At 41.9% G+C, this 461,373-nt stretch carries 391 protein-coding genes, 6 tRNA genes and 6 pseudogenes (2 of these 403 cut by a window edge); 182 read left to right on the forward strand and 221 right to left on the reverse strand.

Translation table 11 applies throughout. From position 1 onward, the window contains the following. Positions 1-61 carry the 5' portion of a multidrug effflux MFS transporter gene (locus tag AHMF7616_RS14710; protein ID WP_158546179.1) on the reverse strand. It extends 1,136 nt beyond the left edge of the window, so the window shows 61 of its 1,197 coding nt (coding positions 1-61); its start codon is at positions 59-61; the stop codon falls past the left edge of the window. Between the two features lie 335 nt (positions 62-396). Between AHMF7616_RS14710 and AHMF7616_RS14715 the strand changes: the two genes are divergently transcribed. Continuing rightward, positions 397-849 (forward strand): hypothetical protein, encoded by a 453-nt coding sequence (locus tag AHMF7616_RS14715; RefSeq protein WP_233507573.1) that lies wholly within the window; start codon positions 397-399, stop codon positions 847-849. Positions 850-965: 116 nt separating this feature from the next. On the opposite strand, the gene AHMF7616_RS14720 is transcribed toward AHMF7616_RS14715, so the two are convergent. Together AHMF7616_RS14720 and AHMF7616_RS14725 are read right to left on the reverse strand one after the other, a co-directional pair. Next, a complete protein-coding gene (locus tag AHMF7616_RS14720; RefSeq protein WP_147275690.1) occupies positions 966-1,835 on the reverse strand; it encodes an SMP-30/gluconolactonase/LRE family protein in 870 nt (289 codons plus the stop codon). Between the two features lie 396 nt (positions 1,836-2,231). Beyond that, positions 2,232-3,368, reverse strand: coding sequence for an aldose epimerase family protein (locus AHMF7616_RS14725; RefSeq protein ID WP_115373580.1), 1,137 nt, complete (start codon positions 3,366-3,368; stop codon positions 2,232-2,234). A gap of 197 nt (positions 3,369-3,565) precedes the next feature. Between AHMF7616_RS14725 and AHMF7616_RS14730 the strand changes: the two genes are divergently transcribed. After that, positions 3,566-8,029 (forward strand): DUF7619 domain-containing protein, encoded by a 4,464-nt coding sequence (locus tag AHMF7616_RS14730; RefSeq protein WP_115373581.1) that lies wholly within the window; start codon positions 3,566-3,568, stop codon positions 8,027-8,029. A gap of 249 nt (positions 8,030-8,278) precedes the next feature. Here the strand turns inward: AHMF7616_RS14730 and AHMF7616_RS14735 are convergent, their stop codons facing one another. Beyond that, on the reverse strand, positions 8,279-10,081 hold the full coding sequence (locus AHMF7616_RS14735; protein ID WP_115373582.1) for a carbohydrate-binding protein: 1,803 nt from the start codon (positions 10,079-10,081) through the stop codon (positions 8,279-8,281). A 1,062-nt stretch (positions 10,082-11,143) separates the two neighbouring features. Between AHMF7616_RS14735 and AHMF7616_RS14740 the strand changes: the two genes are divergently transcribed. Then, on the forward strand, positions 11,144-11,578 hold the full coding sequence (locus tag AHMF7616_RS14740; protein ID WP_115373583.1) for a PRC-barrel domain-containing protein: 435 nt from the start codon (positions 11,144-11,146) through the stop codon (positions 11,576-11,578). Between the two features lie 336 nt (positions 11,579-11,914). Here AHMF7616_RS14740 and AHMF7616_RS27955 read toward each other — a convergent pair whose 3' ends face one another. The 6 genes from AHMF7616_RS27955 to AHMF7616_RS14780 form a co-directional block, all read right to left on the reverse strand. Further along, a complete protein-coding gene (locus AHMF7616_RS27955; protein WP_115375627.1) occupies positions 11,915-12,070 on the reverse strand; it encodes an AcvB/VirJ family lysyl-phosphatidylglycerol hydrolase in 156 nt (51 codons plus the stop codon). A gap of 367 nt (positions 12,071-12,437) precedes the next feature. Then, positions 12,438-12,743, reverse strand: coding sequence for a hypothetical protein (locus AHMF7616_RS14760; RefSeq protein WP_115373586.1), 306 nt, complete (start codon positions 12,741-12,743; stop codon positions 12,438-12,440). Between the two features lie 10 nt (positions 12,744-12,753). Next, a complete protein-coding gene (locus AHMF7616_RS14765; RefSeq protein ID WP_233507574.1) occupies positions 12,754-13,245 on the reverse strand; it encodes a DUF1003 domain-containing protein in 492 nt (163 codons plus the stop codon). Between the two features lie 408 nt (positions 13,246-13,653). Next, entirely contained in the window at positions 13,654-14,997 is a 1,344-nt protein-coding gene (locus AHMF7616_RS14770) for a Gfo/Idh/MocA family protein (RefSeq protein WP_115373588.1), read from the reverse strand. A 333-nt stretch (positions 14,998-15,330) separates the two neighbouring features. After that, positions 15,331-16,356 carry an alcohol dehydrogenase catalytic domain-containing protein gene (locus AHMF7616_RS14775; RefSeq protein ID WP_115373589.1) on the reverse strand — a complete coding sequence of 342 codons (1,026 nt, stop codon included), beginning with the start codon at positions 16,354-16,356 and terminating at the stop codon, positions 15,331-15,333. 511 nt (positions 16,357-16,867) lie between these two features. Then, positions 16,868-17,590, reverse strand: coding sequence for a DUF5020 family protein (locus AHMF7616_RS14780; protein WP_115373590.1), 723 nt, complete (start codon positions 17,588-17,590; stop codon positions 16,868-16,870). Positions 17,591-18,233: 643 nt separating this feature from the next. On the opposite strand from AHMF7616_RS14780, the gene AHMF7616_RS14785 reads away from it, so the two are divergent. After that, a complete protein-coding gene (locus AHMF7616_RS14785; RefSeq protein WP_115373591.1) occupies positions 18,234-18,917 on the forward strand; it encodes a hypothetical protein in 684 nt (227 codons plus the stop codon). A gap of 327 nt (positions 18,918-19,244) precedes the next feature. Here the strand turns inward: AHMF7616_RS14785 and AHMF7616_RS14790 are convergent, their stop codons facing one another. Further along, on the reverse strand, positions 19,245-20,231 hold the full coding sequence (locus tag AHMF7616_RS14790; protein ID WP_115373592.1) for an aldo/keto reductase: 987 nt from the start codon (positions 20,229-20,231) through the stop codon (positions 19,245-19,247). 225 nt (positions 20,232-20,456) lie between these two features. On the opposite strand from AHMF7616_RS14790, the gene AHMF7616_RS14795 reads away from it, so the two are divergent. Beyond that, the gene (locus tag AHMF7616_RS14795; RefSeq protein WP_115375628.1) at positions 20,457-22,655 is read left to right on the forward strand and encodes a beta-galactosidase trimerization domain-containing protein; all 2,199 of its coding nucleotides are present in this window, start codon (positions 20,457-20,459) and stop codon (positions 22,653-22,655) included. A 1,254-nt stretch (positions 22,656-23,909) separates the two neighbouring features. After that, positions 23,910-26,867 carry an Ig-like domain-containing protein gene (locus AHMF7616_RS14805; RefSeq protein ID WP_115373594.1) on the forward strand — a complete coding sequence of 986 codons (2,958 nt, stop codon included), beginning with the start codon at positions 23,910-23,912 and terminating at the stop codon, positions 26,865-26,867. A 187-nt stretch (positions 26,868-27,054) separates the two neighbouring features. Here AHMF7616_RS14805 and AHMF7616_RS14810 read toward each other — a convergent pair whose 3' ends face one another. From AHMF7616_RS14810 to AHMF7616_RS14840, 6 genes are all read right to left on the reverse strand, one after another. Next, positions 27,055-31,272: a hybrid sensor histidine kinase/response regulator gene (locus tag AHMF7616_RS14810; protein WP_115373595.1), complete on the reverse strand. Its 4,218-nt coding sequence runs from the start codon at positions 31,270-31,272 to the stop codon at positions 27,055-27,057. An 872-nt stretch (positions 31,273-32,144) separates the two neighbouring features. Next, complete coding sequence (locus AHMF7616_RS14820) at positions 32,145-32,783, reverse strand: hypothetical protein (RefSeq protein ID WP_115373597.1); 639 nt, start codon at positions 32,781-32,783, stop codon at positions 32,145-32,147. Between the two features lie 185 nt (positions 32,784-32,968). Next, entirely contained in the window at positions 32,969-33,775 is an 807-nt protein-coding gene (locus AHMF7616_RS14825) for a hypothetical protein (RefSeq protein WP_147275691.1), read from the reverse strand. Positions 33,776-33,783: 8 nt separating this feature from the next. Then, entirely contained in the window at positions 33,784-33,966 is a 183-nt protein-coding gene (locus AHMF7616_RS14830) for a hypothetical protein (RefSeq protein WP_115373599.1), read from the reverse strand. Then, positions 33,966-35,051 carry a toxic anion resistance protein gene (locus AHMF7616_RS14835; RefSeq protein ID WP_115373600.1) on the reverse strand — a complete coding sequence of 362 codons (1,086 nt, stop codon included), beginning with the start codon at positions 35,049-35,051 and terminating at the stop codon, positions 33,966-33,968. The genes AHMF7616_RS14830 and AHMF7616_RS14835 overlap by 1 nt, the downstream gene beginning before the upstream one ends. Before the next feature lie 10 nt (positions 35,052-35,061). Beyond that, complete coding sequence (locus AHMF7616_RS14840; RefSeq protein WP_115373601.1) at positions 35,062-35,505, reverse strand: hypothetical protein; 444 nt, start codon at positions 35,503-35,505, stop codon at positions 35,062-35,064. 425 nt (positions 35,506-35,930) lie between these two features. Here AHMF7616_RS14840 and AHMF7616_RS14845 point away from each other — a divergent pair, with 425 nt between their 5' ends. Next, positions 35,931-36,443 carry a GNAT family N-acetyltransferase gene (locus AHMF7616_RS14845; RefSeq protein WP_199474242.1) on the forward strand — a complete coding sequence of 171 codons (513 nt, stop codon included), beginning with the start codon at positions 35,931-35,933 and terminating at the stop codon, positions 36,441-36,443. 117 nt (positions 36,444-36,560) lie between these two features. Here the strand turns inward: AHMF7616_RS14845 and AHMF7616_RS14850 are convergent, their stop codons facing one another. Next, on the reverse strand, positions 36,561-36,740 hold the full coding sequence (locus AHMF7616_RS14850; RefSeq protein WP_115373602.1) for a hypothetical protein: 180 nt from the start codon (positions 36,738-36,740) through the stop codon (positions 36,561-36,563). A 178-nt stretch (positions 36,741-36,918) separates the two neighbouring features. Further along, positions 36,919-37,269, reverse strand: coding sequence for a 4Fe-4S dicluster domain-containing protein (locus AHMF7616_RS14855; RefSeq protein ID WP_115373603.1), 351 nt, complete (start codon positions 37,267-37,269; stop codon positions 36,919-36,921). Positions 37,270-37,391: 122 nt separating this feature from the next. Between AHMF7616_RS14855 and AHMF7616_RS14860 the strand changes: the two genes are divergently transcribed. Together AHMF7616_RS14860 and AHMF7616_RS14865 are read left to right on the forward strand one after the other, a co-directional pair. Beyond that, on the forward strand, positions 37,392-38,426 hold the full coding sequence (locus tag AHMF7616_RS14860) for an acyl-CoA reductase (RefSeq protein ID WP_115373604.1): 1,035 nt from the start codon (positions 37,392-37,394) through the stop codon (positions 38,424-38,426). A 229-nt stretch (positions 38,427-38,655) separates the two neighbouring features. Continuing rightward, positions 38,656-38,955, forward strand: coding sequence for a hypothetical protein (locus AHMF7616_RS14865; protein ID WP_115373605.1), 300 nt, complete (start codon positions 38,656-38,658; stop codon positions 38,953-38,955). 264 nt (positions 38,956-39,219) lie between these two features. Here the strand turns inward: AHMF7616_RS14865 and AHMF7616_RS14870 are convergent, their stop codons facing one another. From AHMF7616_RS14870 to pyrF, 7 genes and pseudogenes are all read right to left on the reverse strand, one after another. Then, entirely contained in the window at positions 39,220-40,092 is an 873-nt protein-coding gene (locus tag AHMF7616_RS14870) for a nucleoside phosphorylase (RefSeq protein ID WP_115373606.1), read from the reverse strand. Between the two features lie 124 nt (positions 40,093-40,216). Beyond that, positions 40,217-41,169: pseudogene (trhO, locus tag AHMF7616_RS14875) on the reverse strand (oxygen-dependent tRNA uridine(34) hydroxylase TrhO). Between the two features lie 159 nt (positions 41,170-41,328). Beyond that, positions 41,329-41,961, reverse strand: coding sequence for a NeuD/PglB/VioB family sugar acetyltransferase (locus tag AHMF7616_RS14880; RefSeq protein WP_115373607.1), 633 nt, complete (start codon positions 41,959-41,961; stop codon positions 41,329-41,331). Positions 41,962-42,112: 151 nt separating this feature from the next. Beyond that, positions 42,113-43,408, reverse strand: coding sequence for a hypothetical protein (locus tag AHMF7616_RS14885; RefSeq protein WP_115373608.1), 1,296 nt, complete (start codon positions 43,406-43,408; stop codon positions 42,113-42,115). After that, positions 43,405-44,712: a DUF2851 family protein gene (locus tag AHMF7616_RS14890; protein ID WP_115373609.1), complete on the reverse strand. Its 1,308-nt coding sequence runs from the start codon at positions 44,710-44,712 to the stop codon at positions 43,405-43,407. The genes AHMF7616_RS14885 and AHMF7616_RS14890 overlap by 4 nt, the downstream gene beginning before the upstream one ends. Before the next feature lie 79 nt (positions 44,713-44,791). Further along, positions 44,792-46,414, reverse strand: a complete 1,623-nt coding sequence (locus tag AHMF7616_RS14895) for an AAA family ATPase (RefSeq protein ID WP_115373610.1) — start codon at positions 46,412-46,414, stop codon at positions 44,792-44,794. Positions 46,415-46,585: 171 nt separating this feature from the next. After that, on the reverse strand, positions 46,586-47,419 hold the full coding sequence (gene pyrF, locus AHMF7616_RS14900; protein WP_115373611.1) for an orotidine-5'-phosphate decarboxylase: 834 nt from the start codon (positions 47,417-47,419) through the stop codon (positions 46,586-46,588). Positions 47,420-47,667: 248 nt separating this feature from the next. Here pyrF and AHMF7616_RS14905 point away from each other — a divergent pair, with 248 nt between their 5' ends. Then, positions 47,668-49,809, forward strand: a complete 2,142-nt coding sequence (locus AHMF7616_RS14905) for a hypothetical protein (RefSeq protein ID WP_115373612.1) — start codon at positions 47,668-47,670, stop codon at positions 49,807-49,809. Positions 49,810-49,912: 103 nt separating this feature from the next. Further along, positions 49,913-50,284 (forward strand): VOC family protein, encoded by a 372-nt coding sequence (locus AHMF7616_RS14910; protein WP_115373613.1) that lies wholly within the window; start codon positions 49,913-49,915, stop codon positions 50,282-50,284. Between the two features lie 133 nt (positions 50,285-50,417). Here the strand turns inward: AHMF7616_RS14910 and AHMF7616_RS14915 are convergent, their stop codons facing one another. After that, a complete protein-coding gene (locus AHMF7616_RS14915; protein ID WP_115373614.1) occupies positions 50,418-50,762 on the reverse strand; it encodes a cupin domain-containing protein in 345 nt (114 codons plus the stop codon). Between the two features lie 211 nt (positions 50,763-50,973). Between AHMF7616_RS14915 and AHMF7616_RS14920 the strand changes: the two genes are divergently transcribed. The 8 genes from AHMF7616_RS14920 (at position 50,974) to AHMF7616_RS14955 (ending at position 58,810) form a co-directional block, all read left to right on the forward strand. Then, complete coding sequence (locus tag AHMF7616_RS14920; protein WP_115373615.1) at positions 50,974-52,281, forward strand: outer membrane protein assembly factor BamD; 1,308 nt, start codon at positions 50,974-50,976, stop codon at positions 52,279-52,281. A 127-nt stretch (positions 52,282-52,408) separates the two neighbouring features. Then, complete coding sequence (locus tag AHMF7616_RS14925; protein WP_233507575.1) at positions 52,409-52,651, forward strand: hypothetical protein; 243 nt, start codon at positions 52,409-52,411, stop codon at positions 52,649-52,651. 500 nt (positions 52,652-53,151) lie between these two features. Next, positions 53,152-53,643, forward strand: coding sequence for a molybdopterin-binding domain-containing protein (locus tag AHMF7616_RS14930; protein WP_115373616.1), 492 nt, complete (start codon positions 53,152-53,154; stop codon positions 53,641-53,643). A 215-nt stretch (positions 53,644-53,858) separates the two neighbouring features. Next, positions 53,859-55,118: a DEAD/DEAH box helicase gene (locus AHMF7616_RS14935; protein ID WP_115373617.1), complete on the forward strand. Its 1,260-nt coding sequence runs from the start codon at positions 53,859-53,861 to the stop codon at positions 55,116-55,118. A gap of 215 nt (positions 55,119-55,333) precedes the next feature. Next, positions 55,334-56,170: a fumarylacetoacetate hydrolase family protein gene (locus AHMF7616_RS14940; RefSeq protein WP_115373618.1), complete on the forward strand. Its 837-nt coding sequence runs from the start codon at positions 55,334-55,336 to the stop codon at positions 56,168-56,170. Between the two features lie 38 nt (positions 56,171-56,208). Then, a complete protein-coding gene (locus tag AHMF7616_RS14945) occupies positions 56,209-57,783 on the forward strand; it encodes an aldehyde dehydrogenase (NADP(+)) (protein WP_233507577.1) in 1,575 nt (524 codons plus the stop codon). A gap of 59 nt (positions 57,784-57,842) precedes the next feature. Next, positions 57,843-58,355, forward strand: a complete 513-nt coding sequence (locus AHMF7616_RS14950) for a hypothetical protein (RefSeq protein ID WP_115373619.1) — start codon at positions 57,843-57,845, stop codon at positions 58,353-58,355. Further along, on the forward strand, positions 58,352-58,810 hold the full coding sequence (locus AHMF7616_RS14955; protein ID WP_115373620.1) for a type II toxin-antitoxin system RatA family toxin: 459 nt from the start codon (positions 58,352-58,354) through the stop codon (positions 58,808-58,810). Before AHMF7616_RS14950 ends, AHMF7616_RS14955 begins: the two co-directional genes overlap by 4 nt. Positions 58,811-58,893: 83 nt before the next feature. On the opposite strand, the gene AHMF7616_RS14960 is transcribed toward AHMF7616_RS14955, so the two are convergent. From AHMF7616_RS14960 to AHMF7616_RS14975, 4 genes are all read right to left on the reverse strand, one after another. Beyond that, complete coding sequence (locus AHMF7616_RS14960; protein WP_115373621.1) at positions 58,894-59,868, reverse strand: ABC transporter permease; 975 nt, start codon at positions 59,866-59,868, stop codon at positions 58,894-58,896. Between the two features lie 95 nt (positions 59,869-59,963). Then, positions 59,964-61,463: a sugar ABC transporter ATP-binding protein gene (locus AHMF7616_RS14965; protein ID WP_115373622.1), complete on the reverse strand. Its 1,500-nt coding sequence runs from the start codon at positions 61,461-61,463 to the stop codon at positions 59,964-59,966. A 180-nt stretch (positions 61,464-61,643) separates the two neighbouring features. Further along, positions 61,644-62,480 (reverse strand): Rpn family recombination-promoting nuclease/putative transposase, encoded by an 837-nt coding sequence (locus AHMF7616_RS14970; protein WP_115373623.1) that lies wholly within the window; start codon positions 62,478-62,480, stop codon positions 61,644-61,646. Between the two features lie 75 nt (positions 62,481-62,555). Next, positions 62,556-63,593, reverse strand: a complete 1,038-nt coding sequence (locus tag AHMF7616_RS14975) for an ABC transporter substrate-binding protein (protein ID WP_115373624.1) — start codon at positions 63,591-63,593, stop codon at positions 62,556-62,558. Between the two features lie 391 nt (positions 63,594-63,984). Here AHMF7616_RS14975 and AHMF7616_RS14980 point away from each other — a divergent pair, with 391 nt between their 5' ends. From AHMF7616_RS14980 to AHMF7616_RS15060, 17 genes are all read left to right on the forward strand, one after another. Then, positions 63,985-64,776, forward strand: a complete 792-nt coding sequence (locus AHMF7616_RS14980; RefSeq protein ID WP_115373625.1) for an FRG domain-containing protein — start codon at positions 63,985-63,987, stop codon at positions 64,774-64,776. A 122-nt stretch (positions 64,777-64,898) separates the two neighbouring features. Further along, entirely contained in the window at positions 64,899-65,453 is a 555-nt protein-coding gene (locus tag AHMF7616_RS14985) for an NUDIX domain-containing protein (protein WP_115373626.1), read from the forward strand. 136 nt (positions 65,454-65,589) lie between these two features. Beyond that, the gene (locus AHMF7616_RS14990) at positions 65,590-66,393 is read left to right on the forward strand and encodes a lysophospholipid acyltransferase family protein (RefSeq protein ID WP_233507579.1); all 804 of its coding nucleotides are present in this window, start codon (positions 65,590-65,592) and stop codon (positions 66,391-66,393) included. After that, positions 66,335-66,622, forward strand: a complete 288-nt coding sequence (gene gatC / locus AHMF7616_RS14995; protein WP_115373627.1) for an Asp-tRNA(Asn)/Glu-tRNA(Gln) amidotransferase subunit GatC — start codon at positions 66,335-66,337, stop codon at positions 66,620-66,622. Before AHMF7616_RS14990 ends, gatC begins: the two co-directional genes overlap by 59 nt. A gap of 16 nt (positions 66,623-66,638) precedes the next feature. Next, on the forward strand, positions 66,639-69,683 hold the full coding sequence (locus AHMF7616_RS15000) for a tetratricopeptide repeat protein (RefSeq protein WP_115373628.1): 3,045 nt from the start codon (positions 66,639-66,641) through the stop codon (positions 69,681-69,683). Between the two features lie 118 nt (positions 69,684-69,801). Next, positions 69,802-70,515, forward strand: coding sequence for an ABC transporter ATP-binding protein (locus tag AHMF7616_RS15005; protein ID WP_115373629.1), 714 nt, complete (start codon positions 69,802-69,804; stop codon positions 70,513-70,515). 59 nt (positions 70,516-70,574) lie between these two features. Further along, positions 70,575-71,123, forward strand: coding sequence for a cob(I)yrinic acid a,c-diamide adenosyltransferase (locus tag AHMF7616_RS15010; RefSeq protein WP_115373630.1), 549 nt, complete (start codon positions 70,575-70,577; stop codon positions 71,121-71,123). Positions 71,124-71,306: 183 nt separating this feature from the next. After that, the gene (locus AHMF7616_RS15015) at positions 71,307-72,371 is read left to right on the forward strand and encodes a branched-chain amino acid aminotransferase (protein ID WP_115373631.1); all 1,065 of its coding nucleotides are present in this window, start codon (positions 71,307-71,309) and stop codon (positions 72,369-72,371) included. Between the two features lie 243 nt (positions 72,372-72,614). Then, a protein-coding gene (prfB, locus tag AHMF7616_RS15020) for a peptide chain release factor 2 (RefSeq protein ID WP_115373632.1) occupies positions 72,615-73,680 on the forward strand; the annotation gives its coding sequence in 2 pieces (ribosomal slippage) (positions 72,615-72,674 and positions 72,676-73,680; 1,065 coding nt in all). 489 nt (positions 73,681-74,169) lie between these two features. Continuing rightward, positions 74,170-77,436, forward strand: coding sequence for a SusC/RagA family TonB-linked outer membrane protein (locus AHMF7616_RS15025; protein ID WP_115375633.1), 3,267 nt, complete (start codon positions 74,170-74,172; stop codon positions 77,434-77,436). A gap of 11 nt (positions 77,437-77,447) precedes the next feature. Continuing rightward, complete coding sequence (locus AHMF7616_RS15030) at positions 77,448-78,911, forward strand: SusD/RagB family nutrient-binding outer membrane lipoprotein (RefSeq protein WP_115373633.1); 1,464 nt, start codon at positions 77,448-77,450, stop codon at positions 78,909-78,911. A gap of 244 nt (positions 78,912-79,155) precedes the next feature. After that, positions 79,156-82,293 (forward strand): SusC/RagA family TonB-linked outer membrane protein, encoded by a 3,138-nt coding sequence (locus AHMF7616_RS15035; RefSeq protein WP_115373634.1) that lies wholly within the window; start codon positions 79,156-79,158, stop codon positions 82,291-82,293. A gap of 31 nt (positions 82,294-82,324) precedes the next feature. Then, positions 82,325-83,866: a SusD/RagB family nutrient-binding outer membrane lipoprotein gene (locus tag AHMF7616_RS15040; protein ID WP_115373635.1), complete on the forward strand. Its 1,542-nt coding sequence runs from the start codon at positions 82,325-82,327 to the stop codon at positions 83,864-83,866. A gap of 17 nt (positions 83,867-83,883) precedes the next feature. Continuing rightward, on the forward strand, positions 83,884-84,813 hold the full coding sequence (locus AHMF7616_RS15045; protein WP_115373636.1) for a BT_3987 domain-containing protein: 930 nt from the start codon (positions 83,884-83,886) through the stop codon (positions 84,811-84,813). Positions 84,814-85,216: 403 nt separating this feature from the next. Beyond that, the gene (locus AHMF7616_RS15050) at positions 85,217-88,354 is read left to right on the forward strand and encodes a SusC/RagA family TonB-linked outer membrane protein (RefSeq protein ID WP_115373637.1); all 3,138 of its coding nucleotides are present in this window, start codon (positions 85,217-85,219) and stop codon (positions 88,352-88,354) included. 11 nt (positions 88,355-88,365) lie between these two features. Then, on the forward strand, positions 88,366-89,832 hold the full coding sequence (locus AHMF7616_RS15055) for a SusD/RagB family nutrient-binding outer membrane lipoprotein (protein WP_115373638.1): 1,467 nt from the start codon (positions 88,366-88,368) through the stop codon (positions 89,830-89,832). Between the two features lie 10 nt (positions 89,833-89,842). Further along, a complete protein-coding gene (locus AHMF7616_RS15060; protein WP_115373639.1) occupies positions 89,843-90,271 on the forward strand; it encodes a hypothetical protein in 429 nt (142 codons plus the stop codon). Between the two features lie 282 nt (positions 90,272-90,553). Here AHMF7616_RS15060 and AHMF7616_RS15065 read toward each other — a convergent pair whose 3' ends face one another. From AHMF7616_RS15065 to AHMF7616_RS15080, 5 genes are all read right to left on the reverse strand, one after another. Further along, entirely contained in the window at positions 90,554-91,282 is a 729-nt protein-coding gene (locus tag AHMF7616_RS15065) for an SDR family NAD(P)-dependent oxidoreductase (RefSeq protein WP_115373640.1), read from the reverse strand. Between the two features lie 58 nt (positions 91,283-91,340). Next, positions 91,341-93,050 carry a sodium:solute symporter family transporter gene (locus tag AHMF7616_RS15070; protein ID WP_115373641.1) on the reverse strand — a complete coding sequence of 570 codons (1,710 nt, stop codon included), beginning with the start codon at positions 93,048-93,050 and terminating at the stop codon, positions 91,341-91,343. Next, positions 93,047-93,187 carry a hypothetical protein gene (locus AHMF7616_RS26735; protein ID WP_199474244.1) on the reverse strand — a complete coding sequence of 47 codons (141 nt, stop codon included), beginning with the start codon at positions 93,185-93,187 and terminating at the stop codon, positions 93,047-93,049. Before AHMF7616_RS26735 ends, AHMF7616_RS15070 begins: the two co-directional genes overlap by 4 nt. Positions 93,188-93,291: 104 nt before the next feature. Continuing rightward, complete coding sequence (locus tag AHMF7616_RS15075) at positions 93,292-95,787, reverse strand: PIG-L family deacetylase (RefSeq protein WP_115373642.1); 2,496 nt, start codon at positions 95,785-95,787, stop codon at positions 93,292-93,294. 208 nt (positions 95,788-95,995) lie between these two features. Beyond that, on the reverse strand, positions 95,996-96,370 hold the full coding sequence (locus AHMF7616_RS15080) for a DUF3140 domain-containing protein (protein ID WP_115373643.1): 375 nt from the start codon (positions 96,368-96,370) through the stop codon (positions 95,996-95,998). A gap of 492 nt (positions 96,371-96,862) precedes the next feature. On the opposite strand from AHMF7616_RS15080, the gene AHMF7616_RS15085 reads away from it, so the two are divergent. From AHMF7616_RS15085 to AHMF7616_RS15095, 3 genes are all read left to right on the forward strand, one after another. After that, positions 96,863-97,087 carry a CDGSH iron-sulfur domain-containing protein gene (locus AHMF7616_RS15085; RefSeq protein ID WP_115375634.1) on the forward strand — a complete coding sequence of 75 codons (225 nt, stop codon included), beginning with the start codon at positions 96,863-96,865 and terminating at the stop codon, positions 97,085-97,087. Between the two features lie 194 nt (positions 97,088-97,281). Next, entirely contained in the window at positions 97,282-98,130 is an 849-nt protein-coding gene (locus AHMF7616_RS15090) for an MOSC domain-containing protein (RefSeq protein ID WP_115373644.1), read from the forward strand. Positions 98,131-98,255: 125 nt separating this feature from the next. After that, on the forward strand, positions 98,256-98,792 hold the full coding sequence (locus AHMF7616_RS15095) for a GNAT family N-acetyltransferase (RefSeq protein WP_115373645.1): 537 nt from the start codon (positions 98,256-98,258) through the stop codon (positions 98,790-98,792). Here the strand turns inward: AHMF7616_RS15095 and AHMF7616_RS15100 are convergent. Both AHMF7616_RS15100 and AHMF7616_RS27190 read right to left on the reverse strand, forming a co-directional pair. After that, the gene (locus AHMF7616_RS15100; RefSeq protein ID WP_233507581.1) at positions 98,789-99,073 is read right to left on the reverse strand and encodes a hypothetical protein; all 285 of its coding nucleotides are present in this window, start codon (positions 99,071-99,073) and stop codon (positions 98,789-98,791) included. The two genes, AHMF7616_RS15095 and AHMF7616_RS15100, sit on opposite strands and share 4 nt — an antisense overlap. A 38-nt stretch (positions 99,074-99,111) precedes the next feature. Then, positions 99,112-99,282, reverse strand: a complete 171-nt coding sequence (locus tag AHMF7616_RS27190; protein ID WP_233507583.1) for a hypothetical protein — start codon at positions 99,280-99,282, stop codon at positions 99,112-99,114. 281 nt (positions 99,283-99,563) lie between these two features. On the opposite strand from AHMF7616_RS27190, the gene AHMF7616_RS15105 reads away from it, so the two are divergent. The 3 genes from AHMF7616_RS15105 (at position 99,564) to AHMF7616_RS15115 (ending at position 102,996) form a co-directional block, all read left to right on the forward strand. Continuing rightward, a complete protein-coding gene (locus AHMF7616_RS15105) occupies positions 99,564-101,546 on the forward strand; it encodes a DUF2339 domain-containing protein (RefSeq protein ID WP_115373647.1) in 1,983 nt (660 codons plus the stop codon). A gap of 83 nt (positions 101,547-101,629) precedes the next feature. Then, entirely contained in the window at positions 101,630-102,355 is a 726-nt protein-coding gene (locus AHMF7616_RS15110) for a peptidylprolyl isomerase (protein ID WP_115373648.1), read from the forward strand. A gap of 290 nt (positions 102,356-102,645) precedes the next feature. After that, positions 102,646-102,996, forward strand: a complete 351-nt coding sequence (locus AHMF7616_RS15115) for a cupin domain-containing protein (protein WP_115373649.1) — start codon at positions 102,646-102,648, stop codon at positions 102,994-102,996. A 75-nt stretch (positions 102,997-103,071) separates the two neighbouring features. Here the strand turns inward: AHMF7616_RS15115 and AHMF7616_RS15120 are convergent, their stop codons facing one another. Next, positions 103,072-105,189, reverse strand: a complete 2,118-nt coding sequence (locus AHMF7616_RS15120; RefSeq protein ID WP_115373650.1) for a M13 family metallopeptidase — start codon at positions 105,187-105,189, stop codon at positions 103,072-103,074. A gap of 343 nt (positions 105,190-105,532) precedes the next feature. Then, a complete protein-coding gene (locus tag AHMF7616_RS15125; RefSeq protein WP_115373651.1) occupies positions 105,533-105,871 on the reverse strand; it encodes an MGMT family protein in 339 nt (112 codons plus the stop codon). Between the two features lie 335 nt (positions 105,872-106,206). Between AHMF7616_RS15125 and AHMF7616_RS15130 the strand changes: the two genes are divergently transcribed. From AHMF7616_RS15130 to AHMF7616_RS15140, 3 genes are all read left to right on the forward strand, one after another. Then, complete coding sequence (locus AHMF7616_RS15130) at positions 106,207-107,322, forward strand: efflux RND transporter periplasmic adaptor subunit (protein WP_115373652.1); 1,116 nt, start codon at positions 106,207-106,209, stop codon at positions 107,320-107,322. 14 nt (positions 107,323-107,336) lie between these two features. Further along, a complete protein-coding gene (locus AHMF7616_RS15135; RefSeq protein ID WP_115373653.1) occupies positions 107,337-110,447 on the forward strand; it encodes an efflux RND transporter permease subunit in 3,111 nt (1,036 codons plus the stop codon). A 99-nt stretch (positions 110,448-110,546) separates the two neighbouring features. Continuing rightward, a complete protein-coding gene (locus tag AHMF7616_RS15140) occupies positions 110,547-111,854 on the forward strand; it encodes a TolC family protein (RefSeq protein ID WP_115373654.1) in 1,308 nt (435 codons plus the stop codon). 102 nt (positions 111,855-111,956) lie between these two features. On the opposite strand, the gene AHMF7616_RS15145 is transcribed toward AHMF7616_RS15140, so the two are convergent. The 8 genes from AHMF7616_RS15145 to AHMF7616_RS15185 all read right to left on the reverse strand — a co-directional run bounded on the left by AHMF7616_RS15145 (position 111,957) and on the right by AHMF7616_RS15185 (position 122,641). Then, positions 111,957-112,475, reverse strand: coding sequence for a hypothetical protein (locus tag AHMF7616_RS15145; RefSeq protein WP_115373655.1), 519 nt, complete (start codon positions 112,473-112,475; stop codon positions 111,957-111,959). 195 nt (positions 112,476-112,670) lie between these two features. Then, entirely contained in the window at positions 112,671-113,765 is a 1,095-nt protein-coding gene (locus AHMF7616_RS15150; RefSeq protein ID WP_115373656.1) for a M48 family metallopeptidase, read from the reverse strand. Between the two features lie 177 nt (positions 113,766-113,942). Then, positions 113,943-115,121: a glycoside hydrolase 5 family protein gene (locus AHMF7616_RS15155; protein ID WP_115373657.1), complete on the reverse strand. Its 1,179-nt coding sequence runs from the start codon at positions 115,119-115,121 to the stop codon at positions 113,943-113,945. A gap of 252 nt (positions 115,122-115,373) precedes the next feature. Then, positions 115,374-116,687, reverse strand: a complete 1,314-nt coding sequence (locus tag AHMF7616_RS15160; protein WP_115373658.1) for a sulfatase — start codon at positions 116,685-116,687, stop codon at positions 115,374-115,376. Positions 116,688-117,083: 396 nt separating this feature from the next. After that, positions 117,084-118,625, reverse strand: a complete 1,542-nt coding sequence (locus AHMF7616_RS15170) for a sulfatase family protein (protein WP_115373660.1) — start codon at positions 118,623-118,625, stop codon at positions 117,084-117,086. A 241-nt stretch (positions 118,626-118,866) separates the two neighbouring features. Then, positions 118,867-120,162: a D-alanyl-D-alanine carboxypeptidase/D-alanyl-D-alanine endopeptidase gene (gene dacB / locus AHMF7616_RS15175; RefSeq protein ID WP_158546180.1), complete on the reverse strand. Its 1,296-nt coding sequence runs from the start codon at positions 120,160-120,162 to the stop codon at positions 118,867-118,869. A gap of 273 nt (positions 120,163-120,435) precedes the next feature. Next, positions 120,436-121,137, reverse strand: a complete 702-nt coding sequence (locus AHMF7616_RS15180; RefSeq protein ID WP_147275692.1) for a hypothetical protein — start codon at positions 121,135-121,137, stop codon at positions 120,436-120,438. 283 nt (positions 121,138-121,420) lie between these two features. After that, positions 121,421-122,641 (reverse strand): alginate lyase family protein, encoded by a 1,221-nt coding sequence (locus AHMF7616_RS15185; RefSeq protein ID WP_115373663.1) that lies wholly within the window; start codon positions 122,639-122,641, stop codon positions 121,421-121,423. A gap of 264 nt (positions 122,642-122,905) precedes the next feature. On the opposite strand from AHMF7616_RS15185, the gene AHMF7616_RS15190 reads away from it, so the two are divergent. After that, the gene (locus tag AHMF7616_RS15190) at positions 122,906-123,358 is read left to right on the forward strand and encodes a hypothetical protein (protein WP_147275693.1); all 453 of its coding nucleotides are present in this window, start codon (positions 122,906-122,908) and stop codon (positions 123,356-123,358) included. A 1,012-nt stretch (positions 123,359-124,370) separates the two neighbouring features. On the opposite strand, the gene AHMF7616_RS15195 is transcribed toward AHMF7616_RS15190, so the two are convergent. The 3 genes from AHMF7616_RS15195 to AHMF7616_RS15205 all read right to left on the reverse strand — a co-directional run bounded on the left by AHMF7616_RS15195 (position 124,371) and on the right by AHMF7616_RS15205 (position 126,772). Further along, a complete protein-coding gene (locus AHMF7616_RS15195; protein ID WP_158546181.1) occupies positions 124,371-124,772 on the reverse strand; it encodes a nuclease A inhibitor family protein in 402 nt (133 codons plus the stop codon). Between the two features lie 38 nt (positions 124,773-124,810). Further along, on the reverse strand, positions 124,811-125,662 hold the full coding sequence (locus AHMF7616_RS15200) for a DNA/RNA non-specific endonuclease (protein ID WP_115373666.1): 852 nt from the start codon (positions 125,660-125,662) through the stop codon (positions 124,811-124,813). Positions 125,663-125,857: 195 nt separating this feature from the next. Continuing rightward, the gene (locus tag AHMF7616_RS15205; protein WP_233507587.1) at positions 125,858-126,772 is read right to left on the reverse strand and encodes an NmrA family NAD(P)-binding protein; all 915 of its coding nucleotides are present in this window, start codon (positions 126,770-126,772) and stop codon (positions 125,858-125,860) included. 481 nt (positions 126,773-127,253) lie between these two features. Here AHMF7616_RS15205 and AHMF7616_RS15210 point away from each other — a divergent pair, with 481 nt between their 5' ends. The 4 genes from AHMF7616_RS15210 to AHMF7616_RS26440 all read left to right on the forward strand — a co-directional run bounded on the left by AHMF7616_RS15210 (position 127,254) and on the right by AHMF7616_RS26440 (position 131,830). Beyond that, a complete protein-coding gene (locus AHMF7616_RS15210) occupies positions 127,254-128,519 on the forward strand; it encodes an asparagine synthetase B (protein WP_115373667.1) in 1,266 nt (421 codons plus the stop codon). Between the two features lie 720 nt (positions 128,520-129,239). Then, positions 129,240-131,231, forward strand: coding sequence for a DUF3857 domain-containing protein (locus tag AHMF7616_RS15215; protein ID WP_115373668.1), 1,992 nt, complete (start codon positions 129,240-129,242; stop codon positions 131,229-131,231). A gap of 93 nt (positions 131,232-131,324) precedes the next feature. Further along, positions 131,325-131,720 carry a hypothetical protein gene (locus AHMF7616_RS15220; protein WP_115373669.1) on the forward strand — a complete coding sequence of 132 codons (396 nt, stop codon included), beginning with the start codon at positions 131,325-131,327 and terminating at the stop codon, positions 131,718-131,720. Further along, a complete protein-coding gene (locus tag AHMF7616_RS26440) occupies positions 131,693-131,830 on the forward strand; it encodes a hypothetical protein (protein WP_158546182.1) in 138 nt (45 codons plus the stop codon). Before AHMF7616_RS15220 ends, AHMF7616_RS26440 begins: the two co-directional genes overlap by 28 nt. A 171-nt stretch (positions 131,831-132,001) precedes the next feature. On the opposite strand, the gene AHMF7616_RS15225 is transcribed toward AHMF7616_RS26440, so the two are convergent. Together AHMF7616_RS15225 and AHMF7616_RS15230 are read right to left on the reverse strand one after the other, a co-directional pair. Beyond that, positions 132,002-132,934, reverse strand: coding sequence for a D-2-hydroxyacid dehydrogenase (locus AHMF7616_RS15225; protein WP_115373670.1), 933 nt, complete (start codon positions 132,932-132,934; stop codon positions 132,002-132,004). A gap of 191 nt (positions 132,935-133,125) precedes the next feature. Next, complete coding sequence (locus AHMF7616_RS15230) at positions 133,126-133,383, reverse strand: hypothetical protein (protein ID WP_115373671.1); 258 nt, start codon at positions 133,381-133,383, stop codon at positions 133,126-133,128. Between the two features lie 220 nt (positions 133,384-133,603). Between AHMF7616_RS15230 and AHMF7616_RS15235 the strand changes: the two genes are divergently transcribed. Together AHMF7616_RS15235 and AHMF7616_RS15240 are read left to right on the forward strand one after the other, a co-directional pair. Then, a complete protein-coding gene (locus AHMF7616_RS15235) occupies positions 133,604-134,071 on the forward strand; it encodes a MaoC family dehydratase (RefSeq protein ID WP_115373672.1) in 468 nt (155 codons plus the stop codon). Positions 134,072-134,214: 143 nt separating this feature from the next. Beyond that, positions 134,215-134,508: a hypothetical protein gene (locus AHMF7616_RS15240; protein WP_115373673.1), complete on the forward strand. Its 294-nt coding sequence runs from the start codon at positions 134,215-134,217 to the stop codon at positions 134,506-134,508. Between the two features lie 142 nt (positions 134,509-134,650). Here AHMF7616_RS15240 and AHMF7616_RS15245 read toward each other — a convergent pair whose 3' ends face one another. Beyond that, positions 134,651-135,025 (reverse strand): cupin domain-containing protein, encoded by a 375-nt coding sequence (locus AHMF7616_RS15245; protein ID WP_115373674.1) that lies wholly within the window; start codon positions 135,023-135,025, stop codon positions 134,651-134,653. A gap of 373 nt (positions 135,026-135,398) precedes the next feature. Between AHMF7616_RS15245 and AHMF7616_RS15250 the strand changes: the two genes are divergently transcribed. From AHMF7616_RS15250 to AHMF7616_RS15260, 3 genes are all read left to right on the forward strand, one after another. Next, the gene (locus tag AHMF7616_RS15250; protein WP_115373675.1) at positions 135,399-135,788 is read left to right on the forward strand and encodes a transporter substrate-binding domain-containing protein; all 390 of its coding nucleotides are present in this window, start codon (positions 135,399-135,401) and stop codon (positions 135,786-135,788) included. Beyond that, positions 135,775-136,740 (forward strand): cation diffusion facilitator family transporter, encoded by a 966-nt coding sequence (locus AHMF7616_RS15255; protein WP_115373676.1) that lies wholly within the window; start codon positions 135,775-135,777, stop codon positions 136,738-136,740. Before AHMF7616_RS15250 ends, AHMF7616_RS15255 begins: the two co-directional genes overlap by 14 nt. 245 nt (positions 136,741-136,985) lie before the next feature. Beyond that, positions 136,986-137,633 carry a 3-keto-disaccharide hydrolase gene (locus AHMF7616_RS15260; protein WP_115373677.1) on the forward strand — a complete coding sequence of 216 codons (648 nt, stop codon included), beginning with the start codon at positions 136,986-136,988 and terminating at the stop codon, positions 137,631-137,633. 422 nt (positions 137,634-138,055) lie between these two features. Here the strand turns inward: AHMF7616_RS15260 and AHMF7616_RS26445 are convergent, their stop codons facing one another. Beyond that, on the reverse strand, positions 138,056-138,223 hold the full coding sequence (locus AHMF7616_RS26445) for a hypothetical protein (protein WP_158546183.1): 168 nt from the start codon (positions 138,221-138,223) through the stop codon (positions 138,056-138,058). Positions 138,224-138,406: 183 nt separating this feature from the next. Between AHMF7616_RS26445 and AHMF7616_RS15265 the strand changes: the two genes are divergently transcribed. From AHMF7616_RS15265 to AHMF7616_RS15300, 8 genes are all read left to right on the forward strand, one after another. Beyond that, positions 138,407-138,934 (forward strand): GNAT family N-acetyltransferase, encoded by a 528-nt coding sequence (locus AHMF7616_RS15265; protein ID WP_115373678.1) that lies wholly within the window; start codon positions 138,407-138,409, stop codon positions 138,932-138,934. A 67-nt stretch (positions 138,935-139,001) separates the two neighbouring features. Beyond that, positions 139,002-141,974: a M1 family metallopeptidase gene (locus AHMF7616_RS15270; protein WP_115373679.1), complete on the forward strand. Its 2,973-nt coding sequence runs from the start codon at positions 139,002-139,004 to the stop codon at positions 141,972-141,974. Then, positions 141,974-142,561: an inorganic diphosphatase gene (locus AHMF7616_RS15275; RefSeq protein WP_115373680.1), complete on the forward strand. Its 588-nt coding sequence runs from the start codon at positions 141,974-141,976 to the stop codon at positions 142,559-142,561. The genes AHMF7616_RS15270 and AHMF7616_RS15275 overlap by 1 nt, the downstream gene beginning before the upstream one ends. 254 nt (positions 142,562-142,815) lie before the next feature. Further along, on the forward strand, positions 142,816-144,792 hold the full coding sequence (locus AHMF7616_RS15280) for a transglutaminase domain-containing protein (RefSeq protein ID WP_115373681.1): 1,977 nt from the start codon (positions 142,816-142,818) through the stop codon (positions 144,790-144,792). Positions 144,793-144,823: 31 nt separating this feature from the next. Further along, on the forward strand, positions 144,824-146,743 hold the full coding sequence (locus AHMF7616_RS15285) for a DUF3857 domain-containing transglutaminase family protein (protein WP_115373682.1): 1,920 nt from the start codon (positions 144,824-144,826) through the stop codon (positions 146,741-146,743). 174 nt (positions 146,744-146,917) lie between these two features. Further along, complete coding sequence (locus tag AHMF7616_RS15290; protein WP_115373683.1) at positions 146,918-147,712, forward strand: HipA family kinase; 795 nt, start codon at positions 146,918-146,920, stop codon at positions 147,710-147,712. Then, positions 147,690-148,073, forward strand: coding sequence for a DUF3037 domain-containing protein (locus AHMF7616_RS15295; protein WP_115373684.1), 384 nt, complete (start codon positions 147,690-147,692; stop codon positions 148,071-148,073). The genes AHMF7616_RS15290 and AHMF7616_RS15295 overlap by 23 nt, the downstream gene beginning before the upstream one ends. A gap of 399 nt (positions 148,074-148,472) precedes the next feature. After that, complete coding sequence (locus AHMF7616_RS15300; protein ID WP_115373685.1) at positions 148,473-150,026, forward strand: protein adenylyltransferase SelO; 1,554 nt, start codon at positions 148,473-148,475, stop codon at positions 150,024-150,026. 37 nt (positions 150,027-150,063) lie between these two features. Here the strand turns inward: AHMF7616_RS15300 and AHMF7616_RS15305 are convergent, their stop codons facing one another. Beyond that, a complete protein-coding gene (locus AHMF7616_RS15305) occupies positions 150,064-150,615 on the reverse strand; it encodes a hypothetical protein (protein ID WP_115373686.1) in 552 nt (183 codons plus the stop codon). Between the two features lie 362 nt (positions 150,616-150,977). Between AHMF7616_RS15305 and AHMF7616_RS15310 the strand changes: the two genes are divergently transcribed. The 4 genes from AHMF7616_RS15310 (at position 150,978) to AHMF7616_RS15325 (ending at position 154,787) form a co-directional block, all read left to right on the forward strand. After that, positions 150,978-152,072 carry a BamA/TamA family outer membrane protein gene (locus AHMF7616_RS15310; protein ID WP_115373687.1) on the forward strand — a complete coding sequence of 365 codons (1,095 nt, stop codon included), beginning with the start codon at positions 150,978-150,980 and terminating at the stop codon, positions 152,070-152,072. Positions 152,073-152,379: 307 nt separating this feature from the next. Beyond that, positions 152,380-153,564 carry an FG-GAP repeat domain-containing protein gene (locus AHMF7616_RS15315; RefSeq protein WP_233507593.1) on the forward strand — a complete coding sequence of 395 codons (1,185 nt, stop codon included), beginning with the start codon at positions 152,380-152,382 and terminating at the stop codon, positions 153,562-153,564. Positions 153,565-153,690: 126 nt separating this feature from the next. Then, entirely contained in the window at positions 153,691-154,182 is a 492-nt protein-coding gene (locus AHMF7616_RS15320) for a helix-turn-helix domain-containing protein (protein ID WP_147275639.1), read from the forward strand. Between the two features lie 2 nt (positions 154,183-154,184). Next, positions 154,185-154,787: an IS630 family transposase gene (locus AHMF7616_RS15325; RefSeq protein WP_115372588.1), complete on the forward strand. Its 603-nt coding sequence runs from the start codon at positions 154,185-154,187 to the stop codon at positions 154,785-154,787. A 12-nt stretch (positions 154,788-154,799) separates the two neighbouring features. Here AHMF7616_RS15325 and AHMF7616_RS15330 read toward each other — a convergent pair whose 3' ends face one another. Further along, positions 154,800-155,198, reverse strand: a complete 399-nt coding sequence (locus tag AHMF7616_RS15330; protein ID WP_115373689.1) for a Dabb family protein — start codon at positions 155,196-155,198, stop codon at positions 154,800-154,802. A 1,892-nt stretch (positions 155,199-157,090) separates the two neighbouring features. Between AHMF7616_RS15330 and AHMF7616_RS15335 the strand changes: the two genes are divergently transcribed. Beyond that, positions 157,091-159,076, forward strand: coding sequence for a polysaccharide biosynthesis protein (locus AHMF7616_RS15335; protein WP_115373690.1), 1,986 nt, complete (start codon positions 157,091-157,093; stop codon positions 159,074-159,076). Between the two features lie 436 nt (positions 159,077-159,512). Here the strand turns inward: AHMF7616_RS15335 and AHMF7616_RS15340 are convergent, their stop codons facing one another. Together AHMF7616_RS15340 and AHMF7616_RS15345 are read right to left on the reverse strand one after the other, a co-directional pair. After that, on the reverse strand, positions 159,513-159,773 hold the full coding sequence (locus AHMF7616_RS15340; protein ID WP_115373691.1) for a hypothetical protein: 261 nt from the start codon (positions 159,771-159,773) through the stop codon (positions 159,513-159,515). Between the two features lie 402 nt (positions 159,774-160,175). Further along, on the reverse strand, positions 160,176-160,628 hold the full coding sequence (locus tag AHMF7616_RS15345; RefSeq protein ID WP_115373692.1) for a hypothetical protein: 453 nt from the start codon (positions 160,626-160,628) through the stop codon (positions 160,176-160,178). A gap of 621 nt (positions 160,629-161,249) precedes the next feature. Here AHMF7616_RS15345 and AHMF7616_RS15350 point away from each other — a divergent pair. After that, positions 161,250-164,090, forward strand: coding sequence for a PAS domain-containing hybrid sensor histidine kinase/response regulator (locus AHMF7616_RS15350; RefSeq protein ID WP_115373693.1), 2,841 nt, complete (start codon positions 161,250-161,252; stop codon positions 164,088-164,090). A gap of 23 nt (positions 164,091-164,113) precedes the next feature. On the opposite strand, the gene AHMF7616_RS15355 is transcribed toward AHMF7616_RS15350, so the two are convergent. Next, on the reverse strand, positions 164,114-164,866 hold the full coding sequence (locus AHMF7616_RS15355; protein ID WP_115373694.1) for an OBAP family protein: 753 nt from the start codon (positions 164,864-164,866) through the stop codon (positions 164,114-164,116). 197 nt (positions 164,867-165,063) lie between these two features. Here AHMF7616_RS15355 and AHMF7616_RS15360 point away from each other — a divergent pair, with 197 nt between their 5' ends. After that, positions 165,064-165,969, forward strand: coding sequence for an isoaspartyl peptidase/L-asparaginase family protein (locus AHMF7616_RS15360; protein ID WP_115373695.1), 906 nt, complete (start codon positions 165,064-165,066; stop codon positions 165,967-165,969). Between the two features lie 74 nt (positions 165,970-166,043). Continuing rightward, positions 166,044-166,844, forward strand: a complete 801-nt coding sequence (locus AHMF7616_RS15365) for a tellurite resistance TerB family protein (protein WP_115373696.1) — start codon at positions 166,044-166,046, stop codon at positions 166,842-166,844. Between the two features lie 53 nt (positions 166,845-166,897). On the opposite strand, the gene AHMF7616_RS15370 is transcribed toward AHMF7616_RS15365, so the two are convergent. After that, positions 166,898-168,193: an MFS transporter gene (locus tag AHMF7616_RS15370; RefSeq protein WP_115373697.1), complete on the reverse strand. Its 1,296-nt coding sequence runs from the start codon at positions 168,191-168,193 to the stop codon at positions 166,898-166,900. Between the two features lie 363 nt (positions 168,194-168,556). On the opposite strand from AHMF7616_RS15370, the gene AHMF7616_RS15375 reads away from it, so the two are divergent. After that, on the forward strand, positions 168,557-169,372 hold the full coding sequence (locus AHMF7616_RS15375) for an SDR family oxidoreductase (protein ID WP_115373698.1): 816 nt from the start codon (positions 168,557-168,559) through the stop codon (positions 169,370-169,372). 347 nt (positions 169,373-169,719) lie between these two features. Here AHMF7616_RS15375 and AHMF7616_RS15380 read toward each other — a convergent pair whose 3' ends face one another. Beyond that, the gene (locus tag AHMF7616_RS15380; RefSeq protein ID WP_394335785.1) at positions 169,720-171,612 is read right to left on the reverse strand and encodes a choice-of-anchor tandem repeat GloVer-containing protein; all 1,893 of its coding nucleotides are present in this window, start codon (positions 171,610-171,612) and stop codon (positions 169,720-169,722) included. Continuing rightward, complete coding sequence (locus AHMF7616_RS15385; RefSeq protein WP_115373700.1) at positions 171,558-173,030, reverse strand: choice-of-anchor tandem repeat GloVer-containing protein; 1,473 nt, start codon at positions 173,028-173,030, stop codon at positions 171,558-171,560. The genes AHMF7616_RS15380 and AHMF7616_RS15385 overlap by 55 nt, the downstream gene beginning before the upstream one ends. 733 nt (positions 173,031-173,763) lie before the next feature. On the opposite strand from AHMF7616_RS15385, the gene AHMF7616_RS15395 reads away from it, so the two are divergent. The 3 genes from AHMF7616_RS15395 (at position 173,764) to AHMF7616_RS15415 (ending at position 177,245) form a co-directional block, all read left to right on the forward strand. Continuing rightward, positions 173,764-175,911, forward strand: a complete 2,148-nt coding sequence (locus tag AHMF7616_RS15395) for an outer membrane protein assembly factor BamB family protein (RefSeq protein ID WP_115373702.1) — start codon at positions 173,764-173,766, stop codon at positions 175,909-175,911. 506 nt (positions 175,912-176,417) lie between these two features. Beyond that, a complete protein-coding gene (locus AHMF7616_RS15410; RefSeq protein ID WP_147275694.1) occupies positions 176,418-177,029 on the forward strand; it encodes a hypothetical protein in 612 nt (203 codons plus the stop codon). A gap of 36 nt (positions 177,030-177,065) precedes the next feature. Further along, the gene (locus tag AHMF7616_RS15415; protein ID WP_115373706.1) at positions 177,066-177,245 is read left to right on the forward strand and encodes a hypothetical protein; all 180 of its coding nucleotides are present in this window, start codon (positions 177,066-177,068) and stop codon (positions 177,243-177,245) included. A 328-nt stretch (positions 177,246-177,573) separates the two neighbouring features. On the opposite strand, the gene AHMF7616_RS15420 is transcribed toward AHMF7616_RS15415, so the two are convergent. The 4 genes from AHMF7616_RS15420 to mutS form a co-directional block, all read right to left on the reverse strand. Further along, on the reverse strand, positions 177,574-178,914 hold the full coding sequence (locus tag AHMF7616_RS15420) for a PIN-like domain-containing protein (protein ID WP_115373707.1): 1,341 nt from the start codon (positions 178,912-178,914) through the stop codon (positions 177,574-177,576). Between the two features lie 175 nt (positions 178,915-179,089). Further along, positions 179,090-179,173, reverse strand: a tRNA-Leu gene (locus AHMF7616_RS15425). A gap of 76 nt (positions 179,174-179,249) precedes the next feature. Beyond that, a tRNA-Gly gene (locus tag AHMF7616_RS15430) sits at positions 179,250-179,325 on the reverse strand. A gap of 139 nt (positions 179,326-179,464) precedes the next feature. Beyond that, positions 179,465-182,062: a DNA mismatch repair protein MutS gene (gene mutS / locus AHMF7616_RS15435; RefSeq protein WP_115375636.1), complete on the reverse strand. Its 2,598-nt coding sequence runs from the start codon at positions 182,060-182,062 to the stop codon at positions 179,465-179,467. A gap of 328 nt (positions 182,063-182,390) precedes the next feature. Here mutS and AHMF7616_RS15440 point away from each other — a divergent pair, with 328 nt between their 5' ends. Next, positions 182,391-182,921, forward strand: a complete 531-nt coding sequence (locus AHMF7616_RS15440; protein WP_115373708.1) for an RNA methyltransferase — start codon at positions 182,391-182,393, stop codon at positions 182,919-182,921. Between the two features lie 375 nt (positions 182,922-183,296). On the opposite strand, the gene AHMF7616_RS15445 is transcribed toward AHMF7616_RS15440, so the two are convergent. After that, positions 183,297-184,067 (reverse strand): TerC family protein, encoded by a 771-nt coding sequence (locus AHMF7616_RS15445; protein ID WP_115373709.1) that lies wholly within the window; start codon positions 184,065-184,067, stop codon positions 183,297-183,299. A gap of 175 nt (positions 184,068-184,242) precedes the next feature. After that, positions 184,243-184,733, reverse strand: a pseudogene (locus tag AHMF7616_RS15450) (YajQ family cyclic di-GMP-binding protein). Between the two features lie 149 nt (positions 184,734-184,882). On the opposite strand from AHMF7616_RS15450, the gene AHMF7616_RS15455 reads away from it, so the two are divergent. Further along, positions 184,883-185,317: a GNAT family N-acetyltransferase gene (locus AHMF7616_RS15455; protein ID WP_115373710.1), complete on the forward strand. Its 435-nt coding sequence runs from the start codon at positions 184,883-184,885 to the stop codon at positions 185,315-185,317. Between the two features lie 13 nt (positions 185,318-185,330). Continuing rightward, positions 185,331-185,885, forward strand: coding sequence for a lipocalin family protein (locus tag AHMF7616_RS15460; protein WP_115373711.1), 555 nt, complete (start codon positions 185,331-185,333; stop codon positions 185,883-185,885). Between the two features lies 1 nt (position 185,886). Here the strand turns inward: AHMF7616_RS15460 and AHMF7616_RS15465 are convergent, their stop codons facing one another. Then, positions 185,887-186,357 (reverse strand): DUF4174 domain-containing protein, encoded by a 471-nt coding sequence (locus AHMF7616_RS15465; protein ID WP_158546184.1) that lies wholly within the window; start codon positions 186,355-186,357, stop codon positions 185,887-185,889. A 94-nt stretch (positions 186,358-186,451) separates the two neighbouring features. After that, the gene (locus tag AHMF7616_RS15470) at positions 186,452-186,979 is read right to left on the reverse strand and encodes a hypothetical protein (RefSeq protein WP_147275695.1); all 528 of its coding nucleotides are present in this window, start codon (positions 186,977-186,979) and stop codon (positions 186,452-186,454) included. Positions 186,980-187,223: 244 nt separating this feature from the next. Between AHMF7616_RS15470 and mfd the strand changes: the two genes are divergently transcribed. Then, positions 187,224-190,586, forward strand: a complete 3,363-nt coding sequence (gene mfd / locus AHMF7616_RS15475; protein ID WP_115373714.1) for a transcription-repair coupling factor — start codon at positions 187,224-187,226, stop codon at positions 190,584-190,586. 109 nt (positions 190,587-190,695) lie between these two features. Here the strand turns inward: mfd and AHMF7616_RS15480 are convergent, their stop codons facing one another. Beyond that, the gene (locus tag AHMF7616_RS15480; RefSeq protein WP_115373715.1) at positions 190,696-191,088 is read right to left on the reverse strand and encodes a hypothetical protein; all 393 of its coding nucleotides are present in this window, start codon (positions 191,086-191,088) and stop codon (positions 190,696-190,698) included. Between the two features lie 405 nt (positions 191,089-191,493). Between AHMF7616_RS15480 and AHMF7616_RS15485 the strand changes: the two genes are divergently transcribed. From AHMF7616_RS15485 to AHMF7616_RS27755, 4 genes are all read left to right on the forward strand, one after another. Next, complete coding sequence (locus AHMF7616_RS15485) at positions 191,494-191,916, forward strand: response regulator (protein WP_115373716.1); 423 nt, start codon at positions 191,494-191,496, stop codon at positions 191,914-191,916. A gap of 180 nt (positions 191,917-192,096) precedes the next feature. Then, entirely contained in the window at positions 192,097-193,236 is a 1,140-nt protein-coding gene (locus AHMF7616_RS15490; RefSeq protein ID WP_115375637.1) for a methionine aminotransferase, read from the forward strand. Positions 193,237-193,281: 45 nt separating this feature from the next. Beyond that, on the forward strand, positions 193,282-193,680 hold the full coding sequence (locus tag AHMF7616_RS27750) for a nitrilase-related carbon-nitrogen hydrolase (RefSeq protein WP_317047610.1): 399 nt from the start codon (positions 193,282-193,284) through the stop codon (positions 193,678-193,680). 20 nt (positions 193,681-193,700) lie between these two features. After that, positions 193,701-194,057 carry a nitrilase-related carbon-nitrogen hydrolase gene (locus AHMF7616_RS27755; RefSeq protein WP_317047611.1) on the forward strand — a complete coding sequence of 119 codons (357 nt, stop codon included), beginning with the start codon at positions 193,701-193,703 and terminating at the stop codon, positions 194,055-194,057. Between the two features lie 20 nt (positions 194,058-194,077). On the opposite strand, the gene AHMF7616_RS15500 is transcribed toward AHMF7616_RS27755, so the two are convergent. Together AHMF7616_RS15500 and AHMF7616_RS15505 are read right to left on the reverse strand one after the other, a co-directional pair. Further along, the gene (locus AHMF7616_RS15500; protein ID WP_115373717.1) at positions 194,078-194,482 is read right to left on the reverse strand and encodes a hypothetical protein; all 405 of its coding nucleotides are present in this window, start codon (positions 194,480-194,482) and stop codon (positions 194,078-194,080) included. Continuing rightward, positions 194,483-196,726, reverse strand: a complete 2,244-nt coding sequence (locus AHMF7616_RS15505) for a T9SS type A sorting domain-containing protein (RefSeq protein WP_115373718.1) — start codon at positions 196,724-196,726, stop codon at positions 194,483-194,485. 42 nt (positions 196,727-196,768) lie between these two features. Between AHMF7616_RS15505 and AHMF7616_RS15510 the strand changes: the two genes are divergently transcribed. Both AHMF7616_RS15510 and AHMF7616_RS15515 read left to right on the forward strand, forming a co-directional pair. After that, entirely contained in the window at positions 196,769-198,067 is a 1,299-nt protein-coding gene (locus AHMF7616_RS15510; RefSeq protein WP_115373719.1) for a UDP-N-acetylmuramoyl-tripeptide--D-alanyl-D-alanine ligase, read from the forward strand. Between the two features lie 177 nt (positions 198,068-198,244). Further along, the gene (locus AHMF7616_RS15515; RefSeq protein ID WP_115373720.1) at positions 198,245-198,721 is read left to right on the forward strand and encodes a hypothetical protein; all 477 of its coding nucleotides are present in this window, start codon (positions 198,245-198,247) and stop codon (positions 198,719-198,721) included. Between the two features lie 113 nt (positions 198,722-198,834). Here AHMF7616_RS15515 and rfbC read toward each other — a convergent pair whose 3' ends face one another. Next, positions 198,835-199,377, reverse strand: a complete 543-nt coding sequence (gene rfbC, locus AHMF7616_RS15520; RefSeq protein WP_115375638.1) for a dTDP-4-dehydrorhamnose 3,5-epimerase — start codon at positions 199,375-199,377, stop codon at positions 198,835-198,837. A 109-nt stretch (positions 199,378-199,486) separates the two neighbouring features. After that, on the reverse strand, positions 199,487-200,614 hold the full coding sequence (locus AHMF7616_RS15525; RefSeq protein WP_115373721.1) for a glycosyltransferase family 4 protein: 1,128 nt from the start codon (positions 200,612-200,614) through the stop codon (positions 199,487-199,489). 387 nt (positions 200,615-201,001) lie between these two features. Here AHMF7616_RS15525 and hflX point away from each other — a divergent pair, with 387 nt between their 5' ends. The 10 genes from hflX to AHMF7616_RS15575 all read left to right on the forward strand — a co-directional run bounded on the left by hflX (position 201,002) and on the right by AHMF7616_RS15575 (position 209,892). Further along, positions 201,002-202,234: a GTPase HflX gene (gene hflX / locus AHMF7616_RS15530; RefSeq protein WP_115373722.1), complete on the forward strand. Its 1,233-nt coding sequence runs from the start codon at positions 201,002-201,004 to the stop codon at positions 202,232-202,234. Between the two features lie 164 nt (positions 202,235-202,398). Further along, positions 202,399-202,881: a hypothetical protein gene (locus tag AHMF7616_RS15535; RefSeq protein WP_115373723.1), complete on the forward strand. Its 483-nt coding sequence runs from the start codon at positions 202,399-202,401 to the stop codon at positions 202,879-202,881. 157 nt (positions 202,882-203,038) lie between these two features. After that, the gene (locus tag AHMF7616_RS15540) at positions 203,039-203,431 is read left to right on the forward strand and encodes an HAD domain-containing protein (RefSeq protein WP_115373724.1); all 393 of its coding nucleotides are present in this window, start codon (positions 203,039-203,041) and stop codon (positions 203,429-203,431) included. Between the two features lie 241 nt (positions 203,432-203,672). Then, a complete protein-coding gene (locus AHMF7616_RS15545; protein WP_115373725.1) occupies positions 203,673-204,224 on the forward strand; it encodes a dihydrofolate reductase family protein in 552 nt (183 codons plus the stop codon). 153 nt (positions 204,225-204,377) lie between these two features. Continuing rightward, complete coding sequence (locus AHMF7616_RS15550) at positions 204,378-204,662, forward strand: hypothetical protein (protein ID WP_115373726.1); 285 nt, start codon at positions 204,378-204,380, stop codon at positions 204,660-204,662. A gap of 495 nt (positions 204,663-205,157) precedes the next feature. Beyond that, positions 205,158-205,706, forward strand: a complete 549-nt coding sequence (locus AHMF7616_RS15555; protein ID WP_115373727.1) for a hypothetical protein — start codon at positions 205,158-205,160, stop codon at positions 205,704-205,706. A 242-nt stretch (positions 205,707-205,948) separates the two neighbouring features. Further along, on the forward strand, positions 205,949-206,443 hold the full coding sequence (locus AHMF7616_RS15560) for a SixA phosphatase family protein (RefSeq protein ID WP_115373728.1): 495 nt from the start codon (positions 205,949-205,951) through the stop codon (positions 206,441-206,443). Positions 206,444-206,525: 82 nt separating this feature from the next. Further along, complete coding sequence (gene ppk1, locus AHMF7616_RS15565; RefSeq protein WP_115373729.1) at positions 206,526-208,592, forward strand: polyphosphate kinase 1; 2,067 nt, start codon at positions 206,526-206,528, stop codon at positions 208,590-208,592. 250 nt (positions 208,593-208,842) lie between these two features. After that, complete coding sequence (locus AHMF7616_RS15570; RefSeq protein ID WP_115373730.1) at positions 208,843-209,583, forward strand: methyltransferase family protein; 741 nt, start codon at positions 208,843-208,845, stop codon at positions 209,581-209,583. Positions 209,584-209,661: 78 nt separating this feature from the next. Beyond that, positions 209,662-209,892: a hypothetical protein gene (locus tag AHMF7616_RS15575; RefSeq protein ID WP_115373731.1), complete on the forward strand. Its 231-nt coding sequence runs from the start codon at positions 209,662-209,664 to the stop codon at positions 209,890-209,892. Between the two features lie 477 nt (positions 209,893-210,369). On the opposite strand, the gene AHMF7616_RS15580 is transcribed toward AHMF7616_RS15575, so the two are convergent. Continuing rightward, positions 210,370-214,161 carry a metallophosphoesterase gene (locus AHMF7616_RS15580; protein WP_233507595.1) on the reverse strand — a complete coding sequence of 1,264 codons (3,792 nt, stop codon included), beginning with the start codon at positions 214,159-214,161 and terminating at the stop codon, positions 210,370-210,372. A 418-nt stretch (positions 214,162-214,579) separates the two neighbouring features. Between AHMF7616_RS15580 and AHMF7616_RS15585 the strand changes: the two genes are divergently transcribed. Further along, positions 214,580-215,788 (forward strand): Pycsar system effector family protein, encoded by a 1,209-nt coding sequence (locus AHMF7616_RS15585; RefSeq protein ID WP_115373732.1) that lies wholly within the window; start codon positions 214,580-214,582, stop codon positions 215,786-215,788. 315 nt (positions 215,789-216,103) lie between these two features. Here AHMF7616_RS15585 and AHMF7616_RS15590 read toward each other — a convergent pair whose 3' ends face one another. The 3 genes from AHMF7616_RS15590 to AHMF7616_RS15600 form a co-directional block, all read right to left on the reverse strand. Continuing rightward, positions 216,104-216,637, reverse strand: a complete 534-nt coding sequence (locus tag AHMF7616_RS15590) for a hypothetical protein (protein ID WP_115373733.1) — start codon at positions 216,635-216,637, stop codon at positions 216,104-216,106. A gap of 356 nt (positions 216,638-216,993) precedes the next feature. Continuing rightward, on the reverse strand, positions 216,994-217,551 hold the full coding sequence (locus AHMF7616_RS15595; RefSeq protein ID WP_115373734.1) for a fasciclin domain-containing protein: 558 nt from the start codon (positions 217,549-217,551) through the stop codon (positions 216,994-216,996). Positions 217,552-217,713: 162 nt separating this feature from the next. Continuing rightward, complete coding sequence (locus tag AHMF7616_RS15600) at positions 217,714-218,481, reverse strand: sulfite exporter TauE/SafE family protein (protein WP_115375640.1); 768 nt, start codon at positions 218,479-218,481, stop codon at positions 217,714-217,716. 279 nt (positions 218,482-218,760) lie between these two features. Here AHMF7616_RS15600 and AHMF7616_RS15605 point away from each other — a divergent pair, with 279 nt between their 5' ends. From AHMF7616_RS15605 to AHMF7616_RS15615, 3 genes are all read left to right on the forward strand, one after another. Next, positions 218,761-219,444: a TetR/AcrR family transcriptional regulator gene (locus tag AHMF7616_RS15605; RefSeq protein WP_115373735.1), complete on the forward strand. Its 684-nt coding sequence runs from the start codon at positions 218,761-218,763 to the stop codon at positions 219,442-219,444. Positions 219,445-219,549: 105 nt separating this feature from the next. After that, the gene (locus tag AHMF7616_RS15610) at positions 219,550-220,431 is read left to right on the forward strand and encodes a hypothetical protein (protein WP_115373736.1); all 882 of its coding nucleotides are present in this window, start codon (positions 219,550-219,552) and stop codon (positions 220,429-220,431) included. An 85-nt stretch (positions 220,432-220,516) separates the two neighbouring features. Next, entirely contained in the window at positions 220,517-221,305 is a 789-nt protein-coding gene (locus tag AHMF7616_RS15615) for an IS5 family transposase (RefSeq protein ID WP_115373737.1), read from the forward strand. Between the two features lie 100 nt (positions 221,306-221,405). Here the strand turns inward: AHMF7616_RS15615 and AHMF7616_RS15620 are convergent. Next, positions 221,406-222,235 (reverse strand): IS5 family transposase gene (locus AHMF7616_RS15620; protein WP_115371190.1). Its coding sequence is split into 2 segments (ribosomal slippage): positions 221,406-221,842 and positions 221,842-222,235, totalling 831 coding nucleotides; the frame shifts between segments, so codons are not numbered across the junction. 104 nt (positions 222,236-222,339) lie between these two features. Between AHMF7616_RS15620 and AHMF7616_RS15625 the strand changes: the two genes are divergently transcribed. The 4 genes from AHMF7616_RS15625 to AHMF7616_RS15640 all read left to right on the forward strand — a co-directional run bounded on the left by AHMF7616_RS15625 (position 222,340) and on the right by AHMF7616_RS15640 (position 227,298). Then, positions 222,340-223,554 carry an ATP-binding cassette domain-containing protein gene (locus AHMF7616_RS15625; RefSeq protein ID WP_115373738.1) on the forward strand — a complete coding sequence of 405 codons (1,215 nt, stop codon included), beginning with the start codon at positions 222,340-222,342 and terminating at the stop codon, positions 223,552-223,554. Positions 223,555-223,557: 3 nt separating this feature from the next. Further along, complete coding sequence (locus AHMF7616_RS15630; RefSeq protein WP_115373739.1) at positions 223,558-224,931, forward strand: HlyD family secretion protein; 1,374 nt, start codon at positions 223,558-223,560, stop codon at positions 224,929-224,931. Between the two features lie 94 nt (positions 224,932-225,025). Next, positions 225,026-226,417 (forward strand): TolC family protein, encoded by a 1,392-nt coding sequence (locus AHMF7616_RS15635; RefSeq protein WP_158546185.1) that lies wholly within the window; start codon positions 225,026-225,028, stop codon positions 226,415-226,417. A gap of 308 nt (positions 226,418-226,725) precedes the next feature. Beyond that, entirely contained in the window at positions 226,726-227,298 is a 573-nt protein-coding gene (locus AHMF7616_RS15640; RefSeq protein WP_115373741.1) for a Uma2 family endonuclease, read from the forward strand. 81 nt (positions 227,299-227,379) lie between these two features. Here the strand turns inward: AHMF7616_RS15640 and AHMF7616_RS15645 are convergent, their stop codons facing one another. Beyond that, positions 227,380-228,672, reverse strand: coding sequence for a lamin tail domain-containing protein (locus AHMF7616_RS15645; protein ID WP_115373742.1), 1,293 nt, complete (start codon positions 228,670-228,672; stop codon positions 227,380-227,382). Positions 228,673-228,786: 114 nt separating this feature from the next. Here AHMF7616_RS15645 and AHMF7616_RS15650 point away from each other — a divergent pair, with 114 nt between their 5' ends. From AHMF7616_RS15650 to AHMF7616_RS15685, 8 genes are all read left to right on the forward strand, one after another. Further along, positions 228,787-229,911, forward strand: a complete 1,125-nt coding sequence (locus AHMF7616_RS15650) for a tyrosine-type recombinase/integrase (protein ID WP_115375641.1) — start codon at positions 228,787-228,789, stop codon at positions 229,909-229,911. Between the two features lie 15 nt (positions 229,912-229,926). Beyond that, positions 229,927-231,072, forward strand: a complete 1,146-nt coding sequence (locus tag AHMF7616_RS15655; protein WP_115373743.1) for a hypothetical protein — start codon at positions 229,927-229,929, stop codon at positions 231,070-231,072. A gap of 107 nt (positions 231,073-231,179) precedes the next feature. After that, on the forward strand, positions 231,180-231,536 hold the full coding sequence (locus AHMF7616_RS15660; RefSeq protein ID WP_115373744.1) for a helix-turn-helix domain-containing protein: 357 nt from the start codon (positions 231,180-231,182) through the stop codon (positions 231,534-231,536). Between the two features lie 51 nt (positions 231,537-231,587). Further along, positions 231,588-231,794: a hypothetical protein gene (locus AHMF7616_RS15665; RefSeq protein ID WP_115373745.1), complete on the forward strand. Its 207-nt coding sequence runs from the start codon at positions 231,588-231,590 to the stop codon at positions 231,792-231,794. Beyond that, positions 231,787-232,842, forward strand: a complete 1,056-nt coding sequence (locus tag AHMF7616_RS15670; protein ID WP_115373746.1) for an AAA family ATPase — start codon at positions 231,787-231,789, stop codon at positions 232,840-232,842. The genes AHMF7616_RS15665 and AHMF7616_RS15670 overlap by 8 nt, the downstream gene beginning before the upstream one ends. A gap of 66 nt (positions 232,843-232,908) precedes the next feature. Beyond that, positions 232,909-233,895 (forward strand): DUF6371 domain-containing protein, encoded by a 987-nt coding sequence (locus AHMF7616_RS15675; protein WP_147275696.1) that lies wholly within the window; start codon positions 232,909-232,911, stop codon positions 233,893-233,895. 264 nt (positions 233,896-234,159) lie between these two features. Next, positions 234,160-234,498, forward strand: coding sequence for a hypothetical protein (locus AHMF7616_RS15680; protein ID WP_115373748.1), 339 nt, complete (start codon positions 234,160-234,162; stop codon positions 234,496-234,498). After that, a complete protein-coding gene (locus AHMF7616_RS15685; RefSeq protein ID WP_147275697.1) occupies positions 234,441-234,968 on the forward strand; it encodes a hypothetical protein in 528 nt (175 codons plus the stop codon). Before AHMF7616_RS15680 ends, AHMF7616_RS15685 begins: the two co-directional genes overlap by 58 nt. A gap of 16 nt (positions 234,969-234,984) precedes the next feature. On the opposite strand, the pseudogene AHMF7616_RS15690 reads toward AHMF7616_RS15685, so the two are convergent. Beyond that, positions 234,985-237,233: pseudogene (locus AHMF7616_RS15690) on the reverse strand (KAP family P-loop NTPase fold protein). 505 nt (positions 237,234-237,738) lie between these two features. Between AHMF7616_RS15690 and AHMF7616_RS15695 the strand changes: the two are divergent. After that, entirely contained in the window at positions 237,739-239,865 is a 2,127-nt protein-coding gene (locus tag AHMF7616_RS15695; RefSeq protein ID WP_233507597.1) for a tape measure protein, read from the forward strand. A gap of 167 nt (positions 239,866-240,032) precedes the next feature. Here AHMF7616_RS15695 and AHMF7616_RS15700 read toward each other — a convergent pair whose 3' ends face one another. Continuing rightward, entirely contained in the window at positions 240,033-240,476 is a 444-nt protein-coding gene (locus tag AHMF7616_RS15700) for a hypothetical protein (protein ID WP_115373751.1), read from the reverse strand. Between the two features lie 884 nt (positions 240,477-241,360). Between AHMF7616_RS15700 and AHMF7616_RS15705 the strand changes: the two genes are divergently transcribed. Continuing rightward, the gene (locus tag AHMF7616_RS15705; RefSeq protein WP_115373752.1) at positions 241,361-242,632 is read left to right on the forward strand and encodes an alginate lyase family protein; all 1,272 of its coding nucleotides are present in this window, start codon (positions 241,361-241,363) and stop codon (positions 242,630-242,632) included. 206 nt (positions 242,633-242,838) lie between these two features. Here AHMF7616_RS15705 and AHMF7616_RS15710 read toward each other — a convergent pair whose 3' ends face one another. Continuing rightward, positions 242,839-243,093: a hypothetical protein gene (locus tag AHMF7616_RS15710; RefSeq protein WP_115373753.1), complete on the reverse strand. Its 255-nt coding sequence runs from the start codon at positions 243,091-243,093 to the stop codon at positions 242,839-242,841. 138 nt (positions 243,094-243,231) lie between these two features. Further along, positions 243,232-243,894, reverse strand: a complete 663-nt coding sequence (locus AHMF7616_RS15715; protein ID WP_115373754.1) for a potassium channel family protein — start codon at positions 243,892-243,894, stop codon at positions 243,232-243,234. Positions 243,895-243,903: 9 nt separating this feature from the next. On the opposite strand from AHMF7616_RS15715, the gene AHMF7616_RS26450 reads away from it, so the two are divergent. After that, positions 243,904-244,071, forward strand: a complete 168-nt coding sequence (locus tag AHMF7616_RS26450; RefSeq protein ID WP_158546187.1) for a hypothetical protein — start codon at positions 243,904-243,906, stop codon at positions 244,069-244,071. Between the two features lie 332 nt (positions 244,072-244,403). Here AHMF7616_RS26450 and AHMF7616_RS15720 read toward each other — a convergent pair whose 3' ends face one another. After that, the gene (locus AHMF7616_RS15720) at positions 244,404-244,985 is read right to left on the reverse strand and encodes an alpha-ketoglutarate-dependent dioxygenase AlkB (protein ID WP_158546188.1); all 582 of its coding nucleotides are present in this window, start codon (positions 244,983-244,985) and stop codon (positions 244,404-244,406) included. A gap of 233 nt (positions 244,986-245,218) precedes the next feature. Then, on the reverse strand, positions 245,219-245,407 hold the full coding sequence (locus AHMF7616_RS26190; protein ID WP_147275698.1) for a hypothetical protein: 189 nt from the start codon (positions 245,405-245,407) through the stop codon (positions 245,219-245,221). A gap of 179 nt (positions 245,408-245,586) precedes the next feature. Between AHMF7616_RS26190 and AHMF7616_RS15725 the strand changes: the two genes are divergently transcribed. After that, positions 245,587-247,989 (forward strand): SBBP repeat-containing protein, encoded by a 2,403-nt coding sequence (locus tag AHMF7616_RS15725; protein WP_115373756.1) that lies wholly within the window; start codon positions 245,587-245,589, stop codon positions 247,987-247,989. A gap of 84 nt (positions 247,990-248,073) precedes the next feature. Here AHMF7616_RS15725 and AHMF7616_RS15730 read toward each other — a convergent pair whose 3' ends face one another. The 3 genes from AHMF7616_RS15730 to AHMF7616_RS15740 form a co-directional block, all read right to left on the reverse strand. Then, positions 248,074-251,043 carry a DNA polymerase III subunit alpha gene (locus tag AHMF7616_RS15730; RefSeq protein WP_199474247.1) on the reverse strand — a complete coding sequence of 990 codons (2,970 nt, stop codon included), beginning with the start codon at positions 251,041-251,043 and terminating at the stop codon, positions 248,074-248,076. Beyond that, complete coding sequence (gene dinB / locus AHMF7616_RS15735; RefSeq protein ID WP_115373757.1) at positions 251,040-252,203, reverse strand: DNA polymerase IV; 1,164 nt, start codon at positions 252,201-252,203, stop codon at positions 251,040-251,042. The genes AHMF7616_RS15730 and dinB overlap by 4 nt, the downstream gene beginning before the upstream one ends. A gap of 136 nt (positions 252,204-252,339) precedes the next feature. Further along, complete coding sequence (locus AHMF7616_RS15740) at positions 252,340-253,029, reverse strand: SOS response-associated peptidase (RefSeq protein WP_115373758.1); 690 nt, start codon at positions 253,027-253,029, stop codon at positions 252,340-252,342. A 151-nt stretch (positions 253,030-253,180) separates the two neighbouring features. Here AHMF7616_RS15740 and AHMF7616_RS27520 point away from each other — a divergent pair, with 151 nt between their 5' ends. From AHMF7616_RS27520 to AHMF7616_RS15750, 3 genes are all read left to right on the forward strand, one after another. After that, the gene (locus AHMF7616_RS27520; protein WP_262511726.1) at positions 253,181-253,303 is read left to right on the forward strand and encodes a hypothetical protein; all 123 of its coding nucleotides are present in this window, start codon (positions 253,181-253,183) and stop codon (positions 253,301-253,303) included. Positions 253,304-253,357: 54 nt separating this feature from the next. Beyond that, entirely contained in the window at positions 253,358-253,681 is a 324-nt protein-coding gene (locus AHMF7616_RS15745) for a hypothetical protein (RefSeq protein WP_115373759.1), read from the forward strand. Positions 253,682-253,869: 188 nt separating this feature from the next. Next, the gene (locus AHMF7616_RS15750) at positions 253,870-254,604 is read left to right on the forward strand and encodes a hypothetical protein (RefSeq protein ID WP_115373760.1); all 735 of its coding nucleotides are present in this window, start codon (positions 253,870-253,872) and stop codon (positions 254,602-254,604) included. A 1-nt stretch (position 254,605) separates the two neighbouring features. On the opposite strand, the gene AHMF7616_RS15755 is transcribed toward AHMF7616_RS15750, so the two are convergent. After that, positions 254,606-254,953 carry a helix-turn-helix domain-containing protein gene (locus AHMF7616_RS15755; protein WP_115373761.1) on the reverse strand — a complete coding sequence of 116 codons (348 nt, stop codon included), beginning with the start codon at positions 254,951-254,953 and terminating at the stop codon, positions 254,606-254,608. 140 nt (positions 254,954-255,093) lie between these two features. On the opposite strand from AHMF7616_RS15755, the gene AHMF7616_RS15760 reads away from it, so the two are divergent. The 3 genes from AHMF7616_RS15760 (at position 255,094) to AHMF7616_RS15770 (ending at position 256,571) form a co-directional block, all read left to right on the forward strand. Beyond that, the gene (locus AHMF7616_RS15760; RefSeq protein ID WP_147275699.1) at positions 255,094-255,672 is read left to right on the forward strand and encodes a hypothetical protein; all 579 of its coding nucleotides are present in this window, start codon (positions 255,094-255,096) and stop codon (positions 255,670-255,672) included. Positions 255,673-255,745: 73 nt separating this feature from the next. Continuing rightward, positions 255,746-256,327 (forward strand): hypothetical protein, encoded by a 582-nt coding sequence (locus AHMF7616_RS15765; protein WP_115373763.1) that lies wholly within the window; start codon positions 255,746-255,748, stop codon positions 256,325-256,327. Between the two features lie 7 nt (positions 256,328-256,334). Next, complete coding sequence (locus tag AHMF7616_RS15770) at positions 256,335-256,571, forward strand: hypothetical protein (protein ID WP_147275700.1); 237 nt, start codon at positions 256,335-256,337, stop codon at positions 256,569-256,571. 66 nt (positions 256,572-256,637) lie between these two features. On the opposite strand, the gene AHMF7616_RS15775 is transcribed toward AHMF7616_RS15770, so the two are convergent. Further along, positions 256,638-258,014: a lamin tail domain-containing protein gene (locus AHMF7616_RS15775; RefSeq protein WP_115373765.1), complete on the reverse strand. Its 1,377-nt coding sequence runs from the start codon at positions 258,012-258,014 to the stop codon at positions 256,638-256,640. A 146-nt stretch (positions 258,015-258,160) separates the two neighbouring features. Here AHMF7616_RS15775 and AHMF7616_RS15780 point away from each other — a divergent pair, with 146 nt between their 5' ends. Then, entirely contained in the window at positions 258,161-259,150 is a 990-nt protein-coding gene (locus tag AHMF7616_RS15780; RefSeq protein WP_115373766.1) for an aspartate-semialdehyde dehydrogenase, read from the forward strand. A 70-nt stretch (positions 259,151-259,220) separates the two neighbouring features. Here the strand turns inward: AHMF7616_RS15780 and AHMF7616_RS27195 are convergent, their stop codons facing one another. The 6 genes and pseudogenes from AHMF7616_RS27195 to mscL all read right to left on the reverse strand — a co-directional run bounded on the left by AHMF7616_RS27195 (position 259,221) and on the right by mscL (position 264,791). Continuing rightward, positions 259,221-259,580 (reverse strand): alpha/beta hydrolase, encoded by a 360-nt coding sequence (locus AHMF7616_RS27195; protein ID WP_233507599.1) that lies wholly within the window; start codon positions 259,578-259,580, stop codon positions 259,221-259,223. Beyond that, positions 259,577-260,008: an alpha/beta fold hydrolase gene (locus AHMF7616_RS27200; protein ID WP_233507600.1), complete on the reverse strand. Its 432-nt coding sequence runs from the start codon at positions 260,006-260,008 to the stop codon at positions 259,577-259,579. The genes AHMF7616_RS27195 and AHMF7616_RS27200 overlap by 4 nt, the downstream gene beginning before the upstream one ends. Positions 260,009-260,119: 111 nt before the next feature. Continuing rightward, entirely contained in the window at positions 260,120-260,776 is a 657-nt protein-coding gene (locus AHMF7616_RS15790) for a hypothetical protein (RefSeq protein WP_115373767.1), read from the reverse strand. Positions 260,777-261,140: 364 nt separating this feature from the next. After that, positions 261,141-263,056, reverse strand: a pseudogene (dxs, locus tag AHMF7616_RS15795) (1-deoxy-D-xylulose-5-phosphate synthase). Between the two features lie 291 nt (positions 263,057-263,347). Beyond that, entirely contained in the window at positions 263,348-264,325 is a 978-nt protein-coding gene (locus tag AHMF7616_RS15800; RefSeq protein ID WP_115373768.1) for a DUF3078 domain-containing protein, read from the reverse strand. Between the two features lie 49 nt (positions 264,326-264,374). Further along, positions 264,375-264,791: a large-conductance mechanosensitive channel protein MscL gene (mscL, locus tag AHMF7616_RS15805; RefSeq protein ID WP_115373769.1), complete on the reverse strand. Its 417-nt coding sequence runs from the start codon at positions 264,789-264,791 to the stop codon at positions 264,375-264,377. Positions 264,792-264,995: 204 nt separating this feature from the next. Between mscL and AHMF7616_RS15810 the strand changes: the two genes are divergently transcribed. The 17 genes from AHMF7616_RS15810 (at position 264,996) to AHMF7616_RS15890 (ending at position 288,580) form a co-directional block, all read left to right on the forward strand. Then, the gene (locus tag AHMF7616_RS15810) at positions 264,996-265,778 is read left to right on the forward strand and encodes an enoyl-CoA hydratase/isomerase family protein (RefSeq protein WP_115373770.1); all 783 of its coding nucleotides are present in this window, start codon (positions 264,996-264,998) and stop codon (positions 265,776-265,778) included. A gap of 200 nt (positions 265,779-265,978) precedes the next feature. Then, entirely contained in the window at positions 265,979-267,475 is a 1,497-nt protein-coding gene (locus tag AHMF7616_RS15815; RefSeq protein WP_115373771.1) for an oligosaccharide flippase family protein, read from the forward strand. Positions 267,476-267,606: 131 nt separating this feature from the next. Then, on the forward strand, positions 267,607-268,041 hold the full coding sequence (gene dut / locus AHMF7616_RS15820) for a dUTP diphosphatase (protein WP_115373772.1): 435 nt from the start codon (positions 267,607-267,609) through the stop codon (positions 268,039-268,041). A 109-nt stretch (positions 268,042-268,150) separates the two neighbouring features. Further along, complete coding sequence (locus AHMF7616_RS15825; protein WP_115373773.1) at positions 268,151-269,158, forward strand: sugar phosphate nucleotidyltransferase; 1,008 nt, start codon at positions 268,151-268,153, stop codon at positions 269,156-269,158. A 30-nt stretch (positions 269,159-269,188) separates the two neighbouring features. After that, on the forward strand, positions 269,189-270,952 hold the full coding sequence (locus AHMF7616_RS15830; RefSeq protein WP_233507601.1) for a tetratricopeptide repeat protein: 1,764 nt from the start codon (positions 269,189-269,191) through the stop codon (positions 270,950-270,952). After that, a complete protein-coding gene (locus AHMF7616_RS15835) occupies positions 270,945-271,712 on the forward strand; it encodes a lipoprotein insertase outer membrane protein LolB1 (RefSeq protein WP_115373774.1) in 768 nt (255 codons plus the stop codon). Before AHMF7616_RS15830 ends, AHMF7616_RS15835 begins: the two co-directional genes overlap by 8 nt. 198 nt (positions 271,713-271,910) lie before the next feature. Continuing rightward, positions 271,911-273,188, forward strand: coding sequence for a murein hydrolase activator EnvC family protein (locus tag AHMF7616_RS15840; protein ID WP_115373775.1), 1,278 nt, complete (start codon positions 271,911-271,913; stop codon positions 273,186-273,188). Between the two features lie 338 nt (positions 273,189-273,526). Further along, positions 273,527-273,745 carry a Sec-independent protein translocase subunit TatA/TatB gene (locus AHMF7616_RS15845; protein ID WP_115373776.1) on the forward strand — a complete coding sequence of 73 codons (219 nt, stop codon included), beginning with the start codon at positions 273,527-273,529 and terminating at the stop codon, positions 273,743-273,745. Positions 273,746-273,753: 8 nt separating this feature from the next. Next, complete coding sequence (locus tag AHMF7616_RS15850; RefSeq protein WP_115373777.1) at positions 273,754-273,963, forward strand: twin-arginine translocase TatA/TatE family subunit; 210 nt, start codon at positions 273,754-273,756, stop codon at positions 273,961-273,963. Further along, on the forward strand, positions 273,960-275,402 hold the full coding sequence (gene gatA, locus AHMF7616_RS15855) for an Asp-tRNA(Asn)/Glu-tRNA(Gln) amidotransferase subunit GatA (RefSeq protein WP_115373778.1): 1,443 nt from the start codon (positions 273,960-273,962) through the stop codon (positions 275,400-275,402). Before AHMF7616_RS15850 ends, gatA begins: the two co-directional genes overlap by 4 nt. Before the next feature lie 10 nt (positions 275,403-275,412). Further along, on the forward strand, positions 275,413-276,969 hold the full coding sequence (locus tag AHMF7616_RS15860) for a LysM peptidoglycan-binding domain-containing protein (RefSeq protein WP_115373779.1): 1,557 nt from the start codon (positions 275,413-275,415) through the stop codon (positions 276,967-276,969). A 217-nt stretch (positions 276,970-277,186) separates the two neighbouring features. Beyond that, a complete protein-coding gene (locus tag AHMF7616_RS15865) occupies positions 277,187-279,514 on the forward strand; it encodes an NADP-dependent malic enzyme (protein ID WP_199474249.1) in 2,328 nt (775 codons plus the stop codon). A gap of 163 nt (positions 279,515-279,677) precedes the next feature. Continuing rightward, positions 279,678-280,268 (forward strand): Holliday junction branch migration protein RuvA, encoded by a 591-nt coding sequence (gene ruvA, locus AHMF7616_RS15870; protein ID WP_115373780.1) that lies wholly within the window; start codon positions 279,678-279,680, stop codon positions 280,266-280,268. A 21-nt stretch (positions 280,269-280,289) separates the two neighbouring features. Further along, complete coding sequence (gene sov, locus AHMF7616_RS27525; protein WP_147275701.1) at positions 280,290-283,571, forward strand: T9SS outer membrane translocon Sov/SprA; 3,282 nt, start codon at positions 280,290-280,292, stop codon at positions 283,569-283,571. Beyond that, positions 283,562-287,608 (forward strand): T9SS outer membrane translocon Sov/SprA, encoded by a 4,047-nt coding sequence (gene sov / locus AHMF7616_RS27530; protein WP_115373782.1) that lies wholly within the window; start codon positions 283,562-283,564, stop codon positions 287,606-287,608. Before sov (AHMF7616_RS27525) ends, sov (AHMF7616_RS27530) begins: the two co-directional genes overlap by 10 nt. Before the next feature lie 142 nt (positions 287,609-287,750). Further along, the gene (gene gcvH / locus AHMF7616_RS15885) at positions 287,751-288,131 is read left to right on the forward strand and encodes a glycine cleavage system protein GcvH (RefSeq protein WP_115373783.1); all 381 of its coding nucleotides are present in this window, start codon (positions 287,751-287,753) and stop codon (positions 288,129-288,131) included. 110 nt (positions 288,132-288,241) lie between these two features. Next, complete coding sequence (locus AHMF7616_RS15890; protein WP_147275702.1) at positions 288,242-288,580, forward strand: VanZ family protein; 339 nt, start codon at positions 288,242-288,244, stop codon at positions 288,578-288,580. A gap of 11 nt (positions 288,581-288,591) precedes the next feature. On the opposite strand, the gene AHMF7616_RS15895 is transcribed toward AHMF7616_RS15890, so the two are convergent. Next, on the reverse strand, positions 288,592-289,581 hold the full coding sequence (locus tag AHMF7616_RS15895; RefSeq protein WP_115373785.1) for a 2-hydroxyacid dehydrogenase: 990 nt from the start codon (positions 289,579-289,581) through the stop codon (positions 288,592-288,594). A gap of 36 nt (positions 289,582-289,617) precedes the next feature. Further along, positions 289,618-290,502 carry a YicC/YloC family endoribonuclease gene (locus AHMF7616_RS15900; RefSeq protein ID WP_115373786.1) on the reverse strand — a complete coding sequence of 295 codons (885 nt, stop codon included), beginning with the start codon at positions 290,500-290,502 and terminating at the stop codon, positions 289,618-289,620. Between the two features lie 585 nt (positions 290,503-291,087). Between AHMF7616_RS15900 and purQ the strand changes: the two genes are divergently transcribed. Beyond that, positions 291,088-291,780 carry a phosphoribosylformylglycinamidine synthase subunit PurQ gene (purQ, locus tag AHMF7616_RS15910; RefSeq protein ID WP_115373788.1) on the forward strand — a complete coding sequence of 231 codons (693 nt, stop codon included), beginning with the start codon at positions 291,088-291,090 and terminating at the stop codon, positions 291,778-291,780. 173 nt (positions 291,781-291,953) lie between these two features. Here purQ and AHMF7616_RS15915 read toward each other — a convergent pair whose 3' ends face one another. Continuing rightward, positions 291,954-295,229 carry a TolB-like translocation protein gene (locus AHMF7616_RS15915; RefSeq protein ID WP_115373789.1) on the reverse strand — a complete coding sequence of 1,092 codons (3,276 nt, stop codon included), beginning with the start codon at positions 295,227-295,229 and terminating at the stop codon, positions 291,954-291,956. 9 nt (positions 295,230-295,238) lie between these two features. Beyond that, positions 295,239-296,312, reverse strand: coding sequence for an NAD(P)/FAD-dependent oxidoreductase (locus tag AHMF7616_RS15920; protein ID WP_115373790.1), 1,074 nt, complete (start codon positions 296,310-296,312; stop codon positions 295,239-295,241). 205 nt (positions 296,313-296,517) lie between these two features. On the opposite strand from AHMF7616_RS15920, the gene AHMF7616_RS15925 reads away from it, so the two are divergent. From AHMF7616_RS15925 to AHMF7616_RS15950, 6 genes are all read left to right on the forward strand, one after another. Next, entirely contained in the window at positions 296,518-297,153 is a 636-nt protein-coding gene (locus AHMF7616_RS15925; RefSeq protein ID WP_115373791.1) for an MBL fold metallo-hydrolase, read from the forward strand. Between the two features lie 23 nt (positions 297,154-297,176). Then, positions 297,177-297,887: a CDP-diacylglycerol--serine O-phosphatidyltransferase gene (gene pssA, locus AHMF7616_RS15930; protein WP_115373792.1), complete on the forward strand. Its 711-nt coding sequence runs from the start codon at positions 297,177-297,179 to the stop codon at positions 297,885-297,887. Next, on the forward strand, positions 297,884-298,141 hold the full coding sequence (gene purS / locus AHMF7616_RS15935; RefSeq protein WP_115373793.1) for a phosphoribosylformylglycinamidine synthase subunit PurS: 258 nt from the start codon (positions 297,884-297,886) through the stop codon (positions 298,139-298,141). Before pssA ends, purS begins: the two co-directional genes overlap by 4 nt. Positions 298,142-298,240: 99 nt before the next feature. Then, positions 298,241-301,726, forward strand: a complete 3,486-nt coding sequence (porU, locus tag AHMF7616_RS15940) for a type IX secretion system sortase PorU (RefSeq protein ID WP_115373794.1) — start codon at positions 298,241-298,243, stop codon at positions 301,724-301,726. A gap of 50 nt (positions 301,727-301,776) precedes the next feature. Beyond that, entirely contained in the window at positions 301,777-302,913 is a 1,137-nt protein-coding gene (porV, locus tag AHMF7616_RS15945) for a type IX secretion system outer membrane channel protein PorV (RefSeq protein WP_115373795.1), read from the forward strand. Continuing rightward, positions 302,879-304,201, forward strand: coding sequence for a M16 family metallopeptidase (locus tag AHMF7616_RS15950; protein ID WP_147275703.1), 1,323 nt, complete (start codon positions 302,879-302,881; stop codon positions 304,199-304,201). The genes porV and AHMF7616_RS15950 overlap by 35 nt, the downstream gene beginning before the upstream one ends. Positions 304,202-304,391: 190 nt before the next feature. Here AHMF7616_RS15950 and AHMF7616_RS15955 read toward each other — a convergent pair whose 3' ends face one another. The 10 genes from AHMF7616_RS15955 to AHMF7616_RS16000 form a co-directional block, all read right to left on the reverse strand. Continuing rightward, positions 304,392-306,665, reverse strand: coding sequence for a TonB-dependent receptor (locus AHMF7616_RS15955; RefSeq protein ID WP_115373797.1), 2,274 nt, complete (start codon positions 306,663-306,665; stop codon positions 304,392-304,394). Between the two features lie 296 nt (positions 306,666-306,961). Continuing rightward, positions 306,962-308,965, reverse strand: coding sequence for an OmpA family protein (locus AHMF7616_RS15960; RefSeq protein ID WP_115373798.1), 2,004 nt, complete (start codon positions 308,963-308,965; stop codon positions 306,962-306,964). A gap of 20 nt (positions 308,966-308,985) precedes the next feature. Next, positions 308,986-309,942 (reverse strand): PorP/SprF family type IX secretion system membrane protein, encoded by a 957-nt coding sequence (locus AHMF7616_RS15965; protein WP_147275704.1) that lies wholly within the window; start codon positions 309,940-309,942, stop codon positions 308,986-308,988. A gap of 13 nt (positions 309,943-309,955) precedes the next feature. Then, the gene (locus AHMF7616_RS15970; protein ID WP_115373800.1) at positions 309,956-312,970 is read right to left on the reverse strand and encodes an ice-binding family protein; all 3,015 of its coding nucleotides are present in this window, start codon (positions 312,968-312,970) and stop codon (positions 309,956-309,958) included. A 241-nt stretch (positions 312,971-313,211) separates the two neighbouring features. Further along, positions 313,212-314,096, reverse strand: a complete 885-nt coding sequence (gene lipA / locus AHMF7616_RS15975; protein ID WP_115375645.1) for a lipoyl synthase — start codon at positions 314,094-314,096, stop codon at positions 313,212-313,214. 274 nt (positions 314,097-314,370) lie between these two features. After that, positions 314,371-315,129, reverse strand: a complete 759-nt coding sequence (locus AHMF7616_RS15980; RefSeq protein ID WP_233507602.1) for a hypothetical protein — start codon at positions 315,127-315,129, stop codon at positions 314,371-314,373. A 490-nt stretch (positions 315,130-315,619) separates the two neighbouring features. Then, positions 315,620-315,958 carry a bacillithiol system redox-active protein YtxJ gene (gene ytxJ, locus AHMF7616_RS15985; RefSeq protein WP_115375647.1) on the reverse strand — a complete coding sequence of 113 codons (339 nt, stop codon included), beginning with the start codon at positions 315,956-315,958 and terminating at the stop codon, positions 315,620-315,622. A gap of 33 nt (positions 315,959-315,991) precedes the next feature. Next, a complete protein-coding gene (locus AHMF7616_RS15990) occupies positions 315,992-316,342 on the reverse strand; it encodes a hypothetical protein (RefSeq protein WP_115373801.1) in 351 nt (116 codons plus the stop codon). Positions 316,343-316,374: 32 nt separating this feature from the next. Beyond that, a complete protein-coding gene (locus tag AHMF7616_RS15995) occupies positions 316,375-316,683 on the reverse strand; it encodes a hypothetical protein (protein WP_147275705.1) in 309 nt (102 codons plus the stop codon). A 258-nt stretch (positions 316,684-316,941) separates the two neighbouring features. Next, positions 316,942-318,921: an alpha-ketoacid dehydrogenase subunit alpha/beta gene (locus tag AHMF7616_RS16000; protein WP_115373803.1), complete on the reverse strand. Its 1,980-nt coding sequence runs from the start codon at positions 318,919-318,921 to the stop codon at positions 316,942-316,944. A 305-nt stretch (positions 318,922-319,226) separates the two neighbouring features. Here AHMF7616_RS16000 and AHMF7616_RS16005 point away from each other — a divergent pair, with 305 nt between their 5' ends. Continuing rightward, complete coding sequence (locus AHMF7616_RS16005; RefSeq protein WP_115373804.1) at positions 319,227-320,483, forward strand: M16 family metallopeptidase; 1,257 nt, start codon at positions 319,227-319,229, stop codon at positions 320,481-320,483. Between the two features lie 595 nt (positions 320,484-321,078). Here the strand turns inward: AHMF7616_RS16005 and AHMF7616_RS16015 are convergent. From AHMF7616_RS16015 to AHMF7616_RS27215, 8 genes are all read right to left on the reverse strand, one after another. Further along, positions 321,079-322,071 (reverse strand): aldo/keto reductase, encoded by a 993-nt coding sequence (locus AHMF7616_RS16015; RefSeq protein WP_115373806.1) that lies wholly within the window; start codon positions 322,069-322,071, stop codon positions 321,079-321,081. 239 nt (positions 322,072-322,310) lie between these two features. Further along, on the reverse strand, positions 322,311-323,303 hold the full coding sequence (locus AHMF7616_RS16020; protein ID WP_115373807.1) for a sugar phosphate isomerase/epimerase family protein: 993 nt from the start codon (positions 323,301-323,303) through the stop codon (positions 322,311-322,313). Positions 323,304-323,346: 43 nt separating this feature from the next. Further along, complete coding sequence (locus AHMF7616_RS16025) at positions 323,347-323,763, reverse strand: hypothetical protein (RefSeq protein ID WP_115373808.1); 417 nt, start codon at positions 323,761-323,763, stop codon at positions 323,347-323,349. Then, positions 323,754-324,158 carry a hypothetical protein gene (locus AHMF7616_RS27210; RefSeq protein WP_233507605.1) on the reverse strand — a complete coding sequence of 135 codons (405 nt, stop codon included), beginning with the start codon at positions 324,156-324,158 and terminating at the stop codon, positions 323,754-323,756. Before AHMF7616_RS27210 ends, AHMF7616_RS16025 begins: the two co-directional genes overlap by 10 nt. Positions 324,159-324,195: 37 nt before the next feature. Next, positions 324,196-325,557, reverse strand: coding sequence for an alpha-L-fucosidase (locus tag AHMF7616_RS16035; protein WP_115373810.1), 1,362 nt, complete (start codon positions 325,555-325,557; stop codon positions 324,196-324,198). A 310-nt stretch (positions 325,558-325,867) separates the two neighbouring features. Beyond that, the gene (locus tag AHMF7616_RS16040) at positions 325,868-327,262 is read right to left on the reverse strand and encodes an SGNH/GDSL hydrolase family protein (RefSeq protein WP_115373811.1); all 1,395 of its coding nucleotides are present in this window, start codon (positions 327,260-327,262) and stop codon (positions 325,868-325,870) included. Between the two features lie 23 nt (positions 327,263-327,285). Further along, positions 327,286-328,362, reverse strand: coding sequence for an OmpP1/FadL family transporter (locus AHMF7616_RS16045; protein WP_233507606.1), 1,077 nt, complete (start codon positions 328,360-328,362; stop codon positions 327,286-327,288). Beyond that, on the reverse strand, positions 328,323-328,535 hold the full coding sequence (locus AHMF7616_RS27215; protein WP_233507608.1) for a hypothetical protein: 213 nt from the start codon (positions 328,533-328,535) through the stop codon (positions 328,323-328,325). The genes AHMF7616_RS16045 and AHMF7616_RS27215 overlap by 40 nt, the downstream gene beginning before the upstream one ends. 408 nt (positions 328,536-328,943) lie before the next feature. Between AHMF7616_RS27215 and AHMF7616_RS16050 the strand changes: the two genes are divergently transcribed. The 4 genes from AHMF7616_RS16050 to AHMF7616_RS16065 all read left to right on the forward strand — a co-directional run bounded on the left by AHMF7616_RS16050 (position 328,944) and on the right by AHMF7616_RS16065 (position 331,802). After that, on the forward strand, positions 328,944-329,858 hold the full coding sequence (locus AHMF7616_RS16050; protein ID WP_115373812.1) for an NAD(P)/FAD-dependent oxidoreductase: 915 nt from the start codon (positions 328,944-328,946) through the stop codon (positions 329,856-329,858). Positions 329,859-329,925: 67 nt separating this feature from the next. After that, the gene (locus tag AHMF7616_RS27535; protein WP_115373813.1) at positions 329,926-330,249 is read left to right on the forward strand and encodes an abortive infection system antitoxin AbiGi family protein; all 324 of its coding nucleotides are present in this window, start codon (positions 329,926-329,928) and stop codon (positions 330,247-330,249) included. An 83-nt stretch (positions 330,250-330,332) separates the two neighbouring features. Further along, complete coding sequence (locus AHMF7616_RS27540; RefSeq protein WP_115373814.1) at positions 330,333-330,797, forward strand: abortive infection system antitoxin AbiGi family protein; 465 nt, start codon at positions 330,333-330,335, stop codon at positions 330,795-330,797. Between the two features lie 33 nt (positions 330,798-330,830). After that, positions 330,831-331,802 (forward strand): zinc dependent phospholipase C family protein, encoded by a 972-nt coding sequence (locus tag AHMF7616_RS16065; protein ID WP_233507610.1) that lies wholly within the window; start codon positions 330,831-330,833, stop codon positions 331,800-331,802. An 88-nt stretch (positions 331,803-331,890) separates the two neighbouring features. Here the strand turns inward: AHMF7616_RS16065 and AHMF7616_RS16070 are convergent, their stop codons facing one another. The 5 genes and pseudogenes from AHMF7616_RS16070 to ettA all read right to left on the reverse strand — a co-directional run bounded on the left by AHMF7616_RS16070 (position 331,891) and on the right by ettA (position 335,982). Then, on the reverse strand, positions 331,891-332,406 hold the full coding sequence (locus AHMF7616_RS16070) for a hypothetical protein (protein ID WP_262511749.1): 516 nt from the start codon (positions 332,404-332,406) through the stop codon (positions 331,891-331,893). Then, positions 332,401-332,523 (reverse strand): annotated as a pseudogene (locus AHMF7616_RS27545) (ion channel); the annotation flags it as partial. The gene AHMF7616_RS16070 and the pseudogene AHMF7616_RS27545, both read right to left, overlap by 6 nt. A gap of 121 nt (positions 332,524-332,644) precedes the next feature. Continuing rightward, the gene (locus AHMF7616_RS26455) at positions 332,645-332,809 is read right to left on the reverse strand and encodes a hypothetical protein (RefSeq protein WP_158546189.1); all 165 of its coding nucleotides are present in this window, start codon (positions 332,807-332,809) and stop codon (positions 332,645-332,647) included. Positions 332,810-332,937: 128 nt separating this feature from the next. After that, positions 332,938-334,062 carry a hypothetical protein gene (locus AHMF7616_RS16075; RefSeq protein WP_115373816.1) on the reverse strand — a complete coding sequence of 375 codons (1,125 nt, stop codon included), beginning with the start codon at positions 334,060-334,062 and terminating at the stop codon, positions 332,938-332,940. 255 nt (positions 334,063-334,317) lie between these two features. After that, entirely contained in the window at positions 334,318-335,982 is a 1,665-nt protein-coding gene (gene ettA, locus AHMF7616_RS16080; protein ID WP_115373817.1) for an energy-dependent translational throttle protein EttA, read from the reverse strand. Positions 335,983-336,253: 271 nt separating this feature from the next. Between ettA and AHMF7616_RS16085 the strand changes: the two genes are divergently transcribed. The 3 genes from AHMF7616_RS16085 (at position 336,254) to AHMF7616_RS16095 (ending at position 338,903) form a co-directional block, all read left to right on the forward strand. Further along, a complete protein-coding gene (locus tag AHMF7616_RS16085; RefSeq protein ID WP_115373818.1) occupies positions 336,254-337,564 on the forward strand; it encodes a DUF349 domain-containing protein in 1,311 nt (436 codons plus the stop codon). Positions 337,565-337,887: 323 nt separating this feature from the next. After that, the gene (locus tag AHMF7616_RS16090; RefSeq protein ID WP_019948259.1) at positions 337,888-338,109 is read left to right on the forward strand and encodes a DUF2795 domain-containing protein; all 222 of its coding nucleotides are present in this window, start codon (positions 337,888-337,890) and stop codon (positions 338,107-338,109) included. 77 nt (positions 338,110-338,186) lie between these two features. Beyond that, on the forward strand, positions 338,187-338,903 hold the full coding sequence (locus tag AHMF7616_RS16095) for an ABC transporter ATP-binding protein (RefSeq protein ID WP_115373819.1): 717 nt from the start codon (positions 338,187-338,189) through the stop codon (positions 338,901-338,903). A gap of 26 nt (positions 338,904-338,929) precedes the next feature. Here the strand turns inward: AHMF7616_RS16095 and AHMF7616_RS16100 are convergent, their stop codons facing one another. Beyond that, on the reverse strand, positions 338,930-339,766 hold the full coding sequence (locus AHMF7616_RS16100; RefSeq protein WP_158546190.1) for a glycerophosphodiester phosphodiesterase: 837 nt from the start codon (positions 339,764-339,766) through the stop codon (positions 338,930-338,932). A gap of 147 nt (positions 339,767-339,913) precedes the next feature. On the opposite strand from AHMF7616_RS16100, the gene AHMF7616_RS16105 reads away from it, so the two are divergent. Beyond that, the gene (locus AHMF7616_RS16105; protein ID WP_115373821.1) at positions 339,914-341,542 is read left to right on the forward strand and encodes a glycosyltransferase family 39 protein; all 1,629 of its coding nucleotides are present in this window, start codon (positions 339,914-339,916) and stop codon (positions 341,540-341,542) included. Between the two features lie 8 nt (positions 341,543-341,550). On the opposite strand, the gene AHMF7616_RS16110 is transcribed toward AHMF7616_RS16105, so the two are convergent. The 13 genes from AHMF7616_RS16110 to AHMF7616_RS16170 form a co-directional block, all read right to left on the reverse strand. After that, positions 341,551-341,946: a GtrA family protein gene (locus tag AHMF7616_RS16110; RefSeq protein ID WP_115373822.1), complete on the reverse strand. Its 396-nt coding sequence runs from the start codon at positions 341,944-341,946 to the stop codon at positions 341,551-341,553. Between the two features lie 281 nt (positions 341,947-342,227). Continuing rightward, positions 342,228-343,271 (reverse strand): NAD(P)-dependent alcohol dehydrogenase, encoded by a 1,044-nt coding sequence (locus AHMF7616_RS16115; protein ID WP_115373823.1) that lies wholly within the window; start codon positions 343,269-343,271, stop codon positions 342,228-342,230. A 237-nt stretch (positions 343,272-343,508) separates the two neighbouring features. Beyond that, positions 343,509-344,114, reverse strand: coding sequence for a hypothetical protein (locus AHMF7616_RS16120; protein ID WP_115373824.1), 606 nt, complete (start codon positions 344,112-344,114; stop codon positions 343,509-343,511). Between the two features lie 445 nt (positions 344,115-344,559). Beyond that, positions 344,560-344,877, reverse strand: coding sequence for a low molecular weight protein tyrosine phosphatase family protein (locus tag AHMF7616_RS16125; protein ID WP_115373825.1), 318 nt, complete (start codon positions 344,875-344,877; stop codon positions 344,560-344,562). A 20-nt stretch (positions 344,878-344,897) separates the two neighbouring features. Then, positions 344,898-345,788 carry a gliding motility protein GldB-related protein gene (locus AHMF7616_RS16130; protein WP_115373826.1) on the reverse strand — a complete coding sequence of 297 codons (891 nt, stop codon included), beginning with the start codon at positions 345,786-345,788 and terminating at the stop codon, positions 344,898-344,900. Between the two features lie 135 nt (positions 345,789-345,923). Beyond that, a complete protein-coding gene (locus AHMF7616_RS16135; RefSeq protein ID WP_115373827.1) occupies positions 345,924-346,253 on the reverse strand; it encodes a DHCW motif cupin fold protein in 330 nt (109 codons plus the stop codon). Positions 346,254-346,321: 68 nt separating this feature from the next. Next, on the reverse strand, positions 346,322-347,521 hold the full coding sequence (locus AHMF7616_RS16140; protein ID WP_199474250.1) for an MFS transporter: 1,200 nt from the start codon (positions 347,519-347,521) through the stop codon (positions 346,322-346,324). Positions 347,522-347,838: 317 nt separating this feature from the next. Next, positions 347,839-348,387 carry a DinB family protein gene (locus tag AHMF7616_RS16145; RefSeq protein WP_115373828.1) on the reverse strand — a complete coding sequence of 183 codons (549 nt, stop codon included), beginning with the start codon at positions 348,385-348,387 and terminating at the stop codon, positions 347,839-347,841. Between the two features lie 148 nt (positions 348,388-348,535). Beyond that, positions 348,536-349,180, reverse strand: a complete 645-nt coding sequence (locus AHMF7616_RS16150) for a hypothetical protein (RefSeq protein WP_147275707.1) — start codon at positions 349,178-349,180, stop codon at positions 348,536-348,538. 281 nt (positions 349,181-349,461) lie between these two features. Further along, positions 349,462-350,238: an SDR family NAD(P)-dependent oxidoreductase gene (locus AHMF7616_RS16155; RefSeq protein ID WP_115373830.1), complete on the reverse strand. Its 777-nt coding sequence runs from the start codon at positions 350,236-350,238 to the stop codon at positions 349,462-349,464. Positions 350,239-350,303: 65 nt separating this feature from the next. Beyond that, positions 350,304-351,875 (reverse strand): L-piperidine-6-carboxylate dehydrogenase, encoded by a 1,572-nt coding sequence (amaB, locus tag AHMF7616_RS16160; RefSeq protein ID WP_115373831.1) that lies wholly within the window; start codon positions 351,873-351,875, stop codon positions 350,304-350,306. 131 nt (positions 351,876-352,006) lie between these two features. Continuing rightward, on the reverse strand, positions 352,007-353,524 hold the full coding sequence (locus tag AHMF7616_RS16165) for a S1C family serine protease (RefSeq protein WP_115373832.1): 1,518 nt from the start codon (positions 353,522-353,524) through the stop codon (positions 352,007-352,009). A 208-nt stretch (positions 353,525-353,732) separates the two neighbouring features. Continuing rightward, on the reverse strand, positions 353,733-354,176 hold the full coding sequence (locus AHMF7616_RS16170; RefSeq protein WP_115373833.1) for an Hsp20/alpha crystallin family protein: 444 nt from the start codon (positions 354,174-354,176) through the stop codon (positions 353,733-353,735). A 663-nt stretch (positions 354,177-354,839) separates the two neighbouring features. On the opposite strand from AHMF7616_RS16170, the gene AHMF7616_RS27550 reads away from it, so the two are divergent. Next, a complete protein-coding gene (locus tag AHMF7616_RS27550) occupies positions 354,840-354,968 on the forward strand; it encodes a hypothetical protein (protein ID WP_262511727.1) in 129 nt (42 codons plus the stop codon). Positions 354,969-355,272: 304 nt separating this feature from the next. On the opposite strand, the gene AHMF7616_RS16180 is transcribed toward AHMF7616_RS27550, so the two are convergent. The 6 genes from AHMF7616_RS16180 to AHMF7616_RS16205 form a co-directional block, all read right to left on the reverse strand. Then, on the reverse strand, positions 355,273-356,463 hold the full coding sequence (locus tag AHMF7616_RS16180) for a M20 metallopeptidase family protein (RefSeq protein ID WP_115373835.1): 1,191 nt from the start codon (positions 356,461-356,463) through the stop codon (positions 355,273-355,275). Between the two features lie 163 nt (positions 356,464-356,626). Next, positions 356,627-357,145, reverse strand: a complete 519-nt coding sequence (locus tag AHMF7616_RS16185; protein ID WP_147275708.1) for a sporulation protein — start codon at positions 357,143-357,145, stop codon at positions 356,627-356,629. Beyond that, on the reverse strand, positions 357,126-357,815 hold the full coding sequence (gene deoC, locus AHMF7616_RS16190; protein ID WP_233507611.1) for a deoxyribose-phosphate aldolase: 690 nt from the start codon (positions 357,813-357,815) through the stop codon (positions 357,126-357,128). Before deoC ends, AHMF7616_RS16185 begins: the two co-directional genes overlap by 20 nt. Then, a complete protein-coding gene (gene secA, locus AHMF7616_RS16195; protein WP_115373837.1) occupies positions 357,805-361,173 on the reverse strand; it encodes a preprotein translocase subunit SecA in 3,369 nt (1,122 codons plus the stop codon). The genes deoC and secA overlap by 11 nt, the downstream gene beginning before the upstream one ends. Positions 361,174-361,638: 465 nt before the next feature. After that, positions 361,639-362,583, reverse strand: coding sequence for a Ppx/GppA phosphatase family protein (locus AHMF7616_RS16200; protein ID WP_115373838.1), 945 nt, complete (start codon positions 362,581-362,583; stop codon positions 361,639-361,641). Next, positions 362,580-363,494 carry a class I SAM-dependent methyltransferase gene (locus tag AHMF7616_RS16205; RefSeq protein ID WP_115373839.1) on the reverse strand — a complete coding sequence of 305 codons (915 nt, stop codon included), beginning with the start codon at positions 363,492-363,494 and terminating at the stop codon, positions 362,580-362,582. Before AHMF7616_RS16205 ends, AHMF7616_RS16200 begins: the two co-directional genes overlap by 4 nt. 256 nt (positions 363,495-363,750) lie before the next feature. Here AHMF7616_RS16205 and dapF point away from each other — a divergent pair, with 256 nt between their 5' ends. The 6 genes from dapF (at position 363,751) to AHMF7616_RS16235 (ending at position 371,463) form a co-directional block, all read left to right on the forward strand. Next, entirely contained in the window at positions 363,751-364,527 is a 777-nt protein-coding gene (gene dapF, locus AHMF7616_RS16210) for a diaminopimelate epimerase (RefSeq protein WP_115373840.1), read from the forward strand. A 16-nt stretch (positions 364,528-364,543) separates the two neighbouring features. Next, entirely contained in the window at positions 364,544-365,065 is a 522-nt protein-coding gene (locus AHMF7616_RS16215; protein WP_115373841.1) for a GNAT family N-acetyltransferase, read from the forward strand. A gap of 469 nt (positions 365,066-365,534) precedes the next feature. Then, on the forward strand, positions 365,535-366,758 hold the full coding sequence (locus AHMF7616_RS16220; RefSeq protein WP_115373842.1) for a glycosyltransferase family 1 protein: 1,224 nt from the start codon (positions 365,535-365,537) through the stop codon (positions 366,756-366,758). A 55-nt stretch (positions 366,759-366,813) separates the two neighbouring features. Next, positions 366,814-368,007, forward strand: a complete 1,194-nt coding sequence (gene glf, locus AHMF7616_RS16225) for a UDP-galactopyranose mutase (protein ID WP_115373843.1) — start codon at positions 366,814-366,816, stop codon at positions 368,005-368,007. After that, positions 367,994-370,243 (forward strand): family 1 glycosylhydrolase, encoded by a 2,250-nt coding sequence (locus AHMF7616_RS16230; protein ID WP_115373844.1) that lies wholly within the window; start codon positions 367,994-367,996, stop codon positions 370,241-370,243. The genes glf and AHMF7616_RS16230 overlap by 14 nt, the downstream gene beginning before the upstream one ends. 155 nt (positions 370,244-370,398) lie before the next feature. Further along, positions 370,399-371,463, forward strand: a complete 1,065-nt coding sequence (locus AHMF7616_RS16235) for an Ldh family oxidoreductase (protein ID WP_115373845.1) — start codon at positions 370,399-370,401, stop codon at positions 371,461-371,463. 51 nt (positions 371,464-371,514) lie between these two features. On the opposite strand, the gene AHMF7616_RS16240 is transcribed toward AHMF7616_RS16235, so the two are convergent. From AHMF7616_RS16240 to AHMF7616_RS16495, 52 genes and pseudogenes are all read right to left on the reverse strand, one after another. After that, a complete protein-coding gene (locus AHMF7616_RS16240) occupies positions 371,515-372,342 on the reverse strand; it encodes a murein L,D-transpeptidase catalytic domain family protein (protein WP_115373846.1) in 828 nt (275 codons plus the stop codon). A gap of 328 nt (positions 372,343-372,670) precedes the next feature. Beyond that, positions 372,671-372,976: an FtsB family cell division protein gene (locus tag AHMF7616_RS16245; RefSeq protein ID WP_115373847.1), complete on the reverse strand. Its 306-nt coding sequence runs from the start codon at positions 372,974-372,976 to the stop codon at positions 372,671-372,673. Between the two features lie 74 nt (positions 372,977-373,050). Further along, the gene (gene eno, locus AHMF7616_RS16250) at positions 373,051-374,328 is read right to left on the reverse strand and encodes a phosphopyruvate hydratase (RefSeq protein WP_115373848.1); all 1,278 of its coding nucleotides are present in this window, start codon (positions 374,326-374,328) and stop codon (positions 373,051-373,053) included. An 80-nt stretch (positions 374,329-374,408) separates the two neighbouring features. Next, positions 374,409-375,511: pseudogene (carA, locus tag AHMF7616_RS16255) on the reverse strand (glutamine-hydrolyzing carbamoyl-phosphate synthase small subunit). An 85-nt stretch (positions 375,512-375,596) separates the two neighbouring features. Then, positions 375,597-376,124: a 50S ribosomal protein L17 gene (rplQ, locus tag AHMF7616_RS16260; protein WP_115373849.1), complete on the reverse strand. Its 528-nt coding sequence runs from the start codon at positions 376,122-376,124 to the stop codon at positions 375,597-375,599. A gap of 5 nt (positions 376,125-376,129) precedes the next feature. Then, positions 376,130-377,119: a DNA-directed RNA polymerase subunit alpha gene (locus AHMF7616_RS16265; RefSeq protein WP_115373850.1), complete on the reverse strand. Its 990-nt coding sequence runs from the start codon at positions 377,117-377,119 to the stop codon at positions 376,130-376,132. 41 nt (positions 377,120-377,160) lie between these two features. Continuing rightward, on the reverse strand, positions 377,161-377,766 hold the full coding sequence (gene rpsD, locus AHMF7616_RS16270) for a 30S ribosomal protein S4 (protein ID WP_115373851.1): 606 nt from the start codon (positions 377,764-377,766) through the stop codon (positions 377,161-377,163). A gap of 46 nt (positions 377,767-377,812) precedes the next feature. Then, the gene (gene rpsK, locus AHMF7616_RS16275) at positions 377,813-378,205 is read right to left on the reverse strand and encodes a 30S ribosomal protein S11 (RefSeq protein ID WP_115373852.1); all 393 of its coding nucleotides are present in this window, start codon (positions 378,203-378,205) and stop codon (positions 377,813-377,815) included. Positions 378,206-378,215: 10 nt separating this feature from the next. Continuing rightward, entirely contained in the window at positions 378,216-378,593 is a 378-nt protein-coding gene (rpsM, locus tag AHMF7616_RS16280) for a 30S ribosomal protein S13 (protein WP_115373853.1), read from the reverse strand. A 14-nt stretch (positions 378,594-378,607) separates the two neighbouring features. After that, entirely contained in the window at positions 378,608-378,724 is a 117-nt protein-coding gene (gene rpmJ / locus AHMF7616_RS16285) for a 50S ribosomal protein L36 (RefSeq protein ID WP_045688470.1), read from the reverse strand. A gap of 4 nt (positions 378,725-378,728) precedes the next feature. Beyond that, positions 378,729-378,947 (reverse strand): translation initiation factor IF-1, encoded by a 219-nt coding sequence (gene infA, locus AHMF7616_RS16290; RefSeq protein ID WP_026461690.1) that lies wholly within the window; start codon positions 378,945-378,947, stop codon positions 378,729-378,731. 6 nt (positions 378,948-378,953) lie between these two features. Then, positions 378,954-379,721 carry a type I methionyl aminopeptidase gene (map, locus tag AHMF7616_RS16295; protein ID WP_115373854.1) on the reverse strand — a complete coding sequence of 256 codons (768 nt, stop codon included), beginning with the start codon at positions 379,719-379,721 and terminating at the stop codon, positions 378,954-378,956. 1 nt (position 379,722) lies between these two features. Beyond that, positions 379,723-381,039 (reverse strand): preprotein translocase subunit SecY, encoded by a 1,317-nt coding sequence (gene secY, locus AHMF7616_RS16300; RefSeq protein WP_115373855.1) that lies wholly within the window; start codon positions 381,037-381,039, stop codon positions 379,723-379,725. Positions 381,040-381,044: 5 nt separating this feature from the next. After that, the gene (rplO, locus tag AHMF7616_RS16305; protein ID WP_115373856.1) at positions 381,045-381,491 is read right to left on the reverse strand and encodes a 50S ribosomal protein L15; all 447 of its coding nucleotides are present in this window, start codon (positions 381,489-381,491) and stop codon (positions 381,045-381,047) included. Positions 381,492-381,493: 2 nt separating this feature from the next. After that, positions 381,494-381,673: a 50S ribosomal protein L30 gene (rpmD, locus tag AHMF7616_RS16310; protein ID WP_115373857.1), complete on the reverse strand. Its 180-nt coding sequence runs from the start codon at positions 381,671-381,673 to the stop codon at positions 381,494-381,496. 5 nt (positions 381,674-381,678) lie between these two features. After that, positions 381,679-382,197 carry a 30S ribosomal protein S5 gene (gene rpsE / locus AHMF7616_RS16315; protein ID WP_115373858.1) on the reverse strand — a complete coding sequence of 173 codons (519 nt, stop codon included), beginning with the start codon at positions 382,195-382,197 and terminating at the stop codon, positions 381,679-381,681. A 3-nt stretch (positions 382,198-382,200) separates the two neighbouring features. After that, the gene (gene rplR / locus AHMF7616_RS16320) at positions 382,201-382,551 is read right to left on the reverse strand and encodes a 50S ribosomal protein L18 (RefSeq protein ID WP_115373859.1); all 351 of its coding nucleotides are present in this window, start codon (positions 382,549-382,551) and stop codon (positions 382,201-382,203) included. A 9-nt stretch (positions 382,552-382,560) separates the two neighbouring features. Further along, positions 382,561-383,115: a 50S ribosomal protein L6 gene (gene rplF / locus AHMF7616_RS16325; protein ID WP_115373860.1), complete on the reverse strand. Its 555-nt coding sequence runs from the start codon at positions 383,113-383,115 to the stop codon at positions 382,561-382,563. Between the two features lie 11 nt (positions 383,116-383,126). Continuing rightward, on the reverse strand, positions 383,127-383,525 hold the full coding sequence (gene rpsH, locus AHMF7616_RS16330; protein WP_115373861.1) for a 30S ribosomal protein S8: 399 nt from the start codon (positions 383,523-383,525) through the stop codon (positions 383,127-383,129). 68 nt (positions 383,526-383,593) lie between these two features. Beyond that, positions 383,594-383,863 (reverse strand): 30S ribosomal protein S14, encoded by a 270-nt coding sequence (rpsN, locus tag AHMF7616_RS16335; protein ID WP_115373862.1) that lies wholly within the window; start codon positions 383,861-383,863, stop codon positions 383,594-383,596. Between the two features lie 4 nt (positions 383,864-383,867). Continuing rightward, on the reverse strand, positions 383,868-384,422 hold the full coding sequence (gene rplE, locus AHMF7616_RS16340) for a 50S ribosomal protein L5 (RefSeq protein ID WP_115373863.1): 555 nt from the start codon (positions 384,420-384,422) through the stop codon (positions 383,868-383,870). A gap of 1 nt (position 384,423) precedes the next feature. Continuing rightward, entirely contained in the window at positions 384,424-384,756 is a 333-nt protein-coding gene (gene rplX, locus AHMF7616_RS16345) for a 50S ribosomal protein L24 (RefSeq protein WP_115373864.1), read from the reverse strand. Between the two features lie 2 nt (positions 384,757-384,758). Continuing rightward, positions 384,759-385,127: a 50S ribosomal protein L14 gene (gene rplN, locus AHMF7616_RS16350; protein WP_115373865.1), complete on the reverse strand. Its 369-nt coding sequence runs from the start codon at positions 385,125-385,127 to the stop codon at positions 384,759-384,761. A 3-nt stretch (positions 385,128-385,130) separates the two neighbouring features. Then, on the reverse strand, positions 385,131-385,388 hold the full coding sequence (gene rpsQ, locus AHMF7616_RS16355; protein ID WP_115373866.1) for a 30S ribosomal protein S17: 258 nt from the start codon (positions 385,386-385,388) through the stop codon (positions 385,131-385,133). Between the two features lie 7 nt (positions 385,389-385,395). After that, positions 385,396-385,602, reverse strand: a complete 207-nt coding sequence (gene rpmC / locus AHMF7616_RS16360) for a 50S ribosomal protein L29 (protein WP_115373867.1) — start codon at positions 385,600-385,602, stop codon at positions 385,396-385,398. Positions 385,603-385,604: 2 nt separating this feature from the next. Further along, positions 385,605-386,027: a 50S ribosomal protein L16 gene (gene rplP / locus AHMF7616_RS16365; protein ID WP_115373868.1), complete on the reverse strand. Its 423-nt coding sequence runs from the start codon at positions 386,025-386,027 to the stop codon at positions 385,605-385,607. Between the two features lie 31 nt (positions 386,028-386,058). Next, on the reverse strand, positions 386,059-386,913 hold the full coding sequence (gene rpsC, locus AHMF7616_RS16370) for a 30S ribosomal protein S3 (RefSeq protein WP_115373869.1): 855 nt from the start codon (positions 386,911-386,913) through the stop codon (positions 386,059-386,061). Between the two features lie 7 nt (positions 386,914-386,920). Continuing rightward, a complete protein-coding gene (gene rplV / locus AHMF7616_RS16375) occupies positions 386,921-387,310 on the reverse strand; it encodes a 50S ribosomal protein L22 (RefSeq protein WP_115373870.1) in 390 nt (129 codons plus the stop codon). A gap of 2 nt (positions 387,311-387,312) precedes the next feature. Beyond that, entirely contained in the window at positions 387,313-387,591 is a 279-nt protein-coding gene (gene rpsS, locus AHMF7616_RS16380) for a 30S ribosomal protein S19 (protein WP_106930162.1), read from the reverse strand. A gap of 2 nt (positions 387,592-387,593) precedes the next feature. Beyond that, positions 387,594-388,418 (reverse strand): 50S ribosomal protein L2, encoded by an 825-nt coding sequence (rplB, locus tag AHMF7616_RS16385; RefSeq protein WP_115373871.1) that lies wholly within the window; start codon positions 388,416-388,418, stop codon positions 387,594-387,596. A gap of 10 nt (positions 388,419-388,428) precedes the next feature. Then, positions 388,429-388,716, reverse strand: coding sequence for a 50S ribosomal protein L23 (rplW, locus tag AHMF7616_RS16390; protein ID WP_115373872.1), 288 nt, complete (start codon positions 388,714-388,716; stop codon positions 388,429-388,431). A 2-nt stretch (positions 388,717-388,718) separates the two neighbouring features. Beyond that, the gene (gene rplD / locus AHMF7616_RS16395; protein ID WP_115373873.1) at positions 388,719-389,348 is read right to left on the reverse strand and encodes a 50S ribosomal protein L4; all 630 of its coding nucleotides are present in this window, start codon (positions 389,346-389,348) and stop codon (positions 388,719-388,721) included. A gap of 1 nt (position 389,349) precedes the next feature. Further along, positions 389,350-389,967: a 50S ribosomal protein L3 gene (gene rplC / locus AHMF7616_RS16400; protein ID WP_115373874.1), complete on the reverse strand. Its 618-nt coding sequence runs from the start codon at positions 389,965-389,967 to the stop codon at positions 389,350-389,352. A 169-nt stretch (positions 389,968-390,136) separates the two neighbouring features. Next, positions 390,137-390,442 carry a 30S ribosomal protein S10 gene (gene rpsJ, locus AHMF7616_RS16405; RefSeq protein ID WP_106930172.1) on the reverse strand — a complete coding sequence of 102 codons (306 nt, stop codon included), beginning with the start codon at positions 390,440-390,442 and terminating at the stop codon, positions 390,137-390,139. Positions 390,443-390,453: 11 nt separating this feature from the next. Continuing rightward, a complete protein-coding gene (gene fusA, locus AHMF7616_RS16410; RefSeq protein WP_115373875.1) occupies positions 390,454-392,553 on the reverse strand; it encodes an elongation factor G in 2,100 nt (699 codons plus the stop codon). A gap of 2 nt (positions 392,554-392,555) precedes the next feature. Further along, positions 392,556-393,023, reverse strand: coding sequence for a 30S ribosomal protein S7 (gene rpsG, locus AHMF7616_RS16415; RefSeq protein WP_115373876.1), 468 nt, complete (start codon positions 393,021-393,023; stop codon positions 392,556-392,558). Positions 393,024-393,038: 15 nt separating this feature from the next. Next, positions 393,039-393,461, reverse strand: coding sequence for a 30S ribosomal protein S12 (rpsL, locus tag AHMF7616_RS16420; RefSeq protein ID WP_115373877.1), 423 nt, complete (start codon positions 393,459-393,461; stop codon positions 393,039-393,041). A gap of 469 nt (positions 393,462-393,930) precedes the next feature. Continuing rightward, on the reverse strand, positions 393,931-394,254 hold the full coding sequence (locus AHMF7616_RS16425) for a DUF3467 domain-containing protein (RefSeq protein WP_115375651.1): 324 nt from the start codon (positions 394,252-394,254) through the stop codon (positions 393,931-393,933). A 2-nt stretch (positions 394,255-394,256) separates the two neighbouring features. Then, positions 394,257-398,417 (reverse strand): DNA-directed RNA polymerase subunit beta', encoded by a 4,161-nt coding sequence (rpoC, locus tag AHMF7616_RS16430; RefSeq protein WP_449489618.1) that lies wholly within the window; start codon positions 398,415-398,417, stop codon positions 394,257-394,259. A gap of 248 nt (positions 398,418-398,665) precedes the next feature. Continuing rightward, positions 398,666-402,523, reverse strand: coding sequence for a DNA-directed RNA polymerase subunit beta (gene rpoB / locus AHMF7616_RS16435; protein WP_115373878.1), 3,858 nt, complete (start codon positions 402,521-402,523; stop codon positions 398,666-398,668). Between the two features lie 173 nt (positions 402,524-402,696). After that, complete coding sequence (rplL, locus tag AHMF7616_RS16440) at positions 402,697-403,080, reverse strand: 50S ribosomal protein L7/L12 (RefSeq protein WP_115373879.1); 384 nt, start codon at positions 403,078-403,080, stop codon at positions 402,697-402,699. Positions 403,081-403,119: 39 nt separating this feature from the next. Then, on the reverse strand, positions 403,120-403,662 hold the full coding sequence (rplJ, locus tag AHMF7616_RS16445; RefSeq protein ID WP_115373880.1) for a 50S ribosomal protein L10: 543 nt from the start codon (positions 403,660-403,662) through the stop codon (positions 403,120-403,122). Positions 403,663-403,666: 4 nt separating this feature from the next. Then, entirely contained in the window at positions 403,667-404,365 is a 699-nt protein-coding gene (gene rplA / locus AHMF7616_RS16450) for a 50S ribosomal protein L1 (protein WP_115373881.1), read from the reverse strand. 12 nt (positions 404,366-404,377) lie between these two features. After that, positions 404,378-404,821: a 50S ribosomal protein L11 gene (rplK, locus tag AHMF7616_RS16455; RefSeq protein WP_115373882.1), complete on the reverse strand. Its 444-nt coding sequence runs from the start codon at positions 404,819-404,821 to the stop codon at positions 404,378-404,380. A gap of 96 nt (positions 404,822-404,917) precedes the next feature. After that, positions 404,918-405,475, reverse strand: coding sequence for a transcription termination/antitermination protein NusG (nusG, locus tag AHMF7616_RS16460; protein WP_115373883.1), 558 nt, complete (start codon positions 405,473-405,475; stop codon positions 404,918-404,920). Positions 405,476-405,486: 11 nt separating this feature from the next. Then, positions 405,487-405,678, reverse strand: coding sequence for a preprotein translocase subunit SecE (gene secE, locus AHMF7616_RS16465; protein ID WP_115373884.1), 192 nt, complete (start codon positions 405,676-405,678; stop codon positions 405,487-405,489). A 27-nt stretch (positions 405,679-405,705) separates the two neighbouring features. Then, positions 405,706-405,778 (reverse strand) — tRNA-Trp (locus tag AHMF7616_RS16470). A gap of 109 nt (positions 405,779-405,887) precedes the next feature. After that, positions 405,888-407,075, reverse strand: a complete 1,188-nt coding sequence (gene tuf, locus AHMF7616_RS16475; RefSeq protein ID WP_115373885.1) for an elongation factor Tu — start codon at positions 407,073-407,075, stop codon at positions 405,888-405,890. A 95-nt stretch (positions 407,076-407,170) separates the two neighbouring features. After that, a tRNA-Thr gene (locus AHMF7616_RS16480) sits at positions 407,171-407,242 on the reverse strand. Between the two features lie 52 nt (positions 407,243-407,294). Next, positions 407,295-407,367 (reverse strand) — tRNA-Gly (locus AHMF7616_RS16485). Between the two features lie 53 nt (positions 407,368-407,420). Then, positions 407,421-407,503, reverse strand: a tRNA-Tyr gene (locus AHMF7616_RS16490). 217 nt (positions 407,504-407,720) lie between these two features. Next, on the reverse strand, positions 407,721-410,309 hold the full coding sequence (locus AHMF7616_RS16495; protein WP_115373886.1) for a M1 family aminopeptidase: 2,589 nt from the start codon (positions 410,307-410,309) through the stop codon (positions 407,721-407,723). 87 nt (positions 410,310-410,396) lie between these two features. On the opposite strand from AHMF7616_RS16495, the gene AHMF7616_RS16500 reads away from it, so the two are divergent. The 6 genes from AHMF7616_RS16500 to AHMF7616_RS16525 all read left to right on the forward strand — a co-directional run bounded on the left by AHMF7616_RS16500 (position 410,397) and on the right by AHMF7616_RS16525 (position 417,513). Beyond that, positions 410,397-410,894, forward strand: a complete 498-nt coding sequence (locus tag AHMF7616_RS16500; protein ID WP_115375652.1) for an acyl-CoA carboxylase biotin carboxyl carrier protein subunit — start codon at positions 410,397-410,399, stop codon at positions 410,892-410,894. Between the two features lie 232 nt (positions 410,895-411,126). Next, positions 411,127-411,837, forward strand: coding sequence for a UMP kinase (gene pyrH, locus AHMF7616_RS16505; protein ID WP_115373887.1), 711 nt, complete (start codon positions 411,127-411,129; stop codon positions 411,835-411,837). A gap of 114 nt (positions 411,838-411,951) precedes the next feature. Further along, positions 411,952-412,515, forward strand: a complete 564-nt coding sequence (frr, locus tag AHMF7616_RS16510) for a ribosome recycling factor (RefSeq protein ID WP_115373888.1) — start codon at positions 411,952-411,954, stop codon at positions 412,513-412,515. 315 nt (positions 412,516-412,830) lie between these two features. Next, positions 412,831-414,852, forward strand: a complete 2,022-nt coding sequence (locus AHMF7616_RS16515) for an alpha amylase C-terminal domain-containing protein (protein WP_115373889.1) — start codon at positions 412,831-412,833, stop codon at positions 414,850-414,852. A 262-nt stretch (positions 414,853-415,114) separates the two neighbouring features. Beyond that, complete coding sequence (locus AHMF7616_RS16520) at positions 415,115-415,741, forward strand: gluconate 2-dehydrogenase subunit 3 family protein (protein ID WP_115373890.1); 627 nt, start codon at positions 415,115-415,117, stop codon at positions 415,739-415,741. A gap of 71 nt (positions 415,742-415,812) precedes the next feature. Then, complete coding sequence (locus AHMF7616_RS16525; protein ID WP_115373891.1) at positions 415,813-417,513, forward strand: GMC oxidoreductase; 1,701 nt, start codon at positions 415,813-415,815, stop codon at positions 417,511-417,513. 88 nt (positions 417,514-417,601) lie between these two features. Here AHMF7616_RS16525 and AHMF7616_RS16530 read toward each other — a convergent pair whose 3' ends face one another. Continuing rightward, positions 417,602-418,951: a glycosyltransferase gene (locus AHMF7616_RS16530; protein ID WP_115373892.1), complete on the reverse strand. Its 1,350-nt coding sequence runs from the start codon at positions 418,949-418,951 to the stop codon at positions 417,602-417,604. 365 nt (positions 418,952-419,316) lie between these two features. Between AHMF7616_RS16530 and AHMF7616_RS16535 the strand changes: the two genes are divergently transcribed. Further along, positions 419,317-421,737, forward strand: coding sequence for a glycoside hydrolase family 31 protein (locus AHMF7616_RS16535; RefSeq protein WP_233507612.1), 2,421 nt, complete (start codon positions 419,317-419,319; stop codon positions 421,735-421,737). 65 nt (positions 421,738-421,802) lie between these two features. On the opposite strand, the gene fbaA is transcribed toward AHMF7616_RS16535, so the two are convergent. Beyond that, positions 421,803-422,879 carry a class II fructose-bisphosphate aldolase gene (gene fbaA / locus AHMF7616_RS16540; RefSeq protein WP_199474251.1) on the reverse strand — a complete coding sequence of 359 codons (1,077 nt, stop codon included), beginning with the start codon at positions 422,877-422,879 and terminating at the stop codon, positions 421,803-421,805. A 178-nt stretch (positions 422,880-423,057) separates the two neighbouring features. Further along, positions 423,058-424,410, reverse strand: coding sequence for a lysophospholipid acyltransferase family protein (locus tag AHMF7616_RS16545; RefSeq protein ID WP_115373893.1), 1,353 nt, complete (start codon positions 424,408-424,410; stop codon positions 423,058-423,060). A 480-nt stretch (positions 424,411-424,890) separates the two neighbouring features. On the opposite strand from AHMF7616_RS16545, the gene AHMF7616_RS16550 reads away from it, so the two are divergent. Then, positions 424,891-426,219 carry an ammonium transporter gene (locus AHMF7616_RS16550; protein ID WP_115373894.1) on the forward strand — a complete coding sequence of 443 codons (1,329 nt, stop codon included), beginning with the start codon at positions 424,891-424,893 and terminating at the stop codon, positions 426,217-426,219. Between the two features lie 95 nt (positions 426,220-426,314). Here AHMF7616_RS16550 and purU read toward each other — a convergent pair whose 3' ends face one another. From purU to AHMF7616_RS16565, 3 genes are all read right to left on the reverse strand, one after another. Next, positions 426,315-427,145 (reverse strand): formyltetrahydrofolate deformylase, encoded by an 831-nt coding sequence (purU, locus tag AHMF7616_RS16555; protein ID WP_199474252.1) that lies wholly within the window; start codon positions 427,143-427,145, stop codon positions 426,315-426,317. Between the two features lie 105 nt (positions 427,146-427,250). Further along, complete coding sequence (locus tag AHMF7616_RS16560; protein ID WP_115375656.1) at positions 427,251-427,553, reverse strand: Dabb family protein; 303 nt, start codon at positions 427,551-427,553, stop codon at positions 427,251-427,253. Between the two features lie 278 nt (positions 427,554-427,831). Continuing rightward, on the reverse strand, positions 427,832-428,587 hold the full coding sequence (locus AHMF7616_RS16565) for a copper homeostasis protein CutC (RefSeq protein ID WP_115373895.1): 756 nt from the start codon (positions 428,585-428,587) through the stop codon (positions 427,832-427,834). A gap of 197 nt (positions 428,588-428,784) precedes the next feature. Here AHMF7616_RS16565 and AHMF7616_RS16570 point away from each other — a divergent pair, with 197 nt between their 5' ends. Beyond that, positions 428,785-429,885 carry a mechanosensitive ion channel family protein gene (locus tag AHMF7616_RS16570; RefSeq protein WP_115375657.1) on the forward strand — a complete coding sequence of 367 codons (1,101 nt, stop codon included), beginning with the start codon at positions 428,785-428,787 and terminating at the stop codon, positions 429,883-429,885. Here AHMF7616_RS16570 and AHMF7616_RS16575 read toward each other — a convergent pair. Together AHMF7616_RS16575 and AHMF7616_RS16580 are read right to left on the reverse strand one after the other, a co-directional pair. Further along, positions 429,882-431,723, reverse strand: a complete 1,842-nt coding sequence (locus AHMF7616_RS16575; protein ID WP_233507613.1) for a glycosyltransferase — start codon at positions 431,721-431,723, stop codon at positions 429,882-429,884. The genes AHMF7616_RS16570 and AHMF7616_RS16575 overlap by 4 nt on opposite strands. Positions 431,724-431,897: 174 nt before the next feature. After that, positions 431,898-432,515, reverse strand: coding sequence for a deoxynucleoside kinase (locus tag AHMF7616_RS16580; protein WP_115373896.1), 618 nt, complete (start codon positions 432,513-432,515; stop codon positions 431,898-431,900). Positions 432,516-432,778: 263 nt separating this feature from the next. On the opposite strand from AHMF7616_RS16580, the gene AHMF7616_RS16585 reads away from it, so the two are divergent. From AHMF7616_RS16585 to AHMF7616_RS16600, 3 genes are all read left to right on the forward strand, one after another. Further along, on the forward strand, positions 432,779-434,386 hold the full coding sequence (locus AHMF7616_RS16585) for a hypothetical protein (RefSeq protein WP_115373897.1): 1,608 nt from the start codon (positions 432,779-432,781) through the stop codon (positions 434,384-434,386). Positions 434,387-434,760: 374 nt separating this feature from the next. Continuing rightward, entirely contained in the window at positions 434,761-435,000 is a 240-nt protein-coding gene (locus AHMF7616_RS26460) for a hypothetical protein (protein WP_115373898.1), read from the forward strand. Then, entirely contained in the window at positions 434,997-435,401 is a 405-nt protein-coding gene (locus AHMF7616_RS16600) for a type II toxin-antitoxin system VapC family toxin (protein ID WP_115373899.1), read from the forward strand. Before AHMF7616_RS26460 ends, AHMF7616_RS16600 begins: the two co-directional genes overlap by 4 nt. A 179-nt stretch (positions 435,402-435,580) precedes the next feature. Here the strand turns inward: AHMF7616_RS16600 and AHMF7616_RS16605 are convergent, their stop codons facing one another. From AHMF7616_RS16605 to ahcY, 9 genes are all read right to left on the reverse strand, one after another. After that, entirely contained in the window at positions 435,581-438,490 is a 2,910-nt protein-coding gene (locus tag AHMF7616_RS16605) for a TonB-dependent receptor (RefSeq protein WP_115373900.1), read from the reverse strand. A gap of 220 nt (positions 438,491-438,710) precedes the next feature. After that, positions 438,711-439,283: a nicotinate (nicotinamide) nucleotide adenylyltransferase gene (gene nadD / locus AHMF7616_RS16610; protein ID WP_115373901.1), complete on the reverse strand. Its 573-nt coding sequence runs from the start codon at positions 439,281-439,283 to the stop codon at positions 438,711-438,713. Further along, the gene (gmk, locus tag AHMF7616_RS16615) at positions 439,280-439,864 is read right to left on the reverse strand and encodes a guanylate kinase (protein ID WP_115373902.1); all 585 of its coding nucleotides are present in this window, start codon (positions 439,862-439,864) and stop codon (positions 439,280-439,282) included. Before gmk ends, nadD begins: the two co-directional genes overlap by 4 nt. Before the next feature lie 6 nt (positions 439,865-439,870). Next, entirely contained in the window at positions 439,871-440,149 is a 279-nt protein-coding gene (locus AHMF7616_RS16620) for a zf-HC2 domain-containing protein (RefSeq protein ID WP_115373903.1), read from the reverse strand. Between the two features lie 122 nt (positions 440,150-440,271). Then, positions 440,272-440,877, reverse strand: a complete 606-nt coding sequence (locus AHMF7616_RS16625; RefSeq protein ID WP_115373904.1) for a sigma-70 family RNA polymerase sigma factor — start codon at positions 440,875-440,877, stop codon at positions 440,272-440,274. Between the two features lie 244 nt (positions 440,878-441,121). Continuing rightward, positions 441,122-442,396 carry an O-antigen ligase family protein gene (locus AHMF7616_RS16635; RefSeq protein WP_115373906.1) on the reverse strand — a complete coding sequence of 425 codons (1,275 nt, stop codon included), beginning with the start codon at positions 442,394-442,396 and terminating at the stop codon, positions 441,122-441,124. Between the two features lie 123 nt (positions 442,397-442,519). Continuing rightward, positions 442,520-443,545 carry a glycosyltransferase family 9 protein gene (locus AHMF7616_RS16640; protein ID WP_115373907.1) on the reverse strand — a complete coding sequence of 342 codons (1,026 nt, stop codon included), beginning with the start codon at positions 443,543-443,545 and terminating at the stop codon, positions 442,520-442,522. Then, positions 443,542-444,294 carry a glycosyltransferase family 2 protein gene (locus AHMF7616_RS16645; RefSeq protein WP_115373908.1) on the reverse strand — a complete coding sequence of 251 codons (753 nt, stop codon included), beginning with the start codon at positions 444,292-444,294 and terminating at the stop codon, positions 443,542-443,544. Before AHMF7616_RS16645 ends, AHMF7616_RS16640 begins: the two co-directional genes overlap by 4 nt. 230 nt (positions 444,295-444,524) lie before the next feature. Further along, positions 444,525-445,832 carry an adenosylhomocysteinase gene (gene ahcY, locus AHMF7616_RS16650; RefSeq protein WP_115373909.1) on the reverse strand — a complete coding sequence of 436 codons (1,308 nt, stop codon included), beginning with the start codon at positions 445,830-445,832 and terminating at the stop codon, positions 444,525-444,527. A gap of 327 nt (positions 445,833-446,159) precedes the next feature. Here ahcY and AHMF7616_RS16655 point away from each other — a divergent pair, with 327 nt between their 5' ends. Further along, complete coding sequence (locus tag AHMF7616_RS16655; protein WP_115373910.1) at positions 446,160-447,362, forward strand: THUMP-like domain-containing protein; 1,203 nt, start codon at positions 446,160-446,162, stop codon at positions 447,360-447,362. A gap of 238 nt (positions 447,363-447,600) precedes the next feature. Here the strand turns inward: AHMF7616_RS16655 and AHMF7616_RS16660 are convergent, their stop codons facing one another. After that, on the reverse strand, positions 447,601-447,921 hold the full coding sequence (locus tag AHMF7616_RS16660; protein ID WP_115373911.1) for a DMT family transporter: 321 nt from the start codon (positions 447,919-447,921) through the stop codon (positions 447,601-447,603). Positions 447,922-448,293: 372 nt separating this feature from the next. Between AHMF7616_RS16660 and AHMF7616_RS16665 the strand changes: the two genes are divergently transcribed. Both AHMF7616_RS16665 and AHMF7616_RS16670 read left to right on the forward strand, forming a co-directional pair. Beyond that, positions 448,294-449,178: a glycoside hydrolase 5 family protein gene (locus tag AHMF7616_RS16665; RefSeq protein WP_115373912.1), complete on the forward strand. Its 885-nt coding sequence runs from the start codon at positions 448,294-448,296 to the stop codon at positions 449,176-449,178. A 196-nt stretch (positions 449,179-449,374) separates the two neighbouring features. Beyond that, the gene (locus AHMF7616_RS16670) at positions 449,375-450,301 is read left to right on the forward strand and encodes a glycosyltransferase family 9 protein (protein ID WP_115373913.1); all 927 of its coding nucleotides are present in this window, start codon (positions 449,375-449,377) and stop codon (positions 450,299-450,301) included. A 110-nt stretch (positions 450,302-450,411) separates the two neighbouring features. Here AHMF7616_RS16670 and AHMF7616_RS26465 read toward each other — a convergent pair whose 3' ends face one another. The 3 genes from AHMF7616_RS26465 to AHMF7616_RS16680 all read right to left on the reverse strand — a co-directional run bounded on the left by AHMF7616_RS26465 (position 450,412) and on the right by AHMF7616_RS16680 (position 453,485). Continuing rightward, positions 450,412-450,579, reverse strand: a complete 168-nt coding sequence (locus AHMF7616_RS26465) for a hypothetical protein (protein ID WP_158546191.1) — start codon at positions 450,577-450,579, stop codon at positions 450,412-450,414. 417 nt (positions 450,580-450,996) lie between these two features. After that, positions 450,997-452,382 carry a Coenzyme F420 hydrogenase/dehydrogenase, beta subunit C-terminal domain gene (locus AHMF7616_RS16675; RefSeq protein ID WP_199474253.1) on the reverse strand — a complete coding sequence of 462 codons (1,386 nt, stop codon included), beginning with the start codon at positions 452,380-452,382 and terminating at the stop codon, positions 450,997-450,999. Next, positions 452,379-453,485, reverse strand: a complete 1,107-nt coding sequence (locus tag AHMF7616_RS16680) for a polysaccharide pyruvyl transferase family protein (protein WP_199474254.1) — start codon at positions 453,483-453,485, stop codon at positions 452,379-452,381. The genes AHMF7616_RS16675 and AHMF7616_RS16680 overlap by 4 nt, the downstream gene beginning before the upstream one ends. A gap of 427 nt (positions 453,486-453,912) precedes the next feature. On the opposite strand from AHMF7616_RS16680, the gene AHMF7616_RS16685 reads away from it, so the two are divergent. Beyond that, positions 453,913-454,515 (forward strand): histidine phosphatase family protein, encoded by a 603-nt coding sequence (locus tag AHMF7616_RS16685; RefSeq protein WP_115373914.1) that lies wholly within the window; start codon positions 453,913-453,915, stop codon positions 454,513-454,515. 823 nt (positions 454,516-455,338) lie between these two features. Here the strand turns inward: AHMF7616_RS16685 and AHMF7616_RS16690 are convergent. Continuing rightward, entirely contained in the window at positions 455,339-455,755 is a 417-nt protein-coding gene (locus tag AHMF7616_RS16690) for a hypothetical protein (protein WP_115373915.1), read from the reverse strand. Further along, complete coding sequence (locus tag AHMF7616_RS16695; RefSeq protein ID WP_115373916.1) at positions 455,752-457,782, reverse strand: TonB-dependent receptor; 2,031 nt, start codon at positions 457,780-457,782, stop codon at positions 455,752-455,754. The genes AHMF7616_RS16690 and AHMF7616_RS16695 overlap by 4 nt, the downstream gene beginning before the upstream one ends. A gap of 392 nt (positions 457,783-458,174) precedes the next feature. On the opposite strand from AHMF7616_RS16695, the gene AHMF7616_RS16700 reads away from it, so the two are divergent. The 4 genes from AHMF7616_RS16700 to AHMF7616_RS16715 form a co-directional block, all read left to right on the forward strand. Continuing rightward, entirely contained in the window at positions 458,175-459,503 is a 1,329-nt protein-coding gene (locus tag AHMF7616_RS16700) for an inositol-3-phosphate synthase (protein WP_115373917.1), read from the forward strand. A 15-nt stretch (positions 459,504-459,518) separates the two neighbouring features. Further along, a complete protein-coding gene (locus tag AHMF7616_RS16705; protein ID WP_115373918.1) occupies positions 459,519-459,863 on the forward strand; it encodes a hypothetical protein in 345 nt (114 codons plus the stop codon). 103 nt (positions 459,864-459,966) lie between these two features. Beyond that, positions 459,967-460,923: a nitrilase family protein gene (locus AHMF7616_RS16710; RefSeq protein ID WP_115373919.1), complete on the forward strand. Its 957-nt coding sequence runs from the start codon at positions 459,967-459,969 to the stop codon at positions 460,921-460,923. Positions 460,924-461,167: 244 nt separating this feature from the next. Next, on the forward strand, positions 461,168-461,373 hold the start of the coding sequence (locus AHMF7616_RS16715; RefSeq protein WP_115373920.1) for a hypothetical protein. 400 nt of this gene lie beyond the right edge of the window; the window shows 206 of its 606 coding nt (coding positions 1-206); its start codon is at positions 461,168-461,170; its stop codon lies beyond the right edge, outside the window.

Here is a 461,373-nt window from a genome sequence, read left to right on the forward strand (position 1 = left end):
TAAGAATAATGAACAGGGTATACCTGGCCGAGCTGTTTTGGGCAATTGGGTGATTTACCAAAGTAATTTTAAAAACAGGAATGTAAATCAGACAGTACGATTAAAAACCCACTTTATCAACTCTCGTCCCTTTTAGTTTAAGAATTCAGCAAATAGGCCAATAAACAATTTTAATACATTCTAAAACTACTTTTTGGTATTATTTCGGAAAATTTTAAATTTATTTATTTACAGCCTTTCTCGCTAATTAGTAATCGCTTACAAGTTTTCGATTAGTTTTTTTCAATAATACCCGCTTTCTGCCTTTTTGCCGGACCTTCTAAAACCCAGCAGTACATCAAGCTGATCGCGTTATAAATGCCATTATTTATTGTTCACACAAATCTGTAATCACTTATGAAAGCACTATTACTGTCTTTGTTGTTAGGTATTTTGTTAATAGGAATTATCCCGGACCCTGCTTATAGTCAAACAAAGCAAACTCCTCGCTCCACTGCCGCCTCTGGTGATTCGGTTGGGGTAATCGTAAATTATGTAAAAGCAGATAAACGGATGCAGTTTGAACGTTTTTTACACGAAATTTTCTGGCCGGGAGCCACTAAGCTCAGCAAAGAAGAACAAAAGGTTTTTCGCCAGACGCGCATTTTACAACCAACCGCCGCCGAGCCGGACGGTACCTACGCCTACTTTTTTATCATGGACCCGGTTATCCCGAAAGGAAATTACGACATTGAAAATTTATTAACCAGAATGTTTGGGGAAACAACCGGCAAAGAACATCTTAAATTATTTACCGATGCGTTAGCCAATGAAGGAAAATCTTACATAGAAATACAATCGCGGCATTAACCCTAAAAAATACCAGCCACCATTTAAAAGCTTAGGCTATAAGCTGCTATTGAATGGTAGCTGGTATAAAATTTAAAAATGTGAAGCAGCAGGGCTTTTGCTCTCCCCAATTCTCATTACTTTTTAACCTGGTAGGCCACAACTTTATTCGCGAAAAAAGTAGGTACCAGAAGTAAATTCTGTTCGGGTATGTATTCAATATCGGCGGCATTTACTTTTTCGGCTTTGGTATCGAGCAACTTGGTTACCTGGCCACCAGCGGTTACGTAGTTAATTTCGCCGTTCCAATTAGAGATAATAAAATCTTTGCCGTACGGAATAATACCGTCGCCGCCTTTTAAGCCTTCGGCTATTTGGCGTAGTTCTTTGGTCTTTGTATCTACTTCGTAAAAAATGCCGGCCGTCATATCAATCAGGTAAAATTTATTTTGATGCGCCAGCAAGCCATTGGGTTTTTGAAAAAAGTCTTTTTCCAGCCACACTTCGGCCTGGTTATTATTCAGGCGGTATACTCGTTTTTTATCCGAGTCCGACACATACACGACGCCTTGCGCATCTACGGTAATGTCGTTTAACATGCCAGCATCGTTTACCGGAATGGTACGTACCACTTTGGCCGTTTTGGTATCAATTACCACTACTTTAGTTAAATCGGCTACGTACAAAAGCCCTTTGGCTAAGCCCAAACCTTTTGGCGAATCCATGCCGCCTACTACCCACTCTACTTTCTGGATATTGCCGTTTAAAGAAACCCGACCAATAGAGCCGTTGCCATCGGCGTTACCCGCCGGATTATTAATATTGGAAACATAAAGCACCTTGTTCGCTTTATCGTACAACACCGACTCTGGCTCTTTTAGGGTTGCGCTGGTTTCCCACTTTTTATTTAAACTTACCGTTTGGCCCAGCACCGGGCTACTTAGGTGAGCGAAACCCAACAACAGGCTGCCCAAAACACACGATTTTACGAATTGCTTATTCATCATAGGATTATTAAGGTTAGTTGTTCGATATTCAACAGTTAGATAGCTAACAAGTAGTTAATTGTAAAAACTTTAATTTGAGTTTACCGAAGGACATTATTTAAAAGTAAAATCAAATTTTGGAAATATAGATAAACCTTTACCGAATTGCAATAATCTGGAGAGACTAGTTGGGCTAAAAGCAAAGTTCATCCTACCCGAGCTACTGATTAGGGTAACTGTAAATTAAGTAACGATTGGCCTGCGTTTACCGGAAGGTTAGAAAAAGCTGTTTTCCTTTGTTTCTTGCCGTACCTAACTCCTTCTTCCAGAATAAAATATCTTTTTGATTCCAAAAACCCTTTTTCCGGAAGGAAGAATTAATAACCAGGTAGATAATCCGTCCGAAATTTAAAAAAATTACTTTACGGACAATTTATAAACCGTAGTAGATTGGTAATTCTCACCGGGCCGAAGCGTAGTACTCGGAAAATTGGGATGATTCGGCGAATCGGGGAAATGCTGCGTCTCGAGGCACAGACCAAATCGCCTCGTATAAGGCACGCCTTCTACTCCCTGGACTTTCCCGTTTAAATGATTGCCGGTGTAAATTTGCACACCCGGTTCGGTGGTGTACATTTCCATGAAGCGGCCGCTTTTGGGTTCGTAAACCGTGGCTCCTAATTTTAATTTTTTAGATTGATCGGTAAATACCCAGCAATGGTCGTAGCCAAAACCGTATTTAACTTGCGTATCGGTAGTGTCGTTAATGCGGGCACCCACTACGGTAGGTTTGGTAAAATCAAAAGGCGTTCCCTTTACCGGTTTCAATTCACCCGTCGGAATTTGCGTGGGATCGGTTGGCAAAAATTTATCAGCTTTAATCAGGAGTTGTTGGTTTAAAACATCGCGTTTCATCCCGCTCAAATTAAAATACGCGTGGTTGGTTAAATTCACCACGGTTACTTTATCAGTAGTAGCCCGGTAATCAATGCGCAAGGCATTATCTTTTTGCAAGGTGTAGGTAACGTCCACGTTCAACGTACCCGGGTAACCTTCTTCGCCGTCCGGGGAAGTATAGTGCAATTTTAAAGCGGGCTCGGCCCCATTTACCGGTGTGGCATTCCACAATTTTTTATCAAAACCTACTTTGCCCCCGTGCATGTGGTTGCCGCTGCCGTTGGTGGGTAAATTATATTCTTTGCCGTTCAGCACCAGTTTACCTTTTGCAATGCGGTTGCCGTAGCGGCCAATAATCGGTCCGAAAGCCGGCGTTCCTTTTAAATAATCGGCGAAAGTAGGTACCCCTAAGGTTATATTTTCCTGTTTATTGTTTTTATCCGGAGCCGTCCAGGTAACGATGTGGCCCCCGTAATTGGTAATTTTTACTTCCATGCCGGCCGCATTGGTGAGCGTAAACAAATGCGCTTCTTTCCCGTCGGGCATGGTACCAAAGATTGCTTGGGTAATACCGGCTTTGGCTTTACCTGATGCCGGATTGTTAAAAGCATGGAACAGCGCATAATATGCCAAGAGCAACAAGCTACTGGTTTTCATAGCGAGAGATTAAGAATGAGACTGGGTAATATACTAAAATTTTGTTTAGAATCAGGAAAGTGGTTTGGAAAGATACTTTTTGACAGTTTTTTAAATTTTTACAACTGAGTAAGCGCTTAAATTAAATGAGTATCTAACTGGCAACTTAAATATATTATTTTTAATATATTTGCATAATCATTTCTATCCAAAGGCTTATGCGTACACTTTTACTAGCAACATTACTTTTTTTAACTTCTTTTCTTGTTCGGGCTCAGGTGCCGGAATTAAAACTAAACCGCACTTTTGGTACTCCCATTGATTCTCCCTGGGACATAGCTCTCGATAAGGATAATTTCCTGTATGTTTTGGAAGACAATTTTATTAACAAATTTAATCCACAAGGAGTGCTGATTAATTCATTCGCTTTTAATAGTGAAAATGGAGCAATGAATTTGGCTTTAGATAATGATGGAAACATGTATTTTTTAAATCTCACAGAATATACTATCCAAAAGTATAATCCGCAGGGAGATTTAATGTTAGAAGTCGGTTCAAGGGGCCACAAACAAGGCCAAATTTGGTTTTCAAATGGATTAGCTTTAGACGAAGCTGGCAATATATACATAGCTGAAGTCGAAAACGACCGAATACAGAAATTTGATGCTAAAGGTAAATTTGTATTTGAATTTAAACTCCCTGATTCACCCAAAAAATTTAATAAGCCAATGGCTGTTACGGTTAGCAAAAGTGGAATTATATATATTTTAACTGAAGATTACCGGATTGTTAAAATAAATAATCAAGGCCAATTACTCGAAAACTTTAATATTACTCTTTCAAACTTTGAAGTTTCTGGAGGTTTCGTAAATACTTTGGTTCTGGATGAAAATGAGAATATGTATATTACTAACTCAATAGAAGGCAAAATTCATAAGTTTACCTCCTCTGGACAGTATTTACAGAGTTATGGCAATCCATACCCCCAACCAGGTTTTTTAAATAGGGAAAGAATAAGGCTGGCTATAAATTCAGAAGGAAACTTGTATGTTTCTGATAAGATGGAAGAAGGCTCCAGTGACATTCATATTTTTAGCCCAGATGGAAGTTTAATAAAAAGATTTGGCGGATTTAAGTTTGCGAAAGCAATAACCCAAGACTATCAAAATGATTTTTATCTGGTAGCGTTAACCTCAGATCCACTTATAAGAAAATACAATCAGAATGGAGGTTTAGAATTTCAATTTGGATCTACAGACTGGAAAGAAGGGGCATTTGTGACTCCAGTTACTTCGAAAACAGACGAATTGGGTAACTTATACGTTCTCGAAAACGAAAATACATACAATTGGACTCGAATTCAAAAGTTTAATAAGGAGGGAAAATTCGTAGCCAAATACGAAAACTTTGGTGCGGATGCTCAGAATAGCAAGTTCACTGATTTTGCATTGGATATTCATGGTAATATGTATGTAACGGATTATTACCAAGGCTGCATTCGCAAACTTAATTCATCTGGCGAGTATCTTGGAAAAATAATTACCCATGGTACAGGTAAAGGAAAGATATACTTTCCCAAGGCACTTGATGTAGATCATAAGGGTAGCATTTATGTTTCCGATTATAATGGTGATCGCATTCAGAAATTTACTCCGGATGGTAGGGTAATACTCGAGATGAACGCTTCGGGTACTCCGGGAGACTCCGTTGATTTCCATCAACCTGCCTCCCTGGCGGTAGATTTATCCGGAAATATTTATGCCTGGAATGGAAAAAATAATTTCATTCGCCGGTATGATGCATCTGGACACGAAGCACCTAGTTTAGAAGGCGTTGCTGGTAAAATATCCATCAATCAAAACAGTACGCGCATACTCATTCTGAATGACTTTTTTGTTTATGAGTATTTAGTTGAAAATACAACAAAGCAAAGTTTCATTACTGGAAAAATCTACCAGGATACGAACAGAAACTGCCAGTTCGATGACAATGAAAAACCCTTGCCTTATATTGTAGTAACGGCTGAGCCGGGTACCTACTATGGGGTTTCGGATGAACAAGGTAATTATTCTATACCGGTAGGCACTGGCAATTATACCCTTAAAACTCTTTTGCCACAAGAAATTGGAAGAACTATAACTTCCACCTGCCCAGATGCTTTTAACCAAATTATTGCGGTTCCGTATTTCGACACCGTAGTTAATGGTCTAAACTTTGGTAACCAAGTAAGTTCCAACTCCATATTGAATGTGGAAGTAGCTTCTAACCGGCGCCGGCGTTGCTTCCGGAATACCACTATGGTTACTTACGCGAACACGGGTTTTGCTACGTCCCAAAATGCCAAAGTAATGGTGCAATTACCAGAGTTTGTTCATTTTATTTCGGCTAATGCCGAGTACACCCAAGATAGTAAAGGCAACTACATTTTTGCAGTGGGTGTCTTGCAACCAAACCAGCGGGGCACCATTACCATTATCGACTCTGTTTCCTGCAACGATCCTTCCATCCGGGGTTTAACAGTTTGCACCAAAGCCTGGATTACACCGGCCAATACGTATACTACACCTTCTAACTGGAACAAAGCCGAAATAAGTGTTACGGGTAAAATAACAACAGAAGAACAAGCCCGTTTTGTAATTCAAAACCAAGGACAAGGCAACATGACGGATAGCTTGGCTTTCCGGGTTTTTCAGGATGTGGATTTGGTTTTAAAAAGCAAATACCAATTGGTGGCTGGCGATAGCCTGGTGCTCCGTTTTACCCCAACTGGCCGGGTAGTGCGCGTGGAAGTAGACCAGCCGGAAGGCCACCCTCTAAAAGCTACGGCCAGCACTAACCTGGAAGTAAAAAGCAAGAATGCGGCGCGAGCGCCCGAACCACTCATGATGGCCTACCCGCCCGATGATTCCGAACCCGAAATATCCGAAGATTGCCAGCCCATTTTAGATTCTTATGACCCCAACGATAAGCAGGCAATTCCGGTTGGCCTTACGGCTAACCATTATACCCCCACCAACACGCCTTTACGCTATACCATCCGGTTTCAGAATACGGGTAACGATGTGGCTTACCGGGTAGTAGTAGTAGATACTTTAGCGGAGGATCTGGATGTAAGCACTTTGCAGGTAGGTGCTTCTTCGCACGCGTATACTTTAAGTATTTCGGGAAAAATACAGCCAATTTTAACTTTTACTTTTGATAATATCTTATTGCCCGACAGTACTCACAACCAGGCGGGCAGCAATGGCTTTATCAGTTTTAGTATAAAGCCTAAACTAAACCTGCCGGAAAAGAAAGAAATTAAAAATTATGCCGATATCTTCTTCGATTACAACGAGCCTGTGCGGACGAACACCACCGTTAACCAAATCTACGACGTACCGCGGGTAGTAAATGCCGGTAAGCAGTTAAAAGTGCAAAATATTATTACCATGCCAACCATACATAGCTTTTCACCGGCACAAAGCCGGACTGGAGAAGTGGTTATTATTCTGGGTAGTAATTTTGGGACTAACCTGACTGAAAATACTGTTACGTTTAATGGCGTTAAAGCAACTATATTGAGCACCTCACCGGAGGAACTTACTGTTAGGGTGCCAAATAATGCTCTTTCGGGTAAAATAAAAATTACTACCCCCGATGGTGTAGCCCAAAGCCAAACAGATTACTTTATTTTTCAAGCACCAACCCTCACGGGTATTTCGGTAAACGAAGGTGTAACGGGCCAGGTAATTACTTTAACCGGAAAATATTTTGCGCCGGAACTAGCCTTGGATACTGTTCTATTTAATAAAACGCCGGCCAAAGTTCTGGCAGCATCGGAAACCAGTTTACAAGTAGCAGTACCGGCTGCCGCCAGGCGCAGTAAAATTTTAATAAAAACCCGCGGCGGACAAGCTGAAAGTGCCCAGGAATTTAGAATATGGTACCCACCCGTAATTACTGGTTTTAACTCAGCCAAAGGGAAAGCCGGTACTATTTTGACTATAACAGGAAATGACTTTGCCGAAGAGACTTCGCGCAACAAGGTGCAGTTTGCCGGCATTCCGAGCCAGGTAATGCAGGCAACCGCTACGGCACTGCGCGTACAAGTACCAGCTGAGGCCATCTCGGGCGACATTCAAGTGGAAACGCCGGGCGGAGTTACCCACTCTCCTACGGCCTTTACGTTTATTCCGGCGCCAGTTATTACTTCCTTTACTCCCAGTAGTGGCAATGCGGGAACGGTCATTACCATCAAAGGCCGAAATTTTAATGCCGATAACCAGGCGGATACCGTATTGATTAATAAGGAGGCGGCCAAAATTTTAAAAATTAGCCAAACTTCTTTGGTAGTGGAGGCGCCCAAAGGGGTGCGTTCCGGAACATTAACCGTAGCGGGAGCAGGTGGTAGAGCGGGCAGCTCGGAGTTTTTAGTTTTAGATTTAAACCCCAAAGAGGCCTTAACTGTTTATCCGAATCCCACGCAGGAAACCATTATAATTAATTGGTATAAAGCTAACTTTACGGTAGAAAGCCTGGACATATACAATGCCGTAGGGAAGCGGGTTCTGACCGAAAATTTAAAAAATAGTTCGAAAGATGAACGACAACTTTCGCTTCGTGCGCTGCCGGCCGGAATATATACCATGCGGTTACAAACCTCGGAAGGTGCCGTGGTTAAACAAATAATTCGGCTGTAAACTACTTAACTTGCTCCGGAACAGTTAAAATTTTAAATTTTTGAATTAGTTACATTCCTGATAAGCTCAACTGCATCTATCATAAAAGCCTTTCCATCAATTGGAAAGGCTTTTAAGTTTTACGGTAATCGTTATCTTTTAATTACGAAGAAAGTACAGCGGATTCCACAATTTTAGTACAGCTACTGAAATGTGGGACACTGGAATGCCCAACGCTTTTATCCGGTATGTCTGCGCGGGTAGGTTTCCCTAGTCCACTACGAGCAAGTTGGTAATGGTCTTGGCGGCCGAGTGATCTTCCCAACTCCATACTAAGTTGTTGTTAGCGTCGAATTCTACCGCGTGCGGGCCCGTGCCCACGTTGCCATCGCCGAGCCAATTGGCGACGAGAAGGTTGCCATTGCCGGGAACCACGCTGTAGCCGGAGAATTTTTTTAGTCTCGCATTGGGGTGATTGGCCATGCCGCCCCAGAACTTCACAACAGAGCCGGTTGAGCTCAGTTGTAGCACCTTGTTGTCGTCTTTACCGGGTTCGTATAAGTCACCGACCGGTCCCATGGTAGCATACGTGTTGCCGTTCGCGAGCCGGTTGGCGACGTAGCCCTTACCACCATACAGTAATTGTTGCCAGATAATAGTACCGTTTGCATTTACCTCAAACACTTTATATTTCTTATCGCCGTTGGCATCACCGGTAATTAAAGTATTACCGTTTGGTAACCGGCGGGCCAGGCGGAAGGTGGTAATGTAGTTGATGGTAACTTGTTTAACTTCTTTGCCGGTGCTGTTTACTTCCGATAAAATAACTTTAGCGGGCATGCCTCCGGATGCCGCCTTTGACCAACCCAGCAAGGTATTGCCATTAGCGAGGCGCTGCGCCGTTGAAACACCCGAGTAGTTACTGATTGACCAACCTTTAGCACCTGTAGCACGATCGTATTCAGCAGCACCATTGCCGTGACTTACCAGCAGTTTATTGTTAGCGACTAACTGCAGGTCGCGCGAACCGTCGGGGATTGCCACGGTCCAGTTCTTCGAAGAGTCTTTTTGATTCAGGAAAAGAAGCTTGCTAAACCCATTATCGACCAGGTAAAGCACGTGTTTGGTTGTGCCGCTGCTATAACTAAGATTATCTAAATTTGGCCCATTAGAACCAGTAGTGGTTAATCTTACTGTATTAGCTCCCGCTATTAAATTAGCGGATGCGGAAACCAGAGACCAGTTGGCAAAACTACCCGTTGATGGAAAAGCAAGCCTAGCTGCTACGGTAACTCCGTTCACCTGCAGTTGTAAAGGGCGATTCGTAGTTCCGCCATTGGCGTATCTAAATTGCAGGGAAAAAGAACCTGCTGCTGCTGCTGGTATAGCCCATTCGACAAAATCACCGGAGGCATGTACATAATCAGCAAAACCAGTACCGGTATACCCAGGTTGATTATTAGTTACTACGGCACCACTTAAAAGCGCATTTTCGGCCTCCAACTTTCCGGATTGATTTACGGCAGCTTTCAACGCCAGATAATCGATGTTTGGCCCATTGCTACCCGTTGCGGTTAATCTAATTTTATTTGGGCCCACCACCAAATTAGCATTTACCGCAGAAATAGACCATTTGGCCCAGCCATTAGTTGGTGAAAAGCTAAGGTTTGCCGCCACAGTTGCTCCATTTACTTGTACTTTTAAAGGCCGGTTGGTGGTTCCTCCGTTGGCATACCTGAACTCCAATGCAAAAGAGCCGGTAATGGTAGAATTAATAGTCCACTCAATATAATCACCGGAGGCGTTTACGTAATCAGCAAAACCAGATCCGGTGTAGCCAGGCTGATTGGCCGAAACTACTACTCCACTCAAAACTGCCATTTCGGCTTCGTATGGGTCTGTAGTACTTAAGTTAGAGGTTTCTGAATACTTAATGTCTTTGTTTGAATTGGGCCAGTCTTTTTCACAACCCGTAAAAAACAAAGTAGCCGTAACTAAAATAAAACAAAGAAGTCGCCTGCTTCCGGAAAGTAAAGAATAGACCTTAATTAAATTGTTGTTTAGCTTTTTCATAATGCTTTAATTTTTAATTATTAAAAATTATGTAAGTGATTTGAGATAAGAGTTAGGGGATGATGCAGGATAAACAAGGCGGTGGCAACCACCCCCGTTACCTACTTACCTTAAAAAAAAGCAGTGCTGCCTGATTTTTTAAAAAATAACTTTGGCCTTCACTTTTGTAAAAATCAAAATTGCCACGTTTAGCCATAGTTGCGTCTAAGGCCTTAAAAAATTGTTTTTGATTAGTTGTAGCAGCAAATACTTTTTAACGAAAAAGGATTTCACAATAAGCTCCGTCATTTTTTCAGGAATTCCGCTGGTGTCGGGTGCTTATTCCGCGCTGATTGGTGTTGGGAAGCACCGTAATTTTGGCCTAAGTAGCAGTAAATAGAATAATTCTAGGAATGCAAAAGCAGCTTTACCAGCCATTGATTAGAAGAATAGCTGATAACAACTTAGCACAAAATAGCTTATTAATTATTTTGTGCAAGTAATATCTGGATGCAATAAATTATTAAAAAAAAGCTAAAAAATCAAGCAAATAATGCTACTATTTTGCTTTTCACTAAACTCTTGAGTTGCTGCCAAATAATTGTTTGTACTTTCACCTGACCGGACGAGTAAGGAGTTGTTCGTTGCTCGACGCATAAAATTTAAAATAATCAGCTACTTATTCCCACACGTTCATCCCTATAGTTTTGCACCAGTACTTAGGTAGGTAAAGTTGTTTGATAAACCAAAAATGATCAAGCGTAAATAGCTTACGGTACTGGCTGCAAGCGATGCAAAAGGCTGGCTGGTAATAGCAGTTTTAAATTTAGATTGCCTAGCGCTAAAATTTCTCTAAAACCGGCTTAGTTTATTCACCCCGAAGCCCTCTGCTGTAGCCGAAAAAGTTATTTACTTGATCGCTTAAAATACTTGGCCTTGTTTGCCTGCGGCGCTATAACCCTAGCTGCTTGCTACTACTTTTATTATCCAGAATTGCGTTGAAAGATTAACTTTAAACGGTTTAAAGCGGTATACCCCATTAGCAGTATCTACCAGATTATTAAAATTTTAAAAAATACGATTATGAACGAGAACGATTTAATGCAAGATAATATCACCGGTCAGAACCAGGAAGGAAGCAATGCCAATTGGCCGGTCAAGATCTTAACCGCTACTTCTATTATCGGCGATCCGGTAGATAATGCGCAAGGTGAAAACCTGGGCAAGATCAAGGACCTTATGTTGGACATTCACGCCGGCCATATTACCTACGTAGTACTGGAACAATCCGGAATTTTAGGTATTAACGAAAAATTATTTGCCATTCCATTTAAAGCTTTACAACTCGATAATGCCAACGAGAAATTTATTTTAAACGCCAGCAAAGAGCAATTTGAGCAAGCCCCCGGTTTCGACAAAGACCATTGGCCCGGCACCAACAGCCACAATTACTACCAAGGAGCCGGTTCTTATTGGGGAAATTTTATGGGTCCGAGTACCGGCAATTCCTTGACCTAGATAAGTTGTTGCTTGTTTTTAGTTGCTTGTTGTTCGAACGCTAAGAACTGACTTACCTTATAATTTACTTTATTATTTTAACAGAATACGTGTATTTGCGGTTAAAAGCATGATTTAAACCGCATGAAATAGTTTTCCAGGGGTAACCGCTGACGGGTAATGGCAGATAGACATTCTCAGATTATTGCAGATTACCAGGATTTTAGCGGGAGCTATTTTTTGCAGTTGCGGAATAACCGGAATACTGTTTTTCTGATTGTAATGATAGATGCGCCTAGCTTTAAAATCGGCGGAGTTGGAAGAAGCCAGCAGCTCTCTTTTTTTATTTTTTTTTTGTTAAACTGACATTGGTAAAACAGTGTAACTGAACAAAATTATCGCGGCATTAAAAGAAAAGCCCATTAAAATTGCTTTTTTTCTTTGCCATAGCCTGCTAAAATTACGGCTAATGCGGTTTAATGGAGTATTAGATTTTTTACTGGTACCATTAATCCATTATTATAAGTCGCAGGATCTCTATTTTTTAAATTTAGGCCTGGCTCCTCTCTTGCATCTAGAACAAACACCAAACATTCCTGAAAAAAAGCGCTGCAATTTGTTTCTAATAGTTTACACCCGTTTTCGCATGTACACAGTCTGCGATTTTTTAAAGAAAAAATTGCCGGCACCTGAACGAATAAATACCTGGTATATACCCACGCCCTGGATTAAGTGCAAACTCCGGTTGTTTTAACCAAAGTTGCTCAATATTAGTCCATAGTTCACAGACGATAGCCTGTTTGATAACTTCTGACTAAACATAAGTAAATAGTAAATGGAAAGTGGTAGATGGTAAGTGGTAATTCATACCTAGTAACTGTTAACTGATGATGTTAAAAGCAATGAGCATGGTAGTAATAAAAAGGCAGCAAAGACCACCCAGAAATACATAATCAGCTATTCTTTCGTACCGGTAATTGCGCAACGATTTGTGCCGCATGGATAAAAACGACAATATGCTGCTCACCATAAAAAACAAGATGGCCACGGAGGTAAACTCATCAATAATAGAAACTGTTTTTAGTTTCAGCACTTTTATAGAGGTAAGCACAATAAAACAAAGCCCCAGCAAATTAGCCGACGTGTTTAGAATGTGCGGCGAGTTATTTTCGTTTTGATTATCCATCGAGACTAATTTAAGAAGCTTTATTTATTTGCATTTGTATTTGTTGCAGTAGTTCTAATTGCTTTACCTGATGCTGGTATAGTTGCTTCATCTGTTCTTCCAGGAGCAAATCTATTTTCTGGTGTAAACTGCGGATCTCTACTTCGGCTTTCAGGTTGATAAGGTAATCGTTTTCGCTGCGCATCCGGTCTTTTTCTTCCTTGCGATTTTGGCTCATCATAATAATGGGCGCTTGCAGAGCCGCTACACAAGATAAAATTAAATTCATTAAAATAAACGGATACGGGTCAAAAGCTTCGGAGCCGGGCAACGAGCTGTTAAGAATAATCCAGGCCAGTAAAAAGCAGCAGAAGTAAATAATAAACTTCCAGCTTCCACCAAACCGGGCTACTTTGTCCGAGATGCTTTGCCCGCGGGTCAAAATTTCTTTTGGCGGATTCGCCAGATTATCGGTAATGAGTTCCGCTTCTTTAACCGTGTTGTTTACTAAGTATCGGGACAAAAATAAACGTAAGGATATTTCAAGGTAATGTTTTAATTATCAATAGTTTATAGGTCGAACAACGAACAACGAACAACTAATAACGACCAACTACTTATCTGGTGAAGCTTTGTAATAATATTATTTTCTTCGGCGGGCAAATCGTATAAAGCCATGTTTTTTTATTTTTTTAAACAAATAAGCCAATTTTTATGGCTTTTGCCGGATGAGGAGGCTCGCCTGGTAAAAGTTTTTTAAATTTTTGAAGGGGAGATGTCCGTAGGATAATGTTTTTAATCATCTGTGCGCTTATAATCATTTCCGCTTATTGAAGGGGGGCCATAAATGCACAAACTATAAATGCCCCCGGAAATAAAAGCACAGCGCATTATTTCCGGGGGCATTGTTGTATGATAGTTATTGCTTGTTTTACACTAATTTGGGCTCCCAACCGGGCTCGTATTCACGCCGCCACAAGGCCATAGCTTCTTTATCGTTCAAAATATGGCCGTTCTTTTGGTCGCAGTTTAAAACCCGGCCGGTACGTTGCGCAATGTTTCCTAATTGGCACAGCAATACGCTTTTGTGACCAATTTCAATATCCCCGTTCGGGCGTTTACCCGTTCGGACGCAATCCAGAAAATTGTTGATGTGGAAGGCATCTAGTTTATCGCCGGGGCCGGCCGGATCAATGGTATTAGTCTTGGCTTCGTCTTGCACTTTTTTTACCACTTTATTATTCATATCATAAATGGTATAATCATTATCGCCCGTCGTGACAATGGTGCCTTTATCGCCGTAAAAAATAGCGCCCCGGGCGCTGCCTTCGATGGGGTAATTGTTGCAGCTGCGGCCTTCCCAGGTGATAGCAATATTACCCGGAAAGTCCATACTGATAATTTGGGTATCTGGCGTTTCCCAATCGTCTTGGTAAGCGTAACGCCCGCCTACCGAAGTTACCCGGGTCGGATACTCTACGCCCAGGCCCCAGCGCATCACATCTATTTCGTGGGTACCATTATTCAGGGCTTCGCCGGTGCCCCAGTTCCAGAACCAATGCCAATTGTAATGAATCAAATTATCCTGGTAAGGCTTGCGGGGCGCCGGGCCTTGCCACAATTCATAATCCAAATTAGCCGGCACGGGTATTTGCTTGCCCTTGCCAATGGGTTTACGATTGTTGGTGTACCAGCCTTTCGCTAAATAAGCTTTGCCAATAGCCCCGGATTTTAGCTCCTCCATGCATTCCATAATGCGGGGCCACGACCGGCGCTGGTTACCCATTTGCACAATGCGGTTATATTTGCGGGCGGCTTCTACCAGTAACTCGCCTTCGTAGGGGTTATGGCTGCAAGGTTTCTCGACGTACACGTGTTTACCGGCCTGGCAGGCCAAAATTGCAGCGGGCGCATGCCAATGGTCCGGGGTGGCAATGTAGACGGCATCCAGGTTTTTATCATTTAAAATAGTCCGGAAATCTTTTACACCTTTTGGTTTCTTTTTGCTGATCTCCCCTACCCCCGAAATGGTTTTGGCCATGGCTGTAGCATCTACGTCGCACACGTACATCACTTCGCAACCTGCTTGGCGGGCAAAGTTTTTGGTCATGCCGTTGCCGCGGCCGTTTACGCCCACAAACCCCATGCGTACCCGGTCGTTAGCGCCCATAATACTGGCGTAACTTTTAGCGCTCATGCCAAAGGCTAAACCAACCGAACCCAGACCGGCTTTTTTAATAAATTCCCGGCGGGAGTTATTGTTACTGTTTATCATTTTACCGCTTATTTAAAGTATTTAGATATTGGTGCTTCGCCACATTAAAAGTTGTGCAATAAACATGAAAACAAACTACAGTTACGTAATCATGTATTACTAGCAATTTTTATAATAAAGTAAGAAGTACATTAAATCGGGACACGAGAATTTAAAAAATTAAAAATCAACCTGATTTATCGGCTTTATGTACTCGCAAAAATAACCGAACCAACTGAACAAAAAGGATTACCCAGGTGCAGTTTACAAATTTTCCGCTGCAATTGCATGCATTTATCCAGAGAAGTTTTTAGCTGGTTTTAAAGTTAAATTTAAAAAAAAGATAATTTTTGACTATGCTACCTGTACTACTACTTTGCCCACCGTTTTGCCGCGCTGAAATACGTGAATTGCTTGGTGCATAGCCTTAAAAGGGTACACGTGGCCAATGTGCTGAGGAGCTAATGCAAGCGCCTGGAGCTTATAAAGTAATTGGTGCATGAGGTCGGTTTGCTCATACAGGTAAATCAAATTAAAACCCATGATAGATTTATTGAGCGTAGGTAACCGGAGCGGATCTATTTTGGGGCGCCGTAGAAACTTCCAAAAGAGCCCAGGATAATGAGGTTTAGCACTATGGCTGGCAAAACTTGCGTTGCCGTAAATCACCATACGCCCCATGGGAGCCAAAGCATTCCAGCCTTGTTGCAAAATTTTGCCACCAATGCATTCCATGATCAATAACAATGGCCGTTCGCCTAAGGTATTTTTTAAATTTTGGGCAAAATGCTTATCCCGCAGAATAATAGCATCGTAAGCTTCTTGTTTTTTTAAAAAATCTACTTTATCCGCTTGCCCCACGGTGCCAATAGTTTGCGCACCTACTATTTTACAAATCCGGTTTGCCAGAATGCCTACGCCACCGGCCGCACTGTGGATAAGCACCGTAATGCCCGGTTGTAAATTACCTAGTTCCAGAAGCGCGTAATAAGCAGTAAGCCCTTGTACCAGAAAACCGGCTCCTTCCGCAAAGCTCCAATCTTCGGGCAGTGGCACCACGTACCGGTAATGACTGTTAAGGTGGGAAGCGTATCCACCAAACTTGGTAACTCCCATTACTTTATCACCCACCTGCCAATTTTTCACTTCGGCTCCCACCGCTATAATTTCGCCGGAATACTCCAAGCCGGGCACGAACGAACCCTTAGGCGTAGCGCTGTACAACCCTTGCATCGCAAAAATATCGGCAAAGTTTAACCCAATGGCTTTTACCATAACGCAGACTTCGTCGGGTTTTGGCGGAGCGAGGATTTCGGTTTGTAATTTTAAGTAATCAATGGAGCCCGCTTTGGGCATGCGGTATACCTGGCGTTGCATCATGGGCAATAAATTAAATTTTTTAAATTTTAAATGTATACTCTAAATGCTGGTGCCGGATGGTATTCAGTTCTAAAATTTTGCAGTAGCTGCATATTTCCGGTAAAAATTATTCAACGGAACTAGTTTCTATTTATCTAAATTAACACGGTATAAAATTCTAAAATAAATAATGGCGGGGCTGTTTTTGTGTTTCGGTATATTTTCCCGCGCAAAGCCTTCCGATAAAAGTGCCGCCGCTAACCCGAGTTAAGAGTAATCCGAAGCAATTTTGGTAGATTTTGTGAAAAGAAATAAAATACTGGTTTACCGCTACGAATAGCTAAACCGGAAGAATGGGGTGACAAAGCAAAACAATTTAATTACCGCTATAAAAACTTTCAGCGGATAGTCCGGCCGAAAAGGCTAAAGCGATAACCAAGTGCAGGCTTATAATTTCCCAATGTGTTTAGGAAAACCAGATCTTTTTTTTAAAGCCTGAGAATTGTGATCCGGCGCCAGCTTCTAATCTATTTCAGAATTGGTATTTTGTTCCTAAGGTGGGATATAATTGCACGGAATTACTGCTGCTTATTAAATGATAATAAATATTAAACTTGGAGCCCGCAGAAAATTTGTTTTTTACTCGGAACCAAATTTGCGGATCGCCGAAAAAAGCGAATTTTTTACCGGTAAGATGCCGGGTGTAATCGTTTCCCTGATTCTGGTTTTCCGTCCAGGCCACAAAACTGCCGGCCAGGAAAATGCTATAGTTTCGGAATCCTTTGCCGAAGTAAAAGGTGAATTGCGGGTCGTAACTAGGTTTATCAAAAGCATTGTACCGGGCGGCTACATTGGTGGCAAACCAAGCCCCCTTCCACTGGAACGGGTACGAAACGCCCACTGCCCACGCATTTGGCAGGTAAAACCCGTAAGCATCCGGCGTTAAACCTAAACCACCGCTGTAGTTCAGATATAAGTATACCTTTGGTTTCCAGAATCGCAACGATTGGGAAATCTGCGTAAATGCTTGGGCTACGTTGTTCTTCTTGCCTTTAAAATCGGCCTGAAACTTTAACAGAAAAGAGCCGGTACCTACCGTATCTATATCCTTAAAATACTCAAAACTCAACGTCGGGAAATTAACGGCATTTAACTTAGGATCGACGGTATGCCGGAAGTCGTAATGTAATTGAAGATTTTGGGAGGTTACCGGAATATAAAACAAGAAGAACAGCGCAACAAACAGGTATTTCATAAAAGTTAAGGTTTAATGATAACTTTAACAAAAAACTGCTTTTGTTAGGCAGAACCGTGGAATTACGGTGGAACTTTCCAGAATTTTGCCGGAATTCCGAAAGAAATTCGTAAATAGAATAGATAAATAATAAAAATGAGAGATTTAAATGAAGCAATTTTTCTTCGTTTGTTTCAAGAGGCCTACGAAAAGTGCTTTCATTACTCCTTAACCATTCCCCTTTCCGAAACGGATAGCAAGTTTTTTTCAAACGAGATTCTGGACCATACCGGATTGGTAATCGGCGCGAAAAGTTTAAAAATTACTCCGTATTTGTTCTTCATGCTAAAGAGGAGGCCAAAAAGAGAATCCATCTGTAGCGACCTTAGATACCCTTGCCCGGTATGTTCTTCAGGCCCCTTATACCGACGAAGCACAAAGGCAGGCCCAAGATGGCCCTTATCAATATTGGTTTCAATACAAAAGCAAGTATCCGGCTAACGCACTAAAAAATGAGAATTTTCCCAATGAGCGTTTACCTATAAACCAGAAGAAAATCCGTATTATTTTTAGTATTACTGTAATAATAACTCTTGGATTAGTAGGGCTTAACTTTTTATTACCCCGGAACGAAAATAAAATATTTACCGACCATTTTAATTCGGTGCAGGAAGATTCTTTAAAAAGCAGGGGCTGGCTCGTTAAAACCATTGATGCGGCCTGGTGGAAGCAACGCAACGTAAAACCTGGGTATCTTTCCTTATATACCCTTACCGGTGACAACTGGGGAAATACCCAATACCCGGCCGGAATAAAAAACTTAGTAATAAGAGAAATAGCAGCGGAGTGTTTTACCTCGGAGGTACATTTGGCAAATTTCTTCCCGCAACAAAACTGGCAGCAAGCGGGAATTATACTTTCTGAAGACGCTTCGTTTACCGGTAAAATGCTCAGGCTTTCCATTTCTTACAATGATTATTTCGGGGGATACCAAAATTTTCCCGAAATAATTATTCAAGCCATTAGCTCATCCGAAAGTGGAAGTAAAACTAAACCGGAAGAAATTGCGCATTTACCGCTTTTTACGATCCAACCAAATCAGGAACCCCTGGTCAGAAAAAATCTTTTGAAATCGGCCCTTAAAATTGAAAAAAAAGGAAATCACTATCGCTTTTTATATACAACAGGAGAAATGGAGAATTTTGCGTTTAAAGAAGCCGTCAGCAAAGATTTAGACATACAACCTAAGTACATTGGTTTGTTTGCGATGCAAGGTTTAGCTAAAAATAGCGTTATTCCGGCCGCTTTTGATGCATTTAACTTTATAAGTATTTCTTGCGACAATTAACGCGGAAATTAACAGGAGAACCAACTTTATCGAGTTATCCGGAACATAACACTCGTTCGGCTAATAAAATTAAAGCTTCACCAGTGGAAAACTAACTGGCCAGAATGCTCCCAGCGACAAGCTGGGAGCAGAAAAGCATTAAAATGCAGGAAGGATTCTAGCACCTTTAGGCTAAAAATTTAAAATTAATTTTTCAGGAGAACATAAGGGCTAAACCTCCTCCCAAAAAGACTTTTATAATATTAAGTAATAAAACGGAGAACATGGGCAACCCGATAATTAGTGGGAATACCAATCCTTACATTTATCCGCGCAAATGCTTTTGGCTTATTTACTATCCCGATCCACCATTTTCTCGCTGGCTTCGTCGTAGCGGTTGCCGGTGTTGGGGTATTTAGCTAACAATTCTTCTATTTGTTGCAGGTTCTGGTCGGTTAATTTTACGTCTACGCTGCCGGCGTTATCGGTTAGTTTGTCCCGTTTTTTGGTACCGGGTATCGGGATAATGTTTTCGCCTTGGGCCAGCACCCAAGAGATAGCCAATTGCGCCGGGGAGCAACTCATTTGGGTAGCTAAATCGGCAAAAGCAGCAGCCAGTTTTTGATTATTGTCCTGGTATTCCTGTTGGTAGCGCGGCAGTTTTTTCCGGAAATCAGTATCCGGCAGCTCGCTTAAATTTAAGGTGTTGGTCATTAAACCGCGGGCCAAAGGGCTAAACGGCACAAAGGTAATTCCTAACTCTTGGCAAGCCGGTAACACATTATTTTCTACATCGCGGGTTAACAGCGAATATTCACTTTGCACGGCACTGATCGGGTGCACCGCGTGCGCCTTTTTAATTGAACTTACCGAAGCTTCGGATAAACCTAAATAACGCACCTTGCCTGCTTTTACCAGTTCGGCCATGCCACCCACCATTTCTTCTACCGGTACGTTGGGGTCGATGCGGTGGGCATAGTACAAATCAATGGTATCGATTTTTAATCTTTTTAAGCTGGCTTCTACAGCTTGGCGCATGTAAGCCGGGGAACCGTTAAAAACCATGTTGCCGCCGGCATCCTGGGTAAAGCCAAACTTGGTAGAGATAAAAATCTTGTCCCGGTTGGGTACCAGTACTTTCGAAATTAATTCCTCGTTTTTACCGCTGCCGTACACATCGGCGGTATCCCAAAAGTTAATTCCCAGATCCAAAGCGTGGTGCAAGGTAGCAATCGATTCTTCATCGTCGGGTACCCCGTAGGCGTGACTCATGCTCATGCAGCCCAGCCCAATGGCCGACAACTGCTCGTTGTTTCCTAATTTTCGGTATTGCATACGTGTTTTTTTAAAATTTTTAAAATTTTTGTAGCCCCCTTATCGGGTATATCTACTTTCAAGCTTGTACGAATCCAATAACATATAGATGGTTTTATAGAATTTAACTTATTGGCTCTTCTAAAAATAAGAGCGATTTAATAGCAGGCAAAAGTATTTTTATTGCCGGCTAAAGTGTATACTTTGGGTGCAAATATAGTTTTTGCCCAAACCGTTTGCCTCTTTATGCACCGAAGAAGTTTTATCAAAACCACTGCTGTAGTGGGCGGCGCTTATGCCCTGGCCAGTACCGCTACTTTAGCCAAAATAATAGAGCCGAAAGAATTGCCCTGGTTCAATCGTTCGATGCGTTGGGCGCAGCTGGCCTTCGTGGAAACCGACCCGGAGAAATACGACCCGGATTTTTGGCTGGACTATTTTAAACGTTTGCACCTGGATGGGGTTTTGTTAAGCGCGGGCGGAAGTGTGGCCTTTTACCCGACCCAAATACCGCTGCATTACCGGAGTGCCTGGCTGAAAGATAAAGACATGCTCGGTTACATGGTAGATGGCTGCCGAAAAATGAACATGTCGATTATCTTACGCACCGATCCGCACGCGGCCCGTCAAAAAATGTATGAGGCGCACCCCGATTGGATTCATACGAATGCGAACGGCGAGAAACGGCAGCACTGGGCAAACCCGGAACTGTGGGTAACCTGTGCTCTGGGACCTTACAATTTTGAATTTATGAAGCAGGTGAACCAGGAAATAATGACCCGCTACCAACCGGACGCTATTTTCTCGAACCGCTGGTCGGGCCACGGTATTTGCTACTGCGAACATTGCAAACCCAGCTTTAAGGCTTACTCCGGCTACGAGCTACCCCCGACCATTGCGGTAAACAACAGTACCGCCATGGCTCCCGGCGACAAGAACGATCCGGCTTACCGCCAATACGTAACCTGGCGCACCGAACGGCTGCGGGAACTGTGGTTTTTATGGGACAGCGAAATCCGGAAACAAAAATTTACTTCCCGTTTTATTCCCAACGGTTTTCCGGATAAGCTCGCCACTGGCAAACAATCCGACTTCTTTTTCGCCGACCAGCAACAGCGCACCGGCACCATTCCGCCGTGGTCGAATGGCAAACACGCCAAAGAGCTCCGGGCCACTATGGGCATGAAACACCAGGTCGGTATTTTTGGGGTGGGCATCGAAGAACAATACCGCTGGAAAGCTTCGGTGCAGGATAATGCCGAAATTAAAATCTGGGTGTCGGAAGGTACCGCCAACGGTTTACTGCCTTGTTTTGTAAAATTTGGCGGCGAAGTACAAGATAAACGCTGGCTTACCACTGTGGAGCAATTGTACCAAAGCTATTACAAAAACGAAAAATACCTGCGCAACACCGCGCCCCTGGCGCGCGTGGGAGTGGTCTATTCCGAACAAACTGCTAAAAACTACGGCGAAAAAGCCTGGCAGAAGAACTACGCCGATCATGGCAACGGCATTTACCACGCGCTAATAGAAGACCGGCTGCCTTTTGAAATGGTGAATGACCAATTATTAGATGCCGTCACCCTGAAGCCCTTTAAATTGCTCATCCTGCCTAACATTGCGTTTCTTTCTAAAAAACAATGCGAGCAGTTGCGGCAATTCGTAAACAATGGCGGCAGCCTGGTAGCCACTTATGAAACCTCGCTCTACGACGAAGCAGGCCAGCAACTACCGGATTTTGGTTTAGCCGATATATTTGGGGTAAGCTACAACCAAGCCGTAGAAGGCCCCATGAAAAATAGCTACCTACGCTTAAAAAGCGAGGCTGCTTCCGGTAAATATCATCCGGTATTAAAAGATTTAGAAGATGCCTACCAGATTATAAATACCACTCATCAAGTAAAAGTGCAACCCAAAACTACTTTCCCGAGTCCGGTTACCTTAGTACCTACTTACCCCGATTTACCCATGGAAGATTTGTACTCGCGCCAGCCGGAAACTACTACCCGGGAACTGTACCTGCGCGAAGGAGGCAAAGGCCGCGTGGCCTATTTCCCCGGCGACCTCGACCGTACTTTCTGGCAATACATGAGTTCGGACCATGGTAAACTGCTGCGCAATACTTTCCGATGGGCTTTAAACGAAGACCCGATGGTGGAGGTAACAGGACCTGGGATTATGGATGTAACTACCTGGCAGCAAAAAAGCTCTTTAACGGTACATTTAGTAAACCTCACGAACCCTATGATGTTAAAAGCACCGTTCCGGGAACTCATTCCGGTAGATGTTCAGGTAAAAATCCGGGTGCCGCAAAACAAAAAAGTAACCCAGGTGCAATTGCTCTTAAGTGAACAGAAACCGGTTTATGAATTTAAAAATAATATGATAAGCTTACAAGTAAACCAATTAACCGCTCACGAAATAATAGCTTTAGATTTAACCTAATACTATTGATTTACAATAAATTAAAAAATTAAAGTACAATTTTCAATAATCCTGCTCTCGGCAATAAGGCACCTGGGTAAAAGGAGTTCTAGCCCAAATAAAGGAAACAATACTAAGGCTGGTTTATTCGGACACTCGCGCAAAAGAGCCCACTTATATAAAATTTTTAATTTTTTTTTGTACCAGCAAAAGTATTTTATTTTATATTGCAGCGCCATATAAGCTTTAAAGGCAATAAAATTTTAACAAAATTTTTACCATTGATGCTTTTTAATGAAACAGATTTTATTTATCAGGACCGTAGTTTCTGCTCTCAAATAGAAACATTCGTGTTAGTGTTCTTTTAATTGAAAACAGAAAATGGCCTGATTCCCTAATGATAGTTAGTCTATTTTGTAATGTTATTATTTGGTGCTTCCCGATCTATCTGTCTTGATGTAAGTCAGATTGCTATTCCTGGCGACTCTCCGTATTACTCTGGTTTTTTAAAATTCAGCCCTTCTAAGCACTATCTACTTTAGTCTTAAAAGTAATAAATAGAACAGGTTTTAAAATAAAATTGCAATCGCGTATCATTTAGAAATTTTCTCAATTATGTTATTTTTCTGTCCTTCTTAGATAAAGCTAATAATCAGCGGTAATTTCTTTTGCTCTCGGCGTTCATCTTACTAACCCCAATTTTAAATTTTTAACATTTAGGGTTGCATTTTAAAACGTCAGGGTATGTAATAAAGGAATCCTGCTCAATTAAACTTTGGATGAGCGCTGCCCTTTAAATTAAAAAGATTTATTACTTAGTAACGTAACTCTTGACCCGGGCTCGGGCAGGCCTGCTTTTTCCGGAGAATTGGTATTACAGATTATGTTTTCTAATTAAATTGTTTTGTTATGAGTCAAAAATTTTCTTCCTATCTCCGCAACAAACTACTTCTATCCTAAAATGTCAAATGCATGTAAGTTACCTTCATGCATACGGAACTTTCAGGACAGAAGCCAAGCTCCCCTGTTCTTGGTATTTGAAGCAAATAGCTTCTCTTGTTTGCTTTCAAATTTAATATGTCAGGCTTATGTACCAGATTATCTTACTGTTTGAGCAAAGAGATTTTAGCGACCAAACTTCCTGATTGCTCCTTATTTTAAGCGCATCTATTTAGTTGGCCCTAGCCGTGCCTGTTGTATTTGCTTGCTTTCCTTTTTAGGATTTCGAATTCAGGGTTATTCAAAATTGTATGAAACCTATAAAATTTTAATATAATGGAACAAAGATTTACCTTAAATTATTGGTGCACCAGTAAGTTTCTAATGCGGGTTGCTTTTATTTGCATCTTTCTTTTTTTACAAACTAAAGCACCGGCAGCACCTTTTTTTAAAAAAACACCTGTAAAAGTAATAACGGAGAAGTCTTATTCCGTGCTATTTGCCGGGGAAGAGATCAGCAGTTTTACTTTGATTAATGCCGATAACGAAAGTGCCATTCGAACTATTACAGACGGCTCCACCATTGATTTAGCTACCTTACCTACCAAAAATCTGAACATCCGGGCCAATACTTCACCCTCTGACGTAGGTAGTGTGCGGTTTGTGGTTTCGGGTATCGAGTCTGATAACCAAACAGAAAGCACCGCTCCGTATGCAGTATTCGGCGAAAACAGCGGTGATTATCATGCTTGGATACCAAAAGCCGGTAAGTATACCATAACCGCTATGCCTTACTCCGGCGAGAACGGCAGCGGTACTCCCGGTAAATCTTCAACCATTAGCTTTACCATAAAAGCCAGTACTCCGCCACCTACTTCGTCTTTCGTAAGCAATATAAAAGCTACTACTGGCAATAGTTATGCTTTGAGCAAATTAGTTAAAGGTACTACTTTATATACCGACCGGAATTATCAGGTTACCTCCGTAACTACTACCCTTAATAATTCCACTTTTATCAAAACTCCCAACGATGATAAATTTGTAACGGCTGCTGCGGTTCTTTCTTTCTACATCAGCCAAAATGCCACCGTGTACGTGGGCTACGATCCTTTAGCTACCAGATTACCAGCCTGGCTCAGCAGTTGGGAAAAAACATCCGACCGAGTTGGCATCAACGATCCGCGGATTAGTTATTTACAAGTGTACCGGAAATCATTCGCCGCAGGCAAAGTAACTTTGGGGGGTAACCTGGCCAGCCCGGCACTCGGTTCTAAAAACACTTACCTGGTGGCCGTAAAGCCGGGCAGCACGGGTAGTAAAAGACCGTACGTCACGGAGGTGCGACCAGCCGATGGTGCCATTAATGTAGCCCTCGATAGATCTATCTCGGTAGATTTAGCTTACCCGGGAGGTAACTCTATAAACGGAAATACCGTGAATACAGCTACGGTAAGATTATACAAAGTAAGCGCTACCGGCGCTAAAACCCAGGTGGGCGGTACCGCTGTTAATTCTTCCGCTGCTGGTGATGCTATTACCTTATCGGCTACCTTAACCCGGAATACTGTTTACGAATTTCAAATTACCGACCAAGTAAAAGACGATAAAGGAAATGCTTTTATTCCGTTTACTTCCCGGTTTTCTACTTCCGGAGTGGCTCCCAGTAATGCTGATGGCATAGCTTTTACCGAAAAAACGCTGCTTGATAATTCATTTGGAGCGTATGGCTTTACCACCTTGGTGGTTGGCCCAGACCACCGGCTCTACGGAGCTACCTCCAATGGTAAAATTGAACGTTGGGATATAAAATCGGACGGTACCATTACCAATCATGTAACCATTTCTCCTTTTGGCTCAGCTAAACGCTTGTTAATTGGACTTACCTTCGATCCTGCGGCCACGAGTAGTAATTTAATTGCCTGGATCAGCCATTCGTCGCCGCTCTTTATAAACGCGCCGGATTGGTCCGGTAAAATTTCGCGCATTGTTTTAAACAATCCGTCTGCCCCCCAGGTAAAAGATTATGTAATTAACTTGCCCCGTTCTTACAAAGATCATGCTACCAACAGCATCGCCTTTGGGCCCGACAAAGCGATTTACTTTCCGCAAGGCAGTAATTCAGCCATGGGTGCCGCCGATGGGGCCTGGGGAAATCGCCCGGAGCGGCTTTTAAACGCAACCATTCTGCGTTTAGATATTGCTAAAGCCCAGCGACAAACCTTGCCTATTAACGTAAAAACGCAAGATGGAGGCACCTATAATCCTTATTCCAGCACCGCTCCTCTAACTATTTACGCCACCGGTGTCCGGAATGCTTTTGATTTAATCTGGCACTCCAACGGACAATTATACGTACCGGGTAACGGCTCTGCGGCCGGTGGTAATATTCCGGCTTTAACTTCGGGTGTTAAGCGGGCTAATGGTACTACTTACACCGGGGCTACCGTTCCGGCCATAAACAACGTACGGGATACGCAAAATGATTATTTGTTCCGGATTGTAAAAGGCGGTTATTACGGCCACCCCAATATTCTACGGAAAGAATTTATATTAAACGGTGGTAACCCTACAGCAGGTGTTGATCCGGGAGAAGTAGTCTGGAAAGCTAACGGCCAAACGTTTGGTTACAAAGTAGGTACGGCTAAAGAGCCTAATTACCGCGGTTGGGCTTGGGATTTCGGGTTGAACATGTCGCCGAATGGCGTGATTGAATACAAGAGCAATGCCTTTGATGGCAAACTTAAAGGCAAGCTCTTGGTTTGCCGCTTTAGCGGAGGCGATGATATTATAGTACTGGAGCCGGGTGGCACCAGTAAAAACATTGTACGGGCCACCGAAGGCATTAAAATTCCGGGCTTTCGAAGACCATTTGCCAATCCATTGGATATTACGGAAGATCCTAAAACCGGGAATTTATATTTATCGGAATACTACGATGGCAACGGCGATGGAAAACCACGCATTACCTTATTAAAGCCGGTGCAAAGAGCAAGCAGCAGCTCGGCGACCTTCCTGGCCAGCGAAGTAAAAGAACAATCCTTAGAGGTATATCCGAATCCTACTACCGAAGATGCCATCTTTGCCGAAGCTAAAAACTTTGCGCCTAACGAAGAAATCACGCTTACTTTGTACGATTTAGCCGGTCTGCCCATTTATACTGCCCTGGTTACTGCCAGCCACGAAGGCAATGCCAGCACCGAGTTGCATGTAGAGAAGCATTTAAATCCGGGAGTATACATCCTGCGGGCCACTGCTGCCTCCGGCGAAAAACTTACCCGATTGCTTGTTCAATAGTTTTTTTTCAATTGTACGCAAAAAAGACTACCACTAAACCGGTAGTTTTTTTTATTTTTATTGAATAACAAGATACTAAAACTAAAAACGCCGGCTATTTTTAGTTAGCAGTTTGAGTGAATGGTGATATAGTTTTGATTAATTTTAAAAAATTCTTGTTTACAGCACACTAAATTCCATTCTTACATTACTGCCTTGCTTTTTTAAATTGTATGGCCGCTGCCGCTTTCCGCAAGGCCTGCATGAGCTCATCTACATCGATAGGTTTGCTGATGTAAGCATTCATGCCGGCTTGTAAACAAGCTTGCTCGTCTTCTCTCATGGCATTGGCCGTAGTGGCAATAATATAGGGTTGATCAAAATCGCTTTCTCCTTTAGACCGTATAATCCGGGTGGCTTCTAAACCGTCCATTTCGGGCATTTGCACGTCCATTAAAACAGTATCAAACCGGGTGGTTTGCCAAGCCTCTAAAACCATCCGGCCGTTTTCAACCAACTCAGCTTTGTAGCCAAGCCTTTCTAAAGCTAATTGGGCAAACATCTGGTTAATTGGATTATCCTCAGCGACCAGAATCTGGAGTGGATGCTGGTCTGCAAAGCACTCCGATAGTTTACTTTCGGTAACTGATGGTTTTTCTATGATCCGCTCTGGTTGCAAGCTATTTAAAATTCCTTGCCGTAATTGCTGCTGCCTTAATGGTTTAGCTAATACACTCTTAAAAAGGCCGGTAGATTTGGCGTCACCATCATTGCCAATAGAACTTAACAGCATAAGTGCTAATTGGGGATACTTCTCTTTAATTACATATGCTAATTCTACTCCGTCAATATCGGGCATGTGCCTGTCGGTAATTACCAGGTCAAAAGCCTCTAAAGCCAACAAGTTCAACGCTTCTTTAGCCGATTCGGCTAATACGGGGATGTAATTCCAGTAAGTTAATTGCTTATCCAGAATTTGTCGGTTCGTGGCATTATCATCTACTACTAAAATTCTGCGGCCGGCTAACTCAGCCGGGTTAGCAGGTGCATACGTCTGATACGTTTGACCGCTTTGCCGAGCTAAAATTGTAAACCGAAAAGTGCTTCCTACCCCGGGTTGGCTAACGGCCGAAATTGTGCCGCCCATAAGTTCGGCCAAGCGCTTACAAATTGCCAGACCTAACCCAGTGCCGCCATATTTGCGAGTTGTAGATGAATCGAGTTGTGAAAAAGCTTTAAACAAATGCGCGGCTTTTTCGTCTGAAAATCCTATTCCGGTATCTCGCACTTCAAAAGCTAATTCCACCAAACCATTTTCACGCTCTTCTGTCTTTTTCACGTTCACCATAATTTCACCACGCGGAGTAAATTTTACGGCATTTCCTACCAGGTTAATCAAAATTTGTTTTAAGCGGGTGCTGTCGCTAACGATTTGCAGAGGAATATCACAGGCAAGTTGGTACAGAAGCTCTAAGTTTTGCTGCGCAGCTTTGGCGGCAAATAGCTCCAGCACTTCTTCAATACAGGTTCGTAGATCAATTACTTCCTGGTCAAGCTCCATTTTGCCAGATTCAATCTTCGAAAAATCCAGAATATCATTAATAACCGAAAGCAAAGTTTTACCAGAGCTGCGGATGATTCCAGTAAAGTTACGCTGTTCCGGGTCAAGGCTGGTTTCTGAAAGCAGGGAGGTCATGCCAATTATTCCGTTTAGTGGAGTCCGGATTTCGTGGCTCATAGTAGCTAAAAAAATACTCTTGGCCTGATTGGCTTTTTCAGCCTCTTGGCGCGATTGATATTCCTGTTGTTTTTGTTCCTGTAATTGTTCGTTTAGCTTTTTTAAATGATCGGCTTGAGTCTGCAATTCTGTTTTTTGCCTAAGAACTTCACCTGTCCGGACTTTCACCTGTTTTTCCAGGGCTAGTTTTTGCCTATTAATTAGTTTCATACGCAGGCGGAAGAAAATATAAATACCAGCAAACAGGCCCAAGGTAAGCAATACTTTAAACCACCACGCCAGCCAGAAGGGCGGCTTGATAACAATTTTTACGGAGGCAACTCTTTCATTCCAGATACCTTCATTATTCGAAGCTTTCACTAAAAAAGTATATTGCCCGGGATCTAAATTGGTATAAGTAGCTTCGCGATGTTGAGCATTCACGTAATTCCATCCTTTATCAAAACCTTCCATTTTATAAGCATACTGATTTTTATCAGGTACCGTAAAATTTAAAGCGGCAAATTCAAAGGTAAAAACGGACTGCTCGTACAACAAAATAAGCTTTTTGGTCTGAGAAATGTGTTGGACTAAGGGTGCATCCTTTTCTCCAATAACAACGGGTTTATTAAACAATTGAAAGTCTGTTATAACTACGGGTGGCCGATTTTCATTTTTAGGAAGATAATCTGGGTTAATGATGTTAAAACCATTGTTACCTCCGAAAAATAATTCTCCGGAACTGGCCCTAAACCCTGACCCAGTCAGAAACTCGGTACCTTGTAAGCCATTATAAACGCCAAAATTAGAAAAAGTACTGGTTCTGGGATCAAAACGGCTGATACCGTTCTCGGTACTTAGCCATAGGTAACCGTTGGCATCTTCACTGATAAAGTTAATTGTATTGTTAGGAGCGCCTTGTTCCACTTTAAACACCTTAAACTTTTGCCGGCGTTTATCGAAAAGGTTGAGTCCACCACCTAAGGTACCCACCCAAATATTGCCCCGGCTATCCCCAAAAATGGTCATAGCAGCATCGCTGCCTAGGTTATGTTCACTTTTGTTGTAGCGGGTAAATTTTTTATTGTACGGATTATAAACACTAATTCCACTGTAAGTACCAAACCAAATATTGCCCTCACGATCTTCATACAAAGACCGGATTGCATCATTACTGAGACTATTGGGGTCGTCTGGTTTAAAGCGATAGCTTTCAATCTTTTGGCTTGACCATTCCAAAACTTTTACACCGTTTCCATTGGTGGCAATCCAGATGTTATGATTGCGATCTTCTAACAAAGCATAGGCCGCATTCGCATTAGGATCGTTTATATTTGTATCAAGGTTATATTGTTTAAACGTTTTTGTTTGGGGGTCAAAACGCTGCAAGCCTCCCCCATAAGTACCAACCCATATATAGTTGCTTTTTTTAGATTTTATTAAAGCTAGAATAGAACCAAGGGTGGTTCCATAATTATTTATGGATGTTTTAGTAAAGAAACGCTCAAATGTATTGGAAGCTCTTTTAAATAAATTTAAACCTCCCCCGTCCGTACCGACATAAATATCGCCGGCTGCATCCTCCACAAAAGAAGTAACCACATTAAAACTTAAAGTAGCCGGATCATCATTATTTTTACGATACAGTTTAAAAAAAGGTAAATTTTTATCGTATATATTAATGCCTCCCGCGTAGGTTCCTACCCATAACAAACCTTGCTTGTCCTGAAAGGCTGTCTGAATAGAATTTGAACTAAGGGAGCCTTCGTCAGAAGGATTATTAAGATAGCGGATAAACCTTCCTTTATCCGGATCAAAAAGGTTTAACCCAAACTGCGTTGATACCCAAAATTTACCTTGTTCTGCTTTTGTAATACAAGTAACGTTATTGTTGCTAATGGAAGTAAGATTAGCCGCGTTATACTGGTAATGCGTAAATTTGCCTTTTTCGGGATTAAAGCAATCGATTCCTTTATTTTCGAGACCAATCAACAAGTTACCGTGCTCGTCTTCCTGCAAAGCCTTTATTTTGTTCTGGCCAAGGCTGCCCGGGTCATCGTTGCGGTGCAGAAACCGGGTAAACTTTCCGGTCTTCTGATTAAATAAATTTAATCCGTTCGTGGTACCCACCCAAATATTGCCCCGATGGTCTTCAAAAACGCTCAGAATTGCCGATGCACTTAAAGAGGTAGTATCATTTGGGTCAGCAACAAATCTAGTTATTTTACCGGTTTCAGGATTTAACCGGTTTAAATTCCAGTAGGTACCTACCCATAGCTGGCCCTGACGATCTTCCCAGAGTGCCGTTATATCTTTATTGCTTAACGCCTGATTATTAGCTGGATTATCTACAAAATGAATAAAAGAATCGGTCTTCCGGTTGTATAAACTTAAGGCTCCGCCAAAACTGCCGATCCACAAACGACCCGCCTTATCTTGGTACACCAAATTAATATCGTTCGAACGGAGACTCTTCGGATCATTAGGATTATTCCGGTAAACCGTAAATTTGTTGCCATCGTATTTATTAAGTCCGTCTTGAGTACCAAACCACATAAACCCTTGTTGGTCTTTTAAAATACTACGCACGGTACTGTGCGATAAGCCCTGTTCTTTTTTTAAATGTGCAAATCGTATATCGGCGTTCTGCGCCTGAAGCAAGCCTGGTACACAAATACTTAAAAAAAATAAAACGTAATTTTTGATCATATTAATCACCAACCTAGTAATAGTTTAACAAGACAACTTTCGATTATAACAAGTAGCAGTATAGTTATAAGCTGCCAGTCCCGAATGGAAGGTTCTTTAATTTCCCTGATATAACTTTTTGTCATGACATTTACCGGAGCTGTACTCGTATTGCTATTAGTTAAGGCCAAGGATATTAACTATTCTAAGTATATGCCGCTGCCCAAAAATGTTACGGAATACCTTTTTCCTAATAAAATTATAAGTCAGATTAAAATTTATCAATACAGTAGTTTTCATGCACAAACAAGCTCGAAATTTCTTTTAATGAAAGTTCATAATCGCTGGCTCATGTCAAGAATGTTGCCAGCTATCCCCATGATAATAGGTAACATAATAGATACCAATCTATTAAATAGATATTTTGTCATTTTCTAGCATTAACCCTTTAAATACAACAACATTCTAATATGGTTACTATAGGGCTTTAGCTTAGTTGTTACAGACTGGAATCAACTCCCAACTACCGGAAAAACAGAATACTCAACTATCTACAAACCAATCTTTTAATTTGTTAGACACGTCTGAATCTCTATCATCAGGTTAGTTTAAAATATACTTAAACTCAATCGCCGGGTATAGATATAGAAAAAAAACTGGCTTAAACAGGTTTACTCCTAGAACAATCTAAGTGCAGGAGCGGAGTAAAATCTTGTTGAAAGCATACGCTTAATAGGTTTTTAAGTGCTGTTATATTTAAAGGCAAGCTGTCGTTTTAGAAAAATAATCGTTCCGGAAAAAATTGTAGACAAGACAAACGAATGACCTAAAATTTAAAAATAAAAAGGTCCGGCCATTTATATGACCAGACCTTTTTTTAAAAAAAATGCTTGTTAATAGCCGAAATTAGTAGCCGGATTATACCAACTATTTTGGTAAGCATTGCCATTAGAATAACGTAAACCACCTGATACCGAGAAGTTATCCGTTACCTTATAGCTGGCCCGGATCGACATGCCATTCGTGCCGCCCGGCATTAATAAATTAACCGGTGCCGATAACCTGTTTTTAGATAAATCGCGCCAAACGGAGCCGGTTAAATTTAACCGGTCGTTTACCATATAATTGCCTCCGGCGTGTAAGATATAATGCTGGTTCCAGCGATTAGCCATCGGACCAACGCCCGCTTCCTGGCCAAACCGGTTGGGGTAATTATTAAATGCCGAAATCATACTAACCGAAGCAAAGCCGCTAAACCGTTTGGTTACCGGAAACAGGACGCTGGGCTCCAAATAAGTAGCCGTGCCGAAAAGCGGGCTAAACTGCGTACCCATGGATAAGCCATAATTGATTTTGCGGACTGGTTTAATAACCATACTCTCCTGTGCTTCGGTAACTGCCGGCGCGGGGATTACGGAGGTTTCTATAGCGGGCGGCGTGCTGTTTAATTCGGCGGGTGCCTCTGCGGTTTGCGCCCAACTGGTTCCGCCCCAACCCAGCAACAAGGTTATAATCGAAATATATTTTATCATGAAATTACCTAAACTCTTGAGGTGCAACTATACTTTAAACTTACGCAAAATGCGGGTTAATTGCCAGTAATTTTAAATTTATTACCGGTGTTTTAACTTCCGTAACTCTAGGATAAGGTAACGAGGTAAGCAAAGCTGGTTTCATTTATTCTCTATTATTGGCTAAACTGAGAACGTTATATTATTTAGTTCCGGTTAATTTTTACCGGAAAAAGGCGGTAATCGTTTAAATTAAGAGCGTATAGAAAACCTTCCCAGTGAATAATGGGCACCAATCCGGTAGGTTGGGTACCGTTGTTATTGGCAATAGTTACCAAAGCATTGCCCATGTACGAAATGCCCCGGATGCCGAAACAAGCGGATACATGCTGCAAAAAGCTTTCTTTTTCTATATCGTTGGAAGTATAACCAATTTCCCGGGCCAGCAAGTTTTCGTCGGCGTCTTCTTTGTAATAGGTTACCGTAGCAAAAGTATTAATCGAAATGCTGGGTACCGTTAGCTGCGGAATGGCGGCCGAGCGGACCGGATTAGAAAAATTTTCCGGCATCGTTACAGGTTTTACCATTTCGATGTTGCGGCAGGTTTCCTGGTTTTGTTTGTTTTTAATAGGCCGGAATTTTTCCGGCAGACTGCCGGGCTTCAGATGGCGGTTGGTGGCCGCGTAGCTGTTATCCTGCTGTTTTAGGTAAGCTTCCAGAATAATGCTAAAAGTGTTGATAAAGTGCTCGGTATTTTGCAGGTGAAACAGCTCCAGCTCGTGTACTTTTTTCTTTTCTACTAAATACGCATGGATTTTTTTAGTTTTTTCGTGAACTAGTTTCAGTTTTTCTTCGTGCGGCGTGCCTTTGTACCGGTTTACTAATTGGTTCAGCTCTGTTAACCGATCGTTGGAACTTTTAATATACGCCACCGTTTTTAAATCCACGTCTACCGGGGCACCCATTACCGTCCGGTTATCTGCCGAATCTCCCCAGGTAAACAGGGAACGCATAAATTGTATCATTTAGTCACGATTCTTTTCAGATGCAAGGTTTCTATTTCGACCTGTATTTTTTCGGATTCTTTTAAATTTTCGAAAAAAGCATCTAATTTTTGAATGTACAGATCCAGAATAACGTCCTGCTCTACCGTCAGGACGTTATTAACCTGGTTACCGGTACGCGTATTCGGGGCCAGCGTCATTATTCTATTTCAATTTGTTTGGACTTGCCAAAAGAGCCAATCACCTTGCGGTTTAGTTCTTCCTGCACGGCAGCTAATTCTTTCACGGCTTCGGTTCGTTTGCGGCTGCCTTCTTCCGATATTTTAATTACCGCATCCAAGGTTTCTACCATATCGCGGTTTACTTTTTTCAGGGTTTCCACGTCCACGATGCCACGTTCATTTTCCTGAGCCGCCGTTACCACGTTGGTTTTTAAAAGCTGCGCGTTTTTGAGCAGCATTTCGTTGGTCGTATCGGTTACCTTTTTTTGAATTTCCAGGGCTTTCCGCTGTTTCTCTAATCCTAAAGCAATGGCTACTTGCTGGCGCCAAACCGGAATTACCGTTACAATGGAATTCTGGATTTTCTGGGCCAGCACATCGTTTGTCGTTTGGATCATCCGGATTTGCGGCATGGATTGGGTAGCAATGGTATGCGATAACCTAAAATCGTGTACTTTTTTCTCCAGGCGTTCTTTAAACCCGATCATATCGCTGAGGCGCTGCACGGCAATCTCGTCCTGATTGCTGTTTTCTACTTCGGCTTGCAGCTTCGGAATCAGCTCGGTTTCAATTTCTTCAATTTTCATGAGCCCGGCCGCTATCACCGACCGCACTTCGTAAATATAATCCACAGCCTGCTTAAACATTACCTCCAGGCTGGTAGAATCTTTGAGTACGCTTTGGCGGGTTTTTTCCAGCTTCACCACCACATCGTCTACGTTTTCGGAAATAGAATTGTATTGGATGGCAATTTTCTTCGTTTTGTCGGCAATTTTATTCACAAACGGCAACCGGGAGAAAAAACCAGGCTTCTCGGTTTCGTCTACCTTAATCATGTTAATCTGCGACAGCAGCTCATTGATTGCTTCGCCCACGTCGCCGGAATCTTTGGCTTTTACTTTGGTGAGCAGCTCGTTGGAGTAATTGCCCAGTTTGCGTTGGGTATCTACCCCAAAATTGCTTAAACTTTCGGGTTTAGTAGGATCAATGGTTTGCGAGAGCGCCAGGGCTCTTTGTTGGATTAATTCCTTGTTTTCGGCGATTGATATTGTTTTATCTTCCATTGGTTCAGTATCAAAGTAGGTTGTAATGTGTTAAGGTAATGGAATTTAAGTATTTTTTTATGTTTTCGTGCCTTTCGTTGGTTTCGTACCACTCAATTTCGTTTAAAGGCAAATAATCGCCCAGTAAACCTTGCACTTCTTTTAACAGCGCCTCGCCTTTACGGGTCCGAAATTCCGGGTTTTTGTAGTAAGCGCTTAAGTACTGCACCTTTACCTGGCCGCTCTGGGTTACGGCTAACTCTTTAACTTCCACTACCAGTTCCGACGATTTGCGGCTACTATCGGTAACTACCGTTTTGTAAACTCCCCGGTTCCCTTCTTCCAGGGCCACCACACACCTTTCCCGCACTTCGCGCACGGCTTGCCGCAACCGTTGTTTCGGTCGGATGTGGTACCCGTAAATGTACCCCAGTAAAGCTCCTAAAATAAATATCCAAAATAATCCAAATGCCATATATCTATGTATTTTAAACGTGAAAAATAAGTAATCTCTATACGAGAAACGCGGTTTCCCGGACGAGCATTGTGGTAATCCTCTTAATATCTACAATCTATTGTTTTTTTAAATTTTCTGCTATATTCCGCTTTTATTTTACGCTTTATCAAAAGCAAAAAAAGCGTGTAACGGGGTAATATCAATGATTTTACACTTTGTTTTAATAATATACACCTAAGGTAGCTTTCCGGTAAAACAAGCACAAGCAGCCAGATGAGGACCAGGTGAAATTTCCGGTAAATAGCCGGAAAAAATCGGTAAAAATATTCTCGGTTTCAGGCAGTCAGAACAGAAATTTTTAGAACGCGGGATTGAGCAAAAACAATAACAATGCTCCACGAGGAAAAGTCTTAACTTATTTTCACAATTTAAAGGCAATACCTGTGCTGATACAAACTAACCGGCTTATTTTAAGAGAACTGCTGCTTACAGATGAGGAAGGCATATTTGCCTTAGATTCGGACCCGGAAGTACAGATCTATCTGGGCAATAAACCCATCACCAGGCGGGAGCAAGCCCGGCAAACCATTGCTATGATTCAACAACAATATGTAGATAATGGAATTGGGCGCTGGGCCGTGCTGGAAAAAGAAACCAACGAATTTATGGGTTGGGCCGGACTGAAGTTGATCAAAGAAACAATAAATAAGCACACGAACTACTACGATTTGGGTTACCGCTTCCTGCCAAAGTATTGGGGCCAAGGGTACGCTACCCAAGCCGCCCGGGCCAGCCTTAATTACGGATTTACTAAGCTGCACCCGAAAGAAATATTTGCGATGACCGACACCCGAAACCTGGCCTTCCGGAAAATTCTCGAAAAAGTTGGCTTCCGGTGCCTGAATACTTTTGATTATGCCGGAACACCCCATTATTGGTTTCGAATTATTGCATAAATTTAAAAAAAGCTGGTTTGCCAGGTTGGATTTCTCCTGAATCCCGGCAAACCAGCTTTTATTTAAATTTTAGCTTTTCTCAGTCTAACTAACAGGACCAGTTTTTTAAACAGATTTTTAATCCATTTCAAAAGAAGCTTGCCGTTCTTCGTCGGTTACCGTGCCTGATTTTTTCTCGTCTTCGTCGGTTACATCTATCACCTGTAAATCGCTTTCGTTCGATTCGGCGGTTTCGTCGAAGGTAAATTCGTCGCCTTTATCGTCGGTTATTTTTTTGCCTTTATTATCGTCTGCCATGGGTTTATACTTTTAAAAATTGTTTGCTTATTAAAAGCTTACTGCGATCCCGGATAAAAGTTTAAGCCCGTTCTTAGATTGTATCGGCCGAAAATTAAAAAATTTAAAAAAACGGCTGCATCTAAAACAGAAAAGCCTGCTACAGGAGCAGGCTTTTCTGTTTTTAAAAAATTTACTATTAACCAGCCGCGTGCAGCCAGTCTTTTTTCGCCAATAAATCTTCTTCGGTTTCCCGGTAATCGGGGTCATCTACGCAGCAATCCACGGGGCACACGGCGGCGCACTGGGGTTCTTCGTGGAAGCCCATACACTCCGTACATTTATCGGAAACGATGTAGTAATATTCGTCAGAAATTGCAGGTTGTGGTGCTGTTCCGGCCACTACTTCGCCGCCGTCTATCTCGACTTCGGTTAAAGAAGTACCGCCTCCCCAGGTCCATTGCACACCGCCTTCGTAAATAGCAGTGTTGGGGCATTCTGGCTCGCACGCACCACAATTAATACATTCGTCGGTGATCATTATAGCCATAATCGTATCTTCTGTTAAATTTTATATAATTTTGTAACTCTAAACGCCGGTAAAATTAGAACAATCCGTAATATCATTCAACAGTTTTCCGGTTTAATTCGAAATCTCTCAATAATAAATAAATGACTTTAGAAAATCGCTTGCAGGCTTTTATTCAACTGGGCCGGCAATTGCAAAATCTTTCGCCGGAACAGGTTCAGGAACTGGCCCTAGGAGCCCGCCGCCAGAATGCCTGGTTCGATGAAACCAATGTACACAATGCGCTTGAAAGTATAGCGGCTCAGCTCCACGAAACCAAATTACGTAACTGGCTAGCCAATTACCCCATTGTTCCAGTACAACCCCGCAAAATTGGCGTAGTAATGGCCGGCAACATTCCTTTAGTCGGCTTTCATGATTTACTCACCGTACTTTTAAGCGGTAATTTCCTCTACGCGAAACTAAGCTCCGAAGATACTTTTTTACCTAAATGGCTGTTGCAGCAATTAATTACCATAGAACCGGGTTTTCAGGAATTTGTTCAATTTGTTGATCTATTAAAAGACGTAGATGCTATTATTGCTACCGGCAGCGACAATACTGCCCGTTATTTTGAATATTACTTCGCTAAAAAACCGCATATAATTCGCAAAAATCGTAGCAGTCTGGCTGTATTAACCGGTTTTGAAAGCCCGAAGGAACTAGCCAAACTGGGTAACGATATTTTTCAGTATTATGGCCTGGGCTGCCGTAACGTTGCTAAGCTTTTTGTGCCCGAGGGATACACCGTAGATACCTTGCTGCAAGCTCTGGAACCTTATAAAGAGGTACTTAACCATCATAAATACGCGAACAATTACGATTACAATAAATCGATTTTACTCATCAACCAAACGCCCCACTACGACAACGGCTTTTTACTTTTAACCGAAAATAAGCAACTGGTATCGCCCATTTCGGTATTGCACCTGGAGTATTACACGGATCAGGAAAACTTAAAGCAAAAAATAGAGGCCCAAAGCGGGAAAATTCAGTGCATTGTTTCGGCGCTGGGTTGGTACGAAGGCAGTGTGCCGTTCGGCGAAGCGCAATGCCCCACCGTAGACCAATATGCCGATAAGGTAGATACTATGGCTTTTCTGTTAAGCCTGGATAGTCTGCAACAAGTACCTGGGTAAAAAGCGGAAAGGTGTTCTACACTAAAAGTAAACAACCAGTTCAATAAACCGGCTGTTTACTTTTAGTGTACTAGGGATTCTAAATTAATCGCAAAGCTTTATTTTTAACATTTCCGGAGTTAAATGGTATATATACAGATTTAAACTCGGAAAATACTTAGTTTTTATATATTCAGATTTTTCCGGAATGCGTTACATTTATATAAATTAAAATATATTATTCTGGATTATGGAAACAAGCCATCTGCACCCAACCCTAATTGACAAAGAACAAATACCGCATTTAAAATTTGCCCACGAAGATGTGCTTACCGACAAAATAGAACAGGTAAAACGCATGCACGATTTAAAATGGGCCGCCATTTTGGGCAACGGCTATCACGGCAAAGTAAATATTTTATTTCAAACGGAAGATGGCGATCTAAAACGCGTAGAGACTACCGTTTGGGCTCACGATCAGGATTTCGTTACCTTAAAATCCGGCACCTCCATTCCGCTGCGCTGCATTTTAAGTATTGAGCATATTTAATCCGCTAGTAAATTTAAGAATTTAAAAAATTCTATTAGTAGCGGCCTTGAACAGGTGATATTCAACCTAAATTAAAAAGATTATAAAGTTTAAACTTTTGCAAGAGGGTTCTTAAAGTTGTTTGTGAAGGCACAAACGACCGCTTCGCCCAATGGTAGTATCCTCAATGCCAACTTTTGCGAAAGCCCTACAAGTATTAAAACAAGTAAATGAAAAAGGAACTACATAAGTGGTTCCTTTTTCATTTACAGATTACTTCTCGAATCAAGCTTTTGCAATAGCGGCTATCCGGTCCAGGGTTTGGGTTATCATCTTTTCTATAGTTTGATCCGCGTTCTGGTCGAATTGTTTGGTTATGCGGTTTACAATAATAGCGTTTAAGGAAGTGACTTCGTGCCCCAGCATGCGGCCCAAGGCAAAATAACCGGCTGTTTCCATCTCAAAATTGGTGAGCCAGAAGTCTTCTACGTTAAAGTTGGTAAAATTATTTATCAGTTCGGCATCTTTTAAATCTAAACGCAGCACCCGGCCTTGCGGCGCGTAAAAACCCGGGCAGGTTAAGGTATTACCGGCAATATAATCGCGGGCCAGTTGCTCCCGCAAAATATCCGAACCGCGCACGCAATACGGCTGAAAACTAAGTTGCAACGTTTGCTGCAAGGCACTGCTGATGGTATTTTCGTACCCGGTTTGCACTAATGGGTAAAACTGCATGAGCGTATCTAAACCCACCGCATACTCGCTCACCAGCAAACTGCCCAACGGAATAGATTCCTGTAAAGCGCCGGACGTACCCAGCCGGATAATATTCAAAGCAATATGATCTTCGTTAATTTCCCGCGAAACCAAATCAATATTAACCAGAGCATCGAGCTCGTTCATCACAATTTCCACGTTATCGGTACCCATGCCGGTCGATAAAACCGTGAGGCGCTTGCCTTTGTAGTAGCCGGTATGCGTTACAAATTCGCGCTTGGCAATTTGCACTTCCACCGAATCGAAATATTTACTGATGAGCGGCACCCGCTCCGGATCACCTACGGTTAAAATAGTGTCGGAAATATGCTCAGGAAGTAAATTTAAGTGATATACGCTCCCATCCGGGTTCAACATTAATTCTGATTCAGCAATCGGCATAGCTTTTTAATTAAAAGTGTATAGTACGGTAAAAGTACGAGCGAATAGCTTTTGTGTTTATCTAAAAAACAAAACCCAGTAGATATTAAAATCTACCGGGTTTATTGCGTAATTTTTTAAATTATTAAACGGCTTTGGTGCGCTTTAATCCTTTTAACGGATTGTACCCATTAAGCTCTTTTTGGTAATAGCCGGTGCCGTTGTACGGCCGTACTTTGGGGTGTTCTTTGCACGTAGCGGAGCAAGCCCCGTGCATGGTTACGCCGCAGGTTTCGCACATAGCCACGTGAATATTACACTCCGGATTGGCGCAGTTTACCATCCGGTCGCTGGTGGTGCCGCACACGTAACAGCTAGAAATAACGGTGGGGTTTACTTTGTTTATGTCAACGGTTAACCGGTTATCAAACACGTAGCATTTGCCTTCAAAATCTTCGCCGTTGGCTTCAAAACCGTATTTAATAATGCCGCCGTGCAGTTGGTACACGTTCTCGAAACCTTGCTCGAGTAAAAAGCGCTGGCTTTTTCGCATTTAATACCACCAGTGCAGTAAGTTAAAATTTTCTTGTCTTTGTATTTTTCTTTCAGCTCGTCCATCTTCTCCGGAAAGTCGCGGAAGTTTTCGATAGGCAAAGTAACCGAGTTTTTAAAACGACCTACGGAATGTTCGTAATCGGAGCGCACATCCAGCACGACTACATCGTCCTGGTCCTTCATTTTTTTAAATTCTTGCGGCTCCAGGTGAATACCGGTGTGTTTATTCGGGTCGATGTGGTGCAGATTACTGTGCACAATTTCGGGTTTGTGGCGCACGTGCAACTTGGCAAAAGCATGTTTATCGGCAGCATCTACCTTAAAATCAATTTTGGCAAAACGCGGATCGGCTTTTACCGTTTCCATGTACTTTTCGCAATCTTCCCGCAATCCCGAAACGGTGCCATTTAAGCCTTCGGCGGCTACAATAATGCGGCCCCGTAAATTTAAGGCTAAACACAGCCGGTGGTGTTCTTCCCGGAAAGCTTCCGGATCGGCAATGGCGGTGTAACAGTAATACAATAAAATTTGGTAATCTTTCATACAAAGCTTGGTTTCAGACCGAGTGTATAATTTGGTTGTTGGTTATTAGTTGTTGGTTGTTAGATTAAAATTTAAAAATTTGAGTAAATCTTAATGCTTACAAAGATAAAGTGTTAGCTGTAGTTTTCAAAAGTTTGACTTTTGGACTAAACAATGCTTTTATACTTTTTGTGCCGGATTGCCGAAAACGGTTTGGTTGGCGGGCACATCGGCTACTACTACGGCCCCAGCCCCCACCCGGGCTTTTTTACCGATTTTAATGCCGGCTACTACTACGGCTCCGGCGCCGATAAAAGCTCCTTCATCCACCAATACGTCGGCACTTACCACGGCACCCGCCCCTATTTGCACGAAATCGGCTATTTCGGCTCCAGAATCGATGAGGGCGCGCGATTGAATAACGCAATAATTATGGATGCGGGCGTTGGCATTAATAACCGCCCCGGCATTAATTAAATTACCGTAACCTAACCAGGCGTGCTCCGACACCGCGGTAAATTTATGAATGGCATTTACCGGAGTAGCCTGGTATTCGTCTTTGAGTAAATTAATCAGGCTTTTACGGGTAGCCGTTTCTTCGGCGGCCACAAACACTTCGCACTTTTTACCTAAAATTTTTAAAAATTCCGGGTCGTCGGTAGTACCCATTACGGTTATGTTATTTACTTCTGTTTGGTGCAGTTTTACTTCGTCATCCAGAAAGCAGTAAACGATTACGTGGTTACTTTGAAAAATATCGAGGGCCGCGATACCCAGCTTTTGGGCACCAAGGATAATGACAGGATTCTGCATAGATAAGTAGTAAGTTTAAAGTTGTCAGTTATACGTTGATAAAGAATGGTTTGCTCCATCCGGTACCCGTTTCACTTTTGCCCTCTTTTAAGGAATAATCGGCAAAGGTACAGCTTTCTAGGCGGGCTTCCAAGATTCGGTTTAATGGTGCTTAGGCCTTAAACTGGCGGATGAGCCAATTTTCTATCGGCAGCATTATTTTTTGATTTACTCCGGTTTGGAGCCAGATGTAGAGCAAAAACGGCATAAAAGCTATTTTGTACCGGCTCACCGATCCCAAGTTAGCCGTAGAAAAACCAATTAAAGCCGCTACTACCAACGAATAAATAAGCAGCGATAGCACCAGAGTTAAAGGTATTGCCGGTTTATTTTGCCGAAAAGTAAATAAAGCTAAAACAGCTATCACAAAAATTAATAAATTCTCCAGGCCAGCTAACCCATATTCCGGGGTATTTATTTCACCGAGGAATGGCCGAAAGATTGCACTGCTAATGGCTTTGGGAGCGTAGTAAATTAGGCTTTGATAGGTTGGTTGCAGATCGGGCAAATCAATAAACGCTTCTCGGGAAGTAGTAGCCCGAGATATATCGTAGCTTTTAATCATTTCTTTAAAAAAATACGCCGGCGTAATGGCTTCGTGTAAGAAAGAAGCTACTATGCCCAAAACTAATATCGCTCCGGCGTATAAAAATAGTTTTTTACTTTCCGCAAAATGTTTTTTGCGACTTATAAGCTGCAGCAGAGCAAAACTGGCCAGTAAAGGAAAGTAAGCCACCGCAAAGTAAAACCGGATTTTAAAGCAAAAATAGGCCGCCACCGCTATTTTCAGGAGGGCACCCCATTTTGAACCAGGCAGATAAATAAATTGCAGTACTCCGGCCAGTAATAAGGCACTGCTACCTACCAAGATGCTTTCTTTTAACACCCCCGACGACCAGAAAACAACCGAGGGAAAAAACAGGAAAGCAAGCACCGCTGCCATTTGCGTAACCGGAAAAATACTAGTTATGGCTTTGGTTAACTGCCAACACCCCCAAAAACTGAACAGCGAAAAGTATAAGCAGTTAATATAATAATGATTATGCGTGATGAAATTTAAAAAATGCAACAGCAAGACCATAAAAAAAGAGTTAGAATAGCCCCGGTACTTCATAATACCATACAGGTACTCGCTGGGGTATTCGCCGGTTAAGATAAAATGCAGGTAGCTTTTAGGTTCCTGCAGGGCATAAGCGCTTAAAATATCGGCTTGTTTCTGATACACGAAGGTATCGCCGCCGCTTAAATAATGCTGGTACAACCACCCCACTAACAATCCGGCCCATAATTTTAAAATTAAGGCCGGCCAGTAAAACATTTTTAAAAAAGCCGGGTTAGGTTGCCGCCAGATCAGGTAAATAAGTCCGCTTAACAGCAAAACGTTGGCCAGCCCATATAATAAATTCATAAGGCTGGTTGCTTGGGTTTAAAAATATAATTACCAATGCGGCATTGCAAACATTGCCGCGGTACGCAGTATTGTTGGTTTAATTCCAGCAAGGCCTGCGAGTCGGCGGCCGATTGATGGGCAAAATTTAAATCGGCGTACAAACGGGTAACGCGGTTATCTTCCGGCGGAAGCTGTTCCAACAACGCAATGGCTTTATCGGCATAGCTTGCGTCGTTTTTATATCTACTGTAAGCTACCAGCAAAGGAGCTACGGCATTTATCAATAACAAATTGATACTGCTTTTACCAATTCCTTTTGGGGCCCGGCTGGTCTTTTGCCCGGGAACTACGTGATTTTGCCAGTAAGTGGATGGTTTTACCTCGAAATACGTTTGCCAACCCGCAACCGAATGAATAGCCAGTAAGTCCGAAAATAAGTGCGGGTGCTGGTGCAATAAAGCCGCAAACTGAGCTAATCTTACCGGCGGAAAATTAGCCGGCCGCAAACGTAAAAAATTCCAGTCAGCGCGTTGCAAACCGGTTGGCAAAGCGTATTTATGCCGCAGATACGCAAACTCCTTTTGCTGTTGCGCGACATAAGCATCCGGATTGGTTATCTCTAACAAACCGGCCTGGCCCAGAATTAAAGCTTCCAGGGCGGATAGTTGGTGCTGGTGACGCCTCAGAACGCCATAAGGTAAAACAGCAGCCAGCCGTTGCATTCCTACCTGGTTAATCTTAAAACCAAAGTTACGCAGCAACCAAACATAGCCGGTTTCTTCCCAGTTGTTACCTGTTTGGTGCAATACCGTTAAAACCCTTTGCGCTTTTTCTTCCAGTCGCTCCATGCGCACCCGTTCCTGCATGCTGGTTTTTATCAAACCGGGTACTTCGGGGGCAAACGGCCGGCACGGAATTACGTCGCGGTTTGTGAAAAATTGCTGGTACGTATTAATTAAATGCAGCGGAACCCGGCCGCGCAAAGCTATGGTGGGAATTTGGGTACCATCGGCGCGGTAGGCTGACTGATCGTTTTCCCAAACTACGTGCAAAATTACCGGGTTGTACTTGGCGTCCGTTTGGTGGCTGTGTTTTACCCAATCCGAGGCTTGCACGTGAATTTCGACGCTACCGTTCCATTCTTCCGGACCAATTTTCAGGCGGGCATTCGTAAAATCCGGACCGGCATCGGTGTTGTAATAGCCTGGTTTTAACACAACCACCGTTTCGTTTTGCGTAGTAAGCAGGTGGGTTTTATCAAAATATTGTTGCTGCCACACATAATGCAGAAAATCTTCTTTAAAAGGGGCCGCAGAGGTCATGGTAAGGTAAGCAGAGGGTATATATTAATAATAAGTAAAAAACATAGAAAGGCTAAACTAATTGCTTTTCAAGAATAATCTAGCTGTTGATTACTTTTAAAATTTCACCTCTAAACCACTGGGTTTTGGCTAAGTCGCTAATTGTATAATTAAATTTTGTAAGATATTTTTTATTAAAATGCTTTTTCATGTTGAAAAAAGGATAAAAGTCATTGAATATATTACTCTTTAGTGCTTCCGTAATTGGCTTAATATTACCATCATCTTTTATGCAGTCTTTAAATTCAATATAATGCGTCCGTGATGTGCCGATTTCACTTACTATGTCAATCAGCTTCTCATTCTTCTGTCTTAAGATTTCGCCAATATATTCTTCTTTATTAAATTCAGCATAATTTAAGACTTCAATGTTATCGGGGTGATAGATGTAATTTTCAAAGGTAGAAAGAGGTAATATTTTTAAATTAGGCAGTTGACCTTTAATTTTCTCAATTTCCTCCGATTTTAAATAATCTCTATCTCTTAATCCTAATTTATCTTTGTCGCTTTTGACTGTCAAAAAAACTTCTCGGTTGTTATTTGCCGGTAAAAACAAGAAACCATCTTGGCCTAGAGCTGCATTAAAATGTTCATCATTTTTATTCTCAACTATAACCAGTTTATATCCTTTAAGAATGGAAGCGATAGTTGCTTTGGGAATTGCTATTTCATAAACTTCTAGTTTATTTTTAGAGAGAGGTATTAGTTCTTGTTTGGTGTCAAAGTTTATCAAATTAAAATCAATGATTGCAGCTGTATCACTACTTCTGGCGTAGTCTATAAAACCTAAAGCATGAGAAGCAGTCCAAAGTTGAGAATCATCCGGGATCCATTTAGTAACTATCTCCTCCAATAAACTTGCTTGTAAAACAGTATTTAAATGATTATCCATCTCATCAATAAAAATTATGGAGTTTCTATAATATTCTTTTCTTACTATAAAATTTATAAGTAAAATAATTACTTGTTTCTCACCATGGCTTAACAAATCATAATTGATTTTGGATTCTCCTTTTCTAAAAATCAACTTGGCTGGCGTACTAGGAGTGGCATCTTGAAACTCTGCAATTTGAATAGTTGTAGTTGCGTCGCCTCCGAATATTTTAAGGAGTGAACTATTTAATGGCTCAATAAAGTCTCTAAAAATTTTTAAAGTATCTGCTTGTTTACCACTAAATACAGGCTCTCTCAAAGCTTGATTTATTTTTTGGATATAAAGAAATACATCATTGATAAAACGGGTATCATTTTCAATGTAGGTAGTGGGACTATCCATATCGGTGGATACAGCAGAGGGGTTGGCATCATTAGAAATTCTAGGTACTATACGAACACTGCTTCTTCCTATAAAATTTTTAACAAGCTCAGTTCCTTTAATTACGCTGTAACCAGTTTTTTCAATCAAATCGCCACTGGTAAAGTTTACCACTACTTTTGGTTCTTCATTGATTTTTTTTTTGTAGTAATCGGATGCTTCATCATGGCTATAGGGCATACCTTTATATGGGCCTTTTGTTAACCAATCGAAAGCATCAAACAACGAAGATTTGCCAGAACCATTTGAACCTATTAATAAAACCAGTTTTGCTGTTTCAGGAATGTCCGAAATAGTTAAGTCAGTAAACCTTTTAAAGTTTTTTAATTCAATCTTATTTATTTTCATCTATTTGCAAAATAGTATTACACAGATATTATATTACTTATATTATTGATTTACAAGAGGTTAAATGCTTTACAATTAGGCAAACTCTTATGAAGTTATGGATATTGCTTTTTCATACTTAAAAACCTTTTAATGGATATTACAATCAACAACCATATTTACTTCATTAATCTACCCTAAGTACTGATTTAAATAATCCGCCATTTCCTGTTGTACCAACAACGCGGCAGAACGAGCTTGCTCGGCAAAATCAGGACCCGATGCAGCATAGATGATATTACGCGAGGAATTAACCAGTAAACCGCAGTGCTGGTTCATGCCCAACCGGGAAATTTCGGCTAGGCTGCCGCCCTGCGCGCCTACTCCGGGCACCAACAAAAAATGATCAGGTACAATTTCGCGCACCCGCTGAATAAAATCGGGGCGGGTAGCGCCAACTACGTACATCAATTGTTCGTCGGAGGCCCAGGCTTTGCTGGTTGCCAGCACGTTCTCGAAAAGGCAACGGGAGTAATCGGCGGTACCATCGTCGGTTTGCAGCAGTTGAAAATCGGCACTGCCGGGGTTAGAAGTAAGCGCCAGTAAAATCACCCATTTGCCCGTTTTTAGCAAAAACGGCTTTACCGAATCTTCGCCCATGTACGGCGCCACGGTAATCGAGTCAAAATTTAAATTTTCAAAAAAAGCCCGGGCGTAGAGCTCCGAGGTATTGCCAATATCGCCGCGCTTGGCATCGGCAATGGTAAAAATATCTTCCGGAATATAGTTTAAGGTTTTTTCCAGACTTACCCAGCCCTTCGGCCCAAGCGCTTCGTAAAAAGCAATATTGGGTTTATAGGCCACGCACAAGTCGGCGGTAGCATCAATGATGCGGCGGTTAAATTCAAAAACCGGGTCTTCGGTATTGCGCAGGTGCGCCGGAATTTTTTGAATATCCGTGTCCAGGCCCACGCATAAGTACGATTGTTTTTTCTTGATCTGGGTAAATAATTCCTCTTTGGTCATGGGGGCAATGCTTTAGATAATAGCAAGCGTAAAACTACTAAAAATATTACGCGGGCTTTACCTGCGGCCCACGATTCTGATTTTTGTTAAATATCTTTCCCGCGCTATTCTTTTCCGATATTGTTTTACCCGTAACTTTACTCCGCTCTAAAGTTGCTAGGCCAGCCCGTTTTTAGATAACACTTATTTTAAACCGAAGCCTTTCGATTTGCTGATTTTTTTAAAAATTTTGTTTTACTCCTGCGTAAATGCCTATTAAGAAATTTTACTTTGTTTTATTTTTAATCTGGTTCGGGTATTTACCGCCAAGTTTGGCGCAAAACTCGTTTTTAAAAGACGTGGTTTTAAAAGTAGATACCGCGGTTTACAGCCGAAATCAGAACACCATTTACGCCAACGGCGAACCGCAACTAGCTTTTACGTACGACAACGACGATGAAATTGCCGAGGTAAACCTGTACCCGGTAAACATGGCGGCCATTTATAATCTTTCTTTGGCAGCTTCGGCCGATTACGATTTAATGGATTCGGTGGTAAACGTGAACAACCAGTACTTTAAAGTAAAGGTTAAATTTAAAAATCTGACTGCTGCTCAATTTCTCAACTTTACTTTTTCCATACAAGACACTACCACGGCGCCGCCCCGCGTCGAAATTCAAAAATTGTTTCCGGTTACTAATACTACCGTGCAGTTTGCCAGAAACGATACCGAGTTATACGTGGGTGAAGAAAAAATTTTTGAACTAACCACCAACAACCTCAAAAATATAAGACTACAAACCGATTGGGTAAAAAGCGATGGGTTGGATTACCGCTTATCCGAAAGTAACGGCCTGTTGCGGCTGCACGTAATGCCCAATGCCCTCGGTGCCCGCACCTTAAAACTGCCGCTGCAAACCAACAAACCTTCATTAAATAATTACCGCAAACCGCAATACCTTTTACCACTCCTGCAAAAAACGTTTACAGTTAAAGCCAGCCGGCTTAAATTTATAAACATTGATAAAAAAGAAATTACCGCCGACGAAGTTACGCGCACCAAGGGCGTGGAGGTAATGATTGACAACAATTGGGCGATAAACTTACAAAAGACTTACCGCATCGAAGACCAGGAACAACCCGGCGGCGTGTTAATTGCCGAATTATTTACCCGCAATACCGTAACCAATAACCGGGTACTTTGCTGGCTGCGCGTATACAACTTTCACCGGATTTCCGAAGGCTATTTGTACCTAAAAGACGGCGACCAGACTAAATTCATTACTAACTTTTCCATTACGCCGAAGGCTGCTATTAAAAACATTCAGGTTTTGCACGAAGGCGGCGACTGGACCAGCAACCTTACCGTAAACCCCGGCGAAACGATTAACCTGCGCATCGAGGGCGAAGGTTTGCACAAAGCCCGCTTTCAGTTCGACGACCTTACCGATATTACCTCCGATTCTTCGCTGCGCACCGAAACTGCTTTAATTTATAAGTTAAAAGTGCCTCTAAACATTAAACGGAAAAGAATCGGCATTTACAACCGGGCAGCCATTACCAGTTATTCGTTAATCGTACGCGAATACCAGCGCCCGCGCTCCTTCGATTTTATCTCGATTAATTACGGCGATCAAACCCGCGCGGTAGCATCGTTGTTGGATGGGCCTTTATTCTACGACCACGTTTTAAAAGACGTTGTTTTTTCGTTTAACCCCAGTATAATTGATCAGGAGGCAACCTTGTATGGCCGCCAGTATTTAAACCTGGATGTACGGGTAACCAACAGCCGGAACGAATTAATTGACCAGCGCCGCATCGAAGATATTGTAATTTGCCCCGGCGAAAACTCCCCGCGGTATGCTTTTTACGGCGGCAAAGATTGCCTGCTCGGTGATATAAGTTTAAACAACATTCTGGGCCGCAAAACCTACGATTTAGACGAATGGTCGCGGCTCGAGATAACCATCCGGCACGATAAAGACAAATACGGCGACGAGGGCATTGTGAAGAAAATAGACCTGGTACTCCGGCGCCGGACCAAGTTTGATATTGATGTATCGTTTCCGGCGGGTTTGCTCGTAAAAAAACAAGGGGAAGCCGGTTACGGCGATTTAGGCGGTATTTCTATGGCGATGATTGCGCAGATGAGTTTTTACCATCCCGAAAAAATTGCCCGCTACCGGCCCTATAAAGTAGGCGCGGGTTTTCTGGCGCTGAATGCGTTTAACTTTAGCAGCAGCCCCGACGTGGACCGCGACATTGGTGCCGTTATTATTGGGGCGCTTTACCCAACTACCCGCGATACCAAACTTACTTTTCCGCTGTATTTGGGCGGCGGTTATTTTATTTCGAAAAAAACCGATCCGTGGTTTTATTTCCTGGGTCCGGGCATCCGGGTGCGGTTTTAAACATAGTTATAGCGGCAGACGGCCAATCATTAGTTTCAGGAACACGCATCTGTTTGCTCCTGTTTTTTAAATTTTTAATCTTTTACTTAACCTGGTTTTGCTTATGCTTACTATTTTGGAGTTAAATCATGTGGCGCTGCACGTACAGGATGTAGCGGTTAGTTGTCGTTTTTACGGGGAACTGCTGGGGTTTCGTTCCTTGCCCCGCCCGGCTTTTGATTTTCCGGGGGCTTGGTTCGCCTTGGGTCCGCACCAGGAACTGCATTTGATCGGCGACCGCGGCCAAGCCGTACACAGCCACCACCGGGGCAATCATTTTGCCTTAAAAGTACATTCTATTGCTCAAACCGAAGCTCATTTACGGGCAGTTGGCATTTCTTTCATGGGCCCGAAAAAACGCCCCGATGGCATGTGGCAAATTTTTCTGAACGACCCCGACGGCCATGTTCTGGAATTTACCGAATTACCAAATTAAAGAGTTGGTGGTTCGTAGTGGCGCGTTGTTGGTTGTGCGGGTACTACTTATTTAAAAAAATCACCCAGGTACTTTAGCCTATTCTTTTGATTCATATTAATTCATTATACCGGTCTGCAAACCAATCTATTTTTTAAAATTTCGGCAAAAAATCTTCGCGAATGGGTGTGAAAGAATCTACTAATCTTACGCTTTCGGTGAGTAGTTGAATGCTGTGTTTTTGGTTAGAGGGTACGTAAAACACGTCGCCGGCTTGTAAGCGGGCGGGCTCTTCCCCTTCTAAAAAAAACAATACTTCGCCGGCGGCAACGTAGCAAGTTTGCTCGTGCGGGTGCGCGTGCATCGGATTGGGTTCGGTTTGCGGACCGTTAGCGAAATCAATGATTACCGTCATTAAATGTGGCGTGTACACCAAGCGGCGAGTAACGCCGGGTGCAATAATTTCTACGGCGGCAGTATGGTAGGTTTGTACGGGCATGCGTTTGCGAAAAATTTAAAAATTACAACTCTAAGGCGCTTAATAAAAGCTTATTACCAAATAATTGATATCTACGATGGGTTTTTGATTCTGGATAAAACCAAGAACCGTCATTCGTAGTATCTATTTAAAGAATCAAATCAATTCCAGCATCTGGTTTGTAAATTAGTAGAATATATTTTTAATTTAGTATCCATTTTTACTCCTGTACATGCGCGCCTTTTTACGTCTTTCTTTTTGCTGTTTTTTATTAATTGGTATTTGGGGCCCGGCCTTAGCCTTCGAGGATGGCCTGAAAGCCTTGCAGAAGAAGAACTACGACAAAGCTCTCAGCATTTTTAACGAAGCCCTCGAAAAAAATCCCGATGATGTGGCGGCTTTGTACGGCCTGAGTAAACTGTTGAGCTTACCGGAATTTGCTTCGCACGATTTGGAAAAAGCTTACGTGCACATTATAAATGCCAAAGGAGCCTACCCGCAAGCAAACGAAAAAGTTAAAAAAAAGCTGCAAAAACAAAAAATAGACGAGCAAGCCCTTACCAACCTGCAAAACCAAATTGACTCCGTAACTTTTGTAGCGGTAGCGGAGAAAAAAAACATGGAAGCTTTGCAGGAATACCTGGACGTGCACAAAACCTCGCTTTTCTACGATAAGGCCGCCGAATTAAAAGAAGATCTGGCTTTTGAAGAAACCATCCGCGAAAATACCGATAAAGCATACAGCGAATTTTTAAAAAAATACCCCAATTCGAAGAACAAAGAAGCCGTTAAAAAGAAGTACGATAAATTAATTTACACCAAAGCCACTGAATCGAAAGACCACAAAGCCTATAAATTTTTCATCGATAATTACCCCGAAAGTCCGTACATCGATGAAGCCAAGCAAAAATACGAAGTGGCGCTTTTTAAACATTTAACCGCCGACGACACCGAAACCAGTTACGAAGCCTACATTGCCAATTACCCGGACAGCAAATTTGTAAAAATTGCCGAAGACAGTATTTTCGCCAAATACACGTCTTTTCCGTCAATTCCGGAGTACGAGCGTTACATTCAGCGCTACCCGAAAAGTAAAAAAATCTACGAAGCCTGGAATAAGATTTATATTTTATACACCGATAGCGGCGACCCCGAAGTTTATACCCAGTTTTTAACCAAATATCCGGATTACCCTTACAAAAACGACGTGCAAAACGATGTGGAATTAGCTACTTTCGGGTTAAACATGCTTCTGAACAATTTCCAAGGCTTTCAGGACGACCAGGTGGACGCTTATTTAAAATTAGCGGCTCCCACCGATCAGGCTTTAAAAGTATTACTGTTAAAAGTACAGCCTTTGCTGGCGGCCAATCAACGCCAGAAAGCCATTGATGTGCTGGAACTCCATCGAGCCGAATTTCAAAACAAAGGGTATAAAATCGATAAGGCCATTGCTACCATTAAACAAGGTGCTAAAACCTTAGTTTCGGATAAAGTAACCTTACGGGCCGGAGCAGCCAATAAATCGGCCAAAGAGTAATGCTTCCCTAATCCATTTCAAGTACTTTTCTTTATTTTTTTAAAATTACGCCGGCTGGTTCGGGCATAATTAAAAATAAAGACCATCGGGTTAGCTGTTTTTTCGTAAACGATTAAAAAGCCATATTATGGAAACGAATAAAACCGAACCAATACAACCACCCCTTGATAACGATGCTATTACGAATGCCGACGAAAGCAATGTAATCGCGAACAACAATCCGGATCCGTTGCCCAGCCAACAAACCGACGCGGATATTTTTGATCAGGAATACGAAGGCAAAGAAGAAGCAGGCAATGTTGGCGCCGAAAACGAGTGGGATGCGGAACAGCTGGATGGCAGCACCGCAAACAACCTACGAACAAAATAAAACAAGCGCAGTTTAATTTTTCTTTGCTCCGGCCTTAAAACAAGTACCAGCCAGTTTAAGGTTGGTTATTTGTACTGGCCAACCTTGGCGGTTTTTTAAAATTTGTTTAAATCCCCGTCCTTACTTTACGCGATAATTTTGTACAAGTATTGCTTTTAAACATTCCTGTCTTTACTAATACTGTTCCCTAAATTTCTGCTAGCCCTATGCCGTTCGGGTAGGTGTTTTACGCAGTTATCAGGAACTAAGCAACCCTGGTGGTTAAACTCATTTCTTGGTAAAATCTAAAACAAGTAAAGTAAACGTTTTACCTCACTATTTTATTTTCTAAACTCTTCAATATTAAAAATTTTACATTTTATTTACAATAATTAATATTTATGAAGTAAAAATACCGTGGTTGGCATGGTTTTTACTTCATATAATAAAAAAACTATATGCCATTGGTGCTGCTTTTAGTGCGGATGGTGATTCTATTTATTACCTAAATTAAAACATTTATGAAAAATTTATTTTCTGTTCTCACCCTTTTGACTTTACTGGTATTTGGCGGCTGCAAAAAAGAGGATGACGTAAAACCTATTCCCACCGGCGATATTGATTTAGGTGTTTATAAAAACACCCTGGATCCGGCTACGGGCAAAACTACCCGCGAAGCCGTTCAATGCACCATCTGGATGTGGAAAACGGATGACCGCAATTTAGATTTAGCGGCTTCCGGATCAGAGATTTACCTGGGACGGATTTTAGATAAAAATACCAACAAATACGTGAGTGCCGAATATGGCGCCATTGGTATTAACATGAAAGAAAAAGTAGTAACGGGCAAATACCTGGTTTATGTTTTTATTAATAAGTCCGATCAAAAAGGCAGCCAGGCTTATTCTTACACCAACGTAGAAATCAAAGAAGATAAAAAGGTAAGTATCCGGAAAACCTTTAGCCCCGATATTAACACCTTGCAGTACGAAGAATGGAATACAAACAAATAAAAGTAAAAATGGCAACGGTAAAAAGGTAGATTAACTAATCTACCTTTTTTTATTGTACCTTGCCGCCCGTTAGGTTTAGAATTCCCGAAAATGAACCAAACGGACAAAACAAAGCTTATGAGTTAGACCACCACGAGTCCTCTCTTTTTTACCAATAGAATACTACCCATTAGCCGGAATTTTAAAATCAAATCCGGCTTATTAAAAACACAAGAATGTTATTTACGGATTTACAAATAATTGAGCCTATTTTAAAAGCTCTCCAAACCGAAGGATACACCCATCCTACCCCTATCCAGGAAAGATCGATCCCTATTTTATTAAACAAACACGATTTATTAGGTTGTGCCCAAACCGGAACCGGTAAAACGGCCGCCTTTGCCATACCTATTATACAATTGTTGCATAACCAACAAACCCCGAGTAAAAGTTACCGGCCCATCAAAGCCTTAATTTTAACGCCTACCCGGGAATTAGCTATTCAGATTGACGAAAGTTTTGGCGCTTACGGCAAGTATACCAACTTGCGGCACCGGGTAATCTTTGGCGGCGTGCCGCAAAAAGCCCAAACCGATGCTTTACGCGCTGGTGTAGATATCTTAATTGCGACTCCGGGCCGGTTGCTCGATTTAATGAACCAGGGCTTTGTTAGTTTACAGCATTTAACCATGTTCGTGCTGGACGAAGCCGACCGCATGCTGGATATGGGTTTTGTGCACGATGTGAAAAAGATTATAACGAAACTGCCTACTAAACGGCAATCATTATTCTTTTCGGCTACCATGCCGCCCGAAATTGTAAAACTAGCTGATACCATTTTGGTAAATCCGGTAAAAGTAGAGGTAACTCCGGTTTCATCTACCGCTAATACCATTGAACAGGCGGTTTATTACGTCGAGAAAAACGATAAAAAGCCTTTGTTGCTGCATCTGTTGGCTGACTCTTCTATCGAGACGGCTTTAATCTTCACCCGCACCAAACACGGTGCCGACCGGGTAGCGAAAGATTTAAACCGGGCTGGTATTGGCGCGGAAGCTATTCACGGGAACAAATCGCAGAACGCGCGGCAACGGGCGCTAACTAATTTTAAAACCCGACAAACCCGGGTGTTGGTGGCTACCGATATTGCGGCCCGCGGCATCGATGTAGAAGAATTAACGCACGTTATAAATTTTGAATTACCGAACGTACCCGAAACCTACGTACACCGGATTGGCCGGACGGGCCGGGCGGGAGCCAACGGCATTGCCTGGTCGTTTTGCGACGCCGAAGAGCAAGCTTACCTGCGGGATATTAATAAACTAATTGCTAAAACCATTCCGGTAGTGCACGATCATCCTTACCCAATGGTACCGCTTGCGCACACCACCGCCATCGCTTCGCCTGTTAAAAGTAATTTAAGTAACTCCAGAAATGCGGGAAATTTTAAAAAAGCACCGCGCCGGTGGGGCAATCCGGTTAAAGCCAAAAGTTAACAATTCCAAAACAGATTCATCGAAAGTAATTCCGGTTTAAATCTATCTACAGCCGTCGTTGGGTTTTAACGACGGCTTTTTTATTGCCGGGGGTGAAAGTTCTGGCGGATTATGCGAGTAAAGTAGATTAGTCTTTAATTTTTTCGAGTAAGATCGCCATTTTTCGTTTGCTACCCTTATATTTAAAGGTTTGTGTACTTTTAACAACAACTGCTATGAAAATCTATCGCCTTAAAACCGGCATTCTCATCGAGGAAGAGCAATCGTTTTATCTTTCGCAGGATACGGACTGGGACAAGTTTATAAATCAGGAAAATCTGTACCAAGAGCTAAACGAAGAAATCACCCGGCTTCGACCGGAAACCAATGGGATACGGTTAATTGAAGAGGAATTATTGGTACCGATTGTGCGGCAGGAAATCTGGGCAGCGGGGGTAACGTACTACCGCAGCAAGAACGCGCGCATGGAAGAATCGAAAGATGCCGGCGGGGGCGATTTTTACGATAAAGTATACGATGCCGAACGCCCGGAAATATTTTTTAAAGCTACCGCCGCTCGCACGGTAGGTCACTTAGGCACCGTGCACATCCGGCAGGATTCTACCTGGGACGTGCCGGAACCCGAATTAACCTTATTCATCAACAGCAAAGGCCAGATTGCCGGTTACACCATCGGCAACGACATGAGCTCGCGCAGCATCGAAGGCGAAAACCCGTTGTACTTACCCCAGGCCAAGACTTATGATAACAGCGCGGCCATTGGCCCGTGTATATATCTCACCGATACCGAAATTAACAAAGACGGGAATATTACTTTAGAAATTGCCCGCAAAGAAAAAACAGTATTCTCGGATACCATCAGCATCAACCAGATTAAACGTACGCACCAAGAACTGGTAGAATTTTTATTCCGGGAATGCAGTTTTAGTCACGGCGCTTATTTAATGACGGGTACGGGCATTGTACCTCCCAATGATTTTACTTTAAAGAGCGGCGACGAAATCCGGATCAGCATTGATCCGATTGGGACCTTAGTGAATTACGTACGGTAACCAGCTCCGAGGTTTAAATTTTAAAAAATTACGCAAGAATGACGAATAACGATAAAATGACCGAAGCTACAGCCAAACCTAAAACCTTCCGGGGTTTTAATCCGGCCAAAGGTGAATATTTGCCCCAGGAATTTACCGAAAGTACCCCGGAAGAAGTTGCCGCGGCAGTAGAAAAAGCCGAAAAAGGATTTACAATTTATCGGAAAAAATCCGGGGCCGAACGGGCCGACTTTCTGCAGAAAATTGGGGAAGAAATAATAGCTTTGGGGGATACGCTGTTAACCTTGGTGCAGGAAGAATCGGGATTACCGGCGGCCCGTTTGCAGGGCGAACGCGGCCGCACGGTAGGGCAATTAAATTTATTTGCCGCTTTACTCCGCGAAGGTTCCTGGGTAGATGCCACCATTGATAAGGCTATCCCGGATCGCCAGCCCTTACCAAAATCCGATATCCGGCGCATGAACATTGCCCTGGGGCCCGTAGGAATTTTTGGCGCGAGTAATTTTCCATTGGCGTTCTCGGTGGCGGGCGGCGATACGGCTTCAGCCTTGGCCGCGGGTTGCACCGTGGTAGTAAAAGGCCACCCGGCGCATCCGGGCACTTCGCAGTTAATTGCCGACGCTATTATTCGGGCCGCTCAAGCTACGAATATGCCGGAAGGTGTTTTTGCCCTGGTACACGGCGAGTCAACCGCCGTTGGCATGGCCCTAGTAGAGCATCCGTTAATCAAAGCTATTGGTTTTACCGGCTCGTACCGCGGCGGCAAAGCGCTATTTGATGCGGCTAACCGCCGTCCGGAACCTATTCCGGTGTACGCCGAAATGGGCAGTACCAATCCGGTTTTTATTTTACCAGGTGCCCTCCAAGAACGCGCCGACAATTTAGCGCAGGGAGTAGCCGCTTCGGTAACTTTAGGCGTAGGTCAGTTTTGCACCAATCCGGGTTTAGTAGTAGCGCAGCAATCGGCCGAGGCCGAGCAATTTGTTACTAAAACCACGGAAGCATTTTCCAGTTTAGCCGCTGGTACCATGCTCACCCCCAACATTAAAAAAGCCTTTGATGCCGGCATTGCCCGGCTCACCGAAACCGCCGGTATTTCGGTGTTAGCCAAAGGTATTGTAAACAGCAGCGTTTGTGGCGGCACGCCGCATTTCTTACAAACCGATGCTGCTACTTTTTTAGCTAATCCCGAAATTGGGGAAGAAGTATTTGGGCCTTCTACGGTGTACATTTCGGCCAGCAGTAAAACTGAATTAATGGACATTGCCCACGGTTTACACGGACACTTAACCGCCACGCTACAAGCCACCCCCGCCGATTTAGAAGAATACGCGGATCTGATTTATATCCTGGAAAGAAAAGTAGGTCGCTTGCTGATTAACGGTTTCCCGACGGGCGTAGAAGTATGTGCTTCCATGGTGCACGGCGGTCCGTTCCCCGCTACCACCGATTCCCGTACTACATCAGTCGGTACCGCGGCCATTTACCGGTTCAGTCGCCCGGTATGTTACCAGGACTTTCCGGACCAGGTTCTTCCGGCCGAATTAAAGAACAGCAATCCGTTGGGTATCTGGCGCAACGTGAACGGGCAGCAAACGCAAGCAGCGGTTTAAAAGAAATTTTAAAATTTGACCCAAAGTAACTCAAAAGAAATGCCTTTACATTAAAATAAGTGCCTACTGCTAACCGCCACATAGTTAAAACTATTGCTGCTTCCATTGAAATTAATGGCAAGCCTGAGGTAATTTGGCAGAACATAACGGAAGTAAAAATAGAGCAATTTTCGGACCCGCTGCTTTTTAGATTGCTGGATGTACCTAAACCCTTAAGTGCCGAAATTATTGCGGAAGGAGCAGGTGGGCAGCGGATTGCTTATTTTAGTACGGGTAAAAAGTTTATTCAAGAAATTATCATCTGGAAACCTTTGGAGGAGTATTCGTTTTCGTTTAATCCGGAAGAAGGTTTTCGGGTGGGTTATTTTTTTGAACTAAAAACAGGTATTTTCAGAATGCTAAAAGGTGCTTATTTTTTAAAAAATCAAGAGCAAAGCACGACTCTAAAACTCACCACCGAATATAGTATCGATAAAAGGTATTCCTTTTTATTACAGGCACCAATCAAAATTATTTTAAAAGCTTTTCAGCGCTACTTGTTACATTCTATTAAAAAGAATGCTGAATCATGAAACTGGTTAAATTTTCAGAGACCATTATCATTCAACAAGGGGCTGAAATAGTATTTGATTATACCCAAGACTATTCCCAACGACTTACCTGGGATACTTTTTTAAAAAAAGCGGACCTTATAGAAGGGGCCTTAAAAGCGGCTAAAGGTGTTAAAGCTTATTGTGTGGCGAAAAACGGACTGGGAATGGAAACCGAGTATGTTTCCTTTAACCGCCCAAAAGTAACCGCTATAAAAATGACGAAAGGCCCGTTTATGTTCCGCTCTTTTTCAGGATCGTGGACCTTTAAAGAAATAAGAGCATCCCAAACTGAAGTAATTTTCTTGTATTCCTTTTCTTTACGTTTTCCCTTTAATCTTTTTACGAAACGCATCAAAAGAATTTTACAGAGTAACGTGCGTCAGCGCTTGGTGGATTTAAAAAACTGTATAGAACAAGAACATCCAAAAGCCTGATCTTACTTTTCGGTCAATACTATTTCTAAATAAAGGCAATTCCGCCTTGCTAGAAAGATCAAACTTTGGGTGATTTTTTAAAATTAAGCGTTGATGCGGTGCTTTAACCGGTCAATCAGAACGGCACCCACGATGATGAAGCCGATAATAATTTCCTGTACGTAGTTGGGTAAACCGAGCATATTACAGCCATTCCGCAAAACCGCCATAATTAAAGCGCCGATGATTGAACCTAAAGCACTGCCTTCACCACCGCTTAATGATCCTCCGCCAATCACTACCGCCGCAATAATATCGAGTTCCATGCCGTTGGCAGCCGTGGGGTCGCCTACCGTAAGGTTACTGTATTGCATTACCGAGGCAATGCCGGTAAACAACGCGCTTACGGTATAAATCAAGGCTTTATTTAAATTAACTTTAATACCGCAGAGCCGGGCCGTGAGTTCGTTGGAGCCAATCGCAAAAATATGGCGGCCAAATACCGTATATTTTAAAATAACCGCCAACACCACAAACAGCAAGATCGTAATCCAGACGCCGGGCGCAAAAATCAGCCACGATGGCTCCGGATCGAGTAACATTAAATCCTGCAGCCAGTTAGGTGGCGTGCTGATAGTTTGTTCTTTCCCAATCCATTTGGCGGTGCCACGGGCAATCTGCATCATACCCAGGGTAACAATAAAGGGCACAATGGTAAACCGCGCGATAAACGAACCAATAATTAACCCGCACAAGGCACAGGCCGCAATGGCTGCCAGAGCCGCCACTAAAGGCAGCATCCCGCCTACCGACGAAGCTTCCGGTCCGGCTCCTAAATTCATAACCGTGGCAATAACTACGGTCCCCAAGGCAATCTGCGAGCCCACGCTCAAATCAATGCCGCCCGAAATAATAATCATGGTCATGCCGAAGGCGGCAATGCCCACAATTACGCTTTGCGTCAGAATGGTTTTTACGTTGTAGAACGAATTAAACTGCGGCGGACAAAGAATCGTGAACAGAATGATAACAAACAAAAGCCCGAAAAAAGGGCCGAACTTAGCTAAAACTTTATTCATAGTTTAATAATAGCAAGGATATAAGATTGGGCATTGCCTCCGGAAAAAAGACCAGTTTTTTAAATTTTCCAATGGTTTACCACCCACATATTGTATTAGTATGCATTAACACCGGCCCCGGAAGTAGCGTACAGCATGATGTCGTGCTCGGTCCAGGAACTTACGGGTTTAATTTCCGACATCTGTCCCCGGTACATCACTGCCAACGTATCGCAAACGCCTAACAATTCCGGCAGATAAGAACTTACCACAATAATCGACTTACCAGCCGCCGCCAAGGTTTGAATTAGCCGGTAAATTTCGGCTTTACTGCCCACATCAATGCCGCGGGTAGGTTCGTCCAGGAAAAAGATGTCGCTATCGTGGTGCAGCAAGCGGGCAATACAGGCTTTTTGCTGGTTCCCGCCGGACAGACTGCCAATGGCTTGTTTGGGATCGCGGCATTTAATGCGCATTTGCTCCGACCAGTTAGCTGCGGTTTCGTATTCTTTTTTTAAATTTAATAAACCAAATTTGCTGTATTTTTTAAGCGCCGATAACGTAATATTAGCCGCCACCGATAAATTTAAGGCCAATCCTTCTTCTTTCCGGTTTTCGCTGAGCAGATCTAAATCGGTAGCCAAAGCTTTGCCCGGATTAAGGTACACCGCGTTTAACTCCGGATGTTTTTTAATTTTAACCTGGCCATTTTTTACAACTTCCAGCCCAAAAACGCTGCGGATGGTTTCGGAGCGGCCCGCGCCCACTAAGCCCGAAATACCCAGAATTTCGCCGCGCCGGAGCGTGAACGATACTTGTTTGTGATACGGCATGGTAACCAGGTTTTGCACCGTAAGCACCGGTTCGCCCAATTCGTGCGGAATATGCGGGTATAAATCTTCGACGGAACGCCCGATCATGTGCCGGATAATTTCCGGGATAGTTACCTCGGCTACGTTTCCGGAAGTAATGGATTCGCCGTCGCGGATAACGGTATAGCGGTCGGCTATTTCCATTACTTCTTCCAGAAAATGGCTGATGTAAATCACCGAAATATTATTTTCTTTTAACTTCCGGATCACCCCAAACAAAGCCTGGGCATCTTCGGCGGTTAACGAACTGGTTGGCTCGTCCAAGATCACAATCCGGGATTCGATAACTAAGGCGCGGGCAATTTCAATGAGCTGTTGTTTCCCTAAACTCAGTCGGTTTACCGGCATACCCATATCTAAATGGCCCTGACCCAACCAGTTTAAAGCTTCTTTTACCCGTTGCCGCTGCTTTTGCACAAACCCAAACGACGAACGCTCCAGGCCCAGCATAATATTTTCTTCGATGGACAGATGCGGAGCCAGCGTTAATTCCTGGTAAATCATGGCAATCCCCGAGTCCCGGCCCGCCGCCGGCGACGAAGGCGTATAGGGCTGTCCGGCCAATTGCATGGTGCCGCTATCGGGGGTATAAGCGCCACTCAAAATTTTCATGAGCGTGCTTTTACCCGCCCCGTTTTCCCCGATTAAGGCGTGCACTTCGCCTTGTGTTACCTGTAAGTGCACCTTTTTCAGCGCTTTTACCGGCCCAAAGCTTTTACTGATATTTTCTAAAGAAAGCAGCAAGAATTTTTAAATTTTATAGTAAAAAAATTTTACTCGGTTGTACTTGTAATCCGCTAGGGTTGCTTTTGCCTATCGATTTTTTAAATTTCAGATTAAAAATAAGGTTTAAAATAAAGATAAAGTGCTTTCATCCTACTTCTGCAAGCAACATAAACATTGGGGTCAGGCACTACTTCTTTTTCACAAGCGCTTAATTTCATCGTCTGAAAGCCCAGTTGCCTTGCTAATAACCTCCCCCGAAACCCCACTCTCCTTTAAAGCCTTGGCTACTTCCAGCTTCCCTTCTAATTTACCTTCATCAAACGCGGTATCTATCACCCCTTTTAAATCGCGGTATATTTTTAAGCTACTCTCGTATTTATCTAGTTCTACTGGTCCCAGGTTAGCTAATTCGGCCTTCTCAAAAGCTTGCGCAAATACTTCATCCGCAAAAATGGCCGGGATACTTTGAAAGTCTTCCAGGTTTTTAATGAAATACAACCATTTATCTAAACGAGTTGCCAGTTCTGTCTCGGCCTTCCCAAAGTTGGGCATTTCCAGATAAATATACGTTAGTTTGTCGTAGAAAACCTGGCCGTTTTGGTTCTTCAGCTTAATAGTATGTACTACCTCGTTTTTTTGCGGCGCATGTTCGTAGTCGGCAAAGGTAAAATCCAGAATACCAATACAGTAAACAGCTTTCAGGTTGTAGTTCCATTCGCCTCTTTCGGCTTGTTCCCGGATGGGGAAAGTAGAATAAAAGATGGTTCTTTCTTTAAAATAATTTTGCTTGGCCTTTTGCAGTTCTACAATGAATTTTTCGCCTTTATCATTTTCACAGTAAATATCATAAATGGCTTTTCGGTCAATATCCACTTCGCCCAACTGTTCTGTATTTTTAAAAGTCAGGTCCGTAATTTTGTTTTTCTCTGGTAAAAGCGCATTCAAAAAGTCAATCAGTAACAGTTTACTGGCTTCTTCCCCAAAAATTTTCTTGAAACCAAAGTCCGTATAAGGATTGATGTATTTTGCCTTCATTCTTTCAATAGTCGATAGTCCATAATCCTTAGCCTGTGGTCGATAATCCAGGGACTATGGACCAGCGACGAACCTCTATTCATTCAACCAGGTTTTCAGGTCGGGGGTCAGCAAGGTTTTAATGGCTGGTTCGTTAATGTTTTCTTTGGTAGCCATGGTAATACCGGTATCGATGTGTTTTTCAAATTTTTCACCGCGGATTACCGAGACGGCGGTTTTAACGCCTAAGTAGCCCATGTTAAACGGATCTTGTAAAGCCAACCCTTGAATGGTGCCGTTGTTCAGCGCCGCAACCAAGGTTTCGTTCGAATCAAAACCCACTAACTTTACTTTCCCGGCTTTACCGGCGGTTTGTAAGGCGCGCAGCATGCCTTGGGTAGAAGATTCGTTCGGGCAGAAAACGCCGTCGACGTTGGCAAAGCGGTTAATTAAATTTTGCGATGCCTGAAAAGCTTTTTCCATGGTTGCGCCCGCGTATTGGTTCGACGATACAATTTTGGCATTGGGAGCATATTCTTGCATGCCGGCCAAAAAGCCTTCTTCGCGGGCGTGCGTACTGGCTGAGCCTTCGCTGTAGCGCAACAAAATAATGTTGCCTTTGCCGCCGGTTAGTTCGGCCAACCGCTTGGCGCATAGTTTTCCGCCGGCCAGGTTATCCGTAGCTACATAACTGGCGTAGTCTTTGGCGGCCAAATCCGAGTCAAAAATAACAACCGGAATTTTCCGGTTAAGAGCGGCTTTTACCGGCGGCACCAGGCTGCGTTCGTCGAGGGGTGCCAGCACAATGCCATTTACGCCCCTACTGATAAAATTCTGGACTACCTGAATCTGCATTTGCCGGTCGTCTTCTTTCTGCGGCCCTTGCCACAAGACTTCAACGTTGCCTAATTCTTTGGCCGCTTTCATGGCGCCGGCGTGTACGCTTTTCCAGTAATTATGGGTGGCCCCTTTCGGGATTACCGCTATTTTTAACGGCTCGCCGGCGGCTTTGGCGGTGCTGCCGCTTTCCTGCGAGGTGCTGGAATTATTGTTACAAGCCGTAAAAGTTGCCGTAAGTGCCCAAAAGCCAAGGGCTAAGGATTTTTTTAAAAAATTGTTCCGATTAATGATCATGGTGGATAGTGATTATCAAAATAAGCGTTATACCTGGTGTAACTGGCCGGGCTTAGTAGCAAAAAATTAAAAAAAAGCCTGCATCGTTAAAGTTCTCCGAATAAACCAAAACCTTTCTGCGACGAATGAAAACCAAACAGTTTTGTTTAAGCTCAGCGCATCGCGTGGTGAAAATAGGAAAATAAATTTTTATTAAAACGATTCCTGGTTTTTTTATTGCCCGGGTGTTGCTGCCTTTACCTAAGCTTCCGGCGAAACCTTGGATGCTCCTGCTCTTATCAATTTTAAAAATTTAATCGGAATTCCCCGAAAACCCAGGACCTGGTAAATTTAACATACTATTTACCGGGTTCGCGTATACGGGACAAATAACTTAATCTGGTTTTAATTTATGCGCACGGAGAATGATATTTTGGTGAAATCCTGGGAAGAATTACAAAACGCGCTTTTCCATAATTCCTGGGACGATAAGATAAACCGCTACCGGTCGTCTTATGTGTACCGGGGCATGTGGAACAAAGACTTTGAACTGACCACCAGTTTAATGCGGCTCGGCGGCGATTACTCCAAACTGGAAGCGCATTTACTCCGAAATTTTAAAAAATACGCGCACCGCGATGCGGCCCCCGGCAACTCCTTGTGGAACTGGCTGGCCGTTGCGCAGCACCACGGCTTACCCACCCGCCTCCTCGACTGGACTTATTCGCCGTTTGTAGCGTTGCATTTTGCCACCAACAACTTATTAAATTACGACACCGACGCCGTGATTTGGTGCGTAAACTACGTGCGTTCGAACACCCATTTACCGCCGGTGTTAAAAGATGCTATATCTGCCGAGGGTTCCAATGTGTTTACCCCCGAAGTGCTGGAGCCGGTTTGCAGTTCTTTAAAAGAATTAAGCGCTTTTCAGGAAGAAGATTACGTGTTGTTTCTGGAACCGCCTTCGCTGGATGGCCGCATTGTGCACCAGTTTGCCTTATTTGCGATGATGTCTACGCCCACGGCTTTACTCAGCGACTGGCTGGAGGAAAAGCCGGATTTATATTTCAGGATTATTATTCCGGCGCGCTTAAAGTGGGAAATCCGGGATAAGCTGGACCAGGCTAATATTACCGAACGGGTTTTGTTTCCGGGCCTCAACGGATTAAGCGAATGGCTGCGCCGGCATTATACTACTATTTAAGCGCAAATTTTTCAAAATTTAAAAATTATCCAAAAGCATTGGGGTAGTTGGCATACGCATGCATTTTTAAATTTTTAACTTTCTTAACTTGCAACCTGTAACTTGCAACCTGCAACCTAACTATGAACGAACACGAAAACCCCTGGACGACGCTCTCTTCTAAACCTATTTACGAAAATCCCTGGATCAGCGTGCGCGAAGATCAGGTCATTAATCCCAAAGGCGGGCGCGGCATTTACGGAGTAGTGGATTTTAAAAACATGGCCATCGGCGTGGTACCCCTGGATGCCGAAGGCAACACCTACCTGATAGGCCAGTACCGCTATCCTTTAAACGAGTATTCCTGGGAAATTCCGGAAGGCGGCGGACCGCACGGCATTGATGCCCTGGAATCAGCCAAGCGGGAATTAAAAGAAGAAACCGGCTATACCGCCGCTACCTGGGTAGATTTAGGTCGCATTCATACCTCCAATTCAGTTACCAGTGAGTTTGGTTATTTGTATCTGGCCCAGGATTTAACGCCCGGCGAAACCGAGCCCGAAGAAACCGAAGAACTGGTTCTTAAAAAAGTACCTTTAAGCGAAGCCGTGTGCATGGTAATGGCCGGCGAAATAACCGATGGTTTAAGCATTGCCGGTATTCTAAAAGCAGACAAGCTGTTAAACCAGGGCAAATAATTTAAGTAAGGCCTCCGCAGTAAAGCCGCCTTATTGCTAATTTTAATAAATTTAAAAAAGAGGAGCAGCGTTCCTCTCCGCTGGAAAAAAACACCCTGGCCGTGAACTTAAACCGAATATTTGTACTTTTGCCTTCATGAAGCTGCTGGTTAAAATAGTGCGCGGAATTTACGCTGGCTGGTGTGTTATCTGGTTTGTGCTTCCTTTTTTCGGGATGTATCCCTTGTTTTGGATCTTCAGCCGGAAGCCCCGCTGGTATCCGCACGCGCATAGCTTAAACCGGTTTTGGTCGTTTGTACAACTGCGGATGTATGGCCTACCGCTGCGCATAAATCATACCGTGCCGCTCCGCAAAAATACGCCCTACGTATATGCCCCTAACCATAGTTCGTACATCGATATTCCGTTATTGCTGAACGCTGTACCGGGTTATTTAAATTTTGTGGGCAAAAGTTCTTTAGCAAAAGTGCCGTTATGGGGGCCTATTTACCAGAAGTTGTATATTTCGGTAGATCGTAAAAGTGCCATTAGCCGGGCCAAATCGTACATCCAGTCGGGGCGCACCTTAGACCAGGGCCGTTCGGTAGTTATTTTTCCGGAAGGCACTATTTCGGAAAATGCCGGGCACGAAATGCTGCCCTTTAAAGACGGGCCTTTTAAATTAGCCATCGAGAAGCAAGTACCCTTAGTACCGGTTTCCATGCCCTACAATCACATTTTTTTACCCGACGTAGACGGTAAATTTATCGTGAAGTGGCACCCGTTAAAAATTACCTTCTTCGAACCAATTCCCACGGTGGGCCTTACCCTGGCCGACCTGGAAAATTTAAAAAATAAAGTATTTAGTATTATTCAAGCCGATTTAAGTTTACATAATTATTATGAGCACCGATATACAAACGATCCGGAAGTTAGCACATTTAGCCCGTCTGGAATTTGACCCTGCCAAAGAACAGGAAATGCTGCAGGATCTGAACAAGATCTTGGACTGGATGGAAAAACTGCGCGAACTGGATACCTCCACGGTAGAGCCTTTGCTGCACATGAGCGAAGAAGTAAATGTGCTCCGCCCGGATGTTTCCAAAACCATTATTACCCACGAAGAAGGTCTTAAAAATGCCCCTCGCAAAGATTCCGATTATTTTCGAGTACCAAAAGTATTGGACTAAGCGTTTTAAACGGTAAATGGCAAAATTACACGCACTGGGCAGCCGGCAGAAAGGCGGCCCTTTTCTTTTATACTTATTGGTTGTTTTGGGTTTGGCCGCGTTGGGTCTGGCAATTTATCACTACTTTACCGGCAGCGAACGGGTAATGCCCTGGCAACCCGAAGCCGAACTATTTCCCATATCCGCCACGCTATCGCGGTTTACAAGTCTTTTTCACACGTTTCGGGTGCCCATAACCGGCTTCTTGGTTTCGGAACGGCTTGATGTGGGCCTGCCCGTGCTACGCCCCCCGCTGGCGGCTGTTTACTTAGGAATTCTGGCAGTAACTTTGGCCGTTTATTTTACCATTGTGAGTTCTTTTACCCGCTGGCCGTACATTGTGGGCATGGCCTTGTCCATGATCTTCCTGGCTACTTTTAATTTTGATTTGCTGCGTGTAACGCAGGACGATTTTCAAATTTTACTAATCCTGGTATTAGGGGTGCTGGTACTGGTCAGTTATGGGTTTCATGCTTTTTTTACGCAAGTAAGCCTGGGCCTGCGCTTTTTAGCTTTTAGTCTTATTTTGCTGGTAATAGTCCTGATTATTGGTAATCAGTCGCAGTACTCGCCCGTTCTATCGGCTATGCAGCTGGTGCATTACAGTAGTTTAGCGGCTTTTGTGGCCAGTGGCATATTTATTTTTTTAGTAGCCTTCGAAAATATTCACGCGCTGCTCTGGATCAACACCCAAGGTCCTTCGCCCCAACGCCGCTTTGGTTTGTGGCATTTTATCATCATCGGGCTTTTGTACTTGGTCAACTTATTACTGTTGTATCTTAAAAATGCCGATATCATCCAGCTGGACTTTATCTACGTCGATCCTTTTATTATCCTGTTACTGTCTACGGTAGCGGGTTACTGGGGCTGGCAACGGCGCGAAGTACAATACCAGCGATTTATTACTTTTAAAAACGGAGTGGCTTATATATACTTAGCACTGGCCATTAATTGTTTGCTGAGCATTAGTTACGCTTTTGCAACGGCTAACACGCCGCTTATTTCGGCTTATACCGACGTAATTGTGTACACCCACCTGGCTTACGGTTTTTTATTTTTCCTGTATATCCTGCTTAATTTCTATAAGTTAATTCAGGAGCGGTTAGCGGTTTATAAAGTAGTTTTCGACCCGAAGCAATTGCCTTTTTTCACGGTATATATCATGGGTAGCTTACTCTTGTTGGCTTTGGTTTTCCGGTCTACGTTTAGCGTGTACAACAAAGCCGAAGCAGGTTATTACAACTACCTCGGCGATTTTTATAAAAAGGCCGATAATCTGTTACTGGCCGAACGGTTTTATACCGAAGGAACTAATTACAGTCATCATAATTTAAAATCGACGTATGCTTTAGCGGGCCTGTACCGCGAACGCAGCTACGGTACCGCCGAAATTAATTTGCTGAAAGATGCTTTAACCAATAATCCAAACGAAAAAGTTTATTCCCGGATGGCGGCTACCCAATCCGATAAAAAAGATTTTTTCAACCATCTGTTCCTGCTGAACCAAGGATTGCGGGCCTTTCCGAGCAGTACGGCTTTATTAACCAACAAAGCTTTACTTTACGAAACCACTACCCTCGCGGATTCTACGGCGTATTTTTACAGCCAGGCGCTGGAGGCAGCTTCTGGTAAATTCCAGGACTTGGTTCAGAGCAACCGCTTAGCCTTTTTTTTAAAAAATAAAGATGCCCCGCAAGCTTTAGCCGTAGCGGAACAAACCGGTAACCAAAGCGAGCATCCGGCTTTACAAAGCAATTTAAATTTACTGCAAATAATTCAGGAAAAACCCGCTGCTGGTTCCGAAGAAGTAGTGGTGCCTACCAAGCCATTAACCGCGGCCGAGTTTGCGTTATATTACCATAATACGTTGCAACACATCGGGCGGGCAAATGCGCAAACCATTAAACAACTCAACCGCCTTAGTGCCCTACCCGGCAATGCGCCATACCAGGAAAATTTAATTTTGCTGAAAGCGCTGGCCCAGTTTAATGCCGGGCAAATAAACGAAGCGCGCAATACGCTCGAAAACCAGGCTTTAGCCTCGGAAAGTACGGCCGGCTATTATTATTTTGTGATTGGCTCCTGGCTGATGGAACAAAAGCTATACGATGCGGCAACCAGTTATTTCCAAAAAGCCCGCGACCGACGCCTGCCCGAAGCCGAACTGCCTTACTTATACGCACTGGCCCATACCGCCGATAAAGGCACCGCTTACGCGGCCGCGCAGCAAGCCAGCAACGAGTTAACCGATCCGGAAGAAAAAGCCCAGGCTACCTTTCTGGCCACTGTTTTAAACATAACCACCGAAAGCGTACTCACCGCATCAGACTCTTTAAAAGTAGCTTATCTTACATTGTACCAGCCGGAATTAACCACTTCGGAATTTGAAAATGTGGTTAATACTGTTGCAAACGGCCGGTTTAAAGCATTGGCCCAACGGGAACTGGCGCAACATTACTTACAAACCAATAACTTAAACGCCGCCCAGCAAACCATAAACACTGCTTTGGCCGCTGCCCAGGGCGACAATAGTTTAGTGCAGGATTTAAATTTGCTGCGGGCAAATGTATTCGCCAAGCAAGGCAATGCCACGGCATTAAACAAGTTGGTACCCACTTTACCCGTGCGCTCGGGTGGCCAAAATGAGAAGCTATTTTACCAGGCGGTAGCCACCGAAAAAACCAATCCCAAACAAGCGGGTGCCTTGTACCGGCAGGTGCCGCAGGCTTTAATTTACAACGAAGAGGCGGTTTTAGCGGCGGCCAATTACTTTAGCAAAGTGCAGAAAAACGACAATCAGGCTTATAATTTGCTGCTAAGCAGTATCAAGTACAATCCGTTCTCGGCACGTTTGTACCAGGCTTATATTTTCACCAGCATAAAACTAGGTTTTATTGATTTTGCGCAAACCGCAGCCGAAGAGTTAAAAAGCTTGCTAAGTCCGGCGGAGTATGCTATATTTCGTACTAACTACGAACAAAAGTTAAAAGAAAAACAAGAGTCTTTCCCGGGGTGGAATTAACGAAAACAGCGGTTGGTGCCGGCAGATTAACTTGTTTCCTGAAACACTGGTGCGGGTTTTTGGTTACACCTGTAAGTAGCCTGGTTTCTGTTTGTAATTAGGTTAATTTTCCCGATCTATGAGCGTTATTATTCAAACTGAAGACATCTCCCGGGTTTACCGGATGGGTAGCGAAACCATTCACGCTTTAAAAAGTGTGTCCATTACGATTAACCGGGGCGAGTACGTGGCTTTTATGGGGCCGTCGGGTTCCGGTAAATCCACGCTCATGAATATTGTTGGCTGCCTGGATACCCCCTCAGGTGGCCAATATATCCTGAACGGGAAAGACGTGAGTAACATGACGGATAACGAGCTGGCTGAGATCCGGAATAAAGAAATCGGGTTTGTTTTTCAAACATTTAACTTGTTGCCGCGGTCTACTTCGCTGGATAACGTGAGTTTACCTTTAATCTACGCGGGCTACAGCAAACGGGTCCGCGACGAAAAAGCCATGCAGGCTCTGGAGAGCGTGGGACTAGGGCCACGGGCCAAACACAAACCCAACGAATTATCGGGCGGGCAACGGCAACGGGTAGCTATTGCCCGGGCTTTGGTAAACGACCCCAGTATCATGCTGGCCGATGAACCCACCGGTAACCTCGATACCAAAACTTCTTACGAAATTATGGAGCTTTTCGAGAATCTGCACGCCAAAGGCAATACCATTATCATGGTAACCCACGAAGAAGACATTGCCAAATACGCGCACCGCATTGTGCGCCTCCGCGACGGATTAATCGAATCAGACGAAATTAACACCGAAGTTATCCGTCATTCGGTGCCGGTTTAAGGACTAATTTTTTAAAAAACTACCTGAAAGCCGGTAATTTATTTACGGATTACCTACACATGAAAATATATACCAAAACCGGCGACGAGGGCTTAACGAGTTTAATTGGTGGCACGCGCGTAAAAAAATCGCACCTGCGCATCGACTCCTACGGCACCGTAGACGAATTAAATTCTTACCTGGGTCTGGTCCGCGACCAACCGGTAAACCAAAATCGTAAAATATTACTTCAGGATATTCAGGACCGTTTATTTACCATTGGTGCTTCGTTGGCCTCTGACCCGGATAAACCTACCCGCAAAGTACCGGATTTATACGAAGCCGACGTAACAGTACTGGAAGAAGAAATGGACAAAATGGATGCGGTTTTACCACCGTTGCAAGCCTTTATATTACCCGGTGGCCATCCGGCGGTTTCGTTTTGCCACGTGGCCCGGTGCGTTTGCCGGCGGGCTGAGCGGTTGGTAATTGCCCTGCAGGAAGAATCTACGGTTGATCCCCTCATCATTAAGTATTTAAACCGGCTTTCGGATTACTTATTTGTGCTGAGCCGGCTAATGGCCCAGGAACTGCAAACCGAAGAAATTGCCTGGAAACCCCGCTTATAAGGATTTACTTACCAGATTAGCCTATCGCCTTTACGCATTTTCCGCAACAGCTCCAGGTAATTCCGGTAAACCCGACAATTTTTTAAAAAAATTATTACTTTTGCTTTGGTTGGCCGTTATTAAAAATGCGCACTTGCATTTTTGTGCGGTTGTACCATTTTTTAAATTTTTTATTTTTTACCGATGCTCGATACCCAAACTATTCAGATACAGAAAACCGGCAACTCCCGTTTATCGTCCGTTGATTTTAACAACCTCGATTTTGGAGCGGTATTTTCTGACCACATGCTCGTTATCGATTACGCGAACGGCGAGTGGCAAACGCCTACTATTCTTCCTTTTGGTAATTTTAGTTTAAGTCCGGCTAATCCGGCGCTGCACTACGGCCAGGCTATTTTTGAAGGTTTAAAAGCCTACAAAAACGAACAAGGCGAAATTTCGGTGTTCCGGCCGCTGGCCAATTTAGAGCGCCTGAATACTTCCGCCGAACGGTTGTGCATGCCCACTTTACCCGAAGAATTATACATGCATGGCTTATCCGAATTACTGCGCCTCGACGCGGATTGGATTCCTTCGGCTGCGGGCAGTGCTTTATACATCCGGCCTTTTATGTTTGGTACCGGGGAGTTTTTAGGCGTGCGTCCGGCTACCGAATACCGTTTTGCTATTATTACCTGTCCGGTAAATGCTTATTATTCCTCGCCTTTACGGGTGAAGGTTGAAGAAAAGTACGTGCGGGCCGTAGAAGGAGGGTTTGGTTTCTCCAAAGCCGCGGGCAACTACGCGGGTTCTTTACTGCCGGCCCAAAAAGCCTTGGAAGCCGGTTATCACCAGTTACTCTGGACCGACGGCAAAACCCACGAGTATTTTGAAGAATCGGGCACCATGAACTTAATGTTTGTAATTAATGACACGTTAATAACCCCGGCTTTAAGTACTTCTATACTGGCCGGCATTACCCGCGACAGCATTTTGCAATTAGCCAAAGACCACGGGATTTCCGTGGAAGAGCGCAAAGTATCGGTAGCCGAAGTAATGGCCGAGGTTCAGCAAGGCACGTTACAGGAAGCTTTTGGCTGCGGTACGGCCGCCGTCATCTCGCAAATTGTAACCATTGGTTACCAGGGTCAGGATTTTGATTTGCCGCCGGTAAGCGAACGGAAATATTCGCCGCTTTTAGCGCAAACCCTGGATGATATCCGGACCGGCAAAAAACCGGATACCCACCATTGGATGGTGCAGATATAGGTTTTTAGTTATATTAACAGGTTGTAAGCCGTAAACAGGTAAGAATATACCGTTTACGGCTTACAACTTTTTTATTTCACCTCAACACTTATTTTGATTTGTTTAAATTTTAAAAAATTCACGTTTATTAAGTCGGTATACTTGTTAATACTGGCTTAAAGCCCAACTTACCACGATTCATCAACTGGCGTTTTCTATTTGAACTAGTAACAAACAACGAAAAACTACTCACGAATAACTACCATGACTGCAGAACAAATAAAAGATTTAAAGGCCCGCGTAGAGGCTTTGAGGAGGTATCTTTGACTACGATGCCAAAAAAGCCGAAGTAACCGAAACCGAACAACAAACTACGGCTCCCGGATTTTGGGACGATTCTAAAAAAGCCGAAGCTATTTTAAAGGAGATTAAATCCGTAAAAATCTGGACCGACCAGTTTGAAGAAGTAGCAACCCGTTTTGCCGATTTAGAGGTATTGTTTGATTTTTACAAAGAAGGCGAGGTTTCGCCGGAAGATATTACCCGGGAGTTTACCGATACTCAGGCTCTGGTGGAACAACTGGAATTTAAGCGCATGCTGAGCAACGAAGAAGACCAGCTCAGCGCTATTTTGGAAATTAACCCCGGCGCGGGTGGCACCGAAAGTCAGGACTGGGCTGAAATGCTGATGCGCATGTACATTATGTGGGCCGAAAGCCACCGCTACCAGGTGCGCCAGTTAAATTACCAGGCCGGCGATGGAGCCGGTATTAAATCGGCTACACTGGAGATCAACGGTGATTTTGCCTACGGTTATTTAAAATCCGAAATTGGGGTGCACCGGCTGGTGCGTATTTCACCGTTCGATTCGGGTGGCCGGCGGCATACATCTTTTGCTTCCGTGTTTGCTTACCCCTTGGTCGATGATACCATTCAGATTGACATTAATCTGGCCGATATTGAGTGGGATACCTTTCGTTCGGGAGGAGCCGGTGGCCAAAACGTGAACAAAGTAGAAACGGCTGTCCGGCTAAAACACAAACCTTCCGGAATTATCATCGAGTGCCAGATCGAGCGCTCGCAGCTCATGAACAAGGAACACGCCATAAACATGCTGCGCTCCCGCTTATACCAGATAGAAGTAGATAAGCGCAACGAAGAACGCGACAAGCTGGAAAGCACCAAAAAACGCATCGACTTTGGCTCCCAAATCCGGAACTACGTCTTGCACCCGTATAAACTGATAAAAGATTTACGCACGGGTATTGAACGTACCGACGTACAAACCGTTTTGGATGGCGATTTAGACGAATATATCAAAGCTTTTTGATGGAAAACTAGACACAGTGAAGCCATTGAAAAAATCAAAGAAATGGTAAAAAAAAACTGGGAATAATATTATTATATTACAACATTTCCTAAAACCACGAAATAAGCTCCTTGCACAAGCTTTTTCGTGGTTTTTTATTATAATACAACTTATTTTAAAACTATAACAAAGAAAATTTATCTTAATTGATAATTTTTAAATTAATTGACTTCTAAAGAAGTTGAGATGGAATCCTTTTAAAAAATTTTAGCTAAACTCCTGAATTGAGATAAAAATTTTATACAATTTTTAAAAACTAGTTTTTTCTCAATATAATCTAATTATAAACCTAAGGTATTAGTTTTCAATCGCTTAGCATCCTTATTGGATTATCGCCGTATATAACTATTCAAACTATAGAGTATTAAGATTTTGTTAATTCGTGTTAAATCTTTAAAATTGAACATAGTTTTTATATTTTTTCAAAAAAAACCATCTAAAATCTACAAAATGAAAAAAATTTTACTGATGAATTTTCTTTTTGTGCTCACGCTGTTTCATCCAGCAATTGCACAAGACAAGAAAATTTCGGGTCGTGTTCTCGACGCAGCGTCGAACCAAGGTTTGCCTGGAGTAACTGTGCTATTAAAAGGCACCACTACTGGTACAGCCACCGATACCGAAGGCAATTTCTCCTTAGACGTTCCGGCTACGGGTACGTTAGTATTCAGTTTTATTGGCTACACTACGGTAGACCAAGCGATTGGCGCTTCTTCTACCATTAATATTTCATTAACGGCGGATACGCGCCAGCTGAACGAAGTAGTAGTTACCGCATTAGGGGTTGAAAGAAGCCGTAACTCCTTGCCGTATGCTGCTACTCAGGTAGGCGGCGAAGATATAACCAAAGCGCGTAATCCTAACTTCGTTAACTCTTTAGCAGGTAAAGCATCCGGGGTTAACATTAAGCAAAATAATAACCTGGGTGGTTCTACCAACGTGGTTATCCGGGGAACTAAATCGCTGTACGGTAATAATCAAGCCTTATTTGTGGTGGATGGCGTTCCTATCAGCAATGCCAATACCAATACTTTGGATCAGGCAACCGGTCGCGGTGGCTATGATTACGGTAACGTAGGCGCGGATGTTAACCCCGATGATATTGCTTCAGTAAGTATATTAAAAGGGGCAGCTGCTACAGCTCTTTATGGCTCCCGGGCTTCTAACGGAGTTATTTTAATTACTACCAAAAAAGGCAAAAAGGGTAATGTAAATGTTACCCTTAATACGGGTGCTACCATGGGCTTCGTAGATAAAAGCACTTTCCTGAAGTATCAGGATAAATATGGTGCTGGTTATGGTGCTTATTATGGTCCTAATGAAGATGCCTACTTCAATCAGCGGGATATAAATGGAGATGGCACTCCGGATTTAGTAGTTCCATTTACGGAGGATGCTTCTTATGGTGCAGCTTTTAATCCTGGATTATTGGTTTACCAGTGGAATTCACTAGATCCGCTATCTCCAATATATCGTAGTCCAACTCCTTGGGTAGCAGCTAAAAATGGTCCTAGTTATTTCCTGAAAAACGCGGTAGGCCTTAATAATAATATTACCATTGATGGTGGCAATGAAGCCGGAACTTTTAAATTAGGCTATACTAATACGAAAGATCAAGGAATTTTGCCAAACAGCGAAATCAATAAAAACATGGTAAATTTCGCGGGTTCACTAAACTTAACTCCTAAATTAACTACCAGTGCTAATATAAACTTTACTAAGATTGATGGCCGGGGACGTTATGGCACTGGTTACGACTCTTGGAACCCCATGCAACAATTCCGGCAATGGTTCCAAACCAACGTAGATATAAAAGAGCAAAAGGAAGCCTACTTCCGTAACCGCCAAAATATCACCTGGAACACCAGAAGCGCTACCGACCTTCGACCCATTTATTCCGATAATCCCTACTGGGTACGTTACGAGAATTACGAAACTGATGAGCGCTTCCATTATTTCGGTAATGTAATGGCTACCTATAAGTTTACAGATTGGTTTGATGTGATGGGTAGAGTTACCCTAGATTCTTACGATGAACTACAGGAAGAAAGAAATGCGGTGGGTAGCACCGGTATTCCCTTCTACTCCCGTTATAACCGCACTGCCCGGGAAACAAACTATGACTTCATCGCTAACTTTACTAAAAATATTACCGAAGAGTTTAGCTTTAAAGGGTTACTAGGCAGTAATTTCCGCAGACACCGGATTAATTCCGTGTTTGCTCAAACTAATGGTGGTTTAGTAGCCCCTAGAACTTATTCCTTATTTAATTCTATTAACCCCCTCAATCCTCCGTTTGAAACGGATCAAAGATATGGGGTAGATGGGTACTTTGCGAGTGCCACTTTTGGTTTTAAAGAAATGGCCTTTTTGGATTTAACCGGTCGCAGGGACCAATCTTCTACGCTGCCTAAAGGCAATAATGTTTACTACTACCCATCAGTAGCGGGTAGCTTTGTTTTTTCGGAATTGTATAAAAGTTCTCCGTGGTTATCTTATGGCAAGGTGCGGGTTAACTACGCCGAAGTAGGTAACGATGCTCCCGTTTACTCTACGTTTGATGCTTATGGCAAGCAAGATCAGGAAATTAATAGTTCCACCCGTCCTTCAGTGGGTGGTTTTGGTTCTATTCCGTTTTACTCACTGCCGGATACCAAAAATAATCCGGATTTAAAACCCGAAAGAACCAAGAGTGTAGAGGCTGGTTTAGAAATGTCTTTCCTGAGTAATCGCGTAGGCTTTGATTTTACTCTTTATAAATCAAATACCATCGACCAAATCATTCCCATCCAGGTATCCACTACCAGTGGCTACCTGTATAAATATGTAAATTCTGGTGAAGTAGAGAACAAGGGTATTGAGCTTTCCGCTTTTGTTAATCCTATAAAAACGGATGATTTCTCCTGGACTCTTAATGTTAACTGGACCCGTAACCACAACGAAGTACTTTCATTAGCTCCCGGAACTGAGAATTTATTATTAGCTAATTACCAAAGTGGTGTTACCTCTAATGCCAGTGTAGGCAGGCCATTTGGCATGATCCGGGGTAACGGGTTTGTTTATAACAACCAGGGAGAAAAAGTAATTGATTCAGACCCTGAAAGTTCTACTTACGGCCTATATTTAAAATCGCCTGCTAGCACCGAAATTGCCAATCCTAACCCACAATGGTTTGGAGGTATCTCTAATACCCTGGTATACAAAGGAGTTTCTTTATACTTCTTGGTGGATGTACGGCACGGCGGTCAATTATTTAACCTGGATACCTATTATGGTTACGGCACTGGCTTGTACCCCGAAACAGCTGGCTTAAACGATCTAGGCAATCCTTCCAGAAGCCCCGTTGGGGAAGGCGGCGGTATTATTTTCCCGGGCGTGAAAGAAGACGGTACCCCTAATGATATCCGTATCGATAATACCGAAGGTGTTTACGGCTATAATCAACCTCATCAGATGCACGTTTATAATGCTGGCTTCATTAAATTAAGAGAAGCATCTTTAACCTACTCTTTACCGGCTGCTCTTATTAACCGCATAAAGCCCTTTAAAGGCATCGATTTTTCTTTAACTGGCCGAAATTTATGGATTATTAAAAAGCATGTGCCTTATGCCGATCCGGAAGACAACCTAGGTTCCGGTAATTTAGGCCAAGGCAACATGTCTGGTTCTTATCCAACCACTCGCAATATCGGTGTTAACTTAAGATTTAGATTTTAATTAAAAATAACATGAAACGTATTCTTTTATTCTTCATCCCAGCGCTGATTTTTGCTACCTCGTGCAAAGACTTGGATGATTACGATAATATAAACCCTAAGGCTCCACAAATAGTACCGGGCGCTACCTTGGTCAGTAATGCCCAGCGGATGTTAGTAAATACTATAAATACCCCGGATTACAACATTAATCCGTTCCGGTTTTACGTACAACACTGGGCTGCCACTACTTACCCTGACGAAAGCCAGTTTGTCATAGAAAACAGAGCCGTTAATCGTTTTTTTTGGAATCCTTTATACCGGGATGTACTAGGTGATTTACATGAGGGAAAGAGAATAATTACCAATGATCCTTTATCTAACATCGTTGATGCTACCATTAAAGAAAAAGTTAGAAATAATCAATTAGCTACTATTGAAGTATTGGAAGTATATACGTGGGCAGTGCTGGTAGACACCTTTGGCGATATTCCTTATACAGAAGCCTTAAATATCGAAAATGTATTACCTAAGTTTGATGATGATGCTGCTATTTATAGCGATTTAGTTATTCGTTTAGATAAAGCAATCAGCATGTTTGACCCAGACCAGGTTGGTTTAGGTACTGGCGACTTGTATTACAATGGCAACGTAGCGAGTTGGATTAAATTTGCTAACTCCCTTAAACTGCGCTTAGGTATGACCCTGGCCGATGTGGCTCCTGATAAAGCAAAAGCAATGGTAGAAGCGGCAGCACCCAATGTGTTTACTTCTAATGCAGAAGATACTCAACTTAATTATTTATCCGTGTTACCAAACCGGAACCAGCTATACGAATCATTAGTGCAAAGTGGCCGAAATGACTATGTAGGAACCAGCACTTTAATTGATCCCATGATTGCTACAAATGACCCCAGATTAAACGAATATTTTAAAACTGTTCCAGATAGTTCTTTTTATAAAGGTGGAACTGCTGGTGCACCCAATAGTTACGCAAATAATTCAGCGCCTGGTGCTATGTTGGAAAACCCCACTTTACCAGGTATGCTCTTAACTTATTCGGAGGTAGAGTTTCTCCTGGCGGAAGCCGTTGAAAGAGGTTTTGTTCTTACCGGTACTGCGGCAGGAACGGCCGAAGCCCACTACAATAAAGCCGTAACTGCTTCTATTGCAGAGTGGGGTGGTACCGAAGCAGAGGCTGAAGATTATTTAGCGCAATCAACTATTGCCTATGCTACTGCTCCTGGTGATTGGAAGCAAAAAATTGGTTACCAAAAATGGATTTCTTTATATAGCCAACCCACTCAGGCTTGGACTGAATGGAGAAGATTGGATGCGCCCAATTTAAAAAAACCAGAATTGGCCATTTCGGAAATTCCACTGAGATTAACTTACCCCACCACAGAAGCAAATCTAAATGCAACAAATTACGCCGCCGCTGCTGCTGCCATTGGCGGCGATGTGGTAACTTCTCGAATTTTTTGGGATAAAATGTAATTTTTATAAGATCATTAACTATCATAAATTAAAAGAGCGAACAAATGTTCGCTCTTTTAATTTAATTTTATATACAAATTTTAATATATAATATGTAAAAAATATTTTAAATAAATATTGGCTAAATCCAGCTTTTCTGAAGCTTTTATAGAAAAAGTAAGGAGTAAAACGCAATTTGGTTTTTATTTAAATCAGTTTTAAGTAAATTGTACCATAAAATTATTTTAATCACAAACCAACACAAATGAAAAAAATTTTATTCATGAATTTTCTCTTTGTGCTTACGCTCTTTCATACAGCAATTGCACAAGAACAGAAAATTTCAGGTCGGGTGATCGACGTAGCGTCGAACCAAGGACTACCTGGCGTAACCGTTTTAGTTAAAGGCACCTCCACGGGAGCTGCCACTGATGTTGAAGGTAATTACAGTATTACAGCTCCTGCATCGGGCACATTGGTATTTAGCTTTATTGGCTATGTAACCAAAGAACAGCCAATCGGAAACGCTGCTACCATTAATGTATCTTTAGCTACCGATAACAGGGTGTTAAATGAAGTAGTAGTAACCGCTCTTGGCGTTTCGAGAGAAAAGAAAGAACTCGGCTATGCCGCTACTTCCCTGAAACAAGAAGCAGTTACCCAGGCGAACCCAGTAAACATTGCAAATGGTTTACAAGGTAAAGTTGCCGGTCTTAATATTGTCTCTACCAACAGTGGCGTATTTGAGAACACTAGAATACAACTGCGCGGTATTCGTTCCCTAACTGGTAACAACAACCCGCTTTTAGTTCTGGATGGAGTTCCATCAGACATCAACTACTTATCCTCCTTAAATCCCAATGACATTGAAAACGTATCTGTTTTGAAAGGTGCTTCCGCGGCCGCGATCTATGGTCCGGATGCTAGAAATGGGGTTATTATTGTTACTACTAAAAAAGGATCGGGTAATGATAAGCCGGTTGTTACTTTAAGCAACTCTACCCAATTGCAGCAAATTTCTTTTTACCCTAATTTTCAGACGCAATTTGGTAGCGGTGGTTACGGCCAATATACGCCTTATGAAAACTGGTCCTGGGGACCTGAGTTCGACGGTTCCATGGTAGAAATTGGTCATCAGTTACCGGATGGTACTACCCAAATGGTACCATACAAACCTACCAATGAAAGAAAAAAATTCTTTGATACAGGGGTTGTAAACCAAAGTGATGTTTCGTTTGCCTCCAAGGATTTTTACATTAGTCTACAAGATGCCAACGTTAAAGGGATTGTACCCGGTGATAAAAACCGCCGGACTGGTTTACGCCTAAATACCGGTAGAGAGTATGGTAAATTTAAAGTGGGTTTAAATACCAATTATGTTCAGCAAAATTACAATGTGTATGATGCCGAACAACAAGATGAATTTTTCACCAACCTAAACGTAGGCTCGAATGAGGGTTTAATGAACCTTATTTTTAACACGCCGGCGCATATCCCACTTACTTCTTACAAAGATTTCGACAATAATCCGTATGCGCAGTATAATAATTATTTTAACGACTACGGTTTAAATCCTTACTGGGCAATTGATAACTGGCGCTTAGCGGGTAAAAGAGAAGATTTGATCACGAATTTAGATTTAAACTTCAAACCTTTTGAATGGTTAAATATTACTTATCGGGGCGGGATGATTGCCCGGTTTACCAACGAAAGAAGTACTTCTGAAGGGGAAACACCTAACGAATATGGTTTAGGCAGATCTTTTGATATTGTTCCCGGAGCGGTTTCAGAAAGATCTTACAGAAGTACCCGTTTATCTTCTGAAGCATTTGCAAATATTAATTACAATATAAACGAAGATATTCGAGTAACGGGTATTCTGGGAACTTATGTACGCCAGGATGACTCTAGAGATACTGAAGTAGGTGCCGGTACACTGGTAGTTCCAGAATTATTTAATATTACTAACCTATCTGGCCAGTTAACCGGTACTTCTCCCCAAACCCGCTCCCGGTTATTTTCTTTATACGCCAGTGCTGGCTTCAATTATAAAGGCTGGGCTAATATAGAAGTTACCGGCCGTAACGATAGAACTTCCCGGCTAGCCATGAGCAATAACTCTTATTTCTATCCAGGAGTTAGTGCCGCTTTAGTAGTAAGCGAATTAGTGCCTCAGTTAAGAAATAGTACGGCTTTCTCTTTTTTAAAATTAAGAGGGTCCTGGAACAAAACGGCTAACGCCGATATTGCTCCTTACTCATTAGCTGCCACTTTCAGCCAACTATATGGATTTCCTTACGGCAATTTAGCCGGCTTTACCTCAGGAAATACAACTTACGATGCTGATTTGCAGCCCGAGTTTATTAAAAGTATTGAGTTTGGTGTAGAAGCTGGTTTCTTGAGCAACCGATTAAACTTAGAAGCAACTTACTATAATCAGGATAATACCAATCAAATTATTCCAATCCGGGTTTCTGAAGCCACTGGTTATGGGTTTGCGAACGTAAATGCCGCTTCTTTCATAAACAAAGGGGTAGAATTAGAAATGCGTTTAACGCCGTTAGTAAACCTGGGTGAGGTTGCTGTTAACTTTAATGCTAACGCTACTTACACCGATAGCGAAATTAAAAGCGTTTACGAAGGCCTGGATGAATTATCCATTGGTGGATACGTTAATGCCGGAAATTACGCGGTTATTAACCAGCCCGCCTTTATTCTTAGATCTAATGATTATTTAAGAGATGATCAAGGAAGAATTATTGTGGATGCGAAAACCGGTTATCCAACCGTTGATCAAACTTTAAAATCTTTTGGAAGAACCTTACCAAAATGGATTGTTGGCTTAAATCCGTCGGTTAACTGGAAAGGTTTACGATTCTCGGTATTAGCGGAATACAAAGGTGGACACGTGGCTTACCACGGAATTGGAGAAGGTATGGCCTGGACCGGTGTATCTGCTGCTTCTGGCCGCAATAACCGGGAAAGATTTATTATTCCTAACTCAGTTATCAAGAATGATGACGGATCCTTCACTCCAAATACAAATGTTTCTATCACCAACGCCAACGATTTTTACACGGGTGTTTTTAGAGATGTATCTTCTAACTTTATTACCAGCGCCGCTTCCTGGAGATTACGGGAATTAGCTTTAAGCTATGCCCTTCCAACCAGCCTGATCTCTAAACAAAATGTAATTAAAGGTATTTCGGTGGCCTTTACCGCCAGAAATTTAGCTTTGTGGGTGCCCAAAACAAATCAGTTTAGCGATCCGGATTTTAACAGCTTTGGTACTTCTCAAGTAGGAACTTCTACCTCACCAACCTCTAATACCGCTGGTATTACTAGTTCCCAGATAAACCCACCGGTACGTACTTACGGTGGCAATATAACCCTTACATTTTAAGTAAAAATTACAATTAACAAGTTAAATAAAAATGAAGAAATACATATATTCTGTTTTTACGCTGGTAGTGCTTTTAGCTACTCCAGGTTGTAAAGATGAATTTTTTGATATCAACGAAAACCCCAATAACCCTACGGAGGGATCTATCTCACCCCAGTTATTACTGCCCACTACGCTGCACGTAACAGCCGGTAGAATGGCTACGGAGTACGATTGGGCTGCTCACTGGATGGGATATTGGGCGCGTTCCGGTTCTTATGGTCCTAGCCTACCGTTAGAAAACTATAATATTACCGCTGAATATCAACGTACCCAGTGGACCAATGCTTCTACCTCCGATCAGATTAACCTGACGGGATGGTACAACAATTTGTTTGATATTAACCAGATGGAAACAAAAGCGGCAGCATCCGGTCAAACTTTTTACCAGGCAATTGGTAAAACAATGAAGTCGATTGGTTTTATGTACCTGGTAGACGAATATAACAATGTACCATATTCCGAAGCTTTTAACATAAACGAGCACATATTACCAAAATACGACAATGGTGCTGATATTTATGCTAGCCTTTTAGCGGAATTAGACGCAGCAGCTACCCTTTTGGCTTCGGTGGATGTAGCAGCTAATCCGGGGATTGAAACAGCTGATATCATGTTCCAAGGAGATCCAGTTAAATGGCGGAAACTAGTAAATACCCAGCGCTTAAAGTTGTTAATTCACCAGTCACAAGTAGTTAGTGAGGCTACAGTTGCGGCCGAAATAGCTAAAATTACGGCTGATGGCAGTGGTTTTTTAATGAGTGGTGAAACAGCTGCCGTAAATCCGGGCTACGCACCATCTACGGGCCGCCAAAATCCTTTCTGGAATGCTTACAAGCTTACCCCACAAGGAGGTGTAGCCGATAACTTTAACCGAGCTAATAATTATATATTAGATAAGTTAGCAAGTAACGGAGACGTTCGTTATGAGTACTACTTTAGTGAAGCCCCTACCCCAATTCAGGGTAATTTATATTATGGCTATAATTTTGGTGAAATCTTACCAAGTAGCGATCCTTACAAAGCGGTAAACTCTTCTGATGTAGCTGGTCCTGGTCTTGCTAAAAGCCCTACCCAATCCCAATGGCTATTTACTTCCGTGGAAAGCTTATTTTTACAAGCAGAAGCTATTCAAAGAGGCTGGTTGCCGGGAGATCCGAAAGCTGCTTTTGAAAGTGCTGTACGAGAATCATTTACCTGGTTAGGCGTAACAGATGCTGCGGCAAGCGCTGATGCTTATTTAGCCCAAGAGAATGATTTAGTTGATTATGATGCTGCTACTGATAAAGTAAGATTTATTGCTACGCAAAAGTATTTGTCGTTAGTGGGCATTAATAATTTTGAAGCTTGGGTAGATTACCGGAGACTAGGAATTCCATCTGATCTTCCATTGTCTTTAAACCCAGGCAGAGCCGGACGAGGAATACCAAAACGCTTAGTTTACCCGCAAGACGAATACAGTTATAATGCAGCGAATGTAGGTACTCAGGGTACTATCGACCCGCAAACATCAACTGTTTTTTGGGATAAATAATATAATTTATTAGAAACATGAAATCATTAATAAGAATATTCCCCTTTGTTTTTTTATGCTTAAGTCTAAGCTCCTGCTTAGATGAGGAAGATCCGTTAACCGATCGAGATACCGAAACTTCGCCGAACTTAATCGAGTTTTACTCCGAAGATCCTTCCGAATCGCCTTCTTCCGAACGCATTTATACAGAGATCTCTAAAACTTTTGACATAGCTCCAGAAGCAAAATTCGATGTAATAGTTAGTTATTCTGGAAAAAATAATGCTCCTGAGGATATTGTGGTAGATATAATGGTAGATCCAGCCGCTCTACAAGCCTTTAATAGTAGATTAATTGAAGACGCAAGAGCAGCTGCTACTGACGCGGGAGAAGATCCTGATGAAGCTGAAGCTGAAGTGGAGACGTATGATCTAATGCCTGCTGAGTTATATTCGTTTCCAAACCAGATAACTATTAAAAAAGGAGAAAGAAGGGCTACTCTACCTGTTACTGTAAAGCCAGACCTTTTCAATTTTGCATTTAAATATGGTCTTCCTCTTACAATTAAATCTGCCTCTAGTGGAGTTATTAGTGGAAATTTTAGTACTAACATCTATGCTTTAGGCGCAAAAAACCCTTACGATGGAACATATCATGCAACAGGTGTTTTCACTCACCCAGTTGCGGGTCCAAGGGATATAGATGAAGAAAAAACATTATCAACTGTAGGTGCTACTACCAGTCGCATAGTGGTAGGAGATCTAGGAGAAGCAAGTGGATATTTTATCTATATAAGAGTAAATTCAGATAATACTGTTACTATTTTACCAGACCCATTGTCTGTCACTCAAGATGTATTTGCTATTGGAGATAATACCTATGATCCGGCTACAAAAACATTTACTTTAAACTATGCTTACAATTCTGCTGCTCCTCGAAAAATCTCGGAAAAAGTTGTAATGGAATAATAAAAGCACTTTACATTAATAAAACCTTTCTTTGTCATCAAGGGAAGGTTTTTTCTTTTAGACATTTTTGCAACATGAAACAAAATAATTAAAATTTATCCCAAGATTTAGTTTTTATTTTGTTAGTAGCCCAATGGTCTAAAGAGTATTCAATTTTAAAATTTTTACAAGATCAAACTCAATTCCTATAAAGTGGATAGAATTTTTTAAAATTTATATTTATTATTCAATTCATTTTTAAGGTATTTTTAAATTTTGACTATCTCTGAATCAAATTGAAGCTAAGTATAGTATATAAACGTATATACAATATTTCAGCAAAATTTATACTTTACAGCCAATTTAATAGCTGTAACAAATCACTCTTTTCGCTGTTTCCTAATTTTAACCTAAACAAAAACAAATGAACAAACTTTTATCTCTCATTCTCTTTCTTACCATTTTACAAACCCACCTGGCGACTGCCCAGGACAGGAGTATTTCTGGTAAAGTAATAGACGGTTCCAGTAGTCAAGGGCTACCTGGTGTAACCGTTTTAGTAAAAGGCACCTCCGTGGGTACGGCAACTGATGCCGACGGAAATTTTACAATTGCCGCTCCCACCAACAGTACTACGCTGGTATTTAGTTTTATCGGTTATATTCCGCAGGAGCAGGCCATTGGTAATGGGTCGACTATCAACATTACCTTGCAACCTGACACCAAGCAATTAAACGAAGTAGTAGTTACGGCTTTAGGTATTTCCCGGGAAGCCAAATCGCTGGGGTATGCCACGCAGCAGGTAAACAGTAACGAATTAACCAAAGCCCGCGAAACAAACGTGGTAAACTCCTTAGCCGGTAAAGTATCCGGCGTCCGGATTACTTCGCAATCAGGTACACTAGGTGGTTCTTCTAAAATTATTATTCGGGGAGCGTCTTCGTTAGATGCGGCTAGTCAACCTATTTTTGTGATTGATGGTTTGCCCGTAGATAATTCATCCCAGCAGCTTTCTACGGTAAATAGTACCGTACCCCAAGGTTCGGCGGGAGTTGATTTTGGTAACCGGGCCGGCGACATTAACCCCGATGATATTGAATCGATCAACGTTTTGAAAGGAGCCGCCGCTACGGCGTTGTACGGGGCCCGTGCTAAAAATGGGGCTATTATTATTACTACTAAAAAAGGGAAGAAAGGCGTTACTAATATTGTGATTAACTCTTCTACCCGTTTCGACCGCGTTTTAAAATTACCCAGTTTTCAGAATGAGTATGCGCAAGGGAACCAAGGCGTATTTAATTTAGCAAACACCAATGGCTGGGGCCCAAAAATCAGTGAGATACAAGAACAAACTTTTAAAAATTTCCTGGGCGAAGACGAAACCTTGAGGGCTTACGAAAACAACGTGAAGGATTTTTATCAAACCGGTCATACGTATTTAAATTCGGTAGCTTTTGAAAGTGGCGGCGATAATGGCGATTTCCGGTTAGGCTATACCAATACTTACCAGGATGCGATTGTACCGGGTCAGAATTTAAAAAGGAACTCTATTAACTTAAACTCCGGCAGAACGGTGGCCAAAGGTTTGGATGTGCGAGCTAACTTAAATTACATTAGTACCAGCAGCGACGGCCGGCCGGTACAAAGCTCTAACAACCCCAACATCTTAGCTTCCGCCATAAACGGTATTCCGCGCACGGTAGATATCAATAAAGTACGCGAAAATGTAATGGATGAATTTGGACAGCAAATTACCTTAACGCCCGGTCGTACCGGTAATAACCCTTACTGGATTATTCAAAACAACAAGTTCAGCAACTCACTCGATCGGTTTTATGGCAACGCCATTGTAAGTTATAAACCCGTGGAATGGCTTACTATATCGGATAACTTTGGCGGCGATATTTACAATGAGTTCCGGAAAGGAGTAACGCGGCCCGGTACCATTGGCGCTTTGACCGGTAATTTCTTCCAGGGTAATATTTTTAATCGCACCATTAATAATGATCTGATTATATCTACGCAGCGAAATCTTTCGGAAAACCTGGAATTACGCGTATTAGCCGGCCATAACGTTTATTCTACTTATTACCGCCGCGACCAGTCGGATGCGCAGCAACTTACCGTGGATGAGTTATATACCTTTACGAATGCCGCATCCGTCATTACGACTAATACCTCTACTCAGAAAAGAATTGTGGGCGTTTACGGTGAAATTGGGCTTTCTTACAAAGATTTCTTATTCCTCAACATTACCGGCCGGAACGACTGGAGCTCTACCTTACCGGTAAATAACCGTTCGTATTTTTATCCTTCGGTATCCTCTAGTTTTGTATTTACCGAATTGCTGCCCAATAACAATGTGCTTTCTTTTGGTAAGTTACGCATGAGTTGGGCCAACGTAGGGAGCGATACCGATCCGTACCAGTTAGATTTAACGTATCCGGCCCAAAGCACTGCTTTTGCGCAATATGGTTATGGTTCTTCATTTCCGTTTAATGGGGTTTTGGGTTTTAGCTTACCCGGCACTATTCCTAATTTTAATTTAAAACCACAAAACCAGAATTCGTACGAAGTAGGAACGGAATTGCGGTTTTTAAACAACCTGGTGACTTTAGATTTTAACTACTACAACAATCTAACTTCTGATCAAATTATTGCCTTGTCCTTACCTAATTCAACGGGTTATGCCGCCAAACGGGTAAACGCCGGCTCTATCCGAAACAAAGGCATTGAAATAGCCTTAGGCTTTTCGCCGTTTAAAACCAGCAGCTTTACCTGGTCTACGGATGTAAATTTTTCCAGAAACCGCCAAACCGTGGATGACTTACCGGACGAAATTACCAATTATAGCGTAGCCAGTGGCTGGAGCGGTTTGCAAGTACGCGCCGCCGAAGGTGAAGCTTTTGGTTTCTACGGCACCGGTTGGGATCGTGATCCCGAAGGTAACATTGTTATTAACCAGAATACGGGTTTAAGACTCACCAAAAACGATGTGCGGTTAGGTAATATTTACCCGGATTGGATGATGGGGATTAATAACTCTTTTACCTTTAAAAACATTAATTTAGGCTTTTTAATAGATATCCGGCAGGGCGGTGTTATTTACTCCAGTACTGCCCAATCCCTAAGATCCGCTGGTTTAGCCGAAGAAACCTTGGAAAATCGTGGTAATATTTTCATCGACAAAGGCGTAAATCGTAACGCAGATGGTACTTACACCCCCAATACCGTACCCGTACAAAGTATGCAGGATTTCTGGGGTAACTTTTCCAGTAACTCCAATGCTGAAGGCAATATTTATGATGCCTCTTACGTGAAACTACGGGAGATACGGTTAGCTTATACTTTACCCGCTGGTTGGTTCTCGAACAACTCCAAGTTTGTAAAATCCATCGATATTGGAGTAGAAGGCCGCAACTTATGGATTATTCACGACAACGTGCCGCACATTGATCCGGAGGTTAACTTTTTTGGCCCCACTAGTGTAGCCGAAGGCATTGAGTTTAACTCGGTACCCTCTACCCGGTCTTTTGGGTTTAACGTAAGAGCCAGATTTTAAAAAAACAGCAAATGAAAAATAAATTTATATACCACACTTTATTGCTGGTGTTAGGCTTAGCATTTTCTTCGTGCGAGAATTTTTTAGATGTTAACACTAACCCCAATGCCGCCACCACAGTTGATCCTAAGTTATTATTTTCGAATGCTACGGTAAACTGGATTAATTCCCGTTCGGGTGGCGACTTGTATATTCCTACGGCCTTAGCCGGTCAATCCATTGCTTCCGGAGGCAATAACCCTACCGGTTGGGGTATACCTTCGGAAGAACAATACCAGATATCGCCATTTAGTACGGGTAATACCTGGCGAGCAAATTACACCTCGGTAGGTTCTAACTTAACAGAAGCTATCCGGTTAGCCGAAAGTGCCGTACCGGCTCGAGTAAATGCGGCGGCGCAATCAAAAGTAATGCTGGCCATGGTGGTGTACGAAACAACTACCCTTTACGGGGATATTCCTTTTTCTGAAGCTTGGAACGTAGAAATAGCGGCACCTAAGTTTGACCCGCAGCCCCAAGTTTTGGAAGGTGTACTTAGTCTTTTGGATGAGGCTTTAGCGCAGTTTGACTTAGCGGCTGCACCGGCGCTTAAAATTTCGGATTATGATTTGTTTTACAAAGGCGATTTAACCAAATGGCAACGGCTGGCAAAGTCTGTTAAGTTGCGCACTCTGCTAACCATGGTCGATAAAGACCCAAGTAAAGCCGCGGTTATTGGGCAATTAGTAACGGAAGGTGGCATGATTAGTTCGGCAGCTGATAATTTTCTGGTAAACTACGAAGCCACCGCTGGTAAACGTAATCCTAAATTTGGTTTGAGCGATCAATACAATGCCGGTACGCCCTTCTTTTTTGGCTCCAAATACGTGGTGGATTTTATGAATAGCATAAAAGATCCTCGTTTACCCAAGTTTTTTGATAAACCAGCAGGTGCTGCTAATTACGTGGGGGTGCAACCGGGTGAAGACGGCGACGACGATGTAAACGTACGGATTGCCAAGTCTTTGCACCGGGCCGATGCGCCGGATGTAATTTTTAGTTACCAGGAACAACTATTTTACGAAGCAGAAGTAAACGCCCGGGGTTTAGGCATACCGGTAAATTTAGCAGCGGCTACTACCTTATACCGGAAAGCAGCAGAAGAATCGAGTAAATTCTTTGGCGTAGATGCAGCAACCGCCGCTACTTTTGCCGCCTCTTTAACCGATTTAACCACTCTAAGCAACCGGGAAGCCGTAAAGTTAATTCATTATCACAATTGGGTTGATAAAATGGACCGCGGTGTAGATGCTTTTACGCAATGGCGAAGATCTGGTCCGGAGGGTGACGAAGTGCCCAATCTAACTTTACCGGTTGGGGCTCCGGCGGGTGGTTTATTCCGGCGGTTTGAGTATCCGGCTACGAACGAAATAGCGTCGAACCCCAATGCGCCGCAGGAGCTAATTCCGTACAATTCAAAAATGTGGTTTGATTTATAAGACTAACGATATGAAAAAAATTTTAATAGGCTTAATAGTTGTAACTGGTTTTTTGTTCCAAGCCTGCGACGAAGAACTATCTGGCGATGATTATGATTTTAGTACTTCTTTGCCGCCTTATGTAACCATCAATAATGTAGATACTTTAGACGTTTCTCCCGGTGATACTATCCCGATTTCCTTTTCCATGAGAACTGCTCTGCAACAAGAGGCAACGGTTACTTACACGGTAACGGGAGCAGTAAGTATTCCGAATACAGTTGTTACTATTGAAAGAAATAAAACATCTGCTACTGCTAGTATTCCTATCCCAGTTACTACGGGGATACCGGCTCTAGCTAAAATACTAATAGCTAATGCTACCAAACAAGATGGATCGCCTTTAACTATCGGCCAAAAAAATAACCCTAAAATAGAAAAGGTGATACGAATTCAGTAGCATTTTTTATTATTATACAGAAGTTAGAAAGGCTATTCTATAATTTAGAGTAGCCTTTTTACTTAGTAGTGGCAAGCCAAACATCTGCTAACTGCCTATTTTATAAAATCATTATTACCATTTTACTATTTTGTTTATATCATTTTTTAATTATTAGGAGCTAAGTAACAGGACAAAATTAAGTTGATAAAAACCTGAGTTTAAGTACTTGATTATTAATTTATTAACGATCTAATAACGAACAACTAAAAACGACCAACTACTTATTAATTTCTAAAAGCATTAGTCTAGGGCATCTATCCGAAATACCACCTCTGCATATTGCCCGTAGTTATTTAGCAACTTATAGATTTTCTCCGCTACGACTTCCGGCGAAAGCAATTGATTCGTATTTTTTAAATTTTTAAACCGCTCGGCTGCACTAAACTGGCTGGCGTCTACCTCCCGGAGGTGTTCCTGCATGGCGGTATCTACTACGCCCGGCGAAAAAGCAAAAACCCGCACGTTATTGCCTAAAAGCTGCTGCTCCTGCTGCACCGTTAAAGAAAGCATATCCAGCGCCGCTTTGGAAGCACAATACGCTGACCAGCCATCTACTGGTTTTTTACCGGCTCCGGAAGAAATATTCAATATAATTTTCGGGCAGGTTTCGGCATGGTAAGCACTCAGAAAAGTATTTATCAGAATGGCTGGGGCCATCACGTTTACATCAAATACGTAGGCAAAATTGTGCGAGGTTTGGCTGCCCAGGTAAGCTACCTCCCCTACTACGCCGGCATTATTTACCAGCACAATTTTTTCGGCATCTTTTAAGACCGGGAATACCTTATGCAGGTTGTTTTCCAACGCTACAATATCTGACAAATTAAGGGGTTGGTGGTGGTAACGGGGGTGCGTAATGGTGCAATTGCGCGAAACGCCGTACACATAATTTTGCTCGTGTTGCAACAAAGCTTCGGCTATAGCTTTACCAATGCCTTTACTGGTGCCCGTGATGATGTAGTAGTTCATTAAGTGTAAGTTATTGTTTCGGGTACATACGCAATCAGCTTAGGTAAACGCTAATTTTTTAAATTTTTATCGCGCGCGGTGGCTGTTGATTTAAAAAAAACTGAATAAGTATCCCAAATACCAGCACCAAGCCGCAGCCAATGGGGTTCCACCACAAATAAGCCATTTTGGTACTGATCGAAATCCAGACGACGCCGGCTTCGGCCAGTAATGCTCCCCAGAAAACCGCGTGCGATTTGATGTACTTTACGTAAAAAGCCGCGATAAAAATACCCAAAATGGGTCCGTAAAAATAAGAACCTAACAAATTAACCGCTTGTATAAGATTCTCCAGCTGTGAAGCTAACGTGGCAAATAAGACTCCCGTTACTGCCCAAACCGCCGTAAATATTTTCGACATGAACACGTAGTGTTCCGAAGAGGCTTCGGGCCGGATAGTACGCTTGTAAAAATCAATAACGGTAGTGGAACCCAATGAATTTAGGCCCGCCGCCGTAGACGACATCCCGGCACTAAAAATAACCGCGATTAATAATCCAATTAAACCGTGGGGCAGGTAGGTAATGATAAAAGTGATAAATACATAATCCGTGTCGCGGGTTTCGCCTTTGGGGTCTACTTGCTGTAACAAACCATTTACTTGCTGGCGGATAGCTTTGCCATTGGCTTCGGTGGTTGCCAGCGCTTGTTGCGTAGCGGTAATCTGGGCTTGGTCATCCGTTTTCAGGGCGCTTACCAATTGATTTACCTGCGTTTGCTTTTGCTGGAAATTAGTGGCATAATCAGCTTGGAGCTGCTTTAATGCCGGTGCCTGGGAAGAGGCAGAAATTTTATTCAGCTCTACTTGGTTAAAAAATACCGGTGGCTGATGAAACTGATAAAATAAAAACACCAGCACCCCAATAAACAAAATCAGGAACTGCATGGGAATTTTTAATAAACCGTTAAACAGCACGCTTAAACGGCTCTGCGCAATCGACTCTCCCGATAAATAACGCCCTACTTGCGATTGGTCGGCTCCAAAGTAAGACAAAGCCACAAACAAACCACCCAACATGCCCGACCAGAAATTATACCGGTCGTCCCAGTTTAGTTTAAAATCAATTAAGTTGAGTTTCCCCATTTTACCGGCTACCTCAATGGCTTGCCCGAAGGAAATATGCTTGGGCAGTAAGTACATCACGGTAAGGCCGGCCAGCACCATGCCGCACAACATAATGGCCATTTGTTGCTGGTGCGTAACACTTACCGCCCGGGTACCACCCGAAACGGTATAAACGGTAACCAAAACGCCCATCACCAGAATGGTCATCTGCAAGTTCCAGCCCAGGATAGTCGAAAAGATAATAGAAGGGGCGTAAATAGTAATGCCCGTAGATAACCCCCGTTGTACCAGAAACAAGAAAGCGGCCAGCAACCGGCATTTTAAATCAAAGCGGCTTTCCAGGTACTCGTAGGCGGTATATACTTTTAAGCGGTAAAAGTTAGGGATAATGGTAGCCGCAATAATTATCATGGCTAAGGGTAAACCCAGGTAAAACTGAATAAACCGCATACCATCTTCGTAAGCCTGACCGGGCGTAGACAAAAAAGTAATGGCACTGGCTTGGGTGGCCATAATCGAGAGTCCCATCATCCACCAACGCTCGGTGTTATTGCCCTTCAGGTAACCTTCTATGTTTTTGTCGGCCCGGCGGGTTTTCCAGACGCCATAAATCACGATAAAAGCCAGGGTGCTAATAAGTACTATCCAGTCAATAGTACTCATTTATAATATTGGGTTAAAAAGTAGAATACAATTATTTGAATTACTAAACTAGCCACTACCAGCCAGTACATGCCGCGCCAGGTTTTAAAAAGAGGAGGTTTATCAATTATACTTTCAGCGGGCGATGATTTGGACATGTAGGGTAGTTTGGGAAACAACTTTAACAAGGTGGTGGTATTAACTAGTACGTACAAGGTTAGTTGGATATTGCTTCAGAAGCCAGGCGTTTTTTTTAAATTTTTCACTTTTTACCGAGGGCCAGCAAATTACTAAACAAGCGGTAAGCACCCGGAACACCCGCGGGTAATTGCCGGAACCAGGCATATCCGGTGTACACGTAATACCCTTTGCCGTACTGCGCGACCAGCAAACCACCGTTTTGGGCCGGCTCACCGGGGTCGTGGGCGGTTAAAACGGCTTCGTAGTTTTTATCCCAACTGTTCGCAAAATAAAGGCCCCGCTCCTGCACCCAACCTTCAAAATCTTTGGCCGTAATTTTATTGGGCGAGTTTAATATAGGATGCTGCGGATTTAAAAATTGCACCGGTGCTGTTTCGTCGGTTACCCGGTCGCGGGACAAAGTAAGCGGGTAAGGTCCTAGTTGATTGGTAACCAAGCCATTATTTACATTGTATTGCACTACCAGCGTACCTCCGTTTTTCACGTAATCCATTAACTGATTCTGCAAAAACTTGAGTTGGTCGTGGGTGTTATACGCCCGTACTCCTAGTACTACCGCATCAAACTTCGTTAAATCTTTGGCATTTAAATCGGCGTCCTGCAACATAGTAACACTGTAACCAATCTGGGCTAAACTAGCCGCCACTTCGTCGCCGGCGCCCATTAAGTAAGCAATTTGGTGGCCTTTAATTTTTAAATCTAATTTGGTAACCCGGGCCGAGGCTACTGGTAGCAGCGTTTGGGTAGGAATATGCGTGTAATTAATTTGCACTAAACTTTGCTGATAAGTTTTATTATCTACCAAAGCCGTAGCCCGTAACTCGCCGTCGCTTTGGTTTTTGCTGGGATACACGGTAAAAGTAAAATTAATTTCTTCGCCTTTTTGGGTGAGTTTAAACGGCAGGCGCGCCGGTTCTACGCGCCAGCCAGTGGGTACGGCCAAAGTAGCATCACCGGCAACGGTGGCCTGCCCGGCTTTTACCCGCACCGTAACGGGTTTGGGTTGGTCGTCGGCAAAAACAAATACTTTCTCGCGCATGCTTACAAATACCGGCGGCGTAATTTCAAATGGCCGGTAAACTTCGCCAGCTACGGGATCGGTGCGTTTGTAAACTACCGGCAAGGTAAAAGTAAAGGGCTGCATGCCGATCGTTACGGCACAAACTACGGTAGCGGCTGGGGCGTTTTCCGGGCGGCCAATTAAGTTCGGGTCATCTACCCGGAACATGCCGGTGGTTCCCGGCTTTTGCAGCCAGTAAGGTTGCGAATATGGCGTAGTAGCGGGAATTTGGAGTTTACTTTTTAGTACCAGGGGTTGGTTATTGGCTAAGTTTATATTTAAGGTAGAATCCTTACCCGTGGGTAATACAGTCATTTTTTGCCATTGTACCGGAATATCGGAGCGATTAATAGCTTCTATCGTTAATGGCAGGGGTGCTCCCGGATTGCTGGTTGGCTCCGCCGCAACGGCTTCCAGGTACAGCCCCAGACAAGCTTTTATAATGGTGTCAAGTTCCGTTAATTTTAAATCGCGGTAGTAAGCAGCTGGTAAAGCTTGCAAGGCTAGCCGTAATTTTAATAATTCCGGTACGCTGGCGGCCGGTTTAGCAGCGTTAAAGTTCGCGTTTATTTTTACTATTTGCTGGCTAATCTTTTCGCCGCCCGGCACGCGTTTCCAGGTTAAGTCAATTCCTTCGAATAAATCTTTGGTAGCTTTATCGCCTTTTAAATTTTCAAAATACTCTATCGCACTGCCGCGGGCGCCACTACTACCAAATCCTTGGCTTTTATGCATGCTGCGGCTTAAAGCGGCCAGTTCGCCATACGATTTACCTAACGCAGCGTTGTACTCACCCACATCCACGATTACTTTACCGGTTTCGTCGAACTTTTGATTTTGGCCATAAAAGAACGATGAAGTATTCCAGAGAATGCGTTTTGGTTGCCACACGGCCACGGTTTTTAATTGCTCCGGAAAGCGGTTCTTATCGCCGGCCGCCGAAAAAGCTTCTACCGCCAATATCGCTGAGGTAGTATGATGCCCGTGCGTACCGCCTGGCTCCGGCGAAAAACGCGTAATCAGCACGTCGGGCCGGAATTTCCGGATGGTCCAAACCATATCCGCGAGTACTTGTTCTTTATTCCAGATACGTACAGTTTCCTGCCAGTCCTTGGAAAAACCAAAATCGTTGGCGCGCGAGAAAAACTGTTTGCCGCCATCCAGGCGCCGGGCTTGCAATAATTCCTGCGTGCGAATTACCCCGAGTTGCTCCCGTATTTCCGGCCCAATCAGGTTTTGCCCACCGTCACCCCGCGTAAGCGATAAGTAACCGGTATTTAGTAATTTTTCGTTGGCTAGCCAGGCAATTAAGCGGGTGTTTTCGTCGTCGGGGTGCGCGGCTACGTACAGCGCGGTGCCTACTACATTTAGTTTGGCGATGGCTTGCTGAATATCGGCCCCGGTGTAGGTAACCGGAGCTTGCGCCCGAACAAGGGAAAAACTAAAAACCTGGAAGAGAATGACTGTTATAAATCGAAATAAGTACCGCTGAAGCATATAAAATTTAAAAAATACTACTCTTTGCCTAAAACCAGCTATTTAGTCTTACATATAGTTGCCGGGTTTTACGGCAAGTCAAGTTAATTTAATCACTCACGTAAAACTAACTAAAGGAATAAAAAAAGCAGCAAACTTCTAAATGAAAAAGCCCGGAGGCTATCCGGGCTTTTCTTTTCGAGTAATTTTTAAATCATACGCGAGTGAGTTATTTTATTTTGGGAGCTTTTAAAGGATCGTGGCCCCAACTCATTAAGGAATACCGCCAAATAGATTCGGCAAGATCACCTTCCGGACGTTCGGCTATTTTTTTGGGAAGATAAGCAATAACCCGTTCCATGTGTTCAAAATTGCTTTTGGTTAATTCAAAACGTTTTTTGCGCAGAATTTTAATCGTCCGATCGCCGGCTTTCCGGGGCGAAATATCGGTTTCCTGGGGCTCCGCATCTACTAACTTTGATTCTTTGGAGTAAAGAAACTTTCCCAGTTCGCCCGAACCCATGTTTACTAAATCGCGGAACTCTGCGTAAATCTGATCTTTTGTTTTAACAACCGTTTTAGAGAGTTTGAGTAAATGTAACATACAACCTAAGTTAAATTTGTGTAAAAGAATACAATCTAATAAAAGAACAAAAGGTATTTTTCACTTAATAGTTCAATTTCGATCAACATTTTTATTTTACAATAATAGAGAATAATCAAGTCTATTACTAATTATTAACCTATTAATTAGTAAAAACTAATATACAATTAATCTTTTTAATATTCAATTTAAATAAACCAATTGATTTTTGCACTTAACTAATTTACATAGATGCATTCTAAATAATTTTGCATTGATACTGTGCTTAAAAGTAAAACGTAGGAGTAAATAATTTCTGCTGATAATAAAAGTCACTTGTTTTTAAATTTATTAAGATGCCGAACAAATAATTTAAGAAGTCTTAATTTTAAGACGGGGGTCCGCTGAAGTAAATATTAATTCTAAATTTGATCTGCCTAATTTTAAACCGATAAAGTTTAAAGCCGTATGCGGAATGGCTTATATTTGCTGAAGTTTAAACAACACCAACTTATGAAAACCCGGATTACTGTTAATAGCAATGGTTCTTTAAAAATACAAGGCGACGATTTTGAAATTGTAGATGCCCAGGGAAACGTGTATGATTTAGGCGGTCGCGAATTGGTTTCTATTTGCCGCTGTGGTTTATCGAGCAACAAACCATTTTGCGATGGCTCGCATAAAGGCCATTTTGAACACGCTGCGGAAGCGTTTGCTTTGCCACCCCGTAAAGTTTAATTTACTTTTATACGCCTGGCTAAAATAATTTTTTAATTTTTTGTGGCTGAACAGGTACTGGTAATGCTTCATTTTTAAATTCGTAGCCAACGGTTATTAGCGCTTCGTGAATTAATAGCTACAACCGGTAACTGGTTGAAAATTTAATTTTAGTAAGCAGGTTCTGGGTAAGGCATTGCTGATTTTTTTGAACCATGACTTCTTCGCTCGTTTTAACGGATATTTACATTTACCCCATCAAGTCGTTGGGCGGCGTGCGGGTAGACCAAGCAATAGTTGAACCGCAAGGTCTTCAATACGACCGGCGCTGGTTGCTCGTGGATGAGACTAATCGTTTCTTAACCCAGCGCGTTTTTCCGGCTATGGCACTCCTGCAAGTACATCTGCAACCCGAGGGTTTGTTAATAACGCACAAAAAGCAATTATTTGAAAACTTGTTTATTCCGTTTGATACCCGGCAGTACCTGCCCGAATACCAGACAGTGACTATTTGGGACGATGTGGTGCCGGCCCTAGAGGTAGGCCCCGCCGTAAGCGCCTGGTTTAGTCGTATTTTGCAGGTAAATTGCCGCCTAGTGTACATGCCCCCTACCGTAAAGCGGCCCGTTGATCCGGAATATGCCATTAATCACGAAGTGGTTAGCTTTGCCGATGCGTATCCGATGCTGGTAATTGGTCAGGCTTCCTTAAACGATTTAAACAGCCGCTTAGCGGTACCCGTACCCATGAACCGTTTTCGCCCGAATTTAGTTTTTTCGGGTGGGGAGCCTTTCGAGGAAGATACTTGGCGCGACTTTACCATCAATAACCAACCGTTTACCGGCGTAAAACGCTGTGCCCGCTGCGTACTAACCACTGTAAACCAGGATACTGCCGAAAAAGGTACGGAACCCTTGCGAACTTTAGCCACCTACCGGACCATTAATAAAAAAGTGATGTTTGGCCAAAATGTGCTTCCTCGGGCCGTGGGAGAACCGTTGCGTACTGGCGATCCTATTGCTGTACTGTCGCACCAAAATTGGAACAGCAACAAATTACCTTAGGAAACACGGCAAAATAAGTTACTTGCCAGCAATTTTTTAATTTTTTGAACAGCTACCGTTTTTCAGTAGCTACTGGTTTTAAGAACCAATTGCATCTTTAGTACCTGAGTGTTTTTATATTCTGCATGAACGCTGATTTATCTACTATAAACAAGAATACGGTTATTCGCCCGGCGCAATTTCCCGATGATTTACCGGCTATTTTGTATTTAGCGGAACAAACCTGGGCTCCCACTTACCAGCATATTTTAGCGCCGGAGCAAGTAACGTACATGTTTCAGAAGATTTACCAACCCGCGGCATTGGAAAAGCAAGCCAGCGAAGGACAGCAGTTTCTACTTTTGTTACAAGATCAAAAACCCGCCGGCTTTGCGGCTTATTCCCGACAAGATGAGGCTACTATTTTTAAATTAAATAAACTGTACATTCTGCCCGCATTTCACAGGTACGGTTTTGGCAAACTGCTAATTAGCGTCGTAGAAGAAGCGGTTAAAAAAGCCGGCGGAACAACTTTATTGTTAAATGTAAACCGGTATAATCCCGCTAAATCGTTTTATGAGAAATGTGGCTATGCGGTAGCTTATCAGGAAGATGTTCCGATTGGGCCTTATTTCATGAACGATTACGTGATGCAGAAAGAACTGGAAGTTTCGTTTGATTAATCTTCCAGTACAATCTTGCGTTTTAAAAGCTTACGAACTACGGGAAGCAACAAAAAATAAAAAAGCAAGGTAAGCGGACCCGCCAAAACCAGCCACAACAAAATACCCGCCAAATTGGCCAGCCATATGGTTTTCAGGGCCATTTGCCAGTCTCGTTTAAAAAGATCGGTTACTTCGCTTAAGCTTAAATTAAAAGTAGTTAAGGGAAATACCTGCAGCCCCAGATCTATAAACGGGATGTACAACACTAAGTGCAATGGCCCCATTAAATAACAAATCAAGAGCAAGGCCGGCAAATTTAACCGGAATCGCAGGGCAATCAGGGTGCATAAAAAGAGGTTAACCCGAATAAAGGCAGTATCCCAATAACCACCCCCAAAGAGCCGGTAATCGCTAACTTCTGGGGAGTGATCCCCATGGTGAGCAATTTCGTTAACGGATGAACAACTTTTCTTTTAAAATAAGAAGCTTTCGGTGGATGCGGTGTCAAACAACAATTAATTAATATACGTACCGGGGCCAACACAAGAAACAGGATAACCCGCAGTATTTGACCAGCTTGGCAAAGCTACCATTTTACCACTAAAATGAAAGGCTTTACTAAAACAGAAACGTAAAACATTTTTTAAAGACGAGTAAGCAAGTAAATTTAAAAAAGGACAACTTTATTCCAACTTTTCTTGAAAAGAATTAAATAAACGTCTAGCCAAAGTATCTTACCAGATAATACTATATTTACCTTCGTTGGTTTTTGATTTGTAACGCGCGTGCATGGAGCCTGCCTACTTTATTATATTATTAATTGGTTTATTAGCCCTGATTTTGTTGCTGATACGGTTGCTCGGCAAAATTCAGGAGATAAGCGCGGAACTCCGGCAGTTGCGGCAAGAAATTGCCCGTAGTGCCAAATCACCATCCAATTCTGCTACTAGCCCGGGAGTATTTATATCTGATACTTCTAAGCCGGTTGCAATGGCCCCGGTGATTCACCCGTCCCAGGCGGGCACGGTACCACCAAACCCGATTCCGGTACAAACAACTAATCAAGTCAGGAAGGCCGCAGTACGTCGTCCGGGCTTTTTCGAGCGTAACCCCGATTTAGAAAAGTTTATCGGCGAAAACCTGGTTAATAAATTAGGCATAGCGGTATTGGTTTTAGGCATTGGTTACTTTATAAAGTTCGCCATCGACCAGGATTGGATCAACGCCTGGGGCCGCGTACTAATTGGCTTTGGTTGCGGATTCGGGTTATTAGGTTTGGCCCATTGGTTACGCGGGCAGTATGCTGCTTTTAGTTCGGTTTTAGTGGGCGGCGGTTTAGCCGTGTTGTATTTTACCATTGCTCTGGCTTTTCACGAATACCACTTATTTCCGCAAACCCTGGCTTTTATTTTAATGGTGGCGGTTACGGGTTTATCGGTGTTTATGGCTCTGCTGTACGATCGGCAGGAGCTAGCGGTTTTAGCCCTACTGGGCGGTTTTGCCTCTCCTCTGCTGGCCAGTTCGGGCGGTAACAATTACCAGATATTATTTATCTATATTCTTATTCTGAATATTGGCATGCTGGTCCTGGCTTTTTTTAAAAAATGGCCGCTTATTACTATAATTTCTTATTTGGCTACCGTTATTTTATTTGGTGGCTGGCTGTTTGCGAAGGTAATCGGGGAATTGCAAGCGCCTTATCTGGGTGGGTTTATTTTTGCAAGTTTGTTTTACCTGGTGTTTTTCGCCATGCTGCTCATTTACAACCTAAAGCAACAACAGGCTTTTAGTTTACTCGAAATAAGTATTTTACTGAGTAATACTTTCTTTTTTTACATCTGTGGTTTGTACTTGCTCCACGGGTTAGGTGGCGGTACTTACTTAGGTCTTTTCTCGGGAATACTGGCGTTTTTTAACGGAGCGGCGGCCTGGCAATTGTACCAGCAAAAAACAACCGACCCGAAGCTGCGCTACTTGCTGGGAAGTATCGGCTTGTTGCTTTTGTACCTGGCTATTTTGTTTGAGCTTACATTCCGGCTAGGCAGTTCTACCACCGATTTACGCGCCATTAAATACCTGGTGGTAGCTTCGTATCATTATTTATTTGCTCTTATTATTATTCGGTTTTTACCAGCCACCGTACAGGCTCGCTGGCCCCTTACCGAAACTTTGGCTGGGCTTAGCTTTACCTCTTACCTTTTACTGGTGCAACCCGTGGTACAAGCGGCCCGCAACAATTATTTATTAAATTCCACAGGCAGTTTACTCCCCTTTGCCTTACATTATTCGGCCATTGTTTTGTTACTAATTTTGCTGTACCAAGTGTACAGGTATTACCAAAAAGCCTACGGCCTGCGATCGAAAAACATGAATGCCTTTACTTGGTTTGGCTGCACCGCTTTGGTGTATCTGGCCAGTACCGAATTAGATCATTTGGTATTGCTGTTTCAGTTTTCGCCCGGCGAAAATTTAAATAATTTGTTGCAACAAGAACATAAAATTGGGTTTCCGATTTTATGGGGACTGGCTTCTTTTGGATTTATGCTGTTGGGCATGCGTTACAAATTAAAAACCCTGCGTCTGGTTTCGCTTACCTTGTTTTTTATCACGCTCCTTAAACTTTTTCTGTTTGATATTCGCAACATTTCGGCAGGAGGTCGTATTGCGGCCTTTATTTCGTTAGGTATTTTGTTGCTGGTAGTTTCGTTTTTGTATCAAAAATTAAAAAATTTGCTCCTGGATGATGTGCCTCCCGAAAAGGTACATAGCTAATTCTTGGTTATTAATGTATAAAATACGGTAGAGCCGTATGCAACTTTATTTTTTAAATTTTAGATTTTTAACTCAACGTTTCCATGAAATCTTTCCGGTTTATATTTATTGGTTTTGGTTTAGTAAGTTGGTTGTTTTTGGCGGCTTGTTCGGGCAAATCCAACAAGGGTGATTTAGGCACGTACGAAACCCTGACGGATGCCAACGTTACGGAACTGCTTACGAAATTCGGCCAAGAAAATCCGGAAACCAAGGTAACGATTAGTACCAGCCTGGGCGTGATAAAGGTGCGCTTGTATAAAGATACCCCATTGCACCGGGCTAACTTTGTACGGCTGGCCAAAATGGGTTTTTACGACAATACCATATTCTATCGCGTACTCCGCGATTTTATGATTCAAGGGGGCGATACGCGGGAGCGTAAAATTAAGACCGATAAATACGGCGTGCCCAGCGAAGTAAAACCGCAGTACTTTCACAAACGCGGCGCTTTGGCTATGGCTCGCTACGACGACGAATTTAACCCAAAACGCTTATCGTCGTCGCATAATTTTTACCTGATTCAAGGAGTAGTGCATAACCAGGAAAGTCTGGACGATATTGCTCAGAGTAAAAAAATCACGTTTTCGCCGGAGCAAGTAAAAACCTATACCACCATTGGCGGCGTTCCCTCCCTGGATACCAAGTACACGGTTTTTGGAGAAGTAACCGAAGGCTTAGACGTAATTGATAAAATAGCCAAAGTACCCGTTGACCCCAATGACGTGCCGGTGCAGGATGTGTTTATGACGGTAGAAGTAGAGGAATAGTTTTTTAAATTTTTAATTATTCTGGTATTCTTTGGAGCCGGTTCCTGTTTCCAGGCATTGGTGCTATCTAACTGACTAGCTATAAGTTTGTCTCGTGGCCGGCAGACCTCGTTTGGCACTTCTGCCCTCGCTAGCCTCTCTTTCCTCGCTCCGCTGCGGAATACTGCTGCGCAGTACCGGAACCCTAGCAGGTGCTCCTGAGCCAAACGGATGTAATTTTTCTGGACTAAATTTTACTAGTCCAGCACTAATCTACTATTTACTTTAAACTACATGCAAACATCAAAAATATGCAAAATAAATTTAGCTTAGCTGCCGCCCAAGAAGCATTAAAACAATCGGGCCAGGAGTTTACACTTTTACTGGAACATGGCACCTTAGCGGTAGAATTGTACCAACCCCACGAAACAGTCAAGCAAACGCCTCACGAACAAGATGAAGTTTATGTTATAGCCACCGGCGAAAGCAAGTTCTTTTTATCAGGAGAAACTAGTCAGGTTAGAGCCGGTGATTTTTTATTTGTGCCCGCGGCTGCCGAACACCGCTTCCTAAATTTCTCACCGGATTTTAGTACCTGGGTTTTATTTTACGGTCCGAAAGGTGGGGAAAACGGAATTGTTAAAAAGGTAGCCATTCCGTAAACAGTAAAAATTTAAAAAAACAAAAAAGCTTCCCGGTTACCGGGAAGCTTTTTTGTTTTTTTAAATTTTTACTGTTTACCAGATTTTAATTTGCTCGGTAGCCGACTTCACCATTTTATCGCCGGGTTTGCAGCCAAAAGCTTCGTAAAACTGCGGCATATTATTCAAAGGTCCGTTGGTCCGGAAACGGCCCGGCGAGTGCGGGTCGGTTTGCACTTGTTGGTTAAAATACTGCTCCGTAGCATTTACGCGCCAGATTTGGGCCCAAGCCAAAAAGAAACGCTGCTCCGGGGTAAATCCGGCAACTTTTTCTTTTTTCTTACCGGCTAGTGCTTTTTGAAGCGCCGTATAGGCAATGTTTAAACCACCAATATCGGCTAGGTTTTCGCCCAGCGTAAGTTTACCGTTTACTTTTACCGTTGGCAACACTTCGTACGCATCATATTGACTCACTACCATGTCGGCGCGTTTGGTAAATTGCTCCGCATCGGTTTTGGTCCACCAATCTTTCAGGTTACCTTCGGCATCGTACTGGCGGCCCTGGTCGTCGAAGCCGTGGGTTATCTCGTGACCAATAACGGCGCCCATGCCTCCGTAATTAACCGCGTCATCAGCTTTCGGGTCGAAGAAGGGGGGCTGCATAATGCCCGCTGGAAACACGATTTCGTTCATGGATGGATTGTAATACGCGTTTACCGTGGGCGGCGTCATGCCCCACTCGGCCCGGTCAATGGGTTTTCCTAATTTGTTTATATCGTAATTAAAGGCAAATTCGTTGGCGTGCAGCACGTTTACCACGTAAGATCCCCGGCTGATAGCCAAAGCGGAATAATCTTTCCATTTATCCGGATAACCTATTTTTACCGCAAAGGCATCTAGTTTAACCAAGGCTTGTTTTTTGGTAGTTTCGCTCATCCAATCCAAAGTTTGCACGTGCTCCTGAAAAGCGTCGCGCAGGTTTTTTACCATTTCCAGGGCGCGGGCTTTGGCTTCGGGCGTAAAGGTTTTCTCAACGAACAGTTGGCCCATTGCTTCGCCGATAGCGGCATCGGTGGTCCGTAATACGCGCTTCCAGCGGGGTTGCAACGCTTTCGTACCACTCAACACTTTGCCGTAAAAATTAAAATTTTCCTGCACAAAAGCTTTGTTCAGGTACGGAGCCGTAGAATGAATTAAATGCCAACGCAGGTACGTTTTCCAGTCGCTCAGCGAGCTGGATTTTACCACCGTATTTAATTCTTTAAAAAAATCGGGTTGCCCCACAATTACTTCGGTGGCGCCTTTTACGCCCAATTGCGTTAAAAATAAATTCCAGTCGGTAGCGGGCGTTAACTTTTGCAACTGCGCTAAAGTCATTTTATTGTAGTTGGCCTGCGGATCGCGTAGTTCTACGCGGGTGCGGGAAGCTTTTGCCAAACGGGTTTCCAAGTCCATCACTTTGGCTGCATTTTTTCCCGCGGTAGTAGTATCTTCGCCCAGCAGCGCGAACAAATTCTTTACGTGCTTCACGTATTCGGTGCGGATGTTCTTGGACCGGTCGTCTTCTTTCAGGTAATAATCCCGATCAGGTAAGCCCAAGCCGCCTTGATTTAAAAAAATAGCGTATTCCGTGCTTTTCTTATCGTCCTGGCCCACGTAAAAGCTAAACATACCACTAATGCCCGCTTTTTTTAATTGGGCAGCGGTAGTGAGCAAGCTTCTCACATCACGTATAGCGGCTACTTTATCGAAATACGGTTGTAAGGGAGCGGCTTCCAATTTATCAATTGCCACCGAGTCCATACCGGAAGCGTAAAAATCACCTACTTTTTGCGCGTTGCTGCCTTTTGGGGACGTGCGGTTAGCCGCTGCTTCGGTTAAGATGCTATGTTGTACCGCGTAATTTTTATCCTGCAACTCATTAAAACTGCCCCAGCGACTCTCCGCCGCCGGCACTGGGTTATTTTTAATCCAGCCACCATTCGCAAATTGAAAAAAATCAACACAAGGTGATTGAGTAGTATCCAAGTTTGCCCGGTCGATTCCTACTCCTTTAGTTTGCTTTGCAACAGAAGCGGTGGCCGTAGTGGTAGTAGTAATAGCAGTAGTTGTTTCGGCAGTGGTAACGGGTTGGGTAGGCGCGGTACTGCTGCAACCAGCCAGGTAAAATCCAGCTAAAGTCAATGCGCTTATCCAGGAAATCTGATTCGTCATTTTAATTTTAAAGTAAGTTGTAATGTGAATTAAGTGATTATTGGTGAATAATTGTGCGCTATTGGGCTAATTTTTAAACGGTAACAGACCAATTTTTAAATTTAATTAGATGCGAGGCCTTAATAGTTGACACTGCAAATATATACTAAGATGTTCTGGAAAGCAGCATGCCACCGCATTCATTCTGCATTGGGCCTTATGCTATATTGATTGTTTTCGAAATTGAGCACGAATCCCTGGTGCTTTTATGAGCGCTCGGTTATTTTTCTTTTGCACAGTAACTCGTGGCAATACTTTTAAATTAGCCTTGTATTTTTAAACAGGAAAACCGGAGCGTTATTGCTTACAGAAGTTCCTGGGCAGGATCCCAGAATAATTTTTCAAAATTTACTACTGTATCGTTTTCTACCCGCACGCCTTCCTGTTCCAGGCTGGCTTGCATGGCATCCGGCGATTCAAAATGCTGTTTGCCGGTAAGCAAACCATTCCGGTTTACTACCCGGTAAGCCGGAATACCGCTTTTGGCGTGCGAGGCAATAAGCGCCCAGCCCACCATCCGGGCCGATCCTTTGCTGCCCAGGTAACTGGCAATGGCCCCGTAAGAAGTAACCCGGCCAACCGGAATAAGTTGTACTACCGCGTACACATTTTTAAAAAAATTATCGTCTTTTACTTTTGCCATTCATCCCCGGATTTAAATGCTAAGTTAAACCTACAATTTAGCTGTTTTGCTTTTTTAATAAACAAAATGCGCATTAAAACTTCAGAATTGAAACAGAATCAAAAACTAAGTTGCGTTTATTTTAGAAAACTTCCGTAGGCATAGTTGGTTTATGAACTATAATTCCAGAAACAATAAAAGATTATTAAAAATACTGCTTTGCTTTGAATCAGAAGCCGTTAAAATAGAGTAAGTAAGTTGGCATGCTGTCGTATTGATTTCCCGAACTACTTGTAATTGATGTTTAACCTTATTTTTATTTTCGCGCTTTCGTTAATAACGTTTTAAAAACACCCATGAAAATTAAGTATTTTGTTTATGCTTTATTAATTATTGGATTTGCCTCGCTGATTGTCTACCGGATTTCGGCCAACAAAAAAACGGCGGGTGGCGGTCCCGGTGGTCCGGGAGGAGCTGCGGGCGGTGGAGGCCCGGGTGGGCCCGGCGGTGCGGGTGGTGGCCGGGGCGGTGTGCTACAGGTAGATGGAATTGTAGTAAAGCCCCGGGAATTCGCGAATAACTTAGCCGTAACCGGTTCCATAGAAGCCAACGAACAAGTTCAAATTCGCGGCCAGGTGTCTGGCTTAATCCGGAGTATTACATTTCAGGAAGGCAGCAGTGTAAAAGCAGGTCAGGTTTTATTAAAAATAGATGATGCGGAACTACGTGCCCAATTAGCGCAAGCGCAAACCCGCCAAACCCTGGCCGCCGAAAATGCCGAACGGGCCGCGCAATTATTTAAAAAAGAAGCTATCAGCCGCGAAGAATTTGATATTGCCACCGCCGATTATAAAACCTTGCAGTCCCAAACGCAATTAATTCAGGCGCAGTTAGCTAAAACTACTATCACGGCACCGTTTTCCGGGCGCATTGGTTTGCGCAACGTGTCGGTGGGTGGTTATTTAACGCCCGAAACCATTGTGGCCAACTTAATAAGCACCAATCCGGTAAAAATTGCTTTCTCAGTGCCAGAAAAATACGCTAGCCAAGTGAAGGTAAATACCAAACTACAAGTATCGGTAGCAGGTATTGCTAAAAAATACACCGCTACGGTTTACGCCATTGAACCAGCCGTGGAAGCGACTACCCGTACGTTACAATTGCGCGCCCGGGCTGCCAACCCTAATGGGGAACTACTGCCGGGTTCTTTTGCGAACATTGAGTTTCCGCTGGCTTCTATTCCGGATGCTTTGTTAGTGCCTACCCAAGCGATTGTGCCTATCCAGAACGGTAAAAAAGTATTTGTCGCTAAAAACGGCAAGGCGCAGGAAGTAAAAGTAGAAGCTACTACCCGCACCGAAAAAGAAATATTGATTACCTCGGGCCTGCAACCAGGCGACACGGTATTGACTACCGGAATTATGACGTTGAAACAAGATGCCCCGGTTAAAGTCCGGTTACCTAAAGTTTGATTAATTAATAAAAAATGAGTTTATCCACCACCAGCATTAAGCGGCCGGTTTTTACCATTGTAATTAACCTGATTCTGATTTTGTTCGGCATTATTGGTTATACGTTCCTGGGCATCCGGGAATATCCGTCCATCGACCCGGCCATTGTGTCGGTGAGTACCAGTTATACGGGCGCTAACGCCGATATTATTGAATCGCAGATTACCGAACCGCTGGAAAAATCCATTAACTCTATTGATGGTATCCGGAACATCTCGTCGTCGAGTAACCAGGGCCGGAGCAACATTAACATTGAATTTAACCTGGAGAAAAACTTAGAGGAAGCCGCCAACGATGTGCGCGATAAAGTATCGCAGGCCATCCGGTCCTTGCCCCAGGACATTGATGCGCCCCCGGTAGTAGCCAAAGCCGATGCTGACTCGGAGCCTATTGTAACCATGACGGTGCGGAGCAAAACCCGCAACCAGCTAGAACTAAGCGATTACGCCGAAAACGTGTTATCGCAGCGATTGCAAACCATTCCGGGTATCAGCAGCGTGCAAATCTGGGGGCAGAAAAGATATGCTATGCGTTTGTGGCTCGACCCCATGAAACTGGCTTCTTATGGTTTAACCGTAGCGGATGTGCGGGAAGCTTTAAATCGCCAGAACGTAGAATTACCATCGGGTAAAGTAACCGGTTCTAACACCGAGTTAATGGTAAAAACGTTGGGCAACCTCTCCAACGCCGATCAGTTTAACGACTTAATTGTAAAATCCGAAGGCGATCGCATTATCCGGTTCAGTGATTTAGGTAAGGCCGAACTTGGCCCGGAGAACCTGGAAACCAAAATGACGGAATCGGGTGTACCCATGGTAGGTTTAGCCATTGTGCCGCAACCAGGCTCTAATTACCTCGAAATTGCCGGTAACTTCTACGATCAATTAGAAAAATTAAAAAGCGACCTCCCCAAAGACTTGCAGTTAGACATTGTAATGGACAACACCTTGTTCATTAAACAATCAGTAGTAGAAGTAGCCGAAACCATCTTGATTGCCTTGGTGCTGGTAATTTTAATTATTTACCTGTTTTTCCGCGACTGGAGCATTGCCTTCCGGCCTCTGATAGATATTCCGGTATCCTTAATTGCGACTTTCTTTATTATGTACCTGGCGGGTTTTTCGGTGAACGTATTAACCTTGCTGGCGATTGTACTGGCCACCGGTTTAGTAGTAGACGACGGGATTGTGGTAACCGAAAATATTTTCAAGAAAGTAGAAGAAGGCATGTCGCCGATTGAGGCGGCCATTAAAGGTTCCAACGAAATATTTCTGGCGGTAATTTCTATTTCTATTACGCTGGCGGCGGTATTTTTACCGGTTATTTTCCTCGAAGGTTTTGTAGGCCGTCTGTTCCGGGAATTTGGGGTGGTAATTGGCGCAGCAGTGCTTATTTCGGCATTTGTATCTTTAACGCTTACGCCCATGCTCAATGCCTACCTCATGAAAAAAGGCGGGCATAAAAAAACCCGGTTCTACAATTTCACCGAGCCTTATTTTGAAAGCTTAAACTCCGGCTATGCCCAATCGCTTGGCAGGTTTATGCAACGGAAATGGTTGAGTTTCCCGATTATTGCGGCTTGTTTAGGTTTGATTGTGTTTTTCTACATCACGCTGCAAAAAGAAACGGCTCCTTACGACGATCGCAGCATGTTACGCGTGCAGGTTACCGCTCCGGAAGGTGCTTCTTTTGAATACACTGACCGATTTATGGAAGAATTAACGCAATTAGTAAATGATTCGATTCCGGAAAAGAAAATTTCACTGGTGATCACATCGCCTGGTTTTGGTGGCGCTGGCTCCGTGAACAACGGTATGATGCGGATGACCCTGGTGCCTCCTGGAGACCGGGAGCACTCCCAAGCCGAAGTAGCGGAGAGATTGACCAAGCTTACCCGCCGATATCCGGAGGCCCGGACCATTGTTTCGCAGCAGCCTACTATTTCGGTTAACCGGCGCGGTGGGCAGCCCATTCAGTACATTATTCAATCCCAGAATTTTCAAAAACTAGAAGAAAAAATTCCGCGGTTTTTAGAAGAAGCCAGTAAGAATCCGATTTTGTCTAATCCGGATGTAAATTTAAAATTTAACAAACCGGAAATTAACATTACCATCGACCGGGAAAAAGCGCAGAGTCTAGGCGTATCGGTAATTGATGTGGCCCAAACGTTACAACTATCGCTCAGCGGTCAGCGGTTTGCTTACTTTATCATGAACGGCCGCCAGTACCAGGTAATTGGTCAATTCGACCAGGTAGACCGGGATGACCCTTTGGATTTAACGTCGTTGTTTGTGCGCAGCAGTACCGGACAGTTAATTCAGCTGGATAACTTGGTAACGTTGCAGGAACGCAGTAGCCCGCCCCAATTATTCCATAACAACCGGTATATGTCGGCCACTATTTCGGCGGGTTTGGCACCCGGTAAAAGCATTGGCGATGGCATTGATGCCATGGACCAGATTGCCGCGAAAGTACTGGACCCTACCTTTACCACCGACTTAGGCGGTGAATCACGCGACTTCGTAGAAAGTGGTTCCAACACGGCTTTCGCCTTTGGTTTAGCCTTACTATTAATTTACCTGATTCTGGCCGCCCAGTTCGAGAGCTTTATCGACCCGTTGATCATTATTATTACCGTACCGTTGGCAGTAGCCGGTGCCATGCTCTCGTTGTGGTTATTTGGTCAAACCTGGAACATTTTCAGCCAGATTGGTACCATTATGCTCATTGGATTGGTAACGAAGAATGGTATACTGATAGTAGAATTTGCCAACCAGCTGAAGGAAGAAGGAAAACCCAAAGCCGAAGCTATTTTGGAAGCCGCCGAAGCCCGGCTGCGCCCGATATTAATGACCAGTTTGGCCATTGCGCTAGGTGCGTTACCTATTGCCTTAGCCTTAGGAGCTGCCGCGCAAAGCCGGATGGGCATGGGTATTGTAATTGTGGGTGGTACTTTGTTCTCTCTCATCTTAACACTGTATGTTATTCCGGCTATTTACGCCATATGGTCGCGGGAGTACAAGCGCAATCCGGAGTTGGAACAAGCCAAAAAATTTGAAAAAGAAGCACTGGAAAGCGTCCATTAATTTTAATTTACGAGTTACCAGTTATTGTTTCCCAACAAGCGATAACTGGTAACTTTAAAACCTTTTAACTTTCCAACTGGAAAATTGTAACCATTTACTATGAAGTATATTTTTGTTTATCTGGTAACGTTGCTTGCTTTTTTAAATTCTGTACCGGGTAAAGCACAAGAAATTTTAAATTTAGAAGACGCCGTCCGCATTGCCCTCGAAAAAAACTATGACATAAAATTAGTAGCGAACGACTTAGCCATCGACCGGAATAATGTTAATCGGGCGAATGCCGGCATGCTTCCTACATTGGGCGCTAATATTACGAATGGCAATAACATCCAAACGGGCCGGCAAACCCGGCAAACCGGATTACAAGAATTTAACAATGTTAAAAGCTCCAATACCAGCTACGGCACCGATTTAAACTGGACGGTTTTTGATGGCTTCCGGATGTTTGCCCGTTACGAACAATTAAAAGAATTAGCCAAACTAGGCGATGCCGAGCTCAAACAAACCATTTTAACCACCTTAGGCGACGTTATCAGCACCTACTTTGAACTGGTAAATCAACAACAACAATTACGGGCTTATGACTCGGCCATCGTTATTTCGCGCTTGCGGGTACAAACGGCCCAAAACCGGTTTACCATTGGTAAAGCAGCCCGCCTGGAGGTACTAAACGCCCGCGTCGATTTAAATACCGATACCACCAATTTAGTACAGCAACAAAACCTTTACCGCAACACCCAAATTCGTTTAAACGAAATATTAGGCCGCGATGTAAACATTGTATTCCAGGTACCCAATACTTTATACATTGATAATAAGTTGACCTTAGGTCCTCTTTCCGAATTGGCCGTTCAGCAGAATCCGGCTTTAAAAGTAGCTTTGGTAAACAAGCGAATTGCCGAACTGGATTTAAAACAAGTGCGGGCTAACCGCTATCCAACTATTGGAGTAACGAGTGGGTATACGTTTAACCGTTCCCAATCAGCCTTAGGTTTTGCGACCCAGGCCAATAACCGCGGGTTAAATTATGGACTATCGGCTTCGGTAAATGTTTTTAACGGTTTTCTGCAGCGCCGTAACGAGCAAAATGCCGAAACCTTAATCCAGAGCGCCCAACTGCAATACGAAAAGGCGGATCTCAACATTAAATCGCAACTAGCCGCGGCTTACCAAACTTATGCTACCAATTTAACGCTGGTAACTTTAGAAGAAAACAACCAAAAAATTGCCAAACAAAACCTGGATATTACATTAGATAAATACCGTTTAGGCAGCATTGCGCCCATTGAATTTCGGGATGCCCAGCTAAACTACCTCAATGCCCGGGTTCGTTTTAACAATGCGCAATACTTAGCAAAACTGGCCGAAATATCCCTAAAAGAAATAGCCGGCGATTTAAACTTGTAAGTCAGAAGCGAGAAAATTTAAAAAATCCGGTTCTTCAGCCGGATTTTTCGTTTACGGGCCCTATTAATTCACCCAATCTGGCTTTAAAGCTGTATAAACGCTTTATTCCTGTTTCAATTTATCTTTTTTGTATTGTTGCAATATCGTTTCAAGACTTACAACTTTAGGATATTCCATTATTCCAACTCTTTGTTTGATTATCATTTTATATTGATTACTTAACAACAGCTTATTTACCGGTTCCCCAATCAAGTTAAAATTAGTCTTATAATCCCCAGCTTCTAAAAAATTTACTAATTCCTCTAAACCTTTGGTAATCCTGAAAGGTGTAAAATCAATGACACTTTCTTCCCCGTTACTAAATTCTACTCTTAATAAGTAATCAGAACCACAGTATAAAGGCCCATTTTCCGGGTAAGGAATTTTAGTATCTGTCGGATAATTTTGGACCAATAAGTTCAGCGTAGATTCAATTTGCGTAGCTGATTTGCACAAGGGAACTTCGGACTTGGTAAAATCATAGGCTTTAACCTGAAGGAATGGATCTACTTCGTATAACTTCAATATAATCAAATCATATTCCTGCATTTTATCATTCAAACCTAGTTTGTACTCTAGCAAAGTGTTTTTTTAAAACCCGCTTGGCTATTTTTAACTAGTTGTTCCGGCCCAGAATGGCAGCTAAAAGCTAAAATGCATAAAATAAAATAAGTAAGCCCGTCTAGTTTTTTCATCCAGATCCTTCCGTTTTAAATAAGGATGCGAAGATTTTCTGTTTTCCATACCAGGTAGCTAAGGTAACCGCCAGCTTTACTTCTAAAGCTGTTTTATTCTACGCCAGAAGTATTGCATGGAATCCGGTGGTTGCACAGCATAAGGATTTTCTTTAATCAAGGTCCGGATAGCTTGCATGCGGGACTTTAAGGGCGGGTGCGTACTTAAAAATTCTTCGGTTTGGAATTTATCAACGGTCTTTTCGGCTTGTTGTAACCGTTGGAACAGCAGAATCATTCCCTGCGGGTTAATACGATTTTGCTGCAAAACCTTAAACCCAAAAGTATCGGCTTCTTCTTCTAAATGGCGGCTGTATTTTAAGCTTTTAAGCGCATCGGCATTTTCAACTAAAATGGTTGAAATACCCAGAATATCGCCGAACAAATAAGAAATAAACAAATAACTCCCTAAACTCCGGAACAAAGCCCGGGTAGTGTGCCGGTTTTGCACATGCCCGGATTCGTGGCCCAGCAAAGCCGCCAATTCTTCGGGTTGTTGCATTTTTTCTAAAATACTATCGTGTACCACCAGGTAACCACCGGGAAGCGCAAAAGCATTCCTGTTTTTATCCCGGATAACGCTTACCTGTAATTTATAGGTACTTTGAATTTTTATCTGCCGCAGAAAACCTTGTACATACCCGGTTAGTTCAGGTTCGGAGGTGGAGGCGTTTACAACTTGCTGATACAATTGATTCCCGACGTATTCATCCGTAGATTGCGGAATCATCCAGGCTGCCTTATCGGCCAGTAAAGATAATCCCCACATGTAAAAGCCGATAACAGATGCAACTATGGCAGCTCCCGACAACCAGAACCATTTGGGAATTTTGCTAGCAGAGAGAATTTTAACTGGCGTAACAGCCACGGCTGGTGGGTATTGTTTTTCCAGATAATTTTTAAAATTAGGGTCTGATATTTCCAGTTTTTGCGTTGGGTGATTCCCGTAAGCAAGCAACGTGATTTCTAAATGTGAATCGGATTGTATGCGCGACGGTTGCCAATAAACGGTAACCGGCACTGATTGATTTGGAATTTGATAGGTGATGCGTAACTGTCCGGGTTCCAGATTTACCTGGGCCGGGTAAGGCAAAGCAGATTTACCATCATCATAAGTGCCGGTAAATACGACATGCATAAGCTTTTTAGCTGGATTATACTGTAAGTTAAAATTTATACCGCAGCTTTGCAGATATTAGCTCCCAGAAAATAGCCGTGAAAATAATAAATCACAGATCCGGTAAATATTAATTCAGAATACCAGATCTGTGATTATGGATAAAAGGACAAGACTTTTGGGTAATTAAGTGCAAAACTACATAGCTGCAGCTTTGGCCTTTTTCTTGGCTTTACCTTTTTTTAAATTTTTACCTTTAGCCGCGGCCTTTTCCTGTACAATGTTCTGAATAAAAGCTACTTCTTCGGTTTTATAGGGCTCGCCGTTGGGTCGGTAAATATCGTGGAACCACAACTCGGGCTCACTGGGGTACACTTTCTGCCAGGAGTTCCAGGGGTAAATAGTATTGGATTTTCCGGCTACAAAACCCCAGTTAATCATGGTTACATTATATTTGCTCGCCACCGGTAACGACCGCTGGAAAACACTTTTATTTCCCCTGGACATATACTCCGTGCACAATAAAGGCCGGCCGTATTGCTGCAAAAACACAATGCGTTTTTCCAGTTCCGGGGCATCGTCGTAGTTATGAAACGAAATAACATCCGAGTTTTCGACTTGTATTTTTTCGATGGGTTTTAATTTATCCGGGGTAGACCAATCGCCGACCCAGATGCCGCAGGTGAGCGGTTGCGATGGGTTAGCGGCCCGCGCCCAGGTAAATACCTGCGGCAGCAAGTTCGTTACCAGTTCTACTTTATTAGCGGGCTCCCAGCGGAAATAGCTGGAGTTGTTCATGTTATCGGGTTCGTTCCACACATCCCAAGCCAAAATGCGGGCATCATCTTTAAATTGGTTCACTATGCCAGTCACATATTTTTGAAGTTGCGGATACTGGCTTTGATCTTTTAAAACGTCGGCTCCCGGCCCTTGCACCCAGCCCGAATTATGCAGGCCCTGCACGGGCTGATGCTGCTTGCCCAAACGCGGAAAAGGATCCCAGCAAGAATCGAACAGCACAAACATGGGCCGGATTTTATGTTTGGCGCAGATGTCTAAAAACTGGTTAATGCGTTGCGTAAAACCCGCCTGATCCTGGTTCCAGAGTTGGTCATGCAAGAATACCCGCATGGTATTAAAACCCAGATTTTCAGCCATAACCATTTCATTTTCCAAAGTAGCCGGATCAAAGGTATCGGCTTGCCACATTTCGAGCTGGTTAATGGCATTTACCGGCACATAGTTCGCTCCTAGCAACCAGGGCTGCTGCGCGTACCAGGCATTGGCTTGTTCTTTCGTCCAGATGGGCCGCTGAGCAAATAAACAGGTACTGACAAAGAAAAAAATTAAAAAAAGAAGGTATCGGGTTGATCGCATCAGGTTAAAAATTAAATATTAAAAACTGGATAGTACGGGATAAGTTTTTGATTGCGGTTTTAATATTACAAAATTCCGGATTACAATAACGTACGCCTTTGAATAATTTTACCTGGTTCTTCTTTATATAAGATAATGGCCTAATTCAGGATTAATATGGAACTGGTTAAAAAAATTTAAAAATTTAGTTATTCAGGTGGTCACTTAACTCTTTTTGCTACAACCACCCGCGATTGCTGATTCTAACCTGCTTTACATTTTTGCACCAACCCGAACTTGCCACTTCTGCAACTCTTTTTGTAGCGCAGTTACTTTATCCGGCAGGGTGGCGGCTAAATCTTGCTTTTCGGAAGGGTCGTTTTTTAAATTATATAGCTCCGGGTGATGATCATCCAGGAATTGTATAAGCTTGTAATCGCCCTGGCGAATGGCACTAGCGGAGCGGCCGCCCAGAAAGTGCGGCTTGGGCAAAGGATAATGCCAGTAAAAAGTTGTTTCGGGTCGTTGGGTTTTACCGGCCAGTAATGCAGCAATGCTGCTCCCATCCAGAATTTGGCCTTTGGTAGGTTTTACTCCAACTACTTCCAACAAAGTCGGATAGATATCGGCAGTTGTAACCGGAACCGGACTAATTACATTTGCTTTGATGCGGTTGGGCCAGTACGCTAAAAAAGGCACCCGGATGCCGCCCTCGTACAACTCGGATTTACCGCCCCGCAAACTGCCGTTCCGGGTTACGTTTAGTTCTCCCCCGTTATCGGAAGTAAAAATAATGAGCGTATTTTGATCGAGGTTATTTGCTTGTAAAGTTGTTTGCAGTTGTCCTATGCCATCGTCCAAGCTTTCGAGCATTGCGGCTAATTCGGGATTGTTTTGATTTTTGCCAACTCCTGGCTGCGATTGGTATTTAGTTACTTTAGCTGGTTTGCCGCCCAGTTTGGTGTGTACCGCGTAATGCGACAAATACAAAAAAAAGGGTTTGTTCTTATGCCGCTGAATAAAATCGTGAGCTTCCAGGTTCAGGCGGTCGGTTAGATATTCGTCTGGTCCGCGGGCCGCCAAGTCCGGCAGAAAAAAGTACGGGTAAAAGTAATCGCCGTTAGCAATGTATTTTCGTTCACTAGCTATTACTTCGTCCCAGCCATGTTTTTCGGGTTCGCCGCGCCGTTTCTCGTAATCGCCGGTCAGGTGCCATTTCCCAACCAAGCCCGTCACATAGCCGGCTTTTTTTAATTTTTCATTTAAAGTTTCATAATCCGGCGACAAAAACTTTTCATCGTGCACATCCAGGTAATCGGTAATGCCAACCCGGGCCGGATGCTGGCCCGTTAAAAGCGCAATGCGGGTGGGTGTACATACGGGCGCCGCCGCGTAGGCTTGCGTAAAACGCATACCGCCGGCCGCTAATTTATCTAAGTTAGGAGTTTGGTTAAAAGTATTCCCGTAACAACCCAGTTCGCCATAGCCTAAATCATCAGCCAGAATGAGAATAATATTGGGCTGCTTAGCTGCTTTTGGCTCGGTAAGCACTTTTCCATAGGCCGGATAAACAAACAGGGAGATCATACCTACCAAGCAATTAACTCGAACGAAATGTAAAAGCTGTTTTGCCATTTTCAAATTTTAAGAATTTATTCGCCTGAATAGCCCGCATGTTTGGCACCGGAAACCAATGATCTTTGCTGTTTTTTTAAAATTTTACATTATTTAAGCATCATTCTTTGGCCATTTCCAGGCTTTGATAGTTTTCGAAGCTATTTTCAAAAAACTAATTACTTCAGAAAGTTACCAGCATACCTTTTTGATTTTTCCCGTATTTCACATTATTGTAATACAATGTCAGACCTTCCTGATCATTCTGCTGGCCAGAGACCGGTCGATATTCCTCACGAGCGAAGACGCTCGCGCTAGTAAGAATGAACTTAAAAGTCTTGCTTCCAAAGAAATAATATCAAAATACAACTAGTATTGCTTCTGGTGCAAATAATCGCCGTCGCGCGTTTTAATAGTGCGTTTGAGCGGCACTTGCATGCCCCCGGAGCTTTCGAGCCAATCGTAGAGTTCGCTGGCCATTTGCTTAATTGCGGGTTGATGTTCGGGTTGGGCAATCAGGTTGTTCATTTCCATGGGGTCTTGCTGTAAATCAAAAAACTCGTTGGTGTCCCAGATACCTTGGTACCGGATGTATTTATAACGGCCGTTGCGCACGGCAAAAACCGTGGGGGTTTGTGGAAAATCGTACTCCCAATAGTACTCGTAGAAAGCTTTGTCGCGCCACGCAATTTTCTGGCCTTGCAGCAACGGCAAAAACGACTGCCCTTGCATTTGCTTCGGCGTGGGTTGGCTCGCCACTGCCAAAATGGTAGGGGCTATATCAATATTCTGAATTACCTCTGTGATTTTAGTACCGGGCTTAATCACGTCGGGGTAGCGCATGAGCAAAGGCACCCGCATGGATTCTTCGTAGGCGTGGCGTTTGTCAATCAGGCCGTGCTCCCCGAACGAAAACCCATTATCGCCCATGTAAATCACCAGGGTATTTTTGTCAATACCCGCTTTTTTTAAATAATCGAGCACCGCGCCAATGCTTTCGTCCACGCTGAGTAAGGTTTCGCAGTACTGGCGGTAAAAATCGTCGAACTGAATGCGGCCATGATACATGTAATCCACGCCGTGCCAGCTATAGCGTTGTTTTTTCACCCACTCCGGAATACCGGCCAAATTTACATTTTGCTTTAACTCCGGATTACTGGCTACTTTATTCCGCAAGGGCCAGGTATTGCTGGTATCAGTGGCGGTTAAGAACATGGAGGCCGGGTAATGTACGGGCAAGTTTTTATACCGACCGCGGTGGCGCTTGGCCGGAGCAAACTCGGCGTGCACGCCTTTATGCGACAGGTACAGGAAAAAAGGTTTTTTCTTATCTTGTTGCTTCAACCAGTCTACGGCGTGCTGGGTTAGTAAATCGGCAATGTAGGCGCTGTCTTTGTACACTACTTGTTTGCCGTTTATGTTAAACGTAGGATTGTAATACACACCCTGGCCCCGAAAACTTTCCCAATGGTGAAAGCCCGGCTGCGGTTCGTCCTCGGTGTTGCCCATGTGCCACTTACCGAAAAAAGCCGTCTGATAACCAGCCTTCTGTAAATACTGCGGGAAAAAAGTTAAACCCTGAGGAAGCGGCGCCTGGTTATCCACGATGGTGTGGGTGTGGGCGTATTGACCGGTTAAGATAGAAGCCCGACTGGGCGAACACAAAGCGGTACTCACAAAAGCATTCTGGATATGTGCGCCTTCTTTGGCTAAGCGGTCCATGTTGGGCGTTTGCAGGCCGGGCACTTTCCCGGTAAAACCCATGAAATCGTAGCGGTGGTCATCGGCCAGAATAAAAATAACATTTTGCGGTTTAGCCGCACTGGATTTGTTACCTGCTTTTGGCGCCCAGCTGTGCTCACCCGTTACGCAAAACAACAAAAGCAAAATGCCCCCCAATAATTTATTCATGGTATAGGTAGGTTACCCTTAGATTTGGTGATGGAACCCGTAAAACTCAAGCTCCCGAAAACAAAAAATTAAAAAAAATCAGCTTATCTCCGGGCGTAATTACTAAAGTTTAAGTATTTATGGAAGCGCTTAAAACTATTTTTTAGAAAATGCTTCTACGCCTGGTTTTTACCAGATGGCAAATTGATCCATTTTAACGAAGATTAGATAATTTTCAGGTGGGATAAGCAACTCATGACAACTACTTGAGGGCATCCAGTACTTTGTACATTTTCGGCACCAGCGTACCGGCGGAGCCATTGTAATTGTTCACCAGAAAAGAAAAAACGTATTGATGACCATCCTGGCCTTTATGGTAACCACAAAATCCTTTGGCACCGTGCAGCGTGCCGCTTTTCATTTTCAGGTTGTTTACTTGGGGCAAGGAGGCGTAAAAACCCGGGAACCAGGCTTGTTGCCGGGCGTATTGCAAAACTTGTACCTGGGCGTGCGTGGTTACGCGATTTAACGGCGAAAGCCCGGAACCATCTACCATGTTTAACTCCGAATCCGGTATACCGTTCTTTTTCCAAAAATGGCGCATCAGCTCGACGCCTTGGCTAGTGGAACCAGCATTGTTTTTCACCGACAAAGTTCTGGCTAAAGCTTCGCCGTACAAATTAATGCTTTTGCGGTTTAACCAATAAATTATACTATCCAACGGCGGCGACGAAAGCATTAACAAAGTAGTATAACCAGCCGGTAACGTCTCTTGGGTAACACGAACCGGCATATTTTTTAAAATTTTCACACCTTTACGGGCCAAAGTATCCAGTAGGGTGCGCGCAAACTGAAGCTTAGGGTCCGGCATAGCGCCCGAAATTTTAAAACTTGGCTGGTTTACCGGAATTGTGCCCCGAATGGTGCCAGCAGCGGTATTTAACGGGAAATAAATAAAAGCCTGATCGCCGGAATTAGCGGCGGCAGCCGTAAGTTCTGGTTTTAAAACATAATCATAAATTTGGGGCACAGTTTTAACAAGGCTTACCGGGCTGTTTAACTGGCTACCGGATTTTAAAATAACATCAAACTGATTTTCGCGCCAGTTTAAAGGGCTTAGTCCGGCACCATAGTAGTTGCCGATGTCTTGCCAGAGCCAGCCGTCCGGAACTGCTCCTTCCTCCCACCCTTTGTTATAAATAATTACCTCGTTAATGGTAGTAATGCCTGCCTTTTGAATAGCCTGATTGATTTTTTTAATTATTTCTTTTTCGGAAGTGGCGGCCCAGCGCCAACTGCCCAAAGTAGGATCTCCACCCGGAAGAATAATAAGCGAGGAATTATCTTTCGCATAAGCTACACTGGTCTGAAATTTAAAATTCTTGCCCAGTAAGGCATAAGCACTCGCACTGGTAATCACTTTCTGGGTAGAAGCCGGCACCAAACCTATTTTGCCATTTCTATCAAGAATAACCTTACCTGTTGTAGCATCTACCACATACAACGAAGATAAGCTGTTTTGCAGTTGCTTATCAGCGGCAAAAATTTGGTAAGCCATGGCCAGTTTAGTGGCTACAGTTTGGGAGTAGGTACAGGTGGGCCAAGTCCAAACTAAAATAAAAAGAGTAATTCTGATACTTGGGAGGAACATGAATAAGTAATACCGAAAAAACTAGCGGCAACGGCAAGTTTAGCTTAAAATTAAATCTTTTAAAAATTGATTGTATAAAAAGCAAAAATACCGGTGCCGCTGTGTCTAGTTTTATCGAAAGGGATTATACGGTTGCAAAGCTGTTGTATAGGTGTAATTAAGAGTTTTGTTTTTATACTTTCATTTATAAATCTCAGCAGTATTATAGCCTAATGCTAATGTATCATCATCAGTTGTTTCGTATAGTCCGTTTTTTAACTTCCATAAAACGTAGAGAGAACCCAGAGGCATACCGAGCGACCAAACTGTGTTTAAGTAACCCATCATAGAAAAGCCAATACCGAGCATTATCTGGAAATTAAGCAACTTAAAAAAGAATCCACCAACCGCTGACCAACCAATTGTTGGTACATTAAGAAAAATGATCGCCAAGTATTTCTGCCATTTTTTCCTAACATTGCTTCTCCGAACCTGAACTATCATATAAACATTAAAGGCAAATACCATTGTGGCGAGAAAACCAAAAAACCAGAAAATAGTTAAACTGGGAATTGGCTGCTTAACATCTTGTAGCTGAATATTAAGAATTTTATTGGACTGATCGTCAAATAGCACCTGAAAGTAGCCGAACTCCCGCTTATTTTCAAGCTGTAGATAAAGGACAGTTGTGTTAGGGAGTTGCTTATTTTCGCCGGTTGTAAAAGTTTTCTCTGTTTTTATAAAGGTATATTCAACCTCCTCCCCAAAGTTATGCACCACTAACTCTCTAAAAGAGCTAAGCCCATCTTTTAATTTTTGAACATTAACTTTTTGTGCCGACGCATGCTCCAGCGCCATTAAGGAAACGGCTTTATTGTATTTTTTTTGAAGTACAGCAGTCACAAATTCCTTTGCTGTGTCTTTGTAGTTTAACGAATTGCTTAAAAAGACGCAGCTCACCAAGGAGATTGTTAGTACAAGAAGTAAAATGGATACTTTTAATTTGTTTATTTTATTATAGTGGCATTCAAGTAATTACTATCCTGCTACTGTTTGTATAAGAAGCAAAGTCCGGAGTTAATGGCAAAACAGTGTAAATAACTGGATCTGAACTAAAAATAGATTCTCTCTTTTAAAACCGCTAAGCCTTTAAAAAAGCCTTAAATCAGTTTTCAGAGGTATATTTTTAATAATAGCGAGTGGTTAACAATTCCAGGTAAGCTCCTGCAATAAAGCGCTCGTGGGTAGGAGAAAGTAATAGTTGTAAATCAACGTCTTTATAGATCGCTGATCCTTCCCGGGCAGTAGCTGTGAGATACTCTGGTTTAAAAACACTGATTTGCTGATAAGGCCAGGGCTTCGTGCCACCTCCATACGGAATCATCCATTCAAAGGCTTTCTTTAAGCTTTTACCGTTAACAGAGTTATAATCCCATAAATTTATACCCACACTTTCTGCACAATTAGCCAAGTTAAACCACTGCGCTAAATTTTTGTTGCAATATGTCCAGGCGTTAGTTCGGGTCAGTTCATAGGTTTGTTCTCCTAGAAGTGTTAACTGACTTTCGATTCTGTTGTAAGTTTGTTTTTCTATGATAGACTTAGCCAAGGTTTTATTGCCGATGAATAAAGCATAAGTAACTACCTGAACGTCATAAGCCGTACCGATGTTGTTAGGAGCAATTTTCGCCTTCTTGCCTTTGTCGCTGGTTAGTAACCAGGTTAAATATTCGCTAAACCAGTCCTGCAAGGCTTGCTGATTATCCGGCGCCCAGGAGTTGGAGCCGGCCAATAATTGCACACCATCAATAAGTTCCGAAAAGGACTCTGTATCCACAATGCCAGTGCCGTAAACGGCATTGTCTCCTTGAATTAGTTGGGCGTATTTTAAATGAGGATTCATACGGGTAGCACTATCCAGAAAAAACACTTTTAAAAGCTCCGTTGCTTTGGCAGCATATTGCTCGTTATCTGTAAAGTAATAAGCCAGGCCAAGTATCCAAATATCCCTACTTATATCGCGTACGTAAGAATTATCTTTAATATCATTTACCTCCGGGTTGGTTTGTCCGTCTTTTTGAATGTAAGGCAATCCGGTAGAAGTACTCGGGTTAGGCCACCAATAAGGCGCTAAACTCAGGTAATCGTTCTTACTGCCACTGAGCGGTGTAGCCGCTTTATTCACGATAGAATAAGGAGCTTTCGGGAGTACCGCGTTGGCACTGGAAATTAAAATTTTAAGTGCTACTAAGCACTCTTGGTTGCCCGCATTAATATTAACTTTACTTTCCAATAAATGATCACCGCTCATCTGAAAAGTAGCAGGTCTCAATTGAGCAAAAACGGACGACGAAGCAAGCCATGTAATTAAAAATAAATTCAAAATAAATGATAAACCTGTTTTCATTATTAAGAGATTAGTGCATAAAAAGTACACTTCAAAGATACTACGACCTAGCTATATTTAACTAATCCTAAATTGTACTTAACCGGAAGGTTGATTGAAGTAAAGTATATTTTTTTAAAATAATTAAGTATTGCCTATCTTAGCCTCTCACAGTTATTAATTATTATAGCGTTGTTGATTCTAGCAACATTTTTCATAGCTAGATATTGCCGGTATTTAAATCTCGCAATAGGATTTATATTCACATTTACTTGTTACTATTATATGAAATTATTGTTCTGGGTGTTACTTTCATGCTGTTGTGCCTTGAGTTATGGCTATCATGAAAAGCAAGAAATCCCTAACCAACTAAATAGTTTACTTACCGGAAAATGGACGAGTAAACAAGTTCAGGTTCAATATATTGTAGATAGCCATTTAGTGCACGAAGAAAAACTCACCGTTGAAAAAGGCAAAGCCTATATTTTTGATAAAACATCGGTCAGGGTGGAATACCAGGGTGGAACTACGGCACTGGGGTCTTATAAGGTTATGCTGGAAGAAGAAAGAAAGAAAATAGCACTAGACTTACCCGGTAACAGCACTACTTATAGCTTGATTGCAATAACCCCCACCAGTATGGTTTGGCAAAAAGATTTAGAAGATACTTATTACTACGAAGGATTCACCCGCAAATCGGCGGAAAGAGCTATTTATACCGAAGAATTTGTCAGGTAAACAGCGTTTACCTTTTAGTAATATTTTAAGTTATTCTTTCAATGTTGTTTGTAGTAGTACTTGGGCTCTTTCACCAGAAATTCATAAAAAATTTATAATTTTCCGTTTTAACTAAATAGTTTATTTAGAAAAAGACTACGTAAATGTTGTTAATTTAGCACTATACGCCGCACTTTTAGAAAAGCTAATGGCATAACCGATCTGTTGTAAACATTTCTACATGATAGAAAGGTAATTCCTTCCAGAATGCGGCTTATTTCAATGCATTGAAAACCTCTCCAGAGCTTGCTTGCATTACATGTGATTATACCGTTATGATATTTAAAAACAAAGGTGACTAGCGCTTTATTCCAGCTATACTATTATTTTAAGAGTTATTTAAAAAATTCCTGAAATCTTGTAACTTACATTACGCTTCCGAATAAACAATTTTTACTTTGTAATCAATTTAAAAGAGGAAACCCGATACATCCAGAACTTCTTCTGGCTATTAGCGGGAATTTGATAAGTAAAAAATACCGGCGATTATAAAGGAGATACAAGACTTACCTATAAGTATGTTAAAAAATTACGATCTTCGCTTTTTATAATTTACATGCACTTGCCAAAGTATACATTAAAGAAAAAGGATAAGTAGTTATATGGAAATAGTGTACTGGTTTCTTATTTTTATTCCAATTGCCCTTTTTGCCACCGGGATTACAGCGGTTTATCTTTATAAATACTACGAACGCATTCCCAAAATCCCGCATAAACGGCGAAAGAAAAGACGTCGGAAACCCAAGCTAAACTGGGATGAATAATTTAAAATTAACAATAATCCTGCTTTTAATCCATAAGATGTTTTCTCCGCTACCTTTAAGCAGGTAACTTACTTCATAACCTAACCAAGTAAACCCACCAAATACAAAATAAGCAGTTCAGCCACTAACCTTATTATATCTAACCTGGGCCTTGTAATTTTGTCGAGTAACTTTATACTTTTATTTTTAAATTTTAACTTATTGGGTGTTCAGGTCTGGACAATAGTAGTCTGTAATCCTAGCAGTAGACCATTTGATGATTTTCCTAAGAGCAAGGCTGTAAGAATACGGCTACCAATCCGGTAAACTTTTGTATTTTGTAAGTGTTGCTCACAAAAGGCTTGTAAAATAACAATCTGCTTTGCAGTATTATCAACCAATGGTGTTTCGTTATTTAATGTGGTTACATGCCTGAAAAAAGAAGCCACATCCGTTACTTCTACCGGCCTTTTTGCGGCATTCCCGGTTAAAGCAACCAGCTCTTTCTCCGTTAAGATATCGGGTAAAGCTACCTCAAACTGTACTACTTCTAACGGATAATCTGCTTCGCTTTGATAACACAAGCCAGTTGTTAGCTCCTGAAGTTTAGCTTTTATTTCTTCTGACGACACCAAATGCCCGGTTTTTAAATTTCTAAATACGTTTGGTATTACTGAGTTGGCCCTTTATCTATTTGCGCTTCTAAAACCTGCTGAATCTGCTCCGGAACTGCCGAAAATAAGTTGTATCCAGTAGCCTGCTCGATAGCATCCACGGTAGTTCTATACAAGCCCCAATCTGCCTGCACGCCATTACTATTAGGAGTATCGATGGCAATAACCCGGGTATCTTGGGCAATCCGGTTAATATCATCATCACCGGCGGGTAGTATGAGTAAAACCTTCCATATTTGTTTCGGAACTTTTACCCGGCCTTCGCTAATACTAAGAGCTGGACCATTAGAACCAGTACCTCCCGAACCGTAATTACCCATAATAACATATACCTCCTGACCTTGATCTACTAAATCACGGGTATAATCTTCCAGGTTGGCCCAGGTATTTCGATTATTGTCCGGTGCCTGGGGGATCATGTTCGTCATCAGGAAAGTAGCTGAATTATCCATGATGCTTTTGGTTCTATCCGCTGAAGGACAATTATGGCCTCGATCAAATCCGCTGTTCGTATAGCTGCCCGGGCTTACCTGGTACCAGTCTCCGGGTAGGCTCTCGTCTGCCCGGAAATCATCTTGCCGGGGTGCAGTGCCGAACCACTCTTTACTTACATGCCAACTTACCCAATTAGGAATCCCTGCTTCCCGGTTATAGGAAAGCACATATTGCTGTTTCTCTATTAAGTAATTGTTAGAATTTAGAACATCTGTTACCGCATTACTAGGGTTACCCAAAGCCAGGTGTTCGCTGGTAGAGATAAACTTAGATTTTCGGGGAGCAACTGCGGTATCTTTACAACCAGTAATTACTAAAACAAAAAGGAAAATAGTTGTAAAGTGCCGGAACATACTTGAGAAATTATAATTTAAATCAAATATAGGCTGTTTATACAACCTGCAGGTTATTATACAACCAAAATTCCGGGCTAGATACTTTATCTGTTGCTGAGTGTTTATCTTCCGGACAATGACTTTGCTAAGAACAATTTTTTAAATTTTTTGATTATTGCTACCTAATTATGCCTAGTTATTGATAGGCATAATTTAAGAAGCCCGGGATGCCAACACTTCCTGCACGGTAGTCCATTGAATATGGGGATACCGGTTATTATCAAGTGGTTCTAATTTAGGCAGGCCGCTCAACATATTGCGTAAGTACTGCATGCCTTGCCACGGTGGAAAAACTTCCTGATTCTGAGGGGAAACAATGCGCGTAATTTTTATGAGAGTGTCCAGGGCTCCTAAACCACCCAGGCGTAGTAAACGAAAATGTTTGCCAGTAGCTTTACTAGCCGCTTCTTGCAACCCACGCGCACTGAGCACATTGCCGGCAATGCGCAGGAAACGAGGGGTGATAGCATCCAGGGCCGCGGCGGCGGTATACTCAGCAGTATTTTCAACGGTGGTAAAATCCAAGAGTTGGTCGGGGTTGCCCCAATACATTACTCGATTAACCGGAAACAAAACAAGCGGAGCCTGGCCCGTGAGCAAATCCGAGAACATGCCATTCAGGATAGAAGTAGCCGCAATGGGCGTAGCAGCTATTCGTTCGGCAAATTCCTGGCGCAGATCCAGGTTTCGGTTTGTTCCCCGCGGAAGCTTTGTAAAATCAATGGCGTAGTCCGAAGGAATAAAACGGGGAACACCTGCCGCAACAGCTGCTTGTAGCAAAGCAGTTTGCGTTTCAACCATTACTTCCCGGAGCCCCGACAAGGCAGAAACCACACATGTACCTCCCGCACAAGCTGTAGTTAATGCCGATGCACTAGCGAAATCTACCTCTAGCAGCAACATGCCTTGTTTTTGCAAAGCCTTTAATTTATCGTTGGTTTTTCCAGGGCGCACAAGGGCTCTCACAACAGCTCCTTGTTGCAGCAGAAAACGCGCGACGCGCCCTCCCAGATCTCCGGTTACCCCAGCCAGAATAATTGTATGGTTTGAATGAGTATTCTGATTCAAGCTTGTTTTTTTAATTTTTATTCCTGAACCATAACAGTACACCGCGTTAAAAGTTAAATAAAATGAGTTATTTAACTTTTAATTAGTTTGTCAAAATCATTATAAAAACATGGAATCAGCCGGTAAAAGCAAGTTTCAAAATTCGGTTTAAAGTTGTTTATAGGCTATAATTACAGAAACTTACCTAATTAACCCCGCTGTAGCGCCGACTTTAAGATTTTAAAATAAATTTTTCAGAGAAAATTATAGAAATATAAAACCAAACACACCAAGCGAAAACGTCCCTAAAACTTTCCTATTTTTTAAGTTTTACAGCAAACAAACAAGAAAATTTTTTAAATTTTATCTCTTTACAACAAGGCTATTCTTGAAGCTGGTTTCTACAACTTTAATATCTGTTTTTTGTAGCCACATTTACATCTAAGTTGTTTAAATTGCGTTATAAACACTTAGCAGTTACTACTTTAATAATCTGTCTGCTATGCTGAAACGTTTTACCCTTAGCTGTACTTTTTTCCTGATAGTGTTGTTTCCAACGTGGGCTACCCAGGTACTTGTGGCCATGGACAATACTCAAAAAGATCACCTAAAAGCTTACGGCGTGGTTTATTGGGTTTTACAACATCAGCAAACAGCAGATTGGTTGCTCAATTACCGGGGAGGCAGCTTTGCTTTTCCGCACACGCCAGCCATCGAGAACGAGCTGCGGGTTCGGGGCGTTACATACGAAGTAATTTCGGATGCGCAATATAACCAGATTCTAACGCAGATTGCGGCTCCGGATAGCAACATGGATGTAGTAAAATTAGAAAAAGCCCCACGGATTGCCATTTATTCCCCTAAAATAAAACAGCCTTGGGATGATGCCGTTACCCTGGTTTTAACCTACGCCGAAATACCGTACGATTTGCTTTTTGATGAAGAAGTACTGGAACAGAAATTATTAAAATACGATTGGCTGCACCTGCACCACGAAGATTTTACGGGACAGTACGGTAAATCGGCGCGGTGGCAACGGAGTCAGGAATGGTTCCGGGCTCAACAACAAGAATCTGAAGCATTAGCTAAAAAGTATAACTTTGCCAAAGTGCCGCAAATGAAACTAGCCGTAGTAAAAGATATTAAAGCTTTTGTGGCTGGTGGCGGATTTATGTTTGCGATGTGCTCGGCCACCGATACCTACGATATTGCCTTGGCTGCTAACGGCGTAGACATGGTTGATGCTTTATTTGACGGCGATGGCATAGACCCACAAGCGCAGCAAAAACTGGATTTTTCTAAAACTTTTGCTTTTAAAGATTTTACCATTATTTCCAGCCCTTACGACGGTGAATTTTCCAGTATTGATAACCAGCGCCGGGAACGTGATATTTACCAGGATAACGACTTTTTTTCATTATTTACTTTTTCGGCGAAATGGGACCCTATTCCTACTATGCTTACCCAAAATCACGAAAAAACCATTAAAGGCTTTATGGGCCAGACCACTGCTTTTAAAAAACAGTACATTAAGTCCGAAGTTATAATTATGGGCGAAACCAAAGCAGCTAACGAAGTGCGTTACATGCACGGCACCATTGCCAAAGGCACCTGGACGTTTTATGGCGGTCACGATCCCGAAGATTACCAGCACGTACCCGGCGAAGAACCTACCGATTTGGCTTTGCATCCTAACTCGCCCGGTTACCGCCTTATATTAAATAACATTCTCTTTCCGGCCGCTAAAAAGAAAAAACCTAAAACATAATTTTTCTCTTCAATCAAATTCCCAAGCTTCACTTCCAATAGTAAGAAAACATTAATCTGGCGCGAAGTTATGCTATTTTTTGCCGCAGGTATATGGTATTTATATGTTAGCTGCCTTTAAATTAAACTAGCATTTGCACGTTCTGGGTTTCTGATGAAAGCTGCTCTATTTTATATTAAAGTAATTCAAATACATTAATTATTGCTTCAGATTTATTCCGATACAATCACATCTAAGGGGCACCTTTCTGATTGTATACTTTCCTATTCTTCTTTTATATCCTAGCCGCACATTAAATAAATAAGGCACTTAATTTTCCTCCCATTAATATGGTGCAGCAAAAACATCCGGATCAAAACAATTAAATTTTAAGTTGGCAAACTATTCGGTACAGCAGTTATAGCTTCCAAATTTAAATTTAACCTGAATAATATATTAATGATCTAATATTAATTTTAAAAATAAATACGAATTTATAAAAGGGCACAACATGTGCTTCCTGTTGAATAATTTCACTATTACTTTTTTAAAACAAGTATAAAGTTTGCCTTTCATGCCCAATCTTATACTTTTTACTTAACACAGTAACTAACATTAATAAATACCTTAACCTAACACTGATTAGACTTTACTAATTATTTCTAGAAAACCTCTACAATTTAAAAAATTCACAAACGCTAACCTTCCATTACCAAGCTAATTCCAATATTTATAACAAATATGCATAAACAACTACTTCTTCTATTTTTTTGTACCATTCCGGTTTTGTTAAAAGCGCAGGATCATGGCTTTAAATTAGGCAATACCACTATCCAGGAGCTGCAAATGAATTCTTACCCCTTAGATACGGCTGCCCACGCGGTTGTACTGAATGAATTTGGGGATAGCTGGATTAGTGATGATGATGACTTAAACCTGAAACATGAATATAAAGTCCGGATAAAAATCCTGGATAAGCAAGGTTTAGACCAAGCGAACTTTGCCATTCCGGTGCGCAAATCGGGCGGAAAAACCGAAACAGTTTATCCCGTGGAAGGCGTTACGTTTAACCTGGAAAACGGACAAATAGTCCAAACTAAGTTTAACAGTAAAACTTACCTCGAAACAAAAAGCAAATATTACGATCTGGTAAAATTTACTTTACCCAATGTGAAAGTAGGCAGTGTTATCGAAATTAAATATCAGCTGCAATCGCCGTTTAAATTTAACTTCCGGCGGTGGGAGTTCCAGAGCGATATTCCTAAAATATATACGGAATACTGGGCAAAAATTCCGGGTAATTACACCTATAATATGACCTTAACCAGCTTTTATCCTTTAGTAAAAAGAGAAAGCGAAATTATCAAAGATTGCTTTAGCGTAGGTGGCGGCAAATCTGATTGTGCCCGTTATAAAAATGCCATGAAAGACGTGCCGGCCTTTGTGGAGGAAGATTACATGACTGCCCGGAGTAATTACCTGGCCGCCCTTAATTTTGAATTAGCCGAAGTACAAAGTTTTGATGGTACCCGCAACCGCTACACCAAAGAATGGCAAGATGCCGATCAGGAAATGCGCAGTGATTCTAAATTTGGCGTACAATTAAAGCGTGGCAAAGAAGTATTTAAAAATCATTTAGAATCACTGCTCAACAGCACACCCGATTCTTTACAAAGGGCTCAGGTAGTTTATAACTTCGTGAAAAATTGGTTCCGTTGGAATGAAGTTTACGGTTGTTTTAGCGAAATAGGCATTAAAAAAGCTTACGACGCTAAATCGGGCAACGTAGCCGATATTAACCTGGCGTTAACTGCTGCACTGCAATACGCAGGTCTGCCGGCTATTCCGGTTATATTATCTACCCGCGCGAATGGTTACCCTATTGAGGTGCATCCGGTAATCAGCGATTTTAATTACGTTATTGCGCAGGTAAAAATTAAAGATAAAGTTTATCAGTTAGATGCCACCGACCCTTTCCTGTCTTTTGGTATGTTGCCGGTACATTGCCTGAATGGCAAAGGCCGCGCTATACCAACCAAGGGTAACTCTTACTGGGCCGAGCTTAAACCCATTGATAAGCGCCGTCAAGTATCTTTATTAAACTTAACCTTGCAGCCTGATGGACATTTCACCGGAAATTTATCGTTAACTTCTTCGGGTTACGAAGCCTTGGAAGACCGCAAGCACATCACCTCGTACAACAACCAGGAAGAATATGTAAAAAAACTAAGCACCAAATGGCATGATACTAAAATTAATAATTATGCTATTCAAAACTTAGAAGAACTGGATAAACCAATTACCCAAACCATGAACATAGAAGTGGAAGGCTTTGATGGTTTAAATAAAAATCAATTACTACTGGATCCTTTTTTTATAGACCGATGGGAGAAAAATCCGTTTACCTCCGCCGAACGATTGTATCCCGTGGATTTGGGTACGGCCATAGAGCAGCTTTTTACCATTACCATTGATTACCCGCAGGATTTTGAAGCAGTGAGTTTACCTCAGGCGGTTGCCATAACCTTACCTAATAACGGTGGCAAATACCTTTTTCAAGCTTCTACGATTGGCAACCGGGTATCTTTGTCCAGTGTAATAACTTTAAATAAACCATTATACAGTCCCCAAGAATATCATTACTTAAAAGCCTTCTTCGGCAAAGTTGTTCAAACTTATCAGGAACAAATATTCTTTCAAAAGAAAGTTCTTAATACCTCTTCCTTGAAATAGTACCATTGAAATTTCAAAATCCTAGAACATTGGAAAAGTTATTGCAAGAAGCAGCTTACAAATTATAAACAATAAAATATTCTATCTCTTTTCATGAAAAAATTTTACCATACTTCTTTAACTGTATTACTAGCTTTTAGTCTATTAACCTTTTCGGGATGTGCTTCTATTGTAAGTAAAACAAGTTACGCCATACCCATTAACAGTAACCCGGTTGGCGCACGTATTACGGTAATGGATATGAAAGGTCGCATGGTGCATACGGCGGCTACTCCTACGGTAGCTCGTTTACGCTCCGGTGCTGGTTTTTTTAAAAAAGCAGGGTACATGGTTAAGTTTGAATTAGATGGTTACGAAACCCGTACCGTACCCGTACACTTTGATCTAAATGCTTGGTATTTCGGGAATGTAGTATTTGGGGGTTTTGTTGGTTTATTAGTTGTGGATCCACTCACGGGGCCATGTGGAAACTGGAAACGCATTATATAACTGAAACGCTGCAACCAAAAGTAGCCGCCACCTCTGAACCAACGTTGGAACTCCTGGATTACAATTCGCTACCGGATTCCATGAAACAGCATTTGGTACGTATTAAATAAGGTTTTTACCCCAAAACCGGTTTATCAGAATTTTCGGCAAGAAATTTGTCCTAATTAGGATGTTAGATTTTACTTCCTGTTTTTTTAACACCTACCAATTAATGCAAAAGGCGACTCACAAGAGTCGCCTTTTTAATTTGGCGCATTTTCTTTTTAGAATTCAGATTTAAATTAGTAGCCTTGCGCTAAATTTACCTGATCCGTAATCGGTTCTCCGTTGCGGAAAAGGGTAAAGTTTTTTAAAAATTGATTTATCTTTCCTGCTTCTTCGGCGAAATAACCGCCTCCTGTATGTTGGGTTAAAAGCACGTTTTCCATTTCCCAAAACGGACTGCTTGCGGGTAATGGTTCTTGTTCGGTAACATCCAGAACTGCACCGGCTAATTTACCAGCTTGCAATGCAACCAAAAGGGCCTGTTCATCAGTAGTACTGCCCCGGCCCACGCTTGCATACAAACTTCCGGGTTTCATGGCTTGTAAAAATTCTTCCTTAACAAATTTATCAGCGGCTCCGGGCAATGTATTAACTACTACGTCGGTGTAAGGTAAATTTTTTAGAATTTCTTCGAACGAATGAATATCGGCCTCCGGGTTCCGGCGAGCGGTAGTTTTTACTTCGCAGCCAAATCCTTTTAACATCTGTTTACACGCCATACCAATGGTACCGGCACCCAGCACCATTACTTTTTTAGTACCTAACAAATCCAATTGGGGACGTATTTGATTTCCGCGCCACTCTTTTGTTGTCTGGCGCTTAACTAATTCCGGAATACCGCGGTAAAAGGCCAGAATGCCCCCCACCATGGTTTCGGCACACGGACGGGCAAAAAAATCGCCCATGTTAGCTGTTAAGGCACTTACTTTTACATTTTGGTATTGATCGAAGCCAGCCGAATCTAACTGCCAGAATACGAGTTTAGGGGGTACTTGAGCAAACCAATCTACCGGTGGATTGCCCATAATTACTTCTGCCGCTTGAAAAGCTTTTTCTACTTCGGCGGGGGATAGTTCTGTTCTAAATACCAGATTGCACTCTGGCGGCAATTGTTGTCGTAAAATGTTTCGGTGGTTAGTATCTAGAGAAGTGTAAATAAATAAATTCATAGCTTTATAATTTTGGTTGACGCTCCTGCGCCAAGATTAGATATGAGCAGCTAATACTACAACTACTTACCGCAAAAGTAATGTAAGTTGTAATGCTTTAAACGCTAAAATTTTAAAACGGGAAAGTTAATTACCCAGAATAAATACGCCTGATGCATGAACCATTAAAGCAACCAAGACCTAACGGTTATTTAAATTTCTAAAAATTGCTGTACTTGCAAATTATCTAAATAGGGTTCCAGAATAGTAACTGGCTTAGCTGAACTTTTAAAAGTACCTACAATGGCTAAACCATCTTTCTCCCATTGCTCCACAAAATAATTATTTATCGCGTATAAGGTAATACTCCAGCCTTTATGGTTCCGGTGGGCTATAGCAGCACCCTGACGGGCTAAAAGTTCCACTTGGTCCCTTATCGGCAGTTGCTGAAACAAACTATATTCAGACATATTTTGGTAAATCTAAATTTATGGTTAACGGGTACTTAGTAAACCCATAATGCTTACATTCAGTTCTGTTTAAACTTATTTAGCCTTTATTCCGAACACGTTTTTGCCGGACTAATGCGAATTAATTTAATAAGATCTATCGGGCACTAATACTACTTTTTTAAAATTTTATGGTTTATTTAACTCATGTAAAACAACTAAAAAGCGCAAGAGACAACCTATGAGTTTATTAACGATAAGTAATTTCGAAGAATTTGAGCAGTACGCAGGAGCAGAATTAGGCGTTTCGGAGTACCATGTAATTACGCAGGAACAAATCTCACAATTTGCAGCGGCTACTCTGGACTACCAATGGATTCATTTGGATGTTGAAAGAGCCCAGCAAGAATCTCCTTTCGGGAATACCATTGCTCATGGGTACTTAACGGTATCGTTGTTGCCTTATTTATGGGGACAGATCATTTCGATCCAAAATTTAAAAATGCAGGTAAACTACGAAATTGAAAATCTGCGGTTTAGCCAAGCAGTGGTTGTAAATAACGCCGTTCGGTTACGGGCTAAACTTTTAAGTTTAAAAAACCTGCGGGGTATTGCCAAAGCCCAGATTGAAGTAGTTTTAGAAATTAAAGAGAATTCTAAACCTGCCTATACGGGCATTATTACCTTTTTATATCATTTTAATAAGTAAGCTTTTAGTCGGGATTTTAGGTTTATAGTTAAACCAAAAAGAATGCAATTAACCAGTTTATTTTAATTCGTTGAAAGAAATTTTAAACCATAGAACCTGTAATTCGTTTTTAGGCATGTAACACATATTTAAACTATAAAACTATGGACTCACAAGACTTAAAAAACAAAGCGCAAGATTTAAAAAACAAAGCAGATAACGTAAATCCAGAACATAAAGAAGGACCAATAGCCTCGGCTATCGAAAATTATACTTCTAAGTTACCTTCTGATTTATTTTTATGGGCAGCATTAGGCTCAATGGCTGTTTCTGCTACTTTAAAAATTATGAAAAAAGACGAAGAAGCATTATTTGTAGGCCAGTGGGCACCATCTTTCCTGCTTCTTGGGAACTACAATAAAATGATTAAACTAGCCGGTTACGAGAAAGACAAATAAGGCAAATTTTTAAAATTGGTTTAATTACATAAAAAAGAGGAAGTAGTTACTTCCTCTTTTTTATGGTAGAACGGTTGTAATGTCAAACGTTTAATACGCACAAAACAGATTCGATCTAATTTTGCTGTTGTAAAAAACTAGTTTATGCTTCTGCCTCCGTTGTAGTGGGGATAAAGTTTATTTCCTGACCAGCAGCAAACAACACGTAAGCCCTCTTCCAGGGATCATTACCCAGCAATCGCCATTTATGGCCTGAACCTGTGGTGTCCATGGCCAACAATACCTCACCCGGTTTTAAGAGAAAGGTTTGTCCCGAATAAGTTTCAAACTCTAAGATTCCCGATAAGCTTAGCACGTATTGGGTGGTAGGAGCGGTATGCCAATCATATTCGGCTGGAGCAGCCGTTTCCTTAAACCGAATCCCGGTAGCCTGGTTTATTTGGTTTTCGGTTACATGGCCTTCAGTTACGTGGGTATGGCCATCCGGCCCGGTATAAATTTTATAAGCTTTTATCATGCAGGTATTTTTCAATTAGTTCGGTACTAATTTCGCGTCGGGCACCGGTTAGCTTATTTAGTAAATTAAGCTTAAAAGGTTGGTAGGTTTATCTATTTTCTGTAATTATCTTTATAGATACTTCCAGTCTTTATAGATACTTCCAGGTTGCTGACTAGTTTTAGCAATTGCTTCAATTCTATTTCTTTTATCCACGAATTTTAAATTGCTTTTGCCAACAGGTGTCCTAAAAAATTTGTAACTAACGGCTCATCTGGTAAACTTTCTTTTTCTTAAAATTTAATATGCGTTTCTGGTTCTTGTTTATTCTTGTCGGGTGTGCCGCATCGGCCTGTAACAACTTTCCGCGCGATCCGGACAAAACCCTTGAAAAATAAAAAATAACACCTTATTAGTTGGTTACTCTGAAAACGCTCCGTGGGTAATTAAAACTAAAGCAAACCCCACCGGCTTGGAAGCTGATTTAATAGTAGAATTTGCTAAAACGCAGCAAGCTAAAATTATCTGGGTGAACGATACAGAACAAGATTTATTTGAAAAACTAGAAAATCGGGAATTACAACTGGTAATTGGCGGAATTACCGATAAAAACACTTGGAAAAGTAAAGTAAGTTTTACGCAGCCTTATCTAGAGTTTAATAAAGAAAAACATGTAATGGCCGTTTTAAAAGGGGAAAATGCTTTTGCCGTGGCTTTAGAAGAATTTTTATACCAACACAAATCAAACCTGCACACCCGCCTCTCCGCTTATGAAGCCCATTAAAAACTTTGAATTTCCCCCGGAATTGCAGCCCTTATATCGGAAAGCCAAACGTTTGGAATGGATTACCATTGTTTACTTAGCCATTACCATTGTCATTATGTTTCTGACCATGGGCAATTCGCAGGCTATGAAAACAGCCTGGTTCGAAGATGTATTAAGCCTCACTCCTTCTATTGCATTCCTGGTAGTATCCCGAATATTTTTAAAACCAGCTAACAAGGAATTTCCATACGGTTACCACAAAGTAGTTTCCATTGCCTATTTATGCAGCTCCTTAGCTTTATTTTCGGTAGGTTGCTTTCTAGTTATTGATTCGGCCACAACGCTCCTGAAAGCCGACCGACCCACTATTAGTACCATTGTTATTTTTGGCCAGCAAATCTGGCTTGGGTATGTTATGATTGCGGCCTTAATCTGGGGAACGGTACCAGCTATTTTCCTGGGAAGAGCGAAGCTACCGCTGGCCGAGAAACTGCACGAGAAAAATCTGCACACGGATGCCGAAATGCAAAAGGCCGATTGGATGACCGGGGTGGCGGCTATTTTGGGTATTGTGGGTATTGGCTTTGGTTTCTGGTGGGCCGATGCCGCGGCAGCTTCTTTAATTGCCGTGGATATAATTAAAGATGGTTTTAAAAATTTAAAACAAGCCTTATTTGATTTAATGGACCAAATACCCAAAACCGTAGATAACCAGAAAACCGATCCGTTGATCAAACACATTGAGGAATACTTAAAAGAAAAGGCCTGGATCAAAGAATCGGCCATCCGGTTGCGCGAAGATGGGCATATCTATTTTGGAGAAGCATTTGTGGTGCCGGTCGCAACCACCAATTTAACGGAACACATCGAAAAAACTAGTCAGGAAATTGAAAATATGCATTGGCATCTCCATGAATTTATCATTACTTTGGTAAGCCATTTACCTGCGCCGGCAGATGAGCAGGCTTAGCTAATCACTTTATCGTGTATCCAGAACGCTTTATATTGTTCAGGAAACGGAGGTTTTGTGTTTTAATCTAACTGCAGAAAATTCATTTTTTCTATGAAGAAGGCAGTTAATTAGCAAGTTGCAAACCTTGTTAAAACAAGATTTTTTAAAATTTTTCTTTTTTGTTTACGCAATGAAGTTTTTTTAAAACCCAACAGCAGCAATATAACCACTAAAAACTACTTACCACTTTTACAAGAAACCACATGAAAAAACAAATGAAGCTTTGGGTATTGGCCTTCTTATTTGTAGGCTGTACTTCCAGTATGAACAAAGGAACAAAAAACAGTAAAGATGGCTGGATTAGCCTGTTCGATGGCACGTCTTTAAACGGTTGGCGGGCCAGCGAAAATCCTAATACCTTTAGCGTAGAAAATGGGGCTATCGTGGTGCACGGTCCGCGGGCACACCTGTTCTACGAAGGTCCCGTACAAAACCACGAATTTAAAAATTTTGAATTTAAGGCCCAGGTCATGACTACTCCCGGCTCTAATTCGGGCATGTTTATTCATACGGCTTATCAGGAAACTGGCTGGCCGTCTAAAGGCTACGAAATTCAGGTAAATAATTCGCACACCGACTGGCGCCGGACCGGCAGTTTGTACGCGGTGCAAGACGTAAAAGAACAAATCGTAAAAGATAACGAATGGTACACCGAACAAATATCCGTTCAAGGAAAACACATCACCATTAAAATTAACGATAAAACTGTAGTGGATTATACCGAACCCGACAGCGTAGCTACCAAAAATATGGGCGGAAAAATGCTATCTAGTGGTACAGTAGCTCTTCAGGGTCATGATCCGGCAAGCAAGGTTTATTTTAAAGATGTTATGATTAAACCGTTGCCCTAAGGACGTTAATTTTAAAAAATTCTTTTTGAAACAAGACAAAAATTAAAAAACAGCTCAGCAAAGATAGCTAGCGAACAATGCTTTGCTTTGCCTATTTTGTTGTAACAGCAATTTTAATCAAAAAAGAGCGGCAAAATGGCGCTCTTTTTTGATTAAAATTTATATCTATACAATGCCCAGCAAACCTAACTTTCGTAATTTTTAAAGGCATTTCTCCGGTTAAAACCATCCCATACCCATATGATTTTACATCAGGAGAAATTAATTTTACTAATTTATGAACTCTTCCCCTACATCCTTCGGGTGCGTTAGCGTGCTAGTAAGCATCCTTTTATTCCATTAACTGTTGCCATAAACCAGTATTCAATCACCAAATTGCTGATTGATTCCCGAGGTACAGTGGGCGATGTGGAAGTTGAAGATTATAAGTTTTTAGCAATGCCATTGCCGTAGGATTTAGCCGTTGCTCCGTTAAAAAGGTTCGTGCGAATAGTTTCTGCGGCTGAAAAGCGCAAAGTCAGAATCCAGGCGTATACCCGTAAAATAAGCGCGATAAGTGAATTTAAATTATTTAAGGAGGAAGTTGTCATCGTAAATTGGTTGATTAGCCAAGCAGATTGAAGCAAGCCCTAATTAAAATTAAAAAACATTTACCACAATATTTCCCTAGCTAACATGTCAAATCAGGTTTAAATCTTAATCCGCGCTTTTTTAAAAACTAACGGGCGATTACCTGATTTAAGTTTGCTTATTCCTACTTATCAATCCAGTTTATGTTTCCGACTTTATACACTAACCGTTTACTACTCCGGCAAATAACACCCACCGATATTGATCAAGTTTTCAAAGGGTTGTCCCACCCGGAAGTTACGCAATATTACGGCGTATCGTACCAGACCTTAGCCGCTACCCAGGCCCAAATAAACTGGTATTATGCCCTGTATGCGCAACAAACCGGTATTTGGTGGGGCTTGTGCAAACCCGATAATTTAGAATTGTTCGGCGCCTGTGGTTTTAATAATCTATCGCGCCAACATAGTAAGGCTGAGTTAGGTTTCTGGCTTTTACCCGAATACTGGAATCAAGGAATTATGTACGAAGCGGTAGATGCCTGCATTCATTTTATATTCAACGAAGTTTGTGTGCACCGACTGGAAGCGTACGTAGAAACCCCCAATCTGGCTTCGGCGGCATTGCTTAACAAACTTCATTTTCAACAAGAAGGTACGTTTCGGGATTACGAATATAAAAACGGGCGATACATAAACCTGGCCCTTTACGCGCGTTTGGGCACCGATTAATTTTTTAAAACCAGGAAATACTTTTAGCAGAGCCTTATTTTACGACTCTAACTCGTATTTTAGCTGTATGATTAAAACTTTTATCGGGTTGGTTTTAGGGTTACTTCCCCTGAATCTATTAGCGCAGGCATATTGGCAACAAGAGGTAAATTATACGATACAGGTTACTCTCAACGATCAGCAACACACCCTTACGGCTACTGAAGAAATAGAGTATACCAACCATTCGCCGGACCAGCTTTCCTTTATTTATTTTCATTTATGGCCAAACGCTTACCAAAACAGGCAAACGGCTTTGGGTAAGCAACTGTTGCAACAGAATAAATCCGACTTTTTTTTCGCCGCACCGGATCAAAGAGGTTATATCACTGGTTTAGATTTTAAAATAAACGGCCAGCTGGTAAAAGTAGAGCCAGATCCTAAGCATTTGGATATTTGTAAACTTTTGCTTCCAGCTCCTCTCTTACCAAACCAAAGCATCACTATTACTACGCCTTTCACGGTAAAACTACCCAACTCTTTTTCCCGGCTCGGGCATTTGGGTCAGTCGTACCAGATTACGCAATGGTTTCCGAAACCAGCGGTCTACGACCGCCAAGGCTGGCACCCCATGCCTTACCTGAACCAGGGCGAATTTTACAGCGAATACGGCAAATTTGATGTTTCGATCACCTTGCCCGATAACTATATTATGGGCGCTACCGGAGTACTTCAAAATCCAGAAGAACAAGCCCGCATGGATTCTTTAGCTACGGCTACGGCTAATAAAACTACTTTCTCCACCGATTTATCTTTTCCGGCTTCGGTTAGCCGCACCAAAACCTTGCGTTTTGTACAAGATAACATTCATGATTTTGCCTGGTTTGCCGATAAGCGTTTTAACGTACTAAAAAGTGCGGTAATCCTGCCTCGTTCCGGTCAAACGGTAACTACCTGGCTCCTTTTTTTAAATAAAGATGCCGCTACCTGGGTAAATAGTCTAAAAGATATTAACCAGGCCGTAAAATACTACTCAGAGTGGGTGGGCGAATACCCTTATGCGCACGCTACCGCCGTAGATGGTGCTTTAAGTGCCGGTTCGGGTATGGAATACCCTATGGTTACCGTTACTGACCCGGAAGCTATTATTCATGAAGTGGGCCATAATTGGTTTTACGGAATTTTAGGCAGCAACGAGCGCGAGTATGCCTGGATGGATGAAGGCATTAATTCATATTACGAATTCCGGTTAAACGAGCTGGAAAATCCGGATTACAGTCAATTTGAACCAATCGTAAAAAATAAGAAAATCCGAAAAGTTTTTGGTTTAGAAAACATTCATGCCAATAATTTAAACTTACTCTTGTACCAAATGGTAGGTAGCCGCAGTTTAAGTCAGCCGGTACAATTGCCTGCCGCGGCTTATACCAATACTAACTACGGAGCCATTGTGTACCTGAAAACCGGCATGTTATTTAAATACCTGGCGGCTTACCTGGGTCAGGAAAAGTTTGATGGCGCCATGCACGCGTATTATCAAAAATGGCAGTTTCGCCACCCCTACCCCGCGGATTTGCAAACCGTGTTGGAGCAGGAAAGTGGCGAGAAATTAGATTGGTTTTTTAAAAACTTGATTCAAACAACTTCTCCGGTAGATGCCGCAATTAAAAATGTAACATCGATTAATAACCAATGGCAGGTTACCGTGCAAAACAAAGCTTCTTTCCCGTTTCCGGTGCCAGTTGCTGCTGTTGATGCGCAAGGTAACATTCTGGAACAACAATGGGTAGGTCCCTTGGTACACGACGAGCAGGTAATTTTTAAAAATGCAAATCAAGCCGTAAAAATTGTAATCGATCCGGACCAGGTACTACCCGAAATTAACCGCAGCAATAATCAAGTTAAGTTAAATCAACCTTTTCCGGCCCAAGAAAAACTCCGGTTACAGTTTCTGGCCGGCATCGAACAACCCGACCGGAAGCAACTGTATTACTTACCCGTAATAGGCGCGAACACCCAAGACAAGTTTATGCTGGGACTGGCTATTTACAACAGTTCTTTAATTCAGAAAAAAGTAAATTACGTGCTGATGCCGATGTACAGTTTTAATCAAAATCAATTAAATGGTACCGGAACCATCAACCTGAATATACTGCCCCGGAAAAATATGGGCAGTACCCTCTTTAGTTTTCAGGTGGCCCGATTTGAAAAATTTAAAAAATACGAACCTTCGCTTACTTTTAATCTTGCCAGAACCAGTGTGTATTCTCCGGACCAGCAATTGCGTTTCAGTTCTACCCACGTAAGTACTCCCATTCAACTGCCCCTGAATAATCCGGATGTTAATTTTGAATATAATTTTGCCTACACCATTCCGTCAGTTCAGTACCGCATCTCGTCGAAAAATGCTATAAAAAGAATTTCGGCCCAGGCCGTAATAGACGTTTTGGTAGTAAACCGGAACAGTACTACCGCCAGTACCCCCGTGCTCGGCAAATTGACGCTGGAATATGATCGGCAATACCGACCGGGTAAATGGTTGCAGTCCCGCTTTTTTGCAGGTAAATTTTTCGGCGATCGACCGGTGGGGTTGGGCTACGATCAATTTCGGTTAGGTTTAAGCGGTAGCCAGGATTACAAAAAAGAAACGATTTTCCTGGACCGGTCGCAACGTAGTTCTTCGCTAACTGCGTTTATACACCAAACCGACAACCAAGATGGTGCTTTTAAAAATTATCTGCCCGTGTACGCCGACCGGTGGCTTACTTCTGTAAACCTCCTAATGGATTTGCCCATTTCGCCATTAAGCTGGTACGGCGATGCTGGCTTGGCTTCAGTTTCGGCTAGTAGCATTCAAACCAAGTCTGGTAATAATTTTTATTACGGGATTGGTTTTGCAGTAAAAGGGGGCAAGTTATTGCAATTTTATTTTCCGGTAGTCGGCAGCAATTACCAAAACGGTCTGCCAACTAGTTTTAAAGATTTCACCCGTAATATCCGGTTTACCTTAAATGTATCAGCCTACAATCCCTTTCGGTTTCTTACCAACACTTTAAAGTAATGGCCCGTTCCTGTTTGCTTTACGGCTTAATAATAAGTATTCATGTATGTTTAGCAGGATGTAAAACCAATTACGACCGTTTACCGGCTTTTACCGATAGAAAATACCTGCAGGCAATAGTAGAAATACCAGCTGGTACCAATCAGGTAATTAAATACAACGCTAAAAAGCAGGAATTTGAGAATGTTACGGAACAAGCTATACGCTACTTGCCTTATCCGGGAAATTTTGGTTTTATACCGTCTACCAGAACGCCAGGTGAGCAAGCCGGCGATGAACAGCCTATTGATATCTTCGTCCTCGCGGAAAGTCAGCCCAGCGGTACAGTACTGGAAGTAGTACCTATTGGTATATTGTTTTTAGAACGCGATGGATTACCTGATCCTAAAATAATTGCGGTTCCCGCCAAGCCTACTCAGCAAATTATCGTGGCTGAAGATTATGCCACTTTCCTCAGAAAATATCCGGAAATAAAAGAGATCATTACGGAATGGTTCCGGCATGCTAATCCTAGCCAAAAAGTGCGCATAATAGGCTGGAAAAATGAAAAATTTGCCGAAGATTATATCCGGCGGCACCTCTTGTAATATTTAAATTTTGCTAATCTTTTTTCAGCTCCTTGGTAAATCCGTTTTTACCCATTAAAATAGCTTACACTTTCCCGTTCATACTCTATTTTTTAAAAAGCTACAGTTCTGTGTTATAGAGGTACTACATAAAAGAATATTCTTCCACAAACCGGTTGATTGGCACGATATTTAACTACGCGTATATAATTAATTAAAAATATATAATTAAGTAAATACACGCGTAACTAACCCTTTATTGTACAATTAATCATATGATGAAACGTTTACCTCTTTTATTATTTTTGCTTAGTGGTATTTCTTTTTGGTCGGTGGGCCAAACGCCCATGGTAATTCCAAAATTCGGCAAAATTGATCCCAAAGATTTTGAAAAAACGTACAGTGTTGATACCAGTGTAAGCGCTGTAGTGTTATTTGATGTTGGGGAATCTAAATTTGGGGTTGATGCTTCGGGCTTAGTTTTATTTTCTGACCGCCATGTCCGGATAAAAATTTTAAAAAAGAACGGTTACGAGTGGGCAACCGAGACCATTCAGCTCTACGGTAGTTCCAACAGCGATCGGGAAACAGTATCCAATTTAAAAGGAAACACCTATAATCTGGTTGATGGCAAAGTGGCTATCGATAAATTACCCAAAGAATCTGTTTTTACGGAGAAAGAAGATGAGTTCCGGACTAATCAGAAATTTTCCTTACCGAACGTAAAAGAAGGTTCGATCGTGGAATTCAGCTACCGGGTTAAATCCGGCTACATCTTTGATTTTCCGAACTGGACTTTTCAGCGGACTATTCCGGTATTATACAGTGAGTACACCGCCGAGTTTCCGCAATGGTTTGATTACAAGAAAAGCTCTCAAGGGTACGAACCTTTTTATCTGGCTAAATCCGAACCCATTAACGTTAGCTTATCCGAACGCCTGACCGGCTCCGGAACCCGCTTTATTTGGGCTATGAAAGATGTACCCGCCATTGAGGCAGAACCTTACATGGGCAGCATGAAAGATTATGTATCCCGCATTGAATTTGAACTAGGCCAAATTAGCCTCCCCGGTGATTTTGTGCGACCAGTTAATAATAGCTGGGAAAAAATTACGGCTAATCTTTTGCAAAGCGAAAACTTTGGTGGTCGTTTAAAGAAAAATTCCACGATTAAAGCTCTTACCGCCCCCATCCTGGCGCAGCAAACCGATCCGACGAAACGCTTAGAAGCAATTTTTGATTATGTACGATCTAATATCAAATGGAACGAAGCTAACCGGATTTTTGCTACTCAAACTACTAATAAGCTGCTCGAGAAAAAGATAGGCACTTCCGCCGAAATTAATTTATTACTCACAGCTATGCTTAAAGAAGCTGGGATCGAAGCTAATCCAGTTATTTTGAGTACCCGGGGGCACGGCAAAATCAATCCTTATTATCCTAGCTTAACCAAGTTTAACTACACCATTGCGCACGCTACAATCGGCGACAAAGAATTTTTACTGGATGCTACGGAGCCCATGGGAACTGTAAATGTTTTACCAGCGCGGTGTATCAACGAAGTTGGGCGGTTAATTTCCGCAGATAAGTCTGATTGGGTTGCCCTGCAATCCACTGCCAAAGATTCATTTGTTCATCATTCTAAACTAGTAATCGGTGAAGATAACTCAATCAACGGCGAAGTACACGTGGTGCGCCACGGCCATAATGCCTTAAGCTGCCGCACTTCCATTTCCCAAGACGGTGAAAAGAAATACATCGACAATTTAAAAAAGACGTCCGACCTTTTTGAAATTAAAAATATTAACCTCAAAAACACTACGCCTTCCGCTGAACCGCTTATTATTGATTATCAAATAACGGCTTCTGGTCCGTCGCAGCCTAGCAATATTATTTACCTGCAACCACTGCAAAGTTTAGGCATAAAAGCCAATCCATTCAAGCACGAAACCCGGAAATATCCGATTGATTTTACTACGCTTGTTGAACAAGTTTATATGTACACCTACACCATCCCGGCAGGTTTTACCGTAGAGGAACAGCCCAAAAGTGCCCGGGTTGCTTTACCAGAAAATGGCGGCAGCTTTGTTTACAGTGTTACTACCATTGGCAATACGATTAATGTTCTGAGTAAATTAACCATTAACCGCCCGCAATTTATGGCAGAGGAATATCCTTATCTGAAGGAATTTTATAATCAGATTGTAGCCAAGCAGGCCGAGCAGATTGTGTTGAAAAAGACGATTAACTAAGTAAACTACAATTACCAATATTAGGAACAACATGGTAAAATCAATTATTCCATTTCTGCTGGGCTTAGCCTTTAGTGTACAGGCAGTTTATGCCGCGGAAATCCGCTACGAAGTGGGCAGTATTCCAACTCCTTTGCGGGAAAACGCGAATGCTGTTATTCGTTTACATGAAGAAAGTTTTAATATTTCTAGCCCCGGTAAAGCCGTTTATAAAACGCATATTGTAGCTACCATTTTTAACGAAAAGGCCAAAGAGTATTCTTATTGTCAGGTACGCTATGATAAGTTCGTCCGGTTTAACTACCTGAAAGGTAATTTGTACGACGCCAACGGAAAAATTTTAAAAAAACTTAAGCCATCCGAAATTTCAGATGTTTCAGCTAATTCTGGAGGTTCACTCTACGAAGATAATCGGGCCAAAATTGCGGGCTTTACGCCCCCGCAATACCCGTATACCGTAGAGTTTGAATACGAGACTACCTGGAACGGTTTACTTGTATATCCCACGTTTTTTCCGCAAAATGATGAAAACGTAGCGGTTGAGAAAGCCACTTTTCAAATAGAAACTCCAGTCAAGCTAAATTTGCGCTACAAGGAAGTAAACGTAAGTCAAGCCTTAACCGAAAGTACCGATGGTGACCGTAAAAAGTATTCTTGGATCTTAACGAATATTGCTCCCCAGGAACTGGAACCTTTCGGACCCAAACTGGACAAATTAGTGCCTATTGTTTATATAGCTCCCGAAGATTTTGAACTGGACCATTACTCCGGAAACATGAATAATTGGCAGGCTTATGGAAAATGGTATTACGAATTAAATAAAGATCGCGACGTTTTACCAGAAGCTACGGCCAGCAAAATTAAAGCGTTGGTGCAGGATGAAAAAAGTCTGGAAGCAAAAATCAAAAAGGTGTACGAATACTTACAAAGTAATACACGATATGTTGGGATTCAGTTAGGCATAGGCGGTTTACAAACGTTTGATGCGACAACTGTAGCTAAAAATGGCTACGGCGATTGCAAGGCTTTAACCAATTACATGAAAGCCATGCTTAATGCTGTAGGTATTCCTTCGTACGCGGCCCTGGTAAGATCCGGTTCAAATAGTTCTGATATTCGGAAGGATTTTCCTAGTCATCAGTTTAATCACGTAATTTTGAGTGTGCCCTTAGCTAACGACACCATCTGGTTAGAGTGTACCAGCCAAACTGATGCATCAGGTTACTTAGGTGACTTTACTGGCGATCGCCATGTACTATTAATAACTCCGGAAGGCGGCAAATTAGTTAAAACGCCTACCTACCAGGCGCAGCACAACACGCAACTTCGTACCGTTTCTGTTAAACTCGACGAAAACGGAAATGCTACTGCCGAAGTAAATACCACTTATAAAGGTTTGCAACAAGATGAGGCAAGTGCCATAATGCAGGAAACTACTGATCAACAGAAAAAGTGGCTCTACGACAATCTTACTTTATCCAACTTCGATATCAATAAATTCGCTTTTAAAGAAGAAAAAGCGAGGATTCCGGTAGTGAAGGAAAAAATAACTTTGCAAGCTAATAAGTACGCCACCGCTAGTGGTAAACGGCTTTTCCTGGAGGTTAATATGTTGAATAAGTGGCGCAGCGTACCACCCAAATTAGAAAATCGCCAAACGGAAGTAGTTCGTAAAATGGCCTATATTGATTCCGACACTATCCGGTACAGTTTACCTATTGGGGCTTTCGAAATGGAGCATTTACCAGAAACAATATCCGTTAAATCGCAGTTTGGGGAATATACCGCTTCCGTAACAGCCAGCAACAATACGCTTACTTATGTTCGTACGGTGCAGATGCACAAAGGTACCTTCCCGAAAACTGCTTACCCCGAGTTTGTTGATTTCTATAAAAAGGTGGTTGCGGCTGATAAAATGAAGGTAGTTTTATTAAACAGTAAACCGCAGTAGCCTATTTTAATTTTTAAAAGTGCTTCTATCTAAAAAAGGTAGAAGCACTTTTTATTTTGTAGGCTTCCTCCAAAAACTTGAAAAAGGCGCTAAACTTCGCCCAAAATCTTGTACTTGCATTCGTAGATACTCCGGCTAAATGGCTAAAGTAAAAAATACCCATTACTTTTGTGTATGAGTAATAACTTATCGCCGCTCCGGATTGTCCAGATTATTCGTTACGTTACGCCCCTGCGCGAAGGAGGCTCGTTACCGGCTATAGTGGAAGCTGACGATGATTTTTTTTACGTTATTAAATTCCGGGGAGCAGGTCAGGGAATTAAAGCTTTAATCGCCGAACTCATCTGTGGAGAAATTGCCCGGTCTCTTGGATTCCGGGTGCCGGAAATTGTTTTTGCGCAGTTAGATGTAGCTTTTGGTCGCTCTGAACCCGACGAAGAAATTCAGGATTTACTCCGGGCCAGCGAAGGACTGAATTTAGGTTTACATTATCTATCGGGAGCTATAACTTTTGACTCGCTGGTAACTACTGTGGATGCGAAACTGGCCTCCCAAGTAGTTTGGTTAGATTGCCTGATTACCAACGTGGACCGTACTGCCCGGAATACCAATATGCTTATCTGGCACAAAGAACTATGGCTTATTGATCACGGAGCAGCATTGTATTTTCATCACTCGGGTCAGAACTGGGAAGAACAAAGCCAACGTCCTTTTACTCCGATCAAAGACCATGTACTACTGCCGCGGGCTTCTGAACTGGAGACAGTAGACACGGAGTTTCGCGCTATTTTAAACCCCGAATTAATTCAAAATATTGTCGCGCTTATCCCGGCAGAATGGTTAACTGGCGAAGAGGGAGAATCAGCAGAAGAAACCCGGCAGATGTATGCCCAGTTTTTAAACAACCGCATTGCCCATTCCGAAATTTTTGTTCAAGCTGCCCAACATGCCAGAAAAGCACTTATTTGAATACGCTACCATTCGGGTAGTACCCCGCGTAGAACGAGAAGAATTTTTGAATGTGGGCGTTATTCTTTACTGTCCTGGGCAACGTTTTTTGCGAACTTTGTTTGAATTAAAGGAAGACCGTTTACTAGCTTTTTCCCAAAATTTAGTGTTACTAGAAATTCACGAACGTTTACGCGTATTTGAGCAAATCTGCGTTGGCGGAAAACCCGGCGGAATTATTGGGCAACTGCCATTAGCTAGCCGTTTCCGGTGGCTGACCGCTGCCAGAAGTACCGTGGTTCAAACTTCTCCTGTACACCCGGGTTTATGTATCGATGCACAGCAAACTCTTTTGCGTTTGCATAACCAACTGGTTTTATAAAATTAAGACATTAGAATGCTGCGCAACCCTGTTTCAAGTGAACCAATTTTATAAATATTAAAAAAACATACTCCTATCTACTTATACTTGCTTCTAAAATTTTCTGCATTCGCCTGTTACTCTCATTAAAATACTTAATAAAGGGAAGCAAGTTAAAACCAATAGTTGATGTTGCTCCTGAAGTAACTAGTTATACGCCTTACCTGCTATCTGGTACTTAACCGAACCTTATGGTGTAAAAACAGATAAGCCAGTTTGTAAAAGTTTATTCCGAAGTTTAGATAAATCTGAATTACTTGAGTCAAAATCTCGTTTAACACTTTGAATAAAGCAACTCAGTATGTCGTACCGGTTTAGGTACAAGCATAGCTAGTAATACAGGAAATTTTTTAAATTTTTATGCAGCGTCTCTCCACTAAGATATATAAAAACAGGTTTGTAAATGAATTCCCCGGCGACAACAGCGGCAACTTACAACCGCGGCAAACGCCAGGCGTGTTGTACAGCAAAGCCTTTCCCACTCCGGTACAAAATCCGCAGTTACTGGCTTGGTCAGAGGAGTTAGCCCAGGAATTGGAAATACAAACACCTACCCCAGAAGACATTACAATTTTAGGTGGTAATCGGGTTACGGAATCTATGCAGCCTTACGCAGCTTGCTATGCCGGGCACCAATTTGGCAATTGGGCAGGTCAGTTAGGCGATGGCCGGGCTATAACGTTGGGGGAATGGGAAACTAACGCGGGCAAATCCTGGGAACTACAATTAAAAGGTGCCGGTCCTACGCCTTATTCCCGGCGAGCTGATGGCCGGGCGGTGCTGCGTTCTTCGGTGCGGGAATATTTAATGAGCGAGGCTATGTATTACCTAGGCATACCTACCACCCGAGCCTTGAGTCTGGTTTCTACCGGCGACCAGGTAATGCGCGATATGTTTTATAACGGCAATCCGCATTACGAACCAGGTGCTATTGTGCTGCGGGTAGCACCTAGCTTTTTGCGTTTTGGCAATTTTGAAATGCTGGCTGCCCGTCAGGAAGAAGAAAATTTAAAAAAATTAATTATTTGGACTATAAACCGCTTTTATCCGCATATAACCGGCGAAGATAAAATCATAAATTGGTTTAAAGAAGTAGTAGCCCGTACTGCCGGCCTGATGGTAGAATGGCAACGGGTAGGTTTTGTGCACGGCGTCATGAACACGGACAATATGTCTATTTTGGGGTTAACGATTGATTACGGTCCTTTTTCGTTTGTCGATAGCTTTGATTTACGATTTACTCCCAACACCACAGACTTGCCAGGTCGACGTTATGCTTTTGGCAAACAGCCCGGTATTGCTTATTGGAATTTAGGATGCTTGGCCAGTGCGCTAACTCTTCTTTTTTCCGATACCGATCAGTTAGTGGCTGCTCTGGAAACATACGAGCCCATTTATGTGCAAAAATACCATAACATGATGGCGAACAAACTTGGTTTAGATACCATCCGGCCGGAAGATGGCAGCCTGATTGCGGACTTTGAGGAAATGCTTTCGGCAGTAAAGCCCGATATGACTATTTTTTACCAACTGTTAATAGATTTACCCCAAAATTCGGATGAATCAACAATTATCAGTCATTTTCAGGAAAGCTTCTATAAAGAACTAAATTCCGAGAAAACGGCGGTATTTTCTAAGGTAATGCAACGGTATTTAGAACGCCTAAAAACCACTGCCATTCCTAAAGCAGAAACCAAAAGCCGGATGCGCGCTAGCAACCCGCGCTTTATTTTGCGTAATTATTTGCTGCACCAGGCCATTGAGGAACTGGAACGCGGCGAAAGCCAGCTTTTTGAAAAATTACAAGCCGCAATAAAACAGCCTTACTCCCGGAATTTCGACGAGTTTTTTGCCAAAAGACCTGACTGGGCTAGCCAAAAAGCTGGCTGCTCTATGCTCTCCTGCAGTTCTTAAATCAGGTTTATGTGTAACAACTCACTGGTTTCCAGATTTATTTACCAGAAGGCAAATAAATCTGGAAACCAACATTCAGGTTGATGCCGGTAAGGTTCGCCATATTCAGAATAGCATCGTTGTTTCCTGAATTATCATAGCTTAATAATATCTCCAGGCCAACCTGCTCGGAAATAAAATGAACTGCTCCTAGACCAAGTCCGTAAGTAAAAGCAGTAGAGTTATCGTTAAAGTTGGAGTTATCGCTATTATAAGCAATCCGTTGAAAACCAACCCGGCCTTCCAACAAAAGCCGGGTAGTTGCTGCCCCAAAGTATCCCCGGACAAAAGGACTTAAACCAACGCTGGTAGTGGTAGACCCACTGTAAGCATACAACGATAAAGGCAAACTAGCGCCTAGGGCCAAATCATCAGCCACAAACTGGCCCATCCTCGGCGACAGCATTAATAACGTACCTTTATTATTACCAGTACCGATATGTAAGGTCCCGGTTCCACCAATTAACTTAGACCCCATAGACGTTTGTGCCGCGCTGAAGCCAGCCAAACAAACCACCAGGTAAAACAATAATAAAATCTTTTTTGCCATACAGGATAACACTTAATCATTAAATGTTTTAAAATTTTGAAAAATCTGCTGGTTACCTGCTTCTAAGGTAATTTCTGGTTTGGTTGCCAATGTAGTTAATTTCGGCAATACAGTTAAGTTTAAAATGTAATAGTTTATGGTAGAAATTATTCTGGGTAGTTGTAATAAAAGAATTAGCCTGCATCTTCCTAATTCTGGATTTGCCAACTAATTAACAGTAGATTTTAGTATAATTTTTTAAATTTTACTATATTTCTCTATTTCCTTTTACCAAAGTATTCTTTTTGCCAGCTGCAAATTTTCCAAGCTTAATATCTTATAGCCATTAACAAAAGTTCGTTCTAAAATATTGAGGCTTGCCTATGAAAAAAATATACTTATTCTTCTTATTTTTACTATACTTCTTACCGGATAGCCAGGCTGCCTGGCAACCTGATTCTACAATTGTTAAAAAGAAGCTAAGTCTCACTCCTTTTCCGGCTTTATTTTCTACTCCCGAAACTGGTATTGGGTACGGTGCATTGGTAGTTCCGGTCTATAACTTTGGTTCTGATTCGCTTACTCGTAGCTCTAACGGCCAATTGCTGGCTTATTACACGCAAAAAAAGCAATCTTCCGTTCAGCTTACCTATAATATTTATACCAATCACGAACGCTTTAATATAACTGGAGCCGCTAATTATTATGATTGGCCTATTTTATATTATGGTACCGGCAATGCTAATTCTCTTTCCGATTCTTCTTTGGTTACCTACAAGCTCGTGCTTTTGCAGAACCGGGTGTTAAGAAAAATTAAAAATTTTGTTTTTGCGGGTGGTCAGTACCAGCTCACGCGCATTACCGACGTAAGTTATAAAAATGCCTTAAGTAAAATAAAAGAGCGCGACGCAAGCGAGTTAGATGGCACCATTACTTCGGGTTTGGGGCCGGCTTTATTATTAGATAGCCGCGATAATCCTTTAAATACCACCAAAGGTTGGTACGCCGAAATAGGTACTTTTTTTAACCAGAAAGCTTTAGGCAGCGAATTTAATTTTACCCGGTATACGATAGATGTTCGTCGTTTTATTCCTTTATCTGTGAAACAAGTAATTGCTTTTCAAGGCTTAGGAAAGTTCAGTACTGGGCAAGTACCCTTTCGCGAAATGGCCTTATTGGGTGGCGGCCGCACCATGCGCGGTTTTTACGAAGGCCGCTTCCGGGACCGGCAGTTACTAGCCGTACAGGGAGAGTACCGGCATCAGTTATTCTCCAGGGTAGGTTTTGTGGTATTTGGTAGCTTAGGCCAAGTAGGTAATAATGGACAAGATCTAGACATAACCACCCCTAAACGAGCAGCCGGTGGCGGAATACGGTTAATGCTCAACCGGAAACAACGCCTGAATATTCGTATTGATTATGCTATTGGAAGCGATAAAGCCAAGGGTTTGTATTTTGATATTGGCGAGGCTTTTTAGTATTAAAGTTTGCTATTCGGTTTTATCTTGCCCAAATTAGTTTAAGTTTACTGCACAGCTGATGGATAAAACACCACTACTTACTAAGTTCTTAAATAAAATGAGCTGGCTACTATTCTAAAGTAAGCTACTGGATTTTTAAATTTATTAGTCGAACAAAGACTAAGTAATAACAAACAGCTACTTATTCAATAGTAGATATTTTAAAAAATTTAAAATTTAGGCATTCAACTGCCCTAAGTTATTTCTAGAAAACATGATTCATTATTATATCTATCATTTCCTTCATTTACTCCGGAGAGTTTTTTTGAATTTTATTGTTTTAGTAGGCTTACTGGCCGTTGGAGTTATACCGTACACAGCAAGTGCGCAAAAAAGTGCCAAGTCTAAAAAATCAGGTACTATTTCATTTACCAAACAAGTATTAACGGATGAATTTATTGCGGAGGGTGTAGCCGTAGGTGATGTAAATAAAGATGGAAAAGTAGATGTTTTAGCCGGTGCTTACTGGTTTGAAGCTCCCTCCTGGAAAAAGCACGAGATAACTAAACCCGAAAAGTTCTTCTACGAGAAAGGTTATAGCAATGCATTCATTAGTCAAACCTTGGATGTAAATCTGGATGGTTGGTTGGATTTTGTACGGGTTGGTTTCCCGGGCAAAGAAGTTACCTGGTTCGAAAACCCGAAACAACAAGCCGGTTACTGGCCAGCTCACATCATCCATAATACCGTAGGCAATGAGTCAGCAGGCTTTTTCGACGTAGACGGCGATGGCAAATTAGATTTATTAGGCGGGAACTCCATTACTGGACAAATGACTTGGTTTAAACCCCCTGTATCTCCCGAAAACTTAAATTGGCAGCAGATTGCGATCAGCAAAGCAAAAAGCCCTGGATCTGAGCCTTTTTCACATGGATTAGGAGTAGGAGATATAAATAAAGATGGCCGACCAGATGTAATAATAAAAGAAGGTTGGTGGGAAGCCCCAGCCAATCCCATGCAACCAGACTGGACATTTCATCCGGCTAATTTAGGAGAGGCTTGTGCCCAGATGTACGCCTATGATTTTGATGAAGACGGTGATCAGGATGTAGTTGCTTCTTCGGCCCATGGTTTGGGTATTTGGTGGTACGAGCAAACCCGCAACGAGCAAGGAACACCACAATGGAACCGCCATGTAATATCCAATGCTTTTACGCAAACGCATGGATTGGCTTTTACAGATATCAACTCCGACGAAAATCCAGATCTGGTAACCGGTAAACGCTATTTTGCACATATGGGTAAAGATCCCGGCGAATTTGAGCCACCCGTACTCTACTGGTTTGAGCTAAAACCTGGTAAAACACCCACTTGGATTCCACATTTAGTAGATAACAACTCTGGTGCCGGGGTACATGTAGTAACTCAAGACGTAACCCAAGATAAATTAACAGATATTATAATAGCCAATAAAAAAGGAGTGTTTGTTTTTAAACAAGAAAGAAAATAAAATGCCCATTATAGTACATACAGGGCTTTTTAAATATAGTACATGCTACACGCTTTCAAATTTAAAAAAATACCTTATACCAGATAGTAATAAGAACTTTCCATATTTTAGAAATGTTTGGTTTGCATGGGAAGAGTAAAGAAAATAGAGATCCAGGAGAGTGCGTCAGCGTTGCTGGAGTTGATGCAGCAGGAAAAGCGGGCTTTGGTGCAAGCGCGTTTGCAGGCCTTGTATTTATATAAAAGCGGGCAAGCGTCGGATTATGCCACTATCAGCCAGCAGGTGGGCTATGAGCGACACACCATTGGCAAATGGTTTAGCCAGTATGAACAAAAAGGTTTAGCCGCTTGCCAGGCTTTGGAGATGGGGAAGCACTCCGGTTCGCGCATCAGCGGGCCAGCCTTGGCAGAACTTACAGAAAAGCTTAACAGTACGACGGATTACTTTACTTCTTACAAGCAGATTCACCAGTGGCTGCAAGAAGCACATGGTATTCTGCTAAGCTATGAACACGTGCACCGCTTTGTACGCTACTACTTGGGAGCCAAGCTCAAAGTAGTCCGCAAAAGTAACCTGAAGAAAGATGTGGCTTACGAAGAGAAGTATAAAAAAAAGTAAACGTGCTCTTATCTTTTCTGCTCCAACGCTACTATGGGCCTTTAGCCCGAGCCGGGAAAGTGAATAGCTGGAAAGTGTACTTTCAGGATGAGAGCCGGTTTGGTTTGATGACCGTCTTGCGCCGGGCCATTACCCGAGCCGGAGTGAAGCCAGTGGGCGCTTACCAGCACCGTTTTATTTACCGCTACTGTTATGGGTTAGTAGAGCCCCTCTCGGGGGATAAGTTTTTTGTCACCGCGCCGCAAGTCAACACCCTGTTTTTTGAGTATCTGCTCCAGGAGTTTTCCCGCCACGAGCCATCCGTATACAAAATCATTTTCTTGGATAAAGCCGGCTACCATCGGGCCAAACACTTGCAAGTGCCCGAGAATATCCGCCTGGTGTACCTGCCCTCTTCCAACCCGGAACTCAACCCTATCGAAAGGTTCTGGCGGGATATGAAAGATAAAGTTGCTTTTCGCAACTTTCCGGATGAATCAGCGCTGGAAACCTGGATCAACACCACCATTAACAACTACTCCAAAGAACACATTGCTTCGCTAACTGGCTACGAGTATATTCTCCAGGCCGTCTCGCACGCTAAAAATGCTATGGAAGTATCTTAATACTATTCGGTATTATTTACTTTCTGGAGCATAATCTACTACAAATACATCCTCCATTATGCCCAACTTACCTAGCATCTGTCCAAATTTTTTGTGTTCCGCGTGGGGTAAATAAGCATCGCGGGCCGCTGCATCTTTAAATGTAAGTAAATAAACGTGGGTAAAGCCCAAGTTTTTTTTCTCCGGACTATTATTAACGCCATGTTCAAATGATACAATACCCGGGATTTTATTTTTTAAATCTCCTAAAGCCTGTGTTACCTGAGCTATTTGTGCCGGAGTAGCATTAGCTTTGTACTTAAATACTACTATGTGCCGCACCTGTTCCGTTTTAGCCGTAAACGATACAGTAAATAAGACCAAAGCACCAAGTGCTAAGATTAGTAAACCAGATCCAGTTATTTTATTCATGTTGCTATTTTTTGAGCTCTAGTATACTAAAATTTAATAGGTACTACAACTATTTACACTCATCAACAGCATTCTGCCTCCATCAAAGGCGTTTTTAATCTATTTAATTGCGCTTTCTCAAGAATTAAGTTAGATATTTTACTAACTAAACAGTTCTTTTCAGATTTTTCGTAAAATTATGTTCTAGTTAATAATAAATTGTAATTGACTGGTTAATAATAAATTAGAATACTACTTCCGGCTTAAAGGTTATATTCAATATCAAAGGAAACTATTTAACCTATTAAGTTTAGGTACTTACTGTATTTAAAACCACCTTAACTTTATTTCAATACTCCATATTGCTTCGTTCTTCTGTTTAAACCGTAATTCAGGTTTAAGTCAGAAAGAAAAGTCTAAGTATTTTCTTTTTTTATCAAGTAATCTACCATCAATTAAAACTGATTAAAACTGATTTAAGCTGTAAATAATGGTTATACTTTGATTTACTCACTGTATTAAGCGCCTCTTTTTTAATATATAATTTACTTAATATTTTTTTTAATTATTAGAACCAAGTAATTAAATATTCCGTATATTTGATATATTAAAACATTATAATATATTAATATAATAGTTATACATACTCGCTTTTAACTTTAACCATCAACCAAACTTAATTATGCGCTATTGCAAACAAATCTGTCACCGTTGCGGCACTGAAGCAGACTCGCTTCGGGCATCTTGGTTTAATCTTCACATGTTGTGTCAAAATTGTCTCACCGAGGAAGTAGCTCATCCTTTATACGAACAAGCTAAAAGAGCTGAATTTACTAAAACTCAAACTGGCAATTACCGCTTCGAAGGATTTGGCTTACCAGACGATTTACAAAGAAAATATTACCCTAATTAGAGCTATTTACTTAATCAACTATTTAGAATAATTATAATAAATATATAGGTACTACTCAATAAAGTGTAAGGTACAGCATTAAAGCCTTTTAGATTTATTAGTTATAATAAAGAAGGTATAACAATACCGGATCTTATCTATACGAATGTCACGGGTTAGCTAGTACTACAAAATAAGTATTTAAACCCGAAAGTTGACAATTATAGAAACAATCATTCAAATAAGTTTTTATTATATACAATTTTTTTATATATTTATTTTACTATTATTAATATGCATTGTAAATATGAATACTAAAACATTAAAATAATCTAATTAATAAATATCAATTTACACATTGGCTTAATTCTTGTTAAAATTTTCACCTTTTGAATTAATTATTTAAGTTTAAATTAAAGTCTACAATTTTTTATAGGTTAAATGATAAATTTTAATTTCATATAAGCTTAATTGGTAACAAGTATCTAACTTAACCCTCAAATTTGGTTAGCAAAAAAGGCAATAATATGTAATATGCGCTTTTATATAATTGTGAATTGAAATTGTAAGTGCAGTAAAAAATCGCAACTTTAATAAATATTAATTTAGTTTTATATTTAATTTTTTTTATTAAATTAGCATTTACATTAAAAATTTAATTACTTTACCCAATAAAAGTTATAAAAAAACAAATTGTTAATTTTTATGGTTTTACTACCAATTAGTTAAACATTATTCAAGTATTAGATAAAATTTTACAATTTTTTTTTGCGTTATAGGATTTACTTTACTTATTTTATAAAAATATAATAGTTGATTAATAGAATTATATATATTAAAAATAAAATAGTTAAACCTTTATAGAAATTTAAAGTAAAAGACTATACTAAATTTAGAAACGAGTCAAAACTACGTAGCTCAAGAACAGAAACTATATATAATAAAGCATATAAGTCCTGTAACCATTATAAGAACGTAATTTTATAAGCCACTACTACAAAATCATTAATTACTTTGTGTCATGAAAAAATTTATACTTGCTAATTCAATACCGCGATGGGTCATTTTACTGATCGATCAGGTTATTACAAGCTGGTCATTTGTATTAGCATTTTTTGTAATAACGCAGTTTGAATTTTCAAACATATTAAGAGGACATTTCTTTATATATACAGGCCTATACTGCACTGTTTCGCTGAGTGTATTTTTCCTCATGCGTATACATACAGGCGTAATCCGGTATTCTAATACCCAAGATATTGTTAGAATATTCTCTGCTGTATTAGCTACTAGTTTTATATATATACTTCTATTAACCATGGTAATCATTCCAGTTTACCATATAAACACCATAAATATATTTACGGTACTACTAATTAATTTCTTTATCTCTTCTTCTTTGCTAGTAATGCTTAGAATTGGGGCGAAAAGCTTTTTTCAATTTATTAAGAGAAGTACCACTGCCGAAAAAGAAACGGTGCTCATTTTTGGATCCGATACTAGTTCTATGCTTATAAAAAGAGCTTTGGAACATAGTAACACAAGTCGGTTTGTAATTGCTGGTTTCATTGACGATAATCAACAAAATATAAACAAGTACATTCAACAGAAAAAAGTATATCCTGCTAAAAACATTGAACAATTACGCTTGAAGCTGAAAGTGGATAAAGTAGTTGTGATGAGTGAAGATTTGAAATCTGAAGGAAGAAAGAAAATAATTGAAAAATGTTTAGAAATTGGCTTAAAGATATTAACTGTTCCACCAACCGAACAGTGGATTTCCGGCAAACTACGGGTTAACCAGATTAAAGATCTTAAAATTGAGGATCTACTGCAACGTGATCCGATTGTTATACAAAGCGATAATATCTCTCGCGAAATTACAGGCAAGCGCGTCTTGGTAACAGGCGGTGCTGGATCTATTGGTTCCGAGATTGTAAGACAAGTTTTAACTTTCGATCCGGCTATGGTTATAATCTGTGACCAAGCAGAGTCGCCTTTACATGAACTCCAATTAGAAGTAGAAGAAGCATATCCAGATGCTAATCTAAAAATATACATCTCTAATATTCAAAATTATAACCGGATGTATGCACTTTTTGAAGAGTTTAGTCCGGAGATTGTTTTTCATGCGGCAGCTTATAAGCACGTACCAATGATGGAAAATAATCCATCGGAAGCCATTCTGACGAATATACTGGGTACTAAAACCTTAGCGGATTTGTCTATTGCTTTTGATGTAGAGAAATTTGTAATGATTTCGACAGATAAAGCAGTTAATCCGACTAATATAATGGGTGCTTCTAAGCGTATTGCCGAAATTTACATCCAATCTTTAAACGATGTAAATGTTCAATCGCTAAATAACATTAACTATATTAGTTCACGTTTAAATGATCTAACACACTCTAAAACCAAGTTTGTAACTACTCGCTTTGGAAACGTATTAGGTTCTAACGGCTCTGTTATTCCGCGGTTCCGGGCTCAAATTGAAAAAGGCGCTCCGCTTACCGTTACACACCCCGAAATCACCCGCTATTTCATGACCATTCCGGAAGCGTGTCAGCTTGTTCTGGAAGCTGGCAGTATGGGCAAAGGTGGCGAGATCTTCTTGTTTGATATGGGTGAACCTGTTAAAATTGCTGATTTAGCCAGAAAAATGATTAAACTGGCTGGTTTAATTCCGGATGTAGATATAAAGATTGTTTATACAGGCCTGCGTCCCGGCGAAAAACTTTACGAAGAATTGCTTAATAAAGAAGAAGAATCTATTCCAACGCACCACGATAAAATCAAAATTTCAAAAGTAAGAACTTACCTTTACGATAAGGTAGCTAGTGATATAAAAGAACTGCTCACCTTGGTTCAGAAAGAAAATGATGACTACGAAGTAGTGAAAAAGATGAAAGATATTGTTCCTGAGTTTCTAAGCAAGAACTCGAAATACGAAGAGCTGGATTACAATGTTTCTACTAATAACTCACTATTGATTCAACAGGCTAGCTAACTCCTAGCGAATAAGTTCTCCAGTATTTATTGTTAGCGGCGTGAATAAAACTATTATTCACGCCGCTTTTTTGTAGGTATTAAAATTAGAACAATTTAAAAAATTAGCTATATCCCAGCTATAATATTAAAAACAAGAGTCAGGCAAATCTGGAAAATATCTTTTGGATTATATTGATGCTCATGATCCAAGTAATACTCACCTTAATCGCTTCTTTACGGTAATTTTTTAAATATTTAATACTTACCTTCTTTTTCCGTTTGTATAGCTAAGATTATAACCAAAAGTTCCCGGCATTTTGTTAACGAAAAAGCCTTTCATCTTTCACAGACAAAAGGCTTTTTACAAGTACTGCCTTAGGGTATGAAATGAAACAAATTTTAAATTTTTATTAGTTTACCCTATTTAGCAGCTTCCTAAATAGCTATCAGGTATTTTACATCGCGTAAATCTTCTTCCCCGGAGTTTTAGGAGTTTTATTTTCCAGAATACATTCCGATAGATGGTCCATTTCCGCGGCAAATTGATTTCCTTCCTGTATTTCTATTTTTTGCGTACCGTCTTCTAATTTTAATTCTGAGTTATGTTCGTAGTAATACGTAGCCATATCCAGAATGAGCGATCTTTTAGATCCAAATACTTGAAAGCGCTTAACGCCTTCGTATCCGTAACTGGAACGACAATTTGCCAATACCATACTGGAAAACGGAGCGTAAAAGATACTGTTTTTTCTACTTCTTTAAACCGGCTATCATCAGGATCACTGCATAGCATGGCCGCTATTTCTGATTGATCAGCTTAAAACAGTCGTATGAATTAACAATTAAAATTAACCAACCTCAGTGCTCTTGCTTGCACAAATGCATTCATAAAACAGTAGTTTCAGCCAATTACAATATGGGCAGGACGGAGCTAGCTGATTTTAGAACATTATATAAAAGTTAAATTATACTACCTGGTAAATTTAATTATCATAAAAGATGCATTTTTATTAGGTGATTTTAAATTAAGCATGCCTAACATTTACCCACAAAAAAAACCTTACCAGATTGTTTGGTAAGGTTTTTAATGGAACTGCGAGTATTACCAGCTTTGCCATTTACTTAAGTTGTTTAAAGAAATAGACATAATTATCAGGCATAACCCGAACTAAAACTTCTTTTTCTCCTTTTTTAAGATCAACAAAATAAACGGTGCTCTCGCTATTATACTGAATTACTTTGCTGATTTCGTAACCTTTATAGGTTTTCGCTATTCTGGCTAACGCTACTTCTGATAGTTGGTTGGTTTTACCAACTTGCGTGGTAGCTAGATGATTACCATCTAAATCGTAAAAAGCCGTCATATTTACCCCATCAAGGTTAAAAAAAGCTTTCTGAAATTTATCAGTTACAACCCAGCTTACATTAGTAGCCCCGGTATACAAATCGTTAAATTGGGCTTTAGCAATAGAAGAAGCTTTTACTTCTTTGCTGTACCGGTAATCGTCGGCGGCAAAAGTGCTTACTGATAACCCTGTTACCAATAAAACAGTGTAAATTACTTTTTTCATTTTTGTTACATTTAAATTACGCAACAAAGTAGATAATTATTAATTAAATTTTCAAGTAAAAAGCTATTTATTTAATAAAAAATCAAAATAATTAACTTTAACTTAATAAATATATAATTTAAAAACCCGCTATATAATTGATTAATAATAGCTTTAATTATTTCTGACTTACTATGTTTTACCCAGTAGTACTGCTATAACAACTTGTAATTAATTCTTTGCTCACCCGTATTGCTTTATATAAATGCCCGCAAATTAACCAAGTGCATCAACCAAGTAACACGCGATTTAATGCATGGATTTCAGGAAGACAGTAAGTAGCATTTTTCAACTGCACTACTTCTTTCGGCGTCCTTTTTTAAAAATTCAAAATAAATAATGTAAATAAGATTATTGGCGCGAAATTGTTATGGAACAAGACTAGAATTTAAAAATTTACGCCTGAGTGGTAATAGCGAAAGTACTACTAGTACAAAAAGCTTTTTACGGGCCTTATTACAGTAACATTAAATAATAAAAATATAGCTTAAAGTGCTAAACTATATTAATATATAAATTATTATATATGAATAAGTAGATTAATTGATATATTCCTTAATTTAGCAAAAATTTAATTGCATAATGGCAGAAACTATTCAGGCTTTTAAAAAAAGGCTAGAAGCCGATAATACTGCTCGTATGAAAGTCGAAACAAAATACCTGCAAACGTTTAAATATGTGAAACAGCAAAGTCCTCTTGAAAATCTCAGTAAACAAGAGCAATTATTAAAAGCAATTTTTGATCTGGATGAGCGCTTAACTTTTATTACTGATACAACTGGCAAGATTATTTTGGCCAATAAAGCACTTGCTCAATTTTTCTCTGCAGATCCGCAATCGTTACTGGCTAAAGATTACTTGGATCTTATTTACAAAGACGCACCCACAATCAGTAAACAGAGAAACGTTGATCAATTAGTCATACAAAAAAAGGAGATTGTTTCTTCCGAAGAAAACCTCACGCGGCCAAATGAAGCTGAAAAATGGTTCTTTTGCACCAGGCAACCGCTATTTCTTAACGGAGCAGGCTACTTGCTTGTTCAGTTTGCAGATATCACTGAAAAAAAACAAACAAAACAGATTTCTTTTGAACAAGCTGAATTTTACCAATTAATCTCCGAAAATTCCTCAGATCTTATTGGCTTGCACCATCCGGATGGTAGGGTGTTGCTATATTCTGCCAACAGTAAGGATTTACTTGGCTACGATGCTACCGAACTAATTGGAAGCTTCCCTTATACACTTATACATCCAGATGATCTGGAAGTAATTAAAGAATCAGAAAACAAGAATTCATTAAAGGATAGCCCTTTTCTTCTACCTCAGTACCGTATACGCAAAAAAAATGGCGAGTATACTTGGTTTGAAACCACAATTAAATTTATTACAGATGAAGCTGGACAAATTATTCGTATACAAAGTTCGTCGTGCGATATAAGTAATCGTAAGAAAGCTGAAGTAGCCCTCGAAAAAAGTGAGAAAAAGTACCGGGACTTAGTTTCGTATAGCCAGGTAATTATTTTTACGCACACCCTGGACGGTATTATATTATCCACCAATCCTATTATGCAAAATATACTGGGCTATACCGAACTGGATATGGTGGGCTTACCTTTTACCGAGATACTGCGCCCCCGGGATCGGATACGTTATCAGGAATATCTCCACGACATTTTGCAGCATGATAAAGTGGTAGATGTTATTACCGTAATAGATAAACAAGGACAGCCTAAACATTTACTTTTTCAGAATATAAAGGTAAACGAACCGGATGTAGAACCTTACATTATTGCCTTTGCTCAAGACATTACAGAGCGTTTAGAGGCCGAAAATGAACTTAAAAAAGCTAAAAACAAAGCAGAGATTTCGGCTAAATCCAAAGAATTATTTTTGGCTAACATGAGCCACGAAATTCGGACTCCCATGAACGGGATTATTGGCATGGCCGCCTTGTTAAAGAAAACTTCCTTGGATACTGCTCAGCAGAATTATCTGAAACTTATTCAAGAATCAGCGCAAAATCTCCTGGTAATTATCAACGATGTACTCGATGTAGCTAAAATAGAATCCGGAAAGCTGCAATTTGAAGAAATACCTTTTAATGTAAACGATATTTTACTCTCTGCGCAACAATCGCTTATTTACAAAGCCGAAGAAAAAGATATCTTATTAGATGTAAAGCTTTTAAATTTAAAAGAACCTTTAGTTACCGGCGATCCCTACCGACTTACGCAAATATTAATAAATCTGCTCAGCAATGCTATAAAGTTTACGCAAGTAGGTAGAGTAGAACTAGCGGCCGAAATAGCCCACGAAAGTATTTTTGAGTATACTCTACGCATTGCCGTTACCGATACGGGTATTGGCATTGCTGCAGATAAAATAGATACTATTTTCGAAAGTTTTGTGCAAGCGAATAGTGATATTACCCGCAAATACGGGGGTAGTGGATTAGGTCTTACTATTTGCAAAAACTTAATAGAATTACAGGGAGGGCGCATTTGGGCTAAAAGTAAGCCTGGTCAGGGAGCTACATTTATTTTTGAAATAAATTACCCTAAAGTGCATCAAACACCTGCTACTCCCGAAAAAGCTCCACAGATTAATTATAATACCTTAAGTTCGTACAAAATTTTATTAGCGGAAGATAATGCCATTAATCAATTTATGGCGGAATCGATTTTAAATAGCTGGGGCGTACTAGTTGACATTGCCAATAATGGAAAGGAGGCTTTGGATCTGCACCAACAATTTACTTATGACATAATCTTAATGGACATTCAGATGCCGGTAATGGGTGGGGTGGAAACAACGCGATTAATCCGGCAAATGTCTAACCCCATAAAAGCGCAAATTCCTATTATTGCTCTTACAGCTAACGCCTTAAAAGGCGATAGCGAAGTTTACTTGCAAGCGGGGATGAATGATTACATGTCAAAACCATACGAAGAAGAAAAATTATTTCTAAAAATTTCTCATAATATCCGTCAGAAGGACTTAGCCGTTGAAACGCTACCCGAAACTGGCGGCAAAGAAGCAAGCTCATTAATCTTACCCGTGGGCAATCAATATAACTTAAGCTTAATTCAGAATTTGGCTAAAGGCGACCAATCATTTGTCAACCAAATGATTGCCATGTTTATTAGTATTATTCCGGATGCGATCCGCAACATGCAAACCTACACCGCCACTAACAATTGGTATGAGTTAAGCCAAGTAGCGCATAGTCTGAAACCTGCCGCCGATACCTTAATGCTTTTTTCAATCCGGGAGCAGTTGGCAAAATTAGAAACGGATGCCCGAAATAACCATCAACTTACGGCTATACCTGCTTTAGTTGCCAGCATTACCAATGGCCTGCAAGAAATTATAAACCAGCTACAAAAAGATTTTCAAAACGCAGATATTTTTTCAAAAAATTAGTATTGCCTGTTCCTCCCAATGCTCTAGTGTGCATGAGCAGAAACATCCGGCTCGGAAGTAACCTGTAATTGCTTTACTTTACCTTGTTCCCAAGCGTTCGCTCCGGGTACTGGTTTAGGCATGGGAATATCGGCGCGCTGTTGTTGCTTTTCGGTGGCTTTTACCTTAAATCGTGCATCCCGGTCGGCTAGCAATTTCGGATCTAGCTGGCCATCCTTCGTAAAGCCCATCATAATTTGCGGAATACCCATCGGTAGTTCCAGATCCTGGTCGGTATGCCAGGTATGAATCACCTTACCGTAAGTGGAAACAATTTGCTCCATTAACTCATGTTCGGCTACGTCAGGGATTCCGGGCGCAATTAGTTCTCCCGATTTTACCTCGTAGGCGTGACTATGCCATAATTCCCGCTCGGCCATTGGTAAAGTACGGAATAACTTTTCCGACACAATGTATTCTACACCCATGATTTTAGCGGTTTCACCGTTGCCATCGTACATCACGCACTGGGTTAAATCTTCGTTAATTTTAGTGCAGTAATGGTGTGCTTCCATTTGTCCTTTTATATTCCCGTTGTAAAAATGAAAACCATCGAGGTACATGTTTAATTTTTTTAACGGCGTTTTATCTTGCATCACTGCAGCTCCGGTTTCCAGAACTTTCGTTTTCGTTGATTTTTCCTGTCCCGGCGATTTTACGTACGAACTGGTATTTTCGCCGCCGCAGCTCCATAGCCATAAAGGCACCATTAGCAAAAACAATCTGAATCTTCTCATAACTACTAAACTCTCCGGTGTTCTTTTATTTGTTGCTATTTCTTAAGAAGTTAACGGCAGTAATTGCGTCAGGTTTTGTGCATTTAATTTTAAAAGCTAATTAATACGGATACATAATGCCGTATTTAAACAACAACAAGAGGTTTTTTTAAAGAGTACTTAAGATGCTGGGTAAACTAGATTACATAGAGTGATATATGAAAGATTTTGTGATAGTGATTCACGGTGGCGCCGAGAATAAAACCCGCCGGGATATTGGTTCTGATCTGGAAGCCGCTTACCGCCGAGGCCTGGAAGAAGCATTATTGGTGGGTTGGGAAATTTTGAATAGCGGCGGAGCCGCCATTGATGCCGTAGAAGCCGCTGTTAGAACCATGGAAAACAACTATATATTTAATGCGGGAAAAGGGGGAGCGTATACCGAAAAATATAAAAATGAGTTTGATGCATCTATTATGTGCGGGCAAACTTTGAAAGCCGGAGCAGTAGCGGGCGTGCAGCGCGTTAAAAACCCGATTAATTTAGCCAAAACCATTCTGGATAAATCAAAGCACGTGCTATTAACCGGTGAGGGAGCCGAAGAATTTGCTCTGGAACATCACTTAGAATTTAAACCAATAGAATATTTCCGGACCAAAAAACAACTTGATGAATTAGAAAAAACCAAAGAAGAAGAAAAAGTAAAAGAATTTGATACCGTGGGAGCCGTAGCCCTGGATAAGAACGGCAATTTAGCAGCGGCTACTTCTACGGGTGGTTTAGTGAACCAACACAATGGGCGGGTTGGCGATACACCTATTATTGGCGCTGGCACTTACGCCAATAACGAAGTTTGTGCTATTTCCTGCACCGGCGAAGGCGAAGGCATTATGCGGGCCGTGGTGGGGCACGAAGTGTACGCTTTAGTTAAATATTTAAAAATGCCCATTCAGGAAGCCTGCCAGCAAGCGGCTAATGTTTACAAAGACAAAATAGAAGGTGATAAAAACTTAATTGCGCTGGATTCACAAGGCACTATCGGCATTTATTATGAAACCGACTTAATGTTTCGGGCTTTTAAAAAAGGACAACAGCCGCACACCGTTGCCATTTGGGAAGATTAATACTCTATTTTAGAAAACCTAACTTACCAGGCGGTTCATTCGTTAACAGGAAGCTAACACTAAACTTATAAAGCATGGAACAAGAGCCAACTACCCTGTTAAAAGATCATCCGATAGAAGAAAGAGGCGCCTACCTGGGCGCATTAGCTACCATTGCTTCTGCTGATGGCAATGCTACCGCCGAAGAACTGGAATTTTTAAAAATGATGGCCGAAGCGGCAGAACTACCGGCCAACATTCAGCAGGAAATTACCCAGATTGCCCAAAATCCGTCGCAGATTAGCTTGCAAAGATGCTTGGATACTTTAAAGCAAAGCACCTTACGATTTTCTTTTGTAACGGATATCATTAGTTTTGCTAAATCCGATGGTCAGTATTCGCCGGAAGAACAGCAACGCATTCAGGAAATCTCTAACTACTTGGGCATCGATCAGAAACAGTTTAGTATTCTGGACCAATTTGTAGATAAAGCAAACACGGCCAAACAACAAGGCGAAGACCCTACATCGCCGGCCTTTTTACATAAAAGCGGTTTTGGTGATATGTTTAAAAACGTTGGCATTTCACCGCAAATGGTTACGGGCATGCTGGGCATTTTAGCACCAATCGTTTTAAGTCGCATGATGGGTGGCCGTCGGCACGGCGGCATGATGGGCGGCATGGGCGGTGGCCTGTTAGGTGGTTTACTAGGCGGCGGAATGGGCGGACTAGGTGGTGGTATGGGTGGCTTTGGCGGTGGAGGCGGTCTGGGTTCTATTATTTCTATTCTGGGCGGCTTAAACGGTCGACGGGGCTACGGCAGCATGGGCAGCGGTGGCTTAGGTGGCTTATTGGGAGGTATCCTGGGAGGTGGTCGCCGGGGTTCCGGTTGGTAAACGAATCGAAAATTTAAAAAAATTGTCAGTTCTTCTTGTAGCTAAACAAGAACTTACATTTCTGGAACCAGGGATTTGGCAGTGTGGGTAGCAGATTTATTTAAAGTGTATACGACATACATGCAGATAAAAAGTACTACTCCGCAGCCAACTCCCAATACCGGAGCTGGTACTACAAGTAAAGCCCAACCGCTTACATAGGAACCTATTATTTCGCAAAAATTAATCAGCGCCATATAAGTGGTAAACTGAGAACCGGCGGTGTAATCCTTGCACAGCGTCATTAAAATGGGAAAAGCAGCTACACTAAACATGGGATCGGCAATATTCCAGATTAACAAGCCCGATACCGCAAATGGTCGGATATTCCAGAGAAAGGCCAGCAAGTTAAAAACTATTAGAAATACGGCTAAAAATCCCATTACTTTTATTTGTAAACGTTGCGGGCTTAACCGGTCAGCCAGAATACCGCCACTTAGCACTACTATGAGCGTTAGGGCACTGCCCCACCCTCCTTGTAACACCGATACTTCTTGGTCGGGCCAGTGCAACACCTGAATTAAGTGAAAGGCAAACGACCGGATAAAAATACTGAAACATAAATAGGATAAGGCAATTACGCCAAAGGTGCGCAAACTGTGCGCCTCGGTTATGCTGCGCCATAAAAACTGGAAAACTTTTTTTAATTGGGGGTTTTCTTCTGATCGTACAAGCTTTTTAGCAAGTTTCCGGTTGGGCAATAAAGGATCGTTTGGATCTAGCTTTACAAAAAAAGTAATTACGGTAAATATAAACAACACGCCAGATTGCACCAGCACCGCTGTTTTAAATCCATATTGATGCAGTACATAGGCCAAGGCCGCTGCTCCAAAAGAAATGCCCATTAATAAGCCGCCGCGCATACAAGCATTTAACCTCCCCCGCTCTGCCACCGGCACTACCGAAATCGCCATGGCATCTACGCTGGCATCCTGCACCGAAGCAAACAAGCTGTGTGTAAAAAAAACTAACCCTAAAAACGACAGTTGTGTCACCGGATCATTTACCAGCAAAAGAGTTAACGAAGCCAGAAAAGCCGCAAATTGCGTTAAAACCACCCATTGTTTTCGGTGCCCAACCACCGAATATTGGTAGCGGTCGATGAGCGGCCCCCACCCAAACTGAATAATCCAGGGAATGCCCACAATACTCACAAATGTACCAATACTGGCCGAACTAACGCCTTTACCCGCTAAATAATTGGCTATAGCGGTAAGCGCAAACCCCGAAGGAATGCCTTGCATCAGGTATAAATAAAAAAAAGTAAAGTACCGCATCTGGGCACTTTGGGTTAAAGCGGGTAAGCGCATTAATTGGTGTTTGAATTTAAAAATCGGGATAGAGTACCTGGCTTATTGATTCGGGTATCACTCATTAATTTTAACGCGACCTAAACTGCCGGACTTTTTTAATTTTTAAATTCAACAGCTTTAAAGCCTTAATGTTTGATCCATTAATTAATAATTACCCGGCGGAATGATAAAATTTAAAAATTTTTAAAAAACCGTTTACCACTACTGCCGTAGTTCTTGTTGAAAATCGCTTTTCGATGAAACTTATTTATGCAGCACCATTCTGTTAAACCTAGCTAGCAGGCAAACTTTTAGTAACCATTACCGCCTGTCGGTGGTATGTAAAACCGCAAGAGTATTTTCTAATTTAACTACTGTACCATGGCCCAAACCGAAAAACAACGCTTAAAAAATCAAATTGCCTTGGTAACCGGAGCCAGTTCCGGCATTGGCGCTGGTGTAGCCAAAGCCCTGGCCGCTGATGGCGCTACTATAGTAGTGAATTACTCCAGCAGTGCCGAAGGCGCCGAAAAAGTTGTAGCCGAAATTAAAAATGCCGGTGGCCAAGCCATTGCTTTAAAAGCCGATGTTAGTAAAGAGGCAGAAGTGCTCGAATTATTCCGGCAAGTGATAGAGCAGTTCGGCACTTTGCATATTTTAATAAACAATGCCGGCATTCAGCAAGATGCGCCGTTTGTGGAAATGACTTTGGCGCAATGGCAAAAAGTAATCGATGTAAATTTAACGGGTCAGTTTTTGTGTGCCCGCGAGGCGGCCAAAGAATTTTTGCGGCGCGGCCTTCAACCAGAAATATCTAAAGCCGCCGGAAAAATAATTTGCATGAGTTCGGTGCACGAAGTTATACCTTGGGCCGGACACGTGAATTACGCTAGCTCTAAAGGAGGCATTATGTTGCTCATGAAATCCATTGCGCAGGAATTGGCGCCGTATAAAATTCGGGTTAACAGCATTGGCCCCGGAGCTATCAAAACACCGATTAACCGCGAGGCCTGGGAAACTACCGAGGCTGCCCAAAAGTTACTTACTCTAATTCCCTACAACCGCATTGGCGAACCGCGAGACATTGGCGAAGCGGCGGCCTGGCTCGCCTCCGATGAATCGGATTACGTGCACGGTATTACGCTTTTCGTAGATGGCGGCATGACTTTATTCCCTGGATTCGAGGCAAACGGATAAAATGTTAAAAATTAATTAAAGTTTTTAGAAACCCCGAAAATCACTTTTCCTCTACTAAACTTCGGTAGTAATTTTCTTATTTTATCCGATAACTTATACTTCCTTTTTCCAATAGGAAAGTTCCTTTGCTTTGACTCTTGAGAAAAACCATCTCGATTATCAATGATTCTTTCAAAAGATTACTCCAAAAGATTAATCAGTCAAAACCTAACCGCTAATAACAATACCTTAGTTCGAGTATAGTGGCGGTAAAAAGTTAAACCAGAAATGGTAAAGCCTTGTGCAGTGGACCTTACCATTTCTGGTTTAACTTTTTTAAATTTTAATCTGGTTGTAGATGAATGGCTTTATTCTTTTAAAAATTTCATCGTTTGATAACCTTGCTTGGAATGTACTTGCAATAAATACAAGCCCGGCTTTAAGGTCTCGACATTTACTTGCAACTGATCGCTGCTAATTACCTGGTGCGGATTGTGCAGTACTTCGACTCCGGCCGCATCTCTCACCGAAGTTTGGGGGTTATCCAGGGGCTCACTTAATTGTACCATAAACTGATTATGAACCGGATTAGGATAAAGACCCAAGATAATGGTGTTTTCTGCTTCGGTTGGCACCTCCTCGGCCAGTCGTTCGGCACCAGCAACCGGTAATACCTCAATCGCCGATACACACGCTTTATCCACCGTAGAAACAAAATTTAAGTTGAGCGTATTGCCACTAACTGTTATATTTTTGGTAACTACTACGGCCCGGCGTACACCGTCCGCTGCGGCATAAATATCGTAATTGGTTAACCAGCTATTTCCCTCGGCAGTTACGTTAAACTTGCGCTTACCCGTGGTAGTAAAAAATACTTCGGCAAAATGCAGCTTTACGGTGTACACTCCGTTTGGCACCGGTATGTTATAATTAAAGCTCCCACCCGTAGTAGTTGCCCGGCGGTTATCCTGGTACAGGGCATCGTTGGTGGTGTTGGCAATAGCTAAATCGGTGGTAGATATACTGGTTGCTCCACTAAAATGGTTATCAGCGCTAAAGCTACCCACTGCCGGGCCGCCCGTATTCAGGCGAATGGCCGTTGGTGCCCCCACGGTAATAGTTACCGTTTTAGCAGATGATGTTTGGCAACCCCAGGTAACCGTAAAAGTAAACGAATCGGTACCCGTATAGCCAGGTTCCGGGGTATAAGTGCGGTTAGCGCCCGAGCCGCTTAAGGTGCCGTGGGCCGGAGAGGCTACAATGCTGTACGTTACAGGAGATCCGCCGGAGCCAGTAAGGGTGATTGCTTTAGCGGTGTTCACGGCGGTAGTTACACTTTGCGCGTTTGCTGTTGGATTGGCTTTCTGTAATACTAAACTCCCAATAGGACTTCCCCCGTCAGTAGCAATATTAAGGTGGCGGAGTACCTGAAACGTACCGCTGGTACTAATTCTAAAAATGGTGCCGAAACCATTGATACCTCCGCTGTTGTTAAGGCCGTAAAAACGCCCGTCAGTGCCTTGTACCAAATCTCCTTGCGGGTATCCCCCATCGGTAGTACTATCGAAGTCGCGCAAAACCAGGAAAGTGTCGCCATTCGGCGAGATTTTAAAAACTACTCCGGTACTAGAAGCACCGCCCGTATTGGTCATGCCATAAAAAAAGCCGTCGGCGCCTTGTACCAAGCTATTGCGAAAGGGATAACCGCCATTCGCAAAATCAAAGTTTTTGATAACAGTCAAATCGCCATTAGACGTAATTTTAAACACTGTGCCATAGCCAATACTCCCCCCGTAATAAGTCATGCCGTAAAAATTATTGTCTTTGCCCCGCACCAGGCTGCCGTACGGAGAACCGCCGGTAGTGCTATAATCTAGTTGTTTTAGTACGGTAAAAACAGTACCTGATGTATTTATTTTAAAAATAGTCCCGTGATTGTAGGTACCACCTCCTTGGGTCATGCCGTAGAGATACCCATCGGAGCCTTGCACCAAACTGCCGTAAGAATAGCGCCCGTCGTTGGTACCATCCAGGTTCCAAAGTACCGTATAAGTGCCTCCCGGCGTTATTTTATAGATGGTGCCGAAGCCGTAAGTTCCTCCGGAAGTGGCGGTGCCGTAAAAATTACCATCGGAACCCTGCACTAAGCCGCTTTGCGGACTATAACCAGTTAGACTATTCCCAGTAGTAGGATTATTAAAGGCTTTTATCCCGGCAAAAGTACCACTGCAAAACTTAAAGATGGTACCGCCTTCATTAATCCCCCTGTTAAGGTAGTACCGTAAAAATTACCATCGCGGGCTTGAATTAAATTACCAATTGGGCGGATGCCTTTACTTGCTTCCGGAAATTGAACGAGCCGGGTAAAGGTGCCGCCGGGCGTAAGCCGGAAAATAGTGCCGCCATCGGTAGCGCCGCCGAAAGAAGTCATGCCGTAAAAATTACCATCGGTGCTGTTACGAACCAGGCTACCCTGGGCATTGCCCCCGTCGGTGTAAGCCAAATTTTTGAGAACCGTATAGGTACCACCCGGAGTCATTTTAAATAAAGTACCGTAACCTACACTGCCACCCGATTGCATGATACCGTAAAAATTGCCATCCGTATTCTGCACCAAACTGCCCTTCGGGTAACCTCCATCCGCGGTATAATTCAGGTTTTTGAGAACCGTATAAGTGCCGCCGGGAGTCATTTTAAACAAGGTACCGTAACCAAAAGTACCCCCTTGGTACATCATCCCGTAAAAATTACCATCAGCGCCCACTATTAAGTTGTTCCCCGTTGGGAAGGCCCCATCCGTAGTATAATTTAAATGGCGCCGCACCGTAAAGGTACCACTTAATGATATCCGGAAGATAGTGCCTTGATTATTCGTACCGCCCACGGAAGTCGTGCCGTACAGGTTGCCGTCCGCCCCTTGCACCAGACTGCCGTATGGATTAGCGCCGTCAGTAGCAGAAACGAAACTGCGCAGTACGGTATAATCGCCCCCCAGCGTAATTTTAAAAATAGTACCATTGCCCGTACTTCCTCCTCCTAATGTCAATCCGTAGAAATTACCGTCGCTGGCTTGAATTAAGTTTTCGTACGGGTACCCACCATCATTGGTATAATCGAGGCTGCGCAGCACGGTAAGCGTGCCCCCCGGAGTAATTTTAAAAATAGTACCGTAATTATAAGCCCCCCCTTTGTAGGTCATGCCGTACAAGTTACCATCGCTGGCTTTTTTTAAGCTACCCTGTGGGTTAGCTCCGCTAACAGTATTGTTAAAGCTATGCAGAATAGTAACCGTGCCGTTTGCTGTCATTTTAAAAATAGTACCGTAGCCATAAGCCCCACCGCGCGAAGTCATGCCGTAGAAGTAACCATCGTTGTTTTTGATTAAATCGCCGTAAGGAATTTGACCCGATATGGCAAATCTATGACGCACCGTAAAACCTGAACCATCGCTTTTAATGGTAAATGCGGTACCCTCGTTCTGTGACCCACCTATAGAAGTTAAACCAACTAACACATCCTGGGCCTGCACTGCTAAGCCAATACACCAATTAAGACTAAATACCAGCAGAAATAGCCGGTACTGCTGTTGGTACTTGCTTAGTAAGGCACTTTTTTTAAATTTTTGGTTTGTTGCCGAAAAAATATTGTTTCCGTTGGAAGAAGGTAGGTGTTGCATCATGGTTGATCATTTAGAGGTTTATAATGTTTCGGGTAAACTAGTAGAGGCATTTGCCGCTGCTCCAAGCAGCGCCGCTGGGTTAAATTAAAAAGCCTTATGCGTTTACAACGAGCAGGCAAAAGAATCAGCCGACCAGTAGTATCTTCCTAATGTTATATTTCTAACTGCCGGGCACGAAGGAAGTGCGCATTGCTGGGAACAATACTCTGAACAACCAATTGCAGCCAAGTAACACTTCCGGTAAACGTAGGCTTTAAGTAATATAAGTAAGCCTGCATTTGGGCAAAATAAATATACCGACTCTGCTTTATTTTAAACCACGCCGATGTTTTATCAGTAACTCCTTGAAAAGCAAAAGGTAGCAACTATTACCAGCAACCGCAATACTTATTTTTGAGTATTTTTCGGGAGATTTTTTTAAATTTTTTATGGGAACTGGTTAAATACTTGCCCGAATCATTTTAAAAATTCGGGCAAAGTAGCACTACTCTATAAGGCATTTTTAAATAATTACCAGCCGTTTACTGGGTCCAATCCCGAAGTATAAAAATCTTTATTTTGTACTCCTCTTAACAGCATCCGGGGCTTCCTTGATTTTAATGCTACTGCCACTTTAAAAATTTTGCCCCTTCTCTTTAATCCTTTATCTTTAAAGTTGCTGGTTTTGCAGTTACTGGTTTAGGTAAAAGCCATGAAACGGATGCCATTACACTATCTATTTTTTAAAAATCAGATGAAAAAACTTTTACTACCGGCCCTGGTGCTGGGTATTACAGGCTGCCTCACCAGCCGGCTGTTACCGGATAATGCGGCCGATACAGCTTCGGGGCAGAATTGGCGCGAGTACCTGGGCGGCCCTGATCGCAATCATTATTCTACTTTAAAGCAAATTAACGCAGCAAACGTAGCTAACTTAAAAATAGCCTGGGAATACCACACCCGGGATTCGGGCCAGATGCAAGTTAATCCGATTATTGTGGACGGTACGCTTTACGGCATGACGGCCACTTCCCAACCTTTTGCCGTGGATGCGGCCACGGGCCAAGAGCGGTGGAAACTAAAACCTACTGCTGAGTCAAACGGATTAAGTACCAGTCGCGGCCTTACTTACTGGGAAAGCGGCGAAGATAAACGCATTTTATATACCAATGGCCCTTGGTTATACGCCTTAGATGCCCGCACGGGGCAAGCTATTCCTAGTTTTGGTGAAAACGGCCGCACCAGTTTAAAAGCGGGATTAGGCGAAACCGCGAAAGATAAATTTGTAATCTCCAACACGCCGGGTACGGTATTTAACGATTTAATTATCATGCCCATGCGGCTTTCCGAAGGAGCCGATGCCGCTTTGGGCCATATTCAAGCGTTTGATATTCGGACGGGTAAATTAACTTGGGTTTTCCGGACCATACCGCAACCGGGTGAGTTTGGCTACGATACCTGGCCTCCCGACACTTACAAAAACACCGATGTAGGCGGCGGCAATAACTGGTCGGGCATGTCCGTGGACCGCCAACGCGGCATATTGTACGTTCCTACCGGGTCGGCTGCATTCGATTTTTACGGCGGCAACCGCAAAGGCCAAAATTTATTTGCCAACTGCTTACTGGCCCTCGACGCGAAAACCGGCAAACGGCTCTGGCATTACCAACTGGTACACCACGACGTGCTGGACCGCGATGCACCGGCACCGCCCAATTTAATTACCGTTACCCACAAAGGCAAAAAAGTAGATGCCGTAGCCCAGGTAACCAAACAAGGTTATGTTTTTGTGTTCGACCGGGTAACCGGCGCGCCCTTGTTCCCGATAGAAGAACGACCTGTACCTGCCACCGATGTAGCCGAAGAACAAACCTGGCCCACGCAACCCTTTCCGACCAAACCGGCTCCCTACGCCCGCCAATCGCTCACCGTAGCGGAGCTAAATCCGCATGCTGATAATCTGGAGGAATTAAAAACAACCCTTCAAGCTTCCCGCAGCGAGTCTGGCCCATTTACCCCGTTGAGTAAGAGAGGCACCATTATTTTTCCGGGTTTAGATGGGGGAGCCGAGTGGGGCGGTGCTGCCGTTGATCCGGATGGGATAATGTATGTAAACAGCAACGAAATGGCTTGGCTTTTGGCTTTAAAATCAACGGCTCCGGATGCCAATTTGGCTAGCCTGAGTTCTGGGGAGCGCCTGTACGCCAGCAATTGCACCCCTTGCCACGGAGCCGAACGAAAAGGAAATCCGGCGAGTGGCTATCCGGCTTTAATCGACATTCAGAAACACCGCACCACCGATTATGTAACCAACGTAGTATCTAAAGGCAAAGGCATGATGCCCGCATTTACCAAGTTCTCCGCCGAAGAAAAAAAGGCGTTAGTAGCATTTCTGTTCGGCACCGAAAAGCTGGAACCGGGCATTACTAAGTTAAAAGAACCTGGTTTAGAAAACAAAAAAGGCATGCCCGATGTACCGTACCGCATTTCGGGTTATACCAAATTTCTGGATAAGAAAGGTTACCCGGCTATTAGTCCGCCTTGGGGCACCTTAAATGCCATAGACCTGAATACCGGCGAATACCGCTGGAAAATAACTTACGGCGAAACGCCCGAACTAGCCGCCAAAGGAATCCCGCAAACCGGGGCCGAAAGCTACGGAGGTCCAGTAGTAACTGCCAGCGGCCTGCTGTTTATCGCCGGTACCAAAGATCAAAAGTTACGCGCTTACGATAAAAACAATGGCAAATTACTCTGGGAAACTACCCTGCCGGCCGCGGCTTTTGCTACCCCCAGCACCTACGAAGTAAATGGCAAACAATATTTAGTGCTGGCCTGTGGTGGTACCAAATTAGGGGTTCGCAAAGGCGATAGCTACGTAGCCTTTGCTTTACCGGATTAGGTTACAAGTTAATTTAGTAACAAAACCATTTTTAGCGTACCAGCAAAACCTTATTGGTGGCTACCCGATGCGGAGAATAACTTGTTTATTCCCCGCATTTTTTATTTTGGCCAGTACGCGTTTTGGTCAATCTTACTTCTATCCCGAGAAAATTTACGCTTTACTCCCGCCCAAACCGGAAACCCATATCTTTTTAAATTGCCTGGTGTTACCTAATCAGGTAAGTATATACCGTATAGTATAATGAGCCAAACACCTAAATTTTTAAAAATACGGTATTGCAACCGCCGGCGGAACCCCGTAAATGCATCTATTGTATTTTCGAAAATTAATCAGCCGCGAAATAACTGGCTACCTTGTAAAAAGTATTTGCTATTGAGAAGTATACCGGAAGCAGTTTATGATATAAGAGCTACAATCAAATTTTGACTATGAGTTGCGGTACCAAGAATAACCTCTTGCCTACGAATCCTCCCTACTTACTTAATCAGCTCTATGGGTTTATAATGCGTCACTTACGAATACTTTTTTTAGGGTGGGATTTTCTGCCAAACAGCGATAAACCACTAGAAACAAACTGCTACGAAGCCGTAAAAGCTATGGCTAACCAGCTAAATGTATCTTTAATACGACCGAAAGCAGATCCGGCGTTAGCGTTTGATAATATAAATGTAACGGGTTTAAACAACGTAGATTTTAAAGCTATAGCTTTTAAAAAGAGTTTACCAAAAGTACAACCCTTCGCCGAGGCCAATTCTATCCGCTGCGAAATCCCGCTTTACGGATCACCGAATACCCCGGAAAATCAACGGTCTTATTTCGAAGAAAGAAGCAAAAGTGCGGCTGCTGTCGAAGAAAATTCTTTAACGATTACCACTACCGAAGCTGATTTCCAGGAGGCAATCGACTTTATTAATCAGGTAGATTGGGACCATATTGATCTTAATTCAAAAATTATTCATTATGCTCGCTTTGCCACCCGGTTTGCGGCTAATCGCTCCTACGATATAATTTTTGCTTCTAATTGGTTAACTTATTTAGCGGGGCACGAACTCCATTTAATAACCGGTAAACCCTTAGCGATTCAATTAAATACTTTAAGCCAAGATCATTGGTAATTAAATAACTAAGGCTGGCGCTACGAGCTCGAAAAAATGGTTATTGAACGGTCTAACCACATTTTCACCGGCAATCCGGTTATTGCTCGTTCCGTGGAGGAAGCTTATTCTCTTTCCCGGGATAAACTGGTATGTTTAGAAGATGCTGCCTTACCACCCGAAATAAACTCAGCGAACGCAACCCGTAATAACTTGTTGCAAAGTCAGAAGGACTAGGCAAGGCTGAACTTTATTCCCATAGATCAGCCGCTGGGTTGGGAGCGCCAGGCCACTAAGATTGTACAGGTTTTAACAGAATCGTACGCTTAAACGAGTTTACTTTAATTTCTCAATAAAGCTTTTTCGCCACTTTCAGGTAAGTAATTTCAAAATAAAAACTAAAAGCTAGGGTTATCGGTAGCTCCTTGGTAAAAATTTAAAAATTCTGGTTAATTGTTAATAGTTCCAAGCAAATTTCTGTTCTACGTTATGCTTTAATTTAGTAAAGAGCTCTAAACCCCGTAATGCATATAGTTCGCGAAAATGGTCTTTATGCAAACAATAATTAGTTCACTATGCTATCTAAAAAACTATTAAAATCATCTAAACTGTCTTTAGGTAAATTAACGTTCCTTTTATGTTTAGAAAAATCTAACCTACTATGCAACCCACTTGGATTTATCCATATATAATTTTTATTTAAAATATAAAGAGCAAACCTAACAAATGACGATTGACTAAAAGATGATAAATCATATTCGTTAAAATATAATTCAGCTTTTTTAAATGCTTGCTCTAAATCATATATATAACTAACCCCATTGAGAATTAATTCCTTAGTTAAAGTATTAATATCAATAGTCTCTTTTCTATCCTTAGTAAAAGAATGGGAATTTAAGAATTGTCTTAAAGAATCGCGGTTTATATATAAATCTAGATCATCTACATACTCTTCCGAACCTGAGATTAAAGATTCGAATGACCCTTCTAACAACGTTTCTAAAACTCGTTCAGCATCTAAAATATATAAAGTTTTTCCTGTATTTAAGAAAACATTTTCAATATAGTGAAGGTGGGGGGCTTTAGTTGTTTGCATCCAATCCCCTTTTGCTGTATCAAAAGTTAAAAATACAGCATCAGTCTTTTTTTTGGACATATGATTTAAAATTTCATGAAAAATTATGTAATCTCCATAAGGATCATCTGGCTTCTTTTTCAAATCTCCCAATCCAGGAAATGCTTTACCTGTTTTACCTAAATCTTTTTCCCCATCCTCTTTGTTGATTTGTGAAACCAAGAGATCAAAATCTTTTTTTATTTGCTCAATTTCATTTTCTGACAACTGATTTAATGTATTTGTTTTCCCCAATGCGTTTAAAACTTCATCTTCTAAAATTATATTTTTACTCTTAGTCTTATTCTTTTCAACCTCACTATTTAAAGAATCTAAAAGCCCTGCACATTCTTTTTTTACATTCTTTAGCCCTTCTTCAATCATTTTATAATCTTTTAAAATAACTTTATTTGAAGTAAGAAAACTTTCAATATTGTTTAAAATATCCCTTTTAAAGGTTTGAGGTATCTTTTTAGTTACATCTTCAAAAAATTTATTAATTACATCTTCTCTATTTTTAATAAATTCCCTTTGTATTTGATCAGTGATATAAATACTCTCGGTATGGTCCTGAAAAAACTTTTTATATTTTTCTCTCTCTGTAAAGGAAATACTATAAATTCTTAATAAAACATTAGTATCAAGGAATATAGGGAATCGTTTATGAAGTTTTATAGCCTCACTCAAACCTAAGTTATATGCAGAAATAGCTTCATTGTAAACTTTTAAGGATTGTAGTGACCTTTTTTTAAGAAAGCTGATGCTATTTACTACTTCTAACTTTTTGTCCATTTTAATTACGTCCCTTTAGTAATAAAATTAATACTTTAAATCAGATATATCAGAAAAAATAGATATGCACATATGACGATTATAGACTTCAAGAATCATTGTTCAATTAACTTTAAACCTAGACACCGTTAAAAACAAAAACCCTTGTAAATCATAGACTTACAAGGGTTTTAAGTACCAGGGGCGGGACTTGAACCCGCACTTTCTAATGAAAACAAGATTTTAAGTCTTGCGTGTCTACCAGTTTCACCACCCCGGCCTGGACAGCTTGCGCTGATCCAATTCTATAAAGAAAAGACGTTGCGGGCGCAACGTCTCTTGAAGGAGTTCTTCACTGGAGCGAAAGACGGGGTTCGAACCCGCGACCTCGACCTTGGCAAGGTCGCGCTCTACCAACTGAGCTACTTTCGCGTTTACTATCTCGTTTTACCGATTTAGTGAGGCAAATTTACGCAGTTATTTTCATTTGTCAAGTACCAGCCTAAAAAAAAATTAACATTATCCATTTCTTCCTGATAATCAGTCTAGTTTTTTTAAAATTTAGTAATAGTTACTTCTTCCCCGGTACTTGCTGCTGATCCACTAACAGTTTTAGTTCGTTTAACTTTAGCAAAGCCTCCACAGGAGTAATGGTATTAATGTCTAATTTTTGAAAAATTTCGCGTAAACGCACCATGGCCGGATCATTCAGCTCGAACATATTTAATTGATATTGCGGCTTAGGTACACTTTTCATATTATTTTTATCCGGATGCTGCCGGATTTTGTCTTCTTCCAAATGGTGCATGATGGCGTTGGCCCGCACCACCACGCTGTTGGGCATGCCGGCCATTTGCGCCACGTGAATCCCGAAACTATGCTCGCTGCCACCCGGCTTTAACTGGCGCATAAACAAAATTTTACCGCCAGTTTCTTTTACGCTCACGTTAAAGTTACGCACGCGCGGCAACTCTTCGGCCAGTTGGTTTAACTCGTGGTAATGGGTAGCAAATAAAGTTTTGGCTCGGGCTTTCGGGTGGTTATGCAGGTGTTCCACAATGGCCCAGGCAATAGAAATGCCGTCGTAAGTGCTGGTGCCGCGGCCAATTTCGTCCATCAGTACCAAGCTGCGCTCCGATAAATTATTTAAAATACTGGCCGTTTCGGTCATTTCCACCATAAAGGTACTTTCGCCACGGCTTAAATTATCCGATGCACCCACGCGGGTAAAAATTTTGTCGACAATACCAATTTGTGCCGCTTCGGCGGGCACAAACGATCCAATTTGCGCCATAAGCACCATTAAAGCCGTTTGGCGCAGCAAGGCACTTTTACCCGCCATGTTGGGTCCCGTAATAATCACGATTTGCTGCTCGTCGGTATCCAGGAAAATATCATTGGGTATGTAACTTTCGCCGGGTGGCAGCTGCCGTTCGATTACCGGGTGACGGCCTTTTGTAATATTTAATTCGTGCGTGTTGTTTACTTCGGGTTTTATATAGTGGTAACTTACCGCCGCGCAGGCAAAAGAAGCCAGACAATCAATAACCCCCAGCACCCGGGCATTTTGCTGAATTTGGCCGACGTATTCGGTAGTGCTTAATACCAGTTCGTTAAATAATTGCTGCTCAATGGTAAAAATACGTTCTTCGGCGTGCAGAATTTTTTCTTCGTAGGTTTTTAGTTCTTCGGTAATGTATCGCTCGGCGTTTACCAAAGTCTGTTTCCGGATCCACTCTTTCGGTACTTTATCTTTGTGGGCGTGCGTTACTTCCAGATAATAACCGAAAACTTTATTATAGGCGATTTTTAACGACGAGATGCCGGTATTTTTAATTTCGCGCTGTTGCAGTTGCAGCAGATAATCTTTTCCCGAAAAAGCAATGGCCCGCAGATCATCCAATTCCGCGTGAATGCCCGGATTTATAATATTGCCCAGGTTGGTGAGCATGGGAGCATCCGGTTTTATTTTCTGTTTAATTTCTTCCCGGATAATGTCGCAAAAACTTAATTGATCGGCTAGCTTTTTTAAGGCAGGAATCTGGCTATGGCTCAGTAATTCTTTAATGGGCACGGTAGCTTCCAGGGCTTTGCTCAGCTGCAGCATTTCGCGGGGATTAATGCGCTTCACGGCTACCTTCGAAATAAGCCGTTCCAGGTCATTAATTTGTTTTAGATAATGCGTGATGTCTTGCAGTAAATTGCCATTGCTAATCAATGCTTCCACGGTATCCAGGCGCCGTTGAATCTGCGATACTTCTTTGAGGGGCAACACTACCCATTTTTTTAGGAGCCGGGCCCCCATGGGCGTAACTGTTTTATCCAGAATTTGAATGAGGGGCACGCCTTCGGTATGTTGCGGAAAAATCAACTCGAGGTTGCGAATGGTAAACTTATCGAGCCACACGTATTTATCTTCTTCGAGCCGCGAAATGGTGCGGATGTGCCCTATATCGTGGTGTTGGGTTTCAGATAAATAATGCAAGATGCAGCCCGCCGCAATAATGCCTTCGTGCAAAGTATCAATGCCGAAGCCTTTTAACGAAGTAGTACCAAAATGGCGCAGCAAGCTTTCGTAAGCATAATCGTAACCAAACACCCATTCGTCCAGCGCGTACTGGCAAAAATCGGGACCGAACGAAAGATAAAATTCTTCTTTCAGCCGTTTACAAAACAAAACTTCGGCGGGCGCAAAGCTTTGCAACAATTTGCCAATGTATGGCCGATCGCCTTGGGCCGTTATAAATTCGCCGGTCGAAATATCCAGAAAAGCAATGCCGGTTTCGTTTTTACTCAGGTGCACGGCCGCCAGGTAATTATTGCTTTTTTTCTCGAGAACCTGGTCGTTAAAAGACACACCAGGCGTAACTAACTCGGTTACGCCGCGTTTTACAATGCCTTTTACGGATTTAGGATCTTCCAACTGGTCGCAGATAGCAACGCGTTCGCCGGCCCGCACTAATTTGGGTAAATACGTATCCAAGGAATGGTGCGGGAAACCGGCTAAAGCGGTTTCGGAAGTAGTGCCGGCTCCTCGTTTGGTGAGCACAATATCCAGGATTTTACTGGCCTTCACGGCATCGTCTCCAAAAGTTTCGTAAAAATCACCTACCCGAAAAAGCAGTAAGGCCCCAGGATGTTTTGTCTTGATGGCGTAATACTGCTTCATTAAGGGGGTAATGGTAATATCGGCGGTGGTGCTCAAAATACTGGGGCTAAAACGGGTAACTTACTAAGTTTATTTCTGGCAGCCAGTCAGGTTACCTGCTTATTTAAACCTACTGACTATTTTTTAAATGCTTCTTTACGAACTACCGGTAACTTACTTTATTATTTTCATTAATTTTAAATTTTAAAGCAGGTTAGTAGGGCTTTTGGCACTTCCGGAAAAGGGTTTCACCTAAATAAGATAGCTGGGTGATTAACCATAATGCCGGAACAGCTAAACAAATTTAAGAAATTGGCGCTCGCCTTCCCGCAAATAGTTTACGAATTTCATGCGCAAGTTAAAAATGGAGGAACTCAACCGGGTATCGGTGGAGGAATTTAAAGAACAGGAAAAATTACCGGTGGTGCTGGTACTCGATAATGTGCGTTCGTTGCACAACGTAGGCTCCACTTTCCGGACGGCCGATGCTTTTGCGGTGAGTAAAATTTACCTGTGCGGCATAACCGGCACGCCGCCCCACAAAGAAATTAATAAAACCGCTTTAGGGGCTACCGATTCAGTGAACTGGGAGCACTTTACCAGCACTGCCGAATTAGTAGAACAGTTAAAAGTCGAAAATAACCAGATAATAGCCATTGAGCAAGCTGACCGCAGTGTTTCGTTAACTGATTTTAATCCGACCGCCGGGCAAAAATACGCCTTGGTTTTTGGCAACGAGGTATTTGGGGTAGAAGATGAAGTAATGCAGCTAGCCGACACTGTTATTGAAATTCCGCAGTTCGGCACCAAACATTCGCTTAATATTTCGGTGGCGGTGGGGGTAGTTGTCTGGGATTTCCTAAGTAAACTAGCTACATAAAACCGGCTAGCTACCGGATACTTTACAAGCCAATAGGTCCATAAAAATTTAAAAAAAGTGGCTACTTCGTAGAAATAGCCACTTTTTTTAAATTTTTATTATGCCCACGAAACTAATTTAAAGAATTGGATAGCTCTTATACCATCTAGTAAATAGAATCTTCCATAGCGTAAAATAAGTTTACTTGAGCTGATCTTTGGAAAGAGTGCCTCTTTCCATTCGCTGGTGCTATCTAGTTGGAACGGGCTGAGTTTGCCTCATGGCCGGCGGGGCCCCGTTTGGCTCTTCCGCACGAGCTAGCAAACCACTATGGTAAAGTTTATTTACTACTTGGTATTAGATGTTTGTAACTCGAATAACGAACAACTACTTAAGTTAATCGTATTCCGAATCACGAAGTTTAACGGGTGGTGAGTCCGTTTTCCGGAGGCGTAAATTCAGCATCTCTACTCCCAGCGAAAAAGCCATGGCGAAATAGATATAACCTTTGGGAATATGCCCGTGGAAAGCTTCCACAATTAACATGACGCCAATCATGATCAGAAAAGCAAGCGCCAGCATTTTAACCGTTGGGTGGCCGTTCACGAAATCACCAATAATTTTAGAAAAGGCCAGCATAATACCCATCGAAATAATTACCGCAATAATCATAATGCTCACGTGATCAACTAAGCCTACGGCGGTTAAAATGGAATCGAAGGAGAAAACAATATCCACCAACACAATCTGAATAATTACTTTTTGTAAATTATGATAAGTTTTCTGGGGGCCATGTTCTTCCTCTCCTTCTAATTTACTGTGTATTTCGGTAGTACTCTTAGCCAGTAAAAACAAACCACCGGCAAATAAAATAATATCGCGACCGGTAACGCCAAAATCCTCAAAACCGAAAGGCAGATTAATAGTAAAAAGCGGTTCTTTTAAACCCACAATCCAGGATATGGTTAATAAAAGCATAATCCGGAAAATCAAAGCCAGCATTAACCCGATAGTACGCGCCCGTCCCTGGCTTTCGGGTGGCAGCTTTCCGGCCACAATAGAGATAAAAACAATATTATCGATACCCAGTACCACCTCCATAAAAGTTAAGGTCAGTAAACTGATCCAGGTATCCGGTCGGGCAAAAAGTGTAAAAAAATCGTTCATGTTATTCAGTCCCTAGTCCGCAGACCATGGTCCATCGTTAATGGTTAGTAATTAGGCAATAGTCGATAATCGATGGTCGATAGGTTAGGATTTATAGATGCTAATTTTAAAAAAATTTAATGAATGAAGCAGTTTAATATTGTCTGTAGTCTATGGATTATCGAGTATAGACTAATTACGATTTCATGTTTACAAACTGCAAGGGCAAACCCAAATCGGATTGACGCATTAAGCTGATAACATCTTGCAAATCGTCGATCTTTTTACCGGTTATCCGGATTTGGTCGTCCATGATAGCGGCTTGCACCTTTAACTTACTATCATTGATAATTTTTACAATTTTCTTGGCGGTTTCTTTATCTACGCCCGCTCGTACTTTTACATCTTTTTAATCATGGGCCCGGAAGCATATTCTTCCGCCGAAAAGTCCAGGGCAGTGGCATCGAGGTTTTGTTTCACCATTTTACTCATAATAATATCCATGATGTGCTGCACGCGCATGGAGTTTTCGGTAGTAATATGAATCAAATTGGTTTTCTTGTCCAGTTCCACGCTGCCTTTGGTGTCCCGAAAATCATAACGGTTTTGAATTTCTTTTTTTACCGTATTCAGGGCATTTTCCAGGCTCTGCGGGTCTACTTTACTTACAATATCAAATGAAGCCATTGAATAAAAATTTTACTTGATCACAGTCCTTAGACGTATACAGGGCGGCAAAGTTAGTACTTTGGGGATAACCTCCGGGGCTTAACTTTTATAAACGCGTAAACAGGTAAGCAAAGAAAAAGAATCTACCCCATAAATCAGCATTATTCATGAAAATAATTGCACCAACTCAACCCGATGACTGGGCACAATATTACAGGTTACGCTACGAAGTTTTACGCCAACCCTGGCAGCAGCCCGCCGGCAGTGAACGGTCTCCGGACGATGCTACCGCAACGCACGCCCTGCTGGTAGATGAAAGCGGAAAAGCGCTGGGAGTGGGTCGCTTACATCAACACGCTCCCGAAGAGGCCCAAATTCGTTTTATGGCTATCCGGCCCGATCAGCAAGGAAAAGGATTAGGTAATTTAATTTTAAAGCATTTAGAGGATATTGCCCGGCAATGGCAAGTAAAACAACTAACACTGCAAGCCCGCGAAAATGCGCTAAACTTTTACCGCCGGAATGGGTACAAGGAAATAGAAAAAAGCCATGTGCTGTTTGGCGAAATCCAGCATTACAAAATGGCTAAAGATATTATCTAAGAAATTTTATACCATGCAAAAAAACACCCGCGAAATAGCCATTGTTGCCGGTACGGTAGTGTTAGGTACCCTGGCCATTCGTTATTTTTCCCGCAATCATCAGCCTTTAGAAACCGTACCTTTTGTTGATTTAAGCCGATATGCGGGCAAGTGGTACGAAATTGCTGCCTTTCCGTTAATTTTTGAACGGGGCTGCCATTGCACGACCGCCGAATACACACTGGAACCAGCCGGCTACGTAAAAGTAGTAAACAGCTGTAACCGCAAAAGTCCGCAAGGCAAAAAAACAGTGGCCGTGGGCAAAGCTTTTCCGGTAGCGGGCAGTAATAACACCAAATTAAAAGTGCAGTTTCAATGGCCGTTTACAGGCGATTACTGGATTATTGCTCTGGATGAAGATTACTCGTATGCGGTAGTGGGCACCCCCGACCGGCAAAATTTATGGATCTTGAGTCGCTCGCCGTTTATGGCCCCTACCCTGTACCAAAACTTAGTAAAACTAACTCAACAGAAAGGTTTTGATACCGACCACCTGCACCTGACCAATCAAAGTTGTTTTGGAAATTAATTTATTTTGGGCGTTTTTGCTGCGCTTCATTCTGCCGCATGGGCATGGAATCTACTATTTGAAACAGTACCGCAGGTGCTTGGGGATGGTCCGCCCGGTATTTTTCGCCCCCATCTTTACCGACTAAAATTACCGTAAATTGGCTGGCTTTAACTTTATACTCCTGGCGCAGGGCATCAGCGGTGGGTATAGTTTCTTTCAACGGCGGATTTAATTCTACATTATTTTCAATAACCTGTACGACCAACATATCGCGCTCGGTTAATCCGGAGTGCGCCTGGCGCAACATCTTGTTTTGTTCCTGCAGCAACTCGTTCTGACTATCGGGGGCAAATACTAACAAAATCCGGTGCGTTCCTTTGTCCATCTGGCTTAATCTAACGGCAGCATTCTCAGTTTGGGCCATAGCCGAGAAAGCGCCACACGAGAACCCAAGTATCCAGGCGCTAAGTAAAATTATTTTTCTGATCATTTTTGCATTTCCGCCATGGCTATAAACCATATTTGAATCAGGTTATTTAAGAGCAGCAGCAGTGTATACACAAACGGCAGGAGTGCTAAACAGGTTATGCATCTCCTTTTAAATATGCCAGGGTACCTAATAACAGCAAAATCCCGAATGGAATAAGCAGGTTACAAAGCAGAAATAAACGTTGTTTGCGGCGGCGCTGAAACCCTTGCTGCAGAATATACCCGATCAAAACTAAAAAGGTAATAACCGCCAGGGGAGCTGTTAAGGTTACCAGAATACTTGATCCCCACCAACCCTGAAAAAGAAATAAAACCGAGGTAAACCCAGTTGCTAGCGACAGACTACTAAAAGCGCCCAGCAAAGCCACCCACAAATTTTTAAGCATAAAAGAAAAAGAAAGTAACATTTGCCCTAAAAACAAAAAGGCCAACGTACCCAATGTAAACACAAAGAGCTTGTCGGTGAGTTGCTGATACGATTTTAAATATAACCCTACGCCGCTCAGCCCAAAGGCCAGGTAAATGCATTTGGTATAGCTAACTAAAAAGCTATGAATATGCGATTGAATATGAGACTCTTCGGCAGAAAAAATAGCGGGAGTCAAAAATTTAGAGTACATCATTATATCATTCAGTAAGGATTAAATGGATTATAAAATTACTTTAAACTACTCGCGTGCTTAAAAGCCGAGTCCCAATGGATTTATAAAGATAAACAATTATTATTCAGAGAGTACCAATTTATTCTTACGATTTTACTATTTTTTTGTTTTTTAATTTTTACACCTTACCGCTCTTATATGCGTAAGAGTTTGCGAGCAGATTATTCGTTATCTTTGCAGCTTTATTACCGAAAGAACAACCAAATTGAAATTAAAGGATTTCCTGGAACTATACCGGCTCGATCCGGTAGTTCAAACCATAGCCGAACGACTAAAATCGCCGGCGAAAACGCATGTGCACCTGAAAGGGTTGGCGGGCAGTTTAGATGCCGTACTGGCTGCCGCTGTGAGCAGTTTACAGGTGGGTCACCACGTATTTGTGCTGCACGATAAAGAAGAAGCGGCTTATTTTCATTCGGATTTACAACATTTATTCACCGACCGGCAAGAGCCCTTGCTTTTCCCGTCGTCGTACAAAAGGCCGTATTCATTCGACGAAACCGAAAATGCCAACATTTTAATGCGGGCCGAAGTTTTGAACCAAATCTCGAATAAAGCGGCTGACGGCTTATTAATGGTTACTTATCCGGAGGCGCTCACCGAAAAAGTAATTAACAAAAAAGCCTTGGTAGCTAATACGTTCAGCGCGAAGGTAGGCGAAAAACTCGACGTAAACTTTTTAACGGAACTCCTAACCGAATACGATTTTGAACGCACCGATTTCGTGTACGAGGCTGGTCAGTTTGCGGTACGGGGCGGCATTGTAGATGTATTTTCCTACGCGAACGAACTGCCTTACCGCATCGAGCTATTCGGCGACGAAATTGAAAGCATCCGGACTTTTAACCCCAACACGCAGCTTTCCGTGGAAACTAAAACTTCGGTTTCGGTAGTACCCAACGTGCAAACCAAATTGCTGCAGGAAACCCGCGAATCGTTTTTAGAATTTTTACCCCGCAGCACCCGGTTCTGGTTTAAAGATGTGCGGCATACCACCGAGGTGATTGACGAATCGTTTGCAAAAGCCGAACAAGCTTTTGAGTATTTAATGCTCACCAATGGCAGTACCCAGGTAGTATCGCAACCCGAAGATTTGTTTGAAACGGGCAAAAGTTTTAAAAAATTACTTGAACCCTATACTACTGTGGAGTTTGGCAAACGCTTTACGTTTAAAGCTAACGAAACGGTAAGTTTTACCACCAAGCCGCAGCCGTCTTTTAATAAAGATTTTAATCTGCTGGTGAGTAACCTGCACGATAATCAGACTAATGGTTTTACCAATATTATTGCCGCCGAATCGCCCCGGCAGCTCGACCGGCTTACCACTATTTTTGACGAGCTCGACCACGCGGTAAAATTTCAATCGCTTACCATTTCGTTGCGCGAAGGCTTTATCGACGACCAAGTAAAAGTAGCTTTATACACCGATCACCAGTTGTTTGAGCGGTATTACAAATACAAAAACAAAGAACGTTTTTCTAAATCGAAGGCGCTTACCTTAAAAGAACTGCGCTCCTTGCAGCCCGGCGATTACGTGGTGCACGTCGATAACGGTATTGGCCGTTTTGCCGGCCTCGAAAAAGTAGAAGTAGGCGGTAAAATGCAGGAAGCGATCCGGTTGGTGTACCGCGACGATGATTTGCTGTACGTGAGCATTCACGCGCTGCATAAAATCAGTAAATATACCGGCAAAGAAGGCACACCACCCAGCATGAGCAAACTGGGTTCGCCGGAGTGGGACAACAAGAAGAAACGCGTTAAAAGCAAAGTTAAAGATATTGCTACGGAGCTTATTAAATTATACGCCAAACGAAAATCGGCGCCGGGTTTTGCTTTCTCGCGGGATGGTTTTATGCAAGCCGAATTGGAATCGTCGTTTATTTACGAAGACACCCCCGACCAGGCCAAAGCTACCGAAGACGTTAAAAACGACATGGAACAGCCGCACCCCATGGACCGCCTTGTTTGCGGTGACGTGGGTTTCGGCAAAACCGAAGTAGCCATTCGAGCCGCCTTTAAAGCCGCCACCGATAGTAAACAAGTAGCTATTTTGGTGCCCACCACCATTCTGGCGATGCAGCACTATAAAACTTTCCGCGACCGCTTGGAAAAATTTCCGGTGAACGTAGAATTTGTGAATCGCTTTAAAACGGCCAAAGACATTAAAGAAACCTTGCAACGGGTAGCCGAAGGCAAAACCGACATACTCATTGGTACGCACCGCATCGTGAGCAAAGATGTAAAATTTAAAAATCTGGGCTTAATGGTGATTGATGAAGAGCAAAAATTTGGCGTAAAAACGAAAGAAAAGCTCAAAGAAATGCGGGTAAACGTAGATTCGCTGACTTTATCGGCTACGCCCATTCCGCGCACCTTGCATTTCTCGTTGATGGGTGCCCGCGATTTATCCGTAATTGCTACTCCCCCACCCAACCGCCAACCCGTGCAAACTGAGTTACACGTATTCGACCAGATCATTATCCGGGATGCCGTGATGCACGAACTCAAGCGTGGGGGTCAGGTATTTTTTGTGCACAACCGGGTAGCCGATTTAGAAGAAATGGCCAACCTGATTTTAAAATTAGTGCCCGATGCGAAAGTTACGTACGCCCACGGCCAGATGGACGGCGAACAGCTCGAAAAACGCATGCTCAAATTTGTGGAAGGCGAGTATAATGTGTTAATCTCCACGAATATTATTGAGTCGGGCTTAGATATCCCGAATGCCAATACCATTATTATTAACCGGGCGCACATGTTTGGCCTCAGCGATTTGCACCAAATGCGCGGCCGGGTAGGCCGGTCTAATAAAAAAGCGTATTGCTATTTGCTTACCCCACCGGTATCGAGTTTGCCTTCGGATGCCCGCAAGCGCCTGAGTACGCTGGAGGAATTCTCGGATTTAGGCGATGGATTTAAAGTGGCGATGCGCGACCTGGATATTCGCGGAGCGGGTAATTTACTGGGCGGCGAGCAAAGCGGTTTTATCAATGATTTAGGATTTGAGATGTACCACCAGATTCTGGACGATACCATCAAAGAACTAAAAGAAACGGAATTTCGCGATTTATTCCTGGGTTCCGAAAAAGATTTAAACCAGTTCCTGGACGTAGTGCGCGAGTGTACCGTAGAAACTGACCTGGAAATTTTAATTCCGGATACCTACGTGAGCAATATTTCGGAACGCTTAAACTTATACAGCAAGCTCGACCGGGTAAAAGACTTGCCAGCTTTAGAAAAAATTAAAAATAGCATCGTCGATCGTTTTGGGCCTTTGCCAGAGTCGGTAGAAAAGCTGATTCAGATTGTAAAATTGCGTTGGGAAGCCCAGGAAGTAGGTTTTGAAAAACTGACGATTAAACGGGATGTCATGAAAGGCTATATTCCGTCGGAAAACAACGACAAGTACTTTCAATCCGAGGCATTTGGTAAAATTTTAAAATTTGTGCAACAACATTCGCGCCTGTCGCGCCTGAAGGAAACAAAAGACAAGCTAATTGTTATTTTCGACAATATTAAAACCGTAAACGCCGCCTGCGAAGTGTTTGAGGAGTTAACGCAAGTGTAGAACTTCCTGCAAAAAACCATTTTTTACGTCGGCGGGGTTGCCAGGGTAAAAAACAATCTGCGCGTAAGAAATAATTAAATTTTATTTAAAAAGAGGGACCATACGTTAGTTACACAATCTTTAACCAGGCCTTGGCTTCTTCCGGATCGTCGAACGTTTGAATGTAACTGGGTTGGTGCGCGTGCGTTAAAGTTTTATCCGTAGATAGCCGACTAAGCATACTGGGCGAGTAAATCCAGGCAAAGGCTTGTAGACCATGAGCTCTTAAATCCGGAAACCAAACATCGGCGCCCCATTTTGCTGCACCCGACCACATACCTTCTACCAAAGTATTGTCGTTTAAAATTTTGGTGCAGGCTTCCGAAACCATATATTCTAAAATTTTACCACAGCCATCTTTTACCGATTGGGTGGTTTGAAAGCCGATCCAATTCACATAGAGCCAATTATTTTCGGTATCGTAGTAAATTTCAATTTGATCAGTAAAGTATAGTTTCTCCATTCTGTAAAGTAGGCTTGCATTACTTTCTATATTGTTGGTAATGATAATTACTATTAAAAATCAGGCCAATTATATTAAGAATTTAATATATATTTATATTTATATAATAATCCGAAATAAACTTGCCTTAAACTTTTTTACCCGTTTTTATACGGATAGTAGTAATTATACGCGCTTCTTGATTTACCGTTGGCCACCAGAAAAGCATTCTTAAAAAACAGCATATTTGTTATTAATTGTACATGCTTCTGTGTTCCTAGTAAAATAAAGCTAAATTTAATCCCAAATAGTGGCGGTAGCATTTACCTCTGTAAAGCAAATATACCGGCACCCTCTAAATTTTACTTGTTAGTGTTAACCTGAACTACTTCTGATTTATTCAAGAAACTTTTACGCTTTATATGCATGAAAATTTTAAATTTAATTCTGCTCATCGACGACGATGAGACTACTAATTTTATTAACAACCGCACTTTAACTAAAGCTAATATTGCCCGAAGGATTCAGATTTATCCGGATGCCGAAGATGCCTTACAATATTTGCGACAGGCTAATGCTGGCGCCGCTATTGTTCCGGAACTTATTTTTTTAGATATAAAAATGCCGAAGATGGATGGGTTTGAGTTTTTAGAAGAATACCGCAAAATAGGTATAAAAGACCCGCAAGCAACTAAAATCATGCTGTTGACCTCTTCGGCCAGTTTTTACGATTTAAAACGGATGGAAGAATTTGAAGAAGTAAAACGACACTTTTCTAAACCGCTTACCCCGCACGACGTGAAAGAAATAATGACCGAATACTTTCCGGAAGACATGGCCTCGGTGTAAGGCAAAGCTTTTTTAAATTTTAAAATTTTACGGCTTGCTACAAAATACTACACCTTAAGTTATCTAACTATATTGCCCTGGTTACACTTTTGGTTTTATTACCAGCACCATTTAATTAAACTAAAAAAGGCCGGTAGTAGAATCCAGAAAGGTAATCAGTACTCTCGTTTTTTTCTGCTTATGCTTGCATCCAAATTACCTCAGGTAGGTACCAGTATATTCACGGTTATGTCGCAGTTGGCGCAGCAGCACGGCGCCATTAATCTGTCGCAGGGTTTTCCAGATTTTAACAGCCCAACCGAGTTACTTGACTTAGTAAGTTATTACCTGCACCAAGGGTTTAATCAATACGCGCCCATGGCGGGCGTTGTAAAACTACGGGAACAACTTAGCCTCAAAACCCAGCTTTTATACGGCATTACGCCTAATCCCGAAACCGAAATCACGATTACGTCGGGGGCTACCGAAGCACTATACGCGGCCCTGGCAGCCATTTTGCACCCGCACGACGAAGTAATTGTACTGGAGCCAGCTTACGATTCGTACGTACCGGCTATCTTGCTCAATGGGGGAAAACCCGTTTATGTACCCTTACAGGTACCTGGTTTTACGATAGATTGGGATTTGGTAAAAGCGGCCATTACACCCCGCACCCGGGCTATTTTACTAAACTCGCCGCATAACCCTTCGGGAGCCGTTTTAAAGCCAAGTGATTTAACCGCGCTCGCGGAAATTATCAGGGACACCAATATTCTGATTGTTAGCGACGAAGTATACGAACACATGGTTTTCGACGGCCAGCCCCACCAAAGCTTACTTACCTGTCCGGAACTGGCCAGCCGTAGCTTTGTCATTTCGTCGTTCGGGAAAACCTACCACGCTACTGGCTGGAAAGTGGCTTATTGCGTGGCGCCGCCCGCTTTAACCATTGAATTCCGGAAAGTGCATCAATACCTGACCTTTAGTACCATTACCCCGGTGCAATACGCGCTAGCCGATTTTTTAACGAACCAGGAACATTACCAGAACCTGCCGGCTTTTTACCAGGCTAAACGCGATTTGTTTTGTCAGCTGCTGCAAGGCTCCCGGTTTACGTTGCAACCATCGGCTGGCACGTATTTTCAATTAGTAAGTTACGAAAATATTACCCCCGAAAATGATCAGGCTTTTGCCCGTAGGTTAACCACGGAAGTGGGTGTAGCGGCTATTCCAGTTTCGGTATTTTACCACCAGCAAACCGACTATGGGCTACTCCGCATTTGTTTCGCGAAGAACGAGGAAACCTTACGGGCGGCGGCTCAAAAGCTCTGTCAATTGTAATTGAGTAACCAGCCGGACAAAAATTTAAAAAACTGATACTACGCCATGCCTGATTTACGCATTTCCCTTATCCAAACGCCGCTGCAATGGCACGACCGGGCTTTTAACCTGGAAATGCTGGCCCACAAAATAGAGGAAATAACGGAGCCTACCGATTTAATTGTTTTACCGGAAATGTTTACCACTGGTTTTTCGATGCAGGCGCCGGAACAGGCCGAAACCATGAACGGACCCAGCCTGCACTGGCTGCAAAACATGGCCAAAACCACGGGTGCGGTAATAACGGGTAGTTTAATTATTCAGGAAAAAGGATTTTATTACAATCGGCTCATTTGGATGAAGCCAGATGGCCACTATATGTTTTACGATAAAAAGCATTTGTTCCGGATGGCTGGCGAAACCGAGATATACGCGGCGGGTACCCAAAAATTTTTACAAATTTAAAAGACTGGAATATATGCCCGTTGATTTGTTACGATCTGCGTTTTCCGGTTTGGAGCCGCAACGTACAAAACGAATACGATGTGTTACTGTACGTCGCCAACTGGCCCGCCAAAAGAAGCCTGGCCTGGAAAACCTTACTCGCTGCCCGTGCCATTGAAAATGTAGCCTACGTAGTGGGCGTAAACCGCATTGGCGAAGATGATAACGGACACGATTACGCCGGCGACTCCATGGTGGTAAACTTTAAAGGAGACCTCCTATTTAACGCCGCGGACCAGGAAATAACGCAAACGGTTACGCTTAATCAGCAGGAATTAGCCGATTTCCGGCAAAGCTTCCCAACGTACCTGGACGCCGATGTTTTTAGATTAGAGTAAAAATTTAAAATAATTGAAACTTAGCTTAAGGTATTCGAATAAAGGTGGCTTAAGTGCTCCTGCAAGGTTAATTCTTCCGGATTTTTTAAAAAAATCAGGTTCGAGCGATTGCTGAAAAGTTTTTCTAACCGGATATGGGTGCCTTGCAGGATAACCAAAGTAGGTTGCGACCTACGAATCAAGATTTCGGCTAAAGGCAAAGTAGCTCCTAATGAAGCCTCCGGCGCAAAACTTTTATAGTACACGCCGCAGATATCGGCCAATTCTGCCAACTGGCAGGCTTGCTTGGTTAAAAATTCTTCCGAAAAACCATCCAGATCGAGGTAATCTAAACCCGAAAATTGTTTTTTAACCTGCTCCAACATTGGTTTTTGGTAAGCAGAAGAAAATTTTTGGTTTACCTCAACGTAAATAAAAGTTGCCACTTATCGAGTTACTAAAAGTTTGTAACCGGCTGATTTACCAGTTGCTGTTTGTATCCGCACGTAAAACAATCCGGGCGCCAATCCGGCCAGTTGCATGCGGTGTTCTTTGGCTAAATTTACATTATTGCGTACTCTCCGGCCTTCGGAACTATACAGTGCCACCAGCATTTTTTCCGGACCCGCTACGGTTACTTCCTGGTTAGCCGGATTAGGGAAAACGGAAATTTGTAACCGCGCTTTTTCTTCTTCCGAAATACCGGTTCCGGTTCTAAGCTGTTGGGATAAGTAAAACAACCCGCCGCCAGTGTTTCCCGCAATTATTTCGGGCTGCTGGTCATTATTTAAATCAGCAGCGGCTAAAGCTACGTGGGCGCCTAAGCGGGTAGCTACCGCTGAGCTAGTGATAGAACTAGCCAATAAAGCGGGCGTTTCTTTAAAATCAGCTTTTAAATCAGCCATAAAGCCCGCGTATATTTTAATAACGCCCCGGTTATCTACGGTTAGCAGCTCCGGAGAATTATCATTGTTTAAATCAGCAATTAAAGGATAAAGGTTGCGGTTAGATTCTTCTACAAATTCAATACCCCCGAATTTTTCGTTTTCTAAGGTAAATACTGGCTTGGCGGCTGTGCCGGTATTGCGGTAATACAACAAGGGGCCGCTGGTATCCGAAATCAGGAAACTGGCTCCTACTAAGGCATCCTGATCACCATCGTTATCCAGATCGTAAAAAACCACTACATCGCCGGTATTTTCGCCGATAGTTAAGTCTTGTACTTTGGCCACGTTAAATTTAAAAGGTTGACCAACGGCGGCCTCATTTAAAATATATTTATTACTACCGGTAGAACTGTTAAGTACGCTAAACGTCAGGTCCAAGCGACCGTCGCTGTTTACGTCGGCAAAGCGGGGTTTTAAACCTTGCAACTCCAAAGAAGCTAAACTCGCGTAATTATCGGTTTGCAATTGAAACTGGGGCTCCGAAACAGTACCAATATTCGTGTATAAACTTACGCTGCCAATCATATTATCGTTTTTCATGGCGGCATATTTACCCACGAGCATATCCAGGTCGCCGTCCGCGTCCACATCCGCGAAGGCCGGCGCACTGTCCTCGCCCAAGTCCAGGACTGTATTCTGTAAAAAATCTTTTTGCTCGAAGGAAAATACCGGACTGGCCGTAGCCGCGGCCGTATTGCGGTACAGCCATACGGATTGATTGGTGTTGATGCCGTCGATATTAGCGGGCAGATACGGCGATACGAGTAAATCCGGTACATCATCAAAGGTAACGTCCTCGTAGTAAGCGGCCAGAAACTGGCGGAAATTAGCCGGGGTGGTGTTATCCGGGAATACGGTTTTTACCCCGGAACTGCTCATTACGGCTTTAGTGGCCGTGCCTTGGTTCATGATTTGGACTAACTCGCTGCACGGGTCACCACCGAGCAAAATATCTTTATCCTGATCGTTATCCAGGTCCAGGGCCAGCATGGCGGCGGGTACGCTGTGTTTGGTGCCGGTGGTGCGGCACGCCGCATTAAACATAAAGCTTCCGCAAGCATCTTCGCATTTAGTTAGTTTTCCCCACCAGGCGTCTTCGAGCTTAAACCGCAGACTATCGGGGGCCAGCTTATCTTCTACCCGCAAGTTTTTGTATAGCTGAATGGTATGGCCGGAAGAAAAATCAAAACACAGAATATCTAAATCGCCATCGTTATCCATATCCGTGATAGCGGGTAAATCGTCGCCGCTTACCTGCACATTCACGCCGTTATTATAGCGTACAAAGTCTTCCTTTAAAACAAATTGCAACAGACCATTCGGGGAACTTACATTCTGATACACTTTTATACCCAGGTTGCTTTTAGTAAAAAGATCTTTGCGGCCATCTTGGTTAAAATCCCGTAATACCACCCAATCCGATAAGCTATCCGGAAAAAGGACTTCATATTCCGGTTGGTATTGCCAGCTCCATTGGCCGTTTACCTGCTGGGCCAGGTAAGTAGATATTTTATTTTGGGTGCGGTCAAAAACAAACAAATCTTCGGTCTGGTCCTGGTTTAAATGAATTTTAGAAAATACGGCACTATTTAATCCGCCAGTCCAGGGATTATTTAAAATATTCGGGCCGTCGTTTATTTTTACGTTGTTTTGGTAGCGAAATTCATAATATTGCTGCCCGAAACTAGGGGTAGCCATACTGGCCAAACAGAAAACCAAAAAACAGAATAAATATTTTTTCATACAGGTAAGTAACGCTGAAAGCAGAATAATCTATACAAATATATGGCAGAAACCATTTCGATGCTTTATAATAAATACCTGGAATGCACGGCGGTAAGTACGGATTCGCGGGCCGACCAGACCAACCATTTATTTTTTGCCTTGCACGGTCCTAATTTTAACGGCAACCAGTTTGCGGCCCAGGCATTAGCCAAAGGTGCCCGCTACGCCGTGGTAGATGACCCGGCCTTAGCCAGCGACCAGGTGATAGTAGTACCCGATACTTTACAGGCGCTCCAGGAACTAGCTCAATATCACCGTCGGCAGTTAACCATTCCGGTAATTGGCATAACAGGTTCTAACGGCAAAACCACTACCAAGGAGCTTATTCACGCAGTTTTAAGCCAACGTTTTAATACGGTTTACACCAAGGGCAATTTAAACAACCACATTGGCGTACCGCTTACCTTACTTACCATTCAGCCCGAGCACCAGATTGCCATTATTGAGATGGGCGCCAACCACATCGGGGAAATCGAACAACTTTGCCGGATAGCCGAGCCTACCCACGGCATTATTACCAACATCGGGAAGGCCCATTTAGAAGGTTTTGGGAGCCTGGAAGGAGTAGCCCGCGGCAAAAGCGAATTATACCTGCACTTGTTACGCAACAAGGGTACGGCTTTTATAAACTCGCAAAACGAAATTTTACAACGCATGGGCAGCCGCCTGCCCATTAAATTAACCTACCCGGCCCCCGGCGATTTTTTCCACTGTAAATTTATTTCGGCTTCGCCTTTTGTGGTGTACGAATCCGAAAACAACGACACTATTACCACCCAGATAATCGGGGAATACAACTTCGAGAACATCGCGGCGGCTTCGTGCATTGGCAAATATTTTAACGTGCCTTTAGCCAAAATTAATGCGGGCATAGCCAGTTATGTACCCGCCAACAACCGCTCCCAGATTATTAAAAAAGGGACTAACACAATTTTACTCGATGCTTACAACGCCAATCCGTCATCGATGGCAGCTTCGGTGAACAATTTTGCCCAAGCCAACGCTTCGCATAAAGTTGTTATTCTGGGCGACATGCTGGAACTAGGCCCCGAGAGTGCCGAAGAACATGCCAAAATCGGGAAATTAGTGGCTAATTTAGATTTCGAGCAGGTACTTTTATGTGGCCCGGAAATGGAACATGCCGCGGCTCATGCTTCCGGGGCCTGGCACTTCGATAATAAAGCCGAACTGCAGCAATGGCTTCAGGACAATCCGGTGCAAAACAGCTCTATTTTAATCAAAGGCTCCCGCGGCATGAGTTTGGAAACGCTAATGGATTCTATCGATCAGGCTGGCTAAGTTTTTCCTGTTCCGGCAAGAGAAAAATTTAAAATTCCGGCATGGCGCAACAGGCATAACAAGCTCACTATCGGGCCGTTACCTAAAATATTAAATTTTTCGAATATTTTTTTGTAAGCCATGCAACTCTTGCCGCCGAATAGTAATCAGTAATAGTAAACAGCTAAGTCAATTAAAATGAAAAATTTTGTAAATGCTTTTTTATTAATTTTATCACTGGCGGTAGTGGGCTGCCAGCAGAAAGAAGACGGTGCGGAACCAGTACAAGTTATAGGCAAGTGGCAACTAACGCACATAGAAGGAACCAACATGATCGCCGATGCGCCTCCTGGTCCACCTATTGCCTTGCTTTATCAGGAAACGATTGAATTTAAAGCCGGTAATACTTTTATCAGAACGCGCTCCAACGGGTATGTAGCCACCGGCACTTACACGCTATACCATAACACCGACGATGATAAGGGAATAAGGGTTCAATTTACAAATCCTGATTTAAACTATCATGAATTACCCGGAACCCCCGTTAGACAAGAATTTTCGGGTTACAATGGGCTATTAGCGCTCCGGTTTCTAAAATCCGGTGCCCTGATGGAAGACCATCGGGCTTATGACGGCTATAACTTTTTCTACGAGAAAGTAAAAACCAATAACTAAGCATTTACTTAATCCGGCATTGTAGCCGCGTTTTTAAAAAGGGGGTAATTTCTAAATTAATCCGCTGAATTAATCCAGAAATTATCCCGTTTCAATTTTTCAGTATTTTCCGTTTAAAACGGAGCGTTTAATTCCTGCAAAGTAGGCAAAACCACATCTTTGGGCGAAATAATGGCATTTGTTACACCCCAGTTAATTCCCAGAGCCGGATCGTTCCACAACAGGCCACCTTCCGCGGCCGGGTAATAATAGTTGCTGCATTTATACAGAAAAATAGTATTATCGGTTAAAGCGGCAAATCCGTGCGCAAAGCCTTCCGGAACAAAAAACATGTTGTTCTTTTCCGCGTCGAGTTCGCAGGTGATGTGCTGGCCATAAGTGGGTGAGTTTTTCCGGATATCCACGGCTACATCTAAAGCCCGACCAGCCGCCACTCGCACCAGTTTAGCCTGGGCATACGGGGGTTCCTGAAAATGCAGTCCGCGTAATACGCCTTTCTGCGAAACCGATTGATTATCTTGTACAAACTCGGTGGTAATACCATTTTCGGCAAAAATCCGGTAGCTGTATGATTCAAAAAAATAACCCCGGGCATCGCCAAACCGGCGCGGTATAATTTCAACGGGGCCTTCCAGCGGGAAGCGTTTAAATTCCATGTAGCGTTTGTGTAAAAATCTTACCAGCGAACTCTTGCCGGGCATCTAATAAGTTAAAATTTAAAAAAATTGAAATAGTTTTACCCAACAAGTTTAAAGCAATTTTCTATCACTTAATTTGGTTTGCTTTGGCCGTAATGCCCGCTATTACCGCTAAGTATTTATTAATTACAAACTGTTCATCAAATTTAGTAACGGCTAATTGCCGGCTGGCGGCTCCCGTTTTCTCCAGTTCCTTGGCGGGTAATACGTAGATTTGTTCCATTTTAGCGGCTAAATCAGTAGCATTGCGAACTTCGCAGAGCAAACCGTTAACACCGTTAACAACGGTTTCTTTGCAACCGGGCACATTAGTCGTAATAATGGGTTTACCCAACGCGGCGGCCTCCAATAAGGTTTTGGGGGTTCCTTCGCGGTAAGAAGGCAATACCACGCAATCCGAATTTAAAATACAGGAAGCTACATCGTCGGAAGTACCTAAATACTCGATGGCGCCTTCGTTTACCCAAGCCATAAAGAGATTTTTTTTAATACCTACGTTGCCCGCTTCGTCGAAACCACCCAGTAACTGGCAGCGAATATCCGGGTATTTTTGTTTTAACGCACGACTGGCTTCCACAAATTCGACTACGCCTTTTTCGTACAATATCCGGCCAATCATTAAAAAAGTAAAAGGCCGGTGGCGCGTAAAAACCGGGGCTGGCCTAAACTGGCGGGTATCAATGCCCGAACCAGGCAATACATCTGTAAGCCCGGGTTTAACCAGCTTATAGTCTGTAAATAATTTTTGGTCGTCGGGATTTTGAAAAAAAACTTTTTCCGGATACCGGAAAGCCAGGCGGTACAAACGGAGTGCTACTTTAGAAACTAGGTTGCGCACAATAAACACCGTACCCAAACCCGAAACATTGTTAACCGTAGGTATGCCCGCCAGTTTGGCGGCCAGGGTTCCGTAAATATTCGGTTTAATGGTGTATTGCAGAATAACAGCGGGCTGCACTTGCTTGTAAACCTTGTAAAACCGTTTAATTAACAGCAAATCCTGCAAGGGATTGGTGCCTTTATTTTCCATCAAGATGGGTACGTACTGACAGCCGGCGGCCTCTAACCGAGCAGAATATGCATCGGGTGGCGCAATAGCAATTACCTCGTGCCCTAAGGCCTGCAACGCTTTTATCAGGTTTAACCGGAAATTGTAGATGTTCCAGGAAGTATTAATAACAATGGCAATCCGCATACCTGCTTTCAGTCAAGCCTTTATTTTAGCGCCGCAAAGATAAGGACTCTGTTACAAAGTTCTAGGCAAACTCCTTGAAGTTACAACTAATCCTTTTTTTTAAATTTTTACATTCACCGGAGGCTTAAACTTTATTTTTCAGGGATACCCGCACGAGACAAAGCAAACTAGCCTAAAAACTTAAAATTTTAACAGCCACTGTCTGATGCTGCTTTTCAGGGATATAAATCTGAAAATAGTCTTACTATCTTCGTATACTTTATTTTTGGCGTATGCAAAACGTTTTTTAAGGCGCTGTAGCTAAGTTATAAACCGCACTAAATAGGTAATTTGTGGCCTTTTTTTTAAAAAAATCGTACACTTTCTACTTTAATTGCAGAACACCTTATGACCAAGAAATTACACGATACCGCTAAAGTTCAGGAAACCGCCATTTTGGTAGCGGTGCCTTCTAAAACGCAACCCGACGAAAAAACCAAGGAATACCTGGACGAATTAGCTTTTCTGACCGAAACGGTAGGAGCCGAAACGATCAAAAGATTTATTCAGAAACTCGATAAACCCGATATCCGCACCTACGTGGGCAAAGGCAAACTCGAAGAAATAAAAGCTTTTGTTACGGAATTTCAGATCGACATGGTTATTTTCGACGATGACCTGACGCCGTCGCAGGTGCGCAACCTGGAAAGTGAACTGAAAGTGAAGATTGTGGATCGCAGCTTACTCATTCTGGATATTTTTGCGGTACGCGCAAAAACGGCGCAAGCGCGCACCCAGGTCGAAATGGCGCAATACCAATACTTTTTACCGCGTTTAACGAATCTCTGGACTCACTTATCGCGGCAAAAAGGCGGTGTAGGTATGCGCGGACCGGGAGAAACGGAAATTGAAACCGACCGCCGGATTGTACGGGATAAAATTGCTTTGCTCCGCGACAAACTCGACAAATTAGATAAACAAAACTATCAGCAACGGAAATCGCGTACCGAAATGGTGCGGGTAGCTTTAGTGGGTTACACCAACGTGGGCAAATCCACGCTCATGAACTTGCTATCGAAATCCGAAGTATTTGCCGAAAACAAGTTATTTGCCACCGTAGATGCTACCGTGCGCAAAGTAGTAATTAACCGCATTCCTTTTTTGTTATCCGATACCGTAGGGTTTATTCGTAAGTTACCGACCCGCCTCATCGAAAGCTTTAAATCTACCCTGGACGAAATCCGGGAGGCCGATTTACTCGTGCACGTGGTAGACATTTCGCACCCGGGCTTTGAGGAACACATGGAGGTAGTAAATAAAACCTTAAAAGAAATTAACTCCGCCGAGAAACCCGTGTTGCTGGTTTTTAACAAAATAGACCAGTACCGCACCCAGGAAGTAGACGAATTAAACGATATGGGCGAAGGAACCGAATTACCTACGCTGGAGGATTTGCGGCAAACCTACATCGCCAAAATGCACTATCCGGCAATATTTATTTCGGCCACCGACCGCACCAATATCGATACTTTACGGGAAGAATTGTTCGCCCGGGTTGCCGCCATCCACTACGAACGCTACCCCAACGTGGCCCCATCTTCCGAAGAAGAACTGCATGCTTCCGATACGCAGGAATTATAAATTTTTAAAATTAAGCTCCTGTTTGATCAGCTATTTATTAAATTCAGCCTTTAACAAAAGGGTCTCTCCTGTATGTAAACAAATCAGCTACTCCGTTTATCCAGCCAATACCGGAGGATTAATGGAGTAACTCCGTTTATCGGCTAGTTAGCGGCAATTAAAGAATGAGAATATACACTAAAAATGAGTTATCCCATTGGGCGTCTGTTGACATCTATAAGCTGGACATAAAAAGAGCTAAAGAATTTATGTCTGATTTAATACTTGCTCTACCTAATGATAGCTTAATCAGTTTTGAGGGGGACTTAAATAAAATTCAAAAACCGTCTTTTGCTTTAGATATTGAGAAAAGTCAAAACCTTAGGAGAAACATAATTTCACCGAGAATGGATTTTTGGATTTTCAGACTGAATGAGGTAACCAAAAATTATTTATTAAATGATTTTGTAAACAAGGTCGGAATTAGATATAAAGTTGTTCATATATCAGCAGAGTGTGATTCAAAACTAATTTTCAACTCTAATGATAATTTGGACCCAGAAGGAGTATTTATATCGTGCGGGAAATTTATTTCGCCTGAATTTTTAAATCGACTGGAAAAAACAGGATTCATTAACAACATTGAAAAAATAAAAACTACCCCCTAACAAGGTGCATAAGCCATGCTACGGCCGACGGCCTCGCACGTCTCATGCACTAGACGTTAGGCAAAAAACAAACAACTAAGACTCATGAAAATTCTTTTAGATATTGACAGCGTTTTAGTCACAACTCCAGCCTGGAAACCTGTGGAGCTATTGCCAGATGTGGTTTTTAAGTTTTAATGAAAAAGCCTCAAAAAACTTAGCCAGGATTTTAGCTAAAACAAAAGCTTCGCTTGTATTGACCTCAACGTACAGAATTAACTATACTATTCCAGAATGGCATAAGCTTTTTGAGACGAGAGGGATAAAGACTAACTTCATTTCTAAAATCAACGACAATAAAATGATTAAAAATGTAGGAAGGCGGGTTAATGAAATTGAGAAATGGGTAAAAAGTAATCAGGGTTTGGAAGCTTTCGTGATAATTGACGACGACTTGTCAATCAACGGATTGCCAAAACTGATTAAAGATAAATGTGTCTTGACAAAGCCAATGATAGGTTTTGATGATGAAGCAATGAACCAGGCCTTTAGAATTCTGCTGGAAAAATAACTTGGTCCCAATTTCTGCAAACGTCCTCTCGGCCGATGGCAATTACCGTTGTTTATACAAATTCATTAGTGGTTATGGTATGGTGGCATCTTGCCTTAAGGTATTTAAAATAAAAAATTAAACTTCTTAGCCGCATAAGCAAAACGCCGCAATTGCCTCCTAAAATGTCGCAAATCACGCCATCAAAATTTCGTCTAGCTATTACTTTTGTCCAGGACCCAAAAAACATACGGAGGTAAAAATGAAAAAGGTAATTGCCGCATTTAATATGACACTTGACGGTATTTGCGACCATACGGCAGGAATTGCGAACGAAGAACTACATCAGCATTATGCCGAACTGATAGATAATGCAGGCACTATTTTATATGGCCGGACGACCTACCAACTCATGCAATTTTGGCAAACCTTATTGCACCAACCTTCCGGCGAGAAATCAATGGACGACTTTGCTCTTTCGATAGACAAAATTCAAAAACTTGTTTTTTCGAACACCCTAAAAAGCACCGGTTGGAACAGTGCCGAACTTGCCAAAAGAACCCTAAGTGAAGAAGTTTTGCAACTTAAACAACAATCAGGGAAGGATATTCTAATTGGAAGCCGGAGTTTGATTATTCAACTTCTAAACAGTAATCTGATTGATGAATTACAAATTTGTATTCATCCTATTATTGAAGGAAAAGGATTGCTGCTGTTTGACCAAATCAAGGACCGAATTGTATTGAAACTCATGAAGACAAAATTACTTAACTCAGGTGCAGCCGTGTTTTACTATGAGCCGACAGGACAGTAAACAACGAACCCCTAACCAGGTATTACTAAAAGCGGGGTTAAACGGCTTTAATCGGACGGAAGTACAAAATTCAACTTTTGTTTTTCAATTAAACTGTAGTGTTAAAATCCCGCCTCGGAAATTAGGTAAACTATTAAAAGGAATAAAATATAAATGAAAAAAATTTATTTGGCAGCCATACTCATTATGCATTGGGGTTGCTCGCCAGAGCAAGAAAAGACAAACCAAAAATCTAATAACTTAGAAGTTAAAGCGCTAAATGATTCAACTGTTGTAATTAAGAAGAAAGATAAAATTGATACCGTTAAGATTGACTTAGGGCCTGATTTTATTTTTGCCTGGAAGGATGCCCATGAATTCACAAAAAATTTTACAGTTTTTTTAAAAACCATAAAACCAATCCTGGCCCTGTTAATCAAATCAGAAAAATTGATGTAACGGGTGATGGCAAAAAAGATGAGGTTAATAGTTCAATAAAGCAGTTTGCGGATAGCCTCATTTATCTTAATTCTATCGTTGATAATAACGATACCATTTGGAAAGACAAATTAGTTATAGATAAGGATTACGCGGTTGCAAAGCTTGGATCTGAAAAACTATTTAAATTACTAAAACCTTATTGTTACAAATTTCTAATTCAAGGAAAAACAGACTTTATAAGAGATTATGACTATAATTCTACTATTAAAGCATTGCAGCCCAGTTTCCTTCGGACTATTAACCCGGCGGATACACTATTCTGGAAGCGAGAACTAAAAAACTACCAAGGAAAAATTGTAGATAATGTTTATCTGGAAAGTGGTGCAGCTTCCTATGTGTGGGATAAGAAAAACAAAAAGCTAATCGAAATCTATAGCGAATAATTTTCCGCTCCTGAAAAAGCTAAAAACCATTAATACATTTTAAACCCAGCTTTAGGTACCATTTTTAAAAATGAAAATAAATCCAGGAAATTTTAGAAAATTATTTCTGTTAAAATCAGGTATTTATTTCGTAATAATTGGACTTTATAGTTGTGCAGGCACCACCAACACAGTTATAAAAACCACCCCTAATACCTCCAATTACACCAAGGCATACATAATTTCAGCAGTAAATTCGCAGTACATTAAATTTAAGTTTGGCGCTATAACACCTTTCGGCTACATCGTACTACCAGACGATTCTGCTCAAAAACACGAGGTAATTGGCAATACAGATTTTGTCATTAAAAAAGAACTTGAAAAAATAGGAATATCTGCAGAGATAGGTAATAAAGAGATTATTCCGGAAGGTTTTGACCTGATAGTTATGTATAATGATACGTGGCGGTGGGATTTTAAAAAAGTTCTGGATAAACTGGAAATCGTATTTATTTCTCCTGATGGCAGAGAAGAATTAGCACGATCTACCTTTAATATTTATCCGAACAAAGAGCTGCACAACTTTCCTACTCCTGAGAAAGAAGTGCCCAAAATGCTGAATCAGCTTTTGAAAAAATAAAAATATTGCCTATCTGTTATTCTTCGGTTAACGACCTGATACCTTTCATTCACAAAATCGTTAGCCCTTATAAATACACGCTGATTATTTCAGAAAAAATAACAAGCCATTAGAGAAACTTATCTTTAATAAGCGCATCTTCCGGTAAAATACGGCTACTCACCCCACCTCACCGGCGTTGTGGGCGTAAGGCTAGGGAAGAAAATTAAAAACAGCGCAAAAATTTAAAAAACTGTTCCGCTATGAAAACTTTATACTTGCTTCGGCACGCCAAATCGAGCTGGGATTTTGAAGATCTCAGCGACCACGACCGGCCCTTAAACAAACGCGGCCGGCACGATGCACCTTTAATGGGCCGGGAGTTAGCGTCGCACGAAATTAGTCCGGATTTGATGGTAACCAGTTCGGCGGTGCGGGCTCTTACTACGGCATCGCTGGTGGCCAAAGAAATGGAATATGATATTGATAATATTGTTATAAACGAAGCTATTTACGAGGCGAGCAAACAAGATTTATTAGCTATTATCCAGCAAACTCCCGATGATATTAATAACCTGATGTTGGTGGGGCACAATCCCGAAATAACCGAATTAGCTAATTTTTTAGCCCCAGAACATATTGCCAGTATGGCTACCGCTGCGGTAGTGGGTATCCGGTTTAACTGCGTAGCCTGGTCGGAGATTAGCCCCGAAAATGCGACGCTCGTGCTCTACGATTTTCCAAAAAATCACAAATAATTCGCTCAATCTTGCTAATAACCGTACCTAACACCTACGGTGGCTGAGTCGTAAAGCATACCGCGCATTACTTTGCTTTACTATGGAAAAAAATAAAAAAATCCTGAACCGCGAACTGAGTTGGCTGGCTTTTAACTACCGCGTACTACAGGAAGCGCAGGATATTACCGTGCCTTTACTGGAACGTATCCAGTTTATGGCCATATTTTCTTCGAACCTCGACGAGTATTTTAAAGTGCGCGTGGCCACCCTTAAGCGCCTGATTCAACTAAAAAAAGGAACCCGCCAGCAACTAACCCAGGATCCCAGCGAAGAACTGGACCAGGTACTGGCCGAAGTAACCCGGCAGCAAGAAGAACTGGGTAAAACTTTCCGGAACCAGATTATGCCGGCTTTACACGCGGAACATATTTATATTCTCGACGAAGAAACCATTCCGGCGGACCAAGAGACATTTGTGCAGGATTATTTTGCTCAGAAAGTACAGCCTTTGCTGGCGCCGGTAGTGCTTACCCCCGATCTCAACTTCTTTTTTTTAAAAGATCAGGTACTATACTTATTAGTAGAACTTACCCACCCCGGTCAGCCACCCATAACGGCTATTCTGGAAGTACCGACCAAACAACACGGCGGTCGGTTTGTAAAATTACCCACCCGAAACAAAGAACAGTTTGTTTTATTTCTGGACGATTTAATCCGGTTTAATTTACGGCGCTTATTTCCGGAATACCGTGGCGCGCGCGCGTACGCCATTAAAATTTCCCGCGATGCCGAACTGGATATGGAAGAAGAAGTTTCGGAAAACGTAATGGCTAAAATTCAGCGCAGTCTAAAAAAACGCGAAACCGGTTATCCTTCGCGTTTACTATACGATAGTAACATGCCCCAGCCTTTACAAGCCGCCGTTTGCCGGCTCGTAGGCGTTACGCCCGAAGAACTACTAGCGGGTAGCCGTTATCATAATTTCCGCGATTTTTTTGGCTTTCCTGATTTCAATCTGCCCAAACTAAAATATCCACCGCAGCCGCCATTACCCCAACCTCAATTACAGGGTCGGAAGAATTTATTTAAAGTTATTTACCGCCAAGATTTCTTGTTGCATTATCCGTATCAATCGTTTGACTACGTGCTGCAATTTTTAAATAAAGCGGCTAAAGACCCGGCCGTAACCACCATTAGCGCCACCTTATACCGGGTAGCCGATAAATCCAAGGTAGCCAAAGCCTTGGTGAAAGCCGCCAAAAATGGCAAAAGAGTTACCGTGGTGGTAGAGCTGCAAGCCCGTTTCGACGAAGAATCGAATATTTACTGGGCGCGCAAACTGCAAAAAGCCGGTGCTACGGTTATTGCGGGCTTACCGGGTTATAAGGTACACGGCAAATTATGCCTGGTAACCCGCCAGGAGAAAAACAAACCCGTGCAATACGCTTATTTAAGTACCGGTAATTTCAACGAAAAAACTTCCCGGATTTACGGCGATCATGGTTTGTTTACCAGCGATGCCCGGATAACTAAGGAAGTGGAACAGATCTTTCAATTTTTACTCGACCGTAACCCCGAAAACAAGCAATTCCGGCATTTACTGGTGGCACCGTTTAATATGCGGCCTAAATTTATGCAGCTGATTAACCAGGAAATCCGGAACGCCAAAAAAGGTTTACCCGCCTACTTAATCGCCAAAATGAATTCCTTGCAGGACGAAGCCATGATTTTAAAATTATACGAAGCCAGTGCGGCCGGCGTGCAGATAGATTTAATTGTGCGGGGCATTTGCTGCTTAAACCCGGGAATAAAAAATTTACGCGAAAATATTACGGTACGCAGCATCGTGGACCGTTACCTGGAACACGCCCGGGTATTTATTTTTGGCAATAATAACGACGAAAAAATGTACGTAGCCTCCGCCGATTGGATGACGCGCAACTTAAGCCGCCGGGTAGAAGTAGGTTTTCCTATTTTCGACAAAGCCTTGCATCAGGAAATCCGGCATTTGATAGATTTGCAACTGCAAGATAACACCAAAGCCCGCACCATCGACAACCAATATGTGCACACAGAGGCTAGCCCCGCAAGCCGGGCACAGTATGCTACCTATGATTATCTGCAACATTTAAAAGACGAAGTAAAAGTTGAACCGGAAACCCATTAAATGACTATAAATAACTTTTTTTAAATTTTTTCTTTGCTCAGAGCCACAGGCCGGCCTGTTCGGCAAAGTACGGGGCTTGGAGTTCAGTAAGAATTATTGCTGGTTAGTTGGGCTAGGTAGCGCATAAACTTCCAGCGGCTTCCTAAATTTTTACGTATACATATAAAGTATTTTCCCTAGTTTTAGGTTTTAACTAACCTGCGGGTTAGAACAGAATAGCCCGACTATTCTGTATAATGTATCTGTGCGAATGCCCTTAAGAGAAGAATTTGAGATTTCCGGTAACTGGTTATTCCGGCGACGCGGTTGGTTACCCCTATTATTGTATCCGTTTGCCATTGCCCTGCTTTATTTTTACCGCGATAAAACCTACGCTTGTGTTACCAGTACTTTCTGGAGTACCGTATGTTTGCTGGTGTCTTTAGCCGGTTTATTCGTGCGGGCGCTTACGGTGGGACACACACCCAAAGGCACCTCGGGGCGCAACACCGATAAACAAGTTGCCGAATGTTTGAATCATACGGGTATTTACTCGGTAGTGCGGCACCCGCTCTATTTAGGTAATTTTTTAATGTGGCTGGGGTTATTTTTATTTATTGGCATCTGGTGGTTTGTAGTTATTTGCGCGCTGGCTTTTTGGCTGTACTACGAGCGTATAATGTTTGCCGAAGAAGAATTTTTACGCCGCCATTACTCCCAAATCTACGAAACCTGGGCCAGCCAAACCCCTGCTTTTTTTCCCCGCTTATCGGGTTGGCGGGCCTCTACCCTGCCCTTTTCGCTGCGCAATGTATTAAAGCGCGAATACAACGGTTTACTGGCGATGGTGGTTTCTTTTACTTTGTTAAATGCCATCAGTCACTTTTTTGTACAGCAGCGCTTGCAGGTAGATGAATTCTGGCAAATCATTTTTGGCGCCGGCGTGCTTATCTTCCTTGTCCTGCGATCGCTCAAAAAATACACCCACGTTCTGGAGATTGCCGGGAGGTGAATTTAGTCCATAGCCAATTGTCCACGAACCACAGATTTTTACTTTATTTGATGCAAGTAATACTAATAAGAAATTCAATTGGATCAATTAGATAAAAACTTTACTGGTGCAATTATAAAAGCTTTGCAAGAAAAGCTAGAAAGAACATTATCAGAAAAGGAATTACAGGTGTTCACAACACCTAGGTCTTTAGTGGCATACGAAATGATGCTAGACTACATTAAAGATAATTCAATGTCAAAAGAGTCACTTGAAAAATATGCTAATAATGTAATTCTAGAGTACAACACTAAATATTTTAATTCATAAAAATAAAGGATCTTACTTTAAAAGCCTTTTAATGGCTATGCGGAGAACATACCAGTAGAAGGATTGTAAGAACTTTTACAAACTTCTTCCATCAACTTTGTATATACTTCGACTTAAGCCTTGCAAGAAGCCTGGATTGATTGAATAAGCATAATTTCTGCGTCGAATGTCTTTAATCCTTTCTAGATTGCAAAAATCCTGATAAATGCAATTCATCTATTAAACTATTTTGTATAGACTAAAAAGGACAGAAAAGTAAAAACAAGTTAATTCTTTTAAGGCCATTATGCCAATAGTATAATTGGGTTTCCATTAGTTACAAAGCGCGCTGTACTAACACTATGTACAATGAAGAAACCTGTAAAATAATAAAATTAGCTTTCCCATAAAGTCTGCTACTTTTTAGTTTTCATCTAGATGAAAATTTAAAAACCTGCTATTAAAAGTTGTTTGTCAGGAAATCTATAACTCTAAAAACTAAAATAAAAACCCATAGGTTAAATTAAAATAACGCGCTTCGCCGCCAATGGAATACGTACCGGAGAATACCGCTTTGTTTAAAATATCAACCCAAGCGCCTACGCCGTAGCCGTGGTGCAAACCCCGGAATAATTTATCAGAAGTGTCAGAATCCGCGAAAACCCGGCCGGTATCGTAGAACAACAAGGCACCAAACTTACCCGGGAACAAGTACAGATTAAACCGGAATAACTGAATACGCGCCTCAGCGTTGGCGTATACCGTGCTACGGCCGGCAAAACGCGTGCGGTTAAAGCCGCGCAGGTTAGTTGTGCCGCCCAACGTATTCGCTTGGTAAAAACGGTAATCCCCAAAATTGTGCGCCGCTCCTACTCGTCCGGCCCAAGTCAGCTGAAAGGGAAAATCCGGGGTAAGGTAAAATACTACCTGCGAATTTACTTGGGTGTATTGTAGTTTATTTCGGTTTAATTCCCGGTTAAAAGTTACTTCGTTTAAAAACCGGATGCCGATATACGGGTTAACCTCATTACTCACGGCATTTAAATTTAAAAAAAAGCGCAAACCCAGGTAATTGTTTACATCAAAGGCTCCTTGTCTTTCGGCGCTGGTTTGGACCAGTTGCCGCGCCCGCTCGCCAGAGGCGGCCGAGTCAATCCGGAAGTGATCGTACTGCGGACCAAGGCCTACTTGTAAGAAACTAAATACATTTTTGTTGATAGTGGGCGAAAAGTAAAACCGCGAAAAGCGTACCCGGTAATCTTTAATCTGATTTATGTCGGCAGTGGTATTATTACCTTCGCCAAAAAAGTTATACAACAGTTGCGGCCCGAAAACATAAGCATTTAAACCTAAATCGTACTGCGAAAAAACAGCCTTAAAATCGGCATCGTAGCGCACATTATACGCCGACCGGGCAAAAGAATAATTAGCGGCCAGGCGGTGCTCGGCGGCGTACGGCTCCTTCCGGAACTGGTGCGTGCGGTAAACAATCCCAGCGCCCACGAAAAATTTATCGTCGGGGTTATAGGCAAACGAGAACCGGGGCCCCCAGTAGGGCGCTTGTTCGCCGGTGCGGTTATACTGATTTACTTCTTTGTAGGCTTTGGTTTCGTTTTTGGTTTCCGGTCCGAAAGCCAGGTAATTGCCCGTTTTGGTATCGTACACCACAGTTTTGCGAGCTAAGCCATTTACCGTAGAATTATCCGTAATAGAATCGCGGTCGCTACCCCCGATTATCCGTACCCGAATTCCTTTTTGTACTTGGCCACTTACTTTAAATACATCATCGCCGCCTAAACCATACAAACGAATTTCTTTGGTTTCGTTGATTACGAAGGTACGATTATAGACCAGGCGGCCAATGGTGCCATCTTTACGAATGTTATTGACTACTACCTGCGTTTGCTGATTATTTAACCGGTTTACTATAAAATATTCGCGTTTATCGCTGCCAGCTACATCCACGGTTTTCGCCAGGAAAGTGTAATAATCGGCGGCCAGTTGGGGCAGTAAATCGCGCCGGGATTTTAGTTTGGCCGCTATTTCGGCACCGGATATTTTAGCTATTTCGGTGGGCCACTGCTGAATGGCTTGATCAATTACGGCGTCGGTGATGTTATTTTTAATTTTTTCGGCTTCGGCTACCCATTGTTCTTTGGTTACCGAGGCTAAAAAGGTACGGTCGGTACTCAGGGCGGTTAAGTTCAGGCCAATGTAATCGTTGTAAGTATAATCAAAATTCTGAATATTCCGGACAGCCCACTTGCGGGTAATCAGATAAGGAATAAAACCATCGGCTCTAAAAAACACCACGTCCCGGTCTTTAGGCACGGGTTCAAAAACCCGTTCATCGTCGCTTTTGCGTTCTACCCAGCGCCATTGGCCCTCGTGCCGGTCCCAGTCGCCGATGAGCATGTCAAATAAGCGCGCCCGGGCAAAGCTTACTTCGTTTACCGTATTATCATTGTCTTGCTGCCTGCGTTCGAGTACTTTATCGGTGCCCACCAGGTTTTTCGCAAAGCCTAAACTAGCTACGTTGCGGTGGTCTTCGTCGGGGTTTTCTTCCAGTATAGCTACCTGATTTTTAAAATTTTCCTGGTATTTGCCCAGGCCTGGATCGTTGGGTACGTACACCAGCTTCGGATTAACGTGGTATACGCCGGCAGCCTGGGCTAGGGGCGACAATATTAAGGCGCCATAGGGGTGCTGCGCCGAAATTTGATCTTGCAGAATATCGCGGATGAGCGTTTGCCGCATACTGTTAGGCAGGATCTGGGCCGGATTCTTATTCACCGACCGCAACGAAAACTCCCGACCGGCTTCGTTGCGCAACCGCAGCGAGGCGGTTTGTTTGCCCCCGCCTAAGCGGTAGGGTACGAGGCCGTTTTGTTCGGTTTGTAAATCCAGCAAGGGCATGGTTACCGGCGTGGCCCACTCGCGCCGGTAGTGCGTGCCGAGGAAAAACCTTTTGGTTTGGCCGGCGCCGTATAGTTTCGGATTGGCCGCTACCGTAATGCTGCTGTCTTTAAAACTTACCGTAGCCGCCACCGGGGCCGTAGGTTGGGCTGGTGTTCCTTCTTGCCGTAAGTATAATTTAGTACGGTACAGGAGTTGCCCTTGGTCGCCGTTGGCTTTAGGTTCCCAGAATTCGAGCCAGGCTTCGCCGGTGGTGTAGTAATTTACAATGGCGTAGCCTTTGGCTTCGTGCCCGAACTGGGCTGTACCGCCGCCTAATTTTAAATGCTGCGTTTTACAACCCGAGCCACTCACAATGGTGTGCACATTACCGGTTTTAAAATGCTGCAAATTGTGTTCGTGCCCAGCCGCGTAAACTACGTTGGGGTATTTTTTAAAAATAGCCATTAAGCCGTTCACGTACGCCTGGTATTTGGGATAAGCAATATCCTGGCTGATGCCCCCGTAACGCCGCGCCCACGGATAAATAGAACCAATAACCGGTAAGGGTATCAGCAAGGCGGGGTTTAGTTCGGTGAGCGGAAAGATGTGATCCATTACCCGGAATTTGCCCCCGTGCATGCCGTTACTTTGCAAAGGATGATGGCCTACTACCATGATATTTTTCCCGCTGTTCTTGCTGATAATATCTTCCAGTTGTACCAGGGCATCGGCTTCGTTGGCCACGTTGCAGTAATTATTGGGCCCGTAAGGTCGCTCTTCGGATTGTAACCACCATTGCGAGTTCAGGGCGATCAGTACCAGGTTCTCCTGCAAAAAAACTTCGTAAGGTCCAGGACAACCTTCGTCGGGCACAAAAAAATTATTACCACTCGCATACGTCGAATCGCGCAGGTATTCTTCCACAAACACTTCCTGGCGAATAACTGATTGCAGTCCGCCGGGTTGCCCTTGGGCCCAATCGTGGTTACCCGGAATCATGTACTTTTCGCCGGTGTAGCCCCGCAAAATATCCAGTTGGGTGCGCATGCGTTCCTCATCGGTTTTCCGGCCGGGGCTGCCGGGTTCGGTGAGGCCATACGAGTAAATATTATCGCCCAGAAAAACCACGGCGCTTTTTTCGCCGGCGGCTTGTAATTGCGACCGCAATAAGTTCAAAGAAGGTTCCAGCGGATTTTTGGCGGGCGCTCCTACATCGCCAATTAAGAAAACAGAATACGTAAGTTGGCTAGCCGGTGGTGGGGTGTTCTGGGGCCAATTGGCAGCCGCCCGGTTGTAATAAGGTTTGTGTACCGTACAAGATGATACCCAAAAGAATGTAAGCCAGAAAAAGATAAAACCCGTATTATTTTTACTCATATCCACTGCGCCCATGAAAAACAAATAACTCCCGTTTGATTTATTTGTTGAGAGAATAGCTTAAAAAACTTTTGAAATTAGTCGCCAATTGGTGTTACTGCAACTTAGCCGATTAAGTTTATTTTTCAGGAAAGAAGCAAAAACTTATGTTATTTTAAACCTGTACATTTCTCCTGAACATCTTAAATTTTTAAATTTAGGACTATACCTTAACTCACTTAAAGAATATACCTAGGCTGTTTTAACCCGTTTAAGTGAAGAGGCTGGTTACTAACACCGGAATTTTAAAAAAAATAGTATATTAGGCAGCAGATTACCAGCAATTGTGCCGCTAATGCAACGTAAACCTTACCCTAATAAGTAGCGTTTTATTTCATCATCTGGCACCGCACTGCGCCTTATTTTACTTGTTTACGCCCCGCGTAATTGATCTATGGAAACAGCATTAATTGTAAATAAAGACCAAGAACTTATTCAAAAAGCGAGCAACTATGTACAATTGCTTTTTAAAGATCGGCTTTCTAAAAAGCACGTTTATCATAATTACCGCCATACGGCCGAAATAACCCAAGAGGCCATTTTATTAGCCGATGATTGCCAATTGCCGGAACCAGATAAAGAAATTCTTTTACTAGCCGCCTGGTTTCATGACACGGGCTATATTGATACGTACCAGGGACACGAAGAAAAGAGCGCCGAAATAGCGGTAACTTTTTTACAGCAACAAAATTACCCTCCGGCTCAGATTCAGCGGGTAAAGAATTGTATTTTAGCTACCAAAGCGGGCAGCAAACCTGCCAATTTAATCGAAGAAATTTTAGCCGATGCCGATATATCGAACATCGGCCGCAAAACTTTTTTCCCGAATGCCGAGTTGCTCCGGGCCGAGTGGGAAATATTTCTGGATAAATTTTACACTGATGCCGAATGGGCCCAATATCAACTGGATTTTTTACAGGCCACGCAGTTCCGGACGGAAGCCGCGCAACGCTGCTACAACGACCAGTTGGCTAAAAACTTGGAAGAACAACAAGCTTTACTGACCGTTAGCGCCAAAAAAGAAAAAAAAGAAGAAAAGAAAAAACGAAAAACGTTTGCGCAACCCAAACGCGGCATCGAAACCATGTTTCAGAGTACGTACAGTAACCACATGAACCTGAGTTCTATCGCCGACAATAAAGCCAACATGATGATCAGCTTAAATGCCATTATTATGTCGGTAATTATTACGTATTTGGGCGCTAAAACTTCGGTTATTGGTACGGAGTTTACCCGCAATCCTATCCTCATGATTCCGGTAGGGATACTTTTAATTACTACCTTAGGCTCGGTCGTTTCGGCTATTATGTCGGCGCAACCAGAGGTTACCAGTTTTAACATCAAACCGAACAAAGTACAAAGCAAAAAAGTAAATCTGTTATTTTTTGGCAACTTCACCAAATTACCCCTCGAAGATTTTCAGGCGGGCATGTACGACCTGATGCGCGAAAAAGACGCGCTGTACACCAACATGATTACGGATATTTACTACCTGGGCGATGTATTAGCCAAAAAATACCGGCTGCTGCGCATTTCCTACACCATTTTCATGATTGGCTTAATTTTGACCGTAATTGCTTTTGTTATTGCGATTAGCCGGTAAATAACCAGACACAAGTATCAAGATGTTAGTATCAAGACTGTATTTTGATTAAGCGGTTCCTTACCATCAATGGGCTGTATTTTAAAAAATCGGATAGCTACCAGCCAGTTTAGCCGATTATACCAAGTAGTATATAGAATTTTCCATCGAGTAAAAGAAGTGTACTCGGGCTGATCTTTGGAGCCGGTTCCCGCTATGGAAAATTTTATTTACTACTTGGTATTATTTACCATTTTTTAAATTTTAGATAAAAAACAAAAAGCCGGTTGGTAAAACAACCGGCCTTTTAATGTCCGAACAGTAAGAATAGACTTATTATTTTTTAGCTTTAGCCGCTTGTTTCTTTTCTTCCAGCAGCCGCTCCCGTTCTTTTTCCTTTTGCTCTAAAGCTTCTTCGCGTGCTTCGGCTCTGGCTTCGGCCTCTTCTTTCTTCGTTTTGGCGGCAATTTTGGCCGATTCGGCTTTTTCTTTGGCCGCTTCTTTCGCTAGTTTAGCTTTTTCTTTAGCCGCTGCTTCTTTTTCTTTGGCCACTTGTTTTTGCTGATCTTCTTTAACTTCCTGAGCTTCTTTACGGGCTTTTTCTTTGGCTTTTAAAGCATCTTCGCGCTCGTCGTTTTTAATGGCCAGGGCTTTGGCCTTAGCTTTATCAGCTTCTTTTTTTTCGGCCGCTTTGGTTTTCGCCAGTTCTTTTTTTTCTTTTTCTTTTTGCTCGGCCGCTTCTTCCTTAGCTTTTAATGCTTCTTTGCGGGCCCGTTCTTTTTCTTTAGCGGAATCTTGTGCTTGCGCCGGATTAAAAGTAAATACCAGAGCTATTACAAAAAGAATGGTTAATTGGTAAATGTGTCGCATATCGTTTAGGTTCTTTAATTTAACACTGGCTAAGATAAAACCTATTCGATTGCGCTACTTTTTAAAAAAAGCAATCTAACGAAATCCTTTTATTTGTTATATGCTGTCCTTATTTAATTACCAAAAGCTACTTCGGAATTTACATCTTTCCTGGCCTAAACTGCCTAATACCCCAGTGCTACACCTATCACTCCCGCTTAAATTTTATATGCTGTGATAAGCTGTTATTTTAAATTAAAACCTAGTTTAACGTTTTAAGGAATAAGCTTAAAACAAAAACGCCTGCTCATGGGAGCAGGCGTTTTGCCAGGAACAGTAAAAATTAAAAAAAAAGCTTTTTTGTGAACGATGGCAGATTATTTAGCGGGTAATATCACTGTATCAATTACGTGCGTTACGCCATTGCTGGAAATTACGTCAGCAGTTGCTACATGGGCGCCATTAATCATAACCATACCACCTTTTTTGCTTACCGTCAGCGTTTCGCCATTTACGGATTTTAAAGTTTGGCCGTCTTTTAAGTCCTTCGCGCGTAAAGCCCCGGGTACTACGTGCAAGGTAAGAATTGAAGTTAGTTTTTCTTTATTCTCCGGCTTTACTAACTCATCCACAGTGCCAGCGGGTAATTTATCGAAGGCCGCGTTGGTTGGCGCAAACACGGTAAAAGGACCCGTACCACTCAGCGTTTCTACTAAACCAGCCGCTTTTACAGCTGCTACTAAGGTAGTATGATCGCTGGAGCCTAGGGCATTTTCCACAATGTTTTTAGAAGGCACCATCATGGCGCCGCCTACCATTACTCCTTTTTCGGAGCCAGCCGCTTTGGTTTTTGCCATTGCTTGAGCAGAAACTTCAGAAACAGAGATTGCGGAAATTGCCAGCATAAAAGCGCCGGTAAAAATTAATTTTTTCATAATAGGTCTTTGCATTTTTAATTAATATGACGAGACCTACGGACATTCTGACTTACCGGATTGCAACCTAAGCAAAAGATTCTAAGATATAGATAAAGTTACCTGTACCATTAATTTAACAAGAAAACTGGAACAGGAAATTAGTGCTGCCTTCCGGCTTTTTTAATTTTTAAAGAAGCTATCGTGGGCAAACTTGCCGATAATCGCAGTTACTACTATCAGAAAAAACACCCGGATAAACCCTGTTCCTTTCTGAATAGCCAGGCGAGCCCCCAACGAAGAGCCTAAAACATTACAAACTGCCATGGGAATGCCAAGGTGGTATATTACCTGATTCGTAAAAACAAAGTAAAGCAAGGCCGATAAGTTGGTAGCCACATTTACAATTTTGGCCGAGACCGAGGCAGCCAGAAAATTAAATCCAAACAGCCCGATAAAAATAAACATCAGAAAGCTGCCCGTACCTGGTCCAAAAAATCCATCGTAAAAGCCAATGGCTAGTCCTACCATCATTCCGTACAACTTTTCTTTAGTTGCGGTAAGTCGCGGGGCATGTAAACTACCAAAATCTTTCCGCCAAAAGGTATAAATAGCTACTCCAATGAGTAAGATTAAAATTAAGGGCCGTAACTTATCCGTAGGAATGGCACTTACCGCCCGGGCGCCGATAAAGGAAAAAATAAATGCAGCAATAGCGGTGGGCAAGATATTGTTCCAATGAATCTGCACATTTTTCCGGTACCGCAACAAGGCCGCCGCCGTACCGGAAATTCCGGCTAATTTGCCGGTACCTAGCAAGCTGGCAATGGGTTGGTGGGGCAGTAAAATAAGCATAGCCGGCGTTTGAATGAGGCCGCCGCCACCCACAATGGAATCTATAAAACCCGCCAGAAAAGCAAAAAAGCACAGGTAAATTATTTCAACTTCCACGCGTGTATGGTTAAAATCGCTAGATCCGGAAAACAAAGTTGTAAAAGTAGAAATATTTTATTCTACACTAAACTCACCTGTTCCCTGCCGAACAAATTTCTGGAAACTTATTCCGCTTTAAACCTATCGTCAACTTGTTTTAAAAAGTTTTTAATAGTATTACTATCATGAATAAAACATTACTTCTATTTGCAATAGTTATACTATTACAAATAGAAGTAATGTTTTATTCATGATAGTATATAATAAACAAGCCGGCTTTTAATTACAACTTAACTGATGAGTAACGTCTTAAAAATTAATCTTAACCATAAATCGTATCTCCGCGATCCGGAGCAAACCACGCTGGGTCAGAAAATTATTGCGGCTAGTATTAAGCTCATCGACCAGATTGGCTTTGAAGAATTTACCTTTAAAAAATTAGCTGCTGAGATGAATTCCACCGAGGCTTCCGTGTACCGGTATTTTGAGAATAAGCATAAGCTACTTATTTACCTGGTATCGTGGTATTGGGTATGGCTAGACTACCAGATTTCTTTTCAAACAAATAATATTTCGGATCCGGCTCAGCGGCTGCGCATCATCATCCAAACCTTAACAACGGCAAACAAAGACAGTCTGCAAACTAATTACCTAGACGAAGCTGCGCTGCACCGCATTGTGATTGTTGATGCGCCTAAAGCTTACTTAACAAAAGAGGTAGACGCTGATAACAAGGAAGGCCTTTTTTTAGAATATAAAGGCTTATGCAAAAAAATTGCGGCGATTATTCAGGAGCTGGCGCCTGGATACCCCTATCCGCATGCACTTACCAGCACCATGATGGAGGCTACCCACCAGCAAACGTATTTTGCCGAACACCTGCCGTCGCTCACCGATATTCGCCCGAACGCGGATGATAAAACCTCGGTGGCTGATTTTCTGGAACAGTTGGTTTTTGCCGCCATTGGCTACCTTAAATAGGTTACAGGTGGTAAACTGGATGTTTATCAGATGTTACAAACTGCCATTAAAACAACCTTAATCTTAATTATAATTTTTGCCACTTATTAACTATTAAGGATACTTATGAACCGTAAACTGCTTCCGGTAATTCACGAGTTGTTCGCCAATTTAAGCGGGTACACGGTACACCTGTCCCCGGAAACTTTTGCTGCTTCTGGTGCGCCCGTTCCAGCAACTACTTTTATGCAATTGCTGGCCGCCGATGGCCCCCGGCACCATTTATCATACTTACCCGCTCGGTTACCGGCTGCGGCTTTTCTTCAATTGTTGCATCATGCTACTTATCCGGTTTTATTCTTCCGGATAGCTGCGGGGCAGGTATACCCCGTTGTTATAAAACGAAGCGGCAAACATTTTGAATTGTACCAACTGCAAAGCAATTTACCGGAACGCCAGACTATTACGAACCTCGAACACTTGCTGGAGAATTGTTTTACGCTGCCAGATACTTCCGCTGGCGAACCTTTGATTCCGTACGTTACTTGTATTTTGCAACCGGCTAGTAACCCGGCCAAAACCGGCGGAGCCGCCGGCGACAAAAAGCAACCTTCTCCGTTGCACCGTTTCTTTCAACTACTGGCTCCAGAAAAACGCGAAATCGGGTATTTATACATTTATGCGGCTATTGCTGGTATTATTAGCTTGTCGCTACCTCTTGGAGTGCAAAGTATTATTGGCTTTATATCAGCCGGACAAGTAACGGCATCGGTGGTGGTGCTTATTGCGGTAATTGTAGCGGGTACCCTGGTAACCGGAGACCTGCAGCTCATGCAAGTCTGGCTGGTGGAGTACTTGCAACAACGCTTGTTTAGCCGGATGGCCTTTAACTTTGCCCACCGGGTACCTAAGTTTCAGCTAGAAGGACTTCAACCGCATCACCCGGTAGAATTAATGAACCGTTTTTTTGAAACGGTAACGCTGCAAAAAGGCTTAGAATATGTTTAAAAATTAGGGAAGGGGAATTTAACAGAATTATAAAATCAAAAAAGGCAGTAGTCGAGTAACAAAGGGTGTCTAAATCCGAGTTACGATGCCGAAGAAGAAACTAAAGTTTACCCGTCAGCACTTCTGTGCGTTGACTACTGCCCAAAGGCAAGTTATAAAAGAAATTATTGACAATGGCCGGAAACGTAAACATAATTTGTTGGAGGTAGTGCAAGCCATTCTACGGATTACCCGTACTGGCCTGCAATGGCGGAACTTGGAAGGAGCTTATCCGCCCTGGCCAGTAGTGTATTACTACTTTCGCAAGTGGCAAGCCGATGGTACTTGGGCCCAAGTGTTAACCGCCTTGGTGAGAAAGGAGCGCCAAAGGCAAAAACGAGAGGAGCAAGCCTCGGCCGTGGCCGTGGATAGTCAGAGCGTGAAGAAAGCCAGTTTTATTTCCCTGGAAACAGGGATAGATGGCGGTAAAAACGTGAATGGGCGCAAACGGCATCTAGCCGTGGACACGTTGGGCTTACCGCTGGCCCTACATGTTTCTTCGGCCCAAGAGCACGATGGGCAAGCAGGGGTGGAACTGCTCTGGCAGCTGGAGCAAGCTTCTAATCGGCTCACCTTGATTCGAGCTGACCAAGCTTATAGCGGCTACTTTAAAGACTGTGCCCAGCTTTATGAGTGGTCAGTAGAGATCACGCAAAAGCCGGAAAGTCAAAGGGGATTTGTGCCCCAGAAAGGCAGATGGCAGGTAGAAAGAAGTTTCGCTTGGTTAAACTTCTTTCGCCGTTTGAGCAAGGATTATGAGAAAACTACCGCTTCTTCCCTCTGCTTTCTGCAGCTGGCTTTTATTGATATGCTTTTGGCAAGAGTACCTAACTAAATTTTTAAACATACTCTTAGCTAAGATTTTACTCGAATTTAGCGCGGCTATTCTGCAAATTCTGTTCGGTTTAATTTTAATAGACTTCTTTCAAAAGTACTTAGATAGTGTCGTAATTAGCAATGGCAGCAAAGAGGTTAAAGCGTAAGCCAAAGCGCTTTCGACGATTTCTATACTTGGTAGCAAAAATTTTGAATCGTTTAAGAAAACCAAACACGTTTTCAATCTTGATTCGCTGGGAAGACAACGCTCGGTTTTGTTGCTGGTCTTGCCGCGTTAAAGGATAATGTTTGGAGGCCTTCTTCGGGGTATGGGCTTGCGGGATCAACTTTTTGATTCCTTGATAACCCGAATCCGCTAATAGCAGGATAGGAGTTGGGAGTTTAAGCTGGCTGCATTTAAAAAGTTGGAAATCATGCACTGCTCCTTTGGCAAAATGCGTACAAATGATTTTTCCGCTCTTCTTATCCACTATCATTTGTGTTTTCAGATGATGTTGTTTCTTTTTAGCCGAGTAGTAGCGTCTTTGTTTTTTTGGGGACGTTCGATTCTTGTCTCCGTAGCATCTACCAGTACTACTTGGTAACTGATGGAACTTTGGAGAAGGGCTTTTTTGCCAGGTAAGCTAAATTCCCCGGATTGGAGTAAAAGATTTTCCGCTCGTGTAATCAAGCGGAAGGCCGTGGCTTCACTCACTTGGTAGCTCTGAGCGATGTGAAAATAGGTCCGGTATTCCCGATTATATTCTAACATCATCAATACTTGATCGGCCTCCGACAAGCGACTAGGACGACCGAGAACTTTCTTGTTTTTGGCTATTTGTTCGCTTAAAACTGCTTTCATGTGCTCAAAGGTGGCTTTATGCACCCCTGTTAAGCGCCGGAAAAGAGCTTCGCTTAAAAAGCGGATTTGTTCGTATTTTGTCACCATACCGCAAAGTTCTGCTATTTACTTAATATCTAATTACTTTTGAAAGAAGTCTATTATCGTTTTATCATTCTTCGTTTATCTTTTTCGGTCTTTTACTAATAGGTATGCTGGCTTTTATTATTGGCAGTACGGGCCACAAAGGGGTAGATACTAGTTTAATCGAGTCTAAATACAAGTACCAGATGGTAGGATGGCTGCAGCACATGGCCCGTTCGCTGCATTCTTTTAAACTAGGTAATACAGCCAATCTGGGATTGCAAAAAACCGATTATTTAGTAAGCCATTACATTACCGCCCGGCGGCAGCACTTTGGGGTGCTCGTTACGCAATACTGGGGCTTTATTATTTTTAAAACATTAATTACCGCGGCCTTGCTGATACTGGGTTGCATTTTAGTGGTGCAGCAGCAAATAAACATGGGCCAGTTTGTAGCTTCCGAGATTATCATCATTTTAATCATGGGTTCGGTAGAAAAACTAATCTTGAAACTAGATGTGGTGTACGATGTATTAACCAGCTTAGAGAAAGTAGCTACCGTAACAGAACTGCCCCTCGAAGAAAACCAAGGGCTGCAACTCGATGACGAAATTTCCGAGGGTGGCTTAACGCTCCAAGTAAAGCATTTAGATTTTCAGGCGGGCGAAGACGCACCGTGGGTCTTAACGGGATTAAACTTCCGGCTGGATGCCGGCAAAATCATAGGCTTTGCCGGCTTAGATGCCGCTAGCCAAAAAGCCATGGTCCGGGTACTGCTGGGTATGTTTCCGAATTACCGCGGCAGCATTACCTACAATGGCTTATCGCTCCGCGACCTGGACCCTGCTTCTTTCCGGAGACAAATAGGCTGGTTAGCGGAGTCTGACGAGATTATTCCGGGTACGATCCTGGACAATATTCTGTACGGACAGCCAGCCGGTTCGCAATCGGAGCTAATGCAAATATTAGAAATTGTTGGGCTCTCCTCGGTTATCCAAAACTTACCCAAAGGACTACATACCTGGCTTACCGGCACTCCTTGGACCTTTTCCAGCAACCTGTACGCTAAAATTACGCTGGCCCGCTGCTTGTTACAGAAACCCCGGTTACTCTTTATCGAAGATAGCCGATTAACCATTGAACCCGCAGAAAAAAATAAAATTTACGAGCGGCTCATTCAGGCGCGGCCCTGCACTTTGGTCTTTATTTCCAATACCGAAGCGGTATTACAGCGTTGCGAACAGATATTATTATTTAGCGATGGCCGCCTGGCGGCAGAAGGCACTTACGCCGATTTACAGCCTAATTTACATCTGCAGGAAATTGTAAAAGTATCTTTTTAATAAATGAACGCTATTAAGAAACCCGTTGGGGAACAAGTGCATTATACTACCGCTGATTTGCTGCAAACGCCGGCTCTAGGCCGCAATCTGGCGTATTGGTGCGCCGGCATATTTACTGCCTTGCTGTTAGCCTTGTTTTTACCCTGGACCCAGAACATCCGCTCCGATGGTACCCTTACTGCTTTAAACCCAGCGGATCGGCCGCAAACTTTACCCAGCGTTATCTCGGGCCGAGTGGAACGCTGGCACGTGCCCGAAGGGCAATGGGTAACGAAAGGTGATACTATTTTAAGCATTTCGGAGGTTAAAGACAAGTATTTTGACCCAGCTTTGCTCACCCGATTACAAGAACAAATGGATGCAAAACAAGGTACCCAGCAGGCTACTAACGAAAAAGTAAAAGCCCTGGCTAAACAAATTAAGGCGTTAGAAGCCGCCCGGCAATTTTCGTTGAACAAAGCCCACAACAAAATTCTGCAAACCACTTATAAACTGCGCTCGGATAGCGCCGACCTGGCAGCCAGCCAAACGGACTATAAAATTGCCCAAGTACAGCTGGAACGACAAGATGCCTTATACCGCCAAGGCCTTAAATCTTTAACGGAACTAGAAAGCCGCCGACTGAAATTTCAGGAAACCCAAGCCAAATTGCTCAGCTACGAAAATAAGTATGCCAGCACCCAGCAGGAATTAGTCAACGCCCGACTGGAAATACAATCCTTAAATGCCGAATACGCCGAGAAAATAGCTAAAGCCCAATCCGACTTAAGCTCTACGCGCTCTTACTTATTTACGAACGATGGTGAAATAGCTAAACTCCAAAACGAAATTAGTAGCACGCGCATCCGGTCAGGATTTTATCATTTAAGAGCACCCCAAGATGGGTATGTAGTTAAGGCATTAAAAGCCGGTATTGGCGAAACTATTAAAGAAGGAGAAGCCGTAGCCACTATTTCGCCACGCCAGCATCAGTTGGCCGTAGAGCTCTATGTGAAGCCCATGGATTTACCGCTCTTGCGGCGGGGCCAGGAGGTCCGCTTGCAATTCGACGGATGGCCAGCTTTGGTATTCTCGGGTTGGCCCGGAACAGGTTTTGGTACTTTCGGGGGCCGCATTGCTGTTATAGATAATGTTGGTTCACAGGGTAAATACCGCATATTAGTCGTTCCGGATAAAAAAACGCAGCCCTGGCCGGAGGCATTACGCTTAGGTTCGGGAGTTTATGGCTGGGCCTTACTCCAGGATGTGCCCCTTTGGTACGAATTGTGGCGCCAACTCAATGGCTTCCCAGCCAACTATCCGGAAACAGGAAACAGCACACAAACCAAAAATAAATCTGAAATAAAAAATAATAATGCCGATGAAACGGAAGTGTAGTAAGCTACAGCAGTTAAATGCGTCACTGCTTCAAGCAATTCTTCGGAGTTGGTATACAGCATACTTGTTACTTGCCAGGTTTGCCAAAATTGCATTGACTTTCTTTTTCATATTTTTTTATAATACGCTTTCTTCCGCCGATACCATCCAGGTATTTACCTTACCCGAACTGTACGAACATATTCACCGCTATCATCCGGTAGTCCGGCAAGCCGAGTTGTTACCCCAGCAAGCCCAACAGGAAGTGCGGCTGGCACGCGGTGCTTTTGACCCGTACCTGAACAGTTATTTTGACCAGAAGGCGTTTAAAAGCCAGGAATATTATTCCAAGTGGAATAGTTTAGTTAAAATTCCGCTCTGGTTTGGTACCGACTTAAAGCTAGGCTACGAACATAACACCGGCACCTACTTAAACCCGGAAAATAAAACTGATACCGGTGGCCAAACTTATGCCGGTATTTCTTTGCCAATAGGACAAGGGTGGCTCATGGACCAGCGGCGCGCTACTATTCGCCAGGCCCAGGCTTTTACGCAAGTTGCCGAAGCCGACAAAATTAAAATTTTGAACAAGCTTTTACTCGAAGCAACTAAAGATTACTGGGAATGGGCCTTTGCTTATCAAAAATGGTTGTTGTATACCCACGCGTATGATTTAGCCGTGGTACGCTACCGGGGCGTACGCGAACGTGCCGCCCAGGGCGACTTGGCTGCCATTGATACCGTAGAAGCCCGGATAGAAGTAAACAACCGCAAACTCCTGCACCAACAAGCCTGGACCGACTACCAAAATGGCCGTTTAATTTTATCGAACTACTTGTGGCAAGAAGGCCAACCCCCCGTAGAACTGGTTACCGCTGCTACTCCGCTGTTGCCGGATGCCTTACACCGACCTGTAACACCCGATTCGTTACAACAGCTCGTGCAGTTTGCCCGCCAGCAGCATCCCGAAATTTTAAAATTGCAAGCTAAATTACGGCAACTAGAGATCGAAAAGCGATTAGCTGCCGATAAATTTAAACCAAAGCTTACGCTGGATTATAATTTTCTCCGGTCAAATTTCGATTTTCCAGTAGAGTCTTTTTCGAGCAATAGCCTGCTGAATAATTATAAACTAGGGGTAAGCTTTCAATACCCGTTACTCTTACGGGCAGAACGCGGGAAATTTAAATTATCTAAATTAAAACCAACGGATAACGCCTTAGACCTGCAGCAAACTACCCGCAACCTGGAAACCAGTTTACAAACCACTTACAACGAACTTACTTTACTCGAATCGCAGATTAAAACGCAGGAGCAACTGGCGCAACAAGCCGAAATCCTGCGCAACGGCGAACAAATCCGGTTTGAGAATGGCGAAAGTTCTTTATTTTTAATTAATACCCGCGAGATGAACCTGGTGAATTATCGCCTCAAACTTTGGGAGCTTAAAATTAAATACGCCAAAACACACGCGTCTCTTTATTGGGCCGCCGGTATGCAGCCGTAAGCCAACTTAAATACGAAAATTTAAAAAAACACGACTAATAAAACTTAAACGGAGCTAAATTAGAAATGATAAATTAAAGACAAGGCAAAATCTACTTTCTTATATCTTTAACCGGAAGTTGCATTTGAACCAATTAATGGGGAAAGTGCTATCCTCGTGCTCCTTTTGAATGATGAACGCAGCGTACTAAACCTTAATTTGTAATCCTGTTTTAGGGAATACTCGGATTTGTAATCCGCATTGTTTTTAAAATTAGTGAGAGAAGGACGAATTGCCGTTTTCACTATATTTGTTTAAACCAAAAATGTATGTCCGTTCAAACCAAAAACTTTATATCTCCCGAAGAATATTTAGCTGCTGAGCGGGAGGCTGATTTTAAGAGCGAATATTATCAAGGCGAAGTTTTTGCCTTAGCGGGAGCCGGTAACAACCATAACCTGATTACTGCTAATTTAATAATCTCGCTGGGAACTAGTTTTAAAGGTAGAAATTGCCGGGTTTATCCCAGCAACATGCGCTTGCACATTCCGTTAAACGGCTTGTATACTTACCCGGATGTACTAGCCGTTTGCGGGGAAAAACAATTCTTAGACGAGAAAAAAGATACCCTATTAAATCCGGTTCTGATCGTAGAAGTATTGTCGCCCTCTACGGCTGGTTACGACCGGGGTACCAAGTTTATGCTTTACCGCAGCATTCCTGGTTTGCAGCACTATGTGCTGGTCGATTCGCGCTCCTGCCACGTCGAAAAATTCACCAAAAACCCCAATAGCACCTGGGTGCTTACCGAAGAAAAAAATATAAATGCGGTACTTACTTTCTCGAACCCAGATTTTGAACTGTCCCTGACCGAAGTTTACGAAGACACGGAAATTGCCTGATCCCAGAACCAATTAGTATTATTAAATGGGCATAAGGGCCTCGAAGCACAGTTAAAATTTAAAAATTTCATCATTTTTAACCTAAAGCTTTCCACCTACTACCACCGTTTCTTTAAAAGTTTGCACGTTACCCTGCATGTTAAATAACTCAATAAAAAGCACATAATAGCCAATAGGAGCTTTTTGTTGCTGGCTATTAGTACCATCCCACTGAAAAAATCCTTGATTGGCGAGTAGTTCGTTTTTCACCAATCGTTTAATCAGGCGACCGGCCGTATCGTAAACCGTTATGTTGGCTACCATTCCGTTTTTAGCCGCTGCATAGTTAATCGTGGTAAAATCGCGGTCGCCGTCACCGTCCGGGGTAAATACCTTAGGCTCAATGGTGAACACTTGCGCAGTGGCGTTGGCTTCCTGTACCTGCGAGTTGCGGTAACCCGGCGTGGCGTAACCCACATTGGTAGCTGCCGAGTGAAAATTACTGGCTACACTCGGCCCATCTAACCTAATTCGTTCCAACGAAACGCCGTTTACATCATCAATTAATTTAAAATGCAGGTCTTCGTGGTAACTCACCCGGTCTATCTCCTGCTTTTCAGCATTTATTATTACAACAGTGCCAGCCTCATCGGGAAAGGAAGGCAAGCTGCTTAATTTTAAAAAAGTTTCGGGTTTAGCTTTAGGGTAATGCTGCTGTACAATATCGGGGCGGGTAGTAAGTACTAAATATTGTTGCGGCGCCACCATCAATGGTACCTGGCTTAAGACTCGGGCATCTAAGGCAGTATCAGCTTTTATATTGCCAACTTGCCAGTTTTGCAAGGAAATGTACTTATTGGAGCGATTAACAATTTCTACGAAATCCACACCTCCACTGCGCGGATTAAACAAGATTTCGTTGATAACCACATCGCCGGCTACCGCCGTTTGGGGAAGAATAAAAGTAGCCTGCACCGGAGTAGCCAAAATGTTGCCGCTGCAATCGCGGATGTTGGCAACGGTAACCTGATAGGTTTGCCCAGCCTGCAGGTTACCCGCGAGGGCGAGTTCCACGGTGGTGAAATCGGGGCTCAGGATCGTAACTTTCGTTACCGCTATTTCGGGAGAAATTTTGTAAAAAGCGGGCAGCACCGACTGCGCGCTATCCAGCTTTTCGTTGAAAGTAAGGGTAAGCGTTGCGTTATTTTTGATGTAAACCTGTTGGAGTACAGGCGGTAAATTATCTGGATTGCTGGCCTTAACTGAATTTTCTTTTCCCGGAGTACCGCCAGCTGGGTTAGTGCTGGCTACCCAATTGTTACCGGAAACGCACGGATTCTGTAGATCTATAAATACTGGCCATAAACAAACATAATAGATTTCATTAACAACCATAACTAATATGGCTTATACTATAAGAATAGGGCTATTATTTTACTATTTAATTAGGTTTGATATATGAATATTATGCAAAGTTTTGTACCTTACTTGTACCTTAAGAGATACAAAATGACTAAAGTTAAGCTCCGATTAAAGCCAATTAGCAGCGGCCGGCAAACGCTTTACCTGGATATTTATCCACCTATAATTCATCCGGAAACTGGCAAGCCTACCCGTAGAGATTTTCTTGGTCTGTATATCTTTGAAAAGCCTAAAACTTTAACCGATAAACAGCACAATAAAGAAACTTTACTCCTTGCGGATAATATTAAGGCAAAGCGGCAGCTTGAAATACAAAGCGGTGATTATGGTTTTTTAATTTCTAAGAAGGCCCCCGTTAGTTTTTTTGGGTTTTATAAATCCTTGGTGGATAAACAAAGGCCCGGCACATCGAACCATACTAATTGGTATCATAGCTACACTACCTTTATAGGGTTTGCGGAAGCTAATATTAACTTAGATCAAATTGATGAGGGTTTCTGCAATAACTATAAAGAGTACTTACTTACAGCTTATATCAATAAGACCCATAAAAAAACATTAAGTCAAAATACTGCCAGCATTTATTTTGATGTATTTAAAAAAATTCTTAGAGTATCCTACAAACTAGAACTAATTAAGAAGGATCTTAATAGTAAAATTAAGGCAATACCTAGAGCTGATTCTCAACGGGAGTACTTATCTATTGAGGAGCTGCAGCTATTAAGTCAAACTGCATGCACTTTACCAATTCTAAAAAAAGCCGGTTTATTCTCAGCGCTTACAGGCTTACGATTTTCAGATTTAAAAAAATTAGTTTGGAGTGAGATAAAATACAGTCAGGCGGAAGGGTATTATATAAGTTTTAGGCAGAAGAAAACGAAAGGTGTAGAAACTTTGCCTATTTCCGAACAGGCTTACAAACTACTAGGTGAACGAGAGCAGCCAGAAGAAGTGGTATTTCTTAATTTAAATTATCATGGTGGCTTGGGGATGCATTTAGAAAGATGGATTAAAGCGGCCGGCATTACAAAACATATCACCTTCCATAGCTTTCGGCATACTTTTGCGACTTTGCAGCTTTCCTTGGGTACAGATATTTATACGGTTTCTAAGATGCTGGGCCACCGGGAGCTAAAAACCACCCAGATCTATGCTAAGATTATAGATAAATCTAAGCGGGAAGCGGCTAATAGAATTAAACTCGATCTTTAATATTCATACAACCTAATGGAAAGTATAGATGAACAGTTTAAGCAAGGAGATAATCTACTTCAAATAATTGACCGGTATAATATACAGCGTGAAGAAGACCGTAAATTTTTCTTATACGATAGAAAAAACAAGAAATATGATGAACCTCAACCTATTGATATATTAAAAGATATATTGATTGAACATAATTGTGATATAGATGCAGATTCCTTTATATACACTTTAAGCAATTTAAGAATTTGTAGAACATTTTGGAACCTTGCTGAAGCTGAGGAGATTGAAAATGGTTTTAATGGGTATAAAATCATCGTGCCCATGTATGTACGAAATTGTATCAAGGAGATTAGGCTTCGTAGTGATTATATAGATTCTTTCATCAATAAGGAAAAATATAAATGGTCAAATAATGATCTTGAAATTTTTGATAAGGAGCTCAAAAATTTGTTGGAAGAAAATAGTTATGATTTAACTAGTAGACTTAATATCCTCAAAGAGTTATTTGATAAAACCCGTACTCAGATCAATGAAATTCAAGATTTATTTGAAAGGGAATATGAGTACTCTATACATGATTTTTACAATGGAGATACTTTTAATTTAAATATAGAAGATTTAAATTTTTTCTTTTACGAATGTGAGAAAATAAAAAATGGCACAGATGAATTTAGGAATATATATCTACATTTTGAAAAGTACATCAAAAGAAAAAACAAATTAAAGGAATTAAAAAGACTAATTATTGAATCAAGCTTAGAGGTTCAAGACACTAATCAGCAACTTAAGTTTAGCAAAAGAGCTTTTGTTACAAGTGTTAATGACACTACAGAATCTAGCTCCTTAGGAACATTAGAACTTTCTGATGTTTTTGAGCATGTTTCCAAATGCCATTACATTAAAAATTTATTAGTTGAACAAGGGCTATGCCAACCTAACACTTTCATTTGGAAAACTATAGTTGGGTCTAGAGGTTTTTTGGCAGGCGTTTTAAAGTATTTACATCTACAAGGCTATTACAAGGACAATAAGGCTCTTTCATCCAGTGAAATTAAAATCATTGCTAAAAATACATTTGGGGTTCAAATAGGAATTGACAGAATTAAACAGGTTGCACCAAGCTCTATAGAGTTAAAATTCATACCACTAGCTTCAACTATTAAATAAATTTACCAATTACACAGAATACACCAGTGTAATCTGTGTACCCAAAATTTTGTTTTTTCAGGTTTTTTTATATTTTATTTGTGGCTGTTAACTAATCGTTGTCAGCTATGAATGATATCCTCTTAACACCTATTAGACTAAATGAGCTAGAAACTCTCATTACTAACTCAGTTCGTAAGGCCTTATTAGAGAGCCACAACAATACACAAAAAGAACTTGAAACATTAGATGAAAATCTAACGATCCAACAAGCAGCTACTTTTTTAAACTTAGCAGTACCTACTATTTACGGTATGGTAAGTCGTCAAGAAATACCATTTAGCAAACCAGGTAAATCTAAGCGTCTTTATTTTTCAAAAAAGGATTTGACGGATTTTATAAAATCCGGTCGCAGGAAAACTATTGCCGAAATCGGCCAAGAGGCTGACCGGTATGTCGCTTCTAAAACACAAAAAAAGCGATAGGCCCACCCGCCAAGATAGTCCTATCGCTAATTCACTTTAAAATACAAAGATATGAGCCGTCCTCTATTCGACAAAAAAGAAGTAGAATCTTCTAATGTTAAGTTGCAATCATTTCTAAAAGCAGTTCCCTACCTCACCTTTTCCGATACCGGATTAAAAAACATTGCCGGCCGTTTTGGGATTACCCTGGAAGAACTTAAAGAGCATATAGCAAACTTCGAAAACGAAAACACCGGGAAAGGAGGGCAAAATGCATAATGAAAGCTCCCACATTAACATCGATCCCGATTTTGATTATAGCATTTTTGAAGAAAGTAATGAATCTTCCCAAGAAGTTACGGGAGAACAGTTATTAAGTGAGGAAGTAAAAGAAATGGATTATCTAATCCAAAATCTTTTACCCAGAACAGGGATAGCAGCACTGGCCGGAGCTTCCGATACAGGTAAAAGCATGCTCCTTAGATATTTATCAATTTGCCTGGTTGCAGGGGTCGAATCATTTCTCGGGTTCTTATTTAACACCGTCCATAGAAGCTGTATTTATGTCTCTTCAGAAGATGGTCGTGAAGCCACCTCTTTTCTTCTTCAGCGCCAAGCAAGCCAATATCTGCCGGCCGTACTTCAAAAGCTCAGGTTCATATTCGATTATGAAGATTTACTGGAGAAACTTGACTCTAGCTTAACAGCTAAGCCTGCGGATTTAATTATAATAGATTGCTTCTCCGATGTGTTTGGCGGAGATTTAAAGGATACCCAAAAAATTAGAACATTCTTAAATCCTTATCAAAAGCTTTCTGAAAAACATAAATGCTTTATTTTATTTCTCCATCATACAGGTAAACGAACTGAGAATTTTGAACCTAGTAAAAACAACCTATTAAGCGGCCAAGGCTTTGAGGCCAAAATGAGGCTTGTTATAGAGCTCAGGGCCGACTTAATGAACCCTACTCAAAGACATCTTTGCATTGTTAAGGGCAACTACCTCCCTGCTCGATTTAAGAAGGAAAGCTTTGTCCTGGACTTCGATGAGCAAAACTTCACTTTCTCCAACACCGGGGATCGGACACCTTTCGAGTTACTGGTAAAACAACCAGAAGGAGATAATAGCCGCACTAAATACGAACAAGCTAAAGCCCTGAAAGAACATGGGCATAGCTATGAGAAAATAGCGCAAATGATAGGTTATGGTAGCAAAGGCAGTGTTTCAAAGCTGTTTGATAAAGCCGAAAAAAATGGCTGGGATACTGATGTTTCCTCTCCTGTTTCCAATGGAAACAAAGGAAACGATAACGGAAACGATCTATAAACAAATCGTTTCCTGTTTCCTACGCCTTAGTGTTTGGAAACAGGAAACGCAAAAAAGCCAAAAATTATGAACCAACACAGATATATACTAGATCCTAAAGGCAGGAAACATACTTGTATTAGCTGCGGTCAAAAAAGAGCTGTTCGGTATATAGACAAACAAACTTCGCAGTATTTACCGGATCACTACTCAAGATGTGACAGGGAGATAAATTGCACCTATCACCTCAATCCTTATAAAGATGGATTTGTTAAAGCTTTAGAGGAAAATGGCGATTTAAAGCGTTTCCTGTTTCCGCGCACTAAGGGAAAGGAAACAGGAAACGCTAAGAGACAAGATTTAATTAAGCCCTCATTCACTGATAAAACTGTATTTATTCAAACACTGACTAACTATCAATCTAATAGTTTTTGCTCTTTCTTGATAAATCTATTTGGTTCGGAATTAACAACTACTCTTGTAAGTAAATATTTTGTTGGTACTTCTGACCACTGGCCCAACAGTACAATATTCTGGCAAATTGACACTAAGGGCAAGATTAGAGGCGGCAAAGTAATGTTGTATAACCCGGAAACAGGGAAACGAATTAAGGCGCCTTTCAATCATATTAGTTGGGTACACTCTACCTTAAAAGATGAAAATTACAAACTACAACAGTGTTTATTCGGGGAACACCTTCTAAAAACAGATCCACATAAACCAGTTGCCTTAGTTGAATCTGAAAAGACTGCCATCATTGCCAGCCCCTACCTGCCAGAGTTTATCTGGCTTGCTACCGGAGGCTTAAGCAATTTCACCCTTGAGAAATGCAAAGTATTGGCCGGCCGCAACGTGGCCTTATACCCGGACCTGAACGCTTACGATAAGTGGAATAATAAGGCCTTGGAATTTGCGCACCTAGCTAAATTCAAGATATCCGATTTCCTGGAAACTACCGCCACCGAGGAAGAACGGTGCCAAGGTTTAGACCTAGCAGATTACCTTATTCGCTATGATTACAACGAGTATCAATTCATACAAGAATATCCATCAACTATTAAACAAGCAGCTTAAAACTGTAAACATGATTAATTCATTATAACTCTTATTATGGGTCGTTTAAAACCAGCTATACTAAAACAAATAAAGCAAAGAGAACCATCAAAGAACCCTAGGTTCATTATTGAAAAGGGAGGTGATCTAGTGCGCCACATACCCCAGGACCCGAGTTTGCGCGGTAGCCTAACTAAGTCTAATACTTATAAACCGGAATCTAATGGTTTAGATTAGAATGAAAATATTATTTAAAAAGTGGGGTATCGAAAAAAGTGTAGCACAATGGGAGTTGAGTATCGAAACGGGAAACCGTATCTGTATAAAAAGGTAAGAAAGAACGGAAAAGTTATTTCCGAATATGTATGTGGGGGCGCCTTGATTTGGGCCCTTGTTGACCTTCAAGAGTACGACCAACTGAAAAATAATGAGATAAAAGAAGCTACGCGGAAGGAAAAAGACCTGCAACTGCAAGCAGATCGAGAAATATACATGCTGGAGAAATCCTTAAAAGAAATAATGAATCAAGTAGCTGTAGCTAACGGCTACCATAAACTTAACGGACAATGGAGAAGGAAACGCCAAAAACAACGGAGAGTAAAACCCGATTCGACCAACTACTAAAACTTTGTAATGATCACGAAAACCCCAATGAAGAATACAGGGAAGAATTACATGATCTTATTCATTCTAATCAGGACTTTAGAAAGCGCATGCAACTTCATGAGGGCTGGTATCCTATGGTGTTGAGAGCGAGGATTGAAAAACTAAATTTTAGCGATACGCTGAAGGAGGTGCTTTATGTAAAATGTGCTCAGCTTCGAGAGGAGCTAGGTTATGCAACTTCTAATAAATTGGAAAAGCTGGCAATTGAGCAGATCGTCCTTTGTTGGGTTAACCATCATCACACTGACCTTGGTCATGCGGATAATCTTACTAAACCTCATAGTAAGGACATTGGTTTGTATTGGGAAAAACGGTTAGCATATTCCAGCCGGCGTTACGAGCGGGCTTTAGAATTGCTTTCTAAAATGCGGAAAATGAAATTGGTTGTTCAAGTAAATAACGCCACTAATCAGATTGTAAGCAATTAACCATTAACTACAATTATTAGGTTAGCTCACTTTTATTTTTATACCAATATACGAATTGATGAATTAGGTTTTCATCTGTCTGCAAATGGTTAAGACTTATATAGGTCTCAACAGTTAAAGTTGGGACCCTTAGGAGCTTACATATAGTTTTATAAATAACACTTGGATCAAGAATTTTAATTAACCAATCATAAGATTGTTCATTGAAATCGCCATAAAAAGGTTCAGGATGGGCTGAGCTGTGAATAAATGGAACAAAGACCTTGAGTAAGTATCTTACAGTGTCTGGCTTTAATTCCAAGTGATCTGATACATATTCAAATAATGCAGTTTTATCAAATTCAATTGCTAAAACCTCTAACATAAACTTAGATTCATAAGTATAAGTCTCCCAAATTGGTTTAGGAGATGAATTCTTTTTAGCTCGATCAATTAGATTTCCAGCCAGTTCTTTATTTTGCTCATGTTCAAATATTCTTCCTGCTTCATCTTGATCGTTCCTGCAGCAATCAAATACCTCATAAGCAAATCTAAATGAAGTTGACTCTTGTATAATCCATTTGACAAGATCAAATCTTAATTCTTCACCAACCTGGTTCTTTATTAACTGAGAAATAAAAATTGCTGCCTGAGAGAATGGACTAGAATAACCAAAAATAGATCGATCATCACGTGGGAAATAATCGCCAAGCTGGCCAAATATTTTAACAAGAGCTACTGATGTAACATTGTCAAAGTTTTTCTCTTTAAATCTAAATTTTTGTAGGAAGTTTTTGGGCAAAGAAGATTTTAAGAGTTTAATTGTAGGTTCCACCATTTTGATATATTCCTCATGCCCAATTTTTTCCAAAAGAGAATCAAATTCTACATCGGATACATCACCTTCTATAACCGTGTAGGTGAAATATCTATTAAAATATTGATTTGATGATATTCTTTTTTGGATATATCGAGAATCTGAATTATTTCTACTCGAATCGTAAAACCATCCTTTCGCCCATACATTTTTCAAATTGGGGAATAAATCTATTAAAGCTCCTTTAGCATTTGCTACTTCGTCTAGGCTATATCCCTTGGCAAAGTATTCAAATAAGGACTTAAACTTGCTGGTCTTTTCATCTTCTTGCCCCTGTTTCCCTGAACGAACTTCATAATGACCTATAAAATACTCAGGTTGATTTCTAGCAAATTCATACATTTCAGGATAAAATACTCGCAACGCTTCGACAAGAAGTAAATCTACATAATTAACTTCTCCCTTTAAAAGAGGTAAGGAAAATGATAAAGTGTTTCCATATCTAACTGCTAAGCGAGGGGTATTTAGTCTTATCAAGTAGTTTGATGAAAATTTATTTGCAAATTCTTTTAATTCTTGACCAGTCATCTCAATCCTACTAGTATTGATTGATTGCTCTACCAACTGAAAACAATAATCTTTAAGTGCTGAACTTTGAGCTAGTGGTAGCTTTAGTGGAATTTGAACAATTTTTTCTAGAAAATTTAAACCAGCTTTTTGATCACCGGCCCCAAACCTCTCTCCTATTGCTGAGGCTACCATGTGCTCATCGAAAGAAAGGACATAAGTAGTGTATGCAAAATCTCCTGTTAATTTGACTAACCGGAAAATAGCATGAATTTCTGTTTTTTCGAGACGATCAATGTCATCTATAAAAATTATAATTCTTTTTCTATTATCGGTGAGTAGTTTCTCAATTCTTATTTTTAATTCATCAACATCAACATTGGAAAGTGCATTACCTATAGTTTCAGCCACTTCGCCTGCCCCAAAAACCGAAACTATTTTTCCATATTTTTGAATTATATCTCCAATTGATTCTTTTCTAGTTTTTAATGGCTCTTTTGGGTTATCCAATTTATATGCTACCCTCTTATACCAGCTCGTTAAACCCTTTTGTTTTTCAGATTTGCTTAAAGTTTCCTCTGTCGTATTTTCAGGTATAGAGTCCTTTAATTCTTTTGCCAAGGTATTAAAAAAGGAAGTAAGGAGTGCAGCTTCATCCGTGAAGCGCCAAGGGTTAAAAGTAAAATGGATTATAGTACCCTTTTGGAAGTCAAGTTCGCGCTTTATGAAATTTAATACGGATGTTTTACCTTCCCCCAAGCACCATAAAGTCCAATAACAATACTATCGCTACTGTTCCTTTCTATTATGGTCTCGGCAATCCTTTTAGAGAAACTATATCTTTGAAATTTATCTTCATTCTCTTCATTAATTGGCTTATCTGATAAATATGTTTCTTCCATTTAAAATAATTTGGTCTTTAAAATCTTAATATAAGTCATTAAACTGGAAAAACTAATACAAAAACCATAGCCATTACTCCAATTCTATTCTTAAAAACTTTTTAAAATCGACCTTCTAACAAAGAAAAAAGTGGCAATTAATACAATTTAACTATCTAATTTACTGTATTTTAAACTAAATTTTACGTAAATTTAAGTAGGATAAAATAGAAGAAAGCGTATGGCAACATTAGCTAGTTTAAACGTTGTAGTAGGTGCGGAAATCCGGGCCTTTGAAACAGGTATGGGCCGGGTGGGTGACGTACTAGGGCAAGTAGGCCGGGAAGCTTCTGCTGCCGGTGCTAGTATCGGGGGCGCTTTAACTGGGGGCTTTGACAAGGCCGCGAACGCTGCTAATAACGCCGCTACCAGCTTTGCGAATGTAACAAAGAATTTTAAATCATTAGGAAGTAGCATATCTTCGGTTGGTGAAGGTTTTACTAAATATTTAACCGCTCCTTTAACTTTGTTCGGTGTCGGTGCTGTAAAATCAGCCGGTGATACCGAAGCCTTAAAATTAGGCTTAGAAGCGGTAACCGGTTCAGCAGAAAAAGCAGGCAAAAGATTTAAAGAACTCCAAGAATTAGCCAAGCTACCCGGATTGGGTTTAGAGCAAGCCGTAGAAGCCGATATAAGTTTACAAGCCACCGGATTAGCAGCCGAAACCAGTGCCAAGTCTATTAAGCAGTTTGGTAATGCGATTGCATCAGTTGGTAAAGGCCCGGAACAGTTAAAGCAAGCCTTGTACGGGGTACAACAATTAGCTAATACTGATTTTCCTTTAGGCGAGGATTTAAATATTATCAAAGAAGCCGTTCCGCAAGTATCTAAGTTATTAAAAGAAGCTTTTGGTACTGCCCGTTCCGAGGAATTGCAAAAGTTAGGCGTTTCCTCGCAAGAAGTTTTAAGTACAATCCTAACCGGCTTAGAAAAATTGCCCCGCGTAGCCGGTGGCATCAATAATACATTTACCAATGTTTTTGATGGTATAAAGCAGAACTTGAGCGCCTTTGGTGAATCCATCGTTAAAAACTTAAATGTGCAGGCAATTGCCCAGGGCTTTTCTGCGGCATTAGATAGTATTACCAATGCCTTCACTAATCTAAGCCCTAGCGTTCAAAAGGGTATTCTCGTTTTTGCTGGCTTGGCAGCGGCAATTGGCCCAATTGCTCTTGCAATCGGAGGGGTAATAAGTATATTGCCTACATTAGCGGCCGGATTCGCAGTAATAACAGGGCCAATAGGGTTAGCAGTTGGAGCGATAGCCGCAGGAGCGTACTTAATCATTTCAAATTGGGAATCCGTAACAGCCTACTTTAAAAATAGTGGATTAGCCTCCGTTTTTTCAGAATTAGGTAATGCAATTTCGGGTAGTATAAATGCTTTAGTTGACTACATTAAAGACTTTGCTAATAGTGTAAAACCTATTTGGGAGGGGGTAACAACTTTTCTAGGTTCAGCTTTAGGTCAAGGGTTAAAATTTGCAGGAACCGTACTAAGTTCTGCATTCAATGTATTTACCCGGGTTTTGCAAACTTTTGGTGCAGTATTTAGAGGTGATTGGCAAGCGGTATTTAATGGCATTGGTAATATTACTGTATCTGTTTTTAATGGAATTACTAAAATATTAACCGGTTTCGCTTCAGGTGCTATTCGCATTGTAGGCAGCATTGCAAAGGCATTAGGTACCAAAACTTTAGCTAACACTTTTGAAGGAGGCGCCGCCGCGGTTGAGAAATTCGGTAAAAGCTTGCAACTGGCTTACTACGGAAATGAAACCTTAGTAAAATCTAATGAATCAGTTGCAAAATCATTTGAACAAGTAACCAAAGCTGCTCAGCAGACTTTTATTCGTACTCCTAAAGTTGCCAAAGGTAAGGATCCTAAGAAGCAGGATCCGGGAATAAAAGACTTGAATTATCATTTATCTACTACTGGGTTTAATAAAGCGATAGATGATATTGAAGCTTTAAACGATAAAGTGGGTAATGGTAAAGGTTATGAAGTACCTATAAAACTCTCTTTACCTCAAAATATTGCTGCTGAATTTGGTGCATTTAAAGCCAATATAGCCGCTCAAATGACCGGCGTAGGTGATGTAGTCTTGGAAACTACCGGCTTAGTACAACAAGCATTGGGTGACACCTTTGCTTTAATCGGAGAAACTTTAGGGCAGGCTATTTCGGGAAATTTCCAAGGTATACAGTCGTTTTTTAAAGGATTTTTAAATATAGTATTTGACTTTGCGGCAACTCTCGGTAAAACCTTAATCGGTTTGGGGCTAGCTACTTTAAGCTTAAAGCAATTAGGAATTAATCCTGTGGCCGCTGTCATAGCTGGAACCGCCTTGATTGCTTTGGCTGGTGCAGCGAAATCTTTACTGGGTAAAGGCCCTAACTTTTCTGGCGGTGGGAGTTCAGGTGGTGGTGGCTCTGCAACAGGTAGCCGGCCGGCCTACAATAGTCCGGCATCTGGCTCAAATTACCAAGCGCCGCAAAGTGCCACAAGTAGCACACAAGAATTTAAAATTAGAGGAACCGATTTAGTTGCCGTTATAAAACAAACTGCTTTTAATAAAGACCGCGTGGGGTAGGTAAGAGTATGATATATAATCCAACCCTATATACGGGCGGTGCTTTACCTCTAGCCAGTGCATGGCTTACTAAATAATCAACCAATGTCAGCAAACTATTGGGCTTGGTCTAATAAATAGGACACGCAAAAAAATCTTGACTTACCAACTAGATTTACTAATGCAGGCTACTTTACTGAATAAGTAACCGGGTACTGACCGAAAGAATTAATTACTTTTAGAATATCCTGGTAAACAACCATATTCGGACTACCTTTCATTCCACCATATTGCCAGTCAGATAAATCGGTAGCTTTTGTACCGGCTAAGGGACTGGCTTTTATGCCTAATTTTAATCTTACCACGACTTGCCCACTATCTGATACGGATGAATTGACCACAAAAGTGCAGTTTAACCTACTTGTATCTTTTTGGCCGGTGCTAATAGTGTAAAATGTAGGATCAGACTTATCAATTGTGAAGCCGTTAGCGGCCAGGTGTTTACCCCAGGCGGTGAAAGCCTCAGCAACGGGTAAGCTGGTGGCAATAGTGATCGTGTTATCTTTCTTGGCTTGCGCGTATGCGGATAAGGAGAATAAAACAAAGAATAAGAGGGTGCAGAATCTTTTCATTATGGGGAAATATTAAGGGAATGCCAATATATGGAAAAGAAATAGTCCAATCAATAAATACCATTAACAGTGATAAACCAGTTATACTGTAATGCTAGAATACTATTTTTAGTCTATGAGTTCTCGTCAAATGTAGAAGAATTAGTTGCTAGCATTTCGGCTCAAAATTTAACGAATTTAACGAGCTAAAAAGAACGAACCACTTGCTAAGGTTTAACCATAATCCAATGAATCCAACTTGCTAAAAAGGACAAGTAGTGAAGCTAGCCAATTCGCATTTTGGATCCATCTTATTGAATAAGTACGATTATAAATTCTCATAAGAATTGAGTTCTCTTGCATAATAAAAAGGGCCGGTTAATAGGATTGTAAAGAGTTTATGTAACCGTAAAAAAGGTGAGAAAAGGTGAGGAAAAACTACACACGCGTGTAGTAATGCAATAATTACCTGAAGAGTTGGCTACTGATCGGAACGGCAACAGCTTAAACGAACCGGCAAAGAACAACAACCACGGTTGGGACCCGCTTCGGTATGTGGCTTTAAATCACTTGCAGGTAGCCACCGCCCCTAACCGGATAATGTCTAGGAGTTTGGGGCAGAGGAGTAGTAACAGACATTATATGTGATTGATAATAGGAAAAGAAATAGGGATAGGGAGTTTAGGTAGAGTAAGGTAAAATATTTAAGGAGGCGGATCAGTTATAGGCGATTGGGAAGGGATATCTTTATAAAAATGGAGCATTCAGTATAGAAACGATAAATTTTTAATTTATTATTAGATAAATAGTTATAAAAACAAGAAAATACTTAAATATAGGTATTGCGATGTAGGTTTTTTTCCTAATATTTAAGAATCGTTTAACTCTCAATTCTTAAATTTTTTATGAAACACAATTTCCGCGCTAAGAAGGTAATCAGTATTGGATTGCTTTTTATTTTTACATTACTTAATGGTTGTAAGTTTGATACGGTTCCAGAGCCTATAGAAACGAATCAAACAAATTCTTCTAACTTAACTAATTTTATTCATCCTGGTATTGTTAATACGCAAGCAAGTTTAAACTCGATCACTCAGCTTAATGACCCTTCAACGGCTCGTACTTCCTCCTATAACAACCAGGTAGCTGCATTTAACAACCAATTTGTTTACAGTGATGTTCAAGCTTATTTGAATGCGTTGCCAACTAATGCAACTGTAATGGTGAGAGCCACTGGCAGCGTACCCCTCTCAGTAGATCCACAACAAAGAGAAGGTACAATGAGGCAACATTCCGTGCTGGCATATTCCTACGCATTAGCTTACGTCCGGACCGGTCAATCCTATTTTGCAGATAGAGCAAAATTTATAATTAACCGATGGGCTTCCAAATTTGGTGAGTTTGATTACTACAAAGTTCATGAAGATGGTAAACCGGATACACAAGATGAGCAAATGGCCCTACAAGCCGCTTGGGTAGCCCCAAATTTTGCGGCAGCCGCTGAAATTATAAGATATTATAAAATAGGTGGAACTCAGGCACCCGTTGGTTTTTCCTCCACTGAATTAACGAATCTTGCTGCCTTTTTCAATACCCTCAATGGTTATCTAAATACATACATATTGGTAACCGGTCCCTTAAATGTAAGTGGTAAATTTCAAAATAAATACAAATCGAATTGGGGTACTTCTGCGGCTTATGCTCAAATGGCGATGGGTGTCTATTTAGAAAGTTCTACTATTTATCAGAGCGGTTATGATTACATTAAAGATTTAATGCCCTATGTAATAGCTAATGATGGTGCTATGCCAGAGTTTTGTACGACAGATTGTTGGCACCCCCAGTATACATTAACGGGTCTAGCATATGCAGCTGAAATTGCACGCATTCACAGTGATAATAGCATATTTGAATTCAATAGTCGGCTTATGAACAAGGGATTTAATTATGCAGCGGATAGATATGATGGTGATGCTGATACCTGTCACGAATGTAGTACTGATACGTCAGATAATGGAAAACACAAAGAAGTTTATCCTGGCGTAGAACTGGGTTATCGGTATTATAATTTATCCAAAATAGGTACATTACGCACAGAATATGTTACTCATTTTGGCAAAGCAGATTATAACTTTTTTGGATTTACAACTTTTACTCATTATGGAGTAGCGCTATAAATCTTCAATAACAATATCATTAAAAAGCCACTCTTCCGGGTGGCTTTTTTATTAACCTAAAAATATAAAATCACAATCCTCTATATTTTCGCTGTTTATTCGGCTTGGGTCGCCATTTCTTATAAATCCATTCCCAAATGGTCCAGATGGCAATTATTACATAGATAAAAAGAATAAAAGCTATAGGTCATAACCACTATTTCATTTCAATAATCAATTAATTGGGTTAAATCTATTGTCTCCAGGTAGGGATCTAACATGTCTTGGTTGCTAAATCCTCTTACCATAAAGAATTTAGAAGTAGCCGTTTTGTACCAAATTTCAGCATAAAATTTACCTATAGCGTACAGAACAATACTGTAATCACCGCTGACACGAATTTGAATAAATTGACCTTGATCTAAAACAAGAGCTACTTTCTGCTCCTGATTGCACCGATTGAATTGGACTATATTGAACATGGCATATTAGTTTAATATATAAAATACTAAATATTATGCCATACTTTGCTTTGCTTCTAAAAAATAACTTAAAACAACCTTAATTATTATATTAATAGTACTATTTTGAATTAGAAATGAAACGGATGGGATTGCGATTTAAATAGTGTCTTTTTTCCCTTCAATAAACCAAGAAGCCACATAGGCGGTAAAGGTACCGAACAAACCCACTCCCACCGTCATTAGCAGCGCAGCAATAAGTCGGCCTTCGGTTGTTACCGGAAATTTGTCGCCATAGCCCACGGTAGTTATAGTCACATACGCCCACCACAAGGCATCTTCCGCCGTCTTAATGTTACTATTGGGATCCGTTTCTACCTGAAGAATAGCAATGGCTGAAAAGATGACCATGAGCACGGCAATAGTGGCAACAGCGGAAAAGGTACCTTGTACTCTATTCTTAAAGATATGATTTACTAAGTGTTTTGTTGAACGAAATGCTCTTAAGATTCGCAGTAATCTTATCAGCCGGATAGCTCTACCAGCTCGTAAGAAGTCCACAGCGGGAATACTGGAAATCAGATCAATCCAGCCCCAGCGCATAAATTTAATTTTATCTTCCGCCTGATAGAATCGGTAAGTAAAGTCAGCCAGGAAGAATACACAAATAGCATTATCTAGTAAGCTAAGTATTTGGGAGATTTCAGTAGGTAGTTTAAAAACGGTTTCGATAACCAATGCACCCAGAACATAAATGGATAAAACTATGATCAATAAATTAAGCAATCCTAATCTAGGCTCCGTACTTTGAGGCTTTTCCATTTATCCTAAATGAACTATGCTGTTGAAGGTAATAAACGTGCGGCTAAGCTTTATTTTGATGTGATAGGTAAGCTTAATCTAAGTGATGAAAGCAAACCGGCTGTAATAAACCAACAGAATAACTACATTCAGCTCAACAGCATTTCTATTAGCCAAAATACGGTGAAGCAGTTGTAGCCGGAACAGATAAACCAGATTGAGTTAATTATATTTTTTTATAATCATATAGGTCTCTTCATAATAGAAACATGGTTTGGCATAAACTTTACATGTGTGTTTATCAACCCTTACCAGCCGACCATCTACTCCAATTGTGAAACCATTAAATCTAACATCAATAAAACCATCCGCGCTTATAGACCATAATCCAATCACTGAATGTAATATTTTGTACAATCATGAGTATGGGTAATTCCTGTGCTACTAAGGATATATGTCCTATCTGGTCTGAAAGTCCAGGTAAAATCAGTCATAGGAGCATTCTGCAATATCCAATTATCGCCTTTTACTTACTTAGTATTCACATGGTTAGGAAAATGCTCTTGTAACATTTTGGCCACTTTCCCTTCTGGGTTAAGCGGTTTCACTTTTTTCAGGATTACCTTGCGGTATGTAATAGATAACCTTCTTCCCCGATGTTTTACCTGACCCTCCACCATATCTTTTTTGCGGGGAGGAATGGAGTGATTCCATTTATATCTGGCATCATCTTGCATCACATATACCGAGCGCCGGGGAACCTCCACATCTACCACGTCCCCACCGGCAATTTTGATAAAACGCATGATGCACCCACTGCCCAGATTAACCCCACAAATTTGGTTTTCGAAATAGTTCCGATCTTTATGCGGGCGGAGTCCCTCTCCCGGCGCATATTCATTGATGATAACCTGGTCGGGTGGAATCGAGACAATATGCTGTTCTACCAGGTTTTCGGATAATTGATGAATGAGCAACGGCATCGGAACCGGAAAGGGTATGAGACTATAAGGCTTTTCCAATTCATTGCGGTACCCATAGTATTGCAACCTTCTATCGTAATCCACCACCCAGGTTTGGTGATCAATTTCCTGGATCAATTCCGCCTCCATGGCTTCACTGATAAAATCAGGGTAAAGGAGCAAACCTGGTACTGGTGTTTCCATTTTCAATTAGATTAGCAAGTTCGTTGTAAAAAGGTAAGAGGCAAATGATTTACAAAGGGTAACGACTCTTAGGAAGTTAAGTTGGCAAAGTGGCACCAAAAATCAGCAGGAAATTCGTTAAAACACCCCAATAAAACAGCCACTCTCCCCGGATAGCTGTTTTATTTCCTTTTATTGATTTAAAAACTTCCTAGGGCAACAGGCAAGCTCTTATCTCGCTCTACCGGGGTTCTTACTTTATTTATCGTCCGGTATAATCTAGCACAGGCAAGGTAAAAGGCCACGAGTAGAGCGCCGTATATCACAATCCGGGCTAAGGTCATGCGGATAATTTTACCTTTGCGTGTCAGGTTATTATAGAGTTTCATAGTTTAGCTATTTATAAATTTGGAAACTAGTAAATACTACTGGTAGTTCATCCACCTTATCAGTTTGTAATACAAATCCTAGATATGCATTGGATTTTGGCTCGAGTAAGAAAGAAAATATTTCTCGAGAAGAATTATATGTTGCTTGCGGCTGGTATAGATACTAAATAGTAAGCGGCATGAATAAACTATTTACCCTAATAACACTACTTTGGCTGTACCTGCAAGGTTCTGCTGTTTTTGGACAGGAGTGGCAATGGGTGAAAAAGGCGGGGGGTAAAGGGACCGATTGGGTCACCAGCATTGGGGTAGATGCGGCCGGGAACAGTTATATTACCGGGGCCTTCGAAGACACCATTCACTTTGGGGATTTGATCCTGAAGAACAGGGTTAATGATATTTACAAAATCTACTATGATATCTTTCTAACCAAATATGATACGGATGGCCAGGAAGTATGGACTCGCCAGGCTGGCGGTGGTAATTCCGAGTGGGGCCGCGCCATCGCCGTTGACCCAGCAGGGAATAGCTATCTAACCGGCAGCCTGGAGGGGAAAGCTGTTTTTGGTAATATTAATCTTCCAGATAAAGGGTTCGGAACGTATCTAGCTAAATACGATACCAACGGCAAGGTTTTATGGGCAACCAACACGAGTAGTACTCTGGCGGAAGGATATGGGATAGCTGTAGATAATCAGGGGAATAGTTATGTTACCGGGTGGTTTCAGGAAAGAATCGCTTTTGGTTCTATTATCTTGACTGGCCCGGAACTGATTGAAAAACCGTTTCTTGCCAAATACAACCCCAGTGGCGAGGTAGTCTGGGCGAAAACGTTTAGTGGCGAAGGTATCGGTTTGAGTAATGATGTAGCAGTAGATGCTCAAGGAAATAGTTATATCACCGGATATTTTGACGGAAAGGTTTCTTTTGGAACTAAGCCACTACAAGCAATTGGAAACAGTGATGCTTTTTTAGTCAAGTATGATCCCAGTGGCAATGTAATCTGGGCTCGTCAGGCAAGTACAAGTTCAGGTCCGTATGCGATGGGGGAAGCCATTGCCTTGGATAAAACCGGAAACTGCTATCTGACCGGGCTCTTTGTGAATGAATTAACCTTGAATGACCTCATCTTAAATGGCAGTGGACAAGAAGATGTGTTCATAGCCAAATATGATGCGAACGGGAAGGTTATTTGGGCTACCAAAACTGGGGGAGCAGGTGCGGATATAGGCAAGAGCATTACCGTGGATGCGACTGGTCAAGTTACGATTGCGGGTAGTTTCAATCAACTAGTTCAAGTAGGCGCTACCACCTTGAACAGTGTACAGGATGAAGATATTTTCCTGGCGCACTATAATGCCAATGGCGAGCCAGTCTGGGCTTTGCAGGCGGGAGGTTTAAATGTAGACGGATTGTACCTTGATCTTGCCCAGGATGGTCAAGGAAATAGTTATTTGACAGGAGCATTCGATGAAACCGTAGATTTTGGAGCTAAAGAAATAACCGCTATCGGCTCACCAGATTTGTTTATCACCAAGGCCAGGCCACCCGCCGCCGCTACAATGAATCTTTCTTCCTTGCCAACGACCAGTATTTGTGCGGGTTCTACTATAGCCATTCCGTTTACGACTACGGGTTACTGGGCGGAAGGAACTAGTTTTTTGGTAGAACTTTCGGATGCCAGTGGTTCGTTTGTTGCACCAATAGTGATCGGTACGGGTCCAACTAGCCCGATAGAGGCAAATATTCCTCTAGAAATTATAGCCGGTAGTGGTTACCGGATGCGGATCATCGCCTCTACGGGTTTGATGAGCGCAGATAATGGCCTTGATCTGACTATCACGGCCCTGCCAGAGGTAAGTGCTGGAGCGGACGAAACGGTGTGTGCTTCAGCTAGTAGTTTCTCGTTGAGCGGCTTTAGTCCGGCCGGAGGTACCTGGTCGGGTACGGGGGTAAATGCACCCGGCGTATTTACGCCTGCGCTGGCCCAAGTCGGTACCCATACCCTTACCTATTCGGTACAAAAAGGTGCTTGTAGCTTCAGCAGCACTAAAACGATTACCGTGGTAGTTCCCACTAGTATTATGGCAGCCATTGTCCCTACGGAATGTAGTTCGGTTTCTACTACCCAAGCCTATGCTCCTTTTCAAGCCACCTTTACCAACCAGACTAAAGGCGCTACTGGTTTTTTATGGGACTTTGGGGATGGGAACACATCGAATGAAGAAGCACCTACTCACGCCTATACCCAAGAAGGAAAATATAAAGTCACTTTAACCGCGTTGTTTGGGAATGAGTGTAGCCAAACTAAGGAAATTACGGAGGTGGTAATACGCAAAAAGCAAGACTTACCAAATGTATTTACGCCGAACCGGGATGGTTTAAACGACACCTTTGCTTTTAATATTACTTGTTTATCCGTAAACCTGAAAGTATTCAATCGGTCGGGAACACTCGTATATGAGCAGGCTAATTATCAAAATACCTGGGATGGGGGCAGTCTGTCGGATGGCATATATTATTACCAACTTACCACAACTAAGGGTTCCAGTTGGAAAGGCTGGGTAGAAATTATCCGGTAAACCCGTATTAATTACCGTTTCCTGTTTCCAAACACTAAGGCGTAGGAAACAGGAAACGCTAAAACTGTACAAGGCTTTTCTGAGCTAGGTGATATCCGCCAGTTTCAAGTTTGTGGCGGGCTGGTGTTTCTCCTGAAAAGGCAGTTTGTCCATCTTTTCTACTTCCATACTGGGGAACCCAAACTCTGCTGTAATCTTTCCTAGCAGCAGGTACACGCCAGGGCCTTTAAAGGGCCAGTCTTTTAAGGATGGAGGAAAGTTAACGGTATCAAAGAAGTTATTCTGCGTATCCAGAAAAGTACCAAACTGCATGAGTTCTCCCCGGATGGTGCGGACTTGTTTCGTTGTGACTAATATACCCAACATGCGTACTTTCCTTCCGGTATACTGCGCCATGGCAGCCGCTAGTACATCCCCCCGGTATTTCGTTTTCAGCAGATCAAAATAAGACAGGCTCACCGGGAAGCCCAGCAGTTCTAACTCATCCCAGGCTTTATCTACCAACGTATAGGTTAAACTGGGTAAATGAAAATGTTTCTGCGGCGCTTGAAATAAAACCGCTTCCGCATCCAGGTTGCTTTTATGACCGAGCAAGTAAAGTGCTTCCCAGAGCAAGTGTACTTTACTCTGACCCGTAAAGCGAAAAGCATCGATGCGGATCAGGATTTCTACCTGTTCTTTGGTAATCTGCGTACGCTTGATAAAATCTTCTAGGCTAGTATAATGTCCCTGTTGAAGGCGCTCCGTTACGATTCTTTGACATGCTTGCTGCTCCAGGTTCTGGATATGCACTAGGCCCAGGTAAATGTCCTGCTGGTAAATAGTGGTGGTAAAGAGGCTATGATTCACGCAGGGTAAGTGAATCATAGCACCCGCTTTCCGGGCTTCCTGCACGTACACCCACGTTTGGTAAAACCCGCCAAAGTTGTTAATCACGGCTACCATAAACTCCAGCGGGTAGTAGGTCTTCAAAAATAAGCTCTGATAGCTTTCCACGGCGAATGAAGCCGAGTGCGCTTTAGAAAAGGAATAACCCGCGAACGATTCAACCTGCCGCCAGACCTCGCGGGTAATGGCTTCCGGGTAGCCTTTCTCCCGGCAGTTACTAAAAAACTTATCGACTAACTTCTGAAATTCTTGCTTGGAGCGGGACTTACCGCTCATGCCCCGACGTAATACATCGGCATCGGCCAGGTCTAAGCCGGCAAAGTGGTGGCAAACTTTTAAAACATCTTCTTGGTAAACCATTACCCCATAGGTTTCTTTCAACTGTTCCCCCAGCACCGGATGAATGTGCTCAATCTTGTCCGGGTGGTGAAAGCGCTGGATATACGCCTTCATCATGCCCGATTTGGCCACGCCCGGCCGGATAATGGAACTAGCCGCTACTAAAGACAAATAATTATCACAGTGCAGTTTTTTGAGCAAACCCCGCATGGCTGGGCTTTCAATGTAGAAGCAGCCGATGGTATCCCCGGATTTTAACTGTTGCCGGACTTTCTCGTCGGTTTTAAAGCGGGCTACTTCGTGCGCATCAATCTTGAGTTTCTGGTTTTGCTGCACCAGGTGCACACATTCCTTGATGTGGCCAATACCCCGCTGGCTTAAGATGTCGAGCTTCTCAAAGCCGATGCTTTCCGCTACGTACATGTCCCACTGGCTGGTCGGCATGTTTTTGGGTGGTAAATCCAAAGCGGTGTAACAAGTCAAGGGTTGCTCGGAAATAAGTACGCCGCCCGCATGAATGGAGCGTACGTTGGGAAAGTCGGTGAGCAATTTGCCGTATCGGAAGATTTGCTGCGTATACTGGTTTTGATTCGCTCCCGCTGCGGGATTAGCTACTAAAGCATCGAGTTCACTTTTAGGCAACCCGTACACCTTACCTAGTTCCCGCAAAATAGCGTTTTGCTGAAAGGTACTCATGGCTCCTAAAAGAGCGGTATGTTCCCGGCCGTAGCGTTTAAAGATGTAATCGAGTACCTCGTCCCGTTCGTCCCAGCTGTAATCAATGTCAAAATCAGGGGGCGAGGTGCGCTTGGGATTGAGAAAGCGTTCGAAGTACAAGTCCAGTTCTATGGGATCTACGTCGGTGATACGTAAACAATAGGCTACCACGCTGTTCGCCCCACTGCCCCGGCCAATGTGGTAAAAACCGCGACTCATGGAGTAGCGGATCACGTCCCAAGTAATGAGGAAATAAGCACTAAAGCCAAGTTTATCAATAATAGTTAGCTCGTGTTCTACCCGTTGCCGGGCTACTTTATGCGTAGCCCCATAGCGCTGGCGCAAGCCGTCCTGGGCTAATTTTTCCAATAGCAGTTTATCGTCGTAAGCGGTGGCAGAAAAAAGGAATTTGTTCTTGCGGCTGCTGAAGTCGAAAGTAAAACTGGCTTGTGCGACCAGCTTTTCCAAATTGCTAATCAAACTAGGAAAACGCTCGTAACTTTTGCGTAACTGATTAGCCGGTAGAAAAGCGGCATCCTCATTTAGAGCATGCTCCGGAGTAAGTTGGCTGAGTAAGATGTTATGGTCAATGGCCCGTAAGTGGCGGTGCAAGGCGTATCCTTCTGGGTTCTCGTAAGTAAATACCGGTTGCATCACTAGCTTATCCGGATAGTGCCGCAGGTTAGAGAATTGCAGCTTGTTGAGTTCGTGGGGCCGCACTCCAATGTATTCATTCTCTTGAAGCGCTTGGCTAGTACCCAGGGCAAAAGGATAAATAACCATTACCTGGTTAAAAGCAGGTGGTTTATCGGGTAATGCTTCTTGCAGCAGTTGATAGTGGCTCAAAAAAATATTTAGCTCTTGAAAACCCGCTTGGTTTAAAGCCACGCCGGTGTATAGCAGTTGATTATCCCGCCGAAATTCTATGCCTACTACAGGCTGGATACCGAGTTCGCGGCAGGCGGCTACAAAAGGAAACACGCCCGAGGTATTATTAATGTCTGTTAAGATTAAAGCTTTATAGCCTTGCTTCACGGCAGTAGCCACTACCTCTTCCACCGAGAGGGTACCGTAACGCAGACTGTAGTACGAATGAACAAAGGCCATCATAACTTTTTACCCGTTAATCCAGCCGCTCGTTTAACCGCTTCGGCGCCGTAGCGATGGCGGATCTTGTCCATCGCCTGGTAGAGGTTCACCAGCTCCGTAGTATCTTCAAATAAATCAATCTGCTGAAAGCCTTGCACCAGATGGCTTAATCTTACCCCCAGTAAGCGAATCAGCATGCGCCGGTTATAGAGCTTCTGGAACAACTCTTTGGCTTTGCGGATGAGGATGTGATCGGCGGCGTTGTAGGGGATCATCATCTGCTGGGTATGCGTATCAAAGTTGGCGTAGCGAATCTTCACCGTAATACAACTGGTTAGCTTCTCCTGTTGCCGCAGTTCAAAAGCCAGCTTTTCCACCATCGACACCAGCAAGTTATTCAGGTAAGCAACATCAGTGGTATCCGTGCTAAAAGTGCGCTCGGTACTAATGGACTTTTGCTCCGAATAAGGCACCACGGGCGCTAAATCAATGCCGTTGGCCTTTTCCCAAATAGAGATACCTTCTTTACCCAATACTTTCCGGATCACGTCGGGAGGAATCATGGTGAGCACTTCAATGGTGGGTACGCCCATGTTGCGCAAGAGCTGGTAGTTCTTCTCGCCCACGCCGGGTATTTTGCGGAGAGAAAGTGGCGAGAGAAAAGGTTTTACCTGTTCCTGTTGGACTTGTAAGGTGCCGTTGGGTTTGGCCTGGCCCGTGGCAATCTTGCTAACGGTTTTGTTAACCGATAAACCAAAGGAAATGGGTAAACCCGTTTCTTTCATAATCAAGTTCCGAAGTTCGTTCGTCCACTTCCAGGTACCAAAGAAACGGTCCAGGCCGGTGACGTCCAGGTAGTGCTCGTCAATCGAAGCTTTCTCGTAGATATCGGCTTTAGCGGCAATCACTTGGGTAACGTCGGCCGAGTACTTGCTGTAGGCTTCCATATCGCCCCGCATAATGAGGGCTTCCCCGCAGAGTTGCTTGGCCATCCGGATCGGCATGCCGGCGTGTACCCCGTAACGCCTCGTTTCGTAACTGCAACTGGCTACCACACCCCGATCGGATAAGCCGCCGATGATTACCGGTTTACCCACCAGTTGGGAGTTCCGTAATCGCTCCACCGACACGAAGAACGTATCCAGGTCAAAGTGCGCAATGGTGCGATTTTCCGGCAGCATATATCACGAAACAGCTAAGAATACTATTGGGTAGATACTAATAATGTTAGCAATAACGTAATAAAATATACAAAAGCTAAATATTTGAGAATTATTTTTCTAAATACCCCTAAAAACTAATATATTTAGTTGATTGCTATTGCGGATTGGGGAAAGCGGCAATGCTGGGAATGGGTCGGGCTTGCATTTTAGCAGCATCAAAAGGTTGTAACAAATCTAGTAATTCTTGTTTACTAAGATCATTAGATAACCACAGTTTTTCTATATCGCGATCCAGGATTACGGGCATGCGTTCCGGATGAATGGGTTTGACCAGTTCGTTGGCCCGGGTGGTAATGATGGTAAAAGAACGTACTACTTCGCCGGAGCTGGTATCTACCCACTCATCCCACAAGCCGGCAAAAGCCAGTAAGTTTTCATCCTTCAGGTTGATGAAATAGATTTCTTTTTGCTTTTTGGTTTTCGGTTTGGTGATCACTTGACCGAACATATCTTTTTCTACTGGCGTAACGTCTTTCCACTCGTAGAAACCCGAAGCGGGTACCAGACAGCGCTTAGTAGTGATCAGGCTCCGGAAAGAAGGTTTCCAGGTCAGCTCTTCGGATTTCGCGTTAAAGGTATCGTATTTAAAATCTCTGGTCGGAGCCCAATGCGGCAGAATGGACCACTTCATAAAAGTTAAATGCTTGGGATCAGTGTTGGTAATTACGGGCAGCACATCACCCGGCCGGGCATCGTAGGAAGGTTGGTAAGGTTCTTCTATTCGCACATCAAAGCGTTCTTCAATGGCTTCTAAATCTTCGGTTTCGGAATAGCGGCCGCACATAATTTTTGTGTTATAGTCTTTTGAAATATAGAAAGCGCAACAACTAATAATCTGCCATCCCTGTAAGTAGCCACAATTTAAAATATTAATATATTAATTTTAATATATAATAAATTATTATATTAGAACATACTTTTCTAAAAATAATGTTATGGCTACAATAGATTTATTATTCCTTTTATGGCTTGGTTGCCTCATTCCACTTGCTATCTTCCTTTACTGGAAAGAAGAACGTCGTTTTAAAAAACAGGCAGATAAAAGAATGATTATCTAAAAATATTAATCGACCCTTCTATTCTTAAGCAGCACTTAAAATTCCTCAAAAATCATGAATTATCCAACCATTACAATCTACACCAATAAAGCACCGGGAATCATGCAAGATTTGCTGCTTTCCCAATTTGATGAAATAAGCGGTATTGAAAAAGAAATTTACCATGACTTAAACCAGTTAAAAGGCAATAAAGTCAAATTAGACAATCTTATTAATCATTTAAGTAATCAGGGAATATTGAGGTTCAAGGAAAAAACAGAAGGTAGTATTATCTATGAAGTTATAGAATACTCCTGGAGATATTATGAATTTACTAAAGCTACTCCCACCTTAAAAAATATAATAATGAACCTGATTGTATTTAAAAAGGTATTTTAAGATGGGTTTTTTGTTAATTCTTTACCGGCCACCCTTCTGAATCCGCTTAACTATTATCAGATAAACGCCGGCCGCAATAAAGACATAAGCAATCCAGTCGTACCATTCCATGTTTTAGGTGTTTAAATTAATAGTTCATATAATCTTTAAAAGGTATTTACTATATTTAACAGGTTTATGTCATTACCATGGAACAAATTGAATACTTATTTAAAGGAGATTCATATATTTATTTTAATCCAAAGCTAATAATTTATGTAGATTATGATGATGAGTTTCCATCAATAAAATTTGAATATTTAACCGGTGTAAGTTGGACAATTACTAAGCCTGAGGATGCGGTAACTATTCCCCAGGAGAAATTTGAGAAGTATTTCAAAAAATCGCTCACTCATTTTGTCACGGCTGATTGGGGAAACCAGGCAGAGTACTATTCAATTATAGAGAACCAAAGAATAGAAATAATTTTATTCACTACAGATCCTAAAAACAAGTTTGTTATAAATATTATTTTTAGCTATGATCCTAAAGGGCCGGATTTATACCTAGGTAAAGAGAGATCCTTTTCCAAAAGAAAGGGCTATAGAACCAAAGGTACTGCTATAAGCGATGAACAGTTTAAAGCAGCTTTACAAGCATCTATGGTTTACATTCAGGATACCAACTCATATTACGATAATATGGATCAATTTGAGGGAAAATTAAGAGCCATTTTGAATAAAGAAGATATAACAGTAGATTTTCAAACAATCAATACACTGGAATACCTTCAGCAACTCGAACAAAAGAAAGCTCAATTACAACATGAACTTATTGAAAACGACGAGTATACTATTTTAGAAAGATCCACCTTAAGAGGTCAACTAACAGGCATTGAATATGCTATACAAGTCTACAATTTATTCCAAATAAACAAAGCTTAATCTATTCAATCTTTACATTGTTACTTTTTAACAATTCTAGGTAAGTATTAGACTTAGCCCGTTCCAACTCCAGCAGCTTCCAGCAATTAGCGGCTTCTATACTACCTTCTACTACCGGCTCGGTCCGGATCATTTCCCCTACTCCACAGGCCAGCCAATGGCCATCTAGTTCAGGAAAAGCATTTAATAATTTGATAAAGCCTTCTAATGTAGGAAGTGTTTTATCATTTTCAATATGTGAGATTTGCCCACGTCCTACCCCTATTACTTCCCCTAAATCTTCCCCACTCATCTTTTTTAACTTTCTAAACTCTTTTAATCGGCTTCCAAAGGTTGTTTGTATATTCATGTTAAACTTCTTAAATAAATGTATAATTAATTGCAACAATAATTTGCTTTGTATAGTATAACATCATATATTTGTTACAATAATACGAATTTAAAGCAAATATGTCTAACATAATTAAACAAATCTTAATTTTAACATTCATGAAAACTACACTAATCGAAAACCAGCATTCTAATACTCTATTAGAGGAACTCCGTCAAACAGCAATTGAGGCATTTGAAAAGAAGGCCTTAGATTCGATTAGCCTAAGTTCTGCCTTAAGGCTTACCCGCCGGGATGATCCATCAAAGCCTAATCCTTTATCCCAGGATGAAATTTTAGATTTAGAATCTCGAATCAAATACTTAAAAGGCAGGATTGAAAGTGCATCTACTTATGACCTACCTAACGGTAAGGTACCTGCAGCCGGAACCTGCCGGACTATAGATTTGGATGAAAATGATTTAAGTGACATTAACATTATTTATAAACCAGATAAAGATCGTTCACCGGTAATATTTAACGCAACTCCTCTACTACACGCCATAGTTGAAGAAACCTCACCAGAAGAAGTAGCTCAAGCCATAGATCAAAGTATGGAGTTCATGATAGGATACTTAGGTTATACCGGCTGGCACATGAATGACAACATAGCCGGCATATATGCAACTCTCAGAAAAGTAAGAAATAGTATCATAGCAGGATATGCTAATTGTGTGCTAACTCCTTACATCGATTGAAATCCAGAACATTACTTAAGCATACCTTTAACTTAAATCAATTCTAATAAATTTTTAAATACTCATAATAGCCATGAAAACCACAGTAACAGAAAATCCGGCAGAAGAATCATTGCGCGAAGAATTACGCCAAACTGCAATTTCGGCATTTGAAAATGATGCTATTGACGCTATTAGTCTAAAATCAGCCTTACAGCTAAGCTGTAGTGAAGAAGCCGCAAACATTCCACCGTATTTAGTAGGTAATAAAACAAACTTGCAGCGCCGAATCGAAGCCATCCAGGCGCAAATACATCAAGCCGAGGTACTTAAAGCTAAGCCCGAGTCTGAACAGCATGCTAAGTTTATATTTCACCTTTATAGAGAACCCATTGACATTCGCCCCATACTAGAGTTAATTGAACATTACGGTATTACAAAAATTGCAAGCATCGTAGATACCGTAATGTTCAAATTTATACATCAGATGCCTGAAAACGCCTTTGATGAAGATTCAAAAGAAAATTTCTTTACAATGCGCCGAATCCGGGATGCTTTTTTGACTGCCGGTAATATTATTGAGTTAGATAGTTGGTTAGAGCGTCGATCTAAAGAAGTAAAGGAACAGGACAAAGTTGAGTTTAACGAAAGATACTTCGGTAACATTGCCAGCTAATACCACGATGCAGATTATAGCCGAATATGAGAACCGGATCACCTACCTGGACAATGTGGAAGGGTGGCCGGTTCGCTTTTACAAAGACAAGAAATCAAACCAACTTTACGTGAACTCCTACGACATTGCCCGGGTGCTGGGTTATGAGAACGCCCACGAGCTGCTTAGTTCAGATGATGCTTTAGACCAGATCCTACAGCATCAGAAAGAACATCCGGAAGAGCCGTTTTTTATGAAGTGGTGAGCATTATTGCTCCTTATTTGTACCTTAAAAATCATTTTTGCAATTAATAACCTGATTGTCAATTCATTAAATATATAAAGTATTTTGTAGATCTATAATTTCCAAGCTCCAACCGCCCTCGGCTTTATCTTTTTCGCGGTACCAGGCCGGCGTATAATTTACCTTATCAATTAGTTTTCCGGTTTGGTCGAATAGTTCTACGGCATCGCCGCCATCATTTAAAGAGGGAAAAGTTTTTAAACCAATTACTTTACCAAAAGACTTAAACTCCAGGGTATCGGCCGCCCGGCATACAATCCGGTACTCGCCCGGTGCCAAAGATACAGTTGGGAAAACGCCCGTCGAAGTGGTGGCATCGGAGTACTTCCAGTTAACCAGGTTAAAAGTTTTGCCGCTGGCATTGTAAATTTCAAAATATTCGCTCTCGGGTAAATTTACGGCAGGCGAATAATCCGCCAGAATTTCGGTAATGCGCAGGTCGCCGGCCAGGGCAATTACCGGCCGCAAATACGTAAAAGAACGGCTTTCGGCGGTGTTCTGGGTGTTACCGTATAAATCCTGCACATTATTCACCGTGAGGGTATTGGTATTATTAGCAAACTCTTCGGCAAAGGTAAGGTGCACCAAAGCCTCGTTGCCAGTATCGCGAATAGCCGTGGTGGGATGAACAGTGGCTGGTTTAAGCGTATAATTGGTTGCTAGTTGAGCCGACGCGGCCGTAACGGGTTCGCTAAAGTTTACATCTAAGGTATTACTACCCGTGCGATTAATACCAAGTAAAGCCGGCGCTTTGGTATCGCGGATGCGGATATCGTCGAAAAAGATTTTTTTGGCATTGGCGGACGAATATTCTGCAAAAATTCCAAAATAATTGGCTTGCCGGTACGTAGAGTCAGTAACACTACCCTGCGCCAGGTAATTGGTACCCGCCCCGGAGAAGTCAGCGTGCAGTTGCCACTCGCCGGCCGCATTGCGGGTAACTTTAACCCGTACGGTGTTGGTGGTACTGCTGGCCAAAGTTTTATCGGTGCCATTAATAATGATGACGGGCGTTTTACCCGAATCTTTGCGATACAGGCTAACTTCATCGGCGGTACCGCCCAAGCGCACAAAGTAGCCCTTGTTTTTACCACTTAAGTTAACCGAATCTGATAATAAGAAAACATCGGCGTAGTTACTGCCCGAAGTAGCAAAATTCAATTGTGCCCAGAACTCCCACGACACATCTACCGCCGACCGGGAAGGGGTAGCTAATTGTAATTTGGTGCCCGTTACCGCGGGTCCGTTACTTTGCAGCTGTTTGGCCGGGTTTACCAGAAAAGAATTTACATCGCCCAGCCAGGTAGGATTATGCAAAAAATCGCCATCGGTAAAATCATCTTGTAACTGACTAAAACTTAAAAATGGCTGCAGAAATAAAAAGAAAAGTAAAATTTTTCGCATAGCAAGCGATTAGTCCTAAAAATATATTTTATTTGCGCCGCGTTTTGCCCCGGGTAAAAGCTTATGTTAAAGTGTTATAAGCTGTAAACAGGGAATACGGAACGTATAGCTAACATTTTTTAAATTTTTTAATTCAATTAAAACCCATGAAAGTAGCAGTAGTAGGTGCCACCGGCCTGGTAGGCGGTGAAATCTTAAAAGTTTTGGAGGAACGCAATTTCCCCGTAGACGAAGTATTATTAGTAGCCTCGGAAAAATCAATTGGTACCAAGAAAACTTTTAAGGGTAAAGAGCTAACTGTTATGGGAGTGAAAGAAGCAATTGCGGCCAAACCCGAAATTGCCATTTTCTCGGCGGGTGGCAGTACCTCTTTGGCCGAGGCGCCTAATTTTGCCGCCGCCGGCATTACCGTAATTGATAATTCTTCGGCCTGGCGCATGGACCCCACCAAAAAACTAGTAGTGCCGGAAATTAATGCCAAAGAGTTAACCAAGGCCGATAAAATTATTGCTAACCCCAATTGCTCCACGATCCAGATGGTGGTGGCCTTAAACGAGCTGCACAAAGCGTTTAAAATCAAACGCATTGTAGTGTCTACGTACCAGTCGGTTACGGGTACCGGCAAAAAAGCAGTAGACCAGTTGATGAACGAACGAGCCGGTAAAGCAGGCGAAATGGCTTACCCGTACAAGATAGATTTAAACGTAATCCCGCACATTGATGTGTTTACCGAAAACGGTTACACCAAAGAAGAAATGAAAATGGTAAAAGAAACCAAAAAAATCTTCGGCGACGACAGCGTAAAAGTAACTGCCACTACCGTCCGGATTCCGGTGATGGGCGGCCACTCGGAGTCGGTAAATGTAGAATTTGCTAAAGATTTTACTTTGGAAGAGGTGTATGCCATTCTGGAGAAAACGCCCGGCGTAATTGTGGTGGACGACGTGAAAAATTTAAAATACCCGATGCCCCAAGATGCGCATCAGAAAGACGAAGTACTCGTAGGCCGCATCCGCCTGGATGAAACGCAGGAACGCACGTTAAACATGTGGATTGTGGCGGATAACTTACGCAAAGGTGCCGCCACCAATGCGGTACAAATTGCCGAGTACTTACTCGCCCACGATTTAGTGTAATTTTTTAAATTTTTTCTTTTGTATAAAGCCCCAACCATTCCGTTGGGGCTTTTTTATTTACAGAAGGAAATCAAATTAAAATGGATTCCGCAAAATGGCGGAGCGCATTTTGAGTGTCAAAAGGTTTTTCGAACATGCCCATGTGGCCAGTATTGGCCAGAAATACAACGGTGGCCTTGACTGGGATGGCGCATTGCGCCAGGGTTTGTTCTAAAGTAACGGCCTGGTCGTCTTTACCCGCAATAAACAACACGGGGTAACGGGCATCTTTTAAAACTTTCAATCTTTTTTTGCGGTTACGCATGCCTTTTACCGCACCCAAAACTGCCTCCGTAGAAGTACTTTTACCAATAGTAGTCAGCATTTTGATTTCTTTCGAAAAAAACTTGCGCCGGGCCGGCGAAAACAATGGCGCTACAAAGGAATTCATGAACACCTCCAGGCCATTTTTTTAATAAATTTAATGGTTTTGGTGCGGGCTTCTTTTTTTTCCTTCGAGTCGGGTAAGGCACTGGAATGAAACAAACACAAGCCACTGAGCATACCGCGGTATTTTTCGGCAAAAGCTAAGGCGGCGTACCCCCCCATGGAATGGCCCACCAAAACGCATTTTTTAATTTCCAAGGCTTTGAGTACCTGGTACACGTAAGCCGCTGCCTCTTCCATGGAATAGCTAGCGCGGGGAGCAGTATTTTTACCAAATCCGGGCAAATCAATCGCAATAACTCGGTAAGTTTCCCGGAAAGGTTGAATAAAAGCCTCCCATATTTCTTTACTCTCACAGAACCCGTGCAAAAATACGAGTACTTTGCCCGCGCCACCAGAATCCGTAATGGTTTGCTCCTCTATGTCTTTCATCTTTTTAGGTGCATTAATCATGAAAAAACCCGTAAAAATTTCTTCTTACGGGTTTATCAAACGAAAACTTTGGATTATTGACCAGAATTAAGCTCTCGAATAATTAAGATTTTATTTCAGCTTTAACGTTTTTACGTTTGCGTCTTTAATTTTAAAATATTTTACTACTGCGTTATAATCATTTAAATCAACCGGAAATTTACTCAAATCAGCCTTGGTAAGTGGTTTACCGGTAGTACGACCGCCTACTCTACCCGGAATTAGAACAATTCTGTACACATTATTATTTGTAAAACGGGTGTAGTCTTTTCCTGGTTCAGCCAGGTTAAATCCAGCTTCTAGAGATAAAATTAATCCCAAGTTTGAGTAAGCATAATTAAAGGTGATTGGTGAGCCATCTACATAATAAGTTTGTGGTAGTGCACTCCAAAAGGGTATATCTTGACCATTACTCTGCCCAACTCTTGTTAGTAAATAAGCTAACACAATATCCGTTTCTCCAACTTCTATATCATTGGCCGCAAAATCTATTCCTATCTCATAGTTTCCATCATCGTCAGCCTCAAAATTGGGCGCCGGAAAATCAAACACCTGAGCAGTATCAGCAGAAGTACCAGGAGGGCCTTGCGGACCAACAGGGCCTTGGGCACCAGGGGTTCCAGCGGGACCAGCTGGTCCGGGAGCGCCATCTTTCCCATCATCGCCTTTGCAGGATGCCAGGCAAACTAATATAGAGAAAGCCAAAAAAAGTTGTAAGATTTTTTTCATAAGGTTGCGTGTTTATGTTGCCCCTAATAATAAAAAATAAAAATGAAAATATTCTAATTCTTATTAGAAATAGATAACATTTTTTTTCAGATTTGAAACACTGCTTTTTGCCTTATTGCAATTGCTTAAATAAGCTTTATAGCAAATTAAACAGCAAAGTCTATAAAAAAGAAACTCTTCGAACTTAAAAAATTTAAAATTTTTAAAATTTGTAACAGAATTGTACCCCAGCGTTACGCGCCAGAAATCAAATGATAGTAGGAAATTGATTTTGCTTGCTTAAACATTGGTATAAACCTGTTATAAAAACAAAGGAGACAATCAAAATTCGTCTCCTTTGTTTTTAATTAAATCCGATTAGATCTTAAACCGCAACTGCTTGAAAAAGTAAATGCCTGACCATTTTCTCCATACCCGATGGGTCGAAGCCGCATTCCCGGTGTAGTTCTAGTTGCGAACCGTGCTCGATAATGGCATCCGGAATACCTAAACGTTTTATTTGGGGATGGTAGTTGTTATCAGCCATAAATTCCAGAACAGCACTACCGAAACCGCCTTGCAAACAACCGTCTTCAACCGTTAAAATTTTATCGTATTTCTGGGCAATTTGGTGCAGTAGTTTTTCGTCCAGCGGTTTAGCAAAGCGCATATCGTAGTGGCCGATTTTTACGTTTTCTTTTTGCAAATTACGGCATACTTCCACGGCGTAATTTCCGACCGGGCCAATGGTTAAAATGGCCAACTCCTCGCCTTCTTGGATTGCACGACCGGTGCCTACCGTAATTTTCTTGAGCGGGGTGCGCCATTCGGGCATTACACCTTCGCCACGAGGATAACGGATACTAAACGGCCCCATATCGGGTTGCGAAGCAGTGTACATTAAATTGCGTAATTCGGACTCGTTCATCGGCGAGGAAACCACCATATTGGGTACGCAGCGCATATAAGCAATGTCGTAAGAACCATGGTGGGTGGGCCCGTCGGCGCCCGCGAAACCAGCCCGGTCCAGGCAAAAAACCACGTTTAAGTTCTGCAGCGCCACATCGTGAATTACCTGATCGTAGGCGCGCTGCATAAAGGAAGAATAAATATTACAGAATGGTATTAATCCCTGCGTAGCTAAACCCGCCGAAAAAGTAACCGCGTGCTGCTCGGCAATACCCACGTCAAAAGCCCGGTCGGGCATGGCGGCCATCATAATATTTAAAGAACAACCCGAGGGCATCGCCGGCGTAATACCCATTATTTTACTGTTTTGTTCGGCCAACTCTACCATGGTATGGCCAAATACGTCCTGGTACTTTGGCGGCTGCGGGGTATCGTGGTGTACTTTGTAAATTTCACCGGTTATTTTATCAAACGTACCCGGCGCATGCCATTTGGTTTGGTCTTTTTCGGCCAAAGCAAAACCTTTACCTTTTACCGTTAAACAATGCAGCAGTTTCGGGCCCGGAATATCTTTTAAATCGCGAAGAACGGATGTCAGATGATTGATGTCGTGCCCGTCAATGGGACCAAAGTAGCGGAATTTTAAAGATTCAAATAAATTGCTTTGTTTCAACAAGGCCGCCTTAATCCCACTTTCTACTTTAGAAGCAATAGCCTGGGCATTGGGCCCGAACTTACTGATTTTACCGAGTATATTCCAGATATCGTCGCGCAGTTTATTGTAAGTCCGCGAAGTGGTGATATCGGTTAAATACTCTTTTAGCGCTCCCACATTAGGGTCGATGGACATGCAGTTGTCGTTGAGAATAACGAGCAAATTGGTATTGGTAACCCCGCGTGGTTGAGCGCTTCGAAAGCCATACCGGCGGTTAAAGCGCCATCGCCGATTACCGCAATGTGCTGTCGGTTAACTTCTCCTTTGTATTGCGATGCTACCGCCATACCCAGGGCCGCCGAAATAGACGTAGATGAATGGCCCACGCCAAAAGTATCGTATGCACTTTCTTTGCGTTTCGGAAAACCCGACAAACCGCCGTATTTCCGGTTGGTGTAAAAAGTATCACGCCGGCCCGTTAAAATTTTGTGCCCGTAAGCCTGGTGCCCCACATCCCAGACCAGTTGATCTTCGGGAGTATTAAAAATATAGTGCAAGGCCACCGTTAGTTCTACCACCCCCAGACTAGCGCCAAAATGGCCGCCGTAAATAGAAACATTATCGATAATAAACTGGCGGAGTTCCTGGCAAACTTCTAAAAGCTGTTCAGGAGGTAATTTCCGGAGGTCGGCGGGCGAATCAATGGCAGCTAAAAGCTTTCCGGGCTTTATGAACATGGGCTAATTCTTGAATGGTATAAGCAGAACAAGGTGGCGCGTAATAAGTTTGCGCGCTTGTACGCGTACTTACGAATAATTCGCAAAATTAGTCATTTTATTTGAGCCGCTATCAGCAATATACCAGCTTGTTCCGGAATTTTTAATTTTTCAGGGCGCCATAACGCGCTTGGGCTTTGTTTAAACGCGCAAAAAGAATATTTTTTTTAAAATAATAAACGTAACTGGTTGGCTGTGGTTTATTTTCCAATTTCTGCCAGAACTGCCATTTGTGCTTCGGCAAGCCCAGGTTTATAATTTTTTCCGGTTCGGTAATTTATAAGTTAAACCTATACCCAAAGTTTCTTTAAACTGAACGCGGGGTCCTTTTTTATCAACTACGCCGTCTTCGTCCGAATCTACTTCGGTCATAATATCGTCGTCGTAAATAAGGTGGGTAAACAAGCTTACCGAAATGAGTTTATTTACTTTCATGTTAATGGTATTTTGCCAGTTCACATCAATGTTGCGGGGATTGCGGTTGTAATTCGAAAATAAATCAAGCTGGGTTAAAAAAGTAATATTTTCCATCAGCGGCGTCCGGAAACGCGCATTCAGGTAACCCCCAAATTCGCGTCGGAACCGGTCGCCAGTCCCCGGAATAATGGCCCCGGCGGTATCGCGCCTGGCGGGTTGCACCCCAAACGCTCCCGCATCAGCCAATGTTTGATCCCGGACAATGGTTACCTTACCCGTTACCGCCGACACAAACACCGAAAAATTTTCGCGGGGTTTATAATCGATGCCCAACGATGTCAGAATAAAAGCCGGAGCTAAAAAGCGGGAAACTAAAACATTGGTTTCTTTATCCAGGGTGCGGGTAAACTGGCTCCGGAAATTTAGCTGCGCGGCGTAATACCAGGCTTTAGATATATTACGGCCGTACTTAGAGGTAAGATCAATTTGATCATCACTTTTCTTCAAGCGTTCTTTATTTATTTTAGCTAAACCATAAACAAAATTATAGGTGTTGTTCCAGGAACTGCGGGCATCCTTGTAATTAATAGTGGTGGTAACCAGCCCTAACCCGGACACCGAACTTTGCCCGCCCGTGGCCCAGTTCGATAAGCTAACCTGGTTAAAATTAAGCGTACCCGTTCCGCCAAACTTCCAAGGCCTGGCTTTGGCTACCGTATCTACCGGGGTTATTACCGTTACCGGAGCGGTTTGACCGGTTACTTTAAAAAAAGAAAAAAGCAATAAACAACTTAACAACCAATGTTTTTTCATGCAGGCAGCATGTGGTAAGCGCGGCGTCAAAATAAAATAAATTTAAAAATTAAGATCGGCTTTTAAGTATATCCCGGATATCGGTAAGCAGTAGTTCTTCTTTGGTAAAGGTAGGCGTAGCCGGTGCGGCCTCTTCTTTTCGTTTCATGGTATTTATTGCTTTTACTAAAGCAAATATAGCTAATGCTATAATTAAAAAATCTACCAGACTCTGAATAAAATTCCCGTAATTAATAGAAGCGCCTTCGGTAATTACTTTACCACCTTGTATCACAGGTTCGCTCAGCACATACTTTAAACTTTTAAAGTCAATCCCCCCGATGGCTAACCCAATCGGCGGCATTAAAATATCATTTACCAGCGAAGTTACAATTTTACCAAAGGCGGCTCCTATAATTATACCAACGGCTAAATCAATAACATTTCCTTTAACCGCAAATTGTTTAAATTCTGATAATAGGCTCATATACTAGTAAAATTAAGTGAAACGGATGGGTCTGTAATTAATTCAAATATAACAGAGAATACCTGATTTCAAAATGAATGGCGCTAGCACCAGAGTCAAGAGAAGTGCAATTATTTAATTCCGGGTACTAAGTTTGATAATCCATGGGGGTTTTAATTATATTTGCGCCGGATTTGGACCTGAATATAGAAGTCCGGACACTTTATGACAACTTATAACAACCTCAAACTGAACCTGCAGGAAGGTATACTAACCATTACCATCAGCCGGGTGGCTAAGCTTAATGCCTTAAACATTGAAACCGTAGAGGAAATTCAAACGGCCATGCAGGAAGCGTACGATAACGATGAGGTAAAAGGCATAATTTTTACCGGTGAAGGGGATAAAGCCTTTGCGGCAGGGGCCGATATCGGCGAAATTTCGCAGCTAAACGAAGTGATCGGGCGCCGTTTTGCCGAACGGGGCCAGGATATTTTTGCCATGATTGAAGAATCCACGAAGCCGGTAATTGCGGCCGTAAACGGGTTTGCGCTGGGCGGTGGCTGCGAATTAGCCATGGCCTGCCATATCCGGGTAGCCAGCCATAATGCCCGTTTTGGCCAGCCCGAAGTAAACCTGGGCCTGATACCCGGCTACGGCGGTACGCAGCGATTGACGCAATTAGTGGGCAAAGGCAAAGCGATGGAACTCATGATGACCGGCGACATGATTACGGCCGATGATGCCTTAAGATTAGGCTTAGCCAACCACGTAACTACGCCGGGCATGCTCATGGAAAAATGCCTGGAAATTATGCGCAAAATTACGTCTAAAGCGCCATTAGCCGTAGGTATGATTGTGGACTGCGTAAATGCCTGGTACGACAAAGAAGAACACGGCTATCAAACCGAAGCCAATTCCTTTAGCCGCTGCTGCGGTTCCGATGATTTCGTAGAAGGAATCAATGCTTTTTTTCAAAAACGCAAACCTCATTTCAAAGGGAACTAACTAGGTTGCAGGTTACAGGTTAAAAATTTAAAAAATCAGAATTTCTTTCCTAAAATAATAGCAAGTCTATCTACTATCAACCTTGCTTATTTTATTAATTATTAACTTCTATGGACTATCGTCTAAAATCAATTTAACTCTTCAACAATTCAACAATTTCATCTGTGGTCTATGGACTATGGACCATGGACTAAACCAGCATGAGTGTAGCGAAGAAATTAGTAGGGCAAACGGCGGCTTACGGCTTGAGCAGCATTATTGGGCGCACCCTTAATTTTCTGCTTTTTCCGCTTTATTTAGGCATTTTTGCACCCGAAGATTACGGCGTGATTAATGGTTTATACGCTTACGTCGGTTTTTTTAATATTTTATTCGCCTTTGGCCTTGAAACTGCTTTTTTCCGGTACGCCAATCAACCCGGAGCCGATCGCCAGCAATTGTTTAACCGCGTACTCAGCTTTATCATCTGTTCGAGTGTTTTGTTGACTTCGGTTATTCTCATTTTTATAAATCCCATTTCCCGGCTCATTAAGTTTCCGAATCAGCAATTATTTATCGGCTGGTTAGCGGTTATTCTGGCGGTTGATGCGATTACCAGCATTCCGTTTGCCCGGCTGCGCCTGGAAAACAAAGCGGCTAAATTCGCGGGCATTAAAATGCTGAACGTGTTAATTACCGTGGCCGCCAATGTTTTTATTTATTGGTTTTGCTATAATGTTTACCAGGAAAACTTTTTAGCTAACCTAAAGCCCGTTATTTCAAAATTTTACTTTCCGGAGTGGAAGTTGGGCTATATTTTTCTGATTAACCTGGTTGCTAATTTACTATTAATTCCGCTCCTATGGCGGGAGTTTAGCACCTTCCGTTTTTCGCTGGACTTCACTTTTATGATACCGCTGCTGCGGTATGGTTATCCCATCATGCTCATGGGTTTTGCCGGCATCGTAAACGAACTTCTCGACCGGATTTTACTGCTGGAATTATTACCCACTAACTTTTATCCGGGTTTAACCAGCAAAGGCGCCCTGGGCGTGTACGGCGGTTGTTACAAATTGGCCACCTTCATGACTTTAGCCATTCAGGCTTTCCGCTACGCCGGCGAACCTTTCTTTTTCGCACAGGCAAAGGAGAAAAACTCGGCCAACACCTTTGCTTTGGTAACCAAGTGGTTCGTTATTGTGTGCGCCTTTATTTTCTTATTCATCAGCGTTAACCTCGAAGATTTTAAATTTTTACTGCGTCAGCCCAGTTACTACCAGGGTATGGCGGTAATTCCTATTTTGTTGCTGGCCAATTTATTTTTAGGAGTTTATTATAACGTATCTACCTGGTTCAAACTGACGGATAAAACGTATTTCGGCACTTTTATCAGCTTTGGCGGGGCCGCTATAACCATCATTTTAAATATTGCGCTTATTCCGGTGCTGGGCTACATAGGTTGCGCCTGGGCTACTTTAGTTTGTTATTTTTCTATGGCCGTAACATGTTATTATTTTGGTCAGAAATACTATCCCGTACCGTACCCAATAATTACCATGGCGGGCTACCTAGCTTTGGCAATTGGTTTAGTTTATGCTTCCTGGTATGTTTCTGTAAGCGATTTTTTATGGCGGCATCTTTTTCATCTGGGCCTTTGCGGCATTTACCTGGTCATAATCGTTCTGATCGAAAAGCCTGCCTTGCGGTTAAGCCGTTAGCATTTAAGATAGCCAAATCTTAATTTAACAAAACAATTACTGGTAAAATATCTGGCGAATCAGTATTTTATTTTAATTTCATCGTCGTTTGCAGTAACTCTGTTGTTCCTAAATCAGTAAGAACCACACCCATGTTAGTAAATATTATCAATCAATCGAAGCATGCTTTACCTTCGTACCAAACCAGTAGTTCGGCCGGAATGGATTTACGGGCTAATTTAGAGGAAGCCGTATTGTTAAAACCGTTGCAACGCGCTTTAATCCCGACGGGATTATTTATAGAATTGCCGGTTGGTTACGAAGCGCAAATCCGGCCCCGGAGCGGCCTGGCTTTTAAACACGGTATTTCCATTGTTAATAGTCCGGGCACCATTGATGCCGATTACCGGGGCGAAATAAAAGTATTATTGGTTAACTTATCGGACCAGGAATTTGCCGTCGAAAACGGAGAACGCATTGCGCAAATGGTAGTGGCCCGGCACGAAACGGTAGAATGGCAGGAAGCTGATGAACTTACCAATACCGAACGCGGTGCCGGCGGTTACGGCAGCACGGGCGTAAAGTAGCTGGTAATAAATGCTAAATTGCCGGATATTTGAATTGCTGCTGTTTAATTATTAAAAAATTTAAAAATCTAACATCTAAACTAATATCTAACATCTAAAAATCTAACTTATGAGAATTATTGTTCCAATGGCCGGCATGGGCAAACGCATGCGTCCGCATACTTTAACGGTTCCTAAACCATTGGTACCGATCGCCGGCAAACCGATTGTGCAACGTTTGGTAGAAGATATCGCCAAAGTTTGTCAGGAGCCCATTGAAGAAGTAGCTTTTATTATTGGTTACTTCGGATCAGCGGTGGAACAAAAATTAATGGAAATTGCGGCTTCGGTTGGGGCCAAAGGTACTATTTCGTACCAGGAAGAACCCCTGGGCACTGCCCATGCCATCTTGTGCGCGAAAGAATCTTTAGAAGGCCAGGTGGTAGTGGCTTTTGCCGATACGTTATTCAAAGCCGATTTTACTCTGGATACATCGGCCGATGGTACGATTTGGGTGCAGCAAGTAGAAGATCCCCGGCCATATGGTGTCGTAAAATTAAATGAGCAAGGCCAGATCACCGACTTTGTAGAAAAACCCGACACTTTTATTTCGGATTTAGCCATTATAGGTATTTATTACTTTAAGGATGGCGCTTACCTACGCGATGAGTTGCAATACTTGCTCGATAATAACATCAAAGATAAAGGCGAGTTCCAGTTAACCAATGCCTTGGAAAACATGAAAAACAAAGGCACCATTTTCGTGCCGGGTAAAATTTCCGAATGGTTAGACTGCGGCAACAAAGATGCTACGGTTTACACCAACCAGCGCTACCTGGAGTACATTAAAGGCGAAGAAGGTTTAGTAGCTTCTTCGGTGAAAGTTACCAACTCGGTTATCATTGAACCCGTTTATATTGGCGAAAATGCGGTATTAAACAATTCGGTGGTAGGTCCGCACGTTTCTATTGGAAAGAACACTACTGTTTCTGATACCGTTATCAGTAATTCCATTGTGCAGGAAAATACGGTGATTAAAGGTGCCAATATTAAAAATTCTATGCTGGGCAGCTTTGTTTCTTTTACCGGAACGCCCACGGATTTAAGTTTAGGTGATTATAATGTTTTGAAGGAGTAATAGATTTTGAATGATTTAGTTAAGATATTTTTGATTGCTGTATTCTGTTGGGGCTTAAGTACCCAGCAGAGTTACGGCCAAAGTAAACGCCAACGCAAAAAAGCGGAAAAAGCAGCAAAGGTAGAATCGGCGGAAAACCCAACCGAACCCTTGCTGGCCGATGCCCGTCAAAAAGAGGCGGGTGAATCTTTTTTTGTGGATGGTGTTAAATTTTTGATGCTGGAGCAATACGATAAAGCCCTGGAGCGCTTCCAGCGATCGTATGCTTTAACGCCGGGCAATGCGGCGCTTAATTATAAACTTGCCGAAACCCACATGTTAGCGGGCCGCTTAACCGAAGCCTTGCCTTTTGCCCAGGCGGCAGTTACCCTTGATGCCGCTAATCCGTATTATTATCTGCTTTTAGCCCAATTATACACCGGCGGACAACGCTACGACGAGGCTATAAAAGTGTTAATGAAACTTACCAAAGACATTCCGGATACCGAACAATATTTATTTAACCTGGCCGATTTATACCTGGCCAAAAACAAGTTTGATGATGCTTTAAAAACCTACGATAAAATCGAAAAAAAATACGGTTTTATTGAAGAAGTATCATTTAAAAAACAACAAATCTACTTAAAGCAAAATAACCTCGAAAAAGCGCTAAAAGAAGGCGAAACCCTTATTGCCAGCGACCCTACCGAGGTGCGCTACCCCTTGGCTCAGGCCGAAGTGCTGGCCAATAATAAAAAAATTGACCAAGCGGTGCAAATGGTAAATAAAGCCTTGAGCATTGATCAAAACAATGCGCAGGCTCGTTTAATGCTCGCCGAACTGTTGCGCCAAAAAGGTCAATTGAACGAAGCCGTAACCGAGTTACAAACCGCTTTTGGCAATCCGGATTTAGATATTGATGCGAAAGTTAAAATCTTAATCGAATACATCCGGCAATTACCGCAACCAGCTAGCAAAAATCAAACCTTACTTAACACCACGCTTAACCTGGCCGAACAAACTTTAAAAGCCCATCCGCAAGAAGCTAAAGCATACGCGGTGGCCGGCGACGTGCAAAACTTGGCTAACAAGAAAACAGAAGCCCGGAACAACTACATTAAAGCCGTTCAACTGGATAATTCGCATTTCAGCATTTGGAACCAACTGGTAGCCCTGGATGCCGAATTAAATCAAACGGATTCATTACTGGCGCACACTGAAAAAGCATTAGAACTATTCCCGAACCAGGCTGTATTTTGGTTTTATAACGGCACTTCCTATTTATTTAAAAAAAATTACTCCCGGGCGGTAAAATCTCTGGAGTATGGCAAAAAACTATCTTTGGATAAGCCGGAACTGGTAATGCAATTTAATATGCGGCTAGGCGACAGCTATAATTCGCTGAAAGAATACACCAAATCGGATGAAGCTTACGAAGCCGTACTGGTACAGGATCCTAATAATCCGCAGGTATTAAATAATTACAGTTATTTCTTATCGCTGCGCAACCAGGATCTGGCTAAAGCGAAATCCTTATCGAGTAAGTTAATTAACTTATTCCCGAACGAAGAAACGTATCTGGATACACACGCCTGGGTTTTGTATAAGTTAAAAGAATATCCGCAAGCCTTAAAGTTTTTTGAAAAAATTGCGGCAACTACTAAAAATGGTACTATTGTGGAACATTACGGCGATGTACTTTTTCAGCTAGGTCAAAAAGACAAAGCCGTACAACAATGGCAACGTGCCAAAAGCCTGGGCGAATACTCCAGTTTTATCGACAAAAAGATTAAAGATCAAAAACTCTATGAATAAACCCCTTCATATTCTGTACGCAATATGTTTGGTTGTCTGTTTTTCCGCTTGTAAACGAAATAACATCTCCGGTTCTTCCTCGGCGACTCCCGAAAAAATAAATAAAGTAAACGTCATTAATCTCGACTTTAATAACTTATCGGCCAAAGGCCGCATGCAGTTCGAAAACGACGGCGAAAAAATTAATACGGGTATTACCATCCGGATGCAAAAAGACAGCATCATCTGGATTTCGGTAGTACCCGCTTTGGGTATTGAGGTAGCGCGGGTCCGGATTACCCCCGATTCTGTGGCTTTAATTAACCGGTTAGAAAAAACCTATTTTTCAGATAATGTGCAAGCCTTAAAATCTCGTTTTAACGTGGATTTAACGTTTAACATGGTGCAGGCTTTATTGATTGGCAATTACGTACCCGGCGAAAACGGCAACGAAAAACTGATTGACCGGGATCCTATTCAACATACCCGTCAGAACTTGGGAGCAGCCATACTCGATCAATTTATTTCGATCGAGTCGTTTAAATTAAAAAAACTCCAGATTTCGGACCCGGAATCGCCCAACACCATTACCGTGGATTATTCTGATTTTGAAAATGTGGGCGGTAAGCCGGTAGCGAAGTCTACGCTGGTGGTAGCAAATACCGTTAAAGAAAATCAGACCAAAAAAATGGTAGCCTCCATTAATTACAACAAAATAGAAATCAATAGCAACGATTTAGCTTTCCCGTTTGCCATTCCGAATGATTACCGGCGAAAATAAATATAAGCTTTAATATGCTGGTTGTTGCCTGTAAGATTTTTAATTTTGCTTTTAGTAAGAAGTTAAGCCTTTCGTTTTTTTAATTTTTTGTAATCCAGTAGCTTTATTTTTTTAGCTACCTGTTATGGAGCCTACATGGATTCGTCAGTAAGCGGGTTTCTTACTTCTTCTTTTATATTTGCTACCATTTATTTTTGAATGCAGGTTCGGTTTAAATCTTATTTACTTTTCTTTCTTCTTTTTGTAACGCTTGTATATCAAACCGAAGCGCAGCAACGATCATCGCGGACGCGTAAACCAAAATCGAAAGCGCAACTCGAACGCGAAAAGCGCGAAAACCTAAACCGGATACAAGAAGCCAACCGCATTCTGGAGCAAACCAAACAACAAAAAGAAGCTTCGCTGGGCCAACTGAATGCGATTAAAGAAAAAATTACCGTTCAGAAAAAAGTAATCACCAATATCTCTTCGGAATTAAATTACATTGAATCGGATGTAAAGCAAACGGAATCGGTAGTGGGCAACATGCAAACCGATTTGCAAAAGCTGAAAGCCGAATACGCCACCATGATTTACGGCGCATCCAAAACGGCTAATAGTTATAATAAACTCATGTTTTTGTTTGCGGCCGATTCTTTTAACCAATTTATCCGGCGCCTTACCTACCTGCGGCAATACTCCGAATCGCGCAAGAAACAAGTAGCTGAAATTAACCGGGTTACTACCAACTTAGGGCAAAAACTCACCGTGCTGAACCGGCAGAAAAAGCAAAAGAAAACCTTGCTAAACGTGCAGGTGAAAGAAAACTATAACCTGCTTAGTTTAAAAGACCAGCAGGACAACATGGTGCAGCAGTTAAGTCAGAAAGAAAAAGAACTGCGCGAGGAAGTAAATCGCCGGCAGGCGGCCGTCCGGAAACTGGATAATGTAATTGCCAACATGGTACGGGAAGAAATTGCCCGGGCGGCCCGGGTTGCCAAAAGTAGAGCGGGTGCAGAAGGAGGAACCGCCACCCGCACTTCCACCAATAAGGTAACCTTAACTCCCGAAACGGCGCTGCTTTCCTCTAATTTTGGAGGGAATAAAGGTCGCTTTTCCTGGCCGGTGGAACGGGGCTTTATTTCGCAGCGCTTTGGGGTACACGCGCATCCGGTTCTTAGAAATGTATCTACCCGTAACAACGGCATCGATATTCAAACAAATGCCGGGGAAAGTGTCCGGTCTATTTTTTCGGGTATTGTACGGGCAGTGCTGGAAGTGCCGCCTTACCATACGGTAGTCATGATTCAGCACGGCGAATATTTTACCACCTTTACCAAATTAAAATCAGCCAATGTAAGCGAAGGCCAGAAAGTGGATGCCAAAGAAGTAATTGGCACCGTTTACACCAACCCGGATGGTACCACCGAACTACACTTTGAAATTTGGCGCAATACCACCAAATTAAATCCAGAAACCTGGCTGTTAACAAGATAGCTAAGCGTTATAATTAATAACCAAATACGAATACTAGCGCATAGCGAACAGGCGTTTTATTTTTACTGTATCATTCATGTATAAGCTACAGTAAACTCTGGATGTTTCGCGGGGAGAAAGCTGGTAAATTCTAAGTTCAGGTATTTTTTAAAAAATTACTTTTACTTAAATCTATTTAGCTCATCTGGTTCGTAAATGATCAAACTATCCGGAATAAAAAGTCCGCGTTACAGAAAATACTTGCAAAGTTGGGCACCATTTTAAAGTTTAATCTCTTTTATACCTAAAATTGAAATATTAATTTAATTTTGTAATTCTAACATTTAAATATTAAAGTTATGGCAATGAATAATGTGTTGGCTTTTATTGGCGGTTTGGGCACCAGCGAAGTAATGGTTATTATGTTGGTAATCTTGTTACTTTTTGGCGCAAAGCGTATCCCTGAATTAGCCAAAGGCTTAGGTAAAGGTATCCGGGAATTTAAGGATGCTACCAAAGAAATTAAAAATGAAGTAGAGAACGCCGTAAAAGACGATACGCACCCTACTTCTAAATAAAGTAGCCCGTGTTTGTACATACAGTGTTTGCTTTTCTGGGAGTAACCGAGGTAATTTTAATTATCGCCGTATTAATACTATTTTTCGGTGCCAGCCGCATCCCCGGTATTGGCCGTGGTTTGGGTAAGGGAATTCGCGAGTTTAAGGATGCCACCAAAGGAAAAGAAACCCATTCGGAAAAAGAAGTAAAAAATAGAAACGAACCCCCATTAGTTTGAAGCGTTACAATAGCTTATCGGAAGTACACCAGGATTTAGCCAATGGTACCACTACCTGCCGCGACCTGGTGCACTACTATTTAGACAATATCGAGCGTAAAAAACATTTAAACGCCTACCTAGAAGTTTATGCCGCCGAAGCTTTAGCCAAAGCCGATGAGGTAGATCAAAAGTTAGCCCATGGTACCGCTGGTCGTTTGGCCGGTATGGTGCTGGGCTTAAAAGATGTACTGGCTTACCAAGGCCATTCGCTGCAATCGTCGAGTAAAATCCTCACTGGTTTTAAATCATTATTCACGGCTACTGCGGTACAACGATTGTTAGACGAAGATGCCATTATAATTGGTCGCCAGAACTGCGACGAATTTGCCATGGGCGCTTCGAACGAAACCTCCGCCTTTGGGCCAACTTTGAACGAAGCCGATCCTACCCGGGTTCCGGGTGGTTCTTCCGGTGGTTCGGCCGTAGCCGTTCAAGCTGATTTGTGTTTAGCTTCCATTGGTTCCGATACGGGTGGTTCGGTGCGTCAGCCGGCGGCTTTTTGCGGCGTTATTGGTTTAAAGCCTACTTACTCCCGTATTTCGCGCTATGGCTTAATAGCTTACGCTTCTTCCTTCGACCAGATCGGTCCGATAACCCGGAGTGTAGACGATGCCGCTTTGCTGCTCGAAATTATGGCGGGAGCCGATGACTATGACAGCACGGCGAGTCGGCGCGAAGTACCCGCTTACAGCCAACTCCTGGAAAATGAAAGTGAGCAAAAATACCGGATTGGTTATATCAGCGATACTTTAGAGAACGAAGGTTTAGACTCCGAAATCCGGGAAACCATACAGGGAGCTATCCAAAACCTGCGCGAAGATGGTCATACCGTAGAATCGGTGGATTTTCATTATTTAGATTACATTGTTCCTACCTATTATATTTTAACTACCGCTGAAGCTAGTTCTAACTTATCCCGCTTTGATGGGGTAAAATACGGCTATCGCAGCGGCGAGGCCACCGACTTGCTATCGATGTACAAAAAATCGCGAGCGGAAGGTTTTGGCCACGAAGTACAAAAACGCATTATGCTGGGTACTTTTGTACTAAGCGCTGATTACTACGATGCTTATTACACCAAAGCGCAAAAAGTAAGAAGAATCATTAAAGAAAAAACCGAAGAGCTTCTGGAGCAATTTGATTTTTTAATTATGCCTACTTCGCCAACCACTGCTTTTCCCTTGGGCGGTAACCCTACGGATCCTTTAGCCATTTACTTGGCGGATATTTTTACGGTACAAGCTTCCTTGGCGGGAGTGCCGGCTATTTCGGTTCCGGTAGGTGCTGATAAGCAGGGTTTACCCATTGGCATGCAAATTCTAACCAAGTCATTTGCCGAAACCAAGCTGCTGGCTTTTTCTAAATCCGTCACGGAAAAAATCATAATTACTACTTAGCCATTGAAATATGCGGATAAATCTTTTTACTCTTTCCCTAATACTAACTGGCCTGTTGTTTTCCTTGACGAGTAAGGCCAATTTTTTAAAAAAAGAGCAAAAAAGAGGTATTCCGACTGATACTTTATACCCTACTGCCCTAACGGATACGGTTCGCTTAGCCGATACCACCCGATTAGAAGAAATTCTGGGTTTTGCCCTGCCGGATTCGGTGCCGATGGTAACCAACGAGCTTATTTTGGATCGGCTTAGTTGCTTGCAGAAAGAGATACCCTTGCAATTTAACCCCTACGTTAGGGGGTTTGTGGATTATTTCACCATCCGTAACCGCAAATATTCCCGCCGGATCTTATCCCGGGAAAATGTTTATTTTCCTTTATTCGAGCGCTACTTAGCTAAGTATAATCTACCGGTAGAACTGAAGTACCTGGCCGTAGTAGAATCGGCTTTAATGCCGCGGGCCGTTTCCCATGCCGCTGCTGTGGGCTTATGGCAGTTTATACCTTCGGCAGCATCCGACTACAAGTTAAAAATTAACGCTTACATTGATGAGCGCATGGACCCCGAAAAGGCTACGGACGCGGCTTGCCGGTATTTGCGTAATTTGCATCGTATGTTTGGGGGAAATTGGGAACTAGCTCTAGCCGCTTATAATTGTGGGCCGGGTAATGTACGCAAAGCCATTAAACGCGCCGGTGGCCAAGCCGACTTCTGGGCAATTTTCCCATACTTACCCAAAGAAACCCGGGGTTACGTACCTTCTTTAACGGCCATTATATACACCATGAACCACGCGGTAGAGCACGAGATACAAGCCGACACCTTGCTATACGCCACCCTAACCGATACCATTGTCGTTAACCATTCCCTGGATTTAAAAAAATTATCGCAGCAGCTTAGTTTAGACCCGGACGAATTACCCAAACTAAATCCGGAAGTAAAAAAGGCTATTCTACCGGCTACCATTCGAAGTTATGCTTTAAAAGTGCCAGCCACACATAAAAACCAGTTAGTGGCTAACCGCACTTCTATTCTGGATTCATGTAAACTGCCCGGGGTTGTAACTCCCTCCTACCAGAATATTGCTTTAGCGCAGAAATCCGCTTCTTTGCCTATAACCACAACTTCCTCTACTTCCGACTCGGCAGATACGGATTCTTTGCAGCAAAAAGAATATATAGTGGCCGTTGGTGATAATTTATCCCGGATTGCTCAAAAAAACAATGTAACAATAGCGCAATTACTTAGCTGGAACAATCTAAATTCGGATGATAAACTATTCGCCCGGCAGAAGTTAGTGCTGTTTACTCCGGCTTCTTCCAATAATCTGTTAGCTAATAACACAACTTCGGCAGAACCAGAAGTAAAAATTCAATTAGCTTCATTCCGGAAAAGTAGCGGTAAGAAAACGTTACCAAAAGTAAAAAAAACTCATACGGTACAGCCAAACGACACGTTGTGGAGTATTTCCAGACGGTACAACGACATACCCGTAGAAAAAATTAAAAAATTAAATAAACTAAAAAATAACAGCCTACGTCCCGGTATGAAACTGGTAATCAGCTAAGCTTTCATTTTTTTAAATTTTCTCTAATATCAGGTCTAACGCCTGATATTTTTTGTTTCAGCCGAAATGAAAATACCTATTCTGGTTACTCAGCCTTGGCTAGCACAATAACTACTAAAAGTAAATAGCTTAAACCGCTGCTTTTGCTTAATTTTACCTAAATACAGAAGTCTGATTTAACTTTTTTATTTACTGGGCCCTGCTAAATTATTCCGCTATGATTAAAATAAATAAACAAGATGCCCTTAATTATCATCAACAAGGCCAGCCAGGCAAAATAGAGGTAGTACCCACCAAAATGCTTTCTTCGCAATTAGATTTAGCCTTAGCTTACTCGCCTGGGGTAGCGGAGCCTTGTAAAGAAATTGCTTTAAATAAAGAAGATGCTTATAAATATACTTCTAAAGGTAATTTGGTGGGCGTAATCTCGAATGGTACAGCGGTGTTGGGCTTAGGTAATATTGGCCCGGATGCTGCTAAACCCGTGATGGAAGGAAAAGGTGTTTTATTTAAAAAATTTGCAGGCATAGACGTATTTGACATTGAAATTGACTGTACCGACCCCGAGGAATTTATCCGGATTGTGCGTTCGCTGGAGCCAACCTTTGGTGGTATAAATTTAGAAGACATTAAAGCTCCGGAAAGTTTTAAAATAGAGGTAGCCTTAAAGGAGCAGATGAATATTCCGCTCATGCACGACGATCAGCACGGTACCGCCATTATCTCCAGTGCGGCTTTACTTAATGCTTTGGAATTAGTACATAAAAAGATTCAGGATGTTCAGATAGTCATGAACGGGGCCGGAGCCGCCGCCATTGCCTGTACAAAATTATATTTGGCCTTAGGCGCGAAAATTGACCATATTGTCATGTTCGATAAAGATGGCATCATCAGCCCCCAGCGGAATGATTTAGATATTTACCGGGCCCAGTTTGTAACTACCCGCCAAATTAACACCTTAGCCGAAGCCATGACCGAAGCCGATGTATTTATTGGTCTTTCGGCGGGTAATGTGCTCTCGCCGGAACACGTAAAGTTAATGGCTAAAAACCCCATTATTTTTGCTTTAGCCAATCCCGATCCGGAAATTGCCTACGATGTAGCTATGGCCGTTCGCGAAGATTTAATCATGGCTACCGGCCGTTCTGATCATCCGAACCAAGTAAATAACGTACTGGGCTTTCCTTACATTTTCCGGGGAGCTTTGGATGTACGGGCTACCGAAATAAACGAAGCCATGAAACTGGCAGCCGTACACGCCTTATCGGAATTGGCGAAAGAACCCGTACCCGAAATAATAAATAAAGCTTACGCTGATAAAACCATTGCCTTTGGTCGGGAATATTTAATTCCTAAACCACTTGATCCCCGGCTGATCACAACAGTATCCCCGGCCGTAGCCAAGGCAGCTATGGATTCGGGTGTAGCGAAAACACCCATTCTGGATTGGGTAAAATACGACCAGGAATTACAAGAACGCATCGGCATTAATCAAAAGTTAATGACCCGCATCATTAACCAGGCTAAAACCAATCCGAAACGCATTGTTTTTGCCGAAGCGGACCATTACAAAATTTTAAAAGCGGCCCAGATTGTTCAGGATCAGAAAATAGCGCAACCAATTTTACTGGGTAACCAGAAGCGCATTGAAGCTCTAATTGCTGAAAATGCATTAGACTTAGATGGGGCTATTATTATAGATCCGGCGAAAGAAATTAAAAAACACGAAAAATTTGCCCGCATTCTGTACGATAAACGCAAGCGGAAAGGACTTACTTTGTACGATGCCCGCAAAATGGTGCGAAGCCGGACTTATTTTGGAGCTTTAATGGTAGATACCAATGAAGCTGATGCTTTAATTTCGGGTTTAACGAAAGATTACTCCCAAACCATCTTACCGGCCCTGCAAGTTATCGGGGTAGAAGAGAATGTGAACCGGGTAGCCGGCATGTATATTATCCAGAATAAAAAAGAACCTTACTTTTTAGCCGATACTACGGTTAATATTAACCCAACCGCGGAGGAATTAGTAGGCATTATTGGGCTAACCGCTCGCGCCGTCCGTTTTTTTGATGTGGAACCCCGCATGGCCATTCTTTCTTATTCTAACTTTGGCTCTAATCAGGGCGAAATACCTGCTAAAACAATTCTGGCGACCAAGCTGGCTAAAGAAAAATATCCTAACTTGCTGATTGACGGAGAAATGCAAGCAAATACGGCGGTTAATAAAAGCTTGCTGCAAGAGCATTATCCATTCAGTGAATTAGCTGAAAAAGGGGCTAATACGCTTATATTTCCGGATTTAACTTCCGGAAATATCGCCTATAAATTGCTGCAAGAAATAGGTGGAGCCGAAGCAATTGGCCCGATTTTGATGGGTATGCACAAGCCCGTCCATATTTTACAGCTCGGATCATCCACCCGGGATATTGTGAACATGGTAGCCATTGCGGTAGTAGACGCACAAAATCATGAGGTCCGTTATAACAACCGCAAAAATAATTCTCCTGAACCAGTTACAAGTAGTACGGGAGCTCTTAATTAAGTAATGATTATAATGGCTAAAAAAAGGGGTGGTTTAGCACCCATCACAGAACTATTTGCCCTTGTGCTTATTTTATGATTAAGGCCTGAAACCAACGCTTAACAGATAATTTTTAAAAATTTATGCTGGATGCTAACTACAATAAGCCTATACAAAGTTATATATGATTGCGTACATTGATGGTAAATTAACTTACAAAGACCCAACTTTTGTAATCATTGAAGTTGGTGGCGTAGGTTATCAAATAAAGATTTCTTTAAACACGTATGCGGGTTTAACCGAAGGGGAACGTTGCAAATTATTTACTTTCCTGCATATAAAAGAAGATGCGCATACTTTATACGGATTTAGCGAGCTGTCCGAAAAAAATATTTTCCTGCATCTTATTTCTATTTCGGGGGTAGGGCCCAATACCGGTCTGATGATTCTTTCTTCTTTAAGCGTTGCCGAAATTCAGCAAGCTATTGTGCGCGAAGATGTACCTACTATTCAACGTATTAAAGGAATTGGCGTTAAAACGGCTCAGCGTTTAATATTAGAATTAAAAGACAAGCTGAAAAAAGAAGTACTCTTGGACCAGACAAACGTTTCGGTAACCGCACACAATACCAATCAAAATGAGGCGTTATCTGCTTTGATAACCTTAGGTTTTGCTCGAACCGTTGCCGAGAAAACGCTTGATGCCATTATTAAGCGCGAAGGCAATCACCTGACGGTGGAGGCATTAATCAAACTTGCTTTAAAATCTTCCTGAAGAAATATATTTACATTTCGCTTGAATAAAAGTAGACATCACGTAGTTATTGCGTCTGTTGCGGTTGTTACTATGTTCGCCTGGCTTTCCGAAGCCGGAACATTAACCGGCAATAATGCTTTAAACCTAAATGCGCTAAAAAGTTTAGTAGCCGATACTATAGTTACCGATACCGTAACGAGCGAAGGTTATCGCAAATCCAGGCGCCCCGACTTTCGGCCGAAAGACCGGATCGGCGATCCTTTTTCTAACCGTACCTCCCGGTCGCCCATGTTGCTCAAAAATCCGGACAACATTGATTTAAATGTAGATCTGGACGACAGTCTCCGTTATTTTGAAATAAAAGAAAAAGTAGGCGATCTAAATTTTAGAAATCCTACTATCATGACGTACGAAGAGTACACAAGGTTTCAGCAACAGCAAGCGATCCGTAATTATTGGCGGAGCAAAGCCGAAGGTGGCGTAACCGGCGAGAAAGCATCTGGCCGTTCTTTACTTAGTCCTAAGATTGCCGTAGTTAGCCCCTTGTTCGATCGTATTTTTGGCGGCAATTTCGTAGACATTCAAACCAATGGAAATGCGGGCTTAAAATTTGGCGCCCGGTTTAGCCGCAACTTTAATCAATCGTTACCACTGCGCCGGCAACGAACCGGTGATTTTGAATTTGATCAGAACTTAGCTATTAACGTAACAGGCCGGATTGGGGAGAAACTCAAACTTAATTTTAATTGGGATACGAAAGCCAACTTTGAGTTTGAGAACAACATTAAAATGGATTATACCGGCTACGAAGAAGAAATAATCCGCAAGATTGAAGCTGGTAACGTTAGCCTTCCTTTAAATAATAGCCTAATTGCCGGAGCCCAGAATTTATTTGGGGTAAAAGCGCAAATGCAATTTGGTAAACTGGGCGTCACTACCGTTTTGTCGAATGTTCGGGGCCGCACCGACCAGATTAATATTCAAAACGGAGCCCAGAACCGGCCGTTTGAAATTAAAGTAGATCAATACGAACGCGACCGACATTACTTTTTATCCCAATTTTTCCGCGATCGGTACGATCGCTCTTTGCGCGATTTACCCCAACTGAAATCCGGTATCACCATCCGCCGCTTGGAAGTATACATTACCAACGATAACCGGGCTACCGAGAACCTGCGCAACGTGGTTACCCTGATGGACTTAGCGGAGGCCGATACTACCAAAACCTTAAGAGATAAGTTGATTTACAAAACTGGTACCGCTTTAACGGTACCCGCCAGTAACGATGCTAACGCTTTATTCAGCCAAATAAATAATTTCCGGGATAATAATACGGTTGATGAGCAATTACAGCGTTTAGATCCAATAACTCCACTTCAAAAAAATGTAGATTTTGAACACGTTCGAGCCCGGCGTTTAGACCCTAAAGAATATAATTTCAGCCCGGAGTTAGGCTACATTTCCCTGAACATCCAGATGTTGCCCGAACAGGTATTAGGCGTAGCGTACGAATATACGTTTAACGGGCGCGTTTACCGGGTAGGCGAATTACAAGATGATTACCAGAACGTAGGTGATAATCAGGTGATTTTTTTAAAAATGTTGAAGTCTACAAACCCCGCTTTAAATCTGCCCACCTGGGATCTGATGATGAAAAACGTTTATTCCCTGAACGCCAATCAGGTAACCCGGGAAGGATTTCAGATGAACATTATCTACAAAGACGATGAAACCGGAGTAGATCTGGCCAGCTTAAAAGAAGGCCAAAATATCAGAGATATTCCGCTGGTAGAAGTTTTTAACCTGGATAAAGTAAATACCAACAACGATGCCCCTCCGGATGGCAACTTTGACTTTTTAACGGGCTTAACGATCGATCCGGAAAATGGTCGCATTTACTTCCCGGAAGTCGAACCTTTTGGCTCTTACTTACGCAGTAAATTTGCCCCTGAGGAAGCAAATTTAGCCGAGAAATACGTATTCCAGGAATTATACGACCAAACCCAAAGCGATGCCCAGCAAGTTACCAGTAAAGCTAAATTTTTTCTAAGAGGGCGCTACCAAGCCAGTTCTACCGACGAAATAGCCTTACCGGGTATTCAAGTAGCAGAAGGCTCGGTGCGGGTTCGGTCTGGAGGCAACTTACTTACCGAAGGCGTGGACTACCGGGTTGATTATGCGCTGGCGCGGGTAAAAATTTTAAATCCTAGCTATCTGAACTCGGCGAGTAACCTGAGCGTAGAATTTGAAAAAGCCGAAATTATTAATCCGCAGCCCCGCTCCATGATTGGTACGCGCCTGGATTATGCTTTAAGCCGCGACATTGGTTTAGGCGCCACGTTGCTGCACCTCGGCGAAACGCCTTATAATAATAACCGGGTTAGTATTGGCGATGAACCTTCTAATAACACCATTTACGGCTTGGATGTCAGCCTTAAAAAAGAATCCCGGCTCTTAACTACCCTTACCGACAAACTGCCTTTTATTGAAACCAAAGAACCTTCGGCTTTTGCTTTCAACGCTGAATTTGCGCAGTTACTACCCGCAAGATCCAAGTTAAAAGGCGAAGATGGCGTTTCTTATATCGATGATTTTGAAGGAGCAGAGTCGTCTTATTCTTTGTCCAGTAGCAGTAACAATAACAACTGGCGATTGGCCGCTACTCCCGCCCCGCTAGTCGGTGCCCGTACGGGTTTGGCCTATGCGGATAACCGGGCTCATTTGGCCTGGTACACCATCGACCAAGGGGTATATTACCGAAACGGCAACCAGCATCCAAATAATATTACCGAGGAAGTTTTAAAAAATCATTATATCCGGGGGATTAATCGTAAAGAAATATTTCCGAATCGGGATCTAGACGCCGTAAACAATTTTGAGTACCCATTTGATCTGGCTTTTTACCCAGCTGAACGAGGTCAATACAACTACAACCAAAGCGTAAGTTCCGATGGCAAGCTTCTGCCCAACGCAGCTAATCCCGTTGATAACTGGGGTGGTATTAGCCGGGAAATAACCTTTGATACTGATTTTGATAATGCCAACATTGAATACCTGGAGTTTTGGATGATGGACCCTTTTCTGGGGGTAACCAATCCAAACTCGAGATACACCGTTATTGATGATGACAACGATCAAACTGTTAACGATAAAGCCAACACTACGGGTGGCGAGTTAATATTTAACTTAGGTAATGTTTCGGAAGACTTATTAAAAGATCAAAACCGCTACGAATTTGAAAACGGTTTACCTACCGAAGCAGCTCCCAGCAACATTGCCACTACGCCTAAGCCCGACACAGACCGCACTCCCTGGGGGTAGTAACCCGGCGCCAATTCTTAACCGATGCTTTTGATAATACGTCTGGTAGTCGCCAGTTTCAGGATATTGGCTTGGAAGGTTTAACAGATACGGAGGAAAAACAATTTTTTACGGGGGTTTACCAGCAATTGGCCGACCCCTCGAATGATAATTTTAAGCACCACTTAAATCAGGATTACGATAATCGCGATGTTAAAATACTGGGCCGTTACAAATACTATAACGGTATGGAAGGTAACTCAGCCGAAAACAGCGTGGAAGCGGCTTACTCTTATCCCGATAAAGAAGATTTAAACAAAGATAATATTGTATCGGATGTAGAACGCTACTATGAATACAAAATAGATCTCCGCCCGGGCAAATTAGAGGTAGGCCAGAATTACATTGTAGATAAAGTAGTAAATCAAGGGGATAGCGCCAAAAACGGGGATAAAGTAACCTGGTATTTATTCCGGATTCCGGTTCGTCAGCCTACCGGAAATGTAAATAACATTCAAGGTTTTAAATCCATCCGGTTCCTGCGCATGTACTTAACCCGGTTTCAAGAGCCCGTGGTACTCCGGACGGTACAAATGCAATTTGTATCCAATCAATGGCGGAAATACTTGGGCTCGGTGTCGGAGGGTGGCGCGCCGTGTACGGGTAATTGCGATACCGACGTAGATAATTTTACTGTTTCCACCGTGAACCTGGAAGAAAATGGGGAATCGGATACAGGCAATATAAAATACGTGATTCCACCGGGTATTTACCGGCAATTTGATAATTCATCGGTTACTACCCGGCGGCAAAATGAGCAATCGCTGCAAATCTGCGTGGATAATTTAAAAGATTCCTTTGGTAAAGCGGTTTACAAGAACGTAACCATGGATATGCTTATTTACAAGCGACTAAAATTGTTTATTCACGCGCAAAGCTTAAATGGCAGCACCCGCGACGACGAAGTCCGGGCCTTTATCCGGATTGGTACGGACTATACTCAAAATTACTACGAATACTCCTTGCCTTTAAAGATTACCCGGAATGGAGCCATTAATGAGCAAGAAATCTGGCAGGTAGAAAACATGATTGACGTTGCTTTCCAACAATTTATTGACGCGAAGGCTGCCAGAAATCAAAAACAGGCAAATATCTTACAACCTTTTCCGGTAGATTTAGGAAATGGCAGAACAATTACCGTGGTAGGTAATCCGGATTTTAGCTCGGTACAAGGTATTATGATGGGAGTGCTTAACCCTAAAACCCCTGACCGGGCCGATAAATCATTTTGTGTTTGGGCAGATGAGTTACGCGTAGCCGATTTTGATAAGAAAGCCGGTTGGGCCGCCAATGCCCGCGCAAATTTAAAATTAGCCGATTTAGCCAATATTTCGGCTACGGGTTCCTACACGACCGTTGGCTTTGGGGCGTTACAGGAAAAAATTGCCCAACGAGCGCGCGCCAATACCGCGCAGTTTGATATAAACGCTAATATTGCCGCCGATAAGTTCTTACCGGAAAGATTAGGTATTCGCATTCCGGTTTCGGTGCAATACGGGAAAGCGACCCAGGAACCTCGTTACGATCCATTAGATCCGGACACCCCGTTAGAGCAATCGTTACAGAAGTTTGGGGATGATAATGAAAAAAGGGAGAAATACCGGAAGGAAGTTATCAATCAAACGACAACCAAAAGCTTTAACTTATTAAATGTTCGGAAAGAAAAAACAGATCCGGATGCGAAACCGCACCCTTACGATATCGAGAATTTGTCACTATCGTACGCTTACAGCGAGTTGAAGCATACCGATATTTTTACGGATAACGATTTAACGAAAACTTACACGGGAGGCTTAGCTTACGCGTTTAATGGCGCTCCTAAAAATTATACACCGCTTAGTAAAGTAGCTGCTTTTAAGTCTCCTTATTTAAAATTTTTGCAAGAATTCAACTTTACGCCGCTGCCGAGCCGGGTAGCTTTCCGCGCTGATTTAGACCGACGTTATAATGAGGTATTTCTGCAACGTCGCGTTAATGCAAATGAAACACCTGTTAGATTAGATCCTAAATATGCGACTTTCCAGAAAACATTCTTCTTTAACCGGGTGTACGATATCAAGTGGGATTTAACGAAGAGTTTGACCTTTGATTATACCGCAACCAACCGGTCGGTAGTAGATGAACCAAAAGGCCAGATCAACGGCGATGACCCAAAATTAAGAGGTAAGAACGACTCTATCTGGCACAACTTATGGCGTGGTGGGCGTACTACTAACTTTGATCAGTCAGCAGCGGTTACTTATCGCTTACCTCTGGATAAGTTTCCGTTAACCGATTGGGTAAGCGGCGACGTACGTTACGCAGCGGGTTATACCTGGACTTCGGGTTCTACGGTATTATTAAGCGATTCGCTGGGCTTAGGTAATACCATCCAGAACAACAGCGATGCCAGTGTAACCGGTAAAGTAGATTTAATGCGCTTATACAATAAAGTTAAATTCTTGAAAGCCATTAACGAAGCTACTCCGGCGGCAGGTGCCCGGCCTCCGCAACCAGCAGCACCTGGTGCCGCTGCCCCGCAAGACACTACCGAGAAGAAACCCGAGTTACGCGCTTTGAAAGCCACGTTGAAGGTATTAATGGCCGTACAATCTATTAATTTTACTTACCAGTTAACGCGCGGTAATTTAGTACCAGGTTATCTACCTAAGTCCAGGTTCCTGGGCTTCGACGAAGGTTTTAGTGCGCCTGGGTTACCGTTTATTTTGGGAAAGCAGTTTGAATTAAGCGAATTGTACAACATGATAGATCGGAATGGCTGGTATACCAACAATAGTCATTTGTTAAATACAGCCTTTAGCGGTTTACGTACGGAGAATTTTTCGGCCCGGACGAATGTCGTTCCGTTCAAAAACTTTAACATTCAGGTGGAAGCCCGGCGGGAACGTTCGGATATTGAAGAAGCTTTTTACCGTTTATCCGTGGATGAAGCAACCGGCAACCCCATTAGTAACATGGAAGAATTGCAAAACCCGTATCATACCGGTTCATTTAGTACTTCTATTATTTCGCTGGGTACGATGTTCGAAAGCAAACGGGGTAATGGTTCGCAAGCTTTTGATAATTTTATTAAATACCGGTCTAATATTGCTCCCCTTTTATCCGCTGCTAACCCAGATAAAACCGGTACTTACACTAAAAACTCGCAGGATGTTTTAATTCCGGCCTTTATGTATGCTTACACGGGTAAGGATATTAACGCTTATGATCCGAATAAAAAGGCTGGCCGATCTACTAATTTATTTAAAAGCATTCCGCTGCCAAACTGGCGATTAGATTATAATGGTTTAGCGGAGTTACCTTTTATTAAGCAATACTTTAGCTCGTTCACGTTGGCGCATGCTTATAGCTCGGTGTATAGCATTAACAGCTTTGCTACTTCCTTAAGTTACACCACCGAACCAGTAACCGGATTTTCAACGTTTAAAAACGAAAGAAATGAGTTTGAACCGTACTACGTAATAGGCCAGCTAACCATCATGGAGCGGTTAACACCTCTATTGGGTATTAATTTTAAAACTCAGAAAAACATTATCGGCCGCATAGAATATCGTACCGAGCGTAATCTGGCCCTTAACATGGCTACAAATGCGCAAGTAACCGAAGTTGGCATTAAAGATTACGTTATTGGGTTAGGATATGCTACCACTAATTTCCGGGTACCTTTTAAAATTAATGGCGAACGGATTGTGCTTAAAAATGAATTAAACGCCCGTTTTGATTTTACCTTACGCGATAACCTGACTATTCAACGATCTATTATCAACGATACGACTGGCATTGCTGGACCTGGTATTGAACAAGAACGAAGCGATAACGTGCCCACAAATGGCACCAAACAAATTCAGATTAAACCTACCATTGATTACACAGTAAATCAAAAACTAAATATTCAGTTTTACTTTACCCGGGTGGTTTCGGAACCTAAAATATCCAGTTCATTTAAAAATACGGTTTCCGAAGGTGGTATTCAGTTACGTTACAGCTTATCGCAGTAAATAAAACATTATTTAAAAAATCAGGTATTATGGTAAAGCTGTAAATTGGCGAAGGTACCAGAGTTAAATTCTTACTATATTTGCGCCGCAACCCTTAAAATAAAGCCACTAGTAACATAAACACCTAAAACTGAAACAAAAAATGAATTTACCACAGGACCTCCGTTATACCAAAGATCATGAGTGGGTACGTATAGAAGGTGATATTGCCTACGTGGGCATTACTGATTTTGCACAAAGCGAGCTAGGCGATATTGTTTACGTAGATATTGATACCCAGGATAAACAGGTGAATAAGGAAGAAGTATTTGGCACGGTAGAAGCCGTAAAAACAGTTTCCGATTTGTTTAGCCCGCTTACCGGTACGGTGCTGGAAGTTAATCCGAAGCTGGATTCTAATCCGGAACTAGTTAATTCAGACCCGTATGGTCAAGGCTGGATGATTAAATTAGCAATAGATAATACCAGTGAAACAGAGGAATTGCTAACGGCTGAAGCATATGCCGAATTAGTAGGTGTTTAATTAAATTATAAAAAGTAAAGCACCCCTATTTTTAAATTTTTAACACGTTGCTGTTTCGAAAACCTTATTTTCCAGCGTTGAGTTGGGCAGTGATCATTTTAATATTAACGTTGCTGCCACCTCAAGCATTACCGAAAGTTCCGGATTGGAGCCTCACAAGTATTCATTCGCTGGCGCATCTATTTATTTTTATGACCTGGGCTTTCTTGTTATTAACAGGCTTTTTCCGGGCCGCTACAAGTGGCAAATACAATCGCATCTGGGTTACTTTTATTCTGGCTGTAAGCTACGGCGCACTGATTGAGGTATTACAAGGATTAATGCGGCTGGGTCGCCAACCCGATATTGTTGATATTTTCTTTAATACTTTAGGCGCTTTGTTGGGGATTGCTGCTTTCTTCCTGGTTAAAAAGTTTTTTGTTAAGGAACCGCTGCGCGCTGCAAAATAGGAGTTCGTTATTTATTTAACAGCGTTAGGTAACGGCTCTTTTTGCGCAAAAGCGGTGATATTTTGCAAAGTTACTTCCGCAATTTTGTGCAGGGCATTCTGCGTAAAAAAGGCTTGATGACCGGTTATCAGCACGTTTGGAAAAGCTAACAAACGGGTAAATACATCGTCTTGAATTACTTTATCGGATAAATCCGCAAAAAACAAGTCCCCTTCTTCTTCATATACATCTAAGCCAAGATAGCCAATTTGTTCGTGCTTTAAACCTTCGATTACCGCTATTGTATCAATTAAAGCGCCACGGCTGGTGTTAATAAGCATAACACCGCGTTTCATTTGCGCAATAGTGGTTTTGTTTACAATATGGAAGGTGTCTGGCGTAAGCGGGCAATGTAAGGAGATAATATCCGACTCGGAGTAGATAGTGGCTAAATCCGTGTACTTTAAACCAATTTCTCGTCCTTCGGGCTGTTGCAGCACATCGTATCCTAACACTCGGCAGCCTAGCCCTTTAAAAATCCGGGCGGCGGCAAATCCTATCTTTCCTAAGCCAATTAAACCAACGGTTTTATCGTGTAAATCAAAGCCCATTAATCCGTTTAAAGAAAAGTTACCTTCGCGTATCCGGTTATAAGCCCGGTGGGTTTTCCGGTTTAGCGTAAGTACCAAAGCCAGGGTGTGTTCGGCAACGGAATAAGGCGAGTAAGCCGGAACCCGGACGACTGGAATTTTAAATTTTTGAGCGGCTGTTAAATCAACATGATTGTAACCGGCGGATCGCAACGCTAGTAATTGCACATTTAAATCCGCAAGTTGCTGTATTACCGCCAGACTAGCTTCATCGTTCACGAAAATACAAACCACATCAAAACTGCGGGCCAATACGGCCGTATCGGCATGTAAAGGCACATCCAGGAAATGCAATTCATGGTGATGAGCCTTATTCAAATTCTCAAAAAATTGTTTATCGTAAGGTTTGGCACTAAAGAATACCACCCGCATTACAAAAGCTCCTTCACCCGTTAGAATTTTAAAATTTTAAAGAATATTGTTGAGTTGTTCCTTTATTTTTTCGAGTTCTTCTTTCATCTCCACCACGAACCTTTGTATGGTGGCATCGTTGGCTTTAGAGCCGATAGTATTGATTTCGCGACCAATTTCCTGCGATATAAAGCCTAACTTTTTACCGGTGGGCTCGGGTAAATACACGGTTTCGGTAAAGTAATGCAAATGGTTTATTAATCTAACTTTCTCTTCCGCAATGTCCAGTTTCTCAATAAAATAAATCATTTCCTGCTCAAAGCGGTTTTCATTAAAAAGTTCGGACGTGTTGATTTCGGCGAGATGGGTGCGAAGCCGGTTCCGGATGTGCTCTACCCGAATGGGATCTTGTTTATCAATCTCGGCCAGTAGTATCCGGATGCGATCGATGTAAGTCATAATTTCGGTGGTTAAGGCCTTACCTTCGTCTGTCCGGAAATTATTAAAATTTTGCAAAGCTTCTTCCAATATTACCTGCACTTCTTCCCAGGTAATTACATCGGCTTCTTCCTCTAATCCGGAACCTTGCTGAATAACTTCGGGCATTTGCAGTGCTAACCGGAACAACTCATTTTTATTAGCCCCTATCCGGTCGGCGGCCATTTCCAGCTCAGAGTAATACATTTGTAACAATTCGGTATTAATAGAATTGCGGGCTTTGGCCATGCGGTTACGCGAAAAATCAACGGTAAGATTAACTTTACCGCGCACCAAGCATTTGGTAAGTACATTCCGGATTTCATGTTCTTTATCCGCCAGAAAGCGCGGTACCCGCACAGATAAGTCCATGCTTTTCGAATTAAGTGACTTTATCTCAATACAAATGGTATATTGGTCGGTTTCTCTTTGGGCCAAGCCGTAGCCGGTCATTGATTTTAACATGCGAGCTAATTTTAGAAATCAAAGTAAAATTCAAAGGTACACGATAAAGTAATGTTTCTTTTTTTATTTTTCAGTTGCATTCCACTAATTTTAACCGAATTTTAAAATTTGGTTTTTGCCCCGGCGGAAACTAATTTTGTCTGAAAATCCTTATTTTAATACGCTATACAGTAAAAGCGAAGGAATTAGTAAAAGATGAGATTAAACTCTTATAAAACTCTGAAGACGAAGTGCGGCAAAGAGTTTGATAAAGACCTATTAAAAGTAATGGCCTTTAGCACAAAAAACTTCAAGTACTCTCACACTACTTATACTATCTACAAAACGGAATCAGAAGGCTATCTTTATTGTTCGTATAAATACGATGCCGTAACTGATTACACTACGGTAGATTGTGAAATTATCAGTGAGCAAGAAGCCTTGGTTCATTTAAATAAAACAGCTTCTTAACGGTTTAAATTTTAAAATTACCTGGCTACTTTTTAATAAGTAGCCTTTTGTTTTTTATCTCGGTACCAGTAAATTCCGGCATATTAACTTTAATTATGGTAATTGTATGTCATTTTAAACTCTTATATTTGCCTCATGAAATTTGGTGTAGTAATTTTCCCAGGCTCTAACTGCGACCAGGATGTGATCGAAGTTTTAAGCCGCACATCGCAAAAGCCGGTAGCCCGCCTCTGGCACAAAGATCACGATTTACAAAACTGTGATTTTATTGTATTACCGGGTGGTTTTTCTTACGGCGATTACCTGCGTTCGGGCGCCATTGCCCGCTTTTCTCCTATTATGCAAGAGGTAATTGCGCACGCTAACAAAGGTGGCTATGTTTTAGGTATTTGCAATGGTTTTCAAATTTTAACGGAAGCTGGCTTATTGCCGGGAGCCTTATTACGTAACATTGAGCAAAAGTTTATTTGTAAAAACGTTTACATAAAACCCGAAACAAATACTTTACTACCTACCCGGCACTTGGACATGAACAAAGCCTATCAAATTCCGGTAGCGCACGGTGAAGGTCGTTTTTTTGCGGATACTGATACTCTGAAGCAGTTGAATGACGATGAGCAAGTGATGTTCCGGTACAGCGATGAAAATGGTGATACTAACGCTTGCTATAATTGTAATGGCAGCCTGGAAAGTATTGCGGGGATTAGTAATGCGGGTAAAAACGTATTTGGTATGATGCCGCACCCGGAACGGGCCGCTGATCTGGAATTATGTAATGTGGCCGGCTTATCTATTTTCGAATCTATTCTGGATAGTGTGCCGGCTTAATAAAGTACTTATAGCAGCCATTATTTGAAAGCTTTCAGCTATTAAAGCTTTCAGCTATTTTTAAATTTTTTCTTTTCTCAACCTTGCAAATAAAGGGTAGTAATTAAAAAACCAGAAGCTCCTTGTGTTAAATAACAAGGAGCTTCTGGTTTATAGGTAACACGATATAAAATTTAAAAATCGTAACCTAATGTTAGGTATATAATTGGCCCGGTACTCTTAAAGTTTTCTTGACCCCAAGCCATATCTGCTTTGCCATATACTCCCAACAGGGTAGTACGGGCACCAACACCATAACCAAATAAAAACGGATTCCGGTAATTAACTACAGTTGCTTGGAAAGGATTATTGTTAAACTCTCCTTGTTTACCGCCTAATACCTGCGTATTGTAGGAATTTTTCCGGTTAAACGGACTTACTCCGGTATACGCAGAACCTATATCGGTAAAGCCGGTAAATTGCAGATTACGGAAAAATCCGGAACCAATGGGCGTATCTTTTAACAAGTATTGAACAATAGGAATCCGTAATTCAGAATTTAATAACAAAGCGGAGGTACCATTGCGGGCATTATATTTAAACCCGCGCATGTTGGTAGCAAATTGTAGGAAAAATAATTCTGCTGGGCGGGGTGGCGTACCTTTATAAATATTAGGACCATCATCGTCGTAAGATTTAAACAACCAGTTATCCATGCCACCCAGTAAAAACCGGTTCGGCGATGGTCCAAAATAATGCCCGTAGGTAAGCCGGTTAGCAAAAATAATCTGGCGGTGTACTTTCTGGTAATGCCGGAAATCCAAATAAAATTTATTAAAACTTTCGTTTTTTTGATCTAAACCTTTCAAAGCCAAAATACCAGCTTTCATCCGGGTTCCTTCGTACATGTTTACACCCATGGTTACGGAGTTGTCAAAAACTACTTCAGCACCACCACCGGCAAAATTCATAATACTGTCTGGGTCGGTGAATATATCCGTAACGGTGTATTTAGTATGCACAAATTTTGGTAATAACCGAACACTTAAACTATGCGTGAGCGGGTAAATAATAGCCGGCGTAAACTCGTGCCGGCTATACCGTAGTTGCTTAGTCGGATAATCATTAAAAATACTTTGTTTCTGATACGACACCCGCAAATCGTACCGGTGTTTCAGGTTACTGTATTCGGTATAGAAGTTACTCGACCGTAAATCGGTTACTAAAAACACGCCTCCCCGAATTCGGTGATCTTCGAACATATCCGACATTCCTACTTCGGCCACAATACCAAAGTTCATTAACGGATCCTGGTAAATGGAGGTAATTAGCTTGTTAATGCTGAATCGCAAATCGTATTTTACCGGTCCGGCTAATTGCACTGCCTCGGTGGATGGAACAGGTGCTGTTTGGCCAGAACGGGCCCCTGTAACACTTCTGGGCCGGGCCGGCTTTTGCTGATCAGTTTCAAATTCGTAATTACGAGTATCTACGGCTTTATCTTTGGCAATACCCTTATCCCCGGTAGTATTTGTTTGCGTAGAATCCAGGGGAGCAGTTGTGTTTGTTGGAGCAGTAGTAACTTGTGGTGTTTCTTTAGGTGTAGTTACTACCGGGCGTATAGAGCGTTGTTCCAGGGTTTGCTGCCGAACCGTTTTAAAATCTGGATTAGGCTGAAAACTAAAGTTTGGAAAAAGATACACAAAGTCGTGATCACGGTCAGCGGCTACCAGCGTCAGCAAACTGTTATTTTGGTTATAGTCGTAACTTCTGATGTTTTGTAAATACGCCGATACCCGTTCATTTTGCCCAGATGCCAGGTTATAACGATACAGGGAACGTACGCCGGTTTCTTCGCCCAGATACAGAAAGCTTTGTTCATCCAGCGGGCGGGGGTTAGCTTCGTTAGAAATAGAGCGGGTAAGCTGCTTAAACGCAAAACCTTGTTTATTTAAATCGTAGTAGTAGATATCAAAATTATTAACCACTTTGTCAAACTGCGGCACAACCGCACCGGTTGAATCCAGAAAACGGTTAGAGGAAAATACTAATCCGGCATTTCCTTTCATAAAAACTACATTCCGGTCGTCGTAAATATCATTAGTTATTTGTTCGGCTTTGCGGCCCCGGTATAAATAAATATCACTCTTTCCATCCCGCACGGCACTCATAACCAGCATTTTTCCATCTTCGGAGTAATCCATGTCCAAAATCTGCGTAAACTGGTTTAATGCCCCATCAGGCTTACCCAAAATCGATTTTATAGTCTTGGAAATAGAAAAATTACGCCGGTCGAGGTAATAACTGGATAAAGTTACTACTCCCCTTTTTATTTCAGCAATGCCTAATTGGGTATTCGATTTCCAGGCCAATAAAGGCATTTTGGTATCTATCTGCTGATCGGGCGTTTTGTAGCCGCCTTTTTTAATATTGGATATACGTCGCTTGGCAATGTCGTAAAGTTTAATTTCGTACTGGCCGCGGTCGTTTTCTACGTAAGCCAGTTTGGTACCATTCGGCGTAAATACCGGTTCACTGTAAACATTGTCTTTGCGGTTTTTCCGGAATAATTGCCGGTTAGCGTCTAAAGTGGTTAAACGAGAACTTGGCAAGGAGTTCATTTGCAAATAGTAGCTATTCCAATCCCGTACAAAGCGGCGGTACGGAATATTTAAACTGCTGGAAATTCCAATCTCTACGTCGCGGGTAATGCGGGTTAAATTTAAAATATTTTGGATAGAGGTATACCCGTAGCGCTCGGTAATGTAATTCCACACCGCCTGACCAGCTAATTGTTGGTTCCGGACGAACAAGGCTTCGGGCTTTTTACTTTTAGTTTTAAGCACCATATCGCGCATGTAATTATCCATGTCTACGTTCCAGCCTTCGGTAATGTATGTAGCGGCCCCGGTGATAAACCAATCGGGTAGTTTTAACAAATAACTGCTTTGCAATACTTCTTTTAAACTGCCGCCATACATCATATCGTTGAGGAGCAGCATGGTAATATTATAGCTAATATTTTTCTTAAACCGGGTTTGGGTACCGTCAAAAGCCAGCTCTACCTTATTTTTTAAAAACATGGTTTCGCCGCCGGTTTGGTAACGGTCATCGTTCAGGCCAATGTTGCTTTGGCGCATATCGGCAATGGAATTATACAGAATAAGGGTAGTTTTGGAATACGGATAGTAGCCGATGATGCTGGTAATGCGCTTTAGTTCTTTTTCGGCGTATTCGGCAGTGTTAATAGCGGCTTGTTTGCCACCGGTATAAAAGTATACATTAAAGTTTTGGGTACTGTAAAACTGCCAATCGAAGCTCTTGTATTGAATGCGGTTTTTTCCGAAAGCCTCCTGCCCCACTATCTGGTTCTGGGCAAAGGCTGTTAAATTTAAAAAAAAGATACTTAGCGCCAGCAGAAATCTTTTTTGCCAACAAAAAGAAAAGGCGTGTTTAAAAGTGCTACTCATATTAAGGAATCAAATACGCTTAAAAAATTTTAAATACCGGCTGATATCTGCCTCCGGCTCCAGTTGGGCTCCGTTTAAGCTAGCCACAAAATTGCTTGCCAGATAAGGAGCCATCATTACTCCTTTTGAACCCATGCCATTAAAAATACCTATTTGCGGGTGAGTCGGATGCCAACCTATTAAAGGCCTCCGATCCCGGACCGCCGGCCGGATGCCTACGGATTGTTTGGTTATTACAAAGGGCTTTTTAATAATCTGTTCCGTTCGCTCTTGCAACTCGGTCATGGCTTCGGCGCTAGGCTGCTCGTTTACTTCGCGCCAGTTGTAGGTTGCCCCCACTTTAAACCCATTAGTACCAAAAGGAAGAACGTAAACAGCTTTGTTATAGATACATTCCGTTGGAAATTTCTCAATTTTAATATCTAAAACTTCTCCTTTGTTCGGTGAAAAAGGCAACCAGTTAAAGTACGGATTGTTAATAGCCTGGTATCCTTCACAAAAAACGATTTTTCGGGCCGTAATAGTATTATTATCTTGTTTATATGAAATAAAATCCGGGTTTATCTGCAATCGGGCCAGCTCAAAATCTTCGTTAATTAAAATATGAGGCGGCTTTAAGGCGGCTAATAATATATCCAACAATACCGGAACATCCAGGTAGCCACTCTGCGCCAACTCAATAGCTCCAAATTCCTGATTGATATTTTCGGATAACGGCAGATTCAGATGAACTTGTTTAATAAATTCTTGTATGGCCGGATTGCTACTTTTACCCATCCAGGTATTTTGCTCTTCTACCGAAGAAAATAATTTAAAAATAGGCAACGGCTGCCAGATCTTTACATTAAATTCCTTTTCAATCTGCTGATAAAACGCAATGGCAAAAGGTACGAACTTATCGGCGAGCCAAGACTTGGCAAAACGTTTACCCGCTAACGGATTAATCAAACCCGCTGCTACCCGCGAAGCGGAGTTTGCTTTAAAAGTATCAAAAACCGCCAGTGTATAACCTTGCTGGCTCAAGGTACGCGTTAAAATTCCGCCGGCTAAACCATGCCCGACCAAGATAAAATCGTAATTCATCTGGAGTAAGGTACTACAAGTATTCCTGAATTTAGTAACTTACCGCCTTATTTCTGTGGCATCAACAATTAAAAACAAGAAAGTAAACAACTTACCCGAATCCTTGCTTCAACAAAATTTAAAAAAAACCTGTCATAACGCCCCTTAACTTGTTTCGGTAATCTTACCCTAAGTATTTATTAAAATACGAAATAATTTTAAATAAATGATTGTAACCCGTTTTACTTTTAATGCTTTTGCCGAAAACACCTATGTTTTGCACGACGAAACAAAGGCGTGCCTGATCGTAGATCCCGGCTGTTACGACAAAAGCGAGCAGCTCCTTCTCTCGGATTTTATAAAAACGCAGGGTCTGCAAGTAACCCGGTTAATTAACACCCATTGCCACATCGACCATGTGTTGGGCAATAAATATGTGGTGGATACCTACCAAGTAGATTTTGCCATCCACGAAGCCGATTTACCTACTTTACGGGCCCAAGTTGTTTTTGCCCCCCGTTATGGAATTACAAATTACGAAGAACAATTACCAACGCATTATTTAACAGAAAACGAATCGGTACGTTTTGGTAATACCGAGTTACAGGTTTTATTTACGCCGGGCCATGCACCCGGCCATGTGGTTTTTTATCACGAACCATCGGGGCAATTAATCGGCGGCGATGTTCTGTTTCAACGCAGTATCGGCCGCACCGACTTACCCGGCGGCAATTACGAAACGCTGCTTAAAAGCATAAAAACAAAGTTGTTTCCTTTACCCGATGCTACTATTGTTTACCCGGGTCATGGCCCCAATACTACTATTGGCGAAGAGAAAAAACATAACCCTTTTTTACGGTAATCGGACAGGAAATTTAAAAATTCATGAAAAAAGTTATTCCGAATACCATTACCTGCTTAAATCTTTTTACCGGCTGCGTGGCTATTTTCGCCGCTTTTCAGGATAGTTTGGTATTTGCGGCCTGGTTGGTTTATCTGGCCGCTATTTTTGATTTTTTAGATGGCATGCTGGCCCGGCTCCTGCACGCTTACTCCGAAATTGGCAAGCAACTCGACTCCCTAGCGGATATGGTTTCTTTTGGGGTATTGCCCGGAGTAATTATGTTTAAACTCATGCAAAAAGCTATACAAACCTCCGATTGGGCTTCCTTAGTAACCATGGAGCTTTTTCCATTTCTGGCTTTTATCATGATTATTTTTTCGGCGTTACGTTTAGCAAAATTTAATATTGATTCGCGGCAAACTTCGTCGTTTATTGGCGTACCCACGCCAGCCAATACGCTTTTAATCAGCTCCTTACCACTTATCCTGGAAAATGACCTTTTTCAGCTCCATGACCTGATTTTGAATCCGGTGGTACTACTGGTGTTAACCATCGGAATGAGTTTGTTATTAGTGGCCGAAATACCCTTGTTTGCTTTAAAATTTAAAAATTTAACCTGGAAAGATAACTCGATCCGGTTTATTTTTATATTAATTACCATACCCTTATTGTTTCTTCTTAAATTCGCGGCTATTCCGCTTGTAATCGTTTTGTATATTCTTTTATCCTTACTAAAACCATCTTACTCATGAAATTTACCGCCGAAATTGACATTATGCCGCACGCAGAATTATTAGATCCGCAAGGCAAAGCCGTAATGTTAGGGCTGGAACATTTAGGCTTAGAGCAGGTTGCCGATGTTCGTATTGGTAAGCACATAACCCTGGCCCTGGAAGCAGAGAATGAAGCGGCGGCTCAGGAAAAAGTTGAAAATGCCTGTAAAAAACTGTTAGCCAACCTGATTATGGAATCGTATTCGTACGAACTCACCGCCAGCCAACAATAAATTTACTTTTTTACAGTTCATAAAGCAACAACGGAACTGCAAATAGATAATCTTGTAAAACAACTTCGTATAAGGTTATCTTTTATATTTTGGGATATTATGCTTAAAAGCGCTCTCAGCTTTTTAATTTTATTTTTATCCCTTTCGGCTTATAGTCAAACGGCAGTTAAGCCCGGTCCGGGGCTTCGCCGGTATGCCGATGGCTCGGTGTTACGCAGTGGTAAATGGTACAAAATTGGGGTTTCGGCCAGCGGCTTGTACAAACTAGATAAAACTGCCCTGCAAAATATGGGAATAGCGGTTACCAGTCTTAATCCGAAATTTATCCGATTATTTGGTAATGGTGGGGGCATGTTGCCCCAGCGCAATGCCTCGCCCCGCCCCGATGATTTAGTGGAAAATGCTATTTACGTAGCTGGCGAAGCAGATGGTAAATTCGACGAAACTGATTACGTGTTGTTTTACGCGCAGGGGCCACATACCTGGACTTTAGATACCAGCAAACAAACTTTCCGGCACGAGTATAACATCTACTCCGATACAACTTACTATTTTTTGCAAGTCAACCAATCGGCTGGTTTAAGAATACAAAAGCAAAAGCCCGTAACTGGCGCAACAGTTACGATTGATTCCTATACCGAAAGAGTGTTTCATGAAGTAGATTTAAAAAATAAACTGCTTTCTGGTCGGCAATGGGTGGGTGAAGAATTTAGCGCTTTTACTTTAAGCCGGGATTTTGCCTTTACCATCCCGGATCTTGTACCTGGATCAGTGGTGCAGGTCCAAGCAGCCGTAGTAGGCGATTCGCCTACGAATAGCGCCTTCAATGTGAAGTTAAATGATATTGCTCTTGGTTCCATTAACTTAGCTGGGCGAGGAAACTTTGATTATCATCCCGTTGGTGTGTTTCAGTTGGGTACCTTCGAGAAAAACAGCAACACTTTACCACTAACCAACGAGCTTAAAATAAATTTAACTTACAATACTACCGGTAACGCCGCGGCCTTGGGTTACCTGGATTATCTAGAAATTATTGCGGAAAGATCATTAAAGCTTACCGGAAACCAGACACTCTTCCGGTCTTTTCAAAATATTCATCCGGGAGCAATTTCTACATTTACCGTAAGCAATATGCCAGCCCATGCTGTGGTTTGGGATATTACGCATCCACAACAACCGGAAGCATTAAATTTGAAAATTATAAGTAGCGAGGCCACTTTTACTACCAACACCGATTCGCTAAAAGAGTTTATTGCTTTTACTGGGCAAAATTTCTCAATACCCACTGTGGCGGGTAAAATAGCAAATCAAAACTTGCATGCCTTAAATAAAGAGGGTAAAACTGATTTAATTATTTTAACGCACCCCAACTTTTTCCTGCAAGCCGAAAGACTAGCGGCTCACCGGCAAACCCATGATAACCTGCAGGTACAGGTGGTAACTACCAATCAGGTATACAATGAATTTTCGTCAGGAGCTCAAGATATTACCGCTATCCGCGATTTTATGAAAATGTTGTACGATCGTAAAACTCCGGAGCGACCTTTGTACCTGCTTTTATTGGGCGATGCATCTTATGATTATAAATCTGCAAACAATAATAATTCGCAAAACCGCACTCTTAATAATACCAACTATGTTCCGGTTTATCAATCGCGCGAATCACTGGACCCCCTGGAAAGTTATTCTTCAGAAGATTATTATGGTTTTTTAGACGACAACGAAGGCTTCTGGGACGAAACTAATTTTACTAATCCGGATTTAATGGATATTGGAATTGGCCGTTTACCCGTACGTACTTTGCAGGAAGCAGAAATAATGGTTACTAAATTAATAAACTACGACCATCCAAAAGCCTTTGGTAATTGGCGTAACCGCTTAGTGCTGGCCGCTGATGATGGAGATGGCACTGAACACCTGCGCGATGCGGAGTTTTTAGCCGATTACATGAAAGTAAATCATCCGGCCTACAATCTTCGTAAAGTTTACCTGGATATGTATAAACAGGAAAACAATGCTAGCGGACAAATATCGCCGCAAGCGAGCAAAAGTATTGACCAAACCCTGGAACAAGGCGCCCTGCTGATAAACTATACCGGTCACGGTAGCGAAACTAGCTTGGCGCAAGAAAAAATAGTAACTATTCCGCAAATGGCTAACTGGAAGAATAAAGATAAATTAGCCTTTTTAGTAACTGCTACTTGCGAGTTTGGCCGTTACGACGATCCGGCTCGTGCATCAGGAGCCGAGCAAGCATTATTTAATGCAAATGGCGGGGCTATTGGTTTAATTTCTACTACTCGCCCCGTATACGCCGGCGGCAACCGCGTGTTAAATAAAAACTTTTTCGAATTTGCCTTTACCCCGGTTAATGGTCAAATGCCCCGCTTGGGTAATGTATTACAGCAAACCAAAAACACCAGCCTTTCGCAGGTAAATAATCGGAATTTTGCCTTAATGGGTGATCCAACTATGCGTCTGGCCTACCCTGCGCTGCAAGTTAGTTTAAATAAAATGAATAATCGGGAGGTTAACACCGGAACTGATACCTTAAAAGCCTTGAGTAAAATTACTTTATCCGGCAGTGTAAAAGATGTTAACCAAACGGTAATTACTTCTTTTAACGGCCAGGTACAAACCACCGTTTACGAAAAAGAAACCCAGATAAATACCCTCGGCGACGAAAGCGCAAACGGAGTTAGTAATGTACGTGCGGTACAAATCCGGGAAAATATTATCTATGATGGGGTAGCCTCAGTTAAAGAAGGTTTATTTTCCGTTACTTTTATGGTACCTAAAGATATCGCGTATAACTTAGGTCAAGGAAAAATTAGTTTTTATGCTTTTTCCTCAACTGGTGATGCCCAGGGTGTATACAACAATATTGTTGTGGGGGGCGCTAACCCCAATGGCTTACCCGATAACAAACCTCCTACTGTTCGCTTATTTATGGATGATGAATCCTTTGTTTCCGGCGGATTAACCAGTTCTACTCCCACTTTATTAGCGCATATTGCCGACGAGAATGGCATTAATACAACAGGTGTGGGTATTGGGCACGAAATTACCGCGGTGTTAGATAACGATAAAAATCAACCTATTATTTTAAATAACTATTTTACCGCCAAAGCAGATAATTACCAAGCTGGTTTGGTTCGTTATCCCCTTCAAAATCTATCAGTTGGAAAACACTTGATAGCGGTTAAAGCTTGGGATACTTATAATAATTCAACAGAAAGTAAAATAGAACTCTTGGTAGCTAGCTCAGAAAAACTTGTATTAGACCAAGTACTCACTTACCCAAATCCCATGCAGGATCATACTACCTTCCAATTTAGTCATAATAGGCAAGGCGAAGACATTAATATTAAAATAAATATATATAATATAACTGGTAGCCTCGTAAAAACATTAACTGGCACCAGTTTTGCCAGTAAACCACGATTAAACGCCATATCCTGGAATGGTCAGAACGAAAATAATCAACCTTTAACACCCGGGTTATATCTTTATGTCCTTACTGTTCGTTCCAAACGTGATGGTTCAGAAGCATCAAAAACTAAAAAGTTGGTTTTATTAAACTAAAAATTTAAAAAAATCCAGATAGTAAAACGTTAGAAACCGCTAAACCCATTATGAATAAATTCTTCAAAACTCTATTAGCCGCCTTTCCGGTGGTGTCTCTTTTTATTGCAAATTTATCTCAGGCTCAAACAAGTTTCACAGGTTCTAACGTAGTTACTACGGCGGTCCCGGTTTTAACTATTGCGCCTGATGCCCGTTCTGCGGGTATGGGTGATGCGGGAGTTGCCATTTCTCCGGATGTAAATGCTGCCTTTTATAACCCGGCCAAGTTAGGTTTTATCACCACCGATTTTAGTGCAGGTGCTTCTTACTCGCCGTGGCTACGTAATATCATCAACGATATGTCTATTTCTTATGTATCCGCAGTTAAGAAAGTCAATGAACGTGCTGCCTTCTCTGCATCTTTACTTTATTTCGACTTAGGCGATATTCAATTTACTGACGAGCAAGGCAATCCAGTACAGCAATTTAATCCGAAAGAGTATACAGTAAGCTTAGGATATGGCCAGCAATTAAGCGAAAATTTAAGTTTAGGTGTTGGGGCTCGCTTTATTCACTCGAATCTTTCGGCAGGTATTAACGATTCCAGACCAGGTAATTCTGCTGCTGCTGATATTGGGATTTACTATACCAAAGATCTTACCTTAGGTGCCCGCAATTATAATCTATCATTAGGCGGTAATATATCAAACATTGGGGCCAAAATCGCCTATACCAACGCTGACCGGAAAGATTTTTTACCTACTAATTTAAAATTGGGTACAGCGTTTACGATGGAGTTGGATCCGTTTAATACCCTTACCTTAGCTGTAGATGCCAACAAATTATTGGTACCATCGCAAGGAGCTAATTTTAACCAGAGTGTGCCTAGCGCTATTTTCAGTTCTTTTGGTGATGCTCCCGGAGGATTTAGTGAAGAAATGCAGGAAGTTGTATTAAATACTGGTTTAGAATACTGGTACAATCAACTATTTGCGGCCCGGTTAGGTTATTTTTACGAAAGCCCGGATAAAGGAGATCGCCATTATTTAAGTCTTGGTTTAGGCGTTCGTACGCAGAAGTTTGGCTTAGATGCCGCTTATCTTGTTCCAAACCGAGATAGAACTAGCCCATTATCTAGTACTATTCGTTTCACTTTACACTTAAACTTAGGTGCCGAAGAAGAAACAACTGTTCCAACTGAATAAACGATACATGCTTAACCGATCTGTAGCTCCTGCCCTTGAAGAAATATCTTCCGTACAACTACCTGCTAGTGAAGTAACTACTTTCTCTAACGGAAGTCGGTTACATTGCCTATATAATGCCACACAACCTATTCTTAAATTTGAAATCGTTGTGAAAGCAGGTAAATGGCACGAGCCTTATAATGGTCTCTCCTACTTAACTGCCAAAATGTTACTGGAGGGTACCCAAAACTTCACAGCCAAACAAATTGCTGATCAAATTGCTTTTTATGGAGCATCTTTGGAGAGCAACCAAGGTTTTGATCGAACATCCATTACTCTATATACTCTTACAAAGCATTTTAATTCACTTACAGAATTATTTGCTGAAATTCTGCATTTACCTACTTTTCCGGAGAAGGAATTTGATTTATTAAAGATTCGAACGGTTCAAAATATCAGTGTTGAGAAAAAGAAGAACTCCTATTTAGCCAATCAACTGTTTACCCGAAATATTTACGGCCCTCATCATCCGTATACTACCGGCATGGACGAAGTTATTTTAAATCAAACTACTTTAGCCGAAGTAAAAGATTTTTACCAGAAACATTATAACCTTGCTGAAGCCGAAATATTTATTTGTGGTGATTTTAATGCAGCGCATATTGCCCAGATAGAACAACTATTTGGCAAATCCAACCTAACAGGTGAGACAGGACTACCCATCACGTACAAGCCGTCCGGAATTTTAAAAAAAGATTTTTTAATAAAAGAAGATAGTTTACAATCTTCTATTCGGGTGGGCAGTTCCTGGCCAAATTTGAATCACCCGGATTATCATAAACTGGCTTTATTAAATAAAATATTAGGTGGCTATTTTGGTTCCCGTCTAATGAAAAACATACGGGAAGATAAAGGCTTTACTTATGGCATTTATTCTACTATTTCGGTAAAAGAGCAACATGCCATTCTGTTGATTGCTACAGACGTAAATTATTTAAATGCACAGCAAACTTTAGACGAGATTTACAAAGAGATTGCTTTATTAAAGAACGAGTTAGTTGATTCATCAGAATTAGAAACAGTTCAAAATTATACTTTAGGTAAATTAGCAAATGATTTGAGTACAATCTTTGATCAATCCGAAAAGTATAAAAATTTAATTGTGCATCAGTTGCCCGTAACCTTTTACTCGGATTATATTGCCGAAGTAAAATCAGTTACACCCGAACAACTACTTTCGCTAGCAAATCAATATTACATTTTCGAAAATTTTCATGAAGTTGTAGTTGGGAAACCAGTAGAGTAAACCAGCTCCAAATATTAAAAATGAAAGGCGAAGAAACTGATAGTTCTTCTCAGTTTCTTCGCCTTTCATTTAGCTGGTAACTATTCCTGAAGATTAAATATGTTAATAGTAATTGCAGGTTGGAAATTATTTTCTTTAAATTTTAGCCTTTTTTAAGCCCCAGAAATCTCTAAAGTTAGGAATAAACAGTCTAATGTTTAATTAAATATCTCAATTGAACACCTGCATAATAATTACGGTTTGGTGCCGCTTGAAAATAACGGCCGCCGAATGCATTCAAGTCATTGCCTAAGCTATACTTTTTATCTAAAGCGTTATCAATTCCACCATATAATTCCACTTGCCATTTAACACCTAATTGTCGTTTGATACCGGTCCGGGCACCAAGCAAGAAGAATGAATCTGCATATACTGTATTTGCGTCATTAAGCGGAAGTTTACTGGTATAATTAGTTGTAACATTTGCATAAAATCCAATTTGACTTTCAAAGTCTAAACCCATTAACCAAACGTGAGGCGGAGTACCGGTGAGTTTGTTACCTGAGTAATCAGCATCATTTTGTTTATAGTTCTGGAATCTAAAATGACTATAAGCGTAAGTGCTCCATACTTTAAAAAGCTTAACTGGTCTGTTTATATTCTGAATAAAAGTATATGCAAGCGCGGCCTCTATCCCCTGTTGTCGGGTGGCACCCGCATTATCAAATATTACGATTCCGTCCGGATTGGTTCGGCTTACAATAGTTTCATTTAGCTTAAACCAAAACCCAACCAAGTCAAAGCTTAATTTTTGGTGCAAGGTGCTTCCTCGTACGCCCACTTCATAATTTAAACCTCGTTCCGGTTGTAATCGAACATTGAAGCTTCCGTCAGATGGACGTATTTCTGCGTCAGTCGGAGGTGAAAACCCAGTACTGATGCTACCATGAGCCGAAAGGTGAGGATTAATTACTTTGAGTAAAGCTACTCGCGGTGAAAACTGTGGATCAATTGGTTTCTCATTCCGGTAGTTACTAGTAGTATCGGCATCCGATATCCGGGCAAGATCGTAACGCATAAAGTTCAAGCTTCCCCCTAATGTAAAGATAAAATTACCTGGCAAATTGGCTTCGGTTTGAGCAAAAACAAAACCTTGATCCATAGTTACTTCATCATCAAAATTCATCTTGCCCGGCTCTCCTACTCTGTTTTCATAATGTCGGGAATTTACAAAACTGTGTTGATACTCGCCACCTATAGTAAACCGGGATGGTTGGGCCGCAATGGAAATAGAATATGTAGTCTGGGTACGTCCGCCAAATGCTTGATTGGCATTACGTTCATAATCCGTAGTAAAGGGATTGTCTAAAAACGAAAACACCCCAAATATGGATGTATTATTCTGCCAGTGTTCATTAAATTGATATTGATGCCCTAAACCAATATTAATACCTTGCAATTTTAGAGATGTTTTTTGATCAACATTTAGCTTTCGGGCCGCCTGAGGATCTGCATCGTATTGCTCCCGGGTAAGAGCACCGGGTAGTTGGTAATATAAATCGGTGAAGTAGGTATGAAAAGTAAACTTTTGTTTATCAGATGGAAATAGTTGACCGGACAGCAGAACAGCATCCCGGTCCATAGCACTTTGCTGACGATAACCATCGAGTTTTTGTTTGGCGTAACGTACCAGAAAAGCGGACTTATCAGAACCAGTAGCGGCAGTTGCTGTGAACCGACGCAAGCCGTATGAACCGGCCATATAGCTAGATTCTAAGATGCTTTCTCCAGCATTTGGCCGGATAGTTTCTAAACGCACCGTACCTCCGGTACCGGCACCATAAACACTTCCGGCTGGTCCTTTTAAAACTTCTATGCGCCCGATAGTACCCGCATCAATTAAATTCAAAGGTAATGTACCATTTGCTTCTACTAAAGGCACATCATTCAAATACATTTTAACGTTCCGAACCCCAAAAGGAGCTCTTAAGCTACTACCTCTGATAGATAAACGATAGCTTGCAGTAGCCCGTTCTTCCATACGCACCCCAGGTAAAGTATTTAGTGCAGGCACCAACGACGTGGTACTAAATCGTTCCAGTTCCCGAGTGGTTAGTAAACCAACGGATGCAGCTGTTTGTTGTAGAGGCCGATTTGTTGCGTAACCCGTAATTACCACCTCCTGTAAAGCTTTTTCCGCAATTTGTAAATAAACAACTTTGTCTTTATATAGTACCTCGGCATGCAATTTTCTAGAGTAATATCCTACCATTGAAATTACAATAGTATCATCTGCAGAAGGGACAGTTAAAGTAAACGCGCCTTTATCGTTCGTAATTGTTCCATTGTTGGTACCCAATACACTTACGCTTGCTCCTGCTAATGGCTGCTGGTTAGCAGCTCCCACCACTTTACCCGAAAATGTTTGTTGCGAAAAAGCTATTGAAGCATTAAAAATTAAAAATAATAGAAAAAAAAATTTCATTTAGTAGAGCTTAATAAACTAGTATAGACGTGCGTTTGAGGAAAGTTGTTCTCTTCTTACAGTTAATTATAACTTAGAAAATCACATTGAATGTTCTTAATAAACTTATCGTAACTTTATAGACTGTCGTAAATATAGCTTAGAACCAGCTTCCAACCACATAATGAAGGAACTTAGGGCTTAAATCATTTTCTAAATTTTATACAGTTTATTAGTTCTCAGTAGCTTAAAACGTATAATAAAAAAGGCTTCTCTTGTCTAAGAGAAGCCTTTTTTATTATACAAGTACATCCAAATTACCTAGAAGCCAAATCCTTTTGAATTTTGAAAGTAGTCCGGCGGTTTTGTTGATGTTCCTCTTCAGAACAAGATACACCATCTACGCACCTGTTTACGGGTTGAGATTCACCGTATCCGCGGGCTGTTAACCGTTCCCGGGATACACCTTGAGACACCAGGTAGTTAACAGTAGCCTCGGCTCGCAGTTCAGAGAGCAACTGATTATAACCTTCTCCTTCCCGGCTATCACAATGAGAACCCATTTCAATTTTAACTCGTGGATTTGCCAATAAAGTAGAAGCTAGTTTATCTAACTCCAATGCGGCATCTGCCCGGATTTCCCATTTATTTAAATCAAAATAAATGTTTGCTAAAGAAATAGGAGTATTAGTTTGAATCCGATCAAATAATAAAGTAACATTTACCGTATCCGGGGCATTTAGTGGTATTTGCACGCTTGCTGGTTGCGTTAAAAATTTAGCTTTAGATCCTAACAATAAATAATTACTACCTTTAAAAATTTTTAAATAATAATGTCCGTTTTTATCTGAAGTTACTATTAAAGAATCCCGTGAATTAGGCTGAGTTAACCGCAAGCGAACATCGCTTAAAGAAACTAAGCTTTTTTCACCCACTTGTCCGGCTAATCGTTCTAAGGTTGTTACGGCTAGTACCGCTGGCTGCTGAATCATAGAAAAGCTATAAATATCAGCAGTTGCTTCTTCACTAAATCGATCGGAAGAAAATAGCCCGGTTTGCCCTGAACTTTCTACCAACATACCATAATCATTCCGTGAAGAGTTAATAGGTGCCATTAAATTGGTTACCGCTGTCCAAGTAGAACGTTCGCCTGTAGCGGAGAATAAATCAAGTCCGCCAAAACCAGCATGACCATCTGACGAAAAATAAAGGGTCCCTTTTTGATCAAAAGCAGGGAACATTTCCCGTCCGTTAGTATTTACCGCATTGCCTGCATTTACCGGTTTGCTCCAAGTGTCATTACCCATTCGTTCGCAATAATAAATATCAGTCTGACCAAACCCACCTGGCATGTCCGAAATAAAATAAAGTAAGTTACCATCCGGTGATAAAACCGGATGACCTACTGAATACTCTTCTATTTTGTTGTAAGCAAAAGGTCTGGCTTCCGACCATTTGTCACCTTGTTTTTCAGAAGTATAAATCTCCAGGCGATTGATAAAACCTGAAGCAAATGGATTTTCTACCCAGCTGGTTGGATCAGGGTTAGCTTTAGTATTTTTTAATTTTACTAAGTTGGTACGCGTAAAATAAGTGGTTGTATGCGATGAATCTAAAGTTGCCGGACCATTATGATAACTTGCATTTACATTAGAAGTAAGAAGGGTTGGTTTAGACCAAGCAGATCCATTTTTTGCGCTGGAATACAATTTTAAATACGGGCGACCCGTCCAACCAAATATTTTCTCTTTCGCTTTAGTACCCGAAACATTTACGCTACGATCCGAAGTAAAGATAATACCATCTTTATAAGAGACAGGGCTGAAATCAGAATATAAAGAATTAAGTTCAGTAGCTGGTTTAACCTCGAACAAAGGAGAACGCTTTAGCCATCGCGTAGCTAAGTCGCAAGATTCTGCTAGTTTAAGAGCATATGCAGCTTCAGAAGGTTGTTTTTCACCATATTGTAGATATTGTACTTTTGCTTCCTCGTACTTACCATTAGTATGCAGCATTTGTGCATAATACAAGATATTTATGGGATCAACTTCCGGGAACTTTAAAGCCTCTGCATACCAGGATTCTGCTGCTACAGAATGGTTACTAAGACGATTTGCATCCGCTAAACGCTGCATAATAGCAAGAGTTGGGGGCTTTTTTTCAATTGCCTTTTTATATTCTTCTATAGCTAAAGCATATTTATAGCTGTTGAAGTATTGTTCCGCTTTTCGAATTGCCGATTGGGCCTGCAACCGTATAGGTAAGCTGCCTAATGCAACTACTAGCAGTAAAAAGTATAACTTTGTATAAGTGTATTTCATGGTATTTTCGTGGCCGATTTTTAAAAATATTGTGGTGTCAACATTTTAGTTTCTGCTTTCTTAAAGAGTAGCACTCCTAATGAAAATTCATGCGTATTGTAGTTGTTCAATTGTGTCAACGTAAAATCGTAAGAGTAACCTAACCGGAGTTTAGGCGATAAAAATATTTCTCCTATGACTGAAACTGCATCTTTGGTGGTTAAACTTGTTGCCTCAAAATTATTCTGAAAAATATTGGCAGCGGTCCGGTAAGAGCCACCCAACCAAATTCGATTGTCAACTAGTAGAAAAGCATTCAGATCGATATTGGTTGGCCCTTGAAAGTTTTCTTTCATCAAGACAGAAGGCTTAAACTTTAGATGTTCTCCTAAGTCAAAAACATAGCCAGCTGTAAGAAAGTAGTTTCGTTCTGTATTAAATGTAATTTCACGGTTTGTTCCAATTAAGTCAGTGGCCGACATACCTAAATAAAACCGATCCGAATGAAAGTATAATCCAATTCTTAAATCGGGAGTAATAACGTTTGTTTCTGCATTGATAATGGTAGGATCATTAGGATCAATGGTACTAAGTTTGTTCCGGTCTACTCGAAACTGGGAAGCTCCAGCAGCTACACCTAAACTGAGCACACCCGTTTCGGAAACATTTAGTTTTACTGCTCCATTAAGGGTAGCGGAAGTGCGTCGCTGCGCACCGATTTGGTCATTTACCGCTTGAGCTCCTATTCCTATCCGATTAGACTTTGTTACCCCATCTATGCTGAAAGATTCGGTAGTAGGAGCCCCATCCAGACCTGTCCACTGGGTTCGGTAAAACGCATTTAGGTGGATGACATCTTTACTACCTGCATAAGCAGGATTTATAACCAACCCGTTAAATATATACTGGGTATATTGTGGCTTTTGCTGGGCAAGTGCACCACAGGATACTAGCATGGCAAGAATAAATAAACGTAATTTCATATCTATATTTTTCAACTTTAGATGCAGATTATCTTACTACGGTGATATAGCCCCGGTAAACTTTAGTAGTACTATCGCATAATTTTACCCGCAGTACATAAAAGTAAGTAGCTTCGCCTAGACCATTTGCCCGCCAATCATTTTGGTAATTTTTGGCTCGGTATACTTCATTGCCCCAACGATTAATAACCTGAACTTCATTTTCCGGGAACTTAAGCAGATTATCTATTACCCAGGTTTCATTTTTATCGTCACCGTTTGGAGTGAAGGCTGTTGGGAAGATTAGGTTTGCATCTGCTGCTTTAGCATTTGCCTCCAACATAGCAGCCACACCATTACAACCATTAGCATTGTTAGCTATGACCCCAATGGTTCCTTTCCGATCTAAGCGGTCAGCAGTAACCTTAATAGAGGTTGTACCTTGTCCAGACAGGATTGTAAAACCCTCTGGCACGGACCAAGTATAAGTGCTTACTCCTGGTATTTCATTAATAGAGTAAACTAAGCCAGAGCAAGGACCACTTTTGTCGGTAATAACTGGAACTGCTGGAATAGCAACTGGTACAATATTTCCGGTTGTTACGCTACCACCAACACCACAAGAATTAGCTATTGATACAGATATTGTACCTGGGTCAGTACCTATGATTACGGTTATACTTGCTGTATTTTGACCAGAACGAATTTGCCAGTTACTTGGCACCGTCCAGGTATAAGTTTCGGCTCCAGCAACCGGATTTACGTTAAAGGTTTGTTCTGAACCGGCACAAGCAGCAAGTGGCCCGTTAATAGTTGCAGGTAATACAGGAGCTTGATTTACTTTTACATGTACAACCAGTGGTTCCCCGTTAGCACACGCCGTATTTATATTAATGGGGATTATTGATATTTCTGAGTTTTCCTGAGCCGTCTCATCTACTCTAACCACTATGGTACTACCGGAACCAGTTAGTTTAATAAATCCTTTTGGTAGATTGTAAAGAAAGCCAGTTACGCCATTAAAATTTTCTACGGAATAGGTTACAATATCACCCACGCATACTTGCATCTTACTCGCAACTAATACTGGCACCGGAGGAGTTACACAAATTACAACTTGGGATACATCATTGTTCGGTTTCAAATCTACTTGGTTACCGGTAACTTTAGCTATGTTTGATACTTGACCAACTACTGTAGGAATAGCCGTTAAGGTGACGGAAGCTTCGGCTCCTACGGCTAAACTACCTACATTCCAAGTATAAACTCCGGCAATATTATCAAACACCGCTTCTGGGGAGGAACGAACATATTTTAGATCATTTTTTAAATCGTTTGATAATTCATCCAGTATAATTACTCCAGAAGCTTCTTTTGGCCCATTATTGCGAACAGTAAGAGTATAAGTTATTTCTGAACCTATAGCTACTGTAGAGCTACTTGCTGTTTTAGTAATTTGTAAATCTGCCCGTGGTACGTCTCCTGCGATTGTTGTAACGGTAGCCCGATTGTTTAAGCTGGTAGGATCAGTTACGGCATTATTTGATATTTCAGCCCGGTTAATTATTTTGCCACTTTTAACAATACGCGCATTAACAACTAACTCAACTGCTTTGTCAGGACCTACTTCCAGAGTACCAATAGTTAATAAATTAGAACTACTAAGTGAAATTGGATCAACAGATAAATTTTGGCTGTAGAGAGTTCCGGGAGTCACAATCGGCTCGCCAATTACAGTTAAATAATCAGCTGGGAATATATCAGTTAGTGTAACATTAGTTGCCTTATTAGGTCCTAAATTTTCTACTCTAACTTTATACTCTAACTCATCGCCAACATTTGCTACGGTTTTATCAACCGTTTTAGTAACATAAAGATTGGCGGAGGTTGCTGGTATCTCAACCGTTACTTGCGCATTATCTTGCGTCGGGTTAGAATCTTTTACCTCGGATAAAACAGATACCTGATTCATCACTTCTGATTTAGCCACCAGCGCTTTGGCTACTACCGTAATAACTACTTTTTCTTTTAATTTTAAATTTCCCAGTTTAATCCGGAAAACTTTACTCTCCCGATCCAAAATAATATCAGCTGAACCAGGTGTATTCGTATTCTGATAAGCCACATCATAACTAACTACATCCATATAAGCCCAAGGGAAATCCTCAATTACTTCCACGTTAGTAGCTTCTTGTGGGCCATAGTTTATTACTGTTATCGCGAAACTTACTTCTTCCCCAATGGGCACTTTCTTCCGGGTTGAAGTTTTGGTAATACTTAAATCAGCTTCAACTACGTTAGCTAAAGATATATTATTATCCTGCAGAGTTACGCTTCCGTTTACTGCTAATAGTCGTCCTTCTACGCTGGCGCCTTCGCTCAAGCGAATAGCTTCTCCGGTAGGAGAATCATTATTGTTAACTAAGTAATTACCTCGTAATGCTGAATTAGCTCCCGGTATACCTCCTGAAGTAGCCGGTACTAATACACCTCCAATTTGAAAAAACACGTTTTTAGCTTGAGTGCCACTTTCCAGGTTTATAACAGAACCAGGTTCAAAAGTAAAATTGCCTTCTATTTTAAAAATAAAAACAGCATCAGGCCGATTTAAACCATTCAGCCGCAGAAGACCAGATAAGAGAACATTAGGATCACTAAAGCTGTATACCCCTGGGGTTAGTAGCATACCGTTCGTAACAGCAGGATCATTATCTGGTGTAAAACCGTTGCCTAATATTGGAGCATGCGTACTTGTTGGTGATTGATTAGATATAAAATCATAAGCTTCTTGCACACTTTGCTGAACCGCTTCAGCAGTTGCATTATTTACTTCGGAATTACGAAGAACTCTTCCTTGATCGGTTTCAGGATTAAAACCAGTTAAGGCTCCGGTGGTAACCGCAACATCAGCGTAAATTACTGTCTCCTCCGTACTAGTGATACCAGCAGGCCCAAGTACAGCGAAATTTTGAGCTGCCTTTAAATCAGGAGCTTTCTCTTGTTGCGCAAATAGCTGAAATGCTGCAAGAAACAAGAAGGTAAAAATGGGTAATATTCTTTTCATACGATGATTAAAACATATAAAGCAACCTGTAACTATTTATGCTGTACGAACTTACTTAGTTATACATAAAATTACTATATACATTTACAAATATGATTCCACTTTTATATATAATTACATTGCAATAATAAAATTTTTATATTTTTTTCTTATAATAATTCTGAATGCCGTAATTCCCTTAAAAGCAAAAAGCCCCATCAGTTATCTGATGGGGCTTTTTGCTTTTGTAATTATATCTTTTTTAAATAAATACGTGCCGCTCTGCGTGGTAAGACGATCGTACCAATGGGCCAGATTCAACGTATTTAAGGCCTCGGTTAAGACCTTCTTCGCGATAATGCGCAAATAAATCAGGATGAATAAACTCTGCTACTTCTAAATGCCGCTTGGTAGGTTGTAAGTATTGCCCTAAAGTTAAAATATCTAAACCATTGGCCACTAAATCATCTATGGCTTGGTAAACCTGATCTTTGGTTTCTCCTACTCCCAGCATGATACCCGATTTGGTGCGCTTACCATATTCTTTAATGTGTTTAATTTGTTCTAAACTACGCTCATATTTAGCTTGTGGACGTACCATACGGTATAATTCTTTTACTGTTTCCATATTATGCGAAACTACTTCCTGACCAGCTGAGATCATGGTAAGTAAAGCATCCCAGTTTGCTTTTACATCCGGAATAAGGGTTTCAATAGTTGTTTCGGGCGATAATTGTTTTACTTGCACTACGGTTTCGTGCCAAATGCTGGCGCCCCGATCTTTTAATTCATCGCGGTTAACTGAGGTAATAACAGCATGCTTTACTCCCATTAACTTAATTGCTTCTGCTACCCGCCGCGGTTCATCCTGATCATATTCGTTAGGGCGACCGGTTGCTACGGCACAAAACGAACAACTGCGCGTACACACGTTTCCTAAAATCATAAAGGTAGCCGTTCCAGCACCCCAACATTCGCCCATATTAGGGCAATTACCGCTTTCGCAGATAGTATGTAATTTATATTGATCTACCAGATTTCTGACCTTGGCATATTCTTTCCCAACCGGTAATTTTACCCGTAACCAATCTGGCTTTCGTGCTTTGGTTGGTGCTTCTACCGGTTGAATAACCGGAAGCATAACAATTTCTTCCATAATACAAAGATAGGCAAATATTCGGATGCAATAAATTTCTAAAAATTTAACCGCACTAAAATTCAAGGAAGGCTTCGTCAATCTATATCTCTTAACAAGTTAATATAAAGAGAAGACCTAATAAATTTTAAATTTTGGATTAATAAGCTTTGTGCAACTATACTGTTATTAAGATATTATAACAATAAAAGAAGGAAGATGTTGTAGCGGTAATCAGTTATGGGTTTTTAGGAAGTTTAAACTACAACAAAAAGACAGATCTCTATTACTTACGCCGACCGTAATATAGTGTTAAATAAAACGAAGGGAAAAACTGAGAATTATCTGCTTGAGGTATAATAACCATTTTCTTAGAAAAAGTTTCGAGTACAAAGCCGACCTCCACTCCGGTAACGTCCTCCCGGTAACGGCCATATTCAAAATTAACCCCACCACGTACGTGCAAACCAGGCCGGAACTTACTCTCACCTAACCCGGTGAAAAATGCCGCACTACCCCGGATTCTGTTTTCAAAATCAGTATGAATTTCTGGATTATAAGCTTCTACGCGGTAATCGGCTACGGCATTGGGCCCACGGGAATAATCGGTGTAATCGTAAACAATATAATAAGGTGCTAATAAACCAATAGAAGGGCCGGCAGCAAAAAAGCCATTTACCTGAACACCAGATTCCGGAGCCTTCCGGAAAAATACATATTCGCGACCAACCTCCGGACGAAGTACAAATAAATAATTAGCTTTCCCGTAAATAAAAGAATTACCAGTACTGGATGAATAACGACGGTTCTCTTTTGGATGCTTAACTTCTACTACTTCCAGAGCCCAGAATTTAAACCAGCTGTTCTGCAGATAACTCGATGATTTAATTACGCCTCCACCAATAAGGCCGCCATTAGTGTTAAAATTAAGGCCGTAGGTAAATTCTTTTTGAGGTAGTTGGTCGTCTTGCTGGGCGTAAATTGGCAACGTAGCCAAGCTTAAAATAGCAAATAAAAGTATATTCTTTAACACTTTGATAACCATTTAAATTGGTTAAAATTAAATAAATTTACGAGTACCCCAAAAATAAGTTTATGGGTTAAAATAATACTTTCACAACTAATTCTTAAGATAAACTACTCGCACAAATATTATAGAAAATAGCAAGTAAAACCTTAATAAATAATAAAGCGCAGTGTTTAATAATAGCTTAACTAGCAGTCTAGGTGCTGTATATTTGATAATTAAAATAGTTAATTAGCAAGATTTAAATAAATAACAAGCAAATGGAATAAATACTAACTTTCGCTAAAGTCCACTATGCGTTAATTTTTGTATTTAATATAATTAATTATGATCTGCAATATTTTATCAATAAACGAGTTTTAAGCTATTTTATTGCGTGCTGAAGTATATTAGAATGAAATGTTAAACAGCTAATACATCTAAATTTGGTTTTATTGTTTAGTAAATTACCTAAGCTTTTCACTTACTTTGTTGTAGTTTATTTTCTTGAAAAGAAAGCACCAACATACTAAGCCAATGCTTTTTTTACTTCATCTAGCCTAATTCCTAGATGTGACCAATCGGAGGTACACTCGCCATCGCGGATTAAAAGCAATTGCGGCGACTCGTGCCGAACCTCAAAAAGGGTAGCAATCTGATTTGATACAGATCTATAAGATAAAAGGTCTAAATAGTACGGTTTCACGTTATCTAGGCCTATAGTATCCCATTGTCGCTCTAAACGGCTTTTAGCCGTAGCGCTTATGGAACAAGAGGTACTATGTTTGAAAATTATAACTGGTTGTTGTTTCGATTCTGCCTTTATATTTTCTAATTGTTCCGCAGAGGTAAGTGCATTCCATTGAATCATGTAAACTCCTTTCTGTTACTAAAACATCTTTTATTTCTTTTTCCGGTTTCCCTTACGCATAAGTTTAAGTTTAAAGGCTTCTGTATAAGCGAGATGTTCTGGGTTATTATACATATAATCTTCCCAACCTTCTTCCACTTCTACCCTTTTCCGGCTGGCTTTTCCTTTTTTATACGTAAAATAATTGGTATTTAAATGTGTTTCTTTATAATCGGTTTCTATACGTGCTGCTTCTCGCTTATTACGTTTATTTTCAGCTTTTAATTGGCTATTACCTACATAAGCAATTTGAGCAGAAGCTTGTAAATTCAGGCTTATAATAACTACTATAAAAACAAAAACTATTTTTAAATAGAACGACGGAAGCGAAATGGTATTCATAATTACTTTATTTACTTAGCAGCGTACTAGTTTTATACTAATTTTGTACGCTTTGGTTTTTGCTTTAAGTTTTTATAGCTCTTCTTTTTCATTAATCCATTTTTATCGTAGCCCACTGGTTTGCTTTGGCCAAACCCCTCTTGATTAGGAATAGTAGGATCCGCTTTTTTTTTAAAAATAGCTAAGCCTCGCTTATTACCAATCTTCGGGCAAGGAATTTTACTACGATTACACCCCGTGAGTATAATCGAACAGATAATGATAATGGCTAAAGAAGCACTAATATAGTTTATGCTATTATTGCCTGTCTTAATTAGATAACTTCTTTTCAGTTTAAACATAATAATATATAAATATAAAGATAAATTAACAACTAATAAAACTAAGATCAAAATAAATATATAAATTTTACTATTTGTTTATTAACAAAATCTTTGAATGAACATTAAAAAGAACTACGATCTTCTTCTAATAATCACAATCCAAATTAATGTTCTAGCAAAGAATACTCAATCGTCTATAAAAGTTATTATTTAAATAAAATATTAAAGATATCTAACAAGGTACTTAATGAGCAGAATTATCATTCTTTTTGACTTTTAATACTGCAGCAACTGCTCTATTTTTTGTTTTAAACGCTGCATGGGCAAAAACAACTGCTCTAAAGGAGGCGAAAAAGGTACGGGCGTATCTAAACTACCAACCCGTATCACTGGGCTATCTAGATGCCGGAAGCAATGCTCGGATATCCAGGCGCTGATTTCTGCACCTATTCCACCAGTTACGGTATCTTCGTGTACTATTAAAACCCGACCAGTTTTCTGAACAGTTGTTCTAACGGCTTCCTGGTCCCAGGGTAATAAGGTTCTTAAATCTAGGATATCGGCTTTTACTTCGGGCATGGTCTGCAATAGCTGCGTGGCCCAATGTACTCCCAGCCCATACGTAATAATCGAAAAGTCAGCACCTTCCATTACCAGATGAGCTTTTCCTATTTCTATGGTATAATAATTATCCGGCACTTGAGTAGTAATAGAACGATACAAGAGTTTATGCTCAAAGTATAATATTGGGTTAGGATCAGCAATAGCCGCATTTAACAAACCTTTGGCCTCGTAAGGGCTGGATGGATAAACCATTTTAAGGCCTGGTGTATGAAAAAACCAGGCTTCGTTAGATTGCGAGTGGAAAGGGCCAGCGGCGGTACCAGCTCCTGTCGGCATCCGGATAACTACATCGGCATTTTGCCCCCAACGGTAATGCGATTTCGCCAAATTATTTACTATCTGATTAAAAGCACAGCTCACAAAATCGGCGAACTGCATTTCTATTACGGATTTTTTCTTTTTTATCGATAAGCCCAAACCAATTCCCACAATAGCCGACTCGCAGAGAGGTGTATTGCGAACGCGCTCCTTGCCAAATTGCTCCACTAAACCTTCCGTTACTTTAAACACCCCGCCGTATTCGGCAATGTCCTGCCCCATTAATATTAACTCCGGGTATTTCTCCAGGCTTTGGCGCAAAGCATCGGTTATGGCATCTACGTAGCGCTTCTCAGATTGCCTATCGGAGGCAGGTTCTTCTACAGCTGGTTGATACGGCGCATATACATCGGCAAGTTCCGTGGCTTCATCGGCAGTGGGCATGGGGGTAGCAAAAGCTGCTTCTAAACCTTGGTCAATGGTGGCTTTAAATTCATCGCGGGTAGCGGCCAACAACCGAGCGGTTAATACTTTTTCATCGAGCAGGTATTTTTCGTAGTTTTCTACCGGGTCCTTTTTCGACCATTTTTCAAATAATTCCTGCGGTACATATTTGGTACCCGATGCTTCTTCGTGGCCGCGCATCCGGAAGGTCATGGCTTCAATTAAAATCGGGCGCGGATTTTTGCGCATACTGGCGGCCGTTTGGCGAACCGTATCGTACACTTCCAACACATTGTTGCCGTCAATCTGCAAAGTATCTATACCGTAGGCCGGGCCTTTATCAATAAAATAATTAAATTTAAACTGCTCCGAATTAGGCGTAGATAAACCGTAACCGTTGTTTTCGATCATAAAAATAACCGGCAAATTCCAAACAGCGGCTACATTTAAAGCTTCGTGAAAATCGCCTTCACTGGCACCCCCATCACCACTAAAAACCAAGGTTACTTTCTTTTTTTTCTCTAATAAATCGGCTAAAGCAATGCCATCGGCTACGGCTAGTTGCGGACCTAGGTGCGAGATCATACCGACGATATGGTGTTCTTGGGAGCCAAAATGGAAAGATCGATCGCGGCCTTTGGTAAAGCCGGTTGTTTTGCCTTGAAACTGCGCAAATAACCGGTCCAAAGGCATATTCCGGCAGGTAAAAATTCCTAAATTCCGATGTAAGGGCAATATATACTCGTCGGGATCCAGCGCCAGGGCGGCACCTACCGATATGGCTTCTTGCCCAATCCCCGAAAACCATTTACTAATACGGCCTTGGCGCAGCAAAATCAGCATGCGTTCTTCAATCATGCGGGGTAGTAAAATACCGCGGTACAAGTGCAACAGGTCGTCGTCGGAGTAATCTTTGCGATTATAATTCATCAGAAAAATCAGTTTATTCTATCAAAATTAGCGAAAAACAAAACAATTGGTGCATCTCTTATTTTTAGTTTAACTACTGGTTAAACTATAACAAGTAATAAAATTTAAAAAAAAGACCAGAAAAATTTTGCCTAGCACCAGAACCGAATTTTCTTTTATTTCTTGTAAAGCTAATTTTATTACCATAACTAAATGCAGGAAAGAGAGTAACAACTTAAATTGTTATAAAAAACTGGTAATTTTGTAGAATTAACTGGTTATAATAACCTGAAAACGAATCAAATATTTAAAAATTAATTTTTTCTGTGATAGATTTTAAAGAATTTACTCTGGATAATGGTTTGCGTGTAATTGTGCACGAAGATTTTGCTACACCGATGGCGGTGCTGAATGTATTATACGATGTAGGCTCCAAAGATGAATCGGAAACGCAAACAGGCTTTGCGCATTTATTTGAACACTTAATGTTTAGCGGCTCGGTTAATATACCGAGTTACGACGAACCTTTGCAAAAAGTAGGCGGCGAAAATAATGCGTTTACCAGTCCTGATATTACCAATTATTACTTAACGGTTCCGGCTGCCAACATTGAAACCGGCTTTTGGCTCGAATCGGACCGGATGCTAGATTTAGCTTTTTCGGAGCAAGGCTTGGAAGTGCAGCGAAAAGTAGTGGTGGAAGAATTTAAGCAAAATTATTTAAACCAGCCTTACGGCGATGTGTGGCTAAAATTACGCCCGCTGGCCTACCAGCAACACCCCTATAAATGGGCCACCATCGGTAAAGAAATTTCGCATATTGCCGATGCGCAAATAACCGACGTTAAGAACTTTTTCCGGAAGCACTATTCCCCTATAAACGCTATTTTGGTAGTAGCTGGTAATGTAACGGTAGATAAAGCGAAACACCTGGCCGAAAAATGGTTCGGGCCCATTCCCTCCGGGCAAAAATACCACCGCCAGTTACCCGCCGAACCCGTGCAAAAACAAGCCCGGAATTTAGAAGTAGTAGCTGATGTACCTTTAAGTGCGCTCTACAAAGCGTACCACATGCCTTCGCGCCTGAACGATGGTTATTACGCAGCCGACTTGCTCAGCGATATTTTAGGTCGGGGAAAATCGTCGCGGTTGTATAATGCTTTAGTAAAAGAACAGAAAATTTTTAATTCTATTGCTGCTTCTATGACGGGATCCATGGAACCCGGCTTATTAATCATTCAAGGAAAGTTAAACGAAGGGGTTTCTTTAATTGAAGCAGATGCTGCTGTAGAAGCCATTACCGCTGAAATTCAACAACAAGAAGTAGAGGCACAAGAGCTAACCAAAGTTAAAAATCAGTCGGAAGCTTCTATTGTATTTTCAGAAATTGAGTTACTAAACCGGGCTATGAATTTAGCTTACAGCAAGTTACTCGGCGATGCTAATTTGGTGAATGAAGAAGGTACGCACATTCAAGCCGTAACTACCGGGGATATATTGCAAACTGCAAGGCAGGTGCTTCGTCCGGAAAACTGTTCGACATTATATTACCAGGCAAAAACGCAAGAAACAACAGCTAACTAACATCTGACCAATTGATTTTAAATTAGTTTAATGGAATAAAGAAATAAGAAGAATGACCAACGAAGGCTAGTAAGCTGGGTTCACGCCTGATTTTTTAAATTTTTACTTATTTTCCGGCTGAGATTTTAGGGTTGAAACAGGCGGCACCCGTTCAACTTGGCGGGAAGTATCGGGAGTTAGGGTGAAGGACCCCGTAGGCAATGTTTTTTTTACGGGAGCTAATGCCTGGACCAACCACGGAAAGATAACAGCCGGCACCAACAAACCTAAACAACAACTCAATACTAACCGGAGAATCCGCTTCATACCAACAAAAATAAAATTTTAAGAAGAAAGTGTTTTCAGCATCTAAGAAGGTGGAAGCAAATTATTCTTTTAATTTCGAGTTTAAAAGCAAAACTTAAAATTTAAATTCTAGAAGATAATAGCGCTCAAAACCTAGTTTTTAAGAACTAAAAAGCCGAAGACAGTCCGTTATTTAAACAAACCAACTTCGGCTTTTTGATAAGCTAACAAATAGGCTAAAAAATTACTTCACACAGCTTAGTCGCTCTTCTTATTACTTTATTTCAATATTTTTTTAAATTTTCTCCCTCTACGCTACCATTTTTACGTCGGCTAACAAAGTATTAATCTGACTAAGCTCATCGGGGGTAAGCATAAAATCAGTGGCTTTAGCATTTTCGGTTACTTGTTCCGGATTACGGGCTCCTACTAAGGCTGCCGCAATAGCAGGTTGCTGAATGGTCCAGTTAATAACTAATTGCGCTAACGTTACGCCATACCCATCGGCGATTGGTTTTATTTGTTGCAAAAAGGCGTTGATGGTTGTGCGGTTGTGCGGTTTAAAGTGCAAGGTATTGGGCCGATGGTCGCCTTCTTCAAATTGGTAGTCGTCGGTTATTTTGCCGGTTAAAATGCCCCGCTGTAAAGGGCTGTAAGCTAAAATGCCGCGACCATGTTCCAGGCAATACGGCACTACCTCGGCTTCTACTTTACGCTCAACCATGCTGTAAGGCACTTGGTTAGTAACTTGTTTTACAGTTTGGTCGGCAATGCGCATTTGCTCGGCACTGTAATTACAAACTCCTGAGGCGCGAATTTTTCCTTCCTGCAGCAATCTATCTATAGCTTCCATGGTTTCGTCGATGGGCGTAGATACATCAGGCCAGTGAATTTGATACAAATCAATGTAATCGGTTTGGAGGCGTTTTAAACTTTGTTCGCATTCGTAGATTACACTTTCTTTACCGGCAAATTTGTAGATTTTAAGATCATGGCCCTTGTCATCTTTCGAAGCCATAAAATCGCCGGGCCGCTCAATATCCCAGCGCATGCCGTATTTGGTTAAAATCTGAGCTTCGTGGCGTTTGCCTTTTAATGCCTGCCCCACAATTTCCTCACTCACGCCTTGCCCGTACACCGGGGCCGTATCAATGGTGGTAATGCCCAGTTCCAAAGCTTTGTGAATAGCCGCCAATGCATCATCTTTATCGGCGCCGCCCCACATCCAACCACCAATGGCCCAAGCCCCAAAAGTAATCGCCGAGACTTTCACGCCGCTATCGGCCAGTTCGTTGTATTTCATAGTTTGTTCGTTTTTGTAGTTTAAGTTTTTTTATGGAAAGAATTATGTTACCATACTTGTGCTTCTTAAGCGAAATGCATTATACGAGTTTCTCCTGTAGATTAGATTAATTTTACGGCCGCAATTTTAATTATTTCATTAGGCGCAACTTAACATACTGATTCCATTGCGGTATCTAAACAAAAAAGACGCTACATGCAGCGTCTTTCAATTAATAGCAAACTACTCCGAACATTATTTTAAACCAACCCAGCTTCCCGCAATAGAGTGCGTAAGGTTTGTAGATCTTGTTTCATGGCGGCCAAAACTTCTTCTTTGGGTTTGGTAATTTGCTTTTTGCCTTGATCAGCTCCCCCCAGATCGTACTCCAGGTGGATGGACATGGGCCCGGAGATTTGGTATTGCTTGACCAGGCTAAAGAATTTTTTAAAATTTACCATGCCTTGGCCCAGCGGTACTAACTCGTGTTTCCACTTCCCGTCTTTTTTGGCCCAGTAAAAATCTTTAATATCCAGGCAATGAATATAGTTTTTTAGTAGCTCGAGGTTATTTTCCCACGATTCGCCGCCTTCGGCCGTGGCGTGCATAATGTCGTACTGCACCCCTAACCAACGCGGGTCCACGTCTTTTAACAATTCCCATAAATCCCACACGGCCGCCCCCAGGCTAGTGCCAGAGTGATTTTGGTAAGCCCCGTGGATATTGTATTTTTTATTCAGGGCGGCTAAGCCCTGCACTTGCTTTTTATATTTTGCAATTGTTTTTAGCACGCCGAGCTTCGGATCGTATTCTACCCAATCGGTGCGGTAATATTTAACGCCGGCCTGGCTAGCGGCTTTTAAAACAGGTTCGGTTAAGGGATGCTGGGGGTCGAAGATATTCGTGACGATCATGGGCACTTCCAAGCCGGCTTTCCGGATTTGCGCGATAGCTTTGGGTAACTCGGTTGCGGCTTGTTCCGGCTCAATGTGGCCGCCTTTGCGTACGGTTAAATCAATGCCATCATAGCCTAAAGCAGCCACGGCTTTGGCCATTTCGGGAATGCTTAACCACTGCAATTGCTTGGAGAAAATACAAATCAGGCGGTCGGTTTTTGCCGGCTTCGCGGGCAGTAATTTGTTGGCCAGCCCAGCTACCGGCAACAAAGCGCCAGCGGTGGCTAAAGTGCTCATAAAAGCCCGCCGGGAAAGGTTTTCTGTAGCGGAGATATTATTTACATTATTTATAACCATAACTTTTTGCTAAAAAAGGCTTATTCTGTGTATTTGTAATAGTTTACAATTTTCTTAAAGCAAAACTTTTTCCTCTTCTTATCAGCGGATCATCTACATCTTCAATTGGCTGCAGTTCAAACAACTGAATGATATCCGCCTCTTGAATCATTTCGCACCGCATATCTGGTAAAGCTTTCGAATTGCTAGACAAAATCAAAAAGTCTTTACTTTCGGCACTGGAAAGAACATATTTGTTATAATTTGAATAGCCCGTTAAAAACCCATCTTTTTTAAAAGTTAGTTCTGACCGGGTAGAGTCCGGTAACAAAATTTCGTACTTACCTGCAAACCATTTATTTGTTAGCCGTTCTAACTGCTCCGAAAACAAGATAGAGGGAGCTTTACCTTTAATATCCTCTAATGGCAGAACCTTTCTATATTTTTTAATTCTATTTGTAGCTTTTAGCTCTACTTCCAAAGTAGAATCTGTAAATGTTTTAATTGTAAAAGCAGGTTCCCGCGTATAATCCAATACCTGGTTATTAGGCAACACAAAAAATAATCTTCTTCCATTAAGTTCCTCTCGTTGCCATATAATATGCTGTCTCCTTGGTAGAGTAAATGAGTATAGGAATCAGCCAGGGAATCGGTTTTAGTTACAGAGTTATACTTCTTCAAATTCGGTAGATACTCTGTATTTTCCCATAATCCCGCTATCCTTGGATATTTTAATTTTTTACGAGATTTAGCAGATGTGGCTGGGTTTAAGACAGACTTAGCCACTTGGTTAGATTCTTTTACTTTGGCCGAATCTCTTTTTCTATCACAACTAATCACTAGCAAAAACAAAATAAACAAGGCTGCTTGTTTCATATTCATCCTGGCTACCAAATAACTTTTTGCGCAACCGCTACTCTTTATCAGAAGCTTTATAGAAACCAACTTCGGCTAACTGCACGGGTTGCTTAGCCTGAAGTACCGTGAAACGTACTTTGCTGGTTTTAATTTCCGGAAAGCGCAACAGCCGTTTGTAGCCAATGGTGGTAAATGTTTCTACTTTTTGCCAGGTTTTACCGTTCCAGAACTCCAGGGTTGCTTCCATATTGCGCTGGCCGTTCGCTATATTTTCCTGGAACATCGCCCGGTCAAAAGTTATTGTTTTTTTAAAATTTAATTCCAGTGGTTTGTTTACCGGAACGGTAATGCTGGTTTTTAGTTGATCATCGGTGAGTGTTGCCGGGCTGGTACCTTTTGCCAGATTGGTTTTAAATGTTTCGTTTAAAATACTTCGGAAATCGTACAAACTTTTAATATCCGGTTCGGAGAATAAACCTTGGCGATTGGGTGGAATGTTGAGTAAAAGCAAACTATTACGGCCTACTGATTGATAATATAGATGCACCAGTTCTTTGCCGGATTTAACTTTGCTATCTTCGGCGGGATGATAGAACCAACCCGGGCGGATGGATACATCGGTCTCGGCCGGAATCCAGGATTTACCATTCGGGTCGCCGGTGTTTAAATAAGCAGGGTCGGCTTTACCAGGTGCCAAATCAGTGGCATTGATGGTGGACCAGCAGGTTTGTCCCGCATTACCCGATTCATTACCGACCCAACGCACATCCGGGCCCGCATCCGAAAACAAAATGGCTTTGGGTTGCAACTCTCGTACTAATTGCCAGTAACTGTTAAAATCGTATTGCATGTCTTTGGCATTTTTGCCTTTAGCCCCATCGAACCACACTTCCGAGACTTCGCCGTAATTGGTGAGCAGTTCTTTTAGTTGATTTTTATAAAAATCGTTGTATTGGTTAGTGCCGTAGGTAGGTTCATGCTGATCCCAGGGCGAAAGATAGAATCCGAATTTTATACCGTACTCCCGGCAAGCCTCCGCAATTTCTTTCACCACATCGCCTTGTCCATCTTTCCAGGGACTGCTTTTTACCGAATGATCGGTGTACTTACTGGGCCATAAACAAAAACCATCGTGGTGCTTAGCCGTAATTATGGCGATTTTAAAACCCGTTTCTTTTAAAGTTTTTACTAATTTCCGGGCATCGAATTGCGCGGGATTAAAAATTTGGGGACTTTCGGTTCCATCGCCCCATTCTTTATCGGTGTAAGTATTTACCGTGAAATGCAGAAAAGCGGTAGTTTCGAGTTGCTGCCAGGCCAGCTGCCGGGGAGTAGGTTTAGGTAAAGTTTGGGAATACGCCGGCGGGTACAGGAACAAAGCAATAAACAGAATACAAAAAGTACGTAGCATTCGCATGTAATTTATTTAAAAATAAACTCGATTTTGGGTATAGCAATACGAGGTACTTAGCATAAATAAAAGTACCTGTTTTAACTACCCATCCTTTTATTAGGCCAGAATTTAAAACGAAGGAAACCAATAATCTGGAAGGTACGAAATAACAACCCTACTTTTTTATTTACTAAAGTTATAACCCTGTTTTTGGATTAGATGCGACATAGCTATTTTTTAAATTTCAAGCTATAAGCAACTTATTTTCTTAAAACTAAAAGCAACAAAAAAGCCGTTCCACACTGGGAACGGCTTTTTTACATTACATTATATTTTATGGAAATAATACAGCCCGGTATTGAGTAATATCGGCCGTGGGTATCCGGGAGTTGTACTTTGCGTTAATGGCTTTAATCATTTCGTTGGCCACTAGGGCGTAACCGCGCGGGGTTAAGTGCACCCCATCCAGCGAAAACAAATTACCGGTAATAAAAGCCGGCGAGTAGGCTACTCCGTTCTGCGTAAAACCGCCCTGAAGGCTATTAAAATAAGTATAGGCATCAAAAACCGCTAAACCTTTTTCCTCGGCTTTGGCTTTTAAAATATTATTAAAATTAATAGTAGCGTCGCTCACATCTTTTTGCTCCGCAGCATCCAACAAAAGAGCACTTGGCCAAGGATTACCCGCGCTCACCCCAAATAGCTGCGTAGTATCAATCTGGTAATTTACCAAAATAGTAATCAAACCCAGGGTAGGATTGGTAGGAACGGCTTGCCGGGCTAAATCGCGCCAGTATTTACCAGTCCGTTGCCCTACTAAAGGCAAGTAAGTACTGGAGGTTAAAGGAAATAAAATATTGCCGCCGGCCGCATCTTTTATTTGCGACGTAGCAATCTGAATGCGGGCATTGCTATTTCGGGTAAGCGCCACCATGCCCGGTACCCCGGCGGTGGTTAATAAACCTTTAATGGTTGGCCCTACTGTAGTAAAGAACGGAATACCCGTAACATCCGGGATGGTAGCCACAATACCATTGGCACCATTGGCGGTTAAGGCATTGATAACTTCGGAATTGTTGGTGGTAAAGGTTTCGGTTGCGGTTATAGAATTGGCAAAGGCACCCGCAGTAGCATAGCCCAGAATATCGTTATTACCCAACCAGCAACTAAAAAAAGTTGGATTGCTAGCCGCTACCCGGGCCAGATACGTTTGCGTAGGATTGGTAGTAATGCGCTCAAAATACGGATTACCCTGCGAGCTGCCGTACCCCGCCGTTTGAATATCCGACATCCGGATGCCCGGTACACCCAGGTTATTGATTTCTTCGGTGTATTTGGTGTAGAGCGTCGGGTTTTGGCTCCTAATGGCCAACTTTTCGGTTACGGGCGTTAGTACCGGTAATCCGGTGGGGCTAAAGGCACTTAAACGGAGGTAACCGCTGCCGTTTTCTTGTTCTTCGGTGAACAAAGGCTGGGTAAAATCGCCTCCTCCGGCTTGCTGGAACTGCTGCGCTAAAATGCTCGGGTACGAATTTAATTGCCCTTCGCGGTACAAGCCGCCATCCATATAACCTGCCGTAAGGGAATTACCCACGGCCACGTATTTATCCAGGTTCAGGTCGCCTTTACTTACCTTCACCACATCTTCTATTTCGGGGTCGCAACCCGAAATTAGCAGGATACTAGCTATAAAGGCTAAGGCACTATATTTTTGTAAGCTATTTTTCATTTTAACTATAACCGAAAGATTTTTTAAAAATTATAATTTACCGCGATGCCCGGAATGTAACCTACGGCTTTATAGGTGCCGGGCACTCCCCCTGATAAGTTAGCCGCATCGCTGCGCTTCTCCCGGTTTACGTACAGAAAAGAAGCATCAATCCCAATTTTTTCGGTAAGCTGGTAACTCAACCCAGCCGATACGCCTATCGCATTGGCATCGGGTGTTTCGGGTGTAAGATAGCCGCTTTCTACCGGCGATTGATCGAGGTAAGCGCCCGCCCTTACTTGTAGCTTATCCGATACAGCGTATTCGGCACCTAAACGGTAAATAAACACATCCTGGTAATTACGGGCATTTTCCGTAAAATTGCTGCCGTTTACCGCTTGGCTATAATCAAACCGCAGCGATTTATAAACACTCCACTGCACATATTGCACATCAGCTGCTAAGGTTAGTTGGTCGGTAGCCCGCAGGCCTAAACCTAAAGTTATGTTAGCCGGTAAAGGTAACGTAACATCAAACCGGGTACCGGCCGGAAAACGGGAAGCAATCGGAGCGGCCCCGGGAGTAGTAAAAGTAGCGTCGCCATCTTTAACTTCCATGGTTACTTTAGAGCGGTAATTAAGGCCCACTGATAAATTTTCCGTGGCCTGAAAATAAATACCAGCGTTAAAGCCGTATCCTAGGGCACTACCGTCTAATTCCACATGGCCTTCTTGGCGGTTGGCATCTTGCAGCGGAATGCTACGTTGCAGGTTTACGCCGCCTAAGGCCAGAATAGGCCCGGCCCCAATGCTAAGTTTATCGGTAAGGGCATAGCTAAAAGTTGGCTGAACAAAAATGGCTTGTAAGGTCAGTTCATTTAATCCAAATCGACCCTGCCAATTATCGCCCCAATTCACGGAAGAGCCAAAGGGCGTATATACCCCAATGCCCACGCGCGCTTTATCATTCGCAAATCCGTAAGAGCCATACACCTGAAAAGGCGTACCCACCGGATTATCGGTTTGCGCGGTAGCGTTACCTGGCTCCAACTCCTGATAAGCGCTTTTAGAAAACAAGGTACTTATGCCGACTTGTACGCCATTTTGCCGGATGCGCGCCAAGGCGCCGGGATTAAAAAAATACTGGCCTGATCCCGAGCTAAACCTACCCCGGTGTGTCCCATGCCAATTTGTTTCTGACCCTGTAAATTTACTTGAAATCCTCCGGCGTACGTTACCGCAGTTAACCCGGATAAAAAGACACCTCCTAGAATGGAAAGTAATTTTGCTCTCATATTGCTTGTTTCGTTCGTTAAGGCACTTACAGCTATAACAAAAATAAAAATTTAAACCGGCGTTACCACACAGATTTTTAAAAATATTTAAAATTACCAGGTACATTTTACCTATTATCTAAAAATTACAGGTAATTACGAGACTTTATTAAATATTTTTAAATTATAAAGTGCATTAAATCAATGCTTTCCGGAAAGTATGACCTTTGTATTTATTGTTAACTGTTTTAACGAAAGCAGTAGGTTTATAGATGGTATTTTTTCATGATTTTGCGGGAATTTTATTCTTTTTTAATTCCAACAGTCTCCTGAACGCATCATACTACTTGGCTTTTTGGAAAGAGCAAATAAAATAAGGGTAACTCGCGACACCTGAATCCGTTTACTTAACCGAAAAAAGTTACCAAGATGTACGATGTTATTATAGTGGGCGGCGGCCCGGCCGGAACGAGTGCCGCCATGTTGTTGGGGCGATGTGTACGCAATGTGCTCTTGTTTGATTCCGGTTTGGGCCGCAATCGTTGGTCGAACCACATGAACGGTTTTATTTCCCGGGATGGCTACAATCCCGTAGAATTTATTAAACTGGCCCGCGAAGAATTAAAAAAATACCCGGTAGAAGTAAAAAATCAAATTGTAAAAAGCGTTAAGCGCGTAGAAAATTACTTTGAAGTAACCGATCGGGATGATCATTGCTACGTAGCCCGCAAAGTTCTGTTGGCTACCGGCTTAAAAGATAAACTACCCGACATACCGGGTATGGAAGAAAAATACGGCAAAAGTGTGCACCATTGCCCTTACTGCGACGGTTGGGAATCGCGCAACAAACCTTTGGGTGCCTACGGCAAAGGCCGCGACGCGGTAGGTTTATCTTTATCGTTAAAAACGTGGAGCAACGACGTAACCTTATACACCGACGGCACCCGTAAACTGCGCCGCGAAGACTCCGCTTTACTGGAAGCGAACGACATTAAAATTTGTACCGCGTCCATTGAACGGCTGGCTGGCGCAGGTAGCGAACTTTCCGAAATAATCTTGCAAGGTGGCCGTAGCCTGAAATGCGAAGCTTTGTTTTTTAGTACGGGTTCGGAACAACAGTGCGATTTAGCCACCAACTTAGGCTGCGATTTTACGAGCAAAGGCGTGGTACGGACTTATAAAAACCAGCAAACCAACATTCCCGGATTGTACGTAGCCGGCGACGCCTCCCGCGACATGCAACTGGTAATTGTAGCGGCTTCGGAAGGTACTAAAGCTGGGGTGATGATTAACAAAGAACTACAAGAAGAATTCCGGCTGCAAATTACTGATGTGCGGGTATAAAATTTAAAAATTTATATTGTATAGAAAAATAGGTTTAATATTCTATTTAAATCTCATATTCTAAATAATGAGCTTATCAGCAAATACACTATTTCATTTTACGTCTAATATTGATTACCTAATTGGCATTTTGGTTAACGGATTTCTTCCAAGATATAGTCTTGAAGACTTTACATTTGCTTATCCAGAATCTAGAAATCCAGGAATAAAGCATCCATTTAAAATTGGGGTCCCAATGACTTGCTTCTGTGATATAAGGTTAACCCAAACCAAAAACCATTCTGCAACTTATGGAAAGTTTGTCATTGGAATGCAAAAAGAATGGGGAATTAAGAATAGAATTACACCAGTAACATATTTTCATCCTTACTCTAAAATCCTAATGAGTTAGTACACTATGGTCATATAATATGGGATAGTATATTAAGTTTAAGTGGAAAATCATTAGAAGAATTACAATCCGATTTATGGAGTATGAACGTTGAAGAATATTCCCAACCAATAAAAGACCTTATAAATGTTACAAGCTTTGTACATACTTTATTTCACTTTTACAAACCAATTTCTGGTACCGTAATCCGGAATGACTTAGAAGAATTTGTATACTTCTATGACGAAAGAGAATGGAGATACTGCCCTGATTTGTCAGATGAAGATAATCCTGGACGTAGTAAATACCTGCCTTTATTGTTTGAAGAACAATACATGAATCAAGAAATAAAAAATGCGGAAAACTTGAGGTTACAACAAATAAATCAACTTTTATTCTCTGAAAATGACATTAAGTATCTAATTCTTCCCAGCAGAAGTAACCTATCTGAATTTCTGAAGAAACTTGAAAACGCTCAGAAAGAAACTATAAACACTTACCAAAAGTTAGACATTTTATCACTTCTTCCTTTAATAAGATTCTATGATGAAATTGAAGAAGATCAGTAAATTATAACCGTGTTACTTATTTGCATTATTAAATTGTGGAATAAACGTCGTTTCCTAATAAGTTTATTATTACTCTTACTCCCACCGCAGGTTTTTTCGTGGGGATTTTTTGCCCACCAGCGCATTAACCGGCTGGCGGTATTTACGCTGCCGCCCGAAATGATCGGCTTTTACAAACAACACCTGGCCTACCTCACCGAAAACGCCGTTAACCCCGATAAGCGCCGCTACATGCTGCCCCAGGAAGGCCCGCGCCACTTTATTGATTTAGATGTATACGGCGATAGCGCTGCTTTAAAACTGCCCCGTACCTGGCAGGCCGCTCTTACCAAATTCACCGAAGATTCGTTAATGAAACACGGCATCGTGCCCTGGCACATTAACCGCGTTAAAAACCAACTCACCGAAGCTTTTAAACAACACGATCAACTCCGGATTCTCCAAATATCCGCCGATTTGGGCCATTACGTGGCCGATGCTTGCGTGCCGCTGCACACCACCCACAACTACAACGGGCAGTTTACCAATCAACGCGGCATTCATGGTTTATGGGAATCGCGGCTACCGGAGTTGTTGGCCGATCAGTACGATTTTCTGGTAGGCCCCGCGCAATATATTAATCAGCCACAAGTACAAGCCTGGAAAATTGTACAACGGTCCAATGGCGCTTTAGATTCGGTTTTTCGTTTCGAGCAAGAAGTATCGGCGAGTTTTAGCGCCGACCGGAAATATGCTTTTGAGGAACGTGGCGGAACAACGGTTAGAGTGTATGCCGCTCCTTTTTCTAAAGCCTATCACCAACGTTTACACGGCCAAGTCGAACGCCAGATGCGGCTCGCCATTAAATTAGTGGCTAGTTATTGGTACACCAGTTGGGTAGATGCCGGTCAGCCGGATCTGCGGAACTTGCAACCGCTCACCGAATCGCAGAAAAAACTTTTGCTGGAGGAAAAACAACAATTAAAACCGGTTTTAACTCCCGAGCGTCCCCACGAAGCCTTTTGATGTTGTTACCATTTAAAAAGCAACGAAAAAACAGGTAGACGAGGTAAAATTTAAAAAAATTAGCTGAATTTACCTTTCTCTTTTCACTTTAGATAACGGTTTCGTAACGGTGTATTTCGTTGAGGTGCATAATAATATTTCCGTTTTCGTCGGTTTCGTAAGCTCGCTGGAAACGGGCATTCCAAACGATTTGGTCATGTTGGTAAGAATAGCTGGTATGCAAAATCTGGCTAAACGTATCATCAAAACCTTTCACATGAATTAGAATCTCGGCCTCTTGGCGGCTCAGTTCTTCCGTAGATTTACCGTACAGCGGACTTTCTTCGTTTATCACGTGCACCAGGGTCCAGTTCATCGGAAAGAAAATAATGTTCGCTACTTCTAGTTTTAAGCTGTAGTACTTGCGGTTATGCTGATCGTTGGTATGATCCACGAGTACCAGCATCATCCGGCTTTCCATTTCCATCAGCATATTACTGCGTTGATTTACAATCCGGAACATGAGCTTTGGAAAAGGCTCGGCGGGTGTAACCACCATGTTGCGGCTAAACAAAATGCGGGCCGATGGCCGCGAAAAGCGCCCATAAAGCAAGCCGGTAGCCAAGGCAAAAAATAACCAGCCACACATGGCTTCAAAACTCGCGATAATATTAGCCGGAATACCCTGGGGCGAAATATTGCCGTAACCCACCGTGGTAAAAGTTTGTACGCTAAAAAGAAAACGCTCAAGTACGTATGAATGGCACTTGTAGTAGGCAAGTTGGCTAAGTGTTCAATACCAGCCAGGTAATAACATCCCGCAAAAAGTAAGTTAATCAGCAAATAAAAAAGCAGCATTAAAGTTAAAAAATAGGCCACGAAGCATTGATCAGAAAAAGGTAAAAATCGCGACTGTTAAACCCCCCGCCCTTGCGCACCACGTTATAAGTACCATCCGGGTTGATCATGCGCTTGGTTCTACCGGCGTATTTTTCACCGAAGCCCGGGTCGTTGGTTTGCTGCAACATAAGAATCTTTTAACTTTTGCGCTTGTAAATTAAAACGTTTCCTGACTCTGAAGTAAACTCCTTTTAAAACTTCTCTGGGAACAGCTATGTATAATGAGAGTGCCTTTACAGCTAATAGTTAAACGTGCCTACTTATTGCCATGTAGCTTATAAAAAACAATGGCCGATTCGTTTAACTTTTTCACCTGTTTATTATGGACATCAACCAAGTTCACTAGTCCTTGGTTTTTTAAATTTTCGAATGCTTGCAAGTAATTTAATTTGCGGTAAGGCGTACCCAGCACATGTTCTTCGTAAACTTCCCGGATGGTGCGGTAATGAAAGCGGCTCCGGCTATTGGCTAGTTCTTCCACCAAGTTTTCCAGACAATACGGATGCAGGTACCGGAAAAACCCAGGCAATTCTACGGGTTGTGGTCTCTGGTTTACCTGGAACAAGGGCACGCCATCGGGTTGGTAATCACTGTATGGCTCCAGTATTTCCCGGAACTGAAAATACAATTCTTTCTTTTTAGAGGCTACCAACAGGTAAAAATGGAGCTGGTCTTTTTCAGGGAGATTAATCCGGAGCGTGACACAATTGTAATTTCGGTCTAGCAGCGCGTTTTCTAAAGCTTCCAAGCTTTGTTGTTCCCGTTTACGCAAATTAGTTTCCTGCTGCCACCTTGTTTTTAACGCCTTCCAACGATCGCCCAATAACCCTGAAAATTCTTTTTCTTCGTTACCGGAGGTAACCGCGGCTTTTAGCTTATTTAAGTTAAACAATAACCATAAATCCGAATGCGGGCTAAGAAGCGCTTGCTCCAGTTTGTCCAATGCGTAAACGGTTGCAAACGGGTCGGCAGCCACTAAGGTAGCCGAAGATTCTGGAAAGGTAACTCCGGGATCGGAGGCCGGTAAATAAACCGGTTCATTGTTTAGCGCTGCATAAAAAGGCTGATTTTCTAAATCAGCTTTTAACTTTTCGGAGGCACCTTTTGCGGCCGAATAAAAATAAGTTTTCAGCTTTTCGTTTAATTCCGGTAAATTTTCGTTGGTTGCCGATACTGTTTGTAAAACGGTGACCGGTGAAATATCTTCCGGATTACCCGAACCAGCAAGCAAATCCAGGTACTGTAAATTTGAAATTTTTAAATTTTGCGGATGGAGATAGAAGGAATACCAGGTTTTAAAACAGGAAAGTAATATTTCTGATTTTATCTCGGCGGCAGTACGCTTTTTTTTAAAAAAATAATTTGTTTCGGTAACAGGCATTTAAATTACGGTTCCACCCGGGCAGCTTATCTTGTTACAAATTTACGCGATTCCGGTTTCACTTACCGATTCATCCGGCGATATAAATAAAGTAAATTCATTCCTGAGTTTTTCCTGGGCACTAACATTTTTACCCAAATAAGTTTAAGAAAACAGCCGGGAGAAGCAGTATAAATTTAAAAAAGCAGCCTGCTTGGCTGCTTTTTTAAATTTATTAGAAAAAGGAAATCGTATAAATTAAAATTACGATTTAAGTTACACTAGTTTTTTGTAGCGAATACGCTTGGGTTCTACGTCGCCGAGGCGTTTGCGTTTGGCTTCTTCGTAATCCGAGAAATTTCCTTCGAACCATACTGCCTGCGACTCGCCTTCAAAAGCCAAAATGTGGGTGGCGATCCGGTCCAGGAACCAGCGGTCGTGGGAAATAACTACGGCGCAACCCGCAAAGCTTTCCAAAGCATCTTCCAGGGCCCGGATCGCGTTTACATCCAGGTCGTTGGTGGGCTCATCGAGTAATAACAAGTTAGCGCCTTGCTTTAAAGTCATGGCCAGGTGCACGCGGTTGCGCTCCCCACCCGATAACACGCCTACTTTCTTTTCCTGATCGGCGCCGGTAAAGTTAAATTTGCTCACGTACGCCCGGGAATTGATTTGCCGGTTAGCCAGCAGCATGGTTTCGGTGCCGCCCGAAATCGTTTCGAACACTGTTTTGTTGGGATCCAGTGATTCGTGCTGCTGATCAACGTAAGCGGTTTCCACGGTGGGACCAATGGTAATGTTACCCACATCCGGTTTTTCGCGGTGCGTTATTACCCGGAACAACGTGGATTTACCCGCGCCATTTGGCCCGATAATACCCACAATACCGGCTGGTGGCAACGAAAATGTTAAATTTTCAAATAGTAACTTATCGCCAAACGCTTTGCTTAATCCTTCGGCTTCGATTACCACATTTCCTAAACGCGGACCATCCGGGATAAATAATTCCAGTTTTTGTTCTTTTTCGCGGGCTTCTTCGCTGGCTAGTTTTTCATAATTACCTAAACGGGCTTTAGACTTAGCTTGACGGGCTTTCGGCACCATGCGGGCCCACTCCAGTTCGCGTTGTAAAGTTTTTTGGCGTTTGCTTTCCTGCTTTTCTTCTTTGGCTAAGCGGTTGGCTTTTTGCTCTAACCAGCTCGTATAATTTCCTTTCCACGGAATGCCTTCGCCACGGTCCAGTTCCAAGATCCAGCCGGCCACTTTATCCAGAAAATACCGGTCGTGGGTTACGGCAATTACGGTACCTTTGTACTGCTGCAAGTGCTGCTCCAGCCACAAAACACTTTCGGCATCCAAGTGGTTGGTAGGCTCGTCGAGTAACAATACATCGGGTTCCTGCAACAGCAAACGGCATAAAGCCACCCGGCGTTTTTCGCCCCCGGATAAATTTCCCACGATGGCTTCGCCGGGCGGCGTGCGCAGGGCATCCATGGCGCGCTCCAGTTTGTTATCGAGTTCCCAGGCGTTATGTTGGTCCAGTTTTTCCTGCACTTCGCCCTGGCGGGTTAAAAGCTTATCGTAGTCGGCATCCGGGTCGGCAAAGGCTTCATTTATCTCGTCGAATTCTTTCAGTAATGCTACTACTTCGGCTACGCCTTCTTCAATTATTTCTTTTACCGTTTTATCCGGGTCGAGCTGGGGTTCTTGTTCCAGGTAGCCTACGCTGTAGCCCGGCGAAAAAGCGACTTCGCCCTGGTATTGCTTATCTACCCCGGCAATAACTTTTAATAAACTAGACTTACCCGAACCGTTAAGCCCCAGTACGCCTATTTTGGCTCCGTAAAAAAACGACAGATAAATGTTTTTTAGAACTTGCTTTTGTGGCGGATAAATTTTATTTACGCCCGCCATAGAGAAAATGATAGTTTCGCTACTCATGCTTATTTTTTAATTTACAATAACAGTAGTACTCATTTTTTAAATTTCAGGCCGGAACGAGGTTCAGAAATTAATAAGCAGGCATTTTACCGGTGAAAAATCACATCAAACCAGCAGATATTACGTATTTCACCAGCAATACACTTTAAACCACGCATTAAGCCTTAAAAGTGGGCAAATATCGGAAATTATAATAGTTTCTGATTATGAAAATAGTTGGAAATGGTTAAACTTGTAAAAAATTAAAAATTAAATTTACCGCGTTCCCTCGATGGAAAACAAAGATTTATTGGAAGAAGCCAAAAAATACGGCTTTACTCAGGACAATCAGGTGTGGTTGAAGCCTTTTATGAATTTCCCGGCGCGCCAGGTTGGCGATGTGAAAGAAGTAGAAGACGAATCGCTGCAGTATTTTGCCTTTCGGTTTCAAACTTTTCAGGAAAAAGTAAATGCGCTCCTGGAAAAAATATCTACCTCCGAAAACAAAGGTTCTTTCTTAATGAAAGTGCTGCACTTGAAGGAACTGGTTGAGAAGTACGACGCTATCGGCGATTTTGAAGCTATTTATCACCAGCTTACTCAGGCTGAGAACGAAATAAAAGTAGCCATTAGTAAAAACCGGGATAAAAACTTAACCACCAAAATTACTTTAATAGAAGAAGCAGAAGCGTTGCAGGAAAGTATTGATTGGAAAGAAACTACCGAAAAGCTAAAAGAGCTGCGGCAAAACTGGATAAAAACCGGCCCCATTGATAAAGCGCTTACCGATGAAATAGAAGATCGGTTTAAAAACGCGGTAGAAGTATTTTTTAAGCGTAAGAAAGATTTTTATCAGGATAAGCAAAGTTTGCTGAATCGCACTTTAGATAAATACAAAGCTTTAATCGCGGAATCAGAAGCCCTTAAAAATTCGGAAGAGTGGGAAGAAACTACCAAAAAGCTAAAAGATTTACAAAACCGGTGGAAAGAAGTGGGCGGTAACTTGCCCCGGAAAACGTCTACGGAATTATGGAATACTTTCCGGAAGGCGCATAATTACTTTTTCGAACGGCTGAAAAACAAAATTACGGTTACTAAAACCGAGTCAAAAGATCGCTTCTTCGAAGACAACCTGAACAAGAAAAAACAACTGGTAGCCGAAGCACAAGGTTTGTTGCAGCTGAACACCCACGAAGCAGTAAAACAGGCCAAAGAACTGCAAGCCGCCTGGAAAAAAGTAGGACCGGTAAAAGGGGAAGAGTCGGACCGGGTTTGGGAACAGTTTATTATTGCTTGCGATAAGGTTTTTGAAGTAAGCAGCCTGGAGCATTTTATGCGCAAAAAGTACCCGAATGCCGATCGCAATAACCACGTTGAGCAAGTGCATAACCGCATTAATGCGCTCCGCGATTTTATTAAGTCGGATAAGCAAGAACTGGAGGTGCTGGAAACCAACTTAGGCAAATTATCGAGCGCACCCAACAACGATGCTTTTCGGACGATGATTCAAGGCAAAATCAAGAACTTTAACCGGAAGATTAAAACCAAGACCGAACTCATTGAACTGTTTAAAAGTAAACTGAATAAAGAAGTAACGGGCTAAAAAACCTTAGCCTGGTGATTTTAGTAAGTATTTCGTTACCAACTAAGTAGCGGTTTAAACTTTTAAAATTAAAAGAGACAAGCAATTTTACTTTTACTTTCTTAATAATTACCTGCATAAAATAATTAATTGTGTGCTTCTTTGGCCCAGTTTAACCAGCAACAAAAACTAAAAACAAAGTCAAACATTTACCGGCGTTTACACGTTGTGATTTTAAAAAATAAATAGCTACTTTATATATATTCCGTTGTATACCTAGTTATTTTTTATATTTTAGGTTTAATAAAGCATTCCACATTTTAACTTTTTAAGGAGATATAAACATGTATTGGACACTGGAATTGGCATCGTATTTAGAAGATGCACCTTGGCCTGCTACAAAAGATGAATTAATTGACTATTCGATTCGTTCTGGCGCCCCGATGGAGGTGGTTGAAAACCTGCAAGCCCTGGAAGATGATGGTCAGCCATATGAAAACATAGAAGAAGTTTGGCCGGATTATCCTACCAAAGAAGATTTTATGTTTAATGAGGACGAGTATTAAAAATTATGATGAATTAGAAATTATGAATTAGAAACTAGAGATCAAATTATTTCTAATTCATAATTTCTAATTTTAGTATGTTAGAGATTAAAGATCTGGTTGCGGGATATGAGCAACGCGTGCTTATCCGCCATCTTTTTTTATCGCTGCCTGCACCTGCTTTCGTAGCCATTGTGGGCCATAATGGCGGAGGTAAAAGCACTTTTTTTAAAATTTTAACTGGCCAGGTGCCCTTTCAGCAAGGCCAAATCTGGTTGCTGGGCCATAATCTGCAAAGTTTATCGCATCGGGCTGCTACGGGTTTGTTATCGTATTTACCCCAAAAAAACACCGTATCTTTTCCGATACCCGTAAGCAACCTGGTGGTGATGGGGCTGCTCCGGAATAAACATTTTTTAGAGAATTACAATGCCGCCGATTACCTCCGGGTAGCTACCCTGCTGGAAACCCTGGAAATCCCCCATTTGGCTAACCGCGATTTTACCCAACTTTCCGGCGGTGAGCAGCAGTTAGTGTGGCTGGCGCAACTCATGCTGCAAGACACCCGCTTGTGCCTGCTCGATGAGCCTACCCAACAATTAGATATTTACCATAAGAAAAAAGTTTTTGAGCTGCTTACCAGTTGGGTAAGTCAGCAGCGAAAAACCGTATTGTGTATTACGCACGATTTATTAAACCTTTACGAGTACTCTGGCTACCTGCTCAATATTTCAAAACCGCATCCCCAACTGGAAGTGCTTAGTCCCCAAACCATCGACCAAAATGTAGCCTTTCTGGAGAAAAAACCAGCATGAAACGCAGATTTTCGCGGATCAGGAATTTACCTTACCATGGCCCGCATGGCTTTTACGTTATTAACCTCAATGGCATCTGGTTGCAGTAAAATCATTTTGTAAATGGTATTGCGCGCCTTGCCGCCAAATAAAATTACTTTTAAGTTGTAATAACGGGCCAGTTTCATTTTAGCGGCATCCATGTGTTTGCCGTCCGCAACCAGGCCTTGCAATCGGTTACCCAATACCGTTTTTAAGCTTTTTTCAAAATCGCCGCTGATGTCTAGATATAATTTGGCTTGTGGCTCTACATCCCGAAAAGCCTGCAATAAATCCGGCTTGTAATACACCAACGAGAGTTTTTTCAGAGGGTAATGGTACTTACGCAGCAAACGCATTACGCTTTGGGCAAAAAAAGCATTCCGGCTGGGGTTGTAGCTGCGCAAATCCAGGTGCAGGTACGGGTACTCAGGTTGCTTGGGAATTTCCCGCAGCAAGTCTTCGAGCGAGATAAGTTTTTCATCGTGAAACAAGTCGTAAAACCAGCCACCCGTATAAGCTACTCTCAGCACATCATCGGCAAGTAAATCTTCAATCCGGCCTTTTCCCTCCGACATGGTGTTCAAGGTTTCGTCGTGGTATAAAATCGGGATGCCGTCGCGGCTTACGTGTACATCTACCTCCAGGCCGTCGGCGCCATCTTCGTGTAAAGCGGCCAGCAACGATTGGCGACTATTGGGCGGTAAAGGATTAAAAGGATTTAACGGCGAAAAGAAGGCCCGCCCGGCGTGGCCAATTATCTGCACATTTTTTTGTTCCGAAGTGAGCACATGCATCTTTCGACTAAACCGCACGGCATCGTAAACAAAAAATAGTACTACCATTATACTTACTATTAAGAGCAGAAGCCATAATTTGCGTTGCCAAAGGGCTTGCTTCCGCGAAGAAGAGCTATTCATAAGTCAAATATAAAGTCCATTGGCCGAACGCCTAAAATTGAAGCATCTATTTTTTAGAAGCCCGCTTTATTTATGTCATTTACTTTCCGAACAAATAACCAAAATTTAAATTTTACTGCTTCACCAAATGCTTCTCCTGCTCCCAACCGATATTTAATTCCCTTATCGGTTATCCTGCTTATTGCTTTTGTAATCCGGCTGCTGGCGGCGTTTTTTTCCGGAGGTTATGCATTCCATGACGATCATTTTGATGTAATTGAAATTGCGCAAAGTTGGTTATATAACCTGCCGGTCTGGATTCACGACGAAATACCACCTCGCCATAGTATGTTTTACGTAGGTATTCATTATGTAATATTTTACATCAGCGAAATGCTGGGTTTAACCAGCCCGACGGGTAAAATGTTGGTAGTACGGGTGCTACACGCTTTGTACTCGTTGCTGGTAGTCTATTACGGCTATAAGATTACGGAATTGCTTTCGAACCAGCGTAATGCGCGTTTAGTAGGCTTAATGCTGGCCCTCGTTTGGTTTATGCCTTTTATGAGCGTCCGTAACCTGGTAGAAATGACTTGCCTTCCACCTTACCTGGCCGCTTTTTATTTAATTTTAAAACCAGACTCAACTAACCAGAAAATAATACTTGGCCGTTACCTGAGAGCAGGCGCTTTGCTGGGGCTTTCTTTTATTTTGTACTACCAGGTATTTATATTAGCGCTAGGAGCCGGTTTGGTGTTGCTTTTTCAGAAGCAATGGCTAAAGGTAATCTACCTAAGTTTAGGATTCAGTGCAATTGCTTTGCTTATACAGGGTACTATTGACGTAACTTTTTATAAGTTCCCGTTTCATTCCGTTGTTACTTATTTTTTATATAAATCCGATAAAGCTTATAGTTACAGTTCTGGCCCGATTTACCGCTATCTAGTAGCCATATTGTTTTTTTTGGTGCCACCGCTCAGCGTTTACTTACTAATTGGCTACGGCCGTACCGCTAAAATTGCTCCTACTTTGTTTGTGGCGGGTTTATTGTTTTTTGTAGTGCTTTCGGCCTTTCCAAACAAGCAGGAACAATTTATTTTGCCGCTTTTCCCTATTATCATAATTCTGGGCGTAATTGGCTGGCAAAGCTTTGCCCAGCAATCGCGGTTCTGGCAACCCCGTCGCCAGCTACTAGCAGCCAGCTGGACTTTCTTTTGGGTTCTAAATATTACTGCGGCGGTGCTGCTGGCCTTTTCATACCCCCAAAAAAGCCGCATTGCTCCTTTGGTATACCTATCCGGGAAAGAAAACCTGCACGGCATTTTACTCGAATTTGGTAATAACAATTTTCAGGTGCCGCCCTTGTTTTATTTGGGCCGGATGGCGGCCGAAGCCGGACCATTTATTACGGACCGTAAGAAAATATGGCAAAAATATAAAACCGGAACGCCGCTGCCCGCTGACTTTGTAATGGTGTATAGTCTAAACCACGAAAAACCTTTAAAAGCCTTACAAGCTGAAATAAAACCGGCTTACGCGCCTAATTACGTAGTAGTTGTGGGCCAAGATGATTTAAACAAACGTTTGCAACGCCTCCGACAACTTTATTCGCAAATCAAACTGGAGCAAACAATAGCACCTTCGCGCTACGACCAGGTAAGACATTGGTTAAGCCCATGGGAACATTCAGCCGAACAAGTACGCATTTATCAGGTAAAATAGCCCGGCGTTTACCGCGTAAAGGTGAACAGATAATTAAAAAAGAAATTCCAGAAAAACACCAGTACCATCGCGCAAAACTTTGCGACGTAAAAGTTAAGTTTAAATTTTACAGTAAGCAGGTATACAAGCAGGTTGTTCAGAATTAATCCGACCAACGCGATGAGTAGAAATTTAGAAAACTGAACGGCAATGCCCGGATCTACGCTCCGGAAAGTCCACAGTCGGTTTAGAAGGTAGTTGTTGGTGCAGGCAATGGCAAAACCGGAGCTGTTGGCCAGATATTTATTCCAGCGCAGCTTTTCTCTTGTCAGGTAGGTTATACCGAAATCGAGCAATAAACCCGAAAAACCCACCAGCACAAACTTTAAAAATTTAAAAAACCAGGCTGTTGGGTTAGTAAACATCTAAGAATACGTAATAGTGAAACGGGTTCCGTAACATGTAAGCAGCAACTGAAAATGGCCGCATTGGATTTGTCTGAAAACTCGCCAATAACTGAATTACCGCACTACCTGCCCACAGAAACTCTACCTACCGCTAACCCCCTACAGCTTCCGGCAGGTCGCAGATTATAGAAAATTTAAAAAAATATACTCAAACAAAACGGATACAAACCAAAAGCCCAGCTGCTTTTATAACAACGGGGCTTTTAATTTTTGAATAGATTAGTGCTAAGTGTTTTTGCTTACAAAGTAGCCATATCAATAACAAACCGGTATTTTACGTCGCTGCGGAGCATGCGTTCGTAAGCTTCGTTAATCTGGGCCATCGGAATTACTTCCACATCCGACATAATGTTGTTTTCGGCGCAGTAATCCAGCATTTCCTGTGTTTCGGGTATGCCACCAATCATGGAACCTACTAACCGCTTGCGACGAGAAATTAAACTAAAGCCTGCCACCGGAGCAGGCTCGGGCGGCGCTCCTACCAAAATCATGGTGCCATCGCGGCGCAGTAAGCTTAAGTATAAGTTTAAATCGTGGGGTGCCGAAACCGTATCCAGAATAAAATCAAAATAATTAGTATATTCTTTCAGATGCTCCGGATTGCGGGTAACGGCAAATTTATGCGCGCCTAACTCTTTGGCATCGGCTTCTTTGCTAGGCGAAGTACTGAGTACCGTAACTTCGGCGCCCATAGAAGCGCCCAATTTTACGGCCATGTGGCCTAAGCCACCTAGTCCTACCACGCCTAATTTATGCCCTGCGCCTACTTTCCATTGCCGCAACGGCGAATAAGTAGTAATACCCGCGCATAACAAAGGCGCTACTCGCGATAAGTCTAATTTTTCGGATACTTTTAAAGTGTAATTTTCATCCACTACAATCTGGTTGGAGTAACCGCCGTAGGTTGGGGTTTTTCGATCCATTTCCAAGCCATTATAGGTGCTGGCCGTGTGCACTTCGCAGTATTGCTCCAAGCCTTCTTTACAGCTATGGCAGGTACGGCAAGAATCTACAAAACAACCCACACCGGCTAAATCACCTTCTTTAAACTTGGTTACCTGACTGCCCACTTTACTAATGCGGCCTACTATTTCGTGGCCCGGTACCATGGGGTAAATAGAACCGCCCCACTCATTGCGTACCTGATGAACATCAGAGTGGCAAACACCACAGTATAATATACTAATTAACACATCGTGTTCCCCTACTTCCCGGCGTTCAAAGCTAAACGGGCCCAGCGGCTCCGTCGCATCTTGTACAGCGTATCCTTTTGTTGGCATCATAGTTTTAGAAATTAAAAAATCAAAGGTTGTTTAGTTTGATTACCTGACTAAAACGGGTAAGTAAGCGGGAAGTTGCCCAAAATTGGACCTCCTCGAAGTTACAGTAATCTTCGTAACCGCTAGGCGAAGTAAACTTTCTATAACGCAACGAAATAATTCCTTTTAAAAACTATTTTGCAGCAGCTAAAACTCACCCGGTAACTTTTGAGTAAGCATATCCAAAATTTTAAATTTTTCTTACTTAGTAGCAGGAGCTTGTTTCGGCGGATTAATCATGATGTGGGCATTATGCTTGCCAGGATCCATTATCCAAGGCAGACCGGGGCCATCTGGCTTCAACGGCAAACCAGTGCTTTCGGCAGTGGCAAACGGAATATACACCACCGAACGGACGTAACCGTTTTTTACTTCGCCAGTAGCTTTGTCAAAATCAGTGTCTTCAGCTGAAAAAGAAAATAAAGTAGTCGGGTTCTTCGGCATTTTTAGCTTACCCGTTTTTGCTTCTTGTTCGCGGGTATCGTAAATTTCCTGCCCCGATTTGCCGGCTTTCCGAAGCTCCCGGCCACGCGCCATAAATGGTTCTAAATCTTTGTGGTAACACGAGGCATTAAAGCCTTTTTGCTTAGGGTCGTCGCCTAAACAGATTAATTCGTTGGTTCCTTTACGCAATAAAGTTAGCGTGCCATCGCCGGTATAACCGTACACGGCGGCACCGGCTCGCTTATCGGCGGGCGCCGCCAAAACCGCGGCTTTAATCTGGATTTCGGGGGTAGGTACCGTAGTTTGCGCCACGCTCACCAAAACGGGCGTAGCTGTTAGTAAAAAAGTGAGTAGTTGTTTCATAGAGCTGTTTATTACAAAATGTTTTTACTTCTAACCGCAGGTTAATAGAGCCGGGTAACTAAGGTAATCAATTACCTAAAGCTTAAAAATTAAAAACCATATTTATTGTATTTGCCCTGTTCTGGCGCTTATTCCTGCTTTTTTTAAATTTTATAAGCCAAGGCAACCATTATTCTTGATTTTAACCTTATAACTCCCGTTTTCCAGGCTTTTTATTTAATCGCTTGGCGGACGCATTTACTTCAATTAAATCTACTGGGTCGTTCAAAGGACTGGTATCTAAATTAGTGGCGCGGTTTAGTTCTTCTGGGCAGCGTCAAAAATACCAGATTTTTGCGTTATGGAGCAGCGAATTAAAGTTTTAAAAGTAAAATACAAACAGGTACTTTCAGCAACCAGCATGGTGTAAGCAGAACTTGTTGGTTAGCCAACCTTCATTGGCTAACTACAGATATGGCTGCAAGCAAACGCGTAAGTGTTCTATTAGTTCCGCATCCTGGTATTGGTACTCATCCGGTATATCCAGCACAATAATCTGTTTGTTGTTTAGTGCAACCGGAAACTTTTCGCGCAGGCGCTGCCGGTGTTTTTTCTCCATCACAAAAATAATATCAACCCACAAAATAAGCTTTTCGGTTACCCGAACCCGGACATTATTTTCTGTTTCTGCGGATCGGGCCGTTATAGTCGGATGATTTTGAAATAAGGCCTCGGCCGTGGGGCTTCGCCCTTGATTGCGGCTGCACACAAAAAGTATTTGCAAAATTTAAAATTTTTAAATCTTCACTTTTCCAGCAGGTAGCCACTCTTTTTTAAAAAAGCAGCGTAATCTTTAATGTTCAGGATGTCGGCCATGGCTTTTTTCTTATCCGGCGTTTTATCAAAATACGCTTTGCAGATCTGGTAACCCAGCCAATACCCTAAATCCTTGGGTCGTTGGTCTTTACCGCTTACCCCGTACAGCCAATCTTGGTTGTTAAAACCCTGCATGGCGTGGGCAAACTCTTTCCGCAGTTCGGCAGCGTGCGCATTGCCGTAAGTATAAGCGCTGGCATTTATATTCCTTCCCGAAATTAATTCGCCCACAAAATCGGCGCTGCCTTCCAAGATAGATTGTTCGAGCAAAGTAGTTTCGCGAGGCGGAAAGGTTTGCTGAAAATAAATCAGTTCGTGTGCCACAATTGCCGGGATGCCACTAGGATTACTTTGCATTTCGGCCCCGATAATTAAACCGTTTTTACTGGAAGTTCCTCCGGAATTAGCAGTACCAATCACAAAATAAACCGGCGGAAAAGTAGCAGCCGGATACCATTCTTTCAGCTTTTGAAAAGCTACGCGGCACTCTTTTTCTTTCAATGCAATTTTAAATGTATTTTCCCGCACTTTCTGGTATTCTTTCCGATGCTTTTTTACCGTTTGGTATAATTTATCGGCACTCTCGATGCGGTTCGCCATAAAATCTTTTACGCCTTGGCTGCCTTTATCAAGGTAGTATTTTTGAAACGGATTTTGTAAAGTATCTTGCAAAAAAAGGTCAAAAGCTTGCCAAAAATAACAAATGTCTTGGGTGACGAATTTGGCTTGACTTGGATCCGTTGGGAATTTGGTAGTCTGCCCGAAAGATTGCGTTACGCAAAGAAACCCGAAAACCAAACCGGTAAGTTTGTGCCACATACCAATAGAATTTAGAAAATAGACGCTGATGATGAAGTAATAGTTATAGCTCTAACTTACTACATAATGGTTTATATTTTCAAATCGGATTTTAAAGTTTTATTGCTGATTTTTTTTAATTTTTTACATTGCTAGCTAATCCACCATAAAAACGGTAGCCCCAGCCGTAGAAGCAATTTGGTGTGCCTCAGTATTATCGCCGACTACAAACGTTTCTCCTGCCTGCACGGTAATAGCGCGATCATTGGTAAAGGTTATTTCTAGCTGACCCGCCAATACCAATACTATTTGCCCCCGGTGGTTCCAATGGTTGGCCTGGTAATCGGCGAGGTATTGCACCAACCGCACCCGGATATTGCCTAATTCCCAGATTTTACTCATAGCGGTACCCGTTAAACCCGGCACTTCCACTACTTCCACCTCGTCCCAGTTAATCAGGTGAAACGGAATATTCTCTATCTTCATACAATTAAGGATTGGCGGAAAAAGAAAAAAATTTAAAAAATCATGGTAATGGTCTATTTATTTGATCACTACAAACCGATTACCGGGGATTTAGCAAACCGCAGGTGCACCAGTAAAGCCAAAATGGAGAAAACCAAACCAATTGCAACTACACCCGGCCACTGCCAAACATGCCAGACTTGACTAGCGATAAAGGTACCCGAAGCCCCACCTAAAAAGTAAGTAACCATGTAAACCGTATTTAGCCGGTTACGGGCTTCGGGTTGCAGCGAAAAAATAAGCGTTTGGTTAGAAATATGCGTCGCCTGCACGCCTAAATCCAGTAAAATAACGCCTGCTACTAAGCCCAGGTAGCTACTGCCCGAAATACCAAATACCAGGTACGAAAAAATAACTAACCCAATACTATACGTAGTTACTTGCCGCGAATTGCCTTTATCGCTGATGCGCCCCATGAAAGAAGCTCCCAAAGCGCCAAAAGCACCTACCAGGCCAAAGGCACCGGCTACATCGCTGCCGGCATTAAAAGGCGGCTCGCGTAACAGAAAGGTTAAGGTAGTCCAGAAGGCGGCAAAGCTGGCAAAGCACAAAGCACCCCGTATTGCTGCCATCCGCAACAAAGGTTCGTCGCGGATTAAAGTGACCAGCGATTGCATTAAGGTTTTGTAATTGCCTTTATAATCCGGATATACTTCGGGCAGTAAAAAGTAAAGTAAAATCCAAAGTAAAAACATAACTACCGCGGCCATAATAAACATCGCCCGCCACCCCAGATGTGCGCCCACAAAACCGCTAATGGTCCGGGATAATAAAATACCAATCAATAAACCACTCATGACAAAACCGACGGTGCGTCCCCGCTCTTCGGGCCGGGCCAGGTGCGCGGCCATAGGTACTAATAACTGAGGAGTAACCGAGGTAGCCCCGATTAAAAAACTAGCCATCATTAAAAAACCAACATTCGGAGAAAAGGCGCATAGCAGTAAAGCCCCGATAATCATCGCGAAGTTCCCCATTATCAACTTCTTGCGTTTCAGCATATCGCCCAACGGAATTATGAACAACATGCCTACGGCGTAGCCTACTTGCGTAAGCATAGAAATACTGCCGGCTTTTGCCTGGGTAATCCGGAAGGTGCGGGCAATTTCGTCGAGTAAAGGTTGGTTGTAATATAAATTAGCTACCACTAAGCCCGTCGCAATCGCCATTACCCACAGGTTCAGCTTGGTTAAAGGAGGAGGCGCTAAAGTGGCCGTATTTTCTGTCATGGCGGGTTGGGGTTAGCAGCTAGGTAAAAGAAGAGTCGGTATTGGTTTTCTTTACCTGCGCAAACATTTCTGTTACTGCTAATAAGATAAATAGTTCGGCAGCCGTTGTCTGATTCTTGGTTAAGGGGAGGCAGTAACTGCTTTAAGGCTTGCTAGAAATATAAAAATTTAAAAATTTTCGCATTTAAGCTTTAAAGAGGGGTTTGATTTCGTTCTTTCTAGACAAGGTGAGCCAAGAGTAATTTACAATTTCAGGCTCATTATATGCGCACCAGGTTAATTAAAAACCCGTTGGGGAGCAACGGGTTTTATAAGTTTTAAAATAATTTTTCGCCGGGAGGGGTTACTCCTTTCAAACGCAGGTAAACCGTAGCCTGGCCGCGGTGGTGGGTTTGGTGCTCAAACGCTTTTTCAAAAGCCAGCCCCCGGTTTAAATCCTGGTTAAATACTTTTACATTTTCCGCTAATTGGGCATCGGTAGCTTTGTGTATAGCCGCAATCACAAAATCGTAGCTTTCCAGTACTACTTTACTTAGGCTAGCTTTTGTTTTAAACTCCTCCATTTTTTCTAAATTTTTGCCCTGGTAAGGATTGGTGGCGCCGGAAGCGGAAGCGGCAAAATTAAAATTAGCGTTAGCCAAATGTAACATTTGCTCCGCGAAACTGCGGATTTCGGGAGTGGGTTTAAAACTAAGCCCCGCCTCCGGCATGGCATCCAGATACTCTTTTGTAAAAGCTTTGGCCCGTTGCCAGTCCGCAATCATCTGCGCTTTAGCCGGTGGGGTGGCGCCTATAGAAGTTAAGCTGGTAATGGTTAAGGCTACCCCCAGCAATAACAGGTTTAAAAGCAAAGTAGTTTTTTTCATAAAGGTAATTTTAGAAGATGAAACAATAGAACAGCAGGCCTAATGTAACAAAAATTTAAAACGTCCCCAGAATTAAAATTTAAAAATTAGCTTTACTACACTTTAAAAAGAATATGCTTTAAAATTTAAAAATTCTGGTTCTTTCCCCTTAAAATTTTTCCATATCTGGAAATAAAGGCAAATACGAATTCTTAATTCCCTGATTGGCAGCGTGCACTGTTATCGCCACACAACGGGCTTGTTCGTTCATTTCAAAAGCAATGCCGGCCGCGGCATCGTCGTAGATAGTTACTTTGGCAGCGTTTTGTGGTGAGGTGTAAGCGGCCACTTTCACTATTTCGGGAAATGATTTTTGAATGCTTGCTACATCGGAATTAACGTGAACAGAATCAATGGTAAGAAAATAAGGAGAAGTTATTCGTATTTGATCTACCCGGCTCGCCTCATCGGGTCCGCCCATGTTGGTTTTAAAATAAATAGTAGTTTGGTGCCGGGCCGCCTTAGGCACGGTTGTATCTGGTTTCGAAAACCAAGTTGCCAGCGCTTTGCCCATGGCCGCATCGCTGCTATCGGGTTTTCCTAAACGAGCGGTTACCACCTCGGCTTTTTCCTGCAAGGCCGTTAAACCAATGCTTTTGCCCGGTACAATTAAGCGGTTCGGCGTTACTCCAATCGGGTTTGTAGCTGTACGCGGGGCTGGTTCCGCTGAAACGGAATCTTCGACTTTTAAAGGGAGCCTGGTTTGGTTATCTTGTTTAGAGGAGCAGCACCAGAAGCTAAATATTAAAGCCATTAGCCCAACCTTCCTTTTATTGTTGCCAAAAATCATATACATCAAAGTTCGAGAAAAAATAAAAAAGGTATTACAGCCAGGAATGGGTTATTAGCACCTCGCCAGTTCTTATTTAATGCGTTAGCACCTTTACTACCAATTTACGAGTTCGGTTTATAGCTACGGACCAAGCTGGATTTTAAAGATCTAGCTTACTTGTACTTTGGTTCCGTAGAATGAGCGCGTCTACTGATAAAAAGATAATGACCAGGTAATTTCCCGTCATAAAACTGTAATAAACTTTATTCTGCCTGCACATTTCTCCGGACAAATGCAGCAGCTAATTTCCGGGGAATAAACCGGGAGGTATTGGCCAATAGCCAGTTGCGGGTACCATGAATAGCTACCGTTTTGCCAGCCATTAAAGCTTGGTAGCCGTAGGCAGCCACTTCCGCGGAGCTTGCCAACTTTTTACCTTTAAATAACTTAGATTCTTCTAAAGCGGCGGCTTGCAAAAATCCCGATTCCGTAGGCCCCGGGCATAAAGCCGTTACCGTTACGCCGGTTCCCTGCAATTCATTAGCAATAGCTTCCGAAAACGATAAAACGTAGGCTTTGGTCGCGAAATAAACCGCCATTAAAGGCCCCGCCTGAAAAGCAGCGGTAGAGGCAACGTTTAAGATCCGGCCACTGCGGCGCTGCACCATCTGCTGCGTAAATACTTTGGTAAAATGCGTGAGCGCCATAATATTTAAATTTATCATCTGCTCTTCCTTGGCCCAATCAGTTTCCACAAAGAAACCAAAATCACCAAAGCCCGCATTGTTTACCAGGTATTCCACAGTAATGTTTTCAGCCTGTAAACGGGCCTGAATTTTTGAAACGGCTTGGGGTTGACCTAAATCCTGCGCCAGCACCAGTACCTGCACGTTATAAGCGGACCGTATTTCGTCAGCGAGTTGATTTAGCTTCGCTTCGCTACGAGCTACTAACACCAGATTATGTTGGTGCCGGGCAAATTGCTTGGCTAGTTCGTAGCCTATGCCGCCGGAAGCCCCGGTAATTAAAGCCGTTTTCATGTAGATAATCGCTTTGGATTTAAAAAATTTAATAATGGAACTAAATAATCATTGGCATTTCACTATTAGAAATCAAATTTAATTCCTTGGGCTAACGGTAATTCCCGGCTAAAGTTAATGGTATTGGTTTGGCGGCGCATGTACACTTTCCAGGCATCCGAACCTGATTCACGTCCGCCGCCGGTTTCTTTTTCGCCGCCAAAAGCCCCGCCGATTTCCGCCCCGGAAGTGCCGATATTTACGTTGGCAATGCCGCAATCGGATCCCCAGGCTGACAAAAAAGTTTCGGTTTGCCCTAAATGGTTTGAAAAAATGGCGGAAGATAAGCCTTGGCGTACCCCGTTTTGCAAAGCAATTGCCTTTTCTACATCGCCGGTATATTTTATTAAATACAGGATGGGCGCAAACGTTTCTTCCTGCACCGTATGATAGGTATTTTCTGCTTCCACGAGGGCAGGAGTTACGTAAGTGCCGGTTTCGTAACTTTCGCCTACTAAAACTTCGCCACCCGTTAATAGAGTACCGCCTTCCTGCTGCACTTTTTCCAAAGCTTTCTGAAAACTGCTTACCGCGTCTTGGTCAATTAACGGGCCCACCAGAACCGTGTCGCTTAACGGATTACCAATGGGTAAATTCGGATATATTTTTAAAAGGCGTTCTTTTACCTCGTTATAAATAGCTTCATGAATAATCAGGCGCCTGGTAGATGTACAACGTTGGCCGCAGGTGCCCACGGCGCCAAAAACGACGGCGCGTAAAGCCATGTCCAGATGAGCGTGTTCGGTTAAAATAATGGCATTATTCCCCCCTAATTCCAGTAAAGCCCGGCCTAAACGAGCGCCAACCGCCGCACCCACTTTTTTGCCCATGCGCGTAGAACCCGTAGCCGACACCAGAGGAACCCGGGCATCAGCCGCCATTAAAGCCCCTATTTCAGCATCGCCAATAATTAAATTAAAAATTCCTTCGGGTAAATCATTCGCAAGTAATACTTCTTTTAAAATATGCTGGCAGGCAATAGCCGTTAAAGGTGTTTTCTCCGATGGTTTCCAGATACATACATCGCCGCATACGGCCGCCAGCATGGCATTCCAGCTCCAAACCGCCACCGGAAAATTAAAAGCCGAAATAACCCCGACGATGCCTAAAGCATGATATTGCTCGTACATGCGGTGGCCCGGCCGTTCGGAGTGCATGGTAAAACCGTGCAACTGGCGGGATAAGCCTACCGCAAAGTCGCAGATATCAATCATTTCCTGTACTTCGCCTAAACCTTCCTGGTAAATTTTCCCCATTTCGTACGATACCAGTTTGCCTAAAACGTCTTTGTACAGGCGTAGCTTATTACCGTATTGCCGTACAATGTCGCCGCGTTTAGGAGCCGGCACCTGGCGCCACTGTTCAAAGGCAAGTTGGGCAGTTTTTACTACTTGTTCGTAGTCTTCCGGCGTAGCCAGATTTACGCTGGCAATAGCCTGCCCATCTACGGGCGAGTAAATAGTTTTAAAATGTTTATTACCAGCGCCTCCCCAAGTCAACCCGGTACTGTAAGCCGGATTAGAATCTTTAATTCCCAAACGGGTTTTTATTTCTGCTACAACTGCCTGTTGCGGATTTGCATCGATGGCTTGTTTCATAATGCCTGTTTTATAGTAAAATTTAAAAAAATACCGGCCTTCAACTAAAAAGGTTTACTTGTACCGCTTGTATTTAAAATAAAAAAGCCGCTGCTGATTAGCAACGGCTTTTGGTGTTATAAGAAGTTTAATTATCTACGCCCAATCGGATAAAAGGCCCGGCGACCATCCGGATAGGTACCTTCTACCAGTACTCCCGATTCATCTTCGGCACTTTTTAACAAACGCTCTACATCCTGCGGTTTTTCTACTTTTGATTTATCAATCCGGGTAATGATAAAACCATCTACCATGCCGGTTTGCTTAAATTCGCTGGACTTTACGTTGCTGATTTTAGCGCCTCCTTCTAAACCTAATTTAGTCATTTCGGCTTTGCTTAGCGGCTCAAATTTGGCTCCACCATAGTTCACTGCTTTAGCTAATTCGCGTTTTACTACGTTGGTATCGCCCATCCGATTCCGTAAAGTAACGGTAGCATTTTTGGTATCGTTATCGCGAAGGTAAGTTACTTTTACTTTATCGCCCGGACGGTAACGGGCTACTTGTTCCTGCACGGCAGCGCTGGTATTTACGTTCACACCGTTAATTTGCGTAATAACATCGCCTTTTTCCAGACCAGCTTCTTCAGCAGCACTATTGGCCGAAAAATCGTTGATGTAAATACCATTCAAAGTATTTATTTTTTTATCGGCAGCTAACTTGGCATCAACTTCCCGCATGGAAATACCCAGGAAAGCCCGTTGTACTTCGCCGAACTTGAGTAAATCATCAATTACTTTGCTTACAATCGAAGACGGTACCGCAAAAGAATAACCCGCGAAAGAACCAGTCTGGGTAGCAATGGCGGTGTTAATACCAATTAAATCACCGTTTAAATTTACCAATGCCCCACCACTGTTACCCGGGTTCACGGCCGCATCAGTTTGTATAAAAGACTCTACGCCTAAGTTATTGCCGTTGGCATCTACGTTTTGCACGATACCTACATTGCGGCCTTTGGCACTGATAATACCCGCTGTAACGGTAGAGTTCAGGTTTAAGGGATTACCTACGGCCAACACCCACTCGCCTACCCGTACGTTATCGGAGTTACCGTAACGCACCGTTGGTAACTTATCGGCATTTACTTTTAACAAAGCTAAATCGGTGCTGGGGTCAGCGCCAATTAAGGTCGCCGAAAGTTCGCGTTTATCGTCCAGTACTACTTTAATCTTGTCGGCTTTATCAATAACGTGGTTGTTGGTTATAATGTAGCCGTTAGAAGCTATAATTACCCCGGAACCGGAACCTACGGAAGGCCCCTGACGACGGTGATAACCTTCGAAATCATCGCCAAAGAAATCCCGGAAAAAAGGATCAATGTCCTGACGCTTGGAATTATTCTGGGCTAACTCGGTACCATACTCGGTCATCACGTGCACAACGGCCGGAGTTACCGCTTCCGCGGCAGTTACAAAGTTTAAACCTTCCGGTACTTTAACCTCACTATCGCGCATTAGGCTGGAGTAACGGAAGTTACGGGAAGGCTGTTCCTGCTGCACCTGCACTACTGGTTCATCATCTTCCAAGAGTTTGTAACCACCAATGGCCATGCTTCCGCCCATTACCGCAGAAAGTACTAAGCCGAACATAAATTGTCTTGGTTTCATCACTTTATATTTAAAAATATTTTATTTTTTGTATTTCTCTCAATCTTACTAATTAAACATACAACGCACAAGTATTTGGCTTATTGTAGTTTATTCTGTACGTAAATTTGCAAAAGAGATTGCTTTAATTCATAACAATCTGGAATAAAAAAAGGCACCGTACAGCGCGCCTTTTTTTTAAAATTTTTACTTTAATCCTACCCAATCCTTACTTAATCTGGATCTGGTGTTTTTTCACCTTCTGTTCGTCTTTAGGTACTACTACGTGTAAAATACCATTCGCAAACTGCGCATCAATTTGCGCTGGATTTACATTATCGGGCAAGTAGAAGGCTCTGCTGAAAGAACCATATTGCGTTTCGAGCAAATGGTATTTTTTATTTGCGTTTTCTTCTTCTTTGTTGAATTTACGTTCGCCCGCAATCGTTAATTTACCTTCCTGAAAATCGATGCTAATGTCTTCTTTGCCTAAACCGGGCAAGGATACCTGAAACTCGTATTGATTTTCTGTTTCAAAAGCGTCTACACTCGGCGTAAAATCAGCTAATTGCCGGCGGTTGTTTACTGTTTCGTTGAAAAAACGATCTAACATGGTGCTGAAAGTTTGCGGCATTTTATCAGTTAAATGGCCGTTATACCGTGTGATGGTCATTGTTTAAATCTCCTATTATTTATGTTTTTAAGTTTTATTTTGCTGTTGATATATTGTTTATAGTAAATTTTATACCAACCCTAAAAACCAATCAAAAAAAAGACTTAATGACATTTAATTAACAATAATGCGTAATAAAGCCTGACAACATGTCTAAATTTTTAAAAATAACTGTTTTTTTCTACTTAAAAAGGCATCCGTGTATGTTTAATCTTGTTGCTCAGGCGTTGGAATGCGTGCGAAAGGTTTTTTACCTTGGAAAAAAGTATAACGTAATTCTACGCCCCATATAGGAGTAATGCTATTTTGGTTTTCACCGGCAACGTTTAAGGGTTCTGCTCATCCCACTTATCCGGCAATTTGGTGTAATCAGTTTGCTTGGTGAAAAAGGAGTAAGCACCAAGTGCGGATTAGGTTGTAAAGCAATTTCAATCCGCAAACGGGAACGATCAATACCTCTTGCAGCGTAGGGTTTGCTTGCAGTAAAATCAGTATACAAAAATAATTCGTAACCTGACCGGAGTCGAACGGTAAACGAGTTAATTTTAAAAGGTTTATCCAAATCCAGATGAGGACGTATGCGACCCACAGAAAAAGCATTAGAGTATTGCAGATAATCTACCATTACTCGTTTGATTATTTGTAAGCCAGCTAAAAACTAGAATGCCGCATCTACACATCGGTAAAATAAAGTTTCCGGCCGGGCTCCTGACTAAACATTTGCGAACCACCCAAGCCCCACGTCGCCGTAAATACATGCTCGTACCCCAACCGGAACTGGATTCGTTTTAACTGATCATTCAGTAAGTAGGCATTTAGGCCTTTATAATTGGGGTTGGTAGGAAAGCGGTATTGATGCCGGAAGTATAAAAAGCTGGTGTTTTAAAAACGTATTCGGCTTGTATCTCGGGCCAGAGTTCTAGCGCTAGAAGTTGTTTTTGCTGAGCTAAACTAGGCAAATAGCTCCTGAAAATAAAAAAATTAAAAAAAAGTAACTGTCTTTACTGGTAAATTACGAACCAACCACATACGGCCAATTCAACATTTATGCAAATAGCCAAACGCATGCACCTACTCAGTGTTTTACTTTTAATAGTTAGTTACCTAATTCGCTTAAAGCTAGCCAGGCCATTAAACCGATACCGGTTTCCAGGGCCGTTTCGTCTACGTCGAAAGTAGGCGTATGCACCGAGGAGGTAATGCCGCGTTCTTCGTTGCGGGTGCCTAAGCGATAAAAACAGGCATCAATCTGCTGTGTGTAGTAAGCAAAATCTTCGGCGGCCATCCACAAATCCAGATCCACTACATTTTCTTTACCCAAATAACTTTCCGCGGCCAAGCGCATTTTTTTAGTTAAGCTGGGTGAGTTTTCTAAGTACGGGTAACCTCGCCGAATTTCAAAATCGCAGGAACCTCCCATAGCTTCCGCTAGCTGTTCGGCCATTTTTTTCATTTTCACGTGCGCTTCGGCCCGCCATTTCTCGTCCATAGTCCGGAACGTGCCTTCTACTTTTACTTCGTTCGGAATAATGTTGGTAGCCCCATTGGCAATAACTTTACCAAACGATAGTACCGTTGGCGTTTTAGGACTGGCTACCCGGCTTACAATTTGCTGTAGAGCCACAATCAGGTGGGCCGTAATTAGTACCGGATCGATATTCATTTCGGGCATAGCTCCGTGGCCACCTTTGCCGGTAACCGTAATGTATAACTCGTCGGCGCTGGCCATGTACATGCCCGAACGTACTCCCACTTTACCAGCCGGCAGTTGCGGAAACACATGTTGCCCGAATATTGCGGCGGGTGCTGGGTTTTGCAGCACACCTTCTTTAATCATGAGAGAAGCTCCACCCGGAATCAATTCTTCGCCCGGTTGAAAAATAAGTTTAATTGTTCCTTCAAACTGATCCCGCAATTGGCTTAAGATGCGGGCAGTACCTAACAAAGACGAAGTATGCACATCGTGGCCGCAAGCGTGCATTACGCCTTCATTCTTCGATTTATAAGGCACTTCGTTTTGTTCGGTAATAGGTAATGCGTCCATATCGCCACGCAACGCCACCACTTTCTTGTCCGGGTTTCTACCTTGAATCAGAGCAGTAACACCGGTTTCGGCCATAGCAATAGGCTCCAAACCAAAAGAATTTAACTTATCGGTAACAAAAGCTGCCGTTTGATATTCCTGAAAAGAAAGTTCAGGATTGGCGTGCAAATGCTGACGAACTTGCACGATTTCGGGAGCAAATTCCCGGGCTAACTTTTGTATGGTGTCTTTCAGATCAGACATGGTGATAATTTAAAAGTTAAGAGTTAAAAGTGGCAAGCAAAATTAACTAGACTGGAACACATGATCATTAAAGCCCTTAATTGCGTGTTCCCAAAATAGAAAAAAATTTAAAAAATTAGCTTCTGGTTCCCGAACAACTAAAAACTAACAACTAGTAACTAAACTACCGGTTCACGTTAATTTGGTCCGTAACAATTAAAGCATTGGGCGTAATATCCCGGATGCGGGAAAGCACTTGCTGGGCTTCGAGCCGGGTCAGATAATCACCTACTTTCAGCCGGAAGGTGGGTTGGCGGTATTGCAGGTAATCGCGTTCATCCGGTATTCGCTCAATAATAGCCCGGCGCATGTCCATCGCCGTTTTCCGTTCGGTTCCGGTGTAGGCCAGAATGCGGTAACCCGATGCGTACTTTATGGCCTTATTCGCATTAGCCATGGTATCGAGCAAGGCCAGGACCCGGTTGTTTACGTGGTTAGTAGGCGTTACTAAAACTGTTGGTTCCGCAGTAGGTTTAGTATTGCCAGCAGGCTCAGTTGGAGGCGCAGGAAATTTAGGCCTATAAACGCTAAAATCTTCTGCTTTAGCTACGGTTCCCGAATTAGATGACGTTCCAGGTGTTCTCGCACAGGAAATAAGCACCAAAAACAAAAAACTTAGTTCTTTAAATCTGATTATTCTCATGCTTGATAAGTTGTACTCCCGCCGAAGTACCTAAACGGTCGGCACCCGCTTGAATTAATTCTTTGGCAAAAGCAAGATCCCGGATGCCACCCGAAGCTTTAATCCGCACCCGTTCGGGTAAGTTTTGCCGCATTAATAGTACGTCTTCTACAGTAGCTCCATGCGGAGCAAAACCCGTGGAAGTTTTTACAAAATCAGCTTCGGCTTGGGCGCATATCGCGCACGCATCTATAATTTCCTCTTCCGATAATAAAGCCGTTTCGATAATAACTTTTACCAGCCCCCCTCGCAAGTGGCAAAGAGTAGCTAATTCCCCAATTTCGTTTTCGACATCGGCCAACTTACCCGTTTTAAAAGCAGCTAAGTTCCAAACTACATCTATTTCGGTAGCTCCCGTACTTAATGCTTTGTGCGCCTCAAAAAATTTAACTTCGGCGGTTTGGTAACCAAAAGGAAAACCAATAACCGTAGCAATTTTAACCGGACTTTCTCCCAAAATACTGGAAGCAATTTTTACATAACACGGCGGTACACAAACCGCCGCAAATTGGTGTTCCAGAGCTTCGGCGCACAACTGCCGGATCATACGCTCGTCGGCATCGGGCCGCAGAAGCGTATGATCGATGTAGCTGGCAATGGTGGAATTGGCGGTATTTGATTTAGTCTTCAATGATTACACAGCGATGGTTGAGCACATCCTGTTCAACGCTTTTATATTTCACATCGCGTACTACCCGGCCATCGTTGTACTGCACACTTACTTTATCGTTGCGGCCGGCTACTTTATGCGAACGCACCGGCACTGCTTTTACGGCAGCTTGGGCTTCAGCGGCTTCTTCCACTGCCGGTCCTTCCAGTACTGAATGCACTTCTTCTTTCTGTATTTTTAGCGCGGGAGCTTTAGCCGGCTTTGGTGGCCGGGCTTCCTGTACTTCTTCGGATCTCTGGACCGGAATATCGGCTTTAAACAAGAAGGAAACGGTTTCTTCGTTTACCTTACCAATCATCCGCTTAAATAATTCAAACGATTCAAATTTGTAAATCAACAACGGGTCTTTTTGCTCGTAAACGGCATTTTGCACCGATTGCTTTAAATCGTCCATCTCGCGCAAATGCTGGGTCCAGGCCTGATCGATGGTGGTTAGCGTAATAGCTTTTTCCATTTCCTTGATCAGTTCGCGGGATTGGGTATTATAGGCTTTTTCCAGATTGGTCATGGCCGTAATCTGCTTGCGACCATCGGAGAAGGGTACCGCAATGGTTTCGATCATGGCGCGGTTCTGATAAATATCCGTGATAATCGGCAAGGAATGCTCCGCGATAACTTTGTTTTTATCCAGGTAAAAAGTTAATGCTTCGTTATACAACTTTTCGGTTAGTTCAGCCTCTGAAGAGCTGGCTAATTCAGCTGCAGTAATGGTGGTATCAAAGCCAAATACCCGGATAATATTTAAAGTAAAGTCATCAAAATCGTTGCTAGCTTTGTGACCAGTCACCATATCTTCGCTCAGATCATAAATCATGTTCCAGATATCCAACTCCAGACGTTCGCCATAAAGAGCGTTGCGGCGACGGCGATACACCACTTCCCGCTGCGCGTTCATCACGTCGTCGTATTCCAGTAAGCGTTTCCGGATACCGAAATTGTTTTCTTCTACTTTCTTCTGCGCCCGCTCAATAGAATTAGAAATCATGGAGTGCTGAATGACTTCGCCTTCTTCTAAACCTAAACGGTCCATGAGTTTAGCAATCCGCTCGGAACCAAATAAACGCATGAGGCTATCATCCAAACTCACAAAGAACTGCGAAGAACCCGGGTCACCTTGCCGGCCGGAACGACCGCGTAACTGCCGGTCAACGCGACGGGATTCGTGCCGCTCGGTACCAATAATGGCTAAGCCACCGGCTTGTTTTGATTCCGGCGTTAGTTTAATATCGGTTCCCCGGCCCGCCATGTTGGTAGCAATGGTTACGGTGCTGGGTTTACCGGCTTCCGCTACGATTTCTGCCTCTTTCTGGTGCAGCTTCGCGTTAAGTACCTGATGCGGAATTTTCCGGATTTGCAGCATGCGGCTTACTAATTCGGAAATCTCCACAGAAGTAGTACCCACCAAAACCGGCCGGCCAGCCGCGGTTAATTCCTGAATCTCTTCGGCTACCGCGTTAAATTTCTCGCGTACGGTTTTGTATACTTTATCGTGGCGATCTTCGCGAACAACTTGTCTGTTAGTTGGAATGGTTACTACATCCAGTTTATAAATTTCCCAGAATTCGCCAGCTTCCGTTTCGGCCGTACCGGTCATACCGCAAAGTTTATGGTACATCCGGAAATAATTTTGCAGGGTAACGGTAGCGTAAGTTTGCGTGGCATCTTCAACGCGCACGTTTTCTTTGGCTTCAATGGCCTGGTGCAAGCCATCAGAATACCGCCGGCCTTCCATAATCCGGCCGGTTTGCTCATCTACAATTTTTACTTTGCGATCTTCGGTAACAATGTATTCTACATCTTTTTCGAATAGGGTATAAGCTTTTAGTAACTGGTTAATGGTATGAACCCGCTGCGATTTCTCGGCAAAATCATTCATTAACTTTTCCTTGCGGTGCAACCGTTCCTCGTCCGCAACAGATTTATCGTTTTCAATAGTTGCTAACTCCGAACCAATATCCGGCAGAATGAAAAAATTAGGATCTTCGCCCTGACCGGTAATCATATCAATCCCTTTTTCGGTCAGCTCAATGTTATTGTTTTTTTCGTCGATGGTAAAATAAAGCGGCTCATCGGCTTGGGGCATTTGGCGGGCATTATCCTGCAGGAAAAAGTTTTCGGTTTTTTGCAGCGCAGCCCGGATACCGGTTTCCCCTAAAAATTTAATTAAGGGTTTGTTTTTAGGTAAGCCCCGGTAAGCCCGGAACAAAGATAGTCCGCCTTCTTTTTCGTTGCCTTCTTTCAGCATTCGTTTGGCTTCTACCAAGTAATTACCTACTACTTTCTTTTGCGCATCTACCAGCATGGCAATACGCGGCTTTAGTTCGTAAAACTCGTGCTCATCACCCCGCGGCACCGGACCCGAAATAATTAAAGGCGTACGAGCATCGTCAATCAGTACCGAGTCCACCTCATCCACCATGGCAAAATGGTGTTTGCGTTGTACCAACTCATCGGGGTTGCGCGCCATGTTATCGCGCAGGTAGTCAAAGCCAAATTCGTTGTTGGTGCCGTAAGTTATATCCGCCTGGTAAGCCCGTCGCCGGTTATCGGTATTAGGCTGGTGCTTATCAATACAATCAATGGTAAGGCCGTGGAATTCAAACAAGGGGGCCATCCATTCGGAGTCCCGTTTGGCCAGGTAATCGTTTACCGTAACTACGTGCACGCCACGTTTTGCCAAAGCATTCAGGAAAGCCGGTAAGGTAGCTACCAAGGTTTTACCTTCGCCGGTTCCCATTTCGGCAATTTTGCCTTGGTGCAGCACAATACCCCCGATTAACTGCACATCGTAGTGCAGCATATCCCAGGTAATTTCGTTACCGGCAGCCAGCCATTTATTTGCCCAGATTGCTTTATCCCCTTCCAGGCGCACGTTGGGTTTCCGAGCCGCTATACTGCGGTCTAAGTCGGTGGCAGTTACTACTAATTGGTTATTATCTTTAAACCGGCGGGCGGTTTCTTTTACAATAGCAAAGGCCTGGGGTAATACCTCCATTAATACTAACTCCAGTTGCTTATTCCGATCTTTTTCTAAAGTATCGATTTCGGAGAAAATATTTTCCTTCTGCATAATGTCCAGATCGGGTTCATTGTTGATCCGTTGGTGCAAAGCCGCAATCTGGGCATCAATTTCTTTCAGGCGCTCATCAATAACAGATTTTACCGCCTGCGTTCTCTGGCGGAGCTCATCATCCGAAACCCCAGCTAACCGCGCGTACTCTTCATTAATTTGCCCCACGTACGGGGTTATTTCTTTAATATCTCGTTCGGATTTGGTGCCGAATATTTTAGCAACCGTTTTTCCAATAAAATCGAACATCGCTTGTCGTTAAAAATTAAAATAGATGTAAGTCAAAATTACAGGGTTTTTCGGAAATATCGGTATAAAGTGGGTTAAAACAATCCGGATTAACCACCGCCTGATTACCAATATTTAAGATTACCTTGGGTTAATAACAAAAAATTCGCCTAAATAATTTAGGTACTGCAACTATTACGAATGGTTTTTCAAATGAAACTTGATTTTTTTAAATTCCGAATGTAAAAGAGAAGAAAATCTACCTTTAAACGTTTTCTGAGCTGCTTTAAATATTATTTTTTAAAAATTAACAGAATTCTGCCACAGCAAGGCAGCAGCTTACAGCTAATTCAAACTACCTGCTTTTTACCTGACTATTCGTCAGAGTTTACTGGTAAAACATTCCCATTTTTTAAAAAGTAAAAACCTGAACTGGTTTATGTTTCCCGCTCAGGTTTTTACTTTGGTTAGATGAAATTTTAAAAACTATTCCATAACTAGTTTTAATTGCTCACTTAACAAACCTTCTTTTAAGGCGTAAGACGATACCCGGATTTTGTTTAATTCGTAGTTTTCCAGCACAAAGTCGATTAAAATTGTGGCTACCACAATCATATCTACCCGCATTTCCATCATACCCGGTATGGCTAATCGCTCGGAGCGGGTTTTCTTTAAGATATCATCGTAGATTTCGTAAAAATCAGATAAGGTTAAATCGGCTTCGGTACACGGATCACAGGTACGATCCAGTCCTTTCCGGCGCACATCAATATCGCAGAGGGTATCGAAAGTACCCGAAGAGCCGATTAATACGCAAGGTTTGTAACGCGCTACCGCTGCGGTTAAAGGTTGCAGTTCTTTTTCTAAAAAGTCCATTTCGGCTTCGGCATCGGCGGCCGAAATAGGATCGGTGATAAAAAATTTATCCATCAGGCGTTGCGCCCCAATTTCAAAACTTTGTTTCCAGTGAATGGCTTCTTCGTCGCAGATGATACACTCCACGCTACCGCCCCCAATATCTATAATCAGGCTGCATTCTGAGCCAATTTCCAGGGCAGATTTAACGCCGTAATAGATCAGTTCCGCTTCGCGATCACCCGAAATAACTTCTACCTCAATGCCAATTTGATCGCGGATGGCCCGCACCAGTTTCGTACCATTGGCCGCATTCCGGACCGCACTAGTCGCTACTGCTTTTACCTCTTCCACTTGGTGTTTTTCTATTTCGGTTTTAAAATTAGCCAGCGTTTGCAAGGCTCTTTCTACCGCATCTGGGGCAATAGATCCCCGGCTAATGCCATCCTGCCCGAGTTTAACGGGTTCTTTTAACTTCACCAAAGAAACAGGTTCTCCTGCCGGATTTATTTCCGAGATTAACAAATGAAAGGTGTTGGTCCCCATATCAATCAGGGCGAGGCGGCGAGTTTTCATTTAGTTTCTATTTTGTTGTACAAAACGGTGCTAAAGCGGTAAAAGGTTCCCAAAGGCAATTTACGCTGGCCTTGGTCCTGCAGGTAAATTTCACCCACTTCCTGCTGCGCTTTAGCGTGTTGCTGAAAATTTTGGTTGATTAGATTTTCCAGAATCATTCCGGAAAACCCTAAGGAATACAAATTAATTAAAAATAAGTTGTCGTGGGGATCTAATAATTGGGCACCTAATTTAATCAGTTCATTTAGTTCATCTTCCAGTTGCCATTTTTCGCCGTTGGGTCCGCGTCCGTAGGCGGGTGGGTCCAGAATTAAGCCCTGGTAAACATTGCCGCGCTTTACTTCGCGCCGCACAAACTTCATAGCATCTTCCACGATCCACCGGATTTGGTTTAAACTGCTGGCTTCCATGTTTTCGCGGGCCCAGTAATTAACCTGCTTCACCGAATCCAGGTGCGTAACATCGGCGCCGGCCGCTTTCGCGGCTAAGGAAGCAGCCCCGGTATACGCAAATAAATTTAAAATTTTGGGAGGTTTCGTGTTTAACTGCCGGGTAGCCTCGTAAATAAATTTCCAGTTAGGATCCTGCTCCGGAAATAAACCCACGTGCTTAAACGACGATAAACCGAGCCGGAACCGCAATTTCATGGCCTGGTACTCGTATTGGATAAACCATTGCTGCGCCATGCCTTTCCGCAGTTGCCATTGGCCTTTCTCGGAGCTGCCTTTTTCCCGTTTAAAAATAGCTTGTGCCCGCTTATCCCACTCTGCCTGCGCTAAATTTTTATCCCAAATAGCCTGGGGTTCTGGTCGCGCCAGGTAATAATCTCCGAAACGCTCCAGCTTTTCAAAATCTCCAGAATCTATTAGCTCGTAATCGGGCCAATTTATAGTTGTTAAAAAAGAATACATGCTTGTAAATAAGTACTATTTTTTTAGTTAGCGTTAACCGGCAAAATTAATTTTTTAAAATTTTGCGAAGCCAAGTAGCTTTGATGGTAAGTAGTCTAAACAATACGCGGCTTCAAAACAAAGCTACCAAACCTGGCGGTACTTAGTAATAACCTGCTAGAAAACACTAAATTCATTATAATTTTCACGAATTCTTAATTGTATTACCATTCCTCATGGGAAAAGAATAAACTTGTACTTTCATTTTTTATAAACCATGAACGTAACTTTTTATAAATACCAAGGCACCGGTAATGATTTTATCATGATCGATAATCGGGAATTATTTTTTGATGCGGACAATTACGCCCTGATTGCCAAGCTATGTGAACGCCGGATGGGTATTGGCGCCGATGGTTTAATTTTACTTCAAAATAGAGAAGGTTACGACTTTGAAATGGTTTACTACAACGCCGATGGCCGCCCTGGCTCCATGTGCGGTAACGGGGGCCGTTGTACGGTACAATTTGCCCGGCAATTAAATGTAATCCAGGAAAAAGCTTTTTTCCTGGCCGCCGATGGCGATCATTATGCGACCATCGATAGCCAAGGTCAGGTTTCTTTAAAAATGAATGATGTAGTACAAGTAGAAACAGGTACGGATTACTATTTTCTGAACACCGGCTCGCCGCATTATGTACAGTTTGTCGATGCCTTGGATCAATTTAATGTTTTTGCGGAAGGTAAGCTCATCCGGTACAACGATCGTTTTAAAGCCGAAGGCACGAATGTAAATTTTGCGCAATTACAACCAGAGCCGCAACTGTTTGTGCGTACCTACGAACGCGGCGTGGAAGACGAAACTTTTTCGTGCGGCACTGGCGTAACAGCTACGGCTCTGGCGGCCAGTTATCAGGGAGCAACCAGTCCGGTGTCTATTCGTACCTTGGGGGGCAATTTGCAGGTTGCTTTTGAAGCTACAGCTACTGGGTTTACTAATATTTACCTGATTGGCCCGGCCCAGTACGTTTTTACCGGCACTATTACCGTGTAGTAAACAAACTGCCACTATGTTTTTAAAAAACGAACGTATTTACTTGCGGGCTTTAGAACCAAGCGATCTCGATTTTTTATATACCTTAGAAAATGACACTTCTATTTGGTTAGTGAGCAATACCACTACTCCTTACGCCCAGCATGTATTACAAAGTTATTTAGAGCAGGCAGCAGCCGATATTTATACTACGAAACAACTTCGTTTACTCATTTGTACGCAGCAACACCAGGCTGTTGGTGCTATCGATTTGTTCGATTTTGATCCCAAGCACCAACGAGCCGGGATCGGGATTGTTATTGCTGTTGCATTCCAGCAGCAAGGTTACGCCACAGAAGCCTTACAACTCCTGCTGCACTATTGCCAAGAACAACTCTTGCTCCATCAGGTTTACTGCTCGGTTATCAGTAGTAACCAACCGAGTTTACAGTTGTTTAAACAAGCTGGCTTTCAAGCAATAGGTACTCGCCACGCTTGGATGAAGACCGCCGCCGGCTGGCTGGATCTGGTCGAATTTCAAAAAATTTTAAACAATTAAATTTATTTTATTTAAAATCCTAAAATTTAATTTTTTAACTTCTATAAAAAGTAGCTTTTCCTAAGTTTATCACCTTGCTTGTTTGCGTTTATATACCCCATCCTAAATTTTTAACAAAGTATTTTATTATCTAATCTGATTTTAAATAGATTAGATTTGGCTTTACCCCACCTTATCTTATTTTATTACTACTTTACCAGTTCTCTACAACTTATTAATTTGTATTATTCCGGGTAACTTGTATACTAAAATTTAATTCTGTTTAGCAGTAATACGGATTTAAGGTTAAGTCTTTTTACGTAAAAAGGCAATTAATAATGCAAAATTTCGATATATGCAATATCTTTTTAAAAAATCTTGCGTATTGTGGTTATGTAAGCAAAACCCTTATTGCTGATTAGCTTTCGTTGAAAATTTCTTAATAAATTTCAAATTTATTTAAATGACAAAATAAGTGCACGTTACCTCTATGCTAAAATCTGACCTGAACAGCTCTTTAACTCCTGAAGCAACAACCCAAGCCCTCGATCTTCAATCCAGTGCACCAAATGCATCCGATACACTGGATAACTTTATTCAAGCAATGCCCGCTATTGTTTGTTTATCGCATTTACGCTGGGACTTTGTGTATCAGCGGCCCCAACATTTGCTTTCGCGCTTTGCCAAGCACAGCCGGTTATTCTTTTTTGAAGAACCTTATTTTTACGATGGCGCGCAGCCCCGTTTGGATATAAGCCTCCGCGACCCGAACGTACATATTGTGGTAGCCCATTTACCGCATGGTTTAACCCCGCAAGAATCTGACGCTATTCAGATTGAATTAGTAAACAATTTTATTAAAGAGCAGCACCTGAACGATTATGTAGCCTGGTATTACACGCCTATGGCACTGGAAGTATACGGCCATTTGCAACCGGCTTTAACCGTGTACGATTGCATGGACGAGCTTTCGGCTTTTAAAGGTGCTTCGCCGCGTTTACGCGAGTTAGAAGCCGAATTATTTAAAAAAGCCGACTTGGTATTTACCGGCGGCCATAGCATTTATGAATCAAAGCGCACCCAACATTCGGATGTATACGCTTTCCCGAGTAGCATCGACAAAGCCCATTTTGCTCAGGCACGTACTGGCTTAACGGAACCAGAAGATCAGAAGAATATACCGCATCCTCGCTTTGGGTTTTACGGCGTGGTAGACGAGCGCTTCGATATTGAGTTATTACGCGAAGTAGCCGCTCAACGTCCGGAATGGCATTGGGTAATAATTGGCCCGGTAGTAAAAATAGATCCGGCTACATTACCCCACGCCGACAACATTCATTACCTGGGCGGTAAAGATTACAAAGACCTCCCGCTGTACTTAAGTTCGTGGGATGTAGCCACTATGCCTTTTGCTATAAACGAATCTACTAAATATATAAGCCCCACTAAAACCCCGGAATATTTAGCTGGCAGCAAACCGGTTGTTTCTACTCCTATTCGGGATGTTGTTCGTCCTTACGGCGATCAGCAATTAGTGCATATTGCATCTACTGCATCGGAGTTTGTGAACGCTTTAGAAAAAGCGCTATTGCAACGAAACGATCAGGAATGGTTGGCGCAAGTGGATGCTTTTTTAGCCAACATTTCCTGGGACCATACCTGGCAAAACATGGTAAGTCTTATGTATATTGCCTTAACTCAAAAATCAAAGTAAGCTCCTTGCTTATAACCTAAATAAATAAACGTTAAACTATTAAATTATAAATCATATGTTCGACTATCTTATTGTTGGAGCTGGCTTTGCCGGAAGTGTATTGGCCGAACGCCTTGCTACCCGTTCTAATAAAAAAATATTAATTATCGATAAAAGACCGCATATTGCCGGTAATGCATTCGATCATTATAACGAAGAAGGTATCCTGGTTCATAAATACGGCCCACACATTTTCCACACAAACTCTAAAGATGTTTTTGATTATCTATCGCAATTTACCGAGTGGCGTTCGTACGAACACCGGGTATTAGCTAGTGTAGATGGTCAGTTAGTACCTATTCCGATTAACCTGGATACTATTAATAAATTGTATGGTTTAAATCTTACTTCTTTTGAACTCGAAGATTGGTTTGAGTCCGTAGCCGAGCAAGTACCCGTAGTGCGCACTTCCGAAGATGTAGTAGTAAGCAAAGTAGGTCGCGAATTATACGAAAAATTCTTCCGGAACTATACCCGCAAACAATGGGGTATGGACCCATCAGAATTAGATAAATCGGTAACTTCCCGGGTACCTACCCGCACCAACCGCGATAATCGGTATTTTACGGATATGTATCAGGCTATGCCGGCCAATGGGTTCACGTCTATGTTCGAAAAAATGCTGGCTCACCCGAACATTAAGGTAATGCTGAATACGGATTATAAAGAAATCATTGATGTAATTCCGTTTAAAGAAATGATTTTTACCGGACCGGTTGATGAGTACTTCGACTATAAATTTGGTAAACTGCCTTATCGTTCGCTCGACTTTAAACACGAAACGTTAAATACCGAGACTTTCCTGCCAACTGCGGTAGTAAATTATCCGAACGAACACGCGTATACCCGTATTACGGAGTTTAAGTATTTAACTGGCCAGAAGCACCCCAAAACCAGCGTGGTATACGAATATCCGCAAGCTGATGGCGATCCGTACTACCCCGTACCGCGCCCAGAAAATGCTGAATTGTATAATAAATACAAGAAGTTAGCCGATCAAACACCTAATGTTCATTTTGTAGGCCGTTTAGCTACTTATAAATACTACAACATGGACCAGGTGGTAGCCCAGGCGCTAACACTATACAAGAAGTTAACCGAGAAAACAGAAGAAGATAAATCTATTGCAGAAATTGAGAAGATCGTTATTAAAGGTAAGTCTTTAAACGGATCTACTATCAAAATCTCCAGTAAAAATGGCGATCATTGATTTATGGGGCGGAGTTGAATGTAGTTGTAACCGGGTAGGAGAACAGTTCTTCGACCAGTTAAGCAGAAACGGTCATCTGAATCGGATTTCGGATCTGGACCTATTTGCCTCACTTGGAATTAAAAAATTACGCTATCCGGTACTTTGGGAGCAAGTCGCTCCTCAAAGTCTGGATCGGCCAGATTGGTTATGGCCGGATGAACGGTTACAACGTTTGCAGGAATTGCAAATTGAACCTATCGTGGGATTGGTACATCACGGCAGTGGTCCGGCCTACACCAGTTTAACCAGTAATAATTTTGCCCCTTTACTAGCCCAATATGCCGGCCTGGTAGCCGAACGCTACCCGTGGGTAAATTACTACACACCCGTTAACGAACCACTTACCACGGCTCGTTTTAGCGGCCTTTACGGACTCTGGTACCCGCACGGTACTTCTGATCAGGATTTTGTACGGGCCTTACTCAACCAGTTAAAAGGCACTAGACTAGCCATGCTGGCTATCCGACAGATAAACCCTAATGCTCAGTTAGTCCAAACCGAAGATTTAGGTGAAACGCATAGCACCCATTCATTAGCTTACCAAGCTGCCTTCGAGAACGAACGCAGGTGGTTAAGCTATGATTTGCTATGTGGTAAGGTTACTCCGGAACATAATCTATATAAATATTTAAAAAAATCGGGAGCAACTACCGAAGAATTACTGGAGTTTGTTGCATCTCCTTTGCCTCCGGATATTTTTGGTATTAACCATTATGTAACTAGTGAGCGGTACTTAGACGAGCATTTGTCCTTGTTTCCGTTGCATAGCCATGGCAGTAACGGGAAACATAAATACGCCGATGTGGAAGCAGTACGGGTTAAAGGTGTAGAACGTGCCGGGGTAAAAAGTTTGTTGCAGGAAGTCTGGCAACGCTACCAATCCCCCATTGCCATTACCGAAGCTCATTTATGCTGTACCCGCGAAGAACAAATGCGGTGGTTCATGGAAGTTTGGGAAGCAGCTACCGATTTAAAAAAAGCAGGTGTAAATTGCTTAGCTGTCACGGCCTGGGCTTTAATTGGCTCTTACGACTGGAATTCGCTGCTCACCCGGAGTAATGGCTTTTACGAAAGCGGCATATTTGATTTACGCATTGGTGATAAACCCTGGCCTACTGCTTTGGTGCCCATGCTGCAAAGTTTAAGTAGTACAGGGAATTACCAACACGATGTTTTAAAACATAAAGGTTGGTGGGACCGGGAAGAACGCTATGCCTACTATCACGGTGAAAAGTACATTGCAAAACCAACCCACAAACCTATTCTGGACAAGAACCAACGGCCAATCCTCATTACCGGAGCTACTGGTACCCTGGGTAAAGCCTTTGGCAGAATATGTCAGGATCGTGGTTTGTCTTATGTTTTACTAAACCGCAAACAACTCGACATTACTAATCAGGCATCAGTAGAAGCCGCTATTATGCAACATAACCCGTGGGCCGTTATAAATACAGCGGGTTATGTGCGGGTTGATGAAGCTGAAAAAGCACCGGAAGTATGCTACCGTGAAAATACAGCAGGTGCTATTCTTTTAGCCGAAGCATGTAAGACGGCTGGTATTCAATTTTTAACTTTTTCTTCGGATTTAGTTTTTGATGGCGAGAAAGACGAACCTTACACCGAGGAAGATATCCCTAATCCACGGAACGTGTATGGGCGAAGTAAAGCCTTAGCCGAAAAGGAAATTTTTAAAATTTTACCAGAATCTCTGATTATCCGGACAAGCGCGTTTTTTAGTAGCTGGGATCGGTACAATTTTGTATATTTTGCCTTAAAATCTTTTCTGCAAGGTTTACCATTTGCAGCCGTTAATAATGTAAAAATTACAGCTACCTACGTACCGGATTTGGTGCATACTTCCCTGAATTTGTTGATTGATCAGGCAAATGGCATTTGGCATGTAACGAACCAAGGATCTTATACCTGGGCAGAGTTAGCTCGATTAGTAGCGAATGTGGCCTTATTAAAAAATGTGGAGATAAAAGATCAACCGATAAGCTCTTTCCAGCTTCCGGCATACCGTCCTAAGAATTCTGTTCTGCAAAGTTCTAAAATCCGGTTAATGCCTACCATAGAAGATGCTTTGCACCGGTGTATACCGGCATTAATGCAGGAATTACTAAAACATACCAAAACTTTAAAACCGGATTTGATAGACTCCGAAGAAAACCTGAGTAGAAAACTTAGTGGTTAAAAGCAAAAAATTTTAAATGAAAGGCTATTCCTATTAAGGATAGCCTTTTTTGTTTAAGTATAACGGAAAGCTAATACCTTTGCTTTGCTTTATTTACTTAATAGCTATAAATATAACGGAAGTTAAGTTGTTTATAGTTGCCTGAAATCAAACACATGATGTATTCGTACCAACACCTTTTTGCCTTTACGAAAGCAATTTTTAAAAATATCGGGTGCCCCGAAGAAGAAGCTGAATTAGCGACTGAAGTATTACTTTCCGCTGATTTAAGGGGCATTGACTCGCATGGAGTTGCCCGTTTAATTGGCTACGTACGGCTTTGGGAAAGTAACCGTATAAATGCCACCCCGCGTGTACAAATTACCCACGAAACGCCCAGTACCGCTGTAATTGATGGTGATAGTGGCCTGGGTTTGGTAGTAGCCCCTAAAGCAATGGACGTTGCCATCCAAAAGGCGCAGGTAGCTGGTACAGGTTGGGTTTCGGTTAAAAATTCTAATCATTTTGGCATTGCTGGTTATCATGCCATGAAAGCATTACCGCACGATATGATTGGCATAGCTATGACCAATGCCAGCCCTTTAGTTGCTCCCACCAATTCTTTAGAACGCTTATTAGGCACTAACCCTATTGCAGTAGCTATTCCGGCCAAAGAGCAACCTGCCTTTGTAGCCGATTTTGCCACTACAACGGCCGCCAATGGTAAGTTAGAAATATTGCAACGTAAAAACCAAGAAGCTCCTATTGGCTGGATACAAGATGCTCAGGGTAATAACTCGACAAACCCAAATGAATTAAAAGCTGGAGGAGCCCTGATTCCCTTAGGCGGAGATACTGGTAGTCATAAAGGTTACTGTTTAGGCGCTGTAGTAGATATATTTTCGGCGGTGTTATCAGGGGCAAACTATGGCCCTTGGGTACCTCCTTTCGTTAGTTTTTTACCATTGGCCACTAATCTGGTCGGCGATGGAATTGGTCATTTCTTTGGCGCTATGCGGATTGATGCCTTTCGGTCAGCGGATGAATTTAAACTGCACATGGATAACTGGATTACTACTTTCCGTAATTCTAAAGCAAAATCTACTGGCTCACCGGTTTTGATCCCAGGTGATCCGGAGAGAGTCACTTCAGAGATACGTTTGCAAGAAGGTATTCCTTTGTTAGAACCCGTAGTAAAAGACTTACAAACTTTAGCCGAACGTTTTTCCTTGCGTTTCTAACCAAAACAAAAAAGCTCTTCTTTTACAGGAGAGCTTTTTAAAATTTAAGACTTAAATAATCGTGTTTCCAGATTGCGTATAATAAGCTAAAGCTGTTTCCGCATCCAGATAATCCGAATTATACTCTTTCTTATCTGCATGAATAAAAAGACAAGTTTTACCTTTTACTTCATCAATTATTTCGGAATAATTTTCCATGGGCAAAGCAGGACACCCCTGGCTACGACCTAAACGTCCGTGTTGGGCAATAAATGCATCGCTTACGTAATCGGCTCCGTGCATTACCACACAACGTTCCAGCGCATTAGTATTAAAATCTTTATCCATCCCCACCAGCTTCAACGATTTACCATGCTTACCTTGGTAAATATTTTGGGTTACGTAAAAGCCTAAACTACTTTTTTCGGAGCTAATGGTATTATCAAACTCTTCGGCTAAGTTAGCGCCAGAGTTTTTACCGTGAGCCACTAAAGAATTATAAACTACTTTTTTGGAAGCTAAATCAATTACCCACAAACGTTTCTCGGTAGATGCCTTATTAAAATCAACAATGGTCAACAATTTTTTATCGGATAGCTGGCCTTGTGCTTTTAGATTAAGATAACCCAATAGAGCTTCGTTAAAAACGTTTAATGATAAACCGGTTTGCTCTAAACCAATCTCTTCGTAGATTTTGTATACATCCACCTGAAAGGCAGCAAACCGGATCGCTTCTGAAGTAGCCGCCGATAAATGCGTTTTTTCCGTTTTACTGTCGTTACTACCGGCTGGTAGCGAAAAATGCGCAAAGAAAAAAGGTGCCAAAAAAGGGATAATGCGCCTAATCCGACGATTACCTTTCTTTACTTTCCGGATAATACCTTTATTTTCCTGTACCATTTCTTTATCTATTTACTAGAGAAAATTAGTTCTTACCAATAGTATTAAACTTTATATACGTTTTCAAACGATTAAGTCCTGTAACGTTGTTACTATTGAGTTGTACAATTCAAATATTGTAAGTTCTAAACGACATTTTCCCCCGCAAAGTTCAAGTATTCATATCTGACACCTTGGTCTAGAGTAGCTTCATAGCAGTAAAAAGCCTAAATGGCAAGCGCTGCTCAACAAAACATTCATTTCAATTTTTTAAATTTATTGTTTTCTATGTCTATAAAACAACAAAAAAAGCTCTGGTACAAACAGAGCTTTTTTTTAATTTAAAAAATTATTTCTTTTCAGGTTTCTTCTTTACCAAAATAAAGACTTCTTCCGTAGGCCGTTTCATATAATATTTTTCCCGGGCGTATTTTTCTAATAGTTCCGGGTTGCTCATCAGTTCGGTACGATCTTTCTGAACTTCGGCTATTTTTTGAACGTAGTATTCTTTATCTGTTTCTAAATCATTCAGTTTTTTGCTCATCTGGTATTGCGTTACAAAATCATTGGCGTCGAAAAAAACCATCCAAATCAGAAAAGTAACTGTTGATATAAAATAAAAACTTCTGATAAATCGAGGCAACCGTATCCGCATACACCAAATATATTAAAAAAAACAGGACGGCAAAACTAAATATTTACCGTCCTGCTCATCTAAATTTTAAAAAATTACATTTTCTTACCGGGGAAATAAGCAGTTTCACCCAGTTCTTCTTCTATACGAAGCAATTGGTTATATTTCGCCATCCGGTCGGAGCGGGAAGCAGAACCTGTTTTGATCTGACCAGTATTTAAAGCTACTGCTAAATCGGCGATGGTGTTATCTTCTGTTTCCCCAGAACGGTGGCTCATGATACTCTTATAGCCATTTCTCCGGCCTAAATTAATAGCGTTAATAGTTTCGGTTAAAGTACCAATTTGATTTACTTTAATTAAAATGGCGTTGGCAATCTTTTCGTCGATCCCACGCTGTAAGCGGTTTACATTTGTTACAAACAAATCATCGCCTACTAATTGTACCTGATCACCGATAGATTCTGTTAACGATTTCCAACCAGTCCAATCGTCTTCATCCATACCATCTTCAATAGAGATAATAGGATATCTTTTGCTCCAATCAGTCCAAAAACTTACCATTTCAGAAGAAGTAAGTTTATCACCCGTCGATTTTTTGAAGTGATACTGACCGCTGGAAGCATCATAAAACTCAGAAGCAGCGGCATCCATAGCGATCATTACTTCATCACCTGGCTTTCGGCCGGCAGCTTCAATTGCCTGAAGTACTACTTTAATAGCATCTTCATTAGACTTGATATTTGGAGCAAACCCACCCTCGTCACCTACGTTAGTAGATAATCCTTGCTTATGCAGTACATTTTTTAAATTATGAAAAATTTCTGAACCCCAACGCATAGCTTCTGTAAAGCTACTTGCTCCAACCGGCATAATCATGAATTCTTGAAAATCAATAGAGTTATCCGCATGACTTCCCCCATTCAAAATATTCATCATGGGCACTGGTAAGGTATTGGCATTTACCCCTCCTACGTACCGGTACAAAGGCATTCCCAGCACTTCGGCTGCGGCACGCGCAATCGCTAAAGAAACTCCCAGAATAGCGTTAGCACCTAAATTACCTTTGTTAGCAGTACCATCTAATTCCAGCATAATATTATCGAGCCTGTTTTGTTCAAATACATTCTCGCCAATTAGCTCCTCCGCAATTTTCTCGTTTACATTTTTAACAGCGTTTAAAACACCTTTACCCATGTATTGCGATTTATCGCCATCCCGCAATTCTACGGCTTCGTGCTTACCAGTAGATGCTCCCGAAGGAACTGCCGCCCGACCTATAAATCCATTATCAGTTATCACATCTACTTCCACAGTAGGATTACCTCTTGAATCAAAAATCTGGCGTGCTTTTACGCTTGATATCAAAGTCATATTATATAAATGATTAAATGAAACTATAACATTAATGGATACAATACTAGTAATAAAGTGGTAAATAACTCTAAGATTGATTAACCATTTTTAAGTAATTGAATGAAATTATCAAAAAGGTAATTAGAATCATGTGGCCCTGGAGATGATTCAGGATGGTATTGAACCGAAAATGCTTTCTTACCTTTTATGCGAATACCTTCAATAGTACCGTCATTTAAGTTTATATGTGTAACTTCTACCTTGTTATTATTTTTGATGGCCTCTCCATCAACAGCAAAGCCATGATTTGAGAAGTAATCTCGCACTTACCAGTAATTAAATTTTTAACTGGGTGATTTAATCCCCGGTGGCCATTATGCATTTTATAAGTTGCAATGCCGTTAGCTTGAGCCAATACCTGATGCCCCATACAAATGCCAAATAGTGGTTTGTCTCGTTCTAATATTCGGTTTACACTTTCAACAGCTATAGTAGTAGCGGCAGGATCACCTGGTCCATTGGAGATAAAGTATCCGTCTGGTTCCCATGCTTCCATTTCTTCGAAAGTGGCATTAAAAGGAAAGACCTTGCACTCACATCCTCGAGTTACCAAATTATGAATAATATTTTTCTTTACTCCTAAATCCAAGATAGCTACTTTAAATTCCGGATTTTCGGGTTTTAAGGTGTACTCTTCCAAAGTACTTACCTGCGATGCTAACTCTAAACCATGCATAGAAGGCGTTTGAATGAGTTTTTCTTTTAAGACTTCAATATCCGTAATCTCCGAAGAAATAATAGCATTCATAGCTCCTTTATGACGGATATGCCTTACTAATTCTCTCGTATCTATTTCACAAATACCTACAATGCCTGCATTTTCGAAGTAAGTCTGCAAAGAGCCTTCAGCCGATCGGCGAGAAAAAAATTCTGAAAATTCTTTACATACCAGTCCTTTTATCTGAACTTGCTTTGATTCTACTTCATAATTTAAAACGCCATAATTACCCACATGGGAAACGGTGGTGATAACTATCTGTCCGTAGTAAGAAGGATCAGTAAAAATTTCTTGATAACCTGTCATTCCGGTGTTAAAACACAACTCACCGGAATTAGTACCAATACATCCCAAACTTTTACCCTTCCACTGGGTTCCATCCGCTAATAACAGAACGGCGTCTACAGTTTTTTTTTCTTTCATAAATCTAGATTTTTGCAAAAATAAAAAAGGGATATGATTAAATCATATCCCTTCTAGTATATCTTAACTATAAACAATCACTTATTTAAACTTCTTCGTTAGTTGAATTTAAAGTTTCTAAATTATCAGCAGACACCGAAGGTTCAGCAGAACTCTGTGAAGAACTAACTGCGGGGCTATCTTTCTTTTTACCACCTCTTCTTCTCGTTCTGGTTCTGGACTCTGTAGCACTTGCACTAGCACCTAGCATAGCGTCATTGTAATCAACTAGTTCTATAATGCACATGTCAGCGTTATCTCCCAAACGGTTTCCAGTTTTCAAAATACGAGTATATCCTCCGGGCCGATTAGCGATTTTGCCAGAAATTTGGTCAAAAAGCTCTTTCAAAGATTCCTTATTTTGCAAATAAGAAAATATTGTTCTTCTAGAATGCGTAGTATCACTTTTAGATTTAGTTAAAAGAGGTTCTACGTATTTTCGCAACGCTTTTGCTTTAGCAACGGTGGTAGTAACGCGTTTGTGCAAGATTAGTGATGATGCCATATTAGACAACATCGACTTACGATGAGCGGATGTTCTGCCTAAATGATTTATTTTTTTACCGTGTCTCATTTTTATTAATCTTCATCTAATTTGTATTTGGACAGATCCATTCCAAAATTCAATCCTTTTTCTTCTACCAGGTTTTCCAATTCCGTAAGAGATTTCTTTCCAAAATTCCTAAATTTCATCATATCCTGCATATCAAGCTGCACTAAATCGCCCAGAGTTTTAATATCAGCTGCTTTTAAGCAATTATAAGCTCGAACTGAAAGATCCATATCATGCAAAGGCGTTTTTAAAACCTTGCGCATGTGCAACATTTCTTCATCTACAGCTTCTTCCTCCTCGGGCTTTGCCGTTTCAAAAGTCATAGTATTGTCAGAGAACAACATAAAATGTTGAATCAAAATATGAGCGGCACCTTTTAAAGCTTCCTCCGGGTGAATGGAACCATCCGTTTGAATATCTATGGAAAGCTTCTCATAATCCGTTTTTTGTTCAACCCGGGTATTTTCAATGCTATACTTTACATTCTTAATAGGTGTAAAAATGGCATCAATAGCTATTTGCCCAAAAACTTGTTCATTTGGTTTATTCTCATCTGCTGGAACATACCCACGACCTTTCTGAAGAGTTAATTCAATTTCAAAATTAACGGAAGGTTCCAGATGGCAAATTACTAGATCCGGATTTAGAACCTGAAAACCATTAGTAAATCTATTAATATCTCCAGCCTGGAAGGTATTCTTATTTGAAATGGTAACGGTAATTTTGTCTTCAGTAGCTTCGTTCACTTTTTTGAATCGCACCATTTTCAAATTGAGGATAATTTCGGAAATATCCTCCAATACTCCTTCGATAGTTGAAAACTCATGCAAAACCCCAGGGATCCGAATAGCTGTAATAGCATAACCTTCTAATGAAGACAATAATATTCTTCTTAGAGCATTACCTATAGTTACACCGTATCCTTTTTCCAAAGGTTTAAATTCAAATTGACCATGAAAGTCGTCAGCTTTTTCCATGACAACCTTTTCTGGCATTTGAAAGGCTAATATTGACATATATTGTAATATTATAGTTATGATTAATTAAGTTCGAAAGCTTATTTAGAATAAAGCTCAACGATTAATTGTTCTTGAATTTTTTCTGGTATCTGATCCCTCTCTGGTTCAGATACAAATTTACCTACCATCTCTTTGCCATCCCACTCAAGCCAGTTAAATTGACGAGCATTACGGGCACTTAAACTAGTGGTGATTGCCTCTAAAGACTTAGATTTTTCACGTACTCCAATAGTTTGACCTGGTTTTAAGCTGTAGGAAACTATATTTACAAGCTCACCGTCAACTAAAATGTGCTTGTGCAAAACTAATTGACGTGCTGCTCTTCGGGATGGAGCTATTCCTAAACGGTATACAGTATTATCTAACCTTGCTTCTAACAAACGAAGTAAGTTTTCCCCGGTTATACCTCCTTTACGATGTGCCTTATCAAACAAGTTTGCAAATTGCTTTTCTAATACTCCGTAAAGGTATTTTGCCTTCTGTTTCTCCATTAACTGAACCGCATATTCAGATTGCTTTTTTCTGCGACCTCTACCGTGCATACCTGGAGGGTAAGCTTTCTTTTGCAAAGCTTTACTTGCCCCAAATATAGGTTCATTAAATCTTCTTGAAATTTTGGTCTTTGGACCAGTGTATCTTGCCATTTTATTAATTAGTCAGGAAAATAAGTTCGTCAATTATTCTAACTTATTAAACTCTTCTTCTTTTAGGTGGTCTACAACCATTATGCGGAAGAGGAGTTACGTCTTTGATAGTTGTAACTTCAATTCCTGCACCTTGCACTGTTCTGATGGCAGATTCTCTACCTGCCCCAGGACCTTTTACAAAAACTTCCGCTTTGCGCATTCCTAGCTCATGTGCTACTCTAGCACAATCAGAAGCAGCCATCTGAGCGGCATATGGAGTATTCTTTTTAGAACCTTTAAATCCCATTTTACCAGCAGAAGCCCAAGAAATAACTTGCCCGTTGTTATTTGTAATTGAAATTATAATGTTGTTAAAAGATGCTTTGATGTGTACTTGTCCCATTGACTCTACAACAACTACACGTTTCTTAGCTTTATCTTTTCTTTTTTGAGCCATATCAAATTAATTATTTAGTAGCCTTTTTCTTATTAGCAACTGTTTTCCGTTTCCCCTTACGAGTACGTGAATTATTTTTTGTCCTCTGACCTCTCACAGGCAAGCCTTTTCTATGTCGAAGACCTCTGTAAGATCCAATATCCATTAACCTTTTTATATGCAACTGCACTTCGGATCTTAATACACCTTCAGTCTTATGCTCAGTTGCAATAACGTTACGAATGGCTCCAGCTTCTTCTTCTGTCCATTCACTTACTTTTTTATCCCAGCCTACACCAGCTTTGTTTAGTATTGATTGGGATGCTCTACGACCTATTCCATAAATATAGGTAAGTGAAATCTCCCCTCTCTTTTTATCTGGAATATCTACTCCTGCTATTCTAGCCATATAAAATAATTATCTTATCCTTGTCTTTGTTTATACCGTGGATTTTTCTTGTTAATTACATAAAGCTTACCTTTTCGGCGAATTATTTTGCAATCAACGCTTCTCTTTTTAACAGATGCCTTAACTTTCATTTTTTTATTTGTATCTATAAACTATTCTTCCTTTAGAAAGATCATATGGCGACATCTCAATTTTCACTTTATCACCTGGCAAGATTTTGATATAATGCATCCTCATTTTACCGGAAATATGAGAAATAACTTGGTGTCCATTTTCTAATTCTACTCTAAACATTGCGTTAGACAATGCTTCAACTATTGTCCCATCTTGTTCGATAGAAGACTGTTTAGCCATAAATTATTATTCTTCCTGATCTATATACTTAAAAGTGGTTAATATTTCTGCTTGATCTTTTCTAACTACAACAGTATGTTCGAAATGTGCAGAAGGCTTATTATCTTTGGTTCTAATAGTCCAACCATCACTTTCTTGAAAAATATTTTTACTACCTAAATTAACCATAGGTTCAATTGCCAATACAAGCCCTTCTTGTAATTTAATGCCAGAACCTCTTCTTCCATAATTTGGAACTTCAGGAGCCTCATGCAAGTTTTTGCCTATACCATGTCCAACTAACTCCCGAACAACCGAAAATTTTTTACTTTCTACATATTCTTGAATAGCGGAACTAACATCTCCTAATCGGTATCCTGCAATTGCCTTATCTATTCCAAAATACAACGACTCTTTAGTTGTATTTAGTAGCTCTTTGACTTCAGGTTGAACAAAACCTACTGCATGCGTGTAAGCAGAATCTGTATGAAAGCCTTTGTACAATACTCCACAATCGATAGAAACAATATCTCCCGATTTTAGTTCATAATCACTTGGAAGCCCATGTACTACAACGGAGTTAACAGAAATACATAAACTATATTTGTAACCATTGTAACCTTTAAAAGAAGGAAAAGCACTATGATCTTTGATAAACGTTTCTGCCTGAAGATCAAGGAACTTTGTAGATACTCCTTCTTTAATATTTTTAAAAACCTCTCCATGAGTTTTACCTAAAATATCGGCTCCCTCACGTAATAAGTTAATTTCTTCCTCTGTTTTATAATAAATCATTTTAGGAAGCCAAAGCGATATTTTGAGACCGGCCTTTAAGTTTTCCGGACTTCATCATACCATCATAGTGGCGCATAAGTAAATAACTTTCGATCTGATTAAGTGTATCAAGAACTACTCCCACTAATATGATCAAAGAGGTACCCCCAAAAAAAGCCGAAAACTCGCGAGTTACTCCGAATAACAAAGCAATTGAAGGAAATATAGCAATAAGAGCTAAGAATAATGCACCAGGCAGAGTAATTCGATCAAGAATATCTCCTATGTATTCAGATGTAGCGATTCCCGGTTTTACACCAGGTATGAAACCTCCACTTCTCTTTAAATCATTAGAAATTTGGTCAGGATTGACACTTATTGCTGTATAAAAATAGGTAAATACAAGAATTAGAAATCCAAATAAAGCATTATACTGCCAACTTGTATAATCGGAGAAAGTAGTTCCAATATAGGATGCAGTTTCACTAGTATCACGCCAAATAGAAGATATTAATGCGGGTATAAACATCAAAGATTGTGCAAATATAATTGGCATAACACCAGCAGCATTAACTTTTAATGGTATAAATTGCCGTTGACCACTATATTGAGTTGATCCTCCTACTTGCTTTGCGTATTGAACAGGTATTCTACGTACGGCTTGAGTTAACATAACTACAGCCATAACAACAAAGTATAGAACTACTAATTCTAAAATAAAAATCAAAATTCCATTCAATCTTTTAGATAAAAGCTCTTGTAGTATAGCACTGGGTAACCTTGAAACGATACCAATCATAATCAGCATAGAAATTCCATTTCCAATACCCTTATCAGTAATCTTTTCACCTATCCACATACAAAACATAGTTCCTGCAGTGAGTATAATAATTGAGGATACTGTGAAGGTTATATTACTAACAGCAATAGCTTCAGCATTAATTGTAGCGATAAAACCTATAGATTGAGCAGCTGTAATAACAATTGTTAAAACTCTTGTGTATTGATTAATCTTCTTTCTACCCGATTCCCCTTCTTTTTGAAGTTTTTGAAAATAAGGTACAGCAATAGTAAGTAATTGTAAAACTATAGATGCTGATATGTAGGGCATTATACCCAATGCAAATATAGAAGCATTGCTGAATGCACCCCCAAGTAAAGTGTCCAATAAGCCAAATATTCCTTGTGAGTTAGATTGTAGCTTAGAAGAATCAATACCTGGTAAAACAACGTAAGAACCTAAACGGAAAATAGCAATAAAACCTAAGGTATTTAAAATTCTAGTCCTTAGGTCTTCTATTGCAAATATATTCTTAACTGTTGCGATAAACTTTTTCATAAAAATTAGATGAGTACTATTTTACCCCCAGCTTTTTCTATTAGTTCAGATGCAGATTTAGAAAATGCGTGAGCGTGTATCTCAACAGCACTATTTATTTCTCCTCTTCCCAGTATTTTAACTTTATCATTTTTAGAGACAAGCCCATGTGATTGCAAAAAAACTAAATCTACAATAGTTGTATTCTGATTAACAACTAAGGCTGAAATAACATCTAAGTTTATAGGAGCAAACTCTAATCTATTAAAATTTTTAAACCCAAATTTAGGTACACGTCTCTGTAAAGGCATTTGTCCACCTTCAAAACCTAATTTACTTGAATAACCTGAACGTGACTTAGCTCCCTTATGCCCACGTGTAGAGGTACCTCCACGACCAGAACCAGTACCTCTACCAATTCGTTTCCTATCTTTAACTGAACCAGGTGCAGGTTGTAATAAGCTTAAATTCATTGCTATAATTCTTTAACTTCTACTAAATGATGAACTTTACGTAGCATTCCCGCAATTTGTGGAGTACTTTCCACAAGAACAGATTTACTTATTTTACCTAAACCTAAAGCCTGTATAGTAAGCTTTTGATTTTTAGGACTATCTATTATACTTTTAACTTGAGTAATTTTTATTTGAGACATAGCTATTATCCATTAAAAACTTTAGATAGATTAACACCTCTCTGTTGAGCTACTGCTAACGGATCACGCATTCTCGATAACGCATCAAATGTAGCTTTAACTACGTTATGTGGATTTGAGGAACCTTTAGACTTGGCCAATACATCCTTTATTCCTGCACTTTCAAAAACAGCACGCATTGCACCACCCGCAATCACACCTGTACCCGCAGCAGCGGGTTTTACCAATACAAATCCTCCAGAAAATTTACCTTCAATGGCATGTGGAACGGTATGGTGGTAAACTGGAACTTTAACTAAGTTTTTCTTAGCATCATCTATTCCCTTAGCAATAGCATCAGTAACTTCATTAGCTTTTCCTAAACCATAACCTACTACGCCATTTCCATCACCAACCACTACTATTGCCGAAAAACTAAACCTACGACCTCCTTTCACTACCTTAGCTACCCGTTTAATTGCAACTACTTTTTCTTTAAGGTCTATTTCACTAGCTCTTACTACTCTTAGATTATTCTTTGACATATATTAAAATTTAAGGCCACCTTCACGGGCACCTTCAGCTAATGATTTAACTCTACCGTGATACAAGTACCCAGATCTATCAAAAACAATTTCTGTAATTCCGATTTCTTGTGCTTTGCTTGCTAAAGTTTTTCCAACTTGTGATGATACCTCAACTTTAGATCCATTACTAGACTCCAAAGAAGATGAAGAAACTGAAATAAGTGTTCTTCCTTCCAAGTCATTAATGAGCTGAGCGTAAATAGCTTTGTTACTTCTAAATACAGATAAACGGGGTTTATTGGCTGTACCAGAAATCTTTGTTCGGATACTTCTTCTTATCCGTAATCTTCTTTCAGACTTTTGAATTGACATGGTTATACTTTATTTAGATGCTGTTTTACCAGCTTTTCTTCTAACTACTTCACCAACAAACCGAATACCTTTACCTTTATATGGCTCCACCTTGCGCAAAGATCTGATTTTTGCTGCTACTTGACCAATTAATTGTTTGTCAATGCTCTCCAATATTATAACAGGAGCTTTACCTTTTTCATTAACAGCACTAGCTGTAACCTCACTGGGTAAAGCAAGAAAAATATTATGAGAATAACCTAAAGATAATTCAAGAGTATTATTAGCAGCAGTAGCTTTGTACCCCACGCCAACTAATTCTAATTGTTCTTTGTAACCATTACTAACTCCAACTACCATGTTGTTGATAAGAGACCTATAAAGTCCATGCATGGCTTTATGACGCTTTTGTTCTGTTGGTCTTTCAATTAATATTTGGCCATCAACCTTTGATAATTTTATATCCCGATCTACTTGAGTTTGAAGAGTACCTTTAGGTCCCTTTACTTGAACAAGATTATCTGAATTTAGCGTAACTTCAACGTTTGATGGTAGTGTGATGGGTAATTTACCTATACGTGACATGATTTAAACCGTTAATAAACGAAACACAATACTTCTCCACCAACATTAAGCCCTTTAGCTTCTTTCTCCGTCATTACACCTTTAGATGTAGATAAAATTGCCACACCTAAACCGTTTAATACACGTGGAAGATTTTCAAAATGGACATACTTCCGTAAACCTGGCTTACTAATTCTTTCTAGGTTTACAATAGCAGATTGCTTCGTTGATGGATTATACTTAAGTGCAATCTTTATCGTACCTTGTACAATTGAATCATCAAACCGATAACTCTGAATATAGCCCTTTTCATGCAATACTCGAGTTATTTCCTTTTTTATTTTGCTAGATGGAATTTCAACTATGCGGTGATTTGCTTTAATTGCATTTCGCAAGCGAGTTAAAAAATCTGCTATAGGGTCTGTATTCATTAGGAATAAAAAATTTTAAAGCTCATTTTTTAGAGCCGCAAAGATACTATAAATAATATTAAAAAAAATTACCAGCTTGATTTAGTTACACCCGGAATTTTACCCGCTGAGGCTAACTCTCTAAACACAACTCTAGATATACCAAACTTTCTAATATATCCTCTTGGTCTACCTGATAATTTGCAACGATTATGCAAACGTACTGGAGAAGCATTCCGAGGTAATTTGTCTAGTGCTTCATAATTTCCAGCTGCTTTAAGTTCTTTTCTTTTAGCAGCATATTTTTCAACAGCCTTTTGTTTTTTAAGTTCGCGGGCTTTTACTGATTCTTTCGCCATTGTATTACTTCTTTAAATTCTGAAAAGGCATTCCAAATGCTTTAAGCAATTCATAACTTTCCTCATCATTTTGCGCAGTAGTTACAAATGTTATATCCATTCCTGATATTGCTTTGATCTTATCAATACTAATCTCAGGAAAAATGATTTGCTCTTTAACACCCAAGGTATAGTTTCCACGACCATCAAATCCTTTATCGTTTATACCTCGAAAATCACGTACACGTGGTAATGCTATTGTTAAAAGACGATCCATAAATTCATACATCTGGTCCCCTCTTAAAGTAACACGTGCACCAATTGGCATACCTTCACGTAGCTTAAAGTTGGATACAGAATTTTTTGCTTTTGTAGCTACTGCTTTCTGACCAGTAATTGTTGTTAACTCATCAACCCCAATATCAACCAATTTCTTGTCAGCTACAGCATTACCAATACCTTTATTAATACAAATTTTAGTTATGCGCGGAACCTGCATAATGCTCTTGTACTGAAACTTTTCTTTCAGTGAAGACATTATTTCCTTTTGATACTTTTCCTTTAATCTTGCAGTTGCCATATTAAACTAGTTCTCCAGATTTCTTTGAATAACGCTGCAATTTTCCCTCAGCGTTTGTCTTTTTGCCAGTTCTTACTACCTGACTTCCCTCCACCAACATTACATTGCTTGCGTGAATTGGGGCTTCCTTCTGAGTAATGCCACCATTTGGAGTTTTTGCTGTTGGTTTGTTGTGCTTTGTTACCATGTTTAAACCTTCAACAATAACCTTATTACTTTTTGTCAGGACAGACACAATTCTTCCAGCTTTGCCTTTTTCGTTTCCAGCAATCACCTTAACAGTATCTCCTGTTTTCACATGGATTTTATGTGATTTTTCTAATGTTTGCTTCATAACTATAAAACTTCAGGTGCTAGCGACACTATTTTCATAAACTGTTTTTCTCTTAACTCACGTGCTACTGGACCAAAAATGCGTGTTCCTCTTGGCTCGTCATTATTGTTAAGCAAAACAGCAGCATTATCATCAAAACGTATGTATGAACCGTCTTTTCGACGAATCTCTTTTTTCGTTCTAACTATAACGGCTTTAGAAACAGAACCTTTTTTTACATTACCAGAACTAAGTGCCGATTTTACCGTTACAATTATTTTATCTCCAATAGAAGCATATTTTTTACCGGTTCCGCCTAAAACGCGAATGCAAAGTACTTCTTTTGCACCGCTATTATCTGCTACCGATAATCTTGATTCTTGCTGTATCATACTTTATTTAGCTCTTTCAATTATTTCTACTAAACGCCAATTTTTGGTTTTACTTAATGGTCGCGTTTCCATGATTCGAACAGTATCGCCAACTCCACATTCGTTCTTCTCATCGTGAGCAGTAAATTTAGTAGACTTAGAAACAAATTTTCCATAAATAGGATGCTTCATTTTGCTTTCTACAACTACTGTGACAGATTTGTTCATTTTATTTGATACAACTCTACCTGTTTTTTCTTTTCTTAAATTTCTTGCTTCCATTCTATTATTATAATTGAGAGCTTGGATTTAATTCTTTAGCACGTAATTCTGTTTTAAGTTTAGCAATAATCTTACGTGATTCCTTTATTTTTAAAGGGTTTTCTAATGGAGAAATAGAATGAGCAAACCGCAAGTTTTGGCTATTTGTTTTTTCTGTAGCTAAGCGCTCTTTTAACTCAACTAATGTGAGCGCTTTTATTTCGGAATATTTCATGATTATCTTTCAATGTAATCTCTACGTACAACAAATTTAGTTTTTACTGGCAATTTTTGAGCTGCTAATCTTAAAGATTCTTGCGCGGTAGCTAGATCGACACCATCCGATTCGAATAAGATTGTGCCGGGCTTTATAACCGCAACCCAATATTCTGGAGAACCTTTACCTTTACCCATTCGAACTTCAGCTGGTTTTTTTGTAATGGGCTTGTCAGGAAATATTCGGATCCAAACCTGACCTTCTCTTTTCATCGCCCGGGTCATTGCAATACGTGCAGCTTCAATTTGGCGACTAGTAATCCAGGATGCTTCTAACGATTTTATCGCAAAAGAACCAAAGGAAATAGTGCTGCCTTTATAAGCAAGCCCCGTAACCCGGCCTTTATGCATTTTTCTATATACGGTCCTTTTTGGCTGTAACATAATAACTTTTTATTATTAGCAATTACTTAAATTAACGACGGCTACCAGTTGAGCCACTTTTATTTGAGCCACCTCTATTACTAGGCCCTCTAGCACCACGATCTCCACCTCGGTTTTCTCCACGATCATTCCGGTCGTTTCTACCCCGACTATTACGATCACCTCCTCTTTCATTTCGATCATTACCACGTTCATTTCTTGGTAAATTAGTAGGAGCGTTTGCTGGCTTTACTGGTTCTTGATTTGGAGAAAGATCTTTTTTACCAAATACCTCACCCCTAAATATCCATACTTTGATGCCTAGTTTGCCATAAACAGTTTGTGCTTCAGATAATGCATAATCAATATCAGCACGCAATGTATGTAAAGGAGTTCGGCCTTCTTTGTAATGCTCTGTACGAGCCATTTCAGCACCACCTAATCGGCCAGAAACTTGTATTTTAACTCCTTCTGCACCTACACGGATTGCGGAAGCAATTGCCTGCTTCATTGCTCTACGAAAAGATATTCTTGCTTGTAATTGCTGAGCTACAGATTCACCAACTAATTTAGCGTCTAACTCAGGTCTTTTTATTTCAAAAATGTTAATTTGAACATCCTTATTAGTGATCTTCTTTAACTCTTCTTTAATTTTATCAACTTCCTGACCACCTTTACCAATTACAACACCTGGTCGAGCTGTATTAATGGTTATAGTAATTCTCTTAAGGGTTCTTTCCAAAACGATCTTGGAAATTCCGCCTTTTGGAATACGCGCTAGTATATATTTTCTTATTTTTTCATCCTCGATAAGTTTTTCAGCAAAATCTTTACCGCCATACCAGTTGGAATCCCATCCTTTTATGACACCTAGTCTAAAACCTACCGGATTAACTTTTTGTCCCATTTCTAAACTATTTGGCTTTATCAGATTTTTTTGAAATATGTATCAATTCTTCTTCAGAAATGCTATCCACTATTAATGTGACATGGTTAGAACGCTTTCTTATTCTATGACCACGACCTTGTGGAGCTGGTCTTAACCTTTTAAGCATTTTCCCCTCATCCACAAAGATTTTTTTGATGACTAAGTTTGCATCCTCTATGCGAACCTCTTCATTTTTTTGTTGCCAATTAGATAAAGCAGATAAAAGAAGCTTTTCAATTTTATCTGCTCCTGCATTTGCTTCAAATTTTAACAAACTCAAAGCTTTGTTAACACTCTTTCCTCGTACTAAGTTCGCAACTAATCGCATTTTCCGAGGTGAGGTTGGAACATTTTTCAATTTAGCTATAGCTTCCATGATTATCTTTTACCTTTATCTTTCTTAGCAACGTGACCTCGAAAATTACGAGTAGGTGCAAATTCGCCTAATTTATGTCCTACCATATTTTCAGTTACGTAAACAGGAATAAATTTATTTCCATTATGTACCGCAAATGTATGCCCAACAAAATCAGGTGAAATCATGGAACGCCGTGACCAGGTTTTTATAACAGCCTTTTTGCCTGAACCATCCATCGCAGTTACTTTATTCTCGAGCCGGAAGTCAATATAAGGCCCTTTTTTTAATGATCTTCCCATTACTATTTTTTACCTCTATTAACAATCAGATTTTCTGAATATTTATTTTTATTACGTGTTTTTCTTCCCTTAGCGTATAAACCTTTCCGAGAACGCGGATGACCTCCTGAAGACTTTCCTTCACCACCGCCCATTGGGTGGTCTACTGGATTCATAGCAACACCGCGCACTCTAGGGCGAATACCTAACCATCTGCTTCGGCCAGCTTTCCCTAAATTTTCATTCATATGATCTGCATTCGAAACTGTACCAACTGTTGCAACACAATTGACTAATACCATACGCATCTCACCTGACGGTAGCTTTAAAGTAGCATACTTACTTTCACGAGCTACTAACTGGGCATAAGTACCTGCGCTTCTTGCTAAAGTACCACCATTACCTGGCATGAGTTCGATATTATGTACAATTGTACCCAGTGGAATATCTGTTAATGGTAAGCAATTACCAACTTCTGGGGCTACGCCTGGTCCTGATATTACTGTACTGCCTACCTTTAAACCAGCTGGGGCTAATATATAACTTTTATCACCATCAGCGTAGTAAAGCAAAGCAATACGAGCTGTACGATTTGGGTCATACTCAATGGATTTTACGGTTGCAGGTACACCATATTTATTTCTTTTAAAATCTATTAACCGGTACTGTTTTTTGTGACCACCGCCTATGTAGCGCATTGTCATTTTACCGGAATCGTTTCTACCACCAGATTTTGATATTGGTGCCAACAAAGATTTTTCGGGAGTTGAAGAAGTTATTTCTTCAAACTCCGGCGCTATTCTGAATCTTTGACCTGGAGTTGTTGGTCTTAATTTTTTTAAAGCCATTTTATGTTAATTAAATGCTGCTATAGAAATCAATTACATCACCTTCTTTCACAGTAACAATTGCTTTTTTTACAGTTGGCTTTCGCCCTGAAACTACACCAGCTTTGGTATTTTTCGTCTTTAATTTACCTTGAATTCGCATAGTAGCCACTTTTTCAACTGTTACACCATAGAGCTTTTCAATATGCTTTTTGATTTCTACTTTATTTGCGCTTTTACCTACTTCGAATGCATATTTACCTTTTTCATTCAAAGCCGTCATCTTCTCTGTTACAAGAGGTCTTTTTAAGATTTCCATTTCTATCTTTTATAGATTTGTTCTAGTACACTTACTGTATCCTCTGTTAAAAGTAATTGATCTGTATTTAATAGATCGTAAGTAGTTAAACTTGCAGCTGTAGATACTTTAACTTGTGATAAATTACGGCTAGATAAAAAAACATTCTCGTTAGCCTCTGAAGTAACAACTAATGTTTTTTTTCCTGGCAATGGTAAATTAGATAATATAGATTTAAATTCCTTTGTCTTTGGCTGTGCCATACTAATTGGTTCCACTAAAGCAATCTTTTTATCTCTCATTAAAGTAGATAAAGCAGATAATCTTGCTAAGGACTTAACCTTTTTATTCAATTTAAAAGAATAATCCCGTGGTCTAGGACCAAAAACTCTACCACCACCAATAAAAACGGGTGACTTCATAGAACCAGCACGAGCTCCACCAGTGCCTTTTTGCTTTTTCAGCTTCTTAGTTGTACCAGAAACTTCATTGCGCTCTTTTGATTTATGTGTACCTTGCCGTTTGTTAGCCAGGTACTGTTTTACATCAAGATACATGACATGGTTATTCGGTTCAATTCCAAATATTTCATCTGAAAGAGTTACCTTTCTGCCGGTATCTTGTCCATTAATATTTAATACAGAAAGTTCCATTTTATTTCTCTAATACAACAAATGAATTTTTGGCACCTGGAACAGAGCCACTAACCAAAATTAAATTCTTTTCAGCTAAAATGCGCATAACACGCAAATTTTGAATTTTAACACGATTGTTGCCCATACGGCCAGCCATTCGCATTCCTTTAAAAACTCTTGAGGGCCAAGAGCAAGCACCAATTGAACCTGGGTGCCTAGCACGGTTATGCTGGCCATGGGTTTGGCCACCAACACCGCTAAAATTATATCTTTTCACTACTCCTTGAAAACCTTTACCTTTAGATGTACCTACAACATCTAAAAATTCACCTTCTTCAAAGAGATCAACACCTATAGTATCTCCTAATTTAAAACTTTCATCTTCTGTTCTAAATTCAACGAGTTTAGACTTAGCAGATGCATTTGCTTTTTTAAAGTGACCACCTAATGCTAGTGATACTTTCTTTTCTTTTACGTCGCCAAACCCTAATTGGACAGCTTGGTAACCATCCACTTCTACTGTTTTAACCTGTGTAACAACACAGGGACCTGCCTGAATCAATGTAACAGCTACACTTTTTCCTTCAGGAGTGAAGAGGCTTGTCATTCCGATTTTTTTACCGATAATTCCAGGCATTCTATTCTCTAATTAATTTAAAATAAATCCTTAACCTTTCGTTAAGGGAGTGCAAAGATAATAAATTTAATTTTCAATTTACAAACTTTATCTTGCAAATAATTAACAACATACATAAAAAAAGAACCAGAAAAATACTCTGGTTCTTTTTTTATGTATGTTAAGTTCGTCATACTTTTATCTCTACATCTACCCCACTTGGTAATTCTAATTTCATCAACGCATCTACCGTTTTGGAACTTGTTGAATAAATATCTACCAAACGCTTATAGGTACACAATTGAAATTGCTCTCTTGCTTTTTTATTTACATGTGGAGATCTTAACACAGTAAATTTATCCTTTTCTGTTGGTAACGGAATAGGTCCACTTACAATTGCACCAGTCGCTTTAACTGCCTTCACAATTTTCTCCGAAGACTTATCAACCAAGTTGTGATCGTAAGATTTTAATTTTATTCTTATTTTCTGATTCATCTTATTTACAACTATTTACCTGTTCCTTTAGTCTTTGCAACAATGGCCTCTGCAAGGTTTTGCGGCACTTGTTCATAATGTGAAAATGTTAAGTTTGCTGTTGCTCTTCCTGATGTAAGAGTTCTTAAATCGGTAACATATCCAAATAATTCGGACAATGGCACATCGGCTTTCACCACCTGTGAACCAGCTTTAGTATCCATCCCTTTCATTAATCCCCTTCTACGATTTAAATCTCCAGTCACAGGACCGGTATATTCATCTGGGGTAATTACTTCTAAAGCCATAATTGGTTCTAACAATTTAGGAGCACATTTACGTGCTGCTTCTTTAAAACCCTGGCGAGCAGCTAATTCAAAAGAAAGCGCATCAGAATCAACTTCATGGTAAGAACCATGAAATAAGCGTACTTTCATTGCTTCTATTGGGAAGCCTGCTAATACACCATCTTTCATCGCTTCTTCAAAACCTTTTTGTATGGCAGGTATAAATTCTTTAGGAATAACCCCACCTACAATGGCATTAACAAATTCTAACCCAGCTTTATCGTCTGTTCTCGGGCCAATTTCAAATACAATATCTCCGAATTTACCTCTACCACCAGATTGCTTTTTATAAGTTTCCCGGTGTTCAACATTCTTGGTTATGGTTTCTTTGTAAGCTACTTGAGGTGCTCCTTGGTTGATCTCTACCTTAAACTCACGCTTTAGTCGATCCATAATGATCTCTAAATGGAGCTCGCCCATTCCACGTAAGATTGTTTGGCCAGTTTCCTGATCTGTATGCACTTGCAAAGTTGGATCTTCTTCAACTAATTTACCAATAGCCATGCCCATTTTATCTGCATCGGCTTGGGTTTTAGGTTCAATTGCGTAACCAATTACCGGTTCTGGAAAATCCATAGCCTCCAGTACAATTTTGGCATCTTGAGCGCACAAAGTATCACCAGTTTTAATATCTTTAAAACCTACTACTGCCCCAATATCACCAGCTCCTAAACGTTCAATAGCATTTTGTTTATTAGCGTGCATCTGGAAAATACGCGAAATCCGTTCCTTGTTATTAGATCGGGTATTATATACGTATGAACCAGATTCCAATACTCCTGAATAAGCACGTATAAAGCATAATCTGCCTACATAAGGATCAGTTGCAATCTTAAAAGCTAAAGCAGCAAACGGTTCTTTTTCATCTGGTTTACGAGCAACTTCATTCCCTGTGTCAGGATCTGTTCCTTTGATACTTTCTTTGTCTAAAGGAGATGGACATAAAGCCATTACATAATCCAGCATAGTTTGTACTCCTTTATTTTTAAAAGAAGAACCACATAACATAGGCACAATAGCCATATCAATAGTCGCTTTTCGCAGAGCAGCTATAATTTCATCCTCGGTAATAGATTCTGGATCATCAAAGTACTTTTCCATCAAAGATTCATCGTATTCAGCAACTGCTTCCAACAATTTTTCTCTGTATTCAGTTGCTTCATCCAACATATCCTCTGGAATAGGAACTTCTTTGAAAGTCATTCCTTTATCATGCTCATTCCATTCAATTCCCCGGAAGTTTACCAAATCAACTACACCACGAAAATTATCTTCAGCTCCTATTGGTAATTGTAGTGCTACAGCATTGCTTCCTAACATCTCTCTAACTTGTCGACATACAGCCAGGAAGTCAGCACCAGAACGGTCCATCTTATTTACGAAACCTATGCGAGCTACATTATAATTATTAGCTAAACGCCAATTAGTTTCGGATTGTGGTTCCACTCCATCAACAGCACTGAATAAGAAAACTAATCCATCCAGTACACGCAATGAACGATTTACTTCAACAGTAAAATCTACGTGACCTGGTGTATCGATAATATTAATATGATATTTATCACCTCTATATTCCCAACCTACTGTTGTAGCAGCAGAAGTAATAGTAATACCTCTTTCCTGCTCCTGCTCCATCCAGTCCATAGTTGCTGCTCCATCATGAACTTCACCTATTTTATGACTTACGCCAGAGTAGTAAAGAATACGTTCAGTTGTTGTAGTCTTGCCAGCATCAATATGTGCCGCAATCCCTATATTTCTTGTATATTTTAAATCGCGAGCCATTTTTAAAATCTAAAATGTGAGAAGGCTTTATTTGCTTCTGCCATCCGGTGAGTATCATCTTTTTTCTTAACAGCGGCACCCTCTCCTTTAGCTGCAGCAATGATTTCTCCGGCTAATTTATCTGTCATTGTTTTTTCACCGCGCTTTCTAGCATATAAAATCATCCACTTAATACCTAAGGATATCTTTCTATCTGGTCTTACTTCCGTTGGAACTTGAAATGTAGCACCTCCAACCCGGCGGCTTTTTACTTCTACACTTGGCATTATGTTGTTTAACGCTTTCTTCCAAGTTTCTAAACCGTTCTCTTTCGTCCTCCGCTCAATTACTTCACAAGCATCATAGAAAATATTGTACGCTATGCTTTTCTTACCATCATACATGAGGTAATTAACAAAACGCGTTACTAATGTTTCTTTGTATTTTGGATCTGGAAGGAGAATTCTATTTTTAGGCTTTGCTTTTCTCATCTTATTAAAACAGTATTATTTTTTCTTCTTAGCTGGTGCTCCTTTTCCAGCCGCTGCAGCTTGACCTGGTTTAGGTCTTTTAGCACCATATTTAGATCTTCTTTGTAATCTTCCGTTAACTCCAGCCGTGTCTAAAGCACCACGAATAATGTGATAACGCACTCCCGGCAAATCTTTCACTCTACCTCCCCGGATTAATACTATTGAGTGTTCTTGCAAATTATGTCCTTCCCCAGGAATATATGCATTTACCTCCTTTCCGTTAGTTAACCGAACCCTAGCAACTTTTCTCATAGCAGAGTTTGGTTTTTTAGGAGTGGTTGTATAAACACGAGTACACACACCTCTTCTTTGCGGGCATGAATCTAAGGCAGGAGACTTTGATTTGGTTGTTAACTTTTCTCTACCCTTTCTTACTAATTGCTGTATAGTAGGCATTTAATAATGTTTTATATAAACTATTCTTCTTCCAAAAATGGTTTGCAAAGGTATATAAATTACTTTGCATTATCAAAAAAATTAATAAAGTAATTATGAATCACTTAATAGATTTTTGGCTTTTTTAAATTAGAAATTTTCTTCTTTTTATTTATAATTGCTGATTATCCTAACTTTTAAATTTGCCATATATATCTTTTTTTACTTGCTTCATACTAGTGTGCAGCAGCAAATTCAAATAGTCAGGTTATGTTATAAGCTTAAAAACTTCATTTCATGTTTTACTAATAAATGCTTCCTCAACGATCATATATCTTTTAAATGTCACAATAATAGGATGTTCCAGCCTTGTGAATACTATTTTATACTTATCTTATTCATCATTTTTTAAATTTTACAAAATAAGAAATATGTATAAAGCAAAAAGCCCAGTTAAACAAAACTGGGCTTTTTGCTTTATACATATTTCTTAAGCCTCTCCTATATTGTTTCCAAAGTTCATTGGAAAACTAGGCTCCTCTTGAGTTTGCTTTATAGTACCAAAAGCATTTTCAAATCTTTGAATGTTATCCGATAAAGCCACTAAAAAACGTTTAGCATGCTCTGGTGTTATAACTATCCTGGACTTTACTTTAGCCTTTGGTATTCCTGGCATCAAGCGTATAAAATCAATTACAAATTCACTACTCGAGTGAGCAATCATAGCTAAATTAGCATATTCACCTTCAGCAATTTCTTCAGAAAGTTCTATATTAATTTGATTCTGATCACTCTTTGATACTTCTTTTGCCATCATTATCTATTTTGCAATTCAGATTGTCTGGCTTTTGTTGCTTGTTTAGAAGCAATTAAGGCATCGTACTCTTCTCGTGAACCTACAATTAGGTTGTTATACTCACGCAATCCAGTACCAGCCGGTATTAAGTGTCCTACAATTACGTTTTCTTTTAAGCCTAATAATTCATCTGCTTTTCCTTTTATCGCTGCTTCACTCAGCACTTTAGTCGTTTCTTGGAACGAAGCCGCTGAAATAAAGCTTTGCGTACCTAATGATGCTTGAGTTATTCCTTGCAACGTTGGTTTAGATACTGCAGGTTGCGCATCACGAACAGTTACCAAACGTAAGTCACGACGTTTCAAACTAGAATTCTCATCCCGTAAGCGGCGAGAAGTTACAATTTGCCCTGGCTTTAAGTTTGATGATTCACCTGCATCTTCCACTACTTTCATATCGATTATAGTATCATTCTCTTCCATGAAGGTAACTTTATCAACAATCTGATTTTCAAGGAATGTGGTATCTCCCGGATCAATCACCATTACTTTCTGCATCATTTGCCGCACTACAACTTCAATATGCTTGTCGTTAATTTTTACTCCCTGTAAACGGTATACTTCTTGAATTTCGTTAACTAGGTATTCCTGTACGGCTCCTGGCCCTTGAATATTTAAAATATCCGTTGGGGTAATGGCACCATCTGATAATGGTAAACCCGCCCGAATAAAGTCATTATCCTGAACAAGAATGTGTTTTGACAATGGCACCATGTATTTTTTCTTCACTCCATCTTTCGATTCAATGAAAATTTCACGATTTCCCCGTTTAACACCACCATAAGTAACAACACCATCAATCTCCGATACTACAGCTGGGTTCGAAGGGTTACGTGCCTCAAATAGTTCTGTTACGCGTGGTAAACCACCCGTAATATCTCTTGTTTTACCTATAGCACGCGGTATTTTAGCTAAAATTTGACCAGCCCGAATTTGCTCTCCATCTTCTACTGTTAAGTGAGCACCTACCGGAATGTTATAACCTTTACTTTCGCCGCTACTTGGGTTTACTACTATGGAAGGGTTTTGTGTTTTATCCTTTGTTTCAATGATAACCTTTTCACGGTGCCCAGTTTGTTCATCAGATTCTTCCCTATATGTAATACCTTCAATTAGAGATTCATATGAGATAAGACCATCAAATTCCGATAGAATTACTGCGTTATATGGATCCCAAGCACAAATTTCATCACCTTTAGCAATAGTTTGTCCTTCTTCAACAGTTAAGAATGAACCATAAGGTACGTGATTAGAGATCAGAATTTTATTAGTACCCGACTCTACGATTCTCACTTCTCCGGAACGTCCCATTACTACTCTAACCGTAGTTCCTTCATTGTTTACCGTTTCTATAGTTCGAACATCTTCAAATTCCACTACCCCATTAAACTTAGCCCGGATAGCCGCATCAACCGCAATGTTGGATGCAGTACCTCCTACGTGGAATGTACGAAGCGTTAACTGAGTACCGGGTTCTCCAATTGATTGAGCTGCAATAACTCCAACAGCTTCTCCTTTCTGCACCATACGGCCCGAAGAAAGATTACGCCCATAGCATTTTGCACAGATACCACGCTTGCTTTCGCAAGTTAGCACCGAACGGATTTCAATGGTTTCAATCGCAGTTGCTTCAATTCTTCTGGTAATTTCCTCCGTAATTTCAGTGCCCGCTTCCAGAATCATTTCATTATTGATTGGATCAATAATATCATGCACATTCACGCGACCAAGAATCCGTTCGGAAAGTGATTCTACAATATCTTCATTATCTTTCAACGCACTTACTTCTAATCCACGTAAAGTACCACAATCTTCTTCATTTACAATCACGTCCTGAGAAACGTCTACTAGACGACGTGTTAGGTAACCAGCATCGGCTGTTTTTAAAGCTGTATCCGCCAAACCCTTACGTGCACCGTGAGTAGAAATAAAGTATTCGATTACATCTAAACCTTCCTTAAAGTTAGAAAGAATAGGGTTTTCAATAATTTCACCTACTGAGCCTTGCAAAGATTTTTGTGGTTTAGCCATTAAGCCCCGCATACCTCCTAGCTGCCGGATTTGTTCTCTAGAACCACGAGCTCCAGAGTGCATCATCATATAAATTGAGTTAAATCCTTGGTCGTCTTTTTCCAAACGGCTCATCAGGGTCTCAGTTATCTGGTTGTTTATACGAGTCCAGATATCGATTACTTGGTTATAACGCTCATTATCAGTGATTAAACCCATAGAGTAGTTAGCCCAAACTGCATCAACATCCCTCTTGGCTTGTTCTACCAGAATATCTTTTTCTTTCGGAATAACAATATCACCTAGTCCCATTGATAATCCGCCCTTATAAGCAGATTGAAAACCTAGAGTTTTAATATCATCCAGGAACTGGGCTGTACGAGCCATACCTGTAGCTTTAAATACCCGGGAAATAATCTGCTGTAACTTTTTCTTTGTTAGAAGCTCGTCTACGAAACCAACTTCTTCAGGGACAAATTGATTGAATAATACCCGGCCCGCAACAGTTTCAATAACCTTAGTAACAATCTTTTCGTCTTCATTCAGAACCTTAGTTCTTACCTTAATATAAGCATGTTTAGAAAGCTGTCCTTCATTAATAGCAATGATTACTTCTTCAGCGCTATAGAATATTCTACCTTCACCAGTTATCTTTTCGTTTTCAGTAGATCGTTTACCCTTCGTCACATAATAAAGGCCCAAAACCATGTCCTGAGATGGCACAGCAATTGGGGCACCATTAGCTGGATTCAAAATATTATGTGAAGCTAACATTAACATAGAAGCTTCCAAAATTGCAGCTGGGCCGAGTGGCACGTGTACCGCCATTTGGTCACCATCAAAGTCAGCGTTAAAAGCCGTACAAACTAATGGGTGCAACTGAATTGCTTTGCCTTCGATTAATTTGGGCTGAAAAGCTTGAATACCTAAACGGTGCAATGTGGGAGCCCGGTTTAATAATACTGGATGGCCCTTCAACACATTTTCCAGAATATCCCAGACTACCGGATCTTTCCGATCTACTATTTTCTTTGCTGACTTTACCGTTTTAACAATACCACGTTCAATCAATTTACGGATAATAAAAGGCTTGAAAAGCTCTGCTGCCATATTCTTAGGCAGACCGCATTCATGTAGCTTTAACTCTGGACCAACTACAATAACCGAACGGCCAGAATAGTCAACCCTCTTACCTAATAGATTTTGACGAAAACGACCTTGCTTTCCTTTCAGCATATCTGAAAGTGATTTTAAAGCCCGATTTCCTTCAGCCCTAACGGCATTTACCTTACGGGAATTATCAAATAGAGAATCGACAGCTTCCTGAAGCATACGCTTCTCATTCCGTAGAATTACCTCTGGTGCTTTAATTTCAATCAGTCTTTTCAGACGATTGTTGCGAATAATAACCCGACGATACAAGTCATTTAAGTCAGAGGTAGCAAAGCGTCCTCCATCTAATGGCACTAAAGGACGTAATTCCGGTGGAATTACCGGAACCATCCGAATTACCATCCACTCTGGCTTATTTTCGATGCGAGTAGCAGCATCTCGAAAAGCTTCTACTACGCGCAACCTTTTTAAAGCTTCTCCTTTACGTTGCTGGGATGTTTCATGAGCGGCAGAATAGCGTAATTCATAAGATAAGTCATCGAGGTTAATCCGAGTTAATAATAACTCTAATGCCTCAGCGCCCATTTTTGCGATGAATTTGTTTGGATCACTATTATCCAACATTTGGTTTTCCCGCGGAAGTTTATCTATCATATCTAGATATTCATCTTCCGTCAAGAAATCCAAAATATTTACGCCATCTTCGGCTAAGATTCCTGGTTGTACTACTACATACCGTTCATAGTAAATTATTTGATCTAGCTTTTTAGTTGGCAGACCTAATAAATAACCTATCTTGTTTGGTAAGGATTTAAAGTACCAAATATGAGCAACCGGTACCACTAATTCAATGTGGCCCATCCGCTCCCGACGTACTTTCTTCTCCGTTACTTCCACTCCGCAACGGTCGCAGATAATACCTTTATACCTTATTCTTTTATATTTACCGCAATGACATTCCCAATCTTTTACCGGACCAAATATACGTTCACAAAACAACCCCCCATCTCTGGTTTGTAAGTTCTGTAATTTATTGTTTCCGGTTTAGTTACCTCACCGTTAGACCGCTCCAGAATAGACTCCGGAGAAGCTAAGCTAATTGTAACTTTAGAGAAGTCCTGAACTAATTTTTTATTTTTTGCAAATGCCATTTTTCAGATTTGAAAATTATACAATTTGTCTGTTTAAAACACAACGAAAGCAGGACCAGAAACATTTCATTTCTGGTCTTCGCTTTTTTATTTGTGTTAATCTAAGGTAATTTCCAGTGCCAAGCCTCTTAATTCATGAATCAATACGTTAAAGGACTCAGGGATATTTGGTTTAGGTAGTACGTCGCCTTTTACAATAGCTTCGTAAGCCTTTGCTCTACCTATTACATCATCTGATTTTACTGTCAGGATTTCTTGCAAAACATGTGATGCACCAAAGGCTTCTAGAGCCCAAACCTCCATCTCGCCAAAACGCTGACCACCAAATTGAGCTTTACCACCCAAAGGTTGTTGTGTAATCAAAGAGTATGGGCCGATAGAACGGGCGTGCATTTTGTCATCAACTAAGTGACCTAATTTCAGCATATAAATTACTCCAACAGTAACAGGTTGATCAAACTTATCTCCGGATAAACCATCGTATAAGTAAGTACGGCCGTACCGAGGAACACCTGCTTCCCTTAATTCAGCCGAAACTTGTTCTTCCGATGCGCCATCAAAAATAGGTGTAGCATACTTTTTACCTAATTTCAAACCAGCCCATCCTAATACGGTCTCGTAAATCTGGCCAATGTTCATCCGCGAAGGTACCCCTAATGGATTTAGAACAATATCCATTGGCGTTCCATCTTCTAGAAATGGCATATCTTCTTCCCGAACAATACGAGCGACAACTCCCTTATTACCGTGACGACCAGCCATTTTATCCCCTACTTTCAATTTACGTTTCTTAGCAATGTAAACTTTGGCTAGTTGTACGATACCAGCTGGTAACTCATCGCCAACCTCTAGTGTAAAGCGCTCCCGCTTAAATCTAGCTGATATATTGTTACGACGTTTGTTATAATTTTTAACCAACTCTATAACCATATTGTTTACGCGGTCATCAGCTGTCCAGTTTTCTAAGATTAAATCTTTAAACAAGTTAACTTCTTCTGGTACAGCATAATTACTTTCGTCCTTATATGGGTTTTTGTCTGGGAATAAGTTTTCAGCAATATTCTTGCGGGAGAACTTTATACCTTTCGACATAATTTCATCCCCGAATTTATGCTTGATACCATTAGTTGTCTGGCCATCCAGTAGTTGTGTTAACTTGTCAACCATTATATTTTTAACAGCTTTCAATTCACTGTTATAATGTGATTTCAAGTCTTCTACTTCTTTTTTAGACTTAGCCCGCAGGTTTTTATCTTTCTTAGGACGAGAGAATAACTTAGTTTCAATAACTACACCATTTAGTGATGGTGGTGCTTTCAGAGATGCGTCTTTCACATCACCGGCTTTATCCCCAAAAATTGCTCTTAATAGCTTTTCTTCGGGGGTGGGATCAGTTTCTCCTTTTGGCGTTATTTTACCTATTAAAATATCACCTTCTTTTACTTCAGCACCCCGACGAATAATACCATTTTCATCTAAGTTACGTACTGCTTCTTCGCTTACATTCGGAATTTCAGAAGTTAGTTCTTCTTCTCCTCTTTTAGTCTCGCGAACTTCTAATTCAAATTCTTCAATGTGAATAGAAGTAAAGACATCATCACGTACTACTTTCTCTGAAATAACAATAGCATCCTCAAAGTTATAACCTTGCCAAGGCATGAAAGCTACTTGTAGATTGCGTCCTAAAGCTAATTCGCCATCGTTCGTTGCATACCCTTCACATAAAGCTTGACCTTTAGAAACAACATCACCTCTATGCACTATTGGCGTTAGATTAATACAAGTATCTTGATTAGTTCTTCTGAACTTTATCAGATCATATGTTACATACTCAGCGTCGAAACTTACCAATTTATCATCTTCGCTTAAGTCATATTTAACTACTACTTTATTTGCATCGACAAACTCTACAACTCCTGGACCTTCCGCAATAATTAAAGCTCGAGAGTCAATTGCAGCCCGACCTTCTAAGCCTGTACCCACTATAGGAGCTTGTGGTTTTAACAATGGTACTGCTTGGCGTTGCATGTTGGAACCCATCAAAGCCCGGTTTGCATCATCGTGTTCCAAAAAAGGAATTAAAGATGCCGCCACCGACACAATTTGGTTGGGTGCTACATCCATGTAAGTATAAGTAGCTGGCTCTGTAACTGGGAAGTCACCTTCAAATCGTCCTTTAACTCTATCCGATAAGAAATTACCTCCCTCATCAATCACGGCATTTGCCTGTGCAATGTGATGTGTATCCTCTTCTTCTGCTGTTAAGTAAACAACACCAGTTTCAACTTCTACTTTCCCTTCTGTTACTTTCCGGTACGGAGTTTCAATGAAGCCCATATTATTCACTCGGGCATGCACGCACAAAGATGATATTAACCCGATATTTGGACCTTCTGGTGTTTCAATAGTACACAAGCGTCCATAATGCGTATAATGTACGTCACGCACTTCAAAGCCTGCTCTTTCTCTAGAAAGACCTCCAGGCCCTAAGGCAGACACCCGGCGTTTATGAGTTATCTCAGCTAATGGATTAGTCTGGTCCATAAATTGGGATAACTGGTTAGTTCCGAAGAAAGAGTTGATAACGGAAGAAAGAGTACGAGCATTAATTAGATCTACAGGTTTAAATTCTTCATTATCCCGTACGTTCATCCGCTCTTTAATAGTACGAGCCATACGTGCTAATCCAACTCCAAACTGAGCATATAACTGTTCACCAACTGTACGAACCCGGCGATTACTTAAGTGGTCAATATCATCTACTACAGCTTTAGAATTGATTAAGCCAATCAGGTATTTTACTATAAGAACAATGTCCTCATTGGTTAATACTTTGGCATCCCAGTTATTATCTAATCCTAGTTTTTTATTAATTCTGTAACGCCCAACATCACCTAAATCATAACGTTTATCCGAAAAGAATAATTTTTGAATTATATCGCGGGCAGTTTCTACATCAGGCGCTTCTGTATTCCGTAATTGGCGATAGATCTGCTCTACAGCTTCTTGCTCGGAGTTTGAATTATCTTTTTGTAAAGTATTATAAATAATAGTATAATCCGCGATATTCACGTTTTCGCGGTGCAAGATGATAGACTTCGCACCTGAATCCAATATAGTATCTATATCTTCTTCCGCTAAAGTAGAATCACGCTCCAACAATACTTCATTACGATCAATAGAAACTACTTCACCAGTGTCCTCATCCACAAAATCTTCTGTCCAAGTACGTAACACCCGCGCCGCTAACTTACGGCCAACAGCTTTCTTCATAGTTTTTTTATCAGCCGGAACTTCTTCTGATAATCCAAATAAATCCAGAATATCTTTATCTGTTCCATAACCAATAGCACGCAACAATGTTGTTACCGGAAATTTTTTCTTCCGGTCGATGTAAGCGTACATGACATTATTAACGTCGGTAGCAAATTCAATCCAAGAACCTTTAAAAGGAATAATTCGGGCTGAATAAAGTTTAGTACCGTTTGTGTGTTTACTCTGCGCAAAGAATACCCCTGGCGAACGGTGTAATTGAGAAACAATCACACGTTCAGCTCCATTAATCACAAACGATCCTTTTTCCGTCATGTAAGGAATGTTTCCTAAGAAAACTTCCTGTTCAATAGTCTCGAAATCTTCATTATCTTCGTCATTACAAATCAGCCGAAGTTTTGCTTTTAAAGGAACAGAATAGGTTAAGCCCCGATCAATACATTCATCTACTGAATATTTCGGTGGATCAACATGGTAATCAATAAATTCCAGAACAAAGTTTTCCCGAGAATCAGAAATAGGAAAGTTCTCGGCAAATACTTTAAACAATCCTTCATCCGTCCGATTTTCGGCGGGTGTTTCTAACTGAAAAAAGTCGCGAAAAGATTGTAGCTGAACATCGAGAAAATCCGGGTAATCAATTACTGGGGTAATCGAAGCGAAATTAATTCGCTCATTCATTTTATGTTTAGCCAAAACTTTGAAATTTAAAGTTTAAAAACTTATTTTAAAAAATTTCCTAAAGGAAATTCAAAGGTCTGAGCCCAATAAAGTTTTTGGGGTACAAACAGGAAAAGACCTGGCTAAATTGCCAGGTCTACTTATTGGTAGAAGATTGTAAGGCGTAAGTTTAATTACTTAACCTCCACTTCAGCGCCAGCTTCTTCTAATGCTTTTTTCAGAGATTCTGCTTCATCTTTGGCCACCCCTTCTTTCAATGCTTTTGGAGCAGCATCAACTAATTCTTTTGCTTCTTTCAGACCTAAGCCAGTCAATTCTTTTACTAACTTAACTACTGCTAGTTTAGAAGCACCAGCACTTTTAAGTACTACATCAAAAGCCGTTTTTTCTTCAACTACAGGAGCATCTGATCCACCAGCAGCACCGCCGGCTACCATCACTGGAGCTGCAGCTGCCGGCTCAATGCCGTATTCATCCTTCAGGATTGTAGCTAGTTCATTTACCTCTTTTACAGTTAAATTTACTAACTGCTCAGCGAATGCTTTTAAATCTGCCATTTTTTATTAAAAATTAAAAGTTATTTATTTATTGTTTAATTATTCTTTTTCAGATAACGTTTTCAGGATGCCCGCAAGCTTATTACCTCCACCTTGCAGTGCAGATATAACATTTTTAGCTGGTGATTGTAACAGACCAACAATTTCGCCGATCAAATCTTGCTTCGACTTAATTGTGTTCAGTACTTCTAAATTTTCAGCACCAACAAATACATCACTGTCTATGTAAGCTCCTTTAAAAGCAGGTTTAGCTTCCACTCCTTTACCATAAGCTTCAGCTTTATAAAACGCTTTTAAAAGTTTAGCTGGAGCACTGCCTGACTCTTTTGAGAACAATACACCTGATTGCCCTTTTAATGCAGTATCCATAGCAGATGTATTGGCACTTAATGTATCTAAAGCTTTCCGGATTAAAGTATTTTTATATACTTTATACTCCATACCCTTATCAAAACACAACCTGCGGAACCTGTTTATACTAGCAACGCTAAGCCCAGCTGCGTCTGTGATGTAAAAGAATTGGTGTGTAGCAAACTTATCTGCTAATTCGTTAACTATCGCTTGTTTTTCTTTCCTTGTCATTCTCTTATTTTGCTGAAGTTAAACTTGGATCTACTGGAACTGCCGGACTCATTGTGCTTGACAATGTAATACTTCTAATATAAGTTCCTTTGGCAGATGAAGGTTTTAACCGATTTAATGTGGAAATTACTTCTGAAGCGTTCTCCGCTAACTTATCCGGTGAAAAAGAAACTTTTCCAATGCTTGTGTGGATGATACCAGTTTTATCCACTTTAAAGTCGATTTTACCAGCTTTCACTTCCTTCACTGCTCTTGCTACATCGGGAGTAACCGTACCCGATTTAGGATTTGGCATTAAATTACGAGGTCCCAAAATTCGGCCTAAACGACCAACTTTCGCCATAACAGAAGGCATTGTGATAATTACATCTACATCCGTCCAACCTTTTTCAATTTTTTGGATATATTCATCCAAACCAACATAATCGGCACCCGCATCTTTGGCTTCCTGTTCTTTATCTGGTGTGCATAAAACTAGCACCCGAACAGTTTTTCCTGTACCGTGTGGCAATGTAGCAATACCACGAACCATTTGGTCTGCTTTACGTGGATCTACGCCTAATCGTACATCGATATCAACTGAAGCATCAAACTTAGTGAAAGTAATTTCTTTTACTACTTCTGCTGCATCAATCAAAGAATATTCTTTATTCAGGTCTACTTTAGCTAAAGCAGCTTTCCTGTTTTTAGTGTTTTTTGCCATTACTATCTAATATTATTCGCTCCAGGGCGCTTTACCTGTAACTGTAATACCCATGCTACGTGCAGTACCTGCTACTAACTTCATAGCAGATTCCACTTTAAATGCATTTAAATCGGGCATTTTAGTTTCCGCAATTGTTCTTACCTGATCCCAAGTTACCGAACCAACTTTATTACGATTTGGTTCTTTGGAGCCACTTTTGATTTTAGCAGCATCTAATAATAAAACAGGAGATGGTGGAGTTTTAATAACAAAGTCGAATGACTTATCGGTGTAGATTGTAATCAACACTGGACAAATTTGGCCGGCTTTATCTTGGGTTCTAGCATTAAACTGCTTACAGAATTCCATAATATTTAAGCCTTTTGAGCCAAGAGCAGGTCCAATCGGTGGCGAAGGATTCGCGGCACCTCCCTTTACCTGAAGTTTCAGGTAACCTTTTATTTCTTTTGCCATTTTTTTTATTTAACTGTAGCCGTTAGCTTCCAGCTTATTTAGTTTTTTGCTCTAATTTTAAAATTCAACACGTGAGAGCTACCAGTGTTAATTATCTTAAGACTCTTTTTCTACCTGCATGTAGTTCAGCTCAACCGGTGTATTTCTACCAAATATTTTTACCATAACGTTGAGTTTTTTTCTTTCTTCAAATACCTCTTCTACAGTGCCGGCGAAACCGTTAAATGGTCCATCCATTACTTTAACTGTTTCCCCTACTATAAACGGAGACTCTAAAGTTTCTTCCGTTTCATCAGTTTCATCTACCTTACCTAGAATACGGTTTACTTCTGATAAACGAAGAGGTACCGGTTTTTTCATGGCAGAACCTTCATTAGCACCTAAAAAGCCAATTACTCCAGGAGTACTGATAATAATGTGCTCTGCTTCACCATGTGATAAATCAGCATGAATAAGAATATAGCCCGGGAAAAAGTTACGTTCCCGCACTCTTTTCTTTCCATTCCGCATCTCGTAAACCTTTTCCGCTGGAATTAATACTTGCGGCACATAATCGGTAAGCTCTTGTCTAGATATTTCAGTTTCGAGGTAAGATTTAGCTTTCTTTTCCTGACCACTTACTGCACGAACTACATACCATTTTAAATCTGCCATTTACTCTTAGATTAAAACTGGTTGTAAAACCACGATAAGGTAGAATCGTATACAAAATCCATCAGGCCCACAACAATCGCAAATACAATTGAGCCTACCAATACTAATACCGAGCTATTCTGTAACTCGCTATACTTTGGCCATGAAACACGATGTCTCATTTCCTCAACTGTATCACTGATATAATTCTTAACCTTTTCCATCAACTACGAAATTGCCAAATTTATTTGCACGGGTGGAGAGACTCGAACTCCCAGCCAATGGTTTTGGAGACCACTACTCTACCAATTGAGCTACACCCGTAAAAAAATGCACACCATTTTTGAAATGGAGTGCAAATTTAACTATTTTATATATATAAACAAATCCGCTCCCAAAATTTATTTGAGAGCGGATTATATTTTAGAATAATTTAGTCTAAAATCTCAGTTACCTGACCAGCACCAACGGTACGGCCACCTTCCCGGATCGCAAAACGTAAGCCTTTTTCCATCGCTACTTTGTTAATTAACTTAACAGTAATAGTAATGTTATCACCAGGCATCACCATTTCTACCCCTTCTGGCAATACAATTTCACCCGTTACGTCAGTAGTACGCAGGTAAAATTGCGGGCGATATTTATTAAAGAATGGCGTGTGACGTCCGCCTTCTTCTTTCGACAGTACGTAAACTTCTGCTTTGAATTCTTGGTGAGGTTTAACAGATCCTGGCTTACAGATTACCATACCCCGACGGATCTGTTCTTTGTCAATACCACGAAGTAGTAAACCTACGTTATCACCAGCTTCACCTCTGTCCAAAATTTTGCGGAACATTTCTACCCCAGTTACAACAGACTTTAAGCCTTCTGCACCCATGCCCAGGATATCAACTTGCTCACCAGAGTTAATGATACCACGTTCTATACGGCCAGTTGCTACAGTACCACGTCCAGTAATTGAGAACACGTCTTCTACTGGCATCAGGAAGGGCAGATCAGTTAAACGGGTCGGAATTGGAATAAAGCTATCTACCGCATCCATCAACTCTTCAATAGTAGTTACCCATTTAGCATCGCCATTTAAGCCACCTAATGCAGAACCTTGAATTATTGGAATATTATCTCCATCAAAATCGTAGAATGATAATAATTCCCGGATTTCCATTTCAACTAGTTCTAATAATTCTGGATCGTCTACCATGTCCACTTTGTTCATGAAAACAACTAATTGTGGTACACCTACCTGACGAGCTAACAGAATGTGCTCGCGAGTTTGTGGCATTGGCCCATCAGTAGCAGCCACTACCAGGATAGCACCATCCATTTGAGCCGCACCAGTTACCATGTTTTTTACATAGTCCGCGTGACCTGGACAGTCTACGTGTGCATAGTGACGATTAGCAGTAGAATATTCTACGTGCGAGGTGTTAATAGTAATACCGCGTTCTTTTTCTTCGGGAGCGTTATCGATAGAGGAGAAATCTCTTTTCTCGGCAAGACCTTTGTTCGCTAAAACCTGAGTGATAGCGGCAGTCAGGGTTGTTTTACCGTGGTCAACGTGCCCGATGGTACCGATGTTAACGTGCGGCTTCGAGCGATCAAAATTTTCTTTTGCCATTTTATTTTTATTGTTGAATTGTTAAATTTTATTTTTCTTTAATATACAAAACCGCTTAACAAGCACATAGCTTGGCTAAGCGGGAAATGTTATTGAGCCAACGATGGGAATTGAACCCACGACCCCTTCCTTACCAAGGAAGTACTCTACCCCTGAGCTACGTCGGCAGCACGCAAGAACACAGCCTCTAAATGCCCTGTTCTTGCGTGTTGGTGTTAGAGCGGGAGACGAGGTTCGAACCCGCGACCTACAGCTTGGAAGGCTGTCGCTCTACCAACTGAGCTACTCCCGCTTGTAATGATTAAGAATAAAGATTTTTTTTAAAATTCTAAATCTTATTTGGTGTGGGGAGAGAAGGATTCGAACCTTCGAAGTATCACTACAACGGAGTTACAGTCCGTCCCATTTGGCCGCTCTGGAATCTCCCCGGCATACATTAATTTAAAGAACTTTTCTTTCTTAACAGCAAGGCTATTTCGTAAGGAGTTGCAAAATTAGATGGTTTTTTTTCTTTGTCAAACTTTTCTTTAAAAATGTTTACAGATTTTAACTGCTTTGAAACGTGTATATTTTTAAATTTTTTAATTATTACTAGTATCCTCTCTGTACCAGCTAGTTGCTAAATTATTTAATTTTAATAATTTATTATGGTATGTTACTGTAAATACGGATTAGTTTAGGATCTTTCTCTTTCGATTTAATATCTGCTAATAATTTTCTTTGCTCTTCAGAATCTGAAGCAATGCTTAATGCTTGGAATGCAGCTAGCCGGATGAAATAAGTTTCATGATTTCTTGCCATGTCTTCGAGCTTTGTTAAACCTTTCTTAATATCTAACTGCGAACCAAAGTTCATCAGAAAGCCTCCAAAATTTTGCGTAAAGAAGTATAAGTTCTCCCCCTTTACAACATCAATATTTCTCATGAACCAATCTAACTGGGTGGGATTACCAAAGCGCGCATAATAACCAGATAAAGCTTTTAACAATTCGCCACTGGTAACATTATCAAACTGTTTTAATTTAGCTGCTGCTGCTTCGTTTTTAGTTGTTATTAATCCTTCAATACCAGCTGCTACTACCGCATACGATGAATCGGAAAGCGATTGTTCTAATACGGAAGCAACAGCAGGGTTGGGCAGAGCAGTAATAGCTGTAATAGCATCGGCACGCACAACACTCTTTTTATCGTTCTTAGCTATGGTTTGCAATTCCTGAAACAGGGCATTAAGCTCTGGTCCGGTATATTTAGCTAGTGCTGCTAAAGCTGCTGAACGGATTTGATGCGTTTCATCTTGTAAAGCGGCTCGCATCATTGCTAAGACTTTTGGCTCATTTACTTTATCCGTCAGCTTAGTAATAGCTTCGTACTTTGGCAAATACTGATTAACATTATAAAACTGATACATTAATTCGGCATCGGTTTTTGGCTGGTTTATTTTGCCCAGTAACTGTTGCTGTGCATCGAACACTACTAAATCCGGTTTAGCCTCTGCAGGAAAATGGAAGGATTGCTGAGCTTTAGTAATAGTAATAGCGTGCTCTTTTTTCTGCTTACCATTCCAGACAGCTATTGTTAAAGGCAAGCGATAAATAGGCGTATAAAGGGAATCTTGCTGCTGCGTAACAGTTATCTGCACCTGGCCGTTTTGGTAAGCATGCACTACTTTTAAGTCCGGGTGACCCGGTTTTAGAAACCATTGATCAAAAAACCAGTTGAGATCTTCGCCGGTTACATCTTCAAAGGCCATACGCAGTTCCGCTAACTCCACCGAGGTAAACTGATTTGCCTTTAGATAATTCTGTAAAGCAGTAAAAAAGGCATCATCGCCCACATAATTTCGGAGCATGTGCAGCACCCGGCCACCTTTCGCGTACGAATGGCTATCGAACATATCTTCTTTATCCTGGTAATGATACCGGATTAAAGGTTCTTGTTTGGTTTCGGCTTCGGCTAAGTATTCGTTCAGTTCTTTTAAATTCAGTGCATCTGCTGAGGGTTTGCCATATTTATGTTCTTCCCACAAGTATTCGCTGTAATTAGCAAAAGATTCATTTAAAGGCAGGTTGGCCCAACTTTCCAGGGTAACTAAATCACCAAACCATTGATGAAATAATTCGTGCGCAATAATAAAATCCCAGTTAGTATCCAATAATTCCCGCCTAGATAATTGTAAACTTTCCATGAAAACCGAAGCGGTGGTATTTTCCATAGCTCCCGAAACATAATCGCGTACTACCACCGAAGCATACTTCTGCCACGGAAAATCAACCCCTAATTTTTTTGAAAAAAACTCCATCATTTCGGGAGTATTTCCAAAGACAGCCTTCGCCGTATTTTTAAATTTTGGCTCTACGTAGTAGTCTACATTTAAATTTCGCCACTTATCGTGCACCACCGCAAACTCCCCAACGGCCACCATGGCCAGGTACGGAGCGTGCGGCTTATCCATCTTCCAGTAATCAGTACGGGTACCATTTAAATTTTTCACGGAACTCACCAGCAAACCATTCGAGAGAGTCGTGTATTGCGGGTCTACGGTCAGGTAAATTTCCTGGGTCATCCGCTCGTTAGGGGAATCAATGGTGGGCATCCAGGCCGAGTTAGCTTCGGTTTCGCCTTGGGTCCAGATTTGTTTCGGTTTGTTAGCTTCGTTGCCCCGCGGATTGATAAAATATAAACCTTTATCGGAAGTGATCGCGGCACTGCCTTTTACTTGTAGGTTATTGGGGTTAGCTACATAATTAATCTGAATTTTATATTCCTGGTTACGGGTATATTGTTTATCGAGCTTTACGGTGAGTTTCAGCTTATCGTATGTGTATTGCAAGTCTTTATTTGTAGTACCGCTTACCAATTTTACGTTTTGAATAGTAAAACCTTTGGCATCCAGTACAGCCGTATTTTGCGGATAAAAGAAAGGCTTTAAAGTTAAAATGGCTTCTCCGATAGCTTGTTGCTTGCTCCAGTCGAAACGAATTTTAAGCTGGGTATGAATTAAGTCGGATAAACGGGTAGTAGTGGGATGATAAGATCCCGGCTTAGATACCCATTCCGGAATACTATCCGACTGCTGTCGAGCAACGGTATCCATTAAGGGGGTTGGTGCAGCAGTAATGGTGTTAGCAGTTGTACTGTTATTTGGTGCTTGAAAAGTTGCCTGATTGGTTTTACATCCTACTCCCCAAAAGATGATCATTATTAAACGAAGCACGCCCCAAAACTTCTCATGCATATTCTTAAATGTTTTAAATTTGCCGGCAATTTCTACATTTACTTCCGGATTTCAATTATATTTGAGCCCCAAAAGAATATCATTACTATGCTACAAGTAAAAACTGCTAACGGAAAAGTATGGCAGGTTGATATTAAAAAAGACGTAATACTTGTAGATAATTCCTCTTTTTCTTGGGATCTGGTGCCCCTTGGTTTAAACCGTTTTCATATTATTTATAACCATCAATCTTTTAACGCTGAGTTAATTAAAGCTGATTACGCTGCTAAAACATTCACAATTAAAGTGAATGGTTTTTTGCACGAATTAGCTTTGCAAGATCGCTTTGATCTGCTTCTGGAAAAAATGGGCATGAGCCAGGTTAATTCCAAGAAAATTAACGAAGTAAAAGCGCCTATGCCGGGTTTAATCCTGGATATAAAAGTATCGGTTGGTCAGGAAGTAAAAAAAGGCGATCCACTGGTAATTTTAGAAGCCATGAAAATGGAAAATATTTTAAAATCGCCGGACGATGGTACAGTAAAGGCTATCAAAGTGGCGGTACGCCAGAACGTAGAAAAGAATCAGGTAATTCTGGAATTTTAAATCATAATTTAGTTTGAAGGGCAAAAGGTTTAAGAGTTAAAACTTACACAATTTTTAAATTTTATCCTTCCGGCACAATCAGATACATAATTATTACCCGACTAATAACTATTACATCGAAAAGTATAACAACATTATTTATATAATCTGTGGTCAGTTGACTATGGACTGTGGACAAAATTCAATAATCAATTATAAACCTATAGCCTACCGGCCATAGACTGTGGACTAAATGAAATACAAACGAATTCTTTTAAAACTAAGTGGTGAAGCGCTCATGGGCGAGCAACAATATGGCATCGACACCAAACGATTGATCCAATATGCGCACGAAATTAAAAGTGCTGCTGAACTAGGTGCCGAGATAGCTGTAGTAATTGGGGGTGGTAACATTTACCGGGGCTCCCAAGCCGAATCCATGGGATTAGATCGGGTACAAGGCGATTATATGGGTATGTTGGCCACCGTAATTAACAGCATGGCGCTGCAAAGTGCGCTCGAAAAAGAAGGCATTACCACCCGTTTACTTTCCGGCATTAACATTCAACAAGTTTGTGAGCCGTACATCCGGCGGCGGGCCATGCGCCACCTTGAAAAAGGCCGGGTTGTAATCTTTGGCGCGGGTATTGGTAGCCCGTACTTTACCACCGACTCAGCGGCAAGTTTGCGGGCCGTAGAAATTGAAGCCGATGTAGTTTTAAAAGGAACCCGGGTAGACGGAATTTACACCGCCGATCCGGAAAAAAACCCGGATGCCGTTCGTTTTACACACCTTACTTTTCAGGATGTTTTTGAAAAAAATCTGAACGTCATGGACATGACAGCTTTTACCCTTTGCAAAGAAAACGACTTACCTATTATTGTCTTCGATATGAATCGGGCTGGTAATTTACGACGTATTTTAGAAGGCGACGATTCGGTGGGAACTCTAGTATCTTCCTGAAAATTTATTATTTGTTGTACTCCCTACATTTTGTAGTTAACCAAAATATTGCTTTTTTACGTACGTTCTGCGTTTAGTTTTTAACGACGCTCATTTTATTCATAACTTAAAAGTATGGAAGAAGAAATTCAGTTTTATCTCAGCGAAGCAGAAGAATCGATGGCAAAAGCTTTGCAGCACACCAGCATTGAATTAAGTAAAATCCGGGCGGGTAAAGCTTCGCCAGCCATGATTGAAGATTTAAAAGTAGATTATTACGGCACGGCCACTCCCATTTCGCAAGTAGCCAATATTAGCACGCCCGATACCCGTACCTTATTAATTAAACCTTGGGAAAAAAATATGCTGGGCGAAATTAACAAAGCGATTAAAAATAGCGATTTGGGACTAAACCCCTTACAAGAAGCCGATGCTGTACGTTTAAATATTCCGGCCTTAACCGAACAACGTCGCCGGGATTTAGTAAAACAAGCGAAAGGTGAAGGCGAAAGCGGCAAAGTACGGGTGCGTAATATTCGCAAAGATGTTAATGAATCACTTCGCAAGCTTTTAAAAGAAGGAGCTGCCGAAGACGCGATTAAAGATGCGGAGGTTAAAGTACAAAAACTGACCGATTCCTACATTGTAAAGGTAGATGATTTACTAAGCAAGAAAGAAACCGAAATAATGACTATTTGATAATTGCTCCAAGCACATACAGCAGAGCCCTTTTGCCAACAGCAAAAGGGCTCTTTGCTTTATGGTTATAAACAAAAATTTAAAAAAATAGATCGCTTACACTATTCAATCCATAACTCTTCTATTAACCCGTCCAAAAACAGCAGATTTTAAAAAATTATATCTTGATTCTTTATTTTTTAAATTTTAGATGATCCCGGAAGGGTTCAAATCCGCTGCAAACAAAAAAAAGAATTAAAACTGGTAAAAACCTTATCTTACCGCAGCAAAGCTTCGTTTATCGTGACATATGATTTACGCAAGAATATAGCCTGTATGGAAGAAATAGAAAACACGCCCCAATTAGTAAAAGATGATGGTTGGCTTAGTCCTTTTGCCCCAGATATAATAGAGCGTCAAAATCAGTTTAATCTAACTTTAGAGCAAATACAGCAGCAATACGGTTCCCTCCGCCATTTTGCAAATCAGCACCAGTATCTCGGTATTAACTACGATGCTAAAAACGAAGGTTGGTGGTACCGCGAATGGGCGCCGGCGGCTAGGCAACTCTTCCTGATTGGTGATTTTAACGATTGGAACCGCCAATCGCACTCTTTGCAGAAGAACGCCCAAGGTATTTGGGAAATTTTTTTACCCGATCAGGAATATGCCAGCCGGTTTGGCCACCAAACAAAAGTAAAAGTACACGTTGATGCTGCCAACGGAAGACTCGATCGAATTCCACCTTATATCCGGCGCGCGGTTCAGGACCCGGTGAGTTATGATTTTGCCGGTCAGGTTTGGTTACCCGAAGAACCGTTTATCTGGACCGACGAAGCTTTTGCTGTCTCCACTATTACCGAACCCGTCATTTATGAATGCCATGTGGGTATGGCGCAGGAAAAAGAAGGCGTAGGTACCTACCGCGAGTTTGCCGACGAAATTTTACCCCGCATTGCCCGGGGTGGTTATAATTGCCTCCAACTTATGGCCGTCATGGAACATCCGTACTACGGTTCGTTTGGCTACCATGTCTCTAACTTTTTTTCACCGACTTCCCGTTTTGGCTCGCCCGAAGATTTAAAATATTTAGTTAACGAAGCACATCAGCTCGGCATGGCCGTTATTATGGATGTAGTCCATTCGCACGCGGTAAAAAATGTGGCCGAAGGTTTAGCTAACTTCGATGGGTCCGATGACCAATATTTTCATTCGGGGCCGCAAGGTTTCCACCCAGGTTGGGATTCCCGGTTATTTAATTATGGCAAACCCGAAGTTCGGCAATTTTTATTATCAAATTTAAAATACTGGCTCGAAGAATTTCACTTCGATGGCTTCCGTTTCGATGGCGTTACTTCTATGCTCTATCTGCATCACGGCGAAGGCGTAGCTTTTGATAATTATAGTAAATATTTCCAGGAAGGCGTAGATAACGATGCTATTTTGTACCTGCAGTTAGCCACCAGTCTGGTACAGGAAGTAAAACCCGGAGCTATTTGTATTGCCGAAGACATGAGCGGGATGCCGGGCCTTTGCCGACCCATCGACCACGGAGGCGTTGGTTTTGATTACCGGTTGGGTATGGGAATACCGGATTATTGGATTAAATTATTAAAACACACTCGCGACGAAGATTGGAATATTTATGAAATGTGGGGCGTATTGACCAATCGGCGTTACCTCGAAAAAACCATTGCCTACGCCGAATCGCACGACCAAGCTTTAGTGGGTGATAAAACGCTGGCCTTTTGGCTCATGGATAAAGAAATGTACTTTCACATGAGTGTAGATGATCCTAATTTAGTTATCGACCGGGGCATTGCCTTGCATAAACTAATCCGGTTAATTACTATTTCCTTAGGCGGCGAAGGTTATTTAAACTTTATCGGTAATGAATTCGGGCATCCCGAGTGGGTGGATTTTCCACGGGAAGGTAATAACTGGAGCCATAAACACGCCCGCCGGCAATGGTCGCTGATTGATAACCCTAATTTAAAATACAAGTTTATGGGTAATTTTGATCGGGCAATGATTAAAACTATTCTGCAAAACCATGTTTTAGCTGCACCACAGGCGCAACAACTTAACATGGACACCGCAAATAATATTATTGCTTTTGAGCGGGCCAACTTAATCTTTGTTTTTAACTTTAGTATTCAAAATTCCCTATTCGGCTATACTTTTACAGTACCGCAACCCGGAACTTACCAACTTATCCTTACTTCTGATGAGGCTGATTTTGGGGGATTTAACCGCATCGATACCAGCATAGAATATTTCACTTACGAAGAAGAAGGCGTTTCTAAATTACGCATTTACAGTACCAATCGCACCGCACTGGTATTTAAAAAGAAGTAAAAAGCTTAAACCATTATATTTTTTAAATTTTAATTATTCCATTATCAGAAGCAGGAGCTACTCCTGCTTTTTTTATGGATATATCTTTATAGATTTTTAAATAGAAAAACACAAAATTTTAAAAAAATGCAACTAAGATAATAATCCGTTATTCTAAATATATAATTAGCAAGTAGCTTTTCTAATAATGCCGTTTTTGAAATAAAATATTGTAAATTGTTTACAATTAATTGTAAATATAACCTCCTTTTAAATTTAAATAATGGACAGAAGAGAAGCTATGCTGCGAGTGGCTGCTTTAATGGGTAGTGCCATTTCCGCTCCGCTCCTATCCGGCCTGTTGTACAGTTGCGAAACTAAAACCAGCAACAACCAAGACACTAAAACCACTACCCTTGTCTCGGATAAGCATAAGGCCATGATTCAGGAAATCACCGAAATTATTATTCCGGCTACCAGTACTCCTGGTGCTAAAGAAGCCAAAGTACCGGAATATGTGTTAATTATGTTGGCTGATTGCTATCCGGAAAAAGACCAGCAACGGTTTTTTAAAGGTTTAGATACCCTGGACGAACGCGCCAAACAAGCGCACGGCACCGAATTCCTGGACTGCAAACCTGAACAGCAATTGGCTTTACTAAACAAAGAAGATGCTTTAGCCAAAGCCGAACGTGACGAGCAAAACAGAATAAAAGCCCAGGCTAAAACGCGGGAAGAAAAAGAGAAAGAAGTGGAGCCCTCCTTCTTTTCAATGATGAAGGAAATGACTTTAGTAGGTTATTTTACTTCGGAACCAGGCGCCACCAAAGCTTTGGCCTACGTGCACGTACCGGGCCGGTTTGAAGGTTGTACCCCCCTGACACCGGGCCAAAAAGGTTGGGCTACTTAATCAAGGCTATTTATTTTCTGAATAGCTCCTTTCATTTATTAAATTTTTAAATTTTTAGCATTTTCTTTTCCATGAATATAAACGGTAAAGCAAAAGAACAAAATACCTATGACGCCATCGTTATTGGTTCCGGCATCAGTGGTGGCTGGGCTGCCAAAGAACTCACCGAAAAGGGTTTAAAAGTGTTATTACTCGAACGGGGCCGTAATGTGGAGCACGTAAAAGATTATACCACCGCCATGAAACACCCCTGGGAATTTGCCCACCGGGGTAAAATTACTTTAGCCCAAAAAGAAACCCATCCTTATTTAAGCCGGGATTATCCTTATAACGAAACCAACGAAAGTTTCTGGATAAACGATAATGATGCGCCTTACAGCGAAAAAAAACGGTTTGATTGGTACCGCGGTAATATTGTGGGTGGCAAATCGATTATGTGGGGCCGGCAATCTTACCGGCTTGCTGACCTGGATTTTGAAGCCAACGCCAAACAAAGTATCGGAGTAGATTGGCCCATCCGGTATAAAGATATAGCGCCTTGGTACGATTACGTTGAAAAATTTGCGGGTATTAGCGGCGCCAAAGAAAATATCCCGCATTTGCCGGATGGCGAGTTTTTACCCCCCATGGAACTCAACTGCGTAGAGAAAGATGTAAAAAAACACATCGAATCTAAGTTCAAAGGCCGGCATTTGACTATCGGGCGGGTAGCTAACTTAACGCAGCCGCACAATGGACGGGCCTCGTGCCAATACCGGAACTTATGTAGCCGCGGTTGCCCCTACGGCGCTTATTTCAGTACGCAGGCTTCTACCCTGCCCGCTGCCATGAAAACGGGTAACCTTACCCTACAGCCACACTCGCTGGTGAGTAACATTATCTTCGATGAAAAATTAAATAAAGCTACCGGCGTAACGGTAATTAATACCCAAACCAGTGCCACCACTGATTACTTTGCCAAAATTATTTTTGTAAACGGTTCAACTTTAGGTACTACTTTCGTTCTGCTCAATTCTATTTCAAATCGTTTCCCCAATGGTTTAGGTAGTTCCAGCGGTCAGTTAGGCCATAATTTAATGGATCATCATTTCCGGATTGGGGCCACCGGCGAAGCCGAAGGTTTTGATGATCAATATTACTACGGTCGTCGTGCAAACGGCATCTATATTCCGCGTTTTAGAAACTTAGGTGATGAAAAACGCGATTACGTTCGGGGCTTTGGTTACCAGGGCGGGGCCAGCCGGGATAGTTGGATGCGTGGAGTAGCCGAAATGGGTATTGGCGCTAACTTTAAAGATGAGCTTTCGAAGCCTGGCCAGTGGAAGATGAACTTAACCGGCTTTGGTGAATGCCTGCCGTATTACGAAAATCAGGTACTCTTAAATAAAGAGACAAAAGATAAGTGGGGCTTACCAACATTGGATATTGATGCCGAGTTTAAAGACAACGAGATGAAAATGCGGAAAGACATGATGAACGATGCCGCCGAAATGCTGGAAGCTGCCGGTCTCAAAAATGTGACCACCTACGATAACGGTTCTTATCCCGGCATGGCTATCCACGAAATGGGTACCGCTCGCATGGGTCGCGATCCAAAAACTTCGGTACTAAATGCTTTTAATCAATTGCACGAAGTAAAAAATGTATTTGTAACCGATGGCGCCTGCATGACTTCAGCTGCCTGTCAAAATCCATCGCTTACCTACATGGCCTTAACGGCCCGGGCTGCTGATTTTGCCGTTAAAGAACTGAAGAAAGGTAATATCGCCTGATAAATTCACAAACCAATAACAGAAAAGGCCGACTAAATGTCGGCCTTTTCTGTTATTCAAGTAATAATCAACAATAAAATTTAAAAAATCAGGCTTGCTCTACTACTTTTTCCAGAACATCCAGAATTTCTTCGGAGGTTTTTTCCCAGGTAAGAGATTCAATATCCTGGTACGAATCAGCAATTACTTTTTCGCGTAAAGCTTCATCTTCCAGTAAAGCAAGAATGTGCGCAGCCATAGTTTCAATATCATTGTAATCTGCTTTTAAAGCACTGTGCAGTACTTCCGCGGCCCCTGATTGGTTAGAGATAACCGCCGGCACCCCAAACTGTGCTGCTTCTATGGCGGATAAGCCAAAAGGCTCCGATACCGAAGGCATACAATACACATCCGCAATAGCCAATAAGTTTTCTACTTTCTCGCGATCCAGGAAGCCGGTAAATTCAAATTTGTTATCCAGTTGTAAATATTGGTCTGAGGTTAACAGTTCTTGCAACTGATTACCCGTGCCCGCCATTACAAATTGCACATCTTTGTTTTTCTCCAATACTTTGGCGGCAATGTCTAGGAAATAGGCGGCACCTTTTTGTTCGGTTATCCGGCCCAAAAACAAAACAATTTTATCTGCGTCCGGTGCTTTATCTTTCCGAACCGGTTGCTTCGAGTCTATGCCATTGTAAACTGGTTGTATCCGCTCCGGCAAAATACCATACTGGGTTTGTATGATTTTAGCCGTATACTCACTTACCGGAATAATAAAATCGGCTTTATCCAAAGCTTGTTTTTCCAATTCGTAAATCCAGCCTTGGCTGTCTTTACCGGCCCGGTCGTAGCTTAAAGAGTGCACGTGCACGACTAATGGTTTGCCGCTCACCAATTTTAACTCTACCCCCGCTAAAAAGGTCATCCAATCGTGGGCATAAATAATATCAAAATCTTTATGCGAAGCCAGCCGGGTAGCATAGCGGGCATATTGAATAACCGCGGAGTTGGCATCCATTTTTTCCAGGCTGGTGTGGCCAAATACATTTAATTCTTCCACCGGCTCGGTAATGGTTACTGGATGATAAGCAACTTTAACCGGTGGAGTTGTGGTAGCTGTATTTTCTATTAGTTCGCTCTTTGTTTCCGGTACAATAGTCAATGCTTCTTCAGCATTTTCGTAAGGCAGAATATTAGCGGGTACATACATCACATCACCAAAAGCAGAATACTCCGGCTTAGTAAACGCTGCTTTAATGTTTTGAATATCGATGTTGTTAAGGCCCGTTAAATCAACATTTTGCAAAATAAAATCCGGATCCGATTTAGGTAGGATCAGCGTAAGATCGACCTTTCCGGCCAGAGATTTAGAGATACCATAACAGGCAGCACCCAATCCGCCGGCAACAATTGGGGGAAATTCCCAACCTAACATCAATACTTTTAGCTTTCTCATGTAAGTAACTTCTTTAACAACGTCTGAAATAGAACCAATAAATTATTTATTTATGAATTATTCTTATTTACTAAGTAAATAATCAAAAAATGCTATATATATTTGTTATATTTCTTTATTAAACTAAACATTCCAAAGAAGTATACGAGAATTCAACTTCTCTACTTACCTTTAACAACAACGAATTTTTAGTTAGATTTTAAACATTAACCACAATAAAGTTAATGCATTTAATAATATCGTAATTTTTTTACGAATTTAGTAAAGAATTATGAAAACGAATAAATATTTTTAAAATTATTATTTTTTTTCTTATTCAATTCTATTCTGCTGCTCATCAACTAAATAAAGTTTAATGCCATTATATGGAAAATATAATCCACGAAGGTAATTACATGATAAATGACCTGACAAACAGAAAAGGAGAACTGTTTCCGGGTACTATACTGGATTGCAAACACGAAAATAATAACTTTTACTTTTACTGCGATAACAATGTTATTCTGCATATAAAAGCTTTAACCGATAAAATAATCCGGTTTCGGTACGCAGTGGATGGTGATTTTCCGAAAGATTTTTCTTATGCTTTATCTGATGCTTACCAGCCGGAAAAACCAACGTTGGAATTTAAAGAAAAAACCGATCATTTTCGCATTACTACCAACCGAATTATAATAACCATCTGGAAAGAAAATCTGTCGGTTAGAATACTAGATAAATCGGGTACCATTCTTATTGAAGACGAAAGAGGCTTTCATTGGGAGTATGATCAAACAACCGGAAACGATGTTGTTAAAATAAGTAAAAAAGTACAAAGTGGCGAGCATTATTACGGGCTCGGCGACAAAGCCTTTAACATGAACCTGCGAGGCCGGCGGGTGCAAAATTGGGGAAGCGATACCTACGGCTACGGCAAAAACTCGGATCCGCTTTACAAGAACATTCCTTTTTACATTGGCTTACACCAGAAAATAGCTTACGGCATGTTCTTCGATAACAGCTTCCGGAGTTATTTTGACTTTGCTGCGGAACGCAGCAACGTAACCAGCTATTGGGCACAAGGCGGCGAAATGAATTATTATTTTATTTACGGCCCCGAACTAATAGAAGTAACGGCCCAATACACCAACCTAACCGGTAAACCCGAATTACCGCCGCTTTGGGCCTTAGGTTACCACCAGTGCAAGTGGAGTTATTACCCGGAACAAAAAGTAAAAGAAATCGCCGCCAATTTCCGGGAGCGCCAGATTCCCTGCGACGCCATTTACCTGGATATTGATTACATGGAAGGTTTCCGGTGTTTTACCTGGAGCAAAGACCGTTTTCCAGATCCAAAACGCATGGTGCAGGAACTAGCCCAAGATGGCTTTAAAACTATTGTCATTATCGATCCGGGCATAAAAATAGATAAAGACTACTGGGTGTATCAGGAAGGGCTCGCCAATGATTATTTTTGCCGCCGCGCCGATGGACCACTGATGAAAGGCTCGGTATGGCCTGGTCTGTGCAACTTTCCGGATTATACCCGCCCCAACGTGCGGGAATGGTGGGCAGGTTTATTTAAAGAACTAATAGCAACCGGGATAAAGGGGGTTTGGAACGACATGAACGAACCCGCCGTTTTTGAGCAAGGTACTTTTCCGGATGATGTGCGTTTTGATCACGATGGCCACCCGTGTAGTCATAAAAAAGCGCATAATATTTACGGCATGCAGATGGCCCGCGCTACTTACCAGGGCGTAAAAAAATATGCTTACCCCAACCGGCCGTTTACCATAACCCGCTCGGGTTATTCCGGAGTGCAGCGTTTTGCCGCTACCTGGACCGGTGATAACATCGCCAGTTGGGAACACATGTGGCTGGCCAATATTCAATGCCAGCGTTTAAGTATTTCGGGTTATTCTTTTGCCGGCTCCGATATTGGCGGATTTATTGAAACACCTTCCGGGGAGTTATACATTCGTTGGTTAGCGTTAGGTGTATTTCATCCTTTTTGCCGGACTCATTCTTCCGGCGACCATGGCGAGCAAGAGCCTTGGTCGTTTGGCGACGAAAATACCGATTTAGCCCGCAAGTTTATTCAGCTCCGTTACCAGCTAATGCCTTACATGTATACTACCTTCTGGCAGTATACAACCTTCGGCACTCCCATGCTCAAACCTTTAGTTTACCTGGACCAGTACGATTCCGAAACTTACTTACGCATGGCCGAATTTGGATTAGGTGACAATTTGCTGGTTTGCCCGATTACACAACCTGAAGCCGATGGCCGCTGGCTGTATTTACCGCGTGGTAACTGGTATTATTACTGGACCGACGAATTAGTGGTGGGCGGAAAAGAAGTGTGGGCCGAAGCCAAATTGGATCGCATTCCCTTGTATGTGCAAGCGGGCGCCGTTATTCCCATGTACCCGATAAGGCAATACGTAGGCGAAAAGGCTATTGAAGAATTAACTTTACACGTGTATCATAAAAACGGGGCACACCAAAGCACTTTGTTCGAAGATGCCGGCGATGGCTATGGCTATCAAAATGGGGAATGCCTGGTAAAGAAATTTGCTACCGTGGGCACTACGCAAAGTCTGAATGTGCAGCAAACTGTTTCGGGTAATTTTATTCCTACTTATCATACCTGTAAGATCGTGTTACACGGTTTACCTTTCGAGGTAACCCTTACGATAATAGATGACCAAGCTTTACCGCTCAGCGAGATAATAAGAGACGAAACGCAAAATACTTACACCCTTATCGTAAATGCCAACTTTTTGAGTTTAACTTTCCGGTAAGTGTTGCCTCTAAAACTAAAAAGCCACGGGTTTACACCTGTGGCTTTTTAGTTTTTTTTTAAATTTTAGTTACGATTTAAAGCATTTAAATCTTCAAACGCTTCTTTTAAACGGGCAATAAAGTTCTTTTCCCCTTCGCGTAACCAAACCCGGGGATCATAGTATTTTTTATTCGGGCTATCTTCGCCATCGGGGTTACCAATCTGCGCCTGCAGGTAGCCTTTCTTGCTTTCGTAATAATTCCGGATACCATCCCAGAAAGCCCATTGCATATCGGTATCAATATTCATTTTAACGGCACCGTACTCAATCGCTTCTTTAATTTTGTGTTTCTCAGAGCCGGAGCCACCGTGGAACACAAAATTCACCGGATTAGAGCCGGTTCCAAATTTCTGTTGAATGTATTCCTGCGAATTTTTTAAAATTTCGGGACGAAGCTCTACGTTACCGGGTTTATAAACGCCGTGTACGTTACCAAAAGCCGCCGCAATGGTAAAATGTTCGCTAATAGCTTTTAAGGTTTCGTAAGCATAAGCTACGTGCTCCGGTTGGGTATATAAATGCGAGGCATCTACATCCGAGTTGTCTACGCCGTCTTCTTCGCCGCCGGTTACGCCCAACTCAATTTCTACGGTCATCCCCATTTTACTCATCCGCTCTAAATAACGGGCACACGTTTCAATGTTTTCCTGAATATCTTCTTCCGATAAATCGAGCATGTGGGAGCTGTACAACGGTTTGCCGTGTTGCGCGTAAAATTTCTCGCCGGCATCTAGTAAACCATCAATCCAAGGCAGTAATTTTTTTGCAGCGTGGTCGGTGTGTAATACCACCGGTACGCCATACGCTTCGGCCATTAAATGCACGTGCTGGGCTCCCGAAATGCCACCGGCAATAGCGGCTTTCTGGCCATCGTTGTTTAAGCCTTTACCGGCAAAATATTGCGCACCGCCGTTCGAAAACTGAATGATGACCGGGGAATTTACCGCTTTAGCGGTTTCCAGCACCGCATTAACGGTTTCGGTACTAATTACGTTTACTGCCGGCAGGGCAAAATTATTTTCGTTGGCATAATTAAATAAGGCTTGCACATCGTCGCCGAATAATACGCCCGGTTTAAATTTGGTCATCACGTCACTCATTGCTTATAATATAATTAAATAGGTTTACTGAATTTTTAGAAAGAAAGTAATTGGTCTGAATTAATATTTTCTAATTAAACCAGCGCAATACTACTTTTTTTTATCGTAATTAAAAATTTATGCTTTTACTTTTCAACAAAATTACTCCTTTGCTAAAAAATTGATCTACCAGCATAAACTAAACTGATTCTATTTTCTGAATATATTGTTGGTGGGCAAACTCTAACTCGGCTAATAAGGATTCTCGTTGCTGCATTAACCCACTAATTAATTTACGGTCGCGGAAGAATAAGGTCTGTAACTTTAAAGTGGTGCGCACTTTTTTAAATTTTTGATAATAATAAAGCACAAAAAAACCAGCAACTGGTAACATAATTAAAAAAAGCAGCACTACAAACCAGGCGTGTGTAAAGTACCAGACCAAGTAGCACTCCAGGGCATAGAACAAAGGAAAAGTAAAAATACCCGTACTCAACAGAATAGGAGCCGTAAACTCTTCTTCTTCGGTTAAAGCTGCCGCTACTTTGGCCGGCAAGATATAAGGCAAATAGTTGGTAATTAATCCAAAAAGGTACAACGGCAAGCCTATCAAGAAAAACAAACCCGAAGTAAACAACCATTTGCCTAAGTGCCGGTTACCCGCCGCATCGTAAAACACCTGATCGTTTAACCTTAACTGATTTAATTGCGCTAGGTAAGCGGCTAGTTTTTGCTGAATATGTTTTACTCTTTCGGGATGGATATTTTTAAAAAATTCCAGGCTGGCTACAAGGTGCCGGGTTAGTTCAAATTCTTCGACACTGTTATTTACCTGATGGTCGGTTACCAGTTTACTTTTATAAACTGCTTCCACTTGTTTCACTAGTTCGTCATCTTCTTCGGAGTAGGTATGTATAATCTGAGATTCTAATGCCGCCCGAATCTGCTCGGTTAGTAAGCGTACCGCCCGAGTAGAATCTTGCTGGTAAATAGCCGCCAAATCATTCACAACAATAGGGGATGCTATATTTACGAGTACTTTGCTTCGAAATCGGGTAGGCTCCGAATAATTTAAACCCACGGGCAAAATAGTTACTGTTTGCGCAAAATTACTTTGAGCAGCAGCACCCAAAGCAATACGGGCCGCCCCTGTTTTCAAGGGCCGGAGCCGGCGTTCATTAAAACTATTCCCTTCCGGAAAAATCAACAAGGTGCCGTTGGCCTGCAAAAATTCGTAACATTTCTCGAAGATAGCACTGTTGGCTCCAGCCGTAGCCACGCCATCTTCTTTGCGGTACACCGGAATCAGGTTCATTTTGCCGAGTAGCCACTTCCGGAAAGGTGTATTGAAAACAGTACTCTTCGCAATGAAATAAACTTCTTGCCGCAACAACGAAGCAATTACAATCGGGTCCATAAAAGTATTCGGGTGATTGGCTACCAAAAGCAAAGGCCCTTTAGCTGGTAAACTGCCAGATTGCTTTACTTCTATTTTCTGGTAAAAAATTTTTAATGCTAGCCTGAAAATTAATTTAAGAATAAAATAACCCATACTCTCCGCAAAATAACTACTTCTTAACGCTCCCTTGGTAAATATTAAATATACTAAGCTTTCCTTAACAACGGAAACGTAGAAGCTACTTCCGTTCTTAACACTAAAGCATCCCGAATAAAGCATTCTCTTGATCTTCTATACTACTTGGGTCTAAAAAGCTATTAATTTTATATTCCGCTGTTATAATAACCTATATTTTTAAAAATTTATCTTTTTCAAAAGCTATTAGGCCATTTTTAACAGGTAATTATGTCTTAGAACATTATTTTGATAGCATTAATAATGAGGCAGTTTATATTTTAACTCTTTTTATTATAATTTAGTTATTTTTGATCATTAAACCTTATTTATACAGGTGTTTTTCATTAATTATATAATATTTTTAAAAATTTACCTTAAAAAATTAGGCATAATATTAAAATTTTTATTATGTTTGAATCGTACATCAACTAATCTATCACCTCTAATTATTAACCCATGAAAGAAAAATTATCTATCGTTCCCTTTTCATTGCTGGTAATCTTCAGCGTGTTGGGTGTTGCCTTGTCAGGAGTACCCGGAAGCATGCCTACCGAAGGTTTAAATTCGGGCGACGTGGCCTGGATGTTGGCGGCAACCGGTTTAGTTTTATTAATGACTCCGGGCTTAGCCTTGTTTTACGGAGGCATGGTAAATGCTAAAAATGTTATTTCAACGATGCTGCAGAGTTTTATCTGCATGGGGGTTATTAGCATTTTGTGGATTGTAGTGGGCTTTAGCCTGGCCTTTGGCGACTCAATCGGTGGTTTTATCGGCGACCCGCGTACTTATTTTATGTTTAACGGCGTACTCGAAAGCAAGCCTTGGCCTTTAGCCGCCACCATTCCGTTGGTATTATTTGCTTTCTTCCAGCTAAAATTTGCGGTTATTACCCCCGCGCTTATCACGGGCTCTTTTTCCGAAAGAATTCGGTTTACTTCTTATATCTTATTAGCGTGCTTATTCAGCATGTTTATTTACGCGCCTATCGCGCATTGGACCTGGCACCCCGATGGTTTCTTGTTTAAAATGGGCGTGTTAGACTTTGCCGGTGGTACTGTAGTACACATTTCGGCGGGTTGCGCGGCTTTGGCTTCTGCCATGTATTTAGGAAAACGCAAAACCGAGCAAATGCATTCTACTCCGGCTAACATCCCGTTTGTACTGATTGGTACTGGTTTGTTATGGTTCGGATGGTTTGGTTTTAACGCCGGTTCGGCGGTTAGCGCCAGTGGTTTAGCGGCTTCGGCTTTTGCTACTACTAACACGGCGGCCGCTGCGGCTGGTTTAGCCTGGATTTTATTTGATGCATTCCGGGGTAAAAAACCTTCGGCCATGGGCTTTTGTATTGGCGTAGTGGTAGGTTTAGTAGCTATCACTCCGGCTGCGGGCTATGTCGGAATTTCGGTAAGTATTTTTATTGGTACGGTAGCCGCTATCATTAGCAATTTAGCAGTTTCCTGGAGAGGCAAATCCAGCCTGGACGATACGCTGGATGTATTTCCTTGCCACGGCGTGGGTGGCATAGTGGGTATGTTAATGACCGGTATTTTTGCGCACCAAGGCATTAACGCCGCCAACACCACTGGTAATGGTTTGTTCTACGGCGAAACCAAATTATTCCTGATTCACTTAACCGCTTTAGGTATTGTAGTAGCTTTCTCCTTCCTGGGTACTTTTGTACTACTAAAAATAACGGACCTGATTTCTCCGCTGCGCGTATCGCCGGAAGATGAAAACGTTGGTTTAGATGTATCGCAACACGAAGAAAAACTACTGGTTGCCTAATTGAATAAACCTTATTCTAATAAAAAACAAAAGCGGCTTCATTTCTGAAGCCGCTTTTGTTTTTTATTAGAATTTAGTAAATAAATGCAAAATTTTTAAAAAATTATCGTTTTGTTCCCGCTCACAAATACCTTGTCGGCAAAAACCAGCTTTAAGGCTTGGGCCAATACAATTTTCTCTACATCCCTCCCCGACTGCGCCATATCGCGGGCGCTGTGCGCATGGTTTACCTGAATAACGTTCTGGGCGATAATGGGACCTTCGTCCAGTTCATTGCTCACGAAATGGGCCGTGGCCCCAATAATTTTAACGCCTCGCTCAAAAGCTTGTTTGTAAGGATTGGCCCCTATAAAAGCCGGCAAAAAAGAATGATGAATGTTGATGATCTGTCGCGGAAATTTGGTAACAAAAGCCGGATTTAACACCCGCATGTACTTGGCCAACACAATATAATCCGGCTGGTAGCTTTGCACAATTTGCATCATTTCTGCATCGTGCGCTTCGCGGGTTTTCTCTTCGTGGGTTACGTAATGAAACGGAATGCCGAACCTTGTTACTAAAGGTTCTAAAACAGCGTAGTTGCCGATTACCGCCAAAATATTTGCTTGCAGATCGTTGAACTCGTAACGAAGCAATAAATCGCCGAGGCAATGGTGTTCTTTGGTAACCAGGATTACAATGTTTTTCTTTTGCGGCGGCACCAATTGAATAACTACTCCGGCGGGTAAAACCGTGTACAACTCCGCTACTACTTGTTCTACTTGTATCTCCCCTTCTACTTCGGCCCGCATGTAAAAATGATTTAAAGTATTATCCACAAACTCGTCGTTGCTGATAATATTTAAATTATGATTAAAAACTACTTTGGTAATATCGTAGATTAAGCCTTTCCGGTCGGGGCAGTCAATGCGTAAAGTATGAATCATTCTGGGTTGGTTTCCTCTTAGGTTCAGATGTTTATACAAGTTTTTATTGCCATACGCATAAAAAAGCCTTCTGCTACTATCAGAAGGCTTTAAATTTTAAAAAAATTACACGGTTTCCGAGTCATAAATCTGCACCCGGTCCCAGTACTGCTTGCAGGTTTCTACAAAGTTCAAATGAATAGGATCTACCTGGTAGGCATCGTGATCAACTAAGTTTTCGAATACCAGCAACAAGGAATACGAATACGAACGATCAATTACCGGCCGGTCCGTAGACGCGGGCTTTCCTACATCGCCTAACTTTACGTGTTGGATAGGCAATAAGGCCTTTACACCCGCTTCAAAAGCAGCTTGTTGTTCCTGATCTAAATCCGGTTTTAAAAAGAAAAAAACGTGATGTACAAACATAAATGGCAAATTAAAGATGGATATGGCCGGCAATTTATAGGTTTCTTAAAATAATACCTAGTTTTTGGTTGCTGGTCATTAGTTATTAGTTATTGGTTGTTCGTTGTTGGTTGTTAGAATAGGAATATGTTCAACTCCTATTAGCATTACCTCGCGAATTAATTCACATCGCGATAAGCTATCGCCCATCTCTTTTACCACAAGCTCGACCAGCAATAAACTAGTAAAAAATCCAAACAAGGAACAAACAATAACTAACAACTAACAACCATTAACTACTAACTAACATTCGCTTGTAACGCTTGTTGGGTTTTAGCTACTTTACCCGCGCTGGTAAAAGCTAGTTCGTATTCGGGTACGCGCAGTTCGCCGCCCATAAAAGCATTGTTGTTGCGGTAAATCATAGAGCTGGGTACTTTTTCGCGGGCGGTTAAGTGAAATTCTTGAGCGTTGGTTTCGCGCTTTAACCGGGCAATGTTGCGGTCGGTGATGCCGCCGCCGGGCATTGTAATTATTCTTCCCGCCGCTTTCTGAATGAGTTGCGCAATAAGTTCCGACCCTTCCAAAGCGGATTTTTCCTGGCCCGAAGTTAAAATCCGTTCCACGCCCAGTTCTATCAACTGCTCCAGGGCCCGGAAAGGATCCGCTACCATATCAAAAGCGCGGTGAAAGGTAATCTGCAGGGGGCGAGCCTGCTCAATTAAAGTGGCAGTTCGTTCCAGATCAATGTTGCCATCGGGTTGTAACACGCCCAACACTACCCCATCAGCCCCCAAACTCTTGATCACATCCAGGTCGTGTTGCATTACGGCAAATTCCTCGGCGGAATAGCAAAAATCGCCGCCGCGGGGCCGTAAAAGTACGTGAATAGGAATACTTACTTGCTGGCGGGCTATTTTTAAACAACCGGCGGTGGGCGTCGTGCCGCCTTCAAACAAATTAGCGCATAGCTCCACCCGGGCCGCGCCACCTTTTTCCGCTTCCTGACAGGAAGCTACCGAATCGGTGCAAATCTCTAACAACAATGGATTCATTATAAAATTTTTAAAAATTTAGGCAGCAGACGCTCTTTACTCCTCCTGAATGAGATAAAATAAAACCCTTATTAATTTTTAGGGATTACCTGCCATAAAAGTAAAACATTCGGGTATATTGTCGCGGAAATAAAGCAATTCTATTACTGCCGCGCAGGATGTTGTGCGCGTTAAAACCGGAAATTAGATGTAACCAAATGGATTTAGGCTTACCCATTCCTTACTTGTTCGAGAAAATCTTACACGCGGCCGGACTAATTATTGGTAGCCTGGTAGTAGGGCTACTCCTCAAATTTTTAATTTTTAAGGCGCTTATTCTGTATAGCCGCCGCCGGACCAGCGCTACCACAGCGCCTAGTATTATCCGGTTTGTGAAGCGGCCACTGGGTTATTTTTTACCGGTGCTGGTTTTTTCGTTTGTGGCACCACTCATGCCTTTTACCGGCGGCAGCTTAGAAGTAATGCGGCGCATTATCGAAACCAGTTTAATTATCACCTTTGCCTGGGTACTGATTGGTGTTGTTTACGTTTTCGAAGATGTTGTCCGGCAGAGTTACCAGATTTCGAAAGCCGATAACTTTCGCGAACGGAAAGTAATTACGCAGCTGCAATTTATTAAGCGTTTAGTAGTAATAGCCATTGCTTTTGTGGCTTTAGCATTGGTGCTGATGAGCTTTGCCACCGTCCGAAAAATTGGTACAGGCTTACTTACTTCGGCGGGAATCGTGGGGATTATTGTGGGCTTTGCCGCGCAACGTTCTCTGGCCAATTTACTGGCCGGTTTTCAGATTGCTTTTACGCAGCCCATCCGGATTGATGATGTGGTTTTACTGGAAGGCGAATACGGTAACATTGAAGAAATCACGCTGACCTACGTGGTAGTAAAGATCTGGGACCAACGCCGATTGGTGTTACCGATTAATTACTTTATCGAAAAACCTTTCCAGAACTGGACGCGCTCCAATGCCGAACTTTTGGGTACCATCTTTATTTATACCGATTATACCATTCCCGTGGATGCTGTGCGAACCGAACTGGAACGCTTGGCTGCGGCTTCGTTGCTTTGGGATAAGCGCGTTTGCAAATTACACGTAACCGAATCTAAAGAAAAAACTTTGGAATTGCGGGCCCTCGTGAGTGCCCGCGACTCCAGTACTGCCTTTGAATTGCGGTGCGAAATCCGCGAAAAATTAGTTTTATATATCCAGCAAAACTTTCCGGATAGCTTGCCTAAAACGCGCAACGAGGTGCCAGCCGGAGCCGGAACCTCGTTCAATAGCAGCCTCGGCGAAGCTTAGGTATATTCTTTTTCCAGGGCCAGTACGTAAGCCCGGTTATAATGCTTTCTTAAGTTCTTCCAGTCAAATTCTACCGACGAATTCTCAACGCTGTTTCTTAGCGATATCCGCTCCCGCTGGGTCAGGCGCACGTAATCGAATAAGTAATTGGTAAGCTGCGTTACGGCATCGTCGAAACTTTTATTCCGCCGTTTAATCACATAAGTACCGCGGGCGGTTTCTTCGTCTACCTGGCGGTTGGCCAGGTAATCTCCGAAGCCAGCCAAATCGCTGGTAACGGCTGGTACCCCGCGGGCAATACATTCCAGCGGCGTGTAGCCCCACGGCTCGTAATAGCTCGGGAATATACCTAAATGGCAACCCCGCACAAACTGCCCGTAGTCTAAGCCAAACAAGGGATTAGTCGCCGAAATAAAATCCGGATGGTAAACAATCTTTACCCGGTCGTGGGCATTATTAATTAAGTGCGACGAGCGTAAAAAATTTAAAATTTCGTCGGAGTGATCGTGTACCAGGTTGTGCGTTACCACGCTCGGCAGGATGTGCGTTTTCCACGATTGTAAATTGCGGCGGTACCGCAATTGCCAGTAATCGTCTACAAATTCGCCCATGTTGGGCAATTTGAAGTCGGAGTTAGAAGCCGCGTAATAAAATAAGCGGTCGCCAATCTGCCGTTCAATGGTTTCGCACGTTTCCCGGATTTCCTGCATCATGGCCCGCGATTGCAGTACGTGCGCGTTAATGGAGGTATATGGTTGCTTGGTTACGAAAAACATAACCACGGTTTTCTTAATGCCCGCTTCCTGCATCCGGTAATTCAAACGCGCCAAGGCTTCCAGGGTAACATCGAAACCTTTGTTGCGGTACTCGTACCGGCCCGAAGTAAAGAAATACAGCGTATGGTCCAGGTCGAAGGGATAGCTTTGAAAAAAATGCCCCATCACAAACTGGTGAATTTTTTCTTTATACTTCGCGTGCAGGTTCTGGAACTCGTGAATGGCCGTAAACCGCTCAATGCTTAAACCGTTCGGCAGCAAAACATCCGGAATGCGGTCGAGAAGAAAAATACATTCCCGGGCCGTTACCTGGCTTACCGTACTAAAAATATGCGCTCCGTGCGCCGCCGCCCGTTCAATGCGCACAGCCGTTTCTATGTTAAAATGCTGGGCTTCTTTCAGCCAGTTTACCGACGTCAGATTATCGTAAAACGACGGATCGTTCATAGCCAGGTAGCGGCCCAGCAAGGTGGCGTGCGTGGTAAATACAATTTTTATTTTGGCCTGCTCCCGCCGCAAAGCCGGAATAGCGGCACCCACCATCCATTCGTGAAAGTGCGCAATAACCGGCCGGTCGGTAATTCCCGGCGAAATCAACACCGATAAAAACACTTTCACCAAATGGCCAAAGGCAATCGTCTGGTTTAGCAGATCGTCGTTGTCCGGCGAAGGAATGTCGTGGTCGGCCCACAAGGCATACTTTATTTCGCCCAGCCGGTCGTATACACTATATGGATTTAACAATACTACCAACGGATTACCCGCCACCAGCCAATGCCCAAAATGCACTTCGTAGCCCATGTTACGCATCTTTAGTACCGCCTGGCCAAAGGGGCTGCTGTAATCATCGGTCGGTTCAAACTCAGCGGCAGCCGTTTTCGGAAAATAAGGGCCAATCAGGAAAAAACAACTACCCCACTGTTCCATCATCGACTGTACCTTGGTTTGAATAACGGTATAAATACCGCCTACCTGGTTACATACTTCCCAGGCAATTTCGGTTAACAACGCTTGTTTCAGCGATTCTTCGTTTATCTTGGCAGGATGATTTAAATCTATCACGGGCAGATGGTTTAAAGGTGGAAGTATACTTTTAAAGGTAAAAAATTACTGCAGTTTATTACGATAGTTTGGCAAAATTAGAAACTACTTTACCGTATTAACCGCAAAAAATTTTAATAAACGGTGCGCCAAAGCTTTCGGATGTAAATTTTTAAAAATTTAAAATTTTTGAGTTTACCGGAAAAGACCGAATAATTCCAGATTTATTTTATTAATGATTAAACCTAAATCTTCCGGGTTGGCGACAAAATCCAGCTTGTTTACATCAATAATAAGCAATTTTCCCAAATCATAATGGCTGATCCAGTTTTCGTACTGTTCGTTTAAGCTGCGCAAATACTGAATACTGATGTTGCTTTCGTACGCGCGGTTCCGTTTTTCAATTTGCTCAATTAATTTCGGTAAATCGGCTTTTAAGTAAATTAATAAATCGGGTGGGGTAACTAAACTTACCAGCGACCGGTACAGTTCGAAATAATTTTCAAAATCGCGCTCGCTCATCATGCCCGATTGATACAGGTTGCGGGCAAAAATGTAGGCATCTTCGTAAACCGTACGGTCCTGCACCACACTCTTTTCGCTGTGCTTAATTTGCTGTACTTGCCGGAAACGGCTGTTCAGGAAAAAGACCTGCAGGTGAAAGGCCCAGCGGGGCATGTCGTCGTAAAAATCTTTTAAATAGGGATTATTATCTACAGCTTCTTCGAACAGCGCCCATTTGTAATGCTGCGCTAATTTTTGCGCCAGCGTAGTTTTACCGGCTCCAATATTTCCGACTATAGCAATATGCATGGGAGAGTTATAGGTTGCAGGTTACAAGTTGCCCGTTATACGGTAAAGCAGCGGAACTGGCTTGGGTTTTAGATAGCAGGTTGGTGAATTATTTTAAAAAATTCACCAAATGGAGGTAACCCGTTAATTTTTAAAGCTGTTTGTTATCAGCTATTTCAATCCGACCAAAGTAGTTGGATTGACGCATAAAACATGCGTATATTTAGGAGTTAACAGTAACCCACTAGTTACCTCCGATAATTTAAATTGTTTGATTGGAAAGAATGGATAAAGACACTTTTTTACTTCGTGACACAATTAAGCAAATAGAATCTTCATTCACAAAAGACGGTTGGGCAATTATTTATGACAGCTATGATTCAAGAAAAGACGACCAAACACTTATCTACTGTTGCTTAGTTGATTCTGCAAGAATAAAAAAGTATAAGCTTGACAGTAATTGGGGAATTCAGAGTGGAAGCGAAGGCAAACCTTCAATATTTGAATCTTATAAAAATGGCAAGGTCATAACGACATATCAAACTTTTTCTGATAAAGGAATAGAACCCTTTCTTTTCTCTAAGTACTTCAGTTTTAATGATGGTTACGATTCCTATGTAGATATATCTGAGGAGTTTATTCTTTATTTCAAGCTATATGAAAAATTGCAAAATAAACAAAGTAGGCAATACTACTTTATAGATGAACTCGGCGAGCTTGACGAAGTAATTATCGTAGAACCAAAAAAAATAAGAGTTAAGCTGAAGTATTTAATAGAGTATATTTCTATAAGGAAAATGTATTTGTCGATTTGTTTTGATTTCATGAGGTTAGATCAAAGCAACCTTAAAGACATGGATATAGAACCAATGGACAAAAACTTTCAATCCGATTACTATTGTTACAATCATCTGATACGTCCACTCGATTTTGAAGCTGGTAAAAATCAAAGTTGGATTCATGGGAAAGTAATAATCAGCCCTAAGAAAGGCAAAAGTAAAGGCTATCACTTTGATTATGAAAACTCGCAGTACGCAACATTCATTACTGGTTACGACAATAACGGGAATGAAATCTTACAGAGTTGCAAAAGAGAAGATGAGAAATACTTTATTCTGACATACTTCAAGAAAGAAGTTTTGAATAAATACTACAATGACCCAACAAAATATGAGGTTGATGGCTTTCATGTAAAATCAAATTTTTTTATTTTAAAAATTGATAATAATGTAGCAGACTACGTACCCGTGTTTTTAGTTGAACTGGGAATGTTACCTTATAAAGAGCAATTACATTGGAAGCAATACAATATTCCACCTCAAAAAGGCATTAGTAGTACTTACTATCGAACTATGATTGAGGGAAACTGGGCTCAGCACCCAGAAACACCAGACTTATACTTTAAATACAAATACAAAAAATTTAATGAGAAGTGGGAAAAGAAGTTTGGTTGGAAATTTTATAAACCATTAGCCAAAGAAGACGAGCACCTTTTTACCGCTTTGCATATTCCAACATCAAACAATGTAAAAGCATTCTGTGAACAAATTCTAACAATTGTAAAAATTACTATTGACCGTCTCAACGAAGCTGAATTTTCAAAAGTAATCATTCTTGACCCTAAAGACAGAGGTATCACTAAGCTCGAAAAATTTTTAAAAGTTAAAGAAGTTGAAATACCCGAAATGATTACTTTTTTAAGAAAATTGTGGGATTTGCGTTCAGGATTGCTTTCTCATAGTTTTAGTAACTCTAATAAAGATTGTAAAAAAGCTATAGAATATTTCAATCTTAAAGGAAATAATTACGCTGAGGTAGCAAAGGACATTTTTATAAAATCAGTTTTTACACTCAACACATTAGAGAATTTTTTAATTAACGATTACAAATAAGGGTATACTGCCAACATGGTATCGCCAAAAGCGAGATTGATCTACTGATTGACTTTGAACCGGACCAAGAAAACTTCGACAATTACATGGCGGTATATGATTTGTTTGAAAACCTGTTCCAAAACGAAAAAGTTAAAATTGTTACTAAAAATGGTCTGAGCAGGCACATTGGTCCGAAAATTTTCAAAGATCTGATGTATGTATAAAGAGTTGGTAGAATAAACAATGAACTTTAATTTATAAATTGAGCAGCGGTTATGAGCAGACCAAATGCTAATTCTCTACTTGCTCAAAGCCTTGCTCGTTAGTGGTAAGCCATTCGCAGCCAAGCATCAGGTTCAATCAAACAACAAACCTATTTTTTTAAATTAAACATGTTAACAATAAACACTATATTAAAAGAACTTAAAAATGTTCCGGTTAACCGACTGGAAGATTTGTATTCTATTATTCATGCTTTACGGGCCAATAGCAAGAAGTCGGATAAGAGAAGCAAGAAAGTTCTCTCTTTCGCAGGTTCACTTGCTGACATGACAGATGAAGATTACCACGACTTCCTGAAGCAGACAAAAGACTCCAGAAACAACCTTTTTGACCGTGACCTCACGATATGAAGCCTGTTCTTGTTGACACAGATATCCTTTCTGAATTTCTTCGTGGCACTCCTAAAGTGGTAGAAAATGCAGAAAAATATCTCTTGACCTATGATGCTATCAATTTCAGCATTATCACCTATTACGAGATATTAAACGGGTTACTATACAAAGACGCCAGAAAACAACTTGAAAAGTTTACTGACTTTGCCGACCTTAATAAGGTACTCCCGCTAACAATCAGCGCGACCAGACAGGCGGCAGAAATTTACGCTGATCTTAGAAAAACAGGTCAGCCTATAGGACACACAGATTGCTTAATTGCTGGTATCGCATTGACCAACGGTTTGCAACTCGTTACAAACAACACAGACCACTTTAGAAGAGTAAAAGGCCTAGAAATGATTAACTGGTTGCCGTAATATTTGGCTATTGCACTTATAAGTTAGAGTCTTTATTGCAAAGGCTCAACTACAAGTATTTAGTTTACAACAGTTAAATTATTGTTATTATCAGAAAATAGAAAGGTAAGATAGCATCACGAGCCAAATTAAATACTTACTACCCAAATTCTGATCTATTATATCCTTCTACGTCATATTTAATTCCGGGGACCACCACCTGATCTGCCTGGGCCAAAATCGCGGTTCCCGGGATTAAAATCGCCTGGTCGCCGTTCCCGATCGCCCCGATTACCTGGATTATTAAGGTTATTGCCTGTAGCATTACCGTTATACTGCCGGATAGTATAGGTAAATGAAAGCATAAAATACCGTTGCAGCGTGCGGGTTTCTACGTCTTCGATGTACGTAGGCTGAATGTTGCGTTGGATGCTGTTGTTTTGTTTTAGCAAATCGTACACAATCAAACGCAGGTCGCCATTACGCTTGGGGAAAAACTTTTTACCCACGCTCACATTCCATAAACTGTAGTTTTGGTTATAGTTGGCACTTAAGCCCGAGTAAATGCGCTGCGTAAAATCAGATTGTAACACAAAATTTTTCCAGAAAATCCAGTTTAGTCGGGCGCGATTGTTAATGGTGTAATAATTATTGTTTTGGCCCACCGAAGCCGAGTTCCGGGTTAAATTCATGTTTCCGTTACTGGCTAAAGTAAAATCTAAATTCTCACTGATGTTGCTGCTTAAAGTTAAGCCTACGCCATAGGTTTGCGTGTAAGAATAATTAAGCACCCCGTTTAAATACCCCGGATTTTTGTTGTAACCTGCATTAGCATCTACGTTTACGTTGGTTTTAATCGCTTTTATGGGAATACCATAATTGACGAAGCCGTTAAAATTATACTGCCCGTTTACGTTTGTGGGGCGGGTTATCTGCTGGTTCCGAATCAGCGGCACGCCAAAAATTACTTCGGTAGAGTCGGCAATAATGGTTGCGTTTACAATCGGATTTTGATTAACCGAAGCGTTGAGGCCAATAAAAAAAGTACTGGCTTTTTCCAGGTTAGTAGCGGAGTAGCGAATGTTGGCAAAATGCCGGTAATATTGGTTCAGGTTGGGGTTACCAATGGTAAAACGTAAGGAATCGTTGCTGAGCGTAACTACATCCTGTAATTGGTCTACCGACGGCGGATTGGTTGCGCCCCGGTAAAAGAGCCGGAAGTTTTTCTGTTTGGTAATGTTGTACTGCAACCGGGCATTGGGCACCACATTATGAAAGCCGCGGGAAAAAGAGTTTTTGGTTGGAAATTCCCGCTCGTTGTTTAACTCGGAGTATTGGTAGGAGGTATTAAAATTAAAATTAATCTTATTATCCTGCGTCCGGAAACGGTAACCTACGCCTACCCGGTGTTGTGGGTTAAAATTAACGAAGGTATTGGAAAAGCGCGGATCAAACGCGTTGTAGCCTTCTTCTTCGTCAGTAAAGTTATAAGCCCGCCGATCCGACTCGTTGCGCTGGATGGTACCCGAATAATTTAGTTGCAATTGACTAAGCTTACTCAGCGGTTCCGAAAACGAAACAGACGGCGTTAAACTCCAGCCTTTTACTTCCTGATCGTTGCGCTGATTGATGGAGATCAACTCGTCCGGGTTAAATTGTTCCGTTTCGGACTGGTTATACGAATCAACGTTGCGGTTGTTAATACTGGTACCTAAACCAATGGAAAGCGACCGGCCGCGTTTGGCAAACCGGTGCTGCAAAGTGAATTCGTTGGTAAAGTTAATACCCAGTGATTTGGAATTACTCTGGCCGGCCGTTTCGGTTACCAAAGCAGTATCCAGGCTCCGGCTCCGGTTGATGCCCGATAACGCATCCCGGCCCTGCAAACTTAAGCGGGGCCGCAAAAAAATAGTATTGGCCGAGTCGATCTTGTATTCTAACCGAAAATTTAAACGGTGATTATGGTTTTGGGTGGCCGAATTGTTTATTTCGCTCTCCGCGTTATAAGGTAGCCGCTGATTAACTACGTATTGCAAAAAAGATTTTTCGTAGGCATCGTTATCGGTGTAATTTCCGAAGTAGCTGCCGCTGATTTCTAATTTTTTACCAAACTGGCCCGAATAGTTTAAGCCCCCCGAATGCGTTTTGGTGATGCCGTTTAACTGCGGAACGGCAAAGTCGTTACCGCCGCCAAAACCACCGCCACCTGGGCCACCGCCACCCCCTCTTCCACCGCGACCGCCGCCTCCCCCACCACCCGATACGCCGATTAAATCTTCGCCGGAAAAATTTTGCTGGTTTATGGAGTTTGATTGCCCCAGAATGGTTAAACGCTGCCCCGGCTTAAACATATTTAAACTGCCGCCTACCTGGTAGCGAGCATCGGTGCCGGCACCGGCGTAAACCCGCCCAAACTGCCCCGTTCTCCGATCCGCCCGCGTTACAATATTTAAAGTTTTAACGCGGGTTCCATCATCAAAACCCGACACCTTGGCCTGTTCGCTTTGTTCTTCCAGAATTTGAATTTTATCAATTACCTCCGCCGGCAAGTTATTGAGTGTGGCATTTACATCATCGCCAAAAAACTCTTTACCATCTACCAGTACGCGCTGTACGTTTTCGCCCTGGGCTTTTACCTGGCCATCCTGCACGTTAATGCCGGGCATTTTCTGAATAAGATCGGTAGCATTCGCGTCGGGGTTGGTTTTAAAAGCGCGGGCATTGAGCTCGGTAGTATCGCCTTTTTGTACGGCCGTGGGGGTTTTGCCAATAATCTGCACTTCTTTTAACTGGCGGGTGTCGGAAGATAGAGCAATAGCGCCTACGTTTAAAGGGGCATTAGTAAGACTGATGGGCCGCTCCACGGTTTGATAGCTTAAAAACGAGATTCGTAGCAAGTACCTACCCGGCGTTTGCTGAAAAGCAAATCTGCCGGTAGCATCCGTTATTACCGCCGACTGTGTGGAATCGGGTAAGCGCAGGAGCAACACCGTGGCGCCGGGCAAAGGCGAATTGTCTTTACGATCGGTTACGGTACCTTCCAGCAAAAAAGATTGGCCCCAAGCTGCTTCGGATAAAAGAAAAATAGCAAGCGTAAAAAATATTTTCATAGCATCAGAAACGGATCGTGCGTTCCTTGGATGCTTGTAAACCCGTAAAGTTTAACTGGTTATTAGAAAAATTGGAGAAATTTTAAAAATTTTAAATTTTGAAGAAGATTCTACTTTTAAGAATTGGCTTACAAAATCAACAAAGCTTTAATTTGATTGCTACAAGGCATAAAAAAAACAGGTTTAATGCCTGCTCTTAACCCAATAGAAGATAAAGTTATTACAACCAGAATTTCTTCAATTTAATGTAATTTTCTACCTCCTCGGGTACCATGTAGGTAATGGATTTACCTTGGTGCACGCAGTCGCGGATAAAGGTAGCCGAAATGTCCAGCATGGGGGCGGGTACCATTTTTACTTTGGGGTGATCTTTTAGGGCAGAAGGCGGTGTGCCGGAACGGGGATATACGTAAACCTGGAAAAAATTTAAAATTTGCTCGTAGTTTTTCCACTTCGGGAAAGAAGGCAGATTATCCTCGCCGATAATCAACACAAACTCGTACGAGGGGTATTTATCTTGCAGGTAGGTAAGCGAATCAATGGTGTAGCTGGGCTTCGGCATTTTAAACTCAATGTCCGATACGCCTAAGCGGGTATTTTTATCAATGGCCAAGTTTACCATGTGCAATCGGTCGAACTCGTGTAAAAGCGAAGCACTGGCCTTAAAAGGATTTTGTGGGGAAACTACCAGCCACACGGCGCTTAAGTCGGTATTGTTGGCCATGTAATTGGCTAAAATTAAATGCCCGGTATGAATAGGATTAAAAGAGCCGAAAAGCAGGCCAACTTTCATATCACATTATCTTCTACCCCGATAAACTCGTTTACTAATTTTTCCGATTTTTGGAAGGCGTCTTCCAGGTTGTCGTTTACAATTACTTTATCGAATTTATCTTCGAAGCTTAATTCAAACTTAGCTTTAAATACCCGACTGGAAATACTGGAGGCCGAGTCGGTAGCCCGGGCTTCGAGCCGCTGCGCCAAGGCCTCGATGGAAGGTGGTTTTACAAATACCGCCAAGGCCCGGTTGCGGTAAAATTCTTTGATGTGCAGACCGCCTTTTACGTCTACATCCAGAATGGCGTGTTTGCCATTACTCCAGATGCGTTCAATTTCGGATTTTAGCGTACCGTAAAAAGCGCCTTCGTATACTTCTTCCCACTCCACGAACTCATTATTTTCAATTTTTTGCCGGAAATCTTCGGGAGTGATAAAGTAATAATCTTTACCGTGGGTTTCGTTGCGCCCGCGTTTGTCGCGGGTACAGGCCGAAATGGAGAAACCTAAATGCGGATTTACGTTTAATAGATGCTTTACAATGGTGGTTTTACCCGCCCCGGAAGGCGCCGAAAAAATAATAAGCTTGCCTTGCATTCCGGGTTAAATGGTTTCATGGATAACCGTTTTAATAGAACCCATTAAATTGATGGGCACTAATTTGCGCTTAATATTATCTTTTAAGAAAGATTTAAGCTGCTGGTGCTTATCATGCGCTTGAAAACAATCCTGACAAGTTTCGAGATGTTTAAAAAAATAATGACGGTCTTCGGTGGTGGCTTCACCATCAATAATAACATCCAGTAACTCTACTACTTTTTGGCAGTCGGTTTTAGGTCCTTCGTCGGTTAGGGCGTGTTGCATTGTAAAGGTTGTATCCATGAGCGTTGTTGGTTAGTTTTTAGTTGGTTTTTGTTTAACCGATTTAGCGGCCTGTTTCCTGTGTAACAAAAAATCCAAATAAAAATTTACAACTTTATATATTTTTTTAATTTTTTTTTAAATTATTCTTCATCGTCGCCGTTATACCCCATCGAACGGGCGTATTTTTCTAATTTTTCTTTCAGGAAATTCCGGGCCCGGTGTAAACGGGAGCGAACCGTACCAATGGGAATATCCAATATTTTGGCCATTTCTTCGTACGTAAATCCTTCGAGGTCGCACAAAATAATCACGGTTCTAAAATCTACGGGCAAAGAATTTAGCGCGCTGGCCACCTCGTCGCCGATTAACTCCTGCACACTCTGGGAGCGCATATCCGAGGTGGTGGCAATTTCGCCCTCGCCATCTAAGCCTTCCGAATTATAATAGCCTTCTACTTCGCTGTAATCAACCTTAGCCGGTTGCTTACTCTTCTTGCGGAAGTCGTTAATAAAAGAATTTTTAAGTATCCGGAACAGCCAGGCTTTGGCGTTAGTTCCGGGTTCAAAATAATCGAAGAACCGGTACGCCTTCAGATAGGTCTCTTGAACCAGGTCATTGGCATCGTCTTCGTCTAAGGTAAGTCTAAAAGCAAAATTATACAGCGGGTCGATGATGGGCAGTAACTCTGCCTCGAACCGGGTATCTTTTTCTTGTTTACTTAGTTGATTGCCTCTTTGCTCGCTCATTTAACTTAATTTGAATGTTAATAAACATGGTAACAGCTACCATATACGCAAAGTTACGATAATAGGCAACGTAGCGTTTTACTTGTATATAATAAATAGGACTCCGGTTACCTAGAATTTTAAAATTAAACGCTACGTAACCGGCGGTGATCAGCATTCCGGTAAAAAACGCTTAATGCCGGATTGTACGTAAAAGCAATCAGAATGGCTATTTTTTATTTTATCAGTACTGGGTTACTATAGCCTAAGCAAGAGTCCTTACTTTATTTATCTGGTTGGCAAAGAAAAAGCAGTAGAAAAAAACAAAAGTATTGAGGCCAATCTGCCTTTGAAAAAAAGATTCTACGAGCATGGCCGTGGCGATAATAATTAAAAAAGCAGTACTTTCTAAGTTCTGTTGCCAATTACATTTTATAAACGGATACAAGAAGGTATACAGTAGTAAAATCAGTCCGCCCACGCCCATACTCACCAGAAAGTTCAGGTATTGATTATGCAGGCCTATCTGATTCTCTTTTTTTAAGCCAAAATCTTTTACCGCGTATTGGCGGTCCAATTCTACTTTTACATCAGCCGGGGCTACCCCCAACAACCAGTTTCGTTCAATTAAGGTTAAAGCCGTTTCCCAGGCCGCTAAGCGTTGCGAGATGGAATAATAATTAATATCCTCGTGATGCAGGTAACGCGCTATATCGTACTGAGTATTGGCTACCCGCAACCGCACCGATTCCAGCGTGAAATAAGCCCCAATAGGTATTAACACCATAAGCGCGAGTAAAGCACTGCCCAGCACATATTGCTTGTAGTTACGAATGATCACAAAAAGATACACCAGCATTGCCACATACAGAGCCATTAATCCGGTGCGAAAGGCCATTATATGTAAGCAAAGAAAAGTAAGCCCAACACATACTAACAAAATAGTTTTCTCGGCTTTGTGCTGAATTACAATGGAGGACTGGTAAATATGGATTCCAAAAAAAATGGCCAGCGCCATTAGCACGCCAAAGTAAATATGCGATATGCCATTAATACTAGTTGGATTTTGACTATGAGAAATCATGGCGTTAATTTCTGCGCGATGCAGAAAATAATGAATAACCGTGCCCACCGAAAGCAATGCAACCAGCAGTACAAAAAGCAACAATAACGCATATTTTTGTTTGGGGCGCAAACCGGGCAACAGGCCCCAAGCTACCGGTATTGTTAGAAATGGCAAGTACTGCGTAACATAATAACGCCATTGCCCCCAATTTTGGGTGTATAACGTACTCAGCAGAAAAAGCCCGTAAAAACCCAGTAGCAGTAGTGCCGGTGTATTTTGCTTTAATTGGTTTAAACCTTTTGATAAAGGCATTTGCCACCCCGCCCACAGCAGCATAGCAACAGGAGTTATGCTCAGCAACCCGCGCGACAGTAACAAACCAACCACCAATAAACTGCTTAAAAGAAACAGGCCATTTTGGGCTTTTACTTCCGAAAAACGATTATTTTTTAAGTTTGCCAGAAGATTTTGCATAAGGCCTAATTAAAATAATTCTTTTAAAGAGTTGTTAATACCAAGCATTAATGCTTACCATTTTTTTAAATTCTTGCATTTGTTAAGAGGCCAACAAGTAAATTCACGGAGAAAAACAGTAGATCAGCGCCATTGCTGCACCCGGCTAACTACCTCGGCTACCCTAATCTGCTGAATGCACACGCAAGCCCCGGGATTCTTCCGGCAATCGCTGCAATCTTTCGGCAAAACCAGGTATTCTGCCTGCGGGCCCAGTGGCGCCCAACGCCCCGGGTGCATGGGCTTGATGGGCGGAAATAAACCTAAAGCATGAATTCCCAAGCCGGCCGCTACGTGTAATGGCCCCGTGCCCGAGGCTATTAAACCCGTACAGGCTTTCATAAAAGAAATAAACTCCGGCAACGATAATTTACCCGTAATATCGGTTACCCAAGGCGCTACTTGCTGCAGCCAGGAGCGTAGCAAATCGTGTTCGTGGGAAGAACCGGAAATAAATACCTGCCAGCCTTGCTGGTGTAATTCCCGGGCCAACGCGCCAAAGTGTTCCAGACCCCATTCCCGCCCGTGTCCGCGCGATTTAGGATGCAGAATAATACGCGGCTTATTGTTTTTTAAAATTTTTTGCCATTTTTCCGGTAGATTTTCTACTTCGGAAAAATCCAGGCATGCCGTTACTTCTGGCAAAGTGGGTATAACTTTTAAACCTAAAGGCCGGAGCAAAGCAAAATTTAACTGGCTTTCGTGGTAAGGCGAGTGGCGCCGACTTAATGTCACTAAATAATTTACCGTAAACCAGTGAAACCATCGGTTGCGCGTGCCAATACGTTGTTTTACGCCTGCTTTACGAGCTAGTTGCGCAATCTGCTTGTTCGGAAAAACGTGAATGATGCTGCTAATTCGCTGATTTTTAAAAAATTGGATTTGTTCGACAACTGGCAATTCTTTTACGTCATCCCAATTTAAAAATTGATCTACGTGCTGGCAGCAAGCTACTACGGGAGCCGTGTAGCTGCGCCCCAGAAACAGCACGCGGGCACCGGGTACGTGTTGCTTCAACCAACCAGCCATCGGTAACGTTAACACCACATCCCCGATCGCGTCAATCCGGCTGATCAGGATAGTTTTAACCGGAACGTTCAAGTCCTTCATCGGTGGGCCCAGTATAATTTAGCGTACTTCACAAAAACCGCGTAGCCCGACAGTACTGCCACGCAAAACCCGGCAAAGCCATCGCGCCAGCCCATTTTTAAAAAATACATCTGAAAAAACTTAAACGGTGGCTTTACCAGCATAGGCCATAAACCCGGCTTTTTGCCTTTCAGCTTTAACTCCTGGCAGGCAATGGTGGTAAAATGATCTATTTGTTTCAGATGATCGTCCAGGGTATAAAAAGAATAATGCAGTAAATCGCCTTTTAGTAAACCGGTAGCCTGGTTGGGTTGTACCTGATAGACTTCGTGTAACAATAAACCTGCCCATTGGCCTTGCTCGCGGTTGTACAAGCGCAGCTTTTTATCGGGGTACCAGCCGCCGTGCCTTATCCAGGAACCGCAATAATTGGTTAACCGCACCAAGTAATAGCCAGCCAGTTGCCAGTTTGCTTTGATAGTTAAGATTGATTTTTCGAGTTCCGGACTAACTACTTCATCGGCGTCTAGAGAAAGAATATGCGGATAAGCAGCCTGGCTATTGGCAAAGTTTTTTTGATCGACGTAGCCGGTAAAAGCCCGTGAAACAAACCGTACGCCATGTTGCGCGCATATTTCGGCGGTATTATCCGTCGAGTACGAATCTACTACTACAATATCGTCGGCTAATTTTTCTACGCTTTCCAGGCAGCGCCCAATGTTGCGGGCCTCGTTAAACGTAATGATTACCACCGACAACTTTACGGGCATCTATCTAAAACTTATGGCTGGTTTAAATTCTGCACGAATATCGGATTTTCCCCGATAGCATGCTGAATTTTTAAATTTTTACGCAGGTAGTATTTAGCAAAATGCTTATTCTAAAGTACATTCTTCTAAATAAACACCAAATAAAAAGAGCCGGACAAAAATCCGGCTCTTCAAAAATATACGCCAAAGATAATCCGCGAAGCTGAAATAATCCGCAGAAATCCGTAATGCTAGTAACGGTAATACTCGGGTTTAAACGGTCCTTGCTGATCTACGCCGATGTAGGCCGCTTGGTGCTCCGATAATTCTTCCAGTTCCACGCCAATTTTCGCTAAGTGCAAACGGGCTACTTTTTCGTCGAGGTGCTTAGGTAAAGTATACACCTGGTTTTCGTAATTAGCCGCATTCTGCCATAATTCTAACTGGGCCAGAACTTGGTTGGTAAAAGAGTTAGACATTACAAAAGAAGGGTGACCGGTGGCGCAACCTAAGTTTACTAAACGACCTTCGGCCAACACGATAACGTCTTTGCCTTCAATGTTGTATAAATCAACCTGCGGTTTAATGGTGTCTTTGGTATGTCCGTAATTTTGGTTTAACCAAGCCATATCAATCTCATTATCGAAGTGGCCAATATTACAAACAATGGCTTTGTCTTTTAAAGCCCGGAAATGTTCTTCCCGGATAATATCGCAGTTACCGGTAGCGGTTACTACAATATCCGCTTGCGGCACGGCATCGGCCATTTTCTTCACGGCAAAACCATCCATAGCGGCTTGTAAAGCACAGATTGGGTCGATTTCGGTAACAATTACGCGGGCTCCAGCGCCCCGTAACGAAGCCGCCGAACCCTTTCCTACGTCGCCGTAACCAGCCACTACGGCTACTTTACCGGCCATCATCACGTCGGTAGCCCGACGAATGGCGTCTACTAAAGATTCTTTACAGCCGTATTTGTTATCAAATTTCGATTTGGTTACCGAGTCGTTAATGTTAATAGCCGGTAAGGGCAAGGTACCGTTTTTCACGCGCTCGTATAAGCGGTGTACGCCGGTAGTAGTTTCTTCCGAAATTCCCCGGATACCTGCGGCTAATTCGGGGTATTGATCCAGTACCATGTTGGTTAAATCGCCACCATCGTCCAGAATCATGTTTAACGGTTTACGCTCTTCGCCAAAGAACAAGGTTTGTTCAATGCACCAGTTAAATTCTTCTTCGTTCATACCTTTCCAGGCAAACACCGGAATACCCGCGGCGGCCACGGCAGCGGCGGCATGATCCTGGGTAGAGAAAATGTTGCAGGAAGACCAGGTTACGTCAGCACCTAACTCCACCAGGGTTTCAATTAAAACCGCAGTTTGAATAGTCATGTGCAAGCAACCGGCAATGCGCGCTCCTTTTAAAGGTTTAGAAGCACCAAATTCTTCGCGGATGGCCATTAAGCCCGGCATTTCTGCTTCCGCTAATCTAATTTCTTTCCGACCCCACTCGGCGAGTGAGATATCTTTAACTTTGTAGTTAAGGGCGGTTTCGATCATTTTTATATAGTTTTGAATGGCAAAGTTACAGAATAGGTTTATGAACTGCAAAACTCCTTCTGGGTAATGTTTTCGTACAGAAGTAGCTCATTGTCTGTAATTAAGAAAACAATAAGTTTAGCTTACAACAAATTAAAGAACAAAGTGTTCGGTTGAGCCGCATTTATTCTGGTTTAACCGAAATCAAAGAAAATAGTTTAAGCCGTATTAAAAATCAGCAACCAGCCGGATATTAAACCTAAACGCACCAGTGCCAATTACCACCAGATTAAAAGCTTGCAGGTGAACAATGGCTAAATTTTTAAATTTTTACTTACTACGGGATACATGCCGGACTTACAACCACTAACGAGTGCCGAACAAGAATTTGTACAGGAACACGCCCAAGCCGATCCGGCCAAATTGTTACTGCAACAACACCGGTTTAAAGGCCTGGAGGTTCCTCGCCTGGTCCATTACATTCAGGCCCGGCAAAAAGTTAAAAACAAGCTACCGCTCTGGCACCAGAACTTGCAGATTATTTACCCACCTGTTTTATCTTTAGAACAAAGCTCTTCGGAAATAACGGCCCGCTACAAGGCTAACCTGGGGCGTGGGCGCGTTTTAATTGATTTAACCGGCGGCTTGGGTATTGACAGCTTTTACTTTGCCCAGCAATTTGCGCAGGTACATTACGTGGAGCAAAACCCCGAACTTACCGCTATCGCCAGGCACAATGCTACGGTTCTGGGCGCAACCAATATGCAATTTCACGCTGGTTTGGCCACTGATTTTTTAAAAAATTTTACTGGCAAAGCCGATTGCATTTATTTAGATCCTGCCCGACGGGGATCGGCGAATCAGAAACTCCATTTTCTCTCGGATTGCGAACCAGATGTACTGCAGTTACTGCCCCTACTTTTTCAGAAAGCCGATCACGTTTTGCTTAAAACTTCGCCCATGCTGGATATTGAACAAGCCCGGCAGCAGTTAGGCCAGGTAAGTAGCATTATAGTGGTAGCGGTAGATAATGAATGCAAAGAAGTACTTTACCTGCTAGATAAAAATGCGCCGCCGGAACCCGATTATAAAGCCGTAAACTTACACGCCAGCAAAGAAGAAGCAACCTTAAAATTTAAAAAAACCGAGGAGGAAACCGCCACGATTACTTACTCCGAACCCCAAGCCTTTATTTACGAACCCAACACGGCCATTCTAAAAGCCGGCGGTTTTAAAAGCGTAGCGCACCAATACCATGTAAACAAACTGCACCGCAACAGCCATTTATACACCAGCGAAACATTACTACCTGAATTCCCGGGCCGGGTTTTTAGCTGCCAAGCTGTTTGTAAATACCAGAAAAAGGCTATTCTGCCCTATTTAGCCGCCAAAAAAGCTAACATTACGGTACGTAACTTTCCGGATTCCGTGGCCGCAATCCGCAAAAAACTAGGTTTGCCGGAAGGGGGTGATCAGTATTTATTCGCTACTACTGATGTACATCAAAAACCCATTATTCTGGTTTGTGAAAAAGTTATCCCGGCAACTTAAACGTATTATTTATAAAAATTTTAAAATTTGTTTTAAAGAATAAGAAAAATTTATTGCTGAACCGATCCTAATAAACCTCCTCTCTCCTTCTGCACAAATATTACGTTGTCCTTCCCACAAACTACCGCGACTTTTCTAAGTTGTTGAAGCTTCTTATTTTTACTTGAAAGAGTTTATTATTTCGACTTCACACTCAAAATATTAAATCTGCGCTGGCTGGAAGCGTAAGAAAGAAAAGTTAATTGGAAGACGAGAGTTTCATCAGTACCAGACCCACAATTATTAATACCGCTGCTAACACCCGGGTAAAATTAACGGCTTCGCCCAGGATAAAAATACCCACAATAAAACTCCCGATTGCTCCGATTCCGGTCCAGATGGTGTAGGCGGAACCCAGTGGTAAAGTTCGCATAGCGATAGAAAGCAGGCCAAAACTGGCGAACATGGAACCGATAGTAATAACGGAAGGAACAAGGCGGGTGAATCCGGCGGACTGCTTCATGAAATAAGCCCAAACCACCTCTAATAAACCGGCAATAAATAAGTAAATCCAAGCCATAAAGCCTCCTTTTGGTTAAGCTGGGCCGTCCCAGACATGATTCCCAAAGTGGGGGAGGCCGTTCCTCCTATCGGGTACAAAAATACTTTTTTACCTAATAAGACAAAAGTTAATTTTTTTTCTTCTCCCGAAAATTATCACGCGGATTATCTCCGGTAGTTGTAAAAACCGCTCAAATCCACAATCAATAAATTTACTTAAAGGCTCTATTTTTTTAAATTATTACTTCTTCCCTTACAAGTGCCGCTAAGATTCTCTGAATTTTAAAAATCCGGGAATCCTGAAAAAGTAAATTATATTTGCCGCTCACCAAACTGACTAGCCCGTACCTCGTACAGCTATCCGACAATAAAACAGACCTATTAATAAAAAATGATTGAAGCAGTAAAATTCTGGAACGAACCTAATAATAAATCACACTGGGACCCGCAAATAGATCCGGAATGGCGGATCTACGGCCAAATGGTAAAATTAGCCGCTCAAGCCGTTAAGGCCGAAAATCCGGGCATCCTGCGCGTGCTGGGCGGTATTTCGCCCATTGATCCTAGTTTTATCAATCGCATGCAAAGCTACGGTGCCCTTGATGACCTGAATGCCGTAGCGGTACATGGCTTTCCGTTGGATTGGAATTTGTGGTCGATCCACGAGTGGCCCAACAAAATAGCCGAAATTGAAGCCGTAACCAATTTGCCCGTGTGGGCAACCGAAGTAGGTATTTCCAGTTTTGGCGCCGAAGAGGTGCAGGAGTTTGGTTTGCAACGGACAGCCGAGTTATTAATGGGCCGGGTACCGCGGGCGCATTGGTATAGTTTATACGATTTACCGCAAGCCTGGGAGGCTACCACCCGCCACCGCGAAGCCGAAGGTTCGTCGTATTACCGTCATTTTCACATGGGTTTATTGCGCGAAGACGGCACGCCTAAATTAGCGCTCAAACATTTCTCGGATTATACCCCGGAGTTCGGCATTTGCCAGTGGTTCCATTTCGAAGATCACCGCCTGGACCAGGCCATTGACTGGCTCCGGAAACTAGGGGTAAAGCATTTACGCACCGGTTTAAGCTGGGCCGATTGGCTGCGCCCGAACGCCGACGTGTGGTTTGACCACGTGATGAAAAAACTGGAAGAATTTGATTTAACCGTTACGTTCTGCTTTACGCCCGAATCCAAAGGCATCCAGCCGCACCATACCAGTCCGCCCCAAAACATTGAAGAGTTCGCCGATTTCTGCGTAACCATGATGCGCCGCTACGCTTAAAATTTAAAAAAAGTAGTTATTAGTTGTTCGTCGTTAGTTATTCGATCCATAAGATTTCAACAATTGATAATTTAAGCTCAAGTACTTCGACCAAATTAGTTTAATGCATTATTTATATTAATCTATTGATCTATAAAAGCTTACACATCTAAAAACGAATAACTAACAACGAATAACGAAAACCAACCACTACCTCATGAGCGAGCAAATTCAGGAAGACGCGCCCGACGTGTGGATGCAGCACATGCGCCAGGGAGCCTTTGCCGAAGCCTGGAAAAAAAGTGATGCGGACTTGAAAGCCCGGGCCGGTCAGCCTTGCTGGCACTGGCCCCGGCATTTTCAATACATCTGGGATGGTGGCTCTTTAGCCGGCCAGCGGGTTCTGGTACGTTGTTATCACGGGCTGGGCGATACCATCCAATTTATCCGGTACATGCCTTTGTTAAAAGCAATTGCCGCTGAAGTTATAGTGTGGGCCCAGGAACCGCTTATCCCGCTTTTAGAAACTGTATCTGGTATTGATCAGCTTTTGCCGCTGCACGATGGCACGCCCGAGGTAGCATACGATGCGGATATCGAAATCATGGAATTGCCGCATTACTTCCGGACTACTCTCTCCACCCTCCCGGCGCAGGTGCCTTATTTGCACGTTAAACCGTTACTCTTACCTTCCGAAACAGATAAGTTAAAAGTGGGATTGGTTTGGAAGGCGGGTGATTGGGATGAAAGCCGTTCTATTCCGTTTTCTGCTTTAGCGCCTTTGGCGAGTTTATCGCATATTCAATTTTACATGCTGCAAGCTAATGCGCCAGAAGCCGGTTATACCGGCGCCTTTGGGGAGTATCCGGGTAACTTTGGTTTGTATGATTACGCGCGAGTACTAAAAGGCTTGGATTTATTAATTACCGTTGATTCCATGCCGGCGCATTTGGCCGGTGCCCTCGGCGTACCCGTCTGGACTTTATTGCGGGTGAATGCCGACTGGCGGTGGATGGAGGATCGGGAAGATAGTCCGTGGTATCCGACCATGCGGCTTTTCCGGCAAACGCAATTAGGTAATTGGGAGGAGGTTATTAATCGGGTTTCGGAGGAGTTAAGTAAGGTTAGTAGAGATAAAAATTAAGTTTATTGTTAATCTTTGGTGCCTTTTCAAGTCTCCATGCTCGGGTGCTATCTAGCTTGCTGGCTTCAAGTTTTGCCTCGTGGCCGGCGGGCCTCGTTTAACCCCTCCGCCTACGGCACCTCCCCTAAAAACAGGGGAGGAGATGAAGTTGTTACTTCTTTCTTCCTTTCCTCGCTCCACCACGCAATGCTGTGCACCGGAACCAAAGGTTCGCAGAACCCAGAAGGCCCTCCTGAGCCAAACTGTTGTTGTTTTTGCTCAGCTACTGTCTTTCTCAAGCGACCTTTTCTAGTTAGTCTTATAGAATTATTATGGTAGAATTACCCTGGCAAATAACCTAGCGCAAGTCTTAGCAAAGCGACACTTGTGCTTAACGACAAATTCCAGTCTCCCGACTGGCAAAGTATCAGCTAATTAGAATACAAAAGTTAGGAAATTACCTATTGTCTCTCAATCACCACTTTATAATTATACCAATTGAAGGTACGAGTTACAAGCTCGCACCAGCGCAGTAAATTGGGATAAGTAAATCCAAATTCAAGGGTTAATTCATGTTCGTTTGCGTAAGGAACATTGACGTAGTTCGAGGATAAAGCGGAACAAAAATTTAAAGATTGGTTGCTCTACCAATAAGAAAATACAGCAACTAATGCTGTACCCAACAAAAAAGCGGAGATTTTCGGTCTCCGCTTTTTTTATCCTTTTAATTCGCTGTGGCGTTTAAACATTTCTTTAAACTTTCCCTGGTGGTAGGCCAGACCATGGTAAATGGCAGCGGCTACGCGCGCCCAACGGTAGTAAATCTGGGGTTTTTGGAGTTGGCGGGCGAATTTAAAAACCCGATTGCTCCACGCCGAAATGTAATACCGGGTCCGATAAATAAGTTTGCGCTGCCGGGTGGGCGTTTTCGCATCTGGAGCTACGCGTTTGCGGGGCTTCACGCCTTTTTTCTGCCAGGTAAGCCGGTAAGCTAAACCTTCGCGTCGTTGCCGGAAACCAGCCGCCTGCGTTTGGTGTACAAATTCGGCGTCTACGGCTTTTAATTCTAATCTATTTTCCTGAATAGCGTTAGCAACTAGTTGTTCTATTACGGGCGAGCGTACCACTACCACGTTCGTACCTTTGCCATCCGAAGAATACGGTTCTACCCAGGCATCCCCGAAGGAAATATCGGCGGTTTCGGCTACTACGTCGTCGCAGTAGTTACAGGCGGAATTCATGTAAAAACCCGCCCCCCAGTCGCCGTCGGCTAAATGCCACCACAAACGATTTACTTTCTGGCCATTGCGCAGGGTCAATTGGGCGTTGTACCAGTTGGCCGGGTGGTTATGGTCTTTCAGGCGGTATTCTACTTGCTCTACCTGGTTTACGGGCACGTTCATTTGCCAGGCAAAGCTTTCCACGAACCGGGCACTTTTCATGTGGCCGCAAAATAGCCCCAAAGTAAATTTTATGCGCTCCCGGATAACAGGATCTTCGCGGCGCAGCAATTGTACGGCCTTAATAAAGCACGGAATGCCCACCACGGCGTACCGGCCCGGTACTTCGCGGATAATTTTTAAAATTTCGGATAACTCAATGGGGTAATACCGCGACTTGGCGCCCGCCCGGACTTCTGCCTCGGTGCGGGCAATGCGGTACTTGAAATAACGGCCGTTGGTTTGCGGATCTTCGGTGGCGATAACGTGCGCCACACCATCAATCAAACCTTGCCGCATTAACTCGGTAGCCACCCAGGTAACCATCCCACCCGAGCTGCCTTGCAACCGGAAATCGGCCTCGCCCACGTGCCCCACGTACGCCTTCTCGAAACGGCCAATACTGGGGTGTTGCTGTTCAGCGGTCGGGTATAAATGATCGGCTAAGTCATCTTCGTTTTTGGCTTCCGGCGAAAACGGGCAGGTTTGCGTGAAACTAACCGAACGCTGGTTAAACCAGGCGCTATCACCGGTAGGTTTTAACTGGCCGTAATCATCAAAATTCATTTGCACGTCGGGCACCTTGGCCTGCGCCACGCAACTGCCGCAACCAATACACAAACCAGAACGCACAATTTCCTGCGGACTTACTAAGGCGCTCATGCGGGTTGTAATTGTTTAGTACTCAACGCCCGGTCCAGGTACGCTTGGGATGATTGCCGCAGCAAATTTATTCTTTCGGTAATTTCGGGGTTTAAAGGCTTGCTTAAACGGGCTTCAAAAACCTCAGAAGTTGTTCCTTCTAAAATTAGATGTTTTTCACCACCGATTTTGGCCATTAAACCTTGCAGTTTATAGCGGCGGTAAGGCGTAGTTTCGCAGACAAAAGGACGGGCGTTGCGCAAAGCAAAAACACAACCGTGGAAAAAGTTAGTGGCTACCGCTTCGGCTTTTGCCATAAAATGCGCGAAATCGTGCGGGTCGGCAGTGAGCCATTGTTCGTCAGCAAAATCGTTGCGGTACCCAATGCTGATGAGCGGTAAGTTTTTGGTTCGGGCATAGTTCTGAATTTCGCGGGCGAAAGACTCGGAAAAATTATGCCCGTAAACGGCCAGGTACGACTTTGGCAGATTACTTAAACTGCGATCATCGGGCGTTACTGGGAATTGCAGGCAAGGGTCCAGCACCATTTCGGGCTCAAAGCCTAAGGCATTATTTACTATTTCCTGCGAGTTGGCATCGCGCACCGAAATTTGATCGAAGTTGCGCAACTTTTCGGCCCAGGTGGGGTCCATGCCCCAGGTAGCGTCGTAATTACCAAAACTAGCGGCGTAGGAAATCAACCGCTTAGCTCGTACGTTATCGCCGTAAAAAATAGAACAGCCGCCAAACCACGGGTGCGATAAATTCCAAACCTCGTCGCTGCCCACCACTACTACATCGTAGTTATCCATTTCGGCCGGGTTATCCAGCTGAAAGCGCCGCGACAAGGGCATGGTTTTAAAAATCTGAAAAAATTTTAAAATTTTCTCGCGGTACTGGGGGTAATCTGATTTAGGTACGTGCGTCGGCAATACCGGCTGAAAAGCGCAGGTCCACTCGGCCTGGTTTACTCTATCGGAATCGTGGTCCAGAATTTCTACCTGGTGGCCGCGGGCCTGTAAACCTTCGGTTAAACAACGCGCTTGCCAGTAGCTTCCGTAATTAATGCAGCGGTGAAAAGTAAGCACGCCGATTTTTAAAATATCTTTTTTTGTATGCTCCAATGTATCTTTCGGAAAAGTGTCAATAATTAATCAGTATAGTATACCCCATCAGCTTGCTAAATTTTTAAAAATTAAAATTCAGCATAAACCGGTTACGGGTTTCGGTTCAACCGAACGGGATAAAGGCCGTTTAGGTTCTAAACAACCTTAAAATAAAATCAGCAGGGTAGCTCATGAAATAGAGTTATAAAGCTGGTTCACTTTTATAATTGCCCCAGCAATTTAACAACTACTTGGCAAATTACCGGATTTCGTTGGGATGATAAACTGCCCCGGCGAAAAAGAATTTAAAACGGAGTTGAGGATAGTTCCGTTATAAGGCACTATTTAAAATAAGTAATCTATAAGCCGGAGCCGTTACTTGTGGTTACAATTTGATTAGTATAAGCTCAAAAACGAATAGATACTCAAGCCGCAATTAAACTTCATGATTAACCTTCTCCTTATTCGTCACGCCCTTACCGACTCGGTAGGCAAGCGCCTTTCGGGCCGTTTGCCCGGTGTTCCTTTAAACGCGACCGGCCGCCAACAAGCCCAGGAATTAGCTTTGCGGCTCACCCACGTACCACTTGCGGCTATTTACAGCAGCCCCCTGGAACGCGCCGTGGAAACGGCCGAACCAGTAGCGCAATCGCACCAATTAGAAACCCTAATTTCGGAAGATTTTTTAGAAATAAATTTTGGCGATTGGACCAACGCTAGCTTCGAGGAGTTACAAACCAATCCGACATTTAAAAACTTTAATACTTTCCGGAGTAATACGCGCATACCCGGCGGCGAAATGATGCTGGAAGCCCAAACCCGCGTAATTACCGGCATTGAGAAATTATATCAGAAACACCATCAACAAACCATTGCCATTGTGAGCCATTCCGATTTAATAAAAGCGGCGCTGGCTTATTACGCCGGCATTCACCTGGATCTGTTTCAGCGCGTGGAGATTAGTCCGGCTTCGGTAAGCGTAGTTCAAATTTTTCCGGAAACGGCTAAGATTTTAGTTATAAACGATACCGGCGAAATCCAGCTTTAATTTACTCGATTAAATCTTGATAGTTTTTAATTTGTAGGGTATTGGTATCTAATACACCACTTTAAATACTTTAGAATAAAAAGCCCTATCCGGGTACTTCTTTGGAACTTTTTAAGTCTTTAGGCATTGGTGCTATCGAATTTGTTAGCTTCCAGTTTGCCGGCACCGGCGGGCCTTAACCCCTCCCCCTGACGGGACCTCCCCTAAAAACAGGGGAGGAGATGCCACTGTTGCTTCATTCTTTCCTTCCTCGTTGCACTGCGGAATGCCTCGTACCTCGGCACCGGAACCAAAGGTTCGCAGAACCCAGAAGGCTCTCCTGAGCCAAACTAGTGTCAACTGCTCTTAGCTACCGTTTTTACCTCTTTTAAAGTAGTACTGCCTCATTTAACGAGATAACTTCTATCAGGCTATGTTAAAATCAGAAACTGAAATTAAGAAGTTAAATGTTGATGATTCTCGTGATTGGGTGTATCATTAAATATTGTCTTCCTACTCTTATTTTATACCAAGTGCGCTCGAAAAGCAGTAGCTAAGCATAACTGACACTAGTTTGGCTCAGGAGAGCCTTCTGGGTTCTGCGAACCTTTGGTTCCGGTGTGGCGAAGAGCCACATTCCGCAGCGGAGCGAGGAAGGAAAGAATGAAGCAACAACTTCATCTCCTCCCCTGTTTTTAGGGGAGGTCCCGTCAGGGGGAGGGGTTAAGGCCCGCCGGCCACGAGGCATACTGGCTGCTTGTCAACCTAGATAGCACCAATGTCTGGAGACTGGAAAAGGCTCCAAAGGCTTCAGCCAAGTTAAACAAACCATCCTGCTGCACTGCTACTGAATAGTAATTTTTACGGCTACCTGGTTGGTAAGGCCATCCCGATTCGTAACGGTAAAAATAAACTGATCGACCTGGCCCGGAGTCGTTTCGAGGGTGGCGGTATAATCAGTAGAATACTGATCGCCTTCACTGCCCGATAAATCTTTGCTAAACACCGATGCCGGCGCTCCACCGTTAATGGCTTTCGAAACGTTAAACTTTTTCAGCACGTCTTTGTCTTCGGTTTTGGCGGCATTTATACCAATAATTATGGCGCTACCCGCCGGCAACGTAACATCTGACGATATATAGTTACCCCCGGTTTTAAAGCTGATATCGGGCAGTTTGCCTTCGTCTTTTTCGCAGGAAGTTACAGTAAATAAAGTAAGGCCGATTAATAAAAGGAACAACAACGGTTTAGCAAATTTCATAGCTTATTTAATTTATTGGTTAAAGTGTATTTCAGCTGAAAAGTAATGTTACGGCCCATATTTAGCAAACCAAAATACTTAAACCGCGACAAATGATCGTAGTAAGCCCGGTTTAGTAAATTATTACCGGTAAGCGTGAATTGCCAGGTGCCTTGTTGCTGTGAAATTACCGTACTAAAACCGGCATTCCATAAATTATAGGCCGGAGTAGCAATTTCGTAAGGCGCCACTTTGCTTTGCTTAAAGTTATAATCTACGGTGGTAAATACCTGCAAAGCGCGGTTTTGCGGCAGCTCAAAGGTATAATGCAGATTAGGCGTTATTTTAGTGGCCGGAATAAAGGGCGTGTAATCCCCTGCCTTGGTTTTACTGATCATACCGGAAACCGTGGAACCCACCGAGAGTTTAGGAGAAGCTTTTATTTGCAACGCTGCTTCCCCGCCGTATTGATTTACATTTTGCTGTTGGTAGCGGTACACCGGAAACCCAAACCATTCTTCGGTAGTTGGGTTTAAGGAAATAAAATTAAAAAAATGGTTGTAAAACGGGCTCACCCAAAAAGTAACCGCTTGCGTATTTAACTCGGCGTGGCCGTTAAAGGCTAAATTTTGCTCATTTTTTAAATCCGGATTGCCAATCTCGTAAGTAAAAACGCCTTCGTGTAAACCATCCGACGAAAGCTCGGCCAGGTTAGGAATACGTACCCCGGTACTGGCGTTTAATTTAAAATGCAGATTAGTGGTGGGCAGCAAACTTAAACCGGTAAAAGCATTGTAATACGGCGAAAATTTAGAAAAAGGGTGGATTTCTTTGTCGGGGCCATTCACCGATGCCGTGAAATACGTTTTGATGTATTTCTGCCCAACGCCCAGGCCGTTTTCCCAAATTACTTTTTGGTGCCAGTTGGTTTCCAGGTACCCCGATACATTACTTTCCTGCATCCGGGCATCCGGCACAATCTTCCGGGCCCCGTAATTGGTATTATCTTCCAGGGAACCTAAGTTAGAAAGAATCAGCTTAGTTTTAGCAGATAATTCTTTTTCCCATTTAAGAAGGTATTGCACCGTAAGCAAATGCATGTTTAAGCTAATGGCGCCGCCCCCTTCGTTCTCCAGCCGTTTATTGGATTGCACCCCCACATTTACGTTTAGTTTGGAATTATTTAAAAAAATATCGTTGTCCGAGGAAATGGTATTGAGTAAAACTAAATGCGCCGGATTTTCATTCAGATGCCGGCTCCAGCGTTTGTCCGGCTGAATAAAGGTGTATACATCGTTAAAAATAAAGCCAAAACGGTTAAAAGAGCTCATCAGATTATTCGTCGAAACCCAGTTTTTCTTCCGGAAACCGTACGTAGATTTCAGGTAATAGCCGTCGAACCGGCTGTTTAACACGCGCTGGTGATGGCCGTCCTGGTAATCGGCGTTGTTCTCGACACCTACCCGCACCCGGAACCAGTTGTCTCCATTGTTAACCTTGTAGCCGCCTTGCAGCAACCCACCGCCCGTATTGCTGTTTACCCGTAAGGCTACTTCGCTTTCGCGGATACCGTTGGCCGGTGCATTTTCTTCGATTAAATTAATCACGCCGCCCATGGCTTCCGTGCCATACAACACCGATAAGGGCCCTTTCACGAGTTCCACTTTTTGTAATCCCATATCCGACAGCCCTAATCCGTGTTCTTCCTGCCATTGCTGGTTATCAAACTTTAACCCGGAAAGCAACACCACCACGCGGTTCCCGTACAATCCCCGGATAACCGGCTTGGCAATGGCTACGCCCGTGCTCAACATCGTTACGCCCGGGGTACGGGCTATTAAGTCGGTGAGGTTGTAGTTGCCGAATTTACTTAAACTATCCAGGGCCAAAGTAGTAATAAGCAAAGCCGTTTGTTGGGCTGGTTTTTCTTGGTAAGTCGTTATGGTTACACCCGCTAAGGCGTGCGTGCGCATACTATCGGTTGTTTGCCCGTAAACGCTACCTACCAACAATAAAAATAAAATTTGAAACAGGCTTTTTTTAATCACGTTTGTTAAACTTAGGCACCCGGCACAGTTTTTTAAATTTTACTACAGCTGCGGGCAGGCTACATACGAATAAGCTGGCCCTTTTTCGTAATAAGGCAATTTAGATAAAAACACTAGGTTTAATTACTAAAAAGATTTGTTTAAGTTCCGGCTATTTGTAAAGGCAAATAAATACTTAAATGAAAGAAATAAATTAGAAGCTTTTATTTTTAATAAAATACTTTTTAGTAAGAGTAAGTTTTACGCGCAAACGCTATTAATTAATACCGGTAATTGCTCCATTGTCATATTTAAATAAGGTAAACAGGTTTGATACTGTAACATTTTAGCTATATTCCTGTTTTCAAAGCTTTTTTAATAGTCTACTATTTACATCATTAAAGACAATTTACATGCATAATACCATAGAAAAAGCAACAGGAAAGCTTGGTATATTAACACCAGGGTTAGGTGCCGTAGCCACTACCCTTATTGCCGGGGTAGAAGCCGTGAAAAAAAATCTGGCGCAACCAGTTGGCTCTTTAACCCAAATGGGTAACATTCGCTTAGGAAAAAAATCAGAAAACCGGAATCCTAAAATCAAAGATTTTGTACCGCTTGCCGACCTGCACGATATTGTTTTTGGTGGTTGGGATGTGTACCAAGATAATGTGTTTGAAGCCGCTATGAACGCTAAAGTGCTGGAGCCGATGTTGCTGCACGCCGTACGCGCCGAACTGGAAGCTATTAAGCCCATGAAAGCGGTGTTTGATCAATCGTATATTGCGAACCTGCACGGCGATAATATTAAGCAAGCCGCCACCAAAGCCGATTTAGCCAAGGCCGTGATGGACGACATTGAAAATTTTAAAGAAGCCAATGATTGCTCCCGCGTGGTAATTGTGTGGTGTGGCTCCACCGAAATTTATTTAGAGCCATCGGCAGTACACCAAACCCTCGAGAGCTTTGAAGCCGGTTTGCGCAACAATGATCCGGCCATTGCCCCTTCTATGATTTATGCGTATGCGGCTTTAAAGCTGGGAGTACCTTTTATGAACGGTGCGCCCAACTTAACCTGCGATATACCCGCTTTAATGCAACTGGCCAAACAAACCGACACGCCCATTGGCGGAAAAGATTTTAAAACCGGCCAAACCTTAATGAAAACCATTCTGGCGCCGGGCTTGCAGGCGCGGGCTTTAGGCGTAAAAGGCTGGTTTTCGTCTAATATTCTGGGTAACCGCGATGGTTACGTGCTGGATCATCCGGATAATTTTAAAACCAAGGAAGTTTCGAAGCTGAGCGTACTCGAAGATATTTTGCAGCCCGAATCTAACCCGGAACTGTACGGCGAAATTTACCACAAAGTACGCATTAACTATTACCCGCCGGCCGGCGACAACAAAGAAAGCTGGGATAACATTGATATTTTTGGTTGGCTGGGTTACTCCATGCAAATTAAAATTAACTTTTTGTGCCGCGATTCTATTTTGGCCGCGCCCTTGGTTTTGGATTTAGCTTTATTCAGCGATTTAGCGAAGCGCTCGGGCATGTCGGGGGTGCAGGAATGGTTGTCTTTTTACTTTAAATCGCCGCAAACCGAAACCGGCTTGCACCCGGAACACGATATTTTTAAGCAGTTAATAGTACTGCAAAACACCTTGCGCCAGCTAATGGGCGAAGAAATAATCACCCATATGGGTCAGGATTTTGATCAGGATTTAGTAGAAGCGTCGTTGTAGCCTAGTGTTATTTCTGTGTATATCATAAATGAAAGTGCCGGTTGTAAAGCCGGCACTTTTTGTTTCAGTTTGTTTGCTGACGAAATAGATACAGGGTTAAAGCTTTTGCAAAAAACACTAAATGGCATTTGGGCGGGCACGCAAATCGTTGGTGAAGACACCAACAATGGCGCTAACCAGATTGATGCCGTTAGACTGATGCCGTTGTTGGTGTCTTCACCAACAACAACGCCTAAGGGCATTGTCTTCGCTGCTAATCAATGGGAAAGCCTTCAAGAAATAATCCAGAATAATTATTACCGATTGTCTTTATTTTTAAATTCAAGCCAAGAATCCCGGCTTAATCAAACATTTTTTTAAATTTTTGGTTGTCGCCAGCTTATATTATTTGCTTAATTGCTACTTCTTGCAAAACATACAACCGGTAATTTAAAACATACTCCCTATTTAGTAGCGGCACAAAATGGAAAAACTAAAAGTAGCCACGGCGCAGTTCGAGAATAAAAGCGGCGATAAAGCCTACAATTTAAGCATTATTGAAGATCTAAGCCGGCAAGCCGCGGCGCAAGGCGCCCAGGTAGTTAGTTTTCATGAATGTTCCATTACGGGTTACACCCACGCCCGGAACTTATCCCGGGAGCAAATGCTCGACTTAGCGGAATTTGTTCCGGATGGCCCGAGTATTCAGAAACTAACCGAAATAGCTACTCAATACCGGATAGCCGTAATGGCTGGCTTATTCGAAAAAGACCAGGAAGGCAAAATTTACAAAGCCTACGTTTGCGTGGATGCGAACGGTTTAGTAGCTAAATACCACAAACTGCATCCTTTTATTAATCCGCACATCACGCCTGGCAACCGTTACTGCGTTTTTGATTTGCTGGGCTGGAAATGCGGTATCTTAATTTGCTACGACAATAACGTTATCGAAAATGTACGGGCTACCAAACTGCTGGGGGCCGATATTATTTTTATGCCCCATGTTACCATGTGTACGCCTTCTACGCGACCCGGTGCCGGCTTCGTAGACCCGGCCTTGTGGGAAAACCGCGAAAACGACCCAACCTCGCTGCGCCTGGAATTTGATGGCCTGAAAGGGCGCGGCTGGCTCATGAAGTGGTTACCCGCCCGGGCGTACGACAATGCTATTTACGCCGTTTTCTCGAATCCCATTGGTATGGATGCCGATCAGCTAAAAAACGGCTGCTCCATGATTCTGGATCCGTTTGGCGATGTAATTGCGGAATGCCGCCAGTTAGGCAACGAAATACAAATAGCTACGCTTACCCCCGAAAAACTAGAACAAGCCGGCGGCGCCCGGTACCTGAAAGCCCGCCGTCCGGATTTGTACCGTACTATTATTGGCCAGGAACACCAACCGGAGCAAAAAGTAGTGTGGTTACAAGCGGATAGCAAATAATTTTTCTGTCTGGTTGGTATGGATTTTTACCAAAAACGAACTCTATATAAATCTAGTAAGTACTTGCAAACCATTCATGCGAAAACATACGGAGCAAAGCAATTGAATTTGGATAAGGTGTTTATCGAACAACGACTTACTAAAAACGAACCACTACGTCGTATAACCAGTATATTCTAAATTCTTGTTTTTTTAAATTTTTAATCGTTAACTCCTCCTCGATTCTGTTAAACCATCGATAACCGTGAACGAAGCGATTAAATCAAACTCCTTCGGCCCCAAAAATAAGGTACTGCGGATAAACAATAAAGTGATTCAGTTTAATCGCCAAACGATTGCCCGAAAAGACATTGTGGGCATTAAGCAGTACGCGCGCGCCATGCAGTTTTACCGGTTCCGGGTGGGTGAGCAACATTATTTAGGCCTGAAAACCGCTACCGCGCAAATAGA

Origin of the sequence: Adhaeribacter pallidiroseus, assembly GCF_003340495.1 — a bacterium.
Classification (GTDB): Bacteria; Bacteroidota; Bacteroidia; order Cytophagales; family Hymenobacteraceae; genus Adhaeribacter; species Adhaeribacter pallidiroseus.

Excerpts from the sequence above, each read along its gene's own strand:
- AHMF7616_RS14715 (WP_233507573.1), top strand. The coding sequence starts at position 397 with ATGAAAGCACTATTACTGTCTTTGTTGTTAGGTATTTTGTTAATAGGA.
- AHMF7616_RS14720 (WP_147275690.1), bottom strand. The coding sequence starts at position 1,835 with ATGATGAATAAGCAATTCGTAAAATCGTGTGTTTTGGGCAGCCTGTTG.
- AHMF7616_RS14725 (WP_115373580.1), bottom strand. The coding sequence starts at position 3,368 with ATGAAAACCAGTAGCTTGTTGCTCTTGGCATATTATGCGCTGTTCCAT.
- AHMF7616_RS14730 (WP_115373581.1), top strand. The coding sequence starts at position 3,566 with ATGCGTACACTTTTACTAGCAACATTACTTTTTTTAACTTCTTTTCTT.
- AHMF7616_RS14735 (WP_115373582.1), bottom strand. The coding sequence starts at position 10,081 with ATGAAAAAGCTAAACAACAATTTAATTAAGGTCTATTCTTTACTTTCC.
- AHMF7616_RS14740 (WP_115373583.1), top strand. The coding sequence starts at position 11,144 with ATGAACGAGAACGATTTAATGCAAGATAATATCACCGGTCAGAACCAG.
- AHMF7616_RS14760 (WP_115373586.1), bottom strand. The coding sequence starts at position 12,743 with ATGGATAATCAAAACGAAAATAACTCGCCGCACATTCTAAACACGTCG.
- AHMF7616_RS14770 (WP_115373588.1), bottom strand. The coding sequence starts at position 14,997 with ATGATAAACAGTAACAATAACTCCCGCCGGGAATTTATTAAAAAAGCC.
- AHMF7616_RS14775 (WP_115373589.1), bottom strand. The coding sequence starts at position 16,356 with ATGATGCAACGCCAGGTATACCGCATGCCCAAAGCGGGCTCCATTGAT.
- AHMF7616_RS14780 (WP_115373590.1), bottom strand. The coding sequence starts at position 17,590 with ATGAAATACCTGTTTGTTGCGCTGTTCTTCTTGTTTTATATTCCGGTA.
- AHMF7616_RS14790 (WP_115373592.1), bottom strand. The coding sequence starts at position 20,231 with ATGCAATACCGAAAATTAGGAAACAACGAGCAGTTGTCGGCCATTGGG.
- AHMF7616_RS14795 (WP_115375628.1), top strand. The coding sequence starts at position 20,457 with ATGCACCGAAGAAGTTTTATCAAAACCACTGCTGTAGTGGGCGGCGCT.
- AHMF7616_RS14805 (WP_115373594.1), top strand. The coding sequence starts at position 23,910 with ATGGAACAAAGATTTACCTTAAATTATTGGTGCACCAGTAAGTTTCTA.
- AHMF7616_RS14810 (WP_115373595.1), bottom strand. The coding sequence starts at position 31,272 with ATGATCAAAAATTACGTTTTATTTTTTTTAAGTATTTGTGTACCAGGC.
- AHMF7616_RS14820 (WP_115373597.1), bottom strand. The coding sequence starts at position 32,783 with ATGATAAAATATATTTCGATTATAACCTTGTTGCTGGGTTGGGGCGGA.
- AHMF7616_RS14825 (WP_147275691.1), bottom strand. The coding sequence starts at position 33,775 with ATGCGTTCCCTGTTTACCTGGGGAGATTCGGCAGATAACCGGACGGTA.
- AHMF7616_RS14830 (WP_115373599.1), bottom strand. The coding sequence starts at position 33,966 with ATGACGCTGGCCCCGAATACGCGTACCGGTAACCAGGTTAATAACGTC.
- AHMF7616_RS14835 (WP_115373600.1), bottom strand. The coding sequence starts at position 35,051 with ATGGAAGATAAAACAATATCAATCGCCGAAAACAAGGAATTAATCCAA.
- AHMF7616_RS14840 (WP_115373601.1), bottom strand. The coding sequence starts at position 35,505 with ATGGCATTTGGATTATTTTGGATATTTATTTTAGGAGCTTTACTGGGG.
- AHMF7616_RS14850 (WP_115373602.1), bottom strand. The coding sequence starts at position 36,740 with ATGGCAGACGATAATAAAGGCAAAAAAATAACCGACGATAAAGGCGAC.
- AHMF7616_RS14855 (WP_115373603.1), bottom strand. The coding sequence starts at position 37,269 with ATGGCTATAATGATCACCGACGAATGTATTAATTGTGGTGCGTGCGAG.
- AHMF7616_RS14860 (WP_115373604.1), top strand. The coding sequence starts at position 37,392 with ATGACTTTAGAAAATCGCTTGCAGGCTTTTATTCAACTGGGCCGGCAA.
- AHMF7616_RS14865 (WP_115373605.1), top strand. The coding sequence starts at position 38,656 with ATGGAAACAAGCCATCTGCACCCAACCCTAATTGACAAAGAACAAATA.
- AHMF7616_RS14870 (WP_115373606.1), bottom strand. The coding sequence starts at position 40,092 with ATGCCGATTGCTGAATCAGAATTAATGTTGAACCCGGATGGGAGCGTA.
- AHMF7616_RS14880 (WP_115373607.1), bottom strand. The coding sequence starts at position 41,961 with ATGCAGAATCCTGTCATTATCCTTGGTGCCCAAAAGCTGGGTATCGCG.
- AHMF7616_RS14885 (WP_115373608.1), bottom strand. The coding sequence starts at position 43,408 with ATGAATTTATTATATGGGCTGGCCAACGTTTTGCTGTTAAGCGGACTT.
- AHMF7616_RS14890 (WP_115373609.1), bottom strand. The coding sequence starts at position 44,712 with ATGACCTCTGCGGCCCCTTTTAAAGAAGATTTTCTGCATTATGTGTGG.
- AHMF7616_RS14895 (WP_115373610.1), bottom strand. The coding sequence starts at position 46,414 with ATGAAAATAAATAAGATTGAATTAAAAAACTTTAAAAGGTTTACTGAC.
- pyrF (WP_115373611.1), bottom strand. The coding sequence starts at position 47,419 with ATGACCAAAGAGGAATTATTTACCCAGATCAAGAAAAAACAATCGTAC.
- AHMF7616_RS14905 (WP_115373612.1), top strand. The coding sequence starts at position 47,668 with ATGCCTATTAAGAAATTTTACTTTGTTTTATTTTTAATCTGGTTCGGG.
- AHMF7616_RS14910 (WP_115373613.1), top strand. The coding sequence starts at position 49,913 with ATGCTTACTATTTTGGAGTTAAATCATGTGGCGCTGCACGTACAGGAT.
- AHMF7616_RS14915 (WP_115373614.1), bottom strand. The coding sequence starts at position 50,762 with ATGCCCGTACAAACCTACCATACTGCCGCCGTAGAAATTATTGCACCC.
- AHMF7616_RS14920 (WP_115373615.1), top strand. The coding sequence starts at position 50,974 with ATGCGCGCCTTTTTACGTCTTTCTTTTTGCTGTTTTTTATTAATTGGT.
- AHMF7616_RS14925 (WP_233507575.1), top strand. The coding sequence starts at position 52,409 with ATGGAAACGAATAAAACCGAACCAATACAACCACCCCTTGATAACGAT.
- AHMF7616_RS14930 (WP_115373616.1), top strand. The coding sequence starts at position 53,152 with ATGAAAAATTTATTTTCTGTTCTCACCCTTTTGACTTTACTGGTATTT.
- AHMF7616_RS14935 (WP_115373617.1), top strand. The coding sequence starts at position 53,859 with ATGTTATTTACGGATTTACAAATAATTGAGCCTATTTTAAAAGCTCTC.
- AHMF7616_RS14940 (WP_115373618.1), top strand. The coding sequence starts at position 55,334 with ATGAAAATCTATCGCCTTAAAACCGGCATTCTCATCGAGGAAGAGCAA.
- AHMF7616_RS14945 (WP_233507577.1), top strand. The coding sequence starts at position 56,209 with ATGACGAATAACGATAAAATGACCGAAGCTACAGCCAAACCTAAAACC.
- AHMF7616_RS14955 (WP_115373620.1), top strand. The coding sequence starts at position 58,352 with ATGAAACTGGTTAAATTTTCAGAGACCATTATCATTCAACAAGGGGCT.
- AHMF7616_RS14960 (WP_115373621.1), bottom strand. The coding sequence starts at position 59,868 with ATGAATAAAGTTTTAGCTAAGTTCGGCCCTTTTTTCGGGCTTTTGTTT.
- AHMF7616_RS14970 (WP_115373623.1), bottom strand. The coding sequence starts at position 62,480 with ATGAAGGCAAAATACATCAATCCTTATACGGACTTTGGTTTCAAGAAA.
- AHMF7616_RS14975 (WP_115373624.1), bottom strand. The coding sequence starts at position 63,593 with ATGATCATTAATCGGAACAATTTTTTAAAAAAATCCTTAGCCCTTGGC.
- AHMF7616_RS14980 (WP_115373625.1), top strand. The coding sequence starts at position 63,985 with ATGCGCACGGAGAATGATATTTTGGTGAAATCCTGGGAAGAATTACAA.
- AHMF7616_RS14985 (WP_115373626.1), top strand. The coding sequence starts at position 64,899 with ATGAACGAACACGAAAACCCCTGGACGACGCTCTCTTCTAAACCTATT.
- AHMF7616_RS14990 (WP_233507579.1), top strand. The coding sequence starts at position 65,590 with ATGAAGCTGCTGGTTAAAATAGTGCGCGGAATTTACGCTGGCTGGTGT.
- gatC (WP_115373627.1), top strand. The coding sequence starts at position 66,335 with ATGAGCACCGATATACAAACGATCCGGAAGTTAGCACATTTAGCCCGT.
- AHMF7616_RS15000 (WP_115373628.1), top strand. The coding sequence starts at position 66,639 with ATGGCAAAATTACACGCACTGGGCAGCCGGCAGAAAGGCGGCCCTTTT.
- AHMF7616_RS15005 (WP_115373629.1), top strand. The coding sequence starts at position 69,802 with ATGAGCGTTATTATTCAAACTGAAGACATCTCCCGGGTTTACCGGATG.
- AHMF7616_RS15010 (WP_115373630.1), top strand. The coding sequence starts at position 70,575 with ATGAAAATATATACCAAAACCGGCGACGAGGGCTTAACGAGTTTAATT.
- AHMF7616_RS15015 (WP_115373631.1), top strand. The coding sequence starts at position 71,307 with ATGCTCGATACCCAAACTATTCAGATACAGAAAACCGGCAACTCCCGT.
- AHMF7616_RS15025 (WP_115375633.1), top strand. The coding sequence starts at position 74,170 with ATGAAAAAAATTTTACTGATGAATTTTCTTTTTGTGCTCACGCTGTTT.
- AHMF7616_RS15030 (WP_115373633.1), top strand. The coding sequence starts at position 77,448 with ATGAAACGTATTCTTTTATTCTTCATCCCAGCGCTGATTTTTGCTACC.
- AHMF7616_RS15035 (WP_115373634.1), top strand. The coding sequence starts at position 79,156 with ATGAAAAAAATTTTATTCATGAATTTTCTCTTTGTGCTTACGCTCTTT.
- AHMF7616_RS15040 (WP_115373635.1), top strand. The coding sequence starts at position 82,325 with ATGAAGAAATACATATATTCTGTTTTTACGCTGGTAGTGCTTTTAGCT.
- AHMF7616_RS15045 (WP_115373636.1), top strand. The coding sequence starts at position 83,884 with ATGAAATCATTAATAAGAATATTCCCCTTTGTTTTTTTATGCTTAAGT.
- AHMF7616_RS15050 (WP_115373637.1), top strand. The coding sequence starts at position 85,217 with ATGAACAAACTTTTATCTCTCATTCTCTTTCTTACCATTTTACAAACC.
- AHMF7616_RS15055 (WP_115373638.1), top strand. The coding sequence starts at position 88,366 with ATGAAAAATAAATTTATATACCACACTTTATTGCTGGTGTTAGGCTTA.
- AHMF7616_RS15060 (WP_115373639.1), top strand. The coding sequence starts at position 89,843 with ATGAAAAAAATTTTAATAGGCTTAATAGTTGTAACTGGTTTTTTGTTC.
- AHMF7616_RS15065 (WP_115373640.1), bottom strand. The coding sequence starts at position 91,282 with ATGAACTACTACATCATCACGGGCACCAGTAAAGGCATTGGTAAAGCT.
- AHMF7616_RS15070 (WP_115373641.1), bottom strand. The coding sequence starts at position 93,050 with ATGAGTACTATTGACTGGATAGTACTTATTAGCACCCTGGCTTTTATC.
- AHMF7616_RS26735 (WP_199474244.1), bottom strand. The coding sequence starts at position 93,187 with ATGTCCAAATCATCGCCCGCTGAAAGTATAATTGATAAACCTCCTCTT.
- AHMF7616_RS15075 (WP_115373642.1), bottom strand. The coding sequence starts at position 95,787 with ATGCTTCAGCGGTACTTATTTCGATTTATAACAGTCATTCTCTTCCAG.
- AHMF7616_RS15080 (WP_115373643.1), bottom strand. The coding sequence starts at position 96,370 with ATGTTACATTTACTCAAACTCTCTAAAACGGTTGTTAAAACAAAAGAT.
- AHMF7616_RS15085 (WP_115375634.1), top strand. The coding sequence starts at position 96,863 with ATGAAAACCCGGATTACTGTTAATAGCAATGGTTCTTTAAAAATACAA.
- AHMF7616_RS15090 (WP_115373644.1), top strand. The coding sequence starts at position 97,282 with ATGACTTCTTCGCTCGTTTTAACGGATATTTACATTTACCCCATCAAG.
- AHMF7616_RS15095 (WP_115373645.1), top strand. The coding sequence starts at position 98,256 with ATGAACGCTGATTTATCTACTATAAACAAGAATACGGTTATTCGCCCG.
- AHMF7616_RS15105 (WP_115373647.1), top strand. The coding sequence starts at position 99,564 with ATGGAGCCTGCCTACTTTATTATATTATTAATTGGTTTATTAGCCCTG.
- AHMF7616_RS15110 (WP_115373648.1), top strand. The coding sequence starts at position 101,630 with ATGAAATCTTTCCGGTTTATATTTATTGGTTTTGGTTTAGTAAGTTGG.
- AHMF7616_RS15115 (WP_115373649.1), top strand. The coding sequence starts at position 102,646 with ATGCAAAATAAATTTAGCTTAGCTGCCGCCCAAGAAGCATTAAAACAA.
- AHMF7616_RS15120 (WP_115373650.1), bottom strand. The coding sequence starts at position 105,189 with ATGACGAATCAGATTTCCTGGATAAGCGCATTGACTTTAGCTGGATTT.
- AHMF7616_RS15125 (WP_115373651.1), bottom strand. The coding sequence starts at position 105,871 with ATGGCAAAAGTAAAAGACGATAATTTTTTTAAAAATGTGTACGCGGTA.
- AHMF7616_RS15130 (WP_115373652.1), top strand. The coding sequence starts at position 106,207 with ATGAAAATTAAGTATTTTGTTTATGCTTTATTAATTATTGGATTTGCC.
- AHMF7616_RS15135 (WP_115373653.1), top strand. The coding sequence starts at position 107,337 with ATGAGTTTATCCACCACCAGCATTAAGCGGCCGGTTTTTACCATTGTA.
- AHMF7616_RS15140 (WP_115373654.1), top strand. The coding sequence starts at position 110,547 with ATGAAGTATATTTTTGTTTATCTGGTAACGTTGCTTGCTTTTTTAAAT.
- AHMF7616_RS15150 (WP_115373656.1), bottom strand. The coding sequence starts at position 113,765 with ATGCATGTCGTATTTACCGGCACTTATGATGATGGTAAATCTGCTTTG.
- AHMF7616_RS15155 (WP_115373657.1), bottom strand. The coding sequence starts at position 115,121 with ATGCGATCAACCCGATACCTTCTTTTTTTAATTTTTTTCTTTGTCAGT.
- AHMF7616_RS15160 (WP_115373658.1), bottom strand. The coding sequence starts at position 116,687 with ATGATCTCCCTGTTTGTTTATCCGGCCTATGGAAAAGTGCTTACCGAG.
- AHMF7616_RS15170 (WP_115373660.1), bottom strand. The coding sequence starts at position 118,625 with ATGAATAAATTATTGGGGGGCATTTTGCTTTTGTTGTTTTGCGTAACG.
- dacB (WP_158546180.1), bottom strand. The coding sequence starts at position 120,162 with ATGGCTTACCAAATTTTTGCCGCTGATAAGCAACTGCAAAACAGCTTA.
- AHMF7616_RS15185 (WP_115373663.1), bottom strand. The coding sequence starts at position 122,641 with ATGAAAACAGGTTTATCATTTATTTTGAATTTATTTTTAATTACATGG.
- AHMF7616_RS15190 (WP_147275693.1), top strand. The coding sequence starts at position 122,906 with ATGAAATTATTGTTCTGGGTGTTACTTTCATGCTGTTGTGCCTTGAGT.
- AHMF7616_RS15200 (WP_115373666.1), bottom strand. The coding sequence starts at position 125,662 with ATGTTCCGGCACTTTACAACTATTTTCCTTTTTGTTTTAGTAATTACT.
- AHMF7616_RS15210 (WP_115373667.1), top strand. The coding sequence starts at position 127,254 with ATGCTGAAACGTTTTACCCTTAGCTGTACTTTTTTCCTGATAGTGTTG.
- AHMF7616_RS15215 (WP_115373668.1), top strand. The coding sequence starts at position 129,240 with ATGCATAAACAACTACTTCTTCTATTTTTTTGTACCATTCCGGTTTTG.
- AHMF7616_RS15220 (WP_115373669.1), top strand. The coding sequence starts at position 131,325 with ATGAAAAAATTTTACCATACTTCTTTAACTGTATTACTAGCTTTTAGT.
- AHMF7616_RS26440 (WP_158546182.1), top strand. The coding sequence starts at position 131,693 with ATGTGGAAACTGGAAACGCATTATATAACTGAAACGCTGCAACCAAAA.
- AHMF7616_RS15225 (WP_115373670.1), bottom strand. The coding sequence starts at position 132,934 with ATGAATTTATTTATTTACACTTCTCTAGATACTAACCACCGAAACATT.
- AHMF7616_RS15230 (WP_115373671.1), bottom strand. The coding sequence starts at position 133,383 with ATGTCTGAATATAGTTTGTTTCAGCAACTGCCGATAAGGGACCAAGTG.
- AHMF7616_RS15235 (WP_115373672.1), top strand. The coding sequence starts at position 133,604 with ATGAGTTTATTAACGATAAGTAATTTCGAAGAATTTGAGCAGTACGCA.
- AHMF7616_RS15240 (WP_115373673.1), top strand. The coding sequence starts at position 134,215 with ATGGACTCACAAGACTTAAAAAACAAAGCGCAAGATTTAAAAAACAAA.
- AHMF7616_RS15245 (WP_115373674.1), bottom strand. The coding sequence starts at position 135,025 with ATGATAAAAGCTTATAAAATTTATACCGGGCCGGATGGCCATACCCAC.
- AHMF7616_RS15255 (WP_115373676.1), top strand. The coding sequence starts at position 135,775 with ATGAAGCCCATTAAAAACTTTGAATTTCCCCCGGAATTGCAGCCCTTA.
- AHMF7616_RS15260 (WP_115373677.1), top strand. The coding sequence starts at position 136,986 with ATGAAAAAACAAATGAAGCTTTGGGTATTGGCCTTCTTATTTGTAGGC.
- AHMF7616_RS26445 (WP_158546183.1), bottom strand. The coding sequence starts at position 138,223 with ATGACAACTTCCTCCTTAAATAATTTAAATTCACTTATCGCGCTTATT.
- AHMF7616_RS15265 (WP_115373678.1), top strand. The coding sequence starts at position 138,407 with ATGTTTCCGACTTTATACACTAACCGTTTACTACTCCGGCAAATAACA.
- AHMF7616_RS15270 (WP_115373679.1), top strand. The coding sequence starts at position 139,002 with ATGATTAAAACTTTTATCGGGTTGGTTTTAGGGTTACTTCCCCTGAAT.
- AHMF7616_RS15275 (WP_115373680.1), top strand. The coding sequence starts at position 141,974 with ATGGCCCGTTCCTGTTTGCTTTACGGCTTAATAATAAGTATTCATGTA.
- AHMF7616_RS15280 (WP_115373681.1), top strand. The coding sequence starts at position 142,816 with ATGATGAAACGTTTACCTCTTTTATTATTTTTGCTTAGTGGTATTTCT.
- AHMF7616_RS15285 (WP_115373682.1), top strand. The coding sequence starts at position 144,824 with ATGGTAAAATCAATTATTCCATTTCTGCTGGGCTTAGCCTTTAGTGTA.
- AHMF7616_RS15290 (WP_115373683.1), top strand. The coding sequence starts at position 146,918 with ATGAGTAATAACTTATCGCCGCTCCGGATTGTCCAGATTATTCGTTAC.
- AHMF7616_RS15295 (WP_115373684.1), top strand. The coding sequence starts at position 147,690 with ATGCCAGAAAAGCACTTATTTGAATACGCTACCATTCGGGTAGTACCC.
- AHMF7616_RS15300 (WP_115373685.1), top strand. The coding sequence starts at position 148,473 with ATGCAGCGTCTCTCCACTAAGATATATAAAAACAGGTTTGTAAATGAA.
- AHMF7616_RS15305 (WP_115373686.1), bottom strand. The coding sequence starts at position 150,615 with ATGGCAAAAAAGATTTTATTATTGTTTTACCTGGTGGTTTGTTTGGCT.
- AHMF7616_RS15310 (WP_115373687.1), top strand. The coding sequence starts at position 150,978 with ATGAAAAAAATATACTTATTCTTCTTATTTTTACTATACTTCTTACCG.
- AHMF7616_RS15320 (WP_147275639.1), top strand. The coding sequence starts at position 153,691 with ATGGGAAGAGTAAAGAAAATAGAGATCCAGGAGAGTGCGTCAGCGTTG.
- AHMF7616_RS15330 (WP_115373689.1), bottom strand. The coding sequence starts at position 155,198 with ATGAATAAAATAACTGGATCTGGTTTACTAATCTTAGCACTTGGTGCT.
- AHMF7616_RS15335 (WP_115373690.1), top strand. The coding sequence starts at position 157,091 with ATGAAAAAATTTATACTTGCTAATTCAATACCGCGATGGGTCATTTTA.
- AHMF7616_RS15340 (WP_115373691.1), bottom strand. The coding sequence starts at position 159,773 with ATGGTATTGGCAAATTGTCGTTCCAGTTACGGATACGAAGGCGTTAAG.
- AHMF7616_RS15345 (WP_115373692.1), bottom strand. The coding sequence starts at position 160,628 with ATGAAAAAAGTAATTTACACTGTTTTATTGGTAACAGGGTTATCAGTA.
- AHMF7616_RS15350 (WP_115373693.1), top strand. The coding sequence starts at position 161,250 with ATGGCAGAAACTATTCAGGCTTTTAAAAAAAGGCTAGAAGCCGATAAT.
- AHMF7616_RS15355 (WP_115373694.1), bottom strand. The coding sequence starts at position 164,866 with ATGAGAAGATTCAGATTGTTTTTGCTAATGGTGCCTTTATGGCTATGG.
- AHMF7616_RS15360 (WP_115373695.1), top strand. The coding sequence starts at position 165,064 with ATGAAAGATTTTGTGATAGTGATTCACGGTGGCGCCGAGAATAAAACC.
- AHMF7616_RS15365 (WP_115373696.1), top strand. The coding sequence starts at position 166,044 with ATGGAACAAGAGCCAACTACCCTGTTAAAAGATCATCCGATAGAAGAA.
- AHMF7616_RS15370 (WP_115373697.1), bottom strand. The coding sequence starts at position 168,193 with ATGCGCTTACCCGCTTTAACCCAAAGTGCCCAGATGCGGTACTTTACT.
- AHMF7616_RS15375 (WP_115373698.1), top strand. The coding sequence starts at position 168,557 with ATGGCCCAAACCGAAAAACAACGCTTAAAAAATCAAATTGCCTTGGTA.
- AHMF7616_RS15385 (WP_115373700.1), bottom strand. The coding sequence starts at position 173,030 with ATGATGCAACACCTACCTTCTTCCAACGGAAACAATATTTTTTCGGCA.
- AHMF7616_RS15395 (WP_115373702.1), top strand. The coding sequence starts at position 173,764 with ATGAAAAAACTTTTACTACCGGCCCTGGTGCTGGGTATTACAGGCTGC.
- AHMF7616_RS15410 (WP_147275694.1), top strand. The coding sequence starts at position 176,418 with ATGCGTCACTTACGAATACTTTTTTTAGGGTGGGATTTTCTGCCAAAC.
- AHMF7616_RS15415 (WP_115373706.1), top strand. The coding sequence starts at position 177,066 with ATGGTTATTGAACGGTCTAACCACATTTTCACCGGCAATCCGGTTATT.
- AHMF7616_RS15420 (WP_115373707.1), bottom strand. The coding sequence starts at position 178,914 with ATGGACAAAAAGTTAGAAGTAGTAAATAGCATCAGCTTTCTTAAAAAA.
- mutS (WP_115375636.1), bottom strand. The coding sequence starts at position 182,062 with ATGAAGCAGTATTACGCCATCAAGACAAAACATCCTGGGGCCTTACTG.
- AHMF7616_RS15440 (WP_115373708.1), top strand. The coding sequence starts at position 182,391 with ATGCGCAAGTTAAAAATGGAGGAACTCAACCGGGTATCGGTGGAGGAA.
- AHMF7616_RS15445 (WP_115373709.1), bottom strand. The coding sequence starts at position 184,067 with ATGAACGATTTTTTTACACTTTTTGCCCGACCGGATACCTGGATCAGT.
- AHMF7616_RS15455 (WP_115373710.1), top strand. The coding sequence starts at position 184,883 with ATGAAAATAATTGCACCAACTCAACCCGATGACTGGGCACAATATTAC.
- AHMF7616_RS15460 (WP_115373711.1), top strand. The coding sequence starts at position 185,331 with ATGCAAAAAAACACCCGCGAAATAGCCATTGTTGCCGGTACGGTAGTG.
- AHMF7616_RS15465 (WP_158546184.1), bottom strand. The coding sequence starts at position 186,357 with ATGATCAGAAAAATAATTTTACTTAGCGCCTGGATACTTGGGTTCTCG.
- AHMF7616_RS15470 (WP_147275695.1), bottom strand. The coding sequence starts at position 186,979 with ATGATGTACTCTAAATTTTTGACTCCCGCTATTTTTTCTGCCGAAGAG.
- AHMF7616_RS15480 (WP_115373715.1), bottom strand. The coding sequence starts at position 191,088 with ATGGAGAAACTATACTTTACTGATCAAATTGAAATTTACTACGATACC.
- AHMF7616_RS15485 (WP_115373716.1), top strand. The coding sequence starts at position 191,494 with ATGAAAATTTTAAATTTAATTCTGCTCATCGACGACGATGAGACTACT.
- AHMF7616_RS15490 (WP_115375637.1), top strand. The coding sequence starts at position 192,097 with ATGCTTGCATCCAAATTACCTCAGGTAGGTACCAGTATATTCACGGTT.
- AHMF7616_RS27750 (WP_317047610.1), top strand. The coding sequence starts at position 193,282 with ATGCCTGATTTACGCATTTCCCTTATCCAAACGCCGCTGCAATGGCAC.
- AHMF7616_RS15505 (WP_115373718.1), bottom strand. The coding sequence starts at position 196,726 with ATGAAAAAATATTTATTCTGTTTTTTGGTTTTCTGTTTGGCCAGTATG.
- AHMF7616_RS15510 (WP_115373719.1), top strand. The coding sequence starts at position 196,769 with ATGGCAGAAACCATTTCGATGCTTTATAATAAATACCTGGAATGCACG.
- AHMF7616_RS15515 (WP_115373720.1), top strand. The coding sequence starts at position 198,245 with ATGAAAAATTTTGTAAATGCTTTTTTATTAATTTTATCACTGGCGGTA.
- rfbC (WP_115375638.1), bottom strand. The coding sequence starts at position 199,377 with ATGGAATTTAAACGCTTCCCGCTGGAAGGCCCCGTTGAAATTATACCG.
- AHMF7616_RS15525 (WP_115373721.1), bottom strand. The coding sequence starts at position 200,614 with ATGCGGATTGCCATTGTTATTAATACTTCCTGGAACATCTACAATTTC.
- hflX (WP_115373722.1), top strand. The coding sequence starts at position 201,002 with ATGACCAAGAAATTACACGATACCGCTAAAGTTCAGGAAACCGCCATT.
- AHMF7616_RS15535 (WP_115373723.1), top strand. The coding sequence starts at position 202,399 with ATGAGAATATACACTAAAAATGAGTTATCCCATTGGGCGTCTGTTGAC.
- AHMF7616_RS15540 (WP_115373724.1), top strand. The coding sequence starts at position 203,039 with ATGTGGTTTTTAAGTTTTAATGAAAAAGCCTCAAAAAACTTAGCCAGG.
- AHMF7616_RS15545 (WP_115373725.1), top strand. The coding sequence starts at position 203,673 with ATGAAAAAGGTAATTGCCGCATTTAATATGACACTTGACGGTATTTGC.
- AHMF7616_RS15550 (WP_115373726.1), top strand. The coding sequence starts at position 204,378 with ATGAAAAAAATTTATTTGGCAGCCATACTCATTATGCATTGGGGTTGC.
- AHMF7616_RS15555 (WP_115373727.1), top strand. The coding sequence starts at position 205,158 with ATGAAAATAAATCCAGGAAATTTTAGAAAATTATTTCTGTTAAAATCA.
- AHMF7616_RS15560 (WP_115373728.1), top strand. The coding sequence starts at position 205,949 with ATGAAAACTTTATACTTGCTTCGGCACGCCAAATCGAGCTGGGATTTT.
- ppk1 (WP_115373729.1), top strand. The coding sequence starts at position 206,526 with ATGGAAAAAAATAAAAAAATCCTGAACCGCGAACTGAGTTGGCTGGCT.
- AHMF7616_RS15570 (WP_115373730.1), top strand. The coding sequence starts at position 208,843 with ATGCCCTTAAGAGAAGAATTTGAGATTTCCGGTAACTGGTTATTCCGG.
- AHMF7616_RS15580 (WP_233507595.1), bottom strand. The coding sequence starts at position 214,161 with ATGGGCGCAGTGGATATGAGTAAAAATAATACGGGTTTTATCTTTTTC.
- AHMF7616_RS15585 (WP_115373732.1), top strand. The coding sequence starts at position 214,580 with ATGGAAACAGCATTAATTGTAAATAAAGACCAAGAACTTATTCAAAAA.
- AHMF7616_RS15590 (WP_115373733.1), bottom strand. The coding sequence starts at position 216,637 with ATGCGACACATTTACCAATTAACCATTCTTTTTGTAATAGCTCTGGTA.
- AHMF7616_RS15595 (WP_115373734.1), bottom strand. The coding sequence starts at position 217,551 with ATGAAAAAATTAATTTTTACCGGCGCTTTTATGCTGGCAATTTCCGCA.
- AHMF7616_RS15605 (WP_115373735.1), top strand. The coding sequence starts at position 218,761 with ATGAGTAACGTCTTAAAAATTAATCTTAACCATAAATCGTATCTCCGC.
- AHMF7616_RS15610 (WP_115373736.1), top strand. The coding sequence starts at position 219,550 with ATGAACCGTAAACTGCTTCCGGTAATTCACGAGTTGTTCGCCAATTTA.
- AHMF7616_RS15615 (WP_115373737.1), top strand. The coding sequence starts at position 220,517 with ATGCCGAAGAAGAAACTAAAGTTTACCCGTCAGCACTTCTGTGCGTTG.
- AHMF7616_RS15625 (WP_115373738.1), top strand. The coding sequence starts at position 222,340 with ATGCTGGCTTTTATTATTGGCAGTACGGGCCACAAAGGGGTAGATACT.
- AHMF7616_RS15630 (WP_115373739.1), top strand. The coding sequence starts at position 223,558 with ATGAACGCTATTAAGAAACCCGTTGGGGAACAAGTGCATTATACTACC.
- AHMF7616_RS15640 (WP_115373741.1), top strand. The coding sequence starts at position 226,726 with ATGTCCGTTCAAACCAAAAACTTTATATCTCCCGAAGAATATTTAGCT.
- AHMF7616_RS15645 (WP_115373742.1), bottom strand. The coding sequence starts at position 228,672 with ATGGTTGTTAATGAAATCTATTATGTTTGTTTATGGCCAGTATTTATA.
- AHMF7616_RS15650 (WP_115375641.1), top strand. The coding sequence starts at position 228,787 with ATGACTAAAGTTAAGCTCCGATTAAAGCCAATTAGCAGCGGCCGGCAA.
- AHMF7616_RS15655 (WP_115373743.1), top strand. The coding sequence starts at position 229,927 with ATGGAAAGTATAGATGAACAGTTTAAGCAAGGAGATAATCTACTTCAA.
- AHMF7616_RS15660 (WP_115373744.1), top strand. The coding sequence starts at position 231,180 with ATGAATGATATCCTCTTAACACCTATTAGACTAAATGAGCTAGAAACT.
- AHMF7616_RS15665 (WP_115373745.1), top strand. The coding sequence starts at position 231,588 with ATGAGCCGTCCTCTATTCGACAAAAAAGAAGTAGAATCTTCTAATGTT.
- AHMF7616_RS15670 (WP_115373746.1), top strand. The coding sequence starts at position 231,787 with ATGCATAATGAAAGCTCCCACATTAACATCGATCCCGATTTTGATTAT.
- AHMF7616_RS15675 (WP_147275696.1), top strand. The coding sequence starts at position 232,909 with ATGAACCAACACAGATATATACTAGATCCTAAAGGCAGGAAACATACT.
- AHMF7616_RS15680 (WP_115373748.1), top strand. The coding sequence starts at position 234,160 with ATGGGAGTTGAGTATCGAAACGGGAAACCGTATCTGTATAAAAAGGTA.
- AHMF7616_RS15685 (WP_147275697.1), top strand. The coding sequence starts at position 234,441 with ATGGAGAAGGAAACGCCAAAAACAACGGAGAGTAAAACCCGATTCGAC.
- AHMF7616_RS15700 (WP_115373751.1), bottom strand. The coding sequence starts at position 240,476 with ATGAAAAGATTCTGCACCCTCTTATTCTTTGTTTTATTCTCCTTATCC.
- AHMF7616_RS15705 (WP_115373752.1), top strand. The coding sequence starts at position 241,361 with ATGAAACACAATTTCCGCGCTAAGAAGGTAATCAGTATTGGATTGCTT.
- AHMF7616_RS15710 (WP_115373753.1), bottom strand. The coding sequence starts at position 243,093 with ATGTTCAATATAGTCCAATTCAATCGGTGCAATCAGGAGCAGAAAGTA.
- AHMF7616_RS15715 (WP_115373754.1), bottom strand. The coding sequence starts at position 243,894 with ATGGAAAAGCCTCAAAGTACGGAGCCTAGATTAGGATTGCTTAATTTA.
- AHMF7616_RS26450 (WP_158546187.1), top strand. The coding sequence starts at position 243,904 with ATGAACTATGCTGTTGAAGGTAATAAACGTGCGGCTAAGCTTTATTTT.
- AHMF7616_RS15720 (WP_158546188.1), bottom strand. The coding sequence starts at position 244,985 with ATGGAGGCGGAATTGATCCAGGAAATTGATCACCAAACCTGGGTGGTG.
- AHMF7616_RS26190 (WP_147275698.1), bottom strand. The coding sequence starts at position 245,407 with ATGAAACTCTATAATAACCTGACACGCAAAGGTAAAATTATCCGCATG.
- AHMF7616_RS15725 (WP_115373756.1), top strand. The coding sequence starts at position 245,587 with ATGAATAAACTATTTACCCTAATAACACTACTTTGGCTGTACCTGCAA.
- AHMF7616_RS15730 (WP_199474247.1), bottom strand. The coding sequence starts at position 251,043 with ATGATGGCCTTTGTTCATTCGTACTACAGTCTGCGTTACGGTACCCTC.
- dinB (WP_115373757.1), bottom strand. The coding sequence starts at position 252,203 with ATGCTGCCGGAAAATCGCACCATTGCGCACTTTGACCTGGATACGTTC.
- AHMF7616_RS15740 (WP_115373758.1), bottom strand. The coding sequence starts at position 253,029 with ATGTGCGGCCGCTATTCCGAAACCGAAGATTTAGAAGCCATTGAAGAA.
- AHMF7616_RS27520 (WP_262511726.1), top strand. The coding sequence starts at position 253,181 with ATGGCTACAATAGATTTATTATTCCTTTTATGGCTTGGTTGCCTCATT.
- AHMF7616_RS15745 (WP_115373759.1), top strand. The coding sequence starts at position 253,358 with ATGAATTATCCAACCATTACAATCTACACCAATAAAGCACCGGGAATC.
- AHMF7616_RS15750 (WP_115373760.1), top strand. The coding sequence starts at position 253,870 with ATGGAACAAATTGAATACTTATTTAAAGGAGATTCATATATTTATTTT.
- AHMF7616_RS15755 (WP_115373761.1), bottom strand. The coding sequence starts at position 254,953 with ATGAATATACAAACAACCTTTGGAAGCCGATTAAAAGAGTTTAGAAAG.
- AHMF7616_RS15760 (WP_147275699.1), top strand. The coding sequence starts at position 255,094 with ATGAAAACTACACTAATCGAAAACCAGCATTCTAATACTCTATTAGAG.
- AHMF7616_RS15765 (WP_115373763.1), top strand. The coding sequence starts at position 255,746 with ATGAAAACCACAGTAACAGAAAATCCGGCAGAAGAATCATTGCGCGAA.
- AHMF7616_RS15770 (WP_147275700.1), top strand. The coding sequence starts at position 256,335 with ATGCAGATTATAGCCGAATATGAGAACCGGATCACCTACCTGGACAAT.
- AHMF7616_RS15775 (WP_115373765.1), bottom strand. The coding sequence starts at position 258,014 with ATGCGAAAAATTTTACTTTTCTTTTTATTTCTGCAGCCATTTTTAAGT.
- AHMF7616_RS15780 (WP_115373766.1), top strand. The coding sequence starts at position 258,161 with ATGAAAGTAGCAGTAGTAGGTGCCACCGGCCTGGTAGGCGGTGAAATC.
- AHMF7616_RS27195 (WP_233507599.1), bottom strand. The coding sequence starts at position 259,580 with ATGAATTCCTTTGTAGCGCCATTGTTTTCGCCGGCCCGGCGCAAGTTT.
- AHMF7616_RS27200 (WP_233507600.1), bottom strand. The coding sequence starts at position 260,008 with ATGAAAGACATAGAGGAGCAAACCATTACGGATTCTGGTGGCGCGGGC.
- AHMF7616_RS15790 (WP_115373767.1), bottom strand. The coding sequence starts at position 260,776 with ATGAAAAAAATCTTACAACTTTTTTTGGCTTTCTCTATATTAGTTTGC.
- AHMF7616_RS15800 (WP_115373768.1), bottom strand. The coding sequence starts at position 264,325 with ATGAAAAAACATTGGTTGTTAAGTTGTTTATTGCTTTTTTCTTTTTTT.
- mscL (WP_115373769.1), bottom strand. The coding sequence starts at position 264,791 with ATGAGCCTATTATCAGAATTTAAACAATTTGCGGTTAAAGGAAATGTT.
- AHMF7616_RS15810 (WP_115373770.1), top strand. The coding sequence starts at position 264,996 with ATGACAACTTATAACAACCTCAAACTGAACCTGCAGGAAGGTATACTA.
- AHMF7616_RS15815 (WP_115373771.1), top strand. The coding sequence starts at position 265,979 with ATGAGTGTAGCGAAGAAATTAGTAGGGCAAACGGCGGCTTACGGCTTG.
- dut (WP_115373772.1), top strand. The coding sequence starts at position 267,607 with ATGTTAGTAAATATTATCAATCAATCGAAGCATGCTTTACCTTCGTAC.
- AHMF7616_RS15825 (WP_115373773.1), top strand. The coding sequence starts at position 268,151 with ATGAGAATTATTGTTCCAATGGCCGGCATGGGCAAACGCATGCGTCCG.
- AHMF7616_RS15835 (WP_115373774.1), top strand. The coding sequence starts at position 270,945 with ATGAATAAACCCCTTCATATTCTGTACGCAATATGTTTGGTTGTCTGT.
- AHMF7616_RS15840 (WP_115373775.1), top strand. The coding sequence starts at position 271,911 with ATGCAGGTTCGGTTTAAATCTTATTTACTTTTCTTTCTTCTTTTTGTA.
- AHMF7616_RS15845 (WP_115373776.1), top strand. The coding sequence starts at position 273,527 with ATGGCAATGAATAATGTGTTGGCTTTTATTGGCGGTTTGGGCACCAGC.
- AHMF7616_RS15860 (WP_115373779.1), top strand. The coding sequence starts at position 275,413 with ATGCGGATAAATCTTTTTACTCTTTCCCTAATACTAACTGGCCTGTTG.
- AHMF7616_RS15865 (WP_199474249.1), top strand. The coding sequence starts at position 277,187 with ATGATTAAAATAAATAAACAAGATGCCCTTAATTATCATCAACAAGGC.
- ruvA (WP_115373780.1), top strand. The coding sequence starts at position 279,678 with ATGATTGCGTACATTGATGGTAAATTAACTTACAAAGACCCAACTTTT.
- gcvH (WP_115373783.1), top strand. The coding sequence starts at position 287,751 with ATGAATTTACCACAGGACCTCCGTTATACCAAAGATCATGAGTGGGTA.
- AHMF7616_RS15895 (WP_115373785.1), bottom strand. The coding sequence starts at position 289,581 with ATGCGGGTGGTATTCTTTAGTGCCAAACCTTACGATAAACAATTTTTT.
- AHMF7616_RS15900 (WP_115373786.1), bottom strand. The coding sequence starts at position 290,502 with ATGTTAAAATCAATGACCGGCTACGGCTTGGCCCAAAGAGAAACCGAC.
- purQ (WP_115373788.1), top strand. The coding sequence starts at position 291,088 with ATGAAATTTGGTGTAGTAATTTTCCCAGGCTCTAACTGCGACCAGGAT.
- AHMF7616_RS15915 (WP_115373789.1), bottom strand. The coding sequence starts at position 295,229 with ATGAGTAGCACTTTTAAACACGCCTTTTCTTTTTGTTGGCAAAAAAGA.
- AHMF7616_RS15920 (WP_115373790.1), bottom strand. The coding sequence starts at position 296,312 with ATGAATTACGATTTTATCTTGGTCGGGCATGGTTTAGCCGGCGGAATT.
- AHMF7616_RS15925 (WP_115373791.1), top strand. The coding sequence starts at position 296,518 with ATGATTGTAACCCGTTTTACTTTTAATGCTTTTGCCGAAAACACCTAT.
- pssA (WP_115373792.1), top strand. The coding sequence starts at position 297,177 with ATGAAAAAAGTTATTCCGAATACCATTACCTGCTTAAATCTTTTTACC.
- purS (WP_115373793.1), top strand. The coding sequence starts at position 297,884 with ATGAAATTTACCGCCGAAATTGACATTATGCCGCACGCAGAATTATTA.
- porU (WP_115373794.1), top strand. The coding sequence starts at position 298,241 with ATGCTTAAAAGCGCTCTCAGCTTTTTAATTTTATTTTTATCCCTTTCG.
- porV (WP_115373795.1), top strand. The coding sequence starts at position 301,777 with ATGAATAAATTCTTCAAAACTCTATTAGCCGCCTTTCCGGTGGTGTCT.
- AHMF7616_RS15955 (WP_115373797.1), bottom strand. The coding sequence starts at position 306,665 with ATGAAATTTTTTTTTCTATTATTTTTAATTTTTAATGCTTCAATAGCT.
- AHMF7616_RS15960 (WP_115373798.1), bottom strand. The coding sequence starts at position 308,965 with ATGAAATACACTTATACAAAGTTATACTTTTTACTGCTAGTAGTTGCA.
- AHMF7616_RS15970 (WP_115373800.1), bottom strand. The coding sequence starts at position 312,970 with ATGAAAAGAATATTACCCATTTTTACCTTCTTGTTTCTTGCAGCATTT.
- AHMF7616_RS15980 (WP_233507602.1), bottom strand. The coding sequence starts at position 315,129 with ATGGTTATCAAAGTGTTAAAGAATATACTTTTATTTGCTATTTTAAGC.
- AHMF7616_RS15990 (WP_115373801.1), bottom strand. The coding sequence starts at position 316,342 with ATGAATACCATTTCGCTTCCGTCGTTCTATTTAAAAATAGTTTTTGTT.
- AHMF7616_RS15995 (WP_147275705.1), bottom strand. The coding sequence starts at position 316,683 with ATGTTTAAACTGAAAAGAAGTTATCTAATTAAGACAGGCAATAATAGC.
- AHMF7616_RS16000 (WP_115373803.1), bottom strand. The coding sequence starts at position 318,921 with ATGAATTATAATCGCAAAGATTACTCCGACGACGACCTGTTGCACTTG.
- AHMF7616_RS16015 (WP_115373806.1), bottom strand. The coding sequence starts at position 322,071 with ATGAAATACAACGAACTGGCCGATAGCGGCGTGAAAGTCTCGGCGATT.
- AHMF7616_RS16020 (WP_115373807.1), bottom strand. The coding sequence starts at position 323,303 with ATGGTTATAAATAATGTAAATAATATCTCCGCTACAGAAAACCTTTCC.
- AHMF7616_RS27210 (WP_233507605.1), bottom strand. The coding sequence starts at position 324,158 with ATGAAACAAGCAGCCTTGTTTATTTTGTTTTTGCTAGTGATTAGTTGT.
- AHMF7616_RS16035 (WP_115373810.1), bottom strand. The coding sequence starts at position 325,557 with ATGCGAATGCTACGTACTTTTTGTATTCTGTTTATTGCTTTGTTCCTG.
- AHMF7616_RS16040 (WP_115373811.1), bottom strand. The coding sequence starts at position 327,262 with ATGAAAAATAGCTTACAAAAATATAGTGCCTTAGCCTTTATAGCTAGT.
- AHMF7616_RS27215 (WP_233507608.1), bottom strand. The coding sequence starts at position 328,535 with ATGAGAGCAAAATTACTTTCCATTCTAGGAGGTGTCTTTTTATCCGGG.
- AHMF7616_RS16050 (WP_115373812.1), top strand. The coding sequence starts at position 328,944 with ATGTACGATGTTATTATAGTGGGCGGCGGCCCGGCCGGAACGAGTGCC.
- AHMF7616_RS27535 (WP_115373813.1), top strand. The coding sequence starts at position 329,926 with ATGAGCTTATCAGCAAATACACTATTTCATTTTACGTCTAATATTGAT.
- AHMF7616_RS27540 (WP_115373814.1), top strand. The coding sequence starts at position 330,333 with ATGAACGTTGAAGAATATTCCCAACCAATAAAAGACCTTATAAATGTT.
- AHMF7616_RS26455 (WP_158546189.1), bottom strand. The coding sequence starts at position 332,809 with ATGTTGCAGCAAACCAACGACCCGGGCTTCGGTGAAAAATACGCCGGT.
- AHMF7616_RS16075 (WP_115373816.1), bottom strand. The coding sequence starts at position 334,062 with ATGCCTGTTACCGAAACAAATTATTTTTTTAAAAAAAAGCGTACTGCC.
- ettA (WP_115373817.1), bottom strand. The coding sequence starts at position 335,982 with ATGAGTAGCGAAACTATCATTTTCTCTATGGCGGGCGTAAATAAAATT.
- AHMF7616_RS16085 (WP_115373818.1), top strand. The coding sequence starts at position 336,254 with ATGGAAAACAAAGATTTATTGGAAGAAGCCAAAAAATACGGCTTTACT.
- AHMF7616_RS16090 (WP_019948259.1), top strand. The coding sequence starts at position 337,888 with ATGTATTGGACACTGGAATTGGCATCGTATTTAGAAGATGCACCTTGG.
- AHMF7616_RS16095 (WP_115373819.1), top strand. The coding sequence starts at position 338,187 with ATGTTAGAGATTAAAGATCTGGTTGCGGGATATGAGCAACGCGTGCTT.
- AHMF7616_RS16100 (WP_158546190.1), bottom strand. The coding sequence starts at position 339,766 with ATGGTAGTACTATTTTTTGTTTACGATGCCGTGCGGTTTAGTCGAAAG.
- AHMF7616_RS16105 (WP_115373821.1), top strand. The coding sequence starts at position 339,914 with ATGTCATTTACTTTCCGAACAAATAACCAAAATTTAAATTTTACTGCT.
- AHMF7616_RS16110 (WP_115373822.1), bottom strand. The coding sequence starts at position 341,946 with ATGTTTACTAACCCAACAGCCTGGTTTTTTAAATTTTTAAAGTTTGTG.
- AHMF7616_RS16115 (WP_115373823.1), bottom strand. The coding sequence starts at position 343,271 with ATGATGCCAACAAAAGGATACGCTGTACAAGATGCGACGGAGCCGCTG.
- AHMF7616_RS16120 (WP_115373824.1), bottom strand. The coding sequence starts at position 344,114 with ATGAAACAACTACTCACTTTTTTACTAACAGCTACGCCCGTTTTGGTG.
- AHMF7616_RS16130 (WP_115373826.1), bottom strand. The coding sequence starts at position 345,788 with ATGTGGCACAAACTTACCGGTTTGGTTTTCGGGTTTCTTTGCGTAACG.
- AHMF7616_RS16135 (WP_115373827.1), bottom strand. The coding sequence starts at position 346,253 with ATGAAGATAGAGAATATTCCGTTTCACCTGATTAACTGGGACGAGGTG.
- AHMF7616_RS16140 (WP_199474250.1), bottom strand. The coding sequence starts at position 347,521 with ATGACAGAAAATACGGCCACTTTAGCGCCTCCTCCTTTAACCAAGCTG.
- AHMF7616_RS16145 (WP_115373828.1), bottom strand. The coding sequence starts at position 348,387 with ATGAAAAAAACTACTTTGCTTTTAAACCTGTTATTGCTGGGGGTAGCC.
- AHMF7616_RS16150 (WP_147275707.1), bottom strand. The coding sequence starts at position 349,180 with ATGGCTTTAATATTTAGCTTCTGGTGCTGCTCCTCTAAACAAGATAAC.
- AHMF7616_RS16155 (WP_115373830.1), bottom strand. The coding sequence starts at position 350,238 with ATGAAAACGGCTTTAATTACCGGGGCTTCCGGCGGCATAGGCTACGAA.
- amaB (WP_115373831.1), bottom strand. The coding sequence starts at position 351,875 with ATGAAACAAGCCATCGATGCAAATCCGCAACAGGCAGTTGTAGCAGAA.
- AHMF7616_RS16165 (WP_115373832.1), bottom strand. The coding sequence starts at position 353,524 with ATGAAACCAAGACAATTTATGTTCGGCTTAGTACTTTCTGCGGTAATG.
- AHMF7616_RS16170 (WP_115373833.1), bottom strand. The coding sequence starts at position 354,176 with ATGACCATCACACGGTATAACGGCCATTTAACTGATAAAATGCCGCAA.
- AHMF7616_RS27550 (WP_262511727.1), top strand. The coding sequence starts at position 354,840 with ATGCCGCATCTACACATCGGTAAAATAAAGTTTCCGGCCGGGCTCCTG.
- AHMF7616_RS16180 (WP_115373835.1), bottom strand. The coding sequence starts at position 356,463 with ATGTCTGATCTGAAAGACACCATACAAAAGTTAGCCCGGGAATTTGCT.
- AHMF7616_RS16185 (WP_147275708.1), bottom strand. The coding sequence starts at position 357,145 with ATGAGAATAATCAGATTTAAAGAACTAAGTTTTTTGTTTTTGGTGCTT.
- secA (WP_115373837.1), bottom strand. The coding sequence starts at position 361,173 with ATGTTCGATTTTATTGGAAAAACGGTTGCTAAAATATTCGGCACCAAA.
- AHMF7616_RS16200 (WP_115373838.1), bottom strand. The coding sequence starts at position 362,583 with ATGAAAACTCGCCGCCTCGCCCTGATTGATATGGGGACCAACACCTTT.
- AHMF7616_RS16205 (WP_115373839.1), bottom strand. The coding sequence starts at position 363,494 with ATGTATTCTTTTTTAACAACTATAAATTGGCCCGATTACGAGCTAATA.
- dapF (WP_115373840.1), top strand. The coding sequence starts at position 363,751 with ATGAACGTAACTTTTTATAAATACCAAGGCACCGGTAATGATTTTATC.
- AHMF7616_RS16215 (WP_115373841.1), top strand. The coding sequence starts at position 364,544 with ATGTTTTTAAAAAACGAACGTATTTACTTGCGGGCTTTAGAACCAAGC.
- AHMF7616_RS16220 (WP_115373842.1), top strand. The coding sequence starts at position 365,535 with ATGCTAAAATCTGACCTGAACAGCTCTTTAACTCCTGAAGCAACAACC.
- glf (WP_115373843.1), top strand. The coding sequence starts at position 366,814 with ATGTTCGACTATCTTATTGTTGGAGCTGGCTTTGCCGGAAGTGTATTG.
- AHMF7616_RS16230 (WP_115373844.1), top strand. The coding sequence starts at position 367,994 with ATGGCGATCATTGATTTATGGGGCGGAGTTGAATGTAGTTGTAACCGG.
- AHMF7616_RS16235 (WP_115373845.1), top strand. The coding sequence starts at position 370,399 with ATGATGTATTCGTACCAACACCTTTTTGCCTTTACGAAAGCAATTTTT.
- AHMF7616_RS16240 (WP_115373846.1), bottom strand. The coding sequence starts at position 372,342 with ATGGTACAGGAAAATAAAGGTATTATCCGGAAAGTAAAGAAAGGTAAT.
- AHMF7616_RS16245 (WP_115373847.1), bottom strand. The coding sequence starts at position 372,976 with ATGCGGATACGGTTGCCTCGATTTATCAGAAGTTTTTATTTTATATCA.
- eno (WP_115373848.1), bottom strand. The coding sequence starts at position 374,328 with ATGACTTTGATATCAAGCGTAAAAGCACGCCAGATTTTTGATTCAAGA.
- rplQ (WP_115373849.1), bottom strand. The coding sequence starts at position 376,124 with ATGAGACACGGTAAAAAAATAAATCATTTAGGCAGAACATCCGCTCAT.
- AHMF7616_RS16265 (WP_115373850.1), bottom strand. The coding sequence starts at position 377,119 with ATGTCAATATTAGCCTTTCAAATGCCAGAAAAGGTTGTCATGGAAAAA.
- rpsD (WP_115373851.1), bottom strand. The coding sequence starts at position 377,766 with ATGGCAAGATACACTGGTCCAAAGACCAAAATTTCAAGAAGATTTAAT.
- rpsK (WP_115373852.1), bottom strand. The coding sequence starts at position 378,205 with ATGGCTCAAAAAAGAAAAGATAAAGCTAAGAAACGTGTAGTTGTTGTA.
- rpsM (WP_115373853.1), bottom strand. The coding sequence starts at position 378,593 with ATGGCTAGAATAGCAGGAGTAGATATTCCAGATAAAAAGAGAGGGGAG.
- rpmJ (WP_045688470.1), bottom strand. The coding sequence starts at position 378,724 with ATGAAAGTTAAGGCATCTGTTAAAAAGAGAAGCGTTGATTGCAAAATA.
- infA (WP_026461690.1), bottom strand. The coding sequence starts at position 378,947 with ATGGCTAAACAGTCTTCTATCGAACAAGATGGGACAATAGTTGAAGCA.
- map (WP_115373854.1), bottom strand. The coding sequence starts at position 379,721 with ATGATTTATTATAAAACAGAGGAAGAAATTAACTTATTACGTGAGGGA.
- secY (WP_115373855.1), bottom strand. The coding sequence starts at position 381,039 with ATGAAAAAGTTTATCGCAACAGTTAAGAATATATTTGCAATAGAAGAC.
- rplO (WP_115373856.1), bottom strand. The coding sequence starts at position 381,491 with ATGAATTTAAGCTTATTACAACCTGCACCTGGTTCAGTTAAAGATAGG.
- rpmD (WP_115373857.1), bottom strand. The coding sequence starts at position 381,673 with ATGTCTCAAATAAAAATTACTCAAGTTAAAAGTATAATAGATAGTCCT.
- rpsE (WP_115373858.1), bottom strand. The coding sequence starts at position 382,197 with ATGTCAAAGAATAATCTAAGAGTAGTAAGAGCTAGTGAAATAGACCTT.
- rplR (WP_115373859.1), bottom strand. The coding sequence starts at position 382,551 with ATGTCAATTCAAAAGTCTGAAAGAAGATTACGGATAAGAAGAAGTATC.
- rplF (WP_115373860.1), bottom strand. The coding sequence starts at position 383,115 with ATGTCACGTATAGGTAAATTACCCATCACACTACCATCAAACGTTGAA.
- rpsH (WP_115373861.1), bottom strand. The coding sequence starts at position 383,525 with ATGAATACAGACCCTATAGCAGATTTTTTAACTCGCTTGCGAAATGCA.
- rpsN (WP_115373862.1), bottom strand. The coding sequence starts at position 383,863 with ATGGCGAAAGAATCAGTAAAAGCCCGCGAACTTAAAAAACAAAAGGCT.
- rplE (WP_115373863.1), bottom strand. The coding sequence starts at position 384,422 with ATGGCAACTGCAAGATTAAAGGAAAAGTATCAAAAGGAAATAATGTCT.
- rplX (WP_115373864.1), bottom strand. The coding sequence starts at position 384,756 with ATGAAGCAAACATTAGAAAAATCACATAAAATCCATGTGAAAACAGGA.
- rplN (WP_115373865.1), bottom strand. The coding sequence starts at position 385,127 with ATGATACAGCAAGAATCAAGATTATCGGTAGCAGATAATAGCGGTGCA.
- rpsQ (WP_115373866.1), bottom strand. The coding sequence starts at position 385,388 with ATGGAAGCAAGAAATTTAAGAAAAGAAAAAACAGGTAGAGTTGTATCA.
- rpmC (WP_115373867.1), bottom strand. The coding sequence starts at position 385,602 with ATGAAATATTCCGAAATAAAAGCGCTCACATTAGTTGAGTTAAAAGAG.
- rplP (WP_115373868.1), bottom strand. The coding sequence starts at position 386,027 with ATGTTACAGCCAAAAAGGACCGTATATAGAAAAATGCATAAAGGCCGG.
- rpsC (WP_115373869.1), bottom strand. The coding sequence starts at position 386,913 with ATGGGACAAAAAGTTAATCCGGTAGGTTTTAGACTAGGTGTCATAAAA.
- rplV (WP_115373870.1), bottom strand. The coding sequence starts at position 387,310 with ATGGAAGCTATAGCTAAATTGAAAAATGTTCCAACCTCACCTCGGAAA.
- rpsS (WP_106930162.1), bottom strand. The coding sequence starts at position 387,591 with ATGGGAAGATCATTAAAAAAAGGGCCTTATATTGACTTCCGGCTCGAG.
- rplB (WP_115373871.1), bottom strand. The coding sequence starts at position 388,418 with ATGGCTTTAAAAAAATTAAGACCAACAACTCCAGGTCAAAGATTCAGA.
- rplW (WP_115373872.1), bottom strand. The coding sequence starts at position 388,716 with ATGGAAATCTTAAAAAGACCTCTTGTAACAGAGAAGATGACGGCTTTG.
- rplD (WP_115373873.1), bottom strand. The coding sequence starts at position 389,348 with ATGGAACTTTCTGTATTAAATATTAATGGACAAGATACCGGCAGAAAG.
- rplC (WP_115373874.1), bottom strand. The coding sequence starts at position 389,967 with ATGCCTGGAATTATCGGTAAAAAAATCGGAATGACAAGCCTCTTCACT.
- rpsJ (WP_106930172.1), bottom strand. The coding sequence starts at position 390,442 with ATGAATCAGAAAATAAGAATAAAATTAAAATCTTACGATCACAACTTG.
- fusA (WP_115373875.1), bottom strand. The coding sequence starts at position 392,553 with ATGGCTCGCGATTTAAAATATACAAGAAATATAGGGATTGCGGCACAT.
- rpsG (WP_115373876.1), bottom strand. The coding sequence starts at position 393,023 with ATGAGAAAAGCAAAGCCTAAAAATAGAATTCTCCTTCCAGATCCAAAA.
- rpsL (WP_115373877.1), bottom strand. The coding sequence starts at position 393,461 with ATGCCTACTATACAGCAATTAGTAAGAAAGGGTAGAGAAAAGTTAACA.
- AHMF7616_RS16425 (WP_115375651.1), bottom strand. The coding sequence starts at position 394,254 with ATGGCAAAAGAAGTATCAAAGAGTGATCAGAATCAAATTAATATAGAA.
- rpoB (WP_115373878.1), bottom strand. The coding sequence starts at position 402,523 with ATGAATGAGCGAATTAATTTCGCTTCGATTACCCCAGTAATTGATTAC.
- rplL (WP_115373879.1), bottom strand. The coding sequence starts at position 403,080 with ATGGCAGATTTAAAAGCATTCGCTGAGCAGTTAGTAAATTTAACTGTA.
- rplJ (WP_115373880.1), bottom strand. The coding sequence starts at position 403,662 with ATGACAAGGAAAGAAAAACAAGCGATAGTTAACGAATTAGCAGATAAG.
- rplA (WP_115373881.1), bottom strand. The coding sequence starts at position 404,365 with ATGGCAAAAAACACTAAAAACAGGAAAGCTGCTTTAGCTAAAGTAGAC.
- rplK (WP_115373882.1), bottom strand. The coding sequence starts at position 404,821 with ATGGCAAAAGAAATAAAAGGTTACCTGAAACTTCAGGTAAAGGGAGGT.
- nusG (WP_115373883.1), bottom strand. The coding sequence starts at position 405,475 with ATGGCAGATTTAAAATGGTATGTAGTTCGTGCAGTAAGTGGTCAGGAA.
- secE (WP_115373884.1), bottom strand. The coding sequence starts at position 405,678 with ATGGAAAAGGTTAAGAATTATATCAGTGATACAGTTGAGGAAATGAGA.
- tuf (WP_115373885.1), bottom strand. The coding sequence starts at position 407,075 with ATGGCAAAAGAAAATTTTGATCGCTCGAAGCCGCACGTTAACATCGGT.
- AHMF7616_RS16495 (WP_115373886.1), bottom strand. The coding sequence starts at position 410,309 with ATGCATGAGAAGTTTTGGGGCGTGCTTCGTTTAATAATGATCATCTTT.
- AHMF7616_RS16500 (WP_115375652.1), top strand. The coding sequence starts at position 410,397 with ATGCTACAAGTAAAAACTGCTAACGGAAAAGTATGGCAGGTTGATATT.
- pyrH (WP_115373887.1), top strand. The coding sequence starts at position 411,127 with ATGAAATACAAACGAATTCTTTTAAAACTAAGTGGTGAAGCGCTCATG.
- frr (WP_115373888.1), top strand. The coding sequence starts at position 411,952 with ATGGAAGAAGAAATTCAGTTTTATCTCAGCGAAGCAGAAGAATCGATG.
- AHMF7616_RS16515 (WP_115373889.1), top strand. The coding sequence starts at position 412,831 with ATGGAAGAAATAGAAAACACGCCCCAATTAGTAAAAGATGATGGTTGG.
- AHMF7616_RS16520 (WP_115373890.1), top strand. The coding sequence starts at position 415,115 with ATGGACAGAAGAGAAGCTATGCTGCGAGTGGCTGCTTTAATGGGTAGT.
- AHMF7616_RS16525 (WP_115373891.1), top strand. The coding sequence starts at position 415,813 with ATGAATATAAACGGTAAAGCAAAAGAACAAAATACCTATGACGCCATC.
- AHMF7616_RS16530 (WP_115373892.1), bottom strand. The coding sequence starts at position 418,951 with ATGAGAAAGCTAAAAGTATTGATGTTAGGTTGGGAATTTCCCCCAATT.
- AHMF7616_RS16535 (WP_233507612.1), top strand. The coding sequence starts at position 419,317 with ATGGAAAATATAATCCACGAAGGTAATTACATGATAAATGACCTGACA.
- fbaA (WP_199474251.1), bottom strand. The coding sequence starts at position 422,879 with ATGAGTGACGTGATGACCAAATTTAAACCGGGCGTATTATTCGGCGAC.
- AHMF7616_RS16545 (WP_115373893.1), bottom strand. The coding sequence starts at position 424,410 with ATGGGTTATTTTATTCTTAAATTAATTTTCAGGCTAGCATTAAAAATT.
- AHMF7616_RS16550 (WP_115373894.1), top strand. The coding sequence starts at position 424,891 with ATGAAAGAAAAATTATCTATCGTTCCCTTTTCATTGCTGGTAATCTTC.
- purU (WP_199474252.1), bottom strand. The coding sequence starts at position 427,145 with ATGATTCATACTTTACGCATTGACTGCCCCGACCGGAAAGGCTTAATC.
- AHMF7616_RS16560 (WP_115375656.1), bottom strand. The coding sequence starts at position 427,553 with ATGTTTGTACATCACGTTTTTTTCTTTTTAAAACCGGATTTAGATCAG.
- AHMF7616_RS16565 (WP_115373895.1), bottom strand. The coding sequence starts at position 428,587 with ATGAATCCATTGTTGTTAGAGATTTGCACCGATTCGGTAGCTTCCTGT.
- AHMF7616_RS16570 (WP_115375657.1), top strand. The coding sequence starts at position 428,785 with ATGGATTTAGGCTTACCCATTCCTTACTTGTTCGAGAAAATCTTACAC.
- AHMF7616_RS16580 (WP_115373896.1), bottom strand. The coding sequence starts at position 432,515 with ATGCATATTGCTATAGTCGGAAATATTGGAGCCGGTAAAACTACGCTG.
- AHMF7616_RS16585 (WP_115373897.1), top strand. The coding sequence starts at position 432,779 with ATGGATAAAGACACTTTTTTACTTCGTGACACAATTAAGCAAATAGAA.
- AHMF7616_RS26460 (WP_115373898.1), top strand. The coding sequence starts at position 434,761 with ATGTTAACAATAAACACTATATTAAAAGAACTTAAAAATGTTCCGGTT.
- AHMF7616_RS16600 (WP_115373899.1), top strand. The coding sequence starts at position 434,997 with ATGAAGCCTGTTCTTGTTGACACAGATATCCTTTCTGAATTTCTTCGT.
- AHMF7616_RS16605 (WP_115373900.1), bottom strand. The coding sequence starts at position 438,490 with ATGAAAATATTTTTTACGCTTGCTATTTTTCTTTTATCCGAAGCAGCT.
- nadD (WP_115373901.1), bottom strand. The coding sequence starts at position 439,283 with ATGAAAGTTGGCCTGCTTTTCGGCTCTTTTAATCCTATTCATACCGGG.
- gmk (WP_115373902.1), bottom strand. The coding sequence starts at position 439,864 with ATGCAAGGCAAGCTTATTATTTTTTCGGCGCCTTCCGGGGCGGGTAAA.
- AHMF7616_RS16620 (WP_115373903.1), bottom strand. The coding sequence starts at position 440,149 with ATGGATACAACCTTTACAATGCAACACGCCCTAACCGACGAAGGACCT.
- AHMF7616_RS16625 (WP_115373904.1), bottom strand. The coding sequence starts at position 440,877 with ATGAGCGAGCAAAGAGGCAATCAACTAAGTAAACAAGAAAAAGATACC.
- AHMF7616_RS16635 (WP_115373906.1), bottom strand. The coding sequence starts at position 442,396 with ATGCAAAATCTTCTGGCAAACTTAAAAAATAATCGTTTTTCGGAAGTA.
- AHMF7616_RS16640 (WP_115373907.1), bottom strand. The coding sequence starts at position 443,545 with ATGAAGGACTTGAACGTTCCGGTTAAAACTATCCTGATCAGCCGGATT.
- AHMF7616_RS16645 (WP_115373908.1), bottom strand. The coding sequence starts at position 444,294 with ATGCCCGTAAAGTTGTCGGTGGTAATCATTACGTTTAACGAGGCCCGC.
- ahcY (WP_115373909.1), bottom strand. The coding sequence starts at position 445,832 with ATGATCGAAACCGCCCTTAACTACAAAGTTAAAGATATCTCACTCGCC.
- AHMF7616_RS16655 (WP_115373910.1), top strand. The coding sequence starts at position 446,160 with ATGCCGGACTTACAACCACTAACGAGTGCCGAACAAGAATTTGTACAG.
- AHMF7616_RS16660 (WP_115373911.1), bottom strand. The coding sequence starts at position 447,921 with ATGGCTTGGATTTACTTATTTATTGCCGGTTTATTAGAGGTGGTTTGG.
- AHMF7616_RS16665 (WP_115373912.1), top strand. The coding sequence starts at position 448,294 with ATGATTGAAGCAGTAAAATTCTGGAACGAACCTAATAATAAATCACAC.
- AHMF7616_RS16670 (WP_115373913.1), top strand. The coding sequence starts at position 449,375 with ATGAGCGAGCAAATTCAGGAAGACGCGCCCGACGTGTGGATGCAGCAC.
- AHMF7616_RS16675 (WP_199474253.1), bottom strand. The coding sequence starts at position 452,382 with ATGAGCGCCTTAGTAAGTCCGCAGGAAATTGTGCGTTCTGGTTTGTGT.
- AHMF7616_RS16685 (WP_115373914.1), top strand. The coding sequence starts at position 453,913 with ATGATTAACCTTCTCCTTATTCGTCACGCCCTTACCGACTCGGTAGGC.
- AHMF7616_RS16690 (WP_115373915.1), bottom strand. The coding sequence starts at position 455,755 with ATGAAATTTGCTAAACCGTTGTTGTTCCTTTTATTAATCGGCCTTACT.
- AHMF7616_RS16700 (WP_115373917.1), top strand. The coding sequence starts at position 458,175 with ATGCATAATACCATAGAAAAAGCAACAGGAAAGCTTGGTATATTAACA.
- AHMF7616_RS16710 (WP_115373919.1), top strand. The coding sequence starts at position 459,967 with ATGGAAAAACTAAAAGTAGCCACGGCGCAGTTCGAGAATAAAAGCGGC.